The organism is Paenibacillus sp. ALJ109b (assembly GCF_010747435.1).
Classification (GTDB): domain Bacteria; phylum Bacillota; class Bacilli; order Paenibacillales; family Paenibacillaceae; genus Paenibacillus; species Paenibacillus taichungensis.
The window spans coordinates 1-461,373 of the sequence record NZ_JAAIFP010000001.1 but is presented as its reverse complement, the minus strand read 5'-3'; the positions used below and the strand labels follow the sequence as shown (position 1 = coordinate 461,373).

The 461,373-nt window shown below is 45.5% G+C and carries 376 protein-coding genes, 3 pseudogenes, 1 riboswitch and 1 other annotated feature (1 of these 381 only partly in view); of the genes and pseudogenes, 294 read left to right on the top strand and 85 right to left on the bottom strand.

Features of this window, described 5'->3' with window-relative positions; translation table 11 throughout:
* The 5 genes from G3352_RS01875 to G3352_RS01855 form a co-directional block, all read right to left on the bottom strand.
* On the bottom strand, positions 1-117 hold the 5' end (the start) of the coding sequence (locus G3352_RS01875) for a carbohydrate ABC transporter permease (protein ID WP_090896617.1). Its footprint begins 723 nt before the window's first position; only the first 117 of its 840 coding nucleotides appear in the window; its start codon is at positions 115-117; its stop codon lies off the left edge, out of view.
* A gap of 5 nt (positions 118-122) precedes the next feature.
* Positions 123-1,037, bottom strand: a complete 915-nt coding sequence (locus G3352_RS01870; RefSeq protein WP_163753291.1) for a carbohydrate ABC transporter permease — start codon at positions 1,035-1,037, stop codon at positions 123-125.
* Positions 1,038-1,160: 123 nt separating this feature from the next.
* Entirely contained in the window at positions 1,161-2,723 is a 1,563-nt protein-coding gene (locus G3352_RS01865; protein ID WP_163753289.1) for a response regulator, read from the bottom strand.
* A complete protein-coding gene (locus G3352_RS01860) occupies positions 2,698-4,515 on the bottom strand; it encodes a cache domain-containing sensor histidine kinase (protein WP_163753287.1) in 1,818 nt (605 codons plus the stop codon). The genes G3352_RS01865 and G3352_RS01860 overlap by 26 nt, the downstream gene beginning before the upstream one ends.
* 106 nt (positions 4,516-4,621) lie before the next feature.
* Positions 4,622-5,911, bottom strand: a complete 1,290-nt coding sequence (locus G3352_RS01855; protein WP_163753285.1) for a Gfo/Idh/MocA family protein — start codon at positions 5,909-5,911, stop codon at positions 4,622-4,624.
* 125 nt (positions 5,912-6,036) lie between these two features.
* On the opposite strand from G3352_RS01855, the gene G3352_RS01850 reads away from it, so the two are divergent.
* Positions 6,037-6,921: an AraC family transcriptional regulator gene (locus G3352_RS01850; protein WP_163753283.1), complete on the top strand. Its 885-nt coding sequence runs from the start codon at positions 6,037-6,039 to the stop codon at positions 6,919-6,921.
* Between the two features lie 7 nt (positions 6,922-6,928).
* On the opposite strand, the gene G3352_RS01845 is transcribed toward G3352_RS01850, so the two are convergent.
* Together G3352_RS01845 and G3352_RS01840 are read right to left on the bottom strand one after the other, a co-directional pair.
* On the bottom strand, positions 6,929-7,363 hold the full coding sequence (locus tag G3352_RS01845) for a hypothetical protein (protein WP_163753280.1): 435 nt from the start codon (positions 7,361-7,363) through the stop codon (positions 6,929-6,931).
* 239 nt (positions 7,364-7,602) lie between these two features.
* On the bottom strand, positions 7,603-8,547 hold the full coding sequence (locus G3352_RS01840) for a glycoside hydrolase family protein (RefSeq protein ID WP_163753278.1): 945 nt from the start codon (positions 8,545-8,547) through the stop codon (positions 7,603-7,605).
* A gap of 365 nt (positions 8,548-8,912) precedes the next feature.
* Here G3352_RS01840 and G3352_RS01835 point away from each other — a divergent pair, with 365 nt between their 5' ends.
* The 11 genes from G3352_RS01835 to G3352_RS01785 all read left to right on the top strand — a co-directional run bounded on the left by G3352_RS01835 (position 8,913) and on the right by G3352_RS01785 (position 19,212).
* Complete coding sequence (locus G3352_RS01835; protein WP_163753277.1) at positions 8,913-9,359, top strand: RidA family protein; 447 nt, start codon at positions 8,913-8,915, stop codon at positions 9,357-9,359.
* A 5-nt stretch (positions 9,360-9,364) separates the two neighbouring features.
* Positions 9,365-9,955: a GNAT family N-acetyltransferase gene (locus G3352_RS01830; RefSeq protein WP_481856263.1), complete on the top strand. Its 591-nt coding sequence runs from the start codon at positions 9,365-9,367 to the stop codon at positions 9,953-9,955.
* Positions 9,956-10,246: 291 nt separating this feature from the next.
* Complete coding sequence (locus tag G3352_RS01825) at positions 10,247-10,414, top strand: hypothetical protein (protein WP_163753275.1); 168 nt, start codon at positions 10,247-10,249, stop codon at positions 10,412-10,414.
* 40 nt (positions 10,415-10,454) lie between these two features.
* On the top strand, positions 10,455-11,267 hold the full coding sequence (locus G3352_RS01820; protein WP_163753274.1) for a phosphotransferase family protein: 813 nt from the start codon (positions 10,455-10,457) through the stop codon (positions 11,265-11,267).
* Positions 11,268-11,310: 43 nt separating this feature from the next.
* A complete protein-coding gene (locus G3352_RS01815; RefSeq protein WP_163753273.1) occupies positions 11,311-13,620 on the top strand; it encodes a class I SAM-dependent methyltransferase in 2,310 nt (769 codons plus the stop codon).
* The gene (locus G3352_RS01810) at positions 13,617-14,204 is read left to right on the top strand and encodes a histidine phosphatase family protein (RefSeq protein WP_163753272.1); all 588 of its coding nucleotides are present in this window, start codon (positions 13,617-13,619) and stop codon (positions 14,202-14,204) included. The genes G3352_RS01815 and G3352_RS01810 overlap by 4 nt, the downstream gene beginning before the upstream one ends.
* Positions 14,205-14,275: 71 nt before the next feature.
* On the top strand, positions 14,276-15,196 hold the full coding sequence (locus tag G3352_RS01805; RefSeq protein ID WP_163753271.1) for a class I SAM-dependent methyltransferase: 921 nt from the start codon (positions 14,276-14,278) through the stop codon (positions 15,194-15,196).
* A 20-nt stretch (positions 15,197-15,216) separates the two neighbouring features.
* Positions 15,217-15,909, top strand: coding sequence for a 3'-5' exonuclease (locus tag G3352_RS01800; RefSeq protein ID WP_163753270.1), 693 nt, complete (start codon positions 15,217-15,219; stop codon positions 15,907-15,909).
* The gene (locus tag G3352_RS01795) at positions 15,902-16,273 is read left to right on the top strand and encodes a hypothetical protein (RefSeq protein ID WP_163753269.1); all 372 of its coding nucleotides are present in this window, start codon (positions 15,902-15,904) and stop codon (positions 16,271-16,273) included. Before G3352_RS01800 ends, G3352_RS01795 begins: the two co-directional genes overlap by 8 nt.
* A gap of 180 nt (positions 16,274-16,453) precedes the next feature.
* Positions 16,454-17,455, top strand: a complete 1,002-nt coding sequence (locus tag G3352_RS01790) for an ABC transporter substrate-binding protein (RefSeq protein ID WP_163753268.1) — start codon at positions 16,454-16,456, stop codon at positions 17,453-17,455.
* A gap of 167 nt (positions 17,456-17,622) precedes the next feature.
* Complete coding sequence (locus G3352_RS01785; protein ID WP_240342886.1) at positions 17,623-19,212, top strand: AraC family transcriptional regulator; 1,590 nt, start codon at positions 17,623-17,625, stop codon at positions 19,210-19,212.
* A 56-nt stretch (positions 19,213-19,268) separates the two neighbouring features.
* Here G3352_RS01785 and G3352_RS31660 read toward each other — a convergent pair whose 3' ends face one another.
* Positions 19,269-19,496: a tyrosine-type recombinase/integrase gene (locus tag G3352_RS31660; RefSeq protein WP_481856266.1), complete on the bottom strand. Its 228-nt coding sequence runs from the start codon at positions 19,494-19,496 to the stop codon at positions 19,269-19,271.
* 394 nt (positions 19,497-19,890) lie between these two features.
* On the opposite strand from G3352_RS31660, the gene G3352_RS01775 reads away from it, so the two are divergent.
* The 8 genes from G3352_RS01775 to G3352_RS30770 all read left to right on the top strand — a co-directional run bounded on the left by G3352_RS01775 (position 19,891) and on the right by G3352_RS30770 (position 25,744).
* Complete coding sequence (locus tag G3352_RS01775; protein ID WP_163753267.1) at positions 19,891-20,787, top strand: FRG domain-containing protein; 897 nt, start codon at positions 19,891-19,893, stop codon at positions 20,785-20,787.
* A 192-nt stretch (positions 20,788-20,979) separates the two neighbouring features.
* Positions 20,980-21,666 carry a hypothetical protein gene (locus G3352_RS01770; RefSeq protein WP_163753266.1) on the top strand — a complete coding sequence of 229 codons (687 nt, stop codon included), beginning with the start codon at positions 20,980-20,982 and terminating at the stop codon, positions 21,664-21,666.
* Positions 21,667-22,476: 810 nt separating this feature from the next.
* Positions 22,477-23,331, top strand: coding sequence for a HEPN domain-containing protein (locus G3352_RS01765; RefSeq protein WP_163753264.1), 855 nt, complete (start codon positions 22,477-22,479; stop codon positions 23,329-23,331).
* A gap of 108 nt (positions 23,332-23,439) precedes the next feature.
* Entirely contained in the window at positions 23,440-23,874 is a 435-nt protein-coding gene (locus G3352_RS01760) for a hypothetical protein (protein ID WP_163753262.1), read from the top strand.
* 132 nt (positions 23,875-24,006) lie between these two features.
* Entirely contained in the window at positions 24,007-24,327 is a 321-nt protein-coding gene (locus tag G3352_RS01755) for a hypothetical protein (protein WP_163753260.1), read from the top strand.
* Between the two features lie 392 nt (positions 24,328-24,719).
* The gene (locus G3352_RS31385; RefSeq protein WP_275898403.1) at positions 24,720-24,854 is read left to right on the top strand and encodes a ParB N-terminal domain-containing protein; all 135 of its coding nucleotides are present in this window, start codon (positions 24,720-24,722) and stop codon (positions 24,852-24,854) included.
* Complete coding sequence (locus G3352_RS31020) at positions 24,851-25,327, top strand: hypothetical protein (RefSeq protein ID WP_240342885.1); 477 nt, start codon at positions 24,851-24,853, stop codon at positions 25,325-25,327. Before G3352_RS31385 ends, G3352_RS31020 begins: the two co-directional genes overlap by 4 nt.
* 168 nt (positions 25,328-25,495) lie before the next feature.
* Positions 25,496-25,744, top strand: a complete 249-nt coding sequence (locus G3352_RS30770; RefSeq protein ID WP_205524651.1) for a hypothetical protein — start codon at positions 25,496-25,498, stop codon at positions 25,742-25,744.
* 147 nt (positions 25,745-25,891) lie between these two features.
* Here the strand turns inward: G3352_RS30770 and G3352_RS01745 are convergent, their stop codons facing one another.
* Positions 25,892-26,269, bottom strand: a complete 378-nt coding sequence (locus tag G3352_RS01745; protein ID WP_053779906.1) for a VOC family protein — start codon at positions 26,267-26,269, stop codon at positions 25,892-25,894.
* A gap of 251 nt (positions 26,270-26,520) precedes the next feature.
* On the opposite strand from G3352_RS01745, the gene G3352_RS01740 reads away from it, so the two are divergent.
* The 7 genes from G3352_RS01740 (at position 26,521) to infC (ending at position 36,084) form a co-directional block, all read left to right on the top strand.
* Complete coding sequence (locus G3352_RS01740) at positions 26,521-28,791, top strand: putative PEP-binding protein (protein ID WP_163753258.1); 2,271 nt, start codon at positions 26,521-26,523, stop codon at positions 28,789-28,791.
* Positions 28,792-29,012: 221 nt separating this feature from the next.
* Positions 29,013-30,098 (top strand): HAD-IIIA family hydrolase, encoded by a 1,086-nt coding sequence (locus G3352_RS31535; protein WP_163753256.1) that lies wholly within the window; start codon positions 29,013-29,015, stop codon positions 30,096-30,098.
* A gap of 148 nt (positions 30,099-30,246) precedes the next feature.
* Positions 30,247-32,184 carry an LTA synthase family protein gene (locus G3352_RS01730; protein ID WP_163753254.1) on the top strand — a complete coding sequence of 646 codons (1,938 nt, stop codon included), beginning with the start codon at positions 30,247-30,249 and terminating at the stop codon, positions 32,182-32,184.
* Between the two features lie 194 nt (positions 32,185-32,378).
* Complete coding sequence (locus G3352_RS01725) at positions 32,379-33,386, top strand: LLM class flavin-dependent oxidoreductase (protein WP_163753252.1); 1,008 nt, start codon at positions 32,379-32,381, stop codon at positions 33,384-33,386.
* A 90-nt stretch (positions 33,387-33,476) separates the two neighbouring features.
* A complete protein-coding gene (locus G3352_RS01720) occupies positions 33,477-34,229 on the top strand; it encodes a metallophosphoesterase family protein (protein WP_345940707.1) in 753 nt (250 codons plus the stop codon).
* A 305-nt stretch (positions 34,230-34,534) separates the two neighbouring features.
* On the top strand, positions 34,535-35,467 hold the full coding sequence (locus G3352_RS01715; protein WP_163753250.1) for a manganese-dependent inorganic pyrophosphatase: 933 nt from the start codon (positions 34,535-34,537) through the stop codon (positions 35,465-35,467).
* A gap of 125 nt (positions 35,468-35,592) precedes the next feature.
* Positions 35,593-36,084, top strand: coding sequence for a translation initiation factor IF-3 (gene infC, locus G3352_RS01710; protein WP_163753248.1), 492 nt, complete (start codon positions 35,593-35,595; stop codon positions 36,082-36,084).
* A gap of 187 nt (positions 36,085-36,271) precedes the next feature.
* On the opposite strand, the gene G3352_RS01705 is transcribed toward infC, so the two are convergent.
* Entirely contained in the window at positions 36,272-37,099 is an 828-nt protein-coding gene (locus G3352_RS01705; protein ID WP_163753246.1) for a protein-glutamine gamma-glutamyltransferase, read from the bottom strand.
* Between the two features lie 274 nt (positions 37,100-37,373).
* On the opposite strand from G3352_RS01705, the gene G3352_RS01700 reads away from it, so the two are divergent.
* Positions 37,374-40,121 (top strand): PAS domain S-box protein, encoded by a 2,748-nt coding sequence (locus G3352_RS01700; RefSeq protein WP_163753244.1) that lies wholly within the window; start codon positions 37,374-37,376, stop codon positions 40,119-40,121.
* 98 nt (positions 40,122-40,219) lie between these two features.
* Here G3352_RS01700 and G3352_RS01695 read toward each other — a convergent pair whose 3' ends face one another.
* Both G3352_RS01695 and G3352_RS01690 read right to left on the bottom strand, forming a co-directional pair.
* Positions 40,220-40,432: a cation:proton antiporter regulatory subunit gene (locus tag G3352_RS01695; protein ID WP_053779896.1), complete on the bottom strand. Its 213-nt coding sequence runs from the start codon at positions 40,430-40,432 to the stop codon at positions 40,220-40,222.
* Between the two features lie 142 nt (positions 40,433-40,574).
* Entirely contained in the window at positions 40,575-41,315 is a 741-nt protein-coding gene (locus tag G3352_RS01690; protein WP_163753242.1) for a hypothetical protein, read from the bottom strand.
* Positions 41,316-42,067: 752 nt separating this feature from the next.
* Between G3352_RS01690 and G3352_RS01685 the strand changes: the two genes are divergently transcribed.
* From G3352_RS01685 to G3352_RS01620, 14 genes are all read left to right on the top strand, one after another.
* Positions 42,068-42,574 carry a GH12 family glycosyl hydrolase domain-containing protein gene (locus G3352_RS01685; RefSeq protein ID WP_163753241.1) on the top strand — a complete coding sequence of 169 codons (507 nt, stop codon included), beginning with the start codon at positions 42,068-42,070 and terminating at the stop codon, positions 42,572-42,574.
* A gap of 262 nt (positions 42,575-42,836) precedes the next feature.
* Positions 42,837-44,531, top strand: coding sequence for a M3 family oligoendopeptidase (locus tag G3352_RS01680; protein WP_163753239.1), 1,695 nt, complete (start codon positions 42,837-42,839; stop codon positions 44,529-44,531).
* A gap of 350 nt (positions 44,532-44,881) precedes the next feature.
* Positions 44,882-45,739 (top strand): GNAT family N-acetyltransferase, encoded by an 858-nt coding sequence (locus G3352_RS01675; protein WP_163753237.1) that lies wholly within the window; start codon positions 44,882-44,884, stop codon positions 45,737-45,739.
* Between the two features lie 285 nt (positions 45,740-46,024).
* On the top strand, positions 46,025-47,176 hold the full coding sequence (locus G3352_RS01670; protein ID WP_163753235.1) for an iron-containing alcohol dehydrogenase: 1,152 nt from the start codon (positions 46,025-46,027) through the stop codon (positions 47,174-47,176).
* Positions 47,177-47,387: 211 nt separating this feature from the next.
* On the top strand, positions 47,388-49,007 hold the full coding sequence (locus G3352_RS01665; protein ID WP_163753233.1) for an ABC transporter substrate-binding protein: 1,620 nt from the start codon (positions 47,388-47,390) through the stop codon (positions 49,005-49,007).
* Complete coding sequence (locus G3352_RS01660) at positions 49,004-49,948, top strand: ABC transporter permease (protein WP_240342883.1); 945 nt, start codon at positions 49,004-49,006, stop codon at positions 49,946-49,948. The genes G3352_RS01665 and G3352_RS01660 overlap by 4 nt, the downstream gene beginning before the upstream one ends.
* A complete protein-coding gene (locus G3352_RS01655) occupies positions 49,945-50,811 on the top strand; it encodes an ABC transporter permease (protein ID WP_163753231.1) in 867 nt (288 codons plus the stop codon). Before G3352_RS01660 ends, G3352_RS01655 begins: the two co-directional genes overlap by 4 nt.
* Positions 50,811-51,563: an ABC transporter ATP-binding protein gene (locus G3352_RS01650; RefSeq protein WP_163753229.1), complete on the top strand. Its 753-nt coding sequence runs from the start codon at positions 50,811-50,813 to the stop codon at positions 51,561-51,563. Before G3352_RS01655 ends, G3352_RS01650 begins: the two co-directional genes overlap by 1 nt.
* A 2-nt stretch (positions 51,564-51,565) precedes the next feature.
* A complete protein-coding gene (locus tag G3352_RS01645; RefSeq protein ID WP_163753227.1) occupies positions 51,566-52,351 on the top strand; it encodes an ABC transporter ATP-binding protein in 786 nt (261 codons plus the stop codon).
* Complete coding sequence (locus G3352_RS01640) at positions 52,335-53,393, top strand: pyridoxal-phosphate-dependent aminotransferase family protein (RefSeq protein ID WP_163753225.1); 1,059 nt, start codon at positions 52,335-52,337, stop codon at positions 53,391-53,393. Before G3352_RS01645 ends, G3352_RS01640 begins: the two co-directional genes overlap by 17 nt.
* Positions 53,394-53,395: 2 nt before the next feature.
* On the top strand, positions 53,396-54,538 hold the full coding sequence (locus tag G3352_RS01635; RefSeq protein WP_163753223.1) for an amidohydrolase family protein: 1,143 nt from the start codon (positions 53,396-53,398) through the stop codon (positions 54,536-54,538).
* A gap of 507 nt (positions 54,539-55,045) precedes the next feature.
* Positions 55,046-56,215, top strand: a complete 1,170-nt coding sequence (locus G3352_RS01630) for a glucose-1-phosphate adenylyltransferase (protein ID WP_064638873.1) — start codon at positions 55,046-55,048, stop codon at positions 56,213-56,215.
* Between the two features lie 27 nt (positions 56,216-56,242).
* A complete protein-coding gene (gene glgD, locus G3352_RS01625) occupies positions 56,243-57,346 on the top strand; it encodes a glucose-1-phosphate adenylyltransferase subunit GlgD (protein ID WP_024631848.1) in 1,104 nt (367 codons plus the stop codon).
* Positions 57,347-57,678: 332 nt separating this feature from the next.
* Entirely contained in the window at positions 57,679-60,111 is a 2,433-nt protein-coding gene (locus tag G3352_RS01620; RefSeq protein ID WP_163753221.1) for a glycogen/starch/alpha-glucan phosphorylase, read from the top strand.
* A gap of 113 nt (positions 60,112-60,224) precedes the next feature.
* Here G3352_RS01620 and G3352_RS01615 read toward each other — a convergent pair whose 3' ends face one another.
* Entirely contained in the window at positions 60,225-61,034 is an 810-nt protein-coding gene (locus tag G3352_RS01615; protein ID WP_163753219.1) for a CPBP family intramembrane glutamic endopeptidase, read from the bottom strand.
* A 519-nt stretch (positions 61,035-61,553) separates the two neighbouring features.
* Here G3352_RS01615 and G3352_RS01610 point away from each other — a divergent pair.
* The 9 genes from G3352_RS01610 (at position 61,554) to G3352_RS01570 (ending at position 71,973) form a co-directional block, all read left to right on the top strand.
* Entirely contained in the window at positions 61,554-62,012 is a 459-nt protein-coding gene (locus tag G3352_RS01610; RefSeq protein ID WP_163753217.1) for a VanZ family protein, read from the top strand.
* Between the two features lie 120 nt (positions 62,013-62,132).
* Positions 62,133-63,824, top strand: a complete 1,692-nt coding sequence (locus G3352_RS01605) for an alpha,alpha-phosphotrehalase (protein ID WP_163753215.1) — start codon at positions 62,133-62,135, stop codon at positions 63,822-63,824.
* A gap of 89 nt (positions 63,825-63,913) precedes the next feature.
* Positions 63,914-64,606 (top strand): metal-dependent hydrolase, encoded by a 693-nt coding sequence (locus G3352_RS01600; protein ID WP_063563389.1) that lies wholly within the window; start codon positions 63,914-63,916, stop codon positions 64,604-64,606.
* A 240-nt stretch (positions 64,607-64,846) separates the two neighbouring features.
* On the top strand, positions 64,847-66,199 hold the full coding sequence (gene dctA, locus G3352_RS01595; RefSeq protein WP_163753213.1) for a C4-dicarboxylate transporter DctA: 1,353 nt from the start codon (positions 64,847-64,849) through the stop codon (positions 66,197-66,199).
* Between the two features lie 311 nt (positions 66,200-66,510).
* Positions 66,511-68,232 (top strand): alpha,alpha-phosphotrehalase, encoded by a 1,722-nt coding sequence (gene treC, locus G3352_RS01590; protein WP_163753212.1) that lies wholly within the window; start codon positions 66,511-66,513, stop codon positions 68,230-68,232.
* 29 nt (positions 68,233-68,261) lie between these two features.
* On the top strand, positions 68,262-70,274 hold the full coding sequence (gene treP, locus G3352_RS01585; protein WP_163753210.1) for a PTS system trehalose-specific EIIBC component: 2,013 nt from the start codon (positions 68,262-68,264) through the stop codon (positions 70,272-70,274).
* A gap of 271 nt (positions 70,275-70,545) precedes the next feature.
* Positions 70,546-71,400 (top strand): chemotaxis protein, encoded by an 855-nt coding sequence (locus G3352_RS01580; protein WP_163753201.1) that lies wholly within the window; start codon positions 70,546-70,548, stop codon positions 71,398-71,400.
* Positions 71,401-71,429: 29 nt separating this feature from the next.
* The gene (locus G3352_RS01575) at positions 71,430-71,693 is read left to right on the top strand and encodes a YkgJ family cysteine cluster protein (RefSeq protein ID WP_024631858.1); all 264 of its coding nucleotides are present in this window, start codon (positions 71,430-71,432) and stop codon (positions 71,691-71,693) included.
* A gap of 76 nt (positions 71,694-71,769) precedes the next feature.
* Complete coding sequence (locus G3352_RS01570; protein WP_163753199.1) at positions 71,770-71,973, top strand: hypothetical protein; 204 nt, start codon at positions 71,770-71,772, stop codon at positions 71,971-71,973.
* A gap of 78 nt (positions 71,974-72,051) precedes the next feature.
* Here G3352_RS01570 and G3352_RS01565 read toward each other — a convergent pair whose 3' ends face one another.
* The 3 genes from G3352_RS01565 to G3352_RS01555 form a co-directional block, all read right to left on the bottom strand.
* A complete protein-coding gene (locus tag G3352_RS01565) occupies positions 72,052-73,173 on the bottom strand; it encodes an AbrB family transcriptional regulator (RefSeq protein ID WP_240342882.1) in 1,122 nt (373 codons plus the stop codon).
* Positions 73,174-73,327: 154 nt separating this feature from the next.
* Entirely contained in the window at positions 73,328-74,659 is a 1,332-nt protein-coding gene (locus G3352_RS01560; protein WP_163753197.1) for an MFS transporter, read from the bottom strand.
* Between the two features lie 77 nt (positions 74,660-74,736).
* On the bottom strand, positions 74,737-75,441 hold the full coding sequence (locus tag G3352_RS01555) for an O-methyltransferase (protein ID WP_163753195.1): 705 nt from the start codon (positions 75,439-75,441) through the stop codon (positions 74,737-74,739).
* A gap of 138 nt (positions 75,442-75,579) precedes the next feature.
* Between G3352_RS01555 and G3352_RS01550 the strand changes: the two genes are divergently transcribed.
* Complete coding sequence (locus tag G3352_RS01550; protein WP_163753193.1) at positions 75,580-76,476, top strand: LysR family transcriptional regulator; 897 nt, start codon at positions 75,580-75,582, stop codon at positions 76,474-76,476.
* A 29-nt stretch (positions 76,477-76,505) separates the two neighbouring features.
* On the opposite strand, the gene G3352_RS01545 is transcribed toward G3352_RS01550, so the two are convergent.
* Entirely contained in the window at positions 76,506-77,234 is a 729-nt protein-coding gene (locus tag G3352_RS01545; RefSeq protein ID WP_240342881.1) for a YoaK family protein, read from the bottom strand.
* A gap of 134 nt (positions 77,235-77,368) precedes the next feature.
* Positions 77,369-78,238, bottom strand: a complete 870-nt coding sequence (locus G3352_RS01540; RefSeq protein WP_163753190.1) for a prolyl oligopeptidase family serine peptidase — start codon at positions 78,236-78,238, stop codon at positions 77,369-77,371.
* Between the two features lie 243 nt (positions 78,239-78,481).
* On the opposite strand from G3352_RS01540, the gene G3352_RS01535 reads away from it, so the two are divergent.
* Both G3352_RS01535 and G3352_RS01530 read left to right on the top strand, forming a co-directional pair.
* Positions 78,482-79,228, top strand: coding sequence for a GTP pyrophosphokinase (locus G3352_RS01535; RefSeq protein WP_076291139.1), 747 nt, complete (start codon positions 78,482-78,484; stop codon positions 79,226-79,228).
* 41 nt (positions 79,229-79,269) lie between these two features.
* The gene (locus tag G3352_RS01530; RefSeq protein ID WP_163753188.1) at positions 79,270-80,511 is read left to right on the top strand and encodes a multidrug effflux MFS transporter; all 1,242 of its coding nucleotides are present in this window, start codon (positions 79,270-79,272) and stop codon (positions 80,509-80,511) included.
* A 130-nt stretch (positions 80,512-80,641) separates the two neighbouring features.
* On the opposite strand, the gene G3352_RS01525 is transcribed toward G3352_RS01530, so the two are convergent.
* Complete coding sequence (locus tag G3352_RS01525; protein ID WP_163753186.1) at positions 80,642-81,235, bottom strand: hypothetical protein; 594 nt, start codon at positions 81,233-81,235, stop codon at positions 80,642-80,644.
* A gap of 259 nt (positions 81,236-81,494) precedes the next feature.
* Between G3352_RS01525 and G3352_RS01520 the strand changes: the two genes are divergently transcribed.
* The 5 genes from G3352_RS01520 to G3352_RS01500 all read left to right on the top strand — a co-directional run bounded on the left by G3352_RS01520 (position 81,495) and on the right by G3352_RS01500 (position 88,410).
* Positions 81,495-82,490 (top strand): iron-hydroxamate ABC transporter substrate-binding protein, encoded by a 996-nt coding sequence (locus G3352_RS01520; protein ID WP_345940703.1) that lies wholly within the window; start codon positions 81,495-81,497, stop codon positions 82,488-82,490.
* Between the two features lie 159 nt (positions 82,491-82,649).
* Positions 82,650-83,270 (top strand): flavin reductase family protein, encoded by a 621-nt coding sequence (locus G3352_RS01515; RefSeq protein WP_163753358.1) that lies wholly within the window; start codon positions 82,650-82,652, stop codon positions 83,268-83,270.
* A 213-nt stretch (positions 83,271-83,483) separates the two neighbouring features.
* On the top strand, positions 83,484-84,641 hold the full coding sequence (locus tag G3352_RS01510; protein WP_163753184.1) for a type III polyketide synthase: 1,158 nt from the start codon (positions 83,484-83,486) through the stop codon (positions 84,639-84,641).
* A gap of 41 nt (positions 84,642-84,682) precedes the next feature.
* Positions 84,683-86,950: an MMPL family transporter gene (locus tag G3352_RS01505; RefSeq protein WP_163753182.1), complete on the top strand. Its 2,268-nt coding sequence runs from the start codon at positions 84,683-84,685 to the stop codon at positions 86,948-86,950.
* A gap of 440 nt (positions 86,951-87,390) precedes the next feature.
* On the top strand, positions 87,391-88,410 hold the full coding sequence (locus G3352_RS01500; protein WP_163753180.1) for an alpha/beta hydrolase family protein: 1,020 nt from the start codon (positions 87,391-87,393) through the stop codon (positions 88,408-88,410).
* Positions 88,411-88,673: 263 nt separating this feature from the next.
* On the opposite strand, the gene mnhG is transcribed toward G3352_RS01500, so the two are convergent.
* Genes mnhG through G3352_RS01470 form a run of 6 tightly spaced genes read right to left on the bottom strand, consistent with a single transcriptional unit; the run spans position 88,674 to position 94,582 of the window.
* Positions 88,674-89,066: a monovalent cation/H(+) antiporter subunit G gene (mnhG, locus tag G3352_RS01495; RefSeq protein ID WP_062324636.1), complete on the bottom strand. Its 393-nt coding sequence runs from the start codon at positions 89,064-89,066 to the stop codon at positions 88,674-88,676.
* A complete protein-coding gene (locus tag G3352_RS01490; RefSeq protein WP_063563408.1) occupies positions 89,050-89,334 on the bottom strand; it encodes a Na(+)/H(+) antiporter subunit F1 in 285 nt (94 codons plus the stop codon). The genes mnhG and G3352_RS01490 overlap by 17 nt, the downstream gene beginning before the upstream one ends.
* Positions 89,334-89,810 carry a Na+/H+ antiporter subunit E gene (locus tag G3352_RS01485; protein ID WP_163753178.1) on the bottom strand — a complete coding sequence of 159 codons (477 nt, stop codon included), beginning with the start codon at positions 89,808-89,810 and terminating at the stop codon, positions 89,334-89,336. The genes G3352_RS01490 and G3352_RS01485 overlap by 1 nt, the downstream gene beginning before the upstream one ends.
* Before the next feature lie 6 nt (positions 89,811-89,816).
* On the bottom strand, positions 89,817-91,295 hold the full coding sequence (locus G3352_RS01480) for a Na+/H+ antiporter subunit D (protein ID WP_076291001.1): 1,479 nt from the start codon (positions 91,293-91,295) through the stop codon (positions 89,817-89,819).
* Positions 91,288-91,626: a Na(+)/H(+) antiporter subunit C gene (locus G3352_RS01475; protein WP_024631879.1), complete on the bottom strand. Its 339-nt coding sequence runs from the start codon at positions 91,624-91,626 to the stop codon at positions 91,288-91,290. The genes G3352_RS01480 and G3352_RS01475 overlap by 8 nt, the downstream gene beginning before the upstream one ends.
* 1 nt (position 91,627) lies before the next feature.
* Positions 91,628-94,582, bottom strand: coding sequence for a Na+/H+ antiporter subunit A (locus tag G3352_RS01470; RefSeq protein WP_163753177.1), 2,955 nt, complete (start codon positions 94,580-94,582; stop codon positions 91,628-91,630).
* A gap of 254 nt (positions 94,583-94,836) precedes the next feature.
* Between G3352_RS01470 and G3352_RS01465 the strand changes: the two genes are divergently transcribed.
* Positions 94,837-96,531, top strand: coding sequence for a sensor domain-containing diguanylate cyclase (locus G3352_RS01465; protein WP_240342880.1), 1,695 nt, complete (start codon positions 94,837-94,839; stop codon positions 96,529-96,531).
* A 52-nt stretch (positions 96,532-96,583) separates the two neighbouring features.
* Entirely contained in the window at positions 96,584-97,105 is a 522-nt protein-coding gene (locus tag G3352_RS01460; RefSeq protein WP_163753167.1) for a hypothetical protein, read from the top strand.
* Between the two features lie 101 nt (positions 97,106-97,206).
* On the opposite strand, the gene G3352_RS01455 is transcribed toward G3352_RS01460, so the two are convergent.
* A complete protein-coding gene (locus G3352_RS01455) occupies positions 97,207-98,250 on the bottom strand; it encodes a GGDEF domain-containing protein (protein ID WP_240342879.1) in 1,044 nt (347 codons plus the stop codon).
* 306 nt (positions 98,251-98,556) lie between these two features.
* Here G3352_RS01455 and G3352_RS01450 point away from each other — a divergent pair, with 306 nt between their 5' ends.
* The 4 genes from G3352_RS01450 to G3352_RS01435 all read left to right on the top strand — a co-directional run bounded on the left by G3352_RS01450 (position 98,557) and on the right by G3352_RS01435 (position 107,600).
* Complete coding sequence (locus G3352_RS01450) at positions 98,557-105,267, top strand: DUF7507 domain-containing protein (RefSeq protein ID WP_163753163.1); 6,711 nt, start codon at positions 98,557-98,559, stop codon at positions 105,265-105,267.
* Positions 105,264-106,958 carry a DUF11 domain-containing protein gene (locus tag G3352_RS01445; protein WP_163753160.1) on the top strand — a complete coding sequence of 565 codons (1,695 nt, stop codon included), beginning with the start codon at positions 105,264-105,266 and terminating at the stop codon, positions 106,956-106,958. The genes G3352_RS01450 and G3352_RS01445 overlap by 4 nt, the downstream gene beginning before the upstream one ends.
* 163 nt (positions 106,959-107,121) lie before the next feature.
* Entirely contained in the window at positions 107,122-107,379 is a 258-nt protein-coding gene (locus G3352_RS01440; RefSeq protein WP_076291006.1) for a YolD-like family protein, read from the top strand.
* Positions 107,380-107,477: 98 nt separating this feature from the next.
* Positions 107,478-107,600 carry a dihydroorotate dehydrogenase gene (locus G3352_RS01435; RefSeq protein ID WP_099852733.1) on the top strand — a complete coding sequence of 41 codons (123 nt, stop codon included), beginning with the start codon at positions 107,478-107,480 and terminating at the stop codon, positions 107,598-107,600.
* Between the two features lie 53 nt (positions 107,601-107,653).
* Here G3352_RS01435 and G3352_RS01430 read toward each other — a convergent pair whose 3' ends face one another.
* Positions 107,654-108,916 (bottom strand): amino acid permease, encoded by a 1,263-nt coding sequence (locus G3352_RS01430; RefSeq protein WP_163753159.1) that lies wholly within the window; start codon positions 108,914-108,916, stop codon positions 107,654-107,656.
* A 174-nt stretch (positions 108,917-109,090) separates the two neighbouring features.
* Between G3352_RS01430 and G3352_RS01425 the strand changes: the two genes are divergently transcribed.
* From G3352_RS01425 to G3352_RS01415, 3 genes are all read left to right on the top strand, one after another.
* On the top strand, positions 109,091-109,594 hold the full coding sequence (locus G3352_RS01425; protein WP_076291009.1) for a ferritin: 504 nt from the start codon (positions 109,091-109,093) through the stop codon (positions 109,592-109,594).
* Between the two features lie 396 nt (positions 109,595-109,990).
* Positions 109,991-110,731 (top strand): polysaccharide deacetylase family protein, encoded by a 741-nt coding sequence (locus G3352_RS01420; protein ID WP_163753157.1) that lies wholly within the window; start codon positions 109,991-109,993, stop codon positions 110,729-110,731.
* Positions 110,732-110,792: 61 nt separating this feature from the next.
* Positions 110,793-111,701 (top strand): hypothetical protein, encoded by a 909-nt coding sequence (locus G3352_RS01415; protein ID WP_163753155.1) that lies wholly within the window; start codon positions 110,793-110,795, stop codon positions 111,699-111,701.
* A gap of 141 nt (positions 111,702-111,842) precedes the next feature.
* On the opposite strand, the gene G3352_RS01410 is transcribed toward G3352_RS01415, so the two are convergent.
* The 3 genes from G3352_RS01410 to desA form a co-directional block, all read right to left on the bottom strand.
* The gene (locus G3352_RS01410; protein ID WP_076291012.1) at positions 111,843-112,442 is read right to left on the bottom strand and encodes a response regulator transcription factor; all 600 of its coding nucleotides are present in this window, start codon (positions 112,440-112,442) and stop codon (positions 111,843-111,845) included.
* Complete coding sequence (locus G3352_RS01405; RefSeq protein ID WP_163753356.1) at positions 112,439-113,587, bottom strand: histidine kinase; 1,149 nt, start codon at positions 113,585-113,587, stop codon at positions 112,439-112,441. Before G3352_RS01405 ends, G3352_RS01410 begins: the two co-directional genes overlap by 4 nt.
* A 93-nt stretch (positions 113,588-113,680) precedes the next feature.
* Complete coding sequence (gene desA, locus G3352_RS01400; RefSeq protein ID WP_163753153.1) at positions 113,681-114,739, bottom strand: Delta(5) desaturase DesA; 1,059 nt, start codon at positions 114,737-114,739, stop codon at positions 113,681-113,683.
* Positions 114,740-115,115: 376 nt separating this feature from the next.
* Here desA and G3352_RS01395 point away from each other — a divergent pair, with 376 nt between their 5' ends.
* The 4 genes from G3352_RS01395 to G3352_RS01380 all read left to right on the top strand — a co-directional run bounded on the left by G3352_RS01395 (position 115,116) and on the right by G3352_RS01380 (position 120,979).
* A complete protein-coding gene (locus G3352_RS01395; protein ID WP_163753151.1) occupies positions 115,116-115,955 on the top strand; it encodes a YitT family protein in 840 nt (279 codons plus the stop codon).
* Between the two features lie 218 nt (positions 115,956-116,173).
* Entirely contained in the window at positions 116,174-117,373 is a 1,200-nt protein-coding gene (locus G3352_RS01390; protein WP_163753149.1) for an ROK family transcriptional regulator, read from the top strand.
* A 179-nt stretch (positions 117,374-117,552) separates the two neighbouring features.
* Positions 117,553-118,518 carry a sugar phosphate isomerase/epimerase family protein gene (locus G3352_RS01385; RefSeq protein WP_163753147.1) on the top strand — a complete coding sequence of 322 codons (966 nt, stop codon included), beginning with the start codon at positions 117,553-117,555 and terminating at the stop codon, positions 118,516-118,518.
* A gap of 310 nt (positions 118,519-118,828) precedes the next feature.
* Positions 118,829-120,979, top strand: coding sequence for a cytoplasmic protein (locus tag G3352_RS01380; protein ID WP_163753145.1), 2,151 nt, complete (start codon positions 118,829-118,831; stop codon positions 120,977-120,979).
* 180 nt (positions 120,980-121,159) lie between these two features.
* On the opposite strand, the gene G3352_RS01375 is transcribed toward G3352_RS01380, so the two are convergent.
* On the bottom strand, positions 121,160-121,744 hold the full coding sequence (locus G3352_RS01375) for a P-loop nucleotide/nucleoside kinase family protein (protein WP_163753143.1): 585 nt from the start codon (positions 121,742-121,744) through the stop codon (positions 121,160-121,162).
* Between the two features lie 295 nt (positions 121,745-122,039).
* Here G3352_RS01375 and G3352_RS01370 point away from each other — a divergent pair, with 295 nt between their 5' ends.
* Together G3352_RS01370 and G3352_RS01365 are read left to right on the top strand one after the other, a co-directional pair.
* Positions 122,040-122,375 (top strand): PadR family transcriptional regulator, encoded by a 336-nt coding sequence (locus G3352_RS01370; protein ID WP_024631897.1) that lies wholly within the window; start codon positions 122,040-122,042, stop codon positions 122,373-122,375.
* Positions 122,372-123,724, top strand: coding sequence for an FtsW/RodA/SpoVE family cell cycle protein (locus G3352_RS01365; RefSeq protein WP_163753141.1), 1,353 nt, complete (start codon positions 122,372-122,374; stop codon positions 123,722-123,724). Before G3352_RS01370 ends, G3352_RS01365 begins: the two co-directional genes overlap by 4 nt.
* 61 nt (positions 123,725-123,785) lie before the next feature.
* On the opposite strand, the gene G3352_RS01360 is transcribed toward G3352_RS01365, so the two are convergent.
* Positions 123,786-125,555, bottom strand: coding sequence for an ABC transporter substrate-binding protein (locus tag G3352_RS01360; protein ID WP_163753140.1), 1,770 nt, complete (start codon positions 125,553-125,555; stop codon positions 123,786-123,788).
* A gap of 133 nt (positions 125,556-125,688) precedes the next feature.
* Here G3352_RS01360 and G3352_RS01355 point away from each other — a divergent pair, with 133 nt between their 5' ends.
* From G3352_RS01355 to yidC, 3 genes are all read left to right on the top strand, one after another.
* Complete coding sequence (locus tag G3352_RS01355; RefSeq protein WP_163753138.1) at positions 125,689-127,335, top strand: DUF4153 domain-containing protein; 1,647 nt, start codon at positions 125,689-125,691, stop codon at positions 127,333-127,335.
* 92 nt (positions 127,336-127,427) lie between these two features.
* Complete coding sequence (locus tag G3352_RS01350) at positions 127,428-127,778, top strand: hypothetical protein (protein WP_175382604.1); 351 nt, start codon at positions 127,428-127,430, stop codon at positions 127,776-127,778.
* A complete protein-coding gene (gene yidC / locus G3352_RS01345) occupies positions 127,715-128,581 on the top strand; it encodes a membrane protein insertase YidC (RefSeq protein WP_163753136.1) in 867 nt (288 codons plus the stop codon). The genes G3352_RS01350 and yidC overlap by 64 nt, the downstream gene beginning before the upstream one ends.
* Before the next feature lie 144 nt (positions 128,582-128,725).
* Here yidC and G3352_RS01340 read toward each other — a convergent pair whose 3' ends face one another.
* Positions 128,726-129,841, bottom strand: a complete 1,116-nt coding sequence (locus G3352_RS01340; RefSeq protein ID WP_163753134.1) for a helix-turn-helix transcriptional regulator — start codon at positions 129,839-129,841, stop codon at positions 128,726-128,728.
* A gap of 130 nt (positions 129,842-129,971) precedes the next feature.
* On the opposite strand from G3352_RS01340, the gene G3352_RS01335 reads away from it, so the two are divergent.
* The 11 genes from G3352_RS01335 (at position 129,972) to G3352_RS01285 (ending at position 142,003) form a co-directional block, all read left to right on the top strand.
* Positions 129,972-130,679, top strand: a complete 708-nt coding sequence (locus G3352_RS01335) for a class I SAM-dependent methyltransferase (RefSeq protein WP_163753132.1) — start codon at positions 129,972-129,974, stop codon at positions 130,677-130,679.
* The gene (locus tag G3352_RS01330; protein ID WP_163753130.1) at positions 130,663-131,760 is read left to right on the top strand and encodes a saccharopine dehydrogenase family protein; all 1,098 of its coding nucleotides are present in this window, start codon (positions 130,663-130,665) and stop codon (positions 131,758-131,760) included. The genes G3352_RS01335 and G3352_RS01330 overlap by 17 nt, the downstream gene beginning before the upstream one ends.
* Positions 131,761-131,848: 88 nt before the next feature.
* On the top strand, positions 131,849-132,142 hold the full coding sequence (locus G3352_RS01325; RefSeq protein WP_076291026.1) for a hypothetical protein: 294 nt from the start codon (positions 131,849-131,851) through the stop codon (positions 132,140-132,142).
* An 80-nt stretch (positions 132,143-132,222) separates the two neighbouring features.
* The gene (locus G3352_RS01320) at positions 132,223-133,515 is read left to right on the top strand and encodes an amidohydrolase (protein ID WP_163753128.1); all 1,293 of its coding nucleotides are present in this window, start codon (positions 132,223-132,225) and stop codon (positions 133,513-133,515) included.
* Positions 133,516-133,685: 170 nt separating this feature from the next.
* Positions 133,686-135,650 carry an ABC transporter ATP-binding protein/permease gene (locus tag G3352_RS01315; protein WP_163753126.1) on the top strand — a complete coding sequence of 655 codons (1,965 nt, stop codon included), beginning with the start codon at positions 133,686-133,688 and terminating at the stop codon, positions 135,648-135,650.
* A 44-nt stretch (positions 135,651-135,694) separates the two neighbouring features.
* Entirely contained in the window at positions 135,695-136,363 is a 669-nt protein-coding gene (locus G3352_RS01310) for a response regulator transcription factor (RefSeq protein WP_163753124.1), read from the top strand.
* Positions 136,360-137,697 (top strand): sensor histidine kinase, encoded by a 1,338-nt coding sequence (locus tag G3352_RS01305; protein ID WP_205524649.1) that lies wholly within the window; start codon positions 136,360-136,362, stop codon positions 137,695-137,697. The genes G3352_RS01310 and G3352_RS01305 overlap by 4 nt, the downstream gene beginning before the upstream one ends.
* A 279-nt stretch (positions 137,698-137,976) precedes the next feature.
* Positions 137,977-139,812, top strand: a complete 1,836-nt coding sequence (locus G3352_RS01300) for a UbiD family decarboxylase (RefSeq protein ID WP_163753121.1) — start codon at positions 137,977-137,979, stop codon at positions 139,810-139,812.
* Positions 139,813-140,089: 277 nt separating this feature from the next.
* On the top strand, positions 140,090-141,181 hold the full coding sequence (locus G3352_RS01295) for an HD-GYP domain-containing protein (RefSeq protein ID WP_099852681.1): 1,092 nt from the start codon (positions 140,090-140,092) through the stop codon (positions 141,179-141,181).
* A gap of 183 nt (positions 141,182-141,364) precedes the next feature.
* Positions 141,365-141,814: an SRPBCC family protein gene (locus G3352_RS01290; RefSeq protein ID WP_345940706.1), complete on the top strand. Its 450-nt coding sequence runs from the start codon at positions 141,365-141,367 to the stop codon at positions 141,812-141,814.
* Between the two features lie 27 nt (positions 141,815-141,841).
* The gene (locus G3352_RS01285; RefSeq protein WP_157258459.1) at positions 141,842-142,003 is read left to right on the top strand and encodes a hypothetical protein; all 162 of its coding nucleotides are present in this window, start codon (positions 141,842-141,844) and stop codon (positions 142,001-142,003) included.
* 6 nt (positions 142,004-142,009) lie between these two features.
* Here G3352_RS01285 and G3352_RS01280 read toward each other — a convergent pair whose 3' ends face one another.
* Positions 142,010-143,230 (bottom strand): MFS transporter, encoded by a 1,221-nt coding sequence (locus G3352_RS01280; protein ID WP_163753117.1) that lies wholly within the window; start codon positions 143,228-143,230, stop codon positions 142,010-142,012.
* 244 nt (positions 143,231-143,474) lie between these two features.
* On the opposite strand from G3352_RS01280, the gene G3352_RS01275 reads away from it, so the two are divergent.
* From G3352_RS01275 to G3352_RS01265, 3 genes are all read left to right on the top strand, one after another.
* Complete coding sequence (locus tag G3352_RS01275; RefSeq protein ID WP_076291034.1) at positions 143,475-144,059, top strand: TetR/AcrR family transcriptional regulator; 585 nt, start codon at positions 143,475-143,477, stop codon at positions 144,057-144,059.
* Positions 144,060-144,092: 33 nt separating this feature from the next.
* Positions 144,093-144,344: a hypothetical protein gene (locus tag G3352_RS01270; protein ID WP_163753115.1), complete on the top strand. Its 252-nt coding sequence runs from the start codon at positions 144,093-144,095 to the stop codon at positions 144,342-144,344.
* A gap of 190 nt (positions 144,345-144,534) precedes the next feature.
* Positions 144,535-145,509 carry a D-2-hydroxyacid dehydrogenase family protein gene (locus G3352_RS01265; RefSeq protein WP_163753113.1) on the top strand — a complete coding sequence of 325 codons (975 nt, stop codon included), beginning with the start codon at positions 144,535-144,537 and terminating at the stop codon, positions 145,507-145,509.
* A gap of 142 nt (positions 145,510-145,651) precedes the next feature.
* Here the strand turns inward: G3352_RS01265 and G3352_RS01260 are convergent, their stop codons facing one another.
* Positions 145,652-146,695 carry a substrate-binding domain-containing protein gene (locus tag G3352_RS01260; RefSeq protein ID WP_163753111.1) on the bottom strand — a complete coding sequence of 348 codons (1,044 nt, stop codon included), beginning with the start codon at positions 146,693-146,695 and terminating at the stop codon, positions 145,652-145,654.
* Between the two features lie 420 nt (positions 146,696-147,115).
* On the opposite strand from G3352_RS01260, the gene G3352_RS01255 reads away from it, so the two are divergent.
* From G3352_RS01255 to G3352_RS01240, 4 genes are all read left to right on the top strand, one after another.
* Positions 147,116-148,165, top strand: coding sequence for a 2,3-butanediol dehydrogenase (locus G3352_RS01255; RefSeq protein WP_099852668.1), 1,050 nt, complete (start codon positions 147,116-147,118; stop codon positions 148,163-148,165).
* Positions 148,166-148,449: 284 nt separating this feature from the next.
* Positions 148,450-149,763, top strand: a complete 1,314-nt coding sequence (locus G3352_RS01250; RefSeq protein ID WP_163753110.1) for a hypothetical protein — start codon at positions 148,450-148,452, stop codon at positions 149,761-149,763.
* A 322-nt stretch (positions 149,764-150,085) separates the two neighbouring features.
* Positions 150,086-151,186: an NADH:flavin oxidoreductase gene (locus tag G3352_RS01245; RefSeq protein WP_163753109.1), complete on the top strand. Its 1,101-nt coding sequence runs from the start codon at positions 150,086-150,088 to the stop codon at positions 151,184-151,186.
* Between the two features lie 132 nt (positions 151,187-151,318).
* Positions 151,319-151,765, top strand: a complete 447-nt coding sequence (locus G3352_RS01240) for an Lrp/AsnC family transcriptional regulator (RefSeq protein WP_082935283.1) — start codon at positions 151,319-151,321, stop codon at positions 151,763-151,765.
* A gap of 72 nt (positions 151,766-151,837) precedes the next feature.
* Here G3352_RS01240 and G3352_RS01235 read toward each other — a convergent pair whose 3' ends face one another.
* Together G3352_RS01235 and G3352_RS01230 are read right to left on the bottom strand one after the other, a co-directional pair.
* Positions 151,838-153,337: an acetamidase/formamidase family protein gene (locus G3352_RS01235; RefSeq protein ID WP_240342878.1), complete on the bottom strand. Its 1,500-nt coding sequence runs from the start codon at positions 153,335-153,337 to the stop codon at positions 151,838-151,840.
* Positions 153,338-153,513: 176 nt separating this feature from the next.
* Positions 153,514-153,666 (bottom strand): hypothetical protein, encoded by a 153-nt coding sequence (locus G3352_RS01230; protein ID WP_163753107.1) that lies wholly within the window; start codon positions 153,664-153,666, stop codon positions 153,514-153,516.
* A gap of 209 nt (positions 153,667-153,875) precedes the next feature.
* Here G3352_RS01230 and nagZ point away from each other — a divergent pair, with 209 nt between their 5' ends.
* From nagZ to G3352_RS01180, 10 genes are all read left to right on the top strand, one after another.
* Positions 153,876-155,204: a beta-N-acetylhexosaminidase gene (gene nagZ, locus G3352_RS01225; protein ID WP_240342877.1), complete on the top strand. Its 1,329-nt coding sequence runs from the start codon at positions 153,876-153,878 to the stop codon at positions 155,202-155,204.
* Between the two features lie 73 nt (positions 155,205-155,277).
* Entirely contained in the window at positions 155,278-155,982 is a 705-nt protein-coding gene (locus G3352_RS01220; RefSeq protein WP_053782085.1) for a response regulator transcription factor, read from the top strand.
* The gene (locus tag G3352_RS01215) at positions 155,979-156,965 is read left to right on the top strand and encodes a sensor histidine kinase (protein WP_163753106.1); all 987 of its coding nucleotides are present in this window, start codon (positions 155,979-155,981) and stop codon (positions 156,963-156,965) included. Before G3352_RS01220 ends, G3352_RS01215 begins: the two co-directional genes overlap by 4 nt.
* Before the next feature lie 278 nt (positions 156,966-157,243).
* Positions 157,244-158,014: an ABC transporter ATP-binding protein gene (locus G3352_RS01210; RefSeq protein ID WP_163753105.1), complete on the top strand. Its 771-nt coding sequence runs from the start codon at positions 157,244-157,246 to the stop codon at positions 158,012-158,014.
* Complete coding sequence (locus G3352_RS01205; protein ID WP_163753104.1) at positions 157,989-159,947, top strand: ABC transporter permease; 1,959 nt, start codon at positions 157,989-157,991, stop codon at positions 159,945-159,947. The genes G3352_RS01210 and G3352_RS01205 overlap by 26 nt, the downstream gene beginning before the upstream one ends.
* Before the next feature lie 196 nt (positions 159,948-160,143).
* A complete protein-coding gene (locus tag G3352_RS01200) occupies positions 160,144-161,571 on the top strand; it encodes a 4-hydroxyphenylacetate 3-hydroxylase family protein (protein ID WP_205524664.1) in 1,428 nt (475 codons plus the stop codon).
* Positions 161,572-161,791: 220 nt separating this feature from the next.
* Positions 161,792-162,499, top strand: coding sequence for a response regulator transcription factor (locus G3352_RS01195; RefSeq protein WP_163753102.1), 708 nt, complete (start codon positions 161,792-161,794; stop codon positions 162,497-162,499).
* On the top strand, positions 162,477-163,928 hold the full coding sequence (locus G3352_RS01190; RefSeq protein ID WP_163753101.1) for a sensor histidine kinase: 1,452 nt from the start codon (positions 162,477-162,479) through the stop codon (positions 163,926-163,928). The genes G3352_RS01195 and G3352_RS01190 overlap by 23 nt, the downstream gene beginning before the upstream one ends.
* A 100-nt stretch (positions 163,929-164,028) precedes the next feature.
* Positions 164,029-165,108 carry an AI-2E family transporter gene (locus tag G3352_RS01185; protein ID WP_163753100.1) on the top strand — a complete coding sequence of 360 codons (1,080 nt, stop codon included), beginning with the start codon at positions 164,029-164,031 and terminating at the stop codon, positions 165,106-165,108.
* Positions 165,109-165,141: 33 nt separating this feature from the next.
* Positions 165,142-165,540 carry an Asp23/Gls24 family envelope stress response protein gene (locus G3352_RS01180; RefSeq protein ID WP_163753099.1) on the top strand — a complete coding sequence of 133 codons (399 nt, stop codon included), beginning with the start codon at positions 165,142-165,144 and terminating at the stop codon, positions 165,538-165,540.
* A gap of 86 nt (positions 165,541-165,626) precedes the next feature.
* Here G3352_RS01180 and G3352_RS01175 read toward each other — a convergent pair whose 3' ends face one another.
* Positions 165,627-166,472 (bottom strand): AraC family transcriptional regulator, encoded by an 846-nt coding sequence (locus G3352_RS01175; RefSeq protein ID WP_163753098.1) that lies wholly within the window; start codon positions 166,470-166,472, stop codon positions 165,627-165,629.
* A gap of 203 nt (positions 166,473-166,675) precedes the next feature.
* Here G3352_RS01175 and G3352_RS01170 point away from each other — a divergent pair, with 203 nt between their 5' ends.
* The 3 genes from G3352_RS01170 (at position 166,676) to G3352_RS01160 (ending at position 170,912) form a co-directional block, all read left to right on the top strand.
* Complete coding sequence (locus G3352_RS01170; RefSeq protein ID WP_163753352.1) at positions 166,676-167,680, top strand: aldo/keto reductase; 1,005 nt, start codon at positions 166,676-166,678, stop codon at positions 167,678-167,680.
* Positions 167,681-167,955: 275 nt separating this feature from the next.
* Entirely contained in the window at positions 167,956-169,566 is a 1,611-nt protein-coding gene (gene mbcS / locus G3352_RS01165) for an acyl-CoA synthetase MbcS (protein WP_163753097.1), read from the top strand.
* 101 nt (positions 169,567-169,667) lie between these two features.
* The gene (locus G3352_RS01160) at positions 169,668-170,912 is read left to right on the top strand and encodes an aminopeptidase (protein WP_163753096.1); all 1,245 of its coding nucleotides are present in this window, start codon (positions 169,668-169,670) and stop codon (positions 170,910-170,912) included.
* A 94-nt stretch (positions 170,913-171,006) separates the two neighbouring features.
* On the opposite strand, the gene G3352_RS01155 is transcribed toward G3352_RS01160, so the two are convergent.
* On the bottom strand, positions 171,007-171,471 hold the full coding sequence (locus G3352_RS01155) for an AraC family transcriptional regulator (RefSeq protein WP_163753095.1): 465 nt from the start codon (positions 171,469-171,471) through the stop codon (positions 171,007-171,009).
* Between the two features lie 238 nt (positions 171,472-171,709).
* Here G3352_RS01155 and G3352_RS01150 point away from each other — a divergent pair, with 238 nt between their 5' ends.
* The gene (locus G3352_RS01150; protein WP_163753094.1) at positions 171,710-172,744 is read left to right on the top strand and encodes a leucine-rich repeat domain-containing protein; all 1,035 of its coding nucleotides are present in this window, start codon (positions 171,710-171,712) and stop codon (positions 172,742-172,744) included.
* 38 nt (positions 172,745-172,782) lie between these two features.
* Here G3352_RS01150 and G3352_RS01145 read toward each other — a convergent pair whose 3' ends face one another.
* Positions 172,783-173,415 carry a nitroreductase family protein gene (locus tag G3352_RS01145; protein ID WP_163753093.1) on the bottom strand — a complete coding sequence of 211 codons (633 nt, stop codon included), beginning with the start codon at positions 173,413-173,415 and terminating at the stop codon, positions 172,783-172,785.
* A gap of 130 nt (positions 173,416-173,545) precedes the next feature.
* Here G3352_RS01145 and G3352_RS01140 point away from each other — a divergent pair, with 130 nt between their 5' ends.
* Positions 173,546-173,785, top strand: coding sequence for a hypothetical protein (locus tag G3352_RS01140; protein ID WP_240342876.1), 240 nt, complete (start codon positions 173,546-173,548; stop codon positions 173,783-173,785).
* Between the two features lie 168 nt (positions 173,786-173,953).
* Here the strand turns inward: G3352_RS01140 and G3352_RS01135 are convergent, their stop codons facing one another.
* Positions 173,954-174,730: a M15 family metallopeptidase gene (locus G3352_RS01135; RefSeq protein ID WP_163753092.1), complete on the bottom strand. Its 777-nt coding sequence runs from the start codon at positions 174,728-174,730 to the stop codon at positions 173,954-173,956.
* Positions 174,731-174,976: 246 nt separating this feature from the next.
* Positions 174,977-175,339, bottom strand: coding sequence for an iron-sulfur cluster biosynthesis family protein (locus tag G3352_RS01130; protein ID WP_163753091.1), 363 nt, complete (start codon positions 175,337-175,339; stop codon positions 174,977-174,979).
* A gap of 167 nt (positions 175,340-175,506) precedes the next feature.
* On the opposite strand from G3352_RS01130, the gene G3352_RS01125 reads away from it, so the two are divergent.
* The 6 genes from G3352_RS01125 to G3352_RS01100 all read left to right on the top strand — a co-directional run bounded on the left by G3352_RS01125 (position 175,507) and on the right by G3352_RS01100 (position 181,876).
* Positions 175,507-176,091 carry a TetR/AcrR family transcriptional regulator gene (locus G3352_RS01125; protein ID WP_163753090.1) on the top strand — a complete coding sequence of 195 codons (585 nt, stop codon included), beginning with the start codon at positions 175,507-175,509 and terminating at the stop codon, positions 176,089-176,091.
* 132 nt (positions 176,092-176,223) lie between these two features.
* Positions 176,224-177,072, top strand: a complete 849-nt coding sequence (locus tag G3352_RS01120; RefSeq protein ID WP_163753348.1) for an NmrA family NAD(P)-binding protein — start codon at positions 176,224-176,226, stop codon at positions 177,070-177,072.
* A 235-nt stretch (positions 177,073-177,307) separates the two neighbouring features.
* The gene (locus G3352_RS01115) at positions 177,308-178,345 is read left to right on the top strand and encodes an ABC transporter ATP-binding protein (protein ID WP_163753089.1); all 1,038 of its coding nucleotides are present in this window, start codon (positions 177,308-177,310) and stop codon (positions 178,343-178,345) included.
* A complete protein-coding gene (opuFB, locus tag G3352_RS01110) occupies positions 178,342-179,856 on the top strand; it encodes an osmoprotectant update ABC transporter permease/substrate-binding subunit OpuFB (protein ID WP_163753088.1) in 1,515 nt (504 codons plus the stop codon). The genes G3352_RS01115 and opuFB overlap by 4 nt, the downstream gene beginning before the upstream one ends.
* Before the next feature lie 38 nt (positions 179,857-179,894).
* Positions 179,895-181,238, top strand: coding sequence for a dihydrolipoyl dehydrogenase family protein (locus tag G3352_RS01105; protein WP_163753087.1), 1,344 nt, complete (start codon positions 179,895-179,897; stop codon positions 181,236-181,238).
* A gap of 29 nt (positions 181,239-181,267) precedes the next feature.
* Positions 181,268-181,876 (top strand): DUF1349 domain-containing protein, encoded by a 609-nt coding sequence (locus G3352_RS01100; protein WP_163753086.1) that lies wholly within the window; start codon positions 181,268-181,270, stop codon positions 181,874-181,876.
* A gap of 120 nt (positions 181,877-181,996) precedes the next feature.
* On the opposite strand, the gene G3352_RS01095 is transcribed toward G3352_RS01100, so the two are convergent.
* On the bottom strand, positions 181,997-182,470 hold the full coding sequence (locus G3352_RS01095; protein WP_163753346.1) for an SET domain-containing protein: 474 nt from the start codon (positions 182,468-182,470) through the stop codon (positions 181,997-181,999).
* Positions 182,471-182,715: 245 nt separating this feature from the next.
* On the opposite strand from G3352_RS01095, the gene G3352_RS01090 reads away from it, so the two are divergent.
* On the top strand, positions 182,716-184,272 hold the full coding sequence (locus tag G3352_RS01090; RefSeq protein WP_163753085.1) for an ABC-F family ATP-binding cassette domain-containing protein: 1,557 nt from the start codon (positions 182,716-182,718) through the stop codon (positions 184,270-184,272).
* Positions 184,273-184,361: 89 nt separating this feature from the next.
* On the opposite strand, the gene G3352_RS01085 is transcribed toward G3352_RS01090, so the two are convergent.
* Positions 184,362-184,922, bottom strand: coding sequence for an NAD(P)H oxidoreductase (locus G3352_RS01085; RefSeq protein ID WP_163753084.1), 561 nt, complete (start codon positions 184,920-184,922; stop codon positions 184,362-184,364).
* A 177-nt stretch (positions 184,923-185,099) separates the two neighbouring features.
* On the opposite strand from G3352_RS01085, the gene G3352_RS01080 reads away from it, so the two are divergent.
* From G3352_RS01080 to G3352_RS01065, 4 genes are all read left to right on the top strand, one after another.
* On the top strand, positions 185,100-185,489 hold the full coding sequence (locus tag G3352_RS01080; RefSeq protein WP_163753083.1) for a winged helix-turn-helix transcriptional regulator: 390 nt from the start codon (positions 185,100-185,102) through the stop codon (positions 185,487-185,489).
* Between the two features lie 211 nt (positions 185,490-185,700).
* Positions 185,701-187,542: an assimilatory sulfite reductase (NADPH) flavoprotein subunit gene (locus G3352_RS01075; RefSeq protein ID WP_163753082.1), complete on the top strand. Its 1,842-nt coding sequence runs from the start codon at positions 185,701-185,703 to the stop codon at positions 187,540-187,542.
* A gap of 54 nt (positions 187,543-187,596) precedes the next feature.
* A complete protein-coding gene (gene cysI, locus G3352_RS01070; protein WP_163753081.1) occupies positions 187,597-189,318 on the top strand; it encodes an assimilatory sulfite reductase (NADPH) hemoprotein subunit in 1,722 nt (573 codons plus the stop codon).
* Positions 189,319-189,528: 210 nt separating this feature from the next.
* On the top strand, positions 189,529-190,245 hold the full coding sequence (locus G3352_RS01065) for a YebC/PmpR family DNA-binding transcriptional regulator (RefSeq protein ID WP_064640900.1): 717 nt from the start codon (positions 189,529-189,531) through the stop codon (positions 190,243-190,245).
* 85 nt (positions 190,246-190,330) lie between these two features.
* Here the strand turns inward: G3352_RS01065 and G3352_RS01060 are convergent, their stop codons facing one another.
* The 4 genes from G3352_RS01060 to G3352_RS01045 all read right to left on the bottom strand — a co-directional run bounded on the left by G3352_RS01060 (position 190,331) and on the right by G3352_RS01045 (position 192,959).
* Entirely contained in the window at positions 190,331-190,816 is a 486-nt protein-coding gene (locus tag G3352_RS01060) for a DMT family transporter (RefSeq protein ID WP_076291148.1), read from the bottom strand.
* An 18-nt stretch (positions 190,817-190,834) separates the two neighbouring features.
* Entirely contained in the window at positions 190,835-191,533 is a 699-nt protein-coding gene (locus tag G3352_RS01055) for a Crp/Fnr family transcriptional regulator (RefSeq protein WP_163753080.1), read from the bottom strand.
* Positions 191,534-191,567: 34 nt separating this feature from the next.
* Positions 191,568-191,993 (bottom strand): DMT family transporter, encoded by a 426-nt coding sequence (locus tag G3352_RS01050; RefSeq protein WP_024633836.1) that lies wholly within the window; start codon positions 191,991-191,993, stop codon positions 191,568-191,570.
* 168 nt (positions 191,994-192,161) lie between these two features.
* Positions 192,162-192,959: a Nif3-like dinuclear metal center hexameric protein gene (locus G3352_RS01045; protein WP_163753079.1), complete on the bottom strand. Its 798-nt coding sequence runs from the start codon at positions 192,957-192,959 to the stop codon at positions 192,162-192,164.
* 330 nt (positions 192,960-193,289) lie between these two features.
* Here G3352_RS01045 and G3352_RS01040 point away from each other — a divergent pair, with 330 nt between their 5' ends.
* The 15 genes from G3352_RS01040 to G3352_RS00970 all read left to right on the top strand — a co-directional run bounded on the left by G3352_RS01040 (position 193,290) and on the right by G3352_RS00970 (position 220,816).
* Positions 193,290-193,901: a biliverdin-producing heme oxygenase gene (locus tag G3352_RS01040; RefSeq protein WP_163753078.1), complete on the top strand. Its 612-nt coding sequence runs from the start codon at positions 193,290-193,292 to the stop codon at positions 193,899-193,901.
* A 46-nt stretch (positions 193,902-193,947) separates the two neighbouring features.
* A complete protein-coding gene (locus G3352_RS01035; RefSeq protein ID WP_163753077.1) occupies positions 193,948-196,488 on the top strand; it encodes a diguanylate cyclase domain-containing protein in 2,541 nt (846 codons plus the stop codon).
* 196 nt (positions 196,489-196,684) lie between these two features.
* Entirely contained in the window at positions 196,685-198,283 is a 1,599-nt protein-coding gene (locus tag G3352_RS01030) for a TerB N-terminal domain-containing protein (RefSeq protein ID WP_163753076.1), read from the top strand.
* 7 nt (positions 198,284-198,290) lie between these two features.
* Complete coding sequence (locus G3352_RS01025) at positions 198,291-199,631, top strand: BREX system ATP-binding domain-containing protein (RefSeq protein ID WP_163753075.1); 1,341 nt, start codon at positions 198,291-198,293, stop codon at positions 199,629-199,631.
* Positions 199,628-201,841: a DEAD/DEAH box helicase gene (locus tag G3352_RS01020; protein WP_163753074.1), complete on the top strand. Its 2,214-nt coding sequence runs from the start codon at positions 199,628-199,630 to the stop codon at positions 201,839-201,841. Before G3352_RS01025 ends, G3352_RS01020 begins: the two co-directional genes overlap by 4 nt.
* 336 nt (positions 201,842-202,177) lie before the next feature.
* A complete protein-coding gene (locus tag G3352_RS01015) occupies positions 202,178-203,131 on the top strand; it encodes an EamA family transporter (RefSeq protein ID WP_163753073.1) in 954 nt (317 codons plus the stop codon).
* A gap of 203 nt (positions 203,132-203,334) precedes the next feature.
* The gene (locus G3352_RS01010; protein ID WP_163753072.1) at positions 203,335-203,760 is read left to right on the top strand and encodes a cupredoxin domain-containing protein; all 426 of its coding nucleotides are present in this window, start codon (positions 203,335-203,337) and stop codon (positions 203,758-203,760) included.
* Between the two features lie 97 nt (positions 203,761-203,857).
* On the top strand, positions 203,858-204,880 hold the full coding sequence (locus G3352_RS01005) for an SDR family oxidoreductase (protein ID WP_163753071.1): 1,023 nt from the start codon (positions 203,858-203,860) through the stop codon (positions 204,878-204,880).
* 9 nt (positions 204,881-204,889) lie between these two features.
* A complete protein-coding gene (locus tag G3352_RS01000) occupies positions 204,890-205,546 on the top strand; it encodes a carboxylesterase family protein (RefSeq protein ID WP_163753070.1) in 657 nt (218 codons plus the stop codon).
* Between the two features lie 172 nt (positions 205,547-205,718).
* Entirely contained in the window at positions 205,719-213,248 is a 7,530-nt protein-coding gene (locus G3352_RS00995) for a fibronectin type III domain-containing protein (protein ID WP_163753069.1), read from the top strand.
* Between the two features lie 120 nt (positions 213,249-213,368).
* On the top strand, positions 213,369-214,079 hold the full coding sequence (gene treR, locus G3352_RS00990) for a trehalose operon repressor (protein ID WP_163753068.1): 711 nt from the start codon (positions 213,369-213,371) through the stop codon (positions 214,077-214,079).
* Between the two features lie 364 nt (positions 214,080-214,443).
* Complete coding sequence (locus G3352_RS00985) at positions 214,444-215,376, top strand: glycoside hydrolase family 5 protein (protein WP_481856265.1); 933 nt, start codon at positions 214,444-214,446, stop codon at positions 215,374-215,376.
* Between the two features lie 248 nt (positions 215,377-215,624).
* The gene (locus tag G3352_RS00980; RefSeq protein WP_163753066.1) at positions 215,625-217,694 is read left to right on the top strand and encodes a bifunctional aldolase/short-chain dehydrogenase; all 2,070 of its coding nucleotides are present in this window, start codon (positions 215,625-215,627) and stop codon (positions 217,692-217,694) included.
* An 18-nt stretch (positions 217,695-217,712) separates the two neighbouring features.
* Positions 217,713-218,984, top strand: coding sequence for an L-rhamnose isomerase (rhaA, locus tag G3352_RS00975; RefSeq protein WP_163753065.1), 1,272 nt, complete (start codon positions 217,713-217,715; stop codon positions 218,982-218,984).
* 158 nt (positions 218,985-219,142) lie between these two features.
* Positions 219,143-220,816 (top strand): ribonuclease J, encoded by a 1,674-nt coding sequence (locus G3352_RS00970; RefSeq protein ID WP_163753064.1) that lies wholly within the window; start codon positions 219,143-219,145, stop codon positions 220,814-220,816.
* Between the two features lie 136 nt (positions 220,817-220,952).
* Here G3352_RS00970 and G3352_RS00965 read toward each other — a convergent pair whose 3' ends face one another.
* Positions 220,953-222,035 carry a bifunctional 3-deoxy-7-phosphoheptulonate synthase/chorismate mutase gene (locus G3352_RS00965; protein ID WP_163753063.1) on the bottom strand — a complete coding sequence of 361 codons (1,083 nt, stop codon included), beginning with the start codon at positions 222,033-222,035 and terminating at the stop codon, positions 220,953-220,955.
* A gap of 577 nt (positions 222,036-222,612) precedes the next feature.
* Between G3352_RS00965 and G3352_RS00960 the strand changes: the two genes are divergently transcribed.
* From G3352_RS00960 to G3352_RS00950, 3 genes are all read left to right on the top strand, one after another.
* Entirely contained in the window at positions 222,613-223,596 is a 984-nt protein-coding gene (locus G3352_RS00960) for a LacI family DNA-binding transcriptional regulator (protein ID WP_163753062.1), read from the top strand.
* 170 nt (positions 223,597-223,766) lie between these two features.
* Positions 223,767-225,242 (top strand): glycoside hydrolase family 32 protein, encoded by a 1,476-nt coding sequence (locus G3352_RS00955; RefSeq protein WP_163753061.1) that lies wholly within the window; start codon positions 223,767-223,769, stop codon positions 225,240-225,242.
* Between the two features lie 26 nt (positions 225,243-225,268).
* Positions 225,269-227,236: a sucrose-specific PTS transporter subunit IIBC gene (locus G3352_RS00950; protein WP_163753060.1), complete on the top strand. Its 1,968-nt coding sequence runs from the start codon at positions 225,269-225,271 to the stop codon at positions 227,234-227,236.
* Between the two features lie 105 nt (positions 227,237-227,341).
* Here the strand turns inward: G3352_RS00950 and G3352_RS00945 are convergent, their stop codons facing one another.
* The gene (locus G3352_RS00945) at positions 227,342-227,788 is read right to left on the bottom strand and encodes a hypothetical protein (protein ID WP_163753059.1); all 447 of its coding nucleotides are present in this window, start codon (positions 227,786-227,788) and stop codon (positions 227,342-227,344) included.
* Between the two features lie 390 nt (positions 227,789-228,178).
* Here G3352_RS00945 and G3352_RS00940 point away from each other — a divergent pair, with 390 nt between their 5' ends.
* The gene (locus G3352_RS00940; protein WP_205524645.1) at positions 228,179-228,595 is read left to right on the top strand and encodes a hypothetical protein; all 417 of its coding nucleotides are present in this window, start codon (positions 228,179-228,181) and stop codon (positions 228,593-228,595) included.
* Positions 228,596-228,661: 66 nt separating this feature from the next.
* Here G3352_RS00940 and G3352_RS00935 read toward each other — a convergent pair whose 3' ends face one another.
* Positions 228,662-229,561, bottom strand: a complete 900-nt coding sequence (locus G3352_RS00935) for a manganese catalase family protein (RefSeq protein WP_076291095.1) — start codon at positions 229,559-229,561, stop codon at positions 228,662-228,664.
* A gap of 172 nt (positions 229,562-229,733) precedes the next feature.
* Complete coding sequence (locus G3352_RS00930; RefSeq protein ID WP_163753057.1) at positions 229,734-231,458, bottom strand: cellulase family glycosylhydrolase; 1,725 nt, start codon at positions 231,456-231,458, stop codon at positions 229,734-229,736.
* Positions 231,459-231,850: 392 nt separating this feature from the next.
* On the opposite strand from G3352_RS00930, the gene G3352_RS00925 reads away from it, so the two are divergent.
* A complete protein-coding gene (locus G3352_RS00925) occupies positions 231,851-232,393 on the top strand; it encodes an SDR family NAD(P)-dependent oxidoreductase (protein ID WP_240342875.1) in 543 nt (180 codons plus the stop codon).
* 176 nt (positions 232,394-232,569) lie between these two features.
* Here the strand turns inward: G3352_RS00925 and G3352_RS00920 are convergent, their stop codons facing one another.
* On the bottom strand, positions 232,570-233,160 hold the full coding sequence (locus tag G3352_RS00920; protein WP_090949578.1) for a biotin transporter BioY: 591 nt from the start codon (positions 233,158-233,160) through the stop codon (positions 232,570-232,572).
* Positions 233,161-233,290: 130 nt separating this feature from the next.
* Between G3352_RS00920 and G3352_RS00915 the strand changes: the two genes are divergently transcribed.
* The 8 genes from G3352_RS00915 (at position 233,291) to G3352_RS00880 (ending at position 239,432) form a co-directional block, all read left to right on the top strand.
* Positions 233,291-234,136, top strand: a complete 846-nt coding sequence (locus G3352_RS00915; protein WP_163753056.1) for an ATP-binding cassette domain-containing protein — start codon at positions 233,291-233,293, stop codon at positions 234,134-234,136.
* A complete protein-coding gene (locus G3352_RS00910) occupies positions 234,121-235,875 on the top strand; it encodes an ATP-binding cassette domain-containing protein (protein ID WP_163753055.1) in 1,755 nt (584 codons plus the stop codon). The genes G3352_RS00915 and G3352_RS00910 overlap by 16 nt, the downstream gene beginning before the upstream one ends.
* 97 nt (positions 235,876-235,972) lie before the next feature.
* Positions 235,973-236,275 carry a hypothetical protein gene (locus G3352_RS00905; protein ID WP_163753054.1) on the top strand — a complete coding sequence of 101 codons (303 nt, stop codon included), beginning with the start codon at positions 235,973-235,975 and terminating at the stop codon, positions 236,273-236,275.
* 181 nt (positions 236,276-236,456) lie between these two features.
* The gene (locus G3352_RS00900; RefSeq protein ID WP_163753053.1) at positions 236,457-236,933 is read left to right on the top strand and encodes an NUDIX hydrolase; all 477 of its coding nucleotides are present in this window, start codon (positions 236,457-236,459) and stop codon (positions 236,931-236,933) included.
* Between the two features lie 18 nt (positions 236,934-236,951).
* Positions 236,952-237,527 (top strand): GNAT family N-acetyltransferase, encoded by a 576-nt coding sequence (locus G3352_RS00895; protein ID WP_163753052.1) that lies wholly within the window; start codon positions 236,952-236,954, stop codon positions 237,525-237,527.
* 82 nt (positions 237,528-237,609) lie between these two features.
* On the top strand, positions 237,610-238,158 hold the full coding sequence (locus G3352_RS00890; protein ID WP_163753051.1) for a hypothetical protein: 549 nt from the start codon (positions 237,610-237,612) through the stop codon (positions 238,156-238,158).
* A gap of 64 nt (positions 238,159-238,222) precedes the next feature.
* Complete coding sequence (locus G3352_RS00885) at positions 238,223-238,798, top strand: GNAT family N-acetyltransferase (protein WP_163753050.1); 576 nt, start codon at positions 238,223-238,225, stop codon at positions 238,796-238,798.
* Between the two features lie 43 nt (positions 238,799-238,841).
* Positions 238,842-239,432, top strand: coding sequence for an HAD-IA family hydrolase (locus G3352_RS00880; RefSeq protein ID WP_163753049.1), 591 nt, complete (start codon positions 238,842-238,844; stop codon positions 239,430-239,432).
* Positions 239,433-239,579: 147 nt separating this feature from the next.
* Here the strand turns inward: G3352_RS00880 and G3352_RS00875 are convergent, their stop codons facing one another.
* Together G3352_RS00875 and G3352_RS00870 are read right to left on the bottom strand one after the other, a co-directional pair.
* Positions 239,580-241,115 carry a sensor histidine kinase gene (locus G3352_RS00875; RefSeq protein ID WP_163753048.1) on the bottom strand — a complete coding sequence of 512 codons (1,536 nt, stop codon included), beginning with the start codon at positions 241,113-241,115 and terminating at the stop codon, positions 239,580-239,582.
* Positions 241,115-241,798, bottom strand: a complete 684-nt coding sequence (locus G3352_RS00870; protein ID WP_063563521.1) for a response regulator transcription factor — start codon at positions 241,796-241,798, stop codon at positions 241,115-241,117. Before G3352_RS00870 ends, G3352_RS00875 begins: the two co-directional genes overlap by 1 nt.
* Before the next feature lie 203 nt (positions 241,799-242,001).
* Here G3352_RS00870 and G3352_RS00865 point away from each other — a divergent pair, with 203 nt between their 5' ends.
* From G3352_RS00865 to G3352_RS00805, 13 genes are all read left to right on the top strand, one after another.
* Positions 242,002-244,254, top strand: coding sequence for a glycosyltransferase family 39 protein (locus G3352_RS00865; RefSeq protein ID WP_163753047.1), 2,253 nt, complete (start codon positions 242,002-242,004; stop codon positions 244,252-244,254).
* Positions 244,255-244,287: 33 nt separating this feature from the next.
* Positions 244,288-245,274: a glycosyltransferase family 2 protein gene (locus G3352_RS00860; RefSeq protein WP_163753046.1), complete on the top strand. Its 987-nt coding sequence runs from the start codon at positions 244,288-244,290 to the stop codon at positions 245,272-245,274.
* On the top strand, positions 245,267-245,704 hold the full coding sequence (locus G3352_RS00855; protein WP_163753045.1) for a GtrA family protein: 438 nt from the start codon (positions 245,267-245,269) through the stop codon (positions 245,702-245,704). The genes G3352_RS00860 and G3352_RS00855 overlap by 8 nt, the downstream gene beginning before the upstream one ends.
* Before the next feature lies 1 nt (position 245,705).
* A complete protein-coding gene (galU, locus tag G3352_RS00850; protein ID WP_090897170.1) occupies positions 245,706-246,578 on the top strand; it encodes a UTP--glucose-1-phosphate uridylyltransferase GalU in 873 nt (290 codons plus the stop codon).
* Between the two features lie 154 nt (positions 246,579-246,732).
* Positions 246,733-247,578, top strand: a complete 846-nt coding sequence (locus G3352_RS00845; RefSeq protein WP_163753044.1) for a class I SAM-dependent methyltransferase — start codon at positions 246,733-246,735, stop codon at positions 247,576-247,578.
* Positions 247,579-247,769: 191 nt separating this feature from the next.
* Positions 247,770-248,051: a binding site (T-box leader), on the top strand.
* Positions 248,052-248,168: 117 nt separating this feature from the next.
* Complete coding sequence (gene asd, locus G3352_RS00840; RefSeq protein WP_163753043.1) at positions 248,169-249,254, top strand: aspartate-semialdehyde dehydrogenase; 1,086 nt, start codon at positions 248,169-248,171, stop codon at positions 249,252-249,254.
* A gap of 378 nt (positions 249,255-249,632) precedes the next feature.
* Entirely contained in the window at positions 249,633-249,893 is a 261-nt protein-coding gene (locus G3352_RS00835; protein ID WP_240342874.1) for a hypothetical protein, read from the top strand.
* 270 nt (positions 249,894-250,163) lie between these two features.
* Positions 250,164-251,060, top strand: coding sequence for an ABC transporter permease (locus tag G3352_RS00830; RefSeq protein WP_240342897.1), 897 nt, complete (start codon positions 250,164-250,166; stop codon positions 251,058-251,060).
* Between the two features lie 30 nt (positions 251,061-251,090).
* Positions 251,091-251,978 (top strand): carbohydrate ABC transporter permease, encoded by an 888-nt coding sequence (locus G3352_RS00825; protein ID WP_163753041.1) that lies wholly within the window; start codon positions 251,091-251,093, stop codon positions 251,976-251,978.
* 89 nt (positions 251,979-252,067) lie between these two features.
* The gene (locus tag G3352_RS00820; RefSeq protein WP_240342873.1) at positions 252,068-253,786 is read left to right on the top strand and encodes an extracellular solute-binding protein; all 1,719 of its coding nucleotides are present in this window, start codon (positions 252,068-252,070) and stop codon (positions 253,784-253,786) included.
* Positions 253,787-253,869: 83 nt separating this feature from the next.
* Positions 253,870-255,444, top strand: a complete 1,575-nt coding sequence (locus G3352_RS00815) for a response regulator transcription factor (RefSeq protein ID WP_163753040.1) — start codon at positions 253,870-253,872, stop codon at positions 255,442-255,444.
* 3 nt (positions 255,445-255,447) lie between these two features.
* Positions 255,448-257,196 (top strand): cache domain-containing sensor histidine kinase, encoded by a 1,749-nt coding sequence (locus G3352_RS00810; RefSeq protein WP_205524644.1) that lies wholly within the window; start codon positions 255,448-255,450, stop codon positions 257,194-257,196.
* Between the two features lie 145 nt (positions 257,197-257,341).
* Entirely contained in the window at positions 257,342-261,040 is a 3,699-nt protein-coding gene (locus tag G3352_RS00805) for a discoidin domain-containing protein (protein ID WP_163753039.1), read from the top strand.
* Between the two features lie 106 nt (positions 261,041-261,146).
* Here G3352_RS00805 and G3352_RS00800 read toward each other — a convergent pair whose 3' ends face one another.
* The gene (locus tag G3352_RS00800; protein WP_063563531.1) at positions 261,147-262,115 is read right to left on the bottom strand and encodes a bile acid:sodium symporter family protein; all 969 of its coding nucleotides are present in this window, start codon (positions 262,113-262,115) and stop codon (positions 261,147-261,149) included.
* A 141-nt stretch (positions 262,116-262,256) separates the two neighbouring features.
* Between G3352_RS00800 and G3352_RS00795 the strand changes: the two genes are divergently transcribed.
* Complete coding sequence (locus tag G3352_RS00795; protein WP_163753038.1) at positions 262,257-262,733, top strand: DUF6376 family protein; 477 nt, start codon at positions 262,257-262,259, stop codon at positions 262,731-262,733.
* Positions 262,734-262,844: 111 nt separating this feature from the next.
* Here G3352_RS00795 and G3352_RS00790 read toward each other — a convergent pair whose 3' ends face one another.
* Positions 262,845-263,282, bottom strand: coding sequence for a MarR family winged helix-turn-helix transcriptional regulator (locus G3352_RS00790; RefSeq protein ID WP_180287060.1), 438 nt, complete (start codon positions 263,280-263,282; stop codon positions 262,845-262,847).
* A 209-nt stretch (positions 263,283-263,491) separates the two neighbouring features.
* Between G3352_RS00790 and uvrA the strand changes: the two genes are divergently transcribed.
* The 9 genes from uvrA (at position 263,492) to G3352_RS00745 (ending at position 277,353) form a co-directional block, all read left to right on the top strand.
* On the top strand, positions 263,492-265,996 hold the full coding sequence (gene uvrA, locus G3352_RS00785; RefSeq protein WP_163753036.1) for an excinuclease ABC subunit UvrA: 2,505 nt from the start codon (positions 263,492-263,494) through the stop codon (positions 265,994-265,996).
* Positions 265,997-266,023: 27 nt separating this feature from the next.
* Complete coding sequence (locus tag G3352_RS00780; RefSeq protein ID WP_163753035.1) at positions 266,024-267,553, top strand: MDR family MFS transporter; 1,530 nt, start codon at positions 266,024-266,026, stop codon at positions 267,551-267,553.
* Positions 267,554-267,619: 66 nt separating this feature from the next.
* Positions 267,620-268,375 (top strand): SDR family NAD(P)-dependent oxidoreductase, encoded by a 756-nt coding sequence (locus G3352_RS00775; RefSeq protein ID WP_163753034.1) that lies wholly within the window; start codon positions 267,620-267,622, stop codon positions 268,373-268,375.
* Between the two features lie 471 nt (positions 268,376-268,846).
* Positions 268,847-269,644: a sulfite exporter TauE/SafE family protein gene (locus G3352_RS00770; RefSeq protein WP_163753033.1), complete on the top strand. Its 798-nt coding sequence runs from the start codon at positions 268,847-268,849 to the stop codon at positions 269,642-269,644.
* 189 nt (positions 269,645-269,833) lie between these two features.
* Positions 269,834-272,218, top strand: coding sequence for a polyprenyl synthetase family protein (locus tag G3352_RS00765; protein WP_163753032.1), 2,385 nt, complete (start codon positions 269,834-269,836; stop codon positions 272,216-272,218).
* A gap of 203 nt (positions 272,219-272,421) precedes the next feature.
* Positions 272,422-275,058, top strand: a complete 2,637-nt coding sequence (locus G3352_RS00760; RefSeq protein WP_163753031.1) for a PAS domain S-box protein — start codon at positions 272,422-272,424, stop codon at positions 275,056-275,058.
* Positions 275,059-275,288: 230 nt separating this feature from the next.
* A complete protein-coding gene (locus G3352_RS00755; protein ID WP_064638732.1) occupies positions 275,289-275,846 on the top strand; it encodes a MarR family winged helix-turn-helix transcriptional regulator in 558 nt (185 codons plus the stop codon).
* A 120-nt stretch (positions 275,847-275,966) separates the two neighbouring features.
* Positions 275,967-276,446 carry a hypothetical protein gene (locus G3352_RS00750; protein ID WP_163753030.1) on the top strand — a complete coding sequence of 160 codons (480 nt, stop codon included), beginning with the start codon at positions 275,967-275,969 and terminating at the stop codon, positions 276,444-276,446.
* Between the two features lie 31 nt (positions 276,447-276,477).
* Positions 276,478-277,353, top strand: coding sequence for an SDR family oxidoreductase (locus tag G3352_RS00745; RefSeq protein WP_163753029.1), 876 nt, complete (start codon positions 276,478-276,480; stop codon positions 277,351-277,353).
* 72 nt (positions 277,354-277,425) lie between these two features.
* On the opposite strand, the gene G3352_RS00740 is transcribed toward G3352_RS00745, so the two are convergent.
* Positions 277,426-279,192, bottom strand: coding sequence for an ABC transporter substrate-binding protein (locus G3352_RS00740; RefSeq protein ID WP_163753028.1), 1,767 nt, complete (start codon positions 279,190-279,192; stop codon positions 277,426-277,428).
* A 147-nt stretch (positions 279,193-279,339) separates the two neighbouring features.
* On the opposite strand from G3352_RS00740, the gene G3352_RS00735 reads away from it, so the two are divergent.
* From G3352_RS00735 to G3352_RS00715, 5 genes are all read left to right on the top strand, one after another.
* Positions 279,340-280,575 carry an MDR family MFS transporter gene (locus G3352_RS00735; RefSeq protein WP_163753027.1) on the top strand — a complete coding sequence of 412 codons (1,236 nt, stop codon included), beginning with the start codon at positions 279,340-279,342 and terminating at the stop codon, positions 280,573-280,575.
* Between the two features lie 122 nt (positions 280,576-280,697).
* Entirely contained in the window at positions 280,698-281,522 is an 825-nt protein-coding gene (locus G3352_RS00730; RefSeq protein WP_163753026.1) for a stalk domain-containing protein, read from the top strand.
* 446 nt (positions 281,523-281,968) lie between these two features.
* On the top strand, positions 281,969-282,700 hold the full coding sequence (locus tag G3352_RS00725) for a Stf0 family sulfotransferase (protein ID WP_163753025.1): 732 nt from the start codon (positions 281,969-281,971) through the stop codon (positions 282,698-282,700).
* Between the two features lie 137 nt (positions 282,701-282,837).
* On the top strand, positions 282,838-284,583 hold the full coding sequence (locus tag G3352_RS00720) for an ABC transporter ATP-binding protein (RefSeq protein ID WP_163753024.1): 1,746 nt from the start codon (positions 282,838-282,840) through the stop codon (positions 284,581-284,583).
* A complete protein-coding gene (locus G3352_RS00715; protein ID WP_163753023.1) occupies positions 284,580-286,349 on the top strand; it encodes an ABC transporter transmembrane domain-containing protein in 1,770 nt (589 codons plus the stop codon). Before G3352_RS00720 ends, G3352_RS00715 begins: the two co-directional genes overlap by 4 nt.
* 104 nt (positions 286,350-286,453) lie before the next feature.
* On the opposite strand, the gene cyoE is transcribed toward G3352_RS00715, so the two are convergent.
* Complete coding sequence (gene cyoE / locus G3352_RS00710; protein ID WP_371121420.1) at positions 286,454-287,377, bottom strand: heme o synthase; 924 nt, start codon at positions 287,375-287,377, stop codon at positions 286,454-286,456.
* Between the two features lie 397 nt (positions 287,378-287,774).
* On the opposite strand from cyoE, the gene G3352_RS00705 reads away from it, so the two are divergent.
* On the top strand, positions 287,775-288,704 hold the full coding sequence (locus G3352_RS00705) for an NAD(P)/FAD-dependent oxidoreductase (protein ID WP_163753022.1): 930 nt from the start codon (positions 287,775-287,777) through the stop codon (positions 288,702-288,704).
* Between the two features lie 324 nt (positions 288,705-289,028).
* Complete coding sequence (locus G3352_RS00700) at positions 289,029-290,246, top strand: MFS transporter (RefSeq protein ID WP_163753021.1); 1,218 nt, start codon at positions 289,029-289,031, stop codon at positions 290,244-290,246.
* A 116-nt stretch (positions 290,247-290,362) separates the two neighbouring features.
* On the opposite strand, the gene G3352_RS00695 is transcribed toward G3352_RS00700, so the two are convergent.
* A complete protein-coding gene (locus G3352_RS00695; RefSeq protein ID WP_163753020.1) occupies positions 290,363-291,865 on the bottom strand; it encodes a carboxypeptidase M32 in 1,503 nt (500 codons plus the stop codon).
* A 255-nt stretch (positions 291,866-292,120) separates the two neighbouring features.
* Here G3352_RS00695 and G3352_RS00690 point away from each other — a divergent pair, with 255 nt between their 5' ends.
* The 8 genes from G3352_RS00690 (at position 292,121) to G3352_RS00655 (ending at position 301,463) form a co-directional block, all read left to right on the top strand.
* On the top strand, positions 292,121-293,728 hold the full coding sequence (locus G3352_RS00690; protein ID WP_163753019.1) for an ABC transporter substrate-binding protein: 1,608 nt from the start codon (positions 292,121-292,123) through the stop codon (positions 293,726-293,728).
* A gap of 92 nt (positions 293,729-293,820) precedes the next feature.
* On the top strand, positions 293,821-294,771 hold the full coding sequence (locus tag G3352_RS00685) for an ABC transporter permease (protein WP_163753018.1): 951 nt from the start codon (positions 293,821-293,823) through the stop codon (positions 294,769-294,771).
* Positions 294,772-294,787: 16 nt separating this feature from the next.
* Positions 294,788-295,711, top strand: coding sequence for an ABC transporter permease (locus G3352_RS00680; RefSeq protein WP_240342872.1), 924 nt, complete (start codon positions 294,788-294,790; stop codon positions 295,709-295,711).
* Positions 295,689-296,705, top strand: a complete 1,017-nt coding sequence (locus G3352_RS00675) for an oligopeptide/dipeptide ABC transporter ATP-binding protein (protein ID WP_163753017.1) — start codon at positions 295,689-295,691, stop codon at positions 296,703-296,705. Before G3352_RS00680 ends, G3352_RS00675 begins: the two co-directional genes overlap by 23 nt.
* Positions 296,683-297,672: an ABC transporter ATP-binding protein gene (locus G3352_RS00670; protein ID WP_163753016.1), complete on the top strand. Its 990-nt coding sequence runs from the start codon at positions 296,683-296,685 to the stop codon at positions 297,670-297,672. Before G3352_RS00675 ends, G3352_RS00670 begins: the two co-directional genes overlap by 23 nt.
* A 15-nt stretch (positions 297,673-297,687) precedes the next feature.
* The gene (locus G3352_RS00665; RefSeq protein WP_163753015.1) at positions 297,688-298,932 is read left to right on the top strand and encodes a M20 metallopeptidase family protein; all 1,245 of its coding nucleotides are present in this window, start codon (positions 297,688-297,690) and stop codon (positions 298,930-298,932) included.
* Position 298,933: 1 nt separating this feature from the next.
* On the top strand, positions 298,934-300,640 hold the full coding sequence (locus tag G3352_RS00660; RefSeq protein ID WP_163753014.1) for a M28 family peptidase: 1,707 nt from the start codon (positions 298,934-298,936) through the stop codon (positions 300,638-300,640).
* 58 nt (positions 300,641-300,698) lie between these two features.
* Positions 300,699-301,463, top strand: a complete 765-nt coding sequence (locus G3352_RS00655) for an SDR family NAD(P)-dependent oxidoreductase (protein ID WP_163753013.1) — start codon at positions 300,699-300,701, stop codon at positions 301,461-301,463.
* A 43-nt stretch (positions 301,464-301,506) separates the two neighbouring features.
* On the opposite strand, the gene G3352_RS00650 is transcribed toward G3352_RS00655, so the two are convergent.
* Positions 301,507-302,436, bottom strand: a complete 930-nt coding sequence (locus tag G3352_RS00650; protein WP_079694381.1) for a LysR family transcriptional regulator — start codon at positions 302,434-302,436, stop codon at positions 301,507-301,509.
* A gap of 240 nt (positions 302,437-302,676) precedes the next feature.
* Here G3352_RS00650 and G3352_RS00645 point away from each other — a divergent pair, with 240 nt between their 5' ends.
* From G3352_RS00645 to G3352_RS00635, 3 genes are all read left to right on the top strand, one after another.
* The gene (locus tag G3352_RS00645; protein WP_163753012.1) at positions 302,677-303,264 is read left to right on the top strand and encodes a TetR/AcrR family transcriptional regulator; all 588 of its coding nucleotides are present in this window, start codon (positions 302,677-302,679) and stop codon (positions 303,262-303,264) included.
* A gap of 63 nt (positions 303,265-303,327) precedes the next feature.
* Complete coding sequence (locus G3352_RS00640; RefSeq protein ID WP_076288859.1) at positions 303,328-304,809, top strand: DHA2 family efflux MFS transporter permease subunit; 1,482 nt, start codon at positions 303,328-303,330, stop codon at positions 304,807-304,809.
* Between the two features lie 274 nt (positions 304,810-305,083).
* On the top strand, positions 305,084-305,737 hold the full coding sequence (locus tag G3352_RS00635; RefSeq protein WP_163753011.1) for a protein kinase family protein: 654 nt from the start codon (positions 305,084-305,086) through the stop codon (positions 305,735-305,737).
* 94 nt (positions 305,738-305,831) lie between these two features.
* Here G3352_RS00635 and G3352_RS00630 read toward each other — a convergent pair whose 3' ends face one another.
* Together G3352_RS00630 and G3352_RS00625 are read right to left on the bottom strand one after the other, a co-directional pair.
* Entirely contained in the window at positions 305,832-306,812 is a 981-nt protein-coding gene (locus G3352_RS00630; RefSeq protein ID WP_240342871.1) for an alpha/beta fold hydrolase, read from the bottom strand.
* A 107-nt stretch (positions 306,813-306,919) separates the two neighbouring features.
* Complete coding sequence (locus G3352_RS00625; protein WP_163753009.1) at positions 306,920-307,453, bottom strand: DUF1572 family protein; 534 nt, start codon at positions 307,451-307,453, stop codon at positions 306,920-306,922.
* A 172-nt stretch (positions 307,454-307,625) separates the two neighbouring features.
* Between G3352_RS00625 and G3352_RS00620 the strand changes: the two genes are divergently transcribed.
* Complete coding sequence (locus G3352_RS00620; protein ID WP_163753008.1) at positions 307,626-308,597, top strand: MBL fold metallo-hydrolase; 972 nt, start codon at positions 307,626-307,628, stop codon at positions 308,595-308,597.
* A gap of 65 nt (positions 308,598-308,662) precedes the next feature.
* Here G3352_RS00620 and G3352_RS00615 read toward each other — a convergent pair whose 3' ends face one another.
* A complete protein-coding gene (locus G3352_RS00615) occupies positions 308,663-309,244 on the bottom strand; it encodes a LysE family transporter (RefSeq protein WP_163753007.1) in 582 nt (193 codons plus the stop codon).
* 134 nt (positions 309,245-309,378) lie between these two features.
* Here G3352_RS00615 and G3352_RS00610 point away from each other — a divergent pair, with 134 nt between their 5' ends.
* Positions 309,379-309,933, top strand: a complete 555-nt coding sequence (locus G3352_RS00610; RefSeq protein WP_076288336.1) for a helix-turn-helix domain-containing protein — start codon at positions 309,379-309,381, stop codon at positions 309,931-309,933.
* Between the two features lie 98 nt (positions 309,934-310,031).
* Here the strand turns inward: G3352_RS00610 and abnB are convergent, their stop codons facing one another.
* Positions 310,032-312,446, bottom strand: coding sequence for an arabinan endo-1,5-alpha-L-arabinosidase AbnB (gene abnB, locus G3352_RS00605; protein ID WP_163753006.1), 2,415 nt, complete (start codon positions 312,444-312,446; stop codon positions 310,032-310,034).
* A gap of 388 nt (positions 312,447-312,834) precedes the next feature.
* Here abnB and G3352_RS00600 point away from each other — a divergent pair, with 388 nt between their 5' ends.
* The 6 genes from G3352_RS00600 to G3352_RS00575 all read left to right on the top strand — a co-directional run bounded on the left by G3352_RS00600 (position 312,835) and on the right by G3352_RS00575 (position 324,331).
* On the top strand, positions 312,835-316,686 hold the full coding sequence (locus G3352_RS00600) for an alpha-L-arabinofuranosidase C-terminal domain-containing protein (protein WP_163753005.1): 3,852 nt from the start codon (positions 312,835-312,837) through the stop codon (positions 316,684-316,686).
* 356 nt (positions 316,687-317,042) lie between these two features.
* Complete coding sequence (locus G3352_RS00595; protein ID WP_053782396.1) at positions 317,043-317,948, top strand: ABC transporter permease; 906 nt, start codon at positions 317,043-317,045, stop codon at positions 317,946-317,948.
* 15 nt (positions 317,949-317,963) lie between these two features.
* On the top strand, positions 317,964-318,854 hold the full coding sequence (locus G3352_RS00590; RefSeq protein ID WP_163753004.1) for a carbohydrate ABC transporter permease: 891 nt from the start codon (positions 317,964-317,966) through the stop codon (positions 318,852-318,854).
* Between the two features lie 76 nt (positions 318,855-318,930).
* On the top strand, positions 318,931-320,682 hold the full coding sequence (locus G3352_RS00585; protein WP_163753003.1) for a sensor histidine kinase: 1,752 nt from the start codon (positions 318,931-318,933) through the stop codon (positions 320,680-320,682).
* A gap of 4 nt (positions 320,683-320,686) precedes the next feature.
* A complete protein-coding gene (locus G3352_RS00580) occupies positions 320,687-322,345 on the top strand; it encodes a response regulator transcription factor (protein ID WP_163753002.1) in 1,659 nt (552 codons plus the stop codon).
* A 342-nt stretch (positions 322,346-322,687) separates the two neighbouring features.
* Positions 322,688-324,331, top strand: a complete 1,644-nt coding sequence (locus tag G3352_RS00575) for an extracellular solute-binding protein (protein WP_163753001.1) — start codon at positions 322,688-322,690, stop codon at positions 324,329-324,331.
* Between the two features lie 72 nt (positions 324,332-324,403).
* On the opposite strand, the gene G3352_RS00570 is transcribed toward G3352_RS00575, so the two are convergent.
* Entirely contained in the window at positions 324,404-326,014 is a 1,611-nt protein-coding gene (locus G3352_RS00570; protein ID WP_163753000.1) for a response regulator, read from the bottom strand.
* On the bottom strand, positions 325,995-327,746 hold the full coding sequence (locus G3352_RS00565; RefSeq protein ID WP_240342870.1) for a sensor histidine kinase: 1,752 nt from the start codon (positions 327,744-327,746) through the stop codon (positions 325,995-325,997). Before G3352_RS00565 ends, G3352_RS00570 begins: the two co-directional genes overlap by 20 nt.
* A 335-nt stretch (positions 327,747-328,081) precedes the next feature.
* On the opposite strand from G3352_RS00565, the gene G3352_RS00560 reads away from it, so the two are divergent.
* From G3352_RS00560 to G3352_RS00550, 3 genes are read left to right on the top strand one after another with little or no spacing between them, the layout of a single operon-like run.
* Entirely contained in the window at positions 328,082-329,005 is a 924-nt protein-coding gene (locus G3352_RS00560) for an ABC transporter permease (protein ID WP_076288345.1), read from the top strand.
* Positions 329,006-329,045: 40 nt separating this feature from the next.
* Positions 329,046-329,942, top strand: coding sequence for a carbohydrate ABC transporter permease (locus tag G3352_RS00555; protein ID WP_240342896.1), 897 nt, complete (start codon positions 329,046-329,048; stop codon positions 329,940-329,942).
* Between the two features lie 38 nt (positions 329,943-329,980).
* Positions 329,981-331,594, top strand: coding sequence for a type 2 periplasmic-binding domain-containing protein (locus G3352_RS00550; protein WP_163752999.1), 1,614 nt, complete (start codon positions 329,981-329,983; stop codon positions 331,592-331,594).
* 78 nt (positions 331,595-331,672) lie between these two features.
* Here the strand turns inward: G3352_RS00550 and G3352_RS00545 are convergent, their stop codons facing one another.
* Positions 331,673-331,936, bottom strand: coding sequence for a hypothetical protein (locus tag G3352_RS00545; protein ID WP_163752998.1), 264 nt, complete (start codon positions 331,934-331,936; stop codon positions 331,673-331,675).
* Between the two features lie 232 nt (positions 331,937-332,168).
* On the opposite strand from G3352_RS00545, the gene G3352_RS00540 reads away from it, so the two are divergent.
* Complete coding sequence (locus tag G3352_RS00540; protein ID WP_481856260.1) at positions 332,169-334,205, top strand: catalase; 2,037 nt, start codon at positions 332,169-332,171, stop codon at positions 334,203-334,205.
* 134 nt (positions 334,206-334,339) lie between these two features.
* On the opposite strand, the gene G3352_RS00535 is transcribed toward G3352_RS00540, so the two are convergent.
* Positions 334,340-334,468, bottom strand: coding sequence for a DUF4023 family protein (locus G3352_RS00535; RefSeq protein ID WP_163752997.1), 129 nt, complete (start codon positions 334,466-334,468; stop codon positions 334,340-334,342).
* Positions 334,469-334,679: 211 nt separating this feature from the next.
* On the opposite strand from G3352_RS00535, the gene G3352_RS00530 reads away from it, so the two are divergent.
* The 5 genes from G3352_RS00530 to G3352_RS00510 all read left to right on the top strand — a co-directional run bounded on the left by G3352_RS00530 (position 334,680) and on the right by G3352_RS00510 (position 339,283).
* Positions 334,680-335,438 (top strand): TrmB family transcriptional regulator, encoded by a 759-nt coding sequence (locus G3352_RS00530; protein WP_163752996.1) that lies wholly within the window; start codon positions 334,680-334,682, stop codon positions 335,436-335,438.
* 105 nt (positions 335,439-335,543) lie between these two features.
* On the top strand, positions 335,544-336,707 hold the full coding sequence (locus G3352_RS00525; RefSeq protein WP_163752995.1) for an MFS transporter: 1,164 nt from the start codon (positions 335,544-335,546) through the stop codon (positions 336,705-336,707).
* A gap of 241 nt (positions 336,708-336,948) precedes the next feature.
* Positions 336,949-337,524 (top strand): sugar O-acetyltransferase, encoded by a 576-nt coding sequence (locus G3352_RS00520; protein WP_205524643.1) that lies wholly within the window; start codon positions 336,949-336,951, stop codon positions 337,522-337,524.
* 41 nt (positions 337,525-337,565) lie between these two features.
* Positions 337,566-338,153, top strand: a complete 588-nt coding sequence (locus G3352_RS00515) for a sugar O-acetyltransferase (protein ID WP_163752994.1) — start codon at positions 337,566-337,568, stop codon at positions 338,151-338,153.
* Between the two features lie 125 nt (positions 338,154-338,278).
* A complete protein-coding gene (locus tag G3352_RS00510; protein WP_163752993.1) occupies positions 338,279-339,283 on the top strand; it encodes an ROK family protein in 1,005 nt (334 codons plus the stop codon).
* A gap of 130 nt (positions 339,284-339,413) precedes the next feature.
* Here the strand turns inward: G3352_RS00510 and G3352_RS00505 are convergent, their stop codons facing one another.
* Positions 339,414-340,847 (bottom strand): glycoside hydrolase family 1 protein, encoded by a 1,434-nt coding sequence (locus G3352_RS00505; RefSeq protein ID WP_163752992.1) that lies wholly within the window; start codon positions 340,845-340,847, stop codon positions 339,414-339,416.
* 166 nt (positions 340,848-341,013) lie between these two features.
* On the opposite strand from G3352_RS00505, the gene G3352_RS00500 reads away from it, so the two are divergent.
* The 3 genes from G3352_RS00500 (at position 341,014) to G3352_RS00490 (ending at position 343,748) form a co-directional block, all read left to right on the top strand.
* The gene (locus G3352_RS00500; RefSeq protein ID WP_163752991.1) at positions 341,014-341,982 is read left to right on the top strand and encodes a substrate-binding domain-containing protein; all 969 of its coding nucleotides are present in this window, start codon (positions 341,014-341,016) and stop codon (positions 341,980-341,982) included.
* An 87-nt stretch (positions 341,983-342,069) separates the two neighbouring features.
* A complete protein-coding gene (locus G3352_RS00495; protein ID WP_163752990.1) occupies positions 342,070-343,278 on the top strand; it encodes a macrolide family glycosyltransferase in 1,209 nt (402 codons plus the stop codon).
* A 176-nt stretch (positions 343,279-343,454) separates the two neighbouring features.
* Positions 343,455-343,748: a DUF3817 domain-containing protein gene (locus G3352_RS00490; RefSeq protein WP_113052230.1), complete on the top strand. Its 294-nt coding sequence runs from the start codon at positions 343,455-343,457 to the stop codon at positions 343,746-343,748.
* 115 nt (positions 343,749-343,863) lie between these two features.
* Here the strand turns inward: G3352_RS00490 and G3352_RS00485 are convergent, their stop codons facing one another.
* Positions 343,864-344,001, bottom strand: coding sequence for a hypothetical protein (locus G3352_RS00485; RefSeq protein WP_163752989.1), 138 nt, complete (start codon positions 343,999-344,001; stop codon positions 343,864-343,866).
* 166 nt (positions 344,002-344,167) lie between these two features.
* On the opposite strand from G3352_RS00485, the gene G3352_RS00480 reads away from it, so the two are divergent.
* The 6 genes from G3352_RS00480 to G3352_RS00455 all read left to right on the top strand — a co-directional run bounded on the left by G3352_RS00480 (position 344,168) and on the right by G3352_RS00455 (position 350,827).
* Positions 344,168-344,512: a thioredoxin family protein gene (locus G3352_RS00480; protein ID WP_163752988.1), complete on the top strand. Its 345-nt coding sequence runs from the start codon at positions 344,168-344,170 to the stop codon at positions 344,510-344,512.
* A gap of 196 nt (positions 344,513-344,708) precedes the next feature.
* Positions 344,709-345,731 (top strand): LacI family DNA-binding transcriptional regulator, encoded by a 1,023-nt coding sequence (locus G3352_RS00475; protein ID WP_163752987.1) that lies wholly within the window; start codon positions 344,709-344,711, stop codon positions 345,729-345,731.
* 117 nt (positions 345,732-345,848) lie between these two features.
* Positions 345,849-346,841 carry an ABC transporter permease gene (locus G3352_RS00470; protein ID WP_345940702.1) on the top strand — a complete coding sequence of 331 codons (993 nt, stop codon included), beginning with the start codon at positions 345,849-345,851 and terminating at the stop codon, positions 346,839-346,841.
* Positions 346,842-346,856: 15 nt separating this feature from the next.
* Positions 346,857-347,744: a carbohydrate ABC transporter permease gene (locus tag G3352_RS00465; protein ID WP_076288356.1), complete on the top strand. Its 888-nt coding sequence runs from the start codon at positions 346,857-346,859 to the stop codon at positions 347,742-347,744.
* Positions 347,745-347,811: 67 nt separating this feature from the next.
* Positions 347,812-349,455: a type 2 periplasmic-binding domain-containing protein gene (locus G3352_RS00460; protein WP_163752986.1), complete on the top strand. Its 1,644-nt coding sequence runs from the start codon at positions 347,812-347,814 to the stop codon at positions 349,453-349,455.
* A gap of 22 nt (positions 349,456-349,477) precedes the next feature.
* Positions 349,478-350,827 carry a glycoside hydrolase family 30 protein gene (locus tag G3352_RS00455; protein ID WP_163752985.1) on the top strand — a complete coding sequence of 450 codons (1,350 nt, stop codon included), beginning with the start codon at positions 349,478-349,480 and terminating at the stop codon, positions 350,825-350,827.
* Between the two features lie 78 nt (positions 350,828-350,905).
* Here the strand turns inward: G3352_RS00455 and G3352_RS00450 are convergent, their stop codons facing one another.
* Entirely contained in the window at positions 350,906-351,304 is a 399-nt protein-coding gene (locus G3352_RS00450) for a hypothetical protein (protein ID WP_163752984.1), read from the bottom strand.
* Positions 351,305-351,673: 369 nt separating this feature from the next.
* On the opposite strand from G3352_RS00450, the gene G3352_RS00445 reads away from it, so the two are divergent.
* Both G3352_RS00445 and G3352_RS00440 read left to right on the top strand, forming a co-directional pair.
* Positions 351,674-352,636, top strand: a complete 963-nt coding sequence (locus G3352_RS00445) for a glycosyltransferase family protein (RefSeq protein ID WP_163752983.1) — start codon at positions 351,674-351,676, stop codon at positions 352,634-352,636.
* A gap of 28 nt (positions 352,637-352,664) precedes the next feature.
* A complete protein-coding gene (locus G3352_RS00440) occupies positions 352,665-353,735 on the top strand; it encodes a glycosyltransferase WbsX family protein (protein WP_163752982.1) in 1,071 nt (356 codons plus the stop codon).
* On the opposite strand, the gene G3352_RS00435 is transcribed toward G3352_RS00440, so the two are convergent.
* Positions 353,730-354,626 carry an AraC family transcriptional regulator gene (locus G3352_RS00435; RefSeq protein ID WP_163752981.1) on the bottom strand — a complete coding sequence of 299 codons (897 nt, stop codon included), beginning with the start codon at positions 354,624-354,626 and terminating at the stop codon, positions 353,730-353,732. The genes G3352_RS00440 and G3352_RS00435 overlap by 6 nt on opposite strands.
* Positions 354,627-354,748: 122 nt before the next feature.
* On the opposite strand from G3352_RS00435, the gene G3352_RS00430 reads away from it, so the two are divergent.
* From G3352_RS00430 to G3352_RS31655, 3 genes and pseudogenes are all read left to right on the top strand, one after another.
* Positions 354,749-356,206: an alpha-L-fucosidase gene (locus G3352_RS00430; protein ID WP_163752980.1), complete on the top strand. Its 1,458-nt coding sequence runs from the start codon at positions 354,749-354,751 to the stop codon at positions 356,204-356,206.
* A gap of 277 nt (positions 356,207-356,483) precedes the next feature.
* Positions 356,484-357,692 carry an RICIN domain-containing protein gene (locus G3352_RS00425; RefSeq protein ID WP_413027986.1) on the top strand — a complete coding sequence of 403 codons (1,209 nt, stop codon included), beginning with the start codon at positions 356,484-356,486 and terminating at the stop codon, positions 357,690-357,692.
* Between the two features lie 3 nt (positions 357,693-357,695).
* Positions 357,696-357,806: pseudogene (locus tag G3352_RS31655) on the top strand (exosporium glycoprotein BclB-related protein); the annotation flags it as partial.
* Between the two features lie 769 nt (positions 357,807-358,575).
* Here G3352_RS31655 and ytaF read toward each other — a convergent pair.
* Positions 358,576-359,199 (bottom strand): sporulation membrane protein YtaF, encoded by a 624-nt coding sequence (ytaF, locus tag G3352_RS00420; protein ID WP_163752978.1) that lies wholly within the window; start codon positions 359,197-359,199, stop codon positions 358,576-358,578.
* A 165-nt stretch (positions 359,200-359,364) separates the two neighbouring features.
* Here ytaF and G3352_RS00415 point away from each other — a divergent pair, with 165 nt between their 5' ends.
* The 18 genes from G3352_RS00415 (at position 359,365) to G3352_RS00330 (ending at position 383,619) form a co-directional block, all read left to right on the top strand.
* Complete coding sequence (locus tag G3352_RS00415) at positions 359,365-360,024, top strand: DUF1232 domain-containing protein (RefSeq protein ID WP_163752977.1); 660 nt, start codon at positions 359,365-359,367, stop codon at positions 360,022-360,024.
* 658 nt (positions 360,025-360,682) lie between these two features.
* On the top strand, positions 360,683-365,881 hold the full coding sequence (locus G3352_RS00410; RefSeq protein WP_163752976.1) for a S8 family serine peptidase: 5,199 nt from the start codon (positions 360,683-360,685) through the stop codon (positions 365,879-365,881).
* 227 nt (positions 365,882-366,108) lie between these two features.
* Positions 366,109-366,867, top strand: coding sequence for a YheC/YheD family protein (locus G3352_RS00405; protein WP_163752975.1), 759 nt, complete (start codon positions 366,109-366,111; stop codon positions 366,865-366,867).
* Positions 366,868-367,105: 238 nt separating this feature from the next.
* Positions 367,106-368,110, top strand: coding sequence for a Gfo/Idh/MocA family protein (locus G3352_RS00400; RefSeq protein WP_345940700.1), 1,005 nt, complete (start codon positions 367,106-367,108; stop codon positions 368,108-368,110).
* 19 nt (positions 368,111-368,129) lie between these two features.
* Positions 368,130-369,053, top strand: a complete 924-nt coding sequence (locus G3352_RS00395; protein WP_240342869.1) for an AraC family transcriptional regulator — start codon at positions 368,130-368,132, stop codon at positions 369,051-369,053.
* Positions 369,054-369,065: 12 nt separating this feature from the next.
* Positions 369,066-370,157, top strand: coding sequence for a Gfo/Idh/MocA family protein (locus G3352_RS00390; protein ID WP_076288366.1), 1,092 nt, complete (start codon positions 369,066-369,068; stop codon positions 370,155-370,157).
* Positions 370,158-370,303: 146 nt separating this feature from the next.
* Positions 370,304-371,017 carry a glycosyltransferase family 2 protein gene (locus tag G3352_RS00385; RefSeq protein ID WP_163752973.1) on the top strand — a complete coding sequence of 238 codons (714 nt, stop codon included), beginning with the start codon at positions 370,304-370,306 and terminating at the stop codon, positions 371,015-371,017.
* A 211-nt stretch (positions 371,018-371,228) separates the two neighbouring features.
* Positions 371,229-371,834, top strand: coding sequence for a pentapeptide repeat-containing protein (locus G3352_RS00380; protein WP_076288368.1), 606 nt, complete (start codon positions 371,229-371,231; stop codon positions 371,832-371,834).
* A gap of 135 nt (positions 371,835-371,969) precedes the next feature.
* Positions 371,970-372,353, top strand: coding sequence for a hypothetical protein (locus G3352_RS00375; protein ID WP_163752972.1), 384 nt, complete (start codon positions 371,970-371,972; stop codon positions 372,351-372,353).
* A gap of 67 nt (positions 372,354-372,420) precedes the next feature.
* On the top strand, positions 372,421-372,957 hold the full coding sequence (locus tag G3352_RS00370) for a GNAT family N-acetyltransferase (protein WP_163752971.1): 537 nt from the start codon (positions 372,421-372,423) through the stop codon (positions 372,955-372,957).
* Between the two features lie 330 nt (positions 372,958-373,287).
* A complete protein-coding gene (locus tag G3352_RS00365; RefSeq protein WP_163752970.1) occupies positions 373,288-374,988 on the top strand; it encodes an NAD-dependent malic enzyme in 1,701 nt (566 codons plus the stop codon).
* Positions 374,989-375,522: 534 nt separating this feature from the next.
* A complete protein-coding gene (locus tag G3352_RS00360; RefSeq protein ID WP_163752969.1) occupies positions 375,523-377,001 on the top strand; it encodes an Lsa family ABC-F type ribosomal protection protein in 1,479 nt (492 codons plus the stop codon).
* Positions 377,002-377,382: 381 nt separating this feature from the next.
* Positions 377,383-378,537, top strand: coding sequence for a glycosyltransferase family 2 protein (locus G3352_RS00355; protein ID WP_090949691.1), 1,155 nt, complete (start codon positions 377,383-377,385; stop codon positions 378,535-378,537).
* A 33-nt stretch (positions 378,538-378,570) separates the two neighbouring features.
* Positions 378,571-379,851 carry an aminotransferase class III-fold pyridoxal phosphate-dependent enzyme gene (locus G3352_RS00350; protein ID WP_163752968.1) on the top strand — a complete coding sequence of 427 codons (1,281 nt, stop codon included), beginning with the start codon at positions 378,571-378,573 and terminating at the stop codon, positions 379,849-379,851.
* Between the two features lie 61 nt (positions 379,852-379,912).
* Positions 379,913-380,944 (top strand): zinc-dependent alcohol dehydrogenase, encoded by a 1,032-nt coding sequence (locus G3352_RS00345; protein ID WP_163752967.1) that lies wholly within the window; start codon positions 379,913-379,915, stop codon positions 380,942-380,944.
* Positions 380,945-381,026: 82 nt separating this feature from the next.
* The gene (locus G3352_RS00340; RefSeq protein WP_163752966.1) at positions 381,027-382,271 is read left to right on the top strand and encodes an MFS transporter; all 1,245 of its coding nucleotides are present in this window, start codon (positions 381,027-381,029) and stop codon (positions 382,269-382,271) included.
* Between the two features lie 65 nt (positions 382,272-382,336).
* A complete protein-coding gene (locus tag G3352_RS00335) occupies positions 382,337-382,930 on the top strand; it encodes a DUF1349 domain-containing protein (RefSeq protein ID WP_163752965.1) in 594 nt (197 codons plus the stop codon).
* Positions 382,931-382,977: 47 nt separating this feature from the next.
* Positions 382,978-383,619 carry an HAD family hydrolase gene (locus tag G3352_RS00330; protein WP_163752964.1) on the top strand — a complete coding sequence of 214 codons (642 nt, stop codon included), beginning with the start codon at positions 382,978-382,980 and terminating at the stop codon, positions 383,617-383,619.
* Here G3352_RS00330 and G3352_RS00325 read toward each other — a convergent pair.
* Positions 383,616-384,431 (bottom strand): AraC family transcriptional regulator, encoded by an 816-nt coding sequence (locus G3352_RS00325; protein WP_163752963.1) that lies wholly within the window; start codon positions 384,429-384,431, stop codon positions 383,616-383,618. The two genes, G3352_RS00330 and G3352_RS00325, sit on opposite strands and share 4 nt — an antisense overlap.
* 209 nt (positions 384,432-384,640) lie before the next feature.
* On the opposite strand from G3352_RS00325, the gene G3352_RS00320 reads away from it, so the two are divergent.
* From G3352_RS00320 to G3352_RS00300, 5 genes are all read left to right on the top strand, one after another.
* Positions 384,641-385,771: an NAD(P)/FAD-dependent oxidoreductase gene (locus G3352_RS00320; RefSeq protein WP_163752962.1), complete on the top strand. Its 1,131-nt coding sequence runs from the start codon at positions 384,641-384,643 to the stop codon at positions 385,769-385,771.
* A gap of 8 nt (positions 385,772-385,779) precedes the next feature.
* A complete protein-coding gene (locus tag G3352_RS00315) occupies positions 385,780-386,070 on the top strand; it encodes a hypothetical protein (protein ID WP_163752961.1) in 291 nt (96 codons plus the stop codon).
* A gap of 46 nt (positions 386,071-386,116) precedes the next feature.
* Positions 386,117-386,215: riboswitch (TPP riboswitch) on the top strand.
* 121 nt (positions 386,216-386,336) lie between these two features.
* Entirely contained in the window at positions 386,337-387,008 is a 672-nt protein-coding gene (tenA, locus tag G3352_RS00310; RefSeq protein ID WP_163752960.1) for a thiaminase II, read from the top strand.
* 43 nt (positions 387,009-387,051) lie between these two features.
* The gene (locus tag G3352_RS00305; RefSeq protein ID WP_163752959.1) at positions 387,052-387,585 is read left to right on the top strand and encodes a GNAT family N-acetyltransferase; all 534 of its coding nucleotides are present in this window, start codon (positions 387,052-387,054) and stop codon (positions 387,583-387,585) included.
* A 49-nt stretch (positions 387,586-387,634) separates the two neighbouring features.
* Positions 387,635-388,534, top strand: coding sequence for a TetR/AcrR family transcriptional regulator (locus tag G3352_RS00300; RefSeq protein ID WP_163752958.1), 900 nt, complete (start codon positions 387,635-387,637; stop codon positions 388,532-388,534).
* 162 nt (positions 388,535-388,696) lie between these two features.
* Here G3352_RS00300 and G3352_RS00295 read toward each other — a convergent pair whose 3' ends face one another.
* Complete coding sequence (locus G3352_RS00295) at positions 388,697-390,136, bottom strand: DHA2 family efflux MFS transporter permease subunit (RefSeq protein ID WP_163753329.1); 1,440 nt, start codon at positions 390,134-390,136, stop codon at positions 388,697-388,699.
* Between the two features lie 281 nt (positions 390,137-390,417).
* Here G3352_RS00295 and G3352_RS00290 point away from each other — a divergent pair, with 281 nt between their 5' ends.
* A complete protein-coding gene (locus G3352_RS00290) occupies positions 390,418-391,020 on the top strand; it encodes a TetR/AcrR family transcriptional regulator (RefSeq protein ID WP_163752957.1) in 603 nt (200 codons plus the stop codon).
* Between the two features lie 64 nt (positions 391,021-391,084).
* Here the strand turns inward: G3352_RS00290 and G3352_RS00285 are convergent, their stop codons facing one another.
* Positions 391,085-391,744, bottom strand: coding sequence for a hypothetical protein (locus tag G3352_RS00285; protein ID WP_163752956.1), 660 nt, complete (start codon positions 391,742-391,744; stop codon positions 391,085-391,087).
* Between the two features lie 404 nt (positions 391,745-392,148).
* Here G3352_RS00285 and G3352_RS00280 point away from each other — a divergent pair, with 404 nt between their 5' ends.
* Positions 392,149-393,381 (top strand): cytochrome P450, encoded by a 1,233-nt coding sequence (locus G3352_RS00280; RefSeq protein ID WP_163752955.1) that lies wholly within the window; start codon positions 392,149-392,151, stop codon positions 393,379-393,381.
* Positions 393,382-393,545: 164 nt separating this feature from the next.
* On the opposite strand, the gene G3352_RS00275 is transcribed toward G3352_RS00280, so the two are convergent.
* Positions 393,546-393,821 (bottom strand): hypothetical protein, encoded by a 276-nt coding sequence (locus G3352_RS00275; protein WP_163752913.1) that lies wholly within the window; start codon positions 393,819-393,821, stop codon positions 393,546-393,548.
* Between the two features lie 188 nt (positions 393,822-394,009).
* On the opposite strand from G3352_RS00275, the gene G3352_RS00270 reads away from it, so the two are divergent.
* The 17 genes and pseudogenes from G3352_RS00270 to G3352_RS00195 all read left to right on the top strand — a co-directional run bounded on the left by G3352_RS00270 (position 394,010) and on the right by G3352_RS00195 (position 414,542).
* Positions 394,010-394,969, top strand: a complete 960-nt coding sequence (locus G3352_RS00270; protein ID WP_163752954.1) for an ArsR family transcriptional regulator — start codon at positions 394,010-394,012, stop codon at positions 394,967-394,969.
* A gap of 75 nt (positions 394,970-395,044) precedes the next feature.
* Entirely contained in the window at positions 395,045-395,887 is an 843-nt protein-coding gene (locus G3352_RS00265) for a family 43 glycosylhydrolase (protein WP_163753327.1), read from the top strand.
* Positions 395,888-396,204: 317 nt separating this feature from the next.
* Positions 396,205-396,309, top strand: a pseudogene (locus tag G3352_RS31005) (carbohydrate ABC transporter permease); the annotation flags it as partial.
* Between the two features lie 16 nt (positions 396,310-396,325).
* On the top strand, positions 396,326-398,080 hold the full coding sequence (locus G3352_RS00260) for a glycoside hydrolase family 2 protein (protein WP_275898401.1): 1,755 nt from the start codon (positions 396,326-396,328) through the stop codon (positions 398,078-398,080).
* 56 nt (positions 398,081-398,136) lie between these two features.
* On the top strand, positions 398,137-399,537 hold the full coding sequence (locus G3352_RS00255) for a family 43 glycosylhydrolase (protein WP_163752953.1): 1,401 nt from the start codon (positions 398,137-398,139) through the stop codon (positions 399,535-399,537).
* A gap of 107 nt (positions 399,538-399,644) precedes the next feature.
* A pseudogene (locus G3352_RS00250) lies at positions 399,645-400,334 on the top strand (ABC transporter permease); the annotation flags it as partial.
* A gap of 130 nt (positions 400,335-400,464) precedes the next feature.
* On the top strand, positions 400,465-401,139 hold the full coding sequence (locus G3352_RS00245) for a response regulator transcription factor (protein WP_099854353.1): 675 nt from the start codon (positions 400,465-400,467) through the stop codon (positions 401,137-401,139).
* A complete protein-coding gene (locus G3352_RS00240) occupies positions 401,136-402,212 on the top strand; it encodes a sensor histidine kinase (protein WP_163752952.1) in 1,077 nt (358 codons plus the stop codon). The genes G3352_RS00245 and G3352_RS00240 overlap by 4 nt, the downstream gene beginning before the upstream one ends.
* Before the next feature lie 128 nt (positions 402,213-402,340).
* Positions 402,341-403,093, top strand: a complete 753-nt coding sequence (locus G3352_RS00235) for a hypothetical protein (RefSeq protein WP_345940699.1) — start codon at positions 402,341-402,343, stop codon at positions 403,091-403,093.
* A gap of 89 nt (positions 403,094-403,182) precedes the next feature.
* Positions 403,183-403,857 carry a response regulator transcription factor gene (locus tag G3352_RS00230; RefSeq protein WP_163752951.1) on the top strand — a complete coding sequence of 225 codons (675 nt, stop codon included), beginning with the start codon at positions 403,183-403,185 and terminating at the stop codon, positions 403,855-403,857.
* The gene (locus G3352_RS00225) at positions 403,854-405,221 is read left to right on the top strand and encodes a sensor histidine kinase (RefSeq protein WP_163752950.1); all 1,368 of its coding nucleotides are present in this window, start codon (positions 403,854-403,856) and stop codon (positions 405,219-405,221) included. The genes G3352_RS00230 and G3352_RS00225 overlap by 4 nt, the downstream gene beginning before the upstream one ends.
* Positions 405,222-405,442: 221 nt before the next feature.
* The gene (locus tag G3352_RS00220) at positions 405,443-406,432 is read left to right on the top strand and encodes an alpha/beta fold hydrolase (RefSeq protein WP_163752949.1); all 990 of its coding nucleotides are present in this window, start codon (positions 405,443-405,445) and stop codon (positions 406,430-406,432) included.
* A 171-nt stretch (positions 406,433-406,603) separates the two neighbouring features.
* A complete protein-coding gene (locus G3352_RS00215; protein ID WP_163752948.1) occupies positions 406,604-407,584 on the top strand; it encodes an alpha/beta fold hydrolase in 981 nt (326 codons plus the stop codon).
* A 40-nt stretch (positions 407,585-407,624) separates the two neighbouring features.
* A complete protein-coding gene (locus tag G3352_RS00210) occupies positions 407,625-409,079 on the top strand; it encodes an alpha/beta hydrolase family protein (protein WP_163752947.1) in 1,455 nt (484 codons plus the stop codon).
* Between the two features lie 34 nt (positions 409,080-409,113).
* A complete protein-coding gene (locus tag G3352_RS00205) occupies positions 409,114-411,204 on the top strand; it encodes a serine hydrolase domain-containing protein (RefSeq protein ID WP_163752946.1) in 2,091 nt (696 codons plus the stop codon).
* Positions 411,205-411,422: 218 nt separating this feature from the next.
* Positions 411,423-413,543 (top strand): serine hydrolase domain-containing protein, encoded by a 2,121-nt coding sequence (locus G3352_RS00200; protein ID WP_163752945.1) that lies wholly within the window; start codon positions 411,423-411,425, stop codon positions 413,541-413,543.
* A 57-nt stretch (positions 413,544-413,600) separates the two neighbouring features.
* The gene (locus G3352_RS00195) at positions 413,601-414,542 is read left to right on the top strand and encodes an alpha/beta hydrolase (RefSeq protein ID WP_163752944.1); all 942 of its coding nucleotides are present in this window, start codon (positions 413,601-413,603) and stop codon (positions 414,540-414,542) included.
* Between the two features lie 99 nt (positions 414,543-414,641).
* Here the strand turns inward: G3352_RS00195 and G3352_RS00190 are convergent, their stop codons facing one another.
* The gene (locus G3352_RS00190) at positions 414,642-416,741 is read right to left on the bottom strand and encodes a serine hydrolase domain-containing protein (RefSeq protein WP_205524641.1); all 2,100 of its coding nucleotides are present in this window, start codon (positions 416,739-416,741) and stop codon (positions 414,642-414,644) included.
* A 218-nt stretch (positions 416,742-416,959) separates the two neighbouring features.
* Between G3352_RS00190 and G3352_RS00185 the strand changes: the two genes are divergently transcribed.
* The 4 genes from G3352_RS00185 to G3352_RS00170 all read left to right on the top strand — a co-directional run bounded on the left by G3352_RS00185 (position 416,960) and on the right by G3352_RS00170 (position 420,707).
* The gene (locus G3352_RS00185) at positions 416,960-417,307 is read left to right on the top strand and encodes a hypothetical protein (RefSeq protein ID WP_053782414.1); all 348 of its coding nucleotides are present in this window, start codon (positions 416,960-416,962) and stop codon (positions 417,305-417,307) included.
* Positions 417,308-417,309: 2 nt separating this feature from the next.
* Positions 417,310-419,028 carry an ABC transporter ATP-binding protein gene (locus tag G3352_RS00180; RefSeq protein WP_076288403.1) on the top strand — a complete coding sequence of 573 codons (1,719 nt, stop codon included), beginning with the start codon at positions 417,310-417,312 and terminating at the stop codon, positions 419,026-419,028.
* Positions 419,029-419,217: 189 nt separating this feature from the next.
* Entirely contained in the window at positions 419,218-419,652 is a 435-nt protein-coding gene (locus G3352_RS00175) for a MarR family winged helix-turn-helix transcriptional regulator (RefSeq protein WP_240342868.1), read from the top strand.
* Positions 419,649-420,707, top strand: a complete 1,059-nt coding sequence (locus G3352_RS00170; RefSeq protein WP_163752943.1) for a threonine aldolase family protein — start codon at positions 419,649-419,651, stop codon at positions 420,705-420,707. The genes G3352_RS00175 and G3352_RS00170 overlap by 4 nt, the downstream gene beginning before the upstream one ends.
* A gap of 112 nt (positions 420,708-420,819) precedes the next feature.
* On the opposite strand, the gene G3352_RS00165 is transcribed toward G3352_RS00170, so the two are convergent.
* Positions 420,820-422,799 (bottom strand): alpha-amylase family protein, encoded by a 1,980-nt coding sequence (locus G3352_RS00165; RefSeq protein WP_163752942.1) that lies wholly within the window; start codon positions 422,797-422,799, stop codon positions 420,820-420,822.
* Between the two features lie 135 nt (positions 422,800-422,934).
* On the opposite strand from G3352_RS00165, the gene G3352_RS00160 reads away from it, so the two are divergent.
* Positions 422,935-423,813, top strand: coding sequence for a helix-turn-helix domain-containing protein (locus tag G3352_RS00160; RefSeq protein ID WP_163752941.1), 879 nt, complete (start codon positions 422,935-422,937; stop codon positions 423,811-423,813).
* 74 nt (positions 423,814-423,887) lie between these two features.
* Here the strand turns inward: G3352_RS00160 and G3352_RS00155 are convergent, their stop codons facing one another.
* Positions 423,888-424,544: an NADPH-dependent F420 reductase gene (locus tag G3352_RS00155; RefSeq protein ID WP_163752940.1), complete on the bottom strand. Its 657-nt coding sequence runs from the start codon at positions 424,542-424,544 to the stop codon at positions 423,888-423,890.
* Positions 424,545-424,689: 145 nt separating this feature from the next.
* On the opposite strand from G3352_RS00155, the gene G3352_RS00150 reads away from it, so the two are divergent.
* Entirely contained in the window at positions 424,690-425,280 is a 591-nt protein-coding gene (locus tag G3352_RS00150) for a TetR family transcriptional regulator (RefSeq protein ID WP_163752939.1), read from the top strand.
* A 90-nt stretch (positions 425,281-425,370) separates the two neighbouring features.
* Positions 425,371-426,540 carry an MFS transporter gene (locus G3352_RS00145; RefSeq protein WP_163752938.1) on the top strand — a complete coding sequence of 390 codons (1,170 nt, stop codon included), beginning with the start codon at positions 425,371-425,373 and terminating at the stop codon, positions 426,538-426,540.
* Positions 426,541-426,703: 163 nt separating this feature from the next.
* Here G3352_RS00145 and G3352_RS00140 read toward each other — a convergent pair whose 3' ends face one another.
* From G3352_RS00140 to G3352_RS00130, 3 genes are all read right to left on the bottom strand, one after another.
* A complete protein-coding gene (locus G3352_RS00140) occupies positions 426,704-427,885 on the bottom strand; it encodes a multidrug effflux MFS transporter (RefSeq protein ID WP_163752937.1) in 1,182 nt (393 codons plus the stop codon).
* A gap of 224 nt (positions 427,886-428,109) precedes the next feature.
* Positions 428,110-428,595, bottom strand: coding sequence for a CcdC protein domain-containing protein (locus tag G3352_RS00135; RefSeq protein ID WP_163752936.1), 486 nt, complete (start codon positions 428,593-428,595; stop codon positions 428,110-428,112).
* A gap of 266 nt (positions 428,596-428,861) precedes the next feature.
* On the bottom strand, positions 428,862-430,649 hold the full coding sequence (locus G3352_RS00130) for a glycoside hydrolase family 36 protein (protein ID WP_163752935.1): 1,788 nt from the start codon (positions 430,647-430,649) through the stop codon (positions 428,862-428,864).
* 315 nt (positions 430,650-430,964) lie between these two features.
* Between G3352_RS00130 and G3352_RS00125 the strand changes: the two genes are divergently transcribed.
* The 23 genes from G3352_RS00125 (at position 430,965) to G3352_RS00015 (ending at position 459,113) form a co-directional block, all read left to right on the top strand.
* Positions 430,965-432,020, top strand: coding sequence for a substrate-binding domain-containing protein (locus tag G3352_RS00125; RefSeq protein WP_163752934.1), 1,056 nt, complete (start codon positions 430,965-430,967; stop codon positions 432,018-432,020).
* Positions 432,021-432,058: 38 nt separating this feature from the next.
* Positions 432,059-433,306: a sugar ABC transporter substrate-binding protein gene (locus G3352_RS00120; RefSeq protein WP_163752933.1), complete on the top strand. Its 1,248-nt coding sequence runs from the start codon at positions 432,059-432,061 to the stop codon at positions 433,304-433,306.
* Between the two features lie 12 nt (positions 433,307-433,318).
* Positions 433,319-434,377 carry a carbohydrate ABC transporter permease gene (locus G3352_RS00115; RefSeq protein ID WP_163752932.1) on the top strand — a complete coding sequence of 353 codons (1,059 nt, stop codon included), beginning with the start codon at positions 433,319-433,321 and terminating at the stop codon, positions 434,375-434,377.
* Positions 434,355-435,206, top strand: a complete 852-nt coding sequence (locus G3352_RS00110) for an ABC transporter permease subunit (RefSeq protein WP_163752931.1) — start codon at positions 434,355-434,357, stop codon at positions 435,204-435,206. The genes G3352_RS00115 and G3352_RS00110 overlap by 23 nt, the downstream gene beginning before the upstream one ends.
* Positions 435,207-435,234: 28 nt before the next feature.
* Positions 435,235-436,614: an MGH1-like glycoside hydrolase domain-containing protein gene (locus G3352_RS00105; protein WP_163752930.1), complete on the top strand. Its 1,380-nt coding sequence runs from the start codon at positions 435,235-435,237 to the stop codon at positions 436,612-436,614.
* 287 nt (positions 436,615-436,901) lie between these two features.
* On the top strand, positions 436,902-437,666 hold the full coding sequence (locus G3352_RS00100) for an IclR family transcriptional regulator (RefSeq protein WP_163752929.1): 765 nt from the start codon (positions 436,902-436,904) through the stop codon (positions 437,664-437,666).
* Between the two features lie 298 nt (positions 437,667-437,964).
* A complete protein-coding gene (locus tag G3352_RS00095; protein ID WP_163752928.1) occupies positions 437,965-439,104 on the top strand; it encodes an ABC transporter ATP-binding protein in 1,140 nt (379 codons plus the stop codon).
* Complete coding sequence (locus tag G3352_RS00090) at positions 439,101-439,751, top strand: ABC transporter permease (protein WP_163752927.1); 651 nt, start codon at positions 439,101-439,103, stop codon at positions 439,749-439,751. The genes G3352_RS00095 and G3352_RS00090 overlap by 4 nt, the downstream gene beginning before the upstream one ends.
* 29 nt (positions 439,752-439,780) lie before the next feature.
* Positions 439,781-440,719, top strand: a complete 939-nt coding sequence (locus G3352_RS00085; protein ID WP_163752926.1) for an ABC transporter substrate-binding protein — start codon at positions 439,781-439,783, stop codon at positions 440,717-440,719.
* Positions 440,720-440,795: 76 nt separating this feature from the next.
* On the top strand, positions 440,796-442,157 hold the full coding sequence (locus G3352_RS00080; RefSeq protein WP_345940697.1) for an LLM class flavin-dependent oxidoreductase: 1,362 nt from the start codon (positions 440,796-440,798) through the stop codon (positions 442,155-442,157).
* A gap of 17 nt (positions 442,158-442,174) precedes the next feature.
* Positions 442,175-443,845: a urocanate hydratase gene (locus G3352_RS00075; protein ID WP_345940704.1), complete on the top strand. Its 1,671-nt coding sequence runs from the start codon at positions 442,175-442,177 to the stop codon at positions 443,843-443,845.
* Between the two features lie 44 nt (positions 443,846-443,889).
* Positions 443,890-444,996: a DUF917 domain-containing protein gene (locus G3352_RS00070; RefSeq protein ID WP_163752924.1), complete on the top strand. Its 1,107-nt coding sequence runs from the start codon at positions 443,890-443,892 to the stop codon at positions 444,994-444,996.
* Entirely contained in the window at positions 444,989-446,533 is a 1,545-nt protein-coding gene (locus tag G3352_RS00065; protein WP_163752923.1) for an HAL/PAL/TAL family ammonia-lyase, read from the top strand. Before G3352_RS00070 ends, G3352_RS00065 begins: the two co-directional genes overlap by 8 nt.
* Before the next feature lie 35 nt (positions 446,534-446,568).
* Complete coding sequence (locus tag G3352_RS00060; RefSeq protein WP_163752922.1) at positions 446,569-447,390, top strand: DUF427 domain-containing protein; 822 nt, start codon at positions 446,569-446,571, stop codon at positions 447,388-447,390.
* A 6-nt stretch (positions 447,391-447,396) separates the two neighbouring features.
* Positions 447,397-448,236, top strand: coding sequence for a DUF427 domain-containing protein (locus G3352_RS00055; protein ID WP_163752921.1), 840 nt, complete (start codon positions 447,397-447,399; stop codon positions 448,234-448,236).
* Between the two features lie 137 nt (positions 448,237-448,373).
* Positions 448,374-448,496: a sporulation protein YjcZ gene (locus G3352_RS00050; protein ID WP_079697598.1), complete on the top strand. Its 123-nt coding sequence runs from the start codon at positions 448,374-448,376 to the stop codon at positions 448,494-448,496.
* Between the two features lie 158 nt (positions 448,497-448,654).
* Positions 448,655-450,367 (top strand): sensor histidine kinase, encoded by a 1,713-nt coding sequence (locus G3352_RS00045; RefSeq protein WP_163752920.1) that lies wholly within the window; start codon positions 448,655-448,657, stop codon positions 450,365-450,367.
* On the top strand, positions 450,364-451,770 hold the full coding sequence (locus G3352_RS00040) for a response regulator transcription factor (protein ID WP_163752919.1): 1,407 nt from the start codon (positions 450,364-450,366) through the stop codon (positions 451,768-451,770). The genes G3352_RS00045 and G3352_RS00040 overlap by 4 nt, the downstream gene beginning before the upstream one ends.
* A gap of 1 nt (position 451,771) precedes the next feature.
* Complete coding sequence (locus G3352_RS00035; protein ID WP_345940696.1) at positions 451,772-453,478, top strand: extracellular solute-binding protein; 1,707 nt, start codon at positions 451,772-451,774, stop codon at positions 453,476-453,478.
* 333 nt (positions 453,479-453,811) lie between these two features.
* The gene (locus tag G3352_RS00030; RefSeq protein WP_163752918.1) at positions 453,812-455,548 is read left to right on the top strand and encodes an extracellular solute-binding protein; all 1,737 of its coding nucleotides are present in this window, start codon (positions 453,812-453,814) and stop codon (positions 455,546-455,548) included.
* Positions 455,549-455,609: 61 nt separating this feature from the next.
* Positions 455,610-456,524, top strand: a complete 915-nt coding sequence (locus G3352_RS00025; protein WP_163752917.1) for an ABC transporter permease — start codon at positions 455,610-455,612, stop codon at positions 456,522-456,524.
* Positions 456,525-456,537: 13 nt separating this feature from the next.
* Positions 456,538-457,431: a carbohydrate ABC transporter permease gene (locus G3352_RS00020; RefSeq protein ID WP_113054902.1), complete on the top strand. Its 894-nt coding sequence runs from the start codon at positions 456,538-456,540 to the stop codon at positions 457,429-457,431.
* A gap of 59 nt (positions 457,432-457,490) precedes the next feature.
* Positions 457,491-459,113: a glycoside hydrolase family 13 protein gene (locus G3352_RS00015; protein ID WP_163752916.1), complete on the top strand. Its 1,623-nt coding sequence runs from the start codon at positions 457,491-457,493 to the stop codon at positions 459,111-459,113.
* Positions 459,114-459,142: 29 nt separating this feature from the next.
* Here the strand turns inward: G3352_RS00015 and G3352_RS00010 are convergent, their stop codons facing one another.
* Positions 459,143-460,036, bottom strand: a complete 894-nt coding sequence (locus G3352_RS00010) for a LysR family transcriptional regulator (protein ID WP_163752915.1) — start codon at positions 460,034-460,036, stop codon at positions 459,143-459,145.
* A 182-nt stretch (positions 460,037-460,218) separates the two neighbouring features.
* Between G3352_RS00010 and G3352_RS00005 the strand changes: the two genes are divergently transcribed.
* Positions 460,219-461,274: a YeiH family protein gene (locus G3352_RS00005; RefSeq protein ID WP_163752914.1), complete on the top strand. Its 1,056-nt coding sequence runs from the start codon at positions 460,219-460,221 to the stop codon at positions 461,272-461,274.
* The last annotated feature ends 99 nt before the right edge of the window (positions 461,275-461,373 follow it).

Here is a 461,373-nt window from a genome sequence, read left to right as displayed (position 1 = left end):
ATGATTTGGTTTAAATGAACTGAGAATTAACCATAACACCGGATACAACATCAGCAGACCGAAGAGGATAATGGCAGCATGCCTCCCGGCTTGGACCAAACGTCGTTTTAGTGGCATGTGTACTATCTCCCTTCCTGATTGTCGCCGTAGAACACCCAGAATTTCGAGGTGAGAAAGACGATTGCGGTGAATACCCCGATAATGACCAGCATGATCCACGCCAGGGCAGAAGCATAACCCATATCAAAGAACGAGAAGCCTTTCAGATACAGGTACAAGGTATAGAACATTGTGGCGTCGAGCGGGCCTCCGCGTCCATCCCCGATCACATAAGCGGGTGTAAAGGCTTGAAACGAATTGATCATGCTCATGATCAGGTTGAAAAAAATAACAGGCGAGAGCATCGGAAGTGTGATGCCGAAGAATTGGCGTACCTTTCCGGCCCCGTCGACGTCCGAAGCTTCATATAAATCGGCTGGAATTTGCTTTAGGCCAGCCAGGAAGATAACCATGGCCGAACCAAACTGCCATACAGAGAGTGTGATGATCGTATAGACCACATAATCGGGATGGGCAATCCAGGCGGGTCCGGTGATTCCGAACCAACTCAGAAACTGATTGACCAAACCACTTCCTTCGAAAATCTGACGCCAGACGATCGCAATAGCGACGCTGCCTCCCAATAGGGAAGGGATGTAATACACAGTTCGGTATAAGCCGAGTCCCCGAATCCCTTTGTTCAGCGCCATCGCTACAAGTAGGGCGAAGGCAAGCCTTAGCGGAACGGATAGAAATACATAATAAAACGTTAGTCCCAATGATCTGCGAAAGGTATCGTCTTCGGTAAAAATCTGGACATAGTTGCTGAGCCCCGTCCACGTTGGTGATGTTAACAAATTAAATTTCGTCAAGGACAGGTAGAGCGACGCAACCATCGGTCCGAGTGTCAGACAGAAAAGTCCGATGAGCCAGGGCAGCAGAAACAAATAGGCAGTCATATTCTGCTGGCCGTATAACGGCTTGGACAGCTTTCTCATCATAGGCCTCCCTTCAGGATTGGATGTGAATTCGTGATCACCGCAAAATTGAATCCGCTTACAAGATTTGCGGTGATTCTCTTGGTAAATTAATCATACCGGGGAGGGGGAGAAGCCGGAATCTCATTTCTTCGGATCATGATTATCAATTTTTTCGGAATGCAGCAAACGATAATCCGAAGGACTTATGTTGAACATTTTTTTGAATTTTGAACTGAAATAGCTTGGGGAACGGAAGCCTGTCAGTTCTGTAACATCCCAGACGGTTAGTTGGGTTTCCCTCAGTAAACGTATGGCATGTTTCATTCGCACCTCGGTTACATATTGAATAAAAGAGATGCCGGCAGCTTCTTTGAATATCTCTGAAAAATAGGTAGAGTTGTAGTTATATTGCTCAGCTAACGAAGTTAATGTCAGTTCCAGCATGTAATTTTCCTCGATATATCGTTTGGCCGATTCAATGACCGTATCTTCTCCAACCTCGGATGGCTGCTGTTGATTCACAAAATCTTCCGCCCAATGCATCAGCAGCAGTTCTGCCTGGTCTGGAGTCTTTAGCCAAAGCACCCATTCCGGGGAAATCCACGAGGATTCCTGTTCAAACAATAATGAAATTTGAAAAAGGCTTCGGATCATATGGGAAGTGGATATCCGAAATGAGTCAGCAAGCTCCTTTCGAATCACGCTGCGGAAGGAATCCAGCTCTCCACGAATGAGGCAACGATGCAGCATGCGACTGGTTTCCTCAGGCAGTAATGGACTATGATCTACTTCGGGCATACGGTCCTGTGCACCTTTGCGTCCAGCAGAGTTCCAAGCCAAGAGGGAATGAATATAGCCTTCTTTCCAGCGTTCAAACCCAGACACGGACAATCCCAATCCAACTTGTACATCCATCCTTAAGACAGAGCGGGTCTGTGCTGTGATCTGCTGAGCAAATTCGTGCTGAATACCTTCCAATGTTATGAAATGCATAATTCCAGGGTGGGCTCCGTCATGGAACACTTGCACGTTATCTGGATAGGATTGAGCCATTTCGTGACAAAGCAGCTCAAAGGGAAGATAGAGCTTTTCGGGAACACGCCCCACTGATGCAGTCTGTATACCGGAGTCTCGCATGCCAGCGGTGATGAAACAGACGCTTTGATCCGACCAGGATTCCAGATGAAACAGCCGTATCCGCTCTGGCAGTGAAGAAGGAGGGAGGCGATGCCCCCTAACAAGATCAAGCAGGAAACGTTGCTTCATTTCTTTGTAATACTGGGAGAGACGCCATTGCATCATTTCGGAATCGCCGTGCAGCTGTTTCTTTTTATCCAGCTCATCTTTGATTTTATTTAATGTGGTTTTCAGTTCATCCCGGGTTACAGGCTTCAGCAAATAGTCCATGGCCTGGCTGCGCACACCTGCTCTGGCATAGTGGAAATCTTCATATCCAGTGATGATCATAATCTGAATGGAAGGATTAAGGCTTCGGCAAACGTCCAGCAATTGGACGCCATCCATTACAGGCATGTTCATGTCTGTAATTAATAAGTCAAAATGTTCAGCTTTCAGAAGCCCTTCCGCTTCGATGCCGTTTGCCGCTTCACCTGAAATGACAAAGCCCAAGTCTTGCCAGTTCACTTTCAATTTTAGTCCTTCGCGAACCTCGATCTCGTCATCTGCGATCAATACGTTGTACATCATATTCCTCCTGTGCGGGTAGAATCATTTCAATAGACGTGCCGTTACGTTCTCCGTTCTCGATCTGAATGGCAAACAGACTTCCGTAATGCAAGCGGCAGCGTGCAACCACATTACCGAGTCCAATGTGCCAGCTTTGGCTTCGCAATAGGGGTTCCAGCTGAGATGTTTCAATAGGATCATGGAGTTTCTGGATGATTTCAGCTGGAATCCCGGGCCCATTGTCTGAAATGTTGAAATACAGCCGGTTATTCCGTCTGGAGATCCGGATGTGTACCTTTGCCGTCGTCTGTTGCTGGAAGCTGTATTTGACGGCATTCTCAATAAGCGGCTGAAGAATAAATTTGATGATGACCAGGGAATCCAGCCTGCCTTCCTGTGTCAGAGTAATGTCCAGCTGATGACCGAAACGGGTTTGCAGAATGGAGATATAGTGGCGGATATAAGCCAGTTCCTCTGCAAGCTGTACCCTGTCGTCACTTGTATTCATGGAGAATCGCATCATTTTGCCCAGATCCTCAATGACCTGAACTGTATCATCTGTTCGGCGCTGCATGGCGAGACTGCTCACCAGTTCCAGCGTGTTAAACATAAAATGGGGATTAATCTGCATGAGCAGCGCTTTATACTCAGCTTGCTGGCGGAGCAGCTTCAGCTCGAATTCGTTCTGGATGTGCTGTCGCAATCGGCTGATCATGTAGCGGAAAGTGGAGATGACATAACTGACTTCGCTTTTTACATTTTTGTCCGGAGGCAGAAGGGACTCTGCTTGATCGAATGCGCCGCGCTGTACCTGTCTCATAGCCAGTACCAGTCGTGTTAAAGGTTTGGTGACTCCATAAGAGAGCCAGGCGGCGGCAAACAAAGAGACGAGAATGAGAATAATGGTGACCACCAGAATAGTACTCTGAAGTTTGTGAAGAGAAGAATATAGCTCTTTTTCCGGTGCCAGACCAGCCAGCATCCAGCCCGTACGCCCCAGCTTTTTGTATACCAGAATGTCACGCTGTCCTTCATCATTGTTCAGGTACACCACACCCGATTTGAGCGAGTTGTTCCGGATTTGATCGATTTCTGCTAAAGCTTCGGCACCAAGCTGATTGGCCTGTTGGGAAAGAATAGGACTTCCTTGTTCGCCCAGTAGAAAAATAGTGCTGCTCTCAGCCAGATGGATCCGTTTAAGCGGTTCCAGAAAATAAGATTCGCTGACATTAATTTTCATCACATTTTGGGCTGTAGCATGGTGAAAGGTCCCAATGGGCATCAGCAGGCTAACTACCGGGTTGCCGTGATCCCTTATATTTTCATGTTGATCGGTATGTGCAGGCAGCCAGTGATTCCCTGAGATAAAGAAATTTTTGTACCATGATTCTTGCAAAAAGAGAGCGTCGGTCGTTACTTGATTTTCACTGCCAATCCTCAGCCCATTTCGTCGATAGATGGATACATCGGAAATACTGGTGTAGCTGTTCGTAGCCTGGGTCAGAAAACGGCTCATCGCCAGATTGACAAGCATCTTTTCCCCTTCAGGAAGGTTGGGGTCACTCATCGCGTTATCCCAGTTCTTGGCGGTATCGCTGTTGAAAACAAGAGAGGCTACATCATAGATCTGCATTTGAACCATATCGACATAGGAGCCGTATTCCTCCATCTTCTCAAGAGCAGAGGATTCAATGTAAGAGCGGATCACAGTACGTGATTCCTTAAAGAGTAGGAAGGAGAGTGTGCCAAAACAGAGTACGAAGAGCACAACGATAAAGGCGATCAGGCGGCTTTTTAATGAGAAAAACATGGATTCCTCCTTAAGCGAATAGACTTCAAGACCATCATCAAATGGGAAAAAGACTGCGTATTATACGCAGTCTTTGAATTAAATTGGTTGGAGCGGCCTTGCGTTCCTAGAAACGAACCAGATTGTTGATGCGAACAGGTAACCCAGTTGCAATGGCGCGGTTGGCTGCAATTCCGGTGAGGATGGATCTTGCTCCGTCGAATTGGTTGGCAGCGCGGTGGTATGGATCTTCCGCTGGCTCTCCAAACAGATCATTCAGAAGTACAGGATCACCTCCGCCATGGCCGCCTTCTTTTTCCTCGACTTGAACTTCGTACGGGGCATCGAACATGGGAAGGACACGTAGTGTTTTCCCAATCAATGCACCTTCAAGATTTTTGTCACCCAGCGAGTTAACGTAGGATTGTTCCACAATGTTCATCTCGATCCGGCCTGTGGTACCGTTAATGGCGATGCGATAACCTTCCCACGGCTGGTATGCAACCAGTGAATAGGTCAAAATAGCTTTGTTCTGATACTGGACAAGAACGCCCATCGTATCCTCGATGTTGATGCCATCTCCGAATACGCTTTGATCCCGCTGGTAGCCGTCTTCCGGCTCAGCATCCAGATACATGGCTTTGAGATGTGCATCCGAATCCAGGTGCAGGGCAAAAGGATCTTCTTGCGCAAGCGGGTTGCCTGTTGCACGAGTGTAAAACTGGGTCACGCCTCGTTCCTCTGCGTTCTCTCGACCATAATACATGAGATCGCCGAATGCGAAGACGGTCTCAGGCTGCGAACCGATCCAGAAATTGACCAAATCGAAGTGATGCGTGGATTTGTGTACGAGCAGTCCGCCACTATTACGCTTGTCCCGGTGCCAGCGGCGGAAGTAATCTGCGCCATGGCGCGTATTCAGCAGCCATTCGAAGTGGACCGAAGTCACTTTTCCGATCGTGTCATTCTGAATTAGTTCCCGTATTTTGGTATGGTGCGGTGCATAACGGTAGTTAAAGGTAACGCGTATATTTTGTCCAGTCCGCTTGACGGCATCAAGAATATCCTGACATTTGTGTTCATCGATGGTCATGGGTTTCTCGGTTACAACATCACAGCCAAGCTCCATTGCGCGAATGATATATTTGTGGTGGGTGCGGTCGATGCTGGTTACAATGACGAAGTCCGGCTTTTCGTTCTCAATCATCTGATCGAACTGATCTGCAGGATAGGTTGGCACCTCATTGTATTTATATTTTTCCCTCAGCAGTTGATTGGCGTAATTCATGCGTGTCTGGTTAATATCGCAAAAAGCTGCAAGTTCGGATGTTTCCCTGAAATTTTGGGCTAATGCTCCATAGAAAAATTCAGCACGGCCGCCTGTTCCGACCAATACGTATCGTTTTTTGTTACTCATGTCTATCGCCTCCTTGAATATAGCTCTAGACTATAACAAGGAAGCACTTCATTCGCTGCTTTTTGTGCGTAATCGCTTTCAAATACCGCTTATTTTGCTATAATTCAACTAAAGGGGGCAGCTGCATGATACAGACATTTCAAGCGGATTACCATGATCCCACCGGATATTTGAATATCGAATATGATCGCCGCATTGGATATTTTTCCATGACCGATGACCATCTGCATGACCATTATGAGCTGTACTACCTGCTATCGGGTGAGCGCATTTACTTCATCAAGGACCGAACTTATCGGGTCAAAGCCGGAGACTTCGTATTCATTAACCGGAATACCGTTCATAAAACGATGGAGAGTGGAAGAGCAGACCATGATCGAATTGTTCTGTATATCAAGTCAGAGCTGTTCACCGAATTGGCCATTTTACCTGAGCTGGCAGAGGGGCTTAAGGAGCCATTCGGCTGGAATATTCCCATTCTGAGGCTTCCTTCACAGGTAAGTGAAACAGCGGACCGAATGGTCAGTGAAATGATTGATGAGATGGTCCATACAAGAGCTGGAAGCAGCCTGCTGCTGCGTCACCGATCCGTTGAACTGCTGTTGTTTGCTTACCGTAATAAACATCTGGGCACCGTGCACTCGGCCGACAGAGAGCCGGTTCTGCATCCCAAGGCACAGGCGGTGGTGCGTTATCTCAACGATAACTATCAGCAGGATTTAGCGCTGCCAGAGGTCGCTGCATTATTTCGAATTAGTCCCCATTATCTCAGCCGTTTGTTCAAACAGACTACAGGTTTCACGTTCAGCGATTATCTCAACCTGCTTCGCGTGAAGGAGGCGCAGCGTTTGCTGCGTGAAAGCGAGGATTCCATAACGGAGATCGCTCTGCGAGCGGGATTCAGCAATTTTTCACATTTCGGGAAGATGTTCAAGCGTACGGTTCAGGTGTCACCGAGGACATATCGACAGGAGTATAGAGATGCAGGTTCGATGAGAGTGCTGAGATAGGGTAGGTTTATTTCAATCGTTGGAGTCCCTTAATAATGATGTTTGTTTTGTCACTTACCTTTTGTAATTCTTTCAATGAAAGCTTCGCATAGGATGGAGGGACCACGTGCCAGTACTGATGGAAAAGGTCACTTCGTTCAGTATATAACCTTTGGGCTGTTCCATCGACCATATTAGTAATGAGCCCATAATATTCGAAAGCGTTCTTAATATTGTTCGTATAGATGCTCAGGTTTGTTTCATCTGTTGTTTTATTGCTTTTGATATATCGATCCAGCTCTTTTTTATAATGTATACTTTCCAGAATAACACTGCGGTAAGCTGAGTCGGCAGAAGACTCGATGCGATGTCTGAGTTCTCGATACTTATGAAAAAAGATGGATGCAATGATAAGAATGATAGTGAATAAAATCAGAATAATATGTCGTGTTTTTGTACTCATAAATACGTCCTTGTTTATGTATTTAGTATTTCCCCATTTTGAAAATGGAGTTCTACATAATAACATGTAACGACACTTAAACCTATAGGTAAATACAGGAAGGGAATTCTTGACGATTCGCGATCCGAAGGCGAACATATAAAAAGAACTGAGCGATCCTGCCTGCGCAGACATTGGTTCAGGTCCTTTATTATGACGTTGTATAACTGAGTTTAAATCTCACTTTAGGAACAACGCAGTTAAACCGAAATTTGACTTGTATCGTTCTCCGGTCGCAACTTCATCTGTAACTCTTCATCCCGTGGACAGACCATCACACCATCAATGACATCGAGACGTGCGGCCTGAATGGAGGAACGACGTGCGGGTTCGCTGGCATGATCGATACCTTCGATCCGGTCCGGATGGGTAAAATAAAAAATATAGGCTTCATCATTCTGTACGACGACATCTGCATGCAAACCGATTACACCATCATCCTCACGGTTTCCTGGCTGGTCGAGAATCAGACTGTTCCATTCCCAATTCTCCAGGTCATCCGACTTGTAAACGGCCTGTCCTCTCCATTCGTCAACAATCATCCAATACGAATCACGGAAATGAAATACGTTCGGTCCTTCATGCGCACGTCCTGTAATAACCGGTCCAATCACATCCCATTGATAGAGATCCGGGCTATCTGCTGCATACGTATGGGATGAATTAGCTTCATCCTTGTACCACATCCGGAATTTTCCGTTCGGCAGCGGGTAAATACACGCATCAATCACACGATCCGAGCTAAGCTCCAGTTTGCCATGGGATGTCCAAGAGAGCAGATCTGTACTGGTGTAATGCAAAATGTGCCGATCATGGCCCGCCCAGTCATGGGGCACCCCTTGAATGTAACTGACATACATGTGATACGTGCCCTCATGCCAGAAAATTTCGGGAGCCCAGAACGTATTATGTCCCCATTCATGCTCCAATCCGGTTAACGTACCTCGATATGTCCATGTCTGTCCACCGTCAGCTGAAGAAGCTACGCCCAGATCTGTGCCATGTACCCAGGCGAACTTTGGCCCTCCAGCTGTGGCTCTGCGATTGGTATAGATCATCCACCATGTTTGCTCGGAACGATTCCACACAACGACCGGATCAGCAGCTCCATCAAAGATGGGATCACGAAACAATGGTGCACTCATGAAGATTCCTCCTTCTATTCAATTCCATTGATTTTGAGAGTTATTGCTTCTATCGTAAAAGAAATGGTTTGAAATTACAATATAACGTTTTCAATATTTAAGGAATTATATATTTGTTAATTCATTAAAAATATCAATTGAATCTAACATCGTAAACTGCATCCTGTATTCTAGTTTAGAGGATTTAATGCTGATCGACATTTGAAATGTAATTAATTACTTATATAGAAGGAAAATATCCGTTCAACCCATTTTACATCTTGCGGTTCAAGAGCAACCGGCGTATATTGAGATTTAACTAAATTAGGAATAAATTGAAAGATTGATAGCTTGTAAAGACATTTTTGTACATAAAGGAGAAGCCGATGATACAGACCAGATTGGACGAATTGGGCATTGTATTGCCCCAAGCAAGTACGCCGGCAGCAAAGTATACTAATGCGGTGATTGTAAACGGAATCATGTATGTGTCCGGTAAAGGGCCGGATACGCGAAAGCGTGGCAAACTGGGGGACCAGTTTACGACGGAGCAGGGATATGAATTTGCCCGAAATGCTGCCATCGAGGTGTTGGCTGTCGTTCAGGATGTGCTTGGTTCACTGGATCGGGTGAAACGGGTGGTTAAAGTGCAGGGTTTCATCAATGCCACCGCCTCATACGAGGAGCACCATAAAGTGTTAAATGGGTTCTCGGATCTCATGCTGGATGTGTTCGGAGAACAGGGAACGCACGCCCGTTCCGTATTTGGCGCTGTATCCGTGAGGGATAACTTGCCGCTGATCATTGACTCGATTTTCCAAGTGGAGGAGTAGAGTTCATGACCAATCCCGCTTCAATGAATCCGTTAATGCTGTCTTTTCCCGAAAGTTTCGAAACACCGCGTTTGACCATTCGTGCCCCGAGGTGGGGAGATGGAGCGGCAGTGAATGAGGCAATTCGTGAAAGTGCGGAGCAATTACGTTTGTGGTTGCCTTTTGCCGAGAACATACCTTCACTGGAGGAATCGGAAGCGCATGCCCGCAAAGCCAGGCTGCAATTTCTGGAGCGTACCGACATGATGCTTCATTTACGTGACAGATTTACGGATGATTTCGTGGGCAGCAGCGGACTGCATCGAATCGACTGGAATGCACGTTGTTTCGAAATCGGTTATTGGATCAGAACTTCGCGTGCCGGTGAGGGTCTCATGACAGAAGCGGTCAGAGGGATTGAGCAGTTCGCAATAACCTATCTGGAGGCGAACCGGCTGGAAATTCGATGTGATGCCCGCAATGTGCGAAGTGCCAAAGTGGCTGAGCGCGCAGGCTATATTCTTGAAGGTGTACTGCGCAAGATGCGGCGTGATAGTACAGGTACGTTAGTAGATATGATGGTGTTTGCCAAGGTAAGAGGCGATGAGTTTGAATAAAATAGTTTGAATTGAGATAAGAAATGAATCGTAAGAATGATTTGAAAGAAAGAAACGGCTCCTGAAATAACACGTTGTGTTGTTCTCCAGAGCCGTTTCTTTGCTATGGCTGTCTTGAAGAAAAGTGAAGGCAAGTTCCACGATTCGCATGCGGCTAATTGCTGTAGTCATATCTGCAAGGCAGGGTCTGTACGGACGGACATGGAAATATTATTGAAATTTATTTCTTTGTAAGCTGATTCTGTTTCTACTATATATGATGTATTTGCTGTTACGACGCAGGGGGATATAATGAAGAAAAGGATCCAGAATGGAAGAAAGAATGATGCATCTTTTCATGCCATCATATATAAACGAAGCCAATTGGGCCAGGAACAAATCACCAACATGCAAGACAGCCACCGGACGATTGGCATTCAGGGAAATGAATGTATGATAGCTGTGGGTGAACATCAATAGGCAGAATGAATCAAGGCGTTCATATCAGGAGGAATGAAGAATGAGACGAATTGGGCAAGGAAGAACGGCTGAGATCTATGAGTACCCATCAAATCAGATTATGAAATTATACCATGCGGATTTTCCAACCGAAGCTGTCCAGAATGAGTTTCGAATTACCGAGGCAGTATTCCAAAAGGGCTTACCTGTTCCACAAGCAAGGTTGTATATGGATGATGTAACGCGCAAAGGGATTATATTTGAACGGATTGAAGGCAGCACAATGTTATCCCTCATGATTCAGGAGCCTGTGTTGATCGAAGAACTATCACGTCAAATGGCAGTCTGTCATCATAGCCTTCACGCCCAACAGGATGATGAAGGAGTATTCCCCACACAAAAGCAGATTCTTACTGGAGCCATTCGAAATACCTCGCTATTGTCGGAAGAGGATAAGACGCAGGTCATTGCTTATTTGTCGTCTCTTCCAGAGCGAAAGCAAATTTGTCATGGCGACTTTCATCCCGATAATGTCATGTTGAATGAAATGAGAGATCAATATTGGGTTATAGACTGGATGACAGGCATGTCGGGTGATCCAGCGGGTGATGTGGCACGCAGCTGGGTAATATTAATGAGCGGCACGTTGCCGGAGGATACAGACCCGGCTGTTCATAAGGGATTTGAATTGGCTCGCAATGTAATGTTGGATCAGTATATCCAACATTACATCCAGATTTCCGGGATATCCCGCCAGGAATTGGATGCCTGGATTCTGCCTGTCGCGGCTGCACGTTTAGACGAGAGGTTACCTGCAGTGGAAGCGGTTCAGTTAACCAAGCTTGTGCAGGATCGTATTCGTCTGCTGAAATGACATTTGTAGTTTAACTAACAAGGATAACGAGGTGAAGAAATCCATGCTGAACGCATTAAAGGCGATACAATCTTACAAGTCAGGCCATCTCCCGGAGGGGAAGCAGCCACTGTGGCTGCAGCTGCTGGCAGCGGCAGAGCAGCCGAATATTAACCTGGAACGCATTCATTCTATAGCTGAGCTGGAAGGCACGAATCCGGTACTGGATTACGTAGAACGCACACTCCAGGTGATGGAGCAGCTTCAAGTTTCTTTTTGGATGCGAGAAATTCTGGAGGATGTGCTGGTCTGGTCGGAAACGGCAAAGGCAGGATCACCGAAACAGCGGCGAAAATGGCAGAAACAGGGGGTTAACCTGTTCGTGCACAATGTTGGTTCAGCACAGCTATATGACATGTATGGAAGTGTTGGAAATTTGCATGGCAAGCAAGGCCATCGTGAGGACGAACATTCATCTCGATCAGAATCCTCGCGTGATTTATCAAATGATGATCCAAGCGGTAGTACACAAATTGTGCAAACAGCATATGGTTCACTCTCACCTCGGTATGAGATCATTCGTACCCTTATTGCCACACACGGACTTATTGGTCAGTACATAAGAGGAGAAATCCCATTTGCCGAAAATGCCCCGCTGCACTTGTTCATAACGCAAGGGTGGATGACCGCAGATGAATTGCAGGCCATCCTGATCGCATTAAATGAATGCATCATTGCTGGCGTTGATCCAACGTTGTGGAATCAAGTTCAGGCTGAAGTGCAGCGTATCGTAGGTTGGATCATTACAGAGCCGGATCATACAGATTGGAATGTGAAGGAGCGGCTGTCACGCTTACGGAGCTCATCTATACGTCAAGGAGAAGCGATGGATGAAGCATATGTCAAACTTCAAGCCGAGCTTGAGATGGAGAAACTTCTCGCTCCTTTGGCTCATCGGACCTTATGGTATGTGGAGTCAGCGATGCATGATTTTTCGTTGCAGGAGATGGTTAAGATCTTCCTTTTGACGCTGCACAGTGAGGCTATGGTGTTATCTGTAGATGATTTGACGATGAACAGCACAGGCATAGGCAGAGTAACCGAAGAAGAAGGAGTGGGCTTGAACTCGACTTCGCAGGAGCAACAATTGGATGTAGTGAGGCATATCAGCTTCGAACCATTAATGAACACGATGTATTACGATTATAAAGGTGTCAAGAAACTGAATATTTACAAGAAACGAATGATTGAAAAGTATTTGGAGCAATATTCGTGGGAGCAGATTGAAGAAGGTGAGACGATCACTTACCCCCATCTGACACATCGGATTGAACGGCACCCGGATTTGCGGGATACGGTATTTGTGACATTTGAATTTTCCCCGGCAGCCGAGAAGTTGATTGCATTCTGTATTGAAGCAGAAAAGTCTCCGTTATACGAGAAGGCTGTGCTGTTGTTATTTGACCTGTTTGGACTGCGTCGGGATGCGTATGATCGGTTCCATAATGAAGAGACGTATCTGGCCGATATGAACAGCTCAGGTGATTACAAGAAAGTACTGCTGGATTACATGGTTGGCAAACGTGTGCTCGATATCGGTCCTGGCGGTGGAATATTGCTCGATCTGATTGAACAGGAACGACCTGAGATGGAACCAATCGGCATTGATATTTCAGCGAATGTCATTGAGGCGTTGGAGCGCAAGAAGCAGCGGGAGGCACATAGCTGGCAAGTATTGAAGGGAGATGCTCTTCAACTGGATCAATACGTGCAGTCAGGCACGGTAGATACGGTTATTTTTTCATCCATTCTGCATGAACTGTATTCGTATATTGAACGTGACGGACGAAGATTTAACAGGGATACGGTCGTTGCTGCGCTAAGAAGTTCATTTAACGTGTTATCCCCCGGGGGCCGAATTCTGATCAGGGATGGTATCATGACTGAACCCGAAGCGCAGAAGCGTCGAATTCGTTTCCTCGAACCGGATGGGATGCGATGGCTGGAGCGGTACGCACAGGATTTCCAGGGACGCAGCATTGAATTCGAGCGAATCTCTGAGGACGAGGCGCTGCTGGATATCAACGATGCGATGGAATTTCTGTACACCTATACATGGGGCGAAGAAGCATATGTCCATGAGATTCAGGAACAATTCGGTATATTTACCCCATCGGCATATGAGCACTGTATTCGCGAAGCGCTGGGTGAGCAAGCCGAAATTATTACATTCCGGCACTTTCTGCAAGAAGGATATACGGAGGCGCTTGGAGAACGAATTATATTTATGGATGAACAGGGTCAACCTTCACCTTTGCCAGACAGCACCTGCCTGATCGTGATTGAAAAGAAGAAAGGAATGGCGGACAGATGACGAATGAAGCCAACACGGCTTTATATTTTGTAAGGCATGCGGAATCTGAATATATGGAAGGGCAGGAACGCGAGCGAGGTCTGACGGAACAAGGGAAAAGAGATGCGGCTAGCGTTGCGGGTTTGCTCCATCGGGAGCAGATCCAGTTGTTTTACTCCAGTCCGTATAGACGGGCCGTGGATACCATTCAGGGGTTGGCCGAAGTGTCAGGTGGCATTGTGGTCACCGAAGAGGATTTGCGTGAGCGTGAGCTGTCAGGTCCTGAAGTGAAGCATGAACATTTTCAGGAAGCCAAACAAAGGCTCTATGATGATCCTACATTTGCTTATTCAGGTGGAGAATCCGGCGAAGTCGCTGGGACGCGGGCAATCGCTGTTATACAGCGTATCCTGGATAGGCATCCGGGACAAAAAATAGTGATTGGCACCCATGGGGATATCATGACGTTGATTTTCAATTATTATGATCCGTCCTACGGTTATGACTTCTGGGCAAATACAACGATGCCGGACATCTACAAGCTGGAGTTTGATCGTGAAGGCAGGCTGGTTCAGGTAACACGATTGTGGGAAGAACAGGTGTAGTTTCTCTAGGTAACATGTTCTAACGACGTTAGGAGGAGATGATACTGAACCTCAAGTTGGTAGAGTCCTTTGTGGAGCAACAAATCCTTTTTAACGACAATAAAAGTTTATTTTATATTGGAGGCAAGTCTACATTAGGGCCATCTCCGCGAACGTTGTGCTGGCTAATGGAATATCGCGCTCAAGTGGCAAAAGCATTAGAACGTATTTTTACAGATGGATTATTGAATCATTTTACAATTAAACTAGCAGAGCAAGGAATCCGCCATTTTATCCAGGTGAACCAGTTTATGCAGTTTACGAGCAAAGACAAGTTGCAATTGGCAGAATTATATAAAGAACAATTTATGCGGATCTGGTCTCTTTTGCAGAATGAGAGGGCAGAGGGAGAGGTATTACAGAAATTTTTCCAGAGGCATTATCAACAGTTAAAAACATTTCTAATACAGACTAACGGGGAGGACTTGTTTAAAAAATATACAATGGATCCACAGCTGTTCTGGGTGCCGTGTGAGGAGTATTCGGCGGATCTGCAGGTATCCTGGCTCGGCTTGGATAAAGAGCATCTGCATCAACCGGTGCTTGATCTTGGCTGCGGTCCGCAGGCCAATTTGGTCCATCTTTTGCGTAATAAAAAAATAGAAGCTTATGGGATGGACAGACAGGTGGATGAATCGGAAGATCGGCCGTTTTTGCGACGTATGGGCTGGATGGAATCTTCATTTGAACAAGAACAGTGGGGGACAATAATATCCCATTTGGCATTCTCCAACCATTTTACACATCATCATCTCAAGGCAGATGGCGATCCAGAAGCATACGCTCAGAAATATATGGAGCTATTAAGAGCGCTAAAACCAGGAGGTTCCTTCTTCTATGCGCCGAGTGTTCCTTTCATAGAGTCATTCGTAGATCAACTACCCCAGTACTTTGTACGTCGAACCTGGATAACACCAACACAGCAAATGACGCGAATTACGCGGCTGGATTAGATGAAAAAGGGGAGAGTCGAATGAAGATTACGTTTATGCCGGATACGTACACTGTTGAAGAGCTAAGAGTCTCTCATTTGCAAGATAGGACGTACTGCATATTTGATCTAGAGGGCACAGGGATTAATCCGGCAGAGGAAAGTGTGACCCAATTTGGTGCAATGAACTACAAAAAAGGAGAATCATTAGATTTATCGTTTACTTCACTTGCATGTGCCTCTAAACCGATTCCGGAAGCGGTCGCGAAGTTAACGGGTATTTCAAATGAGGATATGATCCAGGCTCCCTCATTTGCAGAAGCATACCAGGCTTTTCTGGAATTCATCGGGGATAAGGTATTAGTAACGCAGGCGGGTTATGAGTATGATTTGCCCATATTGAAACGACATTGTGATATGAATGGGCTGATGATGTTTTCCAATCCGGTGTTGGATACAAAAGCGATGTTTACATATATTCATCCTGAGATCTCCGAGGTTATCTCTACTGATTTTCTGATCCGGTATTATGATCTGAATACAGACGGAATTCACAGGCACAATGCCTTAGCTGATTGTAGTGTGATTGCTCGTATTTTTGAGCATGTCCTGAATGAATATCAGGCTCTTGCATTGGATCATTTTACTGCGGATGGGGAACGTGAGATGAAGCGTTTTGTGATTCCCGAGATGTATTTGACAGCACCGAATGGAGGAGGGAAGTCGGATGAGTAGAGTGGATGCGGAACAATTGCTGGCTGATATGAATGAGGGGCGGATTCTTAGTCAGCAGACATTCGAAGGACTGGATGTGGAAGCCTATCTGGATCAACGGGATGCTTCCGAATTTGCCGATGAGTGGATGCAGGCATTTGAACGGTTTACTCAGTCTGACGTCGTGGAAGAAGAAGTGCTTCGTGCAAGCAGGGAACTGGCTTTCAAACGAACGATTGCTCTTGCGGGCGATCCTGAACTGGCCGGATATGTCAGTGATGATATTGGATTGATTGGCGCTGCCCTGTTACAGGACGAAATGCAGGATTCATTTGTTATGCAATTACTTGAACGTTATCAACAAGGTACATTGCCCCTGCGTTAAGCGGGGGTGAAGGTTGTATATTCTTTTCGTTTGTATAAAAAAATAGCTGCGAATGTGTATTGTGAGTTTTGCACAGCATAAGGTACAATTCATCTAAGCATTGAGTGAGAATGATAATCATTATTCATAAAGCATGTTCTCACCGATACAACAACAGATTACATAGGGGTGAAGGGTATCATGGTAAGGTTCAGTAAAGGCTTCAAAGGGTGGACGATCATACTGCTACTCATGGTTGTAGTTATATCGGGCTGTAGTGCAAATTCTGAGTCAAAAGCAGAAGAGGCTCCTGCATCTGAGACAGCGGTTTCGGATGGCAGTACACCTGAAACAACAGAAAAAGAAGCAGAGACACGTGTCGTTCAGGATGAATTTGGTGATGTGACGATCCCGGTGCATCCGCAGCGGATTGCTGGTATCTATGTGGAAGATTATCTCAAGGCTCTCGATATCACACCTGTAGTACAGTGGTATAATCCGATGTGGGGTGTGCAGGAATATCTGGATCTGGATGTGCCTCAATTCGATACTACAGGTAGCATTGAGGCTTTGTTGGAGTATGATCCGGATCTCATCATTGTGGATGGTGGAGCGGACATGGAGAAATATGAGATGTATTCAAAGGTGGCACCGACCTATCGCCTGCCTGAAGATATTTTGCAGGATTCCAATCAAATCTTGACGACTATTGCCGATGTTGTCGGTAAACCGGACAAGGGTAAAGAAGTTGTTGCGGCATTTGAGGCCAAGATTGCAGATGCTAAGGCGAAACTTCAGGAAGCCGTTGGGGATGAGACCGTAGCGGTTGTCCGATTGAATATCAGCAATAATACATTGGCATTGTTCGGTGTGAAAAATCGATTTACCGGATTTCTTTATTCGGAGCTTGGTCTAACACCTCATCCTCTGGTCGCCAAGATGGAAGAATATCAGGAAATTCTGTCCGAAGAGGCTTTTCCAGAGCTTGATGCGGATCATATTATTGTATTTCCATCCAATGGAGAGTGGTCATCTCCAGAGAACAAGGAAGCTTTGAAGGTGCTGGATAGCAAGTTGTGGAAATCTCTGCCGGCAGTCAAAAACAACCATGTGTACATGATGGAAAGATCGTATTGGCAATCAGGTGCGATTACGGCAAACACAATGAAGATTGATGATCTCTTGCAAAAAATGACGCCATAAGCCCTTTTCCATAAGAAAGTTCTTCCCTCAGGGTTGAAGAGCTTTCTTTTTTCGTTTACACTATTGTAAATGATAACAATTCTCAATTAAGGAAGATGAATATGTGCCCCACGATTGTACAACTGATTCCCAAGCCCTGGTTATGCTTGCTTCAACATATGAAATACATGGATTATAGCCAAGTCGATATCGCCAACAGGCAGACATATAACAAGACATCATCACACACTCTTTTCGTAGTGACGGGTGGGCATGGCTCAATAGACTCTTTGGACAATAGGGACACTCGTCTGGAAAAAGGGATGATTATGTTTGTTCCAGCTGGACGTACCATTGTGATTGAAGGCTCCTGTGAGCTGCAATATTATAGACTTGAGCTGATGGTAGCTGAGGTGAAAGAAGATAAGGCCAGTAGGTTGAGTATAACAGGTGAAACGGTGCAACAAGAGCCGCCAGCCTTTATATCAGATCCAGATCGGTTGCCTCTTCTTGAGCTGAATTATAGTCCATGGAGTTCCTGTCTGAAATCGTTGGAACAGATATTGCGTGGGCTGACTGCTCAAGATTGGTTGGACCAATGGAAGATACAACTGCGTTTTCAGGAGTGGTTCCGTGTGCTGCTTCGGCAAAATGATCCCGAGATTGAATCGCCGGATGACCGTGCACGGCTTCAAAGCTCGATTCGTTATATTCGCGAACACTATGATCAGCCCATAACGGTTGACGATCTGGCAGCAGAGATCCGGCTTACCAGATCCAGTTATACCCGACAATTCAAGGAGATCACAGGCAAGCTTCCGCTTGATTATGTAAATGCTGTACGATTGGAGCATTCCAAACTGCTGTTACAGATGACCGATGATCGCTTGCATGATATTGCACAGAATGTGGGATTTAATAACGAATATTATTTTGGTCGCCGATTCAAGCAATATACAGGTGTTTCACCAGGATTGTATCGGCGACATCACCGTCAAGAGGTGCGTGTGTTTGCTCCGTATCTGGAGGACTTTGTTCTTGCCCTTGGAATAAAACCGATACTTCAAACATCCCATCGTTCTTGGGGAAGACAGCAATATTTAGGGTTGGAAGATGTTCCTGAATTTGATGTTTCTCAGCTGGACATAGGGTTTAATGAGACGAATGTACCTGAATTTATTATGCTGAACAACGGCTATCAACGCTGGAATCTGGAGCGGTTTGAGCAAGTAGCCCCGACATTTTATATGGAGCACGAGGGAGAGGATTGGCGATCCATTTTGAAATCGACAGCAGATGTACTGGGGAAAGTGAATCGGGTTCAGGATGTAATAGGTGCCTATGAGGATAAAGCCGTTGAGGCCAAGGGACAGTTGGCACGTCATGCGCGGGGACAAACGGTAGCTCTTTTACGTATTTCGTCATCTGAAATTATACTCTACGGGAACCAATATGGTTACGTAGGACCGGTATTGTATCAAGATCTCGGATTGACCCCGCATTTCCGTGTACAGCAATGGGCGAGTCAAAGTAGAAGAGTCGGTATTGGGCTTGAGCAGCTGAGTCAGCTTGAAGCAGATCATCTCTTTATTACATTTGACAATATGGATTCTGCCTATCCCGGAGAGGAACGGAAGCTCCTGGAAAGAGACGAGTGGAGACGGCTGCCTGCAGTAAAAAGTGGTCACGTATATGAGGTGGATTTTATGACCTGGATGAATTATGGTGTTATATCCCATGGGAAGAAGATCGATGATATATTGCGTTTTATGGCCTGAATTAGACAACACGTGAGGACTAAATTAATTCAAAAAATCACATTCTCTGCAAAATCTCACAATTGAATTATACTTGAGTAATGTAAACGGATTTTCTCATTCGCGTTTTTCTTCATTTTTTTAGTCACTTGAGTATAGACTTTAAGTGTTGTTTTTGCGTCATCGTGTCCTACTCGTTCCATGATAGTTTTTAAATCAATCTCAGCTTCGGCTAGCATTGATACATTTGTGTGTCTGAAAATGTGAAGGGTTGCCTTCTTTTTTATATTTGTTTGTTGCTTAATCTTTGGCGCTTCATTAATTCAATACGAGCTTCGGCAGCATCCATAACTTCCTGTATTATATCTACCCTTCGAACAGACCCCTTCGTTTTAGGAGGGGGCAAGAAGTAATTTCTTATATTATTTTTTTGGGGAATCTATAGTTTTTGTGATGCGTATCTCATTTGTATCAAAGAAAAAATCTGAATCCTTTAACGAACATAGCTCTCCTGACCGCATTCCTGAGAAAGCTAATAGGTGAAATATTTCGTTATCCATAACTCTCCGTGTTCCTTAACTGCTAATAGGAACTCTGCCAGTTCATCCTTTTCACGTATTTTTTCTTTAATCGGATCATTTTCTATATTTCTTCTACAGTAAGTGGTTTCGATGGTATGGTTGCTTCAGTTGTGGAGAGATGGGGATCAGCGATAGCACTTATAGATGCGAGAAAAACGGTGTACTTCGTTTGTTAGCAGCTGCATTAATATCAGAAAAGTATATAGAGATCGAGGCAGGATATTATCCGTCTCGAGCTCTATATAGTAAAATAATTAAACAATTAATAAATGGAGGTATTAATATGGAATTTTCACCGGAATTAATTAATTTTTTTAACGAGATACGTGAGTTTAAAGAATTTCATGGTGGAAGAGAAATATGGTTTCGAGGTCAGACTCATGATTTTCCACTAAATTCAGGATTGTTCAGGCCGGGTAAAGTGAGGTCCTTAGCACAAATAAAGCAATCTGAAAAAAGTTCATATCGATATTTCTTGAGTTTAGGCCACCCTTATCTGAATGGAGAAAAAGATTGGGAGCTTCTATTCATAATGCAACACCATGGAGTAAGAACAAGATTACTAGACTGGACGCCAGCTTTGATGAATGCTTTATATTTCTGTGTTGAAAATCCAGGAGATCAAGTTTTGTGGTTGTTGAATCCCAGCGCATTGAATTACTTGAACGGACTGGGCACGACAATTCTTACTCTGCCAATAGATGTTTCTTATGAAGAATTGCTTGAATCTACGACTAAAAAATTTCTGACTGCTGCTATTCATCCAGTTAGAAACAGCGCTAGACAAGTGATTCAACAAGGAATGTTTACAATTCAAGGTGATTCTAATGTACCCTTGGAATTTGAATGGGGAGGAGACATTATAACTAGAAACATTCTGAAAAAGATACCAATTTCTAAAACCTTAGAACAGGATATTAAGTATTTTCTGCAGTTAAGTAATATTGATTATTTTACTGTTTATCCTGATTTAGACGGATTAAGTAAACATTTAAACAAACGAATCTATGACTGATATTTGCTTGATATTTGATTGCTTAATAAGATGGTTGGACTTTTTACGTGATATATTTGTATTGTGGAAATCGAGCGAGAATGAAACATACAGCTGCTATAGCTGCATATGACTGGGGCGTTCCCCTTCTCGCTTATTAGAATAAAAGTAGTGATTTTAAATTCGACATAAATAGAGGGGATTTTCACTTTAATGTCGAATGTGTATTTAGAAAAGGGGGTGAATCTTATCAGTCAATGGTGGTACATAACCGGTTCTATTCTTTTGCTTTTTTTAATAACAACATATATTAAAACTGTAGTAGTAAACTATAGAATTATGAAAACAAAAGAATTCAAAAAGTTTAAGTGGATCTTAACCGACTACTATGTCTTACTTGGGCCCTGGACAACAAAATCTCTTCTTGCAAAAACTGACAAGATATTAAGTATGGAAGATGAGATAAATGAATTCTATGTATCCGAGCTTAAAAAGCAGATAAAGTTTAGAAGTGGAATGAAAAAAATTGATACGATTATTAAAGTTTTAAATAATAAAAAATTGAGTACTCATGAGAGATATATATTAAGAAGTTATATTGAATCGGACGATGTAGAAGACGTTAATTTTATGCAAATAATATCGCTATTCGTCTCAATGATAGTTGCTATATTTGTTGGTGTTACAGCTGCTCGACTAGGTACTGCGGATAATACGCAAACGTATGTGACCTTCTTTTCAGCATTACTATTGGTTGCTATATATGTTATTTCTCTTTTTTCCTTATCAAGACACCGTTCCAAGGCAAAATTTATTAGAATTGCACTGGATCGGTATGAAAAAGATATTGAAGCTTTAAAAATTAATAGTAAAGTAGCTATAGAAATTAAACAGAACTAGTTATATTTAAGTATTAAAATGTCATTTTTGTTCAAAAAGATGGCTTTTTCTTTTCATTAATTATGTGAGTTAGTGAGACTAATTAGACTTATGCTGGGTAAAGGTGTTCACCTAGTGCGAAATAGTGAAGAAATCAGAGGGAAAAGTGCACTGAAATGATTGATCAAGGTCTATCATTTTCATGCAATTGACCTTGGTTGTGGCCCTTCAGTAAAAAGGTCTTGTTCTTCCTCTATAGTTACAAGGTTCGTATGCTTTTAACGCAAAGAGCGCAGCGTTTTTGCTCCGGATGGGACGGACACCATTTTTTAATCTTGTAGGAGGTGTTGAGCTGAATATATTCGGAGAAGCCGGAACAAGTACATTTAAAGTAATGTCAGTAACAATGATAGAAACTTTAGGATTTTATCTAGCTTTACCATTAGTAGTAGCAGCGTTGTTGGTCCGATATGTTTTTAGGTTGAAAGGCCAGACGTTTAACATTGTATTCGGTATACTTGCTATCGGTTGTATGTACTTATTTGTTTATAAGGGCATTCCTCATTTTGAGATCGCGTATGAAAGCAGATTATCTAAATAATACATATCACATTAAAGTCGTTCCTCACTGGATCGGCTTTTTTTATTGGAGGAATTGAAGTGATCAGCAGCAGAAGCCGGAAGAAGAAACACATTCGTCCCAGAAAGCAGCCAGAGAATTGCAAAGGTTGTGTATGGGGTGGATGGGATCGCACAGTTTTGTAGTAGACCTAGATGTGTTAAGCCAAGAAATATATTACAATAATAAATATAGTAAACAGGAGGTAGAAAATGGAGAAAACCACCGAACATGTTGTATTAGAAAACGTCAAGCTTGATGAATCAGTAGTTATATTGAATGAGTATTTTTCGTTGATTCAAGATAGAGAAGACACAATAATTGCTTGGAATCAGGCTGAGCAAACATCATATGAAAGTAGTCCAACTATTTTTTATGACTGCTTAAGGTTGGCTTTACCTAAAGTGAATTTAAGGGTAAGAAAAATGGCTGGGTTTGATGAAGGTCATTTCTATTCATTGAATAAAGGAAAAAACTCTTTATTTATTAATTATTATGGTTCTAAAAGCATAAATGTATCAAGTGCACCAGATGATGTTTACCTTATAAGCGATTCTGATATACAACACGTTAAAAAAGTAATGGGCTTAGTTCATGAACATAGCCAAATTCAGCATACAGCTATGTCTAATTCTGAATGGAAGACAACTGAATGGTCATACGCATATAATAATTATTTGCACTCTTGTTCCAGTCCTTATTTAGAGCAAGCTATTCTCAGTATTATCACCGCATTAGAAGCTTTATTGGTTAACGGAAGTGATCAAGTTAGTTATCGTGTCTCCTTAAATGCGAGTCTGTTGACTGAAGAGGATGAAGATAAAAGAAAACAAACATTTAACTTGATTAAAGACATGTATAATTTAAGGAGCAAGGTAGTTCATGGTGATATTTCTGGATTCGTAAAAAACATTGCTAGACCGGATATCTATGATAAATATTTTAAATTAAAAGAGATACTATCTACAATTTTGATTAGAACCTATAAGATTCCTACCAAGACTATACTCTCTCAGATAGAGGGTACAATTTTTAAAGCACCATCAGTTGTCATTGAAAGCCTTTAAGCACCCATCAGGGTGCTTTTTCTTTTGCTTTTGAGAGGGAAATCCCTTATTTATGTCGAAACTTGGTAACTAAGGGGGAATTCAAAGAAACCGGAAGATTTAAAAAACATGCAATTCAAAATGCCTAAATTAGATACAGCGACTCATGATTTATTGTCTCGTATGAATAACGTGAACGGTTTAAACAGAGCCATGGATGAAATATCAGAATTGAACGGTAAAAAGAGTGAAAGCGAAGAACAATATAAGCATGATGTTCTTTCTTTGCTTCAAGGGATTGAAAAGAACACAGGTGGAATAGCGGATCTCGTGAGATTTGTACATTCAAGCAACGAAAAGCAGGATCAAGTTATTGAACTGCTTAGCGAAATGATGATCATAATTGCTGCAAAAACTAAAGAGGAAGCCGAAACAAAGTTCCAAAAAGCCTTAGGGAAAATACAGTCCCTAGGAACTACAGTGGAGTCTGTTCAAACTTTAATTGGATTATTAAATACCGTATACAATTCAGTTCAACCTTTGCTGAATAATATGAGTATCTAAATATGGTGCTTTTCTATTACTCTCATATGACCGAATGTGAGCTGTTCTGAGCCTATTTCAGCGGGAACATACATTCGCAGTTCGGTCTATTGAAGAGCGGAGAACAGCATCTGAACGAGCGTACGCATGCATATGATGGTACCCAAACGTGGAAACCAACTCAACACAAATATAATTTTTGACCAACCTCATTTTTTGTCTGATACTGGAAGATACTATTTCAGAAAAAAGGGTGGAGTGAAATACTTGAATAAAATATTGAAACATCCAGATTGGTTTGTGCTTAGCATGGTGATAGTAGGGTATATTGGTATTACCATTGTAATAATTTTCTCAGGTGAGCAGTCGCTAGCAGAAAAAAGAGACTTGTATAAAATGATGGCTAGCACTAACATTACACTGGCTTTAGGATTTGCTGCCATATTGATTGCTGTTGATCGAAAAGGTCCTTAACAGTTGGTATTACAGCTTATATTCTATTTATGTTACTAAATTCTATTCAGTTAATGTTGAGCTACTCTAACATTTTTGTAGAATCAGTAGTTATGAAAAATGGTTTTATTGTATCAAAAATTTGTTTTGCACTATCACTGGTATCAACATTCTCACTTATGAAGCGTGTAATCATGAGATTTAATAAATGAATTTTGTAATGACTGTGGCTTATCTGCTACAGTCATTTTTATTACACTAAAAAGGGTAATATATATGAACATCAGAATCGTGCCGGTCGGTCAGATTAGTGCAGTAGCTTATAACCCCCGGGTTGATCTTCAGCCTGGCGACTTTGAATAAGAGAAGCTTCGCCGCAGCATAGAGGAATTAGGTTATGCGGAGCCAATCGTATGGAACGAACGGGGAACATGGTCGGTGGCCATCAACGGTATAAGATCATGGTCAATAAGCTTGGCCATACTGAGCTGCAAGTTTCTGTCGTGGATCTGGACGATCAACAAGAACGGCTCTTAATATCGCTTTGAACAAAGTATCTGGTCGTTGGGATGATGAAGCGTTAGCCAGGTTGTTGGACGAGCTCCAGGAAAGCGGTGCAGATTTAACACTGTCAGGCTTCGACCAGGCGGAATTCGACGATCTGATCGAAGAGTTCGGTACTATACCCGATACGGAAATTGAAGTTCGAGTCGTTGAGGATGATTTTGACGTTCAAGGTGCATTGGACAATATCCGCGAGCTTGAGACACAACGGGGCGATATTTGGCAGCTTGGTCCCCATAGATTGATGTGCGGAGATTCTACCAGTGAAGAGGATATAGGTTGCCTGATGGATGGGGAGCTGGCCGACTTGGTAGTGACCGACCCGCCATACAATGTTGCTATAGAGAGCGATTCAGCCCGTTTGGCCGCGGCCGGAGCAGCATACAGAACGACGACATGCCCGCAGAGGAATTTGCGGGCTTTTTGCATGCCATTTTTGAAAGATACTCCGGCTTGATGGAGCCAACTGCTGGGATATACTTGTTTCATCCTTCTTTTTATCAACGGGAATTTGAGGATGCCATGAACGCTTCGGGTATTGTTGTTCGGAGTCAGTGAGTGTGGGTTAAGAATGCTGCATCATTCGGCTGGTCACAGTATCGCTGGCAGCATGAGCCTGTTTTCTATGACATATAAAAGGAAGGCTCCCGGTTGGTACGGCGATCGTCGGCAAACTACGGTGTGGCGTGCTGGCCTGTCAGTAGAAGAGCCTGAGCAGTCCACGGTCTGGGAGGTATCCCGTGGAGATGTTGGGAAGTACATTCATCCAACACAGAAGCCTCTTGAGCTCTTGGCCATACCAATTGATGAACTACGGAGTTATATCCCATGGCAAGGAAATCGACGATATACTGCGGTTTATGGCTTGACGTAACCCATCACGTGGAATTTCTGCAAAAACAAAATGGGAAAACAGCGATGTATGCAGGTAGGTTTGCATTTGAACAAAATATATAGAAAAAAGCCTGTTCACTACTGAACGGGCTTTTTGATGTGGTATTACTCAGGTGATCCAGGAGATTTAATTTTTCTCCATAACAGCAAAGTAATTGTTTTCGTCATCTGCAAAGTTGAATACTCTTCCACCAGGCATCGTTACAATCTCGCCAACCGTAACTTGTTTATTGGATAAGTGAGTGTAAAGTTGATCCAAGTTATCTGTGAAAAGCATGAGAGATGGTGTGCCAAGGTTTAATTCAGGGGACATTTTGGCAACGAATTCTTTGTCGTGCAGGATAATGGTGGTTTGAGCATCCTTCACAGGAGCAATCTCGATCCAGCGCATGCCATTCCCATTGACTTCGTTAACGATATGGAAACCTGCTTTTTCCGTCCAAAATTGAAGAGCCTTATCCTGATCATTTACATACAACATAATTTGTCCGACTTGAGTAAACATTGATTTACACTCCTTATATACGTAGTTGATCATGGTTGAAGCAGGTATGCGTTTGTATGTAGCTTTTTAAATTGAGTCAAGCATTATATTACCATATACGAGCGCCCAACATACAACTTCAATTCAAGCACAAAAAGAGGACGCATATGTCCTTGACTGCCGTATTGCGACATACCATTAGATAAAGGACAATTCGAGTGACCGAATTGCCTTTTAAGCACAGCCATGTAATGGCAGATGGGAGCGCTGTAATGACAAAACGGGTAGTTCTATTGGAAGAAGGTACGGCAGAGATGAAAGGGCTGATGGGTAGTAAAGGGGCTGGACTTGCGGCGTTGCTCCAGGCAGGTTGGCCCGTTCCGGCCGGATTCATTGTAACAAAGGAAGGCTGTCGCGCGTTCTGTACCCGTCTTGCACATCTTTCAGCTGAAGGAGCCCAAGAGATTGGCAGCGCAATTCAGCATCTTGAGAAGCATTCCGGCAAAATCTTCGGCGATTCCTCAGCACCGCTGCTGCTTGCCGTCCGGTCAAGTGAAACGTGTTCCCGTGGTACAGCATCCCAGGCTTTGCTTTATGTAGGACTGAATGATGTGACGGTGGAAGGTTTCGCGAGGCAAACGAATGATCGTCAGTATGCCCTTAATTGTTATCGAATTTTATTGCAGGATTATGGTCAACTGGTGCACGACATTCCGTATACCTTATTTGAAGAAAAATGGGGAGACATCTCGATACTCGATGAAGCGAAGCTAGAATTCGCCATCGCGGAATATAAACGCTTAATAGAAGAGAAAGGACGTCATCCTTTCCCTCAGGATGTGCAGTTACAGTTAAAAGAAGTGATGCGTGCAGTTTCTGATTCACAACGTGTTATACGGTCCAACTCCCAACAAGAGATTCTTCGTAATCCTTCTCCTTTCTCCGATGAAACTCAAGGAGCAGCTGTTCTTATACAGGTGATGGTCAATGGCGAGCGTGGTGACCGCAGCGGGTTCGGAACGGTATATTCTCGTCATCCAGGTACAGGGGAACGAGGTATGACAGGTGATTACGTTTCATCTGATGCTTCCTGGCGTGCAAATGAAGGACTGGATCAACTGCGGAGTGAAGAGTCGGAACTGTATGGTCTTTTGCAGGACGCTTGCGGTTATCTGGAGTCTCACACGAGAGAAGTACAGGAAGTCCAATTTGTTGTGGATACTGGGACCTTGTATCTTGTGGAAATCAGTGAAGCGAGGTTAACCTCACAGGCGACGCTGAGGAGTACTGTAGATTTCGTGGATGAAGGGGTAATCACCAAAGAGGATGCACTATTGCGTATCCAGCCTTGGCATGTGAAGGAATTGCTGAAAGCATCTCCAAATTTATCACCAGAGCTGCAACTTCTGCTTGAATGGGCAGATGAAATGAAGGGGCTTACAATACTTTCGAATGTGGATCATCCAAAGGACGCCGTGAAGGCTCGCGCGTTAGGGGCTGAGGGCATTGGATTGTGTCGGACAGAACAACTGTTGTTGTCTGCTTCGAGATTTCCTTTTGTACAGAAAATGATCCTGGCAGACAGCGAGGCTGAGCGCAAACGTGGACTGGAACGTCTGCTGCCAATGCAGCAGGCTGATTTTGAACAACTCTTCGAAGCGATGGATGGTTATCCGGTAACCATTCGATTGCTTGATCCGCCGCTGCATGAGCTACTGCCTGATATTGAAAGGTTAAACGAACAACGTGAACAGTTGGCTCTAAGGGCATTGGAGGAAAACAACACCGAAGTGCAGGAGCTTGAGCGTGTCATTCGCAGGGTGCTGGAATTGCATGAACAATATCCGTTACTAGGACAGCAGGACTGTCGACTGGGAACCGTGTTCCCGGAAATTTACGATATGCAGCTTGAAGCCATTTTTCGTGCAGCGGTGAAGGGCATCCGCAAAGGGTTATGGGTACGGCCTGAGATCATGATTCCTTTGGTGGGTCATGCCAATGAACTTCAGGTCATGAGAGATCTGGTGGATCATGTAGCGGACCAGGTGCTTGGAGAGGAGAAGCGTCATTGTCTTTACAGAGTGGGAGCACGGATTGAAGTTCCTCGAGCGGCACTGACCGCAGCTCCTATCGCGCGTCATGCGGACTTCTTCTCGTTTGGCACCGATGAGCTGACACAGATGACGTTTGGTTACAGTCGTCACAATACGGAGAAGTCATTCCTTCATTTTGTTGAGCCACAACGCTCATTGCTCAGCAATCCATTTCAGGTACTGGATATCGACGGAGTGGGGCAGTTGGTGGAGATGGCTCTCGTTCAGGGCCGAGTTCGGAAACCTCATCTAAAAGCAGGCATCTGTGGCGAGAATGCAGCCGATCCGGCTTCCATTGCTTTTTGCCACCGTATTGGTCTGGATTATGTAAGCTGTCTGCCAGAACAGGTACCGCTTGCTCGTATTGCTGCCGCCCAGGCGGCACTCCTTGCTCAGAAGCAGGACCCAAATGAGAACAGGCAGGACGGCGATATATCGACGATTGCGTAATGCTTCTGGTAAGCGATTAATGAGGTAATTGGATCGGCAGATGGTATAATACGGAAATGATAGAGAGGCAAAAGCTTTTGTGAACATAACTTGTTTATGGTGTTCACTTGTCTGCTGTCAACGTATGACGATCACCTTGCGGATTCGTTACCTCTTTTTAATTTGAAATAAAAAAACGGAATCCATTTCGTCCACAATGAGCACAAGGAGAGACATCCAATATGACCACTTATGATAATCCCTCTATCCAGGCTATCTTTATCGACCGGGATGGCACCATTGGAGGTACAGATGAAATACGATATCCTGGTGAACTGGAGCTATATCATGGAGTTGAAGAATCCATCCGGAAACTTTCTGGAAAGGGTATCCAATTGTTTGGATTCACGAATCAACCGGGCATTACAAAAGGTAAGTCAACGCTCAAAGCTTTTCAGCAGGAGATGAGGCTTTTTGGCATTGAGCATACTTATGTCTGCCCTCACCCTGCTAAGGCTCAATGTGAGTGCCGTAAACCACAACCAACGATGCTCAAACAGGCAGCACTAGAACATGATTTGAATCTTGAACAATGCATTGTTATTGGAGATCGGTGGTCTGACATGACTGCTGCGCGTGCAGCTGGCTGTTTATGCATATTGGTGTTGACCGGAGCAGGCATAGAGTCGCTTGAGGAGAACCGCACCCGATGGGAATCGCTGGAAGCAGACTTTTTGGCTACTGATTTTAACGCTGCGGTACAGTGGATTTTACAAATGAGGGAGAAGCCAATCGAGGATGTTATTATTCGCCATGCTTGTGCCGAAGATGCGCCTCGTCTGCTGGAACTACATCGGGCACTGGATCGTGAAAGTACTTATATGCTCTATAATCCGGGAGAGCGCAAGACCACGTTGGGCGGGCAGGCTCGTTTTATAGATCAGTTGAACGCTACTTCGAATAGTTCAATCTGGATCGCGGAGCATCAGGGCAAAATCATCGGCCATCTTACGGTCATTGGGGGCACAGCAGAACGTATCCGACATCGGGCGAGTATCGTTATTGGAATAAGACAGGCTCATACCGGCCAAGGCATTGGCAAAAATCTAATATCAGCAATGGAAGAATGGAGATCTACTGCGGGCATTACTCGCCTTGAGCTAACTGTCATGAGCCATAATTTTAATGCGATAGCTTTATATCATAAGGTTGGATTTAAACAGGAAGGAATCAAGCCTAATTCTTTATTGGTAAATGGTACATATGTGGATGAAATTATTATGGGTAAGCTGTATGAGGACATTAACAAGAGCAGCTTAACTTTGTAGAAACGAGAGATTTTCAGAAAAAGGAGTTTGCATAAACTTTTTTTGTCTGCTGCATCCCCTCATGGAATACCAACCCCAAAACTGTTATACTGAAATATGCGTTTTGTAAAAGGAACGTAAAAATTTCAGATAAGGGTTGAAAGCGACCATGTTTAATTCCAAAAATGAGCGGACCTCATCACGGACCTTATTTGCCGTGTTATTTATTCTGATGCTGCTGAAGCTGTCGCTTTTGCGGTATTTCTTTTTCCAGGGTCTGTCCGGCATCGGTTTCGTTACTGACGCTTTGGGGGCCCTGACAGTGGTATGCATCCTCGATCTGATCGTGCCAAAAGCCTGGAAGCGTTCAGTGTACGCGGGTTTTAATGTGTTGTTCTCGCTTGTATTGTTCGCGGCGACACTCTATAACGTACATTTCAGTTCGGTTCCCACATATACGGCACTCAGCGAACTGGGCCAAGTCGCCCAAGTCAGAGGCAGTATCGGACCTTTGGTAAGACCTGAGCACTTCCTGTTTTTTGTAGATATCGTACTGGCTCTGCCCGTATGGTTTATCTTGCGCAGTCGTCGCGCCTCATCTCGTAACATCAGCTATCGCGACAGTGGACTCCATTTCGGAAGAAGCCGGAGACGGTATTGGGGCAAGTTGGGCGTAGCCCTTACGGCTGCATTTTGTATCGTGCTGTCAGGCAGCTTCATTGTCAAAGGGGAAACGATTGATAATGAACTAGTTCGTGCCGAAAATCTCGGTTTCCTGAATTATCAGGTGTCATCTGCGATTCTGACGAGCAAAGAGAATGAAGCCATTGCGAATGGCAACATTAACGAAACCATCGACAAGATTAATCAACTGGTTAGCAAGTATCCGTATCAGGATAAGCCGAATCAAGGCACAGCTATCAAAACCAAATATTTTGGTCAGGCCAAAGGAAGCAACCTGATTGTTCTCCAACTGGAGTCATTTCAAAACTTCCCTATTAATGCTTCTCTCGACGGCCAAGTATTAACCCCGGTTCTGAATGATCTGGCAAAAGAAAGCTATTATTTCTCTCATTTTTTTCAACAGATCGGACAGGGAAATACATCGGATGCTGAGTTCATGTCGAACACATCCATTTATCCAACCGGAGTTGTACCCATGTCAGCAGGGTATAGTGACCGTGATCTGCCAAGTCTTCCAAAACTGCTTGGTAAAGAAGGGTATGAGTCAGAAACGTTCCACGTCAATGACGTCACCTTCTGGAACCGGAACAAAATGTATCCGGCGCTTGGATTCAATCGATACTTCGACAAGCCTAGCTTCAAGAATGATAAGTTTAATGATTTTGGACCATCGGATGAGGAATTATATCGTGTAGGTGTGGAAAAAATGGCTGCGCATCAGGCTGCTAATCAGCCGTTCTATGCTCAGTTCATTACAGCATCCAGCCACTCACCGTTTACGGTTCCTGCGGACCGGGCGAGAATTACCATCCCGGCCACAATCACCAATACGTTACTGCATGATTACCTGCAAGCAATCAATTATACGGATTATGCGGTAGGTCAGCTGATCAATGAGCTCAAGGCAAACGGGTTATGGGATAACACAACACTCGTTATATATGGCGACCATTTCGGACTGCCGGCAAACGATGAGATTACTCAGCAGATCCAGACCAATCTGGGCGTGCCCTATGACGGTAAAGTTAGCCGCTTCAACATCCCGCTCTTGATCCACACGCCGAAACAGGCGAAAGGTCAAGTTATAGAACAGCCTGGCGGTCAGTTGGATATTTTACCAACGGTGATGAACCTGATGGGTGTCTCTTTGAAGGAAGAGAAATTTACAGCCTTTGGACACGATCTGCTTAACATGGACCACAATGCGTTCGGTATCCGGTATTACTTGCCGACAGGTTCATTTGTGAATAATGACATTATGTTTATTCCGGGTGCGGGCTTTGATGATGGGACTGCCTACTCGTTAAAAACGTATGAACCCGTCACGGATTTGGAGCCGTACCGTTCCGATTATGAGCACGTGCTCAGTTTGATGAAGCTGTCTGACGAGTATGTGAAGCTGTTACCCAAACGTGCACCGTAATTGAATTCTTATATGTATGAAATACTATAACGTCACTGGCTCACGAGCTGGTGGCGTTATTTGTTTATTCATCGTAAATCGAAACGTGTAATGAACATGTAACTGAGAAGCAGATATCCTTTGAAACTGTAATCAATAATGTTACAATGGAAGATGCAGCCACTAACGCAGGATGATGAAAGGAATGAATATAGATGAAACTTAGTGTACTTGAACATGGACATATTAATGAAGGACGGACGGTACAGGATACCCTTCAGGAAACTGTAACTCTTGCCAAACATGCAGATGAACTGGGCTTCTCCCGCTTCTGGATGTCGGAACATCACGGCAGCGGGGCACTGTCATTTTCCAGTCCGGAAGTTATGATTGCACACGTTGCAGCACATACAGATCGAATTCGCGTAGGTTCAGGCGGCGTAATGCTGCCCCATTACAGTGCATATAAAGTTGCCGAGAACTTCCGTTTGCTGGAAGCGCTGCACCCTGGCCGAATCGATCTTGGCATTGGCAGAGCACCGGGAGGCATGCCGATTGCCAGCAGAGCTCTGAATGAAGGAAAGTCATCGAATGTGCAATTCTTCCCGCAGCAGATTGCCGATCTGGGTGGATACTTTCATGAGGAGCTGCCGGAGGATCATCGTTTTGCATCCTTAGTAGCTGGACCATCCGTACCAACTGTTCCCGAAGTATGGTTGCTCGGCTCCAGTTCCGAAGGTGCGCGAATTGCTGCGGCACAAGGTACCGCTTATGCATTTGCCCAATTTTTCGGAACGCCGGGTGGGGAGGAAGCGATGAAGCATTACCGCAGACATTTCAAACCTTCCATCCTCAATGACAAACCACATTCCATGATTGCGGTGTCGGCATTCTGTGCAGAGACCGAAGAAGCGGCCGCTGATCTTGCTCGCAGCAATGAGTTATTTTTCCTGCGGCTTGGCCGGGGTCTGGAGCAGAACTCATTCCCATCCCTGGAAACGGTGAATAACTATCCATTTACGGCCATGGAGATGGAACAGATTCGTCAACGTCGTTCTTTTTCCATTGTGGGTACACCGGATCAGGTAAAAGACAAAATTACGGCAATGGCTGAACGCTATGAAGCGGATGAAGTCATTATTGCATCAGCGGTTCACTCATTCGAGGATCGTTTGCGTTCATTCAGCTTGATAGCGGAAGCCTTCAATTTAAAGCAGGATTAATTGGTACTGAACGGGAATTATATTCTGAAATGGCTGGAACCTTGTTTAGCAAGGTTCCGGTTAACTCTTGCGTGATCAGGGAGAGGAGAGATTCACATTCGCAGATGTGTCATTAGTGATATTCATGGCTGTTACGACGAATTCAATGCTCTGCTTGAGCAGGCAGCATACGATCCGAAGCAGGACGAGCTGATTTTGTTAGGTGATTATGTCGACCGCGGACCGAAGAGCAAAGAGGTTGTGGAACAGATTATGCAGATGCACGAGCAGTACAACATTATTGCGATCAAAGGGAATCATGATGCGATGATGGTCAAGGCGCTGAGTCATGATGTCGAGGAGTATGACAAACATTGGATTCGTAATGGAGGTTTACAGACACTGGCCAGCTATGCCGAGGTTTCTTTGGATGATGAGCAGTTGGACTGGGATGTTTATACTGAAGCCAAACAGTGGCTCCGTACACACTACGAGCATCATCTTCGTTTTTTGGAACAGCGTCCCCTTGTATACGAAATTCCTGGTTATATCTTTGTACATGCCGGGATTAATCCGGATGTGGAGGATTGGCGGGCCCAGTCAGAGCGTGACTTCATTTGGATTCGGGAGCCGTTCTATTCCAGACCAACCTCGCTCAAGGAGACGGTGGTATTCGGTCATACTCCAGTCAAAAATTTGCATAACGAGCCAGGTGTCTGGTTTGACCCCAGTGGAGACAAGATTGGCATTGATGGTGGATGTGCTTATGGTGCTCGATTGAACTTGCTGGAGATCAGCGAAGACGGAAGTGTGCAGACTCTTTTTGTGAAAAGAGGAGAGACCCGTCAGGGTCCCGAAGTTTAATCCACACGGCGAATTTCAAATAAATCCCTTAATCAAGAGTATAAATTAAATCCCGTTGAAGCTCTAACCTGTTACTTTCTTGAGAATGTGGATTGGTATACATACCGACAATGGATCCAAGCTGGTGGAACGGCAGAGTTGTGCATTCGTTTACGGAGTATAAAGACAAGACCCTGACATGATTTTGTAATTAATTCGCTGTAAAGGGATTGGAATTAAGCCTTATTAACGCTATAATCAGTAAGGGTATGATTGAAATATTACATTTTATTCATCTAAATCAGAATTGACGGAGGGCTATTAATATGGAAAAAGCATTAATCTTCGGTCACAAAAATCCCGATACGGATACGATCTGCTCGGCCATTGCCTATGCAGACTTGAAAACAAAATTGGGTCAGGACGTTGAAGCTGTTCGACTCGGCGAAGTAAATGGCGAAACTCAATTTGCACTTGACCAATTCAAAGTGGCAGCGCCACGTCTGATCAAAACAGCAGCTAACGAAGTGAACAAGGTCATCCTGGTTGACCACAACGAGCGTCAGCAAAGTGTCAGCGATATTGAGGACGTGACGGTGGTTGAAGTTATCGACCATCACCGGATCGCAAACTTTGAGACAAGCCAGCCTTTGTATTTCCGTGCAGAACCTGTAGGTTGTACAGCAACCATTTTGAATAAATTGTACAAAGAAAACGGCGTGGAAATCAGCGCACCGATTGCTGGTCTGATGCTGTCCGCGATTATTTCCGACTCCCTGTTGTTCAAATCTCCAACATGCACAGAGCAGGATGTAGCAGCAGCACGTGAACTGGCTGCCATTGCTGGTGTAGATGCAGACAGCTATGGTCTGGATATGTTGAAAGCGGGCGCAGACCTGAGCCAGAAAACGATTGCTGAACTGATCTCCCTGGATGCAAAAGAATTCGCTATGGGCCAAGCAAAAGTGGAAATTGCACAAGTGAATGCAGTTGACGTGAATGATGTGCTTGTGAAGCAACCTGAGCTTGAAGCAGCGATTGAAGCCATTATTTCGAGCAAAGGTCTTGACCTGTTCGTATTTGTCGTAACCGACATCCTGAACAACGATTCCGTTGCATTGGCTTATGGTGCTTCCACCAAAGCTGTTGAAAAAGCGTACAATGTGACATTGTCGGATAGCAGAGCGGTGCTCAAAGGCGTAGTATCCCGCAAATCGCAAATTGTTCCAGTTCTGACCGAAGCGTTCAACTCGTTGTAAGATGCACAAAACCGACGTATAACCATTACGTCCAGATATACGATGAATATTCAGTTACAACATCCAAGCCTGCTCTTGATCTGTCATAGGTCAGGACAGGCTTTTGTTGTAGAGGAGGATGTACCATGATCAAAAATGAAAAGATTAAAGCGACTGAAGTCCAGCTGACCGGCCTGAACGGTGAAGATCTCGGCATCATGTCTACGCGTGACGCACTTGCACTTGCGAAGCAGCATAAGGTGGATCTGATCTGTATGTCTCTAATGACCAGCCCGCCGCCTTGCAAACTGATTGGCGCTGGAGCAGCGAGACAAGAAAAGCAGCAAGAGAAGAAGAAAGCTGCGAAAACACCGGATAAACGTAAAGTGAAGGAGATCCGACTGAATCTGCAGATGGAAGACCACGACCGGGAGACCAAGCAATCTCAAGCAGAGCGTATCTTGACGAAAGGGGACTCGGTGAGGCTCGTCATTCAGGTACATGGAGCCAAGGAAGGAACAGCAGGCAAAGAATGGGCAGAACAGCTGTGCAAATCTCTGGCTGAGTATGGCAGTAAAACGACGGGTATTCAGGTAAGTGGCAAGCAGGTCGTTGTACAGTTAGACCCCATCGGATAATAACGATGATCGTAATCAGCTGAATAACATTGAACTATGGTATCCGATCGTTATCGTTAATGGATTGGCTGTCCCAAGTGTTCCAAAAAACCCCGTGAAGCAACAGTTGTGCTGTTGTTCACGGGGTTTTCAGCATGAAATATTGTTACAGTACTTTAACACCTAATGAATTACGCTTCAAGCCGGTTTAGGTTCGCAAATAACGACTGCCGCCAATGCGTACGTACAACTGTCCTGGCAAGACCGGGGTAGATGAGGCTGCCTGTGAATTCGCGTTAGTGTTTTTGGCGTAGCGGGATAGATATAGAAAGTCAGGATAAATAACCGTATCCATTAAATAGGCTGACACTGTGCTTCCAGGAATGCGATTTTGATTCAGTGAACGAATGACTTCTTCCCCGCTTGCAATCCCGATTCCATGACCATAATATAAGTCTTCACGCAGCATAATGGTATTCTCTCCCTGCCACTCTGGTGTTTCAGGGGAAACGTCCGGATTTTTGAAGTACAATACATCTCCAGGAAGCGCCGAGTCGCTGCCGTTCTTCTCTGTTAATCGCAGATCGCTATCATAGTGCCAATCGTAGAGTAACAGGTCGCGAAACAGTGAATTGAAATCATCTTCCCGAATACTGCCCAATACTCCGCCATATAGAACAATCACGGTCGCTGTTGCACATTCAAAGGCATACAAATGACCATTCTTCCAAATGTCCCGGATTCCCTCCGCAGGCGTCACCTCAGCCCTTAGCTCAAAGCCACCTTCAGCATTTCGGTTCCAATAGGCAGGATTACATCTGGATTTCTCGAACGAGGCAAAGCTGACCCCACTTCGATCGAGTGCTTCCGCTGCATCCACCAGAGACTCGCGCAACGTCCATTCAAAGTGAAGATGATCCATGGATTGATATTTGTATACTGTTGGATTGTTCTGTAGTTGTTGTAACCAATGCCATGCAAAAGCAGACCAATCCGAACGCACCAGCTCAATCGGTTGATTCGCAACAATGATCATAATCATAACCTCCAGTATCATTTGGATGTTCAGCCTTGTACAAACGGATATGCACGCGTATTCTGTAGTATATGACGCCACTTATACGGTTTTTTATGTCTACCAAGTACAGACAGCATGAACACACGATAAGAATGTCGATAATTGCCTGAATTTTTGTTGATCTCGTTTATAAATCATGACATTTGGGGTACTACTCTTATAGATGAAGTTATGTTCAGGTCGATCTGTTCATACGGAATATATTCAGATTCCCCATAAAGGAGGATATGTGGTGTCGAATCCAATTGCAGAGAATCGCTCTCTGTTCGAGCAGTTATACACACATGCACCGATCGGCATTGCTGTTGCTTCGCATGTGAACGGACGTTGGCTTCAGCTTAATCCGGCATTTTGTGAAATGCTGGGGTGCAGTGAAGATGAATTGATTGACTCTCCGATTGTACATATGATCTATGAGGAAGACCTAGAAATGGAGGAGTTTAGATCCAAGTTCTGGGATATGACTAATGGATTAAGCCTGATGTATGAAACCGAGTTACGGCTTAAGCGTAAGGATGATTCTCTTCTGTGGGCGACATTACGAGCCTGCATCGTCAGGGATGAAACGAGTGGAGAGCCGCTTTATCTGCTTGTGCAGGCAGCGGATATTTCGAAGCAGAAGGACGCAGAGAGTCGACTCATTATACAACGCAAGCAGTTGGAGGAGAGTAGTCGAATCTCAAGATTGCTGGTTGAATCCTCGCTTGACCTGATTGCCATTCACCATGCCGATCCGGAAAGGACGTTCAAGTACGTATCTCCAGCCAGCCAAAGCATGTTGGGATATGACCCAGAAGAAGTGGTTGGTCAATCTGGCCTGTTCTGCATCCACCCCAGCGATTTACCTCTTGTCGAAGCTTACGTGGCGGGTCAAATTCAGGGTCTTGCTCCTGATCGAATGAGCTATCGGCTTTTGCATAAAGATGGTTCTGTTGTATGGGCAGATACCATCACTCATTATCTATATGACAAACAGGGGAATCTGCAGGAAATGATCGCGGTGACCCGTGATATTACAGCAAGCAAGCAGCAGCAGTTAAGTCTTCAAGAATACCAATCATTGTTCGACAGTAATCCACTTGGAGTTGCTTCATTGGATCTGGAAGGAAACCTGTTGAAGGCCAATGCAGGTCAGGAGCAGTTGACAGGCCATACCAAGGAGGAACTTCTTAGTTCATCTTTTGATCATCTGATTGACCCAGTTGATCTGGATAAAACAAGGTATCATTTTGAAGAGACTGTAAAAGGAACCGCACAGAGCTATGAAGTAGGGCTGATTCACAAAGACGGACAGCGTATTGAAACGAGTGTGATTAATGTTCCGATTTTGCTCGAGGATCGGGTCGTAGGCGTCTATGGAATAACCAGCGATATTACAGAGTCCAAAAGGTATGTAGAGGAAATTGAAAATCTCAGTTATGAAAGGGCGTTGATTCTCAATGCCATGTCTGAGGGAGTCATTGGGCTGGATCAGAATGGAAATCTGATATTTGCCAACCCGATTGCAACAGAGATGATGGATTTCTGTCCGTCTGAGATGAATGGCAAGCCACTTGAAGAGATTATGTTACAAATGCAAAGCGAGGGTATCCCTTATCCGTCCAACGGCACTCCGATTCTTCAAGCTGTACGTGAAGGGAGAAGCCTGCAGCGTTCTGAGTCTGTATTTTGGAAGCAGGATGGCTCCAGCTTTTTGGCGGAATTCCAACTGAAACCGATTTTGGAGCAGGGGGACAATCGTGGGGCAGTTCTAGTTTTCCGCGATATGACATCGGTGAAGGACATCATTCGTGCCAAGGAAGTTGCAGAACATGCGGACCGGGCCAAGTCCGAGTTCCTGGCGATTATGAGTCATGAGCTTCGTACACCTCTGAATGGAATCATGGGCATGGCTCACCTTTTAAAAGAAACAGAGCTGGATGAGGAGCAGAACGGCTTCGCTGATATCATCATCGACAGTGGTGAATCACTGCTGCATATTTTGAATGAAATCTTGGATTTCAGCAAGATTGAAGCAGGCAAAATGGATCTCGAACGACAGCCAGTGGATCTCAAGGCTGTTCTTGGCGGGGTTATGGAACTATTTGCGCTTAGAGCTTCCGAAAAGAATATTGAACTATACTGTGAAATGTCAGATCAGATTCCCGAACGCGTAAGAGGCGATGAAACACGGATTCGTCAGATTCTAATTAATCTGGTAGGCAATGCCGTTAAGTTCACGGAGAAGGGAAGCATTCAGGTTCACGTGAACGTTAAGCCATCAGAATTTGACGACGAGAATCACCTTATCTTGTTAGTCTCGGTCAAAGATACGGGCATTGGCATTCCGTTCAACAAGCAGCATCAACTGTTCCAGTCCTTCTCACAGCTGGATCCGGCTATTAATCGCAAATATGGAGGTACAGGTCTGGGGCTGGCTATCAGCAAGAAGCTGGTGGAGCTGATGGGCGGTGCCATTGGTGTACAGAGTGAGACAGGTGAGGGAGCGGATTTCCACTTTACCTTGTTACTTGAACGATGGAAAGATGAGTCTACGGATCGAATTGAAGAAGTGGCTGATAGCGACCTGAAGCTGGATCGAACAAGTCTGGCAGCGGGAATCAAAATTCTTGTCGCTGAGGATCAGTCATTGAACAGCCATTTGCTGGAGGAGATGCTTCGTAAGCTCGGCGGTGTATGTGATATCGTGGAGAATGGTGCAGAAGCGGTGAAAGCATTGGAAAGGGAAACGTATGACCTAATCTTTATGGACATCCAAATGCCTGTGATGGATGGGATTGAAGCGACCTGCCGAATTAGGCAAAGCCATCCTGAAACTCCCGTCATTGCAGCCATCACGGCATTTGCAGGAGCGAACGACCGGGAAGCCTGCCTAAAATGCGGCATGCAGGACTTTATCAGCAAACCGTTCAGCTCTACGGAAATAAGTCGTGTACTAAACACATGGGTTCCGTATATTCGGTCCCGGCAAGAGCGCTGATGGTCTTTTGCCCTAAGAATATAGAGATAAGAAAATAACCTGCCCCTAATTGAGGGAGCAGGTTATTTTGCATATCGTCGGTACTGCCCTGACAGATATCAGGACCATCCTCCAATTAACCCCGAAAGGGTTACACACTCGTCATCTTCCAGTTCTGCAATTAGGGTAAGTTCTTCGTTGTCATTGGGGTCCACCGAGAATAATTCACGGCGTCCATCTTCGTGGACAATTATGACCAACTTATTACCGCTTTTTGTATCAAACTGGTACTTCACTCCGATACCAGGCAAAGGGCATTCTCGGATATTCATGAAACCTGTCACCTCTTTAGCTTTTCCATAGTTAAGTTAAACGTTCACACAGTACGGATGTATTCTACTATCCATAACACCGTTTGGCAAGTCGGAAATGAATTAGTGGTAATCTCATCCAAGCTTCCTGAGCTGTGGTTAGTTATACTTTTCGAGCCTGTCTGGTTCGTCTACGACGGACCATAAACCAGATAAGTAATGCAATGATCAGCACCAAGACAATGCCTCCCGTAATAATAATGTTCCGAATATTCGGGACCTTTACGGTCAAATCCAGCTTATTCGTATTCAGTGGGGAGACGTGCCAAATTAGGGTTTTTCCATGATCTTCGACCAGATCTGCATTGGAATCCTGGGCCTTGATTGGCAGTGTCAGCTTGAAATCAAAATTGACATCTTTCAACAGCAAGTTTTTGAGAAATCCGGGAACCTTGCTGATTTGGTCTTTGACTTCTCCATCAGGTATAGTCTGCAACAGGTCTGCTTCAGCAGCAATATGCAATTTGGAAGTGAAAAAGCCGGGTGTAGTGGATTGCTCCACCTTGATTCCATCAGGAAGATCCGACATGCTGAAGGTAGAGACGGTATTACTTTTCTCATAATGGGTCGTCGCTTTGAGTTGTGTCCGATCTCCCTGATCCGAAACTTCGGCCTGGAAATTATTCTGCTTCAACGTATTTGCGAGCATTGTCATGAGATTCTCTTGTCCCATCATTCCCAAGGCTGAGTCGGTTACGCTGAGATTCAGATCCAAATCGGATGAACCGTCCATATTAACCGTGACATGAGCTTCACCATCAGCACAGGCGGATAGTATAAACAGCATAAGAGTTAGTAAAAAAGCGAATAATAGCTGACGAAAATAGGGTGTGCGAGTCGACATTCAGTTCAAACCTTTCTGCGTATAATCCAATTCCAATTCATAGATTTATAGTATACACCGTATGTATGGCGGATGAAACTTTGTTCATTACAAGAGCAAGGTAAATCGTAAGCTATGATATGATATTTATAAGATTAGAGTGGAGAAAGTAGGCTTACGATTCCCTCTGGGGTCATTCATTGAACGCGTGCGAACGTGCGAACTGTGAATCTGTGTTTTGAATATTTGGATACAGATACGGTGGATGTGGAATAATCGAATTAGTAAGATGACGGTTGGAATTACAATGAAAAAGGACACAATATGTTGAGTGAAAATGAAGATTTCGTATTTTTGTCAATGTTCAGTCAATTCAAAATGGGTTTCACCGTGTAAACTGGTAGTAGTGTGAAGAAATACGGAGCAGGGGGGTTACATTCATGACATATATCATTATTATGGCTATCATTATGGTTGTGGGAATGGTCGGAATGGGCTGGTTCTACAAGATTATGGACAACGATCAACACTAGGGTGTATTGAAAAGAAATGTGAAAAGACAAGCCTATAAGCTGGCTTCGCAATGATGCGAGGCGGGCTTATTTGTATATAATGCCAAAAAGTCTAAATATAGCATGAAATAATGACGGATTTAAGTGGTATGCTTGTATATGGAAATGTTTTACACTTAAAATCTGTAAGCGTTTACATTAAAATGTATGGGAGGCTAACATTATGGGTTTGAAGATGAAGAAAAGATCAGGCAAGAAAGCATGGATGCTGCTGGTTATGTCATTACTGATTGCGGCCGTTCCAATTACAGCCAGCGCAGCATCAATACCGGAGTAAGCTATTCTAAGGCGTCCAACACCACTGGGGAGTATAATAATGCGTATGATATCTGGCTGCACGACATCGGCAATGCGACCTGGTCAAGCACACCCACCGAGGAGATTATGATCTGGAACGATTGGACTTCCGGTGTAGGACCTATTGGTTCCAAAGTGTTCTCGGATGTGTCCATTGGTGGACAAATCTATGATCTGTATCGCGGTGAGATTACCGACAACGGAGTGCATCAATGGTGGGTATACTCGTTCCTGAAAAAGTCAAAATCCCCTAACAACTATAGCATCAACGTCAAAAACTTCACCGATTACCTCATCTCCAAAAGTTACTTTACCAACAGCAAATATGTCAGCAGTGTTGAATATGGAACCGAAATAACGAAAGGCAGCGGCCAGATCAATTACTCTAACTGGTATGTAAACGTTCAGTAACGGCTCTACTTACCATGCCTTTTCCTGATTTAATGAGATGCTGCTCGGAGGAAAACCCATTTCCTGCTGATGCAGCATCTTTTACTTGTGTATTGTACCTAACATTCATCCGTAACATATGTAACGAGTGATGTAGCTCCATTTGACCGATGGACAAATATTTTTCGTAAAGTTGGGATTTTTAGGCTGCTCTTTTGTATAATAGGGTTTAGTTCAACTCGGGGAATCCCGAAATATGCCTAACAGGAAAGGGTGTACATAAATGAAATTTAGTGAGTATACGTATACACGTCCCGATCTGGAACAAATCAAAACGTCATTCCGTGAGCTTCTGAGTGGTTTTGAAGCCGCAACTACGGTTGAAGAGCAGAGTGGATATATGGACAAGATTAACGCTTTGCGCAGTGACTTTGAGACTCAGGCACAATTGGTCTACATCCGTCATTCGATTGATACCAATGATACATTTTACAAAGAAGAAAATGAATTTCTGGATGAAAGCTCTCCGATTATTCAAGAATACATCACCGATTATTATCGGGCATTGGTAAATTCCAAATTCCGTGCTGAACTGGAACAAAAATGGGGCTCACAGCTGTTCCAGCTGGCGGATCAGTCTCTGAAAACATTCAGCCCGGAAATTATCGAGGACCTTCAGAAAGAGAACAAACTTTCTACGGAATACAACCAGCTGATTGCTTCAGCCAAAATTCCGTTTGAAGGTGAAGAACGCACATTGCCGCAGCTGCATCCTTTTGAGTTGTCCACGGATCGCTCCATGCGGGAACGCGCATCGGAAGCAAGATATACGTTCATGGCTGAACATGAGGCTGAATTCGATCGCATTTACGACGAATTGGTGAAAGTACGTACACAGATCGCGAAGAAGCTCGGATACCCATCGTATGTGGAACTCGGCTATGACCGTATGAACCGTACGGATTACAACGCGGAGATGGTGTCCAATTTCAGAGCACAAGTCCGTGATCATATCGTGCCTGTAGCGACAAAGCTCAGAGAGCGTCAGCGCAGCCGGATTGATGTGGATACCCTCTATTTTTACGATCAGGGCTTCAGCTTTAAGACGGGGAACCCGACACCTAAAGGGGATGCGGACTGGATCATTGACAATGGTAAGAAAATGTACGCTGAATTGTCACCGGAAACGGATACGTTTTTCCAGATGATGACCGACAATGAACTGATGGATCTGGTGAGCAAAAAAGGCAAGCAGGGTGGGGGCTATTGTACCTTCCTGAATGATTACAAAGTGCCGTTTATTTTCTCCAACTTTAACGGTACATCGGGCGATATCGACGTATTGACACACGAAGCGGGTCACGCGTTCCAGGTCTATGAGAGCCGTCACTTCGAAGTACCTGAGTACAACTGGCCGACATATGAATCCGCAGAGATCCATTCCATGAGCATGGAATTCTTCACATGGCCGTGGATGGAATTGTTCTTCAAGGAAGATACGGACAAATACAAATTTGATCACCTGTCTTCCGGACTGCTCTTCATTCCTTACGGCGTAGCAGTCGATGAATTCCAGCATTTTGTTTATGCAAACCCAGATGCAACACCAGCGGAGCGCAAACAGGCATGGCGTAATATTGAGAAAACTTATCTGCCGCACATCAATTACAAGGATAACGCATATTTGGAACAAGGCGGATTCTGGCACAAGCAGGGTCATATCTTCTCGTCGCCGTTCTATTACATCGACTACACCCTGGCACAAATCTGTGCATTCCAGTTCTGGAAACGCAGTAACCAGGATATGAAGTCCGCATGGGCTGACTATCTGACATTGTGTAAAGCCGGAGGAAGCCTGTCCTTCACAGGATTGGTAGAACTGGCAGGTTTGAATTCTCCGTTTGAAGACGGCTGCGTATCCTCCGTTATCGGCGATATCGAAGCATGGTTGGATGCAGTAGACGATAAAGCACTATAAGCTATATATGTATTGAACCAAACATTTACACGATAACGCAGAGGACAGAAATAACCTGAAGAAGCGGAGCTAAAAGCTTTCTGAAAGAAGCTGCATCGAAAGCACACGCATCGCCTTTATCCCTGGATTTTCCCTTAAAAGAGGGAATCAAAAAAATCTGGGGATAACAGCGATCGGAAGGTTGTTCTGTCATCGGAGTGGCAAGGGTAAATATTCTCTAGGTCAATAAAAATAAAGGTCGAAGAGGTGAAAGGGAACGAGGAATACACCTGACGTTACAGCATTCTGAGGCAGGGCGGATTTGAATGTATTCATTTCCCTACCCTTTACAAAGAATGCGAGGTTATACCATGTTGGTTTTACTGGATCAACCGTCCCAAAGGAAGCAATTGGCGCCATTCATCTCGGGAACGAACGGGCATGTGGTTATGGGTGGAGTACTTGCAGGACTTCAACGCGGGTGTGTCTATGCAGACCAGCTTCATGCTCCGAACAGCGCACTGATTTGGGCCAAAAACGAAATGTTTTACCTGATCGGAAGATCGGATAATGAACAGTTCAACAGGCTCGTCAGTGAAGTGCTTGTTAAGGAGCTATTACCTGAAGCATTAGGTACTGGCGAAGACATGCTGAATCTTGAAGTTTACCCCGAGCCCGGCTCGGATTGGTCACCAGTCCTGAATCACATGTTCAATGGACGTTTGCGAGAAGGATTGCGAGTTCCTTTTCAATTCAATCTTGCGAAGTATGGACAGTGGCTGGAACGCAGTTCCAGCTCCTTGTTCGTCCCTCCTGGATATGAGCTTCAAGTTATCGATCGAGCTGCAATGCTGGAAGACAAAAGCTGTATCATTGAGCAGGAAATTTTGAAATTCTGGCATTCGGTGGAGGACTTTTTTCAATACGGAGTTGGAACATGCACGGTGCATCAAGGGAAGGTTGTAGGTACATGTATATCAGTGTTTGTCCGTGGCATTCACCATGAAACAGGCATCAACACCTACGATCCGATACACCGTGGCAAAGGTCTGGCTACGGCCATGGCAAGCGCTTATGTGCAATCCGTTCTGGAACGGAAGTGCGTTCCACACTGGACGACAGAGGATTTCCGTCATGATTCCATTACGATTGCGAGTAAGCTTGGTTTTGAACAAGGCAGAGCCTATCCCGTCTATTACATGCCGATTCAGGAACTTCTGGATTGCTGAACATCATCTGCAGGGGCTGTCCTAAAGTCATGAAAATGACCAGGGGCGGCCCCTGTTTTTTGATTCGAGAGGCGAAACCTGTGAATCCAAGATCAACAAGCCCTTTTTAATACACGCACAGATAAGCCAGTTAATGAAGAACAGTCATAATCAATGAATAATTCTTGGATAATTCCGTGCAAATGAAACATTTATCAACTTGGTTGTGATTTATTTCACTATATCTGAAAACGGATTCAGTTACAATAAAGACAGTAAATCAGGGGTAACAGGAGGCTGGTTCAGATGGCAACACACGCTTATTATGTTCCGCCCGTGAACTTGATGGGTAGAGGATGTTTACACGAAGCAGGAAAAATGATTGAGAAAATGGGTATTCGCAAAGCGCTTGTCGTAAGTGATCATCGATTGATCTCTTCCGGCGTTGCTGAACAAGTGCTGTCTATACTAAGAAAATCAGGGTTAGACTATGTGGTATATGATGAGGTTCAGCCCAATCCAACCTGTCAGAATGTACATGACGGACTTCACGTATTTCAGGATCATGGCTGTGACGCCATTATATCGATAGGCGGAGGTTCACCTCAGGATGCTGCCAAAGCGATCGGCATTGTCGCAACCAACGGTGGGCATATCCGTGATTATGAAGGTTTGCATCAATCGAAACATAAGTCCGTGCCGCTTGTTGCAATTAACACAACAGCTGGCACGTCCAGTGAGGTGACCATGAACTACGTGATTACAGATGAGGAACGCAAGGTGAAAATGGTGATGGTGGATCGAAACAGTCTCGTCGACCTGTCGGTGAATGACCCGGAACTGATGCTGAGCAAGCCAGCCAGTCTTACTGCGGCCACGGGCATGGATGCATTGACCCATGCGGTGGAAGCCATGGTAACGCCTGGAGGGTTCACCGTGACGAGTGCTACAGCGGCGGCGGCCGTTGAGCTGATCTTTGAATATTTACCAAGAGCCGTCAGGGACGGCAGTGATCTGGAAGCAAGAGAGCATATGACGTATGCGTGTTTTCTTGGCGGGATTGCTTTTAACAATGCAGGCTTGGGTTATGTTCATGCGATGGCCCATCAACTTGGTGGAGTCTATGATCTGCCACATGGGGTATGTAACGCCATGTTGCTCCCCTATGTAGAGGAATTGAATGCAAAGCATGTGCCAAGTAAATTCCGTCATATTGCCAAAGCAATCGGTATGGATGTAAAAGGCAAACGAGATGAGGAGTGCTCGGAGTATGTGATCGAAGCCATTCGTCAGCTTTCCAAGGAGGTTGGCATTCCTGAGAAACTGTCTGAATTGGGTGTGAAAGACCCTGATGTTGAATTGCTGGCGGATAATGCCATGAAAGATGCCTGTGCACCGGGCAATCCGTATCAACCTTCCAGGGATGAAGTGATGGAGTTATTCCGCAAAATCATATAAAGTTAAGAACAAAGAGAGAGCCAGAATATATTCTGGCTTTTTTGGTGTGTCACGTGCTTCTGAGCCTTATAAATACGGATTCATTTCCTTCATTGGATAAAATAGTTTTATCTCGCAAAGGTCAATATTTTTTGTTTGACAGAGGGGGTGCTTTAATCCATAATCAATCCATACTAAACACATAAGCTTTATTGGAAGGGGAGAGTCAGTCATGTCACAGTTTAAATCATCAACGAGAAAGTCATTATGGGTAGGAGTGTTAACCGTTCTATTATTGGTAATCGTTAGCGGTTGCTCCGGATCGACCAATGATCCCGCTCCCAATGCAGCAGCCCAGCCAGGCACGAGCCAAGGTACGGATGAAAATTCAAAGACGGACGAGACTGCAACGGGGGGGACTTTTGTATATGGTCGGCCGGCTTCCGTAACCTCGTTTGATTTGCATAATCAGATTACATCGAACAACGCTTTCGCCATTGATAAAGTATTTGAACCTTTGGTTGCTTTTGACAACAAGGGCGAGATTGTGGACTGGCTTGCCAAGTCGCATAACATCAGTGATGACGGCTTGACGTATACGTTTGTGTTGCGTGATGGCTTGAAGTTCTCCAACGGTACAGATGTTACGGCAGAGGATGCCGTATTCTCACTGGAGCGGCACTTAAAGGTTGGTGGCCCATTGGCAATATCGGCCAAGGTAGACAGTGTCAAAGCAACGGATAGCCATACATTGGTGATTACGCTTAAAGAGCCGTATACGCCGTTTATCTCTGAGCTTTCCAACTTCTCGAACGGTATTATTCCGAACAATTTTGGCGGAGTTACCGAGGAAGAATTTTTCAAGAAGCCGGTAGGTACAGGACCGTTCGTGGTTGAGCAGTGGGACTCTGCAGGCGATGTGACCTTTACTAAGAACACTCACTACTGGCAAGAAGCAAAGCCATCGGTTGATAAGCTTGTTTACAAGTTGATAGAAGATGACAGCCAAGCAATCAATCAATTGAAAGCAGGAGAAGTGGATGCGATTGAGTCGCTAGCCTTACAAAATGCCGATGAAATAAAGAATGGCGCGGATACAACTGTTGTAACCAACGGCAGCTGGGTGACAGAGCAATTGTTCTTTAATACGCTGGATAAGCATTTTTCAGATGTGCATGTTCGTCGGGCATTGGCTCTGGCACTTGATCGTGACGGTCTGACTAAGGCGCTTACCTTTGGTTATGCACAGACCGCTAATTCATTGCTGCCGACAACGATTCCTTACAATTCGAATGATACGCTCAAGGCACTGAATTTTGATGTAAATGCAGCCAAAGCGGAACTTGCCAAATCGGCCTTCCCTGATGGATTTACTACAAAACTGCTTGTAGCTTCAGGCAACAGCACCAGAGCGCAAGAAGCGCAAATCATTCAGGCAGCGGGTAAACAAATTGGCATTAATATCGAGATTGAATCGATTGAACTTGCTACCTTCCGTGAACGATTCTTTGCTTATGATTTCGCCGCGATGCTGAACAGTGGGCAAGCCGATTCTCCGGAAGCGAACTCGATCATTGCGTTCCAGACTGACCCTGATGGTTTCAGCAAATCATACTGGACGCATTACACCAATGATGAAGTAACCAAGCTTTTGTATAAAGGCCAACAAACACCGGACGGCGATGGCCGGGCCGAAATATACTCCAAATTGCTTCAAACGCTTGCCGATGAAGTTCCTTACATTCCGCTTTATTATCCGGATATTCTGATTGGCGTTCGTTCTTCAGTAGATGGCATTGTTGTTTTGCCTAACGGCAGTGTGCGTTTTGAAGACGTTCGTATTCAGAAATGAAGAAGTTCTGGTTAATCAGTACTGTGGGAAGAGCGTTGGCAGTGATCCTTTGTGTGATGACAGCAGTCTTTTTTCTCATCAGAATGGTACCAGGAGATCCTGCCAAAATGATTCTTGGCGAGTACAGCACCCCCGAGGCCGTTGAGAGCATGCACCATGCTCTTGGGCTGGATCTGCCTCTGGGGGAACAATTCATACGGTTTGTGAAGACACTATTCACTCAGGGGGATACTGGCAACTCCATTATTAACGGAACCTCCACTAGAGAATTGATTGCTGATCGTGCACCGGTTACCTTGCTGCTCATTGCCATGGCATGTGCATTGGCAATTGTCATTGCACTCGTGCTTGCTACACTGGCCGCTACACACAAGGATAAGCTGCTGGACCATTTGATACGTATTTTTCCTACGGTAACGCTAGGTATGCCAATCTTCTGGGTTGGCATCCTTTTGATTCTGCTACTGAGTGTTCATCTTCACTGGTTTCCCGTTGGTGGAGTCGGGGAAGGGTGGTGGGGCACCTTATATAGTTTGACACTTCCCGCCATTACAGTAGCTTTTTCACAGATTCCAACATTGGTTCGTTCATTAAGAGCACAGATGCTTGAAGTACTGGAATCTGATTTTGTAGTTACGTTGAAGGCTGCGAGATTACCGAGCCGGGTCATTCTATTCAAACATGTCCTGCGTAATGCGGCGCTTCCGACGCTGATCCTTCTAGGCGTTAATATCTCTTATCTCATTGGCGGCACATTGGTCGTTGAACAGGTATTTGGTATCAAAGGAATTGGCAGTCTTTTGTTTAGTTCCATTTCTAAACGGGATTTCCCGGTCATTCAAGGCATAGCCCTTTACTGTGCTGTATCTGTCGTGATCATCAGTCTCCTGATAGAACTTCTGTCCAGGTGGCTTGATCCCAGAACGAAAGGAAAACCATGAAAACGATACAAACAGAACCTCAGTTATATGAAGACAGCCAAAACACCAGTCTCATGAATCGTATATTGAAAACACCTACTCTGCTTGTGGGAAGTCTAATGTTTGCCGTGCTGATCATCTTGGCTGTAATCATACCGTGGATTAGTCCTTATGACCCTTCGGAGCAAAATTTAAGTGCCTTTTTGCAACCTCCGTCTGCTGAACATTGGTTGGGCACAGACCAACTGGGACGTGATTTGTTCACTAGACTGATTTATGCCGCGCGAACCGATTTGAGCATTATGGTGCTGGCGGAAATTGTACCCTTTTGCATGGGCGTATTTCTGGGGATGCTCGCTGGCTATTACGGAAAATGGATTGATAAGGTTATATCGTTAGTTACTGATACACTTATCGCTTTCCCTTTTTATCTCATCGTCATTATCGTGGCTTTTGCCAGCGGAGCAGGTGAGCGGGGGATTTATATTACGTTTATGCTCGTTGGCTGGATTGTCTTTGCCCGTGTGGTCAGGGGGCTGAGTGCATCGTACCGCAAGCAGGAATGGATCGCATCTGCACAGACGTTGGGATTGCCGGGAATTCGGATTATCCTTCGTCATCTCCTGCCTAATGTATTGCCTCAGGCGATCGTTGTCCTCATGACGGATATGGTGGGGCTGCTGGTGGCGATTGTTACGCTTGGATACCTGGGCATTGGCATCGCACCACCGACCCCGGATTGGGGCACGATGATCTCGGATGGACAATCCTTTATCACGACAGCCTGGTGGCTCTCGGCAGTTCCGGGATTTGCAGTCGTTTACACGGGAATCGCTTTGTCGCTTGTCGGTGATGGATTGGCCGATGTATGGAGGAAAAAATAATGTCCACAGATCTGATTCTTGAAGTCAAGGCACTGTCTCTGTCAACCAAGTCAAATCAAAAATTAGTTCAAGATGTACATTTCTCGCTCGGACGAGGGGAGAGCCTGGGATTAGTAGGTGAATCCGGTTCCGGTAAATCACTAACTCTTCGTTCGATTCTGGGACTGCTGCCAAACGGTGTAGAGCAGACAGGTGGAACCATTCGTAGTGACGTGAACAGCGCCATGGTATTTCAAGACCCGAGAGGTGCGCTTGATCCGCTCTGTCCCGTTGTTAAACAGCTGGCGGAAGTTGTCTATTACAGGCAAAAGTTAAGCAGGAAGGCCTCTAGGGTAGCAGCGCTGGAATTACTTGAACTGTTGGGTCTTCCCGACTCGTTGAAGCGTGAGGATCGATACCCTAGCCAGCTGTCAGGTGGGCAGTGTCAGCGGGTAGTCATTGCACTGGCCCTGGCGTGCAAGCCAGGCATTCTGCTCTGTGATGAGCCAACAACGGCGCTGGACGTTACTGTGCAGCGTCAAATTATGGAGACGATCCAACGTTTGCAGCATGAACTGGGATTCGCCATGGTCTTTGTAACACATAATCTGGCGATTGCAGCGACGCTGTGCTCGAAGCTGTGTGTGATGAAGCAAGGGCGGATTGTGGAGCACGGGGATTCGCTTAGCGTACTGCAAAACCCGCAAGATCCTTACACCCAGATGCTTATTAACTCGGTGCTTCCTTTACCGAAGCTTGAGGGGAGCGAATAACGATGGAACTTTCTTTGCAAGTTCAGAATGTAACGGTTCAATATGGTGACTTTACTGCGCTGGACAACATCATACTAAATCTTCAGAGGCATACCACGCTTGGTCTTGTCGGTGAGTCCGGTTCGGGCAAATCTACCCTTGCAAGAGTTATTGCCGGGTTAATTACGCCGGATAAGGGGCAGATTTTGCTGGGGGATCAGCCATTAAAGAAGAAGAGAAGTCGTGAGCAGTATAAAAGCATACAGATGATCTTCCAAAATCCGGATGCTTCACTGAATCCCAAACATTCCATTCGGCAGATTCTTGCTGAAGCGCTGTTGTTTCATCGCATTGTAGACCGTTCACAGGTGGAGAAAAGATCGAGAGAGCTCCTGGCCCGTGTCCAGCTGGAAAGCAGGGCACTGGACAAGTATCCGCATGAATTCTCCGGCGGTCAGCGCCAACGTATCGCCATTGCACGCGCTTTAAGCGTAGAGCCGAGTCTGCTGATTGCGGATGAGCCTACGAGTGCACTCGATGTTTCCGTGCAACGGAGTGTGCTCGATCTGTTCAATTCACTTAAGAGGGAACTTAATCTTACGCTACTGTTCATTTCTCATGATCTTGGAGTTATCCATGCTATTAGTGATACGGTAGCAGTGATGCGGCAGGGTCAGCTTGTGGAGATTAGTCCCAAAGATCAATTCTTCACACGACCTGAAACGGCATACAGCCGAGAGCTGCTGTCCGCAGTTCCAAAGATGCCGAAAACAAGTTCTTTAGGAGGTTTATATGAGCCAACAATATAAAGGAAACATCCCCCTTACCCTGTCGGAATACGATACACTTACACAATTGCTCTCCAGGCTTTTGAATACAAAGTATCCTCCGGTGATCATCCCGGGAGAGGCCATCTTGGGCATAGAGGCCGTGGCAGCTGGAATATCTGCACCGGGTCGTACGATTGTCAATGTCGTAACAGGGCCTTATGGCAGTTTGTTTGGTCAGTGGCTTGAACGTGGAGGGGCAACGGTTATTGAAGTCAAAGTTCCTTTTGATGAAGTTGTACCTGTGGAGAAGGTAGCTGCCGCGATTGAAAAGCATCAACCGTCCGCATTATCCTTTGTTCAAGCAGAGGTGGTTACAGGCGGGTCGAATCCCACAGAAGAAATTATAAAAATTGCGCGTGCCCATAACCTGATTACAGTGAGCGACTCCGTCTCAGCAATTGGAGGAGAGCCACTGCTGGTCGATGAATGGGGTGTTGATTTTGTAGCTGTGGGTGCACAAAAAGCCCTAGCCGGGCCTAACGGCATCAGCGCAGTAAGCATTTCGCCACGTGGATGGGAATTTCTCGAATCTAATGCGCATGCACCGCGCAACTCCATCCTGTCTTTGCTTGATCTAAAGCCCTCCGGCGAAGCGGTTGCACCCGTTCGGGTTCCTCCCAACATTCCAACGCTGGAAGCCAGAGCACTGATTTTGGCTTTGACAGCTATTGAGTCTGAAGGATTGGAGCAGGTGATCAAACGTCATGAACAGGCTAGGTTATCTGCTATAGCGGGAATTCAGGCCCTGGGTCTGGAGCCTTGGCAAAAAGATAACAGAACATATTCGACACTGACTACGACGGTTCGAATTTCCGGGGAGAAGAAGTTGCATATTGATCAGCCGATCGGCATCGTTGCTCCTGGAGATGGAGAACTTTTTGATCAGCTTCTGCGAATTAATCATTTTGGAGTTAATGCGTCCTTGGCAGGTGTGGAGGAAGCTGTTGCGACCATTGCAGCATTATTGAATCAAGACCATGAGCAAGCCGTTCAGGCTGTTCGTCTCGTTTGGGGGGAATGAATATGACCCAGGTAAAATCGGAGGAACAAAGCTTCAAACATATCTTTATAGCAGGTATTGAAGGCAAACGGTTCGATGTCTCCATCCAGAATGGACGGTTTGCATCTGTTACAGAATCCGTGCCGCAGAATGATGACTCATCGTCTCCGGGTATAGATCAATGGATAAGTCCCGGAGTTATTGATCTTCATACACATCTGGCCTGGACAGACTTTGACCATGCGGATCAATTGAAACGTGACAGCCACGAGGTTGAAGTGATGCAGGCACAAGCTTTTGCAGCTACCCTCAAGACGGGGGTAACCACGGCGCGAGATGCGGGCGGATTGTTACCAAGCACCGCTCGACATCTCGCTCAGCACTATCAACACCCCTTAAGAGTTGAAACCAGCAGTGAAATGCTGGGTGCGGCAGATGCCAGAGGTATAAAGTATCTGGAACAACGGTTGAACGGAATTTTTGATACAGGCGCGGGTTGGGTTAAAATTATGGCTACAGGTGGGCTGGGAACCCCTACGGAACAAGTGCTCGATCCTGTATTTTCGGAGGAAGAGTTCGCGTTCATCGTTCGCCATGCCCATGCCCACCATAAAAAGGTGTTAGTTCATACCTGGGGTGGCCTGACGGTAGACTGGTCCATTCAGGCAGGAGTGGAGTCTGTGGAGCATGGCATGTTCTTAACTGAGGATCAGGCAGACAGACTTGCCGAGTCTCGAACGGCCTTTGTGCCTACCACATCGATATATCGTATTGCCGCAGATCCAAAAGGCGTACTGGCGCTGCCTACTGTTATCAGTGATCGTGCAGCGCGCGCTGCTGAAGCTCATTCTACAGCCATCGGATATGCCAAAAGAGCAGGAGTCCGTTTCGGTTTCGGTACCGATTACGCCACACCTTCACTGCATGGCTATAATCTGCAAGAGTTGGATACGCTGATCGATTATGGCTTGACCCGGGCAGAGGCGTGGCAATCTGCGACGACCAATGCTGCTGAGATTCTGGGTCGTGGCGACGAATTGGGGCAGATTGCAGAAGGCTATATTGCGGATGCTATTATTTTCAATGCCGATCCGTATCAAACGAAAAATGCAGATCAGCTACAGGAGAGCATCGTGTCCGTAATTATTGGAGCGCAGAAACCATAACTTGGTTTCTGCGTTTTTTTCTTTACTTGTGAATGCAGTGAGCGCTATGTTGCTTTCGAAGGAGAAGGTTACCTGGCGAATATTGAGCGATAATTAAATCCCCAAAAGTTTTCCAAAAGGATTTTGCAGACCCGTCAGCGAATACAATATTTAATAACAGCGGCATAAAGGAAGGAGTGATATCCACTTAAACTTTTGTCGAAGTTTTCCAGCAAGATTCCTCAGCCCGTTTCGTGTTTAATGTTATACAGGAGTAGTGTATTGCATTTCTCACGGGGTACACCTTAATTTTTACATCCACCTATCACCTCTACACAAAAGTACAGGCAATTCTGCATGTATCATCTACTTTCAGACATTACAAAGAACAACGTTCGGCTGCAATTCTAAAGTAACACAGTCTGTACAGCATGCTCCTAATCATGACAAAAGTGTCCACACAACAGCATATCGGATTATGGGCTCTGAAATGAATTAGAACGAATGCACATGGAGGAGGCTGTAATGATGGCAAAAAAAGAAGTTGTAGCGATGCTGCTCGCTGGAGGGCAAGGCAAAAGATTAAAGGGACTGACCAAATCACTGGCCAAGCCTGCTGTTTATTTTGGCGGAACCTACCGCATCATTGATTTTCCTCTAAGTAATTGCTCCAATTCTGGCATCGACACGGTCGGTGTATTGACCCAATACGAACCACTGGTGCTGCACTCTTATATCGGCATTGGCAGTGATTGGGATCTGGACCGCAAAAATGGCGGGGTATATGTACTTCCTCCTCATGAACGTGAAGACGGTAGTAACTGGTACCGCGGTACGGCGGACGCGATCTACCGTAACCTGAATTTTATCGAACAATTCGATCCTGAGCATGTGCTCATCTTGTCAGGGGATCATATCTATAAAATGGATTACGAGAAAATGCTTCAATACCATAAAGAAAAGGATGCAGATTGCACCATATCGGTCATTGACGTTCCGTTGGAAGAAGCCAGCCGGTTCGGGTTGCTCAACACCCACGATGATTATCGCATCTATGAATTCGAAGAAAAACCTCCTGAACCCAAGAGCACGCTTGCTTCCATGGGTATCTATCTCTTCAAGTGGGATGTGCTGAAACGCTTCCTGATCCAGGACGAACAGCAGGCATCCACCTCCTATGATTTTGGCAAAGATATCATTCCCTTGCTGCTTGAAAATGAAAAATCACTATACGCTTATCCATTTGAAGGGTATTGGAAAGACGTCGGTACAATCCACAGTCTGTGGGAATCCAATATGGACCTGCTGGATGAAGAAACGCCGTTTAATCTGAACGATCCGGATTGGCGTATCTATACTCGGAATCCGAATCAGCCTGCGCAATATATTTCTCCATCGGCGAAAGTGCGGAATTGCATCATCAGTGAAGGCAGTGTGGTACATGGTGAGGTTAAACACTCGGTGTTGTTCTACGGTATTGAGGTGGGAGAGAACAGTTCCGTAACCGATTCAGTGATCATGCCAAAAGTGAAGATCGGTCAAAATGTACGCATTCACAAAGCTATTATTGCCGAAGGATTGGTGATCCCGGATGGAGTACATCTGTCACCCGCCCCTGAGGATGAGAGCGATATATTACTGGTCGATCAGGAAGAACTGGAACGTCAGCTTCTCGAGGGAATGACAAGCAAAGCCTAATCTAAACCCCAAAGGACGGTGCATGCGATGAAACCATTGATCGGAGTTATTAACCTTGACCATGAGCTTGAGGAATTGAAGGAATTGACGTACTTTCGCTGCGGAGCCGCGGTGCCTTATGCCGGGCGTTACCGTCTGATTGATTTTGTATTATCCAATATGATGAATGCTGGCATTGAGAGTATCGGTGTATTTGTGCGTCGCAAGTACCGTTCACTCATGGATCATCTGGGAGACGGTAAGCCGTGGGATCTGGATCGCAAGCATGGCGGCATGTTTATTTTACCACCGGACTGGAACGATCCAACCGATACGTCACAAGGGGATTTGCAGCATTTTCACAATAATCTCGATTTCTTCCGCCGGGGTTCAGGGCAATATGTAGTCCACGCAGGTAGTCGGCACGTGACCAAAGCAGATCTGCAGGATGTGTACAGGTACCATATAAGCAAAGGCGCGGATGTAACGCTGGTCTGCAAAAAAGTGGATCAACTGCTGCCTGAGCATGACGCTTGTGTCAAAGTTGAAGATGACGGAAACGGTAATGTGGTGGACATTCACCAAAGCGCCGATCACCCGAATATATATACAGAAATTTTCATTATGGAAAAGGAATTGTTCCTGCGCCAGGTGCAGCGCTGCATCGCTCATGGCGAGAGCCATTTCTTCCGTGATGTGATTCAGAAAAACCCGGATGGCTTGAACATTGCTGCGTATGCCTATGATGGCTATCATGCCGTGATCAATTCGATTGACAGCTATTACCGCAACAGTCTGGAACTGTTGAATAGCGGATTGTATGAGCAGCTGTTCAAGGAACAGCCTGTTCAAACAAAGATTAAATACGAGGCTCCAGCCAAATACCTGGATACTGCTGAGGTGAAACATTCCTTGCTCGCGAACGGCTGCATTGTGGGTGGAGAAGTCGAAGACAGCATCCTGTTCCGTGGGGTGCATGTGGCGAAAGGTGCCAAAATTAAAGGCTCCATTATTATGCAAAAATGCTACATCGGAGAAGGCGCCGTTCTGGAGAACGTCATTCTCGACAAAGATGTAAAGTTAAGCGGCGGCCAGACGCTGATCGGCGACCCGTCGAACCCATATATTCTGGCGAAGAGTACTATTATCTAATACCAACACTTAACCGATATCATCTATAAATATATATAAAATAAAAATCCTGTAGGATGGATTTAAGGTTCATGGCGAAATTTGAAATGTGACTTCGATTGTGCTTGGCAACGTGCAAACGTAGTGGAGGGAACGAAATCGATTCTGGAGAAGCGTAGCGTTCGCCTTTATCACTGTATTTTCACATCTGAATAATACAATAAAGAAAATACAGGGATAACAGCGATCGAAAGAATGATTCGTAACCGAAACGGCCACTTTGCTGGATGTATGAGCACTTAAGTGTATGAACCGCCACCATCCTACAGGATTTCACCGGGAGGAACCTTCTTTTGTTTGACAACAAGGAAACGTTCAAGAGTATTTTTAGACGCAATCTGGTTAGCAAATTGGGCAAACCACTAGCAGAAGCAACGCAGGAGGATGTCTATCACGTACTTGGAAGCATGATTCGCGAATATGCGGGTCAGGATTGGGCGGCATCGAATCAGGGGTTTAAGCAGCGCCAGGATAAACAGGTCTATTACTTCTCGCTGGAATTCCTGATTGGACGTCTGCTCGGCAACAACCTGTTAAATGTGAATGAATTGGAACTCGTCCGAGACAGTCTGGCTGAACTGGGCTTCTCTTTGGAAGAGGTGGAAGAACAGGAGGCGGACGCAGGGCTCGGCAACGGAGGTCTGGGAAGACTCGCAGCCTGTTTTCTGGATTCACTGGCTTCCCTCGGCTATGCAGGACATGGATGCGGAATCCGTTATAAATATGGCTTGTTTGAGCAAAAAATTATTAACGGCAATCAGGTCGAATTACCCGATAATTGGCTCGAGAAGGGCAATGAATGGGAAGTGCGCCGTCCGGACAAAAAGGTGGAAGTGCAGTTCTGGGGCCGTGTGGAAGCCTATGAACAGGATGGACATTATCAATTTGTCACAAAGGATGCCGAATCGGTTGTAGCTGTACCATATGATGTGCCTGTGATTGGTTATGGCCAGCCCCATGTAAACACCTTGCGATTATGGAGTGCGGAGCCCAAGCGGGAGACTTCACTCGATACCCCTTCGAACTATTACGGATATCTGGATTACAGCCGTTCGGTAGAATCGATCTCGGAGTTCTTGTACCCGGATGATTCCCAATACGAGGGCAAGCTGCTTCGTCTGAAACAGCAATATTTTATGTGTTCGGCAGGCGTACAGAGTGCTTTGCGTACATTTAACAAGCTTGAGCTTTCGTATGATCGATTGCCGGATAAAGTGGCGTTCCATATCAATGATACGCATCCAACACTCGTGATTCCCGAACTGATGCGCATTCTGATCGATGTCAAAGGCTATGGATGGGATGAAGCGTGGGATATTACGACCCGCACCGTATCGTATACCAACCATACAACGCTAAGTGAGGCGCTTGAAAAGTGGCCTGTAGCCATGATCAGCAAGCTGCTGCCGCGCATTTACATGATTATTGAAGAGATTAACAAACGTTTCTGCGGCATGCTGCTTGAACGTTATCCCGGAGACCAGGATCGTATTCAGCATCTGGCGATTGTTGCCAATGATCAGGTGCGGATGGCTCATCTGGCGATTGTGGGCAGCCATAGCGTTAACGGTGTTGCGGCATTGCATACCGAAATATTGAAGGAACGGGAAATGGCTCCGTTCTATGCACTCTATCCGGAGCGCTTCAATAACAAAACAAATGGCATTACCCATCGCCGCTGGCTGATGCATGCCAATCCGAAACTTTCGAATCTGATCACAGATACAATTGGAAGTGAGTGGATTAGGGAGCCGGGCAGACTGAATGAGCTGGTAGGCGTTGCAGACGATGCTTCATTCCAGAAGCAGTTCCATTCCATTAAACGTGATAATAAGGAGCGACTGGCCGCCTACATCCAGGATCATACCGGAAAGACTGTCAATCCGGATTCCATCTTTGATGTACAGGTGAAAAGGCTGCATGGGTACAAACGGCAGCTGCTGAACATTCTGCATGTTATGCATTTGTATAACCGTCTCAAGAGCGACACTTCGTTTGATATCGTGCCACGAACGTTCATTTTTGGAGCAAAGGCAGCGCCGAGTTATTATTTTGCCAAAAAAATTATCAAGTTGATTAACACGGTAGCGGATACGGTCAATCGCGATGCGACCGTGAAAGATCGCCTGCAGGTATTTTTCCTGGAAAACTACTCGGTCTCTCTTGCAGAGAAAATTATTCCTGCCGCGGACGTCAGTGAACAGATTTCAACCGCAGGCAAGGAAGCCTCCGGTACGGGGAACATGAAGTTTATGATGAACGGTGCGTTAACCATTGGTACCATGGACGGCGCAAATGTGGAGATGGCAGAGCAGGTTGGTCAAGACAATATGTTCATCTTTGGTCTGAGTGCAGACGAAGTGCTGGAATATTATCGCTCCGGCAATTATCGGCCGAGTGAGATTGTACAGCAGGATGAACGAATTCGGGAGGTTGTGGAGCAACTGGTACATCCGGGAGCGTTCTGTGAGCGTGATGGTGAGTTCTGGGATATCTATGATTCCTTGCTGGCCCATGGTGACGAGTACTTTGTGTTGCGTGACTTTGCTGCCTATGCTGATGCTCATGCTGCCATTGATTCGGCATACCACGATGTATCAGGCTGGACACGGAAGGCAGTGCTGAATACGGCTCAATCCGGCATTTTCTCCAGTGATCGCACCATCAGTGAGTATGCGACTGATATCTGGGGCATTCATCCGGTGTCCGGACACTGGAAAGGTTAAATAAGGATTGATTAAAAATAAAATCCCCTTGTACACTAGGTTGATCTCTGTTGGGTTCATAAACCTTCATCAGAGATCACTCCTTGTTGCCCAAGGGGATCTTTTTGTATGAATCAGCCGACTGGTCTTGACGCACTTTGGGCGCTATCACGCCGCTTTTCACGACGAAGGATGATCGGAACCGTGATCACTGCAGCGATCACCAACAACGGAGCTAATAAACCAGCGATGGGTAACGCCGATGCGCCATTCGCTGAGAAGACGCTCAAGTCCCAGAACCCGTGCAGGAATATGGAGGCCACGAGTGATCCGGTAGACCGCCGAGCGAGGTAGAAGATCGAACCAAGGCCAAAAGCGATCATTACCTGGAACAGGGCACCCGCTCCGATGCCCAAAAACATGTTCGGCAGGTGAAAGACTGCGAACATCGCTGTTGAGAGCAGCCAGACCCCGGTTTCGCCGAATCGGCTGCGCAGAGCAACCATTAACTGACCTCGATTGATCATCTCCTCATTGAAGCCGACCATGATACTGCCGAAAATGAGATACAGCCACATGAGGGGGGTGACACGGGTGAAATCGCCGGTCAGCATGTTCACGATCGCGATGACAATCATGATGATCGGAAGAGTCATTGTCCATTGAGAAAGACGCCGCCTTTCAACCAAGCTAGGACGCCACCATCCGTAGATTGTGACCATTGTGATGGTCAGCACGGCACCGCCGGACAGCGGTGCTATGTACCAGAGAAGTAGGGTCCGCTCACTCTCACCTACTCGCGTGTAGTCGATGCCGTTGAGCAAGAAGATCGCGTAGAAGACTGCGCTGTATAGGAAATATGTAAGAACACCCCATCCTACGCGGGGACGAACGCGAAGGGCAGGATCCAAAGTTTCTTGCAGCTTGTCCCTATTAATTGACATGATAAACACTCCCACTATCCATTAATATTTTTTATTTGCTCATTTTTCTTATGATTTTGTTTAATACCAAGGATGCGAACGTCCAGCCTCTATTTCCCCCCACATTCAACGAGCGCTTTTATGGTTAGGATCTTGTATCCTCCTTCTCGCAAATTTTATTTTCTCTGTGCTAATTTTTCGAATGATCCAGAAATCCAACGGAAGCTGCTGTGACGAGGAGCATATTTGGATTCCTGCCTCATATACAATTCTAGTAGCCCAAGTTAAATAGAAGCTAACCAAATGGATAAAAACTAGCTAAATTTTCACTGCTGTAGTTTAGGTTCTGTTTAGGTAACGATGTGGTATAAAGATGAGGCAGACTGGGCCTCAGTCTAACTATGAACGAAGGGAAGGACAGGATTTTGAGGTGACGGAGGTATGGAAGACCACGTCTAAGCATCTGGACATGAAGATCTATATCCCTTTAAAATAGACCTTACTGCGCTCTACGAAAAAAAGGTCGGAGGATATGAGGAAATGAACGAACGTTCGTGGCTCCACTCCAGGTGGATTCTTGCTATAGTTACCTGCATGGCAGTACTGTACATCTTGATTATGGGTAACTTGCTATTTGTCAGCGGGAGAACGCCTGGCGTGAATTATCAATATAATCTGGTACCATTAGAGACAATCAAGCCCTTACTATTTGAAAAGAACAGATACCATACGGAAGCCTGGGTGAAGAATCTGTTCGGGAACATTGTCTTGTTCATACCGCTTGGAATATGGATACCATGGTTATTCCGCAGGTTCCAAAAGTTTTTACCATTTACAGCTATTGTCGTCTTACTTTTGTTAGCTGTTGAGATTACGCAATTGATTACCCGTGTTGGTTCGTTTGATGTCGATGACATTATTTTGAATACAGTGGGTGCCTGGATTGGATATATAGGGTTTGCCTTATTCATATACTCACAGAGAAGGACTCGAAAATGAACTGCGAATAGCGGTCAATGATCGGGCCTTTTTGTGTTCATGGATCTTTTCTGTTTATAAGAGGAGCATTTCGGATAAAACATACTAACGGGTTATATAGTAAAGAGTAATGAAAGCGAGGTGGGCTATATCGTTTGGTGGAAAGAGAGTGTGGTGTACCAGATCTATCCCAACAGCTTCAAAGATTCCGATGGGGACGGTCAGGGTGACTTGCAGGGGATATATGACAAGCTCGATTATTTGACTGATCTGGGCGTGGATGTAATTTGGATCTGTCCTATTTACGATTCACCGGGTCATGATAACGGATACGATATCCGTGATTATTACTCCATTTTACGTAAGTATGGCACGATGGAGGATTTTGACCGTTTGCTGGCGGAAGCGCACAAGCGTGGTCTTAAGATCATGATGGATCTGGTACTGAATCATACATCAGATGAACATGCGTGGTTTGCCGAGTCACGTTCATCGAAAGTGAACCCGAAACGGGATTATTATATTTGGCGTTCAGGTAAAAATGGTCAGGTTCCAAACAATTGGGAGTCCTACTTTGGGGGTTCTGTGTGGAAGCATGATCCGGAGACGAATGAATATTATTTGCATCTCTATACTGAACACCAGCCTGATCTGAATTGGAACAATCCACAGATGGCAGAAGAGATGTATGAGATGGTGCATTGGTGGTTGCAAAAAGGTGTGGATGGTTTCCGTTTCGACGCGGTGGCGCATATCGCCAAGGCAGAGGGCTTACCCAGCGCACATAATCCGGATAATCTGCCGGTCGTTCCTGCGTACCAGCTTTTTTCCAACCTCGAGCAAGTACATTCGATTCTGAATAAACTTAACGACATGATCCTGAAGCCTTATGGTCCAATGACTGTTGGGGAGACTTCCGGGCTTGGACCGGAACAGGCGCTGGCCTATGTTGGGACAGATCGGAATGAGCTCAATATGGTGTTCCAGTTTGAGCATATGTTTGTGGACGCTCAATCATCCGGAATCGGCAAATGGAACTATCGGGAATGGAGGCTGCCCGAGCTGAAAGAAATAATGAGCCGCTGGCAAACCGTACTGCATAACAGAGGCTGGAATGCCAATTACATGGGCAATCATGACCAGCCGCGTCCGGTATCCCGTTTCGGTCATGATGGAAAGTACAGGGTGCGCTCTGCCCAAATGCTGGCTACATGGATGCTCACCCTGGAAGGTACGCCCTACATTTATCAAGGGGAAGAGATTGGCATGACCAATGTTGCTTTTCCTGATATTGAGGATTATCGAGATATTGAAACGATGAATTATTATCGGCAGCATATTGGTCAGGGGCGAGCGAAACATGAAGTCATGCAAGCAATCTGGCGCAAGAGTCGTGATAATGCACGTACACCGATGCAGTGGGATGATACGAAACATGCCGGATTTACCGATGGTGAGCCATGGATTCAGGTGAATGCGAATTATCCTGAAATTAATGTGGAGGATGCCGAACGTGATCCCCAGTCCATTTTGAATTATTACCGTAAACTAATCGCTCTTCGCAAACAACATAAAGTACTCATCTATGGGGCATATGAGCTACTTTTGCCGGATGATCCCAATATTTATGCCTATACCCGCACGCTGGATGATGAGCAGATGCTGGTTATTCTGAATTTCCGGGAACATGAGCCTGAGATGCAATGGCCTGAAGGGTGGAACGATGAGAATGCCAAGACGGTCATCAGCAATGTCAGTAAACGTTATTCCACTGATAAGGGCGAGATTCTTCTTCAGCCTTATGAAGCACGGGTTTATCGAATGCAGCGATGAGGCGTCATTTTGCTTTGGCGAAGAGTTTTGAATTATAATATAGGTTGAAAATCAAACCAAACGAACGCATATGTCAGGAGGATACCAAGTTGCTAAATATTACTTACCACGGACACTCCAGTGTACAACTGGGCACAGAAGAGAAGTCGTTGATCATTGATCCTTTCCTGCGTGGCAATGAACTTGCTGTCACCAAACCGGAAGACATCAAGACCGATGCCGTATTACTGACACATGCACATATGGATCACATTTTAGATGCTGAACCCATCGCCAAGGCTAACAATGCCAAGGTGGTTGCGATTGTGGAACTAGCTACATATATGTCATGGAAAGGTCTGGACACCCTTGGCATGAACATGGGCGGAACGGTGGATCTAGGTTTTGCGCAAGCCAAAATGATTCAGGCTTTCCATACGTCCGGAATCGTGCTGGAAGAGGAACAACGGATCATGTACGCAGGGTTGCCTGCAGGATACATTATTAATATTGGTGGCAAGACCATTTTGCATGCCGGTGATACTAGTCTGTTCGGTGATATGAAAATGATTGGCGACCGTCATGATATCGACGTAGCACTATTGCCTATTGGTGGACATTTCACCATGGGACCGGAGGATGCTCTGCAGGCTGCTGAATGGTTTAATGCCAAGCTGACGATTCCGGTGCATTATGATACGTTCCCGGTGATTCGTCAGGATGCCGAGAAGTTTGTGGAGCAGCTTGCTTCCAAAGGTCTGGAAGGCCGAGTGCTCGCACCGGGGCAATCCCTTACTTTGTAATGCTCTATTAATCACTGTTCAATCATAAAAGCAATACGAAGCTAAAGACGAATATCACGTCAAGATAACTGACGTGATATTCGTCTTTTTTCGGTTTCAAGTTCAATTTAGTACTCCATCGTTGGTCCGAATGACAAAAACCGTGAAATCCCATTGTTGAAGTTCATGCTGTAATGTTATAAAAAATTACACGGAAACCAACCGGAAATCCGAATTGACCGAAAAATAGGGGGAGCGTTCATGTCATTTGTGAAATCATTGTTTTTTCAAATTATTGTAGCGGTTATCATCGGGATTGGTGTAGGCATTCTGTGGCCTGATCTGGGCAGTCTGCTGCAACCGCTCGGAACAGGTTTCATCAAGTTGATCAAAATGATCATTGCTCCATTAATCTTTATGGTGATCGTAACAGGCATTGCCAAAATCGGTGATCTGAAATCAGTTGGACGCATTGGGTTCAAAGCCATTCTGTGGTTCGAAATCGCTACGACGGTTGCGCTGGTCCTTGGACTCGGCACAGCGAACCTGCTTCGTCCGGGTGCAAGCATGAACGTGGACCCCTCGACCCTTGATACAAGTGGCATCGAAGCCAAAACCAATGGCTCTGAACTGCCGCATGTCGTCGACTTTATCATGAATATTATTCCAACAAGTGTTGTAGATGCCTTTGCACAAAATGCATTGCTGCAAGTGCTGCTCGTTGCCTGTTTATTCGGGGTAGCCTTGGCAGCAACGGAAAGTAAGGCGAAGGATAATGTACTGACGCTGATCGAAAATGTATTGGGTATCTTGTTCCGCATTATTGGATACATTATGAAACTGGCACCGATTGGAGCATTCGGAGCCTTGGCATACACTGTTGGAGCATATGGAGCATCCACACTGTCCTCCTTCGGTTTGCTGATTATTGCCTGTTACGGAGCTGCGTTACTGTTTCTGGTGATGCTTGCACTAGCTGCCTGGTGGATTACAGGACTGAATTTTCTGCAATTCGTAAAATATACACGTTCCGAAGTGATGCTGGCGATTGGCACAGGTTCCTCGGAAGTCGTTATGCCTCGCATGATGGACAAGCTGACCAAAGCAGGCTGTGATCGTGCTGTCGTCGGCCTTGTGGTTCCAACAGGGTACTCGTTCAATCTGGACGGAGCCTCGATCTACCTGTCGCTGGCGACCGTTTTTCTGGCTCAGGCGGTTGGCATTGAACTGACACTGGGACAAGAGATTACGATTTTACTGGTGTTAATGCTTAGCTCCAAAGGTATGGCGGGTGTACCTGGCTCCGCATTCCTTGCTTTGTCTGCAACAGCAGCAGCCCTGAATGCATTCCCGGTAGCTGCTGTTGCCTTACTACTCGGTGCTGATCGTTTCATGGACACTATGCGAGTATTCACGAATCTGATGGGTAACTGTGTTGCGGCATTTGTAGTGGCGAAGTGGGAAGGGCTGCTGGACCAAAAACGCATGTGGGCTGTACTGTCTGGCGAGATCAGTGCCGAAGAGCTGGAGAGAGAAGAACAAGCGTCGTTATCCTCGGTGAAGTTGAACAAAATGGAACAGGGAAATGGAATAGTTTCGACGGACATGCTCTAAGAAACAGGAAGTGAAATGGCTTCGTATAAACTTTTAACTCATCCTATCTTTAAATTTGAACCGTCTGTTTACCCGCATGAAATCATGGGTAACAGACGGTTTTTACGTTTCAGATACAGATATCATGGAGTTCTCGAACGCAAGCAGCAAAATAATTGTTACAGAGTAATCATTAATGGGGAATGTGTAGAAGAGGAAAAAGATAGCATATTGAAGTTTCAACTTGTATATACATGTTTAGTTATGTAATATATAAATGGAGTTAGGCCAAGAGAACCACATAAGCAATACAATTTATTGGAGGCGTTAACATGAGTTCAACCAACACAACTTCATCATCGTGGTGGAAAACTTCCACGGTGTATCAGGTATATCCCAAGAGTTTCAACGATACAACTGGATCGGGTACCGGAGACATTCGGGGATTGACCGAAAAGCTGGATTACTTGCAACATCTCGGTATTGATATCGTGTGGCTGCAGCCCGTATATGTCTCTCCACAGCATGATAACGGTTATGACGTAGCGGACTATTATCGGATTAATCCTGATTTTGGTACGATGGAGGATTTTGACGAACTGCTTAAAGGTCTGAAGGCACGTGACATGAAGCTGATGATCGATATTGTGGTGAATCACTCTTCTACGGATCATGAGTGGTTCCAGCAATCGCGTTCTTCCAAGGATAACCCATACCGCGATTATTATATTTGGAAGGACCCTGCTCCGGACGGCGGTGTGCCGAATAACTGGCAATCCAAGTTCGGCGGACCAGCTTGGCAGTATGATGAGCAGACAGGACAATATTTCCTGACGTTGTTTGACAAAACACAGGCTGATTTGAATTGGGAGAACGAGCAAGTACGCAAGGCAGTACGGGACATGATCAAGTTCTGGGCGGAGAAGGGTGTGGATGGTTTCCGTATGGACGTCATCAATCTGATCTCCAAGGACCAGCGTTTCCCCGACGATGATGGTAGCGTTTCCCCAGGCGACGGACGTAAGTTCTACACCGATGGACCACGTGTGCATGAATACATTACAGAGATGTATGAAGAGGTATTTGGACCACACAATATGGTAACGGTTGGGGAGATGTCCTCGACTACGCTGGAGCACTGCATCAAATATTCAAACCCTGCTTCCCGGGAATTCTCGATGACGTTTAACTTCCACCATCTGAAAGTGGATTATCCGAATGGACAGAAGTGGGAACTGATGCCTTACGATTTTGAAGCGATGAAACAGTTATTTAGTGAGTGGCAGACTGGTATGCAGGCAGGTGGGGGATGGAATGCGTTGTTCCTGAACAACCATGATCAACCGCGGGCGTTGTCTCGTTTCGCAGATGATGGCGATTATCGTGCTGAGAGTGCCAAAATGCTCGCTACGACCATTCATGGCATGCAGGGAACACCTTACGTATACCAAGGCGAAGAGATCGGGATGCCGAATCCGGTCTGGAACGACGTTAGCGAGTTCCGTGATATTGAATCGACTAATATGTATCGACTGCTTCAGGAAGAACGGGGCAAATCCGCCGAGGAAGCATTCCAAATTGTGAAAGAGCGCTCCCGGGACAATTCCCGGACACCGATGCAATGGGATGGAAGCGACAATGCCGGATTTACAACGGGTACACCGTGGATCAAAGTCGATGAACGATATCCGTCGATTCATGTGGCTCAGCAGATGGCAGACCCGAACTCGATCTATTATCACTATCGCAAGCTGATTGCTCTTCGCAAACAGGTTGGTGTGCTGACCGACGGTCTGTATGAACGTTTGGACGATGCACATCCGGATGTATTTGCATACGCGCGGACCAATGGAAGCGAAACGCTGCTTGTGGTATCGAACTTCAGCAAGCGGGACGTAAAATTTGCTTTCTCTGAAGCCGTCTGGAATGACCACATTGCGGGTAAATCAGCAGAGCTGCTGATTGGCAATACGGAGGTATCGCCTGCACTCGAGCAAGAAATCTCCCTGAGCCCGTATTCATCCTATATGTGGCTTGTACCGCAAGAGGACTAATTCACATTATATAAGTGGGAAGTGACAATATGGCAATTGATAAAAAACAGGTTGAGGAGATCGTACGCGCGGTCGGCGGCAAAGAAAACATTGAAGCTGCAACGCATTGTGTCACACGCCTCCGGTTCGCCCTGTACGACGAAAGTAAAGTAGATACAGAAAGTCTGGAACAGAACGATCTGGTCAAAGGCCAGTTCTCCTCTCAAGGACAATTTCAGGTAGTCATCGGACCTGGGCTTGTGGATAAAGTGTATGATGAAATGATTCAGATTACCGGGGGAGAACGTGCTTCCAAGGATGACGTGAAGGCTGTTGCGGGTAAAAAGCAAAATCCAATCCAGCGTGCGATCAAAACGTTATCTGACATCTTCATCCCGATCCTGCCAGCCATCATCACGGCCGGTCTCTTGCTCGGTATTAATAACATTCTGACAGGACCAGGCATATTCTTTGATGGCAAATCACTGGTGGATGTATATCCAGCTTGGAAGGATCTCGCATCTATTATCAATACCATCGCGAGCACAGCCTTTACCTTCCTGCCTGCATTAATTGGTTGGTCCGCGGTAACGAGGTTCGGCGGCAGTCCGTTGCTCGGGATTGTACTTGGTCTGATCCTGGTTCATCCCGATCTGCTGAGTGCTTATGGCTACGCCAATGCAGTCAACGAAGGCACCGTGCCTACGTGGAATCTGTTCGGCTGGCATATTGAGAAGATCGGTTATCAGGGGCAGGTTCTGCCAGTATTGGTATCAGCCTATCTGCTTGCCAAGCTGGAGATTTTCCTGAACAAAAGGGTGCATGATTCGATCAAACTGCTGGTCGTTGCACCTGTCACTTTATTGATTACCGGGTTCCTGGCATTTACAATCATTGGTCCGGTTACATTTGCCATTGCGAATGGAATTACATCCGGTTTGATCTATATTTACGATTCATACGCGGCTCTGGGCGGTCTGATCTATGGTGGACTGTACGCATTGCTCGTTATTACAGGAATGCACCATACGTTCCTGGCGGTAGACGTACAGCTGATTGGTAGTCAGGGCGGAACGTTCCTGTGGCCGATGCTGGCACTGTCCAATATCGCGCAAGGTTCTGCCGCACTTGCCATGATGCTCGTGCTCCGTGAGAAGAAAATGAGAGGACTTGCGGCAACTTCATCCGTCTCGGCCTTCCTCGGGGTAACCGAGCCGGCGATCTTCGGGGTGAATATTCGTTATCGTTATCCGTTTATCTTCGGTATGGTCGGTTCTGCGATCGGCGGTGTACTGCTTACGATGAATAATGTTCAGGCAACCTCTATCGGTGTAGGTGGCGTACCTGGATTCCTGTCCATTTTCCCAAACAAATGGGGAGTATTCTTCATCGGTATGGCGATTGTACTTGTTGTTCCGTTCGTGCTGACTGTTCTTTTTGGAAGAGCGAAGTTGAGAAAAGAAGACCGCAACGCAGATCAAGCTACTGTAGCAAGCGGTCAAACGTCTACGGTTAAATCAGCATCTAGCACAACTACAACAAATGCAGTTGCAGAGCCACGCACACGCAGTACTGCTCAGGTGGCGGATGAGCCTGTGAATACACTGGAAATCATGGCACCATTAACAGGTAAAGCTGTTCCGCTTGAACAAGTACCTGATCCGGCGTTTGCGGAAAAACAAATGGGTGAAGGGGTTGCCATTGAACCTTCGGGCAATCAGGTTGTTGCCCCGTTTGATGCTCAGGTTGCCCATGTCATCAAGAGCAAACATGCTGTCATTCTTGAGCACGCGAGTGGCTTGCAGATTCTGATTCATGTCGGGATTAATACGGTATCGCTCAAAGGCGAAGGTTTTAACATGCATGTTGAAACTGGAGAGAAGGTAAGAGCCGGACAAACGTTGCTTGAATTCGACCGTAAAGTGATTGAAGCTGCGGGATATCCGCTCATTACGCCAATCATTATTCCGGATGGTCAGGACATGGTTGATCGGGTGGAGGTCACTACAGGTGATGTTACATCCAATCAGAATGGTGTGCTTAAGGTTCATTTGAAAGGTTAAGTACACGAACAAATGGGGAGCTGCGATATTCGCAGCTTCTTTTTTTATCCTGAGACCGAGATCAAGCTGAACGCATCAATTTGTGTGGGATGACCTTGATGCAGTTCGTTTTTTTTCTTTATATCGTGGTAAACTGTATATAGGATACATGTGGCAAAATCTCATGTTCACAGCGATCGGAAAGCTTGTTCATCAGGACTATGCATGTTCAGGTTGAGAAGTTCATATGGTTCAAAGAGAGTGGCTAGTCAATGGACGGAGGAGGAGAGCCATGACTCGTGTTGCGGTAATGGTCATTCATGGTCTGGGTATGCAAAAGGAAAATTATGCGGATACACTGATTTCGCGTTTGCATAAGGAATTGGATCAGGTTATGGTGTTGCCGGGAGCAGCCAAACAGATGCTGGATATTGAGCCTGTATTTTGGGCTGACGTATTTGAGGATCGGGAAGAGGCGCTGTTTCAGCAGCTTGTCAGCTCTCAAGGATTGAACTATCAAGTGTTGCGTCGATTTGTTATACATTATCTGGCTGATGCCGTCGCGTATCAACCTGTGGAAAATCAAGGACATAACTATGATGCGGTACATTGTACGCTAAATCGGGCGATGCACGCACTTGCACAGCGGAATGGGCCAGAAGCTCCACTCTGTATCATTGCACATAGTTTGGGCGCGGTGATTGCAAGTAATTTTTTCTATGATCTGCAATATCCGTCTAGTCGTACACCTTCCATCGTGGATGTTACTTCCGCATTGGAGCGGGGAGATACCTTAACGAACTTTTATTCCTTTGGAACGACGTTGCCATTATGGAGCTTACGGTATCATGATTTTAGCCGGCCGATTCAGGTGCCTTCACCACTTGTAAGGCAGTACTTTCCTGGGCTGGAAGGGGAATGGATTAACTTTTATGATCGGGATGATATTCTGGGTTACCCGCTGCGCCCTATTGATCCGGCCTATGAGGCAGCGGTCAAAGAAGACGTGGAAATTAACTCAGGCGGTTTAATTGGGAGCTGGAATCCGTTGAGTCATGCCGGATATTTCTCGAATGGAGCCATGAATCGGAGAATCGCACAAGGTTTGGCGCGAACGTGGACGTGGGTGAATCGTGAATCAGGTTAAATGTCAGATATGGAGGGAGGACAATAATTATGGAATGCAGGACAGGCTGTGCCGCATGCTGTATCGCAATTTCGATCTCATCGCCGATACCCGGGATGGCTGACGGCAAGCCCGCAGGTGTGCGTTGTGTACAGCTGACGGAGGACAATCGTTGCGGAATCTTTGGTCAGAAAGAGCGACCCGCTGTTTGCAGCGGATTACAGGCTTCCGAAGAGATGTGTGGCAGCACGGATCAGGAGGCGTTTGAACGTTTGAGCTGGCTGGAGCAGGAAACTGCACCGAGTTCAGCGTGACAGAGTTGTTTTGAGGGAAAAGGATAATTATACTTAATATGGAAGGGGTTTGAGATAAGAAAGGGGTACGGGATGAATGGAACTTGCCAAACGGTTTGTAATGATCGTTTTGAATATGATTGGAGAACTGTGGATGGGATTCTACAGGCGAAATCCAGACTTCTATGACAAGCAGACATCAGGGGCAAAAAGCAAACTTGGCTATTATGCATTTATTATTGGGGCGGCCACTGTAACCGTGTGCATTGTGAGCTGGATGTATAGCAGGGTTTATTCATAAAATGAGCAAACACATAAAAGAGAGTATCCGTAGTCTGGAAATCAGGCGGGTACTCTCTTTGGTATGTCCACTTACTATTTACGTGACGTTAGGGCGGGTGCTCGCTTCTTTTTTCCTCAACATATGCATGAGAATTATCTTAAGGAGCGAAGAGACGATAAAGAAAATAAATAAGATGCGAAACAACTGATATCCGGACACCACCGATAGGTTGGCATTGACTTCATGAGCCATGATGCTCATCTGATCCATTCCGCCAGGTGCCATGCTCAGCAATGATGTAGCCGCCGAGAGGGAGAACATCTTCATTAATATATAGCTCAAGCCAAGCGAACCTGCAATGAGGAGGATACTACTCGTGATTGCGAGTGTTATGGTCTGCATTTTGCGTTGCAGCTGCTGAGGACGAAGCATCAGACCCACATGGCTGCCAATCATCAATTGCGAAATGTTAAGCAGGGACGACGGCAGATTGGGTGTGTGCATTGTTGTGCTTAATTGAATAACACACATGACGATCATGGGCCCAAGCATAAACGCTGTCGGAAACCGAAGCTTGCGTGCAATCCACGCACCAGCGACACAGAGCGGGGCATAGAGCAAGATTTCGGGAAAGAGTGTTGCCCAGGTTGCTGTCTCGATCATTGGTTGATGCGAGCCTCCACCTGTCGTTCCGCCGATCCATGGACTAAACAGCAGGAACGGAACACAGAATACAATCATGATCAGCCGCGTGACCTGTAAAAAAGTAACGAGCGTCAAATTAATAGATTTCATCTCATCCGCAAGGGAGACCATCTGGGACAGTCCACCAGGAATGCTGCCAACCAGCAGGGAGGGAAAGTCAAAGTCTGTCAGCTTTGAAGCAACATAGGCGGTCAATGTACATAATCCGATTAAGAGCAGGGTCATGAGCAGCATCATAGGCAGCTGGTGCAGAATGCCTTGCAGTGCTTCTCCCGTCAGTGTTAATCCAATGGAGTAACCCACGATTAGAATACCATAGTCCCGAATAGAAGCGGGCCACATGAGCGGCAGCTTGGCAATCTGTGAACCAAGCAGCATAAAAATCATCGGGCCAAGAAGCCAAGGGATGGGGGTATGTATTGCTGTAAATAGTAACCCTCCAAGAACAGAGACAGCCAAACTTAGAAAAAACCGAAAGACAACGTGGGAACCGAGCTTGTGCATCAGTTCCATCCGCGTCGTCTTTCGGCTGCATGAGGTAGATTGTAGTACATGTAAGATCACTCCTGATGATAAGAGATACAATGATGACCCTTAGGCGGTGATTGGCTCATTACGAAGCAGGACAGGCACTGGTTTATCCACTGTCCTGCTGAATGGTAATCATTTATCTGTTCGCCGCGAGAATACGGGCAGAAGGCTTCGGTTCTTTGAACATCATATAGTACATCAGCGATGAAATCACGTATAAACTGCCTGTAATGCTGAACGTGATCGCGTAACCCCAATACGTGCCATAAGTGGTTACGAGGTAGGATTGAACGGGTCCCATCGTAGCCCATCCAATCATAAAGGCGGTCTGCATCAGTGAATTGGCGATTCCACGGCGTTTGTCTGATACTCTGTCTACCAGAATGGCGGATTGAATCGGATTGGCGGCATTCATCAGCGCTTGTCTGAATAAGAAACTCACCGAAGCGATGAGCAGCAGATTCGTGAAGCCGGTCAACAACAGGAAGGGCAGTGACATGACTTGAAAGATGACGACGGCTCGAACACTGCCCACCTTGGCCGCAAGTGTAGGTCCAATCAGCATCGATACAATGGTCATGATCTGACCCAATGAAATGAGCAGACTCATGGCACTTAAGGATACCGAAAAACGGTTGGTGAAATACAGATTCAAATAAGGTACAACCAGTCCAGAACCAAACCCAATTAATAATTGGGTTATGACAAATTGACCAATCAAACGGGAATCTTTCTTTTGGCTAAGGGTATCGTTAATGCTGCCTTGTTCTGCGGAATGAACGACATCCAGTTTGCCATCCGTTGCAGATGTTGCAGATTCAATGAAAGGTTGCGCCGGAGTATCCGCTTGCGGAGCCTTCTTATCCTCGGATACAAATAACATCGGAATAAACGCAACCAGTGTAGCTGCCCCGCCCACGAACAATACCGTTTGCAAACCAGTGACTTTGGCGAGGCCAGCCGTATGAAGCAGGTCTGCAAATACGCCACCACCCAAGCTGCCGAGTACCTGAGAAGCGAGTACGAGGGAGGAGTAGTAGCTGAACATCTTCAGTCGTTGACTTTTCTTCACATTCTCAGCGAGGAAAGGAATGGCCAGTACCTGAAATACGCCAGCGAAAAGTCCTGAAAATACAGCAAACCAGATCAGTCCGCTGGCAGAATAATCGAAGGAACGGCCAATCAGAAAGATTCCGCTGAACAATGCGCCGGTAATCAGTAGCCGCTTACGGCTGAAGAAATCGCCGCATAGTCCGATGGGAACAAACATAATCGCTGTCGCAAGTGATTGAATACTTACAATCTGGCCGTTCATTGTATCATTGTAGCCTAGACCCTGAATGTACAAATTGTACAAGACAGAGAACATGCCATTTCCGATCTGATACAAGATGCTTGCCAGAAAAAACAATTGAATATTGCGGGACCAGCCCCGAATTTCAGCATGAATCTGTTGTAGAAGTCTCAAGTGGTTTCCCCCAGTCTGCCTGTGCAGTGATTTTAGTTTAACAGGAATGGGGGATTTGCGGAAGAATTGACCACCGTTTATTTTGCAGTAGGGGATTCCAGCACTCGGGCAATCACGAATCCATCGTAGCCTTTAGTGCCTACAGTCTGCAGTGCTGTAGCTTGAAGACGCGGATTATCGGCAATTAATTTCAGGAATGACTGAACGCCCTGAACTCTGTTGTCCGTACTGTTTGCATTGATAACTTCACCGTCCCTGACGATGTTGTCGCCAATAATCAGACTTCCCGGACGAGCCAGACGCAGTGCCCATCGCAAATAGTCGGGATTGCTCGGTTTGTCAGCATCAATGAAGATCAAATCAAAGGGTTCTCTGTACTCTTCCTGAACGTCGGGAAGCGTAGTCAGGGCAGGACCTACTCGAAGATCAATCTTGTGCATAAGCCCTGCACGCGTGAGGTTAGTTCGTGCCATCTCTGCATGACGTGGTTCTGCTTCCAGTGTGACGATACGTCCGTGTTCGGGAAGGGCTCTGGCCATCCAGATCGTACTGTATCCGCCGAGCGTCCCGATTTCCAGCACACGAGTTGCGCCTTGTATTTGAAGCAGGAGCTGAAGCAATTTCCCTTGATTAGGTGTTACATCATGAGCGGGCAAGCCGGCTTCCGCATTGGTACGTAGTGCCTGCTCCAGCAGGGAATCCGAGGGGATTAATAAGGTGTTCAAATAGTTGTCGACTTGACTCCAGGTTTGCTGTTGAGTAGAACCATTCACATTGTTCATCGTTATCTATTCCTTTCCAATTGCATGTATTGGATTTCATACTTCAACTATAAAGCGAACAGATTCATAAATAAAATATATATTATGTATGTTAATATAACTTTAGGTTATATAATTCAAGTGAAGAAGGTGTAGCGGTTGAATTTACATGGATTACGATTGTTTCATGCCATCGTGAGATATGGGGGAGTCACGCGTGCGGCGGAAGAACTCAACATTAGCCAGCCAGCGGTATCCTCTCAGGTAAAGAAGTTTGAGCGAGAATTGGGCATTCCATTATTTGCTTCGGAGGGGAGAAGACTGGTTCTTACCGATGCTGGAATGCAATTAACAGGCTACGCGGAACGTCTGTTCATGCTGGAGCAGGATGTTGAGAACTTTGTGCAAGATTTTCGGGCAGGCAAGAAGGGGCTGATTCGTCTTACCGCAACCTATTTGCCCTCGAATTTTCTGCTGCCGGGCTGGATTGCCCGCTTCAAGCAAATGCATGAGGATGTGGAGCTGGTTGTGAGCACAACCAATACCCGGATGGCTTTTGACCAACTGCTGCGTTATGAGGCCGAGATTGCGGTTTATGGTGGAAGTGGCATTACACATTCAGGTGTTCATTGGGACGAATTGTTTGAAGATGAAATGTGGTTTGTGGTACATCCGGATCATCCCTATGCGGGAAAGGAAATTGACCTCCGGGAGATGGTGGCTGAGCCCTTCATTATGCGTGAAGAAGGCAGCGCTACACGAGAGCGTCTCGTCTCTCTTTGCACAACAAACAACCTGGCCGCTCCCCGCATTGCGCTTCAGTTCAATGGGTTGAACGAAACGATCAGTGCGGTGAAGGCAGGTTATGGAGCCAACTTTATTTCTTCTCTGGTCGTAAAGGAAGATGTACAACAGGGCAGGTTGGCACGTGTATTCGTTCGAGGTGTACAGTTGAAAAACACGGTAGCCGTCTGTACACGAGCAGGTGAAGTGTTATCTCCTGCCGCACAGCATCTGGTTGAACTCATCAGACAGGAAGCATCATTAATGAAATGAAATAAACTAGTTGAAAAATTGCATGAAAGCTAACGTTGAACGTCATCCGTCGCTGTTTTGTTCGTTCCTCTGGAGTATAATCGGGCGCACAAGGTGACTCCACCAACGATCAGAACAGGTATCCATACTGCCATCATAGGTACGTGGTGGAACAACATCGCAGCTAGAATAACGCCGCCCAAATAGATCACAACGGCACCTGCACGAAGGTAGGAATCTACTGATAGCGCTTTGACCAGCGAGCGGATATTGGCGTGTCGCAGTCGCTGAAGAATGCTTACCGCATCCTCAACCACGGCGGCCAGATTATTGGTGAGCACGGTCGTCGAGATACCGGCAATTCCAATGCGGCGTGCCGCAGTCGTTTGCATTCCCATGGCTGTGGCCAGCATGGCAATCAGCAGATAGGATAGTTGTTCGGAATATGGACTGATCATGGCGATGGCAAAGAGCAGAAGCAATATACTTTCTACAGTGAACACGGTGGTGACCCGCGAAGACCAGCCATTTTTCGTCTGCACATGTCCAATCATGTGTGCAGCAATGGCATTTCCGGCAATAAAACCAATGAGGGCAAGGAGTGCACGCAGCACAACAAATTCCTGAGCACGGGCAATCGCGATCCCGAGCAGCACAATATTTCCCGTCATATTGGCTGTAAGCACATGCCCTAGTCCCAGGTATCCGATCACATCGACCATTCCAGCAGACATGCATAACAGCAGCATTGCGTACTTTTGGAGGGTATTTTGATTCATGATCATCCGTCCTTTCCAAAAACGTAACCCCTCCAGTATACATCCACAACGCATGATCCTTCAAAATGAAAGTTCATGATGAAACGCAAATTTCCCTTATCAGCAAACATGTTAAAATCATCCCTACCTTGAAGCTAAGGTGCTGCAAGCCAGGCAAACATATTGTTCACTGCCGTCTCATGCATCCTCTCCTGAAAACGATGATCTTGTCCCCCATAAGCGTGAAATGTAACGTTGGCGCCTCTACGTTTCAGCCAATGATACATCCGGGTTCCATGACTATAGTTCACCTGCGTATCAGACGTGCCGTGCATGATCAGCACTGGACAGTGGAGTTTGTGTGCCTTCGACAAGGGGGAACGGGCGAGATAAGCTTCCGGAACTGAACGTGGTGTACCGCCAAGCACCCTCTTCAAAGTACGTCTCAAGTCAGTTCGTTCATGATAGGTGCGTTCCACATCGGCGACACCGCTCCAAAGCACTAGTTTATGTATCTGCTGAGGCCCCTCATTGTAGGTCGTTGCTGTATGTACGGCATTAATGGCTCCACGCGAAAATCCCATCATTGAAATTCGCTTCGTATCGGCAAAGGGCCACTCTTGCACGAGTCGGTAAGCGGCATGTACATCTTCGGCATCTCGTCCTCCATACTCGTCACGACCTTCCCCACCCTCGTTACCACGATATGACGGAGCGAACACGATATAACCTTTATGGACAAATTGCTCCATCCAAGCGGTATTTACCCCACCATAGTTGCCCAACCCACCGCGGCAATAGATTAGAACCGGCCAATTTGTATCAATACCGTCCATGGTGTGTTGTTCTACAGGAGGGTAGCGGCTTGCGAGCTGTTGCATTTGCATGGATTCTTGCGTTACGGTGAAGCCTTGGAAGGCAGAGCTGGTATTGGTGTTTTCATATGGAAAGAAGGCGGGTATATAGCACCCGTCAGGCAGGCATAAATAGCCTTTTACCCGGAGCGCATCGGACGAATACGTCACATGATAGAGCAGGGGAATCGACCTCTTTCATCAGAAATGGCGAGCCAATTGACAATGATTCTTCTTTAGGATGCGCCTAAACGAGGTTCCCATACCTTTCCGTCAGCAACAGCCGTTCGGTGCGAGAAATTCGTTTATTGGCTCCATATGATTTATAATGGTTCAGGAGACATGTGGATTGACCTCTGTCCTCTTATTTATAAAACTAACTTTAGTGTGCACGAAGAAAGGAAGAAAACCATGATGAACGCTCCACATCCGATTGATCAATTCAAGAAATTTAAATATGAAATTACGAGATTTATGATGATCTATAAATTTGCTTTGGATCAAATGGAGACCAAAATTGAAGTGCTGAAGGAAGAATTTCAGTCGCTGCATGATTACAGCCCGATCGAACATACGAAATCCAGATTAAAGTCACCTGAGAGTATTATGAACAAGATGTTTCGTAAAAATCATGAGTTAACTTTTGAGAGTATCAAGGAAAATATTAAGGATATCGCCGGTGTACGTATTACCTGCTCCTTTATCTCCGATATCTACCGCATTAAGGATATGCTGTGCAATCAAAGTGACCTGCGTGTGCTGGAAGTGAAAGATTATATCCAGAATCCGAAGCCAAACGGATACCAGAGCCTTCATCTTCTGGTTGAGGTGCCTGTTTACATGTCTAATGGACAAGAGCGGGCGTGTGTGGAAATCCAGATTCGTACCATCGCGATGGATTTCTGGGCGAGCCTGGAGCATAAGATCTTTTATAAATACAATAAGGATGTTCCTGAGCGTTTAACGAAAGAACTGAAAAGTGCAGCAGACTCTGCCAACGCATTGGATCAGCAAATGGAGAGACTTCACCGGGAGATTCAGGAGATCAAGGACGCCGAGAACGAACGTGATGAAGAAGAACTGCGCCGGATTATCATTAACAATCAACAGTTCACACTACCTTCCAACCTGCTCAAGCTGCTGGGAGACGGGGAACACTAAGGAAACGAGAACTACCGCAGGGAAAGGAATATGTTATTCATATGAAAAGTACACCAGCTTCATTAAGCACCAATTCTACATCCCGTGTACGTATTGCATTGATTCTGGGGACACTGTCGGCCTTTGGCCCGCTGTCCCTGGATATGTATTTGCCGGCGCTGCCCACACTGGCCGATGAGTTCCAGTCATCCACTTCCTATGCGCAGCTTAGTCTAACTGCATGTATGGTCGGACTGGCGGTAGGGCAGCTGCTGGCTGGACCTTTAAGTGATGTGCGTGGTCGTCGTACACCGCTTATTGCGGGCCTTATACTTTATACGATTGCTTCCATACTCTGCCTGGTCAGCCCAACGATGGGCTCCTTTGTTGTGCTGCGTTTCATTCAGGGCGCAGCGGGAGCTGCGGGAATAGTCATCTCGCGCGCAGTGGTGAGGGATGTGTATTCCGGTCCGGAACTTACCCGTTTCTTCTCCCTCTTAATGCTGATTAATGGGGTCGCACCGATTGCTGCACCAATTATAGGCGGGCAATTGCTTGCGTATACATCGTGGCGCGGCGTATTTATTTTGCTGAGTATCATCGGTATTTTGACGTTAGTTGCTGTCGTGGTTGGTCTTGGTGAGACACTGCCTACAGAACGACGATCCAGCGGAGGACTGAAGCAGACGCTGGTTACATTCCGCAAAATCGCAGGGGATCGCCTGTTCATGGGATACGCTTTAACCCAAGGGTTTGTATCTGCTGGCATGTTTGCCTACATATCGGGTTCGCCGTTCGTGCTTCAAAAAATATATGGCATCTCCCCGCAAATGTTCAGTGTCTGCTTTGCCATTAACGGTCTGGGCATCATACTGGCAAGTCAGATTGCCGGAAGACTTGCGGGTAAAGTATCTGAAACCCGTCTATTAGTCGCAGGGCTGATAACTGCTGCTCTGGGAGGAACATCACTGCTCATCGCCATTCTGGCGGGAGGTAATCTGATTTCGGTCCTGATCCCGTTATTTCTTGTGGTATCCAGTGTGGGTCTGGTTAATACGGCTTCCTTCGCACTGGCGATGGCCAATCAGGAGAAATCAGCAGGCAGTGCATCAGCACTTATTGGAGTCATGACGTTCCTGTTCGGCGGTATTGTCGCTCCGCTTGTGGGTCTTGGAGGAGAAGGCACAGCTGTTCCAATGGGCATTGTAATCGCTTGTGCAGATCTTGGCGCATTGCTGATATACTTTTTGATGGTAGGCAAAGGCAAGAGAGGTATACGTCGGGATAAACAACGGTTGGCGTGAAATGTATTGCCTTGTTGTTCTGATTTGAAAAATGTATTACTCGCAATAAAGAAATTTGACTATAAAAAAGCGCTCCAATTGGAAGGCTCGTTCCTTCAACTGGGGCGCTTGTTCTATGTCTGAACGTGCTTTAGCAGAGAGCAAACAAAATCTGTGTATTAAGCAGGATACCTGGAGTAAGGAACGGATAGAAGTAACCGATGACAAAACCGAACAGATTGGTGGAAGGCCACATTAAGTAAACGTCATTGTATGTGAATACAAGAGACCAGCGGTTATAACAGAAATTTTGCAGTACACGTTGCTCTGGATCACGTGGCGTTGCTACTCCTGTTTGGGCAAATTGCACAGCCTGGGTCAGATTCTGTGGCTGTTGCTGGATAAATAGTGGTAGAAGACCAGGGCTGCTTTTGATCAAGTTATACAGAAAAACCATTTCTGCCGGGGGCTGACCTACTGGGCGAGGATAGGCACCAAGTAAGGTAGGCAGATTGCCTTGTGATAGCTGAGCGGGTACACCTGGTGCCGTACCGGGGACGCCTCCAGGAAAGTAAGGAGGTTGACCGCCACTACCTCCGCCCGGAATGAATGGGGGATAGGAACCTGGTGCTCCTGGGAAACCTGGCACTGGCTGACCTCCTGGAGCGCCTCCCGGGAATAGTGGCGGCAATTGAAACGAACGATCCTCATCATATCCTGAATAAGTGTTATAAACGTAATCCATGTACGAACATCCTTCCTGTCATCGTATTCTGGAATCAGCATATGGCGGCATCCGCCTAAATGTGAATCGTTCGAATGAAGGTGTCTTCGAGCTTAAAAGGCAAAAGTTGCATTGACAACTTCGTTGATAACAATTATCATTGTCAATGGAATTGGACAAAAGTACATACCAGTATTATATGTATGAATAATGTATAAACGTCTAAGTCTGTCATAACAACTCAAGTATTGAGGTGTTCATATTGAAAGGGGATAGTCACGTGTTTAAGAAAAATAAAAAAGTGATCATGCTTCTGATCACCGTAATGGTCATGTCCATCTGGCTGGCAGCATGCGGATCGAAACCAGCAGATAACGGTACAGCAGCAGGAGGGAACGATACAGCAACGGAGACAGAGACACAGACAGAAGCTCCGACAGAACGTACATTGACAGATGCAATGGGGCATGAAGTGAAAATTCCTGCTAATCCGGAGCGAATCATCGCTTCGTATCTGGAAGATAACCTGGTTACACTCGGCGTTAAGCCAGTTGCTCAATGGTCTGTAGCCAACGGAATCCAAGAGTATCTGCAAAAAGATTTGGACGGCATTCCAACGATTGCCTTCGATCTTCCTTTCGAAGCGGTAACAAGCTTCAACCCGGATCTGATTATTATCGGTTCCGAAAGTGTAGTTGAAGGTGAGAAATACGCTCAATACAGCAAGATCGCGCCTACTTATGTACTTGGCGATGAGATCAATAGCGATTGGCGCAAAACCCTGTTGAAAATCGGCGAAATTCTGAATAAAGGCGATGAAGCACAAAAAGCGCTGGATGATTACGAAGTGAAAGCCACAGAAATCAAGGAAAAAATCAACACGGTTACAGGTGGAACGAAATCGGCAGCTGCCATATGGTTGGTTAGTGGCAAATTCTTCATCGTTAGTGACAATGTATCCAGTGGTGAAGTGATGTACAAGGAACTGAGACTTGCTGAGCCTGAAGTAGTGAAAGAAATCTCTGCTAATGCGACAGGTAACTGGTCTTCCATCTCGCTGGAAAAATTGGCGGAAATGGATGTAGACTACTTGTTCTTTGTGAATAGTGATGAAGGTACAGGTTCTGAAGCACTGAAAGATCCGGTATGGCAAAGCATTCCGGCAGTGAAAAATGGTAACTTGTTTGAATTTACCCGTTCGAGCAGCTGGTTGTATAGCGGTGTTCAAGCGAACCTTCAAATTATGGAAGACATTCAGAACAAAATTGTAAAATAATAGAGATCAAATACGAAACTAACTGAATGAGTAAAAACTCCTTGGTGCGAGGCACCAAGGAGTTTTTTGTGATTTCAACATTTTACGATATATAATAAATGAAGCGAAGATCGTAAGCGATAAGTATCGTTTTACGATCACGGAAGGGGATAGCTTATGATGCATACTTTGGACCCGCGAGAATTGACGGGCAGAGATAACTATAAACTGATGAGTGGTTCGGTTGTGCCACGCCCAATCGCATTTGTGACAACACTTTCTCATGATGGCAGCGTCATTAATGCAGCGCCCTTTAGTTTTTTTAATATAGTCAGCTCTGACCCGCCGATATTATCGATATCCATCGCTCGCAAGGATGGAGTTATGAAAGATACGGCCCGCAATGTGCTTTCCGGGAAAGAACTCGTTGTACATATCTGTGATGAATCGATCGCTCTTGACATGAACGAGACGGCTGCCATGTTGGAGCCCCACGAAAGTGAGCTGGAACGGACAAACCTGACGACTGTACCAAGTACTGTGGTCTCCGTACCAGCAATACAGGAAGCACTCATTCGGATGGAGTGTAAGTTGTATCAGCATATTCCGATATCGAACGATGAGGGAAAACCTGTGAGTGATCTGCTTCTGGTTCGCATTGTACAATATCATTTCAGTGAGAACGTGTATGATCCTGCCACCAATTATATATTGATGGACCATCTCAAACCGATCAGCAGGCTGGCCGGGAATGACTACGCCAAACTTGGCGAGAGATTTACGGTGGTCAGGCCGGAGTAATAGTGGAGTGGGTTGAACGACCTGTTGAAGGAAGGGTCGGGATAACATAATAGTAATCATCCTTTAATAAGACGGACAACATGTGCGGAATTCGCATGTGTTGTCCGTCTTTGCTTGTTTCGTGAACATAAAGGGGGCAAGCCTCGAATAGACTTGTACTATATCCTGCACATGTGACATGAACCTATTTTATATATAAGGAGGTTGGAGCCGATGAACCAACTCGATGGAACTGTACCCGCCGCAAGTATCATGGGAATTGGAACGGCATTGCCTGTTCACCGCATTGAGCAAAAGGATGTGTCTGCTCGGCTCGCACAAGCGCTGGAGCATGAGCCGGATTCCAGACGATGGGCCAAGCGAATATTCAACCAGTGTGGTGTTGAGACACGTTATACATGTGAACCGAATCTACTGGAGCCTGTAGAGTCTTGCCGTTATCTGCCTTTTACCCAGACGGAGAACGTTCCGACCACAGCCGAACGTATGGGCAAATATAAGGAAGCAGCCGTTCCGCTTGGAATTCAGGCAGCACGTCAGGCACTCGAGGATGCCGTCGTTTTGACCTCGGAGATTACACATCTCATTACCGTCAGTTGTACAGGGCAATTCCTGCCCGGTCTCGATGTTCGGCTGATTCAGCAGCTTGAGCTATCGCCGCGTATTAACCGAATTCCGCTTGTATTCCAGGGATGCGCTGCCGGTCTGAAAGCTGTACAGTTGGCGAATTCGATTGTGACGAGCGACAAAGACGCTATGATTCTTATCGTATGTGTAGAGCTGTGCACCCTTCATTTTCAGCCGTCCGCCAAGCGGGATGATCTGTTTGCAGCGTCCTTCTTCGGTGATGGCGCATCTGCCTGTGTTGTGGGCCTCTCCGGATTAGGACGTAAAGAACTGTTCAGACTGGGAGCCGGGCATTCCGTATTGCTGCCAGATTGTTCGGAAGAAATGATATGGGAGGTGGGCAATACCGGCTTCGACCTGTATCTCTCGCCACAGATCCCAAAACTGCTCGGCTTATATCTTGGTCTAGAGGTTGAACGATTGCTGGATGGCAGCGATCTACCGGAGATCTGGGCGATTCACCCTGGGGGCAGAGGTATTGTGGATGCGGTGCAGAAGCTATATCAGCTGTCAGATGAGCAGGTCGCTTACTGCCGAAACATATTACGGGATTATGGAAATCTATCCTCTGTGACGATTTTGTTTGTTTTACAAGCCATCCGCGATGATTATCGTAAAAGGGAAGAAGCTTCCAGCGGAATTGCACTTGCATTTGGACCGGGCCTGACGGCGGAATTACTTCCTTTTACTTATGTACCTGCATCCGTTGAAGAAAGAGAACCAGTGAATCAAGGCGCAATTTAAAAGAAACGGAAATACCAATCTGATAGCAGAGGAGCTTGGGTATGGGTTATCGCAGCCTTGCTGTCCTCATTAGCCGATATCCGCGGTTCATCATTCTCTGCTGGGTGTTTGTCATCGGGATGTCAGCCGTCTGGGCTTGGAAATTGCCTGGTATTGTTCAGGATCATGGGTTGAATTTGAATCAGGGAGATGCTCATGCTGTAGAGCTTATTCTGGAGAAAGAGTTCCAAGTTCCTGCTGATCCAGTTATTCTTCTATTTGAAAAAAAGACCGGCACTTCCCCCGCCGAATTCCGGGGCTGGATTAAAGATCGTCTGCAGCAGGTGAGTAAACTGTCAGGTGTAACGTCCATAATCTCTCCACTTGAAGCACGTGGAAGCCGGATGCTGCTGGGGGATGTGGCCTATGCTTTGCTAGAGTTTAATGTACCACCTCACAAGATGGGGCCGCCACTTGAACAGCTGCGTTCCATGCTTACAACAGACGGTCCGGGAACGATCCGAATAACAGGGAAATCCGTTGTGCAGCAGGATGTAAACCGTCTCAGTTTTCGAGATTTGGAACGGGCAGAGGTTGTGGGATTGCCACTTGCCTTCGTCATTTTGTGTTTTGCATTCAGAGGTATTTATGCAGCGCTGATTGCAGTTGTTATGGGAGTATCTGGCGTCATAACGGCAATGGGAGTTACATCCCTGATGGGTTACCATCTGGCGCTCTCCAACTTTGTGATCAACGTTATTCCGATGGTGGGAATGGCGCTCAGCATAGACTTTGCCCTGATTATTCTCAGTAGATACAGGGAAGAACTTCAGCGAGGTCAGAATAGTGAAGCAACAGGTTCGGGCGACGAAGAGGTTCTCCAGAGAATGCTGCGTACAGCGGGAAGAGCCGTATTCTTTTCTGTGGCTTGTGTGCTGTTAGGACTGCTCGGCTTACTATGGATTAGATTGCCGATGTTTCTGAGTGTATCCCTTGGAGCCATTGTTGTGCTCGTCATATCGGTCCTGCTGAATATAACACTGCTGCCAGCCATTCTATCCCTCTATTCTGTGCGAATCTTTAGACAACATTCCAGGAATCCCATCTCTTCAAAACAGGGCCAGCATCAACAATCGTTGCCGTCACGATCGATCTGGTCATTCTGGTCAGGCATGATTATGAAACGGCCGATTAGGATGGCGCTGCTTGGAACGGGTGCGCTGCTTCTCTTTGTTCTACCGGTTACCCGGTTAGAGATCGCCATCCCGGATGCTTCTTCCTTGCCTGACAGAATGGAGTCTCGCCAAGCGACCGAGCAGATCCAGAGCATTTTTGGACAAAAGAACGTCTCTGCTGTAGAGATTGTAATTGGTGGAACGGGAGAGCCGTTGACCACATACCATTGGCGAATGGCGTTGAGTAAAATGCAAGAGCTCCAGCAGGATTCGAATGTGGTGGCTGTTGAGTCCGCATGGGGGATCATGGTGCCGGACAAGCTCTCAGGTCAAGCCCAAGCTCAAACTCATATCAAATCTCAAATGAACATTCCATCACCTTCTATGCGTGAAGCACTGAAAGAAACCCAATCTCAGCAGCCTGCATGGCTGCGTTCATATGTGTCCGACCATTCCATTCGTGTGGTGGCTACCATATACGGAGCACCGGGCTCCGATGAGGCTGCATCCTGGCTCGAACAGATGAGGGCAAAGGACATCGCCAACTCCATGTCTTTCATACCCCTGCGTTATGGGGGAGAAGCAGTCATGCAGCATGAAATCATGCAAGAAGTTTCTGGCCAACTGCCCAAAGTGCTGGTGTTTGTTGTGGTATCGAATTATCTCGTATTGCTCGCAGCATTTCGGTCATTGCTCATCCCAATCAAAGCCATTCTGATGAATCTGCTCAGCTTGGCTGCTTCATTCGGCGTGCTCGTACTGGTCTTCAATCAGGGCCATCTTGGCATGGAGCCATCTGCCATTGCCATTATGATACCTGTGTTCATTGCCGGGCTTGTCTTCGGTATATCAATGGACTATGGCGTTTTTATGCTGACCCGTATCCAGGAGGTTTACAGACGAACAGGGGATAGTGATCTGGCCGTACAGCAAGGACTGGCTTCAACAGGACGTCTCATTACTTCGGCGGCAGCGATTCTGCTGGCAGTGACTATACCATTTGCTTTTGCTGACGTGGCGGGTGTCAAACAGCTGGGAATCGGAATTACAGCGGCGGTGTTCATTGATGTAACCATTATCCGCCTAGTGCTGGTGCCTGCACTAATGAAACTGATGGGCAGATGGAACTGGTGGCTACCAGGACACAGGGAATAAAAGTCCAGAATAAGAAGGATGTTCTCGGAGCCTGTAGATCAGGTATTCGAGGATATCCTTTTTATTATCAAAATAGTGTGAATTCAGCCCAAAACAGGCAATAATGTTCAATTCATGGGCTGTACCGTGATTTATAATAGACTGGACAAGTCCATCATATATTTTTAAATACATCTATATAAATTGAACAAAACTTTTACACGAGAACGGAGAGGACAGAAATAACCTGAAGAAGTGTAACGTTCGCCTGAATGCTTTCTGAAAGAAAGCTACATCGGAAGCATAAGCTATCCCCGGATTTTCCCCTTTGAAAAAGGGAATTCAAAAAAAATCTGGGGATAACAGCGATCGGAAGGTTGTTCTGTCATCGGAGTGGTAAGTGTAAATATTCTTTAGTTCAATTTATATATCATTTGAATCCACAGGAGGGATGAACGGTAATGTCGGATATTGAATCTTATCTGCAAAAACAAACAAGCCCTCGTGGACGCTCCGCGTACAAGACGGGTCAATCTCTTGAGCAATGGCGCAGCCAGTTGCGAACACGGATAATAGATCGGCTGGGCGGTTTCCCATCCGTGGTGGCGGAGCTGAATCCCGTATTGCTCGAACGCACTGTAAGTGACGGCTATATCCGAGAACGGGTTGAGATTACGACCTATGCGGGGTTGCGCATGCCCATTTATATGTTAATACCCAATTCAGTAAGCGCTACCAAAGAATCACGCCCAGCCATTATAGCCTGTCATGGACACGGGTATGGCAGCCGGGAGATCTCAGGCATGGAACCCGATGGTTCACCGCGTAGAGGAGAGCCTGGCTTGCATAAAGACTTTGCCGTCGCTCTTGTACAGCGTGGATATGTGGTTGCCGCTCCAGAATTGCTTGGATTTGGTGACCGAAGGTTGGAGGAGGATCGAGATGCACCACCCGGCGCAAACTCTTGTACCAAAATTGCCGCCCATCTGCTCATGACAGGGCAGACTCTTGCTGGGCACCGAGTTTATGAAACGATGCGTGTGCTGGATTACGTAACCACACGTCCTGAAGCTGATCCAGCACGTATCGGCAGCATGGGCATCTCGGGTGGAGGACTCGTGACAGCATTCACTGCTGCATTGGATGAACGTTGCCGTGCGGCTGTCGTGAGCGGTTACGCAAGTACATTCCACGGCAGCATATTGGATAGAAATCATTGTCTCGACAATTATATCCCAGGAATTCTGAGAGAAGCAGAGCTGCCGGATATCATAGGTCTGATCGCACCCAGGCCGCTATTTATTGAAGCCGGAAGTGAAGATCAGGTATTTCCGCTGCCAACAGCAAAAGAAGCCTATACACGATTGACAGAAATCTATGAACAGGCAGGAGCACAGAAATGGCTCGATGCAGACTTTTTTACAGGAGGCCATGAGATCAGTGGAGCGAAAGCCTATGACTGGCTGGATAACGTTCTGTAAGGCAATCATATATAAATGAACCTATGAGAGGAGAGTTTAATTATGACATGGTTAATATCCGTTCTGCTCAGCTTGCACGAATCGTTGCTGCTGATCTGAGAAGGCAGGGACTGAATGGATTTTGATCTGGTTAGAATATAGCCTCGTTCCGCTGCTCCTCGAACATAGATTGGACTTAGCTGAATCGTATAGCCAAAAACACCCCCGGGACAGCCAAGTAATATACGGCATGTCACGGGGGTATTTGATTGTAAACCAAGTGACTATTCCATCATATCCTTGGCTTCATGGTTGACCTTTTTACCTTTCAAGAGTGGTTCAAGTTCATCCTGTACACTCTGTTCCCATAGGGGCACGTCTGTGCGATAGGCAGCCCGTCCGTTGAGATGTCCGGCTACCGGTGCTGTGATAAATACAAACACAATGCCAAGCAATACCCGAGCACTGATATAGTTATCGAAATACCAGAAGAAGAGAAACGTTCCGCTCAGTACACAAAGTACGCCGAGTGTAGTACTTTTGGTCGCGGCATGCGCCCGTAAATATACATCTGGCAGTCGGATCAGTCCGAACGCGCTAAATGCGCTCAGTAGTGCTCCCAGCAAGACAATGAGCCCAATGACAATTCCGGCGGTTCCATCAACGATCTCCTTCATTTTTGAATACCGCCCCCCGTTCAATATATCGTGCAAATGCGACTGTGCTTAGAAAAGCGAGAATGCCAATCAACAGAATGATATCCAGATAAGCTTGGGTATGAAGCATCATGGACAGAACTGCAACGATGGCAATGACGTTAATACCGATCGTATCCAGTGCCGTAATCCGGTCGGCCATGGAGGGTCCCCGCAGCACCCGGTACAGACAACCCAGGATTGCGAGGGAGAGAATAAGCAAGGAAATGAATAACATTGAGGATAACATTATCGTGTCACCTCCATAATGGCTTTTTCGAACGTATTTTTGATATCATCACTCATTTTCTGTTCGTCTTTGATATCCAGCGCGTGTATAAATAATTTGCGTTGATTCCCTGAAATTTCAAGTGGGAGGGAACCTGGCGTCAGCGAGATGAGCAGACAAAGGAGTGTAACTTCCCAGTCAGAGGACAGCTGTGTCTGATAGGTAAATATGCCGGGCCGAATATCAAGCTTCGGCTTCACGATCTGGCGAATAACTTCAATACTGGCCCGTACCAGTTCCTTGAACAGCAAGGCAATCAGCTTGATGATCGCCCAGACACGAACAATATAGAAGCGTTGCGGAAAGAAACGTCGCATACTCCCAATTAGCAGCAGACCCAGCAGATAACCCGTGAGAAAGCCAACTCCATTCCACGCATTATTCAGAAACATCCATACAAAGGCAATGATCAGATTAAGTACAATCTGAAAGGCCATACGCATCTACTCCTTCAAGACTGCATCAATATAAACATTGGGATGCAGCAGAATGTCGCCGGCGCGGGAGGTGAGTTGGAACATGCCCTCAGCCCCCACACCCATCGCGATGATGAACACAAACAGAATTCCGGCAGGGATGAGCAGGCCATTCACGGCATAAGGTCTTCTCACTGCGCCTGCAGGCGGTTCACCCCAGAACGCCTGGATGAAGATGCGAAGAACCGAATACAACATCAGTAGACTGGAAAGGACGGCAATGCCAGTCAGACCGTACAAGCCAGCCTGTAACCCGCCTTCAAATAACAACAATTTCCCAGGAAATCCACTGAACGGAGGAATACCTGCCAGCGCAAGTGCACTGATGAAGAACATCCAACCAAGCAGTGGGTAGCGGTGGATCAGCCCGCCCATATTGTCGAGTTTTGAGGTGCCTGCGACCGCGATTAGAGCGCCTCCGAGCAGGAATAGCAGTGTTTTGATGAGCATATCATGCAGCATGTAGAAGAGCAGACCTTCCAGTGCAGGACGGCTGGCTGCAGCCATCCCGAAAGCTACAAATCCCACCCCTGCGATCACGTTGTAGATCAGTATTTTATTGACGTCTCGATAGGAAATAGCCCCGATTACCCCGAGTACCATGGTCGCTCCCGCCATCCAGCCGATAAGGGCATGGAAGAAATCCGGATCATGATAGAAAATTAGTGTGAATGTTCGCACAATGGCGTACAGGCCAACTTTGGTCAGCAAACCGGCGAATAAAGCGGTGACCACTGCCGGTGGGGCTGCGTAAGAGCCGGACAACCAGAAGAACAGGAATAGTCCGGCCTTGATGCTGAACACGATCAGGAAGAGGACAGCGATCAGGGTGATGACTCCACTCTGTCCGACTTCAGCGATCCGATTGGACAAGTCGGCCATGTTTAATGTGCCGGTAACAGAGTAGAGAAATCCAATCGAGGCAACAAATAGCGCAGAAGAGACAATGTTAATCAAGACATACTTGATCGTTTCTCGTAATTGTCTTTCCGTACCTCCTAATACAATCAGTGCATAAGAAGAGATGAGCATCAGTTCAAAGCAGACAAACAGGTTAAACAGGTCTCCGGTAAGAAAGGAACCGTTCACGCCTGCAATCAGGAAATGAAAGAACGGATAAAAATGATGTTCTTCCCGTTCCTTATTTACACTTCGGAAGGCGTAGAGCAGGCATGCCAGTGCAATGATCGAAGCAGCCACGACGAGCAATGCCGATACCATATCTGCAACAAGTACAATACCGTATGGTGGTTCCCAGCCTCCCATATTGAGCGTCTGTATCCCGGATTGTGTCACTTGGGTAATCAGCACGGTTGAAGCGGCTGCCGTCAGCAAAAGGCCAATAACACTAACAACCCGCTGGATGTTTACCCGCCGGAAGAATAGAAGGGCTATAACCCCGGTAATCAGTGGCAGCAGAATGGGCAGAACAACGAGATTATTCATAAGGACGCCCCCTTACTTCTTCCATATCGTCTGTTTTCAGCTTCAGATAGGAACGATAGGAGAGTACAAAGAAAAAGGCGGTTAGTCCGAAATTAATGACAATGGATGTCAATATCAGCGCCTGGGGAAGTGGATCAACGTAGCGTTCAGCCTGCTCCCCAAGCAGCGGCGGTGCTCCAGTTTTGAGACGGGACATCGTAATCAGCAGTAGATGCACCCCGTGAGTGAGTATGGACATACCGAGCACGATTCGGAGCAGGCTCCGCGATAAGATTAAAAAGACGGCGACTGCAAACAGAATGCCAACGGCCACACACATCAATATTTCCATATCAGCGATCCTCCCCGATCTGTAGAATGATATTCATGGTGACTCCCAGGACGGCAAGATATACACCGAGGTCAAACAGCATCGCGGTTGCAAGTTCCGTTTCTCCGAGTATTGGGAGATCAAAATAACCAAAGGTCTGACTCAGGAAGGGTACGCCGAACAAAAACGAGCCTGCTCCAGTCAATAAGGCAATGCCCAGCCCGATGGCTGTCAAGGTGCGAAAATCGATAGGTAACGCTTTGCGTACAGTATCTGTACTGAACGCGAGCGCGATTAATACTAGACCAGCGGCGGTCACCAGACCACCAATGAACCCGCCACCCGGGTTATGATGTCCTGCGAAGAACAGATGCAGCGCGAAGGTCAGAATGATAAAGACAACAACTTTAGTCGTCGTTTGCAATAATACATCGTTGCTTTGCAGTGGTACGGTATCCCACGTTGACGAGCTGCGTTCACGATTGCCATACTTTTTCGTATTGTCCGATTTGTCATCCGTATCTTCTTCGGTTTCTTCAGTCTGTTCTTTCTTGCGGAATTTCAGTCTAGCGCCAAGGTCCCTCGCTTCGAGATTCAGATTAATCATGGAGTAGATGGACAACGAAGCTACCCCCAGTACCATAATCTCCAGTAGGGTATCGAATCCACGGAAATCCACCAGCAGCACGTTGACAACATTTTTGCCGCCAGCCAGATTGTAACTTTCCTGAATGAAAAAGTCGGAGATACTCTCCAGTGATGCGGTTCCGCTCGCTGCTAATGCAACAAAGGTCATGACCACACCTACTGCAATTGCTACAACCATATTCACACTGAGATAGCGTCGGCTCGATTTGCCCCGTTGCAGCTCAGGCAGATGGTAGAAGCAAAGCAGGAACAGCGCAACCGAGACCGTTTCGACAATCATCTGGGTTAATGCCAGATCCGGGGCTCGGAACAGCACGAACAGTAATGTGACGAGGTAACCCACTGCGCCTGTCATAATGACTGCGGATAGCCTGTTCTTGGCAAAAGGGATCGAAACCGCTGCCGCAATCAGTGCGATGAGCAGTACTGCTTCATAGAAAGAAAAAGGGGCATTACCTTTGAAGTTCCAGGTAATATTTTCACCTGAACGGAAAAAGGCATAAACCAGCAATGCAACGGTGAACGAGAAAATATATACCAGATAGTTACGAACCGAGCCATTCATATAGGCTTCCGTCCATTTGCGTGCATAATGCTGAAGATTATCGAGTACGACATGGTACATATTGTTTATCGTTAACCCTTGTGGGTAATGCTCATAAATCGTTCTCCAGCGCGGCAGCAGTTTGTACAATGTAATACCGAGGGCGATTACACCAATGGTCATGATTAATTCTGGTGTGATGCCATGCCATAGGGAGAAGTGAACATCAAAGTGCTCATTTCCGTTCAGCAGTGATGGAAGTACAGCAGCCATCGCCGGTTCAATTAATGATCCAGCCAGCAGATTTGGGAATAGACCGAATATGATCACAAGTATCCCGAGAATAACCGGAGGAATCAACATGCCAACGGGAGCTTCATGCAGCTTCTCAGCAGGAATCTCGCTGCGGGTGCGACCGAGGAATGTTTTGAACACAATAATAAGCGCATAGATCAGAGTGAACACACTTGCGAGCCAGGCGAACACAGGCAAGAGTACACTCCATGATCCGAGTCCAAAGATGCGGAGGTGTGTTACTTCCACCATAGCTTGGAAGAACAACTCCTTGCTGAGAAATCCGTTAAACGGCGGAATTCCGGCCATGGCGAGTGCTCCGACGAGCGCTACCGTAAAGGTCACTGGCATAAATGAAGCAAGTCCGCCGAGTTTTCTTATATCCCGCGTGCCTGTCTCATGATCCACAATGCCAACGACCATAAACAGTGCAGCCTTGAAGGTAGCGTGATTGAACAGATGAAGCAGTGCTGCCGTAATGGCAACCGTGTACATCGCGGAGGATTCGCCATATCCGAAATAGATGGCTGCCGAGCCAACGCCGAGCAGAGACATGATCAGACCAAGCTGTGAGATGGTAGAATAGGCCAGGATCGCTTTAAGGTCATTTTTTTTCACGGCAAGGAATGATCCATAACATAGGGTGAGCAGTCCAACCCCGGTGACGAGCCAGAACCATAATCCCTGTCCACCAAAGATGGGTGTAAACCGGGCTACAACATATAGCCCCGCCTTAACCATGGTCGCCGAATGCAGATAAGCGCTGACGGGTGTTGGAGCTTCCATGGCGTCAGGCAGCCAGATGTGGAACGGGAACTGAGCGGATTTGGTAAAAGCCCCGATCAGAATCAGCACAAGCGCAGGCAAGAAAATTGCACTATCCTGAATCTGGCCCCATTCCGTAATCGTTGCGCGAATACTGAACGTACCCGTCATGAGGTACATCAGCATGAATCCGGCAAGCATGGCAAAACCACCAAAAACGGTAATCAGGAACGACTTTTGTGCGCCCGAAGTGGACGCCTTGCGTTTGTAATGAAAAGCAATCAGGAGAAAGGACGTAATACTGGTCAATTCCCAGAATCCATACAACACAATCATATTGTCAGACAATACCACGCCGAGCATGGCTCCCATAAACATGAGCAGGTAAAGGTAGAAACGGTGCAGGGCTTCTTTGGTATCCATGTAGAAAATGGAGTAAAGAACCACCAGAGTTCCTATTCCCGTAATTAAGAGTGTCAGCAGCAGACTTAGACCATCCAGATATAGATTAAATCCGATGTCCAGTGACGGAATCCAGGGAATATATCCGGATACTGCGTTACGCTGGGACACGGCGGGTATGAGGCTCGCAAAATAAACAAATAATAGGGCCGGGACAAGTAAAACCAGCCATCCCATATGTATTTTACGGAAGAATCGATGCAGCATGGCAAGAGCAATACCAGCGGCAAAAGGCAGAATCACAGCAACATGAAGCAGGCTCAACATTACACCCCCAATGACTGAATTTCTAATGCTTTCTGTTGTAACGAGCAGGTACATCATCAGGATTTGATATGCTTGCTCTCTATATTCATAACCCAAGTATGTATATACAGAATCGTGACTATTCTTTGAATGGAAGAAACACGGTACGAATAGCGTCCCCATATTGTATGGATATGTATAATGAAAAAAGACATTATTTCCGATAAAGATGAAAACGAATAGGTGACATCCCGTAGTTCTTAACAGCATGAATGATGTTGAAAAAAGCAAGCTGGTTTCACCGTTTATTGGAGGAAGTTATGTCATTCAAGCTTAAAACTGTTCTAACCATGACCTTCGCTGTGTTGTCCCTGTTGGTTACACTCACGATTGGTTATATTCTAAGTCAAAAATCATCCATAGCTGTCGAAACGGAGATTGGTCATTCCCTCATCAGCACAGCTTCTCAGACTTCAGACAAGTTGGATCGCTTCATGTGGTCGCGTTCAGGAGAATTGGATCTTCTGGGCCGAATGATTGCCCTAGAGGACCGCTTTGAGCCTGCGGAAATGCAGATGCTGCTGAATCAGCTTCAAGATAGCTTTCCCACATTCTCATGGGTTGGATTCATGAATCCCAAAGGAAAAGTGCTGGCTTCCACAGACGGCATATTGCGCGGTGAAAATTTATCGGAGCGACCTGTGTATCAGGAGGGAATCAAGGGTAAATTTATCGGAGATGTCCATGATGCAGTCCTTCTGGCGAAGCTGCTTCCGAACCCAACCGGCGAACCGCTGCAATTTGTCGATATCAGCTTTCCGGTAAAATACAAGAACGGAGAGATTGCTGGCGTGCTTGCCGCACATTTGAGCTGGGCCTGGGCGAAGGAACTGGAGGAAAGTGTCCTGGAGCCTCTGAAACACGAGGAAAAGCATATTGAAATGTTTATTGTCAGTCAAAAGGAAAATACGGTGCTGCTTGGTCCAAAAGAATGGATTGGTCGTCCTTTGAAGCTATCGGGCATTGAAGGGGCAAGATCGAACAAAAGCAGCTGGTCCATAGAAGAATGGCCGGATGGAAAAGAATATGTAACAGGGTTTGCTACTAGCCAGGGGCATCTGGACTATCCCGGTCTTGGGTGGACGGTGGTTATTCGTCAGCTCAAGTCAGCGGCGTTTGCTTCCGTGACCGACATGCTCTGGTTCAATGTCTGGGCAGGGCTCTCGGTTACGGCGCTGTTTGGATTGATTGGTTGGCTAATCTCCCGACAGATCGCGGCTCCGATTGCACGGCTGACTCAAGTGGCGAATCGACTTGGTGCTGGAGAACAAGTACAGATTCCCGAAAATCGGGGCTTTAGGGAAATCGAAGTATTGTCGCGTTCCCTTGGAGATATGCTGACTTCGCTAACAAATAAGGACTCGGAACTGGTTATTATGCAGAATCTGGCCCACTACGACCAGTTGACCGGACTGCCAAACCGGACAGCTTTCGAGCTCTATCTGGAAGAATCCTTGGAGATGGAAAGTGAAAATCACACATTAACATTCCTTTACCTTGATCTGGATGGATTCAAAAGTGTGAATGATACGCTTGGGCATCAGACCGGAGATGTTCTGCTGCAGAAAGTGGCTCAGCGCTTGACCAGTATCCGTCATGACAAGGGCATCACGGTAAGGCTTGGCGGCGATGAGTTCCTCATTGTGCTCCGCTCTGTGGGAAGCAATCCAAGAGAAGAAGCTCGTACCTATGGGGAAGATATCATCCAGAGCCTGAATAAGCCGTTTATTATTGAATATGAGCGAATTCATATTGGCTGCAGCATTGGGGGTGCTGAATATCCTACCAACAGTGGCAATCCGAGTGAAATTATCCGTATGGCAGATGAGGCGCTGTATGAATCGAAACGTGCGGGCAAAAATAGAATGACATTCTATCCAGAATTGAAGAACATAGTTAGAGAATAATATAATATAAAGTAAGAGTTAACTGATCCGCATACAGGCAAGGAGCGATGAGATGTCTGGAAAATATACCAATGTACCCTATGGTTATGAACCGCCCCCGGCTACCCGGAAAGGCACGCTGATTTTCTATGATTCATTTGAGCACATAACAGATGAACAGCTTGTACACGCCGCTGATATTGCGGACACACGTTCCTTTGTGCAACTTGTGCTCTATCCGCTGCATGAGAATACAGTGAAGCGAATGAGCAAAGATGGTGTGCAGCCTTTTTACAAAAGGGAAGATCGCCTTCATGACTGGAGAAGGGAGCATGCATCCTCCCGCATACGGGTGGAAGGCTGGGAAGGCAAACGAAAGAAGTATACGCCGATTGAAGCAGCGTTGCGTCATATGGCAGAAGAATATCCCGCTCCCCATTTTCTGTATCTCACGGTGGAGATGGCGAATCAGTTCGCATCATTTGATTCGTTCAAAGATTGGATTAAGGAAGTACGTCTGATTATTGATGGAGATGCCGTTAAGCTCCACCCGAAACTGGAGCAAAATGCACATCGCTGGGAATGGGCAGAATGAACCGATACATTCGAATTGACGATTAGGCAGTAAAAAAAGTAGTGATGTACAGCCGGCTTCCCGGTGAACAGCACTACTTTTTTTGCATTTTATATGAAGTACTAGACCAGATCAAGGGACGTCATCGTTTTATTTTTCCCCGTTCGTTTGGCTGCATAGAGACACGCATCCACTTCCTCAAACAGCTTGTCCTTCGACAGATGGGCGCTGTAGCTTTTGAGCCCGATACTTACCGTAATATAAGCGCCTTCAAGCTCCAAATGAACATGACGGGCGATCTTCTTGCGGATCTGCTCCACCAAGGCATGTGCCTGCTCGAAAGGTTGCTCAAACATTAACAGTGCAAATTCTTCTCCACCATAACGCGCTGCAATATCGCTTGAGGTGATGTTCTCCTGGATGACCTGAGAGACTCTCTCCAGAATAGCGTCTCCAACCCGATGCCCATATGTATCATTAATTGACTTGAAGTTGTCAATATCAATCAGAGCTAAATGTAGACTCATGCCATTATTGGCATATTCAAACGCTTTTTCATAGTAGTCCTTAAAGGAGCTTTGATTATACAGATTGGTTAACCCGTCTGTCTTGGACTGTTTGGTCATAATTGCGTTTCGCACAATCAGATCCTGCTTGGCAAGCATACTGGCCTGAAGATCATCCAGTACCTCCACACCGCTCGTAACAATTAACTGTGCAACATATGTACCTACAATGAGAAAAGCCGGAATGGAAACCATGTCAAACGAAGATAAGTACAGCCGATAGGCTGGGTCGCAGAGTACGATGACATAACCAATCATCTGCATGAGGCAAACCGTCCATACTCTTTTTTTGCTGAAGAACAGAACCGAAGCAAAGATTGGCAACAGACAAATGGCCAGGATGATCCTAATATCGTAATTGACATGAATGATAGTCCAGGCAATGACTGTGCTGGCCATGGACATGGAATAGAAGGAAAATGAGCTGAAACGGCGTTCTACCCAACTGGCGATGAGAATAGCTAAAGCGCTGGCTAATGTAGGCCAAAATAAAACATAGATCATGAAATCTTCTGGAGTGCGATCATAATCGAGAAACAGAAAGCAGCCTATTTGAATGACAACATGCGTTAATACGACGACCCAGTAAGCGCGAAGCATTTTTTTGATCCATTTGGAATGCTTGAATTCGTACTCGGTTGGGATATGGTTGCTATGTAAGTTGGGACTCTTCAATATATCACCGCTGACTGCATCATAATGATACGACAGACACTGCTCTCGTATGTTTTAATTATAAAACACATTGCACGAAACGCAAATCATTTAATTTAAATATGAAAACAAAGCTTACATAAGTGCAAAGCGCATAAAGTTCTTTTATAGGACAAACAAAAATCCAAATCAGGCTCATAGACTGTGTGTGAAGGCTCCAATTCATATGATTCCAATTAAGATGAAGGGGAGGTGAGATCAATTCCTCTTGTCGTTCGTTCAACCGTTAATGCTACGGGAGCAATTACATTTACAGGCAACACGCTTGGACTGAGTCGTTCGGACACAGCCGGAGTACCCGGAACACAGGACAGTATTGGAGCCTTTACGACAACCAACGCCACCGTCCAGTACGGTACCTATCCAATGGGAACCACGAGCCTGTATCAGAGCAACAGTTCAGCGGCGATACTCGTTCTTCCTGCTGGCAGCACCGTCTTGTATGCAGAATTGATCTGGGGTGGAAGTTACATCAATGGAACAGTCAATCTGAGTGCTGCAATTAACAATCCGGTAACATTTATTACACCAGCGGGTACATCCAGTGTTACTCCTGACCCAGCCACTTATAATCAATTTGATCTAGGGAACGGCGCTGCTGGCTATGTGCGTTCAGCCAATGTTACTTCGCTTGTACAAAATGGGGGAGCCGGTACATATACCACCGGAGCAGTTGTAGGAACGATTGTCATCACTAATGATGCTACAGCCAATCATGCAGGCTGGACACTTGGAGTCATTTATCAGAACCCCAGCCTGCCCTTTCGCAACATGTCCTTGCGTGCAGGTGGAGTACTTGTCCAATCTACCTCGGCTCCAGTTGTTACCACACTGACTGGATTTGCCACTCCGCTTTCGGGTGCATTGGGAGGCAGAGCCCTGTTCAGTGCACAGGAAGGGGACGCGAACCGGACTGGGGATCAGGCATTATTCGGGCCAACCTCGGCAACCTCGGTTGCCTTGTCCGGACCAAACAATCTGGCTGCAAACTTTTTTGCTTCTCAAATCAACGGCGATACAGGAACGCTTAATACAACAGGAACTTTCGGAACGCGGAACCAGACGAACGGCGCCCCAGGCACCAATATTATCGGCGGACGTCAAGGCTGGGATATTACCAATGTAGATGTGTCAGCGAGACTGATCAACAACCAGTCATCTGCGGTGTTAACGTTAACGACCTCCGGGGATGCATACATTGTCAATGCCAATGCGATTCAGGTTGATATCAATGCACCCAAAATTACAGTGGCCAAGGCATCCGTCGCCTCTGGTGCGGTAGCGGGGGATAGCATTCTTTATACCGTTACTGTCAGCAATGCAGGTACAGCCAGTGCGGCCAGCGTTGTGCTATCTGATTCATTGCCTGTAGGGCTTACCTTCATTCCAGGGAGTGTAACGGTCGCTGGTGTGTCTCGCCCAACACTCGATGTAACCGCCGGCATTCCGCTTGGTTCATTAAACCTATCCAACAGTATCGTTGTAACCTATCGTGCACTCATTGGCCAGGATGCAAGCATACTGCAACTGGTGAATTCAGCGAATGCCGCCTTTACGTTCCAAAGTGTGGCAGGGGGCTCAGTGATCACGGGAGTCATTCCGTCCAATAACTCTACACTTCCTGTTTATTCACCAAACCTGTCCATTGTGAAGTCAGCGAGTACAACCAACGCTACGGTGGGTGATCAGGTCACGTATACGCTTCAGGTGAACAACGGGGGGAATGTTGCTGCCAACGTTACATTAACGGATAACATTCCGAGTGGCAGCTCGTACGTGGCTGGCAGCTTCCGACTAAATGGAAATGTGATTGCTGGTGCTAATCCTGCGACTGGCGTTAATTTGGGGAGCCTCGCGGCAGGAAGTACAAATACCGTAACCTTCCAGGTACTCGTAACAAGCTTGCCTACGCCTCCAACCCTTGTGGATCAGGCCACGGCCACCTATTCCTTTAACTCTCCTGATGGTCGGACTATTAACGGCACAGTAGCTTCGAACACCTTGACGATTCCCGTTACATTGCCCAATGTAACAACGGTAAAATCGGCATCAATCACTGATGTTGCAGTTGGGGAGACGTTTACGTACACCATAGTTACTACCAATAGCGGCATCCAGGTGATTAATAATGTGGTACTCACGGATGCTCTCCCCGCTGGAACTACGTTCGTACCCGGCAGTGTGACCGTCAGAGGGACTGTCATACCATCGGCCAATCCGAGCAGTGGAATTTCGCTAGGAACGCTGACAGCCGGAAGTTCTGCGACGGTGACGTTTCAGATTAATGTGCAGTCCCTGCCCACATCAGGTTCGCTGGTCAACCGGGCTTCCGTATCCTATAGCTCAGGTGCGTTCACGGGGATTTCCAACTCTAATTCAATCACAACCCCTGTATACCAGCCGATCATCGGTATCAACAAGTCGGCGAGTCAAACGAATGCGACACTGGGAGATCAGCTTGCATATACACTAGTGGTGACGAACACTGGAAACTTAGGGGCACAAGTAACAGTGACCGATACGATTCCAGTAGGTCTGACGTTTGTCCCCAATTCAGTAACCGTGAATGGTGGTGCACGTCCCGGAACTAGTCCGTTAACCGGAATAACGCTGGGAAGTCTCCTGCCAGGAGCAACTGCAACGGTAGTGTTCCGAGCTACACTCACTACACTCCCATCTCCGCCAACGCTGGAGAATCAGGGGACTGCTAGTTATACGTACCAGCTTCCGAGTGGACGGAATCTCTCAGGCAGCAGCCAATCCAATATCGTTCGCATATCTGCATCGGCCCCCAATATCTCTATTAGCAAAACAGTAAACACTCCGGATGCAACTGTAGGAGATGTTCTTACCTATACGGTTACTGCAACAAACGCGGGATCAAGTGCAGTACAAAATCTCGTGATCTCGGATACGCCAGCCGGTTCGGAATTCGTCTCCGGCAGTGTCACAATTAATGGAACTGCTGCAAGGAATGCAAGTCCGCTTTCGGGTATTGCAGTCGGTGCATTGAACAGTTCAAGCAGCGTTACGGTGACCTATCAAACAAGAGTGACATCCGTTCCGTCCACAGGTTCAGTCAGCAACCGGGCAAGTGCCGCATTTACGTCAGGCAGTTTTAATGGCGTTTCTTCGTCTGTCACGGTGAATACACCTATATATCAACCAGTGATCCAAGTAGCAAAAACAGCGAGCACCTCGAATTTGACGGTAGGGGATTCCTTTAATTACTCCATTCAGGTCAATAATTCAGGCAATATTGCCGCGACGGTTACCTTGACGGATCCGATTCCTGCGGGAGCCGTATTCAGTACGAACAGCGTCATTATTAATGGTGTACCTACACCGGGTGTTAGCCCGGTAACAGGAATTAATTTGGGGTCGATCGCTGCAGGCTCGAACGTAACGGTAACTTTTGTTGCAACGGTCACAAGTTTGCCTGATTCAAGGCAGTTGACTAATCAAGCGGTTGCATCATTTGCCTACATTCTTCCAAGTGGGAGAACAGTTGCCGGTTCTTCGTCATCAAACACCGTTAACATTCCCGTATCCTTGCCCAATGTAACGATAGTAAACAGTGACAATGTAGAGTACGGCGTGGTCGGGGATGTCATTCGATACACATCTGTTATTCGTAACAACGGAACAGTAGCCGTTAACAATGTGGTATATGTCAACCCTCTTCCTCCGAATACCCCATTTGTACCCGGAAGCGTCATTGTGAACGGGACTTCATTCCCGCTCTCCAATCCGACCGCCGGCATTCCAATCGGTACGTTGGCTCCAGGAGCCGAGGTTACCGTAACTTTTGAGGTGACGATTACTATGCCGATCCCTTCACAGATTAACAATCAGTCGACGGTCAGCTTCACATCCGGTTCATTTTCGGGGTCATCATCGTCCAATACAACACAGACTCCGGTCATACAACCGCAAATCTCACTCGTCAAAGCAGCGAATACAGTAAATGCAACTGTAGGTGACACAGTTGTATACACGGTAACTGTCAGTAACACAGGCAATCTGGAAGCAAACGTTACGGTGACGGATACGATTCCTGCTGTCACGACGTTTGTACCCAACAGCCTTGTGGTATCTGGTGTACCACAGCCTGGAGCGACGCCAGGAACGGGGATTCCGGTAGGCATTGTGGCAGCGGGAGCGACAGCTGTTGTCACGTTCGCTGTTGTAGTGGATTCACTTCCGTCTCCGCAGCAACTTAGCAATTTTGCAACGTCATCTTATACATTCACACCCCCTGACGGACGAACGTTAACAGGAACAGCCACTTCAAATACACTGACATTTCCAGTCTCTTCGCCAAATGTTGCCGTGGTAAAAAGTACTGTTTCGACTGCGGCTGCCGTAGGTGATACAGTCACATACTCTATCCTGGTAACGAACAGTGGAATAGCACCGGTAAACAATATTCAGTTTTCGGATCCGATTCCTACCGGGGCATCTTTTGTTGCAGGTAGTGTCACAGTGAATGGGGTGGTGCAGCCCGTCTCCAATCCGGCAGGGGGGATATCGCTCGGAACGCTCGCTCCCGGAGCGTCCGCTACTGTGACTTTCAGTATCAATGTTAACGCGATCCCTCCAAGTGAACAATTAAGCAATCGATCCACAGTGAGTTTTACCTCGGGGACATTCTCAAGCACAACGTTCTCCAATACTGTGGTTACACCGGTATTTCAGCCCATTCTATCAGCACAAAAAACGGCGAGTACACAAAATGCTACCGTTGGAGATACCGTCAGTTACACGATTACCGTCAACAATCAGGGTAACTATGGTGCCCAGATTAACCTAACGGACAATATCCCTACAGGAACCATACTTGTTCCGAACAGTGTGATTGTAAATGGTCAACCATTACCTGCGGCTAATCCCGCAGCAGGTATTCCGGCAGGCACTGTCGCTGCTGGAGCAACAACAACGATTACCTTTTCCGTGGTTATTGATACTTTGCCTACCCCGCAACAGCTGGTGAATCAGGCTTCGGTCGCTCTTTCCTTCACGCTACCTGACGGACGCAACATCACGGGTTCTGTTTTGTCTAATATACTTACCATTTCGGTGTCGGCTCCCGATGTCGATGTGGTGAAATCTACGACATCTACGTCTGTATCTGTTGGTGATGTCGTAACGTACAGCATTGCAGTAACTAATAACGGAATAGCGACTGTCAGCAATGTGGTCTTCACGGATGCACTGCCGGCAAGTACTGTTCTTACAGCAAATAGTGTGTTTATTGATGGTGTTCCTCGACCAGGTGTCAATCCTTCAACCGGAATAACGCTTGGTTCCATCGCGCCTGGAGTTACCGTGACCGTTGTGTTTAGTGTGCAGGTTACAGCACTCCCATCCAGTGCGGTGTTAAACAATCAGTCTACGGTGAGTTTTACATCAGGTGTTTTTTCAGCTACCACATTTTCCAATACAGTCACTACCCCGGTATACCAACCGATCCTGTCGGCAGTCAAAACGGGAGACCAGACTATAGCTACGGTAGGGGATACCGTCGTGTACAGCATCGCCATCACCAATGCAGGGAACTTTGGGGCATCTGTCACGTTAACGGATACCATTCCTGCAGGAACAGAACTTGTGCCGAATAGCGTCATTATTAATGGAGCTTCAGCACCAGGAGCCGATCCGGCTTCAGGGATTCCACTAGGTGTAGTCTCCACAACAACTGTAGTTATGTTCTCGGTCGTAATCATCACCCTCCCTTTAAGCCAGGCCATAACCAATCAGGCTTCAGCAACTTATTCCTACACGCTGCCGGATGGAAGAACACTGGGAGGCAGTCTTTCGTCCAATTCTCTCAATATTCAGGTGTCTGCTCCAAATGTCAGTGTCGTCAAGACGACACCAGTAATCGATGCTGTAGTGGGTGATACGATTGTATATGAGATGGTCGTAACCAATAACGGAATTGATCCTGTCAACAATGTCGTGTTAACCGATCCAATCAGTTCGGCTGTTACTTTTGTTACGGGCAGTGTCCTGGTTGACGGCGTTCCGCGTCTCTCGGCTAACCCGACACTGGGTATAGCGCTTGGTTCTTTGGCACCTGGAGCATCTGTATCCGTTTCGTATGCGGTTCGGGTCAACACGTTGCCTGCGCCACCGCAAGTGAGCAGTCAGTCATCGGTAAGTTTCACATCAGGTGTATTCTCGGGAGCAGCCTATTCAAATACCGTGGTAACACCAATTTATCAGCCGATTATTGCCGTAACCAAAACAGCGAGTACGTCCAATGCCACCATCGGTGACATCATTACCTATTCTTTTACCATTTCCAACAGTGGGAATTTAGCAGCCAATTTGACACTTACGGATAACATTCCGAATGGAGCAGTACTACTTCCTAACAGTGTCCTGATTGATGGTGTTCCACAGCCAGGTGCAAATCCGGAATCAGGGATTGTTGTTGGGACGATACCTCCAGGAGGGTCTGTTAATGTAACGGTTACCCTTGAAGTGACTGTGGATTTCTTGCCGCAGAATCAGCAGCTGGTCAATCAGGCTGTGGCCAATTATACATTTAGTCCGCCGGATGGACGTCAGTTGACGGGTACGGTATCCTCCAACGTTCTGGTGATTCCTGTATCTGCACCAAATGTCGTTGTGGTCAAAAGCACAAGTGCAGTTGATGCTGTTGTCGGCGATGTGATCACCTATACAGTTGTGGTAACCAATAGTGGAATTGAGGTAGTCAATAACGTAGTTATGGTAGACCCTGTACCAACAGGCACCGTATTTGTAGCGGGAAGTGTTACGGTGGATGGCGTGGCAAGGCCTACGGGGAATCCGAATACAGGGATAACACTCGGTTCGATTGCCGCCGGTGCTTCGGTTACCGTTACATTCAGAGTGGAGGTTGTGGTGATATGAGCCAATCTTCCGGTCCGTTGTCCCACACGCTACAGAATCAGTCACTGGTTCGATTCAGCTCGGGTACGACTGAACTGGAACAGGTGGCCTATTCTAATACGGTAGTTACACCATGGATCGGCCCCAGGCTGGAGGTTTACAAGTTTTGCAACGTTGCTGAGGCTGCACTGGGGCAGACACTGACCTTTCTGATTGAAATTGTGAATTCGGGTAATTGTGCTGCCATGGTCCATGTGTTGGATTCGCTCTCGTCGGAAACTTCACTTCTCCCCAACAGTGTACTCCTGGATGGAACTCCGCTGCCAGGAGTATCACCGGAGAGAGGGATTCCTGCGCAGGAAGTCGTACCTGGAGCGACGTTGCGAATTCATTTTCAGGTGATCATCGTCGGTCTTCCTCAGACCTTGAAACTGGTGAATCAAGCGAAGATACGTTATATATTTGTTACGCCGGAAGGACGAATGGTTGAGGGAGAAGAGCAATCCAATGTGGTAGAAGTAAACCTGGTCTCGTCAAGTCTGTCGTTGGTTTTGAATGCAGATCGTGTGCAAACCTTTGTCGGAGATATCGTCACTTACAACCTTTTGGTGAGTAACCCGGGTTTTATAATAGGAAACGATGCCAGTGTAACGATCCCATTACCAAAAGGTATTGAATTTCTTCCGGGAAGTGTCATTGTGAATGAGATTTTTGTTCCCGAGACGACGCCTGACTCCGGGATTATGATAGGCGAGGTACTGCCCGAAGAATCTGTTTTAATTCAATTTCGAGTACAGGTCACGGGAGGAAGCATAGCTGAGAATTTAACAATTCAGGCAGTGCTAGAGTACGTTTCAGGTGACACATTGGAGAATGTATACTCGAACGTAGCAACTTTGCAAATCATTCAACCTCGGATTTCGATTGCGAAAAGTGTGAATCCACCCATCGCTACTCCTGGGGATACCGTTCAATACCAAATAACGGTACACAATGAAGGTTCTTTTGCAGTAGATGCTATCGTGACGGATTTTCTTCCGCCAGGTATGCGCTATGTTGAGGGGAGCCTGGGGTGGAACGGTGTGAAACGGCTTGGAACAAATCCAGTCAAAGGCATCAATCTGGGAACGTTGACTGCACGTTCCGTGGTTAATATCCAATTTGAAGTGCACCTCACAGAGCAGGAGCGAGGTGTACCTGCAGTCTTCGAACTGATGAATCAGGCTCGCCTGATCTATACATTTCGCTTGCCAGATTCGCGTTCTGTGCAACGAATAATTTCCTCCAATACGGCTGTCATTCAGTTGAAGTTTCCTATCATCTCGGTTCATGTGGAAGTGAAGCCAGACTTGATCGAAAGGGGAGGAAATGTAACCTTTCATGTACATGTGACCAACACAGGGTCCTGGCCCGCGCGGGTGCAGTTGGCTGATGTGCTCCCTCCAGGTGCCAAATGGATTGGGGAAGCAGAAGTACGGGATCGAGCGATCATTTCAGAGTATTCTTCACCAAGATATTTACATTTGGGTGAGATGGAACCTGGAGCGGAGAAATGGGTCACTTACGTTGCACAAATATCCTCCGCTGAAGAACTGGGAATCCTGCAGGGTACCGTAACTGCAAAGTATACCTACGAGTGGAACGGTCAGAGGCATTCAGGACAGTCCATTTCGAATGTATACACCATTATTGTTGAAGATGGCGATGAATGAAGGGAGATACTAGCTTTTTCCTGTAAATGTAAGGGGTTTTTTGCTTCATTATGGAGTCATGACATTACACGAACGTGAATGAATGGTATACTAATTAAATATGACCTCGGCAAATAACCCGTGGATTCGGGACGTCGGATTAGCTATAGAGGAGGCCGCTACATTGGCAAAAGCAAAAGTTGCAAAAAGACCTACCCGGGACGAGTTTGAACTGGAAGAGCTGGGGAACCAACTGGTTGAGGCGTTTCATGAACGTTCGGAAGTGTTGCTGACCGTATGGGGCAAGGAAGATCAGGTTCATGGGGTCATTGTGAAGTTGGACTCACGTACTCGGCTAGTACATGTTGAGTATACAGAGGAAGAATTTACGGCCAAAGTGCCATTCTTGGATATTATGCGCATTGATTCTCCACGGTATTGAAAAAATGATAAACAAGATCTGAAACAGGGCATCCGCCCTGTCAAATCTGTTCTCCCTGCATAAGATAACCCATACCTGTTGCAGAGGAGGTACGGTCAATGAGCGAAGTATTAGGTGGAGAAACAAGAGGAGGCTACGGATACGGAGGTTTTACTTCTGTAGGCGCCATTCTGGTTCTGTTCATCCTGTTGGTTATCATCTCCAAAGCGTTCCTGGTATAATTTATTTCAAATGAATAAAGGAAGCTCTGCCATCGCGGCAGAGCTTTTTTTGTTTATATTTTGTCTTGTCGTTTGCGACTGACTAGGCCGTAGAGGACAACGATCACCACCGGGTAGAGAACGGCCCACCCGGCAAAAGGGAACACAATGGCCGTCGCCACAAAGGAAATCCAACTGATGGTTACCCCAGTACGACTGCCCTTGAGTAAACGTATTCCGGCTGCGCATCCGCCAAGATAGGTGAGAATAAAGGTTGCATTGGGCAACTGAATAAGTGTCGTGAGTGACACGAGACCTGATCCGTATATGCACAACACTAGAGTAAAACAGATGGCCAGAAAGCCGATTGCAGCAATGGGTGTATGGTACCGACCGGATAAGCGGGACATCCATTGCGGGGCAGATCCTTGTCTTGCCAGTGCATAGGCGACTCGGGATGCAGCACCAGCATATGCAATGACGGTAGCGGTGCAAATAAATATACCAGTCAGCCCAGCAAGTAATCCACCCCAGGAACCGAGAGCCTGACTAATAATCCATACGAGAGAGACATCTGCTCCGCCATGAAGATAGCTTTGAGTTCCGACTGTCGCCAGTGCAGTCAGGAAATAGAGCACACCTACAATGATGGCTGCAATCGTTACACCTTTAATAGCTGCCTTGCGTGGATCAGTAAATTCTTCAGACAGGTGAGATACAGCTTCCCAACCGATAAAACACCAGAATAGAATGGCTCCAGCCTGTCCCACGCTGACCCAACCACTTGGCATAAATGGTGTGAAATGTATGGATTCCATATTCGGAATAGCAAATACAAATGCCATGACGAGCACGATAATAATCGCCAGCACAACGCCAATCTGTACCTTTCCGGCGACCTGCATGCCCACAATGTTAATGATCAGTCCAGCCGCCAGCATGAGGGCGGCAATCGCTGTTCTATATCCTTCCCCGAGTCCCAGTGCAGCCGTCATGTAGCCTGCACCTGTAAGGGCAGCTACGGGAGCACCGATGGGAACAGACATTAGAAAGAACCATCCAACTAAGGCTCCTGCCCGTTGTCCGAAAGCGAGGGTAACGAAATGGGATACACCGCCTGCGTCCGGGTATCGGGCTGAGAGTAATCCCATGGACAGGGCAAGCGGGAGAATCAGCAGCACCATGCCTCCCCAGGCGAGAAGTGAAGCCGGCCCTGCCAGTTCGGCAGCAAGTCCGGGTACAATCAGGACACCTGAACCAAGAACTGCACTTATATAAAGCGCAACAGCTTGCGGCATACCTATTGTTTTTTTGAGCTGTGAAGAAGATGTGTTCATGAAATAAAAAGGCCTGCCTTCCAAAATGAAATGATTTTAGAGCGAGAACTATGTAATTATATAGGAAGAGATGCAATCAGTCATTGGCGAATTTTGTAGAAGTTTCGATATCGGTCATGCGGACGTTATGATAAAATAAAACCATCCCTAGAGAAAGAATGAGGTGTACCCCTAATGAGTAAAGAGTTGACAGAAGCTTTGAACGAACAGATGAACTTCGAATTTTATTCGGCTCACGTATATCAGGCGATGGCCGCATACTGTTCCGGCGAAAGCTTGGACGGATTTGCCAACTTCTTCATCGTACAAGCAGAGGAAGAGCGGTTCCACGCGATGAAAATATACAAATTCCTGAATGACCGCGGACAACGCGCTACGCTTGCTGCATTGCCAGAACCGAAGAATGAATATTCCTCGATGCTGGATGTGTTCGAACATGGATATGCACACGAGCAGCAAAATACGAAGAAATTCTACAATCTGGCTGACATTGCCTTGAATGAGCGTGAACATGCCACAATGTATTTTCTGAAATGGTTCATCGATGAGCAAGTCGAAGAGGAAGCTCTGTTTGATAATATCATCCAGAAGTTGCGCCGCATCGAAAAAGACAGCAATGCGTTCTACATGCTGGACGCCGAATTTGGTAAACGTTCGTTCACAGCTCCTGCGGAGTAAGAGGGCACTAAGCAAAGTAACCAGGATTGATCCGAACAACAAGAAAATCGATCTACATATGAAAAGTCTGCTCTCGAGCAGGCTTTTTTGTTATACCATTTTAAGCTTCTTCGCTTGCTTCATATAAATTCCAGAAATGACTCTATCAGAAACCACAATTTGGGTTAATAGAATATATGTCAACATTGATCTATCCCGTCGGATGTTCTTTTTCGAGCAAATCTATCAAATTCGTTTTATTTTTTTGGGTAATCTGACAAAAGTGTAACTCGAACGTAGCATTTGAAGCGAGAATGGGACGCACTCTTTTTGATAGTATTAGGATTATCGCCAAGGGCTGCAATGAGAGAAACATAGACACCCGGGGAAATACAAGACATAAGGGAGACTTTTATTATGCTACATATTCGTAAAACGTTCATCACCGCACTTGCTATTCTATTGATCATTCCATTGCTATTGCCGCAGTCGGCTTCAGCTGCATCATCCGCATCCAAGCATGCTGGAAATAAAGCGAGCTCCAAGATCATATATCTAACTTTCGATGATGGGCCGACCGCCCACACGGGACAATTACTGGATATTCTGGATCAGTACAATGCCAAGGCGACATTCTTCATGCTTGGACCTCAGATGGAGAAGTTTCAGAAGGCTACTAAGCGTATTGTTGCAGACGGACATGGACTGGGCTTGCACGGCGTAACGCATGTTCCCGGTAAATTTTATAAATCCGCATACAGCGGCTTGAAAGAAATGCAGAAGGCCAATGAAAGCTTGAATAAAGTGGCAGGCGTCAAAACCAGCCTCGTTCGTACTCCATACGGCAGCAAACCGTATCTCAAACCGACATATCGCAATGTTCTACTGGGTCAGGGTGGATTCCATCTGTGGGATTGGAATGTTGATTCCGAGGATTGGAAATACAAGAAGGATCACCAGAAAGTCTACAACAGTGTGATGAAGCAGATCCATAATGTGCAAAAGAGCGGAACCACCCCTGTGGTACTGATGCACGACCAAGAAGCGACATTGAAAGTACTTCCGCAAGTGTTAAAAACACTGAAAGCAGAAGGCTATCAGTTTGAAGTGCTGACCAAGAAAGTACAGCCCGTCAATTTCTGGAATGACAAACGTTAAAAATTCAGGCTAGACAACAATGTAAGCTGATTCCAATAATGGCTTCAAGGAGGACAACAACATGAGTAAACCCAAATTATGGATGACGATTCCTGTGACAACAGCAGTGCTGCTTGCTCTTGCGGGGTGTGGTGGCCAGGATACCAAAGCATCATCAGCGGACAACACGTCTCCCGCGGTGGGTGAACAGACTCAGTCAGGCAGTGGAGGAGCCGATTTCTCCAGTGGAAACAAAGATAGCGGAACAGATACCACAGGAACAACGGGGACCGAAGGTTCTGCAGGAAGCGGGACATCGAATTCGGAAACGAGCAGTAACGGTCAAACCCAGCAGAGTGCGAACGATGTCATTAAGGACATTCGCAGTCAGCTGAAGATGAAGAACGCTTCGTTACCTACTTCATTTTCCTTGGAAAAGGGAAAACATCTGACTGCATCGATCACATCGAATACTTCAGATGCGTTTCACATTAACTTTTATTCCACTGACCAGCCTGTTGCGGTGAATGATGCTTCATTGACGGCCTCTGGCAGCAAGGTGCCTGTTCTGGCATCCTATGAAGTGAAGACATATAAAGATTCGAACAGCACAGATATTTTCCCTGAGACAGACTTGAAAGACTTTCCGAAGGATATGACAGTGGATCTGGGACATGGTATCAAGGGTATGACTGAAGGCGCGGCGGGCAGTCAGTATCTGACTTGGACAGAAGGTAGATGGACGTTACAGATTCGTTCCATTTCCGAAGATAACATGAATAATCCGGGGATTGCGAAGAGAATGGTGGAGTACTTGGAGTCCCATACCCTGCCTGCACCAAAGGATAAAGGATTCGTGAACGTGGAGTACCCAAGCGGTGGTAAAAGCGTCAATGTAACAATCTCCTGGCAAGATGGCAAGCAGATTCATCAGCTTCAGACCGAGCAGGTGCCACTGGAAGCTTTGGGCATGGTTGTTTCTGTAAAATAGCAAGGCTTTAAAAAAGCATCAAAAGGAAATAGGCTGGTCCGAAGTGAATGCTCCAGACCAACCTATCCTTGTATAAGCAAGGTGCACCGATGGGAAGGTGTACCTTGTTTATTTATGTTTCATTGGGTTAAAGCGGTACTTTCATTTAAACCACCCTTTTTCTTTGGAACGGGTAATGGCTTCAATGCGGTTACTTGCATTTAACTTGTTGAGGATAATAGAGATGTAATTTCGCACCGTACCGGTTGTAATAAATAAATGTCCGGCAATTTCCTTTGTATTTTTACCGTCAGCCATCAGGCCCAGAACGGCATTTTCACGTTCGGTCAGAGGGTTCTCCTGAACATAAGCCTCGTCCACCAGGTCGGGTGCAAAAATACGTCTTCCATTCATGACCTGACGGATTGCTTCGGCCAGTTCCTCGATCGGGCTATCCTTTAACAGATAACCGCGTACACCACCTTTTAAAGCACGCTCGAAATATCCGGTCCGGGCAAAGGTTGTCAAAATAATGACTTTACAGTTCATTCCTTTAAGTTCCTCAGCGGCCTCCAGGCCACTTTTGACGGGCATTTCAATGTCCATTAGACAGATGTCTGGTGAATGCTCCCTGACGAGAGCAAGGGCTTCCTGTCCATTACTTGCGCGTCCTACCACTTCCATATCTTCTTCAAGATTGAGTAGGGAAGACAATGCCCCCAGCATCATACGTTGGTCTTCGGCGATTACGATCCTGATCATTGTTCAACCTCCTTTATCGGTTTGCGGACCAGCTTGGGAACATGGATGACAATGCCTGTACCTTCCATGTCTGCTCCGGAACGAATATCCAGAGAACCGTTCACAAATTCAAGTCGTTCTTTCATCCCCAAGATTCCGGTACCGCGCCGTTCTTGCTTGCGAGTACGTTCGATTCCGACTCCGTTATCCTGAACGGTTAATACATTATCGGCCAATGTTTCCTCAATACGGATGGTGCATACCGCAGCTTGACTGTGTTTGACCACATTCGTAACGGCTTCTTTCAGGCACATGCCGAGTACATTTTCATTGAGCTGTGACGTATCTTGTAACTTCGGATTGCCTTCAAGTACAAATTCAATGGAAGCGGCCTTCAAAATCTGTTCGGCACGGAACAGTTCATCCACCAGTTGTGTGCCACGCATGGTCGTTACCATTTCCCGAACTTCCTTCAGGGCCGTACTTGCCGTCTGTCTCAGATCGTTCAGTTCAATCTCGGCCTGATCAGGATTCATGCGTAGCAGACGCTTCGCCAGATCGGTTTTCAGACCGATAAGAGAGAGCTTTTGTCCAAGTGTATCGTGCAGATCGCGTGCGATACGTTGCCGCTCTTCCATTTTCACAAGATCATCGAGCCGTTTGTTGGCATTCTCCAGTTGGCCTTCCAGCTGTTCACGCTTATTTTTGTTATACGTACTGATCGGAAGCAGAATGGATGCCATAAGAGTAATGAATACAAACGGGAACTGACTGAGCAACAGGGTGCTCTGTTTGATGAAACTATAATTAATGGTTAGAAAACTGGCTGCCAGGTTCACCGAATAGAGGGTGAAGAAACCGGCTTTATTTTTAATATTCCCAATAAAAAAAGCAAGAAACAATGAGAAATAGGCATAATCATAAGCGATGGTCATCGTAATCGATATGGCGATCAAGAGTCCAATCCACATATAGACTTGCCAGCCCTTGGTGATGAAGGCAAGCAGATAACAAACAAAGAAGAACAGAATGATGAAAATGCCCGCAACCATAGGCCACAATTTGGAATATTGCGAAATATAATAGAAGGGCAGGATGAAAAAGACGAGCCATACATATGGATTTAAACCTGTATTTTTATAAAAGAGCTGCATCCACTTTTGAATGAAAATTCTCCTCCTCGGACTTGCATTGTACTCAAACTTAGCCTGACTGTAGCATGACTTTAGCCTGAATACAAGAAAACGAATCCGACAGAGTTAAGGCTTCTCTGTCAGACCCGCTTGGTTGTTTACTCGAATAGGCGGTTGAACGTAAGGCTTGCGGGATAACGTTTTGATCTCGCCGAAGCTAATAAAACGCTTGGATTCTTCGTCCCACAGACGGAAGCGCAGGGCAGCCAGGCTGGAACGCAGCGTAATCGTTGTTGCCTTCTGTAATGGTGGGGTTGCATTATGTGCTTCTTCTAAATAATAGTTGGGTACACGTGGGCTCAAGTGATGCACATGGTGGAACCCGATATTGCCGCTGATCCACTGCAACAGTTTTGGCAATTTATAATATGAACTACCTTCTACAGCAGCTTTCACATAACTCCATTCATCTTCATGTTCAAAGTACGTATCTTCGAATTGATGCTGTACATAAAACAGCCAGATTCCGAAGAAGCCGGAGAAGAAAAATACGGGTGCTTGCACCAGTACAAAAGCCTGCCAGCCGATTAACCAGCACATGGAGGCATAAAGAGCTACGATCAACACTGTAGTCAGGTGAGTATTCATACGTTCTTTGCGTCTTGCACCTTTACGGTTAAAACGGTAGGCGAACAGGAATACATAAATCGGTCCAATACCGAACATGACAAACGGATTACGATAAATACGATAAAAGAGACGACCCCAAGGGGAAGCTGCTTTGTATTCTTCTACGGTCATAACCCAGATATCGCCAACACCACGTTTGTCGAGATTGCTGCTGGTTGCGTGATGAATGGAATGCTCGTTTTTCCATTGCAGGTAAGGCGTCAGGGTTAATACACCTGTAATGGTGCCGAGAATGTCGTTGGCACGTTTGCTTTTGAAGAATGAACCATGGCAACAGTCATGGAAAATGATAAACGTTCTAAGTACAAATCCCGAGGCAACGAGGGCAATCGGAAATGTTAACCAGTAGGACACGGACAAGCTATAGTACGCTGCGGCCCATAATAATAATAATGGCAGTATGGAATTCACTAATTGTTGGATACTCAAGCGAAGATTGTTTTTCTCATAAGGGGTGACTTCTTTTTTTAGCGCCATTTCCTTGGATCTGCTCATTGACGTATGTCCTCCTTCAATGGTCAATAACTGTAATCAGTTATAACCTAACGCTTCCTGGGAAGATGTCTCCAAGTGAGGCGTTTTTATCATTGTATAAGAATGCGTCCAGTGCAGTAAGTCATAAACGTCAGTATAGTGTAATGATGAATATCAATGATGACCCATGACATTTGTCATGGGTGGATGAAGTTAAACTGCTTTGCAGAGCCTAAGTAAGCACTGATTTCGAATTCCTTTGTACAATTCGCGCAACAATTTGTATTATGTATACAAATTTTGTTCATGGCATGGTAGAATCTATCATTGAGTGGTTATGACAACTTATGAAATTGGTTGATAGGTTGATTTTCTGATGGATTGGATGGAGTGCATGATGAAGAAAAGAATAACGGATATTCTATTTATTATGGCGGGTGCATTTCTGTTTGCACTTGCAGTAAACCTGTTCGTCATCCCGAATGATCTGGCTGAAGGCGGCGTTACGGGGATTACTATTATTTTGTATTACCTTTTTGAATGGTCTCCAGGACTGATGAACTTGCTCCTGAATGGTATTTTGCTACTTGTGGGGTATAAGTTTCTGGACAGAACAACAACGGTGTATACCATTATTGCGGTGGTATTCAACTCGCTGTTCCTGCACCTCACTGAAAGCTGGACGATTGCTTCGGACGAGCTTTGGATCAATACCATTTTTGGTGGATTATTTGCCGGTCTGGGTATCGGCTTGATTGTTAGAGTAGGCGGAACAACGGCGGGGACGGTTATTCTGGCCCGACTTGCCAACAAATATCTGTATTGGAACATCAGTTATGGACTGTTATTCTTCGATTTGATCGTGGCGTTCTCGTCTTTCTTCATTATAGGGCCGCAAGGTTTGATGTGTACGATTGTCATGTTGTTCGTCGGAACCAAAACGATGGAGTTCATTATTGAAGGGCTCAATCCGAAAAAAGCAGTTACGATTATATCTACCAAGCAGGATGCCATTGCTCAACAGGTCATTGAGAAGATGGATCGGGGAGTCACTGTCCTGTCTGGTCATGGCTACTATACAAAGAACCCGAAAGAGATCTTATATATTGTCATTAGCAAACAAGAAGTTCCAATGCTGAAGAAGATTGTGCGAGCGGAGGACGAGATTGCTTTCATAACGATCCATGATGTGCGTGACGTATTTGGTGAAGGGTTCATTGAATTGTCCAAATCGTAATAAAACGTATATATAAGGAAGTAAGGAGCTGCGGTGTTTATCACTGCGGCTTTTTTTGATTTATATGGTGTAAAGTCGAAATTAAATGATCACGATGAGCCTTGATTTTGAAATCATATCATCCGATACTGACAAAAAGCTGTACACGTATCAAGCCCGATGATATATTGAATTTAATTCGTTAAGAAACTTAACTAACTATAAAAGGAGGCGATAAAATGGCTGGCTCACCGCAATATATCCGCAATCTGAACGAGAATTTGATTATGGATGCGCTGATCGCAACTGGTGCGATGTCCAGGGCAGATATCAGTCGTCAGACCGGACTCAGCAAACCTACGGTGTCGTCAGCAATTGAACATCTCATTGAACGAAACTTGGTGCTGGAAACCGGTAGAGCCGATAATGCTCAGGGTCGTAAAGCAACACTCATTCAATTCAACGAATCAGCTTATTATGTCTGTGGCATCGATATTGGGGCAACCCGAATTCGGATCGCACTCTCTGATCTGAATGGTGAGATTATGGAGTACAGAACGTATCCAACGTTATCGGTCCAAAGTGGTAATCGAGCAGAGACGGCAACCCTTGATGTTCTTCGAAGCCATATGGATGACTTACTGTCGGAGAATCAATTGAATTGGGATCAGATTCGATGTGTTGGTTTTGGCATTCCTGGCGTTGTACTGCCGGACTCTGGAGATATTGATCGAATCGTTGCCCCTTTAGAGGGATTGGAAAAGTTGCTCTCGCTTGAATCATTGTCGGGGGCCTTCCCGTGTGAAGTGATTCTGGAGAACGATGTAAACCTGGCTGCACTGGGGGAGTACAGGAGGGGAGCTGCAGCAGAAGATTCCAATCTGTTTGTTTTTTTCTCCATCGGTACTGGAACGGGCGCAGGCATCATGGTGAACGGGCAATTGCTTCGAGGTATGGGCGGGTTGACAGGCGAGCTCGCGGAGATGTTGTTGGAAGAGGGCCATCGATTGGAGGATGTCCTATCGGCTGATGGTCTGATGGAACTGGCCAAGCGTCAGTTGGATGCCAGTCTACTTGAGGATCCTGATTCTGGTATAGAAGCTCTTTGTGAATACCTGACTCCTGAGAAACTGTTCGAAGCTGCGCGAAGTGGAGAAACGCAGGCTGTGCAGATTCTGAAACAATACAGCCAAATGATTGCTTCGGCTCTGCGGCATATTTGCGTCGTTCTTGCTCCCCATCTCATTGTACTTGGCGGAGGCATTGGGGGAAATGGGGATGTGTTATTGCCGCATCTCAGACAGATCGTATCTGATCAATTCCCGGCGAAGCCTGCACTGATCTGTTCAGAGCTTGGCGAGCGGGCTGTAGTCACTGGAGCAGTGCAGGTGGCGTTACAACAAACGATGTTGAATCTTCAGCAAGAGTCATTGGAATAAGGGCGTTACTTCAATAATTATAAAGGTAAGTTGGATGGATGGGACGAGATCGAAATTGGCTTAACCGTTAACGCGGACAAAATGAGATTTGAATTAAACATCAGCTAGGCTGATTTAAAAATAGAGAAGATTCATCAGACATTGAACGGGTTGAACATTGCATATAGGAGGACAAAGCTATGTTTACCGACAAAAAGGAATATTCATTTTCAACTTGCTGGAACATCAAACGTCACACTACGGGTCAGGGCATGATTGAGGAGATCAAATCCCTAGGGTTCAGACAGGTGGAGCTGAACTATAACGTTACGGACGAATTGTTGCAAACAATTGAACCGATGATTGAGCGGGGGGAGATCGGCATATCCAGTGTGCACAACACGTTCCCACATGTAGCTGATCCCGATTATGGGACGGATTCGGTTCTGCTCGGTTTCGACGATGAGCCTCGTCGTAAGCGGGCCATTGAACTGCTGCTCCGTTCAGCCGAGTATGCACACCGGTATGGTGCGAAGGCAGTCGTCGTGCATCCAGGTGAGGTGCCGTTTGAATATAACATTGATGAAGCATTGAAAAAGATATATCATGATCAAGGTCCGGACTCCTCGGACTATCAATCATTGTGGCAAGAGATGCTGGAGAAGCGTGAGGCGAGTAGCGCACATTACCTGAAGCGGATTCAGGAGAGTCTGGAAGAAGTGTGTGAGTTGTCTGAACAGCGCGGATACGGAGTGAATTTCGGCATTGAGACTCGATCACGCTGTTACCAGATGCCGACGCTGCAGGAAGCGGGCGCACTCATCCGCGGTATGAAAGGGGCTCCACTCGGCTTATGGTACGATATTGGTCACGGTATGATGATGGACCGAATGGGGCTCTATGATAATGTACGCGAAGCAAATGAATTGATCGACCATGTCGTCGGGGTCCATATCCATGAGACGGTAGGCTTGTCGGATCATTGGTGTCCATATATCCATAGTAAGGACATGGCGTTTTTTGATTCATTCCTAGATATCATTGATCGTTCTCCGGTCAAAGTATATGAGTTGAAAGCAGCCTGCACACCGGAAGAGATTGATGAGAGTCACCGGTTAATTACAGCTCGTATCGCCGGACGTCAAGCGGCACGTCAGCACGGATAATCTGGCAAGTGAATAGCGGCGAAAAATAAATGTAAAGAGAGCGGTCAGAATAACTTTATCTTTCAGGTGAAGTGGTATTCTGCCGCACTCTTTTCGATGTGATATTCTCTAATCTGCAATTATAAGATATAATATGCATTAATCAGGCTATGGTATCCCTTCCTTCTGAACTCTTACAATGGTATTAGGGGTGCCGCTTCCCTGATTTTTTTAGTTTTTTGGACTGAATTATACATATGAAGAACCGCCACGAGCTAGGCCAAGTATACCAATGCTGAATATATTATCGTCATGTGGGAGAGTACAAGTGATGGACTTATTCTCAATCTATTTCAGCAGGAATTTGAAAGTGATCATTGCAGAGCGCAAGGGCAAGCTGCCTGTGCGTATATTGGCGACTGCACTGAGAAATTTGGAATCGCTGGGATATACGTTTTCGACGAAACTGATAGATGTGCTGAATACCTGGGAACGTGATAGATTCGTTTTCTGGTTTGAGCAATTGATGGAAGAGCTTCGAAAGATGAAAGGAATCAATTTAAAGGAAATCCTCGTCTATCCGAAATTTCCTAAGCGAAAAATGAATATTCAGGAAAGTAAATTTTATTTAAATGCTTTGATGCATTCCTGGAGACAGCAGTCTTTTGAACAGGAGCAGCGCATATTCCTTCTGAACAAGTTGCGACTGCGTGTGATTCATCTCGGCAGTGAAGCAGATTTTTACCAAGTGGGAATGAACCTGCTTACAGCGAAATCAGCGTTATCGCCAGTTGCAAAAGAGCAGTTGATCTGGTTTACAACAAAGTACGAAGGCTGGTCCGGATTTGAGCCAGAGGCAGGGCAAATACCTGTGAGGGAAAATGCCGCCGTTTATTGTGCTGCTTTATTAAAGGCGGGGCGTGCTTCGGTGGAGCAATTCCAGCGGCATTTGCGCACGGCAACAGATATATTGCGGCTGGCGGTGGCGTGTTCCGATGGAGATGTCAGTTTGAAGGAGAATACCCGCTTCCGTTCATTTACCCGATCTGAACGACGGGTAATATTTGCTTTATTGGAAAGTGCTTCGGACCCGTTGGAAGATTTGTTTCGATATAAAGGAAGCTGGCAGAGATTGGCCGAGCGACTGCATCCGGGTGAATATCGTCACCGTTATCCAGAGGCAGTAGCAGCGCTGGACCAGTTGCGACGTGGCGAACACCCGCTTACCTTTTATGGCAGAGTGGAGCGGGCATTTGAACAGAAGGATAACGAGCTTATTGTGGAGACGCTCGCGGAACGTCCGGGAGAGATGGTCGGTCAGCTGGACCGAATGATACGTTCCGGTGTTCCGGTACAACAAGTTATCGGCAAAATGGAAACTGTGGAAGAGAAAGTATCGACAAGGGCGCTGCTAGGAGTGTTGGCCCATTTCGGCACACGGACACAGTTTCAGGTCAGGAGGAGCTTTTTCCCCCAAGGCAACACGGCAAATTTGTATGTCTCCACTCAGCCGCTGCCGCCCCTCAACGTTGAGGATGTGCATGCGGTGATATCGGCGGTAGAGTATACACTGTTGAAACGATTTGCGGTACTTCCACCACTGGGTAATGTATACATTGATGAAAGACTTCAAGAGTTTTCAGTTCCATCGGGAAAACGCCGGGCAAGCGAATCTCTTCGAGCTCTATCGCGTGCGTCATGGATATCGTTACCCACAGGAGATACCGTTCGTTTTTTTCTGTCGTGGAGAGAATGCTTGGGCGGTGAGGAGCGAATCGAACGTGTGGATACCGATCTGTCGGCTGTACTGTATGATGAGGATTGGCGTTATATGGACGAAACATCCCGTACCCCTCTGCAATCGAATGAAAATGTAGCTGCAAATAGCGGGTATATGGTGACTGTACCGGATGGAGCGGCGAAGTATATGGATCTGCATTTGCCGTCCCTTTCTAGGTTAGGCGCACGTTATATTGTAATCATGGTTAACGCATTCAGGGATAATGCTATCAAGGATTTGCCGGAGTGTTATGCTGGCTGGATGATGCGTCAGGCGCCACAGTCGGATGAAATGTTCGAACCTTCAACGGTGCAGGAGCGAATCGATCTGACGGCAGATTCCCGTAATTGTATTCCAGCCATTATTGATGTACAGGAGCGGCGCATTTTGTGGTGCGACCTTGGCTTAAAGAGACAGCCTAAAGCGCATCCTCCGGTGGGGGACAACATAGCCGATTTGGCTTTGATCTCCCGGGCAATGACGGAGTTGAAACGATCGGATTTATATACTTTATTCATGCTTCACGCTAAAGCGCGGGGAACATTAGTTGAGACATTAGGGATGGCCAATCTCGTATTTACGGCGGAACTTGAGTCGAATCGTGTGGCTGAAGTGGCAGAGTATCTGACAGAAGGCCCACCCGTGGAGCGCACCGTGATTACACCTCTGGAGCAGGAGTATATTGTGGAGCAGTTTTTGTAACGATGAGGGTCGGATGTTTGGTCATAGATCATTGTAAAAGGGGTATTTGTCACGTTGGACCTGCGCGGGTCACCATGACAAGTACCCCTTTTGAGTGTGGATTATATATTTCTGAGCCTATAGGTAGCATGAAAGAGAATGGAGAAGTTAAGGTCATTCCATTCCATTCCATTTCACATTTTATTCGTACATTCGTTGTTCAACTTCAGCAAAAGCGATATCAAGGCTCTCATTTGAATTATCAATATAAGCCACGGCTGAGGAGGGCAACGGCCAAGCCACTTGTTTACGGGTAAGTGAAGCTGTGAAGGCATCCCAGTTCTCCAGCTTCCACTCATCCAGCGGCGATTGTCTGGCTGTAATCCGCTCTCGATACAACGCTTCATTTGCAAGATAAATACAGGCCACACGTACATCTGTATCATCCAGGGAACGTCCAATCTGTGCGAGTTCCTGCTCGATCCAGTCCGGAGTTCCGATTTCTTTGGTAAAGGGTCCTACAACAACCGTATCGATACCCAATTGCACATTGTCTAGTGCTGCATCCATCGTAATACGGTATCCCAAATCACGGCACAGCCGTTTATATTCCGGTGAATCCCGATCGGATGGATCGAGTCCCTGCAGGGTCATTATGGCTTCAGCAGCAGGACGCAGCAGGATATCCATATCCAAAAAAGCAGCTTTATGTTTACGCGAGAGGGCTTTAGCAAGGGTTGTTTTGCCGCTCCCGGCCCCGCCAAGAAAAAAAATCAGTTTGCTCATGGTTTGAATTGCCTCCTCATAATGATAGAAAGAATATGTAGAATGCGAGTAAGAATAAGAGATTCATAATGGCACCTCGGGTGTGAAATGACTTGTTTATTTTATCATAAACGCCTTCAATTAATAGCTAGACAGAAAAGGAAGGATCAGGTAATATTATACCTAGTTTTACTATGCATAGATTTCCGATGTATATCCAAGTGGTTTTATTAGGTTCATTTGAAGTTTTAAAAAGTGTGGTAAAAGTGGTTGTTGTTATTGGACGTGGAAGCATGAACAAAAGGGAGTGACAGCTTTGCAAGTAAACAAACAAATGATTAAAGGCAGCACGGAGACATTGATTCTTACGTTATTGAAGGAACAGCCGCTTTACGGTTATGAATTGATCAAGGAACTCCATCGTCAATCCGAGGGTGTGTTTAATTTGAAGGAAGGTACGTTATATCCCATTCTGCACGCGATGGAGCTTGAGGGATGGGTGGAGTCTTACTGGATGGAGGTTGAAGGTAGGAAACGTAAATATTATTCCATTTGTGACAAGGGTGTGGAGGCGTTACAGCATAAAAAAGCCGAGTGGCTTTTATTCCGCGGTGCCGTGGATCGGGTGCTTGGAGAGGGAGGCTTAACATGACGGATCGACATGAGAAGATTAAACATTATCTTGATCAACTGTGTAGTCAGGTTAAGGCACGTGAAGTACATACTGATCTGCGTGATGAGCTTGGCAACCACATGGAAGAAATGATGTTGGACAAGGAGCAAGAGGGACTTAGCCAGGAAGAGGCAGCTGCATACGCCATTGAGCAGATGGGTGATCCCGCAGTGGTGGGCAAAAGTATGCACAGATTGCATCGTCATCGTATGCATTGGGGGCTGTTAGTTGGAATAATTGGATTGGCTACAGTTAGCCTGTTGTTAATGTGGATTTTTACAACCAATGTTACAGTAAAAATATATAAGGAGTTATATAGCAATCATGTAATATACACCGTTATGGGTTTTATATTTATGTTGTTCTTTATTTACTTTGATTATCGAAAGTTGAAAAGAGCGGCCTGGTGGATCTATATTCTACTTAATGCCATGCTGTGGATCAATCCAGCGTTATCTTCAACTTACAATGGTATAAATAGATTTTGGACGTTACCATTCGGCTTTGTGCTAGATGTGACGACGGTTTCAATGTGGGTAGTACCACTTGCCATTGGCACAATTATGCTGGACAAGCTTCGTTCCAATTGTAATATGCAATCCATATTGACCTACATTGCAATGGTAGCGTTACCGTTAGTGCTACTGTTTCAAATGTCGGACTGGGTTCGCATGTTTCTGTTTGGCACAATGTGCATTATTTTATTTGGCTGGCTCACGAAAAAATGGCTTTATACAGTCATAGGTGCTGTTGTAACAGGAAGCATTTTTGTATTGTTATTGTTTTTTGCAGATCAGTACGGCCGCCTGGAGAGGCTCTCTGTCGTTTTGAATCTTCAGGATGACCCTCACGGGAGTGGATATAGCAATTATTCCATTATTGAAATTATTCGATCAGCCGGCTGGTGGGGAAATGGGATTGATACAACGTTCGACATGTTTAAAACGAGTTATTATAATTACCCAGGTGTGCTGCTCATTGATGTGTTTGGCTGGTCAGCCGGGATACTGTTATTGGTGGGTGTCGTCTGGTATGTTGCCAGTATGATGAAGATACTACCACGCATTCGGGATGATTTCAGTCGAATGATTATTGTCAGTATCACCGCCATGTTTGCATTGCAAATCATCTATTCGTTGGCGATGACCACCGGTAAGGTTCCAATCCTAAGTATTTCTTTTCCTTTTATTGGATATGGGAATCACCTGATTTATGATTATGCCATGCTCGGTTTACTTCTCGGTATTTATCGTCGGAAGGATACCCATTCAAAGAGAAATGAAGAAATACGGCAGAAGGTGGATGCCGACCCAATGACCAGTTCATAAGCATGCAAAATCATTACCGAATCTTGAAAAAAATGGATTGTTATACTCGTTTAACAAGCATTCACGGGAACCAGATGTGCCTGAGGTTTACCCATCCCTGGCTGTTGAAGGAGAGGCCACGAACGGAAGGCAGGTAGGCAGTCTCCACAGGTTTTTCAGTTAAATGGAATAATAGGCTCTGCTGCTCCAAAAATTGTTCAATCCGGTCCAGTTCGGCAGTTCGGTCTGCGGATATTTGTGAAGCAACAACGGTTTGCAGCATCTGTTGTACACTCTTCTTGAAAGAGTCCTCCAGATGCTCGGATAAAGTGAGATAAAGATCGTATCTGCGTAATTCTTCGTCCCGGTCCCGAATCAGGGAGAAGAGAATCAGATCGGATTCCAGTCTCAGGTTCCCTTTGAATTGCTCCATCGTGCCTATGCGGACAGTACATGTGAAGCCGTACATTTCCAATGACGATGCTAAACGTCTAGCATCCATCCGATACTGAGGAATGGTTGTGATGTGCAAGGGGATAGGTAGATCAAAAGTAGGGTGCTGAGACAAATGAGTCAACTTTTCTGCATTCATCAACACTTTATCTGCATCTCCTGGATCACTTTCATTCAAGTCATTCAGATACAACTCAGCAATACATGCCTGAACATGTTCTCTTACACCCGGATCGCTTAGCGGTCCGGTTTTTTGTGTATTACAAGTGAGTAATTTGCGTACCATCACGCCTGCACTAATCTGTGTCCAGTCTCTACCCTCAGACGAGGATGGATTATGAACAAGGTGGAAGAAAGGAGATTCGATATCTTGTTTTTCATCCAAAAGTGCAGGAGCACTCCACGGGATTTGTAGAATATCTACACGGTCCAGATGGGCTCTGCCTTGAAAATATATCGGAAAAGCTTCAAGTCTGCACAAGTGATCATCCCAGGTTGTAACCTTGAAAGGCCCGGTTCCTATAGGCTTTTGCATGGTATTCGGTACATCTGGTTCCTTGTCTCCATCTTTATGTTGCCCGTACGTGGCTTGTGAAACAATCGCTGCACGGCTCGTAGAAAGAAAGGGCAAAAACAATTCGTGAGGGGCTTTGAGTTTGAAACAAACGGTCAAGGGATCTATTGCTTCAAGCGATAGAATTTGTTTGCTCACATCGCGGTATAATGTCCGCCGTTCTGTGGATTGCAGTCGTTCAAATGTATACACTACATCCGCGGCTGTCAGCTGGTGTCCATTGTGAAAAGTAATCCCTTTACGCAAATAAAAGAACCATGTCTTCCGATCTGAACTGATATCCCAGGTATGAGACAGGCAAGGAACAATCTCTCCATGTTCATTACGTTGGACCAGCCCGTCGAACACATGACTGGTAACAAAAGATTCTGCCAGCAAATTGATAAAAAGAGGATCAAGCGCATGCAGTTGTTGGCGGATTGGTAACCTGAGCGTATCAATTCGCTCATAATGGCTACCAGTTTCCGTATGGTGTCCAGAATAACCAAGCAGCCACTGGTTTAGATGATCTTGCAATGTCGTAGAACTAGAATAAGCACCAACCTGTTCGGCGGCTTGCTGCAACTCGCGGCGATTCATGGCCTGCATCATGTATTCTGCAGCAATTTGATCAGCCGCAATAAGCAGGGTCAGCGTAGAACGCCGTCCACGTCCGCGCTGGGACACCCACCGTATCCAGTCTTGGGCAATCATTTTTTTGACGATCGTTAATGTGTTACGGTGTGTACACTCGAGCAGTTCCGCAAGGTCAGAAAGCGTTACTTCATGCTCTACAAGTTGACCAAACTGGCAATGGAGCAGCAAATATTGCTGATGTAATTTCAAGGTTTGGATTCCTCCTGGAGGTTGTAGCTGATGCAATATAATAAAATAAGAAGTTTTATCGTTTTTAATTTCTATTTATATTCTTATTTTATCATCTAGAATTAAACCTAGAAAGTTAATGGAGGTATTTCCCATGATTGATAAGATAATGGCTTCACCCAATCGCGCTTTAATTACGCTACTATCGGCATTAATGTTAGCTATCATTCATCAGTATTTGTTTTATGGCAAGGAACCTGGTGTTTCTTATCTCATCTTTGTTATCCTCTTTTATGGCTTTATGTTCTTGTTTGCCAGAGACCGCATGCGGTCATTGACCATGATTAATGCTTTTGTGGCTGGGGTGGTACTGATGCTGGCGCTGACGTTTCTGTTATACGACAATAAACCGCTGCGTATACTTAATTTCCTGGTCGTACCAGGGCTCATTATCTTACATATGACTTATCTAGTCGGCAGAAAACAGAGACAATGGTGGAATATTGGATTGATCGGTACCGCATTGGACCATTTGCTGCCACAATCCATCCGTCATTGGGGAACGGTCGCAAGCATTATTGTGAAAACAGGAGGACGTGGCTTGGGCAAAACGCAGAAAACGGTTGCTTTCAAAGTATTCATTGGCCTTGTAGCATCCGTTCCCATCCTCATCGTAGTCGTAGCACTGCTCTCCTCTGCAGATGGGATTTTTAATCAGTATTTATCTGGTTTTCCGGAATGGTTAAATCAACTGACACTGACACCAGGGCTGCCGAGAGTGATCTGGATTCTCATTGCGGGCGTTTTATTGTTCAGTTACGTATGGGGATTCGTGCAGCCGATGCAATATGAAGCGGAGAAAAGAGAGAATGCACATTGGAAAAATGAAAAAGCTATTGTAGCTGCTTCAGAAATCGAAGAGCGAGAAGACGTTTCCGTGAATTCCATACAAGAGAATCCTTCCTCGAACTCAATCATAAAGGATCAGCCAGCAAATAAGCTCGCTCCTGAGACGAATTCTACTCAAGCTCTTCGTGTACCTTTCAGATTGGACCCTGTCATTATGGGCACGATGCTGCTGGTTATCAACTGTGTGTATGTTTTGTTTGTGCTTGTACAATTTTCTTATCTTTTTGGAGCGGGTGAGGGGCATCTTCCGTCAGACTTGTCTTATGCGGAGTATGCAAGAAGTGGATTTGTGGAGCTGATACTGGTAACAGGCATTAATTTTTTCATCCTGATCATCGCCCTTCAGTTCACGCGTTCAAGCGGCAAAATAGGTTCTGTTGTGCATCAGGTGCTGCTTTTTGTCCTGGTGGGTTGTTCCGCAATCATGCTGTACTCGGCGTTTATACGCCTCAACCTGTATGAACAGGCTTACGGGTATACCTACATTCGATTTCTCGTACATGCATTTATGATTTTTCTGGCCCTGCTGCTGCTTATTGCCGCTCTTCGAATCCGTTATACATCCATACCGTTGATCCGCTGGTATATTGTACTATCCCTTACAGCCTATGTGACAGTCAACTATGTTGGAATGGATAAACGGATTGCGGAGCTCAATATTGCACGATATCATCAGACAGGCATTATTGATACATCCTACTTGGCGAGTTTATCTGCAGATGCCGTTCCGCTATTGCGGGAATTTGCCCAGAGAGAGTACCCGAATTTGAAAGGGGAAATGTTGGATCGTCAAGCCAACTTCGACTTGGGTGAAGCAGAGAGTTCATGGACTTCTTTTAATATGGCAAGACATAGAGCTAAGCTAGAATTGTCCAAATTGAGAATGGAATGAATTCATCTACCTGTTTTCCAACAATGAATTTATGCAAAATCAATATGTAAGTGTTATACTATAAAAACTAACCTATAAAGGGGGTGAATCCCTTGTTTGAACTTCAGGAATTGATACCGTATATATTTTCACTCGGACTCATTTTCACAGTCAGTTACGCTTATATTGCCCATCTGCATTGCGGCATTACAGAGTACTGGATGGAAGGTGGGGCCGGAGGTGGTCTGGAACCTGGATTGCCAACCTTGTCCTTGGACGGACAACACAGACCTGAAGCTTTAAGTCGAATCGTCAGACGAAGAGAATCCCCGGATGAAGATGAACCAGATTGCCATTCCTCGTTGTATGTACTTTCTACAAAACAACGAGGAGGATATATATGGGACATAAGACAAGCAAGGGGTTCACTTTTACATCTGGCAAGGGACGGATCTATGGCCTAATTGCAATTCTTTTTGCAGTGATGCTACTGGCTGGATGCAGTAACAACGTCTCAGAGATTAATTCATCAACACCAGGGTTCTTTAACCATTATGTTGTATTTCCGCTGTCGTATCTCATTCAGCACATCGCAACGATATTTAATGGAAGTTATGGGGTAGCCATTATTGTGATTACCCTCGTTATCCGTCTTGCGTTGTTGCCATTGATGATGCGACAAGCAAAATCTCAGCAAGGTACCCGAGTGATCATGAATGCTATGAAGCCGGAGATGGATGCGCTCAAGAAAAAGTATGAGGGCAAAAACGACCCAGCCGATAAGCAGAAGCTTTCGCAGGAAACGATGGAACTGTATAAGAAGCACAAGTTCAATCCGCTGAATATTGGATGCTTGCCACTGTTGATTCAGTTGCCCATTCTGTCAGGTATCTACACGGCTATTCGGCTTACGCCGGAGTTGTCATCTCACTCCTTTCTGTGGTTCAAATTAGGAGCGCCTGACTATGTGCTTGCAGTCGTGGTAGCAATAATTTATCTGATCCAAGCCAAGGTTTCGCAAGCCAATATGGCGCCGGAACAGCGAAAACAATTCGCAATCATGGGATATATCTCTCCTTTGATGATGGCCTTTTTCTCGCTTTCGGCACCTGCAGCCATGCCGCTGTATTGGACGATCGGCGGTTCATTCCTGGTCTTGCAGACGTTATTGTTCCGCAAATTGTATCCGGTTGAACACCCGCAAGAGACCGTAGCTGTGCAGGTGAAGAACAAAAACATCAAACCTGCGAAGCCCGCTAAGTCCTAAGTTTTCACTCATGAGAATGGTGCACTAGAATTATATAAATTTAACGTATGTGTTGATATAACGGATGTTCTGCACCATCATGTAGCGCAAAGATGCCTTGTCCCATGGGACAAGGCATCTTTTTGTATGTCCAGGTTATAACCTTCAAATAGCTGGTTCATCAGACAACTGGAAACGGGATACAAAATACCAGATTAGCTCACGGCGGGAGGATACGTCTGTTTTGGCAAAAATGGATTTCAAATGATCCTGTACCGTGTAGGCTGATATATGCATCGCTTCCGCAATTTCTTTGGAAGAATAACTGCGCAGCACGTAACCCAATAGTTCCCGTTCCCGAATGGACAACCCATGACTCTCGGCGAGTAAAGGCAGTAAGTCCTGGGGCATAGCCTGTTCAAGCCTGATCGCAATCTGATCCGGACCTGAAAACTGTTGCATGTGGCTGGCATGAAGCACAAGGTAACGGCCATCCAGGAGTTGAATGCAAACTTTGGAAGGCGAATGAAGGATAGGTTCTTGCGCAACCATCAGGTCGGAATCTGTACGAATCTGACGCTGTAAATGCGAACTGACTGCCCGGACTGGGCGTGGCAATACATCTGGTCCCACATGCTCCAGTAAACGTAATTGCGATAGCCAATACTGAGCAGGAGCGTTCACGGATAACAGCTCGAAAGCGTCCGATGTGATCATAATACCTGGGTCCGTGGGACTTCCGCTCTTAATCTCGTCCACCAGAGTCAGACTTGTGGATCGTAACATCGATGCAATAGAAGGAGTCCAGGCCTGAATGCTCAGTCGCTCCTCTTCCGTGAATAAGGGTTGTTCCGTCTTGCGATATAGGGTCAGATACCCCCAACAGGCTCCGCCACTGACCAGTACAGCCCGAAGTTCATCACCGAAACCTGCGGGTTGAAGGATGTTATGATATCGAGCGCTGGATACTGGGTTTCCGCTTATCGATGCATGAAGGATCGCTGTATACTCACTGCTGCGAATCAGGTCAGCATACTTATGTATGTCTTCTTCCATGTATTCATTAACGAACAGCCGATCATGAATGGCTTCAATGCCGTCTTCTGTCACGGCACCCGTTGAGAGAAGAGTTTGTGGATCAACCGTTGTGAAGCAATACGCGTCATAGGGAACGATATTCTGAATTTGTTTTAGGACAGCTTCCCGGTAGGTACGCGAGGTCCAGGTTCCTTTTTCGAGAGAAGTAATGAGTCGCTGGTTCGGTTCCATACTTGATGTCATTAAAGCTATCTCCTCTCCTCATGCAGATATCCCATTGTTCTGGGATTGTAGGCTCTGCGTATCCTTTTATAATGAAATTAGACGAACGAAGAGTCAAGTCTAACTTGAATCCATGAGGAGTGTAGTATCGATGGACCACAATCAACCATCTATGAGCTGGGATACGGCGGATGAAAACCGTTACGAACAATCGATAGCCCTGAAAATTCCGGGTTATTCTCATATGCATGATCTGATGGAGCGGCTGCTTGCCGCTTTTATCACGGATAACAACGAGGCTGAAATACTAATTGTCGGAGCCGGTGGAGGTAAGGAAATAGCTCTGCTTGGTTCTCGCCATGCGGGATGGACGTTTACTGGAGTAGATCCTTCCCAGCCGATGCTTCAGTTAGCAGAGAGAAGAGTCCAGGAAGCGGGTATCGAAGCCAGAGTGCAACTTAAATCCATGACGCTTGAAGCGTTACCGGAAGATGAGGTCTACGACGGGGCGACATGCATGCTAATGCTGCATTTTATTCAGGGGATCGAGTCCAAAAGACGGTTCCTGTCCAATCTAGCGGCCAGACTCAAGCCTGGGGCGCCACTCATTATTGCAGCAGTGAATGCCGATCTTCATTCGCCTGTATATCCAACCATGATGCAAGCCTGGCAGGATCACATGTTAAGTAATGGTATTCAGCCTGAAGAATGGGAGCGGTTTGCAGCTTCCCTTGGCCGAGAGTCGGATCCCATCTCATCTGAACAAATGACAGAGCTGATGAGAGAATGCGGATTCTCGCACATTACACGTTATTTCGGAGCATTCTGGGTGGAGGGATATTATGCGAAACGAGACTAAAATAGAGTCTGTGAAAGACCAGATTTGGGTTGTTGGCGGATATGGTCAGGTGGGGCAAATGATATGTACGCAACTGGGACGCTCGTTTCCCGGCAAGGTATGGGCGGCAGGTACGCGGATGAATCGGGCTGAGGAATTCAGCCGATCTACGGGTGGTATAGTCCAGCCGCTTCAATTGGATGTACGAAAAGCGATTGATCCTGTTGTGCTTCAATCGGTCAAGTTGGTGATTATGTGTGTGGACCAGACGGATACCCGATTTGTCGAAGCTTGTGCGAAAGCAGGGACAGATTACATTGATATTTCAGCCAATTATGACTTTCTGGGTCAGGTCGAACAGCTGCATTCCAAAATGCAGCGTTCCAAAGCAACAGCCATGCTTAGTGTTGGACTGTCGCCTGGTGTGACCAATCTGCTTGTGCGTGAAGCAGGTGCCCATATGGAACAAGTAGACGAAGCGGACATTACCGTTATGCTGGGACTGGGTGAGAAACACGGGAAAGCCGCGGTGGAGTGGACTGTAGATCAGATGAATGCCACCTATCAAGTCATGAAAAAGGGCAAGCCAGTCGAAGTGCAAAGTTTTCACGATGGTAAATGGATTGATTTTGGGAAAGACCTGGGCCGCAGGAAAGCGTATCGGTTTAACTTTTCGGATCAACACGTCGTTGCTCGTACACTTCGTATTCCGACGGTGTCCACCCGGTTATGTCTCGATTCCCGTTGGATGACCAGATCCATGGCAATCTCGAAACGTATTGGGCTGTTCACACTACTGCGTATTCCCTCCCTTCGTAATGGTACGGTCAAGGCTTTTGGAGTTATTCCCGGAGGGGAGCCGATGTTTGCAGTTAAGGTAGATGCAGTGGGATGGAAAACGGGCAAACAAGTCCATGTCGAGCAGCTGCTGGTTGGCGAGCGTGAAGCAGATGCAACAGCAGCAGTTGCGGCGGCAGTAGCGGAGCGCATGTATCGGACGGAACTGCCACATGGTGTTTTTCACATTGAACAATGCCTTTCCTTGCAGCATATTCAGGAAGCACTACGTTTTCCATTGAAAGTAACAACGAAGATTACGTAAATCATATATGTGATTGGATCATTTTTTTTGCTCAGGCTCTCCGATCTGCTATGATGGAACAATAATCAAGCTAGAACGGAGGGAGATCATGAACTGCATTGCTGTATTGCCTTATTACAAAGTACAGAGAGAAGTGACGGGTCTCGCACAGGAAGTACTGCAGAGCGATCGGTCCATGATCCTGTACTCGGACAAGATTGTAACGAAATACCGCGAGTTTAACATTACGGAAGTGTTCGACATGTCCTTTCGGAGAATGGGGAATGAAGGTGGTTTTTTCTATCTACATACCAGCACCGGAGTCTATCCTTATATGGTCAACATAGATCCCAAACCTTTTATCCAAAGTTTCAGAACAATGACGACTCAAAAATTAACTTAATCTTGACCTTGCCGTTACGTGAAGGCTTATCCTCGAATTTGGAAGTAAGACAATCCAAACCTAGAGGAGTTGGGAAACGAATGAGTATTTTAATCCAGCAAGCCACAATCTTAACGATGAAAGACACCGATTCCCCCTTCAAGGGGGATATTCGCATTGTAGGCGACCGTATCACAGAGATTGCTCCCCATATTCAGGCTCAACCGGGTGATGACATTATGGATGGTCAACATAAACTGGCAATGCCGGGCCTGATCAATGCTCACCAGCATACACCGATGAGTCTGTTACGAGCATTCTCGGATGATCTGAAGCTGATGGACTGGCTTGACCGTAAGATGCTGCCTGCAGAAGCCCGGATGACACCCGAAGATATATACTGGGGAGCACAATTATCCATCGCCGAGATGATCCGTTCAGGAACTACAGCTTACGCTGATATGTACATTCACATGAATGAAATTGCAGAAGCGGTAACGGAAACCGGTATTCGGGCATCGCTTACACGCGGCATGGTATTCGTAGAGGATGACGGGGGGCGCAGATTACAGGAAGCGGTCGATTTGGTGCAGCGTTGGTCGGGTAAGGCTGAGGGTCGAATTACGACGATGTATGGCCCGCATTCTCCCTATACTTGCCCAGTAGAACCTTTGCGGGAAGTCATCGCGATGGCGGAACAGGAGAACGTGCCTATCCACATTCATCTGGCTGAGACGAAAGAGGAAGTTGTGAAGATTCGTGAACGCTATGGCATGACGCCAACGGAGTATTTGGAAGAGGCAGGTATGTTCGAAAAGGCACATGTACTGCTTGCCCATGGCGTACACCTGAATCGCAGAGATATTGGCAGATTGAAAGGCATGCGTGGTGGAGTAGCGCACAATCCGGTCAGCAATCTGAAGCTGGGCTGCGGAATTGCCCCTATTACCGAGATGATTGAACAGGGAATTAACGTGGGTCTTGGAACCGACGGGGCAGGAAGTGCGACAACCATCGATATGTTTGAAGAGATCAAGGCTGCAACCTGGCTGCAAAAGCTGGATTATGGTGACCCTACCCGCTTGTCGGCAAGAGAGGTACTATACATGTCTACACGGGGTAGTGCAGGCCTGTTGAACCTTCAGGATGAAGTGGGTGTGCTGGAAGTTGGGCGCAAGGCCGACCTGATTCTGATTGATCTGAAGAAACCGCATTTGCAGCCGGTTCACGAGTTGGAATCATTGCTTGCATACAGCGTGAATGGCGCTGATGTAGATACCACCATTGTGAATGGTCGTGTGCTGATGAGAGGCAGGCAGCTGCTTACGATAGATGAGGAAGAACTTTTCCGTCAGGTAGAGGTTCGGGCGAAGCGTATTGTTGAAGGGATTTAATTTTACACCTGCAGTGACTTGATATGGTTCACACCTCAAGTCGCTGCAGGTGTATTTCTTTTGCCAGGCAGACTCAGATTGTCCAGTTCATTATCAGTTCACACAAATTTGTTAGAATGTGAAATGGCCAATATAGATAGGGTGTATGACTTGGAGAGGAAGAGATCAAGATGACTATATTAGAAGTTAAACATGTGAAGAAATCATACACGCTGTATGGTAAGGAAAAGGTCCCTGTGCTCCACGATGTGAATTTGAGCTTTGAGACAGGAGAATTCGTCTCGATCCTTGGTGAATCGGGTTGCGGAAAGTCAACCCTTATGAATATTATTGGTGGAATGGACTCCGATTTTGAAGGGGAGATCCTTGTTCGTGGTAAGAATTTAAGTGCCATGACGGAGAAGGAATTGGATGATTATCGGAAAAATAATATCGGATTTGTGTTTCAAAATTTCAATCTGATCCCCCATCTGTCTGTGCTGGAGAATGTTACGATTGCTATGCAAATGACGGACACAAGTGAAAAGGAACGCAATAAGCGCGCTATAGATATTTTGACCGAGGTCGGGCTGAAGAATCATCTGAATAAACGACCCAATCAGCTGTCGGGTGGACAGAAGCAACGGGTTTCCATTGCTCGTGCATTATCAAACAATCCAGACATTATTTTGGCGGATGAACCAACAGGTGCTTTGGATAAGGAAAACGGGGATCAAATCCTGGCTTTGCTAGACAACATTGCGCAAAAAGGGATGCTGGTAATAGCCGTAACTCACTCGCAGAAAGTGGCCGATTCGGGTACACGTATTGTGAAGGTAGAAGAGGGGCGGATAAAGGATGATATTCATCTAAAAGATCGTTCCTTGACCACTTATGAAGGCAGTCGTGGTGCTTCCAGAAACTTGGGCTTACTGGCTTCTTTCAAAATGGCTCTCAAAAATATGAAACTCAACGGCAAGCGTAATGTACTGGTTGCATTGGGTGGGTCGATAGGGATTTTAAGCGTACTCCTGATGCTCTCTTTGGGTAATGGAATAACGACATATATGAACGACGAAATCAATTCAAGCTTGGACCCGTTACTCGTGGATATAACGAAGCCGAGTGAAGAAGCCAAAGATATGCAAGGCCCGGAAGCCTTGATGGCAACGGGTGAACCTTTTACAGCAGCCGATATTGAGACCATTCGCAAATTCCCTAATGTGGATCATGTAATGACGATCACTACCATTACAGGAAAATCGACTATGGTTAATGCAAAGCAAAGTGTGGCACTTACGCAGTTAACGACGTTAACGGATGCTTTTGATCCAGCAACGCTAACAACGGGTACGCTTCCGGTAGAAAATGAGATGTTGTTACCCCTCGATACGGCGAATAAATTAAGCGGAAATGACCAAGCTGAATCCATGATCGGCAAGTCTGTGTTTCTATATATCAATGAGATGGATGGCAATAATAAACCGGTAACTTTGGAGAAAGAAATAACCATATCAGGTATTTATGAAGCGTCAGATCAAAGATCACCAATGCAGCAATCACCGGGTTACATTTCACCACAGACGTTGGAACAAATGTATACGGACAATGGAATAACGATTGGGCCAATTCAGGTTAACGCTTATGCAACCGATATGAAATATGTCAATGATATTAATGCTGCTGCTGTTGATGCTGGCTTCTCAGGCTCCCAGACGGCAAAAATCATGGAAAATATCACGACATATGTGAACATGGCCACGATCGTCCTGTCTGGTATTGCAGGCATTTCGTTGATCGTATCCGGTATTATGATATTGGTTGTGCTTTACATTAGTGTCGTGGAACGGACGAAGGAAATCGGCATTCTTCGGGCGATTGGAGCCAGAAAGAAGGATATCAAGCGAATCTTCTTTTCCGAATCTGCATTGTTGGGAGTATTTAGTGGTATCATTGCGGTAGTCTTTGCCGTCATCATTAGTTACGTGTTGAACATCCTTTTGGTCAACGCTTTTGGAGCAAAACTAATTAATTTATCCGGATATTATATTTTGTTCGGAATCATTGTAAGTACAGTGATTAGTATCATCGCTGGTTTGATGCCATCTTCCAAAGCTGCCAAGCTGGACCCGATGGAATCCTTACGATATGAATAAATACAGTTGTGAAGAATGAAAATTGCGGAAAGGATAATGCATAAATGAACACGATTCTTGTGGTTGATGATGATTCCCATATCCGCAAATTGATTCGAATATACCTTGAAACTAATCAGTTTTCCGTTGTGGAAGCGCAGGATGGCCAAGAAGCACTGAATATCTTGTCTCATACGAAAATTGATTTAGCGATTGTAGATGTGATGATGCCACGTGTAGATGGTATTGAACTGACCGAAGATATTCGATCTTATATGGATATTCCGATTCTGATGGTGACTGCCAAAGGAGAATCCAAGGATAAAGTCAGAGGATTCAATGCAGGGTCAGACGATTATTTAGTAAAACCTTTTGACCCTGTGGAGTTAATCTTGCGTGTGAAATCCTTAATGAAGAGATACAACAAGATTTCGTCGAATGTTATTCATATAGGCGGTGCAACGATTAATCTGAGCAATTTGACAGTGGATGCAGGAGCTCAATCGGTTGAATTGAAAAAGAAGGAATGTGAATTGTTGTTTGCTTTGGCGAGTTTGCCAGGGCAAATATTCACACGTACACAGCTTATAGAAGATATATGGGGAATCGATTATGAAGGTGATGAGCGTACCGTTGATGTGCATATCAAAAGGTTAAGAGAACGGCTGGAACCGATCCCCGAGCTGATCATTTCTACGATTAGAGGACTTGGATATCGTTTGGAGAGTGTATGAAGATCGTGAGGAAAAGCCTGCGTCTACGAATCGTAGTTACTTTTTTTGGTATAGTGATCGTTAGTTTAATTCTCTCCTTTATTTTAAATATACGGTCTCAGGAAAACACACCGAATCATTCCATGGTCACGATTGCTGAAGATATCGCTACGATGATAAATCTGATTGATGATCCGGAAAAAGTGAAGACAAGTTTGAATATCTTTGCGCGATACGGCTTGGACATACACTCCGTGAATGAACAAAGTGAAGTGCTTGCTTCCTTACCAGATGATAAAGTTCATGAATTATTCGATGACAATACCAGGGAAGCGTTCATTCTATCCAATAAAGATGAAACAGCGATTGTCGGTGTTCCCAGGATGAATGAAGAGAAAGATGCGCTTCTGATCAAAATTAATTTTTCATCGATTTTTCATAATGTGAAACGTACATTATTTATATCGCTATTAACTGTCTTAGTCATAGGAAGCTTATTAATCATGTTCATGTCTGGGTACATTGTGAAACCGATCAAAAGGCTAACTGCTGCAGCTAAGAAAATGGCATCAGGCGATCTGTCTGTCCGGTTGAAACATAACAATCCAGATGAGTTTGGTGAGCTGATGGAGAGTTTTAATCATATGGCCCGTGAGTTGCAAAAAATAGACTCGGTGCGTGATGATTTTGTCAGTAACGTCTCTCATGAAATGCAGTCCCCATTAACATCGATTAGAGGATTCACAAGAGCGCTTCAAGATGGTGTCATCCCATTGGAAGAGCAGAAAGAGCATCTGGATATCATATATGAGGAAACATTACGCCTTTCCAGGCTAAGTGATAATTTACTTCGGTTAGCCTCGCTGGATTCAGAGCACCATCCGTTTAATCTCACCACCTTTCAATTAGATGAACAATTAAGAAGAACGATCGTATTAGCAGAGCCCCAGTGGGCGAACAAAAATATCAGGATTGACTTGGATTTATTGCCTTGCGAAATTACCGTCGATAAAGATCTGTTTGAGCAGGTCTGGCAGAATTTAATCAACAATGCGATAAAATATACAAGTCCCGATGGGGTCATTCACGTCGCAATCGAGATGTCCACGTCATCTGTGAAGGTATCCATTAGAGATTCAGGACAAGGAATACCGGAGGAAGACCTTCCGTATATTTTCGATCGATTTTATATGGTTGACAAAGCACGAAGCAGTGCACTTAGAGGCAATGGATTGGGGCTTTCCATCGTGATTAAAATTTTAAAATTGCATGATTGTACAATTGATGTGGACAGCAGGGTTGGAGAAGGAACGCAGTTTACGGTTACGATCCCCAGACCTTCAACTGCATCTTAAGTAAGCTCAATTAGCAATATTTAAGCAATCGTGGTCCTTATGAATACAGGACTCCTATTGCCTGAATATTGCTCTTTGGTGAGGGCTGCGTAAGAGATTTAATATATTGTTTTGTTTAGTGGCAGATGATTTGATAAGATAGAAGAGATGCGAGCATCATTCCATTAGTAGTGTGACGAGAGTGAAGTAGATTCAACGTTTTATTCTATCCGCTACCCCTGCACATCTATGTGAATATATGAACATAACAATTTATTATATAAAGAATGGAGCCATCCAATGAAATATCGCAATATGGAAGATTGCATTAATGATCTGGAGCAGCATGGACATTTGATTCGAGTGAAGGAAGAAGTGGACCCTCATTTGGAGATGGCAGCGATACATATGAAAGTGCATGAGGCGAAAGGCCCAGCTCTGCTTTTCGAAAATGTGAAAGGCTCGAAGTTCCAGGCTGTTTCGAACCTGTTCGGTACACTGGAACGAAGCAAATTCATGTTCCGTGGAACGCTTGAAGGTGTACAACGTGTTATGGCTGTCCGGGATGATCCAATGAAGGCACTCAAGACGCCATTTCAGCATATCAGCACAGGTCTTGCCGCTTGGCAGGCTCTCCCTAAGCAGAAGTCCATCAGTTTGCCTGTAACTGCGCAAGAGATTCAGATTTCGGATCTGCCGTTGATCAAACATTGGCCCATGGATGGTGGAGCATTCGTTACACTGCCTCAAGTCTATTCGGAGGACCCGGACAAGCCAGGCATCATGAACTCCAATCTGGGCATGTACCGGGTACAGCTAAGTGGTAATGATTATGAACTGAATAAGGAAATTGGACTTCATTATCAGATCCATCGCGGAATTGGTATTCATCAGGCCAAAGCAGTTAAAAAGGGAGAACCTCTGAAAGTGAGTATATTCATCGGAGGTCCGCCGGCACATACACTTTCTGCCGTGATGCCTTTGCCTGAAGGCCTCAGTGAGATGACTTTCGCGGGGCTACTTGCCGGCCGTCGTTTCCGTTACAGCTATAAGGATGGGTATTGCATCAGCAATGACGCCGATTTTGTCATCACGGGTGATATTTACCCGGACGAGACGAAGCCTGAAGGGCCGTTTGGTGATCATCTCGGATATTACAGTCTGACCCATCCGTTCCCGCTAATGAGAGTGCATAAAGTGTACGCCAAGCCGAATGCGATCTGGCCATTTACCGTGGTGGGTCGTCCTCCGCAAGAAGATACTGCATTTGGGGATCTGATTCACGAAATTACGGGTGATGCCATTAAACAGGAGATTCCGGGCGTTAAAGAAGTCCATGCAGTCGACGCAGCAGGAGTGCATCCGCTTCTGTTCGCGATCGGAAGTGAGCGTTATACGCCCTATCAGTCGGTAAAACAGCCAACAGAGCTGCTTACGATTGCGAGTCGTATTCTGGGTACAGGCCAGCTCAGTCTGGCGAAGTATTTGTTTATCACAGCAGAAGATCAGCAACCGCTGGATACGCACCGGGAAGTGGAGTTCCTGACGTACATCCTGGAACGAATGGATCTGCAACGGGACATTCATTTCCATACCAATACAACGATCGATACGCTGGATTACTCTGGAACTGGGTTGAACAGCGGTAGTAAGGTTGTATTTGCAGCCTATGGGGACAAGAAACGGGAATTGTGCCGTGAAGGACCGGAGACATTGAAGGATATCCGGGGGTATAGCAATCCGCAGCTCGTGATGCCAGGAATTGTAGCCATGCAGGGTGAGCCTTTCACCAGTTATGCGGATACAGAACAAGAAATGAAGGCATTTACGGACATGCTGAAGGAAAAAGGAGATCTGTCTTCTTGTCCAATGATTGTTTTATGTGACGATAGTTCCTTCCTGAGTGCGAATCTCAGCAACTTCTTGTGGGCGACATTTACCCGCAGTAATCCGTCCCATGATATGTACGGTGTGAACAGCAGTTACAACTATAAACATTGGGGCTGTGATCAGATCATTATCGATGCCAGAGTGAAGCCGCATCAGGCGCCACCGTTAATACCGGACCCATCTGTTGAGAAAGGCATTGAACGCTTTTTCGTACAGGGTGCGAGTCTAAGCTCGATCAAAATATAGTTGAATTCAATAAAAGCCCAAAGATTTTTTTGGGCTTTTTGGTTATATATGTGTAAAACAAGATGCCAGATATTTAAATACAAATTCAAACCGGGACTTTTTTGAAAATGGGACTGAGAATAAAGTCTTATACGTTCGTATTTCCTTTTACGATTAAGGTCGTTTGGACTATGGAGAAAAAGAATGTATTTATCGATATAAAGTAGTATAGGGATTTTTGGGACCCGATCTAACGGGTGCTGTTGACTATAAATGATTGTTCAGGGGGAATACCGATTTGAGAATCCATATTATGAACCTGCAAGATGGAGACCGTCTAACTGCGGATACATTCAGCGAAGCGGGATTACACGTTCTGGGTCAGGGTACTGTGATCAAAAGTGAAGATATCACCTTGTTGATGCAGCACCGCGTAGACTATGTGGATATTGAACCACGCGAGGAAGAGATCACGGAAGCGGAATTCTTTGCTGCTGCAGCAAAATTTGCATCTGGAGCAAGCACAAGCACCAAGGAAGAACCGCCTGAAGAAGAAATGAAATCCCAATTTATACAAACTGTACATAATTATCAATCCGCGTTCCTCGAAGCGCTGACTGTAGGCAAGTTCAACGCAACAATGGTGGACGATGCGCTTCAACCGATGGTGGAGGGACTGGACGAGCAAAAGGATGTCGTACATCTCCTGATGATGCTGGAACGGGATGATGTCAATAACTACACGCATTCCATTCAGGTTGGACTGTTGTCATTTTACCTGGCCAACTGGCTTGGTTATTCCCAAAAAGAAAGTTATCAGATCAGTCGTGGTGGCTACCTTCACGATATCGGCAAATGCAAGGTATCTCATCGGATACGCAACAAGATGGAACCGTTAACCGCAGATGAACAGCTCGAATTGCAGCGTCACACGATCTATGGACATGATATTATCAAAAGTTCCATGACGGATGAAGCTACCGCGTTGGTAGCTCTTCAGCATCATGAACTTGAGGATGGTACCGGATATCCGATGCAACTGAAGAAAGATGAGATTCATCCATACACACAGATCGTATCTGTCGCTGACATATACATCGGGATGAGATCCGGTAGTCACGGAAGCAGCAATCCGAACCTGATTAACAACTTGCGAGATATCTATGCGATGGGATTCGGCAAATTGAATGAGAAGCCGGTTCAAGCCTTGATGCAGCATTTGCTTCCTAATTTTATTGGTAAACAAGTACTGCTGAGCAACGGCGAGCGGGGTGTTATTGTCATGAACAATACATCCGATATTTTCAAACCATTGATCAAGGTGGAATCGGAACAATATCGTGATCTGTCCAAAGAACGCACTCTTGCCATTAATGAATTAATTATCTAAGTTTGATTAACAAATGAATTCATACGGAAAACGGGCCTCCTATAAGATAACAGGGGACCCGTTTTTCATTTATTTCATGCACTGCGTTGTTCATCCTGGAGACCAGGAGTATACTTTTGCAAAGACCTTAATCTTCCTTTCTAGGAAACGGAAGTAGAAAAGGAGAGATCGTCCTTGATTGAAGTGGTAACCGAGATTACAATACATGCCCCCATTGAGCGATGCTTTGATTATGCGCGGGACATTGATATTCATACCCGAACGGTCTGGAATCATACCCGTGAGCAGGCTGTAGCGGGTGTGACAACGGGCAGAATTGGTGAAGGCGATACGGTAACTTTCGAAGCAATTCATTTCGGGATAAGGCAGAAGCTGACTTCCCGGATCGCTGAGTACAATCGACCGTATCACTTCGTGGATCAGATGGAGAAAGGTGCTTTCAAGAGCATGAGACATGAACACAGCTTCAGCAAGCTAAGCGAGCAGACCACTTGTATGAGAGACACACTGAGATTTGAAGCTCCCCTTGGTGTTCTGGGTTGGGTTGCAGAGCGGATTGTACTCAAGAGGTATATGCAGGCTTTCCTGGAGAGCCGTAATTTGAAGCTAAAGGCGTTACTAGAGAATAAATAGAGCCGATCTGTCAGGAGGAGATAATGTTTGATGGAAAACGAATATTTTGTGGGTTGGGGTACACTTGCACTTATTAATGCCGGACTTGCCCAGGGAAAAAACAGAAGTGGTCGTAACTGGTTTCTGATTTCCCTGTTATTTGGTCCGTTAGCCACTCTGTTTATCGTGGTATGGAATAAGCTGGATTAAGTTCATTTATTGATCCGAATTCCGATGGATATACCGATCAAAGGCCCAGAACAGAAGCGCAGCGGCACTAACGCCTGCACCCAGCCAGCAAACGCCAGTCCAACCTGCCCATGCGTACACTTGAGTAGAAGCAATGGAGCCGGTAGCACTTCCTATGGAATAAAAGATCATGTAGGCGCCCGTCAAACGGCTCTGCGCCTCAGGTCGAACTTCATAGATCAGGCTCTGGTTGGTGACATGTACGGCCTGCACGGCAAGGTCTAGCATAATTACCCCAGCTATAAGCAGCCATAATGAGTGGTGAACATAGCCAATGGGCAGCCAGGATAGAAGCAATATGACAAGAGCGACGCCCGTCGTCTTTTGTCCCAATCCCCGATCAGCCAGTCTTCCGGCACGTGCAGCTGCCAGCGCACCAGCAGCTCCCGCAAGACCAAAGGCTCCAATAGCAGTATGTGACAGGGAAAGTGGCGGAGCGCTAAGTGGCAGCACCATGGAAGTCCACAGAATGCTGAAGGCTGTGAAGATCAACATGGCAAGAACGCCGCGTATCCGCAGAATAGGCAGCTCTCGGTATAGTTGCAGGACAGAAACGATCAATTGGGTGTAGCTGAGTTTCTCTCGTTTGGGTTCGTGTTTTGGGAGTACAAGAAACAGGGCGATAATGCCCAGTAATGTCAGACTGGCAGAGAAGAGATAGACCGATCTCCAGCCGATCCAATCGTTCAAGGTGCCTGCTATAGTTCGCGCCAGTAATATGCCAATGACGATACCGCTTGTGACCAGACCGATGATACGCCCTCGTTCAGAAGGTGCAGCCAAGGAGGCGGCAAAGGCAACGAGTGTTTGTGTAATCACCGCAAGCAACCCGATCGCGGCCATTCCAATAAATAGAACCTGGCTGGATGATGAGGTACCTACAGCAATTAGGGCGATTACGGATAAAAGCATCTGGATAATGATCAGCTTGCGTCGATTTAATAGATCACCAAGAGGGACGAGTAATAACAATCCGAGGGCGTAACAAATCTGGGTTACGGTAATAACGATTCCAATAGAGGAATGAGAGATACTAAACTCTTCAGCAATGGAGTCGAGCAAAGGCTGGGCATAATAAATGTTGGCTACCGCCAGTCCGCTGCATAGGGCGAATAAAAGCGCGACAAGGCGGGACATGCCTGAACGTCCTTCGCTGAAGGGATGTGCTTGATGAGATGCATTTTGCATGGATGATTCACCTTTCTGTATTCGAATGTGCTAAGTTAGGGGAGCAGAAAGAACACTGTTGAATTTAAATATACCGATCAGTACATTATGATTCGGAATAAACATACTTCACGGTTTGACGCGCTGTCAAGAGTTGAATTGAAATGTTTGATTGTCTTCTTTATATATCGAGATGGATTTGACATGAGAATTGGATCTAGATAAAATAGTTATATACTGATCGATACATAAAGAAGGTGAATACATGGTTAGACAACGGGAATTTGATACGGATCAGGCATTGGAAGCGGCAATGCAGATTTTTTGGGATAAGGGCTTTGAAGCGACATCCTTAAGTGATTTGACAACAGCTATGGGGATTCAGCGTCCCAGTCTATATGCGGCTTTTGGTGACAAAAAGGAATTGTTTGAAACGGCACTTCGCAGATATACGACTTTGCATGCCGCTCAGGTCAGATCCAGGCTTCAACATACATCCTCTGTAAAAGAAGCCTTCCGTGCTTTATTTGAACATATCGGAGCAGAAGGGGATGTGACAGATGCTCGTCACGGCTGTTTTTGCATCAATACGATGGTTGAACTGGCTCCGCATGACCCCAAATTCGCTGTCCTGACACGCGAGCACCAGATGTATCTGGTAGCGATTTTCAAGGAGACGATTGAACGGGGGCAGGAAACAGGGGAATTGTCTAATGATCTCGACTCAAGTGCGTTGTCCAAGTCTCTGGTTGTATCGATGATTGGATTGACCGTGATGATGAAATCGGAGCCGGATCGCTCATTTGTGCAGCAGAGTATTAAGGTTACGTTATCGTTGCTTGAGGAATGAGGGAAGGATTTCATTTTTAGAAAGGGTGTTCATATGGAGCGTTATTTTCATAGGATCTACCTTGTCGTTTTATACATTATAGGTGTGCTGCTAACGACATACGGCGGGATGGGGATCATCAAGTTCAGTTTGATTGTGATTGGCATACTTGCTTTTATTGCTATTGTGGGTTCGCTGACAGAGAATGATCAATCGAAATTAGATACGATTTTTCTGAAAATACGGTCCTTGCTTCAAGTGGCGATGGCCATACTGATCACGGCGCTGCTTTTCAAGCTGTTCTGAAGTGAGAGCGACAAGCGGGAATCTGTTCCTGCTCTTTTTGTGTCTGAGGACATTGGGCAGATGAGGGCTTGAGTTGATACAATACAGATAGGGTATAGATTAAATTAGGGTGTATACTATGATTTACATATTCGGGTAACATGTTCAAAGAATGTTTGATGATGCACATATATGAGGAGGAGATTCAACCATGCAGACGAAGTTGCGTTGTGCCATATTGGATGATTATCAGAATGTAGCCCTTTCTTCAGCGGATTGGACTCCTATCCTGGATCGAGTTGAGGTTCAGACGTTCAATAATTACTTGGGATCAGAAGAGAAGGTCGTTCAGGAATTGCAGGATTTTGAAATTATTGTCTTGATGCGTGAGCGTACACCTTTTCCTGAATCCGTGATTACACAATTGCCCAATCTTAAGCTTCTGATTACAAGCGGCATGCGCAATGCCTCCATTGACCTCCAGGCAGCGGAAGAAAGCGGTGTAATCGTGTGCGGCACGGAAGGCAGCTCGAATCCTCCGACTGAACTCACATGGGCGCTGATACTGGGTCTGTCCAGACAGCTGGTAACTGAAAATAACGCACTGCGCTCCAATCGGAATTGGCAGAGTACAGTTGGCATGGATTTGTACGGAAAGACATTGGGATTGCTCGGTTTAGGCAAGATTGGCAGCCGAATGGCAGAGATTGCACAAGCCTTTGGCATGAATGTGATCGCCTGGAGTGAGAATTTGACACAGGTAAGAGCAGAGGAACAGGGAGTCCAATGGGCAGAGACCAAGGAACAGTTGCTTGAACAAAGCGATATTGTTTCCATTCATCTGGTGCTCAGTGATCGCACTCGTAATCTGATCGGACGAGCCGAGTTGCAACGGATGAAAAATACCGCTTTATTGATCAATACGTCCCGTGCAGGCATTGTGAATCAAGAGGCCATGGTCGAAGCTTTACAGAATGAGTGGATTGCCGGGGCGGGTCTGGACGTATATGAACAGGAACCTCTTCCTGTGAATCATATGTTGCGTACACTGCCCAATCTGCTGGCAACGCCGCACCTGGGTTATGTGACTCAAGGCAACTATGCCATTTATTTCAACCATACCGTAGAGGATATTGAGATGTTTATGAAAGGAACACCGATTAGACAATTGCTTTCGAAGAAGTAATTGCTCGGAGATGGATTTGAGATAAAAGGATGTCAATAAAGATAAAAAAAGGTGTTTCTCAGGAACAAGTTCATTCCTGGTGAACACCTTTTTTGTGTTTATCGAAGGTTTGGATTGTCCATTAAATCCGGTGACTTCACAATCATTCTTCTGCGGGTGGTCCTTGTGAAGATGAGCGGATCATGGCAACGCTGGAGCCGCGCACAATTAACCGTGGCTCAAATTGAATATGTTCGTAATCCGTGGTGCTCATCTCTCGAATCCGTTTTAACAGCAATTCCGTAGCAAGTCGGGCCACTTCCTCGCCCATAATCGAGACTGAACTGATCTGCGGAGACGTAACGGTAGTCCATTGGTTATTATCGACACCCACAACAGCGATGTCTTCAGGGACACGAACGCCGAGTTCTTTAAACCGATTTACCAGTCCGATGGCCACCATATCGTTAATCGCGTATACGGCATCTGGCATGTGAGTCAGCCCATAGAAATAATCCGCTGCATTAGCTCCCGTATTCAATGAGAAATCTTCTCCGAAGTAAACAAGCGAGATATCTACATGTCCCAGTGCCTGCTCATAAGCTCGATAACGTTCTTCAATAATATCTTTGGGGGCACCGGCGTATGCGATGCGGGTCCGTCCAATCTTAATCAGATGTTCCATCACCAGTTTCCCTTCTGGCTGTGAAAGAGAAACGACATCTGCTTTCATGCCAGGGTCCAGCTTTTTACCGTAATTGATCATGGAAATGGGAAGGGGAGCTTTATCAATTAAGCCAGACAACGTTTTGGGATATGCCAAAGGCATGAAAATAAGCCCGTCCACATGCAGTTTTTTGATCGTACGAATGGTTTCTAGTTCCGTTCGTGCATTACCCGCCGTATTGATTTGAACCACATGATACCCATGCTGCTTCGCCGTTTGTTCAACAGACCAAGAGATCTCGGGAATGATGGCATTGCGGATGTCGGGTACAACCAGTGCGATCTGATGCGTTTGGCGTATTTTCAAACTTTGAGCAGAGGTATTGGGGACAAATCCCAGTTCCTCAATGGCCTGCATGACTTTATCCCGTGTTTTGTTGCTGATGCCATCGGAATTGTTAATGGCTCGGGAGACGGTAGCGATACCTACACCTGCAAGTTCTGCAACGTCCTTGATCGTAACCTTCTGATCTTTACTCACGTTTAGTTAACCTCACTTCATCGGAAACGATTCCGAATTTTGAAAATATGTACGAATGAAATGACAATCCTATACCTTGATTATAACATTTGAGCCAATAAGTATCCTGTGAATACGATTAAAGAGCAGAGATGTCTGTTGCTTTCCAAAAGAACCGAATAGATAAATAGAGATAAATCGCGCATTCTATATCAATTGAATTAAAAATATACACGAGAGAGAACGGACAGAAAGCCACAGAGCAAAAAATGATCAATACATTGAAAACGCTGGCATTACAACAGAATTATCGACTTAAAATTCATAAGATAGACATATGTGTGACAAATTATGTTTGACAGCCTATTTAAAATGTGACATATTTAACTTACGGAAACGTTTCCGATTATATCAAAACTTATGATCTGGGAGATGAAACAAATGAAAGCATTGCGTTGGCATGGAGTAAAAGATTTGCGTCTCGAAAATATTGATGAACCCCGCCCTGAACAGGGGAAGGTTAAAATAAAAGTGGAGTGGTGTGGAATCTGTGGCAGTGACTTGCACGAGTACACTGCTGGCCCGATCTTCATTCCGGCTCAAGCACCGCATCCGCTAACAGGGGAACAAGCACCTGTTGTGATGGGGCATGAATTTTCAGGACAAGTCGTTGAAGTAGGAGAAGGTGTGACACGTTATAAGGCAGGTGACCGCGTTGTAGTGGAACCGATCTATGCATGTGGTCATTGTGAAGCCTGTAAACAAGGGAAATATAATTTGTGCGATCAGATGGGTTTCTTGGGCCTAGCTGGTGGAGGCGGAGGTTTCTCAGAGTATGTTACAGCTGAGGAATATATGGTACATGCCATTCCTGATTCCATCTCATACGAGCAAGGAGCGTTGGTGGAACCTTCCGCAGTAGCTCTTCATGCTGTTCGTCAAAGCAAACTGAAAGTTGGCGACACTGCAGCTGTTTTTGGTGCGGGTCCAATCGGGTTGTTGGTTATTGAAGCATTGAAAGCTTCTGGCGCATCGGATATTTATGTAGTGGAATTATCCGAGGAGCGTAAAGCCAAAGCGGAAGAACTTGGCGCCATTGTTATTGATCCTACACAATACAATGTGGTGGAAGAAATCCATGCGCGTACACAAGGTGGCGTGAATGTAGCTTATGAAGTAACGGGTGTACCACGGGTGCTGCAACAAGCGATTGATTCAACGCGTATTGGCGGTGAATTGATGATCGTCAGCATTTTTGAACAGGAAGCACCAATTCTGCCAAACTCCATTGTTATGAAGGAGCGTACGGTCAATGGCATTATCGGTTATCGTGACGTATTCCCGGCTGTAATTAGTCTGATGGCTAAAGGTTTCTTCCCAGCTGATAAGTTGGTAACCAAACGAATCAGCCTGGACGAAGTGGTAGAGCATGGATTTGAAGCACTGCTGAAAGAGAAAAACCAGGTTAAAATTCTGGTGAAAGCAGAGTAACTTTACCAAGCGAATCACAAGCCGAAGTAATAGAGTGGAAGTCAGCGGATGGAAACAGGCACCTAGATGGAGCTCAATTGGAACTGATCCGCAATCGGTAGGCAACCACCAAAAAAATTATGACAAATAGACAACGTATCTTCGGATGCGATTGTCTATTTTTTTTGCACGGAGCGGGCGGAATTTGTTGCAAGTGCGTTTTGTTTTACATAATATGAAAAGATACAAATTGTATCATTTTGGTGTAAAGGTGTTATCTCATAAAAATGAAGGAGGAAGCGGACATGCAGAGGAATACGAAGTGGGCGGCCGTGATTTTGACGGTTGTTGCAGGCATGGGCTGGTTGCTTATGGGTAATTCGAAACCCAAAAACAATGTTTCCACCGATCAGCAGCCGACTGCCGAACGGGCACTTGCTAAGGTGTCCAATGCACCCATCACATCAGCCGATGTGACGTCCAAGATCGAGTTGCTTGGAAAACCTTTTAAGAAAGCACCGTATGCCAACAATGTCTGGGATTTGCAATTGTACAGAGGAAAAATATATATGGGTCACGGGAACAGCAGTAATTTAGGTGTTTCACCTAATGCGGGTCCGATTCCAGTCGTTTATTACGATACAGCCAATCCCAAATTTATAACCCAGGCCGTCACCAATAACAATCCGAGCATCGTTCCTTCGACCAAATTATTCGTAGATGAGGAACAAATAGACATTTATAAAGTGCTGAACGACAAATTGTATATTCCCGGAAATGATTCGGACGGTGAGCAGTGGGATATGGGAAACTTCTACCGGTTAGACGGAGATGTATGGACAAAGTATCGTAATCTGCCGTTAGGTGTACACGTATACGATTTGGCGTCCTATCAGGGCAAACTGTTTGCAGCGCTGGGTACCGAGCAGAAACCTACTGTGTTAATCTCTCATGATCAAGGAGAAAGTTGGCAAAAATTCGCAACCATCAATACGTTTGGCTTCAGGGCATATACGCTATTTGAGATCAAGGGCAAATTATATGCTTCAGGCATGATGTATCCTGCCAATAATATTTGGGGCGATAAAACCAATATATTAGAGATTAATGAGAGGCTTGAAAAGAAAGACGTCGTCATCTATGGTAGCAAAATGCTCCCGGGATTATCCTATCAAACGGGCACCGTCCCGTATAATAAAATAGGGAAAAACATTAATTTCAACAATAAGCTGCTTTATATTGTCGGAGGGGTATTCAATGATGGGCAACTGTTACCTAAATCCTTGAATGTCATGACCGACATTAATCAGGCAACGCGCGTCATTTTGCCAGATGCTCAAGCTCTTCCTACGGATCTACTGCTTCGGGAAGGGAAAGTCTATGTGCTTACCTACACTCGCAAAAGTGCGAATCTCTATATAAACCGGGTATATCAATCCACAGATCTGACCACATGGAATGAAATTCTCCGTTTTAACCAGGACACGTACGCCAAGTCTTTTGAAGAACACGAAGGTGATTTCTACTTTGGACTAGGCACAGACCCCGATGTTCTATCGACTTCATCAGGCAAACTGCTGAGAGTTAATCGCAATGATATCCCTGTTAATTCTAATTAAACGAAAGGAAGATTATGGATTATATACTATGCTTCATCCACATTTTTGGTTACAGAGAGAGCCGTTTAGGTTAACTGTACAGGGCAGGATGAGATCGTAGAACTTCTTAGATGAAGCTACTTCGGGCTTGCCCTATTTTGTGTTCAAGAGATGGGTAGTGCCTCTTTATCGAAAATTTGAAAATAAAAATTAGAAACTTTAAAATAGAAAGGTGATATATGTTAATCAATTCACTGAATAACTTCTGTGGTAGTAATACAAGAGCATGTGCAAGAAAGTATACATGTTTTCTTCCAATCTAATCGTAAAGGAGCATTACACAATGAATGTACCGTCAGCTTTGTTTAAATCATTTACCTCGGACAAGCTTACCCTGTCCAATCGGATCGTCATGGCACCCATGACTCGTGGATTTTCGCCCGAAGGAGTACCCGGACCAGAGGTCGTGGAATACTATCGTCGCAGAGCAGCCGGAGGTGTAGGGCTGATTATTACGGAAGGAACGGGTATTAACCACCCTTCATCCATTAGTGGCGCGAGCATTCCGCTGTTCCATGGCGAAGAATCACTGCAGGGTTGGGCGAATGTAGTCAAAGCAGTCCATGAGGCAGGTGGCAAAATCATGCCACAATTGTGGCATGTGGGTACAGCCCGCCGTTCTGGCGACCTGCCTAATGCAGAAGCTGAGCCGGTAGGCCCATCGGGAATAAGCATGGCAGGTGAACCTGAGAGACAACCATTGTCAGAAGACGAGATCAGGGGTCTTATCCAGGCGTTTGCCCAAGCAGCGGCAGATGCGCAGCGTATCGGTTTTGATGGTATTGAGCTTCACGGGGCACATGGCTATCTGATTGATCAATTCTTCTGGGAGCATACCAATCGTCGTACGGATAAATACGGAGGTGATCTTACACAGCGCACGCGTTTTGCGGTTGAAGTTATTGAAGCATGTCGCGCTGCAGTAGGTCCTGACTTCCCGATTGTACTTCGTTTCTCCCAATGGAAAATGGGGAACTACGACGCACGTTTGGTGGAAACACCAGAACAACTGGAGCAATTCCTTGCACCCCTCACGGCTGCAGGTGTAGATATTTTCCACTGCTCGACTCGTCGATTCTGGCTGCCGGAATTTGATGGCTCAGAGCTGAGTCTTGCAGGCTGGACACAGAAAATAAGTGGCAAGCCGGCGATCTCTGTTGGATCAGTAGGGCTCGAGGCTGAATTCGTGGACAGAGCGAACGAAAACCAGGGAACAGGTGACGCTCATCTGGATCAGTTGAACGAGAAGATGGAGAATCATGAATTTGACTTGATCGCGTTGGGGCGTGTACTGCTGAGTGATCCGGAATGGCCGAACAAAGTTCGCGAAGGACGTCAGTCCGATATCGTTCCTTTTACAGTGGAAGCGTTGAAAACACTCTAAACTGAAAATAAACCTGATGCCGCCGAAAGGCGGCTTTTCGTATGATCAGGTAAGCAGGTAATTATGGTTGTCTGTTTTTCTGTGACACTGTTTTTCTGTTACAATATATAGTACATAGAGGGGTGAATGACGGTGCTGGATACGATTGATAGCCATATTTTGCGGCGTTTGGCCCAGAACAGCAGAATCTCGTACACTGATCTGGCCAAAGAGGTCGGCCTTTCAGGGGTAGCGGTTAAGGAACGTATTGAACGTCTTGTAAATCAAGGAATTATTGAGCAATTTTCGATTGTGATCAGTGCCGAGAAGCTTGGGAAAAAAATTTCTGCTTATCTTGAGCTGGAGGTTGAACCCAAGCATTTGGATAAGATTGTGGCGGCGCTGAAAGAAAACGAGCGGGTGGCCGTGCTTTATGAAATGACGGGGGCTTGCATCCTGCACACCCACATTCTTGTGGAGAGCATCGAGGAAATGGAACACTTCATGAACGAATCGATTTACTCTCTGGAAGGGTTGGTTCGGGTGGAAAACCAGATTTTGTTGAAGCGTCACAAAAACCAGGATGGATTGAATATTTAACGAACAAGAACCGTCAGGCTCTGAAGACTAACGGTTCTTGTTTATTTCCTTTACAGAAACAGAAGAGTGTGATTACTCCGTTTTGGACAATTTTGCCCGGTAGAAGGTTACGAAATATTCGCTGACTTCTGCCAACTTCTGATCGTTATATTGAATAGGCGCCGTCAATTTGATCGTTTCCTCATTAAACGTAGCCGTTGTGGCACCGATTTTGGCCGAGAGTGTATTGCCGTTATATTGAATGGTGATCATTTTTGTTGCTGGGTCCCATCCGATGTCTGCCCCGAATTGTTCAAAGCTGTTGCGCAGCAGTGCACGCTTCTGTTCTTTTTCCCCGAAGATTTTTTTGTTGATGATGCCATGAATGCCCCAGTTACCGTCAACAACCTGCGTAATTCCGAAATCCGTTGAAACGGACATCAGTGAATATGCTTCATCTTCAGTCAAATCCATGCCTCTCATCAGAAAAGACTTCGTTTTGTTCGCCGCGTCCTTCATCGCTTTATCCAGGGAGGATTGCTTAAAAATTTCTGTCTGTGCATCCTTGCCCAGTTCGGCTAAATGGTTCGCATAGCTGAAGCCGTGAACAACCCATTCGTTTTCATTCTCAAGAAGTGGGAAGTTGAGCGCCTTCAACTTGTTGCCCAGCTCCGCTTTTTTGTGAAGAATGAGCTGGATATCCCCGGTCACGGATGTTTCGATCGCTGTTCCGTTCAATTCGGAATCACCTTGACCTGCATGCGGATCACCCACAGAAAGCAGTGCTCCAGGTACTGATACCGGATAATACATCGTTGCCCCTTCGGTTACGCGCCAATCGTCGATATTCCCGCCGTAATACGATGGTGGAACGGAATCGACAACATCAGCTTCTTTGGGAGCCACGCTCATTGTGCCAAAATGCAGCCGGACAGGGACGTGAACGCCTTTTAGCACATCATAGTTCTCATCCACTGTCGAGTGATCAACGATAACACCCGGATAATCTATGGTTGGATGAACTGTGCCGCTCGGATCGGTCTGCGGTGTCCAGCGGTAACTGTACAGTGCCTTGGCGTAATCATTGCCGCCTTCCGTCTCCATTTCATATATCGTAACAACCTCACGTGTATTCGGCGTTTCTTCCATCTCACCATATAAAAGGCCCCAGTTTGCAGCTACATTCGAACCATAGGTTTTACCGGCATATTCCCCGTTTCCGCTGGGGCGCAGCTTCATGTCTAAAATCTTCACTTCAAGTACATCGCCAGGTTCAGCGCCCTCGACTGCAATCGGTCCCGTCATGATATGTACGCCAGGTCCACGATCAGCCTCATGTTTTTCCGTTTCGCTCCAATGGAAAATATCTTCTGCGCCGGCATCACCTTTGATCATGCGTTCATAATCATCGCCGGAGTGGTGCGTAACAGCTTCCACCGTGACGATATCCCCCGAATTAACCGTAAGCACGGGATCACCTTTCCCGATATTACCCCAGCGTACATGTTCCGATTTCGCTTCAAGATAATGTGTTTTCGGAACGCTTCTAACTTGATCTGTGTCAGCAATTGCAACATAAGAGGCTGGTTCCATTAATAAAACAGCAGAAAACGCAGAGAAAACCTTCCATATTAACCGATTTCTCATTCGAAAATCACTCCCATTGGATATAATGTTATTTTACTTAACATGATATGAATCAGAGTATAACAGATGTATTTTAGGTTAACAATATAAAGTTTTTGTTTTATTTTTCATATTTTTTAAAGTTATTCATCCGATATTCTTAAAATTATTAGATCTCCAAATTGAAATGCTTGATAAACATTAGCTGCTTTTTGTCTTCCTATAGTAATAATTTCAATATATGAAAAATTCACAATAGAAAACCATTTTTTCGCACCGCTAATACCTTTTCTCATCCCCTTCAATCACACACGCCTTAAGGAATAACACCATGAAGTACCACGCTTTAACCCCACAAGTGGAAAATTTTTTTGCGTTTTTAGGCTGTATCTTCAGAATTTGTACTGGAGCCGTCTAATTTTGAAAATGAACCACCTTATGATAAGGTTATGCCTGAACCACATTCAGCCTGAATGACAACAACGTTTAAGGAGGATGACCATCCTTGTATATCCATAGTCGCAAGTTAAAAAACAAACACATAAACAAGCTTCAAATGTTGTTCCTACTATTCGGAATAGTGCTGCTCTTATCCGCATGTGGGCAGTCACAGAAGCCTTCATCGTCAGAGCAAAATAACAATAATGCCGGAACGGAGACCAATGAGAATTCAAACGCAGGTGCAGATGATCAGGATGATCAACAGAATACAGTGCCTCCGCAGGAAGAGAAAGATCCGCTAGAAGAGCAGCTCGACCAATTGTCTTTGGATGAGAAGATCGGACAAATGATTCTCGCGGGTGTTCAGGGGACCACTTTGGATGCTCAAGCGAAACAGATGATCACGGATCAGAAGGTGGGAGGGATTATTTTTTATGCCAATAATGTCTCGACCGTGCCAGGAACAGCAAAGTTCGTACAATCCATTAAGGATGCCAATCGTTCCAATCCGGTTCCGATTTTCATGAGTGTGGATCAGGAGGGTGGCAAAGTTAGTCGAATGCCAGAAACGGTAGAGTCTATACCCTCCAATAGGAAAGTGGGCAAGACGAAGGATGCTGATTTGGCTCAAACGATGGGCAAATTGTTAGCAAGACAAATTCAGCTGGTAGGTTTTAACGTCGATTTTGCTCCAGTGCTGGATGTAAACAGTAATCCAAATAACCCGGTGATTGGGGATCGTTCATTTGGAAGTTCAGCCAGTCTGGTCTCCCGAATGGGTATAGCCGAGATGAAGGGGCTGCGCGATGAAGGAATTATTCCGGTGGTGAAGCATTTTCCTGGTCATGGAGACACATCAGTGGACTCCCACTTGGACCTGCCTGTCGTGAATAAAACAGAAAAGCAACTTGCCCAGCTGGAGTGGATTCCGTTTGAGGCAGCAATGAAGGAACAGGTGGAAGCGGTTATGGTAGCCCATATTCTGTTTCCGAAGCTTGATCCCGACCATCCGACATCCTTGTCGGACGTCATTATTGGTCAGCAGTTGCGTGGCAAATTCAAGTATGACGGTGTGGTCATCACAGATGATCTGAGCATGGGCGCGATCGCGAAAAATTATAAGTTGAACGATGCCGCCGTGGCGACGGTTCAAGCAGGGAGCGATATTCTGCTGGTAGCTCACAGTTATGAGAGTGCCAAGACTATTTTTGATACACTGAAGGACGCAGTGAAGTCAGGGAAGATTTCAGAATCCCGAATTAATGAAAGTGTATATCGAATTCTGGCTTTGAAACAGAAGTATAACTTGTCCGATGAGGAGCAGCCGTCTGGAGATTTGAAGCAGCTGAACGCTGACATTGTGGATTGGCGCAAGAAGGTCGATGCCCGATAGTACCTACCTGTGTTATGATTTTGGAAAGAGAATTGCATATTCCATTATGACAGGTTAGAGGTGAGACCTTTTTATGTATACGATAATGATTATTGAAGATGATCCGAAGATTGCGGGCCTTCTTCAATCCCATATCGAGCGATATGGTGACAGGGCCGTTGCGGTTGAGGATTTTGAGCAGGTCGTCCAGCAGTTTGAACAAATTAAGCCGCATGTCGTGCTGCTGGATATCAACTTGCCGAGTTACGATGGGTTCTATTGGTGTCGCCAAATTCGTTCCATTTCCACATGTCCGATTATTTTCATCTCGGCCCGGAGTGGCAAAATGGATCAGGTCATGGCGCTTGAGAACGGTGCGGACGATTATATTACGAAGCCGTTTGAGCATGAGATTGTCATGGCTAAAATTCGAAGTCAGCTGCGCCGGGTGTATGGCGATTACGCTGCGCGTCATGAAGAGCGCAAGGTGGAACTGGATGGACTAACTGTTTATCTGGAAAGATTGGAGATGGAGCTCGGTGATCGCAAGATACAGCTGACCAAGAAAGAAACCATTTTGCTGGAGACGTTGCTGCGTCGCAGTCCCAAACTGGTTAGCCGTGAAACCATTTTGGAAAAGCTGTGGGACGATTCCTTTGTGGATGATAATACACTTAGCGTGAATGTTACCCGCGTGCGTAAACGATTGACTGAGCTGGGAATTACAGATGCGCTGGAGACGGTAAGAGGTTCAGGTTATCGACTCAACAGTAATTGGAAGGCATCTTCGCCCTCATGAAGTTGTTTATCAAAGAACATATTGTACTGACTTGTTGGGTAATCGTTGTGCTGCTCACCGTCGTTGCGGTCTTCTGGTACGACGGCTATGACCACTGGTTAACGGCCACGTATGCGGTATCTCTGGGGTTAGTGCTATACGCAGCCTATCTCATTTATCGGTATCTGTCCCATCGCATGTTTTATTCCCGGATGTCCCATCGAATGAATGATCTGAAAGAATTTGTTCCAATGAATGAGCCTGCTCCCTTGCCGCAGGCATTGTCAGAACTGTTGGACTCACAGTACGGTCATTATTATGCTCATCTGCATCGTCTGGAACAGCGTCAACAGGAATACCTGACTTTTATGAATCAATGGGTTCATCAGATGAAGACACCTTTGTCCGTCATTGAACTGACGGTTGAGGATCAGGAGGATGAGGATCCCCGTTTCATCAGCATTCGAGAGGAAGCAGACCAGATGAGACGAGGTCTGGAAACAGTGTTGTACATGGCGCGGTTGGAGACATTTGAACAAGATTTCAGTGTGGAACCGGTATCCCTCAAGGCGGCCGGAGAAGAAGCAATCCATGAGCTGAAACGATTCTTCATTCGCAATCACGTATATCCCGAGATGAAAATTGATTCTGCGATAATGGTTCAGTCGGATGCAAAGTGGATTCGGTTTGTCCTCGTACAGCTGTTATCCAATGCCATCAAGTACTCTTCCGGGGGAAAAGGGCAAAAAGTAACCATCCAGGCCCATGAATCCACACGATCCATTATTCTTGAAGTGAAGGATCAGGGAGTGGGTATTCCCAAGTCGGATCTTAACCGAGTGTACCAGCCTTTTTTCACCGGAGAGAATGGGCGTCACTTTAAAGAATCTACGGGTATGGGACTGTATATTGTTAAGGATGTCCTGACACGAATGAATCATCGAATTGACCTTACATCCGTTCAGGGAGAAGGGACAACGGTAACCATTACATTTGAAATCTAAATATAAAGCGCATAATGCAGAACGAAATGAGAAGACGTCTGGTGCCCTGACAGGGATCGGCGTCTTTCTCATTTTCTACATAGAAGAAACACGCCAAAGGGCGACGAGAGACATGTAACCTTACAATAATGTCATGAAGATGAAAGGTTAATCCATAGGAGAATGGTCGAAACTTCGATAGACTGAAGTCAGAAAGTAGAGAACGACCTCGATTTGCGATGAAGTTCAGCCCAACTTGGTTTAATTCAAATCCGAAATCTAAAAGGAGCCATTAACCTATGGAGATATGTTCAGTGAAACAGATTAGCAAAATTTATAAAGGGATCGTGTCATACGAAGCTTTGTCAGGTATTGATCTCAGTATTCAGGAGGGTGAATTCGTTGGCATCATGGGTCCATCAGGCAGCGGCAAAACAACGTTGCTGAACATGATTTCAACCATTGACCACCCTACTTCAGGGGAATTGAAGATTGCAGGTAAGAACCCGTTTGAACTGAATCACGATGAACTGGCTCTGTTCAGACGCCGAGAGTTGGGGTTCGTATTTCAGTCGTTTAACCTGCTCAACACACTCACGGTAAAAGAAAACATTGTCCTGCCGCTTACGCTGGACGGAGTAGCGGTTGAGGAGATGAATGAACGTGTTGATCGACTCGCAGAGAAGCTGGGCATCGCATCTCTTCTGAACAAACGCACGTATGAAATTTCCGGAGGTCAGGCCCAGCGGACAGCAATCGCACGAGCCCTGATCCATTCTCCCAAGCTGGTGCTGGCCGATGAGCCTACAGGAAATCTCGATTCGAAGGCAGCACGTGATGTAATGGAGATGCTGGAGCGTCGCAACCAGGAAGATCGGGCCACAATGCTGCTGGTCACACATGACGCTGTTGCGGCAAGTTATTGCAGCCGGGTTGTATTTATTAAGGATGGACGACTTTACAACGAAATTCATTATGGAGATAACCGATCGACGTTCTATCAACGAATCATTAACGTATTATCCCTGATGGGAGGCTCAGGACATGAATTTTCGCCAGTTCGCCATTAATAATGTTGTTCGGAACAAACGAATTTACCTGGCCCATTTTCTGAGCAGTACGTTTTCCGTCATGATCTTTTTTACGTATGCGCTTCTCTTATTTCACCCGGATCTGAAGGATGGACTGAAGGGTTCAAGTGGGACAGTGACCATGCTTGCGAATCAGGGATTTTTGATTGCTGAGATCATTATTTTCATCTTTTCGTTTCTGTTTCTGCTCTATTCCGTAGGTTCATTTCTCAAGACTCGTAAAAAAGAATTCGGCATATTTCAAATCATTGGTATGACACGTAAACAGATGAACCGACTGTTATTTATGGAAAACTTGTGCATTGGACTTGCCGCCATTGTGGCAGGCGTTGGATTAGGAATGATCTTTGCCAAGCTGATCCTGTTGATCTGCGGTTCCATGCTGGCTGTGGAAGAAAGTCTCCGATTCTATTTTCCATTAAAAGCAATCGCACTGACTGTCGGAGCATTTCTGCTGCTGTTTGTTGTGATTGCGCTGAGCTCATCGCTGCTGATGCGAAAAGGGTCATTGATTGACCTTGTCAAATCAGAGGAAAAACCAAAACCCGAGCCAAAGGCTTCTCGTCTTTTAGCACTTCTCTCCGTCATACTCATTGGGGGTGGATATGCGGGTGTATTTGCCTTTGTATGGATCACATACTCTTTCCCTTTGCTGCTTGGTAGTGTTGTTTTGGTTATTGCAGGCACGTATCTGTTATTCACCCAACTTAGTGTGTATGCCATTCGGGCGCTCAAAGGCAATAAGCGTTTGTTTTTCCGCAAAACGAATTTGCTGTTTCTTTCCGAACTTACCTATCGAATGAAAGATAATGCTGTCATGTTTTTTATGGTAAGTGTGATCTCGGCTTCCGCCTTTACAGGCATTGGTACGATGCTGGCGATCGCTGATCCGGGATTGTCATCCATGACGAATCCATATGCATTTACTTACCAGAATTCATGGGATACCTCCAGTGCAGAACGCCACATCAGGAAGATCGAAGAGACTTTAATTGATAATGAAGTTCCGTATCAGAAAGGAAGTTATATTCCGTTATTTGATGACGAGGGCAACTATATTATCAAACTCAGTGAATATAATCATCTTGCCAAGGCACTTGGTTACAAAGAGCGAACTTTGGAGAATGTCAACGACTCGTTTATGACTCCAGGTAATCTTACGAGCCGCAAGACATTACGTGCAGAAGCCGGACAGGGTTCAACTCAGAAAAATATCGATATGAGGGTTGGAGAAACAAATAAAAAGATACGTCTAACAACACCTGAGACCGAGATCGTCATTCCGGTTGAATATACAAGGGAAGTGTATGTAGTTTCCAATGAGCTGTACGATAAAATGAATAAGGAATTTAAGAATGAAATCCAAGCGGATGAAAATTTTTATTTCGACAGAAAAACTCAATTTGTTGTGACAGATTGGATGGGAACGCGGAAGTTTGCTCCTGATCTGATCGAATCCATTCAAAATGACTCAGATGGTCAGGGCTACTTCGAGATCAGTGCTCTCGTGCTGGATTGGCTTAATTCCAAACAAACTAATGGTATTATCCTAATTCTAAGTGGATTGATTGGCATTGTCTTTTTCACCTTTGCTGCAAGTTTTACCTACTTCCGGTTATATGCTGATCTGGAACGGGATGAAGAGCAGTACCGCATGATTGGTAAGATGGGGCTGAGTCGCCCGGAGCTTCGCAACATCGTAACCAGACAACTGGTATTGATGTTTTTCCTGCCAATAGCCTTGGCCATTATCCACAGCTCTGTTGCATTTGTTGCATTACAGCAGTTGGTTGATTTCTCTGTTATGGGTTATACTTTGCGCATTTTCCTCGTATTTGCATCCATGCAGATTCTGTTCTTCCTGCTGGTACGCTGGCGTTATCTGCGTCATATGTATGCCAAATTGATCTAATAATAATCGAATAGAACAGACACCGGACTCTAGGTTCGGTGTCTGTTGACTTTTTCCTCCAAAGCAAAGTACTATTTCAATAGATACAATATGTATCATTTCAGTTTAACTTGAGTCTCGAAATGATTAAAAACATTATCACCATTGAGTTTCCTAGCCTTTCTAACTGAGAAGGAGGATTACATTGAGCATAACGATGTCCCGTGGACAAGCTTATCTGCAACGGTTGAACGATGAACGGAATGTATGGCTGGATGGAGAACGTATTCGCGTAACAGAGCATTCTGCCTTCCGGGGAACTTTACAAACGATTGAAAGTCTGTTCAATCTGGTGGATGGCTCGGACACGAGAGAAACAGTGGCTTATTGGGATGAGCAGACGAACGGATATGTACACCAGGCTTTTCGAGTACCCCGCAATGCTCAGGAGATCAGCAGCAGGGCGGCAGCTTTTCGATTGTGGTCTGATCGCACCTACGGGGTAATGAGCCGTCTCTCGGATTACGCCCGATCCCGCCTGACCGGATGGTACGCCACACGGGATGCGATGGCTGCATATGACCCGGCATATGGAGGTAAAATCGCTGCCTATTATGATGAGGCAAAACGGAATGATGCCTTCCTGACCATTGTCCAGCGTGACCCGCAAATTAATCGTGCTCTGCCTGTAGGGGAAGATGAAGATGCGATGCTTCAAATCATTCGTACCAATACAGAGGGCGTTGTCCTCCGTGGGGCGAAGATGGTGGCGACTGCTGCTCCATATGCGGACGATATCATTGCATATCCGATTCAGCGCATTCCTGGACATCGCCCGGAATTGGCGCATATGGTTATTGTGGCAGCAGGAAGTCCAGGATTACATATGGTATGTAGAGAATCTTTTGCAACATTAGATTCAGATACTGCTCATCCGCTCAGTAATCAGTATGATGAGATGGATGCTGTATTATTTTTTGACGACGTATTTGTACCTTGGGAGCGTGTACTGCTGCACAACAATCCGGAAGCGGTATGGCAGATTCGCTGCAACGTGGCATCCTCCAGTCTGGCTTACCATCAGAGCATTATTCGGCTGCATTCGAAGCTGGAATTCATTACTGCCATCACATCTTCCATTGCGAAGGAGATTGGAGTGGACTCCTTCCTGAGCGTACAGGAACAGCTTGGGGAGATGATCAGCCAGATGCATACGATCGAAGGACTTATCATTGCCTCGGAGGCACAAGCTGCGCCCGATATTCATGGGAACTGGCTACCAGCATTTAAATATATCGAAACAGCCCGTAATCTGGGGAACTATTATTACCCACGCGCTGTTGAGATTTTGAAGACTATTGCCGCAGGTGGCCTTATTCAGATCCCTTCCGGGAAGCTGGAGCTCGAAGGAAGTATCAGCCCCATGATGAACAAGTATCTTGGAGGCGTAACGATGCAGGCACCAGAGAAGATTCGGTTATTCCAGCTCGCCTGGGAGCTGACAGGAAGTCCGCTGGGAGCCAGACATGATCTGTATGAACGTTTCTATGCCGGTGACCCGGTACGCAATCGGGCGAGTCAGTATGTGCAATATGATAAGGAACGATTATATGCCCGGGTTGAACCCTGGTTACGTAGCAAGTGATGAATGGTACTGAAACTTTACTTATTTTAGCTTTATATTTGAAGCTCTGGCCTGATGCCCGGGCTTTTTATTTAGGTTATCTTTAGAAATGGTTTAGATTGATTTAAGAGACGTAGTATATAGTAGTAACGTATAGACATATGAACAATAACAAATGGAATGTACGGATACGAATTTGAATGAAAACTGAATTTATTGAAATAGGAATGAGAGGATTCGCATGAGATACACACTATTAATTGCAGATGACGAACCCGAAATTGTGGAACTGCTTCAGCTGTACCTCGAGAAGGACTACAACATTGTGACAGCCGTTAATGGAGTAGAAGCACTAGAGTGTATCCGTTCAACTCAGATTGATCTGGTCATACTGGATATTATGATGCCTGTAATGGATGGACTCCAGTTGATCAAACAAATCAGGTCCACACACCATATGCCTGTTCTTTTCCTGTCGGCCAAAAGTCAGGATCATGATAAAATCCTTGGACTCGGATTGGGTGCTGACGACTACATCTCCAAACCTTTCAATCCTTTGGAAATTGTCGCCAGAGTGGAAGCTTTGCTCAGAAGAGTCAATCAATTTGATGCACCTGACATGCCTGCTGCTAAAGAGTTAAATCTTTTGCTGGGTGAGCTTAGACTTGATCGATCCCAATGTATCCTTTTTCGCTCGGATAAACCTGTGACATTGACCTCAACAGAGTACAAAATCGTGGAGCTTCTGCTTGAGCAGCCAGGCCGTGTCTTCACCCGTAAAAAAATATATGAAGCCGTCTGGGGAGATTATTACGCTCACGAGGACAGCACGATAATGGTACATATCAGTAACATTCGGGAAAAGATCGAGCGCGACTCCAGGCAACCGGAATATTTAAAAACGATAAGGGGACTGGGATACAAAATTGAAGCGCCCATGGAAAGCTAGAGAAAAGAGACTATTGCAAACGTCCCTGACACTGGACTTTTTGCTGTTTAACTTCTTTTTGTTGTTACTGGTAGCCATCGTGTACATTATCATTAATCTGGATGTGGTCGATTTCCGCATTTCGGATCAGGTGGTGGATCCTGATCTGAATGTGGAGGCACATGTGTATGTGACAGAACTGGAGAACGAGTGGCTGTCCGGTAGCTCCGATGAGGCCAATAATACCGAGATTCAGCGTCTCAAGGACAGTGGGGGATGGATTGAAGTGCTGGATGCGGAGCGGAGGGTCATTCGTTATATCGGGGACAAGCAGGATACGTTCACTCAATACAGTGAAGCTGAGCTATATGCAGGACTCGAAAACCGAAATGAACAGCCTTACTATTACTCCATTAGTACGCTTTCAACAGAGGGAGCTGCAAAGTACGTTTTGCTGAAGATTCCGCGTGACTTAGTCAGTGTACGAATTAATGATAATCAGCTGATTACCAATTTGAAGCATCCGTTATCATTCTACATTATGATCGGGATCGGATTGGTCTTGCTGCTGATATTTGTATACAGCTACTGGGTCGCCCGTCGAATCAAAAAGCCGCTGAGTATTCTCTCTCTAGGTCTTACCCAGATGATCCAGGGGAATTATAGTACACGCATGTCCATCTCGGCAGAGAGGGAATTTGTCCAGATTGGAGAAACCTTCAATTATATGGCGGACGTCATTGAAAATACATCTGCGGAGAAACGTTATGCCGAAGAGAGCAAACAGCGATTAATTGTGGATCTGTCGCATGATCTCAAGACCCCTATTACGAGTATTCAAGGATACGCCCAGGCTTTGGTGGAAGGGCGGGGGGAAGATAAGGACAGGCAGCAGCGATATCTGGGATATATCTACAACAAGTCCGTTCAGGTCGCGCGCATGATTCAGAACATGCTGGAATTGCTCAAAGTGGATTCACCTGACTTCCGTATGCATATTCAACAGCGGGAAATCGGCGAATTTGTACGTGAGATTATGGCTGATACGTATGGTGAGATTGAGCAGAACCACTTTGGCCTGCATGTGCTCGTTCCTGATGAAGAGATTTATGCGAGGTATGATCCGGAGCTGTTGTCCAGAGTGATTCAGAACCTGATTACAAATGCCTTGTCCTACAACCCGCGGGGGACGGAGCTGCGTGTGGAGTTAATCCCACTGGACAACCATGTAGTTATCGAGGTTGCTGATACCGGTGTGGGTATCCCTCAAGAGTTGTGGGCAACCATTTTTGATCCATTTGTACGTGGGGATGAGGCTCGTACGGGAACCGGGGGTACCGGGCTTGGACTGGCAATTGCGCGGCGGAACACCGAGAAAATGGGTGGGCGATTAACACTTTCCCGGCGTGGACGGGAGACGACGGTGTTCACTATACAGATTCCGAAATAAAGGACCGACATAAAGGATAAGGTTGATATAAACATTTTGTCATTCTGATCACCATTTGCAAAATGCTCATATAGAAAAGGTTAAGTGGAGGGGAAACTTTTTGTTCAAAGTAAATTCGTTTGTACGTTTCAGTATTGCACTGGCACTGATACTGATTAATATCTATCTGTTATCACGTGTCAGCTTTATTTTCCAACCGCTTGTTACCATGATTACGGTGATTACCGTGCCGATGATGTTGTCCGTATTCTTTTATTATCTGCTGCGGCCACTCGTCAATTACATGGAAAAAAAGAAGCTGAACCGCACACTTAGCATTTTGTTGATCTATCTGGTGTTTGGTATACTGTTCGCCCTGTTTATTATAGGACTATGGCCTTCCCTACGCGAGCAGTTGATCAACCTGGTAGAAAACGCTCCAAATCTGATCAATTCACTGAGTATGCAGCTTAAAGAGCTGGAACAGAACGGTGTCATTACGGCTATGTTCCCGGAAGGATCGACCCCGTTTTCGCAGATTACGGATTACATTAACAAAGGTTTTACCTTTGTAACAAACTATGTGAGTGGATTCTTCTCACTCATCTCAAGCTTTGCGATTGTTCTGTTCACCTTCCCGATCATTTTGTTCTACATGTTGAAGCAGGGAGAGAAATTCGGTCGTAAGCTGGTGCACATTGCACCTAAACGCTTCCAAAAAGACAGTCGTGATGTGGTACTAGAGATCGATCAGGCGTTAAGCGGCTTTATCGTGGGACGAGTTCTCGTGAATCTGGCTTTGGGCGTGCTGATGTATATCGGTTTCCTGATCATTGGTCTCCCGTATGCACTGCTGTTAACCGTAATTGCGGTCATTATGAACTTTGTTCCGTTTATCGGGGCGATTCTGTCCTCGGTTCCTATTGTAATCATGGGACTCGTGGTATCCCCTTCGGTTGCAATCTGGTCACTCATTATTATTCTGGTAGCACAGCAAATTCAGGATAATCTGGTTGCACCGTATGTATTCGGCAAAAAACTCGATATTCATCCACTTACCACCATTATATTGGTGCTGGGTGCAGGGGACCTGGGCGGCATTATTGCCATTCTGATTATCATCCCTGTCTACATGATCGTTAAAATTATTTTGGTTCGAATCTATCAGCTATTCTTCAAGGACAAATGGCAGAATGCTTAAACATTTATAAATGATATAGAAGGAGTGGAAATCATGTCTGAAATCATCCCACAACCATACACTGAACCTGAGTATATTGAGCCACAATCTGTTCAAATGGGCTCCATTCATATTTCCAATGATGTAGTATCCAAAATTGTCGGCATGGCCGCTCAAACTACAGAGGGAATATCCTCCATGTCTGTTGGTCTTACTGAAGGAATCGCCAAGAGCATCAGCGGAAAGAGCTTGCAAAAAGGGATTGACGTTGCGATCAAAGATGACCAGGCATCTATCCAACTGCGAATCAATGTTCAATTTGGCAAAAAGATGCATGAAGTCTGTCAGGAACTTCAACATAATGTGCAGCAAGCTGTCGAGCAATTAACAGGCATTATGGTGAATGAAATTAAAGTTCAAGTGGTAGGCGTGACCATGCAGGAGCAAGTTTAAAGCAGAACGAGCAGAACGAACGAATGGAATCCAGTCATAAGCAGGTAGTGATATCCTGTGTAAAAATACAAAACAGCACTTTCCCATTAGCTGCATAAATGGGAAGGTGCTGTTTTGTGTTTGCGATAATACGTAGGGGCTTCGCCCATAACTTTTTTGAACATTTTCGAGAAAAGCAGCTGGTCGGCATATCCAACGGAACGGGAGATATCCCCAATGGTCAAAGCCGGGTCCAGCGTCAGCTCAGCTGCCCTGCGCATGCGGTAATTGACCAAATAAGACTGAATGCTGGTGCCCATCTTGTCTTTGAAAAGGGAGCACAAGTAACTGCGCTGCAAGCCAACATGGGACGCAATGGACTGTACGGTTATGGTATTGGCATAATTAATCTCAATGAAATCCATCACCTGAGTGACATAGGTTTCTTTCGTATAGTCCTGGAGCGGAATAGGTCTGTCCTCACCGGCTCCATCAATTAAAATGGAGAAAAACTGAAAGAGCAATCCCGTCATGCTGATCTCCCATCCCTTATGAGTGTTGCGAGAGCTAATCATGCGGTGCAGACAGGAGCGCATCTCGTCATCGTCATTGCCTATCTCAAAGATCGGATGATGCTCAGACAGACAAGCCTGCTGTAATAACGAAGGGCAGGTGCTCCCTTGGAAAGCAACCCAGCTATACTCCCATGGATCATTCTGATCTGCTTCATAATGAACAATAGAATGGGGCACGATGAGGAACCCCTGGCCTTTGTGCAGCGTAACCTTTTTGCCCCCGACTTCGAAGGTGCCTTTGCCGTCCAAAATGTAATGGATTTTGTAATAATCCCGCATGGCCGGGCCGAAGTGGTGACCAGGTGCGCAAGCTTCTGTGCCGTAATGAAGGAGCTGCAGCTCCTGAAAGTGATTGTTTTTGCACATATACGTAATCAAGGCTATTCACTCCTGTTATGAGGTCGTTATACCTTGCATTTTAACATATAAAAGGTGAAAAGGAATCGTTTTATAAATATCATTTGATGAAGATACCAATCATTTTTCCATATCGTTGTAGTGAAATGCCATATCGTTTTACATGGAAAGTGTCTAAGATGAAAGGGTATTCAACAACTTTTACAGGAAAAGAGAGATTAACGATGCCTTATACTGCGAGTGAACAACGATACAGTGAAATGAAATATGCCCGCTCTGGAAAAACCGGAATTAAGCTGCCGCAAATAGCACTAGGCTTATGGCAGAACTTCGGTGGAAACCGCACCCTGGATATTCAGGAAGAGATGATCCTGCGCGCATTCGATCTGGGGATTAACCATTTCGACTTGGCCAACAACTATGGACCACCTCCAGGATCAGCCGAAGAGAATTTTGGTGTCATTCTCAAAAAACATCTGCGTCCTTATCGCGACGAACTGCTCATCTCGACTAAGGCAGGTTATCATATGTGGAACGGTCCATACGGCGAATGGGGTTCCCGCAAAAACCTCATTGCCAGTCTGGACCAAAGTCTCAGCCGGATGGGACTGGATTACGTAGATATTTTCTATCATCACCGTCCAGATCCGGAGACACCGCTCGAAGAAACGATGACTGCGCTGGATCATATCGTTAGACAGGGTAAAGCTCTGTATGTAGGCTTGTCCAACTATGATGCCGAACAGACCAACGAAGCAGTTACTATTTTGCGTCGTCTCGGAACACCTTGTCTGGTTCACCAGCCAAACTATTCGATGCTGAATCGCTGGATTGAGGATGGATTGCAGGATGTGCTGGATGAGCACGGCGTAGGATCGATCGCATTCTGTCCGCTTGGCCGGGGACAGTTGACGAATAAATATGTGGACAAGATCAAGGAAGAGCGCGCCAATCCAACAGGTAATCTGAAAAAAGAAGCCTATACGGACGAACGGATCGCCAAGTTCGAAGCACTTCAGGCGGTTGCCGAACTTAGAGGTCAAACGATCTCCCAGTTGGCGCTGAACTGGATTTTGCGTAGCAACCGAGTTACTTCCGCTCTGATCGGCGCAAGCCGTGTGTCCCAGATCGAAGAAAACGTAGCCGCACTTCAGGCACCAGATCTGACGACAGAAGAGCTGAGTGAAATCGAAAGCATCTTGGATGGCATCGGAAACTATGCTTGGTAGATTGTAACGCAGAGATCGACTTTGGAGATTCAGAGTCATGTCTACAATGATTAAATCAATCTATATTTTCTAGATATGTTGGGATAACTAAGGTGTCTTCCTGTAGTCGGGAGGACACCTTTTTTGTCTTACTTATCATTCTTTATATGTAGAGATAGACCTTATAAAGCGTCGTTCTAATTGACCTGTGTTTATTTTTTTCTTAAACTATTTCATATCATAGCACCAGGTCCTAGGATTTAGGGTATAATATATAGATGCTATACATTTGAAATATGAAGGAGAGGCTCCATTTGAATTTTCAACAGTGGATTTCGCCTGAAACCTATAACCTGACATCCGAGATGGAGAATCACCCGTCGGATCGGGTTGCACTTAGATGGCTAAGCGATCATAAAGAATTGGAAGAGATCACTTATGGTGAGTTATTGAAGCAGGCAAATCGTCTTGCTGGAGGCTTGCGTGATCTTGGTTTGGAGAAGGGCGACCGGGTGCTGGTCATGGTACCACGCCGAATTATTGCCTATGTTATATACATTGCCTGCCTGAAACTGGGCATTGCTGTTATTCCTTCTTCCGAAATGCTGCGTGCGAAAGATCTGGAGTATCGTCTTCGGCATTCCGATGCCCGGGCTGTCATTGTCTGGTCTGAGACGACTGCTGAAGTTGAAAAGATAGATGCAGATCTGCCAGCATTGGCACACCGCATCGTTGCATCACCAAATGGTGATGATAGCGTACCTGGAGAAGGCTGGGTCAATGTACACCAGTTAATGCAAGGCCAATCCGATACGATGGCTGCGGTGGAAACACATCGTGACGATATGGCTATTCTTGCTTATACCTCCGGTACGACTGGCAATCCAAAAGGCGTAGTACATAGTCATGGTTGGGGGTATGCCCATTTGCGGATCGCTTCATCGTTATGGCTGGATATTCAGCCTTCGGATACGGTATGGGCAACGGCAGCACCGGGATGGCAAAAATGGATCTGGAGTCCGTTCCTGTCTGTACTCGGAAGAGGGGCGACCGGGCTGGTTTATAATGGATCATTCCAACCGAAACGTTATCTGGAATTGTTGCAGGAGCATCAGATCAACGTCTTGTGCTGTACGCCAACGGAATATCGGTTAATGGCCAAAGCAGATGATCTGGGTCACCATGATCTGTCCGCACTGCGTAGCGCCGTGTCTGCTGGTGAGCCGTTGAATCAGGAAGTAATTGAAATTTTCCAGCGTCACTTTGACCTGACGATTCGGGACGGATATGGACAAACCGAGAGCACGCTGCTGATCGGCAGTTTAAAAGAGGCTCCCGTACGAATCGGTTCTATGGGGCAGTCCATTACACCAGGCCTTATTGAGATCGTCAATGAAGAGGGACAACCTGTACCTGCTGGTGAAGTAGGAGATATTGCTGTGCATAAGGATATGCCAGCCTTGTTCCGTGCTTATTATCAGGATGAGGGACGGAAGGAAGCGAATCAGCGTGGGGATTATTTTGTAACAGGTGACCGCGCACGTAAAGACGAAGAAGGCTACTTCTGGTTTGAAGGCCGCAGTGATGATATCATCATCAGCTCAGGTTACACGATTGGACCGTTTGAGGTGGAAGAAGCGCTGATGAAACACGCCAGCGTGAAGGAATGTGCGGTCGTAGCAAGTCCTGATGAGATCCGTGGTAACATAGTGAAAGCATTTGTAGTGCTGAGAGACGAGTCTCTCGCATCACCGGAACTTGCGCGTGAACTGCAAAAGCATGTGAAGGAATGGACAGCACCCTACAAATATCCACGCAAAATCGAGTTTGTAGCCGATCTGCCAAAAACAAACTCAGGTAAAATCCGCCGGATCGAGCTGCGTGAGCAGGAAAAACGCAAGGCTTAAATGATTGCGTGTAAACAAATAGTTGGAAATATCAGCATAAGTAGTGAAAGGGAAGGAATCGATTCTGAACATTCAAATATGAAACAGGAGTGAACACAACCATGAGTAATTTTGAACAAACCTTTGAAAAATCGTTGGAACAATACGCAGAGCTGGTTGTCAAAGTCGGCGTAAATATTCAGAAAGGACAGGATCTGCTCGTCACGGCACCCATCGAAACATTGGAATTCACCCGTCTGGTCGTACAAAAAGCGTATGCAGCTGGCGCCAAGTATGTACAGGTTGATTTTGATGATGACGACATTACACGCAGTCGTTTTGAACATGGGTCTGATGACAGCTTCGATTATTACCCGGCCTGGAAAGCGGAAATGATGGAGAAGTTTGCAGAAGCAGGCGGCGCTACCCTCACGATCAAAGTACCTGACCCTGAATTGTACAAAGGCATCAATTCCGACAACGTGTCGCGTGCAACCAAAGCGGCGGCTCATGCACGTCGCGGATATTCGAAATATACGCGTAACCACGAAATTAGCTGGTGTCTGATCAAAGCGCCAACCAAGGCGTGGGCGAACAAAGTGTTTGCCGACATTCCAGAGGAAGATCGCATTAACGTGATGTGGGAAACCATCTTCAAAATGAACCGTGTCGATGGTGGAGACGCTATTCAGAACTGGAAAAAACATCTGGACACCCTGAATGCCATGAGTGATTTGCTGAACAAGAAAAATTATAAAAGCCTGCACTACCGTGCACCCGGAACGGATTTGAAAATTGAGCTGGTGAACAACCACATCTGGGGTGGCGGCGGTAGCGAAAACAAGCAAGGTGTGTATACCGTTGCGAACATGCCGACAGAAGAAGTATTTACCATGCCGAAGCGCAGTGGAGTCAACGGATTTGTCAGCAGCACGATGCCGCTGAACCTGAATGGACAACTTGTAGACCAGATGAGAATTACGTTCAAGGATGGACAGGTTGTTGCGTTTACAGCAGCTTCGGGTGAAGAGCATCTGAAAAACCTGTTTGCCACCGATGAAGGTGCACGTTATCTTGGCGAAGTTGCCCTCGTGCCGCATGATTCGCCAATCTCCAACTTGAATCGTATTTTCTATAATACCGGTATTGACGAGAATGCATCCTGCCATCTGGCCGTAGGAAGTGCATACCCGTTCAACATGAAAGATGGTACGACGATGTCTAACGAGGAATTGCTGAAACATGAATGCAACGTCAGTCTGACCCATGTGGACTTTATGATCGGATCTGCAGAGCTCGACATTGATGGTGAGTTGCAGGATGGTACGGTGGAACCTGTATTCCGCAAAGGGAACTGGGCATTTTAATTGGTGAAAACAAGGCAATAAGTTATAAACAAAAGCGACTTCAACGTTGAAGTCGCTTTTGTTGTTTTTGGCATCCACAACAACTATGAATGATTTATAGCGGCTTAACGGGTACACATATTTCACAAAAATCCAGAAGAAGCAGATCACCCGCATACCTTTCCATAATGGGTTTGTTGTCCATGATACAACCATTGCTCTGCAAATACGGGAAAATCTCGGTCCAGGCTTGTTTCACATCTTCTGCTGTGTGTTTGACTTTGCAAACCAGATATTGCCCGCCAGGAAGTTCAGCTTCTTCAAGTTGGGGAGTCGACTCATCCAGGCAGTAATCCTCTGATATGACAATACAAGCATCATACCTGCATTGAGAGGGGAGGGTGGTTTCCGGGTTATCCTGCGGAATGCCGAACAAGATGGTCGACCTTGTAAGCAGGCTTTTGGATCTTGCCCAGGTCTTTAATGTTTCCATCGCGTGACTGTTAGCAGGACCATACGGACCCACTTGTCGTACATAAGCAATTCGGGAGGTTGGCAGGTTTTCGATGTGGAATTCCATTGATGTTCATTCCTTTCGTTACGATTATGGGTTACATCTCGAATGCTATCATGGTATAAAAAAATATTCATAAGTATTTTTGGGAAAAGAGAGATCGTAGGACTTTAAGTCTATTTTCAGTGGTAATGGGTAAGTAGGACTTGTGGTATTCTTGTTTCCACATCAGCAAACACTTAGAATTGAAGATATAATCATGACATTTGGAAACGTAGCAGAGAGTTGGGGGGAGAAGATTTTAATGGATATCACCCGAGATTTTACGGACGAACTTTTTAAGCAATGGGTGCTGGTGCATTTCTGCGATAATCGAGGAACCATTCAGTCAAGCGATATCGATACCGTAACATCACTGTCACTTGCGAATCAAAATCTTTCCAGTCTGGCGGGATTAGAACACTTCAGTATGCTGGAAGAGCTGGATTGCAGCTTTAACCGACTTCGAGCTTTGGATGTAAGTAACAACCCCAAGCTTGTGAAGCTGGAGTGCCATTGGAATATGCTGTCGAGATTGAATCTGGATCATAATCCTTCTTTGAAGGAACTTAGCTGTAGCTATAACGCATTTTTTACGCTCGAACTGCATCACAATAAGCTGCTGGAACGGCTCGAGTGCTCCAACAATTACATATCACATCTGGATGTCTCAAGCTGCATGAACTTGCTGGAAATCCGGTGCAATCATAATCATCTAACCGAACTGGATACGTGTAATAATCCGAAATTGGAAAGTGTACGATGTTTTAATAACCACATCTCGAAGTTGGACCTCAGTCAGAACGAGCATCTTCAAGAGCTTTATTGTTCAGAAAATAAACTAACCGAGCTGGATTCTGCGCTCCACTCCAGATTGGATAGAATCCAGTTTGGGAACAACCTGATTATTGAACCGGACATTAGCGTTCCGGGGGTAGGAATCTTTCAATATGATGTTTCGATGTCATACTATACAGCTACCTTGACGTACAAGGGACAAGATCTGGTCGTTACTACCGATGCTTCTACAAAAGTAGCTATGGACCAGTTGTCTCCAGTGATCGAGGAGGCCTGGAAACAGTTCGACGAATTATGTGAACGAACGCTTCAGGTTATAGGGAAGGCCCATCCGGACGAGGATGTAAATGGATTGATACTGGTTGACGTAGTATTTGAGGAAGGTGGCTGCTTCAGAATAGGTTATGATGCGGGTGATACACCTGCTGGACGGCTCTATCTGTATGCTTCGTTTAACGAAAAATTGGAAATTTCTGATGCGCTTATCTATGAAACGTATTAAAGCCACGAGAACGTGGCTTTTTTGTTTATAACTTTTAGTTATTCGGCATGCATTTTGTTGAAGCTGACATACTCGTTAATCGGTTTGCGGTATCCGCGCGGACGTTGTTTGGCTTCCGACTTTTTGCCAATTGTAATCAGCATGGCAGGTACATAATGGTCGGGAATATCCAAGCTACGTTGCAACTCTTCAGCGTCGAAGCCAATCATGGGGCAGGTGTCCCAACCACGATCCTGAGCGATTAGCATCAATTGCATCGCTGACAGGCTGGCATTACGAATTGCATCTTCCCTCTGGAAGAACCTTCCGCGCGTTTCGTAAAATTCGAGAACGCTCTGGGATTCTTGCTCGTATTGAAACGGAGTAAGCGCTCCAAGGTTCAGCAGGCCCTCATTGATTGTGCGGATGTGATGATGTGCGTTGACATCTCCGAGGACAACAATGACCGCTGAGGCGGTTTTAACTTTATATTGCTGTGAAGCCTCATAGACTTTTTCTTTCTGAGCCGGGTCCGTTAGCACAAGATAGTGTGTATGCTGGAGGTTAAAGGCGGAAGGTGCGAATTTGTTCAAGGCAAACATTTCTTGCAATTCCGACTCTGGAATCTCAATTCCTTCTTCAAAAATAACGGCAGATCTACGGTTTTTGACTAGATTCTCCAATTCACTCATGGTAGTTTCCCTCGCTTATGTATGATTTATAAACTGACTATAACACACTAAGTTACTTTATGTAAGTATTATTTTTGAATAAGACAAGATCTGCCTGCCATACGATAAAATAAAACAGAAGAGGTGATTCATGAAAACATTCATCACAAGGTACAGGGCTGGAAAGTTGAGAAATGAATTTCAGGTATACGTCATCGAATCCTCCACGTTGAAACGTTTTTTGGTGGTGGAGATGGTATTGGGTACCCTCGCTTACAATGTTGCGCTTTATCTGTTTCATAATGCACTTCTTGCTGGCGTTGGTTCCTGGGCCGGAACGGAAAGTGTGAAGAGGCTGCCAGTCGTTTTCAGGAAAATTGTAGGTCCTTAAACTATAAACTATGACAGAGTGTTAATTGCTGATTGGTTATGTAGGTGTAAATGTAATGCAGGAGTGAAAGGCCCGATACCGGGCCCAATCCTGTATAGTTCAGTTTGCCTTTTACATACTATGTCGTAAGAGCGGAACGAACTTTTTTGACGTACAGATTCCTTGTGTTTATTTGGCGCGCTCCAGGTACTGTTCAAGTGTAAGATTCTGGCTCGTAATTTCCCCAGCGATATACACGCCAACATAACGCACATGCCATGGCTCATAAGAGTAGCCTGTCAGTTTCTCCTGATCTTTGCCATAACGAATGATAAATCCGTATTTATGTGCATTGGCTTTCAGCCATTTGCCTTCTTTGGTGTTTCCAAAGCTTTGTTGCAAATCATATCCCGCTGATGCACTGGAGATATCCATCGCAAGACCCGTCTGATGTTCACTTTGTCCAGGACGAGCACTGGTTTTATTGGCAACAGCTTCGCCTTTGATACTTGCATTACGGTCAAAAATGGATTTTTGGGTAGTATAAGAGCGATAACCAGACACGGCTTTGATATCAATGCCGTCTTTTTTCGCTGCTGCGAACAAGTTCTCGATTGCTGTGGCAGCTACTTTACGCATTTGCTTTTTCGGACTGGAGCCGGAGAAGCTAAATGGGATGTTAGGAACAACCAGATCCTGAGGGGCATAGGTTGAAGGCAAGTTTCTCTTTTTATTCACTAGCACAACCGTGCTTGATAGATTCGTTACCGTTGCCAGGCCACTGCTGCTCGTTTTGATTGTGCGTCCAGGTGCATTATCGTGCAGGAATTGAGTGAAGCTGGAGCTGGCAGCAGATGCGACCGGATTCAGTTCCTTAGTGAAGGGCAGCGTTGTGAATGCTGAGCCTGCTACGACAGAACCTATAAGTATCGTGGATACGATGGATTTACGTGTAAAAGATTTCATGATGTGTGTTCCTCCTCGGGTTATATCAATCTCGTGCTTTGCTATATACCGAGTATACTAGAGGATTATATCCATAGGTTCTCCAATTGTTTCCGAGTTGTAAACAAAGTTTGCGAGATTCATAGCTTTTAATTGTCTGACGAGAAAAAGAGCACAAAAAAAGACTCTGCACCTTTTGTGCAAAGTCTTTCTGTATACATAGATAGGCGAATCAAATGCTCATTATTTCAGCCACAAACTTTTGAATTACAGCTCGCATGAAACAGAATTTCCGGAGCTTCCAGCAGCCACTGCGCGGTCATCCCGAACACGGACATTGCTGCTGAGTATACCGGAATCACTGCTTAGTTTGAAGGAAGGATAGTTGAGTTCCGTGTCCAGCTTCATGTGCTGCTCCAGGTTTAACTGTTGTTTCGGATCGACATAGAATGGCACCAGATTGGTTTCAATTTGTACATCCAGAGCTTCGGGTTCGTCCACGATAAGTATGGCGATAATTCCGTTACAGCCACAACCTTCCATGTCATAGATCACTTTGAAATAACCGGGCTCATCATTCAGGCTTTCAGTTAATCGCGCAGCAGCCAAATCTGTAATTTGAATATGCATATCGCTACACTCCTTTATATGTTGGCATGATCGTAATGGTAAATGGATTAATTCAACTTCTACTGTCATTATACCATTTTGGCAAAAATCAAAGCATTTATTTTCTTGACTGATCAGTCTGGAAAAGTGTATTCTTGACTTAATCCAGCGGGAGGTGAGGTCTGAAATTGGGAAGAGCCAAGGAATTTGACACCGAAAGTGTTCTAAGAAAAGCCACGGCTGTATTTGGAGCCTATGGTTATGAAGGTACTTCGTTGACTGTACTGCTGAATGAGCTTGGTATTGCACGTCAAAGTTTGTATGACACTTATGGAACCAAGCATGATTTATTTGTCTCTGCCCTTAAATTTTATATTCAGCAGAAAACAGAGGCGAGTATTCAGCTGTTGAATGAATGCACGAGTGTAAGGCAGGGGATGGAACAGCTTTTCAACGAAGCCGTTAATGTATTGACGGACGAGGAGCGTCGCAATGAATGTTTTATTATCAATAGCGCCGTCGAACAAGCACCCCAAAATCATGAGATTGCAGACTTTATTCAAGCGAGCAACAAGCAAATGGAAGATACTTTTCTTGCGGCGCTTATCCGTGGGCATAGAAACAGTGAATTTAACCATGCCGAGGATGAATTGCCCGGTATTTCCCGTTTTCTGAATTATTCCCGCCTGTCATTGACCTTCACCGCCAAGAGCGGTGCTAGTACAGAGGTGCTGCAGGAGCTAGTGCGTACAACACTAAGGGTATTGAATTAATGGCAGTATATGAGCAAGGATTCTTTGTTGGATTTCTGAAAATGAACGCTTAGGGCGTTTATTTTTTCACCATTCTAGACTGATCAGTCTGAAAAATGAACACAGAGCAAACCGAAGGAGGAAGTGAAAATGATCAACGATAAACCTTTAACACTGATTACAGGAGCGAATGGAAAGACAGGAAGCCGCGTTGCGGCCATACTTCAGAAGCACCACTATCCGGTGCGTCTGGCAGGGAGAAAGAAACCAGCTTCTTCTGATTCTGCCGACAACTACGTCTTTTTTGATTGGTACGATTCAACCACTTATGGTCCAGCGCTGAAAAATGTGGATCAAGTGTACCTTGTCGTGCCGGTCATGGAAATGCACCCGGAAGCCGTAATGATTCCGTTCATCAAGGAAGCGTTATGGAGCGGCGTTAAACGATTCGTCTTGCTTGGCAGTGCTTCCGTTGATGAAGACGGACCTATATTTGGTAAAGTGCATCAAAGCTTGAAGGAGCTTGCTCCTGAGTGGACTGTACTACGGCCTTCCTATTTTATGGAGAACTTTACAGAGGGACCGCATCGGGAGACGATGAAGCAGTTGGGTAAAATCTACAGTGCTGCTGGTGAGGGTAAAATTGGTTTTGTCAGCGCAGATGATATCGCAGCAGTTGCCTTCTATGCTCTGACAGATGTTGTCCCCCATAATACAGCTCATATCATTACGGGTCCGGAGACATTGTCTTATGGGCAAGTTGCTGGCATGTTCAGTCGTTTACTGAATCAATCCATACAGCATGAATCATTGTCTGATGAAGAATTGAGGAATAGCATGATTCAGGGGGGGATGTCGGAAGATTACGCCACGGTTCTGGCAGGACTAGATGTATTCATCCGGGAGGAAGGAAGAGAAGATCAAACGACGGAGACGGTACTTAAAGTCACAGGTCAAAGCCCGGTTTCTCTGGAGCAATTTATTAGGCAGCATATGCAATGAGGGGAATCATAGAAAGATTTTTATAAAATTATTGGAAGCAAATTCTGCTGAATAATAAGAAGACGGTGCCGGAAGGCCCGTCTTTTTTGCTGATTGTTCAACCTTTAGAGGTATCCGTTCCCATTCCAATTTCTACAGTACCAACAATACCCCAATCCAGTACGGTGATTATATGTGTACGCTTTTGGGGAAATAGATGAGAATGAATGTTTGATAAAAGGAGAGAAGAGAACGGATGATTCAGTTCGAAAATGTATCCAAGCAATACCCTGATGGAACCCATGCTCTGCGTCAGGTTAATCTCAACATTAATAAGGGAGAGCTGTTCGTCATGATTGGTCCGAGCGGTTGCGGCAAAACCACAATGCTCAAAATGATCAATCGCCTGATTGAGCGGACAGATGGGACCGTCCGAATTAATGAACGGCCTATCGATGAATATAACATTCATGAATTGCGATGGAATATCGGATATGTGCTGCAACAGATTGCACTGTTCCCACATATGACAATTGCCGAAAATATTGCGGTTGTTCCTGAACTCCGAAAGTGGAAGTCAGAGCAAATCAAGGAGCGCGTACATACTTTGCTGGACATGGTCGGACTGAAAGGTACCACATACAGTGATCGCAAGCCTGCTGAGCTATCTGGTGGACAACAACAGAGAATCGGTGTATTGCGCGCACTCGCTGCCGATCCCGAAATTGTACTGATGGATGAACCGTTCAGTGCACTTGACCCGATGAGCCGTGAGAAATTACAGGACGATATTCTGGATATTCAGCGTCAGATGAAGAAGACGATTGTGTTTGTTACCCATGATATTCAGGAAGCGATGAAGCTGGGCGATCGTATCTGCATCATGAAGGATGGGCAAGTGTTACAGGTAGGCACCCCGGAAGAACTAATCCAGCTGCCAGCCAATGAATTTGTACGTGACTTTGTCGGTAGTTCTGGTCCGGATAGGAGTTCACAGCCTGTATCTGGTGGGGGCGACCCGCTGTATGAATTACAAACGGCCTCCGGCGAACAAGAGCGACTGATTTCTATATTTGATCTTGAATCGATCATGTCACCGCTCTCACCTGGGCATGTGCCGAAGTCGGCCAAAACGGCTGTTCCCGTATCGATTACGCTGCCGGATTTTGTGGAAATCATGGCATCTCATGATCATTTACTGGTCGAGAAGGACCACCAGATTATAGGCCAGGTCAGTCGAGCCGATCTGATCCAGTACTGGTCCGGGCAGTTGCAGGAACGAGGTGAAGCATGAGTAAATTTACAGAGGTGTTCAGTGAGCGCAAAGGACAGTTATTATCCGCTCTCCTTGAGCATATTCAGATCTCATTTATCGCATTGTTCTTTGCCGTTCTGATCGCAATCCCGCTTGGCATTTACCTGACACGCAAGCCAAGAGTGGCTGAGCCGATTATTGGGGTAACAGCCGTATTGCAAACGATCCCGTCCCTGGCCCTTCTCGGATTGCTCATTCCGTTATTCGGCATTGGGACACTTCCTGCGATTATTGCGCTAGTTGTGTACGCGCTGCTTCCGGTACTCCGCAACACGTATACGGGTATATCGGAAGTCGATCCTTCGATGGTCGAGGCAGCGAATGCGATGGGCATGAACAGCCGTCAACGTCTGACCAAAGTGGAGCTGCCACTCGCCATGCCTGTCATTATGGCAGGTATTCGTACCGCAATGGTTCTTATTGTAGGTACAGCAACGCTTGCGGCCCTGATTGGTGCAGGGGGTCTGGGTGAACTCATTTTGCTTGGTATTGATCGAAATGATACTGCATTGATTATTCTGGGAGCCATCCCAGCCGCATTACTTGCCATTTTGTTTGATGTGCTGCTCCGCCAGTTCCAACGTTTATCGTTCAAGAAAACGCTGGTCACTCTCGGAACGCTCGCTCTAGTGGCCGTTCTGGTAATCACGATTCCTTGGCTCTCCCGTGGAGGGCAAAAAGATCTGGTTATTGCTGGAAAGCTGGGTGCCGAACCGGAGATTTTGATTAATATGTACAAATTGCTCATTGAAAAAGATACCGATCTGAAGGTTGAATTGAAACCAGGATTGGGTAAAACCACATTTCTGTTCAATGCACTGAAATCAGGTGATATTGATATTTATCCGGAATTTACGGGTACCGCCATATCTGAATTTATGAAGGAAACCGCATTTAGCACTGATCGCACAGAAGTGTATGAACAGGCAAGAGACGGGATGTTGAGCCAATTCAATATGGTTCTTCTGAACCCGATGGATTACAACAATACGTATACGTTGGCTGTGCCTCAGAAGGTTGCCGATCAGTATAATCTGAAGACCATATCGGATCTAAAGTCGGTACAGCAACAGATCAAGGCAGGATTCACACTGGAATTCTCTGACCGGGAAGACGGATATGTTGGTATTCAGAAGAAGTATGGCATCAAATTCCCGAACGTAGCCACAATGGAACCGAAACTGCGTTATTCAGCCGTTCAGCGTGGAGATATCAATTTGCTGGATGCTTACTCCACAGACAGTGAACTGAGACAGTATAAACTCGTTGTGTTGGAGGATGATCAGGAATTGTTCCCGCCATATCAGGGAGCGCCGATGCTCCGCAAGGAAACGGCAGACCAATATCCGCAGCTGATGGAGGTACTGAATCAACTTGCAGGCCGGATCACGGACGATGAGATGCGTCAAATGAATTACGAAGTGAACGTTAATGGAGCGATTCCAGAACAAGTGGCAACGGATTATCTGCAAAAAGCAGGGTTATTATAGCTTATATTCACGGTTTAACATGAAGAGGAGGAACAACTATGACACAACCTTATGATTTGATCGCGATTGGAACCGGGAGCGCTGCAAGCTCTGTTATATCCCGCTGCGCCGAAGCCGGATGGAAAATTGCCGTGATTGATGAACGAGAGTTTGGCGGAACCTGCGCGTTACGGGGCTGTGATCCCAAAAAAGTGCTTGCAGGAGCGGCTGAACTGATCGACTGGAATGAACGAATGAAGGGCAAAGGAGTGGAAGGTAACGCTTCTATTCAGTGGTCGGAACTTATGGAGTTCAAGCGAACATTTACGGAGAGTATTCCGAGAGCAAGTGAAGATAAGTTCAAACAGGCAGGGATGCATACGTTCCATGGTAAGGCTTCATTCGTTGACGAAGATCACATTTGTGTAGGGGAAGAAATACTACAGGGGAAACATATTCTAATTGCAACAGGTGCGCATCCAGCACCACTTCCTATTGATGGTGCAGAGCATCTGAAATATAGCGATCAATTTCTTGATCTGGAACAGCTGCCGGATAAATTGGTTCTGGTGGGTGGAGGTTACATTGCTTTTGAATTTGCACATATTGCGGCCAGAGCTGGTACGGAAGTCCATATTATACATCGAGGTGAAGAGCCGCTGGAACAGTTTGATTCGGAACTGGTGGACCTGCTGCTGCAAAAATCCGAAGAAGTAGGCATTCACGTACACTTGAATGCGGAAGTGAAGGCGATTCGTCAACAGGGAAACACATATGTGGTCAGTGGAACCCGCAATGGGGCTGATCATCAATGGCAGTGTGGACTTGTCGTTCACGGAGCAGGGCGTATTCCGAATGTAGATGGGCTTGAACTGGAGAAGGGAAATGTCAGCTATACGAAAAAAGGCATCTCCGTTAATGAGTACTTGCAGAGCGAAAGCAATCCAAGAGTCTATGCAGCTGGTGATGTTACCGCAACGGAAGGACTTCCGTTGACTCCGCTCGCAGGCCAGGAATCACGCGCAGTATCCTTGAACTTGCTTGAAGGCAATCATAACAAACCTAATTATAAAGTAATGCCCTCGATTGTATTTACCGTGCCATCCCTGGGTTCTGTAGGTCTTACTGTGGAGCAGGCCAAAAAAGAGGGCTATGAGGTGAAGGTAAATGACATGTCGAAATGGTATACTTATAAACGTACGAATGAAAAATTTGCCATGGCCAAAGTAGTAGTCGACAAGGCAACAGGGCGTATCCTGGGTGCCCATGTATTGGGTGGCAAAACAGAAGAACTGATTAACCTGTTCGCCATGGCAATTCAGTTCGATTTGACAACCGATCAGCTAAACACCATGAATTTTGCATATCCAACAGCCGCATCGGATATGGGCTCTTTATTTTAATGTGAAGGTGTGGAAGGAAGGGATGAATCATGTCAGTTCATTTTCATCGGCTTCATGAAGCCGAGTGGACAACCGAACCGGTTCAAGCGCGAACGGAAGGTGACCGTCTGATTGTGGAGGCACAGGAGGGCAGTGACTTCTGGGAGAAAACATTCTATGGTTTCTGCCATCAGAATGGACATGCCATGCTTGCTCCATGGGATGGAACCAAGGCAATCGAAGTATCATTTGATCTGAGTTCATTCACGGAATTGTATGATCAGGCAGGGTTAATGCTCTGGCATGGACAGGATCAATGGATCAAGGCGGGGGTTGAAGTAAACGACGGCGTAGCTCATGTAGGGGCGGTCGTAACGGATCGGTTTTCCGATTGGTCGCTCTCACCTGTACCGGAGTGGGGTGGACGCATCGTTACCATTCGGGCTTCATACCATGACGAAGCCGTAGTTATTCGTGCCCGCACGGATGAGCATCCTTGGCGTACCATTCGGGTCGCGAGGTTTGCCTATCCGACGAACAAGCAAGCAGGACCGTTTCTCTGTTCTCCGAAGCGTGCCGGGTTCGAGGTTGCTTTTACCAAATGGAAATTGACTGAACCGGATCAGGATTTGCACACTGACCCACCTATTGCCGATTAAGATGGGTTTGGTTGGGAAAAGTGACGTTATCGCTACACACGAAAACAAGCAAGTCTTCCTTGGTGGAGGACTTGCTTGTTTTCGTGTGTATTACTACTGTTGTAGTTTATCCTCAAGGTCTTATTTGCTTGAGTCTTGGTCCTTGGAGTCAGATTCGATGCCATCAGCATCCTCTTCACCATCATTTGTTTCGTTCAGCTCACGCATACGTTCTTCGTAATCATCCAGAAACCATAATGGGTCCATGTTATCTTCCTCGCCATTATAATTGATCAATACTTCTTCGCCGGCTTTGATATCTGTATAAGCATAGAAGTCAAAAGTGTGGTTTTCGAAGTTGATATCATAGGTGGCATTAGGCTCATAGGAATGGTTGATCAAACTGCCATAGCCCAGCAGAATAGCCGTATGATTGGCTCCATATTCGAATACGTAATCTTCGAGAATTGTTTTCTCAACATGTTCGTGGTCTTCATTGGGATAAGGGACAACTGGAGCCTGATGGATCAGCTGGCCTTTTGGAATGTCTACGGTCGCAAATACGCCGCGGTTAAATTCGCCATCACCCAATTTGGATTGTTTCACTTCAATCATGATTTTCACCTGATGCTCTCCAAGAGAGCTCCATTCTTATAGTAGTAAGTCGTTTAAGGAAAAATTTTAACTCATCCATACCTATAAGGCAAATGTCATTGATTTCAGTTTGAGTGGATCCGGGGGCAATACAAAGGACATTTCATCGAAAAATGGTGCTAAATTTACAATATGGCGTTGAGTTGTGCATGATATAACGCTTATAATATACAAAGAATTAAGTCTATATAGAAAAGGTGTCATGAATGAGCATATTAAATGTCGAAAAATTAAGTCATGGTTTTGGTGACCGTGCTATCTTTAACAACGTTTCTTTCCGCCTCCTGAAAGGCGAACATATTGGTCTGATCGGAGCCAATGGTGAGGGTAAATCTACCTTCATGAACATTATTACGGGCAAACTCCAGCCAGATGAAGGTAAAGTGGAGTGGTCCAAACGTATGCGTGTCGGATATTTGGATCAGCACGCTGTGCTCAGCAAAGGACAATCCATTCGTGATGTCCTTCGTGGTGCGTTCCAGTATTTGTTCGACATGGAACAAGAAATGAATGATATGTATGGCAAGATGGGCGATGTAACTCCGGAGGAATTGGAACAGCTGCTGGAGGATGTAGGTACGATTCAGGATACGCTGACTAACCAGGATTTCTACATGATTGATGCCAAAGTGGACGAGACAGCACGTGGTCTGGGACTAACCGATATCGGTCTGGACAAGGACGTTAACGACCTTAGTGGTGGACAACGTACGAAAGTATTGCTCGCCAAGCTGCTGCTTGAAAAACCGGATATTTTGCTCCTGGATGAGCCTACGAACTATCTGGATGAATTGCATATCGAATGGCTGAAACGCTATTTGCAGGAATATGAGAATGCCTTTATTTTGATCTCACATGATATCCCGTTCCTGAACAGTGTAATTAACTTGATCTATCACATGGAAAATCAGGATCTCACCCGCTATGTGGGCGATTATAGTCACTTCCAGGAAGTCCATGAGATGAAAAAACAGCAGCTGGAGTCGGCGTATAAGCGCCAACAACAGGAAATTGCCGATCTCAAGGACTTTGTGGCCCGTAATAAGGCAAGTGTGGCTACACGCAATATGGCGATGTCCAGACAGAAGAAATTGGACAAGATGGATGTCATCGAAATCGCCAAGGAAAAACCGAAACCACAGTTTAACTTCCGTGATGCAAGAACGCCCGGTAAGCTCATTTTCGAAACCAAAGGCCTTGTCATTGGATACAATGAGCCGTTGTCGAGACCACTGGATCTGCGCATGGAGCGTGGACAGAAGATCGCCCTCGTTGGTGCGAACGGTATCGGTAAAACAACGCTGATGCGCAGCATTCTGGGCGAGATTCAGGCTTTGGAAGGAACTGTTCAGCGCGGTGAACATCTGGAGATTGGATATTTCCAACAAGAGATGAAGGATGCGAATTACAATACCTGTATTGAAGAGATCTGGCAGGAGTTCCCTTCCTATACCCAATTTGAAGTGCGTGCTGCACTCGCAAAATGCGGACTTACGACCAAGCATATTGAGAGCAAGGTCGCGGTACTGAGCGGTGGCGAGAAAGCCAAAGTGCGTCTCTGCAAACTGATCAATAACGAAACAAATCTGCTCGTACTCGATGAGCCGACGAACCATTTGGACGTTGATGCGAAGGAAGAGTTGAAACGTGCACTCAAAGCATACAAAGGCAGCATTCTGCTGATCTCTCACGAACCTGAATTCTATCGTGATGTGGTTACGGAGACATGGAATTGTGAGTCGTGGACAACGAAGGTATTTTAATCTCACTGCTGCACGAGAAGAATCATGAACAATCGTACAGAAGACAGCGCCATGGTTAAATGGACGCTGTCTTTTTTGCGATGCAAAGGTTACTTATAATGTCTGCCGATTTGATAAGCTTGCTCCAACAAGCCCTCGATATGCGTTTTGGATTCGGATATGGTTTCATAGAGGAATTCGACTCGGGATTCCTGCATTCTTGCATAACCAGCAATACCATTATTCAGATAATTCGAAATCATGTTGTAATAATCGTATTTATGGAATGACGCCTCCGTTCCTCCAGCTAGTGCAATCCAGAGTGCCTTTTTGGAGTTTGCTTTGTTCAGCAGTCCCATGTTCCATACCTTGTCCAGATAAGCTTTGAGCATGGAAGGAACGTTGTACCACCATACCGGGAAAATAAATACAATGGCATCAGCCGCGAGCACGCGATCCAGCTCTTTGCGAATCACAGGGGCATGCTGCTTATCGGGATTTTGCCAATCTCGTTCATCTTCTACGCTATATAACGGATCGAATCCATCATGATACAGATCAAGGATATCAATTTCATGGTGATTCTCCTTCAGACCTTCTATAAAACGATTCATCACGGCAAATGTTAGGGAATCCTGTCTTGGGTGAGTAACGACCAGTTTGATTTTCATGTATGAGTAACCATCCTTTTTCCTTCATTTTTTGGTTTAACGTTCTGACCAATGTTATTATAAGTTTCATGACATCTTTTTGAGAAGTACGCACCTTCGAGTGCTGTAGATACCTTGAGGTTCTTCGGTTACTTTTAATAATGGATATACATATATGTGATTTAAGGGGGATTCCCAGTGGAACAGGAACTGAAAAGATATGAGAGTGGTGTGCAGGCAATGCTGGAACTAGTCGGTGGAAAATGGAGGATTCTTATTCTGCATCAACTCATAACAGGTAAAAAACGAACAAGCGAACTTCGCAGAGCCATCCCTGGCATTACTCAGAAGGTCCTTACCCAGCAGCTGCGTGATCTTGAAAAGAATGAAATCATTCATCGAATTATTCATCCCCAGATTCCACCCAAGGTAGAGTATGAGCTGACCGAGTACGGCTTGACACTGCAGGCAATCATCGACCGCATCTGTCTGTGGGGAGAGAATCATCTGGACAGAGTATATGGAGATAAAAACAAAGTACTGGAGAATCATTTTAGCGAATATATTCCGCTTTCGACTTCGAACTAAACTGCTCCCAGATTAAAAAACAACAAAAACCTTCCTGAATCGAGGAGGAGGGTATTTGTTGTTTTTTGCCCTTTATCAGTGAAACTGATAAATACCATAAAATCATCGAAATTGACCCCTACCATCGGGTATGGTAGGTTCAAGAGAGTAGAAATTAATATGATCATTTTAGTAGGAATTAAAATTGACGTAATGCGCGAGGTGGCAAATGGTGGAACTTCAAGTGACAAACAGCCCTTTTAATCAGGAACAGGTTGAGCTGCTCAATCGCCTTATTCCTACATTGAACGATGGACAGAAAACGTGGCTTAGCGGATATCTGACAGCCATTCAGGGATTTGCGGCTGTAGCTGCACCTGCTGGTGTGGAACAACAGTCTGCATCAACAGCAAGTATTACTCCTGCAAGTGCACCTGCTGCGGTGTCCAGGGAAGTTACGGTGCTCTTTGGATCACAAACCGGGAACTCCAGTGGACTATCCAAGAAACTGGCGAAAAAGCTGGAAGAGCAGGGTCTTCAGGTGACCCTGTCGTCAATGGGAGATTTCAAACCGAACGGACTGAAAAAAGTAGAGAATCTTCTCATTATTGTCAGCACACATGGAGAAGGCGAACCGCCGGATAATGCGATTCCATTGCATGAATTCCTGCATAGCAAAAGGGCTCCGAAGCTCGAGGGATTGCGTTACTCCGTATTGGCTTTGGGAGATACTTCGTATGAGTTCTTCTGTAAGACAGGAAAGGATTTTGACATTCGATTGCAGGAGCTTGGCGGAACAGCGCTTGTACCACGTGTGGACTGTGATGTTGATTTTGATGAAGCGGCCGCAGAGTGGATGAATGATGTGCTTGCTTCACTCAGCAGTACACCTGCTGCTGCGGGAGTGGTAACCAGTGAAGTGGTTGGAGCCGCAGTAAGCAGCGGTGATTCCGAGTTCAACCGGACGAATCCATTCAAGGCAGAAGTGCTGGAAAATCTCAACTTGAACGGCAGAGGATCGGACCGCGAGACACGTCATATCGAATTGTCTCTGGAAGGTTCCAACCTGGACTACGAACCGGGTGACAGCTTGGGTGTGTTCCCTGAGAATCATCCACGCCTGGTCGATGAACTGATTGCAGCCATGGAATGGAATGCTGGTGAGCGCGTTACGGTTAATAAAAGTGGAGACCAGGTATCTGTACGTGAAGCGTTATTGCGTTACTTCGAAATAACTGCTGTCACAAGACCCGTTGTGGAGCAGCTGGCAAAGCTGAGCACGGGGAGCGGGTTGCCCGCTCTGCTCGCAGATGATTCGGAATTCCGCAAAGTCATGAACAGTTGTGATTTGCTGGATCTGGTACAGGATTATGAGCTTAAAGGTATTCCGGCTGCATCGTTCGTAGCTGTGCTTCGCAAAATCCCGGCACGTCTATATTCGATCGCAAGCAGTTCGAAGTCTTTCCCAGATGAAGTTCATCTTACCGTTCGTACAGTACGTTATGAATCACGTGGCAGAGAGCGCTATGGTGTGTGCTCTGTTCAACTGGCTGAACGAGTTGAACTAGGGGATACATTACCTGTATTTATTCAGCAAAATCCAAACTTCAAACTGCCAGAAAACCCGGATGCTCCAATCATTATGGTTGGACCAGGTACAGGTGTAGCTCCGTTCAGATCATTCCTTGGAGAACGTGAAGAGACGGGTGCAGAAGGCAAAACGTGGCTGTTCTACGGCGATCAGCATTTCTCCACCGATTTCCTCTATCAGACCGAATGGCAGCGCTGGCTCAAGGACGGCGTTCTTACGAAGATGGATGTCGCTTTTTCCCGTGATGCAGAAGAGAAAGTATATGTGCAGCATCGGATGCTGGAGCATAGCAAAGAGCTGTATCAATGGTTACAGGAAGGTGCAGTTATATATATCTGTGGTGACGAGAAACGAATGGCACATGATGTTCATGCTGCACTCGCGACCATTCTTGAACAAGAGGGTGGCCTAACACCTGAACAGGCAGCGGAATATTTGACACGTTTGCAGCAGGAAAAACGGTATCAGCGGGATGTGTATTAATTACAGATCATATGCCGGATAAGGCATCCCGGAGATACGAGAGGAGAAAGCAGCATGACTTATAATAACTTACTTAACCCACAGCGCACGAACAGTGATGTGGAAGATATAAAGATCAAAAGTGACTACTTGCGTGGAAGTCTGACTGAAACGCTGGCGGATCGGATCAGTGGTGCGATTCCTGAGGACGATAACCGTCTGATGAAACATCACGGCAGTTATATGCAAGACGACCGTGACCTGCGTAATGAGCGGAATAAATCCAAGCTGGAGCCTGCCTATCAATTCATGTTGCGTGTGCGTGCTTCCGGAGGAATTGTTACACCCGAACAGTGGTTGATGATGGATCGTGTAGCGCATAAATATGCCAATGAGACCATTCGTCTGACGACGCGCCAGTCATTTCAACTGCATGGTGTGCTCAAATGGGACCTCAAAAATACTATTCGTGAAGTAAACGATTCGTTGCTCAGTACTCTTGCTGCATGTGGCGACGTGAACCGGAACGTCATGTGTAATCCGAATCCGGACCAATCGGATATTCATGCTGAAGTATATGAATGGGCATGCCAGGTGAGTAATCATCTTGATCCACGCACTCGTGCTTACCATGAGTTGTGGCTGGATGGAGAGAAAATTATTGATTCACAGGACACGGATGAAGAAGTAGAACCGATTTATGGCAAAGTGTATTTGCCGCGTAAGTTCAAAATTGGGATTGCCGTTCCACCATCCAATGATGTAGATGTGTTTTCGCAGGATCTCGGATTTATCGCTATTGTAGAGAACGGCAAGCTGCAAGGCTTTAACGTTTCTGTCGGTGGTGGTATGGGGATGTCTCATGGTGATCCGAAGACTTATCCGCAGGTTTCCAAAGTCATTGGTTTCTGTACACCAGAGCAAATGATTGATGTTGCGGAGAAAACGGTTATGATTCAGCGTGACTATGGGGATCGTGCAGTGCGTAAACATGCCCGTTTCAAATATACAATCGATGACCGCGGCCTCGCCTGGTTCGTGGAAGAACTGACGAGTCGTCTCGGCTGGAAACTGGATGCGGCGTGCGAGTTCCATTTTGAACATAATGGAGATCGTTACGGTTGGGTGAAAGGCAGCAACGGCAGATGGCACTACACCTTGTTCATTCAAAATGGACGTGTAAAAGATGTAGACGGATATCCGCTCATGACAGGTCTGCGTGAAATTGCCAAAATCCATACCGGAGATTTTCGTCTCACAGCCAATCAGAATCTTATTATCGGGAACATCAGCAGCCAGAAGAAGAAAAAGATTGAGGCACTGATTGAGCAATACAATCTGACCGATGGTGCTCATTACTCGGCGCTTCGCAGAAGCTCTATGGCTTGTGTGGCGCTTCCTACTTGTGGTCTTGCCATGGCGGAATCCGAACGGTATCTGCCATCACTGATCGACAAGCTGGAGCCTGTACTGGACGAAGCGGGGCTGAGAGACGAAGAGATTGTCATTCGTATGACGGGTTGCCCGAACGGCTGCGCGAGACCGATGCTTGCTGAGATCTCGTTTATCGGCAAAGCTCCGGGAAAATACAATATGTATCTGGGTGGAAGTTTTACCGGACATCGCTTGAACAAATTGTACAAAGAAAATATCGGCGAAACCGAAATTTTGGACACATTGACTCCAATGGTGAATCAATATGCCAAAGAGCGCAATGATGGTGAACATTTTGGAGATTTCGTCATTCGTGCCGGTTATGTACCTGAAGTGCTGGATGGTCAGCAGTTTCATGCCTAATTAGATGAATTCGTGAAGAGAAGCATTCCCTTGGGAATTGCTTCTTTGGCGTTTTTAGATCGTTTCTTTTTGGGATGTCTGAACGTGGCAAGGTGAAATCAACTTGCCTTTTACCATTTTTTCGTGAGTCTAAACTTGTTGAAGTACGCCCAACAAGATATAATGACAAAGTAGAAAGCAGATTATATGTTGAAAGTGAGCGGAAACGATATGGGTCGTAAGTGGAATAATATTAAAGAAAAAAAAGCTTCAAAAGATGCAAATACTAGCCGGGTCTATGCTAAATTCGGCGTTGAGATTTATGTAGCTGCCAAGAAGGGCGAACCGGACCCGGAAGCGAACCGCGCACTGAAAGTCGTGCTGGAACGTGCCAAAACGTATAACGTACCCAAAGCAATTATTGACCGTGCCATGGAAAAGGCAAAAGGCAGCGGGGACGAAAATTATGAAGAACTGCGTTATGAAGGATTCGGGCCCAACGGTGCCATGGTTATCGTGGATGCTCTCACCAATAATGTGAACCGTACTGCACCGGAAGTGCGCTCTGCATTTAACAAAAACGCGGGCAATATGGGTGTGAGCGGATCAGTTGCTTATATGTTTGATCCTACAGCGGTAATCGGGGTAGAAGGCAAAAACTCCGAGGAAGTACTGGAACTTCTGCTTGAAGCAGATGTGGATGTACGTGATATCGTGGACGAAGACGATGCTGTGATCGTATATGCAGAACCGGATCAATTCCACGCTGTACAGGAAGCATTTAAAGCTGCCGGTGTTACTGAGTTCACAGTAGCCGAGCTGACGATGCTTGCGCAAAACCATATTGAACTTCCAGAGGATGCACAAGCTCAGTTCGAGAAACTGATTGATGCGCTTGAAGACCTTGAAGATGTTCAACAAGTGTACCACAACGTAGAGTTCGTTTAAGCGAACTAAACGATACGTGGTTTGATTGCCAAAAAGAGTGTCTAGCCAATCAACGGATTGGACAGACACTCTTTTTATTGTTCTCCTATGAGTCGGATTGCAATGCACCAGGAGATTTTTTCGATTTTGCCGATTTGCTACCGCCAAACTTGAATAACACAATACCGCCCACGATGACGAGAACACCAAGAAGCTGGTTCCAGGAGAATGGAATCTGCTCCAGTCCAAGCCATCCCATGGAATCAAACAGCAAGGCGAAACTTAACTGGGATGTAAGTACGATGGAGATCGCAAAGGTGGGACCGAGCAACTTCATGCCCTGAACGAGACAAAAGACCACCCCTACACCAATGGCTCCGCTAAGCCAATACCAGGGCTGCATATGTTGGAAGCTAAACGTATTTTTGCCCTCTACCATTAGAGAAATCAGAAACGATGCAATAAACCCGGTGAAAAGCACCATCGTTGTCGTGGACCACGAGCCGGTACGTTCATTTACCTTACTATTAAAGATGGTCTGCAGACTGACAAGAGAACCTGCCAGTAACGCAAGCAAAATACCTGTAATGATCATAGGATAGAGATCTCCTTATTCATAGATGTTGTGACCCGCTACTTCTGCCAGACCTGCTCGGTCTTTGACCATAATAAAGCCCTGATCCCGCATGATTAATCCATCTGCACACAGCTTCTGAATCACCCGATTCAAATGCCGATAACTCGTACCGATCAGATTCGCGATATCTGTCAAATTAAAGGCGTCAAGTTCTTCGTGGACAACAGTCCCCGCTTCTTCGGTAGAGATGGAGAGCAGATAACTGGCTAATCGAACCTCGACCGGATACATCAGGTTGAAGTTGGAGAAGTTCGAATCAATATAAAACTTGTGGGATATAATTTTGAGCAGAAATTTCAACAGGGGTGCGTAATCGCTGGCAAGTTCAGCTAACCATTGATAATGAATGCGCAGCATCACGACAGGTGAGACCGCCTGTACAGTGTTCACGATGTTACTCTCCCGAACGTACTCGATATCACCAACCACTTCAAGCGGTGTTTTGAAGCAAAGAACGAGTGTTTTATCCTGTGGTGAGGTCGTGAAGATTTTGACTTTCCCCTCGACCAGTACATATAAAAATTCGGATGTTTCGCCTTCACGGCAGATTAATTCGCACTTCTCGAAGTGGCATAACGTCATATGCGGACGCAGGGGCTCGTGAAATACCGCTTCAAGTTGATACTGTTTTAAATAGTGCAACAATTGATGCTCATTCTGAAACTCTTCCATATTGTATTTCACCCCCGACTTTATGCTGACCTAGCTATAGCTTCATAATAATGACGCCCGTAACCATTAATGCTATACCCAGAAATTGCGGTAGTTTCATTTTCTGCTTCACAACACCAAACCATCCGTTACTATCGACCAGAAAGGTCAGGAAAAGCTGTGCAATCAACAGGGCTGAGATCGTAAAAGTTACCCCAATTTGCTGGATAGCCGTGACTTCGCTGAAAATAATTACTGCACCAAACGCGCCTCCAGCCAGGTACATGGGCTTCACTTGCTTCAACCCTTGCAGGTTGATGTCCCGAACGAATACAAGGATCAGAGCCGCCAGAATGAACCCGGTGAGTTGGGTAATGGTTGCGGCTTGCCAGGTGCCCATGTCCGTACTGATTCGGGTATTGGCAACCCCTTGCAGGGTAATGCATGCACCGCCTAATAGTGCAAAAATAATTCCTCTCATGGTTGTACTCTCCTTGTCGCGTCATTACTTCTTCGATTTCTATTAAATGATATATCCACTCAAAAAGCCAAGGACAAATGTCCTCAGCTCAGAAGTCATAGCATTTAGAGTACAATAAACCCTCCGCAAAATCCAGTCAGAACCCAGGATGGCTCGTCATTCTGAAGATCACAATACTTGAAACACCGGTTGCTCACCAATAAAATGAACAGGCAATTCCGGGAAAGCTGTAGCCAGTCTTTCAGACAAAAGTTTCATTCCGGAAGCCTCACTCTCGGCATGACCGATCATAAGAAGAGCCTTTTGTTTTCCTTGCTGCACAGCATCTCGTATGTACTCCGGTGTCTCCCATTCGAATCCTTCACCTGCGATAATCAAATCCAACTCTTCCTGTTGAAGCAGAGGGATGGTCAGATTGCCGTTGCCTCGAAAACCAACAAGCACTGCTGCTCGTCTGCATATCATCTTTGGATTACCAGCTACGCGTACATATTCGATCCCAAGCGAACGTTTAATATGTTCCGCAATAAGCTGAACTGTCATTCCTTCCGGAAAGGATAGAATGTCAGATTCCGGTTTACGCTGTACCACATAAGGGGACCATCCTAATGCCTGAACCAATCCTTCCGTAATGCCATCCGGGTGAAAGCGGTGAATTGCATCATGGCAGCGATAGATTGCAATTCCACCGTTCTCGATCAGCCTTCTCTTGGTTTCATAGACTGGATCATCAACCAGCCAATCGGTGTGACTATGATGGTTATAGAAGGGAGGCTCATGAGCGATAATCAGATTAGCTCCACGCTGTATAGCATGCTCAATTACATGTTGTGTAGGCATAAAAGTTACAAAAACGCCTGTAACCGTTTGGTTGGGAGAACCCGTAATCAGTTGATCCACAGTGGTTTCTGGAAGTTCAACTTCGGCGGTAAGGTGATCCATAATGTGTTGAATGGTTATATTCATATACTTCATACCTCCAAGTACAGGATATGCCCAGTGTATCATGTTGATGGATGAACAGCATTATAGATATTGACTTTTTCCTGTTGAAAGAAAAGAAGGGCGGAGAGCAGTGAAATCGATGATAGGTAGCTGGTTAGTATAACAACTAACAATCGTATTCAAAATGTAACGATGCTTGATTCATATAGTTTTCTCCTACAAGAAAAAGTATACTTACATAGAGTCTTTATCTAGATGTAATGGGTTATCATTCAAACCTACACTGTACATTCAGTTAAGTATAAGTCTTAATTCTGATGAAGAGATCCGACATAGAAGGGCGATGATTACATGACAGCCAGTACCATTATGGAACGTCTGAAGAGTGAGACAGCTCATTATCACAGACAAGTGGAACAGAACGAGTATGCCAAGGCTATTATGAATCAAACCGTTAGCTTGGGTGAGTATAAGAAATATCTGGAGAAATTTTACGGGTTCCTGAAACCATTGGAAGAGCAAGCTGTACAGCAACCTTTCTGGGAAAGCACGGGACTGGATATCGGGATCAGAGGAAAAGCGAACTTGCTTGAAAATGACCTGCGGAATCTTGGCGCCAGTGAAGAGGAAATCAGCCAGGTTCCTTTATGTAAGGATCTTCCGGATATCTCGACACCAGCAAGGTTGTTCGGTTATTTATACGTCATTGAAGGATCTACAAACGGAGGTCAGATCATGACCAAACGTTTGTCACAGTTCCTGCCGATTGATGCAAGTCGGGGGCTGGAATATTTTAATGCCTATGGTACAGAAACCAGAACAAGATGGGCGGAGTTCACGGAACTACTGCGTCAATCCATCACGGCGGAAGAAGATCACGACATCATGGTGCACACGGCCTCGGAAACGTTCCGATTACTTGATCAATGGATCAATACAGATACAAATACAGATCAGTTGTAAGTTGAGAATAAGAGTTATCACATCATGAGAGGGGATTTTTCAGGCTATGCCCGAATCGAAGTCCAGGAAAGAAAATAATCTGCTTAACCGTACATTGCTCAATCAGGGTACGTACACCAATGATCCAATTGATCTAAACAATTGCGACAAAGAACCCATTCATATCCCCGGCTTCATTCAACCTCATGGTGTGCTCTTGGCTGTGAGCACCAACAATATACCGACTATTGTACAATGCAGCCAAAATACGGAGGAACATCTCGGTCTTACTACGCAAGAGGTGCTGGGCCTTCCACTCGAACATCTGATTGGCAAGGATAATATCAGACAGGTACTGGCACGCACCTTCAGTGCATCTGTAACATCAGACTTGCAATATATGGATCTCACGATTAACGTTTCCGGAAATGAGAAGGTCTTCACTTCTGTCATTCATGAGAGTGAAGGCCTGTTAATTTTGGAAATGGAGCCTTCCTATGAAAAAGGAAATATGGAAGTTAATGATTTTGAGTGGATTTCCAGCTTCTTCAGCCGACTCAAAAGTACCGACAATCGGGTCGAAGCGAGTCAGATTGCAGCCGAGCAATTGAAAGAAATGCTTGGGTATGACCGGGTCATGATCTATGAATTTGACGAGCAATGGAATGGGAAGGTCATCGCAGAAGCACGTGAGGAAGGGCTCGAACCGTTTCTCGGCCACCATTATCCAGCGTCAGATATTCCCAAACAGGCACGGGAGTTGTATCTGCGCAATTGGTTGCGCACCATCGTGAACGTGAATTATACACCTGTCGAGATCGTTCCCTTGCTTCAACCTTTGACGGGCAAACCGCTTAATCTAAGCTTGTCGGTTCTGCGGAGTGTATCTCCTCTGCACATTGAGTATTTACAGAACATGGGTGTTGGTGCGACCGTAACCATTTCTCTAATCCATGACAACCAGCTATGGGGCCTGATTACATGTCATCATTATTCAGCCAGATATATACCTCATCGTGTTCGGAACTTGTGTAACTTCCTGGGCTCATTCTTCTCAAGTGAACTGTTTCAACGTCAGCAGCTGGATGAATATCAGGCTGAGATCAGGTCACGTGAAGCGGCTACCCAAATTGCTAATATTTTTATTGGGAATACAAGTCCAGCGAGGATTATTGAAGAATTGCAGGGCGAAGAGCAGACCTTACTGAGTCTTATGGATGCTTCGGGAGCTGCGATCTGTTATCAGGACAAGCTGCTGCTATATGGCGATACGCCAGCAAAAGAGCAAGTACGGGAATTGGCTGCATGGCTGGCGGGCAAGTCGGAAGATTACAGTTATCACACCTCCAAGCTGAGTTTGGAGTATGATCCTGCTAAAGCCTACAAGGAAAAAGCATCGGGTATTGTTTATGTTGCCATATCCCCTGGGCAGCATCATTATATCATCTGGTTCAGGCCCGAAGTGGTTCAGCTTGTGGATTGGGCAGGTGATCCAGCCAAAGCGGTGATCAAAACCGATGATGGCATGCGTCTGTCTCCCCGAAAATCCTTCGAAAAATGGAGAGAGGTCGTCCAGTCTACCTCTTATCCGTGGACAACGAAGGAACTGAATGTGCTGCCATTGCTCAAAACCATCGTGCGCCGTCAGACGGAGAACCAGCTCGTTCAGGCGGAAGAGCAAGCGTTGCAGAATTCACGTATTTTACGACAAAATGAGCAGCGCTACTTGCAGTTGATGGAGTTTTCACCGGTAGCCTTTTTTACGTTGACGGATGGGTTCATCATTTATTGCAATAACAAGGCAGCCGAACTGCTTGGTTATGAAAATTCCAAAACTCTCATCGGCAAGGATTTCAGGGGATTTGTGCCTGACAAGACGAAAACGATTTTGCAGCAAAACCTGGAGGAACTGAAGCTCAACAATACGCGTTTGTTTACCAACCAGGCATACTTCACCACGGCAACTGGCATGTCCTTACTTCTTGAGATTACACTGGCTTCTGTTACACATGCAGGCAAACCGTCAGTGATGGTGCTCCTGAACAGCGGGGCATCCCATCATGATCAGGAACATTATACGGAGACAACCAGTCAGCTCCAGAATTATCTCAACACAGATCCGTTAACAGACATGCCGCTTCAGACGATATTCAAATCCGAACTTCAGGATGATTGGAATGAATGTTTGCAGGAGAAATGCAGTTTGGGACTGTTTATTATAGATATCGATGATTTCCGTTCATATAATGCATCTTATGGACTTCAAGGTGGCGATCTATGCCTCCAGTGGGTTGGAGAAGTGCTGGCCGTTGTCAGTGAGCAGAATGATGCCATCATCTCCCGCCTTCGGGGAGGAACTTTCATGTTGAAACTGAAGAATGCTACATCGGAACGTTCAGCAGAGCTTGCCGAAGAAATCAGACAACATGTGCTTGCACTTCAAATTCAGAGAGATCTGTCCAGCCCAAGTGAAGTGGTCACCGTTAGTGTTGGCGGTGCGGTAATGGTTCCTGAAGAGACGCTGATGGTGTCGAATCTGATTGAAAAAGCCAGCCTAGCCCTTGCTCAAGCCAAGAGTGACGGGAAAAATCGGACTATCGTGGTTTGATATGAAGTTGAACTAACCTTGCTATAAAGGATGCAGATAGGTGGAATAAGGAAAGGCGTTTAAACTGGATATCAGTTTGAATGCTTTTCTTTTTTTCTATCAAAAAGGAAAGTAATATTTTCATCACCGCAGGCATAGGACTAGTGTTATAATGATGAATATGGATACACTTGTTCGTATTCACAGGTGGAGGACGGTGAAACGGAATCAAATGAAAGAGGATTCAAGACAACTGGAGTTTATGGAGATAGATCTGAGCGAAGAGCCTATCACAGCGGCAGTCCCGGTTCCTGACCGTTCAACGATTGTCCGTGCTGATTTTGATATAAGATTGTCTGGCGGCATATTGTCTTCGGAGAAAAGGTTTGTGGAGGAAGCAAGGCAACTCATGGAGGTGGAAGGGGAGCAGGCGCCCTGGGTTCCTTTTATGAGTTATTGGCCGACTTATGGTGTAATGAACGAACCCCAGCGCAAGTGGTATATGTATTGGAGGACGGAAGTCCGGCAAGGACGTTTTCCTGACACGGATCTGTCCTATCTGTTTGTGCATATTTATGAGCTGATTAACGGAATTGGTTGGCAGGAACCACTGGAAGGCTACGACCAATTAAAACAACTATGGATGAACTATCGTGAACGGCTTCCGCAGTTGGATGTGTACATGCAGGAATGGATTATTGATTATGATCTCGTACATGAGTTGAACATGTCATTATCCGAGATAGTGGAGCTTTCGAGTGGATTTCTGCCACCGGAGATTCTGGATATGGAGTTGCAACGGCTCTTGAGCAGCAATATATCGGATATCTCGCTGAAGTTGTTACAAAGATATTATGACTACGACATTACGCTCAGCAAATTTTACAGAGATGGCGGCATGAAGGTTCTGGAACAGTACATTCCCCGAGTTATGGCTTTGGTGGATTCTTATCTGTTGCGTACACGCATGGCAGGCATATTGGATCAGTTTGAGCTAAATCATGAAAGGACTATCGAACGTACGCTGTTTCGAAAAGCCGTATATGACGAATCCATTTATGGAAAATCGGTTCGAATGACATATGTTCCGATAGGAGAGCATGCAGATTTTATCCAGTTTGTAACCCGAGTTTTTCGATGTACGGAAAATAAATGCCGTGAACTGCTCGGTTTCAGAGGTCGACTTCGTGGAAAGACCCTTGAGCCTGAGCTTGCAAACGTGATTGAACGTTATCTGGACAAGGCCTTTGCCGTCGAGCAAATGCCAGTTGTAGAGCAACCGATAGTCCGAATTGATGCGGAGAAACTTGCATCGCTGCAACAGGAAAGCGAATATGTGCGCAGAGCACTCATGATCGAGGAAAATCATACCACCGAAGATGAGGATGCGAACAATACGAGCAACCAAGGTCCTATGGCGATTCAAGATTCAACAAATGAAGCTGAAAGAGCTGAGGAGTCTAACCAAGCGGAGGTTGGCTTTGAGGGAGCGCTTAAAACTGACGGAGTTCAAGAAAACGGGAATGGCGAGCCATTATCATTACAATGGGAGGCGGATTTTTCTGCTGATCTGGATGAAGAGTGGTTGCAGTTCTCTAAAATGCTGTCTCCGCAGCATGTACAGGCAATTTATGCCTTGCTTGGTGTCAATCCGGATACGGAGCTGATGCGGGTAGCTGAGCAATATGGAACGATGCCTGCACTCCTGTTGGATGAAATTAATGATGTGGCCATGGAAACGATTGGTGACCTTCTGATTGATGGTGATCGTATTGTTTCGGATTATATGAATGTGTTTGAACATGTGAAGAGGTGATTGGGCAGTGGCAGAACTTAAAATACCTAAGCGGCTGACTACCGCACTAGTGAATTCGTTGACCGCAGGCGTTGTGCCACGAATCGGACTGGAGCAGATTGCTGTTGGTCGGAAGTCTGAAGTGGACGCGATTTTGCGAGATATGGACAATATTGCAGAAGGCGGGGCAGCTTTTAAACTGATTACAGGAAGGTATGGGAGTGGGAAAAGTTTTCTGTTGCAGATGATTCGGAACTATGCGATGGATCGTGAATTCGTTGTGGCGGACGCCGACTTGTCACCTGAGCGCAGACTGGTGGGAACCAAAGGTCAGGGACTCGCAACATATCGTGAGCTGATGACTCGTCTGTCTACTCGCACACGTCCGGATGGCGGGGCTCTGGAACCGATTTTGCAGAAATGGATCGCCGGTCTTCAGCAGCAAGCGATGCAGAGTCAGGGCTTGCGCCCGGATGATCCGGCTCTTCCTGCTGAAGTCGAGAAGCAGATCTATGCAGTGACAAACGAAATGCAGAATTTGGTGCATGGATTCGATTTTGCCAAGGTGCTGGCTTCGTACTGGAACGGCTATAAATTGGCGGATGATGACCGCAAACAGGCGGCGCTGCGCTGGTTGAGAGGGGAATTCGCAACCAAGACGGAAGCCAAGAAAGAGCTGGCTGTCGGCGTCATCATTGATGATGATAACTGGTATGACTACTTCAAATTATGGTCCGAATTTACGGCGCGGATCGGTTACAAAGGACTGCTGTTGTTCATAGATGAAGCGGTGAATCTGTACAAAATTACAAACAGCATATCCCGGCAAAGCAACTACGAGAAGCTGCTCACCATGTTCAATGATACGATGCAGGGCAAAGCAGAACACCTCGGCATTTTTGTGGGCGGTACACCACAATTCGTGGAGGATGAAAGACGCGGACTATATAGTTATGAAGCACTTCGCTCCAGACTCATCGACGGGCGCTACGCAGCAAGAGAATATGCGAATTATACCGGACCAATCCTGAAACTTTCGATGTTATCCCATGAAGAGATTTTGATTCTGTTGCAGAAACTGCGTCAGATTCATGCCCTTCATTTTGGATATAGTGCGAGTCTAACGGATGAGGATTTAGTTGATTTTATGCAAACAGCGGTCAACCGGCTCGGCGCGGATGAATTACTGACCACACGTGAAGTGGTACGGGACTTCATGGATGTGCTGCATACGCTCCATCAGAATCCTGAAGTGACCTATGCTCAATTGCTTGGTGAGCGAGCAGTCAATCCGCAGGAAACAGGAAAAGGAACGAACTCATCTTCTACTGATGATCTGGATGATTTTCTAGCGGAGTTTGAATTATGAGTGAGAACCCTTTCTATCGACTGGCCCCTTTTGTCCAGGAATTTATTTATAAAAAAAGATGGGAATCACTTCGGCCAGCCCAGATTGAAGCGTGCAACATTTGCTTTCATACCCCGCATCATATGCTGATTGCGGCAGGAACAGCCTCCGGTAAGACGGAGGCGGCTTTTTTTCCTGCACTGACCGAGCTGCATGAACGGCCCTCCAAATCCGTGGGCATCTTGTACATCGGGCCGCTTAAGGCACTCATTAACGACCAATTCGAGCGACTAAAGGACTTGCTGTCCGAGGGTAATATTCCGGTATGGCACTGGCATGGAGATGTGCCTCAGGCAGAGAAAACACGTCTCATGCGAAGTCCATCCGGTGTGCTTCAGATTACGCCGGAATCGCTCGAAGGTCTGTTGATGAATCGTCCCAATGCCATTCCGGCGTTATTTCATGATCTGCGGTATGTCATTATTGACGAGGTTCATGCATTCATGGGAGCGGATCGAGGTATTCAGGTACTGAGTGAGCTGGCGCGAATTGAACGTATGGCTGGATGTAAACCGAGAAGAGTGGGATTATCTGCGACATTAAGTGATTATGATGCTGCTACAGCCTGGCTCGCTGCTGGAACTAACCAGGGGGTGGATGTGGTTTCTTCCCCCGGTGGCCGCAAGCTGCGTCTGCGGGTGGAGCATTTTTCGTTTCCGGATGCACGAGATGAAGAACAAGCGGAACATCTGCATAATGCACGTAAAGTCTATTACGACTTCATCTATGAGAGTACGCATCGCAAAAAAGCTTTAATATTCACCAATAGCCGGACGGATGCCGAAGTCACTATACTTGAGATGCGGCGTGTCGCCGCACGGAGACAGGAGCGGGACGTATTCCATGTTCATCATGGGAGCATATCCGCGATGTTGAGAGAAGAGACCGAAGCCGCCTTGCGAACCGGATCAGGTCCAGCAGTAGCTGCGGCTACCGTAACGTTAGAACTGGGGATTGACCTCGGTGAACTGGAGCGGGTTGTACAGCTTGGAGCACCTTATAGTGCATCGAGTTTTGTTCAGCGCCTTGGACGGTCAGGCAGGCGTGAGGATATGGCTTCCGAGATGCTATTTGTATGTCCGGAAGAAGAGGATGAAGAAGCTCAATTGCCTGCTCGAATGCCATGGACACTCATGCGGGCTATTGCTGTTATTGAATTGTATGTAAAGACCAAGTGGGTTGAACCGCTTGAAGCCCGTAAGATGCCGATGGGTGTGCTCTATCATCAGACGATGAGCATGCTGAAAAGCATGGGGGAGGCTGAACCCAAAGAACTGGCGGAGGCTATACTTTCTCTCGCACCATTCGCGCAGATTCGTGCAGATCAATATCAGCTTTTTCTGAATTATCTGATTGAGACCGATCATCTGCAGTGGACAGAAGATCGGACGTTAATCATTGGGCTTACGGGTGAGAAAACCGTGAATAACTATCGCTTTTACGCGGTGTTCAAAGATGATGAAGAGCACAAAGTGCTGAACGGTTCCGAGGAGATCGGGTCGATTACAACCGTGCCGCCACCTGGATACTGTTTCTCTCTTGCCGGGAAACTGTGGAAAGTGGAAGAGGTCGATCAAAAGCATAAATCTGTGTATGTGAAGGCGGCCAAAGGCAAAGTGGATACGTTGTGGCTGGGTGCGGGTGGGGACATTCATACGTCGGTTGTCCAGAAAATGCGTGAAGTACTGTCAGACACGGTGATATATCCCTATCTGTCCCCGCAAGCGGTAAATCGATTGGAACGCGCCCGTCGACTTGCACGTGAAAGTGGTTTACTGAAGCAGGTTGTCATTCCAGCTGGAGGAGATTCCTTGTATGTGTTACCTTGGGTGGGAAGCAAATCTTTCCGCACACTGGAACGTTTGATGAAACACAATTTGTCTGACAAGCTCGCCTTGCGATCTGTTGTACCTATGGAGCCTTATTATTTTGTCGTGTCAGGTAAAGTGGATGGCCGCACACTTTTGGCCGAGATCATGAGTGAGTGTCGAACAGCAGAAGACGCATCTGCGTTGCTTTCAGAAGATGAAGCGCCTTATCTTGGTAAATACGACGAATTTGTGGCTCCTCCTTTGATCCGAGAGGCCTTTGCAGTGGACGGATTGGATTTAAATGGTCTCAAAGAAGGATTGCAGCAAACGTTAACATGGGATTCTTCATCTGTGAAATGACGCAATAACGCATGTTGTTTACTTTGAATTTTAATTAAAAAAATTTAAATTGTGAATCAGGGTTGACACCACCTCACCTCCCATGTAATATATGAAAAGTCGTCACACACGAATCGCAAACAACAAGTGCATATTTCATTTCGTATAACCTCGCAGGCCGAAAGTGTACACAGGGCGAGGGTCTCTACGGGAAGCCTATACTTCCTAACTACGATGCCAGGGAATCATTGTATTCCTTGCTCGTAGTTAGGATTTTTGCATTTGGATGGTGTCTGTGACCTTGGCATGGATCAAACATGCAGACGCATTTTTCGATCATCAGGAGGTTTATCTACAATGAAATATTATCTGTCCGTTCTCGCAGGAGCGATGAGCTATGGCATATTATCCACAATTGTGGTTCTGGCTTACGGCGAAGGGTACAAACTTGGAGAGGTCGTGGGCACACAGCTGATCACGGGCTTCATCCTGTCCTGGATGCTGGCATTATACTCGAAGTTTAGAATGAAACGGAAGTTACAGGCAGATGGAAAACCATCAGCAGCCGTGGCAAAAGCGCTTCAGAAATTAACGTGGAAGCAGCGTTTGCTATTGATGGCTGCAGGGACGCCAACGGTCATTACCGGTCTTGTCTATTATCAGTCTTTGCGGTATATTCCCGCGTCACTGGCCATTATTCTTTTGTTCCAATTTACGTGGATTAGCGTATTGATCCAGGCCGTGAGCAAACGTCAGCGTCCTGACAAGGTAACATTCCTGACTTTGATTATCCTGTTTGGCGGCACATTGCTGGCAGCTGGTTTTCTGGAACAGGGACTCGGAGAGTTTAACGGCTTGGGCATAGCGCTTGGCTTGATGGCGGCTGTAAGTTACTCCCTTTTTGTAATGTTCAGTGGTAAAGCAGTTCCATCAGCACATCCAGCGTTTCGCAGTGCCTGGATGGTTACTGGGGGTCTGATCTTGCTGTGCATCCTGTTCCCACCGACATTCCTATTTAACGGATTGATTTGGAGTCAGCTGCTTGTCTTCGGATTGTTGCTTGGCTTCTTCGGAGCTTTTATCCCACCTGTACTGTTCGCAGTAGGTGTGCCTCATATTGGTGGAGATATGGCCGGAATTCTTGGTGCAGTTGAGCTCCCAATTGCGGTGCTGCTCTCAGCTATTGTGCTTCATGAGCATGTGAGCCCATTGCAATGGATCGGGGTTATTGTGGTGCTCATTGGTGTAGCGCTGCCAGAGATTTATAAGTTACGGATGAGACGAAGTCGAAATACACCTATATATTCCTGATTGGCGAATAGATAGAACGATAAAGACAATAACTATAGCTGAAAGAGCCTGAGTGATTCAGGCTCTTTTTTGATGAATATATTTATTGGACTAAGTGACGTCCCGTCGATATGGCCCATTCGAGTCATTTTCAATTTTAACCGGATGGGGTATGCTGAAGAAGAGTTGCAATAGAATGGGAACATAGACAGAGGAGCGTTGAGATGAAAAGCTGGATTAGCAAAACCTGGCCTTGGCTTACGCTGGGAATTACTGTAGTTGTGCTGCTTGGATCTTTTATGGTGTATTTTATGGGCAAGGACATGTCCCCAGGCTCAGGAAGTGCTGTAACGGCCAAAGCCGAGACGCCAGAGGACTTGAAGGGATATGAAGTTATTGATGTTAATGTAAGTAACGACGGCTTTGAGCCTAATGTTATTGAAGTTAAAGCCGGGGTTCCAACCAAAATTAACTTTATCCTTACTCGTAAGGTTACGCATGTTAAATCGGTAGCGGCTGACAAGCTGGGCATGGATCTTTATATGCAAAAAGGAAACAACTACTATACTGTAGACAAGGATGTCCAACCTGGTGAATATGAAATTCACTGCGGTATGTACATGATTTACGGAACAATTAAGGTCATATAATGGACAGGAGCAAAGATTCTTCAATTGAATCTTTGCTCCTCTTTTGAGTGCATGATATCATGGACTAGTGATCAATTTCATCTGGAGGTGGCCAAATATGAAAGCGCTATTTATTGGAGGAACAGGTACCATCAGTACTGCAATTACCGACCAGCTTGCCAAGCAAGGCTGTGAACTTTATTTGATCAACCGGGGAAATCAAAATGATAATTTGCCTGCGCAAATCAAAGTGCTGCAAGCCGACATTAATGATGAAGCAAGGGTTGCGGAGCTGATTGCCGACCTGGAGTTCGATGTTGTCGCAGACTTTATCGCATTTGTTCCTTCTCAGCTGGAGAGAGATTACCGTTTGTTCAAGGACAAAACGAAGCAGTTTATATTTATCAGTTCGGCGTCTGCCTACCAGACACCACTTGCTGACTATCGGATCACGGAAGGTACGCCATTATCCAATCCGTATTGGGAATATTCGCGTAACAAAATTGCATGTGAAGACTATTTGATGAAACAGTATCGTGAAGAAGGATTTCCAGTGACCATTGTGCGTCCAAGCCATACGTATAATGAACGTTCTGTACCTCTCGGTGTACACGGAGCAGAAGGAAGCTGGCAGGTCCTCAAGCGCATACGTGAAAATAAACCCGTACTCATTCATGGAGATGGCACATCTCTCTGGACGATAACGCATAATCGTGATTTTGCCAAAGGATTTATTGGCCTTATGGGCAATATTCATTCCATTGGTGAATCGGTACATATTACCTCGGACGAGTCAGTAACGTGGAATCAGATCTATGAGATTATCGCAGGAGTGCTTGGTGTTAAACTTCATGCGGTTCATGTATCTTCCGAGTTTTTGGCGGCGTGCAGTGATCAGGATCTTCGAGGCGGTCTGCTGGGAGACAAGGCGAATACGGTTGTATTTGATAACAGTAAATTAAAAAGGCTTGTTCCGGAATTTGTGGCAACGATCAGGGCCGATCAAGGAATCCGCAGTACCATAGAATATATTCTTGCACATCCTGAATTGCAGACTGAAGATCCTGAATTTGATGCATGGTGTGACAAGGTGGTCGGAGTATTGGACGAGGCGTTGTTGAAAATTAGAGATGAGAAGTGAGGCGAGCATATGTCCCAAACCGGGCATCGACTGGTAAAGGAAATCACCAAAACCGTCACTTTGGACTATTTGCTGCACATTCCTGAGAAGGAGGAACCACTTGCAGAGGACCAGAAATGGCCTGTCATTTTGTTTCTTCATGGTGCTGGGGAACGCGGTAATAATCTGGAAATGCTTAAAGCAAACGGGGTTCCGCTTATTGCCGATCAGGACAAGAGTTTCCCATTTATCGTGATTTCACCGCAATGTCCTGTGGACGAATTTTGGGGTATGCATCGCGAAGCTGTCATGGCCCTTCTGGAACATGTTTTGGAAAACGAAGATGCTGACCCGAAACGGGTGTATCTTACAGGTCTGAGTATGGGCGGGTATGGTGCTTGGGATCTGCCACTGTTTTACCCCAATACATTTGCAGCATTGGCTCCTGTATGTGGGGGAGCTGACCCTTCCAAAGCGGAAGAACTGCGTAATATGCCGATCTGGGCGTTTCATGGGGCCAAGGATGACGTCGTTTATGTAACGGAATCCGAGAAGATTGTTCATGCGCTTGAAGCGTTGAACGCGGATGTGAAGCTGACGATATACCCTGAAGGCGATCATGATGCTTGGACCGAAACGTATGAAAACCCGGAGTTGTACAAATGGTTTCTCAGCCATTCGTTATAATAAATCAATCATAAATTGACAATATTCAGCATTCTTTAGTATTTACTTTCGTTATTCGAATCGTTATAATCAAGAAAAAATGACACTTGTTAGGGGAGGCACCCCAACAGAGGACTTTGTTCCTTTGTTGGGGTGCCTCCTTTTTTTGGTGTGTAGAAAAGGAGAGCAGACGTTGAAGAAATCTGAGAAGCGTATTAAAAAACAGGCCGAGCAGCTTACCAAAGTGGTACTGGCATTTGCCTTGCTGTCACCCCAAGCGTTGCTGGTCGAATGGGGTTCAACGGCCATTATGGCTGAAGCTGTGGAAACCATCAGTATTGTATCCGATACTTCAAGCATGAAGGCTGTTCAATCCTCCAAGGTGAAAGTGGAGATGAATAGTGATGGCAAATATAGAATTGTGTTGCTTCCAAATACAAACGTATTCTACGGTGGCGATACCGGGAATGTATCCACCATTATTGATCATAATGGAACGCCCGTTAATTTTAAGTCGCTGCCCCTTAATTATTATCGAATCAATAATAATGTAATTGAAATGTCCAGGCAGAAAGACAACGTAGAGTATATTTTGCGCGTGTCCATCGTTAATGCCACATCTCAGGGCGGTTATATGAAGGTGGAGCTGGAAGCTTTTAATCGCAGTGGCTCTACGCTGAATCTGGGAGGTACGTTCTATTGGGATACGATGGTGAACGGCAACGATGCTTCTCCGTTTGAAGTGATTGAGAACGGCTGGCGCAATTACAGTGGAGGTGTTCAGGTAACCGCTTTTTATGCCAACACGTATAACGTTGTGGACGCTGATCGCATTTTCATGGGGCAGTACAATAGCCCGGACAATGCACAGCTGACAGGTGGTTCCTCTCCGTCTTCCTTTACGCCAGGGCAGACCGTTACAGCAACGGATACCGCTGCGCAGTTCTGGTGGAACGGCAAAGCAACCGCGAACCAGGCTTCACGCAAATTTTCGACGATTGTGGGGATTGGTCCCAAAAATGCACCGCCTTCATTTGCACTTACTGCCCCTTCTTCGGGTCAAACCTATTACAAAGGGGAACAGCTTCAAATTTCCGGTACAACCCGGGATACGGATGTGGGAGATATTCTGACTGTCAAATGGTCGATCGACGGAGGCTCCGAAAACATGTTGACACAGATGACGGCTACAGGTTCCAATCAGTCGTTTAACACGAATTACACATTGCCAGACACGCTCGCAGATGGCGCACATACGTTGCAGGTGTGGGTTATGGATGACAAGGGAGGGGTCTCCTCAGCGGGTACTGTCAACTTCACGGTGAAAAGTTTCGTTGTTCCGGGAACACCGACATTTACATCGGTTAACAATAATAATCTGACCGTGAACTGGGACAAGAAGGCAAATGATGCTTCCGTGACGTATGAATTGAAAAATGTAACGACGAATCAGAGCTTCGATACAGGTACATCAAATAGCCGGCAGGTGACCGGCCTTACACCGAATACCCAGTATTCTTTTGCCGTACGCGCCAAAAATTCGGTCGGTTCCTATACGGGATATTCAAGTCCAGCTAGCAAATTTACATTGGCCAATGCACCAAGCGATGCAGCTGTGAGCCAGTCAGGTAACTCCGTTACGGCTAGTTGGAACAACAATGGCAATCCTGCGGGAACGAGTTACAAAACGGAAATACGTAACTCCGTCGGACAAGTGCTTGCATCGGGTACAGCTTCTTCAACTCGTACTGAACTTGCGTTAACTGGACTTGCTGACGGATTATATAACGTATATGTAGCAGCACTGAATGGAGAAGGCTTACAGACTGCATTTACCTCTGCAGGTCAGATCACAAAGGACACAACCGGTCCCACCGCTCCCTCTATAGCAGCGGATCCTTCTTCTTGGACCAAGGAAGATGTCCTGGTTACGATTACAGCAGGCTCGGATGCCTTAAGTGGTGTACAGAAGACTGAGTACAAGCTGGGGATTGGGGGAGAATGGAAGGAATACACTGCTCCCATTACGGTTAATTCTGAAGGAAATACTCTCGTTATTGCACGCAGCATAGATGCATTTGGCAATACAGGACAGGAGGCTTCTGTTACAGCGCGAGTGGACCGTACAGCTCCGACACCTCCTTTCATCTCGTTAAACCCTCCGGAATGGACCCATTCTGCAGTAACGGTGACTTTAACGGTAGGTACCGATGAAGCAAGTGGAGTGGGTGTTACGCAATATAGGCTTGGAGATGAAGGGACTTGGGTCGATTATCGAGAGCCATTTACCATCAATATGGAAGGAATCACCGAGATTCAGGCGCGAAGTGTAGATCGGGCCTCTAACGTCAGCGCATCAACTTCAGCCACTGCCCGGATCGACAAGACGGGGCCTGATGAGCCCAAGATTATACTCAGTGACGATGAATGGACGAATCAGGATGTGTCCTTTGAAATAACCAGCGGTGAAGATACAGGCAGTGGACTTGCCAAAAGCCAATATCGTCTAAACGAACAAGGCCCCTGGATCGATTACACCGGAGAAGTGAAGGTTAACGAAGAAGGACAAACCACAGTATATGCGCGCTCGCTTGACAGGGTAGGGAATGTAAGTACTGTTGCGAAAGCACTCATTCGACTGGATAAGACCGCTCCAACAGAGCCGGTTATTACATTAAGTCAGTCTGGCTGGAGCAAGGAAGCTATACAATTTACGATTGATGGCAGCGTAGATGAACATGCCATTTCGTATGAATATAGTTTGAATGGTGCCCCGTATATTGCAGGAAACTCAGGAGCAGTGAGTTCAAACGGTCCCAACGTAATTCGAGCCAGAGCGAGAGACGCTGTCGGAAATGTTAGCAAGGAAATCAGTCGTACGGCTTATGTCGATCAGGTTGCTCCAACGATTACATTTACACCGAATGGACAGGGCTGGAGTGACACTAGTATATCTGCTACCGTTCAATATGAAGATCATGATTCAGGTATCAATGAGACTTCACGATTATATAGTGTGACCAACAGTACCGTATCGCCAGACAACTGGAATGAAGCCCGCTCGAATGAGCCTGTAATTTCAATTGAATCCGAAGGCATTTGGTATATCCATGCCAGAACAATGGATGTGGCAGGGAATACATATGAGACCGTATCAGCACCTTATCAGATCCAGCACAAGCCACAGCAGCCGGGAAATGCGAGCGTTACACAGATCAGTGAGACTTCGGCAGAACTTACGTGGGATTTGCCCACAGGAGAATGGTATACCGACGGGTATCAGTATGAAATCATAAACCATACTACAGGTCAGTCTTGGACACTGGATTATCCTAAACATACGCTTATTGATCACTCCCTAAGTGGTGGGCATGTCTATGATTACGAAGTGAGAGTTCGAAACCATACTGGTACAAGTGATGCAGTAACTGTTCGTGCACTGACAATCCCAGCGGCACCGGGATCATTACAAGTTCGAACAGTCGATTCCCAACCTGAGCTGGCAGAAGTGCATTTCGATTCGGTTCAAGGGGCTACTGCGTACCGCATCACGGCTGCAACTTCAGATGGAAGTATTGTTTTTGACCAGACGATCTCCGATTCTTCCAATATTCCGTACATGACGAATCTGGTCCCAGGGAGCATTCATACGATATCGGTCACAGCACTGAATGAGAGTGGTGCGGGAGAAAGTAGCAGGGCGGGATTCCTGACATTGCCTGCTGCACCCGGTGAATTTGCGGCAGTGCAGATTCGGGAGCATGAGATCTCTCTGGCATGGGAGACGGTAACTTCAGCCACGTATTACAGCCTTTCACGCAGTGGAGCAGCAGTCTACGAAGGATTGGAAACGGAGTATGTGGACGCAAGTCTGGATAGTGGAACAGAGTATAGCTATGAATTGCTGGCAGCAAACGAGACAGGAGAAGGTCCGGTAACAAGTTTGCAGAAGCTGATGACATTGCCGGGGGCCATTGAAAGCTTGAGTATAGATAATACTACAACAACGAGTATGCGTCTAAGTTGGGATCCTGTAAGAGGCGCGGAGCGATACGAAGTCTTTGTGAATGGGGAGAAGCGGGAGACGCTGCTTGCTGGAACCCATGAATATCTGCTAACAGGATTGACAGTGGGAACGTTGTATCAGTTGGACGTTCAGGCAGGCAATGGAAGTGGACAAGGTCAATCCAATCGAGTATCTGGAACGACGCTTCCTGAGAGTCCTTCAGGCCTTGACTTTGTTCAGCCGACTGAAACAGGAGCAATACTCAGATGGGATGCAGTCCCCGGAGCGACGAAGTACCGGGTCGTTCTTGAGGGTCAGAGTTATGAGATTTCAGATACACAGCTTGAAGTCCATCAATTATCAGGCAGTCGCCACTATACGTATCAGGTGGAGGCCGGAAATGCTGCAGGTTATGGTGCACCCACAAGCGGTGAACTGCTTACTTTGCCAACCCGACCTGAAGGGCTCAAAGTAACACGTACGGATGAAACAAGTATTGGAGTAGAATGGGAATCTGTAAATACGGCCAAATCCTATATTGTTAGTATCAATGGGACGGAAGTGGGTCGGACTTCGGGACTTGCCTATACGGCTGAAGAATTGTTGCCAGGCATGGAGTATTTAGTGGAAGTACAGGCCGTGAACACGTCTGGAATCGGTAAGTCTGCCAGCTTGATTCGATTATCCAAACCGACCGCCCCTTCAGAAATCGTTGTTGAACCAGGAGTACATAGCGCCAACTTGTCATGGACATCGGTAGCAGGTGCTTCGGAGTATGTAATTGAACAGGGGAACAAAGAGATTTACCGTGGAGCAGAGCCGACGACCTTTATTTCAGGACTTGAGGATGGAACGATGCATCATTACACTCTTGTTGCAGTGAACAGACAAGGGACCCCATCCGAAGCGACGGGTATATCCATACTGACATTGCCTGAGAAACCAGTTGAGATTAAGACATCGGAAGTGTCGGAAAACAGTCTTAGTCTGGATTTTACCAAAACAGGGGTAAAGGGTGCAGACGAATACATCATTGAACGCAATGGGCGAGAGATTGCTCGCATGGATGTGAGTGAAACCCGATTCGTAGATGAGAATTTGTCGCCAGGCACGAAATATACGTATAAGATCCGGGCGGTTAATGCAAGTGGTTCGGGTGCTTCCCTTATCTATGGAATAACAACTCAAACGCTGCCACTATCCTCAGATGGGATTACAGTGATCAAAGGAACTCACTTTTTTGATCTCGCGTGGAAAGCAGTAAAGGGAGCCGCCGCATATGAAATACGCAATCAGACAACGGGGGAAGTACAGACTGTGTCCGAACCATTGGTCCATCTCGCCAGTTTATTGGATGGCACAACGTATGCTTTTGAACTTACTGTTATGAATGAGGACGGTCACCGTTCTGCTCCTGTTCAGGTTATTTTAATGACCAAACCCATATCCCCACAAACAGCAAGTATTGCTGCCGTAACCGATCAATCCGCAAAGCTGGATCTGAATGGCAGCGCCACACGAGGCGCAGAACAACTGATCATTTTGCGAGATGGTATTGAAATTGATCGTATTCCGGCTAACAGTAATTCTTATGAAGACAATGACCTGTCGCCGGGGGAGAGATACACCTATACGGTTAAGACTTCGAATGCTTCCGGCGATAGCGATGGGGGATTTGATGTTCAATTACGCACGCTTCCTGCAACAATTACGGAAACTTTGCATCCAGATGTGATTGAAGAGACGGAGGCAGTGATTAAGTGGGAAAAGGTTCAAGGGGCAGAGGGTTACATTGTAATGATAGCGGAAGATGAATTCACAACCATTACAGAGAATGATTTGACTGAGGTTACCCTTAATGGTCTTACCAGCGCAGCTCGATATGATCAAGTACAGATCATTCCTTATAATACAGCGGGTAATGGAATTCCAATGTTCGTTGCTCCATTTTTCACGTTGCCTCATGTCGATTCTATTGAGATGAAGCTATATCCGGAGACGGATCATGCCAGACTGGAGTGGGATTTCTCTTATTTAAACGAAACGTTTGTGGTTCTAATGGATGGTATCGAGCTGTATAAAGGCAAACAAAAAGAATATATCGTAAAGGAACTGCAGGGTGGAACGAACTACTCTATCGAACTGTATACCGAGAACGAGCAAGGGGATACATCACATAAGTTTGAGTATACGTTGTTGACCAAACCGGAAGCTCCCAAGGAAGTGGAATATCGTTCGACACAGGATAGCATACAAATTCAATTCGAAAAGAGCCATGTCAAGGGGGCCGAACACTTCATCATTGAACGTGACGGTGCGGAGATCGCCCGAGTGTCTGTTGACGAGCCTTATTACGAAGACCATGGGCTTGAGCCAGGTGTGAGTTATGTGTTTACCATCAAAACCGTAAATGCTTCCGGTAAGAGCGAGGTTGGCTTCAATCTAACAGCAGTAACACTACCAGGCAAAATTCCTTCTTCACCTCAAGTGGAAGAACGTACTCAGCATGGTGCAGATATTGTATGGGATATGATTCCTGGGGCAGCAGGCTATCGCATCTATCAGAAAGACGAGTTGATTGCGACAATAATGGAAACGTCGATACATGTGACTGCATTGAAAAGTGCCCAGCACTATTCCGACTTTTCTATTGTGCCTTTTAATGAGGCGGGAGACGGAGAGGCAGTCAATGTACCCGAGTTTGAGACATTGCCATCAGAAGAATTCACCGTTTCAGCGATCTCCCAGAGCACAAGCAGCATTGCATTGAACTGGAAGCTGGAATCTTTGAATGAAACGATCGTGCTTTCTAGTAGTGGACGGGAGATTTATCGCGGAAAGGAACGAAGCTACATCTGGACAGGACTAACGGGCGGGCAGCGTTATGATGTCATATTGTGGACTGAAAATTCAGCCGGGGAAAAAAGTGAAAGCCAGCAGGCCACGGCTGTGACTATGCCATATCCACCTCCAAGCGGAAGTGGAGCTGGTTCACCTGTAACATCCTCCAAACCGGAGGATGTTCAGTCCGGAGTATCTCAGCCTGAGCAAAGTGACAAAGTAGAAGCAAAAGCCAAGAAAGAGATCAAGTTCATTGATATTGGTCAAACATTCAATAAAGATCAGATTATATGGCTGGCAGAGCAAAACATCATTCAAGGTGTGAGTGAAACTCGTTTCGAACCCCGTCGTCCCATAACAAGAGCTGAATTTACAGCACTTATTGTAAGATTAATGGGTGTTGACACGTCTGCGGATTATCAAAATGCTTTTCAGGATGTGAACGATCAGGATTGGTTTGCTCCTGAGATCGAAGCAGCAGTAAGCCGTGGTATGGTACATGGCATGGGGAATGGTAAATTTGCTCCTTATGCGCTGGTAACCCGGGAACAGGCATCAAAGATCATTGCGAATGTTATTCGCAAAATTAAGCCGGAACCCGCAACTTCACGTCATGCTTTTACGGATCAGATGGATGTGTCCGATTGGGCCAAAGAAGAGGTTGAAGAGCTTGCTGGAATGTATATGCTTACGGGATACCAAGATGGCAGTTTCCGTCCCATGCAGCATCTGAGCAGATCCGAGGCGGCAGCCCTGATCTTCCGACTGAACAAACTGATCCGTATTATTGAAGAAAACCAAATTGTCGGCGACGACGGACCGAGTATAGACGCTAAGACTAAGACGTCAAAATCGGAAGTGAACGATATAGATTGAATTAAATGTTAACTCATCATTTCATCCTCCTCAGCAGCCACATTATCCGTAATTCGACTTTTAATGTTATAATAGGTTGCCAATATGATAAAAAAGGGTAATGGACAGTGGTGATGAATGATGAATAATAAATTTATCCGAATCTATGAAGATATTGCAGCTCGTATTCGGACTGGAGAAATTGAAGCAGGTACGCTGCTTTCCTCGGAACTTGACTTATCGGAAAGTTATCAAACGTCTAGAGAGACGATTCGCAAAGCGCTGAAAATGCTGTCTGAAGAAGGTTATATTCAGAAAATTCAAGGTAAGGGCTCCATTGTACTGGATATACGTAAAATTGATTTTCCTATTTCAGGCCTCGTTAGCTTCAAGGAACTGGCTAAAAAAATGGGACATCGGGCCAAAACGTACGTTAAAGTTTTTGAAGAAAAAAAGGTTGATCAAGCCTTGTTCAAGAAAATCAATTTTGGTCTGAATGAAAAGGTCTGGGAGATCAGACGTGTACGCAAAGTGGATGGAGAACATGTCATTCTGGATAAGGACCATATAAGCCAGAGGCTTATCCCTGGTTTGAGCAAGGAAATATGTAATGACTCCATCTTCGAGTACATTGAGGAGGAGCTCGGGCTGACCATCTCTTTTGCCAAAAAGGAAATTTTGGTGGAGGAGCCTACCGCTGAGGATAGGGAATTGCTTGATCTCGAAGGGTTCCACAATGTAGTTGTGGTTAGGAGCCAGGTTTACCTGGAGGATGCCAGTCAATTCCAGTTCACAGAGGCAAGGCATCGCCCGGACAAGTTCAGATTTGTGGACTTTGCCCGGCGTAGATGATATCCATTGACCATGCATATGAAACAGAGAGTACCTATTCACTTCTTTTAGGGGTGAACGAGGTGCTCTCTTTGTTTTGAACAAAATAAATTCCTTATCATGGTAAAAATAACTTGACCAGTAAGCGTTTTCATTTTATTATATGTCCATAACCTTAACGATTAAGTAATTAAAATTTAATTATGTATCTTACATAAAGTTATTTATTTATAATAATAACTTTATAAAATTATTAGCTACTTTTGATTTTAGTTAACTTATTGCCTTGAGCAGGGTTAATTGAAATAAACAAAAAAAATGTAGGAGGTTCTAACGAATGGTCAAGTTGCAAAAGTGTACAGTCTTTACCGTAATTGCTGCACTTATGTTGGTGATTCTGGGGAGTGCTGCACCCAAAGCGTCTGCTGCTACAGGATTTTATGTAAACGGAGGCAAATTGTACGATTCCACTGGCAAGGCATTTGTTATGAGAGGTGTCAATCATGGACATTCATGGTTTAAGAACGACCTGAACACAGCGATTCCTGCGATTGCCAAAACAGGTGCCAACACCGTACGAATTGTGCTCTCCAATGGCGTGCAGTACACCAAAGACGATGTGAACTCTGTTAAAAACATCATTAATATTGTAAGCGCAAACAAAATGATTGCGGTGCTTGAAGTACATGATGCAACAGGTAAGGATGACTATAATTCGTTGGATGCAGCAGTGAACTACTGGATTAGCATCAAGGAAGCACTCATTGGCAAAGAAGACAGAGTTATCGTAAATATTGCGAACGAATGGTATGGAACATGGAACGGTAGTGCATGGGCTGACGGATACAAAAAAGCAATTCCGAAGCTGAGAAATGCCGGTATTAACAATACATTGATCGTGGATGCAGCCGGCTGGGGGCAGTACCCGCAATCCATCGTGGATTATGGACAAAGTGTATTTGCAGCGGATTCGCAGAAAAACACTGTATTCTCGATTCACATGTATGAATATGCCGGTAAAGATGCGGCAACCGTTAAATCCAACATGGAAAGCGTATTGAACAAAGGTCTGGCCCTGATCATCGGTGAATTCGGTGGATACCACACGAACGGGGACGTTGATGAATATGCGATCATGAAATATGGTCAGGAAAAAGGGGTAGGCTGGCTCGCATGGTCCTGGTATGGCAACAGCTCTGATTTGAACTATTTGGACTTGGCTACGGGTCCTAACGGAAGTTTGACATCCTTTGGAAACACAGTCGTCAACGACACTAATGGAATTAAAAACACTTCAAAAAAAGCAGGGATCTACTAGGGTCTATAGGGTCTAGCTTTTCTAAAAGATTCATCCAATCAACGAGAAGCATTAAGCTTGTTCTGAGGAAAAAATCTCTTCCAAACACTCTGACCAACACGTCAGGGTGTTTTTTATTGAAAGAAAAATCATCAAAACAGAACTCTTTTGAATATTTCCGTTTATATTTAAAATATTTTGTTTTCAAAACAAAACAAAGATGATAAACTCTGATTAGGAATAAAACAAACATTATCGGAGGGGAACAAATGGTACAGAGTTTATGGAATTCATCAGAGGCTTCGGAGAAAACAACCGGACTGGAGCAGCTGGTCTACCGGTCCAATCTGATTGGGGCAGATCGCCGTGTATGTAACATTTTCGGAGGCAACACGTCTACCAAAACGACGGTGAAAGATTTTCGCGGCCGTGATATAGAAGTGATGTATGTAAAAGGTAGTGGATCTGATCTGGCTTCCATGCAGGCGAAGCATTTTACAGGCCTTGGACTTGAAGACATTCGTCCATTAATCGAGCGTGAATCTATGTCGGATGAAGAGATGGTCGAATACCTGGGTCATTGCATGATCGATTCCAAACACCCGCGTGCATCCATTGAGACGTTGCTGCATGCATTCCTTCCATATAAACATGTGGACCATACCCATCCGGATGCAATTATTAGTCTGTGTTGTGCAGATAACGGAAAAGAACTGGCGAAAGAGATTTACGGGGATCGATTTGTATGGGTTCCATATGTGCGTCCCGGATTCACACTATCCAAGATGATTGCTGAAAGCGTATTCTCGAATCCGAATGCCGAACTGGTTCTGATGGAGAAGCACGGACTTGTGACTTGGGGAGAAACATCGGAAGAATGTTACGCGCAGACGATCAAAATTATTAATGAAGCGGAAGCCTTCATTGAAGAACGTGTTGACGAAGGAAGCCTGTTTGGCGGAGAAAAGCATTCTGCGCTTGAGGCAGAAGTTCGTCGCCAGATCGTATCCAAAGTAATGCCAACCATCCGGGGAGCGGTATCCGATAGCAAAAAAATGATTTTGTCCTTTGACGATCAGGAGGATGTACTTGCCTTTGTTGGTGGAGTGGATTCGCCGAAGTTGTCACAGGTAGGTGCGGCGTGCCCGGATCATTTGGTGCATACCAAAGTGGTACCTCTATTCATCGATTGGACACCGGACGCGGAGGACATTGAAGGGCTGAAAACCAAACTGGTGGAAGGCGTGGCCGCCTACAAAAAACAATATCAACAATATTTTGAGAGCAACAAAAATGATGGTGACGTGATGTTCGAAGCTGCACCTCGCGTCATTCTTATCCCAGGTGTGGGCATGATCAACACAGGCAAGAGCTGGGCGCTGTCCCAGGTGAGCGGGGCATTGTATCATAGAGCCATTGCCGTGATGCGCGGTGCAACAAGTCTGGGCCAATTCGTATCCCTCAGCGCCAATGAATCCTACAATGTGGAGTACTGGCCGCTTGAGCTTTACAAATTATCGCTGGCTCCGGCGGAGACTGAGTTTTCCCGCAAAGTGGCGTTTATTACCGGGGGTGCCGGTGGAATTGGAAGTGAAACCGCACGCAGATTGGTATCCGAAGGGGCACATGTCGTTCTCGCGGACCTTAACCTTGAAGGAGCGCAGAAGGTAGCTCAGGAAATTAACGATCAATATGGTGCTAATCGCGCATATGCATTGAAGATGGATGTGACCGATGAGGAAGCCGTGCAATCTGCGTATGCGGAAGTTGCCGTACAATATGGCGGCGTGGATATTATCGTGAACAATGCAGGCCTGGCTACCTCCAGTCCATTTGACGAAACATCGTTGAAGGAATGGAACTTGAATATGAATGTGCTGGGTACAGGATACTTCCTCGTGGCACGCGAAGCCTTCAAGTTGATGAAACAACAGGGGATTGGCGGCAGTATGGTATTTATTGGATCCAAGAACTCGGTCTATGCGGGGAAAAGCGCCTCAGCTTACAGCTCGGCCAAAGCACTTGAAGCTCATTTGGCCCGCTGCATCGCGGCTGAAGGTGGGGAATACGGCATTCGTGTAAATACGATTCTCCCGGATGCCATCCTGCAAGGTTCAGCGATCTGGAACGGTTCATGGAGAAATGAACGTGCAGCAGCCTATGGTATTGAACCGGATCAACTCGAAGAGTACTATCGCAAACGTACAACTTTGCTCGTCAATATTTATCCGAGAGATATTGCGGAAGGCATCGCCTTTTTTGCCTCTTCCAAATCGGAAAAAACAACCGGATGTATGATGACGATTGACGGCGGTGTACCAGCAGCATTTACACGATAATAAGGAGGGTTCTCGCACATGGAAAATCAGGTCAAGCAAGCATATGAAGCAGCCAAATCATTATATGCTCAGCATGGAATTGATACGGATGAAGTGCTGAAGAAGCTCGCGGAGATCAAAGTGTCTGTTCATTGCTGGCAAGGGGACGATGTGAAAGGTTTTCTGAATAAAGACGGGGAACTAACGGGTGGAATATCCGTTACAGGTCAATATCCGGGGGCTGCAACGACACCTGCAGAACTTCGAGCAGACCTGGAGCAAGCTTTCTCCATGATTCCCGGCAAACATAAGGTCAATTTGCATGCCATCTATGCGGATACGGACGAACAAGTGGAGCTGGACCGGATTGAGCCGAAGCATTATGAGAACTGGGTAAAATGGGCCAAAGAACAGGGGCACGGCCTGGATTTTAATCCAACCTGCTTTTCACATGAAAAATCAAGTGACGGCTTCACGCTAAGTCATTCCGATCCGGCGATTCGTAAGTTCTGGATTGATCATTGCAAAGCATCCCGCCGCATTGGCGCTTACTTTGGCGAGCAGCTGGGCCAGACATGTGTAACCAATGTGTGGGTACCGGACGGTTTCAAGGATAACCCGGTCGATCGGATGACACCGCGGAAGCGGTTGAAAGATTCACTTGATGAAGTGTTTGCCGAGAAGCTTGATCCCAAGTATCATCTGGATGCGGTCGAGAGTAAGCTGTTTGGCCTCGGTTCCGAAGCGTATGTCGTTGGTTCTCATGAATTCTATATGGGCTATGGACTGCAAAATGATACGTTAATCTGCCTCGATGCGGGACATTTTCATCCAACGGAAGTCATATCCAACAAACTATCTTCACTGGCCCTGTTTACCAATGGCATTCTGCTGCATGTCAGCCGTCCAATGCGTTGGGACAGTGACCATGTTGTCATTATGGATGATGAGCTGCTGGAAATTGCCCGCGAATTGGTACGTCATGATCTGCTTCCAACGACACATATCGGACTCGATTTTTTTGATGGAAGTATCAACCGAGTTGCTGCGTGGGTAGTTGGCACACGTAACACGATTAAAGCACTGCTACGTGCGATGTTGGAACCTGTGGATGCTCTGAAATCAGCGGAACTGGAAGGAGATTACACCCTTCGTCTTGCTTTGACAGAAGAGTTCAAGTCCTATCCTTTCGGCGCGATCTGGGATTATTATTGCGCCCAGCAGCAAGTACCTGTACGTGAACAGTGGATCGCTGAGATTAAAAATTATGAGCAGGAAGTTTTGCTTCAACGAGATAAATCTTTCGTATAGGATGATGCAGGCCACAGTGGAGAAGTTCTCCGCTGTGGCTTTTTTGCATGGAAATAGCTCAGAAATGCATAACTGCGGTCAGAATTTCCATACTAAAAATACATAGAAAATGCAAAGCATTAATGCTAATACTGCACGCATAGGAGGATCAATCCGATTTGAATATCGCCCACAACAAATTGTATATCGCGGCACTCGGCGGTTTGAATGAAATAGGTAAGAACATGTATCTTATCCAATATAATCAGGACATCATTGTCATCGACTGTGGTTCCAAATTCCCGGATGAAACGCTGCCGGGCATTGATCTCATCATTCCGGATGTGACGTATCTGCTGGAAAATCAGGACAAGGTGAGGGCGCTTGTGGTTACTCATGGACATGAAGACCACATTGGCGGCATTCCCTATTTGTTAAAACAAATCAATATCCCGGTGTATGCATCCAGACTGACACGAGGATTAATTGAACTGAAACTGAAAGAACATGGGCTGCTGCGCAAAGCAGATCTGCATACGGTTGATTCCAAATCCAGCATTACGCTGGGTGGAATTCAGGTTTCATTTTTTGCGACCAGTCACAGCATACCGGATTGCCTGGGTATTTTCTTTCAGACACCTGGGGGAAATGTCGTGCATACCGGGGATTTCAAGTTTGATATGTCACCTGTAAATGGGCCGTATCCCGATCTGCACCGTATGGCCGAGATTGGCAAGCAAGGCGTGCATGTGCTGTTGTCCGAGAGTACCAATGCAGAGAGACCCGGGTTCACCCCTTCAGAGCGTGTCGTAGGTGACCACATATTGGACGCGTTTATTCGTGCCAAACAAAAAGTGTTTATTTCAACCTTTGCGTCCAATGTAAGCAGGGTTCAGCAGATTGTAAATGCAGCATTCGAAACGGGACGCAAGCTGGCTCTGCTGGGCAGAAGCATGATTAATGTAGTGTCCGTAGCCAGTGAACTGGGATACCTGGATGTACCTGAGGGGCTGCTCATTGAGGCCATTGATTCTGACCAGTTTCCACCTGATGAGGTCGTTGTACTCTGTACGGGAAGTCAGGGTGAAACAATGGCAGCATTATCCCGTTTGGCCGCCTCCAAACATCCTCATGTGAAGATCGCACCTGGAGATACCGTTATTATTGCAGCTGGGGCGATCCCGGGGAACGAACGCAATCTTGCGCATGTCATTGATAATCTGTATGTGCTCGGAGCACGTGTCATTTACGGTTCAAGCGGCGCAGCAGGTATGCATGTATCAGGACACGGCAGCCAGGAAGAACTCAAACTGATGCTGACCCTGATGAAGCCTGATTATCTAATTCCAGTTCACGGTGAGTTCCGCATGCTGTATCAGCATAGACAATTGGCAGAGTCCGTAGGGATCGAACGGGATCACGTATTCATCGTGAACAATGGGGATATGATTCAGTACAAAGACGGCGTGGCTTCTTTTGGTCCCAAAATTGCTTCAGGTAACAGTCTGGTCGACGGTTTGATCATGGGCGACGTCGGGAATATCGTGCTGCGTGATCGCCGGCAGCTATCATCCGATGGAATGCTGGTGATTGTGACTACGTTGAGCAAAACGGAGAAACACATGGTGAGAGCACCTGAGATTATTTCCAGAGGTTTTGTGTTTGTGAAGGATTCCGAAGAATTCATGAAAGAGATTCATGAGCTGGTTCAGAACAAGATGGATGAGTTAACCGGAAGCGGAGCGAATCAGTGGAATGTGATCAAAAGAAAGCTGAAGGATGAGATCGGTCATTATATCTACGCCCAGACAAAACGAAGACCGATGATCCTGCCCATTATTATTGAGGTTTGAGAAAAGTGGAGCATAGCTGATGTATAGAGATTAAGATGAGGATTAAGATTAAGATGGTCAAAAGCCTGAGAAATGTAGGATCATACCGTATTTCGTATGAACCACACATTTCAGTCAGGCTTTTATTGTTAATAACCTATTGATCCTTCAGCAATCCAGATTGTCTCACAGAGGAGAGGAACTGGTGGAACTGCTCGATGTTTAATTGCTGTGCGCTATCCGAGAGGGCTACAGCCGGATTTGGATGAACCTCAACCATAACACCATCTGCACCTGCTGCAAGAGCTGCCTTGGCACATGGCGCAAGGATATCTTTGCGCCCGGTCGAGTGGGTGACGTCCACAAGTACAGGCAGATGGGTTTCCTGTTTCAGAATCGGCACAGCAGAGATGTCTAGTGTGTTTCGTGTTGCTTTTTCATAGGTGCGAATGCCGCGTTCAATCAGCATAACCTGTTTGTTCCCCCGGGAGACAACGTACTCCGCAGCATGAACGAATTCATCAATGGTTGCCGCCAAGCCACGTTTCAGCAGAATAGGAATCTTAACATCCCCGGCAGCCTTGAGCAGTTCAAAGTTTTGCATGTTACGGGCACCAATCTGGATGACATCAATATACTGGCCAGCCAGTTCAATATGACTTGGATGCACAATCTCACTAATGGTCTTCAATCCGAACTCGTCGGCAACTTCCTTCAGAATTTTCAATCCTTCGATTCCAAGTCCCTGGAAGTCATATGGGGAAGTACGAGGTTTAAATGCTCCTCCGCGCATCACGGTAATGCCGGCTTCTTTCAGTGCTGCTGCGACCTCGCGTACCTGCTCATAACTTTCAACCGAGCATGGGCCAGCAATCATTATTGGTTTGCCTGCGCCAACCTTGACGTTTCCGATGGAGACGAGAGTATCTTCCTGCTGATTTTTGCGGCTAACGAGCAGCTGTTTCTTATGTTCGTCGACCTGAAGGTTCAGGGAAGCCTGGAAAATCTGTTTGAACAGAAGTTTGATGGCATCGTCTTGGAAAGGCCCCGGATTGGCGGCAGTCAGTTCCTCCAGCATTTCTTTTTCACGAACCGGATCAAACTTGGGTACACCTTGTTTTTCCTTGATTTGACCAATTTCCTGTGTAATTTGGGCCCGTTCTGACAACAAGTGCAGGAGGTTATGATTAATCTCACTCAATCGGCCTCTTAATTGTTCCAAGTTCTTGCTTTGATCCATGCTGATCCACTCCTTCAATTTAAATTTATGAAAAAACACAAAAAGGCCCTTCATCCGTAAGGGACGAAGAAGCCGTGGTACCACCCTAATTAGAAACGGTCTGCTGATTGAATACAGCCGATCTGTTTCTCACTTTGACCTTTTAACGCAAGGAACGGATTGTCCTAGAAGCATATCCATGAGGAGCAGCTCTTCAGCAATCGGCTCGGGAGTGAACTTCGGCGGCGTGTTCCTTTCGGGTGCTCTCAGTCTTCGGCACCGCGTCCCTGTAATGAACGATAACTCCGCGTACTCTTTCCGTCATAGCCTGTGTGAATAATGATGTTCTGTTCTGTATTTCATGATGCACGTTATGAATTGAAGTTATACTAGCATCTCATGTTCCTTGTCTGCAAGAAGCTGAATTAATGCCATGCATCAATAACGCTTTACCGTGACGCATTGCACATGCACTTTCAGAGTTCCGTGAGATTTACTAATATCTCCATGGGAATAGTATTCGCAAGGGTTTGCCATTCGAAGTATAATATAAGGTAATATAAGTGAATTCAAGCGAATGAGAATAAGAGGAGAAGTTATGAATAAAACGATTTCGGATATCGCCCAAATGGCAGGCGTGGCGAAGAGCACAGTCTCTCGTTTCCTGAATGGTGGTTCTGTTAGTGATGATACACGGGAGAAAATTGAACGCATTATTAAACAATACAATTACGTACCCAATACGTTCGCACAGAGTCTTAAAGCCAAAAAAACCAGTATTATTGGAACGGTTGTGCCTCGTCTGGATTCCTTTGCAACCTCTCAGACATTGATCGGTATCGATGAAGAATTAAGAAATAATCAGTATCAGATGCTGATCGCGAATACGAGCCAGGATATGCAGCGCGAGATCGACGCCATATATGACTTTGCCAGACAGAAGGTATCCGGCATTATTCTGCTCGCAGCAGAAGTGACCGATGCACATCTGAAAGCTGTTGAAGACATCGGAATTCCGGTCCTATTGGTAGGGCAGCAGCATGAACAGCTGCACAGTCTGGTTCATAATGATGATCAAGCGGGATATGAGATGGGTAAGCATGTTGTGGAAAAGGGCCACCGGAAAATTGTCTATATTGGCGTTACTGAGAGAGATCAGGCAGTAGGAATCCATCGCAAACAGGGGTTCAAGCGTGCGATCGACGAATGTGGCGGATGTGATGTGACGTATTTTGAGACAAGCTTCAAAATGTCCGAGGCTATCATTACCGCAGAAGCGATTTTGAAAGAAAGCAAACCGAGCATTATTGTGGGCGCAACTGATAACATCGCACTGGGTGTGATGAAGATTGCTTTTTCCAATAAAATACAAATCCCTCAGGAATTATCGGTTACTGGATTTGGCGGTTATGAAATTACCGAGATGATTCATCCTACGCTAACGACAGTAAAATATCATTATTTTGAGGCAGGTCAAGTGGCGGCCCAGCACATTATTCGTCTGGTAAAAGGCGAGCCGGTGGAGCAGTGCACGATTCTTGATGTGGAGATTATTCCACGAGAAAGCGTTGACAAGATATAAATGAATCCTTTATGATAATTCCATCGAACCGGTTCCACAAAAATGTCCACTACGGATATTGGAACACGGCGGCAGGCGTAAAAGCCATATGGAATTATTTTTTTTGAGTACATTGGAACCGGTTCCTCTAATTTAGGTTTTACTTTTCGCAGGGATGGAGAACACTTTTTATGAAAATGACTAGAGAGCAACGCTACAGACGTATCGAGCAGGCAGAGCCTGGAGAAATAGGCAAGCTGGAAGCTTTGATCTTTGCTTGTCCATGGAGACAACATTACCATATCCAGCCGATAACCGGACTGCTTAATGATCCTAACGGATTCTCCTATTACCAGGGATATTATCATCTGTTCTATCAGTGGTTCCCACTCGGCACCGAGCATGGAATGAAGTATTGGTACCATACCCGTTCAACGGATCTGGTGCATTGGGAAGAAGTCGGAATCGGAATCCAGCCGGGCGACACATATGATTCACACGGGGCATATTCGGGCAGTGCTATTGAAAAAGATGGCCAACTCCATCTGCTATACACGGGCAATACAAGAGATGAGGACTGGATCAGACATCCGTATCAGTGTCTGGCGATTATGGATGAAAGCGGTTCAATAACCAAAGTGCATCAACCTGTGATCACAGAAGTACCTTCTGGCTACACGGAACATTTCAGAGACCCCAAGGTTTGGCAGCAGGGTGACACGTATTATTGTGTGATTGGAGCACAGCGTGTAGATGAAACGGGATGCACGGTATTATATCGCTCGTCAGATCTCAGAAACTGGACGTTTCTTGGAGAGATTCATACGGGGCTACCTAACTTTGGCTACATGTGGGAGTGCCCCGATTATCTGGAGATGCAGGGTCAAGGTGTACTGATCTTTTCGCCACAAGGAATAGAGAGTCATGAAGATGAGTATCAGAATATTTTTCAGTCGGGTTATCTGATTGGTGAACCACTGGATCTTCAGACACGGCAATTCGAACATGGTCCATTTCAGGAGATGGATCGAGGATTTGACTTTTATGCCCCGCAGACGATGCAGGCGCCGGATGGAAGACGAATTTTGGTGGGCTGGATGGGACTTCCCGATTTGGAGTATCCGACAGATAAGAGTGGATGGGCACATTGCCTGACGATTCCACGGCAGTTGTCACTCCGGGAGGGGAAATTAATTCAGCAGCCAGTCTCTGAAATGGTGAAGCTGCGCGGGGATTCTGAAGGGACTCACATGGAATTCATACTTGATCATGAGACTCGATCTTTCGCAGACTTTGCTGGAATGGCTTATGAATTGGAATGTGAAATCCGTGATTTTGACGCAGAGGTTGTAGGCATTGAATTGCGGGCGAGTGCAGAAGAGAGGACTGTGTTGCAGTATGATCGGTTGGCACAGAAAGTAACCCTGGATCGCTCCCAGTCAGGCGCCACGCTCGCGGATCAGAACGGGAATGTACGACGCTGCGCATTAAATGCAGACGTGCTTAAGTTTCATATCTTTGTGGATTCTTCTTCTGTTGAGATCTTTGTCAATGATGGAGAAGAGGTATTCACAAGTCGCATCTTTCCAAGGAAGGATAGTGTGGAGATTCGCTTCTTTGCACTTGGAGGTAAGGCAGTATTTAAGGCATCAAAGTGGGATTATTAGATATAACGTGAGAGGAATGAAGGACCATGTCGGATAATCAGCAGATTGCCCAGGACGTTATTCGTGCCATCGGGGGCAAAGAAAATATTGCATCATTTGCACACTGTGCAACACGTCTTCGGATCATGGTGAATGACAAGGACAAGATCGATCAGAAGCAGGTCGAGAACATCGACAAAGTCAAAGGGGCCTTTTTCAACTCGGGCCAGTATCAGATCATTTTTGGAACAGGAACAGTGAATCGGATATTTGAGGAGGTCGAGAAGCTGGGAATCGAAGGATCTTCCAAGGAAGACGTGAAGAGTCAGGGCAAAAAGGAAGGTAATGCTTTTCAACGGGCCATTCGTACGTTTGGTGACGTATTTGTACCGATCATCCCTGTGCTTGTAGCAACGGGGCTGTTCATGGGTCTGCGAGGGCTGCTCACTCAAAATGAAATTTTATCGCTGTTTGGTGCAACACCGGAGGACATTTCGCCCAATTTCCTCTTATTTACTCAGATCCTGACGGACACGGCATTTGCATTCCTGCCTGCACTCGTAGCGTGGTCTGCGTTCCGAGTGTTTGGTGGAAGTCCGGTTCTCGGCATCGTTTTGGGTCTAATGCTTGTGAATCCGGCGCTGCCGAATGCATACGCTGTGGCCGATGGATCAGCGCAACCGCTGCATATGTTCGGATTCATACCGGTGGTCGGGTATCAAGGTTCGGTGCTGCCTGCGTTCTTCGTCGGATTGATCGGAGCGAAGTTTGAGAAGGTTCTGAGAAGACGCATACCAGAGGCGCTCGACTTAATTCTGACTCCTTTTATTACGCTGACGGTCATGATTACGTTGGGACTCTTTGCGATTGGTCCAGTATTCCATTCCCTGGAAGAGTGGGTGCTGCATGGAACAACAGCCGTATTGGGATTGCCATTTGGTATTGCGGGCATTATTATTGGTTTCTTCCATCAAATTATTGTTGTTACCGGTGTACATCACATCTTTAACTTTCTGGAGATCCAATTACTGGAGAAAACGGGCTTTAATCCGTTCAACGCGATTATTACATGTGCTATGGCTGCGCAAGGAGCAGCTTGTCTTGCAGTGGGGTTGAAGACCAAAAATAAAAAGCTGAAAGCACTCGCACTGCCTTCGTCATTCTCTGCATTTCTAGGGATTACTGAACCTGCTATCTTCGGGGTTAACTTACGACACATGAAACCGTTCATCATGGGTCTCGTCGGAGGCGCTGTCGGTGGATTTATAGCATCTTTGTTCCATTTGCAAGGTTCAGGTATGGCGGTGACGGTTATTCCGGGCACGCTGCTGTATTTGAACAGCCAATTGCCTTTGTACATTTTGTCCAATGTGGTAGCAATGGGAAGTGCATTTGTACTTACCTGGTTCTTCGGATATAAGGATCAGCCAGTTGCGGAGGAAGTTCCGAGCAATGCAGGAGAAGAGAGCAAGTTGGAAGTTCTGTCGCAAAAGTCAAACTCATCTTCCAGCCAGACCGTTAACCATCGCACCAAGGTAGATATGCTGGAGATTGCATCACCCATCACAGGCACGGCGGTTGCTTTGGAGCAGGTTCCTGACCCTGCATTCTCGGAAAAGCATATGGGAGAAGGGATAGCTATTGAGCCTTCTGAGGGCAAAGTATTTGCACCTTTTGACGGTGTCATCGCTCATGTGATGAATAAGAGCAAACATGCGGTAATCCTGGAACATGAAACAGGTGTTCAAATGCTTGTGCATATTGGGATTAATACCGTTGGACTGAAGGGGGAGGGTTTTACCGCATATGTGAATAGCGGAGACACCGTAACCGCAGGACAACTGTTGATTGAATTTGACATGGAAGCGATCCAGGCTGCAGGGCTGCCATTGATTACACCTGTGCTCATACCGAATGGGAACGAAAGTATTGAACAGGTGATGGCAACTATGACAGGCCCAGTTCAAGCTAATGGGGAAGCACTAATTGTTGTGAAATTTACTGAACCACAATAAGCGTAAACATTTGAAAAAGACAGGTTGAAAAATGCAAAGAGACCCGGTGTATATCACCAGGGTTTCTTTGCACTTTTATGTATTTTTTTCACTTAACGGAAGGTGTCAAAAAGAATAATACGTCAGTGCGTATTGCATCAGAAAGGCACGAATTTCTTCCCGGTTTAACATCACATCAGATGTACTGCCTTGCTCCAGGTTGAGAAGCAAATTACTGACGGCTTCATGCAGGAACAGCATGCGTTCATTTCCCCACAGCTCTTGATGCTGCTGGATAAATTGCGTGACCTGCGACAGCTCCATACCTTTTAAAACTCTGAACACCGAAGCCCATTTTACCAGATCAGAGGGATGGGAGCCTACAGGCAATTCAAATTCGGCAAAACCATGAACATTCCCGCATGAGATTTTGAACAATCCGCAGTAACAGGATGAATGTTCCCGCGCTATGAAGGGTAATTTTCGCATATCGTACCGAATAATTTCCATGGAACTAATTCGGGTATCAACACGAATCTCCGTTCGAATTTCCACATCACAATCTGCAATCACACGCTCCAACCTCCATAGGCAAAATCATCTTATTGTTTTCGTTATCCTGCCGATTATAATACGACTGAACACAGCTCATGTAAAATCAACCGGAATGGATATACGTCTGATTTTCCGATGTTTGGTTTGGAATTCATACATGTAAGCGATTAACAAGAGATATATCTTCGTTTTGGACTCGAATAACTCGATTTTTTCTTCCGCTCATGACAGACCGAGTAACATGCCGCATTACAGCGAAAAGAGGAGATTAGGCAAGAAATGCTCACCTGGATTGTCTGGAATCGATCAGAATGGTGCAGAAATCGAATACAGTTCAATTGCAGAGATGCAGACAGAGGACTATGATTCGCACATAACGTACTCCAGATGGCATTTGCAGGATCTGATGTGAAGGCGAGGTTGGCGGCAATGGATGAAGCAATGATGGTGGTATCGACAGGAAACGGTGCGGCGGGAATGAATTTTGTGGATGTATTACTGAAGAGGGGATTTGCAGTTGTTGTGCTTGTACACAGCGAAGAAGAGGGGGAACAACTTCAATCGCTTGGTGCAGTTACTGTGCGTTACATTCAGGAAATGACAGACCGTAACCATCTTCCGTCCGAATTTGTAGTGAAGAATGCCTTTGTATTTGAAAATAGCTTGCCGCAGTGCTGCCAGGACATTGAGCTGTGCCGTTGCTTGTGTCCGCAACAACTCTATGTCGTTTCCAGCAACAGGGCTCATGTTGGGCTTGTTTATAAAGGTCTGGGAGCAACATATGTCATTCACAGCCGGAGTGGAGATGTTTCATTTTTAGTGTAGTATGGCAAAAGCAAAAAACAGGACGGCGAAGTTAGCCTGATAATGCATCGCCGTCTTCACTCATGACTATAGGCCAGCGTGCCGTTTCAACCGTTCTGCAATCTGAATCAGGTCCTCTGGGGATACCCCAGGCGCGAACTCTTCCGGCAGATCGGGAAGTTCAGGGATGGCTCCACTGTGACCCGGCAAGCCGGCAAAAGCTTCAAGTTTACCGCCATCGATTGGATGTTCTCCTTTCCAGATCTGAGCAATGCGTTGATAGTCCTTGTCACTAAAGGTATAGAGTCTACGGTGCTCACCCATGGCTTCCCATTTGCGTGTTGTATCAAAAACCTTATTGTCCAGTCGCGGAATAGGAAATAACTTGGTTACATCGACTCCAGTCGCTATTTCCAATGCCTTGGCATAGGCCAAAATATGTACGCCTCCACGCACGAGCAAATATCCTGTCATCTCCCTGGCTGTTGGATGATCAGTCATCTCGTAAACTCTCATCTTGTGGGTTCGCGCTCCGCATTCGAGGAAGAAGTTATGCAGCAGATCAAAGATTAAATTACCACTGCTAACGACATAAGAACCATTCCAAGGTCTCCCCATGGAATCGTATGGAAGCGCCGTTTGGGCGGATTCGATAAAATGTGAAGTCATACGAGCGTCCTTGCCAATGCGCAATGGTGTGGAGTCGGGATCACCTGGTGAAGTTGAGCCAACAAGCATCAGGTTAATGGTATTGGCGACAAGTTCAACGTGGCCGAATTCTTCAGCTGTAATGCTAGCCACGATGTCATAGAAGGGGCGCAGCTTCGACTTTCCTCTGAAATTAAAAGACTGAAACAAATAATTGTTCAACGTTGACATTTCCCCAAACTTGCCACCTAACAGTTCCTGTACCGCGCTAGCTCCATTGGGATCCGGATTATTGGATAGTGGTAGTTCGATAGCAAGACGGTCTACCCGTTTAAACATTACATTTCCTCCTCAAGCCAAATTACTGTAAAGGTATGAGAGGTTACTTGTACGTTATTCGGGAATTCCAATTTAGTAATCTGTTTGATCATAAAAACATAAAGAACGTTCTGTCAGAGCTTGTGCTCTGAGCAGAACGTTTAGCATTAATAATATAAAAGCGATATTTAAATTAAGAAGAGATTCCTACTACACTGGAACCATTCTTCGTAATTTTGTACGTAATGACGTCTCCGCTCCAGAAGTGGAACTTGAGAATGATTTCGCCATTATTCGTTTCGTTGAAGAAGTTTTGTTTCAGTTCAATCACGTTGCTACTATAATTCGGACTGAAGGCGTAGGAAAATTCTTTGAATGAAGTCCAGTTTTGCGGACCTGCGTTTCCTCCACTTGTATAAGTTGCTTCCATGGTGGCCAGCTGATTGCCATTAAAGATAGTCGGAATCGCAAACGAGCTCGTTGTGCCCGTTACATTGCTCAGTTTAGGTGTATCATACTTGATGATATTCAGGTTCCAGTTTGCGCCTTTGTTGAATTTGACGGTCAACTTGGCATTAACCCCAAGATTGCCGGAAGTGGTCAGTCTGGTTAACAGGCTTGATTTTAACGTAAGCACATCACCGTTGATCGTGTAATCTGTACCTTGAACAAGGGTAGTGCTGCCATTAGCAAGAGAACTAAATGTATTGCCATTGAGATTCAGTTTTACTGTTTTATCCTGAATTGCAGCACCTTTTTTCAGATAAACCAGATCGGATTCAGCTGTGGAGGAACGACCTGTCCAACTTGCTTTCATTGTGTTATACAGATCCTGATCAGACCATGTGAAGCTGGTACGGCCGAAATGCTGTCCATTATCCCATAACATGGTGGTCATCTGTTTCTGACGCAGGTATTGGCCGATAAATTCGAAGAATTTCAGCTTCTCACCTTGCTCGATGACACCTGTGTGCTGATCAAAACCGAGCAAGCCATACTCACCGACGATAACCGGAATACCTTTGGCTGTGAATGCATTGTAGACTCGGTCAAAGGTATCGGTAATATCCTGTTGCACTTCAGCATTATATTTGGTGTACCCTGCGATATTCACGCTGAATGGCCAGAAACCATAGTAGTGAACGGTAGCGATAATGTTAGGGTCATTCAATTTTGCGATTGTCTGGGATAATGCATCGAGATCTGGTTGAGCGGAAGAGGTATGCATCGTTGGGAGAACCAATGGACGTGTTGCATTGTTGCCGCCGGATGCTCTCACGATGTTATGAAAAGATACATTCAACTCATCCAGCAAAGCGTATGCTGTAGCGGTATTCGTTGTACCACCTTCGGTGAAGCGTGGTTCATTTACACTTTCGAACATCAGCTTAGAGGATGAGTTTTTGAATTTGTTTGCAATTTGAGTCCAGGCAGAGTTGTAACGAGCAAGAACATTGGCATGGTCATTCTCCATATAGCTGATCCACTGCCATGAATCGTGATGGATATTGATCATGACATATAGATTGGCATCCAGGGCCCAGTTTACAACCTGTTGTACGCGATTCATGTAAGCGGTATCAATAGTGTAGTTAGGTGCTCCTCCAATATGAGCTTGCCAGGTCACTGGAATACGAATACTCTTGTAGCCTTGATTGGCGATATTTTGAATCAGTTGCTGAGTGATCAGCGGGTTACCCCAGGCTGTTTCATCTGCACCAACAGCGTCCAGCGAGTTACCCAGATTCCAGCCCGGCTCCATCGCAGTAACATAGGACTGAATATTGGTTGGAGCAGCGGCTGCATTTGCCTGAATCGAGTCATCTGTAGCAGCAGAAGCGATGGCTGATGAGAACAGGGATAGGATCATTGCCGTTACGATAGTGAGCGAGAGGGCCGATTTGCGGTTTTTGTTCATTAACATATTCTCCTTTGTAAATATAATTGTTGAACTAAAAATAGAGCGCTTACAATATTGGCGATTTAAGCTCAGCATAGAACAAGATCCTAGATTGATTTAAATGGAATCACCACCAAAATAAGTATTGAAAACGTTTTCTGAAATGCAAATATATCATGATTATTTCAAAGAAAATACCATAATAATTGGATAATAATTCATGTAAAAATTAGTGATTATGACAATTATAGAATATCGTAGGGTGTGGTGAGGATTACTCTTTTACATGAAAAACTTCTGTGGATAACAGCATTAATTCTACAATTTGTGTGTTCATATATTGCGGAGACGTTGGGAAATCTTCTTCAATCCACCGAATCAAAAGACGTGCGACTCCATGAGCCCGATAGATGTATAACCATTTGGGATCAATTACCGACCCTGTGGCTGTTAATAATGCCGCACTCACGCCAGATGACAAACCAGCAGCTGAATTTGACGAAGCATACTGGCATCGCCTGATCTCGGTTGACCTGACAGGTACTGCGTTGTGTATGAAATATGAACTTCAGCAAATGCTGAAACAAGGCAAAGGCGGTTCAATTATTAACATTTCATCGGTGAGTGGATTCCGTCCTCAACCCAACAACATTGCTTATGTAGCTGCCAAGCATGGCGTGGTTGGCATGACCAAAGTAGCTGCGATGGAAAACGGACCACACAACATTCGGGTTAACTCGGTTGCTCCAGGAGCAATCGATACACCTATGTTGCGTGGTGCTTTGGATCAATTCGGTTTCACGGCAGAGGAGTATGCTCCGCAGTTGAGCTTGCTTAATCGTTTTGGACAACCTAATGAAATTGCACAAGCAAGTCTCTGGCTCGCATCTGACGCTGCTTCTTATATCACTGGCACTACGATTCACGCGGATGCAGGATACACGTCTCGTTAATAATATTGACCGGCCCTAATTCTTGTTAAATTTTATCCTTATATGGTGGGAAGGAACAGGAACAATAAGCGATAGACAAAAGCCGTGTCCTACGTAAAACAGATTGATTTCCTGTTTACGTGAGCACGGCTTTTTTTATAAATTCAGTTCAAGATTACATTATACAACTAGCGATATCAGGAGTCGGCCTTTACCACTGTTGAGTTCATGTTGCCTGTCAGTCGTTGCGGAGGGAAGACCATGCGCACAGGTGCGATGATGATCGCAGCGAACAAGGCTTTGATTAGATCACCGATGATGTAGGGATAGAACCCTTGTATCATGGCTTCGGGTAATGACATTTTGTAGGCATAGGCCAACCAGGGCACGCCCGAAACATAGATCAACATTGAACCAAATACCTCAAATACGATAAAGGCCAGGAAATAACCAACGAATCCGTTCAGTTTGATTCTGCTGAGTAATAACCCAATGAGCAATGCGGAGAAGGGCCACATCATGACATATCCCCCGGTAGGCCCAAGGAGTACTGCAAGTCCGCCTGCGCCATGCAGAAGCGGGAAGCCAATTGCAGTCAGGACTACGACCAAAGCGACACTTAGAAAACCATATAATGGGCCAAGCAGTCCTCCTGCCAGCATAACCGCAAGTGTTTGCAATGTAATCGGCACAGGAGAGAAACCAATGGGAATACTTATGTAACCAAAAAGAACAAGTATGGCTGCCATCAGTGCGCTGAATACAATACCTCGCAAAGATAATTTCATGTTTGAACATTCCTTTCAATTTTGGTAATCTTATTGTTAACCGATTAAACGGATGTGGTTAACGATTTGGATCGTACCACAAAAGATTCAAAAGGGAAAGGACCAATTTGCGATGCAAGACGTTACACCTTTGATAAAACTAGAGAATGTCCGTGTTCATTATGCTTCCGAGTCAGGACGTGTTCGTAAGGCAGTGGATGGGGTTTCGTTGGATTTAGCTCCCGGTGAGTGGATAAGTATTGTGGGAGCCAATGGTAGCGGCAAAAGTACGCTGGCTGGACTGCTGATTGGATTCACTCCGCTATCCGGCGGAGAAAGAATGGCTGCTCCAGAACTGGTTGTTCGTGGAGTGCTCCAGCAGCCTGATGCGCAGGTACTTGGAGATACCATTGAGGAGGAATTTCATTTTGCCTTATCCTCACTGCTGAAATCTCCTGATGAACAATTACGTCGGAGAGAGCACGCATTACATACGGTAGGACTTCAACACCCGCCACAGGCGGCAATATCGATGCTGTCTGGAGGACAGAAGCAGTTGCTTAATATCGCAATAGCGCTGGCGGCCAAGCCGGATGTACTCATTCTGGACGAACCTACGGCCATGCTTGATCCGGGAGCCAGAGATCGAATGGAAGCAGTAGTTCAAACCATTGTCCAGCAGGGGACGGCGGTAATCTGGATTACGCATCATTTGGAGGAAGCGACTCTTTGCAATCGAATTATTGCCATGGAACAGGGACGCTGTGTCTACGATGGAGCGCCTGCGGCTTTCTTCTATGGAAAAGATAAGGAAGAGACAACGGCTGACGCTGGAAAAGGAGCACAACAACCATCACCCTGCGAACAGCTTGGGCTTGCTCCGCCTTTTACAGTACAGACGGCTCTACTCCTGAAACGGAAAGATCTGCTGCAACATGCGACACCTCTGCGACCAGAGCAGTTGGTTAAGGAGGTAGCCCTTTGGCAATCGAATTAGAACATGTAGGTATAGCTTCATCACAACCTGACAAAAGAGCGCTGCTTCAAGATATCACTGTCCGACTGAACCGTGGCGAAATCACTTTATTATTAGGCTGCACAGGATCAGGCAAAACCACACTGCTGCAAACGATCGCTGGCCTAAAACCTCCAGATGAGGGTAGCCTCAAGCTGGACGGAGAGCTTTTCTGGCAGAACGGGAAAGTGCCACAGTCCATTCAGTTGCAAATGGGGTTGGTCTTTCAATTCCCAGAGCAGCAGCTGTTCGCCCGAAGTATTGGGCGTGAATTTGCTTATTCTCTGCGTCCATATCGGCTACCGGATGAACAAAAGAAAAAGCAGATTTCCGAAGCACTTGAGCGCTGGGACTCTCCAGAGGGTCAGGGAGAGGAAGAACGATTCCATTCGGACAGATCACCCTTTGCTCTAAGCGGGGGAGAACGGAGAAGATTGGGGCTTGCCCTGGGAACTGCTACGCAGCCTTCATGGCTATTGCTCGATGAACCCAGCGCCGGATTGGAAGCACAAAGTGTGATCATGCTGCTGGATGCTTTGAACCAGCATCGAACTGCAGGTGAGGGAGCCATTGTGGCTACACACGACCTGGACACATTTTTACCGCATGCGGATCGGGTTCTGTTGTTGAAGGATGGGCGTCTGGTTGCTGATCTCACGCCACGAGAACTTCATACAAGTCCAGATTTGCTGGAGTCAGCAGGTATTGGACTACCACCCTCTATGCAACTGGCACAACAATTTGCGGCTGCGGGCATTCATTTTCCTACTACTGCGTTGACCCCGGAGGAAATGGCTAAAGGTATTGTTCAGTCCGTCAATGAGCCTTTAGAGCAGAAGGTTGATGTTATTGGTAATGAGGATCAATTCAGAATGGATGAAGCAAAGCTTGCCTTATCAAGCTCCGACACTTCGGGAGGAGAAGGCACACAGGAGACCGTATACACCCACGCTGAATCAGGATCAAGGAGAGGATTATATGGTGCCATGGACCCGCGTCTGAAATGGATTTTATACATTTTGCTCGTGACCGCTACGATGCTTCAACACCACTGGTTAGGTCTCTCTCTTACGTTGGTGCCAATTATCTTGGCGCTTGTTGTGCTGCCACGTCAGGCTCTGATGGGATGCTTGAAATTAATGAAGCCGCTCGCACTGTTCTTTCTCATATCAACCGCGTTGTCGGGGACGACACTTTCTACAGAAGGTGGCGGCCTACAGTTTGGATTCTCCCTGATGCAGGCGGAGGCGACGTTATTGAATGTATACCGGTTGTTTATCGTCACGTTGGCAAGTCTTTGGTTTTCGCTGACTACACCTTATGGACGCATGGTGGAAGGGCTGAACTGGGTGCTTGGCATAGGTAAAAAAATAAAGCTGCCCGTGTCATCGTTTGCACTCGCGGTGTCGTTAATTTTTCGTTTTATCCCGATGATCTGGAGTGAATGGCAGCGATTCTCGCTGATCGTCCGGGCACGCGGCAAAGCTGCATTACGCCCGAATACGGTACGTGTGCGTGATCTTGGTCCAATGGTCATTCCCTTGCTCATGGCGTTGTTTCAGCGTGCAGAAGATATGACGATTGCGATGGAAATGCGGAAAGTTAGAGAGAATTCACTGCTTGGAGCACGTTCCTCCTTATTGGTATGGTCCAAACGAGATACATGGATTTGCATAATCGGACTTATTGTTTTTGTATTTTATATCTGGATCAGAGACTGAAACGCAGTGTTTGCCATGGATCATGCATAAATCCTTTCATTTCCGTTCAAAATAAACATGCTTTGATCACCACGAAGCAGATATGGAGGGACGAACGATGAAGGATAAATTTTTGCAAGAAGAAAGGCAAGAATATACTGATGTGTCCACAGTGGAGTCGCAGCGAAATGATATCACACTCGAAGAGTTCCCAGAAGGTCCTTACGGCTCATCTCTAATGTCTGAATCTCTTGGCAAAAGCTCGCCGTGGCGAGTGGATCAAAGGACCGCGCATCGTTTCGATTATGAAAATCATGAGCTGCACGAAGGGGAAGTTCGGGATTATCCCGGTCAGGATGTCTACGATGAAACGGTCCCTGATAATGTAACCAAGCCTCAGTATCCGGAAGAAGAATTGTAATGACGTATTATATAAAATAGATGATAGCCTTCGGCAGGATCTACCTGTTCGGAGGCTATTTTTAGTTGTATCTCTTATGAAAACAATCCTCCTCAAATTCCACAATATGGGTTATCATAGGCGTAGTTCGTATTAAGAATGTTTGTATTATATCATTTCTAACAAATATAAGGAGATAACCATGGATCAGGACTATATTCAGTATATGCGGTCATTTGTGGGGAACGCCAAAGTTATCATGGTGGTTTCAGGGGCTGTCGTATTCGATGAGACTGGCAGAGTTCTATTACAAAAACGATCAGATAATGGATTCTGGGGGTTTCCAGGTGGATTTATGGAGATAGGAGAAACCGTTCAGGAGACAGCACAAAGAGAAGTATATGAAGAAACAGGTTTAACACTGAATTCAATAGAATTATTCTCAATATACTCAGGTCCTGAATACGAGGTCGTTTATAGTAATGGAGATGAAGTTGCGTTGGTGCAAGTAATGTTCAAAAGCAACGACTTTTGTGGAACGATAAAAGAGAGTGAAGAGTCCATAGAAACACGATTTTTTGATATACATTCCATACCAGACCATTTCTTACCTACACACAAGCAAATTATTGAAGATCTAAGGAACAAAGAGGTTGTATTTGCAAAGCTAGAAAACTAAATAATGGGGGATATCAGAATGAGAGAGATTAACTATAGCGATTATTTTTGGCAGGATGATAAGGTCAGATTACGTGCTTTGCGTGAGGAAGATTGGGAGGATCATTATTATAACCGGTTTGATTCACCCGCTCGTCGTTTACTGGAATGTGCTGTAGAGCTGCCACCTACGAATGCTGAGGCGAAGAAATTTACGGAAGCCTTTTCCGATTTCTCTCTAGACAGAGGACGGATCATGTTCACGATTGAAAATATGGATGGTGAGAATGTCGGGGGCGTGAATCTGAACAGTATCGATGAGAGGAATGGTACCTTTAGCATTGGAATTCAAATTGACAGGGACCATCGTGGAAAAGGATATGGGACGAGAGCCATTCGAATTTTGCTGAAATATGCCTTTTTCGAGCGTCGGCTTAATAAATTCAATGATTATGTTCTGGAAGGCAATGAACCTTCCGCAGCCATGATGAGAAAGCTTGGATGTGTGCAGGAAGGCGTGCGTCGTCAGGTGATCTATACCGATGGGGAATATCAGGATCTGATCCTGTTCGGGTTAACCAAAGCCGAGTTTATGGATAAGGAGGGACTGGCGTGAGTCCCAATTTAAATCAGAGCGGCCCGATGTTTATGATCTGCCAATGTTAGTTCGGTAACTGACAATGTGCAAGGGGTGAAATATGAGGAAGCTGTTATGGATAGGTTCGTGCTTTGTTGTATGTGTATTGGTTAGTGTTACTGCATTCTTCTGGAATGATATTTTTGGATATAAAACGTTAGAGAAGGCTGTTCAGTCTGCTTGGAAATACCCCCTTCAAGTGGTTAATGTAGATCAGCAAAATGAACTGGTTTTGTCACTGGACCAAACACAATATGTTTTCGCTGCTTATGAACATAAGAATGGGAGATATCACTATGATACCGATAGTGAAACAGGTTGGACAGCGAGTTCAGATGTGGGGCCTGCCTTTTTGATACAAGCGGAACCGAAGAACAACAAAGGGAATTTTATATGGGGCGCTTTATATTCCGATATGCCTGTACACAAGTTTAAGATTGAATACACAAACGGTGAGACTCAGGAGGTTGAGTCAAGCAATAATACGTTTATCATGAGAATGCCGGAAACTTACCAGAGTGAAGACAAAATGATGTTAATGACAACGTTCACGAATGTGTATGCTCTTGATGAAGAGAACAACGTAATACGAGCTTATAATTTGAATTGATTTTTGGTTATCGAGCTTTAAAGTGAAACACAAAAGGTAGATAAGATGTACACCAGGAGGCATTATGAAACAAACCAACCAAAGTGATGAATTAATCATTGAATGCAAAGATATATATTTGCGCGAGTATCGACCTGAGGATTTGCAGAAATTGCAGGAAATCACCTGGCAACCCGAGGTTTACGAATTTTTGCCGGGATGGAATGCTACGGCTGAAGAGAGAGCACTTTGGCTCACTCAATACGAAATTCCTGAGAATCAGAATTTTAAACAAGCTGTTTTGGCGGGAGGGGACATCGGAGACCTCTATTTACGTTTGGCTATCGTGCTCAAAGAAAATGATGAGTTTATTGGGTGGTGCTGCTCGGGGATCAAGGACGAACTGCCAGCGCCCAATCGGGAGATTATGTACGGCATTTCGAAACACTTCCGGAACCGTGGTTATACAACGCAGGCAGTACAAGGAATAACACAATATTTATTTGAAAATACAAACGTAGAAGTATTGAATGCCATCGCTTTATTGACTAATCAGGCATCGAATAAGGTAATACAGAAATGCAATTTTGAATATCTGAATATGATTGAAATCGAAAATGAACCGTACAACCATTACCAATTGTTGAAGCACCAACGATAACCCTACAGTAATTGGCTCAAGATGACTGCACAGGAGTGATACTATGGATTCCAAACCCCAACTTGTTTTAGATCTGGCCGGTGTGCTGATCACCAATCTTTCCTCTTCATTCTGGCAGGAGCTCGCTAGGTATGCAGATACGCCTTTTCCTGTATTAATCGAGCAATTGAGTGGTATACGCAAGGACTTGTGGACAGGAAGGATGACGGAGGAACAGTTCTGGATCTGGATGCAAACACAATATCCCAATATGGATAAGATGTATGCTTATGAATTGCTTGAAAAAACAACAGAGTTGCTACCTGCCATGCATCGTCTTGAACGATGGAGCGAGCAGGCAGAATTGCATCTCTTGAGTAATCATTGTCAAGAATGGATTCAACCCATTTTGCCGTTGATCCAACCGTATTGCAAGAGCATAACCATTTCCAATCAGGTCGGATATTGCAAGCCCAATATAGAAATATATGAACTTGTACAATCTCATCTATCCAGGAATGTACGTATTATATATGTGGATGATCAGGCTAAAAACTTAAAGCCTGCTGCTGAGCTGGGATGGGCAACATTACTTGCAGATGAACAGCATCAATGGATAGCTGAAATTGACGAATGGCTCGCAGACCAGCGATAACTCCCGATACAGATGCACTATATACAAATCCACCTATCCACCAATTCGATACTAAACAAATACCCCTATCATTTCTCTGCAGAAATGATAGGGGTATTTGTCATATGATAAGAGGCGCATCAAACGGAAAGTTGCGTTTTGTGAGCCTCATTCTGAGTAGCCTTCACTCTTGACCAAAGGCAGCAAAATTGTAAATTCCGTTCCTGCACCTAGTTGGCTGCGCACTGTTATTTTCCCGCCATACGATTCCACAATCGAACGGGTAATGGCCAGGCCTAGACCCGCGCCCCCTTGTTTTCTTGAACGGGAAGAGCTTGTGCGATAGAAGCGTTCAAAGATATGAGGGAGATGTTCCGGTTCAATCCCGGAGCCGTTATCTTTTACGGTTAACTCGGCTTTATGCTGAGTGGCATATAACTTGATGCTGATGGTTCCCCGATCTGAATCGGTGTGCTGTACTGCATTGTGGAACAGATTGAGTACAACTTGCTTCAATTTGTGGGCATCTGCCATTACATGGACTTCAGCGGTCAGGTCGAGATGAACCTGTCTTTCCTGAGCCATCATCACCAGCTGCGGCTGCATTTCGAGCAGCAGACTGTCAAGCTGGATGACTTCCTGCTCCTGCTGAGGCGCCTGATCCAGCTTGGTCAGCATCAGCAGATCCTCTACAAGTTTGTTAATCCGCACCGATTCACCGTACATGCTGTTCAAAGCGCTATATAATTGCTCGCTGTTGGAGGCTGCGCCGCGCTTGAGCACTTCAATGAATCCGTGAATGGAGGTAAGAGGAGTACGCAGTTCATGGGAAGCATCGGACAGAAAACGCTGCATCTGCTCTTTTGACTCCCGCTCCGCTTCAAACGAGTCTTCAAGCCTCTCGAGCATGCCGTTAAATGAAAGCGCCAGCTGATCCACTTCCTGTTGTCCCTGGACAGAAGGAAGACGTTCAGCCAGGCTGCCTGCATCGATTCGTTGCACAGTATCTACCATACTGGACAAGGGAATTAACGTCCGGCGAAGTGCTTTGGCGTATAGAACGAGCCCAGCTACCATGGCCAGCAGGGATAACATCAAGAAGATCAGAAGCTGTTTCACAATCAGATCTTTTAGCGGTTTCGTAGCCGTGCCCATCTGCACCATGGGTAAGCCGCGATTACGCGGTCCAGGCGAAGAGAAGACGATTAGCTGCTCATTGCCTTGATTATCCGTTACAATCCGGTACGGAACATGTTGTTTATCGTTGATCCGATCTGTAATGTTCTGATATTCAACTGACGTCAAGCGAGGAGCGGTCAGACCGTCTTCACCAAAAATATCCTCGAAGCCACTTTGATTATCAAATAAAGCCAGTGAACGATCAGGAATGTATAAGAAACGATTGCCTGATCCTCTTGGATCAGAACCGGATTGCCCACCAAAAGGATTGTTTGTCGCACCACTTCGTGAAGACGATCCGAGCCACACAGGAGGCATGGACATGAGCTGCTCTTCCATGGTTTTCGCCTGGTTGCGATACAGAAAGCTTTCCATAATCCAGAATTGAAGAATGCCAATTAACAATAGCAGAGCAGCCAGAATGAACAAGGAGCGTGCAAGTAATTGAGAGCGAAGCGAACGTGGCGATATCCATTGATGAAGCCATGTCCAAAGATGTTTATCTTTCTTTAATCTAGAGACCATTAGAGATCCACCCTGTATCCGACACCTCGAAGTGTACGAATGAGCTTATGTTCTTTATCCCCCAGCTTGTCACGCAAGGAGCGGACGTACACCTCCACAATATTCTCTTCTCCACCAAAATCATATCCCCACACGCGGTTCAGAATGGTCGCTTTACTCAGAACAATACCATGATTGAGCACTATGAATTTTAATAGTTCATACTCGGTTGGAGATAACTCCAGAATCTGATCGTGATAGGTAATCTCTTTGCGTTGATCATCAATTCGGAATGGGCCATGAGTCACTGCCCCTATTAATAAAGGAAACTGATTACGCAGCCTTGCCTGAATCCGTGCAAGCAGTTCATCGAACGCAAAAGGCTTAATCATATAATCGTCAGCACCAAGCCATAGGCCTTTTACCCGATTTTCAACTTCATCTTTGGCTGTCAACATGATCACTCCGACCTGTGCCCCGCTCTTGCGCAGACGCTCAACAACCTCAAACCCATCCATCTCAGGCATCATGACATCCAGAATTGCCATATGTGGACGAAAGTCGAGTGCCAATTCAAGCGCAGCAGCTCCATCCGGGGCTGTACGTACATCAAAGCCTTCGTTGCTTAGTCCAAGCTCCAGAAATTGCAAAATATGTGGTTCATCATCGGCCAATAGTATTTTAATGCCAGTACTTAGCTTCATAAGCAGGCGTTCCCTCCCGTTAAATCCATCGATTACATACCTTCAATTTTAGAGGTCTATATGCTGTATTATCGCTCGCCAAACTGAAAATTAGCTGAAAAGTTTGCAAGTTATCCTCAGGCAACATTCAGCGGGCATTCATCCCAGTTTTACTTTGGCCTGTCACAATAGTAGACATGAAGAATTTGAAGGAGTGATTGAGATTGAATAACGCCAAACGAAGGATTGACCTTGTCCTTCTGCCGATTGTTTTACTGGCGGCATTTCTGAACGGCTATGGCATCTGGAACGACCAATATGCCAATTCCTATTATACGACCGCCGTCGGGAGCATGCTGAGGAATTTCCATAACTTTTTCTATGCATCGCTTGACTCGGCTGGTTCGGTAACCGTAGACAAACCACCGGTTGTCTTCTGGATTCAAACCGCTTTTGCTTACGTTTTTGGATTGCATGGATGGAGTGTTATTTTACCGCAAGCGTTAGCGGGGATCGGTTCGGTGCTGCTGATATATTTCATGGTCAAGCCTACATTTGGTCTTGCCGCAGCACGAATCTCGGCACTTGCGATGGCGACTGTTCCTGTTGTGGCAGCGGTCAGCCGTACCAACAATATTGACAGCATGCTGGTATTCACGTTGCTGCTGGGTTCATGGTTTTTGTTCAAGGGAAGCAAGCAAGGCAGTACGTGGCGTATCCTGGTTGCCTTTGCACTCATTGGGCTTGCTTTTAATATGAAAATGCTGCAAGCCTACATGATTCTTCCTGCTTTCTACTTGTTCTATCTGCTTGCATTCAATGCAAAGTGGAGAAGAAAAATCATTCTGCTGATCGGAAGTACGGCGGTGCTGGCAGTCGTTTCCTTATCCTGGGCAGTCACCGTGGATTCAATACCAACAGATGAACGGCCTTATATCGGCAGCAGTGAAACCAATTCAGTGCTGGAGTTGGCTTTTGGATATAACGGCTTATCCCGTCTCACAGGGCAACAGAACAGATCAGCGAATGCTGGCATGCCAAACGCCTCCGATGAAGGCAAGGCCCGTGGCAACGCAGCTTCCCAGACATCAGCATCCGATCAGTCGGGCAGCGGCTCGGCTCCAACAGGCAATGCACCGGGAAATGGTGAAATGGGTGGCATGAACGGAATGACTTTCCCAGGCGGTCAGATGCCAAACGGTGGCGAGATGCCTAATGGAAGAAATTTCGGAGGTGGTAATGGCGGGGGAGGCATGGGTGGCATGTTTGGTACCGGGGAGAAAGGTCCTTTGCGGTTACTCCAGACCGAACTGTCCGGTCAGGCCAGTTGGCTTTTGCCGATTGTATTACTTGGCTGCATCGCCATCTTTGCAGGTTTAAGACGCAGAAATATAACCAATAAGCATAAGGAAGCCTTGTTCTGGCTGGCCTGGCTGCTTCCGGTAGCTGCTTTCTTTAGTGTGGCAGGCTTCTTCCACCAATATTATCTGATTATGCTCGCCCCTCCAGTAGCGGCATTAGCCGGAGCAGGGTTCGTAGCCATGTGGACAGCATATCGTGAACGCAATGGCTGGCAAGCTTGGCTGCTTCCGATATCCGTGCTGCTTACGACCATCTTCGGCTGGTATATCATGCAGGTGTATAACGAAACTATCGGGGCAGGTTGGTCTATAAGTGAATTAATTGCAGGCATTCTGATCACGGTTATCCTGATTGTGATGCTTAATCGCTCACATCCATGGAAACAGGGTTTGATTATCGCAGGCTTCATGGTCATGATGATCGGTCCAACCTATTGGGCATTCACACCTATCACGTATGGAGGAAACAGCATGATTCCGGCGGCTGGACCTACAGGTTCCAATGGGATGTTCGGCGGAATGGGTATGGCAATGGGAGATAGACAAGGTGATCGCAATGGTGGCGGTATGGGTATGGCTCAGCCGAATACATCAAATGACACCGACACCGATCAGGCTTTCCCATCGTCCGATGAAGCTGACCCGAACAATGCGGGCATGGGAACACCTCCGAATTCAGGCGGAAACATGAATGGCGGAGGAGGCATGCCGACGACAGGTGGACGAGGTGGTGCGGGAAACCGCAACGAAGAAGTGGACACCACAACACTGAATTATCTGAGAGAGCATAACACAGGTGAAACCTATCTCTTTGCAACGACGGACTATAACCAGGCAGCTCCATATATCATCGATGAGAATGAAGCAGTCATTACGCTTGGTGGGTTCTCGGGCTCAGATCCGGTGTATAGCACGGAAAAATTGGAACAACTCGTGAAGAGTGGGCAAGTGAAATACTTCATGGTAGGTGGCATGGGCGGACGAGGTGGCAGTTCTGATATCGGCGACTGGATCAAGGAGCATGGTACCGAAATTCCAACGTCAGAGTGGAAGACGGGTACGGACAGCGGTTCCGGTTTCGGTGGTCAAACCACTCTATATGAAGTGAAATTATAAACGTGATCAAATGGTATAAGGGAGGGAACGAACATGGCTCAAAAGTGCCGTTACAGCATTATCATTCCGATGTATAACGAAGAAGCGGTGATTGAGGAGACCTATCGGCGTCTGAAAAAAGTCATGGGCAGTACAGGAGAAAGTTACGAGCTTCTCTTTGTTAACGACGGTAGCGTGGACCAAAGTGCACAGATGATCCGTGACTACGCCCGTTGGGACGAGAGTGTGAAGCTGATTGATTTTGCGCGCAACTTCGGTCACCAGATCGCAATTACGGCAGGGATGGATTATGCAGCAGGCGATGCCGTCGTCATTATTGATGCGGATCTTCAGGACCCTCCCGAGCTGATATTGGACATGATCGCCAAGTGGAAAGAGGGCTATGAGGTTGTCTATGCCCGTCGGACCAGACGAAGCGGGGAGACCCGCTTCAAGAAATGGTCGGCAAGCATGTTCTACCGTGTACTGCGTGCGTCGACGGATACGGATATTCCAGTGGATACCGGGGATTTCCGACTGATTGATCGCAAGGTATGTGATGAGATGAAACGTCTTCCGGAAAAAAATCGATTTGTTCGCGGACTGGTCAGTTGGGTGGGGTTCCGTCAGACGGCCATTGAATATGAACGGGATGAGCGCTTGGCAGGGGAGACAAAATACCCGCTAAAACGCATGTTGAAGCTGAGTCTGGACGGCATTACCTCATTCTCACACAAACCGCTCAAGCTTGCAGGTTACGTAGGAGCTATTCTATCCATCGGCGGCTTCATCTATATGCTTAGTGTCATTGCTTCAGCGATATTTACAGATTCTACAATCAAAGGATGGCCTTCAATGGTTAGTATCATGCTGATTTTTAACGGCTTCATATTGATCATGCTGGGTATTCTTGGCGAGTATGTCGGCCGAATCTATGATGAAACGAAGGCGCGTCCGCTCTATATCGTAAGAGATGTGTATCAGGTGGAGAGTCAGTCAAGTCAGTCACGGTTAACGGGCAGAGTTGCTCATCATGACTAATCGGTTGGTCACTATATTTAAGTTCGGAGTTGTGGGTGTCCTGAATACGGCAGTGGATGCATTGGTATTTACGTTGCTCGCTGCCGCAGGCGCACCTGCTCTAATTGCCCAGGAGATCTCGTATAGCTGTGGGGTCGTAAACAGTTACTGGTGGAACGGCAGATGGACCTTCCAGGATGCGGGAAGACAGGGCAAAAAAAACGAAATCATGCGTTTTGTAATCACCAATCTAGTAGTTCTTGCGTTATCTTCTCTGATTCTGTACATCTGCAATAGCATATTAGGTTGGAGCGTTGTAATGAGTAAAATACTGGCAACTCTCTCGGGCATGGTTATAAATTATATTGCCAGTCGGTATTGGGTGTTCCGGGCAGAGCCCGTTCAAGGATCTGACCCTTCATCTGATGCTAATGAAAGGAGTGCTTCATGATATGAGAATTAAAAAAGCAGTCATTCCGGCAGCGGGGCTAGGCACCCGATTTTTGCCGGCAACCAAGGCACAACCCAAAGAAATGCTGCCAATAGTGGACAAACCGGCCATTCAATACATTGTGGAAGAAGCGGTACAATCGGGCATTGAAAATATCATCATCGTAACCGGACGCAATAAAAAATCGATCGAAGATCATTTTGACAAATCGGTTGAATTGGAGCATTCCCTGTACGCCAAGGGCAAGCAAGCGCTACTGGAAGAGGTGCAAGCGATCAGCGAAATGGCAAGTATTCATTTTATCAGACAAAAAGAGCCGCTTGGATTGGGCCATGCGATTGGATGTGCTCGTCAGTTTGTGGGAGATGATCCATTCGCCGTACTGCTTGGAGATGACATTATGGTGTCAGATCCACCAGCGCTCGCACAGATGATTCATTTATATGAAAAGACAGGCAGCCAGATTGTTGGCGTGCGGCAGGTGCAACCTGCTGACGTGAGTAAATACGGAATTATCGATTCACAGGGGGCAGAGGATCGGGTTCACCGAATTACCAATCTGGTAGAGAAACCTTCAATTGCAGAAGCACCCTCGAGAACAGCCGTGATGGGACGTTACATTCTGAAACCTTCCATCTTTCCCATTCTGGATCGAATCGAGAGAGGTGCTGGAGGTGAATATCAGCTAACGGATGCGCTGAAAGAAGTAAGCCAGGTCGAAGAGCTGCTGGCTCTTGAACTGGAAGGACGCCGCTACGATATTGGTGATCAGTTCGGATATATTCAGGCGATCTTGGAGATTGGACTGATGCGTAAGGAACTACAGCCCATGCTGACACCATATCTTCAGAAGCTTGCAACCCAGTGGGCATAGGGATTGATATGTAGCAGAGGTATAGATCTGCTGTAGGACGGGGGATCCTCCGTGCCATGGTTCTGGCATAGTCTCCAGCATTGCATTGTACAATGGTTCCTGTCACGCTACAATGAGCAAGAAGTTCAAGTTGCTCTTTGAGGAGTGAAGAATCATGAGTGAGACTATCATCAGGAATCTTATTCAGTATATGGACGTGGAGGACAACGCCGCCATTCAATACATTCAGACCGAGCATCGGTTGAAACTGGGACTCTTTTGGGGAATCAAGGAAGGCAGCCGCGTTCTGGAAATCGGTTGTGGTCAGGGAGATACAACGGCCGTGCTTGCGCATCTGGTGGGAGAGCATGGGTACGTTCATGGTGTAGATATTGCACCAGAGGATTATGGTGCACCACTGACCGTAGGGGAAGCGGCAGCCAAGCTGCGGAAATCTCCGCTGGGTGACCGAATTCGAATGGATTATGAGTTTGACATCCTAAGTGATCAGGCTCAATTCGCCGAGAATGAGTTTGATGTGATCGTACTTTCCCATTGTTCATGGTACCTGAAATCATTTGACGAACTCGCCCAGATTCTTAGCAAGGTTAGGACGTGGGGACATCAGTTATGTTTCGCCGAATGGGATACACGAGTTACAGATGTGAGCCAGCTCTCACATTGGTTATCCGTTCTGATTCAGTCCCAGGTCGAATGTTACAAGGAGAACAGCTTCTCCAATGTGCGCACGCTCTTTACACCGGAGGATATCCAAGAGCTTATCTCTGCGGTGGGCTGGACGATTAAGGAAGAGATTTCAATCCATTCTCCCGAACTGCAGGACGGTCACTGGGAAACCGAAATGACACTGGCAGAAGCGCCTGTGGAACTGCAAATGCTTCCGATCCCGGACAAAGTAAAAACACTTCTTCTTTCCGAACTGAAATTACTTAGGACACATCATGTCGCGGGGCCTGGGAGTCCACTGGGAACGTATGCGATTATTGCCAAAAAGCAGTAAAGAAATGGTCATTTGCAGCACTTTATAAGAAAAACGTCTACCGACGTACTTTCACAGAAGACAGACCGCGTTTAGCTGAAGTTTTTCTTGCGATAATTGAATTGTTCAGCTTCGCTGAAAACGTATAAATTCCATGATCTAAAAAAATGTGTTTACTTCACGATAGTAATTTTGATATTATAATCGCAATATCAAATGCGATGAAGAGATGAGTAGATAAAAGGTTTCTTTCACAGAGAGCTCCGGCAGCTGAAAAGGAGTAAAGAATTTTTTGTTGAATAAAGACTCAGAGCAGCACATCGGAACTTTAAGGCTTGAGGGATGGTGTGACAGGAGCTCCTGTTACAGAGCGAGAGTATATGCGGATGCAGCATAAATTGAATGCAGTTATCCTTAATAACTCGAAGAGGCTGGTATGGCGACATATTGGCGAATCTGGGTGGTACCACGAGTGTAACAATCTCGTCCCTGAGACTTTTGTCTTGGGGATGGGATTTTTTGGTTTTTCCGGGATGTTGGCTACACGCTTTGGAAACGCCTGAATAGTGTTTAATAAGAGGAAACTCACACCGAAAGGAAATGATGATTTTATGTCAGCAAAATTGAAAGTCGGTATCGTCGGAGGAACGGGGATGGTAGGTCAGCGTTTTGTGGATCTGCTCAATGAACACCCATGGTTTGAAGTAACGGCTATTTCAGCAAGTGCCAACTCGGCAGGCAAAACATACGAAGAATCCGTACAAGGCAGATGGAAACTCGCTGCTGCGATCCCGGAAGCAGTGAAAAACATCGTTGTGCAGGACGCTTCTCAAGTGGAAGCTTTTGCGAGCCAGGTTGATTTTATTTTCTGCGCTGTTGATATGAAAAAGAATGAAATTCAAGCGCTCGAAGAGGCTTATGCCAAAACAGGAACACCTGTCGTGTCTAATAACTCGGCTCACCGCTGGACGGCTGATGTACCAATGGTAATCCCTGAGATTAACCCGGGACATCTGGACGTGATTGAAGCTCAACGCAAACGTCTGGGTACGAAAACCGGATTCATTGCAGTAAAACCTAACTGCTCGATTCAGAGCTATGTGCCAGCACTGCACGCCTTGCGTGAGTTCAACCCGACTCAGGTTGTAGCTTCCACGTATCAAGCAATCTCCGGAGCAGGTAAAAACTTTACGGACTGGCCAGATATGCTCGATAATGTCATTCCATACATCGGTGGAGAAGAAGAGAAGAGTGAGCAGGAACCACTGCGGATCTGGGGCAGCATTGAAAATAATGAGATCGTCAAAGCATCTGCTCCATTAATTACAACACAATGTATTCGTGTACCGGTAACGGATGGGCATCTGGCAACCGTGTTTGTGAACTTCGAGAAAAAACCAAGCAAAGACGAAATTCTGGAGCGTTGGTTGCAATTCATAGGTCGCCCGCAAGAACTGGGTCTGCCAAGCGCACCGAAACAGTTCATTACGTATTTTGAAGAAGAGAACAGACCACAGACGAAACTGGATCGTGACATCGAACGCGGAATGGGTGTATCCACAGGCAGACTGCGCGAAGACTCCCTGTATGATTACAAGTTTGTAGGACTGTCTCACAACACGCTACGCGGAGCAGCAGGCGGTGCTGTACTGATCGCTGAATTGCTCAAAGCTGAAGGATATATTCAGCCGAAATAAACAGGCATTGTGTAAATAGGAATAGAAGTAATAGAATATCACTGACAGGTTACCCCTTTTAGTAGACAAGAGTATGAGCATCTGAGAAGATGAATTTACTTTTGTTGAACAGAGGGGTATTTTTAAATCCAAACCGTTTTGCTTCGGTATTTGGATGATATCGTTACTATATATATCGGTTACTAGGGAAGAAGGGATCTGCTCATGTCGTTACAATCATCATTCTATGAAGGTTAAAACTAATATGGTAAATATTACATTGTAAATTCATGAGAATTCCAGTATTTTTATTAACGGCAAACTTTTATTTTATAAAGTAGAAGTAGATTGTCTTAGCAGGTAGCAATTGAAATGGAGAAGAAAGGAGGAAGAAATATTATGTCAGAAGTTGCTAGTCAAAGAGTACATAAGCCAGGGCCACCGCCAGTAAGTTTCGGTAGTTGGATGCTCACATTGTTCCTTATGATGATTCCGCTTGTAAACATAATTATGTTGTTTGTTTGGGCATTTGGAGATTCCAACCCTTCGAAAGCCAATTATGCCAAAGCATCGTTGCTGTGGGCAGCGATCGGAATTGTTGTGTATATTCTTGTGTTCGTACTTATCATTGGAGCTGGAATTTCACTCTCAGATTACTAGGTTTATGAATGCATAGCTTGATAAAGTTTCATCTCGAACGCCGACAATAATGTCGGCGTTTTTTAATTTGATTTTTCTCATGTTCGTTGATTAGGTACACATTTCGTTAGTTGAAGTTCTATTCCATGAAGAGGATTGGGATTACGATAGAAATATCAAGCGACGAAGTGGGTGATGAGGAAAATGAAGAAAGTAAATGTGCCAGACCACCCACAATTGTTGGGAAAGGGAGTTACGCAGTCCAAATCGGTTTCAGGGTGGAAAAGGTTTATGGGACAGTGGGAGTTTCAGGTTATGATCTGGCCTGCTCTGTTATTCTTGCTGATCTTCAGCTACGGACCCATGTGGGGGATTTTTATTGCATTCCAAGATTACAATTTGTTCGCAGGCATGAAGAATAGTCCGTGGGTTGGATTCATGCATTTTCGCATGTTCTTTGAATCTCCGGAATTCTGGAGCGTGATGCGAAATACATTTGCCATCAGTTTGCTCAAGCTGTGTATCGGTTTTCCTGCGCCGATTATCTTGGCCCTGATGTTAAATGAAGTGGCAGGCAAGTTCAAACGAGTCGTTCAGACAGTCACTTATGTTCCTCATTTTATGTCATGGATCGTAATCTCTGGGCTCGTATTCTCTATGCTTGCGGTGGATAATGGGGCGGTTAATGAGCTTTTGCTCGCACTAAATCTCATTAATGAGCCGGTTAACTGGATGTCCACACCCGAGTATTTTTGGGGAATCCTTGTATCCTTAAATGTTTGGAAAGAGATTGGCTTCGGTTCAATTGTCTACCTAGCGGCCATTATCGGCATTGATCCCGCCCAATATGAATCTGCTTCCATCGATGGAGCGAGCCGTTTCCAACAGATCTTTCGAATTACAATCCCGAATATTATGCCGATTATGATGATCTTTCTGATTTTGGGGATTGGTAACATACTAAATGCAGGTTATGAAGATATTCTGGTACTGACAAAAAACCTGAGTAATGGCATCGTTCTTCCCGTTGCGGATGTAATCGACACCTATGTCTATCAGATGGGGATTGTTAATCAACGATTCTCCTATGCAACCGCGGCAGGATTATTCAAATCGTTATTAAGCGTAACATTGTTGGTTGTAGCGAACACATTGGCAAGAAAGTTTGGAAAAACAAGCTTGTGGTAAAACCGCGAGTGAAAGAGTGGGAGATCGTCTATGAAACTGTCTGCAGGAGATCGTATTCTCAAAATCGTGATTTATGCCTTGTTGAGCATTCTGGCATTTGTTACTTTTTATCCGTTCTGGAATTCCCTTGTCTTGTCGTTGAACGTAGGTTCCGATACCTCTTCAGGTGGGGTTACCTTTTGGCCGAGGCAATTTACGTTGGAGAATTATGCAGTTGTGTTTCAAGAAAAAAATATCTATAATGCGTATCTCATCACGATTCTTCGGACAGTAATTGGCACGGTATGTGCACTGCTTTTTACATCTTTATTCGCTTATGCGATGTCCAAAAAAGGGATCATGTTCAAGAAAGCTTACATGATTCTTGCCGTAATAACCATGTTCTTCAGCGGGGGAATTATTCCGTACTTTATCCTTGTCTATCACCTTCAATTATATGATACGTTCTTATTCCTCGTGCTTCATGGCATGGTTAACGTGTATAACATGATCATCTTCCGTACCTTTTTTATGGAACTTCCGGACGGGCTGGAGGAATCGGCCAAAATGGACGGATGCAGCAATTTTGGTGTCTTTTTTCGAATTGTGCTGCCTGTGTCAGGTCCCGTGATGGCGACCCTCGGACTATTTACTGCTGTATTTTTGTGGAATGACTGGTTTATTCCGGCGGTGTTCATCAGCAATCAAAATTTGATCCCTCTACAAACGTTGCTGGTCCAGATTATCAACGCAGGAACAACGGCTTCGCTGATGACCAATCTGAACAGTTATGCGCAAAGTATGGTGCAAAATACGGTAACCGTAAAATCCTTGCAGATGGCTACGATGATGGTAGCCACGCTACCTATTCTCATGATCTATCCATTTTTACAGAAGTATTTTGTGAAAGGTGTTCTGGTAGGCTCACTTAAAGAGTAATTTGCTCGCAAAATAGTTATGAAGCCTTCTTGTCTGACGGACAGGAAGACGTGTAACATACAACTGTATAAGAGAGGGGCAAGGCAAATATGGAACAAAAACAACAAAAACGACGTAAATCACTGCACTGGCTTCACCTTTCGGCACTAAGTGCAGTACTAATGATCAGTGGATGTACTGGAGGCGATGAGGGATCAAGTCCATCTGTAAATGAAAGCGTAAACACCAAGGAGCAGATAAAGACAGGTGAAACCGTCTCTCCAAATGCGGATGCAAAATCAAAAGTAAGACCAGTCAGCTTCACCCAATTTGTCAATTATGACTGGTACACTGCCCCGACATGGGAAGAACGCCCGCACGGTAAATGGATAACAGACGAGCTTGGTGTTGTGATGGAACCTGTACAATCCAACGGAGCGGCTGCGACCAAACTCAATTCCATGATTGTTGCCAAAAAACTTCCTGATGCCATAGTACTTGACCGAGGCAAAGACGTGGAGCGACTAGTCAGTGCAGGTCAGCTTGTAGCGCTTGACCCTTATCTGGAGAAGTATCCCGAGTTTGTAAAGACAATCGGGGAAGAGACGATTAATATGCTCCGCAGTGCGGACGGTAAGTTATATCAAATTCCAAACTGGTTTATTAGTGGTGATAACGGAAATGGCAATGCAGCCTATCTTGTGAATCGTAAAATTTACAAGGAATTGGGATCACCGAAGGTGGAAACCTGGAGCGAGCTTGAGGCTTATCTGAAGCAGGTAAAGGAGAAGTATAACGGCAGTATCGTTCCGATTGATTTTGGGGAAATGCGTGACAGTGAATCTCAGATGATCAGCATGCTCTATAGTGGAGCAACGGAAGATCGCACAGGTGGATTTATTTCACCGGGTTCTGGAGGTGTATTTGGTGTACCGCAGGGAGCGCAGCTAACTTCTATTTATACAGATCCTGCTTTTGAACAGACGGTCATGTATGCAAGTCGTTTATTCCGTGAAGGATTAACTTCTAAAGATGCGTTTACCCAGACACGTGATCAAATTTTGGAGAAACTGAAAAATGGTAAAGTCGCTGTATTCAGTGCCTTTGATTCCGTGGTCGAAGGGATAGGGCGTGAAGCCAACAATCATCTGCAAGCTGCCGACCCGGAAGCGGGATATGATGTCATCTGGCCAGTTCATGCCGATGGCGTGGACAAAAACAAGGTGTATCCGAGTGGATACAATACGCTCGGCTGGAACGTGAATGTCATTACGAAGAATGCCAAGGACCCGGGAGCCATTTTTGCTTATATGAACTGGGCGATCAGTGAAGAAGGCCAGCAAGTCCTCTTTTTTGGGCCGAAAGGATTGTTCTATGATGAGGTTAAAGACGGCGTTCCGATCCCGAATGAAGCCTATGTTAACCGTGATCCGAAGAAATATGACGAAATGAAGATCGGAGAGTTTAACTGGTACGGTAACACAAGTTACGTCGATGTGGTCAAAGCCAAACGGGAAGAGCTTCTGCCCGAAGAAGCTCAAGACTGGACAACGGTTGCCCAGTCCACCGTTTCCTTTAAAACGTCCAAAAACATGACTGAATTCTCCAATCTGGATCCTCTTGCAACTTCGGAAGAAGGGATTATTCTCCAAAGGTTGAAAGATTATTATAAGCAGGTCATTCCTCGTCTTGTATTCGCCGGAAATGATGAAGAAGTGAAGAGTATTCTGGCGGAGGCTCAGGCGGAATCTGTGAAGCTTGGATATGACAAAGTGCTGAAATGGAAAACCGCCAAATGGCAGGAAAATCTTAAAATTATGGGGAAATGATAATAGTACCAAGCTATACGATGTCTAAACGGTGGGTGTGCTGAGGCACGCCCTTTTATTCTCTATTAAGGAGTCGAACGATCATGTATAAAGCAGCGTTGGTCGATGACGAAAATTACGATCTGGTCGGTATGCGTGAGCTTATTCCCTGGGACGAACTTAATATTGAGATCGCTTTCATGGGAAACAAACCACTTGCCGCATTGCATTACCTTCAGAATCATGATGTGGACATTCTCGTTACCGATATTAAAATGCCCGTAATGTCTGGCTTGGAGCTTGCCCGAATGGCACTCCAGAAACAGCCGGAGCTTAAGATCATATTTATCAGCGGTTATGAGGACTTTGATTATGCGAAACAGGCTATTCATTTGAAAGCGGATGGCTATATTCTGAAACCGGTGGATGATGATGAAATTAAGACAACTCTGCAAAAAATCGTTCATGTTCTGAAAGAAGAGAATACCAGATTGGAGACAAAAAACAGGAGCGATGCACTTGAACATTTTGATTTTGTGAAACAGGATTTCTTGAAGCATCTCATGGAAGGTAGTATTGATGCGCCAACCTTGCAGTCCTTCACCCGGCTTTATCCCCTTCCCCTACGAACGGAGACGGCCCATGCCGTTATTATAGAAATGGATCATATGCAGCACTTGTTCACAGATGAAGAATATGAACGATGGCATGAGCTGACTTTCCGTCAAATTACGTCATGGATTGAAACTAAAAATTGGGGGGCGTGGTGCCGATTGTCTACGGACCGAATTGGACTCATGTATTCCTATGATGCTGGGGATATAGAATTGAATCTGAACGAACTTATCCATTACATACGTGATCGTTCCCGCTTTACCATTACGGTCAGCTTTGGACAAAAAACGAATCGGGTTACCGAACTGCCGGTATCCTTTGATGAAGCGCGAAATTTAATCGGATGCAAAATGTTTCTTGGTAAAAATCGGCTTATCTCTCCAGGAGAGGTACATATTCCGCTTGTAAGAGATGTACTGGACGTAAATAGTCAGCTGGATCGGCTATTTACAGCGATGTCCACATATGATCTCGTCACGATCTGTGATGCCGTGGAGGAGCTGTTTGAGCATGTGCGGGCCTTTTCCGATTCGTCTAAAGTACACCATTTCTCTACTCATGTCCTGTCACGGCTCGAAGGATATTTGAATGCAGAGGCACAAGATGATTTTCCTCACTTTGCAAAGTGGAAATCGGAAGGATTTGAGACCGTTCAGCAGTTCGACACGGTGGATGATATTAAATCCTGGCTAAGACGAACCGTGTTCGAATGGTCGGAACATATCTACTTGCGCAAGCAAAAGTCCAATTGGAAGTTATTCTCCGATATTGAACATTATGTTGGGCAGCGACTGTCACAAGACGTAACTCTAAAGGATCTGGCTACCCATTTCTCGTATTCTCCGAATCACCTTGGATTTCTTTTCAAGGATAAGGTGGGGATCAATTTTAGTGATTATGTTGCTGCCCGGCGGCTTGAACATGCCAGGCATCTGCTGCAGTCCACCAATCTCAAAATCTATGAGATCGCCGATCAGGTTGGTTATCGAAGTCTTACCTATTTCAGCCGATTGTTCAGAGAAACTTTTGGCATGAAGCCCGGCGATTTTAGAAAGCAGAGTTGATGCATGATACAACATAGCAATCGACGACGTTTCCTGCCCATTTTATATAAATTACTCATATCCAATCTCGCACTTGTAATTATTCCGATTATAGTAATTGGTTGTTATGCCTATATATCCTCAGCACGTTCTGTGGAGGAACATACACGAAATAACCTTGAAGTAGCAGTGAGACAGATTCAAAGCAATGTGGAATACAGGGTAGGGGAGATTATTCGCAGTTCGGATGAAATCTATCAGGACCAGGGGTTATCTACGTTGCTTTCGGGCTATTATCTGGACTGGGAGAAGTATCAGGTGACAACGCAATATGTGATGCCAAGACTTGAATCGTCTACCAATCTACCCAAATCCAAGATCAAGCTCTCCCTATATTTGCATGCACCTACCATCAGCGAATTTTACTACAATGAAACGGAGCAATCGCTGATCGCTGGAGAAAGACAATATGAGATTCTGCATACCAGCCGGATTGTGGATAAGGCATGGTACCAGAATCTGCGTATCGGTTACGACGAAGTGAAGTGGCAGCAAATCGAGAACGATTCCAATTACGGATATATCTCTTTGTTAAGACATGCCATTAATTACGAAACGTTTCAGTCCATTGGCCTTATACGGGTTTCAGTTAAGTTGAAAGATATTTTTGAAGATGTTGATTTCAATCAATTAGGGGAAGGAACGAAGTTGTTTGTACTCGATCAGGATGAACAGCTACTCTATTCGAGTTCGCCTGGCGGTTCCTTGCCATATACTGCCGAGGAATTGAATGAATCCCGTGATTATCTGAAAATCTCCAAACCGATTCACAATATTCCTGTTCAGATCGTTGCGCTGGTCCCCAATGCATCCTTTAAGGACAATTCTCAGAAAGTTCGGAATGTGACCATCATCATATGTGTCATCAGCATTCTTGTCATGACTCTTGTCAGCTTCATAATGGCACGTATGTTCTCCAGCCGCCTCTCCAAACTCGTAATATCGCTTGAAGCTTTCAAAGAAGGGGAACTACAACGGCGAATTCAATATACGGGCAATGATGAGTTTGCCATTATTGCGGAGTCTTTTAACGAAATGGCTTCCACTACAGAGCAATTGATTGATGAAGTCTATACGAGCAAGCTGGAGAAGAAGGAAGCAGAGCTGCAAATTTTGCATTCAAAAATAAATCCTCACTTTTTATACAACACGTTTTCTTCGATTAGCCGCATGGCAAAGCTTGGGGAAATTGATAAGCTGCATGAAATGATTCGTGCACTGGCGAAGTTTTATCGTCTTACCCTAAACAAGGGAGAAATGCTGATTCAAGTCGAGAAAGAGCTTCACATTGTTAGAACGTATCTTGATATTCAAAATATAAAATATGCAGAACGAATTCATTATCATCTAGATGCTGAGCCAGAAACATTGGGGCTGGAGACGGTTAAATTCATACTGCAACCATTTGTCGAAAACGTGCTGGAACATGCCTGGTATGACGATGAGATCAAGATTCATATTAAGGTAAAGAAGCATGAAGAACATGTACACATTGAAGTGCACGATAATGGACTTGGGATGAAACAGGAGATTATAGACGCGATTTTTACAGAAGGAGCAGGCGGTATAGGATACGGAATACGTAACGTGGACCAGAGAATCAAACTTCATTATGGCAAGGGCTATGGCGTGAGTATTCGTAGTGAAGTGGGAACAGGTACGGTAGTTACGATTGTTTTTCCGGTTAAGTCTCCGCTTTCCAGACAGGAGTAGTCCGGTGCAAAGTTACATTTATCGTTGCTCGGTATAGTATTTTTTGTAAGCGCACCCAATTTAAAATAAGAAGGAGCCGATACATCTTCATATTCCACATCATGACTTCGGTACCTATCACCCAATGAAGGGGGTATTTTAAGACATGGCATCAAGAAGTAAAAGAAGAGCGTTTGCTGGTAAAGGATTGGCGATTGCATTGATTACTGCATTATTTACCACCTTGTTTCCGGGCTTTGTCCCATCCAAAGCTCAGGCTGAGCCTGCATCCTATCTATTGTCTAGCAATCGACCAGCTTATGCTTCATCAACGGAAGGGAATAATACGGCGAATCTCGCCGTTGACGGTTCCAGTGGAACGAGATGGTCGAGTGCCTGGGGCAAAGATCCGCAGTGGCTGTATGTAGATCTGGGTGACACTGCTACTATTGACAAAGTACGCATCCAATGGGAGGGAGCATATGCCAAGGCTTATCAAGTTCAGGTTTCAACCGATGAAGTGAACTGGACTGACATCTACAATACAGCTACAGGCAATGGCGGGACTGATGAGCTCACCGTTAATGGAAGCGGCCGCTACGTACGTGTATTAGGGACAGAAAGGGCCCTCGCGAATTATGGTTACTCCATCATTGAATTGGAAGTGTACGGAACGGGTGGAACCGGTGTACCACCTGTTACATATGGACCGGATGTGGCTCAGGGTAAGCAAGTTACCGTCTCTTCCTATGAACAATCCGATTATCTGCCCCCTGGGGCAACACTTCCGGAGAATGCAGTCGATGGGAATTCCTCTACCCGATGGGGTTCGAATCATACGGATGACGAATGGATCTATGTGGACTTGGGTAGCAAGCGGAACATTGGAAGAGTGGTTCTGAACTGGGAAGGGGCAGCAGGACGTGCCTTTGATCTACAAGTCTCCGATGATGCCAATGCCTGGACTACCGTGTACCGGGAGCTGCACGGCAATGGAGGGAAGCAGGATATTTCGATGTATGCATCCGGACGTTATGTCAAAATGCAAGGCATCGGAAGAGCGACCAATTTTGGTTACTCCCTGTTTGATTTTGAAGTATACGACTATGTAGAAGGAACGCCGAAGCCATCCTACCCTATCCCTGAATTACCAAGTCCCAGCACGGTTCAGGTAGGAAAGGGCAGTTATCTGACGAATGACATCGGTATGCCTCAGCCCAAATATCCTTCCTATAAAACGGATAACGTTCAGGCACCTATTGCGTCCAATGACTGGTGGCAGTCCCTGCTTATTAAGCCGCTCAGCGATTCCATTATTACACTGCCACTCAAATCCAAGTTCTACCCCCAAGGGCTTGGGCTTTTGAACCCAGGGGAAGGATGGATTAATGGAGATGGAAGTGCAGTGAATGCAGACGGCAACCCGGATCTGTATTTTATGTCCACCAATATTAATGCCAATAATATGGAAACCCGAGTAAGCGGGTACAGCGACTATGCGGTAGATACGATTTTGAGTGACGATGCTTCAGCGAAAATGAAAACGACCTTTGTAAAGGGTTCACCATATGTATTTATGGAATTCAACAATCCTAATACAGCCGAAATCTTTTCTTCGCTCATTACCAAAGTCGCGAATGGTAATGGAGAAACGGTATTGCAATCGGATGGTGATACCTTTACGGGGGATCATATTGGCATTCAGTTGGAGAATCAAAGTGGCGATCCGGCTGGGGAAAAAGAGGAACGGTACTACGGAATTTTTGCCCCGGAAGGTACGGTATTCAAAAAAGCGGGAGCCAAGATCAAACTCCAGCTTGGAGGCGGCAAAGGTTACCTATCCGCAGCGACAATGCCGTCTTTAACGGATCTGAATCAATTCCATGAACATGCCTATGCCTTTGTAACAAACACAGAAGTTACTTACAACTATAACGAGCAAACGTCTACCGTTACGACCAACTTCAAAGCCGAGACCGAAGTGAAGCGTCCAGGGTTCTCAGCGAACACATTGCAGGCCCTATATCCACATCAATGGAAAATTACGAATTCTCCACTTACTTCGCTCACATATCCGTCCATTCGTGGAACGTTGAAAGTGCGGGAAGGAAACCAGTTTACGGTGGAGGATCATTTCTACGGCATGGTTCCCCAGTTCACGGAACCTACCAATGCAGAATACAACCGAGAAGAGATGGTAGCCTATCTCGAAATGCTCAAAGCGGAGACAGACAACAATCTGATGGCTGCTGACGCTTACTGGCAAGGCAAAAAACTTCATCCTCTTGCCATGGGTGTACTTGCAGCGAACGAAATGGGAGAGACCGTCTACCGTGACCTGTTCCTTTCCCGCATGAAAGAGATTCTGGTCGATTGGTATACGTACACAGCAGGTGAACCTGATTATTTCCTTTATTACAATGATGATTGGGGAACGATGTACTACAAGACAAGTGAATTTGGTGCCAACTATGGGATTACTGATCATCATTTCACTTATGGGTATTATGTGTTTGCATCAGCGGTGCTGGCTACCTTTGATAAGCAGTTCCAGGCGGATTATGGCGATATGGTGGATCATCTTATTCGGGATTATGGCAATCCGTCCAAGAACGATCCGTTGTATCCGTCCTTCCGCAGTTTTGATCCTTATCAGGGCCATTCCTGGGCAGGAGGCTATGCGGATAATGATAGTGGCAACAATCAGGAAGCTGCTGGCGAATCCCTCTTTGGCTGGGTAGGGCAGTATATGTGGAGCTTGTTAACCAAGGATCAGGATTTCCGGGATGCAGCGATTTACGGATTCACAACTGAACTGAAGGCAATCGAACAATACTGGTTCAACTATGATGGGGATAACTGGCTCGATGAGTGGAAACACGCTTCAGTAGGGCAAGTCTACGGAAGTTCGTATTTCTTCGGTACCTTCTTCAGCGGTGAACCGGTTCATATTTATGGTATCCACTGGCTGCCAACCAGTGAATATCTGACCAGTTATGGTTTGGACAAAACGAAGGCTGCTGGCTTGTACAACGGATTTGTTGCCGATAACGGTGGACCTGAACGAGAATGGCAGCATATTGTATGGCCTATTCAGGCGCTAAGTGATCCGGCTGCAGTGCTTGCCAAGTGGAATGCTTCATCTATGCAAAAAAATGAAATTTTTAATACGTACTGGTTCGTAAACAGTATGGCAACACTTGGTGAACGGACGAAAGACATCTGGGCAACCGGATGGAGCAGTGCAACCGTCTACAAGAAAAATGGAGCTTATACTGCACAAATCTGGAATCCGACAGATGAGAGTGTAACGGTCACTTTCAAAAATGCATCCGGGACCACTGGAAAAGCTGTTGTTGGACCTAAATCTCTGGTAAGAGTCGATCCAACCCAAAATACCGAAGTTTCTGATTCATGGATTCCCTGGAACGGAGAAAACGGAGGAAATGAAGGTGGAGAAGATGGAGGGGATACGAACGTTAATTTTGCACTTAACAAAAATGTGACCGTTTCTTCAACGGAAGAGCCTTTTGTTAGCAATAATGCAGTCGATGGCAATCCCGAGACACGTTGGAGTTCCGGATTTGGAGATACCCCGGAGTGGATTACGATTGATCTGGGAGAGGCCAAGCAAGTAAAACGCATCAAGCTGAATTGGGAAGCAGCCTATGCTACAGCTTATCGTATTGACGTTTCGGAAGATGGTACCGTTTGGAAGGAAGTGTATCATACGCAAGAGGGCAAAGGTGGCCTGGAAGAACTTGCGGTGAACGGAAAAGGCAAATATGTGCGACTCACGGGAGAGAAACGAGCCACCCAATATGGGTACTCACTCTATGAAGTGGAAGTGTATGGTAGAGACTAGACGTTCACAATGTTCTAGACACGGGAACAGCAGATCAGTATATTCTGATCTGCTGTTTGTGTTTAGAGCATATTTAAGATTAAACGGTACAATAGCGGATTCGCATTTAGGCTGCAGACGTTTTATCAGCATTGTGAAGAGTCTGCGAGCGACGCCCAAGCAGATATCCTGCAAGCGAGGCCAACATCTGCTGGAATACCATGCCGAGTACAACCGGGACGGCTACCGGTGGAGGGAAATACGATACGGCAAGTACCGCTCCCGCACTAATATTGCGCATGCCTCCGTTGAACACAAGTGCAACCTGATCGGCTTCATTCCAACCGAGTAATCGGGCAACGAAGTAGCTTAGAGCATAGCCAAATGAGGCTAGAAAAATAATGATAGCTGCTAGACCAGCGAGCTGCCAGTTAAAGTCAGCCAAATAGGGGGCAACAACAGAACCATTAATTGCGACAACCGCTGCCATGAACAATTTGGAGAACGGATTCAGTCTGGGCCCCCAGACCGGAACAATGGCCCCTTTGGTCCATTCATTCAAAAGCATTCCGAGCAAGGAGGGGACAACGATCATCCAGAACAGACTGCTCATCATGGCTGCAATATCCAACGATACGCTAGTGCCAATCAGCAAGGATAACACACCGGGTACCACGAAAGGAGCAAGCATGGTATCAATCAGGATAATCGACAGCGTCAGAGCGATATTACCCCGATAGATGCTAACCCAGATAAAACTGCTCACACCTGTCGGAATAACGGCAGCCAGAACAAGGCCGGTTATCGTGTAGGCATCCGTTGGGAAGACCAGGTGACCCATGCCCAGAGCAATAAGAGGCATCGCCAGATGCAGAATAAACAGACAAACGAACAGTGGAAAAGGCTTCTTCAGCACGTTCACAAAATCCCTTATCCCGAGACTGATGCTTCCCGCAAACGTCATGAACGCAAAAAGCCATGGCGACAAAAAGGTATAAGAAGAAAGAAGACTCCCGCAAAGAACGCCAATAATAATGCTGATTGGGGTAATCAGTGGCATGATGCGGTTCAAGCGTACATTTAAGGCCTGAAGCATATTCATGACATCCCTTTACCGTATGATTCCTTTATTATACATGTTAATAACGCTGAGTGCAGACCCATTTGCAATGTAGCATACGGAGCAGTTATCATAAATCTGGAAGAAACACTTCAAGTTGAAGAAGGGGAGATGGTCATGATTAAACGGAAAAGAAAGCACACATTGATGATGGCAGGCCTCATTGCGTCAAGTATTCTTGTGATATCGGCCTGTTCTGTTGTAGAACAAGCGAATCAAAGTTTGAATTACGTTAGTGGGGCTACTGATTATATAGAGCAAGTATCGAACGCCGGAGCCGATCTGCAAGAACTCGCATCTGGAGCGGTGAGTAACCCGGAAATAACAACTCAGGTACAGGAGAAAATAGATCAGATTCAGGCGGAAGCCAGCGAATTCTCTCAGCTTACGGCACCAGCGATAGGGGAAAGCATTCATGAAAATCTGGTCAGTTACAACAATCAATTAACCGAAGTTGTGGGTCAATTTGAGGACACGCTTGCAGAGCAGGGCTTTACGGCAGAAAACTGGGAGAAGACAGGGATTCCCGAATTGATCACCAATATTAATGGTTTAAAAGATCCGTTAAGTGGGCTTGGAATCGAAGCTAATTAAGATTTAGAGTAGGATAGGCCTTGAGTCAAAGCGGCTTCATGCCCAAAAAGGACGATATACCGGAGTGATGTTGATCACTTGCGGATATCGTCCTTTTTGTTTTTTCTAATATCAAGATGATGATTTGCCACGAATTTTGGAACTTAGATCATCAATCTGTTCATCCAGTACATTTCCTGCTTTACTTAGAAACCCTGTAATAAGCTCCAGCTCTTCCTCAGTGTAAGTGGAAGCCAGTTTAACCATAGCTGCGTGAAGGGTGAGGTACGTGCTGCTGACCTCTTCCTTGTTTTCGTACAAAGGCACAATGATGACTTTACGGCGGTCATTGGGGTCATTTTCCCGGCGAACAAAGCCGTTCTTTTCAAGCCTGTCAATTAATGTCGTGACACTCCCTGTGGCCAGACCGGTAAGTTTTGACAGCTCACCTGCAGTGATTGGACCTTTCTCGCGCAGGATATCCACGGATATGAAATCGTTATTGTACAAGCCTAAAGAGGCAGCCACATGCTGCTGATATAAAACGGTTCGTGTACCCAGGCTCCGCATTCGCAACGTAAAATTCTCCTGTAATTCGGTAGGTTGTTGTTCATGTTCTCTTGACAAAAGATAACCCTCCTCTTAAGATGACATATATCTCGATAATCGAGATATTAGATTAACTAGATAAAAAATTTTGGAGATACTAGATTGACGTATAAATAATTTCAACTTATTTTAACGAACTCTGTACTTATTTGCAAAGGGGACGATCGATTTTGAGAGATACAATGATGATTAAAGGTGCACGGGAGAACAACCTGAAGAATATTTCACTTTCGATTCCGAAGTATAAATTGATTGTTCTAACGGGTCCGTCCGGCTCCGGCAAATCCACGCTGGCAATGGATACCCTTCAGCGAGAATGCCAGAGACAATACATGGAATCGATGGGATTAACATCGGATTCGATCAGCAAACCAAAAGTGGAGTCGATCACAGGTCTTTCTCCATCCATCAGCGTAGGACAGCACATTACTAACCGGAATCCTCGCTCAACGGTAGGAACAGTAACAGACATTTACACTTACGTTCGTTTCATTTTTTCCAGACTAGGAGAGCGTATATGTCCATCCTGTAAATGCACTATTTCGCCATCGTGGGAAGCGGCTGGTCATCTAACTGAGGAAGACGAATACATGGGTCATCAGACTATACATTGTCCACATTGCAATGCCGAGCTGGAGAAGCTGGGTATGTCACACTTTTCGTTCAATAAACCGGAGGGTGCTTGTGAAGTATGTAGTGGACTGGGTCATGTGGCATCAATCAACGAAGCGGCTGTATTCAATCCTGAGCTTAGTGTGCGGGATGGAGGTGTAGCTTCGTTAAATGGTGTGCATCGGGATATCCAGATCCGAATTCTGGTTGCAGCTGGAAAGCATTTTGGATTCGGATTCGATCCGGATCGTCCCTTGAAGGACCTTGGTGAAATCGAGCGTGATTTGCTGTACTACGGCGTCGATAGCGAAGAATTCAAGCAGCATTACCCTAATATCAAACCCATCCAGGGAACCAAGTTCGAAGGTGTGATCCCCGGATTGTGGCGACGCTATAAGGAAAAGGAAGGAGAAGGTGGTGGAACGGAAAAAGACGGACGTTTTTTTCATCAACAGCAGTGTCCTGAATGTCAGGGGGCTCGTTTGAAAAAAGAAATTCTTTCGGTAAGCGTAGCTGGCGAATCCATCTCCGACGTCACCAACTGGTCATTCAGTAAAGTGCTGGAATGGACAGTAGGACTACAAGAAGTGATCTCATCCGAGGCACATCACTTGCTTGATCCAATCCTTCATGATCTGCCCACCAAATTGAAGCGCATTATGGATGTTGGACTTGGCTATCTCTCCATGGATCGTCAGACCGTAACTTTATCTGGTGGTGAAGCCCAGCGATTACGACTTGCATCGCTTCTGGGCTCTGGTTTAACGGGCGTATTGTATATTCTTGACGAACCGACAACAGGGCTTCATCCGAAAGATACCATTGGCCTGATTCGTGTACTTCTGGAGCTTCGTGATCTGGGCAATACGATCCTCGTCATTGAACACGATATTGAGATGATGCGTGCTGCCGATCATGTGATCGACATTGGACCTGGTGCTGGAGTCAATGGAGGGATGGTAGTTGGTGAAGGGAGTCTGGAGGATTTAATGGCAAGTGAGCTTTCGGTTACGGGAGCTTATCTGAGAAATGAATCTGTGGCTAGTCCTTCTAATAACCGAAGAACAGGTACGGGGAAGCATCTTGCCATTCGGAAAGCGCATTTGCGCAATATCGATATTCCGGTTGTATCTTTTCCATTAGGCACACTGATCTCCGTAACGGGTGTTTCGGGGTCCGGCAAATCTACGCTTGTATTTGATATCCTCGCACAGGGTCTGGAGTCAGGTCAGAAACCAACAGGTTGTGAAGAGATAACAGGCTTGGAGCACGTAGGTGATATCGTTATTTTTGACCAAACGCCGATGGGCAGAATGCAACGGTCGAATGTTGCCACCTACACCGATGTATTTACGCACCTGCGTCAGCTGTTCGCTGGTTTGCCAGATGCCAAGGCACGAAAGCTAACTGCGAAGCACTTCTCGTTCAATACACCCGGAGGGCGCTGTGAAACCTGTCAAGGTCTGGGGGTATTGTCTGTAGACATGAACTTCCTGCCTGATCTGGAGGTAACTTGTCATGACTGCAAGGGCAGACGGTTCGTGGATGAGGTGTTACAGGTTCAATACGAAGGCTTCTCGATATCCGATGTACTGAATATGTCAGTGGCCGAAAGTCTGCCTGTCCTGAAAAGTCAGACCAAAATCGCCGATCTCGTAGAGATGTTGTGTGAAGTTGGACTGGGTTACCTCCAATGGGGTCAATCCGTCAAAACATTGTCAGGCGGTGAGGGCCAACGGATCAGGCTGGCAAAAGAGCTGAGTAAAAAGACCAAAAAACACACGCTCTATCTGTTGGATGAGCCAACAACCGGCCTTCATCCGTCAGACATCAAGCAACTCCATATTTTACTGGAGAAGCTCGTTGAGTCGGGGAATACCGTTGTCGTTGTAGAGCACAGTTTGGAATTGATTCGGGAATCCGATTGGGTTATTGACATTGGTCCGGAAGGTGGTGCAGCGGGTGGCGAGCTGGTAGCCGAAGGTACGCCGGAGCAGGTGGCGGAGTTCAGAGCCTCCCATACAGGACAATTTTTGAAGCGTATATTAGCCGAGGGGCTTTAATCAGAATGGATAAGGGGAAAAATAATCATGGTAAAAAGCAATAAATTAGGCGTTATTCTTGCAGGCTTGCTGCTTGCCATTCTCATGGCTTCGATGGATAACACCATCGTTGCCACTGCGATTGGTACCATCGTAGGTGATCTTGGCGGATTTGATAAATTAATGTGGGTCACCTCTGCCTATATGGTTGCAGAGATGGCGGGTATGCCTATCTTCGGTAAACTATCGGATATGTATGGCCGCAAGCGATTTTTCATTTTTGGAATCATTGTATTTATGATTGGTTCTGCATTGTGCGGGACGGCGGATTCCATCATTCAGCTCAGTATTTATCGTGCGATTCAGGGAATCGGCGGCGGTGCGTTGATGCCGATCGCATTTACCATTATGTTTGATGTCGTTCCCGCAGACAAACGGGGTAAAGTGGGGGGGCTATTTGGTGCAGTCTTTGGTTTATCCAGTATTTTCGGACCCCTTCTCGGAGCCTATCTTACCGATTACATTCATTGGTCCTGGATTTTCTATATCAACCTGCCACTGGGCCTGATTGCCTTTGTCATGATTGCATTCTTCTATAAAGAATCCGTAGAGCATTCCAAACAGAAAATCGACTATTTTGGCGCATTCACACTGGTAGCTTCCATCGTGTGCCTCATGTTTGCACTTGAACTTGGAGGCAAGGAATACGCTTGGAATTCCAGCATGATCGTAGGTTTGTTTGCTGCGTTCGCCGTGCTGATGACTGCATTTGTGTTCATAGAGCGCCGAGTGGCAGAACCGATTATTACATTTAGCATGTTCAAAAACCGGCTGTATTCCACCAGCAATCTGATGGCCATATTTAGCGGTGCAGCCTTTATTACAGCTTCCATCTATATCCCCATTTATATTCAGGGAGTACTTGGTGGATCGGCTACCAATTCCGGTCTTGTTCTTCTGCCGATGATGCTTGGATCGGTTGTAACAGCTGCTGGTGGAGGAGCCATGCTTACCAAGCTCAGATACCGCTCCATCATGTTACCCACACTTGCGCTGCTGGTCATTGGTATCGCCTTGCTGACAACGTTAACGACGGATTCCTCCCGATTTATGGTGACCATTTTCATGATTCTGGTTGGTCTGGGCATTGGGTCTTCGTTCTCTGTATTGAGCAATGCAGCCATTCACGGTTTCTCAGCAAGACAGCGCGGTTCGGCCAGCTCAACACTTAACTTCAATAGGGAACTCGGTATGACGTTGGGAATCACGGTATTTGGTATCATACAAAGTCACGTATTTACGAGTAAATTGGTCTCCTTCTTTGGAAATAGTAATGGTAGTGAGCAGGGCGGTGGTGTGAATCTGAGTGATCCCAGCTTAGTCCTAAAACCGGACACACGTGCCAATATTCCGGCGTCAATGTTGGATAAGATTACAGAAGCATTGTCCTCATCCATCGTTCATACGTTTGCCTGGGCCATCATTCCAGCCGTTATTGCTCTGTTGGCTGCGTGGTTTATGAGTAAGGAAAAATTCGACCCTGCTTCCGAGTCTGATGAATATTTTGCTTCACACTAGCAAGACTATGTAATGGATTTGTGTGCTCGATATGACAATATGTTCTTATCAAAGGAGACCTACGTTATGTCTGAACAAAATGGAAAAGTAATCATTATCACCGGCGGAGCGAGTGGTATTGGTAAAGAAACAGCGCTTCAGCTTTCGGATCTGGGTGCAACGATTGTCATAGCAGACTATAACGAAGAGGGTGCCAAAAAGCTTGCATCGGAGATTGAAGCAGGTGGCGGCACAGCCGGGGCATACAAAGTGGACGTTTCCAAAGGAGAAGAGATCAAAGCTCTGATCGACTGGACCGTAGAGAAATACGGAACATTGAGCGGTATTTTTAACAATGCGGGCATTGGACTCGTGAAGCCATTTCTGGAGATGGACCCGGAATCCTATCACAGAGTAATCGATGTTGACCAGCACAGTGTCTATTACGGGATGTATTATGGCGCCAAAAAAATGGTTGAACTGAATGTACAGGGTACCATTGTAAATACAGCTTCGATTTATGGCAGTATTGCTGCGATGGGAAGCTTTAACTACAATGCAGCCAAGGCGGCTGTCGTAATGATGTCCAAATCCGGTGCCTTGGAACTTGCCGAGCATGGCATTCGTGTGGTTGGTGTAGCGCCAGGCTTCATTGAGACACCGATTCTGGGTGATGACAAAGCGATGAAGGATGCACTTGCCACGCAACATATGCGGGGAGAGCTCATTCAACCGGAGAAAGTTGCGAGTGTGGTTACCTTCTTGTTCAGTGACGCTGCAAGTGCAGTGAATGGTACAACGGTTGCAGTAGATGATGGATTCCTTAGCTTCAAAACAAAATAAGATTTGAGCTGTAGGATTCCCAGTCCGTATCCGAAAAATAAAAGGAAAAACGGTGCAGAACGAATAAATCGTTCTGCACCGTTTTTTTGTATCCCATATAAGAAGAGTATATATTATGAAAATAATTCTATATAGTCACCCCGGTTATTCAGAGATCATGATACAATAAGCAGGCATGCGTCTTTTATCATTTTGTGGTGTCATAGACAATACGCACACCAAGAGAGCCATAGCTCTCTTCTTTGTAGTGACATTGGGAGCATGTTTTTGTAGCACATAACGCATCACTGTGAACTTGTAATTTTTCGTTGCATAGCGGGCATTTATTTTCAAAAAGAGTCTTCAACACGTTAAACATGCTTAATCACTCATTTCGGATTAATTTACTTGGTTTTTATTATAGCCGATTATTTTAACTGCGTATACTGTTTTTCGCATCTTTTTTACACCGCAAGAAAGGAAGAAAAACCGATGGATACTCTGCTTTTTGTCATCATGTTTATACTGGGTCTGGTCGGTTCCTTCTTCTCCGGTTTGTTAGGTATTGGTGGAGCCATAATTAATTACCCGCTGTTGTTGTATGTACCTTCTCTCATTGGGCTGGAACCGTTCTCAGCACATGAGGTGTCGTCGATCAGCATGTTTCAGGTGTTTTTTGCCTCACTCGCTGGTGTGATTGCCTACATTAGGAGAACAAGGAAAGGGGAAAAGAGCGAAGCTCTTATTCATAAAGGTCTGGTGGCTTATATGGGCTCCAGTATTCTTGTCGGCAGTCTGATTGGCGGCTTCATATCCGGTCATTTGAATGGAGAAGTCATCAATCTGATCTATGGCATTCTGGCCATTATCGCGATTGTACTTATGCTGATTCCCGGTAAGGGAACAGAAAGCTCGGCTGGAGAGCTGACATTCAACACATATGTTGCGGCAGGATCGGCTCTTGCCGTGGGGATCGTCTCGGGAATTGTCGGTGCGGGCGGTGCTTTTATATTGATTCCGATCATGCTCACCGTGCTTAAGATCCCTACCCGGACGACCATTGCTTCTTCGCTTGCGATCGTGTTCATCTCCGCCATTGGTGGGGTGGTGGGAAAGATTATGGGTGGAGACATTCCGCTGGAGCCCATCATATATACGGTTATCGGGAGTCTGCTTGGTGCTTCACTCGGTTCCAAAGTGAGTTCAATGATTAATGTGAGACTGCTTCGGTATGGACTGATGGTTCTTATCGCCATTACAGCATTGAAGGTATGGTCTTCGATTTTGTAAAACCACATAGGATTGAAGCGTCCATGACGATTTCGTAACCAAACGGATGGAATGCCGTATAAAGGTTATGAACATGAGCTGGCGAATTTGTTGTTGCATGAATTCACATCAGTTTTCGTCCATGAAGCACCCTCAAACTCCTTTCATGGATACATGTTTAACATTATGAGAAGTTGAGGTATCCATCCTATGAATAACGTACTTACAGATCAGGCTGATGCAGGATATCAGCTGGCTGAGCAGAAGGCCGCTCAGTATTTTACTTCTCTTCATGAACAACTTCTGAATAACACGTATACCACTGCGCTTATGCAAGATATTCACTTATGGCAAAAGAAACATATTCAACCTTTTTCGTGGTTATCCTTTTTATCACCAAGTCAAAGAAAACCGGATTCCCGGGATGCTCATAGATATATCCATTGGCTGAATGTTACAGGCAAACTGGATGATTACCTGGATCGCAGTATTTCTTACATTTATATGCGAGATCTGGGCAAAGCACTGGATTCCTCGGACACCCAAGCACGCATTCAGCGTGTTGCTCAGGATACCAAAGCGTATTTTATGCGTTCTAATACAACCCACCGCCAGAAAAGCCCGGATTATATCAGTCTGGCCGCCTTGTATCGTTGGGCTCAGAAGGAGAACGTGGAAAAAGCTGTTATCTGGGTCATCAGCAAATTAAAAAATGTCGCTTCCAATATCCCCAAAGAACTGGACGCAGAACAGGCACAGCGCAAACTGCTCAAGATCATTCTTGGTGTTGTTCTGCATGTGAACGATGATATGAATGATGAGACTCCCCAGGCAGAACGTTCCGATAGGTTGGACGCTGCGATTCGGCTTGGTTATTCTTACGGACTGACCTATCCATTTATTGATGACCTGCTGGATTCGCAGGCGTTGACTGCACAAGAGAAGGAGCAGTATTCTCTCTTGATTCGGAATGCGCTTCTGACCGGGATCGTACCGGATATTGGCGAATGGAAGGGAGCCAATCTCCAGGTCATTCAATATGTTCACTCCGAGCTGCGTGATGCGTTCGAGTATATTAAGAACTACCAGCGCCCTGAGACGCAGCGTACGTTTTTCGAGCAATCCTATGTATTCTTTCAGTCTCAGGAAATAGACCGTGCCAAGAAACTGTCCAACGCGAATTATTCCAATGAAGAACTTTATATTCCGATTATTATTAAATCCTCATCCTCCAGACTCATTGTTCGCTCCGTGCTCAGTGCATCTGCGAATGAAGGTTTTGATCTGCGCACATTCTACTATGGCATATATAATCAGCTCGCGGACGATTTCGCTGATATGTTTGACGATATGGAGGATGGGGCAGTGACTCCGTATACCTACTATCTGAAGTATCGTGACCTGCGGCCTGATCTGATCAATCCTTATGAGCTATACTGGGCGGTTATCTCTTATCTGATTCATGAGGTGTACCATTCGGATGCGAAGACCCGGGAGGTCATATTGGATCGGGCTATTAATGGTTTAAAGCGTTGTAGAGAACGTTTGGGTCAAGAACAATACAACGAAGTGATGAACATCTTTGCCTCCGGACAACCTGAATTCAATCGCCTCATTCAGCAAATGGTGCGAAAAGCCGATGATGTGGATTTCCTGGATAAATTGCTGCGGGATCAGGTCATCCTCCAATTGCAGAATGACAAGCGTGAAAAACAGGATTTTCTGGATACGATTCGCACGGTTCGTGAACAGATCAATATTGAATTACAGATATCCAAGCCGGGTGGACTTCCAGAGATGAAAGGCACGCTTATTGATGCAGCGAATTATAGTCTACAAGGAGATGGAAAACGGCTAAGGCCGATCCTGACCTGGGTGATGGGTGTACGTGAATATGGACTGCATGAATCGTCTATCATTCCTCTTCTTAGATCACTGGAATACATGCATACCGCTTCACTGATCTTTGATGATCTGCCGACCCAGGATAATGCTTCGACCCGCCGAGGCCGTTCCACCTTACATCAAGTGCATAACAGCGCAACAGCGGAATTGACAGGATTATTTCTCATCCAAAAGGCCATTGGCGAGCAATCTTCTCTCAATCAGTTTGATGCAGCAACCGTGCTTACCCTGATTCAATATTCCGCTGAAAAAGCAGAGGATATGTGTATGGGGCAGGCGATGGATCTGAATGCTAAAGGAAAAATGCTGACCCTTGAACAATTGAACATGATCTGTTTCTACAAAACAGGTATAGCTTTCGAGGCTGCACTTGTGATGCCAGCCATTCTGGCTCAAGTGAAGGAAGCGGAGATTGCATCCTTAAAGAAGTTTGCGTATCATGCAGGTATCGCCTTTCAAATTAAGGATGACCTGCTGGATCTGGAAGGGGATCATCAGGTACTTGGTAAACCGGCAGGACAGGATGCGCGGAACAACAGCTCAACCTTTGTATCCATTCTGGGCGAAGATGGCGCGAAGAAAGAGATGTGGGAGCACTATTGTCTCGCAACCGATGCACTGAACGAAATGCCAAAGCCGATTTCTTTTTTGAGACATCTGTTGGATTACATCATTGGACGGGAGCGTTAAAATCTTCCCTGACTAATCCCATTCCCAATGTTCAGTTTGGTTTATATGAAATCAAACAAAGTTGCCTGGATTCCAATACAAATAGAATCCAGGCCTTGTTTTGTTTTATTGACACAAACGTTTAGAAAATAAGATGTTTCAACAATTGAAAAATCGGGTATTAAGCAAATATTGTGTTTTTTACACCAAAAGGAGAGCTTAAGATGCAGGTTCAAAAGGTCAATCATCACGAATTGTTTGAGCAGATTTATAATCAAGCACCTATTGGGATTGCACTTGTTGCTCCAACAGGACAGTGGATGAAAGTGAATCCTGCTTTTTGCAGTATGCTGGGTTATACAGCTCAAGAATTAATCCAACTTCATTACCAGGAGATCACCCATCACGATGATTTTGCACAGGATCTGATGTACGAACGCGAACTGTGTGAAGGTAAATCGCAAGAGTACAGGTACGAAAAGCGTTATATTCAGAAAAATGGAGATATTTTATGGATATCAATGCATGTATCATTGGCTCGAAATGAGGTCAGCGGTGAACCGTTGTATTTCATCTGCCACGTTGTAGATATTACGGATCATAAAACAACCGAACTAAAGCTGCTTCAAACAGAAGAAATGTTCAAACTTATTTCCGATAATGCACAGGAAATCATCTATTTAGCAACTTTTGACGGTATTTGTCGCTATTGTTCTCCTTCCATTTATAATCTGCTTGGTTATTCGCCAGAAGAAGTGGTGGGCAATAACAATACCGCCATTTTTCACCCGCAGGACCTGGAACGTGTCTCGCAGATCGATTTGAGCACAGGTCATATGTTGAATATGCAGGTTCATCATAAAGATGGACATAGTCTTTGGTTTGAAACCACCTATAAGGTTATCGGAGACCCTGGGCAGGAACAACAAATTCTTGCCATTGGTCGGGATATATCGGAGAGAAAGAAACATGAGGAAATTAGTGCAGAAGCTGAACGGATAGCCATGATCGGCAGTTGGGAGTGGAACATGCTGAGTGGCCATGTTTCCTTGTCTGATCAGATATTCGAGATTTTTGGCTTAGATCGAAACAAGCTGTATAAGGCCAGCGATATCTATTCATTCATGGAGCCGACAGAAGGGCAGCGATTGAAGGCATGTATTGAATGGGTGAAAACGGGTCAACCGCTTGATTTTGAATATCGACATCTGGGCTCTGATGGTAAAGAAAAATATCTTCATCTGCGAGGATTAATTACCTTTGATGAAGATCAACAACCGATCCAGTTAAACGGGACTTTGCAGGATATTACAGAGCGTAAACTCGTCGAATTCAAACTTCAGGAATCGGTGGAACGTTATACTTCACTCAAAAAATACAATCATGATGCCATCATTTCTTTTGATATGGACGGCAATATCATAAATGCCAACCCGGTAGCTATGAAGATGACTGGATGCCCCGTTGCGGAAATGATTGGAACAAGTATATGTCGATTTATAGGACCGTATCATCTCGGACTTATTCTCAATAGCCAATATGAGATGGCTGAAAAAGAAATCAATGCCATTCAGCACGTAAATGGTTCTGAGACAGAAGTTTTGGCAACACTTGCGCCTATCATTATTAATGAGAAAAACGTAGGGTTCTACCTGATTGCCAAGGATATTACGGAACAGAAAAAGCTTCTTGTAGCCAAAGAGACTGCTGAACGAATGAATAAGGCCAAAAGTGAGTTTTTGGCGATGATGAGCCATGAGATCCGTACACCCATGAACGGCGTGATTGGGATGACGGATTTGCTTCTAGATACGCCTGGACTTAGCGGAGAACAAAAGGAATATATTGAAATCATCCAAAAGAGCGGGGATTCACTACTTGCGATTATCAATGATATTCTCGACTTTTCCAAAATAGAGTCGGGTAAGACCGATCTGGTGGATGAGCCCTTTGATCTTAAGGAGATTGTTACAGAGACGGTTAATATCGTAACACCAATGATTCGGGAGAAACAGTTGGATCTTCGTTTAAGCCTGGATGAAGCAATTCCTGTTCCCTTGTTTGGGGATGCTTACCGTCTAAAACAGGTTCTGACCAACATCATCGGCAATGCTGTGAAGTTCACCTTGGAAGGCAGTGTTGAGATCGAAGTGAAGGTTATTGGACAAGAATATAATGATGTTCAATTTCAATTCAAAGTGAAAGATACGGGGATTGGAATCCCGGCTGAGAAGAGAGGGCATCTATTTGAAGCCTTCTACCAATTGGAGAACTTCATGACTCGCAAGCCCCAAGGTACGGGTCTTGGGCTGGCGATCAGTAAGAAGCTTATAGAGCTCATGGAGGGAGATATCTGGATCGAAGAGTCCAATGATCCCGGGACAACATTTGTTTTTACAGTTTCGTTTAAAACCAGTAACATAGAGGAAATCAACAAATACGATCTTCAACATAAAAAGCATAAGACGGATCTGTTGCGAATTCTGATCGCAGAAGACAATGAAGTGAACCAGCTTGTCTTGCGCCGAATGATTGAGAAAAAAGGACACCTCGTGGACTACGTGGAGAACGGTATTGAAGCGGTGGACGCTGTTAAACGAAATAGGTACGATATTGTTTTTATGGATGTACACATGCCTCGACTGAATGGATTTGAAGCAACCCAAGCGATTAAGGAAGCCCTGACACCAGACGCTTGTCCATATATTGTGGCAGTTACTGCGAACGCGGTTAGAGGGGATATGGACAAATGTCTGAGGGCTGGAATGGATGCATATGTAAGCAAACCGATAAAAAGTGAATCCATTATGCAAGTGATGGAGGAGTTTTACAAAATCAAGAAACATACAGATCGTTTATGATTTGCAAACGAACATGACAATGGAGAATATATAGTATGTACCATTGCAGACATGCCCATGGTTTAAGATTTCTTTATGTGTATGAACGGATTCTCTTTTGTTGGACAAAAGAGCCGTTGACTTATCCTTGTGATAAGTCAACGGCTCTTTAACGTTAGACGGAAATCGGAGTGGATAGAAAGTGGTGAATAAAAGTTGACAAATATATAGTTAGGCGCCATATTATATCTATGAGCAACCATAATAAAGAAACAAATGACATGTATCTCATCCCCTCGTTAGTACAAACGAAGCGACAAGTCGATCGCTATCAATTAGATGTGGATGCACAAGCCGTGCTTGTAGCATCCAGGCTGATGGTAGCGGGAGCCAAGCTTGGGCATGCTGCGGAAATTCACTTCGCCAGATTTGGTTTATCGACAGGTCGTTATCGTCTGTTAGCAGATCTAGAGGATAACGATGGTGAAGAGCTGCCCTCTCAACTCGCGGAAAATCTGGGCGTTACTCGTGCAACCGTAACTGGTCTAATTGAGATTCTCGAACGCGATGGACTGGTCGCTCGTCGGACGAGTTCAGTCGATGGCCGTCAGAAGTCAGTCATCTTGACAGCCAAAGGCGCCAAAAAGCTGACGGATATGGCTTCGGAGCATTTTGCCAGATTGGAAGCGATGGTCGGCTTGCTTACAATTGAGGAACGGAGTGTGTTTCTCGATCTGCTGGGGCGCGTAACCCAAGGCATCTCGGCACTTACAGATGAGTCAATCGACCTCTCTGAACCCAAATCCTAGGAGCATAACAAGAAAGGTGAAACGGGCTAGATCAGCTAGCCCATTTTCATCGCGATATAGTTAGGCACCTAATTACATAGTGTAACATAGAGTTTAATTTCAAATGAAAGGAGTAGTGATATGTTGAACCAAAAAGACCCCATTCGATCAGAGGAAAGTTATGCTGTTCGATCAGCAAAGCCTCGCCAAAAACCGTTTGTGTTATGGCGGGAATTAATTCCAGCTTACTTATCGCCTGCCATTATGGCAAGCATCGGGGGAATCGTTACCGCCGATAAAGTGCTTCAGTTACGAGCCCTAACAACGATTGGAGGGGCGTCCCTGCTGATGGCTTTAGTTATTGGACTCTGGCTGCGTAATCGTGGAAGCTGTAGACGCTGGGTGACGAAAGCGCCCCGTGTGATTGTCGTGGGTTGCTTTGCACTTGCAGGCGCAATGCTTGGCCTTATGGCCTCGTGGGGGATTTCCAACATGCTGCATATTGTAAACCCGAATCTTTCATGGATTTGGCTGGATCATGTCGGGTTCGATTTTCCCCTGTCCGGTGCATTAGCCTGCACAATCATGACATGGCGTTGGAGAGCTTCCTTTACAAAATAAATGGATACATTTGAGAAGGAGATATGGGAACATGATTACTATTATTGGAGCAACAGGTATGATTGGAAATGCACTTTTGAGACGTTTGATAGAGGACGGCGCTCCCGTTCGGGCAATAAGCAGAGAGCCGGATCAGCTTCGTCAACAAATCGTGGACTTGGCATTGTCCGGTGTTGAACTTTGTACTGCCGATGCGAATGATCCTGAATCGATGCGCAGAGCTTTGGCCGGTGCCAGCCAACTATTCCTTGCGTTATCCAACAATCCAAGACAAGCGGAATTAGAGACATCCATTATTCACATAGCTGCGCAAGAGGGAGTGAAGCATATCGTCAAAATATCCAGTCCAGCTTATGAGGAACGTTCACCTGTAGCTATAGCAAAATGGCATGCCGATATCGAGCAAGCACTCGTGACATCCGGAATTACGTATACAATATTGCGACCTTATGCATTCATGCAAAATTTGCTGCGTCTCGCATCAACCATAACAACCCAGAATATGTTCTTCGGCTGTATTGGAGATTCACCGTGCAACTTCATCGATAGCCGGGATATCGCAGATGCTGCCGCAAAAGTAATGACACGGTTCAAGTCGGTTAACAGCATATATACGTTGACGGGTTCCGAAACGTTCACCTATCCACAGATTGCAGATAAATTGTCCATCGTGCTCAATCGACCGATCGAGTTCGTTAACCTCAAACCTGAGGCGTTGCGAACTGATCTGATCGAACATGGACAGATGCCTTCTTGGCTCGCAGACCACGTTGTGGAAATCCAGACGATGTCTACCGTTGTGTCTGAGAAGCCGACAGATACCGTTCAACGCTTGCTCGGCAGAGAGCCTCGCTCGCTCGATGCATTCCTGGAAGAGTATCGGGATGCATTTAAACCGAGGCCATAACCATGCAGTGAACTAAGGAGAATCTCCCTAAAAATTCTTTAGGGGGATTTTTGGGGTGAGAACCAAACCTCACTACTGATTTTTGATCCATAGTTTGGAGATATCCATGAACCCAAACTCAGCCGTTTGCATGCCGAAGATACTTTGGTCCAGCTGGGCTTTTTTGTTCATGTGACAACCGTGTAAAATCCAACAGTTATCTCGCAGCAATCCCTCTGCTTCATCCAGCAGTACCGATCGTTTCTCGTTATCCAGCTGGGCGAAATGGTCTAATTTCTGGTCCAGGATGAACTGTACAGCAGGCGTTAGGTAAGCGTGCAAATGATTGGATTTGTTTTTGAAGTAATTAATCATACCAAATTGCCAGTCATCCTCCAAAATTTCCTCAGCCATCATCAATGTAGCATCCTTGTATTTATCAGGATGGGGATAGTGAGCAGAGAGATGAAGCTCAATGTTCAAACCAATCTCTTTTCCGCGCTGTTGTAACCAATTGGCTTCTTTTAAACCTTTATTCACCGGGTATGACAGAATGATAGGCTCTCCCTCGTAACCACTTCGCATCAGCAGCTTCTTGGCATCCACAAGCGAAGTTTCATGCCATGTTGTTACCGCGCTTTTCCAGGGAAGAAAGCTGTTCGCTGGTGTAATTCGGTTTCCGCCAAGCTCTTTTACTAAACGAACTGGATCATAAACAAGTCTAAGTGCTTGTCGAAATTCCAATTGGTGATGGATCCCTGCTTTGTGGAAATTAAATAAAATATATCGGCAACCCAGTGCTGGATAATTGACAAGGGTCGTTTCATTGTTGCTTGTATTCAGCTTCATTCGGTCAGTTCTTGGTAATTCATAATGATGTTCATTAGGGCCCAGCTCTGGTACAAACCAAATATCCACCTGGTCAAGATGCGGACGGATGCCATAATACCCATCGAAGGCACTAAGCACCAAAACATCTTCATTCATTTCAATGATCTGAAAGGGTCCGGTACCGATCAGTTTTTTGGATACATCTACATCATAAGGAAGAATCGTCATGGGAATACAGCTGAACAAGTGCAGGAAGAAGCGATTGGGACGACTTAAATAAAAGCGGATGCAGTAATCTCCATCAGCTTCGACACGCTCGACATCCCGATAGTGCCAGCTCATTGGGCTGTCCAGATCCTGAATTCGCTGCAAGGTTGCTTTAACGTCCCGGGAGGTCATCGCCCGGCCATGGTGGAACCGCACTCCTTTACGCAGATAGAAAGTCCACATCTTATGATCCTCACTGGACTCCCACATATGTGCCAATTCTGGAAGGAAGGTTTCGGTTTTGACATCATAGGTGATCAGAGTACTGCAAACCTGACCCAGCAGATAGGTTTCAAAAGCGGTGTAAACATAAGCGGGGTCCAGCCCTGTAAGTCTGCGTGATCTCATCATGCGCAGCACATCCTGACCGGAGGCCGTTTCAGCATGACTGTGGAATCCCATCTGTTTATTTAACGAAATCAGCAGCCGCTCCCGGAGAGACTCGTTCTTCTCTGTGGTGCCGATCAACTCGATCGCTTCCTTCATTTTGCCTCTGCCTATGAGCTCCAAAAAGCTCTCTTCAAGCGCCTCATTCACACTGCGCAGCAACGTCATTTCAGAATGATGTCCCCGGCCTCGCCCGGGCTGCCAGTGAATAAAGCCTTGTTCCTCCAGCTTGCGCAGAATAAACTTCACGTTGCGTGGGGTGCAGCATAGGGCAGCGGAAAGGCTGTCAATGGTTACCGGAACCGATTCATGAAGTTTAAGTGAAAGTTCTTTTGCTGTTGCAAGATGTACATAATGGGTCGTTGTGGTATCCATGTTTAAGTGCTCCTTCATAAAAGGTGAAATGTGCCATCATTTTCTTACACTTTTATTTCTCCCTTTGATCGATACAATTATACATAAAGAGACAGGGAAAGACAGCCCTTTTGAGACAGAAACAACTAGAACAGGAGAACCATACTCATGAAGCAACATTTACGGCAAATTCACCCTTTAGCATGGACAATCATTATTGGAACCATGTTTGGACGTCTCGTTACGTCCATGAGCATCCCGTTTTTATCTATTTATCTGACTCAGGTGCTAGGAGCCACACCTACTCAAACTGGAGTTACCGTTGCGGTCAGTTCCCTAGCAGGTGTTATGGTCAGCTTTTACGGAGGTTATATTTCAGACCGAATCGGCCGCAAAATCGTCATGCTGGTTTCCGTATTTGGCTGGGCATGCGTTTTTTTTATCTTTTCAGCAGCAGAGCATCTGTGGGTATTTTTTGTGGCCAATACGTTAAACGGATTATGCCGTGCCGTGTTTGAGCCCACGTCACGTGCACTTCTATCGGATATTACTCCACCGCAAAATAAACTGCTTGTCTTCAACCTCAGATATGCCGCCATTAATCTGGGTGTCGTGTTCGGACCCATTATCGGACTTCAGCTTGGATCAGCCAAATCGACGTTTCCATTTATGATCTCCGGGATGGTATATATTGTTTACGGCCTGGTCTTGTTCCTTCAATTTCAATCACAGCGTGCAACCCTACCGGAACACGTTCAGGTCACTGCGCCTCGTTTACGAGATGCCTTGGCTACTACCGGCCGCGACCGCGTATTTTTGCCGGTACTTATCGGGACTACTTTTTGCGTACTCGGTTACGGACATTTTGGCTCGACCCTGGCACAGTATGTGGCGCAGAATCCACTTTTTGAACATGGAAGTCAAGTGTATTCCTATATGCTTTCACTTAATGCATTGACTGTACTTGTGGTACAATACCCGATCGTGCGGGTGGCCAGCAAATTCCCACCGGTTGTGCCCCTCATCCTTGGAAACCTGCTAGTCGCTACAAGTCTGCTCCTGTTTGGCATAGCTGAAGGCATTATGCTGCTGTTGATCAGCGTCATTGTGTTCACAATTGGGGAAGTACTCATGTTCACCATGATGGATATGCTGATTGACCGTATTGCCAAACCGGAATGGAAAGGAACCTACTTTGGCACGATTGGATTCAATAACTTGGGCAACGTCATGGCACCGATTCTGGGAGGGCTGTTATTAACCCAATTTGGAGTGGGCAATGGTCTGTTCATCTTTGTACCGCTGGCACTGACGACAGCACTCGGCCTGCCTTTTCTAATGGTAGCGAACAAACGCCTTGTCATCAGGGAGAGGGAAACAACACCAATACAAGTGAGTGCCTAGCTTAAGCGATGCCAGTTAAAGGGCATATAAGCATTAGCTATTTTAACTTTTTTTGGAGAAAGGTAACTTTCATTGAGAAATCAGCGTTTAATTAGTTAAACATTTCCTCATGGGGGTTCCAAATGATATTTAAAAATTTCGCTTTAACATTGCTGGCGTGTGTTATGTTTGCCGCGTTTTCAACGCGGAGTTTAGCTGAGAATGCCACGCTAGAGATTGGGACTGGCGTGTTGTCCAATAACCGAGTACTAATTCCTTTGAGGGTTGTGTCCAGCAACTTGGGGGCAGATGTAACGTGGTATAAGGAAGGAAAGAGCATTCGAATTAAAACGGATGAAAAAGAAATTTGGCTTGTAGTTAACTTTAAAAATGCGAGAGTGAATGAACAGATCATCAGAATGGATTCTCCTGTTGAAATAATTGGAAATACAGCATATGTTCCGCTGCGATTTGTCAGCCAAACGTTAGGAGCCAAGCTAGAGTGGAATCCACAAACTAAACAGGCAACCATCCACTTGAATAAACAAAACATGATAGTAAGTATGCAAGAGGAGACCATTCAAATACCTGATTCTTTGAAAATAACAAAGGGACGGTTAAATGTTTTGTCAGAGAAATTGAATGAAATTTCAGGCTTGTCTCAGATTAAGCAGGTCAGTACGTATTTCAAGCCTTATTTCACAGAAGATTTAATCCAATTTATTCTCAAGAGGCAGGATCTAGTAAGTGATTGGATGCTGTATGATGCTCCAGAGACCACCGTGTATTATACAAGCAGTACAACAGCGCTGTTATCCCAATCGTTCGTAATCGGAAATACATTAACGGGAGATTCTCATTATGTAAATGATCGAAATATTGAACTTGTTTACACTAATGGTGTATGGAAAGTGAATCAGTTAATGTTTGATCTCAGAGAAATTCCCTATCTGGGTTATGATCGTTGAAGTAGCAGCATATGATGTTCAGTGGCATGAAGGAAATAACAATTGAGTTAATATTATCTTGACGGATTACGGTGGAGCGAATACAATAAACAACAAATATGTGTGACGGGTGGTTAAGATGAACATGTTCCAGACAGGGCGCATTCTGAATCGATAACTGAATACGCATGAGCAAGTGACTTAACCAATGTTTTTTTGTGTTGGCGTTTGGACAGTCATGTTTGTGCACCCCTGTCGTGGACGCTCATCATTATTGCGTGCAGAGGAGAAATCCGGAAACGCTTCTTATTTCATATGGTTCTCTTATTGTTACAAGCTGTAGATGAACATTAGTTCATCTATGGCTTTTTTGCATGCATTCCACCCAATTTGTTGCACATGGAAGGGAGATTTTGCAGTGCTTTTTGGTATGAAACTACCCCTTAGGGGAGAAAGAGAGGCAGCATATGAAACAACCTACTCAAAGTTATACCATTTGGTTTTCCCAACGAACCGGCAGTACTCTGCTGGGTGAAGCCTTAAGTTCTACGGGTGTCGCAGGATATCCGAGCGAGTGGCTGCATTATCAGCATAAGAGCCCAGACACATTAAAGCGTGAAGATCTGGAGCAGATCTGGGATCAGGGAACAACATCGAACGGAGTATTCGGAATCAAAATTAATTTTGAACAACGATGGATTGACGCATTCCGCAGTCTCTATAGTCTGCCAACAGCGTTATCGCGGGCTGAGGTATGGAGTACGGGCTTCCCTAATTGCACCAAGCATATTTACATGACGCGTCGCAACAAAGTCAGATTGGCTGTGTCATGGTGGAGAGCAATTGTCTCAGGTGAATGGCACCGCAAGCACGGAGACAGTCCTCAGTTACAAGATATGGCAGATCAATATAACTTTGATGCGATTAAACATCTGCTTGTGGAGAGTAATATGTGTGAAGCAGCAATTGAAGATTTCCTGTCTGAGTCAGGTATTGTGCCGTTGACGATTGTTTATGAGGATTTTATACAGGATTACGAAGGGACCGTCATGAAAGTGCTAGAGTTTTTGGATGTTCAAACTGACGGTGTAACCGTATCGCCCCCTTTCTTTGACCCGATTGCAGACGAGATTTCTGAACAATGGGTGCAAAGGTTTCGGGAAGAATGCCAGAGGGATTGGGAGAATGTTAAATGGTAAACACACTTGGTAAGCATCATCCACGGGTTGGAAATGTTGCATTTATTGTTATTATGTATGATTCATCTTAGTGAGGGAGCCTAATGCTTTGAATCACCAAAATGAAATAGAAATGTTATATGAAGGGGTGAGGGGCTATGCCCAAAACAGAGAAACGCTCCATGTCCTGGCTGCTGCAATATCTAAAACCAGTCAAAGGCCGATTGGCCATACTTATGGTGATGTTGCTAACGTCAACAGGGCTGCAGCTCCTGAATCCACAGATTATCAAACGATTCATTGATACAGCGGCAAGTGGGGGAATCCTTTCTAACCTGATCCAGCTTGCCGGATTGTTTCTGATTGTTGCCGTCGTCAATCAATTGATTACAGTAGCCGTCAGTTATCTGGGGAATGATGTGGCCTGGCGAGCAACGAACCGGTTACGGGGAGATCTTCTGAAGCATTGTCTGCGTCTGGATATGCGGTTTCATAATGTGAAGACACCGGGAGAGATGATCGAACGGGTGGATGGTGATGTGACGAGTATCTCCAACTTCTTCGCGATGTTCATTGTGCAGGTGGTGGGGAGCTTTGTCTTGCTTGCCGGAATTCTCGGATTTATGTTCACCGTAAATGTACCGATTGCGATCGTCATGACAGTGTTTACATTATTATCGATTCTGTTTATGGTATTCATTCGGAATCTGGGAGTAAACTCTTCCAAAAATGAGCGGGAAGCGAGTGCATCCTTGTTTGGATTAATTGAAGAGCGTATCGCAGGAATTGAAGATGTTCAAGCGAACGGGCATGTCCCGTATGTGATGAATCGCTTTTATCGTACGATGCGTGTTGTATTTCAAAAAGGAAGGAAAGCCTGGCTGCTTCGGGTGATTCCATGGAATACGACGGTGATTCTGTTCGCACTTGCAGTCACGGCAGTACTTCTGCTCGGTGTTCATTACTACATGCAAGGCATCATCAGCATCGGAACCCTGTTTCTGATATATCAATATACACAGATGCTTAATGATCCGATTGAGATGTTGGGCGATCAGGTTCAAGAGTTTCAGAAGGCGAAATCAGGTATGCTTCGATCAAGAGAACTGTTGTCTTTACGCAGCGAGATCGAAAACGGAAGAGAAGATCAGCTGCCAGAAGGGCCGCTTGGTCTGGAATTCAAACAGGTGAACTTCAGTTATAACGAGGATAAACCCGTATTACAGAACATTAACTTTGCCATTAAACCTGGCGAACGACTTGGCATTATCGGTCGTACTGGTAGCGGAAAATCAAGTCTCAGTCGGGTGCTTCTGCGCTTGTACAATCTGGATAGCGGAACAATTCGTGTGGGTGGCAAAGATATTACAGAGCTTACCTTACCTGCACTTTACCGCAGGGTTGGTATGGTTACGCAGGATGTACAGCTGTTCGACGGTACGTTGAGAGACAATTTAACACTGTTCAACCAGGATGTCTCGGATCAGATTATTAAGGAGACAACGGACCGACTTGGATTAAGCCATTGGATTGAATCACAGCCCGCAGGGTTGGACACTCATCTGAAGGCAGGCGGCTCTTCATTATCCGCAGGGGAAGCTCAATTGTTTGCGCTGACGCGAGTATTCCTGACTGAACCTAGCCTGGTTATTCTCGATGAGCCTTCCTCACGGCTGGATGCTGCTACAGAGAGCATGCTTCAGTCTGCCATTGATCAGTTGATGAAGCAATGTACGGGAATTATTATTGCACATCGCTTGGCTACTTTGGAAAAGGTTGATCAGATTATGGTACTGGGTGATGGCAAGGTACTGGAATTCGGAGCCAGAGAAGCACTCGCCAGCGATCCGGCTTCACATTATGCCAGATTGCTGATTACAGGGCGAGAGGAGGAATTGGCGTGAATGTAACAGGATTTATAGGCCGTTTATTTCGATTCAGGCCTTTTCTATTTTTGATCAACGGATTGTTATGGTGCATATTTCATTCTTTGCCGCTGGCAATAGGGATCGGGATGCAGTGGTTCTTTGACCGGGCAACGGCGGGTTCCAGTGATTATATGTGGCTGGCAGCTCCGCTGATCTTCATTGCTTTGATTAGAGCGACAAGAGTAGGGACGTTTTTTGCCGCATTCTATGCTTGGATCACGTATATCTACCATATTCAGGCCATTCTACGTACCAATATGCTCGCTGGGATTATGCGCTGGCCAGGACGTAATCTGCCGGCTTCACCGGGGGAGGCAATGAGCCGCTTTCGGGATGATGTGGATGAAGTGGTTGAGTATGTGGAATCGTGGGTGGATTTCTGGGGAAGGCTCGTGTTTGCTATTGTATCCATCGTCATCATGGCGAACATTAATTGGAAAATCACTTTGGTAGCTGTCTTGCCACTGGTAGTCGTAACGTTGCTGAATAACTTGTCAGGTAATCGGGCTCGTCGATATGCTCAGGTTAATCGTGAGTCGACAGGAAGGATCACCAGTTTCATTGCTGAAACCTTTGGGGCTGTGCAGGCACTGAAACTTGGGCAGGCAGAAGAGCATGTCTCTACTCGCTTTAACAAACTCAATGAAGAACGTCGTCAAGCCGCACTCCGGGATAATCTGTTCAAACAGTGGATGAGATCACTTAATCAGCATGTGCTCAGTATCTGTACAGGTCTCATTCTCCTGATGTGTGCAGCCGAGATGAAATCCGGCAATTTCACCGTAGGTAATTTTGCCTTGTTCACCAGTTATCTTGCCAATATTGGTTTTAGCATTTCATTGTTTGGTTATATGGTATTCCAGCATAAACGGCTCAAAGTATCTTTTGACCGTATGCGAACCTTGTTTCGTCCTGGGGAGGAAGACCGGATCATGGATTTCAGAGAGACGTATCTGAATGAAGATCCGCCTGAGCTACCTAATGAACAGAGAGATCCCAAAGAGAAGCTAAAAGAGCTAGAGATCAGCAATCTGGCGTACCAATATCCTCATTCTGCAAATGGAATAGAGGATATCAGCTTCCGTGTGAAGCGGGGACAATTTCTGGTCATCACTGGACGGATCGGTTCTGGCAAGTCGACTCTGGTCCGCACACTTCTGGGACTGCTGCCCAAACAGGAGGGTACGATTCGCTGGAATGGCAAAGATGTCGATCCCGCTACCTTCCTGATGCCGCCTAGAGCAGCATATACGCCGCAAGTACCTCGATTGTTCAGTGATACGCTGAAAGAGAATATTGTTCAGGGCAAACAGGGTCGTACGGAAGTCGCACTTGCAAAAGCCATTCGATTGGCTGTTATGGATAAGGATATTCAAAACCTGGATCAAGGACTCGAAACGTCCGTAGGTCCAAGAGGTGTCATGTTGTCGGGAGGTCAAATTCAGCGCGCAGCTACCGGACGCATGCTGATGACGGAAGCAGACCTGTTCATCTTCGATGATCTGTCCAGTGCGCTGGATGTGGAGACCGAACAACAGGTCTGGGAAGGTTTATTCCAGGAGCCAGATGTCACATGTATTGCGGTATCTCACCGCAGAGCAGCACTGGCGAAGGCAGATCATATCATCGTCATGAAGGATGGACGAATTGAGGCCGAGGGCAGCTTATCAGATTTGCTTGCTACTAATGAAGAGATGCAGCTGCTTTGGCAAGGTGAGCAAACACCGGTTAAAGTGGGATAGGAAAAGATAAACGATATATAACAAATGAAAAAAGCCGTACAGACAACTCTTTTTGAAAGAGTTAAGATCTGTACGGCTTTTATTATTGCTCATTTGGTCAATCTTTATTTGATCAGCTGTGCAATCAATGAATACGCAATGATGACCAGGAAGATAATCGTGATGTGGTTAATGGAGAAAATAAACATTTTATGTGACCATTTCTTGGTTTCTTTCTTATCGAAAGTTGCCACACTAAGAATAAGCCAAGCCAAACTTACCAGAAACGCAACAATGGCAATGAACGGACTCAGCGGCCAGAACAAGAAGCTGGAGAACAACAACAATACCAGATAAACATTTGTCTGGATGTATGTCCGTCTGATTCCTTTTACTACAGGAAGCATCGGAACGCCAGCCGCTTTGTATTCATCGAATCTCCGGATGGCAATGCCATAGAAGTGAGGCATCTGCCACAACAGCATGGTTACAACCAAAGCCCAGATTTCATAATGACCCAGCTCTGGTGAAATGGCTGCCCAACCAATGAGTGGAGGCACAGCTCCTGAGAGGCTTCCTACTTCCGTATTGTATACCGTTGTCCGCTTGGTCCACATCGTGTAAGGGAACACGTACAACAACAGTCCCAATATGCCGAATACGGCTGCCGAAGGGGAAGCGATATACAACATGATGCCCCCGATAATCGTAATGGCAATACCGAGGATCAATCCTGTTTTGGTATCTACACGACCAGTTACCGTTGGACGTGTTTTGGTGCGTTCCATGATCGCATCGATATCCCGATCATACAAATTGTTAAACACCCCGGCCGCTCCGATAATCAGGGAAGACCCAATGACAGAGAGGATAATGGGTACAATATTAGCTAAAATGGATGCATCAAATACATACAAAGCCAAACTTAAACCGGCAAACATGGCGATCAGATTGGATTTAATGATTCCGATCTTGATCGTATCAAAGAATACTTTCGGAATCGAGCTAGTATACTCCAGGCTGATTTCGGGCCGTGACCCTTTATTCAATGTTTTCAAGAACTCACTTCCTATATCTATACTTATATATCTCGTGGTCTTATTATAGCATTCAATACACTATGTGAATTAATTAACGATTTAGTATTTAAAATAATGTCATTTGATTGTGAACAATTTAAAAACAAGGTTTTTTTTAATTGTTAAAAATGATTTTCTGTGATACAGGTCATTGAAGTCGAATAGCAGGGATAACTAGAAAAGAATATTTTTCTTGCATAATGAGTTTTATTTGTTTATTGTAGATATAAGAGATCTTTAATAGTATTAAGTGATCTCGTCTTGCATTGTTTCTATTAGAGAACAGCTGTAAGCGGCAATATGTAATCAGTATAGGATTTTTTTTGCAACAATAAAGGATATTGAATATCTGGAAAGGGTGTTAAATATGGATCAAAAGATGGATGTATTAATTATAGGCGGAGGACCAGCGGGTCTTAATGCTGCACTTGTATTAGGACGAGCTCGTAAACATGTTGTGGTCATAGATGATGAACGCCCACGTAATTGGGTTACGCGTGAAACACACGGTTTCCTGACGAGAGATGGCGCAAGTCCACGTGAATTTCGGAAGGTTGCGAAAGAACAGATTAGTGCTTATCCGTCCGTTCATTTTGTAGGGGACACAGCGACTTCAGTGACAGGAACAGATGGTGATTTTCAAGTTACAACGGTTCAAGGAGAAGTCTATCGCACGAAGAAAATTTTGTTTGCAGTCGGGAAAAAAGACCTTCCACTGGATATTAACGGGTTGAAAGAGGTATATGGTAAGAGTGCTTTTGTCTGCCCTTATTGCGATGGATGGGAATTAAGAGATCAACGGCTTGTCATCATTGTGAATGGAGCCAAGGCATTTCATATGGCCAAGACGATCTCGGGCTGGACAAGCCAGTTTACCATTTGCACGAATGGACCTGATGAATTGACGGATGAGCAGAGGGAGGAATTGAAGCAGCATGGTGTCCCGGTATGGGACTCTCCAATTCAATCTATTGAATCAAGCGATGGTATGGTGCAGCAAGTGGTGTTAGAAGATGGTACCGAAATCTCGTGCACGGGGATTTTCTTTGGACCGAAACTAACGGCTGGATCAGAACTTCCGCAGACGATAGGCTGTGAGGTTACGGATGCGGGTACAGTCGTTGTAGATGATTTCGGCAAAACAACCGTACCGGGTCTGTTCAGCGCTGGAGATGCAGCATCGGAGTTGTATCAGGCCATTACTGCGGCGTCCCTTGGTGCATTAACCGCTGTAACAATTAACAGTGAGCTTAATATGGAAGCCTGGGATGAACGTGGTAAACATTTAAACCCGTAGAATAACGATGTACAATTTCATCTTTCAAGATATGCTGCTGCCTGAAGGGCATGATCTATAAAATAGCAGGCCCAGTATGCGGAGACACATTAAGATGGAGGCGGCAATAAACCGCCTTTTTTCTTATGTCCAAAAACAGCCACTGATTTGGAGTATCTCATCCAGATCGGGGCTGTTTTAATTTGGCTGATACGATCTATTGACAAAGGAAAATTTTTGACGCAATATAATAAAATAACTTTATAAAGTATATAATTAAAGTAATTGACTAGCATTATTGTGTTTCATTTACTTTTAATTTATATGCAGGGAAGGGATCTATTTATGGCAACTTGGTTTCTTATCATTATCTACCTTGCGTTTATCAGTTTGGGGATTCCGGACTCTTTGCTTGGTTCAGCATGGCCAGTCATGTGGCCAGAACTTGGCGCTTCGTTTGGGTCAGCAGGAATCCTGTCAATGGTCGTTGCAGCGGGAACCATCGTTTCAAGCTTGGCAAGTGGCACGGTGATTCAAAAATGGGGAACAGGCAAAGTTACGTTAATTAGCTGTTGTCTGACTGCCGGAGCACTCCTTGGATTTTCCTTCGCACCTTCATTGGTGTGGCTCGTCATTCTTGCCATTCCTCTGGGTCTTGGAGCTGGAGCCGTTGATGCTGCGCTGAATAATTATGTAGCAGAGCACTACAAGGCACACCATATGAACTGGCTGCACTGTTTCTGGGGTGTGGGCGCGACGACAGGGCCTATCATTATGTCGTATTACATTGCGGGACATCATTCCTGGAGAAGCGGGTACACAGCTGTAGCCGTGGTCCAGTGCTGTCTCGTCCTGATTTTGTTTGCCACGTTGCCGTTGTGGAAGCGTGTTGCTGCAAGTCGGGAGAGTGCGAGTCTGAACAACGAATCAGATCATGTGCAAGCAGACAACACGTTAGTACAGAGAGAGAACAGACCCGAACGGAATGTATTGAAGATTAAGGGAGTCAAAAACTCACTGATCGCATTTCTGTTTTATTGTGGCGTCGAGACGACGGTTGGTTTATGGGGAGCCAGCTATCTGGTAGGAGCAAGAAATATCTCGGCAGAAACGGCTGCAGGATGGATCTCCTTATACTACGGTGGTATTACGATTGGCAGGTTGATTACAGGCTTTATCACGTTAAAAATAAAAAATCGGGTGTTAATTCTGGCTGGTCAAGTGACCGCCATTGTGGGTGGAGTCATTTTATTGCTTCCATTATCCATTTCGTTTGCACTGGCTGGATTTATGCTAATTGGATTGGGGCTTGCACCCATCTATCCCGGACTTCTTCATGAAACTCCAGCTCGATTCGGCAAAGCGAATTCTGCCCGATTGATGGGATACCAAATGGCACTGGCATACACAGGAACTACATTGCTTCCTCCGCTTTTTGGCGTTCTCGCTGCAAAAACCAATATCGGCTTTTTCCCGCTGGTTGTACTTGTTTTCCTTATCCTAATGCTGGCCAGCTCAGAGCAAGTGAATCGTATTTTGAAAAAGAGGATTCTAAATGGGTAGAGCTGTTACGGGTGTAACAAGCAACAAGCCATACAACATTCCATTTAAAAAATGATACACAAAAAAAGCGAGGAACTGCTCTCGCTTTTTTTGTTGTGCGCAAAATCACAGAATCATTACAACTCGTAGAGCTGCTCGTATTTATCCGTTAAGTAATGAATTAAAGGAGCGGTATCAATACTTTTTCCGGTGATGGACTTGATTAGCTCGTCCGCCGATCTTGATTTACCAAATTGATGAATATGAGTTGTTAGCCATCCGGTAATTGTCTCAATATGATCTGATTCAATCAAATGATCATAATCGGGAAGTTCGCGGCGGATGACTTTGTGTATTTGTGCTGCATAGACAAACCCAAGTGTATAGGAAGGGAATAATCCAAAGCCGGCGCTCCAGTGTCCATCCTGTAAAATGCCTTCCAGATGAGTCGGGGGACGAATCCCCAGATATTCCTCATATTTATCATTCCATGCTTCAGGCAATCCTTCGTAATCCACTTCTCCAGCAATAATGGCTTGCTCCAACTCATACCGAATAATGAGATGCAGGTTGTAGGTAAGTTCATCGGCCTCAAAACGGTTAAACGTCGGTTTTACTGCATTTAAAGCAAAATAAAAGTCATCCAAACTCACACTTCCAAACGTTTCAGGTTTGATTTTTTGCAAAATAAAATAGTTGTTTTCCCAGAAGCCCTTGTGTCTGCCAATGAATTTCTCAAAAAAGATCGATTGGGATTCATGAATGCCGTACGAAGTGAAGATCCCAAGTCCGGTATGTATCAGGTTGGGGTCAATATTCTGTGTATAGAGTGAGTGGCCTCCTTCATGTAAAGCACTCCACAAGGAAACGCGAACGTCATTTTCAACAAATTTGGCTGCGAGCCGTGCATCGTAAGGATTGATGGCAGAACTGAATGGGTGCACGGTTGCGCCGAATTGCCCGGCATCAAAATCGTAACGAATGGCTTGTAACAGCTCGATCCCAAGCTGCCGCTGCTGTTCAAGTGGGAAGGGATGGTTGAATATGGATGTGTCCGGTTGTTTAGCGGAAGAGGTGACACGACGGATCAGCGGAATAAGAGCGGATTTGAGCTCACTGAAAATGCGATCCAAAGTTACCTTGTCCAGGTCAGGATCAAACTGCTGCACGAGTGGATCGTATGCATGCTGCTCGTATCCCCAGTATCCGGCAAACTTCAAGCTTGCATCTAAGATCTGTTTCAAATGCGGAGCGAAAATGGAAAAATCATTGGCAGCTCTGGCTTCCAGCCAAGCAGCGTTTGCAAGACCTTGCTGCTGTACAAATGCCTGATATTCCTCTATTGGAATGGCACTCCAGCGTTTATACGTTTTCCAATGCTCTGCAATAATTCGCTTGGATAGCTCATCAAGGTCCTCTTGTTGTGCTGCTTCCTCTAATCGCGAACCGAAATCAGCATCGGTCTGTAACTTGAATAGTTCTCCAGCCAATGTTGCTTTGGCTCGTGCGGCGTAGGATGCGCCCTTTCGAGGTGCCCCCGTGCGAGCATCCCAGGCAAGCAGGGTTTGTACCTGTTTATAATGTTCGACCTTCTCGATATGTGCCGCAAGTGCAGCATCCAAGCGTTGTATTGTTGTCATGTTCATGACTCCTTCCAGATAAAGGATGAAATTTAAGTTGTATATTACCATCGGAATAGTTGGAAGTACATAGAATCACGCTTTTTCGTAGATTACAAAAAATGAATCAACACATTACGATTGCTTATTTTACAAAAGACCTCTGTTCCCTTAGCCTGAAAATACCAATTATCACTAATCCGACATGAACACTTGTATATCATTCAGGACAGTGAAATAGGTTTTAACATTATGCATGAGAGCGAGAGGGGTTACATGATGAGAAAACATACCAAGCCTGCTTTAATGATGATTCTGGCATTCTTGCTTCTGGCAGGTTGCGCTTCAGGTGGAGAGGGCCAGCAGAGTACACAGGCCTCTTCAACAACCGGTGAAACTCCAGCACAGCAGACATCGGTAGAAGGCAAGACAGGCGGGGCACTGAACATTGGCTATCCAACACAACCGGTCACACTGGATGCACATGTGTCATCCAATACAGCGGTCAAGGATATTTCACGCGAGATCTATGAGCAGCTGGTAACGTTGGATAAAGATGCACAGGTCATTCCGCTGCTGGCAGAATCCTATGAGATCAGCGACGACAAGTTATCCTATACATTCCATCTGCGTCAAGGTGTGAAGTTTCATAATGGCAAGGAACTGCAAGCGGAGGACGTTGTTGCTTCCCTGAATCGCTGGATCAAACTGTCGAGTCATGGTAAAGCGAACTTTGTGGGTGCCGAGGCCAAAGAAACGGACCCGTATACTGTCGTACTTCAATTGAAAACACCGTTTCTGCTAACACTGCAACTTCTAGCTGACCCGATTCCCGCAGCGGCGATCTATCCGAAAGAAGTGGTTGATGAAGCAGATGATAAAGGTATCAAATCATTCATCGGTACAGGTCCGTTTCAATTGGAGGAGTGGAAGCAGGATCAGTATATTCATTTGAAAAAGTATGACGATTACTCCGCCCGTACCGAGCCGAGTGATGGAGCTGGCGGCAAAAAGGAAGCGCTGGTCGATGACCTGTACTTCCGCTTCGTAACAGATGAGTCAACCCGTCTTGCCGGTATTACTTCCGGGGAATACGACATTGCGCTGAATATCTCTGTGGATAATGAACAGCAGATTGCGGACAATCCCGACTTGCAAACCTTTCTCAGTCCGGGAGGCATGATTGGATATTTCTATAACAGTAATGACGGCTTGTTCAAGAACGTCAAACTTCGTCAGGCTGTCAATGCCATTCAGAATGTGGATGACATACTGACATCGGCATTCCGTGATCCACAATTTTATGTGAAGACATCCTCTCTGGTTCTACCCGAATATCCGAACTGGTATTCGGAAGCAGGCAAAGAATCGTACAGCCAAGCTAACGCGGATAAAGCAAAGCAACTGCTTCAGGAAGCAGGCTATAACGGCGAAGAAATCAAAATTTTCACGACGAGAGATTATGTGGATCAATATAACGTAGCCGTTGTTTTGCAGCAAGAGCTGGAGTCGATTGGCGTCAAGGTTAAGCTGGATGTCTATGATTGGCCTACTTTGCAGGAAAAACTTGGGACAGGCACAGGGTGGGATATTTACCCCATGAGTTATGCATTCCGGCCTACGTTCTACCAGTATGCGTTCTGGGGAGGCGGAGCAGGGCTGCTGAAAAGCGAGAAACTGAGTGAGCTACTTCAAGGAATCCGGACGTCCGATTCAGTAGAGGCCGCAAGGCCACTCATTGACGAATTGCAGCAATTTGTTTGGACCGAAGTTCCATTCTCTCAGATCGGGCACACCAAACAGGTTACAGCGCTATCGAAAAATATCAGTGGTTTCCAGAACATTTTGGGCCCGATCTTCTGGAATACAACCAATAACAAATAGTTAAAAGGAAAGGCAGCAGATGAAAAGGCGTAGCATCGCTTCTACAGGAATACGCCTTTCCGTTTGCCATTGGAAAGTGAGGTGGCCCTCATATGGGTGGATATATTGTTCGTCGGTTATTGTCCTTGATACCTGTCCTTTTTGTGGTGGCAATCGTGGTGTTCTCCATTATTCATGTCACACCAGGGGACCCCGCTGCGATTCTGCTGGGTGAAGAGGCGAGCAAAGCCGATATCGATGAGCTAAGAAGCAAGCTGGGGTTGGACAGGCCGATCTATGAGCAATTCGGCGTTTGGTTGCTGGGGCTGTTATCCGGGAATTTGGGGGAGTCCATCTTTCTGGACAAACCTGTGACAGAGGCTTTTTTTGAACGACTGGCGCCTACATTATCCCTTGCGATCATTGCACAGGTGATTGGTGTGTTTCTCGCCTTGTTCCTTGGCATTACAGCAGTCAAGCGAAGAGGGACCATCGTGGACCAATCGGTGATGGGTTTCTCCATGCTGGGTATCTCCATTCCGAGTTTTCTGTTGGGTTCACTGCTGGTCATGTTCTTTAGCGTGAAGCTGCGCTGGCTACCCGTTGCAGGGTATCAACCGCTCACAGAGGGTCTGTGGCAGCATATCAAGTATCTGTTGCTTCCTGGTATCGTGCTCGGCATCATTCAGGCAGCGCTCATTACCCGAATGACAAGATCCTCCATCCTGGATGTAATGTCCGGCAATTTTATCAAAACCGCCAAAGCCAAGGGTGTCAAAGAAAAAACGATCGTGTATACACACGCGTTACGGGTTGCATTCATCCCTATTCTCACAGTTATTGGGGAATCGTTCGGTGGACTGGTTACTGGTGCTGCGGTTATAGAAACGCTATTCAATATTCCGGGAGTGGGGCAGCTCATCGTTAATTCGATTAGCCGAAGAGATTACTCCGTTATTCAGGGTTCGGTGCTGCTGGTTACGGTGGCTTATGTGTTCGTAAATCTAATCGTTGATTTGTTGTATGGTTTGGTCGATCCACGAGTTCGATTAAGCAAGAAATGAAGGAGGTGGAGACAACTTGATAACCAATCCGGATACCACCATCGCTGCGTCAGGACTTCACAAAGGGAAGAACAGGCGCATCGTATTCAGACGCTTTATGCATAATCAGTTGTTAACCACAGGGGCGGGAATTCTGCTTGTTGTTGTGCTTCTGGTAATCATCGGGCCGATGATTACACCATACGGGCCGTTACAGATTGATCCGGTGAATCGACTTAAAGGGCCCAACGGGCAGCACATATTTGGCACAGATAACTTTGGACGTGATGTATTCACTCGCGCCGTATATGGTTTGCGTATTTCGGTTGCAGTTGGTTTTGCTGTTACGGTCGTGTCTTCTTTGATCGGTATGATTGTGGGATTATTATCCGCAAGTTATTCGGTACTGGATCATATCTTTATGCGCATCTGTGATGGTTTGTTTGCTTTTCCGTCCATTTTGCTTGCTATCTCCATTATGGCGGCTCTTGGCCCGAATCCGGGCAATGTCATTATCGCCCTAAGTATTATCTTCATTCCATCGATGGCCCGGATTATTCGTTCCAAGGCGCTGGTCATTCGGGAGTTAACTTATATTGAAGCGTTGCATGCGCAGGGAGCAAGCAGCTGGCGCATCATTTGGATTCATATGGCGCCCAATACGCTGTCTCCGCTCATTATCCAATCCAGCTTTATTTTTGCCGTATCGATCCTGACGGAAGCTTCTCTAAGTTTTCTTGGAGCAGGCATTCCTTCTCCGTCCCCAAGTCTCGGGAATATGCTTTTTGACGGAAAAACGGTGATCTACAACGCTTGGTGGATGACTGTCTTCCCCGGCATTTTCCTGGTGCTCGTTGTACTGGGGCTGAACCTGTTCGGCGATGGCCTTAGAGATCTGCTCGACCCGCATGCGAATAAGGTGAAAAGGGGGAGACGTCGTGGGAAAACAACCGTTGCTTGAGGTGAAGGACCTGAAAGTGTCCATTTCAACCGAAAAAGGAACCATCCACCCGGTGGAAGGCGTATCCTTCCACGTCCTTGCCGGGGAGACGCTGGGCATCGTAGGTGAGTCCGGCTGTGGGAAAAGTGTAACCGCCGAATCCATTCTCAGACTGTTTGACGAAGATTATGTGGAATACTCGGGTGAAGTCCTCTACGAAGGAACCAATCTCTTAAGTTTGTCCAAAAGACAAATGGAACGCATTCGTGGCAATGAACTCTCCATGATCTTTCAAGACCCTATGTCTTCCCTGAATCCGGTTCAGACGATTGGCAAACAAATTGCCGAGAGCTTGAAGCTGCATCAAGGCATGAATGGCAGACAGGCGCGTCTGGCTGCCGTGGATCTGCTGCGTATGACAGGTATCCCCTCACCGGAAAAGAGGGTGGATGAACATCCGCATGAAATTTCGGGAGGGATGCGACAGCGGGTCATGATTGCCATGGCACTTGCCTGTAATCCGAAACTGCTTATCGCGGATGAACCAACGACGGCGCTGGATGTAACGATTCAGGCGCAAATACTGGAGCTAATCGAAAGTCTGCAAGCGAAGACGGGACTTGGTGTCATTCTGATTACACATGACCTGGGTGTAGTCGCAGAGACGTGTACAAGAGTGGCGGTCATGTATCTTGGACAGGTCGTGGAGGAGGCAAGCGTGGACGATTTATTTTTCAATCCCCAGCATCCGTATACGTCAGGCTTAATGAAATCCATTCCTCGGATTGATGGCGAGCAGCACAGCAAGCTCCATGTCATTGAGGGAACGGTACCCGCACTGCATCAGGTTCCGACAGGCTGCCGATTCGCTCCAAGATGCGCTTATGCGGACGAACAATGCCTGCGAGCAGCGCCTTCCTTGAAACAGGTGGACGAGAAGCATTCGGTACGCTGCTGGTATCCCGGAATAGCAACGATTCAGGAGGAGACACATGAACTCGAAATCATTGGTTGAGTCGAAGCCGCTGCTACAGGTTAGCAATCTGAACAAACATTTCCCTGTTCGATCTTCTTTTGGCAGAACCAGAGGGCAAGTCAAGGCAGTTAACGGTGTATCCTTTGACATCCACACTGGACAAACCTTTGGTCTGGTGGGCGAATCCGGCTGCGGTAAAAGCACACTCGGGCGGTCGATTCTCAGACTTGTTGAGCCAACGTCCGGAGAAGCATTTTATGAGGGCACGGATATCCTGGGGTTAAGTAAAAAAGAACTGCGAAGCTATAGGCAGCATATGCAGATGGTATTTCAGGATCCGTACACCTCGTTGGACCCTCGTAAACGCATCGGTTACTCCATTGAAGAACCGCTATTAATCCACAAGAAGGGCAACAAACGGGACAGAATGGAAACAGCTATGTCGTTGCTGCGCAAAGTAGGATTCGGTGAAGAACATTACGAGCGGTTTCCCCATGAATTTTCAGGTGGTCAGCGTCAGAGGCTGGGCATCGCCAAAGCGTTGGCCCTTGGACCGAAGCTCATTATTTGTGATGAACCCGTATCAGCGCTGGACGTGTCGATTCAGTCCCAGGTCATTAATTTGCTGGAAGAGGTTCAGGAGGAGCTCGGCATTTCTTATTTATTCATTGCACATGACCTTAGCGTTGTACGCCATATTGCCGACCGTATTGGTGTGATGTATTTGGGCGAGATGGTGGAGCAGGGGCCCGCGGAAGCCTTGTTCGCCGATCCTCTGCATCCTTATACCAAATCATTATTGTCTGCGGTACCGATCCCGAATCCTCGTGCCAAAAGGGAAAGAGTTGTATTAAGCGGTGAGATCCCATCGCCACTTCATCCGCCTGCTGGTTGTGTTTTTCATACCCGATGCCCATACGTTATGGAGACATGCCGACAGGTCGTTCCACAGAAACGATTCGTCGCTCCAGACCGTGAAGTGCAGTGTCATTTATACGATGAATAGAGGAGGAATGAAACAATGAGTTTTCGTAGTTCAGCCGAAAAGTGGAAGGACGAAGCTATACGGCTTCGCCGCCATATTCACCAGAATCCTGAGCTTGGTCACCAGGAGTTTGAAACAGCCAAGCTGGTAGCCCAATTTTTGGAGGACGTTGGTCTCGAAGTAGAGACGGGTGTAGGCGGCACAGGTGTTGTTGGGCTTTTGAAAGGTGGACGTGAGGGAAGAACCATTGGAATTCGCGCCGATATGGATGCACTACCTATTGAAGAGAAGACTAGATTGCCGTTTGCCAGCGTTCACGAAGGGGTGATGCATGCCTGCGGGCATGATGTGCATACCGCCATTCTTCTTGGGACAGCAGCGGCATTAAGTGAGCACAGGGATGAGCTCCAGGGAACGGTGAAGTTCATATTCCAGCCTGCTGAGGAAGTACAGGGAGGCGCAACGGATCTGATTGAGGCAGGTGTATTACATAATCCGGAAGTGAATGCGATCATTGCGCTCCACGTGTGGCCGGATTTGCCTGCTGGCAAGATTGGTTTGAGAAAAGGGGCCATGCTGGCAGCGGCAGATGCCTTTGATATTCGAGTGACGGGAAAAGGTGGACATGCTGCCTATCCGCATCGAACCGTCGATCCGGTCATCATTGCAGCCCAGATTATAACTGCGTTGCAAACGGTAGTATCCCGAAACTTGTCTCCTCTTGATTCTTCCGTCATCTCGATTACGAAACTGCAAAGCAATAGCAATGCGTATAACGTTATCGCTGGGGAGGTTCAACTCAGAGGTACCATTCGTACGCACAATCCTGAGACGCGAGAAGCTGTGCCTGTATATATGAAGCGACTCATTGAGACTATTGCGGAAGGGTTCGGTGGAAAAGCGGAATTTGATTACTACCGCGGCGGTTCTCCTGTAATAAACGATGATCATATCGTCGATGTGATTGAACAGGCAGCGGCAGATACCATTGGCCGGGAAGCCGTGGTGTATCTGAAGGAGCCATCCATGGGCGGCGAAGATTTTGGTGCGTATCTCGAATATGTGCCAGGTGCCATATTCCGGCTCGGCACGGTTACAGAAGAAGATGCCCGATCAGAGCTGCCCCTTCACAGTGATTCCATTATTTTTGATGAGCAAGCGATTGTTACAGGAATATCGGTTCTTGGAGAAGCAGCCATCCGTTATTTGAACCAGAGCAGTGATGATGAATCAAGGGTTGCCCTGGGTGTTGCAGCAGGCAATGAGGAGAGAGGGGATTGACATGACTGAGTTGAAGCAACAGTCGGAGGTGGACTCCATACTGCATGAGATCGACCGTGATCTCTTGCTTGAATACAACAGACAGATTGCAAAGGAGATTCGTTTGTCGGGTTCCGAAGAGGAACTACGGGCTTTCCATTATATTAAGGAACAGCTTGAGGATTTTGGTTTGACCACCGAGCTTACGTTTGACAAAGCCTACATCAGTATCCCTGTCAGAGCAGAACTTAAGGTCGGCGGCATTTCTTTTGCAGCTATTACGCACTCCATGTCAGCCCAGACGGAACAGTTGAGCACGCTTTTGAGATTCATAGAGCTAAAGGATTCAGACCAGACCGACTGGGCCAATCAAGTGACAGGTCATGCGGTGGTCGTACACGGACTTGCGAATGGGCCCACGATTTATCGTTTGCAGCAGTTGGGTGCAGCGGCGGCCATATTTATCAATAGCGGTGCGTATACGCATGAAATGATCGTTTCCTCCGTGTGGGGAAATCCGACACCAGAGGATGATGGCTATCCGTCTATTCCGGTTCTGTCGGTCAACCATTCAGATGGAGAGCAGATCAAGTCTTTAATCGCCGCGGAAGAAAGAGAGAATGTAGAGATTACGTTGACTGCGGAAGTGCGCACAGACTGGGTGAACATTCCGACCTTGATTGCTGAGATACAGGGGACGGAAGAGCCTGAATCCTTTGTGCTGTTTAGCGGGCATGTGGATTCATGGCATTATGGCGCAATGGATAACGGTTCCGCCAACGCCGTCATGGTGGAGACGGCACGGGTATTATCATTGCATCGTGACACGCTGCGACGCTCAATTCGGTTCGCATTTTGGTCAGGTCACTCCCACGGCAGATATGCCGGCTCTGCATTATATAGCGATCTTCATTGGGAAGATTTGCACGAAAACGGGGTGTTGCATATCAATATTGATTCCGTGGGCGCCAAGGGAGCGAGTCAGCTCGGTGCAGCCAATACAATGGCAGAGACACGGACACTTTGTGCAGATGCCATACGTATCGTCACAGACGAACCTTTTCGCGGTTCCCCGTTTGGAAGGTCGGGAGATCAGTCCTTCTGGGGTGCTGGACTTCCGTCCGCTTTTATGGGGCTGTCCTATCAGCCTGAGGGTTGGTTTGGCTGGTGGTGGCATACGACTGAGGATACGCTGGACAAAATTGACAGAGAGTATTTGGCCCGTGATTGCCAAGTGTACGTAGCAGCCGTCCATAATGCTGCCTCTGCTCCCATTATTCCAATTGATCAGAGACAGGCGATCCGAACCCTTTCCGAACGAGTTGGCTATTACACAGAACTTATCGGAGACAAGCTTGATCTTTCACGCTTAACAAGCAGGATCCAGCAGCTACAGAATGCCACGGACCATTTCTATGACCGGATAGGCTCCACGTCCCTGTCTGATGCTTCTGTTACAGAAGCGAACCGAACGATATTGTCACTTAGCAGATGGCTGGTGCCCATCAATTATGTGCGAGGCAGCCGGTATGATCATGATGCCGCTGGCAGTCATTCGCTTGTACCTGCGCTATCAGACATCGAACTTTTGGCGACAGCCGAAGTAGGAAGTGAAGCCTTTTTCAGACTCCAAACATCACTTATACGTCAGGTGAATCGAATTGGTTATGAAATAAAGCAGGCAGTGCGACTTGTCGTGGAGGCCGAAAAGAATCTCGTTTTGAATTAACCCGAGTTGAATCAGCCTGTTTACAGCAAGAACATCATGGTATAGAGGAGCGACAGTCATGCCGGAACGAACATTTGCAGGGAAAAGGGTAGTCATTACCGGAGCGGCTGGTGTTTTTGGCCAATGGATTGCACAAGCATATGCCGCCGAAGGCGCGAGCCTTTATCTGTCCGATATCCGGGAGGATGCCCTAAGAAATACAGTAAACAAGCTGAAGCAGGAGGGAGTGGATGTTCACTGGCATGTAACGAATCTTGTGGATGAACAGTCCATTAATGAATTGGTTCAAGCGGTGGAGCAGCAATGGAAAGCGCCGGATATTGTCATCAATAATGCGGGAATATATCCATACCGCACACTCATGAATATGACGCTTCAACATTGGAATGAGACGATGGATCTGAATCTGGCAGCACCATTCCTGCTCACTCAGCATTTTGCCAAACAGATGATTGCGAGCAAAGTAGAAGGTTCCTTCATTAATATAAGCTCTGGGGCAGCTTCCACCGCAGGTGTCGGCATGGGGAATTATTCGGTTTCGAAAGTAGGGATCGAGATGCTGACCAAAACCTTTGCCCTGGAGTTGTCGCCCTATCGCATTCGGGTAAATGCAGTTGTGCCGGGTTATGCACCCGGCAGCGAGGTTAGTGTGATGACGAAGGAGCATACAGAACATATGATCAACATTACACCGCTAGGCCGGACATCAGGTCCGGATGATGCTCCCCAAGCGATATTGTATCTGACCTCTGACCAGGCTTCATTTATTACAGGCAGCATATTAACGGTTGATGGTGGACGCACGGCAGGCAGACTCAAGTAACAGTTTGCATCCTGAAAATAGAATGGCAGCTGGTGAGTCAATTTTATGGCATAGCCAGCTGGGAAGGGAGTTCAAATTCAGGAACATATAAATTGCTCTGAAGCAGCGCAGCTCGAATGTCGAGCATGAGCTTTTCGCTCGCGGAACCAAGCGGTATATTTCGCTTACGCAAAATGCCTGCAATGGGACCAACCTTGAGATCAGCAATTTTTTGGATAACAGTACCGGGAATGGCTGGGCAGATTGTTGCAATCGGAGCAATGGTTATGCCTAATTTGGCTTGTACATAATACTTGTGAGACCGGATATTACTTATTTCGATTCCCTGATAATCGCTGTCGATTTTCTCGGCCAATAACTGCTCAATGCGGATGCGAATCGGGCAATTAGGGGGTGTGAATAGGAATTGTTGTCCTTTCAGATCTGCCAAATGGATTTCATCACCCTGAGCAAATGGATGTGAATCATACAACAGCAATGCCATCGGTTCAAAAAGCAGCGGTTGAAACTCGGTCTCCATACTCGTCTCAGGAGAAGGGCAGACGGCAAAGTCAAGCTGCTCATCAATTAGCAATTCATTAAGCAGCTTACTGTCCCCGATGCGCACGCTGAGCTTAATCTTGGGATTCTGTTTAACAAAAGAAGACAGAATAGCAGGAAGCCGATGGCTGGCTGTTGGCTCGGATACTCCAATTCGTACAAACCCCGCTTGTCCCTGTTGAATGTCTGTGATCGTATTTGTCAAATACTCGTATTCCTTCAAGAGTTGATCGGCTCTGGCGTAAAAAATTTTCCCCGCTTCCGTCAATTTAATCTTTTTGCCTCTATCCAGTAATTTCATACCCAGATCGGCTTCAAGCTTCTGCATATGCAGTGTAATGGCGGGTTGTGAATACTGCAAAGCTTCTGCTGCCTGTTGAAAGCTCCCGAGCTTTACAATCGTTTGAAAGGTCTTGATCATTCGCATTTCCATGGCAAACACCTTTCTATTCATTATTGTAATGATCAGTATATCATGGCTAATGCATACTATCCCAATAGGATATTATGTTTTTAAAATGTTATCAAGGAAAATTTGCTCCTGTTCTTTCCGTGTACTGAATTGATAGCGCTATCACAAAAATTGGCCGAAATATAAGGGTTGACAGTGTTTTTCGAAACGGTTTTAATTATATAGACCGATTGTTATAATTCATTTAAGGATGTGGCTTTATTGAGTGAAAAGTCTAGTGCTAGAGAACTAATCGTCAGCACAGCAGCCAGACTGTTTTTTTCACAAGGATATCATGCGACCGGTCTAAATCAGATTATTAAGGAGAGCAGTACGCCAAAAGGCTCGTTATATCATTATTTCCCACATGGCAAAGAAGAGCTCGCTCATGAGTGTATTCAAAAAGCCAATGAAAACATTCTGCAGAAGTTTGAAGAAGTATTTGCTGCTCATGATAATACGGGGGATGCCATTCAGCAATTTATACATGACTTAGCCATTGAAACGGAGGCGGCAGGTTTTACGGGTTTTCTTCCATTTAGTTTCTGGGCAGCCGTGGAGACCTCGTGCATCAGTCATCAATTGCGAATTGCATGTCAGGACGTGTTTGCAGGATGGCAGCAAATCATTACGAAACATCTGATTTTGGATGGCATAGGTGAAAAGAAAGCACAAGAGATGGGACTACTCGTCATTTCCTTAATGGAGGGCGCGTTGATTATCAGCCTGACCAACCAGGACAAACAGCCCTTGCTGACGGCTGCTGATTATTTGTCCGTTGTGGCGAAAAATGCAAAAGAGAAGCAGTGAGCTTCGTAAAGAGAAATAGAAATCGTCAGATTGTTTGAGGAGGATGGGATTGTGGAAGCTGCCATGAAGGCTGGTTCTGTAAAGGATCAACAAGAAACAAAACAATATAAAGTATTTCCGATTTTATTCGCTATGCTACTTAGCGGTTTTATTGGTCTGTTCGGTGAAACAGCACTAAATGTGGCATTGACACCGCTTATGGGCTTGCTCGAAGTGGGACCAACGACCATTCAATGGTTAACGACAGGTTATTTGCTCGTTTTGGGTATTTTGGTGCCGGTTTCCGGTATGCTGTTACAATGGTTTTCAACGAGACAGTTGTTCACAACTTCTCTGATTTTTTCGATTGCAGGAACGCTAGTTGCTGCTATTGCACCGAGCTTTGAAATTCTCTTGGTGGCACGGGTATTGCAAGCTGTAGGTACAGCTCTGTTACTGCCACTAATGTTTAACACCATATTGGTTATCTTCCCGATTGAAAAGCGTGGCGCTGCCATGGGATTGATCGGTTTGGTTATCATGTTTGCACCAGCAAGTGGTCCGAGTATCTCGGGTCTGATTCTGGCCAATCTGAGCTGGCACTGGATTTTCTGGATCTCCTTGCCGTTCTTCATTATTTCATTGGTATGCGGCTTGCTATTCTTACCGAATATCTCGAATTTGACCAAGCCCAAAATTGATGTTCTTTCCATTGTGCTTTCCACACTTGGTTTTGGTGGTATCGTCTACGGATTCAGTAGTGCAGGAGGACATGGGGAAAGTGGTGGTGGCTGGACCAGTCCTATCGTTGTAGCCACACTGGTTATTGGAGTATTATCTTTGCTGCTGTTCAGCATCCGTCAATTGAGAATGAAACAGCCGATGATGGATCTGCGGGCATTTAAATATCCAATGTTTACAGTCGGCTTGATTCTGATTTTCCTTTGTATGATGATGATGTTGTCATCCATGCTGATCCTGCCGATGTACCTGCAACAAGGTATGGCGGTTACGGCTCTGACTGCCGGTCTGGTACTGCTGCCGGGCAGCTTGCTGAATGGATTCTTGTCTCCGGTTATGGGGCGTCTGTTTGACAAATTTGGTCCGAAGTGGCTTGTGATTATCGGTCTTGCGATCGTAACTGTTGTACTCTTCTTGTACACAGGAATCACCCCGACAACGACCCTGGGCAAGATTATTACGCTGCATATCTTCATGATGATCGGGATTTCAATGATCATGATGCCTGCACAAACCAACGGATTGAATCAATTGCCACCTGATTTCTATCCTCACGGAACGGCGATTATGAATACATTGCAGCAGGTATCAGGAGCTATTGGTACAGCTGTTGCGGTAAGTATATTGAGCGCAGGTCAGACACGCTTCTTGAGCGGTGTGACAGATCCTGAGAGCCCAGAGAATCAGTTGGCTGGCTTCACATCCGGTGTACAAAATGCATTTATTTTCGCACTGGTTCTTGCTGTCATCGGTCTGATCATTTCACTCTTCGTGAAACGAGTTAAGGTCGGTGCTCAGCAGGGTCAACAAGGACCTATGCATTAATTGAAAGTCATATAAGAAATGAAACGATGCTCTCTCATTAATAGAGGGCATCGTTTTTTTTGTACCTTGACATGAAACGGGTTCCATCCATTAGAGTGAAAATAAACCTGCCAGTCGAATAGAATAAATCTCTATGTTGGAAGCAAATAGTTCATGTTCTGGCGAAATTGTATATGTTCATATGGGATTTTAAAGATAATATAGAGAGTAGATTAATAATAACGGATAGAGGAAAACGTTTTAGAATGTATTTTATTATCAAGGAGACGTCTTTATGAGAATCGTTAAATCAATTCCTGCGAATATTGAACAATTACTAGATCGATATAAGAAAAATGGTCATCTGACCATGCAAGCTTCACTAATGGGAAAGCAGTCGGTTGTCTATCGTTTACAAGAGTACTGCCTTAAGGTGTACACGCCTCGTGGAAAAGTGGATGGAGAATTCGAATGTGACGCGCTCTTGTCATTGCAAAACAACCTTCATGTTCCCGAATTGTATGCGTACGCTTCTGGGGATTTTGTGCTGACAGAATGGATTGAAGGATTCAATCTGAGACAGTATCGGGCAACATACGGACACATACCGCACAATCTAATATATGATATGTTCTCAACAGAACTTCAGCAGATCCAGGCGGGTTATCGCGATTGGGATGTCATACGATATGAGAATTTGTTATGGACTGCAACAGGGGAGGTCAAGCGAACTGATTTTTGGCTATGTGAACCTGTCAGTTGCACGCGGGTTCGAGAGCGATTACAACAAGAGATTATCCGAAAGGTTCAGCGGATATACAGCGGTGATGGAGCTGGCATGGAGGAGATCGTGCATTATTTTGATCGACACGGTCTTACGAGCACGGAGGTCCAAGAGGCATTGGCACATTTCAGATCGCTAACACCTAGGATGGCACTAGCACAGTAACGAGTTTAACGAAATAAAAACCCTGACGATTACCAGAATCGTTAGGGTTTTATTATGAAAGAAATTTTAAGCTATTTAGCGTTTATTTAGGGATCTACTTCTTAACCAGATCCAATATTTCATTGGCAACAAGATCCGGGTGATATTGATGAATATAGTGCTCGGTATCCTTTACGGTCACATGTTTGGAGTGTGCCGACCAGGATGTAAATTCAGCTTGGGTTTTATCCCATATCGGCTCACTGGCTCCGAAGTAATCTGCTGTCAGTATGGTTAGTGGAAACGGGAAGGGCTTTTTGTTGTCGACGACAACCTTGGCATTGGCTGTCATTTCACGCAACTCATCCACGGTGTTGGCATTCCCATAGTTAAGCAATAGAGCCGTGGTATCTATTTTCTTCAGATCATCTGGTACAAACTTCAGGCCGTTCCGATTGGCATTGGAGGCTTCCAGAACAGCGTCAGACTGTAGAGTCAACCGAAACAAACCGGTTTTGATCCGGAATTGGTTCATGAAGCCACCAATCACACTTGCCATATCGTCAGTGTCATTGGCGTAATATTCCGGACTTCCCCCATCCAACATGACAATACCTTGTACTTCATCCGGATATTTTTGCGCAAACCGAAGCGTTTCCAGCGAACCGAGGGAGTGACCCACCAGAACGTATGGCGGTTTTTGCCCAGATACCTCTAATAACTCGTGCAATTCATCTGCCACGGTATCGACATCGCGTTTCTTATCGGTCATATCGCTATAACCATAGCCAAAGCGATCGTAAACTGCGAATTTCGTGTACGGTGCAAGCTTTTCATAAAGCGGATAATAATCCACATAAGGATCAGCTGTACCCCACCCGGATGCAAGGACAACCGTTGCATCTCCTTGACCACCCGTATATAAATGCATATTGTCTCCATGTATACTGTAGAGCTTGCCAGGCGGAATAAACGTTTTCTGATCCTGACGGGTAGTCACTTGTTGATAGATCAAGCCCGTAACCAGAAGGAGAAGTAAAGCCACTGCTCCGAATGTAAACGTCTTAAATAATCTTCTGCGAAATTTTTTCATCATCTCTCACATACTCTCTCTGTATTTTCTCTATCATATAAGCCCAATCTTATTGGAGAGAAAACAGAGTCTTAATTCCACCTTAAATCTACATTTTTTCTATAGTGTGTTTAGTGATATAGTCCGGTGAGATGTTCGTCGCTGGGCTGTAAAAGCTTCGACAGCAGTACGATCTGGCCCGTATGGTAGCCGTAATGGGAAGAGACCTTTATCAACAGAGAACGTACAAATTTATGCTCATGCGCATCTTTGGCTTCATCCTCACGACGGTTCATACGATTCCAATCGGTCAACTCATAGGGTATGGTCACTTCTCTGGATAAATCCTCCTCTACCAGATTAGATAATATCGCAGTTGATTCTGTTCGCACCTGGTGAAGCTTGGTTAATAATTCCTCCCGGCTCAAACCACCATTGGTATTGAATTCAGCAGAGCGTTCCCGGATTAGAGGCTGGTTCCCTATACCTGTCACCAGATTCTGATATTCATTGCCCGCCAAATGCAGACAATAATTCCCCACACTGTTCATACCAGGCTGAAATCTGGTCCAAATCTGTTCCTCGTTCAACCTGTTCAAGCTGGTTTCAATACGTTCTAGCTGCTTGTTCATGTCCTCAACTACGTCCTGAATAAGTTTAATCATGATAACATGTCCTCCATTCATTAGGGTTGATTGGATATCAAATTCAGATTACCGAAGGCGAATTGATTATAAACGAACAATGATTTAATATAAAGGCTAATGTTGCTCCTGTTTTACTCAAGATTGAATGATCGCTTGAATTATTGATTATAGAGAACAGAAGGTATGAATAATGACAAAATACGAAAATCAGGTTCCGACATCCGCTGGTATGAGCTTCAGCTCCCTCGTGAGCATGTTGAAAGATTCCATGCGGAGAAGTATAGAGCGAAGACCTGCGGGCAGCATTCCCGTGGAGAAATATGAACCAGCGAAATTGTTAAATGTAACCGATCAGCCGCAGGTGACATGGTTTGGTCATTCGGCTTTTTTGCTTGAGATCGAAGGACACAGATTGCTCTTTGATCCAATGCTAGGAAATCGTCCATCTCCTGTATCCTGGGCGGGTACAAAACGATACAGCACTAACCTGCCGATTCAACCCGAGGACTTTCCAGCCTTGGATGCGATCATTATATCGCATGACCACTATGATCATCTGGACTATTCATCTATCCGCAGATTGAAGAATAAAACACAGCGGTTTATCGTCCCCCTTGGCGTGCGTCGAAGACTGATTCAACTGGGTGTGCCCTCGGAACAGATTACCGAACATAACTGGTGGGATGAGCTGTCCTTCAAAGGTCTGACATTAGCCTGCACACCGGCGCGGCATTTCTCGGGCAGGGGGTTGTTGGACCGCAATTCGACACTGTGGTGTTCGTGGGTTATTGCTGGACAAGAAACGAAGGTTTTCTTTAGCGGCGACAGCGGATACGGTCCTCATTTCAAGGAAATCGGCAGTAAGTACGGACCCTTTGACCTGACCCTGATGGAATGCGGGCAATATGATGAGCGTTGGTCCAACATTCATATGATGCCAGAAGAAACGGTACAGGCACACTTGGATGTAAAGGGAGGGCTGCTCATTCCGATTCATTGGGCAGCATTTACACTGGCCTATCATGCCTGGAACGAGCCGGTTGAACGGATCACCAAGGCTGCACATGCCTTGAATGTCTCCATTGCAACGCCCAAAATCGGTGAGAAGGTTGTGCTTCATACAGGAGCTTACCCAAGCCAACCGTGGTGGAGATCAAACTGAGGTAATTTGAAATAAACATAAAAGCGTCCAGCTCATTAGATGGGAGGACGCTTTTTCTCTTGCATTTATTTTAAAATCGATAGGGCGCTATAGATGAGCAAAACACCCATTAGAATGTTAAAAGGACGCTCATATTTCAATAAAAAGCTCTGAAATAACATACCGCATAACCCCCAAGTCATATTGGCACTAATGCCAATGATGGTTAGAAGTAACGAAAATACGATCATATGAACATGAGAGTCTCCGAGAGGCATAACAAATACCGAGATGGCCGTAAGGCCATACAGAATGACTTTGGGGTTGATGAATTGCAGGGTGAAGCCAAAGAGAAACGTAAATCGATTGACCTTGGGATCTTTGGCATTCGCAGGTTTACTTCGCATAATTTTGATCGCCAAATAGATCATGTATACACACCCCAATATGTTCAGGACCGGTTTGATCCTAGGGAGGTATTGATGCAGAATAAGGTTGAAATAACTGGACAGAAACATAATAAGCAGGCAGCCAGCTGCTACGCCGGCGATAAACGGAAGAATTTTTTTGAACCCTTCGTTTCTTGCATGCGTCATGGCGATGATGTTATTTGGACCCGGTGTGAATGAAGCCACGATTGCGTAAGTCAGTAACGGAATAATATTCATAAGTCCTCCACATTTCATTCTTGTTGTATGTTATATTTAACTAAAATGTGCGATATAACGTACGTTCTTTATAATTGTACAATATGTGCGTTATGAAGCACAACATAATCTTTTAAAACAGAGGTGACAGTATATTGAAAAACATTAATGTTGTTCTGGCACAGAATTTGAAGCAGCTCAGGGAACAAAGAAAACTTAGTCTGGACAAGGTAGCCGAGATGTCTGGAATTAGCAAGACGATGCTGGGTCAGATTGAACGGGGTGAATCCAACCCTACAATTGCGACAGTCTGGAAAATTGCAAACGGCCTGAAAATTTCTTTTACCGCCTTGATCCACGAGCCGAAGTCGGATACTACTGTTGTAACGGGCAGTGATATTCAAGCATTGATGGAGGATGAGGGGAAGATTCGCATTTATCCGCATTTTACCTTCGAAGAGGGGCGCCGTTTTGAAATGTACATGATGGAAATGGATGAAGAGTCTTCTTTGAATGCTGAACCGCATATAGAAGGGGCAGAGGAATTTATTACGGTTTTTGAAGGAGAAGTAACGATTCGGGTTGGGGAGGAGGATTATACGGTAAAACAAGGGGAGTCGATTCGTTTTCGCGCGGATAAGGCTCATGGCTATAAAAATTCGGGAGCCTCTGCGAATAAATTAAGCATGGTCATTCATTATTCAAAGTGAAATGAAATAAAACGCCAATACAACAGTCTGTGAATTCGACCGATAGATTGGCGTTTTTGTTATTTCAAATCAATTCCATGCGTAAGGCTTTGAATAAATTAAGGCTTTTCTTTTGCCTGACGCTGAATTTCGTTGGAGGTTAACGCTTTATCATATACTTTTACTTTATCCATTGAGCCTTTATAGAAGGGATCGGCTGTATAACGGCTTTTGCCCAAATAAGCTTCAGTTACTTGCAGATCTTTCGGGTTAAACGTGATTTCCGTGCTGCTTGCTACGACTTTTCCATTCACATACATAGTGCCGGTATCTCCTTGAAGGGTAACAGCGACATGCACCCATTGATTGGAGGGCAGCGGTTCAGCAGCAATCAGGCTCTGATCTCGTCCCTGATCATGAATGGTGAATTGCAGAGCTCCGGTATGCTGGGCGGGAGTAAGGAACATATGTCTAGTCAGGCCATTTCCAAAGTCGAAAATTCGCTGCCAGGCTCCACCGCCACTCCAGTTGACCCATGCACTAAAGGTGAAATCCGTCGTATCGGTAATAATTCCGGGCAGTTGGATATAGCTGTCGGTTCCGTTAAAAGCAGCAGCCTGATTCTTGCTGCTAACCACAGAAGACGCCACATTAAAGGCTTGGCCATGGTATTCATTTTTGCTGAAATCCTGTGCGATTTTTGCAAGTTTCTTTTGATCAAAAGTATATTCTCCAAGCAGTGGACTTACTGCTTGCTGTGGAATGATAACGTTAAACGTTTTGGAGCTTACCGCACTACCTTTGCGGATCGTTGCCGTTAATGCCACCTTGGCATCTCCCTTACCCGTGCGAGGACGATTCACTACTCCGGTTGCGGACAGCACAGAGGTGTTGGAAGATTTCCACGTAATCTCTGCATCACGTGTTCCTTTGGTCGGGAGGGACAGGTTGAAGAATACGTTCCCTGTGTCACCAATGCTCAGATCCTTTTTCACCGCATTGACAGTATCCTGATCCTTCAGTGCAGCCATCTGACTTCCCCAGATTGCCACGCCCGAGGAGGAGAGAACGCTAAAGGTCAGAACGGTCTTTTGGGAATCTGGCTCCCATTCATGCGTGAAGACACCTTTATACACAACATTATTCGATGTGATTTGCACCTGATTGTCTGTTTCAAGACTCCATGTTCCCGTCACCGCACCACTAATCTGCCCATCTGCTGTGAACTGAACGGTCTGTGAAGATTTGATCTCGGCCGTAATTTCCTTCCCATGATTCACCCATTTGTATTGACCAGCAATCTCCTGGGTTGTCAGTTGGGCAGTGTTTTCTTCCAATGCCGCATAGCGGTAAGGAGAAACGACAGGCCATCCTTCCGAGTTCATATGCATCTCATGTACGCGGACTTCATGCTCTTCTCCGCGTCCTGGAAAGCGGGAATGGAAGATCAGAAATTGTTTTCCCGTTTCAGCGTCAACATAAGCGGAGTTATGTCCTGGTGATACATAGCCGATACCTTGACCTGTGCCTGGGTCACCGATCTGTCTTTGAAACAGGAAGTTCCCTAGTAATTTGACGCCAAAAGGCTCGATCGAGCGGTCATCAAACAAGGGTTTGTCCTTGTCCGCCTTGACGTTGATCATATCGTTTCCTTCAGCATCGAGGAAAGGACCGTCAGGTGTTTTGGAGCGAGCTACCCGAATGTTATATCCCCCGTCAGCACCCAATCCGCCATAGGACAGATACAGATAATAATAGTCGGTTTCGGGACTATAGAGCATATAAGGTGCTTCAATTCGGCTGTGATTGCCTCCGGTCAGTTTTTTGCCATACCCCTGATTAGGGAGAGGTTTTCCCGTCGTTTCATCCATCTCCAGAATGAAAATCCCCCCGGAATAGGAACCGTACACCATCCAGAGCTTGCCGTTTTTATCGAAAAATACATCAGGGTCGACCACATTTGGATGTATGGTTGCATCGTATATGGTGCCATCCTCACTGATCTCATCCCACATGCCGGATTTGAGCAGAATACCCTGATCCTTATAAGGCCCCTCAATGTTGTCTGCCACAGCAACGCCTAACGCAGAGCGGGGAGAGTCCCCTTTGCACGCATTGTAGTACATATAAAATTTGCCATCCGCCAACTGAATGACATCTGCTGCCCATAACGTATCGGTCTGCGCCCATTGCAGGGCTTCACCGAATTCCTTGGTTACATTAGGTACAACAGGGTTGTCATCTGTAACCCCGGAGGCGACCGAATCCCAATTCATCAAATCTTTGGACTTTGCTACTTGAAGATGTGATCCAAAAATATAAAAGGTATCACCCACCTTGATAACGGAAGGGTCATGAACGGAAACATTCCTGAATGCTGGAACCGTATTTTCAATGGATGTGGAAACTTGCGATTTGGAACTCACTGCCCCCGGACTGTCCGCCAATACGGAGACGGGAGCCAAAGCTGTTGTCGTAAGTAATGCAGAGCTCAGTAAAGAAATATGAAGTACGCTTACCCAATAACGTTTCATACGTTTCCCCTTTCCCAATACATGAAATGAAAAATAGCCCTATTCATTGCCGCAAACGTTAACTGGTTGGACAGCCCTCCTTTTGAATACCACGAATGATCAAGCGCTTTCATTTGTTATATTATCAATCAATTTATATATTTGTAAACTATAAATATCAGGGTTAGTGTGACTTTATGATGGAGAGGGAGATAGGCAAAAGGTCGATGTATTCGTAAGAATTCCTATGATATAACAGATTGTTTGTAATTTTGGGATTGAAATATTTACTCGAAATAAGATACTATACGATTAGATTATGTGTTTATATATTTATTAATCAATTTATATTTATACGAATTAAAGAAAGCTCATCTACGATAATTTAACCTACATAGGAGGAATGAACATGACTACATTTCATAATCAACTAATCGCACACTATAAGTTTGAAGATGCATCCGACATTGGCAAGGATAGTTCAGGAAACGGGCATGTTGGAGCTGCCGCAGGAGAGAAATCACCCAACATTTCTGAAGTGAATGGTAGATGGGCAGTGACTTTTACCGGTGGATCGAACGGAACATCGTATTTGAAGCTGCCATCGAATTTACTGCAAAATGTAAGCGACAACACCGGAGTGACTGTTGCAGCATGGATCCATTTGGGCAAAGGATCGAACGTGTGGGAGCGGATTTTCGACTTCGGTAAAGGCGAGAAGGGTCCCTATTTATTTCTGACTCGTCAGATGCGAGGCACGTTATACGCAGGCGATGATCTGGTTGTAGACCCGGGACGCGGATTTGCCAGCGGGGAATGGATGCATATTGCTCTATCGGTGGCAGGCAGTCAGGGCGGCACACGCAGCAGTGCGGGTCCGGTTGTATATGTGAATGGTGAGAAGGTGGCAGACGGTTCCATCAGTCAGACATCCAGTGGCAATTATGCCAAGCTGCGCAAATGGTTTGATTCCTTCGTGGACCCTGCGAATTATAGCCGCAATTATATTGGACGTTCACAGTACGCGGCAGATGTAGATTTTGCAGGCTCACTGTCCGATTTCCGGATTTATCAGTCTGCTCTGTCCATGGATGAAGTGATCGAAGTCATGTGCGAGTCCCTGACGGATGAAGAGATTGTGAAGCTGGCAGGAGATAAATATTTATCTGCTCCAGCCCGGATTATTACTAAGGATGTGTCATTGCCTGTAGATTTGCTGGGGGGCAAGGTAAACGTTCAATGGAATTCAAGTCAGCCTGAAGTTCTGTCAGCGAATGGAGAGGTTCAACCTCTTAGCTCGGCACAGGAGATTCGTTTGAACGCACTTTTGACCAAGGGTGGAATTACGCTGAACAAAAGTTTTGATGTGTCCGTTGTGCCAGAACACCTTCCGCCTTATACCGTGACAATTCATGGGGACCAGCAGGTGGCGGATATTAGTGAAGTGATGTATGGCCTATTCTACGAAGATATCAACAATGCAGCAGATGGGGGAATCTATGCGGAGTTAGTTCAGAACCGCTCGTTCGAATCTTTTGCATTCGATACGTACTCGCATGACTCTGGTGAATGTGGTTGTTCAACAGGTCGGAACCGTGATCCTTTGTTTGCCTGGTCCGGGGATACCGAGAAAATGATCGTACAGCATACCGACGGAATCAACACTCATCTTAACGTGGAAGACCCGGAAGTGAACGCTTATTATGTAACGGTTCAGGCGGGTGCGACCATTCGAAATCGCGGATTCTCGGATTCCAATCAGCATTGTGCCATGTCCATCAAGAAAGGAGAGGCATATGATTTTACCGTCTGGGCCAAGGCAGTATTCGCAGGAACGATTACGGTTCAATTGCAGGACGGGAACGGTGATGCCATCAGCGATTCAGTTACCCTGCAAGTTGAGGGCGGTAACACATGGAAGAAGTACGGGATAGCCTATTCCGATACCCGTGTCCTTGTGGCCAATGCCGAATTCAGCGGTCATGCAAGTGGCAGCCATGTATTGACTCACCCCAATTCTCCCAAAATCACCAATTCAAACGTGACCCTGACCGGAACGGAGACCGCGCTTGGGCAATTGGCACTTACCTTTGAAGGAGACATTTCCATCGACATGGTGTCGTTGATTCCGCAGGATGTATGGGGAGCCGATCCGAAAGAGCAGGGAGTATCCGCTTCAGCACATGCCAACTACACCGGGAATCCGAACTATCGGCTTAGGAAAGATCTGGTTCAGGCCCTCGTCGATCTGCATCCGAAGTTTCTGCGTTTTCCGGGGGGATGCATTTCCGAAGGTTCGTTCATTTGGGACAATGTGTATGACTGGAAGGATTCGGTGGGAGCGGTAGAGCTTCGCAAAGAGAACTATAACGTCTGGGGTTACATGATGACGATGGGCCTCGGCTATATGGAGTATTTCCAACTGGCAGAAGATTTGAATGCTGCTCCGGTTCCGGTCATGGCCTGTGGCGTTCTGTGCCAGGCTCGTTCGGATTATGCACACCCGGCGGGTGGCGCTTTGAGGGATTACTATATCCGAAACTTTACAGACCTGATCGATTTCGCGCTCAGCACGGATATTGAACATAACGAATGGGCTGCCATTCGAAGCAGCATGGGACATCCTGAACCATTCGATCTGCGTTATCTTGGCGTAGGTAATGAGAACTGGGGAACCGAATTTTTTGCCAACTTTGAAGTATTCAAGACGTCAATTGATGAGTATATGAAACGTAATTATCCTGATCATGAGCTTCATATTATTTCGACAGTTGGCGCACAGGCGGATGATGATGCGTATCAGCAGGGCTGGAAATTCCTGAGCGGCAATCTGACCGGATCAGCTCAGGTGGCTTTCGCAGATGGTAAAGAGGTGATCGAAGAGACGGTCACTTGGTATGAGAACCAGGACAACTATATGGATACCATTGCGGATGAGCACTACTATCGCTCCAATGACTATTTGCTGAACAACGTGGATCGGTACAACTATTATGAGCGGGCTTATCATGAAGATGGCAGTATGGATTGGACAGAGACATCCAAGGTATTTGTGGGAGAATATGCATCCACGGACAAAAATACACTGGCAGGTGCGATCGCAGAAGCGGCGGTCATGACCGGTTTTGAAAATAATGCGGACGTTGTTCGCCTGGCTGCCTATGCGCCATTGTTCAACAAAGTACTGACGGACGGCACCTATCGCTGGACGCCGGACTGCATCTGGTTTGATGATGAAACGGTGTGGTATACACCGAATTATTATGTGCAGCAGCTTTTTGCCAAGTATGTGGGTGAGCAGGTGCTGGGCACTTCATTTTCAACGTACAGCAAGGGTCAACCGATGGAACTCATTCCACGAGGCGGTATCGAGATTGCGACAGGCAATGCGGACATTGTGGTGAAACGGATTACGGTCACATCGAACCAGGATGGCAGCGTGCTGTTTACAGAAGATTTCAGGGAGCGGGCAGCGCTGAATGAGGCGTGGAATTGGATTCCGGGATCGGTAGGATACACGCTGGAGACGGGTAAAGGACTGATTTTGAAAGCCCAGGCAAGCGGCCTGAATGGGTTGTATCTTCTGAACGATGAATGGTCGAATTATAAAGTGGAAGTCGAGGCTCAGCGCATAGCGGGTGAGGATGGCTTCACCATCGGTGTGGGATTGACGGATATATCACCTGAGAAAAAGGATGTCATCGAATACGCAATCGGATATGGCGGCAATGCAACGGGAGTCAAAGTATACAAACAAGGGGTAGAAGGTTACACTCTGGGTGATTATTCTTCCAGTTCCGCGGCAGGTAATCTCCGGGCAGCCAACTATGAACCGCTGGAGAACGATACGAATTATACGATTACGGTGAATTATGGTGGTGAAACAGGGAAGAATCTGATCTGCTCTTATACCGATGGTCACACGACCAGCAGAATTCTGGATTACAAGCTGGAAGCATACAACCGGGATGTATTCCATTCCGTTACGAGAGACGAGCAGCATGTGTATGTGAAACTGGTGAACGCAGATGGGGTGGACAAAGCAACCCAAATTCACCTTCAAGATCTGAACGTTACCTCTGTTGCGAAATGGATTACACTTGGCGGAAATGAAGAATTGCTACATGTGCCTAATGTGAACCAGAAGAATGATGAGAAAATTGTTCCACAAGAACAAGTGATACATCTGCAGGAGGGTTCGGTAGTTTTGCAGCTTCCTGCTCATTCGGTCAATGTGCTGGTTATGGATATCCAGAACTAATTATATAAGTTGAACCAATATTTTTCACACAAAGTCACTACGTGGTCAGAACCATCTTCCGATCGCTGTTATCCCCAGATTTTTTTGAATCCCTTATTTAAAAGGGGAAATCCGGGGATAAAGGCGAACGCTTCGCTTCTCCAGATTCCTTCTGACCTCTCCGTTATCGTGTAAATGTCTAGTACAATTATATAGTTAATATCTCAATAATAACCTGATGCAGCCCTAGAACCGCGATACTCGCGGTTTTTTGGTGTTCCGGGAAGAGAGTCAACAAAAGATACCTAAAGTAAATAGCCTACACTATTTCCGATTCCTGACGGATTCTATAATGAATTTGAAGGAGGAGACAGCTTATGCGTTCCAACTACAAACAATTTATACGAAACGTTCCGCTTCATCTCATGATATTGCCTGGACTGATCATCATTATTGTATTCGGTTACATTCCGATGGCGGGACTCTCCATTGCCTTTCAGAATTTCTCTCCCATTGCCGGATTCAAAAATATGAACTGGGTCGGCCTGGACAATTTCAGGTATCTGTTCGATTTGCCGGGGTTCGGTCAGGTCGTATGGAATACGGTATTTATTTCCGCGATGAAAATTGTGTCCGGTTTGGTCATTCCGGTTCTTGTGGCCCTGCTGCTGAATGAGGTACGCAAAACAGGTTTTAAACGAACAATTCAGACGGTCATCTATATGCCGCATTTCTTTTCCTGGGTCATATTGGCCGGTATCATTGTAGACGTATTGTCCCCTAGCACAGGAATTGTAAATATGCTGCTTAAGGCGATAGGGGTTGAACCTGTTCAATTCCTGGCCAGTAACGAATGGTTTCCTTACATACTCGTCATTACGGACCAATGGAAAGAGTTCGGATTTGGCACGATTATTTATTTGGCCGCACTGACAAACATTGATAAATCCCTGTACGAAGCATCTGTAATGGATGGAGCAGGAAGATGGAAGCAGACCTGGCATATTACGCTTCCTGGCATTCGTCCCATCGTGATTCTGATGGTTACACTGAGTCTGGGTAACGTACTTAACGGTGGTTTTGACCAAGTGTTCAACCTCTATAATCCACTCGTCTATGACTCTGGAGATATTCTGGATACGATGATCTATCGGATCGGTTTGCAGGATGCACAGTATTCGGTATCAACCGCATTGGGTCTCATTAAGTCAGTCGTTTCGTTTATCTTTATCGGGCTTGGTTATTTCCTCGCCTATCGATTAGCCAATTATCGGATTTTCTAGAAAGGAGGCAAGAACATGCATCACGCTTCGAGAGCCTATCGTTGGTTTCTGGGAATGAATTATGTCATCCTGACCCTTCTTGCCTTGCTGTGCCTGTTTCCTATTGTGAATATTCTGGCAATTTCGTTTAGTTCGAGTGATGCAGTCAAGGCGGGGAGTGTCACATTCTGGCCGGTGGACTTCACCTTGTCTTCGTATAAATACATTCTCGAAAATCAGCAGTTTCTAAATTCATTCGGTACAAGTCTTCTCCGTGTTGTACTCGGAGTTGCGACCAACCTGATTTTCACGGTTCTTGTAGCCTATCCGCTCTCCAAAGAGGCAGCGAAGTTTCGTTCAAGAACGTTCTATGCGTGGATTTTTGTCTTTACCATGCTGTTCAGTGGAGGATTAATCCCGGGTTATCTGGTTGTTAAGGAAGCAGGTCTTTTGGATTCGATCTGGGCCCTGATTTTACCGGGAGCGGTTCCGATCTTTAATGTATTGCTTATGCTGAATTTCTTCAGGGGTTTGCCGAAGGAGTTGGAAGAGGCGGCTTGGATGGATGGCGCAGGCCATTTCCGCACACTATGGAGCATTTACCTTCCTATTTCATTGCCTAGTATTGCAACCATCACACTGTTTGCCATGGTGGGGCACTGGAACGCCTGGTTTGATGGCATGATCTATATGAAGAGTCCGGAAGGTTATCCGCTAGCCACGTATCTGCAATCGATGCTCCAGCAAGTGACGATGATTCAGAGTGAAATGATGACCTTAGAGGATGCAACGCTGTTAAGTCAGGTGTCGGATAGAACGACCCAGGCGTCCCAAATCTTTTTGTCCGTTATACCCATTCTGCTTGTGTATCCGTTCCTGCAAAGGTATTTCGTTCATGGACTTGTTGTCGGTAGTGTAAAGGGATAAGATCGATGGAGGAAAACCAATGGGAGGAGCCGATTTCCGGCTCCTTTTTGCCGTTGAGGAGAGGAGTGAAAGGGAAATGAGATTCGCAGTGGGTGGCTGGAAAAATGCATCCATCGTCGTCAAACTGATGATTGCCTTTGTGCTCGTCATTCTGCCCTTATATGGGATCAGTATTATGATCACGCATACCAGCTCCAAGCAAATGCAGACGGAAGTGGAGAAGGCGCATGAATCAAAGCTTTATTTTTACCACAATCATTTGCAATTTGAACTGGAGCGAATGAGTGGACTTGTTACCGAATTTTCGTTCGATGAAACGATGTCCACCCTAAGTACACGAGCTGCGATTATGAGCAGATATGAGGTGACTTCCAGTCTCAATAATATCCACAACAAGCTGGGGCAGATCATGGTGACGAGTCCCTATATCAGCGATGTGGTGTATTACGTTCCGGCTCTGCATAAACGGGTCAGCGCGGTGGACGGAATTCGCAATGTGGAGGATACAGAATGGAAGGATCTGTTGGCAACTATGGGAAATCTGAATGGTGAGTTGTCTTATTCGGATGACAATCTTTATTTTCTCAAAAGCAATCCGTATAACATGAATCATGAGGAACCGCCCAATTTTATATTAGGCATCCGCTTGTCTGCGGAAGAATTGAAGCACAGATTGCAGCAGCTCGCGGAAACAGGAGGCAGTGATATTACACTGAGCTTCGGTGAGCAGCACAATGTGCTCATTTCTTCTTCGGATGAACCTGTATCGGCAGCACAATTGCAAAAGGTATCACCGGAATCACCAGAATCCATGCAAGTGACGAGATTTCAATCCGATCCATATCTGTATTATGCGCTATATGATCCCGATCACTCGTTCACGCTGACAGCCAGTATCCCTAATGATGTTCTCCAAGCTCCCCTGGAACAATACAACCTATGGCTGTGGACATTGACGCTTATTTCAATTGTTATCATTATGATCTTCTCATTTTCGATCTACAGGTCAATTCACAAGCCGTTATCTGTGCTCATTCGCGGGTTCAGAATGGCGGAGCAAGGTCAGACAAGTATTCATATTCCGCAATCCAGACGCGATGAATTCGGTTATTTATACTCTCGCTTCAACCACATGATAGAGCGCTTACATATTTTGATTGATGAAAATTATGTTGCCCGGATTCGAACCAGTGAGGCAGAACTCAAACATTTGCAGTCCCAGATTCAGCCTCACTTTCTATATAACAGTCTGTTCAGCATCAAACAAATGGCCGAAGTCGAGAATGTTGAATTAATTCAGGAATTCACCGACTATTTGGGTCAATATTTCAGGTATATGTCCAGGGATTCTCATTCCGAGGTATCACTTGGTGAAGAGGTTGATCATGCCTTGGTCTATGCTTCTATTCAGAAAATTCGATTTGGCTCAAGAGTTCAACTGCAACTGGAGGAACTAAGTAGAGAGTATCGAGACATCGCCATTCCCAGAGTCATTATTCAGCCAATTGTCGAGAATGTCTTCGAACATGCCCTTGCCAAACGCAGTCAGGGCGGGATTCTGAAATTATCCTATCAAGTCGAACACGACAAATTGTCCATTCGGATAGAGGATGATGGCGATCAATTAACGGATGAAGTCTTGAGCAACCTGCAAGAATCCTTTCAAGAATCTGCGAATCAGAGACATGGGAATGAAGAGATTACGGGACTAATGAATGTGAATCAACGTTTACGGATCAAGTTCGGGGCGGGCTATGGCCTTTGTGCGCAGCGCAGTGAGTTGGGCGGTTTATGCATGATTTTAAATATTCCATGGAGACGGGAGTAATCGTATGCAGCGGATGTTAATTGTAGATGATGAACCGGTTATTTTGGATGGTCTTTATGCTTTTTTTCAAAAAGCGGATTTTCAGGATATGGAGATCATTAAGGCATACTCTGCCTTTGAAGCAATCGAGTGGTTGAATTCCGTTAAAATTGATATCGTACTCAGCGACATCTGTATGCCTGGCATGGATGGCATGGAGCTGATCGAGAAGATTATGGATCGTTGGCCACGATGCAAAGTGCTATTACTGACAGGTCATAACGAATTTGATTACGCACATCAAGCAATACGTAACCCTTGTGTTGTGGATTACCTGTTAAAGACAGAGGGCATGAGTCATATTCGTGCAGCGGTAGAGCGGGCGTTAACACAAATCTCGGAGGAAAATGATTTCCGTTACCAGCATGCCTGGTTTCGCAGCAAGCTGCCCAGAGCACTGCCGCAGCTGCAAAGACAGTTGCTGCTGGATCTCCTAAAACGAACAGAAAGACATGATATCGCCGCGCTTCAGGAAGAATTGGATGCAGTCCAGTTACCTTTTATGTCCAATGAGCCGTTAATCCCGGTCATCATACGGGTTGAGGAGTGGAACAACTATCAATCCCAGGCGGACCGGAGTTTAATTCGCTATGCTGTTGCCAACGTTGCGGAGGAGCTGCTTCAGGATAAGGCCAAGGTCAAAGCTATTGATCTGGATTATCAGGTGATTGCCTGCTTTGTTCAGCCCAAGGCGGAGCCATCGAGCTTTCATACAGGGCAGCAGGAGAAGTGGGAACAGACACTTCGTTTCGTCTATGGAACGCTGGAGTCTGTGCAGCAATCCTGTGTGGATTGTCTGAATCTGTCCGTCTCCATTATGGTGAGCGAACTGGCGGTGGAGTGGGTGGAGCTAAGTCAGGCGATTGCACAGCTGCGTCTGTCGATCCATGAGGGCCCTGGACTTGGGATGGAGAAGCTTCTTCGGGTCAAGGTGCAGCATGATTCGCCATACACCCCCAATATTTTGAATCAGCAGAGTGTCGCGACTCTTCATCTGGATCAGATCAGGCAGCATGTTACAGCAGGAGATCGGGAGTGGATGGAGTTGTTTCACAAGTGGACAGAGGCTTCAAAAGAAGGACTTCAAGATCCATTCTTTCGAATGAAGATCTATTCAAGCGCGGGTAATGGACTGCTTGAGCTTCTTCATGAACTGGGCTTGTACGAATCAGCAATGGAGGAAATTGCGTTATCTCGTATGCTTTATTTTGACATCCATACGCCTTGGTCCGATCTGGTCGTTTTCTATCAATCGGCATATGAATGGATCATCTCCAAAAGAAGTGTTACACGCATCCATGATCAGTCGCAGATTCTCATTACCATTCATCATTATATCAAGCATCATCTAGAGGATGACCTATCACTAACCCGAATTGCACAGGAAGTTTCCCTCAATCCGTCATACCTTTCCCGTTGGTACAAGCGCATAACAGGCAAAGGCATATCCGACTATATCCACGACCGGCGCATCGAGCGCAGCAAGGAATTACTTCTTGGCTCTGCCTGCAAAATGCATGAAATATCCGCCAAGGTCGGATTTAGTGATCAGCATTATTTTTATCGATTCTTCAAAAAAGCCACCGGTTGTACACCGCAGGAATATCGGGATCAAAAAAGTTAGATCAAGTCTGAAATGGTAAATCAAAGATACCAGATGTCAACGGGGTACACTCGAAGTGATAGCGCTTTCTTACTAAAATAAAATTATATATAAGATGAAAGAAGATTAAACCATAACGGAGAGAGCAGAAGAGACCTGTAGAAGCGGAGCTAAAAGCTTTCCGTGAAAGCTACTTCGTAAGCATAAACTCGCCTTTATAACCGGATTTCTCCCTTCAAAAAGGGATAAAGGAAATCTGGGGATAACAGCGATCAAAAGGTTGTTCTGCTATCGGAGTGCAGCGTTTAATATTCATTAGTTCATCTTATATACCTCACGGGAGGAATAAAAAGGGGGATTCGCATGAACATGTCATTAAAGAAATTCTCATTGTTAACGTTAACCATGGTTCTGGCAACCACGCTTGCAGCTTGTTCATCTGGTACGGGTAGTGCTGAGAATGAAGCCCAACCGAACACACAGCAGGATGCCGGAGGTCCGCTTACGAAATATGATCCACCTATCAAACTAACATCGACCATGAATGAAACCGGGAAAGAATCGCTTGCTGAGGGCGATACACACGCCAATAACATTTGGACCAGAGGATACAAGGACGAGCTGGGAATCGATGTCACCTACGACTGGATTGTCCCGGATGCCAATTATAACGATAAGATGAACGTCACCCTGGCGAGTGGCGATTTGCCGGATGTATTGAAAGTGAGTGCTGTGCAGTTTGAACAACTGCATGAAGCGGGAATGCTGGAAGATTTGACCGAAGTCTATGATAAGTATGCATCCGATCTGGTCAAGGGATTTATGTCTGCTGAGGATGGAGCAGGATTGAAGCCAGTGACCAAGGAAGGGAAAATATACGCAATGGTCAGTTTCCCAGGCTCGCTGGATTCCTCGGATATGATCTGGATTCGTCAGGATTGGTTGAAAAAGGTCGGGCTTGAAGCGCCAAAATCAATGCAGGACGTCATCAAGATTGCGGAAGCCTTCACCTTTGAAGATCCGGACGGAAATGGCAAAGATGATACGTATGGTATTGCACTCAACAAGGATTTGCCAATTAATGCGTTCCTGCTCGGTTATCATGGTTATCTCGAAACTTGGATCAAGGATGCTTCAGGTCAGGTTGTGAATGGAACCATTCAGCCTGAGGTGAAGGAAGGATTACGCGAACTGCAAAATCTGTATTCGAAGGGTGTACTCGACCCTGAGTTTGGTGTTAAGGATTTTACGAAGATGATGGAAGATGTGAATGCAGGCAAATCAGGCATGTTCTTTCTACCACAATGGGCACCATTTCAGGTTAGCAGCATGATCAAGAAGGATAAGAACGTGGACTGGCTGCCTTACCCGGTTCAATCGATCGACGATCAACCTGCCAAAACGCAGAATCACTTAAGCTTGGGTGGCATATTTGCCGTACGTAAAGGCTACGAACACCCGGAAGCATTGATCAAACTGCTGAATTTTCAGGCAGAGAAAATGTTCGGTGAGTCAGCCAAGGAAGAGCGTGCTGCGTATTTGAACGGCTTGACCGGACTTGGTTTTCATAATGCGACCGTATCCAATCTGCCTGCCAACAAAAACGTGAAGGCACAGGACGAAGTCGAGCAGGCGCTCAAAACGGGAGATACATCCGGATTAGAGCTTGAAGCGAAGCTGTTCTACGATGATATTATGGATTACCGCAATGGGAATTTGGATAAGTGGCATATGGAACGTATTTTTGGACCGGAAAGCTCGCAGGGTGTCATTAAATATTACCGGGATAACGACCTCATTGTCATGAATGAATTTATCTACGCCCCGACGAGAACCATGAACACGAAACAGGCAACCCTGGATAAACTGCGTGCTGAGACGTTCCTGAAAATCATCTACGGCAACCTGTCTATTGACGAGTTCGATAACTTTGTTGCAAATTGGAAAAAACTTGGTGGTGACCAGATCACTCAGGAAGTGAATGAAGTCATTAATGCGAATAAATAAGGCACATTAAAACAGCAAATGCCACTCTGCGTACGATTCGCAGGGTGGCATTTTGTATTACAGCGAGAAAGGTCATCCGGTTTCATGAGAGCCTTCTTTCTGCTTCTTGCGATATTCATTGGGGCTGCAGCCCATCTCTTGCTTAAACAGTTTAGTGAAGTGAGAGTAGTTGGTATAACCCACATTTCCAGCAATGGTATGCACCGAATGTGCGGTGGTCTCCAGGAGATGCCGGGCCGCCACAAGACGGGTATGGATGACATAATGGCCTAGTGAAATGCCCATCTCTTTCTTGAACAGACGTGCCAGATAATCCGGATTCAGATAGACCATCTCCCCCAGATTATTCCTTGTTAAATCTTCTCCATAGTGCGTGCGTATATAATGGGTAATCTCATGTACAACCGACTTGGGCTGTTCGGCAACATTCAGATATTCCGCAGCCGTATTAACCAGGTAGGCAATATAGGATTGCATATCTTCAATAGAATGCAGAGATTGCATGAACAATTGATCATTCGTTTTGCCCATATACAGCTTGTGCACTTCGATCTCCTTACTCTTCAATTGGGCATATACAAGTTGCACCAGATCAAGACGCAACAAACTTAGAACAGCGGTACCTACAACACCTTCACGGACCAGTTGATGCATATAACGACCCGTTTCATCCAGAAAAGCCTGGAAGCGATTTTCATTCAACAATTTCTCCAGCAATCCCAGATCAGGCGGTGTGTAATTCAACTCGGGTCTATTATAGTTTTCCAGTAAAAAAGTTTGGTTGCGATGTTTGATTCGCTCTTCATTCATAAGCAACAACTCATTGATGGTATGACGAATCTGACCCAGTGGTAGAGAGAATCCGATACTACAGCAAACATCAGACTTTAGGTAATTATTAACCTCGGGGATAAACAAACCGCACATGGATTCGATCAGCTGTGCATCCGGCGCCCCGTTCCATTTTAGAATAATCATCCAGTTATGATCCTTGATTTCGATAATGGCTTCAATGGAGAACAACGTGTTCTGGAACCGCTCAACCATTACATTCAAACACGCGTAATCGAACAGGTTCTTGTCCGTCTTGCCCAGCGTATGATCGTACGGAAACAGGTTAACCAGAATAGGGAGAAACAGATCGGTTGTTTCATAAGGCAGATTTTGTTCTGTCAAAAAGGCAGAGACGTTGGTAGGGCCGGAAGGAAAAGCTTTACCGGAGATTAGCCTGCGCCAGCTGTCCTCAATCAGTTTGCTTCGGTTTTTCTGCCACAGCTCCCCCTCATGAATGGCTTTCTCAATGAATTGCTGGTCGCGGGCTTTAGCAACTGCCTTTTGAATAATAAGAGTTAACTTGTCAAACTCGATTGGTTTTAGAAAATAATCAAAGCTTTGCAGCTCGATTGCTTTCTGGGCATAGTTAAAATCGGCATAGTTGGTCAGAAATATCGTTTGTACATTATGCGATTCCTCCCGGACCCATGCGAGTAATTCCAGCCCGCTGCCCTGGGGCATCTCAATATCACATATGAGAATCTGTACGGGATGAGTTTGCAACACTTCCTTGGCCTGAGCAATGTTGTATGCTGTGAATATTCTATGGATCCCCAATGCCTCCCAATCAATTTTCTTTTCCAAAGCCATGACAACAAAATAATCATCATCAACCAGCAATGCATTCATGGTTTGTCACCTCTCCCGGAGTATCTGAATTTAGTATCATTTTAGGCAAGGAAAGCGTGATCCGAGCGCCACTTGCGTCGTTTGCAAACGTAATATTTGCTTCATCTCGGTATAACAATTCCAAACGTTGGATGGTATTCATAATGCCGATCCGGTTGCCGCCGGTTTGTTCCAGCGCTTCTCCACGCACCAAAGCGTCAAGAACATCCGGGCTGAAGCCTGGTCCTGTATCCGAAATCTGGATGAGTACATGATCGCCATTTTCCTGTCGTTGTTCCGTCACGGATAAAGTAATACATAGTTCCCGGTCTCGAGAGACCCCATATTTGACCGCATTTTCGATGAATGTCTGAATGACAAGTGGGGGCACAGCGATGCCCGTGATGACCTCAGGCTGTTCGATTCGATAGGAAAAAGCGTCGCGGTAACGCGACTTCTGGATGTCCAGAAACGTTCTCACATGTTCAATCTCATTCTCCAGAAGAACGAAATTCTCCCCACTTTGAAAGATATATCGGAAATAACGAGAGGTAGCTAGGGCCATACTCTCAATTTCCTCGTACATCTGCATCTGTGCCATACTGTACATGCTCGTCAGACAATTCAGGAAAAAGTGAGGTTTGATCTGCAATTTCATATAATCCAATCGTATTTTTTGTTTCTCCAATTCTTGCTCGTAGCGATCGATCTTGAACCGTTTAATCTGGCTTACCAGTTCTTTAAACTGTGCATTGACCTGCTCCAGTTCCATTATCCGGCTGCTCTTGAAGTCTGTCGCTTCATCCCCTTCGTTAATACGCGCCAGATTTTTGGAGAATCGCTGAATGGGAACAAGCAGATTTCTCCTGAAAAACATGATGATCGCACTTAACGTGGAGGTGATGATCAGAAAAAGCAGCATAATGAGCAGCTGAGCTACCATGATTTTCTCGAATGCGCCAAACTTGATGGCCATATGCACGCTGAATGCCGCATTGGAGAAGTCGCTGCTGACAATATTATGAGACTGGAACAGATCGAGAAATGAATGTCTCTCTTCTGGTATGTGATCTCCGCCGGCTGGTCCGGAAAGTTGTATTCCATTCTCGTCTACCAGAGAGGCGTACCCGTTGGCACCCAGATTAATCTGCTGAAGAGGGGCGATCAGTTCATCTGCGGATATCAAGGCAACAAGATAACGGTTGTAGTACGGCACAATATTGATAAGATAAGAAGTGCCGTTCACGTGAATTGGTGTCCAATGGGAATAGAACTTCTCATATACACCTTTATCACGGGTCAGCGTAATGATTTGTTTTTTCACTTCTGAATAATCCGAATAGGAGATGCTTATTGGTGCGCAGTTGAGGAAATATTCACTATTCTCCAAATAATAAAAGAAATTGTACGACTGCCCGTAGTTTCGCTGTAGTTCGGCGAAGAGCAAATGTAGTTTCTCGTTGGCCTTCAGGAACGGAATACTGTTCACGCCATATGTATTCATGTTGTCGAGATTCTCGTCATTGGCCAGTGTCCAACCCATGAAATGATTAATGTACGCAAAATCGTGATTAATGCGATTGATGTACAGATCGGCTGCATCCTGCAGGTATTGGGTGGACTGCTGTTTGACCATGGAGATGGACGCAATGCTAATCACGAGATCCAAGATGAGCACGACAAAAGAAATGACGAACATCATGCGGATATAATGCCGGATGGGGTAGGGTTTGATGGTGTTCAGGTTTGCCATGGAACAATGCACCACTTTCTTGATTGCTTGGTTATGAATACGCTTTAATATCTCAGGAATAGTATAAAACCTTTATTTGAAAAAAACATAAAGAATTGCATCTTTTGATTCAGAAGTCCGAATTACACACACGAAAGTCTGGATAACGATATGATTTTTGCTCGTAAGCATCTTGGTTACTTGTAAAGTTCATGGATGGAACTATAGAAGTCCGAATAACGTCCTTAGCGGTCCGATAAACCCAATGTGAAGCAGTTTATACTGAAGCTATTCCAGAGATGACAGGTCCTACGGGAGAGCAGCATCAGTATATTTACAGGAGGGAAGGAAGAACCATGAGGACCAATCCACTTTATATTGGAAGAACGTTGGAGAGAATTAGGCGAAATTGGGGTCTTTACGTTTTGCTTTTTCCAGCGGTTCTGTTGACACTTTTATTTGCCTACAAGCCGATGTACGGCGTATTAATCGCCTTTAAGGACTACAGTCCGGCGCTTGGGATCGGAGACAGCCCTTGGGCTGGATTCAAATACTTTGAGAAATTTTTTAAATCCTATCAATTCACCAATACGATTCGTAACACACTTGTGATCAGTCTATACAGCTTGGCTACTTTTCCGATTCCAATTATGCTTGCACTATTGGTGAACCAGATGAGAGCAGGGAGGTTCAAGAGGTTTTTTCAGACAGTCTCCTATATGCCTCACTTTATCTCAACGGTAGTTATGGTCGGGTTGATGCTGATCCTGTTCTCGCCAAGTACAGGACTTGTTGGCAATATGTATCAGCTGTTTGGAGCACAAGCACCGGACTTAATGGGTTCATCAGCTCTGTTCAGCAGTGTGTATGTATGGTCTGACGTGTGGCAGCATGTCGGTTGGGACAGCATTATCTATATTGCCGCGCTGTCTGCCGTAGACCCAAGCCTTTATGAAGCCGCCACGGTTGATGGGGCAAGTCGATGGCACAAGGTTCGTTATATTGATATTCCGATGCTGCTGCCGACTGCCATCACGCTGCTTATTTTGCGGGTAGGCGGATTACTCGGCGTAGGATTTGAAAAGGTGTATCTGATGCAGAACGACCTGAACATTCTCTCAAGTGAAATTCTGTCCACTTATGTATACAAAATCGGGTTGCTGAGCAGTCAATACAGCTTCTCCTCAGCAATAAACCTGTTTAACACGGTCATTAATTTCATTTTGCTTATTCTGGTCAATCAGTTGTCCAAGAAATACAGTGAAAACAGTCTATGGTAGGGGGGAGACAAACAAGATGAGCGTTATGGAACCGGCAGCAATGACCAGAACTCCCCGTATCAAACGTCGACCACGTGTTACGGTTGCAGAAGTCATATTGTATGCCTTTGCTGTTCTTTTTCTAATTGCTATCATTTATCCGATCTATTTTATTGTCATCGCCTCGTTCAGTGATCCTTCATCTGTGGCTAACGGACAGGTGTGGGTGTTCCCCAAAGGATTCACGCTGGAAGGGTATAGGGAACTGCTGCGACACGAAAATATCTGGATCGGATATCGTAATACCATTCTGTATACAGTGGTTGGAACACTCTTCGGGCTTGTCGTTAATATTTCGGCGGCTTATGCATTATCGAGAAAAGATCTGGTTGGGCGCAAATTTTTCTCGCTGTTCTTTATCTTTACGATGTTCTTCAGCGGGGGATTGATTCCAACCTTCCTCACGATCCGCGACTTCCATCTCTATAACACGTTCCTCGTGATGGTGCTTCCGTTCTCCGTGGTGGTTTTCGACATGATTGTCGCCCGGACATTTTTCCAGACCAGTATTCCGGGAGATTTATGGGAAGCTGCCCAGATTGATGGCTGTGGCAACCTGCGGTACTTTGTATTGATCGTATTGCCACTGTCCAAAGCAATCATCGCAGTCCTTGGACTATGGATTGCTGTAGGGTATTGGAATTCATATTTTAATGCCCTGATTTATCTGAAAGATCCGAATCTGTATCCGCTGCAACTAATTTTACGTAATATTCTCATCACAAATCAGATGCAGTCTGGCATGGGGACAGGAGAAGCAGCACAAGTTGCCCTGCGTCTTGCCAATTTGATGAGGTATTCCGTTATTATTATCGCTACAATTCCAATCATGTGTGTGTATCCATTCATCCAAAAATATTTCAATCAGGGGGTGATGATCGGCGCAGTGAAGGAATAGGCAGGTTGAAATTCATTACGAATCAAGGGGGTTCCCAAATGGGGAAAAAGATAGGGAAGAAGTTATTCACCAAAATGAGCAGCCTGATTCTCGCGTCGGCCATGTTGGTCAGCGTGGTTGGCTGTAGTAGCGGAAATGGTAGTGAACCTGCGGAGACTACGGTATCAAGCGATTTTAATCAGGAAGGTATGCCAATTGTCAATAAACCGGTCACACTCAAGGTACTGACGGTTCGTTGGGGGAATATGGGCGACACCTTTACACAGAACCAATGGCTCAAGGATTTGGAGAAGGATTCTAATGTGAAAATTGAGTGGCAGGTCATGTCCTCTAATGACTGGGGTGAGCAGAAATCTATTATGCTTGCCAGTGGTACACTCCCGGACATTATCTTGGGTGACCAGGTGTTTAGCGATTCGGACATTGTAAACAACCTGAGCTATTTCCGTCCACTGGATGAGTACATTGACTCGTATATGCCCAACTTGAAGGCGGCTATGCAAGAGACGCCAGATATGAAGAAAATCAGCACGTTTCCTGATGGCAAAATCTATTCCATGCCAACAAGACTGCCTGCCCGTCCGAAGAGTCGGAATCAGCCTGTAATCAATAAGGCTTGGCTTGATAAGCTGGGGCTGAAAGCACCAACGACAACAGAAGAACTGTATCAGGTATTGAAAGCGTTTAAGGAAAAAGATCCGAACGGAAATGGAAAACAAGATGAAATTCCGTACACAGAAACGGGGCTGAATGTGGATTTCCTGAATCCATTCGGAATCACTGACATTAATGCTAGCAGTATGATTGTGCAGGACGGTAAACCGGTCTTCTTCCCAACGACTGATGCCTATAAAGAAGCTCTTATTTATACACACAAGCTGTATTCAGAAGGGTTGATTGATCAGGAACTGTTCACACAAGACAATACAATGACATCAGCCAAATGGCAAAATGCAGACATTCCAATCGTCGGCTTCAGCAACCAATGGACGCCTGATGCTGTGTTTGGAAAGTGGAGCGACCAATATGAAGCGATTGCACCTATTGCCGGACCTGATGGCAAACGCTATCAGCCAGGGGATCCTGGGGGCATGAATCTGGCCCGTAATGAACTGCTCATTACAAGTTCATGTACTGTTCCTGAAGTAGCCGCACGCTGGGCGGATCAGTTCTATTCCAACGAAGCCAGCATTCAGAATTTCTGGGGTGCGATCGGAACGGTAATCGAGAAAAATGATGATGGCACATACACACTGATGGACCCGCCGGCAGGCACCAGCGCCGATGCTTGGTACTGGGATCAATCCCTGCGTGATTTCGGACCTAAATATGTAAGCCCTTCCTTTGAAGAAAAAATTAAGCTTAATCCGAAGGCTGGTGACGGACTCAAGCTGGAAATCGATCAGTTGGGCAGTGCCGATGTAACGACACCTTATCCGAAGGTTATGTACAATGCTGAAGAGTTCCAGGAGCTGCCAACGCTGACAACGGATATTGACGGTTATGTAGCAACGATGCGAGCTCAGTGGGTAACCAAAGGCGGCATCGAAGAGGGTTGGGATGCTTATATCAAAAAGTTGAATGATATGGGACTTGAACAGTTACTGACCATCCGTAATAATGCCTTCGATCGTTATATGAACGTCAAATAGAGTGGAGTTCAGTCACATCATTCATTGAATATCAAACAGGTGCGCTTCCTTATTAAAGGAGGGCACCTGTTTGTTCGTTTATGATCTACGTTTCAACAATAAAACCCCACTGATGCTCGTTGTTTTTTTGCTATAGACCACTTTAAAACCAATATCATTGTCCAGTAAGCAGTTTAAGGCATTGATCAGCAATGCACCACGCACCAGTGTGAAGGTACAAGGGGATGTGTTCCCAATCACACGTACACTTCTGATTCGGCGTGCAGAACCAGGAACGAGCGGATTTCTGGACCAGTAGATCAATACCAAATCCGGTTGTGGAACAGCCTTTACACATGCCATCCTCATCATCTCTTTTCTATTAGATTCTTTATAGTAAATGAAAAGCAGATGAAGAAGGTGCTAGACAGAAGACGCGATATTTAATAAATGGACAATCACGAGGTAAGCCTCATGGCTAAGCTCATGTTATACGTATTTGTAATCACACACGGAATTCGGATCGAAGTATGGTGTACCAGTCAATCATAAGTGTACTTCCAGGCCCATACATATAATGCTGGAGGTGATTGGAATGAGCAAGGAACCCATGGAGGAGAACAAAAAGATAGAGCAGCGAAATGGCTTTCTTCGGGATAATAACGGAAAAGAGATGTCTTCCAACGAAGGGATTAAAATATCGGATGATAGCAACTCGCTAAAAGCCGGGGATCGTGGGCCCACGCTGCTTGAAGATTTTCTGATGCGTGAGAAATTGTCGCACTTTGACCGGGAACGCATTCCAGAGAGAGTTGTGCACGCCAGGGGATATGGAGCCTACGGTGAATTTGAGTTATATGAGTCACTTGAAGAGTTAACAATGGCTCATTTTCTTCAGGATCCCGGTGTGAAAACACCGCTATTTGTACGTTTTTCCGAGGTTGCAGGCTCCAAAGGAGTGAACGAAACGAATCGGGATGTACGTGGGTTTTCAGTAAAGTTTTATACCGAAGAAGGCAACTTTGATCTGGTCGGGAACAATATTCCGATCTTCTTCATTCAGGATGGGATCAAGTTTCCGGATCTGATACATGCGCTGAAGCCGGAACCCAATAATGAAATTCCACAAGGCTCCACTGCGCACGATACTTTCTGGGACTTCATCGCGAATAATCAGGAGTCGGCAGCGATGGTCATGTGGATTATGTCTGATCGCACAATACCACGAAGCTTTCGAATGATGCAGGGATTTGGAGTACATACCTTCCGGCTGGTGAACAAAGAAGGTAAATCCAGATTCGTGAAATTTCATTGGCGGCCGGTACTTGGCATGCATTCTCTTGTGTGGGATGAGGCGCAGAAGCTTGGCGGGGCGGACCCGGACTTTCATCGCAGGGACCTGTGGGAGAATATCAATGCAGGCAACTTCGCAGAGTTCGAACTTGGAATACAGGTGCTGGAGGAAGCGGACGAATTCAAGTTTGATTTTGATATTTTGGATGCAACGAAATTATGGCCAGAAGAAGAAATTCCGGTACGAATCATTGGCAAAATGACGATTAACCAAAATGTCGAGAATGTATTTGCGGAAACGGAACAGTCGGCTTTCCATCCTGGCAACATTGTACGTGGCATTGATTTCAGCAATGATCCACTGCTTCAAGGCCGGCTATTCTCGTATACGGATACACAATTGGCAAGGGTGGGTACGAATTATCAGGAATTGCCGATCAATCGTCCTGTATGCCCTGTACATAACAATCAGAGAGACGGTGCTTCCCGTTATACCATTGATCGGGGGAGAGTCGCTTATCACGAAAACTCTCTTGCCAACAATTCTCCTTATACTGTGCCCGGTACAAAAGGTGGATTTGTAACGTATCCTTCCACGGTGCAAGGTCTCAAGGAACGAAAAACGGCAGCTAGTTTCCTGGATCATTTCTCACAGGCACGTTTATTCTGGAACAGCATGACAGGCGTGGAGCGGAGTCATATCATTCAGGCACTCACGTTTGAGCTCGGGAAGGTAAAGGACGTTTCAATTCGTCAACAGGTCGTTGATATGCTGGGCCATATCAGCACAGAGCTGGCGACCATTCTGGCCCGCGAACTTGGAGTCGCTGTACCGAACGTTTCCGAATCTTCAGTGACAAAGTTCTCCCCTGCGTTAAGCATGGCCAATACCGTGTTTTCTCCCAAAACGCTGCGCGTCGGGGTAATTGTCGGTGAAGGATTCGATGGTCCGAGCACACAATACATTTTGGATGAGCTTAAGAGTGCGGGACTTCGTCCAGTTATTGTTCATGAAAGACAAGGTGTGGTCCATGGAACGGGCGGTGTGGAGTTGAAAGTGGATGACAGCTTTTTGACCGGATCACCTTTGGTATATGATGGGTTGTTCATTGTTGGAGGACAGAAGGAAGATGATTATTTTCAAAAATACAGCCGATCCTATGCCATTGAAACGTACAATCATTTTAAACCGATAGGAGCTACACCGACGGGGGCAGTACTGATTCAGCCAGTCGGTATTATCGGCAAACCTGGTGTCATTGTGGAGCAACAACCTGCGGCTTTTGCAGAGCAATTCATTCAAGCCATGACCCAACAACGCTTCTGGAATCGAACGTAGCAGGCTGGGTGCCTTCAAACGAGCTGATCTCAAATAATAAGAAAAGGACCTCACTAGAGATCCTTTTTCTTTTTTCTTGTGCTTGAAAAAGATATGAGCGCTATTTGCCTAATTTGCTGCAATTGATTATAGGCTTATTTATTGGTGCTGTGCTGTTTCGACGGCAGTTTATCCGTTGGTGTACCTTTACCATTGTTTTTGTTATGACGTGCTTTTTCGGCGTTCTCTTTCACTTTTTTTACAAAATCATGGGTGCTCTCCATGTTTAAGCAAACCTCCTTCAGAAAAATCAAAATGTGTAGCCTGAATCAATCTTAATATAACCATTGGAAGGTCATTATATTTGGATGCTCCACTTTTAAAGTAATATCATTACGACTAGTATGAAACGTCGGTGGGATAAACTGGACATGGGAAGTTCAGGCGTCTAAACTGTATAGAACCATACAAACAAGAAGGAGCCCGAATCGAACCATGTTGCAGAAATTCGGTTTTACACAATATGAAAGTCAGGTATATGAGGCCATATTTGCGCAGGATGCACCGCTCGATGCCACATCCATTGTTAATTACTCCAATGTACCCAAGGCTAAGATATACGAAGTGCTTAATCGGCTTATTGATAAGGGAACCGTCCTAACAACCATGCATGGAAAGAAAAAATTGTACATGGCGGTTGATCTTCAGTCCATTATACTCAAAATAAAGGCTGACTTTGAGAAGGATATTGAGGAATTAAAGACGTATAAAATCAAACGTACATTCACTGATGAACATATCTGGACATTGAAGGATGCATCATCCATTGCATCAAATATTGAACAGCTTATTGAGGAAGCGGATTCATCTATCCTTTTTCTGGCCTGGAACGAGCAAATGGAGAAGTATCGGGAGCTTCTGGAGCAAAAAGAAGCTGAAGGTGTACATGTAGAGGTCCTGGCTGTAGGAGGACTGCAGACGTCTCTAGCCCATAAATATTCGTTAATCCCGATGCTTGAGGACAGTAATCTTGAGCCCTCGCAGCTAATTATTGTTGACCATGGTTATCTTTTGTTTGCAGGAATCGAACATGATTCATGGAAGGCTATTAAGACAACGTCCAAACCGATTGTTAAAGCAATGACGGATTATTTCTATCATGACGTAGCTCTTACTCAAATTACCAAAAAATACGGTGACCAGCTGCTTCAGGATGAAGAAATTGCACGGCTGCTGGCGCGATTAATTTATTAAACTTATGTACCCAAAGCTATTCTTTCTGAGAATAGTTTTTTTGTGTTGAAATCTTCTCTCGATTAAGTTACTATCGTAGTTGTAACTTTCGAGGAGGATTCAAAAATGAATAAAAAAGTATACGTCCTGGCAATCGCGGCCTTTGTGGTTGGTACCGTTGAACTCATTTTAGGCGGGATTCTGGACTTGATTGCAACAGATCTTCATTTAACCTTGGCCAAAGCCGGGTATTTAATTTCCATCTTCTCCCTTGTCTATGCGTTATCTGCGCCTATTTTGTTAAATATGACGGCTAGATTCGAACGTAAAAAAGTATATATGTGCACTTTATTCATTTTTCTAATCAGCAATCTAGTCTCTGCATTTAGTGCCAATTTCTATATACTCTTGGCAGGCAGAGCATTGGGGGCCGCAACGGGATCTCTGATTTTTGTCCTGTCTCTGACGCTCGCAGCCCGTATTGTGGAGCCCCAATATAAAGGGCGTGCTGTGGGGATTATCACGATGGGAGGAAGTGCTTCACTGATCCTGGGTGTGCCTATCGGAATCTTTGTAGGTAACCTAGCCGGATGGCGTGAAGTGTTTATGTTGATCGCGATTCTGACAGCAGTGGTCATGGTTGCCATTGGCATTGCCATGGATCGTGTGCAGCCGATTCCGGCAGTATCCCTGAAGAAGCAGCTTACGGCTCTATGGAACCCGAAAATGCTGGCAATCCATGTTACAACATTGCTTGTGCTCGCAGGACACTTGACGTTATATGCGTATTTCACACCATTTCTCCAGGAAGCACTGGGAGCCAGCTCAACAATGGTCACCTTTATCTATATGATGTTTGGTATCGCTGCTGTAGCAGGCGGCGGAATCGGCGGCATCTTATCAGATCGCTTGCATCCAGCCAAAGCCATTATCATCGTGCTGATACCCTTTATCATAAGCATGGCGGTTATTCCGTTTAGTACCGGGTTGCCTTTAATTGCTTTCTTGATTCTGCTAAGTATCTGGAGTGCGTTAAGCTGGACCGTTACCCCGGTACAGAATAGTCTGATTATCAAAACCTCACCGGCAACGGCTGAAACGTTAATTAGCACCAATTCAGGAATTGCACATGCTGGTATAGCTCTCGGAACTTATATTGGCGGGGTGGTTATCGATCATTCATCCATTATGTATACAGGATGGGTGGGATCGATTCTAATCCTGATGGGTCTGGTGTCAGCCGTTTATGCAATTAGTCGCAAAGAGCAAACGGTGCAGGCAGTTGGTTAATGCATTCATTTAAAAGTTGTCTATGTACACTGCTCGATATTGTTTTACTTCAACAAACCTCTGCGATCCAATCATTATTGGATTCCAGAGGTTTTTTTAATGACTATAGGCATAATATCTCTATATTCAATTTGCAAAGGAACTTGATTTATTTAAGTTATACCATATAATTATTATAGCTTTATAAAGTATCTTAATTTATCAGTTCAAATATTAATATAGACGTAAAGGGGAAACAATCATGAGCAATATCACAACAAAATCGGAAAAACAAAAAATGATCGATGGTGAGCTGTATTTGGCTTCCGATCCCCAATTGTCTCAAGACAGGGAATATGCAAGAAGAATGACACGCATGTACAATCAGACTGCAGAAACAGATGGGGAGCTCCGTACAAAAGTATTGAAAGAGCTATTGGGTTCAACGGGTGTAGACCTGAGCATGGAACCGAACATTCATTTTGACTATGGATACAACATTCATGTTGGAGAGCATTTCTATACCAACTTTAACTGTACGATACTTGATGTATGTGAAGTGCGCATTGGAGATAATTGTTTAATGGGACCTGACGTTCACATATATACCGCTACGCATCCCTTGAATCCGTTTGAACGGATAACAGGTGCAGAGTATGGTAAGCCAGTAAACATAGGAAATAATGTATGGATCGGAGGCAGGGCAGTCATTAATCCAGGGATCACCATTGGGGACAATGTCGTTATTGCTTCTGGTGCCGTAGTCACAAAAGATGTTCCGGACAATATGATTGTTGGTGGAAATCCTGCTAGAATCATTAGAGAAATAGAGCTTTAACATAATCATTTTGGACAGAAGAGTTGGAGGCATAAGAATTCATGACAGAAAAAGAGAAATCACAACTGGGACTACTGTATAATGCGAATTACGACAAAGAATTAATTGATGAGCGTATGTACGCAAAGGGGCTTTGCTACGAGTATAATCAGCTTCATCCAGGCAAGATCTCTGAGAGAGAGGCGCTGCTCAAAAAGTTGCTTGGAAAAACGACGGATCGTTTCCTGATCGAGCAGCCATTTGTATGTGACTACGGCTATAACATTGAAATTGGTGAGAACTTCTATAGCAATCATAATATCGTTATGCTGGATGGAGCTAAAATCCAGTTTGGTGACAACGTTTTTGTTGCACCGAATTGTGGATTCTATACTGCTGGTCATCCTTATGATGTGGAGCAACGTAACGAGGGTCTTGAAATTGTAGGTCCGATCACAGTGGGTAATAATGTATGGATCGGTGGCGGCGTGACTGTGCTTGCGGGTGTGACCATTGGAGATAACACAATCATCGGGGCAGGAAGTGTAGTTACCAGAGAGATTCCTTCGGATGTAATTGCTGCGGGTAATCCATGCAGAGTTATTCGCAAAATAACGGAAGCAGACAAAACGAAGTATAGAAGAAGCTAATAAGCTAATACCAAGTGTATACGAACCCTCAGAATGCCCGATGTTTTTCATCGGGTGTTTTTAAACCCTTTGGAGATATTGTATAGTTACTACATTGGAGAAGAAACTATGGAGTAGGGGTGCTTATGAAAATAGCGAACGCGTATTTGATGAAAGAAATTAATATAAACCATGTACGCCAGGTCATGAAAAGGGTGGAAACAGCAACCAAGCCACAACTGGCCTCCTTGACCAAGCTCAGTGTAGTAACCGTCAATTCACTGGTCAAAGAGTTGTGTGAACTGGGTGAACTGTTTGAGGACGAGACAGTACCTTCCAACGGGGGGAGACCTGCATTAACCTACCGATATAATTACGATTTTAGCTTGGCTTTGGTCATGTATATCAACGAAAAGCAGGGGCAGGATCTGATCACCGCTACCGTCATTAACCTAGAGGATAACATGGTGTTCAGAGAAGAATATACAATGCCCGCCTTTGACCAGAAATATTTCTATGAAATCATTGGAAATGTACTGACTCAGCATGCTTCCATTAAAGTCATCGGTATCGGTATTCCGGGGCAAACCGTGAATGGAGAAATTACGGTGAGCAGTCACCGGCAGTTAGAAGGTGTCCGTATGATTGAAGATCTTGAAGCACAGTTCGGATTACCAGTCCTGGTGGAAAATGATGTGAACGCTGCAATTAGCGGATATTGTGCAAAAAAAGAGTTAGATGAGGATCAATGTGTCATCGGAATTTATTTCCCAACCAAATATCCTCCAGGCATGGGCATTTATCTGGACGGTAAAGTGATTAAAGGAAAACTTGGCATGGCCGGGGAGGTCAAATACCTTCCTATGGGAATTGATTGGTATAATTCGGTAGAAAAAGAAGCGTTTATTGCAACGGTATGCAAAATGATTCAAACGGTAAATGCGATTCTTGCTCCAGACCAGGTTATAATTTACCAGAATATGGTTGAAGAAGATGCTTTGGTTCAAGCTTGGCAAATGTATCAAGCGGATCTGTCGATGCCATCTTATCCTGATGTCAATCTGATCGATTCCTTCCGGGAAGACTTTGAAGCAGGGATGCGATGGCTAACATTGAAAGCGTTGGAACCCGATCTGGTTCAATTTAACTGAAATCGGGACTCACTATATTAGAAAAAATCCCCCAGCAGCAAACAATACACCATCACATCGTTTAGCAATGCATGTCCTTGTTTTCTGCTGGGGGAGAGCAGGAATGCACCTGCTACAGCTGTAACACTAACTAACGTTTTAGGCTCTTGCCGTTACTGATGATGACATCTTTGTACCAGTGGAATGACTTTTTGCGATACCGTTCGAGTGTTCCTGAACCATCGTCATGGCGATCAACATAGATATAACCATAACGTTTTTTCAATTGTGCTGACGAAGCACTGACCACATCAATACATCCCCAGGACGTATATCCCATAACTTCAACGCCGTCTTCAATGGCTTCCCCGACCTGAACAAGATGATCATTCAAGTACTGAATGCGATAGTCATCTTCAACTGTCTTTTCACCATCAGGTCCGGTAATAAGCTCGTCCACAGCGCCCAACCCATTTTCCACAATAAAGAGTGGTTTCTGATAACGGTCATAGAACATGTTCAAAACATAACGCAGTCCTTGCGGATCGATCTGCCATCCCCATTCACTTGCAGGCAAGTAAGGGTTAGGTATACCGCCAAGCAGGTTACCTTCACCTGCAACTTGTTTGTCCGGATCAGCCGTTTGGCAGATACTCATGTAATAGCTGAAAGAAATGAAGTCGACGGTATGGAGCAGCATGTCTTCGTCGCCATCTTCCATCTGAATCTGGATTCCATTTTCACGGAAGTAACGCTTCATGTAACCAGGATAGCGGCCTCTCACATGTACATCTCCGAAGAAATAATTGCTGTGTTCGAATTCCATCACTTTAATCATGTCATCGGGATTCGGTGTCAGTGGATAAGTCGGCATACTGAGCATCATACAACCAATCTGTGCAGATGGAATGATCTCATGACAGAGTTTTACAGCAGAAGCGCTGGCTACAAACTCATGGTGTATTGCCTGATAAAGATCCTGCTTGCTCAATTTCTCTTTTGGTGTGTAAATCCCACCACTCATAAAAGGTGCTTCCAGAATCGAATTGATTTCGTTGAACGTGAGCCAGTATTTCACTTTATCTTGATAACGTTTGAATACAGCAGTCACATAACGCTCGTAGAAGCCGACCATCTTCCGATTAACCCAGCCATCATATTCCTTGGAGAGATGGAGAGGTGTCTCGTAGTGGGAAAGGGTGACCAGTGGTTCGATTCCGTATTTATGACACTCGTCAAAGAGATCATCATAGAATTGAAGGCCTTCTTCATTGGGTTCTAGTTCATCGCCCTTAGGGAAGATACGGGACCAGGCGATGGAAGTACGGAATACCTTGAATCCCATCTCAGCGAACAGCTTTACGTCTTCTTTATAACGGTGATAGAGATCAATCCCGATCAGTTTCATGTTATCTTCAGTCGGTTCTTCAGTAATGGGACCCATGATACCCTTGGGAGCCACATCCTGAGTGGACAAACCTTTGCCACCTAAATTATATGCACCTTCAGCCTGGTTGGCGGCAATCGCACCACCCCACAGAAAGTTTTCGGGGAAATCAAATGATGGATGTTGAGAATGAGTCATGTGTATCGCTCCAATCGTTATGAATTCGTTGTGAATATTACATACAGCAGCACTGCATAAAAAAAGCTTAATCGTTGGAACGGGTTACACGTCAAGTTTTACTTTTTATTTATTTTGAGGCAAACTGTAATTCATCATAGAATGTCAGCAAGAAAGGAGACTTCATGTGTCCAAGTTCGATGAAATTATGAAGCTGTCCGGCTACTCGAAGGCCACCGTGTCCAGAGTAATTAATCATTCACCACATGTGAGTGACGAGGCCCGGCAGAAAATAACACAAATCATGAAACAGCTAAACTATATCCCGAACCGAAATGCCATTTCGTTATCCACCGGACAGACCAAGCAAATTGGAATTGTCACATCCGCAACCAACGAGATTATTCTTACGTTTATGAATCAATTCATTGATACAGCGATGGATTATGGATTTCAAACCCTGATCTATACTTCGCGTGGAGATAAAGAGATTGAATTGCAGGCGTTCGAGGATCTGCGGAGTAAACGGGTAGATGGACTGGTCATTATGACCTGTGTCAATCATCCAGACAAACTGAAATCCTACTGCGAGTATGGTCCGATTGTATCTTGGCAGCGGATGGGAGATGACGAAATTCCGTCAGTGGCTATGGATCAGGCGCAAGGCTACAAGCTGGCTCTTGAACATCTGGTGTCCAAAGGCTATACCCGCATTGCTAATGCCTTTGGCAGAGCAGAAAGTCTGAATACCCAGAGTCGGCGGGAAGCCTATGAATCATTTATGGCAAATAAGGGGCTGCCTGTATTGCGTGAAGCCTATCAATATTCCGTGTTCAGTTCATCTGACGGAGAAGAGGCGATGCGAAGAATGGCAAATGGGCCAGAACTTCCTCAAGCAGTGTTATGTTCGAATGATTATGCAGCAATCGGGATCTGGTCCGAAGCACGCAAACAGAATATACAAGTTCCCGAACAACTTGCTATTGTTGGTTTCGATGATATAGAGCTGTCCCGTGTTCTTGGAATAACAACTATACATAATCCAATTGCAGAACAAGCTACTCAGGCCTTTCATCGATTATGGGCCGTCCTTGGTAAGCAGGAGTTACAGCCTCAGCAACTGGAATTTCAACTGATTGAACGTGCGACCACCTGAATTGATTTTTTTGGGGAAGAAAGTACATCATTGAATATGAATTGTTAGACCACTAGGAGAATGTAACATAGCAAAGGAGGGATCGTTATGGCACGTGTTTTATTTATTAACGGTGGATCAGAGGGTCATGTCAATCCAACGATTGGCGTCGTACAAGAGCTTATTTCACGCGGGGAAGAGGTCGTGTACTTCACTATAGAAGCGTATCGGGAACGTATGGAGAAAACGGGTGCTATAGTCCGAACCTTTGACGATCAAAAATTCATTAAAGCCTTTGTCTCGGGTGGCAGAACTTATTTGCTCGAGCGAGTCAACGGTCTTTTGCTTACGGCAGATATCGTCATTCCAAGTGTCCTTGAACAGATCAAGGGTGAACATTTTGATTACATCATCCATGATTCCATGTTTGGCTGCGGACGTTTGCTTGCGCAAATTCTGAGGCTGCCTGCAATTAATTCATGCACTTCTTTTGCGCAGACCAAAGAATCTTTCGATCATTTGATGCAACACTTTTTCTTAAATGTTCCTGCCGAAATCGTCCAACCTATAAACGATACATTCCATAGCCTAACGATTAGGTTACAGGAAAAATATGATGTGGAGATTGCTTCGCCCTACGAGGTGTTTTGCAATCCCGCGCCGCTTACCGTCGTATATACTACAAGGGAATTTCAGCCCTATGGAGAAGAATTCGACCACACGTATCAATTTGTAGGACCGTCCATATTTTCGCGACTAACGCATGAAGACTTTGATATGGAAGCAATTAAAGGGAAAAGATCTATTTACATTTCACTGGGTACGATTTTTAACCAAGCTCTTGATTTCTATAAGCTTTGCTTGGAAGCATTGGGGAATACCAATCATACAATTGTCATGTCTGTAGGGGATAGAACACAAATTACCGATCTGGGAGCAATTCCGGAAAATTTCATCGTTAAACGTTATGTTCCACAAATGGATGTATTGCAGTCTGCTAAATTATTTATCACACACGGCGGGATGAACAGTACCAATGAAGGTTTATATTACGGGGTTCCCCTCATTATACTCCCTCAGAGCGCGGATCAGCCGATCATTGCAGAGCAGGTTGTTTGTAGGGGAGCAGGTATCAGCTTACAAATGCAAACCTTGACCGCCAGTCAGCTGCGTGAAGCTGTGGATCATGTGTTGAGCGTTACTTCTTTTGAGAAAGCTGCTGCGAATTTGAAGGAATCCTTTCGGAAATCAGGCGGATATCATTATGCTGTTGATGCGATTTTCGAATTTAAGAGTCAACATTTCATTCACGGATAGTTCAGTCATTAATTATTCAAAATTGAAGCATTTTCGGACCTGAACCATGCGGTATACTGAACAAGACGTTTCAAGAGAAGCTGCATTATTACAGATTGTGTGGCTTCAAGTTGAAATATCTTGTAACAAGTTACATATTTCACAAACTAGCCGCTGGAAAGGTGAGATTGAACAGGATGAAGACAGTCACGGGTCGATTCAGAATTGCAGGCATATGGGAAGGTGTATCATTACTGCTGTTGATTTTTATAGCCATGCCGCTTAAATATTTTGCCGATATGTCTTCCCCAGTAACCATTATGGGTATGATTCACGGTATTCTTTTTCCGCTATATCTGATTGCACTTGTGCATTTGGCAGTTGTGAAGAAGTGGAAAGCTTCACGCTGGTTCATGGGATTGGTTGCAGGCTTATTGCCTTTCGGAACATTTGTATTCGAGTCCTATCTTCGCAAGAGAGACTGGAAGTAAGGATTGCAGAAAAGAACAATGACAATGACAGCAGGCGACCAACTCCGGATGTTATCCGAACTGGTCGCCTGCTCGTTTCCGTGTAAATTCTTTTCTTGAAAAGAGTGCGAACGCGTTATTTTACGGTGCCTTGCTGACGATCTGATAGCAGGCTAACTCCAATATCGCCAGAGGCATCAGATACAGGTGTATACGCGGAGAAGGAGATAACAGCAATCAGGGCAGTAAGCAGAAAAACAAATGATTTTTTCATACAATAACCTCTTTTCATATGGGATGATCTTCCAACTACATTTTAATGCAGGTAGGCTGTGTTTGAAAAGGAAATGTTTAGGCGAGTGCAAAATTTGTACAGTTAGACATTCGTGATAAACTATGGTTTAACTCTAGCTGTCAACTGACCGAAAGGGATGATCCTTATGAAAGAGCTTAATGACATAACATCCATTGAAATGATTGAAGAGATGATTCAACAACATGAATTGGTTTTTTTATATGTATCACGGCCAGAGTGCAGCGTATGTCACGCTTTACTCCCCAAGATTAGGGAGTTACTTAAACCTTATCCGATGGTGCACTTGGCACACATCAATGCCAACCAAGTGGAAGAGGTGGCGTCCAGGTTTCTTATTTTCACAGTTCCCACGATGATTATGTTGGTGGAGCAGAAGGAATATATTCGAGCTGATCGCTTTGTTCGCTTCGATCGATTGGAAGAGCAGGTGCAGCAGATTTATCATATGTACACCCGTAATGGGGAATAGGAAACATGATTATCGGCAGCTCACACAGGAGCTGCTATTTTACATATCTGTCTCTAACGTCGGTGTTAAGCAACCATGCCATCATCAAAGCAAAAGAATGAGAAAAATAATTAAAAGAAAAAGTGTTGTATTGAAAACGGTTTTATGCTAATTTAAAATATATAAAAACGTTTTTATAGCAAAGGACCAAAAAATTATGGGAAAGATTACGATTAAAGATGTTGCAAGGGAAGCCGGCGTATCCATTTCTACGGTTTCCAACGCCTTGAATGGCGTAGATGTCTTGAATCCGGAGACCAAATCACATGTCCTGAAGGTGGCAGAGCGTTTAAATTACGTTCCCAACCTGAACGGCAAGCTGCTGAAATCCGGGCAAACCAAGATGCTGGGCTTCTTTACCACAAGTGTGTCGGGTCCGTATTTCTATAAGCTGGTTGAATCCATGTCTCGTGAATGCGATCGTCTAGGTTACGGACTAAATGTATTTGTGACCAAGGATAAGCAGGTCATTATGAGTAATATTCTGGGACGGCGTGTGGATGGCGTCATCATCTACGAAGAACTGCGGATTGATGAGCAGGATATTGTCGCTATGGAGAAAGACAAGATCAAGGCTGTATTTCTGGATCGGGTCTATCAGAGTGATACGATGGGAAGCGTCATTTTTGACTCCTATGTAGCGGGTTATGAAGCGACCAAGTATTTAATTGGACTTGGGCACAAGAAAATTGCATACATATCCGGCGTGGACACCATGTTTGACAGTAATCAGCGTAGAGATGGATATCTGGCTGCTTTGCGTGAGTACCAGCTTCCGCTGGATGATGATTACATCTTACAGGGATATTTTGAGGAAGAGGGCACTTACAGTGCTGTGAAATCTTTCCTTCATCTGAATCCTGCCAAGCTACCTGATGCTTTTCTTGCAGGAAATGATGTGAGTGCAATCGGCTGCATCCATGCATTGAAGTCTCATGGCTTCGAAGTTCCCCAAGATGTAAGTGTAGTAGGCTTCGATGATATTGATATTGCCCAATATTTTTCCCCACCATTAAGTACCGTAAGAAACCAGATTGCAAGGCAGGGTATCCTGGCGATCAATCACCTGGTTCGCATGATTAAGAAGAAGGAACATGGGGTTTCACAGAAATTGGCGGGTGAACTTATCATACGGGGTTCAAGTCATGTGAAGATGGACCGGAGTGATTTTTTAACATAGCGGATGTAATCATTTCCGGTCTTTTTTAATTATTGATTTGAGATTAGGGGGTTTTTTTGTCGGAAAATAAAAACGTTTTTATGAAAGTATGCTTAAGTTGGAGGGGAGAAAAAGAGCGTGAGTAAATTAGCCGTAGAGACGTCGTCAACCGGTAAAAAGCCTGTAAAACCGGGGGGAAGGAAGCCAATCGGACAAAGAGTAAAAGAGTTCGTCATCGATTATAGAAGACAATGGGAAATTCAATCGATGATTATACCCGGCATCATTTTTATGATTATTTTTTGTTACATTCCGATATACGGATTGACGATTGCATTCAAAAATTACACCGTTATTGATACGCTGTCTAGCGCACCATGGGTCGGTTTGGAAAATTTCAGAATCATTATGTCAGACAAATACTTCTGGGATGCGGTAGTGAATACGCTAGGGATCAGCTTTTTGAAATTGGGTATCGGGTTCGTCATTCCCATTATCCTGGCAATCATGATCTATGAATTAAACAGCGGACGTTTCAAAAAGTTCGTGCAAACGGTTTCATATCTACCTCACTTTCTGTCCTGGATCGTACTGGGCGGCATGCTGATCACCTGGTTTTCAACAACAGGATTGTTTAATCAGCTGCTACTCAGCTTGGGAGTGATCTCGCAACCGCAAAACATTTTGCTGGATGCAGGCAAGTATTGGTGGATTGCAGTATTATCCGATATTTGGAAAGAGGCCGGCTGGGGAACGATTCTGTATTTGGCGATTATGTCCAAGATTGATCCTACGTATTACGAGGCAGCCAAAATTGATGGTGCAAGCCGTCTCAGACAAATTTGGAATATCACATTACCCAACATGAAGTCGATCATTAGCCTTAATCTGATTCTTACTGTAAGCGGTTTACTTGGTTCCAATCTGGACCAAACGCTCGTTCTGATGAACTCGCAAAACCGTGACAAGGCAGAAGTTATCAATTCGTATGTATATCGTATGGGGATGTCACAGGGTGACTTTTCGTATGCTACCGCGGTTGGTCTTGGCGTCTCGATCGTGTCCGTTATTCTGCTGGTCACCGCGAACAAAATTACAAGCAAATTAAACGATAATCAATCTGTGCTGTAGAAGGAGGCATCCCGTGTGAATGGAAAGGTGGCTAAAGAAGATCTCGATAGTCGGATCTTTGATACCTTAAATATTATTTTACTCGCTATTTGTACTGTCATTATTGTGGTTCCGCTCTGGAATGTCATTATCTCTTCTTTTAGCTCAGGCAAGGCTTTGGCTGAAGGCGGGTTCATCTTCTGGTCACCGGAGTTCTCGCTGGAGAATTATAGAGCCGTGTTCAACGATTCGAGCATCTGGCAAGCGTTCTTCATCTCCGTTTCCAAAACAACAATCGGAGTCGTTACACATGTGTTCTTCTGTGCCATGGTCGGTTACGGTCTGAGCAAAAAGCACATACGTGGACGTAAACTGTACGTTGCCATGGGGGTTATTACGATGTTCTTCTCTGGCGGAATGATCCCAACGTACCTATTGATCAAATCACTTGGCTTGCTCAACAGCTTCTGGGTGTACATTATTCCGGCATTGTTCAGCTTCTATGATGTCGTCATTCTGATGAATTTCTTCAGGAATGTACCGGATTCCCTGGAGGAGTCAGCCAAAATCGATGGTGCAGGAGATTGGCATATTTTCCTGAAAATCTTCATCCCGCTGTCCATGCCAGCGATGGCAACCATTGCATTGTTCAATGGGGTTGGGCAATGGAATGACTTTATGACAACCAAGTTGTACATTACCGATCAGTCGCTGTATCCATTACAGATGATGCTGTACGAGATTATTGTTCAGTCCCAAACGCAGTCGATGCAAAATATCGGCGGTTCAGCAGTCATTGAAACAACGACTAAAGGGGTTCAACTGGCTACGATTGTTATTACAACACTGCCGATCGTACTGATCTATCCCGTCCTTCAAAGATACTTTATCTCGGGTATGATGCTAGGTGCAGTCAAGGAGTAACGGAAATCTATTACTCGAAAGTTCGCTCTATTCAATATTTCTCACCTAACTTTAAGGAGGAAACAATATGTTCAAGATGAATAAGGCAGCAGGCAAAAAAGGAGTTAAACTGTGCGCGGCATTGCTGACAGCGGTGATCATGATTACAGGCTGCAGTAGTGGATCAGGAGGTTCGAGCGATGGGAACTGGGTTTCCATTGAAGATCGCTATACAGTCGATCCGGAAAAACCAGCTTGGCAGCTGGATAAGAAGGAAGAAGCTACAGACCTAACTTGGTACGTTAATGCCGACTGGTGGAACACGGATTTCGGCAAAGACATTGTAACCAAGAAGATCAAGGAAGATCTGAATATCAATATCAAATTCATTACAGGTGATGACACGAAGTTGAATACGTTCTTTGCCGGTGGAGATATGCCTGACCTGCTGACCGTGTTTGACTCTAACTCTCCTGTGGTACAGAAAGCCGCAACCTGGGCTATGCCGCTGAACGATCTTGCGGAGAAATATGATCCATACTTCAATAAAGTTGCGGCTGCCGATACCCTGAACTGGTTCCAGCAGGCTGATGGCAAGACGTATGGCTATCCAAACTACTCCAATACGCAAGCAGACTATGATAGCGGTAACATCCCGGCCAAAACAGCATTTATCATCCGTAAAGATGTGTACGAAGCTTTGGGAAGTCCTGTCATGGGAACGCCAGAGGAATTTGAAAATGTGATGAAACAGATCAAGGAAAAGTTCCCAACGCTGATTCCATTTGGTTTTAACTCTATCGGTGAAGGAACAGGTTCACTCGGAGACGTGTTGCAAGACTTCATTGGTGTGCCGCTTGAAACTGAAAATGGAGAATTCTATGATCGCAATCAGGATGAAGATTATCTTACATGGCTGAAGACTTTAAATAAGGTATACAGAGACGGAAATATCAGTGATGACAGCTTTGCTGATGATGGTACGGCCTTTGAGGAAAAAGTGAAATCTGGAAAATATGCAACGTTGCTGATGGATGGTACACCTCAACAGGGTGGAAATCTGCAAATTTATCTGAGTGCCAATGAAGGCAAAGAGTATGTTGCCATTGATGGACCACAAAGCACCAAGGGTAATGCACCGACGCTCAATCAATCCGGTATTACTGGGTGGATGATCAACTTCATCTCCAAAGACGCCAAAGATCCGGCCAAAGCGATTCAAATCTTCACGTACCTGCTGAGTGAAGAAGGTCAGCTTCTGATGAACTATGGTATCGAAGGTGAGACGTATAAAAAGAATGCAGATGGTACGGTTGAGCTGCTCCCGGCAGTGAAAGACCTGCAACTGCACAATGCGGACAAATTCAAGAAGGAATACCGGTTGGGTGAATTCATGTTCTTTGGCCATGACCGTCACAAAGCACTGAGTGCGGATGCTTTCCCGGAAGCGATTAAACAAATGCAAGAGTGGGGCAAAGGAAAACTGAAACCACACTTCATTCTGGAGAATATTAGTCCGAATCAAGGAACACCTGAAGCACGTGCGTTGTCGGCGATCAACGCCAAGTGGAATTCAACCCTGGTAAGCATGGTTCGTGCCAAAGATGATGCGTCTTTTGACAATGCACTCGCCGCTTACAAGTCATTTTTAGGTGAAAACCGTTGGGATGAAATCCTGAAGGTTCGTAGTGAGAAAATGAAACAGAACAAAGAGAAATTGGGTATCCAATAAGAGGAATGTGGAGGGAAAACATATGACGAAATTCAAAATGTACAAATCCACGGGAGAAGATGCATTGTTTGTATCCGTGTCCCAGGATCAATTGAAATCTCAGGACTCCGGCAAGGAAACAACGACTATCCTTCTGGATGATCAGCAAACGTATCAGGAAATGGATGGTTTTGGAGCTTCTTTTACCGACTCATCTGCCTATCTGATTAACCAGGTATTAAGCGATGAGCAGAGAGCGGAAGTCATGACGCGGTTGTTCCATCCTGAGGAGGGCATCGGATTGTCAGTCATTCGCAATCCGATGGGAGCTTCAGACTACGCCAGAACGGTATACAGTTATAATGATCTGCCAGAAAATCAAACGGACCCGGGATTATCCGGGTTCAGCATTGCACACGATGAAGCGGATGTTATTCCTTTGACTCAGAAGGCTTTGGAACTGAATCCTGAATTGAAGCTGTTCGCTTCACCATGGAGCGCCCCGGGTTGGATGAAAACAAGCGGCTCCATGATTACAGGTCAATTGAAAAATGAGTGGTATCCGGCATATGCGGAATATTTTGTGAAATATATCCAAGCCTACGCATCACATGGATTGCCTATCCATGCAGTAACACCACAGAATGAAGCACTTTATGAACCAGGTCATTATCCAGGTATGTTAATGCCAGCTGAAGCACAAGCAGACTTTATCAAAAATCATCTCAAGCCGGCTTTGGTCAGAAATGACATTCAGTCCAAAATCCTTTGTTATGATCACAACTGGGATCGTCCGGATTACCCGCTGACCGTGCTTGATGAGGCGGCAGAAGAGGTAGATGGAGTCGCTTGGCACTGGTATGGGGGCGAAGCCTCGGCACAAACAAAGGTGTATGAAGCCTTTGCCGGTAAAGAGGTACATTTCACCGAAGGATCAGGAGGAGAATGGATCCCTCCATTCGAACAAGCTTTCTCCAATGTGATCAGAACAGGTATTGAGATTCTTCGCAATTACAGCAAATCTTTTGTGCTCTGGAATATGGCACTGGATGAGAACAACGGCCCTACCGTTCCTGGATTCGGGAAAAGTACGTGCCGCGGCATTGTGAAGGTTAACCAGCAAACGAAAGAGCTTACCTATACACTGGACTATTATGCTCTGGCTCATTTCAGTGCATTGATTCGTCCCAAAGCAGTACGCATTGACTCGTCTTCCAATGAGGCATCCATTCGTTCTGTTGCCTTCAAAAATACAGACGGTTCTATTGCTCTTGTGCTTTTCAATGACGGAGAAGAAACAGGAAATGTGCAGGTTCAGCTAAGAGAAGCAGAACTGTTAAGTTTCCAACTCGAATCCAAAAGTGCTTTGTCCATTTTGATTAACCAAGAGTAATCATGTTGTAATGAAAGAAAAGGCGATACTCAGAGAATTAACTCAGAGTATCGCCTTTTTATATTGCATCCAGTGAGCCTATACTCTTTGGATTGCTAGATTTGGTGTTCCTCCACTCTCATCAATAAACAGAACATACTTATTTCCACTAGTGCCTGTTAACACTAGACCCGGCTGGTTAAGTACACCGGGATTATAATATAACAGTTGCTGAACAAGAGGCAAGGCAGCTGGAAGAGTTGGCTGATTCATGGCAATTAACTGCGTCGTTGCTTTTACACTGTCGCCCGCCTCGATAACCCCACCGACACCTAGGTGATTTGTAATGGAGGAGCTATCGTTAATCTGCAAGCTGCCAGCAACCGTCTGGTCTCCGTTCACCTGCAGGTCCAATCCAATCGTTTCATTACCGTTTACCTGCAAATCCTGATTAATGGTCTGGTTTCCTGTGACAAAAATGCTATCGAATGTTGGCAATCATATCAACTCCTATCTGGTTTAATATATTTTATGAGGACAAGAACTGGATGGACACGGGGTTGTGGCACATTTAAAGACACGGATGAAGCCCATCTTTGAGTAGTTAAACACCTAAAAATCAGTCGATAGAAACCTAGCCAAAGACAGATGCATATTGTAGGCAAAGAGAGTCAATCCGTTTCGTGATGGGAGGGTATGGTCATCAAAAAAAGGAGGAGTACGCCAACAAAGTCCCAAAAGAATCGGCGCACTGTCCAGCATCCCAATAAGGTGTACCTTAGACAAATAAACGCAACATTAAACCGTAAACTCAAATCAATCCAGCATCATCTGGTTGTACAGCAATCGGACTTACAGCAGCATCTTATGAAAATAATTCAAGACGGCAAGGAACAGAGCGTGGAAAGTAAAGACAGCAGAGCAGTTTCAGATTCTCCCCGTGTTCAATATAAACAGTTGAATGTTCTCCTGATAACTCCTGCTATGGAAAGAGAGAGCTCTGCGAACTCTATTTTGATTGAACAGAGCTTGAGGCATCTGGTTCAACATGTCAATGAGATCAAAACGATCCAGCCAGTGGCAGATCACACTTCAGGACAGCAATTAGATTTGATTCTAGTCCTGCATGGAGAAGATGTTCTATCGAATCAGAATTTGGAAGCAATGAGCGCATCCTCAGCCACAAAGGCAATTTGGCTGTCGGATCAGCCGGATCTAAAACAGATGGAATCGATCATCCCTTTTTTTGATTATGTTTTTACACAGAATTCCGCTCACATTCCCTCCGATCAGCATACGGGGAAGGTATCATGTCATGAACTTCCTTTTCCACCGAATCCCACAGTGTTCTGTCCACAGGTGGTGGGAAGAGAATACGAGTCCGATATCTATATCATTGGGGATGCACATCCTGGTAGCTGCCTGTATGCTCTTGCCACTCATGCGTGGTTATCGGATAAAAAAGTGCGAGTTGAGGGAGAGGGATGGAAGGATTTCGGTGCATTTGTGCCTGTGCAACCTCATGAGCTTCGGGAAAAGTTGTACAACGGCAGCAAACTTGTTGTTCAGGACAACTCATCCGCGAGACGAATCATGGAAGTAGCGGCATGCGGCACATTTCAACTTGTTTCGGCTACCTCAAGTGGTCCTGCGAACACGGCTGTTTTCCAACGCTATGCAACCATTGAAGAACTCGTACAGAAGCTTGGACATTATTGGGACCATGTGGAACAACGAAGATTGGCTGCCTCCCAGGCACTTTCTTATATGAAGTACAATCAATCCTACCTTCATAAAAGTTTGCAACTTATGGATATTATTTTCCAATGAATACGTCTGTTAATTGGAGGAGTCCTACTTGAAGCTTATTGCGTTACATTTGCCCCAATTTCATCGAATTGCGGAAAATGACAAGTGGTGGGGAAACGGATTTACAGAATGGACGAATGTAAAAAAAACAATCCCCCTGTATCCGGGCCATTTGCAACCCAGGAAGCCGTTGCATCAGAACTACTATGATTTGACAGATCCCAAGGTGCGCAAATGGCAGGCTGAGACAGCCAAAAACTATGGAATATACGGATTTTGTTATTATCACTATTGGTTTAAAGGCAAACGATTGCTTGAGAAACCGTTTGATGAGATTTTGGACAGCGGAGAACCGAATTTTCCTTTTTGTTTGTCATGGGCCAATGAAACATGGACACGCAAATGGGACGGACGCGAAGAGGATATTCTTATTTCGCAAGACTACGGGGATGAGAGCGATTGGAAAGAACATTTCGATTATCTGGTCAGAGCGTTTAAGGATAAACGATACATCTGTGTAGAGGGAAAACCGCTATTTTTGATCTATCGGCCTGCCAGCATCCCTCGATGTCAGGAAATGATTCATTTTTGGCGTAGGCTTGCGATAGAACACGGGCTGGAGGGTATCCATTTTGTGCAGACGATAGGTGGTTTTCCTACCTTTAATTCTCCTGTCTTTGACGCTAGCATGGAATTTGAGCCCCACTATACGTTTGCGCATGGTCACATGAATGGAATATGGATTGAACTGGACATCAAGGGGCAGAAGCACATTGTGGTGAATTACGATAAAGTATGGTCATCCATTCTCGAAAGAACACCGCACCGAAACGGGGAGGTTGTATATCCTGGTGCATTTGTAAATTGGGACAATACGCCGCGCCGATCAATTGATGGACAGAGTACAGTAGGGTCAACACCTGAAAAATTCGGATTATATTTATCGCGACAGATAGCGAGAGCCAAGGAATTGAACAGGAGTGGCTTCCTGTTCGTCAACGCATGGAATGAGTGGGCGGAAGGAGCGTACCTTGAACCGGATGACGATTATGGGTACGCCTACTTGAGAGAGGTCAAAAGAGTAGTTGATCAAGGAGCGGGAAAGCGCAGCAAGTTATGACAATGGAGTTCCCTTGTGGAGCTCCGTTTCATTTGGCTGTGTGCAATCTATCATCTCTTTCACTGTTCTTACTGTGATTTGTTTGCGGTACTCCGTTGGATTAAGACCCGTGTGCTTTTTAAATTGCCTTGAGAAATAATATAAGTCACTAAACCCAAGGTGTGCGGCAATGGCAGTGACTGTTTTTGACGTACAGGTCAGAAGTTCTTTTGCCTTATCCATTTTTTTGCTGGCAATATAGTGGATGGGGGGTACGCCGATCTGCTGTTTAAAAAAACGAATAAAATAATTAGGATGCATGTAGGCAATCTGAGCCAGATCCCGTACAGAAATGTTTTCTTCAATGTTGGAATCGATATAGGCCAGTATGGCAGAGATTTTTTCCATAACAGACACATTTATATAACTAATCTGTTCCTGATCCAGATGCATAATGTAGTGTGACAACAGCTCTATTAACTTGCTTTTTGCCATCATATGCGCATAGACTTCACCTGATCGGGCGTAGTCAAGAATGCTGTTGAATATTTCCTGTATCAGCTCGGGCCGATCCGATGTACAGAAGTGGGGAAAATTAAGAATTTGAAATAGGTTGATGCCTCCCACTCTCGCACTGAAATGACACCAGTATTTGAGAAAAGGACGATTGCTGATGGCTGAGTAAGATTGCTTAACCCCCTCAGGCATTAAAAAAAGCTGTCCCGGTGCAGGGTAATACTCCTGATCACCAATCTTGAGCCAGCCCTCGCCTTCACAGATCAAATAAAATTTGCTGTAATCGGGTGTGTAATCAAGGTCCCTCCAATCCGTATCGCAGCGATTGAAGTTGACCATGAACAAATCAACCTGAAGATTGGATAAGTGGTTCGTGAGCAAGTTCTTATGATTCATTATCCTCAACTCCCTACAAAGGTTATTATTGTCCATCCTAAAGTTAACGTTCTGCATGTCTATCCGCGGATCATGCCACTACAATACAAGTGGATATGATAACGGAAGGAATGAGAATGATCATGGATAAAAATGAATATTTGCAACAGATCGAAGAGACCATTGCCGAAGGGAAGTATAAGGACAATTGGAATTCCCTTAGCGCATTTGAGGTTCCCGAGTGGTATCAGAACGCTAAGTTCGGTATTTTCATTCATTGGGGCCTTTACTCGGTCCCGGCTTATGATAGTGAGTGGTATTCACGAAATATGTATATAGAGGGCTCCAAAGCTTATGAACATCACCTTAGTGTTTATGGCCATCCGAAGGATTTTGGCTATAAGGATTTTATTCCGATGTTCCGAGCAGAGAAGTTCGATGCAGATGAGTGGGCAGTGCTTTTTAGAAAGGCAGGAGCCCGTTATGTGATGCCTGTAGCCGAACACCATGATGGCTTTCAAATGTACAAAAGCTCCTTCTCTCACTATAACACAGTTGAAATGGGACCCAAACGTGATTTGCTGGGTGAGATGAAGGTCGCGTATGAGAAGCAGGGTCTTATCTTGTGTGTTTCGTCACACCGTGCTGAACATTGGTTTTTCATGTCTCATGGAAAAAACTTCGATTCAGATATCAAAGAGCCGCTCAGATGCGGGGATTTCTACTGGCCTGCAATGCCAGAACCGGATCATCATGACTTATATGGCTCCCCTCCAACGGATGAATATTTGGAAGATTGGTTGATTCGTTGCTGTGAACTGGTGGATCAATACCAGCCGAGCGTTTTTTATTTTGACTGGTGGATCCAGACGGCGGCGTTCAAACCATACTTGAAAAAGTTCAGCGCCTACTACTATAACAAAGGTGAAGAGTGGGGCATTCCGGTAGCGATTAACTATAAACATGATGCTTTTATGCTTGGTTGTGCCGTTCCGGATGTGGAGCGCGGGCAATTTGCCGATCTGAAGCCGTATTTCTGGCAAACCGATACGGCTGTCGCTAAAAATTCCTGGTGTTATACAGAAAACAATAACTATAAAACAGCGGATGAAATCATCAGGGACCTCGTTGACATTGTGAGCAAAAATGGTAGCCTGCTGTTGAATATTGGACCAAAAGCAGATGGCAGCATCCCGGATGAAGACAGAGATATTCTGCTCGCTATAGGTCAATGGCTGGAAGTGAATGGTGAGGCGATCTATGACACGACGTTCTGGCGGACGTATGGGGAAGGGCCGACCGAGGTGAAGGAAGGGCAATTTACAGATGGCGAGACCAAGATCTTTACAAGTGAGGACATTCGTTTCACTGTAAAAGAAAGCTGCCTTTATGCGACGGTTATGGCTTACCCGGAGAACGGGATCGTTCATATTCGTTCGCTGAAGGAGAACTCTCATCATTTCCATGGACTGATTAGGGACATTCAGGTATTGGGCTTCGACGAAGAACCGGAATGGAGCAGGACGGAAGAATTCTTGACGATAACGACAAGGAACGTGCATAGCGGCTCACCCGTCGTATTTAAATTAGAACTGGATTAAGAGATGAGATCGAAGGGCTATAACCAACAGTAATACGTACCGGTTATAGTCCTATTCTTTGTGCGATTCTGTAATGGATTATACTCGTTTACGCGTTGAAGAAGGGCTATCTTGTCCATTGTATATCCTGTTCGCTGTTAGAAATAATCGAGCTACATACAGAATACATTTAATGTAAACGTTGTTACGGATTGAGAAAAATGGGGTATCCCCGTTCAGAATCAGTCCGTTAATATGGGGAGGGAAAATATTGTTGAGAAAAAGAAAAATCGTCAGTATGCTGGTGCTGTTCAGTTTCCTGATCGCTTTGCTGCCTGGCACGACGACAAACGCAGCGACCAATTGGAATCTGGTATGGAGTGACGAATTCAATGGAAGTTCTCTGAATACGTCAAATTGGTCTGCAGAGATCGGTACCGGCAGCGGTGGATGGGGAAATAATGAATTGCAGTATTATACGAATCGCACCGAGAACCTGCAAGTTACAGGTGGCAATCTGGTCATCACTGCACGTAAAGAAAATTACAATGGCAGCAGCTATACCTCCGCACGAATCAAAACCCAAGGCTTGAAGGATTTTACTTATGGGAAAGTCGAAGCACGTATCAAGCTGCCGTCCGGTCAGGGGTTGTGGCCTGCTTTTTGGATGCTGGGAAGCAACATTAATTCCGTCGGCTGGCCTAAGAGCGGAGAGATCGATATTATGGAGCGGGTAAACAACAATGCATTTGTAAACGGTACCGTGCATTGGGATGCTAACGGGCATGCCGATTATGGGAAGATATCGGAAAATCTTGATTTTTCACAATTTCATGTGTACAGCATCGAATGGGATTCCAAATATATAAGATGGTTTGTGGATGGCAAACAATTCAATGAGTTTTACATTGAAAATGGAACAGGCAACACAGAGGAGTTTCAGCGTCCGTTTTTCCTCCTGTTGAATATGGCTGTGGGCGGGAATTGGCCTGGCAGCCCTAATAATGCGACACCTTTCCCATCACAAATGCTGGTGGATTACGTGCGGGTATATCAAGCAGCGAGTACACCGAACATTGTCAGCGGAGGCCTCTATACGATTGGTTCCAAAGCAAGCGGTAAAGTGTTGGATATTGTGGATGTATCCACGGCAAGCGGAGCCAAAGTACAACAATGGACCAACTACAGTGCGAGCAACCAAACGTTCAGAGTCGACAGCACAGGGGACGGTTTCTATAAACTCACGGCTGTTCACAGCGGAAAAGTTCTGGATGTTCCTAACTCAACAGCATCACCCGGCGTGCAGCTCCAGCAATGGGACGATAACGGCTCTAACGCCCAAAGGTGGAGCATCCAGGATGCGGGTAACGGTTACTATAAAATCATTTCCAAGGTGAATGGATTAGCGGTAGATGTTTCGAGCTCTTCAACGGCAGATGGGGCTGCAATCCAGCAATGGAATGATAACGGTACAGAGGCACAAAGATGGTCGTTCAATAAACGGTAGGCAGCTATGACTGTACAGACTCGTCTGTTGTTGGTGTTCTCGGCGACGGCTACCGGACTCACACTCGTGAATACCGTTGTCGGCTATGCAAGTGGTGGCGTGAATATTACCTGATTTAGTTTAGCGAACAACAGAATTAATAAATTGAAGAAACAAGCTGGGCTCCATTTGAATAGGAGACAGCTTGTTTTATTGTTCTGTTAGGTTTATCTTCGACACAAACAGGATTGAATGAATCAACTGAGAAACCATCATCAGCTGAATTACCTGTATATTAGACATGCTTCTCTTTGGAAATCCTGAACAGGTGAACCGGAAGAGCGAACGATACAGCAAGACGATATGTGCATGGAGGGAACCATGAATATAGAACAGCTTTTTTTTCATATTTTATATTGCAACTCAAGGAAGCCCAATGAACAGCGGAAGTTTTCCGATAAAAGTGTGCGGACGCTCCAGCATCATGAACTCATTTTTATTACAGGCGGGAAAGCGGATTTACCATCGAGAGTAAAAGACATACCATTCAGGAAGGTGTTCTGATCTACAGGACTATTATCTATTGGAAGAAGTCTTTAAACATATGGTGGACACTTAGCATACGAAACTACCGGGTTATGAGATTAGCATCAATTCCTTCCTACAGCAATTGATTATCGCAATCGGTCAAAATATAAAAAAGCGTCATTGTAATTATGCGACATCCTTGAAAGTGGAAAAGATCATCAACTATATGAGTGAAGAAGTGGTTACGGCACTGAAATAGACAAGCGGGTGTTTAACCAAGGATTCTGACAAGATAAGGATCTATCAACAATAGCGCAAAATGCTCAAAAGGAGACATCTGATCAGATGTCTCCTTTTTGGAATTTGCCATACATGATTAGAACAAATTATTGGCTGCAATCAACAGTAAGAGAACCCCGCTGACAAGTGTTCCGAACTGTCCCAATGTGAATGAACCAATACGAACGTTTGCCGCTTTGGATCCCATCCACACGCCAAACCATACGGTAACAAAACTGCCGATAGCTGCGGTAAGGGAAATATACAAGGGGGATAAGTCCATCAGCCCGGCGCTTAGGCCATTCGTCAATGCATTTGTCGAAAGGGCAACACCCAGAATCAATGCTTCGAGAACTCCAATATGGTTTGATTTGTCCAAATCTACCCGTTCTGGATTTTGCAAAATAGACCCGATCCCGAGGGTTTGAGAACCGGTCTCTTCATGATCTTTCTTCTTGCGGGGAACCGATAATAGAATGATACGAAAACCGATAACGAGTAGGATAAATGTTCCCAGCAGTATAGGAAAAACGCCAGGAAGCACGATCGAAATCCATTTCCCGAACAAAATACCTGAATAGCTGAAAAATAAACAAACAACGGCGATCAAAAAATTCGAAAATAGGCTGATTCTAATTTTTCTGATCCCGTACGATAGTCCGACACCCAGATTGTCAAGACTCGAAGAGACGGCCAAAGCAAGAATAAGCATCCACGCCATAAAATCACCTCATGATCTGTAGTCTGCTCTTAATGTATGTCATGTTGAGATTCATGTGTCCGTCCTTGAGAAAAATGCAACAAAACGTTGTTGATGAAGAAAGAATAAGGTAAACTTTCACCACATTGTCCCATATACTAGACTATCGATCATATCTCAGGAGGGATGCTGGTGAGAGCAAATGATCAAACAAAGGATTGCCTTATTGGAGATTTGATCAAGCCTCTGCTAGCCAGACGTGCGCTCTCGATGCGCAAATTCAGTACGTTGTGCGGAATGGACACGGCTACCATTTCTCGGATACTGAACGGGAAGCAGCAACCGAAGCTCACACATTTGCAGATTTTTTCCGAACAGTTGGACGTTTCACTGGATCATCTTATTGAGGCTGCAGGCTACAAAATCAATCACGTCAAAAGAGGGGCCGAGCAGGGTATTCTGGATTCGCTTGAATCGATCAAAACGGTCCTGCAACATACGAAATTATTGGACCTCGATATAACAACAGAGCGGATAAAACAGGAAATGGTTAAGTACGAACAATACGCACGTACGGATGAAGGGCATCGAATAATATGCAAGGAGTTTGATCTAAAAATCAATCAGATTAACGGTGCGGGACCGTTTATAGATCATTTGAAGGAAATGCATATTCAATACTGTGATGAGATTACATCCGAGAACGATCGTACTCTGATCGGTAGTGCCTTATTATACTTTATTTCGTCTGCGGATTTGATCCCGGACTATCTCTTTCCGATTGGTTATCTGGATGATGCCATCGTTGTGTATCTAGTGTTGGATCGGCTGAAGCAGCGCTCATGACAGGATTGGTTTGTAAGAACCCCAAAAGAACGACGCGAAGTTTCTCGCATCGTTCTTTTTGATGTCCGAATGAATCAGATATAGTTAAAAAGGACTGTTTGGATCAATCGAAACGTCAGAGTCTTCATATTTGCGAAAAGAAGATGAATTACAGAGAGTCATTAGACTCATGAAAGCATTAAAAAGGCTTAATTTCTATATTTTTCTATAAAAGTGCTTGTATATCTCATTTTGTGACTCTATAATATACCATAAATATACAATAGAATTCTAAATTTTATATTATATGTAATTTTAAGAGTTTGTTTGTACATAGGTAAAGAAATCTCCTGTTCTACTCAGGTCCATAATACTCCCTTGTAAAGTATGCGTTCTTGCTAACGCCGGTGATTACCCTCCTTAATGCATGCGATTAAACTTCCGCTCACAAGATGGATTGCTCTGTAATCCACCTCTTCCATATATACGCTGAAATTGGCTATCTAATAATCTTTCACATACGATGTAATTTAATTACCTGCCCTGTAAAGGAGGTGAGGCTTGATGTAAGTAAACGCAATCAGTCTGTCCAGTTGAGGTCGTTTCATCGTTTTCATTTTTAGGAATAAATACAGCGAATCACTGTATTACAAAAACCGGGTAAAGGGAGTGGAAAAGTTTGATAAAGATGAATCGTTTGCGCAAGCCGCTTTCCATGGGCCTGTCGCTTCTCCTTGCATTATCTATCATTCATCCGGTTTCAGCTGAAAACGCCGCATCGCAGAAGATCGACATGAAATCCAGTTCGGGCAAAATCACCACCTCCAAAGTCAACGCAAAGCTGACCAAAGAATTTGAGAGCAATGATTATGTTACTTATCTTGTGAAAATGAAAGAACAGGTAGATACAGCCTCAGTATCCAAGCTAGCCTTGGAAAAAGCGACGATTGACAAGCAAACGGCTTCGGCAACGAAATTGTCCGTGAGAAGCACGGTTGTCAGTACTCTGAGGGAAACGGCCTCACGATCTCAGTACACCCTGGAAAGTTTTCTTGAAAAGGAACTTGACCTTGGCAAGGTCAAAGAATATAAAAGCTATTTCATCGTTAATGCACTCGCAGTAACGAGCACGAAGGAAGTCATGGAACAGATTGCACTTCTTCCCGAGGTGGATAAAATACTGCCTAACGAGCAGCGTTATATGCAGAAAACCGAGATTAGTAGCGAAAGCGCAACAGCTGCTCCAGCAACGGAGTCTGCCAAGGCGCCAGCCAAAGAGGCGGATAAGAAGGAAAGTGCAGCTGCTAACGATAAGAGCCTACAGACAGAGAATGTTGAATGGAACATCGATTCTATCAACGCCCCAGCAGTCTGGGATAGAGGAATCGACGGTACAGGAATCGTTGTTGCCAACCTGGATAGCGGGGTCGATTACACCCATCCAGCACTCCGCAGCAAATGGAGAGGACTCGATGCTTCGGGAAATATCGTTGATCCCGAGCTAAGCTGGTATGATCCCCATAGCCATGCTTCTCTTCCTGCGGATGGAGACGGTCATGGTACACATACCATGGGAACTATGGTAGGCTCCGAAGCGAACGGCACCAACAAGATTGGGGTTGCTCCCGGAGCAAAATGGATTGCTGTTCGGATTTTTAATCCGAGTACGACCGATGCCATTATACTGGATGGCGGGCAATGGCTGATTGCTCCAGTAGATGCTGAAGGAAACTTGCACCCCGAGCTTGCCCCGGATGTGGTTAACAATTCCTGGGGTGGGGGACCAGGATTGGATGAGTGGTTCCGTCCAATGGTACAAGCTTGGCGTGATGCACAGATCTTTCCGGAATTCTCAGCCGGGAATGTGACACTGACAAATCCGGGAGGTCCAGGTTCAGTCGCGAACCCTGCGAACTATCCAGAGAGCTTCGCTACGGGAGCAACGGATATCAACGGGAATCTGGCTTCGTTTTCCCTACTGGGTCCTTCACCTTATGAGGAAATTAAGCCGGAAGTTTCGGCTCCAGGTGTTAACATCCGTTCATCTGTTCCGGGCGGAGTATATGAGGGTGGCTGGAACGGCACGTCCATGGCAGGCCCACATACCACTGCACTGGCCGCACTCCTGCTTCAAGCCAATCATTCCCTTACGGTTGATCAGTTGGAGCAGATCATTACGGATACAGCGACACCAAGAACAGACAGCCGGTATCCAACCTCGCCCAATAACGGCTACGGTCACGGCATTATCAATGCACTGGATGCTGTAGGTTCTGTACTGGAAGGCATAGGCACGGTATCCGGCAGGGTTGTCACAGCAGGTGACGATCTGGAAGCACCGGTCCTGGAACATACGCCTGTAAATTCTGCTTTTACGGGGCTTGATATTCCACTTACTGCACGTGTTACCGATAATGTCGGTGTAACCACAGTGGAGGCTTTTGCCAAAACAACGGGCACGAGCCAATACGTATATCTGCCGATGAATCGAGTAGCTGGGGATGCCAAAGATGGAACTTACACAGCGACAATTCCGGCATTTCTGATCGAGTCACAAGGCTTGGAGTACTATATCCGGGTCAATGATTATGGCAATAACGGATTCGAGAGTAAAGTTTATAAGGTCGCTGTCTCCAATGGAGTTCAGCCTGGGTATCTGCAAGACTTTGAGGAAGACAATCTGGGCTTTACCTCGGGCGGAGTTAGCAACACCTGGGCATGGGGAGCACCAACGAGTGGACCGGGAAGTGCTTACTCTGGTGACAAGGTGATTGCAACCAATCTGACAGGGACTTATGCAGCCAACAGCAATGCCTACTTGCTCGCACCACCAATTGATCTTACCGATAGCTCTGAGGGAGCGTTGTTATCCTTCAAGCACTGGTATGATTTGGAGAGCAATATCGATTTTGGCAAAGTGTACATTGCAACAGAGGATAGTGACTTCGTATTTGAAGAGGCATTGAGCTTTACAGGTGCCGGTGGAGACTGGAAAACGCAATATATTGACTTACGTGACTACGCAGGTCAACAGGTGTTTATCAAGTTTAATCTGACAAGTGACAATTCCGTTCAAAAGGCTGGTTGGTATATCGATGACTTTTCAGTACAAGCTCCAGATGATATTGCTCCGGGAGCGCCAAGCGGATTGTCCGCTTCTGCAGACATTCTGGGGAATGTAAACTTGTCCTGGACGGGATCGGACGATGAGGATCTGAAATCCTATAACGTGTATCGTTCAACGAATTCCGGCTCAGGTTATGAATTGCTCGGAAATACATCTGCAACGACATTTACGGATACGGCTACAGTAACAGATTCGACTTATTTTTATACGGTAGCCGCTCTTGATTATAGTGGCAATGAGAGTGACAAGTCGAATGAGGTATCCGTGACCGTGGAGGTCCCTGAGGATATCTTCATCGATCACTTTGATGGCAGTAGCGATAATGGCTGGACTCATTCCGGCACCAAGGATGAGTGGGAACGCGGAGTTCCCGTCGTTGGACCTGCCAGTGCAGTTTCTCCGCCGAATGTATGGGCAACCGATCTGGACAGCAACTATGAGAACGCTTCTAACTATTCTCTCGTATCGCCAGTCGTGGATCTAACTCAGGTGGATCAAGCCACGCTGACGTTCAATCATTGGTATGAAATCGAAAGCGGATACGATTACGGTTATGTTGAAGCCACGAAAGACGGTGGTAACACATGGTCGGAGCTTGGTAAATTCTCTCATTCTTCAAATGGAAAACAATGGACTCCAGTATTCTACGATCTGGCAGCATTAAAGGGGAATGAAGTTCAATTCCGGTTCAGATTGACTTCGGACAGTAGTGTCGTCAAGCAAGGCTGGTACATCGATGACTTCCGCATTCTGGGTATCGCCGCTGAGACGGTTACGAAAGATACGGCAGTTGTTCTGAACAGCGACAAACCTAAGCCGGAATATGATACTTCTTGGTACAAAATTTCAAGTACGGACAAAGCTGAATTCAATAAAACCAAGCAGGAACAGCCTGAAGTACAGAAACCTGGAACAGGCTCTGTAACGCCGCAAAGCTTGCCTGCAAGTGCTACGGTTACCGTTCTGGAAACAGGACGTTCAGTGAAGACGGACCCGACGACAGGCAAATACAGTTTCACTCACGTGGCGGGTGATTACACGTTGAAGGCTGAGGCCTATGGCTATTATCCTCAAACAAAGACGGTAACCATCACGGATGGAAGTGGAGCAACAGCCAACTTCAATCTGGAAACCATTCCTCAAGGAAAGATTGAAGGTATTGTGAGCGATGAGCGGACAGGGAAACCTATCTCTGGAGCATCCGTCCTCGTGTTGGAAGATGCTCAAGTAGGTGCTGTACGCACAGGAGCAGATGGTAAATTTGCTCTGGATGTTCTGGAAGGAAGCTATACACTGTCGATCATCGCGACGGACTACTATAGCAAAACTGTAAATGTAACGGTACCTGGAAACGGTACTGTCGAAGCGAAAGTTGCCTTAAAACCATTTATCGGATTTCCTGGTGAAATCGCTTATGACGATGGATCGGCTGAAAATGCAAGAGCCTTTGTGGCCGCCGATAACGCATGGGCTGTACGTATGACGCCAGAATTGGAGACAGCACAACTTACAGGTGCATCACTTCGATTCTGGAATACACAATGGCCAGTACCAGGAGGAACAGCATTCAAATATGCCGTCTATGATGCCACTGGATCAGGTGGAGCGCCAGGCCGATTGCTGGCGGGTCCGTTCGATGGTACGGCATTGCGCAATGATCAGTGGACAACCGTTGAATTTCCTGAACCTGTAGTGGTACAAGGTGATTTCTATATCGTCTATGTACAGACTGCTGTCGGAACGAGCGCACCGGGACTCGCAACCGATGAAAATGGTGTGAATGCAGGGCGGAGCTGGCAGCGTGTAGGCGGCGTATGGAGTACTGCACCAGCAGAAGAGGGTAATTATATGATTCGTGCAGTGGTAAAATATCCGGTGAATGCACCTGTACTGACGCAACCGACAAACACCTATACCAACCAGCCGACATTTGATGTATCGGGAACTTCCCCAGCTTCTGGGGCTCAAATTAAGATATATAACGGGAAAGAACTAGCCGGAACAACGACAGTGGAGAATGGGAAATTCAAGCTGAATGTTAAACTTCGTGCAGGGGTTAATGCCATTACTGCCGAGGCTGTAGTTAACGGCAAAACGACAGATCGCTCCCTTCCAGTTGTGATCATCTTGGATCAGACAGCACCTGTGTTAACGGTGCTTACACCTGAAGAAGGAAGTCGAACCAACACCGAAGTGGTTCATGTGACGGGCGATGTACAGGACCAATTCCTCGACAAAGTGACCATTAACGGACAGAAGGTGAAATTGGAGCAAGACAGAAGCTTTTATCACCGCGTACTTGTAAATGAGGGGAAAAATACGATCACAATCATAGCGACAGATATTGCAGGCAATAAAACAACTGTGACCCGGACTGTGTATGTGGAAACGTCTTTGCCCGAACTGACCAATATCTCTCCGGCTGAGGATGTACGGATTGTGGCAGGAGAAACCGTAACGGTTTCGTTCGACAGTATCCCCAAATTACAGGCTTCTTTCCGAATTGAACTGCCATCCAATTTGAGCACACAGGCTGGCGCAGAGATTCCATTGGTGGAGACGGAACCTGGTCATTATACAGGCACCTATACCACTGCTTCTTCGCTTGTGCTTGAGGGTGGAGTGATCGTGATCCGTGCTCAGGATGCAGCAGGGAACAAAGTCGAAGTGGAAGCGCCCGGACGGTTGTTCGTATCAGCAGCAGAAGCTCCGGACACGAATGTGCCAGTTGACGAAAATCTGTTGCCATAATCGAAGCATCACGAAGATGCTTATAATCCAGTTTCAAATTGAAACGGAAACGATGATTTGAAAATGTTAAGTTGAAAAGCCGACAAGCCCAAAGAATAGGGTTTGTCGGCTTTTTACGTGTAAATTCAAGAAGTATTGCCTAAGATTCGTTCAATGAAATTGCATATGATGCATGAACTTAATGAAACAGCGATATGTGTTGGATATGAAGACGGGAGGAACGAACTGTGGGTATTGAGAAATCACAACCATTAAGAAGCAAATGGCTAAAAACAAAGCAGCTTATCAATAATGATTCAATAAAACCGTTCATACCTGATACACAAAAGTTTAACAAGGTGAATCTAAAATCTATGATAACCAGATATGGGATGTTATATATCAAGCCTGAAATAGGAACTCATGGAATGGGCGTAATAAAGGCTGAGATGGAAAATCAACAGGATTTTGCGTATCAGATGAATAAAAAGCGTGTGACGTTTAATAGCTTCGATTCGTTCCATAAAAGTCTTGCACACGTTGTGAATCAGCGAAGCTATCTCATTCAAAGAGGGATTCATCTGCTAAAACACAACAACAGGCGCTTTGATATCCGCGTCATGGTGCAGTTAAGCCCAAAACAGCAGTGGGAAGCGACGGGGGTAATCGGTCGACTTGCACATCCCCAAAAAATAGTAACCAATTATCATAACGGCGGTCAGCCAGTGGATATTCACAAACTACTGGGATCTCACGTATCCGCAAAGCGCAGCAAAGAGCTGATTCAGGAGATGAATGAGCTTGGCCTTGTGATCGCTCGTCATATGAATAAGAAATACAAACGATTGAAGGGAATTGGCGTGGATATTGGACTGGACCAAAGTCTTAAACCCTGGATCATTGAAGTGAACGCCAAGCCGGATCCTTATATTTTTAATCAATTAAAAGATAAGACAATGTATCGCAAGGTAATCCGGTACTTCCGCCATACAGATCATAAGCCATAAAATCTTCAACCTAACTTTGAACATCCTTGATTCTGAACGATTACATGCAGAGAAAGCTTCCTATCATCACGACTTGGTGAACAGGAAGCTTTTTTTGCTTGTTATTCTCAGAAGGTTATTCTGATTCGTGTCGTAATTTTATATAGTTATTGTCGTAAGTTCCTATTAAAATTAGATCGGGTCTGTGTTAATTTATAGTTAGATGTCAGAATATCATATAGTATGGAGGTTAATCATAGTGACCATTCGAATAGGTAAAATAAGCTTATGGCACGTACATGCCTGGGATTATATTAAACAGGCTCAGGAGCACGAAGATACGGTGATGGCTGCTGTATGGGATGAAGATGCCGAGCGTGGACAGGAAGCTGCTGAACGTCTGAATGTACCATTCTATGCTTCGCTTGAAGATATGCTGGCACAGGACAACATCGATGCCGTCATTGTAGATGCACCGACACGTCTTCACGAAGAAGTGATTACTGCTGCCGCGAAAGCGGGCAAACACATTTTTACAGAGAAAGTTATCGCTTCAACTATTAAAGAAGTAAATACGATCATTTCGGATATACAGGATAACGGAGTGAAAATGACGGTTTCTTTACCGCGTTTGAACGATGGATATACATTAACGATTCAAGATGTTCTGAACCAAGGACTACTTGGTAAAGTGACTTATGTTCGTGTGCGTCTATCGCATAACGGTGCGATTGGCAATTGGCTGCCTGAGCATTTTTACGATCTGAAAGATTGCCAGGGCGGGGCATTAATTGACCTCGGTTGTCATCCGATGTATCTGACGAATCTGTTCTTGGGCCAAGAAGTGACAGGAGTTAATGCTAATTTTGGATATGTTACTGGAAAAGAAGTGGAAGATAATGCGGTTGCTACCTTATTTACGGATTCCGGAGCGATCGGTGTGGTTGAGGCTGGATTTGTGAACAGTCATTCACCGTTTGCGATAGAAGTGCATGGTACGGAGGGCACACTATTATACGGCACACCGGAGGATAAGCTATTGATTCGCACGAATGTTGGTTCAGATCAACAGAAAGAATGGACGGAGGTTCCTTTGCTGGACAGAAGAGAAAGCGCATTCAGCCAGTGGGTATTCCACATTCAAAATGATACGATTGCTACCGAGAATTTGCAGACGGCTACTCAGTTAACTCGCCTGATGGAGGCCGCCAACCTTTCTGCGAAGGAAGGACGCAAAATCTCCTTGAAGGAGTTAAAGGGATAGGGTATTGGGAGGTGCCGCATTGAGCCGATATCCTTTTGAGAAGATGCTTGAACGACAGGATATCCTGGAAAGGCTGGATGTCTCGATCCTGTGGGGACACTACGAGATACGGGTTCTGCGATTTCATCTGACTTCTTTTCCTGCAGGCAGAATCGTTGATTTTCATAACCATGCGGAATTCGAGTTACATTTCATCCCGAGAGGGAAAGGGAAAGTCATTCTGGGGGATGAGATGCATCCGCTCTCTGAAGGCATGCTGTATTTAACGGGTCCGGGCCTTGTTCATTATCAGGAGGCGGATTCTCAAGAAGCCATGGATGAATTATGCCTGCACGTGGATATCATCGAACATCCCAGAGAGGGTGTAGATCCGTGGGAGGCAGCAGAATCAGAGGAAACGATCGAAAAGCTTAGAACACTTCCTCTTGTTCCGGTACATGATTATCATCGCGCCATGAACTGTTTCCTGGAAGCCTATGAGGCTTGTGACCGTAAACTGATCGGATATTACACGTCTATTAAACAGCAGGTGATTAGCATTCTACTGAAGACCGTCCGAGCCTACGATATCGGGGGAAATCGGGCGGAAGCTCCTGTGCGAGACATGTCTGTGTACAGGTACGATTATGCCGTTCAGTATATGGAGGCGAATCATCCCTCAGCAGTAACGCTGGAGAATGTAGCGGAGAAGCTGCATATTAGCAGCAGACAACTGCAACGAATCTTTTATCAGGTTCAACCGGAAATGCCTTTCAGCCGTGTGTTGGAGGATATTCGCCTGCGTGCGGTGTGCCGCAATCTGGAAGAAAGTAATGTTTCCATCGAACAAATTGCCCTGGCTTCAGGGTTTACCAATGCGAATTATTTGCATGCTGTTTTTCGCAAGCGTCTGGGGATGACCCCATCGGCTTTCCGTAAAATGAAACAACCAAACCAAAAGTGAGGGTGATTAGATATGAGTAAAACGTATCGTGTAGGGATTATTGGCTGTGGCGGGATTGCAAACGGCAAACATCTGCCAAGTTTGAGCAAGCTTGATAATGTAGAACTGGTTGCTTTTTGCGATATCGTTCAGGAACGTGCAGAAGAAGCCAAAGAAAAGTATGGTAGCGCCGAAGCGCAGGTATACACCGATTATCAAGAATTACTTCAGGATGAAACGATTGATATTGTTCATGTTCTTACGCCAAATATCTCTCACGCAGAGATTTCTATTGCTGCACTGGAATCCGGAAAACACGTTATGTGTGAAAAACCAATGGCCAAGACATCTGCTGAAGCGCAAAAAATGCTTGAAGCAGCCGAGCGTACAGGTAAAAAACTGACCATCGGATACAATAACCGTTTCAGAGAAGACAGCTTGTACCTGAAGCAAATGTGTGAAGCTGGCGAACTCGGTTCGATTTACTTTGCCAAAGCACATGCGATCAGAAGAAGAGCGGTACCTACTTGGGGTGTTTTCCTTGATGAGGAGAAACAAGGCGGCGGACCGTTGATTGACATCGGTACACACGCACTTGACCTGACACTGTGGATGATGGATAACTATCAACCAAAAGTTGTTCTGGGCACAACTCATCACGAGCTTTCACAAAGAGAAAATGCAGCGAATGCATGGGGCCCATGGGACCCGAAAAAATTCTCCGTTGAAGATTCCGCTTTCGGTATGATCGTAATGGAGAATGGCGCGACGATCATGCTGGAATCCAGCTGGGCGCTCAATTCACTGGATGTGGATGAAGCGAAATGCAGCTTGAGCGGAAGCGAAGCGGGCGCGGATATGAAGAATGGTTTGCGCATCAATGGCGAGAAATTCAGCCGTTTGTACACCAACGAAATTGAATTGAGTGCAGGTGGGGTCGCTTTCTACGATGGAAAGAGTGAAAGTGCACCAGATGTAGAGATGAGAAAATGGATTGAAGCGATCGATAAAGATCTGGAGCCGGTTGTAACTCCTAAACAGGCTTTGGTAGTTTCACAGATCCTGGAGGCACTCTATGAGTCAGCTCGTACAGGTAAAGCCGTATATATGAACGAATCCAATTAAGCTTAGTATGAATTTAAGAACCCTTTGTCCTGATCTTGAGGACATAGGGTTTTTTGGTGTTTTATACGCTATCCATTTGTCTATACCATTCTCTACTTCTGAACGTATGATGAAAAAACATATATGTGCAGAAAAGAGGGTATGTCATGACAGCAAATAAAATGGGAAACGGTGTCTCCTTTATTGTATGCACCAATCGGCCACAATTCTTTGACAACATCCTGCAAAATTACAATCGACAGCGCTATAAGGCAAAAGAGCTTATCATCATTTTGAATCATGACAGCATGAATTTGCAATTATATCAAAATCGAGTTCGAAAACATGCGAATGTTAGTGTCTATCAAGTACCAGAAAGCATATCGCTCGGACAAAGCCTAAATGCGGGAATTACCCGAGCCCGATTCCCGTTGATCGCTAAATTTGATGATGATGACTACTACTCGCCATTTTATTTGAAAGAACAAGTGAATGGGCTAAGACGTACGAAAAGCGATATTGTGGGCAAACATTCGTGCCTCGTTTACTTGGGTGCTTCAAAAACACTGCTGGTCAGATCACCCAAAGAGAAGAATAAATATGTGGAATTTATACAAGGTGGCACACTTCTATTCAAAAGGGAGATATTGAAGAAGGTCCGATTCACGGATCGTTCCATTGGAGAAGATGTAACCTTTCTAAGACAATGCAGAAAAAGAGGATTCAAAACCTATGCTACGTCACCATATAACTATGTGTATCACCGGAGACAAAATAAAAAAAGTCATACCTGGAGAGCAGATGACAGCTTCTACTTGGAAGGAAGCAAACGGTTAGCTGTCACGGAAAATTTCAGATCTTATGCATATAAGGAATTATAGAGGGAACCTGATTGAAGTACTAGCTAAACACATTTATGGAGCCAAAAAGCCGCGATTTTCGCGGTTTTTTTATTAGAAGTAGCTACGTTTTTTATAAAAAAGTGACTTGACTTTTGCAGACGTTTAAGCAGGTACTTGACATCGGTATGGTATATTATAAAAAGCTCTTTAATGGGGAACACATGATAATCTACAAAATGGGGTGTACGTGATGTATCAATATAAGGATCAAGAGTATGAAGGTGTACATTTTGAAGGACGCGACTTGCGTTATGGAGAACTAATCAGCTGTGTTTTCAAACAGTGTACCTTTATGAACGCTTCGATGGAAGAAATCGAGACAAGCAACTGCCGTTTTATCGAGTGTGACTTTAAAGGTGCTTCCATGAATGGCTCCATCCATAGAGAATCGGCGTTTGAAAACTGTTTATTTGGTGGTGCTAATCTTTTCGCTTCCAAATTTACCTCCTGCAAGATGACTGGTTCGGACTTTTCAGGTGCACAAATGGATGGTATTACACTAAGTCAGGGTGATTGGTCTTATACGAATCTGAGACATACCCGATTGGGCAAACAGGATTTGCGAGGAATTCGTTTCTTTGAAGCCGACTTTACGGATACGGATTTTACCAAAGCGGATCTGAGAGACTGTGATCTCACAAGAGTAGTTTTAAGCAGAGCCAAGCTGCAAGGGGCTGATCTTAGAGGCGCTAACCTGGAAGGAATCGATCTGAAATCATTGGATATTAAAGGCGTACGTTTGGATCGCGAACAAGCGGTTCTGTTTGTACGCTCATATGGTGCGAAAGTAGATTAAGCTGAACCTGAAATAAGAAACCGCCTATAAGGCGGTTTTTTTGATATGGAGGTGTTCCAGTTCAAGCAAATTTGCAGGAATAAGAGATATAAAGAAGAAATAATAAACATAAGTTTCAAATAAAAGGAGGCCATTATGTCGACTACATTAATTACTATTGTTGCTGTTATTGGCTTTGGGCTTATAACAGGCACAATCACTATGATTATGGTATTCAAACTGCTCCGTAACAATAAACAGAAACAGCACCTTCGAAAAAGCATTTTAATAGAGGGGATTCCCGCAGAGGCTATTATTCATGACATTACACAAACTTCATCCAGTATGGATGGAAGGCCGGGAGTGCGACTGGATTTGACCGTAACCCAAGTAGACGGCCGTACTTTTCCCACGATTGTAGAGACATATATCCCGGTTACACTTATTCCCCAATTCCAGAAAGGAAGTGTCATTCACGTAAGATACATAGCAAACGGAAATGAACGAAAGGTTGAAGTGGAGGATGCTTACATGCCGTAATTGAACTTTTACAACTCAGCTGAGACAAATAAAGAACAGAAATCGATTTAATCCAGGGGGATATTTTTTGAAATTAGTTAAAGCTTATGATATGGATTTGAACGAAGAATGGTCGATGCATCTTCAGGAATTGCTTATTGCCAGTTTTCCAGAGGTCTATCCGAAAGACCGATTGTTTTTTAAGCAAATTCCACATTGCAGAATATTAGCATTCACCTCGGATAATCAACTGATTGGGCATGTAGGATTAGATTACAGAATGATGAATTTGAATGGAAAAGCGATAAGAGTCCTAGGGATCATTGATCTGTGTGTTTCCACTTCACATCGTTCTCAAGGAATTGGTTCCTTTTTGCTAGCGGAAGTGGAGAAGCTGTCCAAAGGGCATATTGATTTTGTGCTATTATTTGCTGATCATGAGGACTTGTATAGCAAAAATGGATTCAAAACGGTTAACAACACATGTAAGTGGTTGAAAATTGACCATGAAACCTTAACTACAATTGGAGTTGGAATTCAGAAGGTCGAAGGCTTGATGGTTAGAGAAGTCGGAACATTACCATGGAGTGAGGGAGAACTTGATTTTTTAGGCTATTTGTATTGAGCACTATGAGCACTCACCTAAAAAGAATGAGCAATACTTGAGCCCATACAAAAGGTGATAGAGCCACGAAGTTTCGTGGCTTTTTTGTATTCCAAGAGAATCTGTTTATAAAATGAATTTGTTGAAAAATGACAAAGTGATAAATTTTATTTATCGAAATGAAATTGAATTTCATTCATGAAAGTTTCATGAGTTCGTTTACATGCCATAGAAAATATTTTATAATTGTCATCGGAAGAACTGTAACTAACTAAAAGTTATTAAGTGTTAAAATTAAATTAATAAGACGTTAAAACGTCAAGAGACATCATGAAAGAAGGCAATTAGTAAATGAACTCATTTTTTGTAGATTCCAATGGAAACTTGAAAACCTCTTTGAAAGGTAAGGATGTTCTATCCAATCCCATGTTGAACAAGGGTACTGCCTTTAACGAAGAAGAAAGAAGAGAGCTTAACCTGAATGGCATCTTGCCACCGATGGTTTTAAATATTGAAGAACAAGTGAGTCGAGTATATCAGCAATTGCAAAATGAATCGGATAATTTGCGGAAAAGCATCATGCTTAGTGATTTGTTCAACCGTAATATTGTACTCTTTTACCGTCTAATGAAAGATCATCTTAGTGAAATGCTGCCCATTGTGTACACACCTACGGTCGGACAAGCCATTCAAGAATATAGCCATCAGTACCATAGACCTGGAGGTCTATATTTATCCATCAATGACATGGATGGGCTGGAGGAAGCTTTCCGTAACAGTGGATTACATGCTGGAGATGTGGATTTGATTGTTGTGACCGACTCGGAAAGTATTCTGGGCATCGGAGACTGGGGCGTTGGAGGTATTAAGATTGCCATTGGTAAACTCGCGGTATATACAGCAGCCGTAGGCGTTGATCCAAGCCGTGTATTGCCTGTTGTGCTGGATGTCGGAACCAATAATCCCAAACTGCTGAATGATCCATTGTATGTGGGCAACCGTCATGAACGGATTCGCGGGGAAAAATATGAGCAATTTATCGAAGCCTTTGTGAAAGAAACAACAAAGTGGTTCCCGGATATCCTGCTTCATTGGGAAGACCTGGGCAGCGTGAATGCCAGAAATATTATACAGAAATATGGGGAAGAACTCCTTACATTTAATGATGATATTCAGGGGACGGGTGCGGTTACACTTGCGGCAATTATGTCCGGAGTTCAAGTGACGGGTGTACCTCTTCGTGAGCATCGTGTCCTTGTATTTGGACCAGGGGCCGCTGGTATTGGTAACGCGGATCAGATTCGTGACGCTATGATGGAAGAAGGGCTTGAGCAGGAGGAAGCGGAGAGCCGTTTCTGGGCGTTCGATTACCGTGGAATCCTTACGGATGAGACGGAAGGTCTGTTTGAATTCCAGAAACCATATGTACGTAATGCTGCGGAAGTGAAAGATTGGGCGTTGAATGAGCAAGGGCAGGTCAGTTTGCTGGAAGCTGTGAAACAGATCAAACCAACGATCCTGATCGGCACTTCCGGTGTGACAGGTGCCTTTAATGAACAAGTTATCAAAGAAATGGCGAAGCATGTGGAACGTCCAATCATTATGCCAATGTCCAATCCGACCTCACTTGCCGAAGCAGCACCAAGAAGTTTGATTGAATGGACGGATGGCAAAGCACTGATTGCAACAGGCAGCCCATTTGAACCTGTCATGTTTAATGACACGTTGTATGAAATTGGTCAATCCAATAATGCTTTTGTGTTCCCTGGTTTGGGTCTAGGAGCGATTGTAGCAAAAGCATCGAAGTTCACCAAAAACATGTTTACCGCAGCTGCAGTGGCCGTAGCTAATTCGGTAGACTCCTCTGCACCAGGTGCTCCACTTCTGCCCAGAGTGAAAGAGTTGCATGCGGTTTCGTACAAAGTTGCAGTGGCGGTCGCCAAGGCGGCAGTGGAAGATGGCGTTGCGCGTGTAGAATTGAAAGACGTTGAAGAGGCTGTAAAAGCTGCCATGTGGCATCCGGTGTACAAACCGCTGTATGCGGCCGTTTAACAACTGAATACAGCGCGTGGTGACTATAAATCCTTGTGGGTCTGATAATGTGGATTTGGATTCAAAAAGGTGCACAACTTGATTTCTCGCCTTGACCCATGGCTGTATTCCATGTTAAGTTTCTGATATTAAATTGTTGAGCTTTTAAAGGGGGATAGAGCGATGACTGAATTAGAGGTTGTAGATGTTTATGTGAACCTGTCAACGAACATGAACACTGACATGGTTCACAACATAACTAATCAGAATCCGGCACTTTATCCTCCTATGCATAGATTATCTTGGTGTTAAATTTTTGAACGCCAAGTCTCTTTATCATAGTCAGGTTGATGTAACGCAAAAAAGCACCGGTGAATGGGGCTTTTTTGCGTTTTTTCATTTGAGGATATTCTAATCACTCTGACACGAGGGATATGTCATTCATGCAAGAACGGATTGAAATTCTGATTATGTTCAAATATAAAGTGAGGGACCATGTCGTGGTAAATTTCACGTCGGTTAACTTTTATATTTCACATAAAAAGGATGATCTTTATGTCTTTAATTAACGTTAGCAACTTAACCTTTGCCTATGATGGCAGTTACGATAATATATTTGAAAATGTGAGTTTTCAGCTGGACTCCGATTGGAAATTGGGCTTTACCGGAAGGAACGGCAGAGGCAAAACGACATTCCTCAATCTGCTGCTTGGTAAATATGAATACAGCGGAACTATTTCTGCGAATGTCAGCTTTGAGTACTTTCCTTTTCAGGTTAAGAATAAAGGAGCTATGACCCTCGATGTCATTGAAGAGGTCTATCCTGAATATGTACACTGGCAGCTTGTGCGAGAGCTTAACCTGTTAAAAGTTTCGGAAGATATCCTGTATCGGCCATTCGATTCCTTGTCTAACGGAGAACAAACGAAGGTGATGCTGGCTGCCTTGTTTCTGAAGGATAATCGATTTTTGCTCATTGATGAACCTACCAATCATCTCGATATTCATGCTAGAAAACTCGTTAGTAATTATCTTCGCAGCAAAAGTGGATTTATTCTGGTGTCGCATGATCGATCCTTTTTGGATAACAGCGTAGACCACATCCTGTCCATCAATAAAAATAACATTGAGATTCAGAGAGGGAACTTCTCCGCTTGGTGGGAAAATAAACAAAGGCAAGATCAGTTTGAACTTGCAAGTAATGAGAAGTTAATAAAGGACATCAAGCGTTTGTCCGATTCTGCCAAACGGACGGGTGGATGGTCGCATGAAGTGGAAAGAACCAAAAATGGTACCAGAAATTCCGGTTCAAAGGTGGATAAAGGCTATATTGGACACAAGGCTGCCAAAATGATGAAACGTTCCAAAAATATCGAGCAGAGACAGCAATCCGCCATTCATGAGAAGTCCAAACTTCTGAAAAATATTGAGAGTGCAGAACGTCTACAGATTCATCAACTGGATTTTCACAAAAAAGAACTTGTCGAATTGGAACATGTGTCGATTGCATACGGATCCAATACGGTATGTAAGGACGTGAGTTTCACAGTTGAAAAAGGGGATCGTATTGCACTTTATGGTAAAAACGGATCGGGGAAATCAAGCATCCTTAAACTGATCTGTGGTGAGGATATCCCTTATACTGGTCATTTTCGAAAGGATCATCAGCTTAAGATCTCCTATGTGTCGCAGGACACGTCTGATCTCGGCGGCCAATTATCGGATTATGCTGTCACGCAGGGAATCGATGAAAGCCTGTTTAAATCGATACTAAGGAAGCTGGATTTTTCCAGGCTGCAATTGGAGAAGGATATCTCAACGTATAGCGCAGGCCAAAAAAAGAAGGTGCTAATTGCCAAAAGTCTCAGTGAGCAAGCTCATTTGCACATTTGGGATGAACCTCTCAACTTTGTTGATGTCATCTCTCGTATGCAAATTGAAGACTTGCTGCTGGAATACTCCCCAACCCTTCTGTTTGTAGAGCATGACAGTGAATTTTGCGCAAATATTGCAACAAGAATTATCGAGCTATGAGCAAAAAGGAAAGATAAAAGATATACATTCTAAAAGCCACTACCTTATAACAACATATAATAAATGCAATATAACACCCCATTGTGGAGTCGGTCGTGTCATTGGATACGGACTCACTTTGGAGGTGTTTTTTTGCGTGGAGAGCTATTAGCGCTACTTGAAAGGCGGATATTTTGTTTTCGGTACATATTCAAATTTTAACAGAGTTCAGAATTTAAGATTTCAAACTTACAAAAAATGATATAAATTTCTAGTATATTCAAATCATTACCAAATTAAGACAGTAAATTTGCGACAAGGAGGTCGATAATCTGCACTGAACGCGCTACCGTTTCAACCCGCTTTTGCACGCATTCCATCATATCCAACAGGAGGGATTCCATGCTTTACACCATTATTGTGCCAGTTAACCAGGACTATAACATTTTGAACCTGTTCACGGACTCATTGCTACGGACCGTAAGCCCGTCCACTCAAATCATTTTTATCAACGATGGTTCCGGTTCTGCTGTCTTACAGCATTTGGAGAAACTGAAACAAGAGGTTAGAGAAGGTGTAACGATTGAAATTCTTCAGCATGACTTTCCACTCGGTTGTGCAGTATCAATCAATAGCGCGCTTCGGCGAGCAGAGGGAGATTATATTTTCTTCCTGGATTCCGATACGATCCTTCAACCGAACTGGCAATCAATGATGAAAGAGACGATGGACAGCGACATTACGATCGGTATGATTGGCGGTGTTCTGCTCTATCCGCAAACGGGAGGCGTGCAGCATTGTGGTATTGCATTTGCCGATACAATTGGTCGCCACTTATTTCTGAACGCTTCGCCTGAAGATATTCCGAAGGAAACATTTTCAGTTCAGCTTGTCGTATTCGCCATGTTCGGCATGAAAAGGGAAGTGTATGAAACGGTAGGCGAGCTGGATGAGAAGTTCTTTAACGGATATGAGGATTTTGATTATCAGATGCGAGCACGGGCAGCGGGATATGATACGGTCATTAATCCGAATATTCTCGCCTATCACTGGGAACGGAGCAGTGGCATTCATCGTAACTTTAACCGGAAAAACAATCTGGCACGTTTCTGGAAAAAGTGGGGTGGGGAAATTGAGGCCGATGTTTGGCCATTCGTATTCGGTCATCTGAAAGAACAGCTGGATAGCCAGAGTGAATATCAGCATCTGCCGATCGTTGGCATTGATCTTGCTGAAGTTCGCAGTGACGCGGATACGTTCTGGACCAAGCTGGAGGAAGCTGACATTGCACCTGTTGCTGAGGTACGTGACTATTCCAACCGTTTTAACTCAAATGGAGCTATCTGGCTGCCGCAGGTTCTGGGCAAGGAGCTGATTCATAGCGAGAACCGATTATTGTTTCTTGTGGACAATTTCGCCCGGTTGCTGGAAAACCGTTACTGGATCGAGATGAGACATGCTCATCGGGCTAAAGATCTGATTATTGATCTGTATGGCAATGTCATCACCATGGATCGCATATATGATGGCTGCTGGCCAGGCTCCAAAGTTCGCTAACTCACAAACCAAGTAAACAGGGAGGAACCAAAGGTGAAATCAAAAGAGAGCACGCTTGATCGTGCCGTAAGGTTTACACGGAATCTGGAGTGGTTGGAACATGTCGAAAAGGTTATTCCGAGCGGATGCAGTACGTTAGCCAAAGCACCAGAACGATTGTTTCCGGGATATACACCCTTATGCTGCGCAGAGGCGCGCAATTCCCGTTTTATAGATATCGATGGAAATGAATGGTTGGATTGTGAGATGGCCATGGGTACGGCGCCATGGGGACATGCACGGCACGAAGTTCAACTAACCGTCATCCATCAGCTGAAAAAAGGGACAAGTTATTCTATTCCTGCTGACATTGAACTTGAATGCGCTGAATTGATTTTGGAACGGTTTGAAGGCCGCTACCCCTCATTGCGATTCACCAAAAGTGGCGCCGATGCCGTCAGTGGAGCCGTACGTCTGGCTCGTGCGGGAAGTGGAAAAAGCAGGGTCATCGCGACGGCCTATCATGGCTGGCATGACTGGTCTGCCTATGGATACTATGGCCGTGAAACGAAAGAACGAGGCATCCCCGTGGATATCGAACGCACAACAATCTGGATAGATAAGCCCTCACCAGAGCGTATCGAGGCCCAAATCCAATCCTCTCCCGAGGATATCGCCTGCATTGTCCTTTGTCCAAATGAATGGCAACGTGAGCCGTTGGCGCAAGTTGTATCCCTATGTCGGTCATTGGATATCATTGTCATATTTGATGAAGTTACCTCCGGTATTCGAATGGGCAAGCAAGCTACAGCTGGGGAGTATGATATCTGGCCGGATCTGCTTTGTATTTCCAAAGGCATGGCAAATGGACTGCCACTCGCAGCCGTAATGGGACCAGAACATCTGATGTCATTATCAGGACAGGTCAGATTCAGCAACGCGCATTCCAGCGAGACCACTGCGCTCGCGGCAGCGATTGCATGTGAGCGATTGATGAAAAGCGCTAAAGTATGGCCTAGCTGGCGCGAGGCCACCATTCGAATTATGGATCTGATTGAAGCTGAACTCGTACTTCTTGGATTAACCGATCAATTGGTATTGAAGGGTACCTATGCGAGCTTCTCCATTAGCTCTATTTCGGAGGAAAATTTTCATACCGATCCTTTCCGTGAGTTTATGGTCAAAAGAATGGCGCACTTCGGAATTTTTACCAAAGGGTATTTTATTTTCTCAGATGCTCATACCCGGGATGAATTATTGTGGGTAGAGGAAGCTCTCTTGCAGACACTTTCAGACTGGAAAGAAATGCTGAAACAGGAACACCTTTCGAATTGAGATTTACGAAAACGTTTAAAATTTTTATTCAAATAAGAACATCGACTAGGAGGAATATTCAATGAAAGCACTCGTATATCAGGAGCTTAAACAGGTGACTTACCAGGATATTGATGAGCCAACCATACAAAAGCCAAACCAGGTAAAAATTAAAATCTATGGTTCAGGCATCTGCGGTACAGACCTGAATATTGTCAAAGGCAAAGTGCCGGCGAATAAAGGAACGATTATTGGTCATGAAGGTGTAGGTACAGTGGTTGAGGTGGGCGACGAAGTTCGTGGTTTCAAGATAGGTGATCGGGTATTGGTTGATCCCACGCAATCTTGCGGTACCTGCTCCTATTGCCGTGAAGGTCTGTTCATCTACTGCGAGAATTTTGATGACTATCAAGTAGGGATGACGACACATGGAACCTTTGCTGAATATTTTGTTGGGGACGAAAAATATATCTATGCCATCCCGGATTCCATGAGCTGGGAAACGGCCATGATGATCGAACCACTGGGATGTGTACTTCAGACGTTCATGAAAGCAGGGACTAAGCCTAGTGACTCTGTACTGGTCCTCGGTTCTGGTGCAATAGGTTCCCTATGTCAGCTTGTGAGCAAACGATTGGCAAGGCTTACTGTAGGCACGGAAGTTGATCCATTCCGCAAAGAGTACGCTTCAGAGATCGCGGATCATGTGTTCTATCCTCAGGAACTGACGCTCGATAAAGTATACGAGATCAATAATAACAAGAAGTTTGATATTGTAGTGGACGCGGTTGGTAACCAGCTTCATGTAGGATTTGAGATGATTGCCAAAGGCGGCAAGATCATTCCTATGGGTTATGACGACAGCTATGAGGTCACGTTCAAATCAACTGCCGTGATTAATGATGGCATCAGTATCATTGGTGCGGTAGCTAATCACTCGATGATCAGTACAGCATTGAAATTTGCACAAAGTATTCCGGAACTGGAGCAAATGGTTACCTCTACGAAACTGCTGAGTGATTATGAACAGGCATTCAATGGGACAATCGGGTATCATCTGCGTACCGGAGAGAAGTTGCCCATGAATTCGGTTAAAACAGCTCTGATCTTGTAAGCATGTAGAATTGGTGGTTTTGCCGCTGCGAAAAGCAGGAATTCGCGGCGGTGAAACACCGCAGAAAAGGGGGAGATATCGATTGAAGCTGCTACAGGATTTGCCGAGAAATCCGCGGTACTCCATCTTACTTGAACCGGTATGGGCCATTCCGGGCACGATTGTTCTTTTTTATGCTCCCTTATATATGAAGGAAGCCGGACTTTCGGATATTGAAATTGGTTTGATCAATTCGGTGAATCTTTATTTTGCCTTTATATTTCAGTTATTTGCGGGTTCAATCACGAATAAGCTTGGTCGCAAGCGAACAACACTGATTTTTGATTTGATTGCCTGGAGTGTTCCCATGTTCATCTGGGCTTTCTCCCAGAATTTTTGGTTGTTTCTGATCGCTTACCTGCTGAATGCAACCTCCAAATTTGTGACGGTTTCCTTCAACTGTCTAATTATTGAGGATGTTGAGGAACACAAGCGATCCAAGGTATTCGCCATTCTTAACATGATCATTACTGGTGCTGGAGTACTGACACCGATCGCCGGGGTAGTGATTGCCGATTTTGGCATTGTGCCAACACTAGCCAGTATTTATTTTGTCGGTGGCATTCTCATGACCGTAATGTTCTTCATTCGCAACCGATATACGGATGAGACCGCAGTAGGGAAGGAACTTATGGGAATGCATAGCCAAACCCGGGTGATTCAGAGTCTGGCTTCCAGTCTGCGACTTTTCGGCAAATCGTTCTACAAGCGGAGGCTTTTACCGATTATTCTCATCACGGTGTTGTCCAATCTGATCCTGCAGTTGAACTTTTTTCAGGTGATTTTTTTCAAGGAACAGTTAAAATTCAATGATCAGATTATTTCATATATCCCGGTCGTCACCGCTGTAACCGTCATGCTCTTGTATTTAGTCATTATCCCGCGTCTGAAACGGCGTTCAGAAGAAAAGTATGTCAGTTTCTCGATCATTTTGAGTACAGTGGGGGCAATACTTTTTCTGTTGATACCTGCGGGGAATATAGCCATGTTATTTCTGACTCTAATTGTACTGGCGGCAGGCAATTTCATCTTGCAAACGTATCGGGACTCATTGCTTATGAACCGATTGGGTACACATGAAAAAGCGGATATGTTCTCGGCAGTGCAGACCGTTATGACGTTAACAGCGATTCCATCAGGTTACCTGACAGGGCTGCTGTATCACTATAACCCCGTGCTGTTATTCAGTGTCATTCTTGTACTTTATATCGTACTCATGGTCATCATGTTATTCCTCCCTGATCCCCAGAAACACTCCCAGGCAACCAGCACTTACAAAAATATGTAGGAGAAGGGGTTTTCTGTATATGAAACGAATATATAATACAGAAAATGAACCTGGGAGGCATAGAAATGACAAACGTATTTGCAACAGAAACAAGAAACCAAATGAACTGGATTAATGAACCGAAGACCTGGTCTTATACCGATCAAGGAGTTCTAATTGTAGAAGCTCAGGCTGATACAGACTTTTTCCAGGACCCAGCAGGTAAGCATATCCGTGCAACCGCGCCATTTCTGTCGATGCCGGTGCCTAACGATTTTGAAATGACGACCCAGCTAACCGTGGACATGCAACATCAGTATGATTCCGGATGTTTGATGGTGATGGCGGATGAGCGAAACTGGTGCAAACTTTGTTTTGAGTATGATGGAAAAGCAGCTACCATTGTGTCGGTAGTAACGAAGGAAGGGTCATCCGACGATTGCAATTCGGTTGAAGTTCCAGTAACCAATCCTTATCTGCGCATACGCAAAGTGGAGGACTGCATTTCATTCTTTTATTCACCCGATGGGGTGGAGTGGAAATTAATTAGATATTTCGGCATGCCGATAGAGGGGGAGATCCGGGCTGGAGTTGTTGGACAGTCACCAGCCGGAACGGGATGCACCTGTCACTTTTTATCGATGAATGTTTCCCGCCCGGACGTGACTGCACGCTTCTAGGCCCATCTCCCTGCCAATCGGCTAATCATTGGAGGGAGAAAAGCGGAATGGTAAAAGCTTTTATTTTGGATTTTGATGGACTTATTGTGGACACGGAGACACCTTGGTTCTATGCTTTTCGCGATATTTATAAAGAGCATGGACTTGAACTTGGCCTGGAGCTTTGGTCGAAAAACGTAGGAACATCGTTTGAAGAATTTCATCCTTTTCAATACCTGGAGCAAGCGCTGCAAAAACCGATCGATCACGATCATATCAAGCTGCTCTCTGAACAGAAATACGAAGCATACCTTGGACAGGCAGCAATTCTTCCAGGCGTACATGAGTTGCTCCAGTCTGCCCGTAAAAAGGGAATTCAACTTGCCGTTGCTTCCAGCTCTACCCGGGATTGGGTTCATGGTTATTTGCGGACACTCGGCATTTTCGAACTATTCGATGTCATTCATACAGCCGAGGACGTCAAGCGGGTCAAACCGGACCCGGAATTGTATCTGCTTGCCCTGGAGAGTCTCGGGATCGGGGCATCCGAAGCGGTTGTGTTCGAAGACTCGCCGAATGGACTGAAGGCAGCCAAAGCCGCGGGGATTCGCTGTGTCATTGTGCCTAACGAGGTGACACGTAATCTGGAATTCTCGAAGTATGATCTGCGGTTAACCTCGCTCGCAGAGATCACGATGGAAATTCTTTAACCCTGGTATTGCTTGCGTAACTCAATAGGAGAGATTCCTTCATATTTTTTGAAAACGGATCCAAAATAACTGGCGCTGTTGAAACCGACAGCCCGAGCAATCTCGTGGGCCGTTATTCCAGCGTCATGGACGAGCATTTCCTTGGCTTTCAGTAACCGATATCGTGTCAGATAATCAAGCGGAGTCATTTGGAATTCCTTTTTGAATATCCGATTTAAATGCTGTTCGGTGACGTCCATTTGCTGAGCCAGCATGGTAAGCGAAATATCCTGATCATAATTTTGCTTGATAAAAGTAACCAGTCCGCCCAGCTTTAATCGGGCATCCGAGCGTTCATAAGCACCATAACGATCGCCATCAATAGTTAACCTGACCAGAAGCATGTACAGCAATGCGGATACGTGCCAGATCTGATCCTTGTGCCGGGACTGCAGCGCCAACGTTATTTCATGCAACAGGATATGAAGCATTCCATCCGGCTTGAAGGCGCGCAGCTCCCCGATCTGCAAGGTATGCAGAAACCGGGGCAATAAATAGCCATTAAAGGACAGACAATCGAATAACAATGAATCATCCAGATTGTCGTAACGATATGTTACCTCCGGAAACATAATAAGAGCTGTTCCTTCCCGAATTGAACACTCGTGATTTTGGGCTGCGATTTTCCCTGTTCCCCCGATACACTGCACAATACTGTAATCCCGTGAATGGCCGTTCCAATTCATTAATTCATCTACGGTTAGCTGATTTTGACCTGTAATCATAAGCGGCATATCGGGATCCAGTGAATTCCCCATACTAGGTTTCGGCATCGTTGTGTTATTCCTCATTTCGTTAAAGGTCGTGTGCGTAAATGGCGTGGATACAGAGTTAAAAGAAACCTGATTTGAATTATATTACATAATTAACATTTTATCGAAAACCTTTTAGGAACACGTTTCATAATGTCGATGCCTTGCCATTATCAGACCATACAGTATACGCTATAATGGATACAGTGATTTAGGAAAGGGATGCAGTCATGAAGAAAGTCATCGTCGTAGGATCAGGAATTCTTGGGGCTTCCACAGCGTATCAGTTGGCAAAACAGGGTGCGGAAGTTCTTCTTATAGACCGGAAAGATCGAGGGCAGGCTACGGATGCTGCTGCCGGGATCATCTGTCCCTGGTTATCTCAGCGCCGTAATCAGGATTGGTATCAACTTGCCAAGGCGGGTACACGTTTTTATCCCGGGTTGATTGAAGAACTCAAGAGTGAAGGGGAAACGGAAACGGGTTACGCTCAAGTGGGTGCTCTTAGTATTCATACGGATGTGGACAAAATCAACAAGATGCAGGAGAGGGCCCACCTTCGTAAAGAAGATGCACCGGAGATTGCCGATATTACCCGTCTAGATGCAAAAGAAACTCATGAGCGTTTTCCTCTTCTGGAGGAGAGCTTTCAGTCCGTCTACATCAGCGGAGCCGCGCGTATTGATGGGCGTGCGCTGCGTGATGCCTTAATTCGATCGGCACAACGAAATGGAGCGGTCCTGATTAATGGGGACGCCACACTTCAATATGAATTGAACCGAGTAAGTGGAGTTGTTGTGGACGGTAAAGTCATATCGGCTGACGAGGTTATTGTGTGTGCCGGCGCTTGGGCTAATGAACTGTTGAAGCCCTTGGGCATTGATTTTAAGGTTCATTATCAGAAGGCGCAAATTATGCACTTACAGGTTCACGATCGAGAGGACACTGGGAACTGGCCTGTAGTCATGCCTCCTTCGGATCAATATCTGTTAGCCTTTGATCAACAGAAGATTGTGATCGGTGCGACTCACGAAAATGATATTGAAGGATACGATACAAGAGTAACCGCAGGCGGAATGCAGGAAATTTTGAATAAAGGATTGGAACTGGCTCCCGGTTTAGCTGAAAGCACGTTTCAGGAAGTAAGAGTAGGATTTCGTCCATTTACACCAGGTTTTCTTCCGGTAATGGGTGCTGTTCCAGGTTGGAATGGCTTGATCGCAGCTAACGGGCTTGGAGCATCTGGGCTAACGATGGGGCCTTTTATTGGCAGTCAACTGGCCAAATTGGCTTTGGGTATGGATTTGGATATCGATATTCAGCCATATGACCTTGGAAAAGCAATGGATGATCAGAAATGAGGTGAACTATGACGTATTCACAGCGCTTAACTCACGGCTACTCCTCAGACGTCATCTATCTGGAGCACCAGATTGCCATCGCAGAGGAGGACTTGGCAAAAGCTGAGGAAAAGCGGCGGGCATATGAATCGGATTTAGATCAGTTAAAGACGTCTCCCGGGTATCATTCAACTTCAGCAACGAACGTCTCTAATGAGGAAAAATGGGTCGATGAGTTAACGAAATTGCAAAGTATGATTAAGGATATCCGGACCCGACTTAAGAACTTGCAAGAAGATTTAGGGGAACTTGAAGATTAATAGGAATGGATTGACATTTGGAAAAACACATGTTGTAATAAGCCTGAGCTATTTGCAGGGGGACTGTTCGCAGTTGAGAAGGCTAAAACCTGACCCTTTGAACCTGTTAGTTAATACTGACGTAGGGAGCAAATGACATGTACTCATGTTATTTTGCCCTTGCCGAAAATAGGACAAGGGCTTTTTGGTCTGCATTTTGGATGACAGAACGCGATAGCTGGATGTGAAGCGGGGACATAATAATTTTAATAAAAGGAGAAATGATCATGTCATTTTCAAGAACGTTAAAAGATAAGTCCAGAACCGTATGGGAAGATGGATACAACCATCCTTTTTTACACGAAATGGGGAAAGGCACACTGGATCGGGAAGCGTTTAAGTTTTATCTTCTTCAGGACTATACATATCTGATTGAATATGCGAAGATTTTTGCCATGGGTGCGGTGAAGGCGACAGATGAAAAACTGATGACGAACTTTACGGTGATTCAACATGCTATTCTGTACGAAGAAATGGATTTGCATCGAAATTATATGAATGAATTTGGGATTACGCTGGATGAACATCATGCTGTCAAACCCTCTCTATACAACAAGGCGTATACGTCGAATATGATGAGTGTTGCACAAACAGGTGGGGTTGCCGAAATCATCGCCGTCATTTTCCCTTGTGCGTGGACGTATTACGACTATGCTACAAGATTAAAAGAACAATATCGAGATTCATTAGAGGGCAATTTCTATCAGACTTGGATCGAAAATTATGCAAGTGATGACTTCCGCGACTCATTCGAATGGTTCTATGATACACTGGATGCATTATGTGAACATAAAACCGAGCAGGAGCTGGAGGCCATAGAAGACATATTCAGAAGAAGTGTTGAATTTGAATATCTGTTCTGGGATATGGCGTATAAACGGCAACTCTCGTACTTCTGATGAATGCAATCTACTACAACCAGAGATAAGGATGAACATACAGATGGACAATCGTGAGGAACGTATCTATTTGCGATTTTTGAACGTGGAGGACGCGCCGACACTGCTGGATTTGCAGTTCCGTAACCGGGCTGTTTTCGAAGAGATATCGGCAAGTGAACGATCGGAGACTTTCTATACACTGGAGGGTCAAGTTGCACTTCTTGAAGGTTGGAACAAGGCCAGAGAAGAAGGGAAACGTTACTCTTTCGGAATCTTCCTGAACAATACACATGAGCTCATTGGAGAGATTTCTCTGTTCGAACTTGAACTGGATTCCACAGCCAAATGGATTGTTGGTTATGTGCTAGATCAAGTGCAGAATGGCAAGGGATACATGAGCGAAGCCCTTCGGTTAGCACTGGATTTTGCTATGAATGAAGCGGGAATAAAACGAGTGGAGGCTGGTGCACTTCCCGACAATGCCGGATCAATTCGAGTGTTGCGTAAAGCGGGCTTCCAAGAAACGGACCGCCAGAATATTAAAATCAAGGGAATTTGGAAGGAACATGTGATGTTTGCAGTGGATTTGCAGTAGATTGTTGAATATCGTAACGTGTACCACCTAAATCATCCAGGGGGAACTTATGAATAAACGGAAACAAATGTTATTGGACTCAGCACTTGTGCTCTTTGAGAAACATGGAGTAACCAACACCTCCATACAGATGATCCTAGACGAGTCAGGTGTGTCCAAAGGAACATTTTATAAATTCTTTGGTTCCAAGGATGATTGTATTCTTGCCATTCTGGAGCAGCGTGTACAGGAAGATATGATGATTCGCAAAGATTTGCAGAGCCAAAGCTATGCATCCGATTTTGACTTACTGGTGGATCAAATTATGGTGCCGATGATTTTGCCGGAAAAAAAGCTTGTTGTGGAGCTATTCTGGACAGGCTTCTATTCTGGAGAATGCAATCTGGAGAACTTGACTCGTATGCAGTTAAATTGGTTATCTGAACGACTGGTACAGGTATTTGGTGAAGAATTAAAACCCTTTGCTTATGAAGGGGCTATTTTTGGTTTTGGCATGATACATCAAATCTCGAATATGTGGAGAAACTTCCATCTTGCCCAACCGAATTGGAACCATCTTGTGCCTAAAATCCTGAACTACATTGAAATTTTGCTTCGTTCCATGCTGGAAAGGCAAGAGCATATTGTTGATTTTCCAAGTCTGTTGGTGATCGCTCCTGATTCCAAAGAAATTGCGGTGGATAAAAACAATCTGATTGAAGGTCTTCAAAAATTCAATCATTCTATTCTCCACTCGGAAGTGTCTATTAAAGCGAAAGAACTGACCAAAGGACTGCTTGCTTTAGTCGAGCAAAAAGAGATCAATATTTCCATGTTGGAAGTAACGCTGCAGGCGTTTCAAACGGAATTTGAATCGTCTTCTATGAATTGCGAAGCTAGCAGAATTGTCAAAGACTGCGGCTTATATCTCGAACAAATCAGGCAGGTTCCGATGGAGAAAACGAAATAGAACACGTTAGCGCAGCGGTTCTCACTGAAGTGCAGAGGCTCCTGTTCATTTGTAATACACAAAAAAAGCGGCAGATTGGACGTAAAGCTTAGGGTCCTGATCTGCCGCTTTTTATATAAGATACATAGGCTCTACATGATGTAATTCATGTAAATGTTGTTCTTAATTTGTATTCATCGAGACTTTTTGTCTTACAGGCTGCTTGGAGTCTTCCTCCGTCGCTTGTTTGGTACGTTTGATGAAGAAGGAAAGTAGCAATCCGAGAACGGCAATGCCGATAATGACAACATAAGCATCATTAATTCCCTGGATCATGGATTCCATTCCCAACTGTTGCTGGGTTAAACCTTTGGCTGCACCCGTTGCCACCATGTCCTGTACATGTGCCGTTGTGCGACTAGTCATTACACTTACGAGCAATGAAGTACCCACAGCGCCAGCTACTTGTCTGACGGTGTTGGATATCGCTGTACCATGTGGCCCAAGTCTTGGAGGCAGTTGATTCAAACCTGCCGTTTGGATAGGCATCATGAGCAAGGCCATACCAATTCGGCGACCTGTTGACATTAAGACCAGGTAAGTATAACTGGTAGAATCGGTTAGATCGATGAAACCAATAGTGGTTACGATCGTGATAACCATCCCGATAATTGCCAGCCATTTTGCGCCAAACCGGTCAAACAATCTACCTGTTATTGGCATCAGGAAGCCCATGACAAGCGCCCCTGGAAGCAATAATAATCCTGACTCCAATGCCGTGTAGCCCCGTGCATTTTGGAGGTATAAAGGAAGCAACATCATATCAGCATACATGATCATCGTGATCGCGATATTAATGACCGTGGTCAGTGAGAACATATTATACTTGAAAGCACGCAGATCGAGCAGCGGATTTGTAGACGCGAGCTGTCTCCATGTGAACAGTCCAAGAGCAATAACTCCTGCTGCAAGGCATATGATTACTTCTGCACTTGACCATCCCAGACTTCCCGCCCGACTGAAGCCATACAGCAATGCACCAAATCCAATTGTGGACAGCAACACGCTGAGTGTGTCGAACTTGAGTTTGATTCGTTCCGATACATTTTTGAGATATACAAACGCAAAACCAATAACAATAACGGTTAGTGGGATCATTCCGTAAAACATCGTTTGCCATGTGTAGTTCTCAAGAATATATCCAGCAAGGGTTGGCCCAATCGCTGGAGCGAAAATGATGGCAAAACCGACCATACCCATCGCTGCTCCCCTTTTCTCAGGAGTGAACAGGGTTAGAATGACATGCATCAACAATGGCATGATAATACCAGCACCAGCTGCTTGAACCATACGTCCTGTCAACAATGTACCGAAATTACTCGCAAGGGCAGATATAATCGTACCGATGAGGAAAATAAACATCGAAGCTTGAAATAATTGCCGTGTCGAAAAACGTTGCATGAAATAGGCAGTGACAGGAATGAGTACACCATTCACCAGCATGTAGCCTGTCGTAAACCATTGGGCTGTTGCTGCTGAGATATTAAAATCCCCCATCAGCTCCGGAGTTGCCACGCTCATAACGGTTTGGTTCAATGTGGCAAGAAATGCACCCAATATCATAACAAACAGTATGGGGCCCTTTTTTACGTCATCTCTTTCTTTTAATCTAGCCTGACTCAATCCATTCCATCCTTTCAATCCACACGTGACTAAATTTACAACGTGTTGTATAGTTTACATTGTATTTATTGAATTATATACATATTCCCGGAGATTACAATTTACGATTTTGGGTATTTTCGTTGCTTATTTTACGAAAAAATAAAATATGTCGTCTAATTCGGAAATAAACGACTGATCATTTAAAATTGTAATTTTTAAAATTTGAGGAGTGATTTTGCATGAAGAACGAAAAGAAGCCTGCTACAGATCCTCGTATACTTCGTACAAGACAGTTGATTCGTGATGCTTTTGTAGATCTATTGCAGGAAATGGACATCGAGAAACTATCGGTCAATCGGATTGCAGAACGAGCGACGATCAACCGCGTGACCTTCTATCTGCATTATCGGGATATCACAGACATGATGGAGAAAATGGCGGATGAGATGATTGAGCACATTGAACGGATTGTGGACGAACATGCTCCTCAATTTGAAGATGCTGCCAATGATGGTTGGCCAGTGCTAGTGAAATTGCTTGAACACTTTGCTGACCACTCCAAATTCTATCGCGTCGTTCTTGCGTCAAGAAGAACCCCCATTTTTACGGAGAGACTATTGAAATTGCTAACGAAACTTGTTTCAGCTAAGATCGAAAGTTTGGAGCTGGGAAGCACACTTGAACAAGCAGGTATTCATAAGGAGATCGCCATCTGGTACAGTTCCTCAGCCCTAATTGGGACCATTGTATCCTGGCTTCGCAATGACATGCCTTATGCACCGCATTTTCTAGCCAAACAGTTCTCTTTAATTCGTGCTTATTCTTACAATGACTTGATATAACAAAAAAACATCCAGCTATAGTCAGAATCAACTATACGCAGATGTTTTTCAAGAATTTAACGGGCTACGCTCCTGTCGGAGTTCGTAATATCATATACAGCCCAATGAGTGCTGCCAGAGCACCAAAAATAATGCCAGACAGTCCATTGTAAAAGGTGGGATCTCCTTTGTATGAAAATGACATGATCGCAGTTTGTGTTAAGGAAAGTGAGATCAATGAAGAAGAGAAGTTCGTCAGTTTGATGGCTTCGATGACCGGCTCATTATTCCGTCTCGCCATAATGGCGCCCCCAAGAGAAACGGCGATTTCAGTAAAAGTAACGGCAGCTATAATGAAGGCGACATAGTGAGGATAATGCGTCCTGCTGCCTGTAACGAATAATAACTTACTGCAATAGATGATGTAGACCACACTTGAAGCGAGTACAATATTGCCTATAAATCGGTATGCAGCGTATTGTTTTTTTAGGATTTCCTCCGGGCTGGAATCATCAAGATTCGAGTCCTCATGTGCTTTTGCTGCGTGATACTTGGCAACAGCGATGCCGATATTATAAAAAGCGTTAATGCATAAAAAGAAGGAGAGCGTAAAAATCCCTAAAAGTATTTTCCCAACCGCGATAAGGGCATTTAGTGGAATAGATAATTTTGCAAAGTAGATAATGCGATTATTTTTAACTTTAAAGACAGATTCTCCTCTATTCAATGGACGTATCCAATTCACTTTATCCCTCCCGAACGAAAACCCGATGTGCAAAGAATGAGTCTAGTGTTCAAGCATACCATAGTAAACCATATGGTCCACGTATTAGGTTTAGACATGTTCATGCTTACCTATCTGTAATCCTGTATTATAACCGTTAGGAACTTAATTTTCGTCATAAATGTACTATTAGTATAAAAATACACCTTAAAATATCCATAATATGAATATAGTTCAAAAGTTTCATTCCAAATAATATACGGTTAGTATAAAATGGTTGTGCGCTGAACTGTCAATTCATGTGCCAACCAAAGGAGGGATGAAAAGGAAACGAAGAACTGGAGTGACGCCGTGGCATGATTATCAGAGACATGGAAGAAATCCCTCTTTGCACTGGATAAAAATAGTTTTAAGGCGGTGTTTGGATGTACAAAGAAGTGATTCGAGTTCACGATATAACCAATTTTCAGTCCAGATCGGAAGAGTTTTTTCCACTTCACTGGTTTCGGAAAATGTTGTCGGAAAAACCTGTTTACTATCATGAGGATACGGATACCTGGAATGTATTCAGATATGACGATGTCAAGCAGGTACTAAGCAATCATGAATATTTTTCATCCGAAGGATCAAGAACAACCATTTCTGTTGGGGCGAAAAACAAGGAAGGCACACCGCCGGACAAAATGAATATTTCGAGCATAGATCCACCGCGTCATCAAAAAAGCCGTTCGTTGCTTTCTGCTGCTTTTACCCCCCGCAGTTTAAAAAACTGGGAGCCGCGGATTCGGAACATTGCCAAGCAACTGGTGGAGGATATCGAACTCAATACAACGGTTGACATCGTGCAAGCTCTGGCAGCACCATTGCCTTCCATGGTTATGGCTGATTTGCTGGGCATACCGCTGAAGGACAGCCACCGCTTCAAAAGCTGGGTAGATATTCTGTTTCAACCCGCCAATAGAGAAAATGCAGAGGAAATGGAACTGAAAAAGCAAGTCGCGGCACAGGAGTATTATCAGTTCCTTTATCCCATTGTCGTTCAGAAACGGACTCTGCCTGGCGACGATATCATTACAGACCTGTTGAAAGTGGATGTGGACGGCGAGAAATTTTCCGACGATGAGGTTGTTCGAACCACAATGCTTTTGCTGGGGGCTGGTATCGAAACCACCAGTCACATGGTTTCCAGTACATTTTATTCTTTTCTCTATGATGACCCCAACTTGTATGTTCAATTACGAGAGAACCCTGAGTTGATCCCACTTGCGGTGGAAGAGATGCTTCGTTATCGCTTCCATAATGCCAAGCGACATCGGACCGTTAAGAAAGATAATAATCTCTTGGGTGTAGAATTGAAAAAAGGGGATGTCGTTATCTCCTGGATGAGTGCGGCGAATATGGATGAAACCATATTTGAAAATCCGTTTGATTTGAACATTCACCGTCCCAATAACAAAAAACATCTTACCTTTGGGAATGGTCCGCATTTCTGTCTAGGTGCTCCACTGGCGAGAATGGAATTAAGTGTTGCTTTGACTGCATTTGTAGAAAGGGTACCTTTTATTGAATCGGATGAATCATTTGAGTTGGAAAACAACCTTACCGTCTCGGCTCCAGGCCAGTCCCTGACATACTTGCCTGTGAAGATTGTGCACTAGGAGAAGGATTAAAATCATACAGTCAAAATAACAAAAGCAGTAGATTGGATGTGTACCAACATCTGATCTACGGCTTGTATAACGTTCAAGTTTTTTCTGAGCTGTTTACGTAACAGAATAGAGAGGGACATACAACAGTAACTATACAATACTATATGAGAAGATCACATTAGTGGAGGTTGCGATGAAGACTCGAAGTGGTCTTCTTTCTGCATCATGTCTCTGTTTTCGTTAGGAAGGGAAAACTGCTGAGCGAGAAGCTGCTGTTCCTTGATGAGAAGATCAACTTTATGGTGCAGATGGTCCAATTGTTTGTTGTAGTGTTTGTACGTGTAGAATCCGATCACAGCCTTAATCGCGAAGAAAATAACAGCTGCCGTAATAATCAATATATAGTTAGAAGCAATATGCCTGATCCAGCTATTGAGTTCACTTATCACGTATAACACTTCCTTTCACAAGAAATGCAGATTACTTCTATTCATTGCCTTCGTTACAGGAAAGATTACGTGGAAAATGTTCTCAGATGTATTCCTCCGAAAGAAGGATGGAGCATAGCAACATTGTGTTTATTCCTGTTATTAAGTAGAATTATTTTAATTAATATTTTCCAAAGGAGAGCAAATACGTGCTGGAACTCAGCTTTAACGACCCGGAAAAACTGGTAACTGTAACCCACGCCTTATCGACTCGTTCCCGGATTGACATTCTCCAGCTTCTTAATGCTAACAAATTAAACATTATCGAAATTGCCGAAGCACTTAACCTGCCCGTGTCAACGGTAGCCAACCATATTAAAGTGCTGGAGGCGGCCAATTTAATACATACGGAAATGCTCCCAGCCTCTCGTGGGGCCATGAAGGTGTGCAGCCGCAATTATGATGATATTCATATTGCCCTGGATCGAGGGGGTTCCTTTCCCACACGGGATACGAATGTCTACGAAGTTCAGATGCCGATAGGGCATTACAGCGACTGTGAAGTTGCGCCAACATGCGGCATGGCGAGCACGGAGGACATGATTCTGAAGGAAGACGATCCGGCAAGCTTCTATCATCCCAAGCATATTGATGCTCAGATCATTTGGCTGGCAAAAGGTTATTTGGAATATTTGCTTCCGATGGATATTCCGCAAGGTGCAACGATTGAATCTTTGGAATTGTCCATGGAAATCTGTTCTGAAGTAGCAACCTATAACAATGATTGGCCCTCGGATATTTCTGTTTGGGTGAATGGCACTGAGATCGGGATGTGGACTAGTCCCGGAGATTTGGGCGACCATCGTGGTAAACTGAATCCGACATGGTGGTCTGATGGTTCCACACAATACGGCATTCTCAAAAAATGGCGTGTGGACGACAACATGACCATGCTGGACAAAGAGAAAATTTCGGATGTGTCCCTGTCAGATCTTCATCTTGAGGATAAACACAAGTTAAGATTACGCATTGGAATTCATCCGGATGCTAGGCATCAGGGAGGCATGAACCTGTTTGGCAATGAGTTCGGAGATCATGAACAGAACATTATTATGCAGGTAAGGTATACGATGAATGCAGGTGATAAGGATGCGAGATATGCCAAATAACGGTACCTAATGTATCGTGAGTATCGAGCGTTTTAAACCGAACTTGTTTCATCTGGAGCAACACGTTCCAATTACCTGGAGCTTATTCAGTCCACCCGATTATCTCAGATTGATGAAGGCAAACGGAAAATCATCTGGTCACCGGAGCCTGGCGGGCGTTACAGCCATCATTTGTGGGCACCGGAAATCCATTTTTTGAATGGAAAATGGTACATATACTATACAGCCAATGATGGGGGAGGGGACGATTCACGGCGGATTTGCGTGCTGGAGAATGAAAGCCCAAATCCCATGGATGGAGATTGGGTATGGAAGGGGGCTCTGGACACTCCTGTCCCGGGTCTGGATGGTACCGTGCTGAAATGGGGTGCTCAATTCTATTTTCTGTACGCAGGTTACGGTCATTTTCCGGACTATGGGTCAGCGATCTATATTATGCGGATGTCTAATCCTTACACACTGACAGGTGACCATGTGCTGTTAACAGCTCCAACCTTTTCGTGGGAAAAGCAAGGCGGGATGGCGATTAATGAAGGCCCGTTTACGCTGCATCGAAATGGACGAGTTTTTCTGATTTTCTCGGCCAGCACAACCTGGTCGGAAGATTATGCACTTGGCATGTTAACCATGAATGAAGAAGATGATCCAATGCTGGCTTCATCATGGACCAAATCCCCGCAGCCTGTTTTTCGGAAGAGTACGGAGAATGGTGTATATGCCACAGGGCACAACAGCTTTACTACATCACCGGATGGTCTGGAGGACTGGATCGTATTTCATGCTCTTCCGGCACCGGGTGCTGATACTGGTTTGCGGGCAACGCGCATTCATAAATTTGAATGGAACAGGGATGGAACACCTGATTTTGGTGTGCCTTTCAGCGATGATCATACGCTCCAAGTTCCATCGGGAGAGTAAAACATAAGACTCGAGAATAGGGGATGGGTATGTTTATAGTTACAACTATTTTGTAATTAATAGCGATGTAGATAAATGATTTGGTGAAAACGAATGCTTTCATTAGACGATGAAAGTAATAATTATTATGGATTCAAACTGGAATTAACCGCATTTTAACGGCGGTTTAATGGTGTGATCCGGTGAATAATTAACTTTCCCATGCTGTTTGAAGGAAATGTAAGCAATAATACCAGACATATTTTATTACAAGAAAATAAATTGAAAACGTTGACATCTAATTATTGTGTAATTATACTTTGATTCAAATACAGAACAAATATTGCACCATTGTTGTGTCCACCATTCCAATACTGATGGTATACCCTTTCCTGCAAAAGTACTTTGTAAAAGGAGTATATATCGGTTCAATCAAAGGCTAATAGGAGTGATTTACGTATGAATAAAGACAAGATGACATTGACACCACGCCCGGAATATCCTCGCCCTCAGTGGGTGCGTAACCATTGGATCAATCTGAACGGAACTTGGCAGTTCGAAATGGATCATGGCAAAAGTGGAAAAGAACGGGGTTATGATCAGTCCGAACATCACCTCTCTGGAACTATTACTGTTCCGTTCTGTCCAGAGAGTAAACTGTCCGGGGTGGGCTATACCGATTTTATGGCAGCAGTATGGTATAAACGCGAGTTCTCCATCCCGGATGCCTGGATGAATGGACGCATTTTGCTTCATTTTGGTGCTGTTGATTACGAAGCCGAGATCTGGGTCAATGGAAAAGCCGTTGGTAAACATCGGGGAGGCTATTCGCCATTCCATTTTGATATCACACCCCATGTTTCGTCGGGAACGAATGTAGTCACGGTTTATGCGGAAGACGATGTGCGTTCAGGACTTCAGCCGCGAGGCAAACAGAGCGAACGCTTCCACTCGCATGGCTGCGATTACACGCGGACTACCGGCATTTGGCAAACGGTGTGGCTGGAGCAAGTGCCAGAGGTGTACCTCTCCGACATGAAAGTCGCGGCTGATCCGGATAATGCATGCGTGCACCTTGAAGTGAAAATATGCGGTAACGCTGCTGGAGGAGAGCTGGCTGCAACTGCCCACTTTGACGGCAAGGATGTTGGATCGACAACGGCGGTTGTCCATGGACCTGCTGTGAAGCTTACCGTCCCATTATCCGAAATCCATTTATGGGAGCCGGGGAATGCCAAATTGTATGATCTGGAGTTGAAGCTGCATGGGCAGGATCAGACCATCGATACGGTAGGCTCGTATTTCGGACTGCGGACGGTAAGGTTGGATGGTATGGCATTTCGTATCAATGAGAAGTCCGTTTTTCAGCGGCTTGTGCTGGATCAGGGCTTTTACCCGGATGGGATCTACACCGCACCTAGCGACGAAGATCTGCGCAAGGACATCGAGATTTCCATGGGGCTTGGTTTTAATGGAGCGAGATTGCACGAAAAGATGTTTGAGCCGCGTTTCCTGTATTGGGCTGATCAGCTTGGTTACCTGGTATGGGGAGAACATGCCAACTGGGGACAGGATATTACAACGACCGAAAGCCTTGCCCGGTTTTTGCCAGAATGGATGGAAGGTATGGAACGCGACTTTAATCATCCATCGCTTATCGGCTGGTGTCCGTTCAACGAAACGTGGGATCGTGATGGAACCCGGCAGGATAATGATGTGCTACGCATTGTCTATGAGATGACCAAACGTATGGACCCGACACGTCCTGTCATTGATACCAGCGGTAACTTTCATGTGGTGACGGATATCTTCGATTTGCATGACTATGATCAGAACCCGGAAACGTTCATGGCCAGATATGAACCGATGAAAAGCGGCGGAGAAGTATTCAATACGTTTCCGGAGCGGCAGACGTATGAAGGGCAGCCATATTTTATTAGCGAGTATGGCGGTATCTGGTGGAATCCGGATCAGCAAGATGAGAAAGCTTGGGGCTACGGGGACAGACCGCAATCTGAAGAAGCTTTCATTGCACGTTATGAGGGATTAACGAATGTCCTGCTGGACCATCCGAAAATGTTCGGGTTTTGTTATACCCAGCTATATGATGTGGAACAGGAAGTGAATGGACTGTACACCTATGACCGCCGTCCCAAATTCGACCCGGAAACGATTCGTCGCATTAATTCCCGCAAGGCTGCCATTGAAGATTGAATGTTGAAGGTCAGCTACGCGCATAATTCATAATCCTATAGGGAGCGTGACTGTAGATGAAAATAATGAATTACAGGAACAAATTGTTGCTGGCCTTATGTGCATTCCTTATTTTCCTAATGGGACAGACGACGCATGCTGCGACCGTTCAGAATAACTTCTACAATGTCGTGATGCAGGATGGAGCTGATCCATGGGTCTACAAGCACACAGATGGATTCTATTATTTCACCAAAACAACAGGTGGTAACGTTACCATCTGGAAGTCAGCTCAATTAACAACCGTTGATGCGGCTCCAACCACAGTGGTGAATACTGGCTGCTGCGGCATCTGGGCTCCAGAGCTTCATTACATCAATGGTGCTTGGTATATCTATTATGCGAAGGATGATGGAGACAACGTCAATCACCGCATGTATGTTATGGAAAATACGTCAGCTGATCCTACACAGGGAACCTGGCAATACAAAGGACAGATTACGGATCCCACCAACAAGTGGGCTATCGATGGGACGGTATTGCAGGTGAACGGACAGCTCTACTTCATCTGGTCGGGCTGGGAAGCAGATATGAATGTAAGGCAGAATCTGTACATTGCCCATATGAGTAATCCCTGGACGATCGATTCAAATCGCGTGGAAATTGCACGACCAACCTACAACTGGGAAACCAATCATTCCCCGAATGTAAATGAAGGGCCGCAGGTGATCGTTCGAAACGGAGTTATCAGTCTAGTCTACTCTGCAAGTGGCAGTTGGACCAACGACTATTGTCTGGGGCTGATTACCGCTAACACCTCAAGCAATTTGCTGAATTCGGCATCCTGGAGCAAGCGCAGTCAGCCTATCTTCCAATCGGGGAACGGCTTGTATGGTCCGGGTCATCATTCTTTTACGAAATCGCCTGACGGGACTGAGGACTGGATCATGTACCACACAGCGAAATCCAATAATTCCGGATGGAATCGTGAGATTCGCTTACAGAAGTTCACCTGGAATGCCGACAATACCCCGAACTTGGGTACACCGGTGAATCCCAACGCACCCATTGCTCTACCTTCGGGAGAAAAGTCAATCGTTCGATATGAAGGAGAAGAGGGAACCTTTGGTGGGATCGCTTATGCATCCCAGAGTCCTTCTGGTTCAGGCGGCATGAAAGCTGGTCATATCGATACGGCGGACAGCTATGTAGAATTTAACGTCAATGCAGCAACTGCAGGGCAATATATTCTCCTGGCAAGGACGGCGAATGGCACAGCAGGTGGGAATTGGTCCAACCTGCTGCTGAGTGTGAATGGAGGTACAGCCAGCCCATTCTACATTACGAACAAGGGATGGGAGAACTGGGGACTGTCTACAGCAAGAGTTCAGCTAAAGGCTGGTGTGAACAAAATTCGTTTCTCCAAAGGTGAAGGATATGGAGAACTGGACTTCTTTGATATCAAACCTGCAAATTAGAGAATGATAGCCCGATCTGAACCCTGCCGGTGTCCATTTGGACATTGGCGGGGTTTTGTGTTTTGAAATTGAAAATTTTCTGATTCTATTCATATTCAGTTCATAAAAAGCAATTATTCGATGTTACTCTACAGCCGATCATTTTCACATTAATGTTTACGTACATTTTTGGTGGTGCGGTCTCGGGAAACATTCAAGCTTATTTGTTGGTCATTATTCCGGGTATACTTGTGCAGACAGTAATTACAAGCTCCGTCGTTACTGGCGTGCAATTGCGTGAGGATATGGATAAAGGGGTATTCGACAGATTCAAATCATTGCCTATAGCACGTATTGCGCCACTGGCTGGAGCATTGCTGGCGGACACGATCCGATATACTATTGCAACAATCCTTACCTTTGCAATTGGATATCTATTGGGATATAGCCCTGCAGGTGGATTGGGTCATGTCGCCATGGCAGGATTACTGGTTATTGTGTGCGCTTGGGCGATCAGTTGGATTTTTGCTTTTCTCGGTGTTATTGCACGTACAGCGTCCAGTGTACAAGGGATTTCCATGCTCGTATTGTTTCCGCTCACCTTTGCTTCGAACGCTTTCGTTCCGGTAGATACGATGCCGAATTGGCTTCAGTGGATTGTTAATGTCAATCCGATATCCCATTTGGTCTCGGCTGTACGGGATTTGGCGAATCAAGGGACAATGGGCACAGATTTGGTGACTAGCCTTGCTGGAGCGGCGGTTATTGTAGCTATTTTTGCACCATTAACAGTACGGGCATATATGCGCAGAACGTAATTGAAAATCATAAAATTTTCTAAAAATGTTGAGTTATCAGGAAAGAGACGTTGTGCCTTCATAGTGTAAGGTCTTCTTCTTGACAGAATGTGGAGTATAAGGCAAGGTTGAAAAAATGGAGGTGGTCACTTTGACAAGCATATTGGTCGTTGATGACGACCCGCATATCCGAGAGCTGGTAGGACATTTTTTACAGCAGGAGGGTTTGCACGTAATCGAGGCTGTTGACGGTTTGGATGCACTGCGATTACTCGCTGACCATAAGGTTGACCTCGTCGTTCTCGATATTATGATGCCAGGCATGGACGGATGGGAATTGTGCCGCCAGTTGCGGCAGCAGACGGATCTACCGCTACTGATGTTGACGGCCAAAGGAGAAACCTCGCAGATCATCAAAGGTTTTACCCTTGGGACGGATGATTATCTGGTGAAGCCTTTTGATCCGTTGGTGCTGGTTGCACGAGTGAAGGCTTTATTGAAACGATATCGGATTATGACTTCACAAGTGATTCTGCTTGGTGAACTGGTCCTGCGGGGGGATACGTTTGAGTGCAAGAAAGGAGATCAGGATATTGTGTTGCCACGCAAGGAATTTGAATTGCTATTCACCCTTGCGAGTTATCCTGGCAAGACCTTTACACGTGATCAGTTAATCGAAAAGATCTGGGGTTATGATTACGAAGGGGACGAGAGGACAATTGATGTGCATATCAAGCGACTTCGTGAACGGTTTCCGGAGGAAGAGCATGCTTTTGTCATTCGTACTATGCGAGGTTTAGGCTATCGCCTGGAGGTACGGCAATGAAGCAGGAGGCTGGATTTCTTCATATTGCCAGAAACGTCATTCTGGTATCTCTGGCCCTGTTTGCCTGCTGGACAGCAGCTTTCTACCTTACGAGATATGTGTATTCCTTTGTCCCATGGGAACCGCATGAATTGCTTGCTTTTCTGATTAATGCCATGCTTGGGTTCATTTTTTTTGGGTTATGCATTACAATGATCGGTCCGCTGGTTAAAGGCAGGCAGTATGAATTTTTTAATGAGATGATTCAGGCATTGAAAAGCATTTCCCGGGGGGATTTTCGTGTGAATCTGGATGCGGAATTTGCCAATAGAAACGGGAGACAGAGAAATCCCCACCCGTTTGTGCAGTTGGTTGAAAGCATCAATGACATGGCAGCAAATCTCAAAGTGATGGAAGATTTGCGTCAGGAATTCATCTCCAATGTATCACATGAGATCGGATCGCCGCTCACGTCAATCAGCGGGTTCGCCAGAGCGCTGAAAAATAAAGATATGGACCAGGAGAAACGGGAAAAGTATCTGACGATCATCGAGACGGAATGTGTTCGTTTGTCCAGACTGAGTGATAATTTGATGAAGCTCGCCGTTCTGGATTCATCCGAGCATGCATCACATAAAACATCTTACCGATTGGATCGGCAGTTGGTAACTCTGGTTCTGGCCTGCGAACCCCAATGGGATGACAAAAAAATAGATATGAACGTAGAGCTGGAAGAAGTTGAAATCTTGGCTGATGAGGACTTGATGATTCAGTTATGGATCAACCTGATTCATAATGCAATCAAGTTCACGCCAGAAGGCGGTAAAATTGATGTTTTCCTTACGCAAGGTGAAGGCAAGGTCAGTGTGCGTATTACTGACAGTGGACCTGGCATCACCAAGCATGATCAACTTCGTATATTTGAACGCTTCTACAAAGCAGATCAATCCCGTACACGTGCCTTGGGAGGCAGTGGGTTAGGTCTGTCCATCGTGCATAAAATTGTGGAGATGCATGGGGGTACTGTCTCCGTGTTCAGTGAACCAGGAGAAGGTGCGACATTTACTGTACAGCTACCTGTCCATTCAGAATAATAAAAAGGGTAATTGATGGACGTTGTCCTCAATTACCCTTTTTATTTCAATTAATTCGGCTGTTATTGTACAAAATAAGGTATATAATCGATAATCTGCAGGGTAGCCAATACATAAGGCCGTAAGGAGTGAGCAGTCTGCTGATATCTTCCACTCACCAACAACGTCTGATTGATGTGATGAATTCATTACCGATACAACCAAAGTACTCCAAAGCACAGCTGCTGATTAATGATCTGAAATTAAGCTCAGCGGGAGAGGTGGAGATGTTCTTCTCTCCACATAATGAATATATCAATCCTTCCGCAAAAGTCATGCTTGTGGGCATCACACCAGGTTGGCAGCAAATGGAGATTGCATATAGAACGGCTACCCAGGCTTTGAAAGCACACAAATCATATGAGCAAGCCTGTAAAGAAGCCAAAATAGCGGCAAGAATGGCCGGCTCCATGCGTAGCAATTTGATTCAAATGCTCCAGGAAATAAGCTTGCATGAATATTTAAAAGTGCCCCATGTGCAAAGGCTGTTTGAAGCAGATTGTATATTGTTACATACAACTTCTCTGATTCGATATCCAGTCTTGGTGAATAAGCAAAATTACAATGGGCATCAGCCTTCCATTACTCAAAATACATTTTTGTATCAAACTGTACTTGAATCATTTCTGCCTGAAGTGGAACAGTTAAAGCATCCCCTTATTATTCCATTAGGAAAGTCGGTGGAGGCTGTACTACATCAATTGCTAGATGAACATCGGTTAGTTGAAGGGAAAATTTTATGGGGGTTCCCTCATCCATCTGGTGCCAACGGCTCTCGTGTGAAACAGTTTCTTCATAACAAAGCGGGGATGCAGAGCATTCTGATGGGATGGCGTGATTAAATTTCTTACGTGCTTCTTGCTTTTTACAAATTCAATAATAGTATAATGATTACGACTACATGACATGGAAACAGGAAAAGAGGAAACAAATGCCTACAATACTAGTTGCTGACGATGATCCGAACATTCGTGAACTCGTCTGTTTATTTTTGAGAAATGACGGATTTGAAACGGCTGAAGCTGCGGATGGCAAGGAGGCACTGACCGTTTACGGCTCAACACATGTCGATCTTGTTGTGCTTGATATCATGATGCCTATCATGGATGGTTGGACATTATGCAAGGAGCTGCGAAGAGCCAATCCTGATCTTCCGTTGCTCATGCTGACGGCGAGAGGGGAGACCTGGGAGAAAGTGAAGGGATTCGAACTGGGAACCGATGATTATCTGACGAAACCGTTTGATCCGTTGGAGCTCACGGCTCGTGTTCGAGCATTACTGAAACGATACAAAATCGGCTCCACGCAGACGATCCATTTCGGCAACGTCATCCTGGATCGACAAACCTACAAGGTGACAAGTGGAACAGAGTCGCTTACGTTGCCGCTAAAGGAGTTCGAATTGCTCTATAAACTCGCTGGAACACCCGGACAAGTCTATACACGTGAGCAATTGATCGATCAAATCTGGGGTATTGATTACGCCGGTGATGATCGAACAATAGACGTACATATTAAACGCCTGCGTGAACGGTTCGCAACAACATCCGATTTTCGGATCGAAACGGTGCGAGGTCTGGGGTACCGGCTTGAGGTTTACGAATGATTAGATCGTTATATATCCGTGTGGTCCTGACATTTCTGGTCTCCGTCATCGCCGGCACAGTCATTTCTTTTTTTATGTCCACGATGATATTCGAAGATCAATTGAATGAAAATGCTCAAATTAACATACGTAACTTCGGCCAAGATGTCGTGCAGATTTACAAGACCCTTCCATTAAGTGAAGCAGAATCGTTCGTGAGTGGAATGAAGCTACTGAATTCATATCATATTCGAATTTACGATGCAACGGGTCAGTTCCAGTCGTATGGAAAGCTTAACGGACATAAATCGGCCACGGTGACGAAAGAGCAACTAAAGAAAGTGTTAGATGGAGGCGTAGTACAGGACAATCCGAACGGTATTGCAACAGTTCTACTAGGTTTGCCGGTGAAAACGGAAATGGGAGCGCAAGCAATGTTTTTTGAGACGCTCGCTCCACCTTCTTCCTTGTTTGTCGTCCAATGGGCTTCGATCTTTGCAACCTGTTCATTGATTGCAGGAAGTATTATCATTCTGATTGCTTCCATATTTTTGGTTAGACCGATCAAAAAACTGACAAAAGCAACGAAGCGGATCGCTGCTGGAGATTTCAACGTCAAGCTGAATATCAAGCAAACCGGAGAACTGGGCACACTGGCGCGCAGTTTCGAAGAAATGATGCATGATTTGCAGCAGTTGGAGCAGATGCGCAGGGAATTCGTAACGAATGTGTCACACGAGGTTCAATCTCCGCTGACTTCGATATCCGGTTATGCTCAAGCGCTGAAACAAGTAAATCTCTCAGAGCAAGAACGAAGCCGATATCTTGATATTATCATCGCCGAGGCGAAGCGGATGTCCAAAATGAGTGATAATCTGCTCAAGCTGAGTATGCTTGAATCGCAGTCACAGCAACCACGACTTAGCACACTTAGCCTGGATGAACAGATCAGGCGGGTCATTGTAACTCTCCAGCCACAATGGTCTGCTCGCAACATTCACTTTGAGCTCGATCTCCAAGCAGTTAAAGTCTTGGCTGATCACGACCAGCTGAACCAGGTATGGACGAATATTCTCAGCAACGGTATTAAATTTTCCAAGGATGGCGGCGTAATTCACGTCAGCACCAAGCAGGATATCAAAAACGTGACTATTCGAATCTCCGACACAGGTATCGGTATCCCTCTTGAAGACCAGAAGCGCATATTCGAACGGTTTTTCAAGTCGGATCGTTCTCACAGTCGCAAATATGACGGCAGTGGTATGGGACTTGCTATCGTTAAACAGATTGTATCGCTTCATCAAGGGGACATCCGAGTGGAAAGTGAACCTGGTCAGGGAACGACCTTTATTGTCACGTTGCCCATCACTCCACCAACGGAATAGTTAGGCTTACAGGGTAAAGTGGATGTGTAGAATATTCATCCGATTGTCTAAACCATATTTTCAGGCCACGTTTCACATGCAAGCTCCCCCGCATGTGAAACGTGGCCTTTTTTTGTTAGTTCATACTCCGTTCATATTGTCGTCATGATGAGGACATTTTAGTTGGTTAGGCTTGTATTAACGGCTTGTTACGGCTAGTAAACAGATGAGGACAGGAGCAGATGAGTGTGACACAAGAAACAGAGAAGAAACAGTGGGGTGGAACCAGAACAAGAAAAGTGTTAAACATTTTGCTTAAAGTATTAGGTGCAATCGTTATAGCCATCCTACTTTTTGTGGCCATCGTGTATAGCGTTAACAAAATCAGCAGTCATTCGGAGAAGAAGAGATTGGAGCCTTATGGGCAGCATGTGTCTGTGGATGGAAAACAAATGAATGTCACCATTCAAGGAGAAGGACAAGAAACGATCGTCCTTTTACCAGGGTTTGGAACAGCATCACCAGCACTAGATTTTAAGCCGCTTATCTCAGAGCTATCTCAAGATTATAAAGTTGTTGTAATTGAGCCCTTTGGTTACGGATTGAGTGATCAGACCGAAAAGGAACGCAGTACGGCAAATATCGTAAGTGAAATTCATGACGCGTTACAGAGTCTCCATATTAATCGTTATATCCTTATGGGCCATTCCATTTCCGGGATCTATAGCTTGGATTATGTGAACAAATATTCAAACGAAGTAAGTGCATTTGTTGGACTGGATAGCAGTGTTCCACCGATAAGTGAACAGAAGATTGATTCGTCAGATACACAACCGATTAAATGGTTCCGCAACTTAGGATTCGCGCGAGTACAATTGAAACTGAGTGCTGACCCTTATGATGGACTACCGTATGATGAGCAGACCAAAGAACAATTGAACATTCTGATCCGAAAAAATATGTATAATACCACTCAATTAAATGAGGCAGAGAGCATGTATTCCAACTTTAAAGCAGCTGAACAGCTAACGTTCCCTGTAAATCTTCCTGTTCTTTTCTTTATTCAAAAGAATCATCCAGCAACAGACAAATGGATTCCGGAACACGAGAAGTTAATAAAGGATTCTGCACACGGTGAAGTGGTGCTGCTGGAAGCAAATCATTATCTGTATCGTTCCCATGCCAATGAAATTGCTGAAAAATTCATGGGATTTATGAAGGAAATCCAATAATGTGTTCACGGAAATTTATCCGCCAATGACGTCTCCGTAAATTTATTAATTTATTGCTTGTTCATATTCAGTTCATATTGACGTCACGGGGAGTACATTTTCATGGGTTAAGATTTCATTAGCAGCAAAGAAGAAAGCCGAACAAACAGTTAAAGACAGGAGAAGATGAGAGTGACACAACCAGAGGAAAAGAAAGCGAAGAATGGATCGAGGGCCAAAAAGGTAAGAAACAATATACTTAAAGTACTAGGAGCAATCGTAATCGTCATTGTTCTGTTTCTAGGTATTGTTTATATCACGAATGTGATCAGTACCAATTCAGAGGCGAAAAAGATAGAGACTTACGGCCAGCACGTATCTGTAGACGGGAAAAATATGAATGTGTTAATTCAAGGCGAAGGCAAAGAAACGATCGTGCTTCTGCCAGGCTATGGAACGGCTGCACCAGCGCTTGATTTTAAGCTGCTCATCGATGAACTATCTCCATATTACAAGGTTGTGGCGGTTGAACCTTTCGGTTATGGATTAAGTGATGGAACTGAAAAAGAAAGAACGGCAGAAAATATCGTAAGTGAAGTTCATGAAGCTTTACAACAGCTTAACATTAACGAGTATATCCTCATGGGCCACTCCATTGCAGGCATTTACGGCATTGATTATGTGAACAAATATCCAAACGAGGTGACGGCATTTGTCGGAATCGATAGCAGTGTTTCAACACAACCGGGTATGGATGCCAAATTGCCTACAAAAATGTTCGGATTCCTAAAAAAATCAGGTCTCCAAAGATTAGTGGTCAAATTTGGTGGTGATCCTTATGCTGGACTCCCATTTGATGAGCACACTGTAGAGCAGATGAAAATGCTGTCGAATAAAAACTCGAATAGTTCCACGATGTTAAATGAGATGGACCATATTGCTTCCAATTTTAAAGAGGCTCAAGGCTTAACCTTCCCTACAGACCTTCCACTTCTTCTTTTTATTCAAGCGAATAATGAAGGTGTAAAAGGGTGGATACCTTTGCATGAAGGACAGATCAAAGATTCGGTACATGGAAAAGTAATAACAATGGATGGCGAACATTATTTACACCATACGTTATCTAAAGAAATAGCTGAAGACTTCAGAGCATTCATGAACGAAGCGAAGTAAATATCCTGTAAAAGTCCGTGATGAGAGAGAGGAATTCAAAATGAGATTATTTGAAGTACTGTTAGTTTTATCCTGTTTCGCTTTACTCGTAGATCTATTGTTTATTAAAAGAAGTGCAAAGAAAATAGGCTTGGGTTTGGGTATAGGAAGTAGCGTTATACTCGTAGTTCAATTGTTGGTTGAGGGATACAGATGGCAGTTGCTTTTGGTATATATCATGACGGCGCTATTCATACTTATTGTTTTACTCAGACATTCCGAAAAGATGATAAATCTAAAAATAGGAAAGCTGTTGAAATATAGTTTATCTTCCCTAATTGTCATTCTGCTGGTTGCTTCTACTGCCTTGTCTGTATACTTACCTGTCTTTAATTTGCCGAAGCCGGATGGTCCAGAGAAAGTGGGCACTCAAACATTTCATTTTACGGACCAGAACAGAGACGAAGTCTTAACTGAAGATCAAAGCGACAAGAGGGAGTTAATGGTCCAATTCTGGTATCCTACTGAGAACATGAATAACAACAAGCGTGACACGCTGTTTCCAAATGATAAAGAAATGTTCAAAACGTATATTAAGAGCTTCTCTGCTTCTTTAAAACTGCCCGAATTTTTGCTCGACTACTTGAAGTATAGTCAAACCAACTCTTATGAAAATGTAGAAATATTACCTTCCACAAGTCCTTATCCCGTGGTACTGCTATCTCATGGTATGGGAACCAGTAGAATTCTACAAGCATCACAGGCGGAAAATCTGGCCAGTCATGGGTATATCGTAGTGACAATCGATCATACGTATAGCACCTTTGCTACCCTTTTTCCAGATGGCCGTGTAACGGATTACAAAAAAAGTACGACTACACTAGATGAACGTACAAAAACAGGGAATATATGGACGAAAGACGTGGAGTTTGTAATCGATCAAATCGATAAGCTGAATTCAGGTGCAATCGAAAGTCAGTTTAAAGGAAAAATCGATCTAGATCACATCGGCGCGATGGGGCATTCTTTTGGGGGTGCAACCGCGTTTAATGCAACGTATTTAGATCAGAGAATCAAGGCCGGGGTTAATATGGATGGGTCACTATATGAAGTGGAAAATAGAGATGATATAAACAAGCCGTTTATGTTCATCCGATCGGGAAGTTTTGAAGAATGGTTAGCCAATTTTGAAATGGATAGAAATTCGGATGATGAAGTAACTAAATTTCTTTCAGATGAGCTGCACATTATGAAAAATGTTATTAATGATGGGGGAAAAGTGATCTATGTAGAAGGAACCCAACACTTCAATTTCACGGATCTTCAATTCTATTCGGAGCTGGTTAAACTGTCCGGGATCACAGGAGACATCAATGGTAAAAGAGGATCAAGCATCGTAAATCAATATGTACTTGATTTCTTTAATAAGCAATTGAAAGGAACGGGCGGAACTCTGCTTCAGGGGCCGAGCGACAAGTATCCAGAGGTGAAATTTATAGATCCAAAAGAACTCTAATCAACCAAAACATTTAAATCAGGAGATGATGTGAATGGGACGACAAAAGGGAAAACGAACTTCAATCACCGCCTTAACTCTGGCGTTAATGATGTTATCTCCAATGTCAGTACTGGCCGCACCAGCTACGAGTAACAACAGCGACCTGACGTATGAACCAACCAAGAAAATTGTAGCGGAGAAAGCGAAGATCCTTACCGAGACGTATGGTACGACCAGTGTGCAGTATGCATTAATCGATGGTGGCGAGATTGTCGTATCCGGTCAGACAGGCAAGAACGATCTAAAGGACAAGGTCCCGCTTTCTTCAAACACGATCTACGGCATCGGTTCAACCAGTAAAATGGTGCTTACCACTGCTGTAATGAAGCTGGTTGACGAAGGCAAGATTGATTTGGATCTGCCTGTTGTAAACTATATCCGTGACTTTAAAATGAAAGATACCCGCTACAAACAAATTACACCACGCATGCTGTTGAATCATTCCTCCGGTCTGCTGGGCAGCACTGGCAGCAATGCTACATTGTACGGAGATAATGATACGTATTCACATGATACGTTTCTAGAGCAATTGGCGAATCAAAACCTGAAAGCCGATCCAGGAGAGTACTCCGTATATTGTAACGATGGTTTTACATTAGCCGAGATTCTAGTCGAAAGAGTTAGCGGCATGGGCTTTACTGCATTTATACACAAATATATTACAGAGCCTCTGGACATGAAGCATACCAAAACACCACAGGATGTGATTGAACCAACAAAAATGGCGGGAATCTATTCCCCTCTGTATGATGGCCAGCTCCCGCAAGAGAATTATAATATCATCGCTACTGGAGGTATTTACTCTACCGCTGAAGATCTTGTGAAATTTTCACGAATTTTCACGGGAGAGGTGGAAGGCATTCTTTCCAATAAGTCGGTAGAAGCTATGGCGCAAGAAGAATACAAAAGAGGCATGTGGCCGGAGGATAGCGATACGTCTATATCTTACGGGTTAGGGTGGGATAGTGTAAATTTGTACCCATTCAGTGAGTACGGCATCAAAGCAGTAACGAAAGGTGGAGATACGATATCGTATCACTCATCATTAATCGTACTGCCGGAATACAATCTGGCTGCAGCCGTTACTTCATCTGGTGGGACAAGTGCCAAAGATCAGTTCATTGCGAGTGAATTATTGCTCAGCGCCCTTGAGGAAAAGGGTATCATTACAGAACGGAAGCCAGAAAAATCATTTGGGGTGCCAGTAAAGGCAGATATACCTAAAGAAATATCCACGTATGCAGGTATGTATGGGGGCAATAATTCGGTTAAGAAGATCGAAATGAATCATGCTGGACAAATGACTGTATCCACACTCGCAGCTCCGAGTGATTCGGCTCAAACATACACATATACAGCGGATGGTACGTTTGTTAACGATAAAGGCACAGAAAAGCTGAAATTCGTTACGGAGAAGAATGGACACATGTATCTGTGGTCTCGATCTTATATATCCTTGCCAGGACTTGGACAGTTGGCTTTCTCAGAATATACAGCGGAGAAGCTGGAAGTCAATGAATTACCCCAGGATATTACAGCCTCATGGGAAAAGCGTGAAGGTAAAAGATATTACGTGGTAAATCAGAAATATACATCAACGGTTTATCTCCATTCATCACCAATCATCCCTATTCACTCAAATAAAGAGACACCAGGATATATGTCCAATAATAAGATTATTGGAGCAAACGAAGCAGCTACTGAGCTGCAGATCCCTGGCATGGCTGGACGTGATACCAAGGGAATTTATTTCTCCAAAAAGAATGGAGTAGAGTACATTACAGCCGTAGGTAGCGTATACGCCAGTGAGGAAATTGTACAACCACTCTATTCAGGTAAACAATCTGCAACAACGATTCAAACAGATGGATATGCCAAATGGTTTTCAGTACCAGCAACGGTGAAAGGAAAAGTTATGACCGTTAAAATGCCTTCACATGGTGCCTTTGCCGTATATGACCAGACGGGTATTTGCATTAATCACACCGTGGTCAGCGGTAAGAATGAGGTTGTGTTACCGGAGAACGGCCGTATTGTATTTGCAGGTGAGGTCGGTTCCAAGTTTGAAATTTCATTGAAATAGACTAATCTTTATCCCCTTTAAGTGTCTACTTAAAGGGGATATTTTTGTGGAGAAAGATGGAAAAATCAAGGGTTGTGAATCATCATGTACTCAAATTTTTTGCCTGTTCATACTCGGTTCATATAGATGTCACGAGCAGTACATTTATATTGGTTAAGCTTATTTTAGCACCAAAGCAAGATACTCTAATAAAGAGATACTGACAGGAGAAGATGCAGATGATACAACAAGAGAAAATAAACGTGGTTAAGAGAACAGTCAAAAAACGAACTTCAATTGCAGCTTTAACGCTAGTGTTAACCATGTTAGCACCGCTATCTGCAATGGCCGCACCGGCTGCTATGAACAACAGCAACCTTACGTATGAGGCAACGAAGAAAACCGTGATGGAAAAAGCCAAATTACTGACTGAGACTTACGGTACGACGAGTCTGCAATATGCGCTCATCGATGGTGGAGAGATTGTGGTGTCCGGTCAAGCGGGCAAGAACGATATAAACGACAAGGTACCTCTTACTTCGAACACCATCTATGGCATAGGTTCAACTAGTAAAATGATGCTTACAGCCGCTGTAATGAAGCTAGTTGACGAAGGTAAGATCGATTTGGATGTGCCTGTTGTGAACTATATCCCTGACTTTAAAATGAAAGATAACCGATACAAACAGATTACACCCCGTATGTTGCTGAATCATTCCTCCGGTCTTCTGGGCACCTCAACCAACAATGCTACATTGTATGGAGATAATGACACGTATTCACATGATACGTTTCTGGAGCAATTGGCGACTCAAAACCTCAAGGCAGATCCCGGCGCATACTCAGTCTACAGCAACGATGGCTTTACGTTAGCCGAGATTCTGGTCGAAAGAGTTAGTGGCATTGATTATACCGCATTTATACACAAGTATTTTACGGAGCCTTTGGATATGAAACATACCAAAACACCACAGGATGTGGTTGATCCGGCAGAAATGGCGGGAATCTATTCCCCTTTTTATGAGGGACAACTTCCAAAAGAGAATTATAATATCATCGGTACTGGAGGTCTGTATTCCACCGCTGAAGATCTGGTCAAATTTTCAAGAATCTTCACGGGAGAAGTTGATGGTATTCTTTCCAGTAAGTCGGTAGAAGCTATGGCGCAAGAAGAGTATAAAAGAGGCATGTGGCCAGAGGATAGCGATACGCTGATGTCTTACGGGTTGGGGTGGGATAGTGTGAACTTGTTTCCATTCAACGAATACGGCATTAAGGCCGTTATGAAAGGTGGAGATACTTTATCTTATCAGTCCTCATTAGTGGTACTCCCGGAATACAACATGGCAGCAGCCGTTATCTCTTCAGGCGGGTCAAGCTTAACCAATCATTTTATTGCCAATGAATTATTACTGAGCGCACTTGAGGAAAAGGGCGTTATTAAAGAACGGAAGCCGGAAAAATCATTTGGCGTACCCGTGAAGGCCAATATGCCTAAGGAAATCTCCAAGTTTACAGGTATATATGGCGGTAATAATTCAGTTACGAAGATCAACATCAATACGGCTGGACAAATGACGGTATCTTCACTTACAGCTCCGAGTAATCCGGCTCAAGAATACACATATACAGCAGATGGTACTTTTGTTAACAACGAAGGTACAGATAAGTTGAAATTCGTTGTCGAGGAAAATGGGAATACCTACTTGTGGTCACGGTCTTATATATCCGTTCCAGGACTCGGACAGCTGGCTTTCTCAGAATATAATGCGGAGAAGCTGGAAGCCAATAAATTATCAAAGGAGATTAACGCCGCATGGGCAAAGCGCGATGGTAAAAAATATTATCTGGTGAATGAGAAATACACATCAATGGTCTATCTCAATGCTTCATCGATCCTGCCTATTCATATGAATAAAGAGAATCCAGGATATATGTCCAATAATAAGATTATTGGAGCTAACGAAGCAGCCAATCCTTTGCAAATTCCGGGTACTGCCGGACGTGATACGATGGACATTCATTTCTCTCAAAAGAACGGAGGAGAGTATCTTACAGCTTCGGGTTATGTATACGCCAGTGAGGAACTTGTAAAACCCATCTATCCAGGTAAACAATCCGCAACAACCATTCAAGCAGATGGATATGCTAAATGGTTCTCGGTACCAGCGACTGCGAAAGGAAAAGTCATGACGGTGAAAATACCCGCAAATAGCGCCTTTGCCGTATACGACCAGATGGGAATTTGTATTAATTACACCGGGGTCAGCGGTAAGAATGAACTTGTCTTACCAGAAAACGGTCGTATTGTATTTGCAGGTGAGGTTGGCTCCCGATTTGAAATTTCATTAAAAAAGTAAAATGAATGGAGTTTCAAATGGCTGTACAATAAACGAACTCAACAGGAGAGAACCATCATGATGAAAAAAATATTTATCATTTTGCTCAAAATATTTGGTGCCATAGTTATCGCTTTTGCATTATTTATAGCCACTGTTTTTATTGTAAATGTAATTAGCAACAAATCGGAGGAAGGGAAAATAAAAGCCTATGGTCAGTCCGTAGCGGTTGACGGGAAAAACATGAATGTGTTGATCCAAGGAAAAGGTGAAGAAACCGTGGTATTGCTTCCGGGGTACGGAACGCCTGCCCCAGCTCTCGATTTTAAACCGCTCATCGATGAGTTATCCCCATTTTACAAAGTCGTTGTCATTGAGCCTTTCGGTTATGGATTAAGTGACGTAACTGAAAAAGAGCGTACCACGGAAAATATGGTTAGTGAAATTCATGAAGCGTTACAGCAGCTTAATATTCATCGTTACACGCTCATGGGTCACTCTATTTCAGGAATTTATGGACTGGACTATGTGAACAAATATCCAAACGAAGTAACTGCCTTCGTCGGGATTGATAGCAGCGTTCCAGCGCAGGGAGGTAACGATGATCCATTTCCAACCGAAACGTACAAACTGCTTAAAAAATCAGGATTCTACCGATTGTTAATGAAACTGGCCCCTGATCAACTGATTGCACCCGATGTTGATGATGAAACCAGAGAACAGATTAGAATGCTCTCACTCAAAAATACGTTTAATCCGAATAATTTAAATGAAGGAGAAAATTTTGGTCCCAATTTCAAAGCTGCTGAAAACTTGAGCTTCCCTAGAGATCTGCCTGTCATTTTCTTTTTACAAGCGAATGATACCGAAACGGAAGGTTGGATACCTTTGCATGAAGAGCAAGTCAAAAATTCAGTACATGGTAAAGTGATGACATTCGAAGGTGGACATTATTTACACCATACCCGGTCCAAGGAAATAGCCGAAAACTTCAGGAAGTTTATGAACGAAGTAAAATAAACTTAGAACAAACGTAGTTTCAGGATTGATTTCAGAAAGAATGAAACGCCCGTTCCCCAATAGAACACCGGGGAACGGGCGTATTTTCCATGCTCATTATTATTGATTTGTTAACGAAATTTCGAACCTTGAACCAGCTTCACCAGCAAATACAATCGTACCGTTTTCAGGTAAGGTAACTTCATTCTCGCCACTAACCACGGTATGGTTCGTACTGATACCTGTCTGGTCATATACAGTGAAAGCGCCTTTCGAAGGCATCTTCACTGTCATCACTTTACCTGCGGCTGCTGCCGGTATCGAGTACCATGTCGCATAACCGTTTGTTTGAATCGTTGTCTTCGATTGTTTCCCTGAATAGAGTGGTCTCACAAGTTCTTGACTGACGTAGACCTTTCCTCCTGCTGAGACGTATTCCACGCCGTCTTTCTCAAATAACTTATACTCCATCGTATCACGCCCAGCCAAGCCTGGAATTTGCAGTTGGTTCACAGCCGAATTTGCATCAATAATTTTATTGGTATACACATACCCTGGTGCTTCATCGAACATATGAATAGGGATGATTGGCGTTGCACTGTCATATACCGTTGAGGTGTATTTTTCATTCACCAGGTAATAAATGTTGCCTTCACGCTTCTGCCAAGCGGCTGTTACATCTTCGGGTAATGTATTGGTTTCGAGCTTTTCTGCCTTGTATTCCGAGGAGGCGATCTGTCCAAGCCCTGGCACAGACTGATACGAACGGGACCACAAGTATGTATTCCCGTTATCTCCTTGGGCGAATTTCAACTTTTCTGTACCTTGCTCGTTCACGAAAGAGCCATCTTCAGTATACGTATACTTTTGTTCGGTACTGTTCGGCGACAATAGCTGGGACATCGTCAACTGTCCTTCATCATTCACTTCCAACTTCAATAACGAGCTGCCAACAGCCCCATAAATGCCAGCATACTGCGTTAGTTCCTTCGGCATGGTTGTTTTTACAGGTACGCCAAATGACTTTTCCGGCTTGCGTTCTTCAATCATATCTTTTTCCTCAAGGGCGCTAAGCAACAGTTCGCTCGCAATCAATTGGTCGGTTGTGCTTGATCCACCTGAAGAGGTAACGGCTGCAGCCATGTTGTATTCCGGAAGCACAATTAATGACGAATGATAAGCAATCGTATTGCCACCTTTGGTAACTGCCTTGATGCCGTATTCGCTAAATGGGAACAAGTCTACACTATCCCAACCTAACCCGTACGAAATAGATGAATCGCTGTCCTCTGGCCACAGGCCACTTTTGTATTCTTCCTGCGTCATGGCTTCTGCTGACTCACTGGAAAGAATACCTGTGACCTCTCCCGTAAAGATTTGCGAAAATTTGACCAGGTCTTCTGCGGTAGAGTAAATGCCTCCAGAGCCAATCATATTCGTGTTCTCTAGTGGAAGTTGTTCCTTATTCAGCTGCGAATAAGTTACCGCCATTTGGTCAGGATCAATCAGATCCTGCGGTGTTTTGGTATGGCTCATACCCAAGGGTTCGGTGAAATTCTGTTGGATGAAATGGCTAAAGCTCATGCCACTAACCTTTTCGACCAGAATTTCAGCTAACGTAAAGCTATCGTTACTATACACCGAGTAGGCTCCCGGATCTGCCTTCAAATTTTGCTCGGCCAATTGATCCAAAAATGTATCATGTGCATAGGTATCATTGTCCCCATACAGTATGGCACTAGCGCTTGAGGTTCCAAGAATCCCGGATGAATGATTCAGCAACATACGAGGTGTGATCTGTTTGTAACGGTTATCTTTCATTTTAAAGTCAGGGATATAGTTCACAACCGGCACATCCAGATCGATCTTGTCTTCGTCAACCAGCTTCATCACAGCGCCTGTGAGCACCATTTTACTGGTTGAACCGATGCCGTACATTGTATTAGAAGAAAGGGGGATACGGCCCTCTGGGTCGTTTTTGCCTACCTGTCCGGAGATCACGATCTCTCCCTCATCCATGAGTGCGTACTGCACACTTGTTGTACCATATGTTTCCGTAAGGAGCTTGGCCTTCTCCATCACCGCTTTTTGGGTCATATCATACGTAAGGTTACTACTGTTACTGGTTGCCGGTGTGGCGAGAGCAGTCATTGGGGCTAACATGGTTAACACCAGGGTTACGGCGGCGAATGAAGTTCGTTTTTTCAGTGTCAATCTCATCTTCTCCTGTCTTATCTGTGGATTGGGGATCTCTGTGGTGGTACGTAAGCTAGTGTACTCTAGGACGGTGAACTGAATATGAATTGGCCCAGAATAAAATGGAAAAATACGGGTTGACAGAAAAATCGCTTGCGTATACAATCGTATACATAAACAATTCGTATACAAATGTATACGAAAATGGAGGTGCTTCACAAATGAGAGAAAGACATATAAATGTGAACGAACAACCTGATCGCCATGGAGAGCGGTCCAGACGCGGTCGTGGGGAAGATGAGCAACAAGGTGAACGTTCAAGACGTGGGAGAGGGCATGGAGAACATCACGGAAAACGGGGTAATGGGGCACAAACGTTTCGTCGTGGAAGAATTCTAGTCTTTTTGGAACAAATGCAGAATCGAAGAGCTACGTTGGCTAGACAGCTTGGTCAGGAGGAGTTCCGTAATATACATCAGATGATCAGTGGTGAGTTGAAAGCGATTGATCAGGTCATTGATGAATACATCCAACTTTTTGAATTACAAAATGAAGAAGAAAGCCCTAATCAGGATCTGGAGAGTGAATAAGAATGGTTCGTCGTTTTTTCTCGTATTATCGTCCTTACAAAAAACTGTTTTTAATTGATTTTGGTTGTGCCGTAATAGCTGGTTTACTAGAGCTGGCATTTCCACTTGCTGTAAGCAAGTTCATTAATGAGTTGCTGCCAGGTCAAGATTGGCCACTCATTATCCTCGCATGTATTGTATTGCTGTCGATCTATGCGCTGAATACCGTCTTGAATTATGTCGTGACCTACTGGGGACATATGCTTGGCATTAACATTGAGACCAACATGCGTTCGAAGATGTTTGCTCATTTGCAAAAGTTATCCTTCCGGTTTTTCGATAATCGTAAAACGGGTCATCTGATCGGTCATCTTACGAATGACCTTAACGATATTGGCGAGGTGGCTCACCATGGACCAGAGGATGTTTTCATCGCAGTGATGACATTAATCGGATCTTTCTGGCTCATGGCGAACATTAATTTAGAGCTTGCACTGATCACCTTTGTCATTATTCCTATCATGGCCTGGGTCATTATCGTGTTCGGTGGGCGTATGACGAAGACCTATCGGCGCCTCTTCGGCGATGTGGGGAATTTTAATTCCCGTATTGAAGACAACGTAGGCGGAATTCGTGTCGTTCAATCATTCGCTAACGAAGAGCATGAGAAAAAACTATTTTCCGTAGACAACGAGAACTTCCGTAAAACAAAGCTGCTTGCTTACAAAACGATGGCGAAGAGTATATCGGTCAGCTACATGATGATGCGTCTGGTTACTGTGTTCGTTATGATTAGCGGTGCCTGGTTCTTTATCGATGGCAGAATTGATATGGGTGATTTCATGGCATTCCTGCTGTTATCCAACATCTTCTTCCGTCCGATTGAGAAAATTAACGCCGTAATCGAAAGTTATCCTAAGGGCATTGCAGGATTCAAGCGTTATCTGGAAATCATTGATACTGAGCCGGAAATCGCCGATGCGAAAAATGCCGTTGAGCTAAAAAGCGTCCGTGGAGATATTCGCTTCGAAAATGTCTCATTCGGTTATGAGGAAAATCGACGTATTCTGAATAATATCAGTTTGTCCATCAATCCAGGGGAAACCGTTGCATTTGTGGGTCCTTCGGGTGCAGGTAAAACGACCATTTGCAGTCTGCTTCCACGATTCTATGAAGTAGAGGAAGGTCGGATCACCGTTGATGGAGTTGATATTCGTGAGGTTCAGCTGGAATCATTGCGTAGACATATCGGTATTGTTCAACAAGATGTATTTCTCTTCTCAGGCACAATTAAGGAGAATATCGCTTATGGCGATTTAACGGCTACAGACGAACAAATCTGGGATGCAGCCCGTCGTGCCTCTTTGGAAGAGTTGCTTCTTACTTTGCCAGAAGGGATCGATACGATCATTGGTGAACGTGGTGTCAAACTTTCCGGAGGTCAGAAACAGCGCCTGTCCATTGCTCGTATGTTCCTGAAAAATCCACCGATTCTCATCCTGGACGAAGCAACGTCCGCTCTGGATACCGAAACTGAAGCATTAATCCAGAAGTCCTTGGCGGAACTGTCAGTGGGTAGAACAACACTTGTTATTGCACACCGACTGACAACCATCAAGAATGCAGATCGCATCCTTGTAGTCAATGCGGATGGCATCGCTGAGCAGGGGAACCATGAGGAACTGGTCGCAGCTGGAGGCATATACAGCAGGCTTCACCAAGTGCAATATAGCCATTCCTAATAGCAAAAAAACAAACCGTGCATTTGCGCGGTTTATTTTTTTGTTTTTCAATAAAGTGGCATTCATTTGAACTATAAAGCTCATCGATATTATATTGTTGACAACGTCCACTAAACTGATTAATATAATGTTGACAATGTCCACTAAAAGGGAGGGTTTCACATCGACTCTCAGCAAATAAATGCAGATATGTTGACTGAAATGCGGCGTTTTAACCGTTTTTATACCAATATACTCGGTGTACTCGATAAGCATATCCTGGGAACGGGATACTCCTTCGCTGAAGCAAGGGTCATTATTGAAATTGGCATTCAAGGGGAGAGCATTGCGAACAATCTGGTGGATACACTGACCATTGATCGCAGCTACATGAGCCGAATTGTAAGTAAACTGACCAGAGAAGGGCTGCTGATGAAAGTGGATTCAGCTGCTGACAGCCGGGTTAGTTTGATTCGCCTGACTGAAAAAGGGCAGCAGCTTTACGGTGAGTTGAATGAACGTTCAGATCAGCAGATTGTGAAGTTAATGCAAGGTTTGGATGAGGAAGAGATCAGAGAAGTTTACGCTTCAATGATGAATATTCAAGATAAGTTGAACAAAAGAGCAGGAGAGACAAGACGATGATACGATTCGAATGTGATTACAACGAAGGCGCGCATGAGCGCATTTTGCAAAGACTGATTTCAACGAACATGGAACAAACGAGCGGTTACGGTAAAGATGCCCATTGTGATCGGGCGAGAAGCCTTATTCGACAAGCTTGTGAAAATGAACAGGCAGATGTGCATTTTTTGGTTGGGGGTACACAGACCAATACAACGGTTATCGCCTCCATTTTGCGTCCGTACCAAGGCGTGATTGCAGCAACTTCGGGCCACATCGCAGTCCATGAGACGGGAGCAATCGAAGCCACAGGTCACAAAGTAATTACGGTACCAAGCGAAGATGGGAAGATCACGTCAGATCAGGTCAAAGCGGTCTATGATGCCCATTGGAATGATGCAGCACCTGAACATTGTGTCCAGCCCGGAATGGTTTACATATCCCAGCCTACTGAGAACGGTACGATGTACAGCAAGGCAGAGCTGCAAGCATTGTTTGATGTGAGCCAACAGTGTGGTCTCCCGTTATTTATTGATGGGGCACGTCTTGGTTATGCTCTTGCTTCCCGGAATTGTGATACAACTCTCGCTGATCTCGCTCGCCTATGTGATGTATTCTATATTGGCGGAACCAAGATCGGAGCATTGATGGGGGAAGCGGTAGTCATTTTGAATGAAAAACTCAAGCCAGATTTTCGTTATATGATCAAACAAAAAGGCGGCCTGCTTGCCAAAGGAAGATTGCTGGGCATTCAATTTGAAACGCTGTTTGAAGATGGTCTGTATCTTGAGATTTCCCAGCATGCGGTGGACATGGCCATGTTGATTCATGATTCGCTTGCGGAGCAAGGTATTACTTTCCTATATGATTCACCAACCAATCAGCAATTTCCGATTCTGCCAGATGATCTGCTTCAGGATTTACGCAGCCGTTACTCGTTCACATTCTGGGAAAAGGTGTCCGATACACACAGCGTCGTTCGTTTTTGTACCAGTTGGGCAACCCAGCGGGAAAATGTGGACTCACTGATTCGGGATATTTCCCAGGCTCTGAACAAATTGAAAGCTTGTGTGTAATCATTAATCCCTAAAGATAGTACATCGGCGGAGTAAAACGCCAAAGAAGAAGTCGCCATGTTAATGGCGACTTCTTTTTTTGTTTACTGCTAAATGTTCCATGAATGTACTTCTAAAATTGAATCACGACCATTTGATGACAGGACCACTCCGGTATCGTGTAGGTCACAAGGCCGTTCACCTGACTGAATGGGAGACTAAGGTTCTGCGGCGCCAGATAGACATCTTGTACTTGTTCGGCAGCCGCAACCGTTACCTCTGTATTGATAAGTGGAGGGATATCCTCGATAACTTCCACACCTTGTCCTCTACGTACTGGAGAGGCATAAAGTAGATGATTCACCCAACGGTTCGAGTTCTTCTGAATCTGCAGCGTGGTAACCCCTTGGGCAGGTAGGTTGGTTATCAGCGACTTGTTGTTACTCAGTAAACGGTCCAACGCGTAACAGATGATTTCCTTGACAGCCAAACTCCCCTTCGTCGCATAATCTTCAAAAACATTCCACGCGATATAGATTCCATCCTGACCTTCAGCCATGCCAGTTCCCGATTCCTGCAGATCAGAAGGGGTATGCTGGTGAGAGCAGAACGTGAACAAGTCACGGTTAAAATATGAATTTTCCATACTGCCAAGTACGATGCCGTCTGTCGTGGGTACTGTGTTCTGTCCTTCGGTGTACATGACGAAAGAGGCTGTACGCAGCGAAGGAAGCTCGAAATTCGGACGGAAATAGGAGGGACGGAATGGGGAAACCTCCTGATATTCTACGCCCAAATCGAATTCAAAGCCCGTTCCATCCGGTGAGAGTCCGGAACGGCCAGTGGCCAGAATTTTGCCGCCCCCGGCAAGAAAGGCTGTCAGTTTGGTTTTGATTGACTCTGTAATGCTAATGGCATCCGGCAAAATAACAACTTTATATTTGGATAGATCAGCCTGCAGATCTACTACATCGAAGAGATAGTGGCCTTCCAGCAAAACTCTTACAGCGCCGGTATCGTGGTGGTGCATGTGCTGGTTATGAGGATCGCCTCCGGATTCCCATAAGGCTGCCTCCACTGACAGCAATGCGATATCAGCCATAGCGGTAGTATCTCGACACCATTCTTCCTTCGCTTCTACCTCACGATAAGCTTCCCCGATCAACGAATACGTGGCATGATCCATCTGACCGCCCGGATGCAGCTGATCTCCAATGGAGCAGCGTGCCCCGTTCGCAATGCTCAGTGCAGTTTCATAGCGCAGCGCGTTGGGGTGCTTGTATCCGCCGAATTCGCCCCAGGAGGTATGGAATTTTCCGGTCATGCCGAGGAAATCCATGCCCAATGTCTGCGCATAACGTGCAGAGAGCGGGAAGTGGTCGTACCCCCAGCCACCCGTTGGTAGCGATTCCAATTCCAAATGGGTATTCACATGAGCGAGATCCCGCCGCCCACGGTCGACGTGACTGCTGTTGTGGAACACAGGTAGTCCGGGTTTCACTGCATGCACAGTCTCATTCATTCGATTAGCATAACGAGCATACGTCTGTTCCCACAGTTTTTTCATATCTTGAATGTTTCGTGGATCGGAGCCCTGTGAGCGAATCTCGGCAACACAATATTGACAATAACATTCCCGAACACCAACGATATCGAGGAAGATGCCGTCCACATCATATTTCTTTACGACTTCCTCGACCTGTAGAGTGAGAACGTCAAGATAAGGGGTGTTCATGCAAAATTGATGATATCCTGGCGTCATGAAGTCGGCTGTCCAACTGATCTGCTCCTGCTGATTGCGGATGAGCCATTGTGGATGTTTGCGGGCGAGTCGCTCATCCAGGCCAGCGGAGAGATAGACCGGTGTCTTTACGCCTATCTCATGAGCAGCATCAATCTGGGCACCCAGAAGATCGAAATTCAGATGTGGATGCATTTGATTGGCGGTAGACGGATGATAGGCCCAGCCATGATGGCACTTGGAGAATATGGTGATGGAATCGACATACCCAGTTTTGAGCATATTCTGAAATTGCTGCTTCGAAAAATCACGGCCAATGCCTTCAATGGCTTCTGACGTATGAAAGTCGAGATGAACTTGACGAAATTTCATGCTTGCTTCCCCCTGGTCATTAAATGATAGAATCATATTATATCTACCACTCTAATCGATCATCAGCTCCGATACAGCTGACAATCACGACTATATATAGCACATTATCTACATTTTGAACAAAGGAGGGATCTCATGCTTGTACTTGAACTTCAAGTTCCGCCGTTTCCGCTATTAGCAGCCATTGGGCACACCGAATGGCAGCCGGGGATGCAGCATGCCCAGCGTAGCTTTGATGTGTTTGATCTTATTATTTGCGCCAAAGGAGCGCTGTACATGGAGGAAGATGGCCTCCGGTACGAGATTGCGGAAGGTATGATGCTGGTTCTTGAACCAGGCAAAGACCACCGTGGCTATAGACCAACGGATGTGCAGACGGAAGTATACTGGATTCATTTCCAGCTTCCCTCTTTGCAAAAGATGATTTTGAAAGAAAAGACGACTTGGGAGCAGCCTTTGCTTCAACAAACAGACCAGGATATTGAGGCTCCCCCAGGAGTCATTGAAATTCCCAAATTCGCCGCGGTGGATCTACGTAACCTGGAGCCGATACTGAAAGAAATGCTTGAGCTGCACCATGTACTCACCCGTCAGCGTTCCTTCGAGCTTCATGTTCTATTGGGTCAATTCCTGCTGCAATTACAGAAGGGAATGAGACAGAACAGCCCGCAGGCTCGTTCCTATTTTCTAAGCGAGAAGGTGGCAACTTATCTGGGTCAGCATCTCGAGCAGCCGTTTGATTCCGGACAGATGGAGCGTGATCTGCTTTATCATTTTGATTATCTGGCCCGCTGCCTGAAGCAGTATACGGGGATGAGCCCGCTGCAATACAGGCATCACCTGCAAATGGAGAAGGCCAAGCGGTTATTGGCACATTCGGAGCTTCCACTGAAACGTATCGGTGAATTGTGTGGACTGCAGGACCATAACTATTTTACACGGTTGTTCAAACGTCAAACTTCCCTCACGCCTGGAGAGTACCGCAAGAAGCATCAGTTGTATTTCATGGAATAGAAATGATCAAACAAAAAAACCGCCCGAAAGGGCGGTGGATGATGACATATTCAATGTCCCGGAATTTCAAATGTTCAAGCTTTAAAGTCCTCGCTTCGTACAGGACTGGCATTCGATAAGGCCTGCTGGAGACTATCCGCTCCATGCTCCTGGTAACTGGGAGTCCCCGGTTGTTGGCGCCAGGATTCGTCCAATCCGCCGGCGTCTATGGCGTCAAATCCCAATTCCTCGACAAGTTGAAGTACAATTTTCTTTGTATCAGGATCATCACCAGCTACCGGCAGAGCAAGTCGATCCGCTGAACCGGTAGGCAGTCCACGTTCAAGCAGATTTATAGCGGAAATACCATTAAAGGCTTTGTTGACAGGATGTTTCAAATATTTCTCGACCCAGCGACTCTCAGGTAAGCCATCTTCGATCTCGGCAATCAAGCCGTCACGCTGACGGGGGTAATAGTTCCCGGTGTCAATAATCGCAGCACCAGGTGCAATATGGTCTAAGATACCATCAGGGAGATCCGGAATATTCTTTTGTGGAATCGTTACGATGACCAGCTCGGCTCCATGGGCGACTTCCGTTACTTCAAGTGGTTTTGCGCCTGTCTCTTCAGCCAGATCTGTCAAGGTATGAGGACCACGTGAGTTAGCAATCGAGACATCATGACCAAGTTTGGTGAGACGACGGGTGAGATTACCACCGATATTTCCGGTTCCAATAATTGCGATTTTCATTTATTCCGACTTCCTTTCCCGATTTAATATGGTATGACAGTTTTACTGTAACAGAGAAAAATGAAGCTGTAAACAACTTCTTGACTGAACGTTACAAATTACCTATACTAAGATTTATTATTTCGTTGAGAAGGGAGGGAATGCAGTGACCAGAGGTGGAAGACCACGAGAATTTAAGGATACGGCTGTGATTGACGCAGCCATGGATGCCTTTTGGTTGAACGGATACGAAGGGTGCTCTACTGAGGATCTATGTAAACAGACCGGTCTCGGGAAGGGCAGTTTATATAATGCGTTTGGCAGCAAACATGATTTATACGAAAAGGTACTCCAGCGTTATCATGAGGAAGGGATACGGGAGCAAAGCGAGATTTTACAGAGCTCCTTACCGTTGAAAGAAAGATTACGCGGCCTGCTGGAGTGGGGTATACAGGAGGATTTTTCGGAATCGGGGCGAAGAGGCTGTCTCCTAATTAATGCAGCAATGGAACGGGCACGGGTTGATCCTATGGTTGAGCAAGTGGTAACACGTCATATCGGATTTTTGGAGGATGCACTTTGTGATCTGATGGGGCAGGGTGCACAGACAGGAGAGATTACTTCAGGGAGACCAGCCAAAGAACTGGCAAGCCTGTTTCTAAGCAGCTATTACGGACTTCGCGTGCTTAACAGCTCTTCACAGAACCGTGATCTGGCAAAAAGTATTGTAGAAGGTACATTGGCAGCTATTTACTAGCCGGGTAATCCGGCACTTTTTTTGCATTAGTTTTGTACCGATCATTACAATAGTGTGGTTTTATAACTCATATGAAAAGGGGAATTGAAGATGCCATTGGCAATCTATGTGCTTAGCTTAGCTATTTTTTGCATGACTACCTCAGAATTTATGGTAGCTGGAATGATGAATACACTTGCGGGGGAGTTTGGAGTATCTGTCTCGCAAGTAGGATATTTGATTACAGCCTTTTCAGCGGGGATGGTCGTGGGAGGTCCCTTACTAACCGCTGCTCTGCTGAATATGCCTAGGAAAAAAGCGTTTATTATGCTAACCGGACTGTTTCTCGCTGGACAGTTGCTTGGCGCGATCGCAGGTAGCTATGAGGTTATGATGGCCTCACGCATCATAGCAGGTGTTGCTTCCTCGGCTGCTTTTGGCGTATCAATCTCGATCTCTGCTTCGCTCGTAGAGGAAAACCAGCGGGGACGGGCGGTATCAATTATCTTCGGTGGTCTTATGATCGCCACAGTTTTGGGTACACCTGCTGCAACGTGGGTGGCTGATGCTTTTGGCTGGCGTTTAAGTTTTTGGGCGGTCGCCATTCTTGTTCTACTCTCAGGAGTAACCGCATTGCGGTTGATCCCCGTATTATCCAGACCGGAGCCAACTAGCCTGCGCCATGAAATGAAATCTTTTCGCAATCGTAAGCTCTGGGCGGCTTACCTGACAAGTTTTCTTATTATAGGAGCCACATTTGCAGCATTCAGCTACTTTGCTCCAATTTTTACAGAGTTGACGGGCTTTTCAACGTCCGTGGTGCCACTATTGTTTGTTGTGTATGGAGCTGCTACGGTTGCTGGTAATCTGATCACTGGTCGACTGGCGGACCGATACACCATGCTGATTCTAACGATAGGGCTTGTTCTCTTGACGTTTGGTCTTCTGACATTCGCCATTGGCGTACATACAGCTGCCGTGGTTATTCCTGCCGTAATCATCATCGGGTTGGCCGGAGTTCCAATGAACCCGCCTATGGTCGCGCGAGTGATACGTACGGGAGGAAGTGGTCTGATGGTGAACACCGTTCACACCGCAATCGTCACCTTTGGTGTAGTGGTAGGGTCTTCTGTTGGAGGCTTGGCTATTAGTGCCGGTTATGGTCTGGTTGCACCGATCTGGGTCGGGGTTGTACTGGCTGTGGTAGGCGTACTTTCACTGCTTCCGTATATGCAAGGAATCTTCAAAGTTAAGGTTGTAGATATGGATATAAAACATTAAAAAATGTTGGATAAGCCGATTGGCTTTCAAAACATCGTGTTCAACAATATGAATAAAAGCAGCCCAGATACGATAAAAGTACTGGACTGCTTCTATTTTTTTGAAATGTGCCCCGTGACATTTCTTCGTATTATTTATGATCCTAATGAATTATCCTAATAGATTATTCTTCTGAGATAAATCTTTTGCCAAGCAACCACATTACGCCGCTAATGATTAGAAAATATAAAGGCATCATCAGCAATGAACCGTTATGCAGAGCACCCATTCCCCATGTCGTAAGGCTTACCAGCAAGTAGTAGCCCAAGCTGAATATAGCACCGGCTGTGCCAATTACATCTTGAAAACGAACAAGCGCAAGACTTAGACAATTGGGCAAAGCAATACCTGCGCCAATCAACAGAACAAACATGGCAGTTAACATGCAGATGATCTGCAAAAGATTGGGCATCATAGACAAGCTGCTTCCAAGGATTAGGAGCAGAGCTCCGCTGGTCATGACCAGACAACCCAGACGAATGATCTTTTCCGGTGTGTAAACGGTCAATAATCGTTTTGAGATCATTGCACCGACCACTGAGGCCAAAGCCACAATAATGCCCAGAAAACCATAAACGCCAGGCGACAGATCAAAGTGTTCTATGAAGATGAAGGGAGCTTCGGCATAATAACTGAATAAAACTCCGTTAATACCTCCGATCAATACGCCAAACACCATTACGCGCGGCATAGCGAGCATCTTTTTAACAACCGGAAGTATAGCGACTTTGGATCGTAAAGAAACGTTCGTTGTCTCCGGCAGTTTAAGAAAAGCATATATGAACAACAACACGCTCATCACTACTAACGCCAAGAATACCCATCTGAAGCCAAGGGCCTGATCAATCCAACCACCAATAAGTGGTCCAACTGCCGGCGTAAATGCAATGACAGCAGAGATTTGGGCAAACATTGCATGTCTTCGATCTCCCGATACACTTTCTCGAAGCATGGTTTGGGTGATAATCGAGCCAGTTGCGGCACCGAAAGCCTGTACGAAACGGCCGATGAGAAGCAACTGAATCGAATCCGAATAAAAGCACATCAAGCTTCCGATCCCATATACGATGAGACCGCCCAGCATTGCAGGCCTACGACCAATCAAGTCGGACAGCCAGCCCCAGCAGAAGACTCCCAGGGCAAATCCTATAAAATAGATGCTTAACGTGAATTGTACGGAACTATTAGATACACCAAGTGCTGTTGCGATATCTGGCAGCGATGGAGTGTAGATGGTCTCGCTAATTTGCGGAAAAGCGATAAGAACAATCATTAAAAGCAAAGATGGTACTGCATATTTCTTCATTATAGATTAGCCCTCCTACAAGCTTATACTCTGTTATGACAACAAGAAAATGAGCCTAGCTAGGGAAAGGGGGGCATCATGATGGCGAGACGACTATAAATCATCATTTGTTGAATTACCTTTCTTCATTATAAGAGTAGGAGGGTTTGACAATCGTTGTTAATACTCGGCCTAGGTTAACATGCTTGATATGGCAAGTCAACCAGCTCTAGCTAATCGTACAATTAAGCGGTTTTGTCCCAAGCTCTGAACGTACTAGACTTGGAATTATGAAATTTAATGAAGCTAGCTATTCGCCAAATGGCAATATAGGATAAGGCGACTACATTATTCAGGAATCCAAGAGTTTTGGGATCAATGCCTGAGATGAACAAGAAGTCAAAGAATCGGATCGAGAAGATAACAATAATTAAAACATAAAGAGATACGTTTCTTTTATAATACATCTTGCCATCCGATTTCCGCTCGAATTGCGTCACCAGAATTAACGGGATCGACAGAATTGCACCTATTGCGATTGAGCTGATCATTCTGCCAGATGTAAGCACCAACGTAGGGTCGAACAATTCAAACAAAGATGTAGAGATATAAAGGATCGGAATTAATAGTTTCCGGCCAGATTCATGCAGTGGTTTCTTGCTGCCCTGGATAACGCCCCTCAAAATAAGTAAGACAATTAATAATGAGATTGTTAAAGATATTGGATTCATGGTAAGCACCTCGTCTGTTTTTTTATGTAACCTAAGTATCGAGGATATTTAAAATTTATATCAGTGTACAAAGTAATTCGTTTAAGGTGACTTTTGTCATCTTCCCACAAAGATTTGTTTTACAACATGGAATGTTTCCAAAACAAATAGGGCGACCTCTCCCCAATCGAATGGAAAAAGTCGCCGATTTATTAAATGCCTTTTTTATTGTTTATGTGACAGGGCTATGACCACGGAAGGAACCTGTCTGCTATTGAATGATCTGCTCATATCTCTCCTGAATCATCTATACGCTGTAAAATTACTAGACCAGCTCTTGCGATTGGGAGCTCGTACAAACCGTCCTGAAGCTCAATTTGACGAAGTAGAACAACTTGACCGCAGCAATTTTTTACAGTTAGATCGTAACGACCCTGATGGTGGCAACGCACAACTACTTGTTCGTTATAAGTGCCGTTGGCTACAATGAATCGGTCATAGGTAGCGTCCATTGGGACAACAATATTAGCGTAAACAGCGACAATTTTCGTACCTGCTCTTTGAGCACTGACAAGTGGGTAAAGTAGCTCGGGTTGTTCCGGAACTAACTTACCTTTCAGCAGAATGTCACTGTTCTCCTTACAGAAGGAGAGCCAAAAGCGGATCATTCCAGCGTACGCTTCTCCAATCTCATCGAGACGAACAGAGATTTGAGGCACGGAGAAGAGAACGTTGATCAGCTGCATGGCTGCGCTTTCGACCGATTCTTTAGGGTTAAACATAATCATGTCGGAATGGACGGCTGTATTCCCCGACAATAGTCGCAGGTCGAGCGTACGGATGCGATTTTGGATAGAGTCGTTCGGGCAATCGTTGGCCCGGAACATGTTGCCGTATTTTCGCATTAACGGGCCGATGTACGTTTGGCGGAATTCGATGAGAATATCCGGCTTGATGGCTCTCAGGCGCTCCATAACATCGGAGAGCAGGCGGTCCACCGCTTCAGGCACTGATTCATAATCCCGTCCTTCCGCCGTTCCCTCTTTCTGATCCGGGCTCAGTCTGAAGCTATCCACGAAATCCAGCTTCAGACCGTCAATATCCCATCCGGATACGGCCTGTTCATAGGTGTTGATCAGGTATTCCCGCACATCCGGGTACCGGGGGTCCAGCACTCCCGCATTCAGCTTCTCATCTACCCGCAATAGTTTATTCTCGAACTTGCTCCATACCTTGCTGCGCTTCCCTACAAATGGCACGGAGTACCATAACATATATTTCATACCTAGCCGATGTACGGTATCCACATGAGCTCTCATGTCCGGAATCTTGCCCGCATAGACTTCCCAGTCCCCGGTATACGCATAACCCCGGTTGTTGTCGTCCGTCTGCCAGCCATCATCAACGATAATGGTGTCACAGCCAAGTTCCGTAGCAAGTCTACATTGTTCCTCCAATTCGGTAGCGGTCAGTTTCTGATGATAGGAATACCACGTGGAGTACATGGGGCGGAGGGCCACATCAGGAACTGCGGCGGGTTCATAGCCGGGAAGGCCTTCCCACCACTTGGTTACATCTTCAAGCGCCATATAGAAGGGGATATCTCTACGGTCGATTCGAAGCGTTGCTTCGTAATGATCGAGTTTTGGCATCGCTTCTTCAAACAGGGTAACAGAGCATAGGAAGGTGGAATCCTCTTCATGAATACCGGCTTTTATCGACACGTTGTTCAATGCATCAGTAAAAGCGAAGGTCATTCGATTTCGTCCCTCTAGATTATATAGAGAGGCCACAGGTGCGAGAGAAGTGCTTTTGGACTGGAAACCATCACCCCAATCCACTTGAAGGGCTTTATTGCGGTCGGTACCTGGATGCCATAAAGAGTGGATGTCTACGGCGGGAGTAGACCACTCGATCCGGCACACTGGCGGCTGTTCTTTTTTCACAGCTGTTAGTCGGATATGGACCAGGAAAAGGTTCTCCGTAATGGTTTCGATGTTGGTAAAGCTTTCAAACAAGGTGCTGTTGCCGTTAATAATTACAGTGGGACAATCGTAGTTAATTAAAGTTTTCATAATACCTCCTGCTTGTATAATAGATAAGGACTAACGATACCTTGTTTAGAGTATAATGTTTACAAAAAGTTTAGTAAACAAATAAAATAAATATACGTAATACGGGATATAATTATTGTTTTATACAAATAAAAATAGATGTAAGCGATGACAATAAGGTATTGTCAAACAAATTGATCTCTGATATATTGAAAACACGCATTAGTTCGCTAATGTTTAGTAAACAAAATACAATGTGATTGGCAAGTGGTTAGCAAAACTATAAAATGATTGTGAGGGGTGTTTCCCAAATATGAAGTGAAAAGGTGATCAGTAGTGCCAACAATTCGTGATATTGCAAGTCTGGCCGGTGTTTCTCCATCTACAGTTTCCCGTGTACTGAACGGGGATCCTTCTTTATCGGTATTGGAGGAAACAAGAAGAAAAATTCTTTCTGCTGCAGAACAGCTGCAATATAAAGTAACCCAGCGTCGTCATACCAATCAAGCGGCGCAGTTGAAAGATTATAAAATTGGATTGGTGACCTTCTGCTCGGAGCAATTTGAGTCGGAGGACCCGTATTACCTGACTATAAGGCTGCAAATCGAGAAAGAATTCAATCAGCTGGGCCTTCACATTACTCGGACTATTCGCTGGGTGAACCATGATTCGTATGAAAGCCTGTCGGGGCTTGATGGCCTTATAGTGATTGGCAAGTTCGAATTTGATCCATACAATTTGTACTTCAGCCGAATACATAACATTGTTTTTGTCGACTATTCGCCGGATGAGGACCGCTTTGATTCCGTCGTCGTCGATTTTGACAAGGTAACTCGGATGGCTTTGGATCATCTTACCGGACTTGGATATACAAAAATTGGCCTGATCAGCTCACGCGATTTCATCAATCGTTTTGGTTCCAACTCTGGTATCGATTCAGTGGATCAGCGGCAAAGCAGTTTTGAATTTTATATGAAGCAGAAAAATCTGTACCTGCCTGAGCATGTCCATATCGGTAATAATTTCTCCATGTCTACCGGATATCAGCTCATGAAGGAAGTGATTGATAAGCAGGATTTACCGGAAGCTTTCCTGATTGGTTCCGACCCCATGGCGATAGCTGCTGGGAGGGCATTAAAAGAAGCTGGTTTAAAGGTTCCGAAAGATATCGCAATGGTCGGCATCGATGATATTGAAATGGCTTCATACGCCAATCCGCCGTTAACCACGGTGAAAATCTACACTGAACAAATGGGTCAGAGCGCGGTGAAAATGCTGCTAGAACGGATCGGCGGCAGAGAAGTGCCGTTAAAGATCGTGATTCCATCGAAGCTGGTTATTAGAAGCAGCTGCGGCGCGGAAATCAGATCCATAGGGGACGTGGAAGATTGATCTTTATTTAAATATTCAATTCAATAGGGGGAAAAATGATGAAAAAATGGTCTTTGATTATTTTATCTCTACTTGTTGTAATTGCATTGTCGGCGTGTTCCGGAAATGGAGGGAACTCGTCGGAAAGTCAGAGCGGGACGAAGGACAAGGGTAAAATAACATTTGCCTTCTGGGGAGCTCAGTCAGAAGCTGATGCGATCAAGCAAGCCATTGATAACTTCGAAACAAGTTACCCCGACATTCAGGTTGAGAGCCAGTGGATTCAGAAGGATTATCTCACCAAACTACAGACGATGATTGCTGGAGGTACGACTCCTGATGTCATGCTGATCTCAGGAGGGGATTTGCCCGGTTTTGCAAACGCTTTCCAAGAGTTGAAGTTGGATGAATCGCTCTTCAGTTCGCCTTCCCTCGTCGATTCCATGAGTGTGGATGGCAAAGCCTATGCAGCACCATTTATTATCAAGCCTAAAGTTATGGCGATTAACGTCGATCTTTTTGAGAAAAATAACATTCCGCTTCCAAGCAAGACTGAACCGATGACGGTTGAACAATTCAATGACATCGCAAAGAATCTCACATCTGGAGAAGGGGCAACAAAGATTTTTGGTTCAGAACCGCTGTGGCTCGGTAACTGGATTTATGCGTTCGGTGGTCAATTTTACAGCGATGATCTAAGTAAGTCGGCACTAGATTCACCGGAAGTCATAGCCGCTGCCGAGTATATTGTCTCTAGCAAACAAGCCGGCATCGTGCCGAACGATAGTGAGAAGCAGGGACAAAGCATGATGAACTGGTACCTGGGTGGAAGAATCGGCATGTTCACCGACTTTGGTCCTTGGTATTTGCCGCAAATGGCTGATGTGCAGAAATTCAAATGGGATGTTGTTCCTTTCCCAGGGAACGGCGGTTCCAAAGAAGTTAATGGACTGGCTCTTAGCAAGGACAGCAAGAATGCTGAAGCCGCAGTAACGTTCATTAATCACCTTTCACAAAACGAAGAGGTGCAAAAAATCATCGGAGGAAACAAGAATGCCTATGGAGTTCCGGTTATTTCCAGTGCAACAAGTGCGTTTGAAGAGGTTTCCCCCGACAAAAACCTGAAAGCCTTCGTACTTGCCGCCGAGAAGCAGCATACACAGGAAGCCCAGAAGGGTACGAATGAAATCAACAACGAGATGAAAGCTATCGATGATACAACACCAATCGGAATTGGAAACAAGGATGTTAAGGAAGTATTCCCGCAGGTGGCAGAGAAGATAAACAAGATTTTACAACAAAACTAACGGGAGCAAACTATGAATGGAATAATAGAAGGGATCTACAGTTTCTATGAAGGAATAGGGGCACCAGCAGCATTGTTGCCTCTTCTCCCTTTTCTGACCGTTATCGTGCTAATATTCGCTATTATTTATACCATTACCAGAGTTCTTGTGAAAAAGAGGATTATCCATACCAAAACGGCAAGTTTTTATTTGTTCGTCTCAGTCTGGATTATTGGCTTTCTGTTATTTACGGTAGGTCCGATGATTTTCTCATTCTATATCAGCTTCAACAAATGGGAGGTCGTTAGCGACCCGAAATGGATCGGTTTGGACAACTACCGCATGTTGTTCAAGGATACCATGTTTTATAAATCGCTGTCCGTGACCTTCTATTACACACTCGTAAGTGTACCCTTGCAGGTCATTCTCTCTTTAGCGATTGCCTTGCTGATGAATTTGAAGCTGCGCGGGATCTATTTTTTCCGTACCATCTATTATTTGCCAACGCTCGTGCAGGGTGTCGCACAAATGGTGCTGTTTATCTGGATCTTTAACCCGAATGTCGGTCTGGTCAATTCATTATTGCGTTTGATTGGTATCGAAGGTCCTGGCTGGTTCTCCAGTCCAGATTGGTCAATGCCGGCAGTCATTATCATGAGTCTTTGGACGGTCGGAGGCAATATGATTATCTATCTGGCCGGTCTTTCGGATATTCCACAAAGCTTGTATGAGGCGGCTGAGATTGATGGAGCAACGGCAGCAAGAAAAGCCTGGCATGTGACGCTACCACAGATTTCACCGATTTTATTTTTCAACACCGTTACAAGTATGATTGGGGCATTCCAGACCTTTACCCAAGGTTTCATGGTTAACGGCGGACCTGATAATTCGTTGTTATTTTATGCCTACTACCTATATCAAAATGCCTTTATGTGGTTCAAAATGGGTTACGGTTCGGCCCTGGCTTGGGTACTCTTTGTGATTATCCTCGTGTTCACTGCGCTCGTATTCCGCAGCAGTGCATTATGGGTTTATTACGAAACAGAGCAAACCGGAAGGAGGAAGCGTCGTGTCCGTAAAAACAGAGCGTAAATCTGCTCACAAAAAGGTGCATTGGCTGGCCTATATATTGCTGCTGATCGGAGCCGTTATGTTCCTGTATCCCTTTCTGTGGATGGTTTCTGCCTCTCTAAGGAGTCTGGAAGAGGTTGCAGTTTCAGGAATGAGCATATGGCCTGATAACTGGCGCTGGGATAATTATGCGAAGGCGCTTACCGCGTTCCCATTTGGTCGTTATCTGGTCAATACTGTAATTACAACAGTGTTCCCTATCGTGGGTACGGTTCTTTCTTCATCTATTGTGGGCTATGCCTTTGCCCGCTTGAAGGTGAGGGGAAGCGGGATCTTGTTCGTCCTGGTGCTGTCAACCATGCTGTTACCGGGCGAGGTTACGATGATTCCGCAATTCATTCTGTTCAAGAATCTGGGCATGCTGGATACACTGTACCCGCTGATCGTTCCGACCTTCTTTGGATCGGCGTTCTATATCTTTTTGCTACGTCAGTTCTATTCCCGGCTACCCGTCGCATTGGAGGAAGCAGCGATCATCGACGGATGCGGTTACTTTAAAATTTGGTGGAAGATTTTCCTGCCGCTGTCCAAACCGGCTCTGATGGCGGTTGGCGTCATGGTCTTTATGGGCTCGTGGAACAACTTCATGGGACCGCTTATTTATATCAACAGCGACAAATGGAAGACACTCACGCTTGGTTTGGCGGGTTTTCAGGGTACTTATGCCACAGATACCAACTTGTTAATGGCAGCGGCTGTTGTAATCACTTTACCGTGTATCCTATTATTCTTCACCGCGCAAAAAGCGTTTATGGAAGGTCTGACCTTCTCAGGTTCCAAGGAAAGTTAAACCTAATAAGGACAGGAGGGGCTTTGACATGCCTTATGAGAGAGAGATAGAATCCCAAGCTGGTGCAGTAACTTTTCAATCTTCCGATAAGGAGTTGAATGAAGGTTTTGTTTGGGCCAAACGGCAGGCGCTGGAATATGCCCACTTTGGTGAAGATCCCGTCGGGCTATGGTACGAAGCCGCTCTTCCAGCCAGAGAAGCATTTTGCATCCGTGATGTCATGCACCACAGCACCGGAGCTGCTGTTCTTGGGCTTCGTCTTCATACCAAGAACATGATCATGCATTTTGCCGAAAATATTGCCGAGTCACGTGACTGGTGCACGTACTGGGAGATCAATAAAGACAATGTTCCTGCCCCAGTCGATTATGAAAGCGATGAGGATTTTTGGTATAATCTCCCCGCGAATTTCGACATTATTGACGCCAGCTTACGTCAGTACTTATGGACAGGAGATACTTATTATTTAAATAACAGTAAGTTACTGGATTTCTTCAATTTAACGTTAAATGAATATACGAACACTTGGGACAAAGACGGAGACGGAGTATTGGAATATTATCCCGAATACGGACGCAGGGGCCTGGCTACCTTCAACGAAGCTGGACATCAGCCTTTGATAGGTGGTGATATGATCGCTGCTCAAATTGCCGGTTACCGTGCATTTGTCCATCTTGCCCGTCTCAGGGGCCAAACGGAGATAGCGGAAGTGTACGCTACCAAGGCGCAAGACCTGAAACAGCGTTATGAGCAGGAATGGTGGAACGAGGAGGAGGAGCGCTTCTTCGGAGCCAAGCTGCAAGATCATTCATTCCTAACAGGCTATAATGCAGAAGGAACATTTCTCCCTATCTATTACGGGTCGGTCAGTGACCCGGAGAAACTGCATAAGGCGCTTGAGGATGTCAAGATCCATCGTGTTGCTAACGTTGAAGGAAAGACTTACTTGCCGGATATTTTTTATCGGTATGGCCAAAATGAAGAAGCCTTTAGTGAATTGAAAGAGCTGGTAAATCCATCATTGGAGCGACGGGACTACCCGGAGGTATCTTATTGTGTGATAGGTTCCATCGCCGCCGGATTAATGGGAATTACGGGAAACGGAGCATCCGTAATTAGCACCTTGCCAAGACTTACGCATTCACTGGAATGGGCGGAAATGGGTAATATCCCTATCCTTGATCGGAACATTATGATTAAACATACGGGGAATACAGAGAGTGAAGTGACGCTGCAATCTGGAAAACCTTTTGTCTGGAAGGCTGCTTTCCCTGTAAATACCGAGACGTTATACCACAACGGCATAGCCGTTGCTGCCCAACAGGAAACAACCGAAGGTGGAGAACAGATCAGCTTTATTTCTGTAAAAGTGGGTGAAGATGAGATACACCGTGTTTCCATTGCGTAGGAAGGTTAATATTCAAGATCTCTAACATACTTGTGCATGAGACAGCGAGTCATAAAATGCTTATTATTAGAGATGTGTGCCTCATTTTTTGGAGGTGCATATCTCTTTTTTTTATGATTTTTTCTGGAGGTATGTCTACCCAGTCATTGCATTGCTCGAGTGCGTTAACGTGCTATGACAGTAACTATTTAATATGCATTCTATGTGAATTTCGTTTATACAGACGAGTAAAACGATAGTGATTTCCGCAATCTTTCACTATATGATAAAAGAAACGGATGATTTCAATGAAAGGGAGCGTCGCTTTGGATCGGAAAAGTGGAACAAACACTCTTGGAAGGGCTTTGGATATTTTATTTGCGTTATCTGAGGCGAATGGAACATTATCGGTTAGTGAGATCGCAGAAAAGGTCAGCATTCCAGAAAGCTCAACCTATCGTTTTTTGCAAACGCTTGAAAAGAACGGGATTGTGGAACGTAGGGGCAAGAATCAGATTGGACTTGGTTTGCGTATTCTGGATTTAGCTCGTAGCTTGAATCAACAAATTCATCGTGAGTTGTTGTCACTTGCATTGCCTATTATGATCGATCTGATGGAGTCTACACAAGAAACTTCGTTATTGTTCGTTAGAACTGGAAATGATGCTGTATGCATTCAACATGTGAAAGGCCGAGGTCTTATTCAATTTGTAATCGAGAACGGTAGACGTCTGCCTTTACATCAAGGCGCTTCTGGAAAAAGTATACTGGCTTTTGAAAATGAAAAGACAATTGAGCAGGTTGTAGCAAATATTACAACCGATCGGAACCGATCGGAATTGATTGATAGCTTGAAAGCTGTCAAGGAACAGGGCTTCGCTTGTACTGAAGGAGAATACGATCCCGATGTGTTCGCTATTGGTGCACCGGTATTGGATAGTCATGGTCTTGTCGTGGCAAGTCTATCTATTGCGGGTCCTTTATTTCGCGGGACGAAAGAGAGGATACCCGAAATGATTCATAGCGTTATGGAATCGTCCAAGCATCTCTCCAATCTACTTGGAGGGGAATAGAAGAAAATCATCGATCACAATTAATCCCGATAGAAATAGTGGAATTAATGATTGACAAAAGAATGTTCTTGGTAATATTATTGAAATAAGAAATCCGATTATCGCATGTTAATAATAAACGGCTGACCATAACAGTGGAGGTCTTGTTTTTCGCCTATTGGCGAGAAATAAGGCCTTCTTCTTTTTTAGCAAGAATTCGCAATAATAGTTAAATGATGACTGAAGGATGTAAAAAAATTTATTTGTTTATCCGAGTTAACAAATTTGTTTACTGTATTTTGGAGGGAGAGGAAGAACGATGACTGAAGCAGTGGCAGTTGAGTTCCAACATGTAAATAAAAATTATGGCTCTGGCAGTGTGCTGCATGATTTTAATCTTACGGTACCGAAAGGTCAGATTGTAACAATTATTGGGCCCTCGGGTTGCGGCAAAACTACACTGCTCAAAATGATCAACCGTCTTGAGGAGCCGAATCAGGGAAGAGTTCTTGTCGAAGGGCGAGATGTAGGAGCTGCAGATGCAGTCCAACTCCGACGCGATATCGGATATGTGATTCAACAAATTGGCTTGTTTCCACATATGACCATAGAAGAGAATATTGGCATTGTTCCGAGGCTTAAGGGAGCAAAAAAGGAAGAACGAAAAGAGAGAGTTGATCTATTACTGAACCTGATCGGTCTCCCAGCTGAACAATACAGCAAACGTTATCCCCATGAGCTTAGTGGAGGGCAGCAACAACGGATCGGTGTAGCTCGTGCACTGGCGTCAGACCCTTCCATTATTTTAATGGACGAACCTTTTAGCGCACTTGATCCCATCAGCCGGGTCCAGCTTCAAAAAGAACTGATCCAGCTGAATCAGCGGCTGCATAAAACGATAATTTTTGTCACCCACGACATTGAAGAAGCGCTGAAGATCGCTGATCGGATTATTCTACTGAAGGAGGGTGAGGTAATTCAGAACAGTACACCTGCGGAGCTGCTGGCTCATCCGGCAAACGACTTTGTGATCGAATTCATCGGTCAGGAGAGGTTTCGTCCTTCTTTTCCAAGTGGGATGGCACAGCATATTATGATTGACGGTCTCTCGATAAGTAATATCTCAACAATCGTAGAGGCACTTGATCTCTTGCGTTTGAATCAGGCTGATGCCCTTGCTGTGACCGGGAATTGGGGAGAGCTGCTGGGTATTGTAGGAATTGAAGAAATCAGTGAACATCTGCAGCAGGACAGCAAAATGAAGGTCGGCGATATTGTGAAAAATGGGACTCCCGCCCTCTTTGAGAACACACCAATTTCTGATGTGTTCGAACTGATGCAAAGTCAACGAATATTGCCTGTCGTGGATGATCAGAACCGATTAATCGGTACGGTAACCCGCTCAGGTGTTATTGAAGCCATTGGGAGACACTTTCACCGAGAGGAGACCAGCGCATGAACCATGTATGGGATACGTTAGTTGCTGACTGGCCGATGATCGTTGAGAAAATGGGAGAGCACATGTATCTGTCCCTCATTTCCGTCCTCATGGCGGGAATTATTGCAATCCCCCTTGGTATTTATCTGACCAGCCGCAAGCGGATGGCAAATACAATCATTACTGTAGTTTCTGCCATCCAGACCATCCCAAGTTTGGCCTTGTTCGGATTCATGATTCCGCTGGTAGGTATCGGTACAACACCCGCCATTATTGCATTAACCTTATATGCCGTGCTTCCAATGCTCCAGAACACCTATGTCGGCATTAATGGTGTTCATCCTTCTCTGATTGAGGCAGGAACCGGAATGGGCATGACCAAATGGCAGATGATGAAGATGATTCAGCTTCCAATTGCGCGCAGTGTCATCATGGCCGGCGTAAGGCTCGTCGCGGTGCAAACGATCAGCCTTACGACAATTGCGACCTATATTGCCGCAGGAGGCCTGGGAGACATCATCACAAGAGGTATTGCCATGATCAACACGGTTACCATTATGGAAGGGGCCATCCCCGTCTCGCTGCTGGTAATCTCCGTTAACTTCATTTTGCTGCTGCTTAACAGGGCGCTTACCCCGAAAGGTTTGCGGCATTTGAATAAATTTTAAGCTTTTACTTAGGGAGAGGGGAAGCAATCATGACAACCACAAACAAAAAAAGATGGAGTGTAATCAAAGGAGGCAGGCTGCTTATCACCCTTGGGCTGGTGTTGACGACCGTGCTGACAGTAGCGGGGTGCTCGAATTCCAATGCGTCCGGGCGAAACGATACCATCGTGCTGGCCACAAAAGGATTCGCAGAGTCGGATATTTTGGCCAACGCCTTCAAAATTTTAGTTGAGAATGACACGAAGCTGAAAACAGAGATTAAGAAGCTGGATAACACACTACTCTGGAATGCCATTGACTCGGGAGATGTGGATGCTTATGTAGAGTACAGCGGGACGGCCTTGATCAATATTTTGAAGCAGGAACCAGAATTCGATGCAGATAAAGCATTTAAAACAGTCGTAACCCAGCTCAAGGAAAAGAACAAATTGATTGCACTAAATCCCTTAGGGTTCAACAATACCTATGTCTTTACCGTTCGTAGAGAAACCGCTGAGAAGTATGGGCTGAAGACAGCTTCTCAACTTGCTGAGAAATCAGGTGAACTGGTTTTTGGAGCCAGTGAGGAGTTTCTGAATCGCCCAGATGCCTGGCCTTATGTAGAGAGCATATACAAACCAAAGTTCAAGGAGACAAAGTCCATTCAGGACCCTTCCTTGCAGTATCAGGCGATAAAGCAAAAGCTGATTGATGTGAAGCTCTCGTATTCAACGGACAGCCAAATCCTGGCGAATGACCTCGTAGCGTTGGAGGATGACAAGCATGTGTTTATTCCGTATGATGCATTTCCAGTGGTTCGTGAGCAGACGCTGGATGAACATCCGGAGTTGAAAGAAGTCCTCAACAAGTTGGCAGGAAAACTGGATGAGAAGGCAATGCAAAAGTTGAATGCAGAAGTGGAGCAGGATCAAAAGCCGGCACTTGATGTAGCGCGGGACTGGCTGAAAGCCCAAGGACTAATCAAGTGAAATTCTATATGATGGATCAATGATTAACGGTAATTACGTTGTCTAACAACGAGTTAATAAGAGAGGGTGATGCATTGTGAGTAATGATAATCGTCAGCTTGCGCTGGGGGCAATGATGTTTTTTCCGGCGGGTGAGCATATTTCAAGTTGGAGACATCCTGGGTCTGAAGCAGAGGGACTCCTTGATTTCAATTATTACAAAAGAATTGCGCAGACGGCGGAGCGTGGAAGATTTGACATGTTCTTCTACGCCGATGAACTGTATGTCTGGGACCGATTCGAATCGGGTATTAGCCATGCAAATAGCATTCGGCCGGAGCCGTTCACACTACTTTCCGCACTGGCGGCGGTAACGTCCCATATTGGTTTGGCGGCGACCATCTCGACGACTTATAACGATCCGTATCATATTGCGCGGAAGCTGGCGACGCTGGATCATTTCAGTGGCGGGCGAGCCGCGTGGAATATTGTGACGTCTCAAACGGACGAAGAGGCGCGGAACTTCGGTAAGGAACGCCATCTGCAGCATGAGCTGCGATATGAACGTGCGAAAGAATTTGTAGAGGCAACGCAAGGACTTTGGGATAGTTGGGAAGAGGATGCACTGCTGTTCGACAAGGAAAGTGGGTACTTTGCAGACAAGAACAAGCTGCACAATCTGGATTACGAAGGTACTCATTTTAAAGTAAAAGGACCCCTTAATATCTCCCGTCCACCACAAGGGTATCCAGTTTTGATCCAAGCCGGAGCTTCGGAAGCCGGTAAAGAGGTAGCCGCGGCAACGGCCGAAATTGTATTTGCCCCTGGTGGCACATTCTCAGAAGGGAAAGCACTGTATGAAGACATCAAGGGAAGGCTTGCCAAATATGACCGTTCTCCCGATGAGATCAAGATATTGCCTGCCTTGATGCCCATTATTGGGGCTACTGCGGAAGAGGCAGCGGAGCAGCTTGCTATTGTCGAGAATCTTACTCCAGATCGACTGGCTTTGGACTTGCTATCACATTACATCGGGGTGGACGTTTCCGGCTATCCGCTGGATGAACCGCTGCCTTTTCTACCTGAAGAAGAAGGCTTTAACCAGAGTAAAAGTGGTTTACAACGTATCCGACGTATCCTCAAGGAAGAAGATTTGACGCTGATTCAGCTTGCCAAACGGATTGTAAGCAAACGGGCTTTTGCCGGAACTCCCGAGCAGATTGCTGATCATATTGAGGAGTGGTTCAGCAATGGTGCGGCAGATGGATTCAATATTGCCTTTACTCACCTGCCTGGTGCTCTGGATGATTTTGTAGCAGAGGTAGTGCCCATTCTTCAGCGCAGAGGTTTGTTGCGCCTAGAATATGAAGGCACTACACTGAGGGACCATTTTGGACTCAGCAAGCCAGAGAACCGCTATTCACAAGAAAAGATTACTTTAGGAACGGCAGAAAGATAAGAAAGCGAGGAGTGACTGTGAAAAGGATTGTTGCTGAACGAGGTGGCGTGCTGCGGTGCAAAGGCTGGCGTCAGGAAGCGTTGCTGCGCATGCTGGAGAACGTGCTCGAGAACGGCGAGAACCAGAAGGAGCTGATCGTCTATGCCTCCCTTGGAAAGGCAGCCCGTAACTGGCCTTCCTATCTGGCAATTGTTGATACCCTAAAACAATTGGAGGAAGACGAAACACTGGTCATTCAGTCAGGCAAACCGATTGGTGTATTCAGAACCCATCGGCAAGCACCACTTGTCGTAATGGCTAACTGCAATCTGGTCGGCCGATGGGCAACCAGCGAGAATTTCTATGAGTTGCAAGATAAAGGTCTGATCATTTGGGGCGGCCTTACTGCGGCTGCTTGGCAATACATCGGATCACAGGGTGTCATACAGGGAACCTATGAAATCTTCCAAAGTATCGCAAGGCTGCACTTCGGTGGCGATTTGCGAGGACGTTTCATTCTAACAGCTGGCTTGGGAGGTATGGGGGGCGCGCAGCCTTTAGCAGGTTATATGGCTAATGCGGCAATCCTTTGTGTAGAAGTTGCGGAGGAGAGAATAGACAAACGAATCGCTTCTGGTTATTTACAGCGAAAGACAGATAGCCTGGATGAAGCATTGCTATGGATTAATGAAGCTGTAAGCAGCGGCACAAGCCTGTCCGTTGGATTGCTCGGTAATGCTGCGGATGTCTATCCAGAACTGCTTCGGAGAGGTGTCCAGCCGGATATTGTGACTGACCAAACATCTGCACATGATTTGTTATACGGATATATTCCAAGCGGATACTCACCTGCTTCCGCTGGTGTGGCAAGACGAGAGCATCCGACGGAGCTTCAAGCCGCTGCCGGAGCTTCAATTGCGAATGAAGTAAAAGCGATGTTGGAATTCAAACAACGGGGCGCGGTCGTTTTTGACAATGGTAACAATATCCGTTCACAAGCAGTGCAATATGGAGTTACGAATGCTTTTGAGATCGATATATTTACGGAAGCTTTTCTTCGTCCTCTTTTTGCGCGGGCTATCGGTCCTTTCCGCTGGATCGCTCTTAGCGGAGAGGCAGAGGATATACGAATCATTGACGATTATATCCTGAAAGAATTTAGTGATAATGACATCGTGTCTAATTGGATCAAACTCGCGAATACGTATGTGCCGTTTGAGGGATTGCCGGCCCGTATAGGCTGGTTTGGGCATAAAGACCGCAGCAAGCTGGCACTCGCGGTTAACCAATTGGTACGAGAAGGGAAACTTGCAGGACCAGTCGCCTTCTCCCGGGATCATCTGGATGCAGCTGCTATGGCTCATCCCAACATTATGACCGAACGGATGAAAGACGGAAGCGATGCGATCTCCGACTGGCCGTTGTTGAATGCCATGCTCAATTGTTCTTCCATGGCTGATCTGGTGGCGATTCATTCCGGCGGAGGGGGCTATTCCGGTTATATGACAAGTGCTGGAGTCACCATTGTAGCCGACGGATCAGAGGCAAGTGATGCCCGTCTTCGTACAGCGCTTGACAATGATACTGGTCTTGGCGTACTCCGCTATGCGGATGCCGGTTACGAGCAATCGTTGGCCGAAGTTCAAACCAAGGGGATTGCCCGAATTGATACCCATCAATATGAAACCATTTCATCCACTGTGAAATAACATCGGGAAATGCTACAACGAAATTTCAACCAGGAGGAGATTTTATGCGGGAATTAACAAGAGATGATGTAAATGCTGCTGTCAAAGGCGGCTCTGTATTTGCCAGCGGTGGCGGAGGCTGGGTGGATCATGGACTGGAGATTGGACACGCGGCACTGAGTATCGGACGACCGAAGCTCCTGTCGGTAGATGAACTGCCAGATGACGCCATTATATTGACATGTACCGCAATCGGGGCACCTGCCGGACGAGACTGGCAAATGCTTGGAAAGGACTACATTAAGGCTGTTCAGCTAATCATTGAAAACTATGATGGCAAAATAGCCGGGGTCATGACTCCGCAGAATGGCATGTCCAGCACCATTAACGGTTGGCTGCCGGCAGCAGCCCTGGGTCTTGCTGTTATTGATGCCACTGGAGATATCCGCGCACATCCAACTGGCAAGATGGGCTCACTTGGCCTCGCGTCTTCTATTGATTACGAGACGATACAAGCAGTGGCTGGCGGCAAACCAGAGATTGGCAGCTACATGGAACTTGTGGTTAAGGGAACTCCGGCACGGACCTCCAATATACTGCGTACTGCTTCGGACATGGCGGGTGGGTTTATTGCTGCCGCGCGGCACCCGCTCCCGATCAAACATATTAAGAAGCATGCTGCGATCGGTGGCATCTCGATAGCGATTGAGTTGGGTCGTGTCATTCAGAAGGCAGAGCCGGATGGACCGGAAGCGGTGCTAGAGGCCGTGGTACACAAGACCAATGGAAGAATCCTCGGCAGAGGGACGGTGACAACAAAAAATGTTCATTATTCAGGTGCTTTCGATGTGGGTACGATCGAAGTATCCATCCCCAACCGTAGGCTTACACTTCATGTAATGAATGAATATATGGCCGTCGAGGACAATGAAGGTACACGCCTGACCACCTTCCCGGACGTAATTACTACGTTTGATCTGAAGAATGGTCTGCCTGTGAGTGTGGGAGATGTTGAAGAGGGGATGGAAATAGCGGTCTTCGCCATTGATAAATCCAAGGTGCCACTGAGCTCCAGTGTAAAGGACCCCAGCGTATATCCCGAGGTGGAAGAAATGCTGGGCATCGATTTACAGAGTTATGCTTTTGACAAGGAGAAAACAATCTATGCTTGAGGAGAGCATTCTCTCGCTCAGTTCTAACCAAATTGTATTGGACGGAACCCGCCTGACCATTGAGGATGTGGAGAGTGTAGCTCGTTCGCGGAGATCCGTGGTGATTGCCGATGAAGCCTGGGAACGACTAGTTACGGCACGAAGAGTAATTTATGAACTAGCTGCAGAAGGCGTTCCTGTCTATGGACTGAATCGTGGTGTAGGCTGGAATAAGGACAAGGTTATCGGAGATGATTATTTTGAAGACTATAACCGGAATTTGTTGTTATCTCACAGTGCTGGGGTGAAGCCGGAGGCAACAGAAGATGTCGTTCGTGCGGTGATGCTTGCCCGGCTCAATAGCTTACTTGCTGGAGCTACCGGCGCTCAGCCCGATATTGCCAAACGTTACGCAGATTTTCTCAATATGGGTATTCACCCGGTTCTCCCGCTTCGCGGATCTGTGGGTGCGGCGGATATTACCTCGATATCGCATATCGGTCTGGCCATGATTGGTAAAGGTGAAGTGCACATGACAGGCAATCGTATACCAGCGAGCGATGCGTTAATGGCAATGGGTTTAGAACCCCTGCGCCTTGGTCCCAAGGACGGTCTGGCTATCGTCAGTTCCAATGCTCTCTCAGCCGGAAACGGAGCACTGGCACTCTTCGACATAGAAGAGTTACTGGATACTGCAGACTCTGTATACGCGCTGTCTTTGGAAGCGATCCGGGGTAATATTAGTCCGTTGGATGAAGCGGTTCATTTCAAACGTCCTTTTCCAGGACAGTTAAAGAGCCTGTCTATGGTCCGGCGAAGTCTGCGTGGTAGCGGACTCTGGAATGGTTTTAATCCTGATTCGCTGCAAGACCCGCTGAGCTTCCGTGACGCTTGCCAGATTCATGGTGCGGCAAGAGATGCTTATGCCTATGCGCGCCAGCAGCTTGAAGTTCATCTTAATAGTTCGGACGATAACCCCTGTGTGCTGACGGAAGAGCGTAGAATCTTATCCTGCGCCAATTATGATCCCATAACATGGACACTAGGCTTCGAGATGCTTGGAAGTGCGCTGCATCATGTATCTAAAAGTTCATGCTATCGCATGATCAAGCTGGGTGACCCGGACTTTACAGGGTTAAGCCGCTTCTTGACTGCTGATTCGAGCCGCTCCGTCGGCTTCTGCACGGTTCAGAAAACAGCAACCTCACTGGATGCAGAAATTCGTCATCTGAGTAATCCCGTTTCATCTGACTATTTCTCACTGGCGGGAGACATGGAGGATCATGCTGCCAATTCTCCTTACGTTGTAAGCAAGGTAAGAGAGATTGTTGATCGTGTTACTTATATTTTGGCGATTGAAGCGCTTCATGCTGCTCAAGCTATTGATCTGCGTATGGATATGACTCTAGGTGAGGGGACAAGAGCAGGTTATGAACTGTTGCGTTCCGAGGTTCCTTTTTTGTCAGAAGACCGTAATCAAACCATAGATATAGAGCGTGCCTACCTTCTGCTTAAGGAAGGGAAATGGCTGAAAGCAGTTCGTGGGAAGATGAATTAATTCTCTCAATAATGATGGGTAGAGGAGGAAGTACAATGGCACATGTTGATCCCCAGTGGTCTTTACGGGACCATTCCCAAGAGGGCTGGCAAATTCGTGCGGAGGTCAGTCCAAAGTGGATTCGCGTAAAATTTGACGGGCAGTTTATCGCAGACAGCAAGGAAGTTCTCGTTGTTACCGAAACAGGCAGACTGCCCGTTTATTATTTTCCGAAGAAAGATGTGAACCTTGACATATTCAAACCTTCAGAAAAGCAGGTGAATGATCCGTATAAAGGAAATCAATTGTTTTGGCATATTACCAGCGGTGGACGTACGGTAGAGAATGCGGTATGGAGCTATTCGGGTGCGCAACAAGAAGTGATATATTTGCAAGATCATTATTCTTTTTCATGGAACAAAGTAGATGCCTGGTATGAGGAAGAGGAAGAAATATTTGTTCATGCACGGGACCCGTATTCCAGGGTGGATGCAATTCCGGCCTCACGTCATGTTCAAATCGAATTAGATGGAGTAATTGTTGCTGATAGCAAGCGACCTGTGATTCTCTATGAGACAGGGCTGACCCCGCGTTATTATCTTCATCAGGAGGATGTGCGTCTGGATTTGTTGAAGCCCGTTGATTTAACCACACGTTGTCCTTATAAAGGAGTAGCCAGCTATTGGACGGCTTCAGTTAATGGAAGAGAATACAATGATCTTGTTTGGAGCTATAAGAGCCCATTACCGGAAGTTCGTGAAGTTGAAGGACTGTTATGCTTTTACCATGAGTCTGTGGATGCGCTCTATGTGGATGGGGTAAAGTGGTCCCTATCTGCTGATGATCGCCTTCCTTACCGCAATATAGAAAGGGGATAATGTGAAATGGTAAATCATCTGAATTCATCTATTGCCTGTTCTCTGCGTCAGGAAGATAAACTAATGTTGAAGGCAGATCTAAACCCGCGCCGGGTTCACGTCACGTTTGCAGGTGAAATTATTGCGGACAGCGCACGTGTGATTACACTTCATGAGCGCGGCAAGTTACCGGTTTATTATTTTCCACTAGAAGATGTGATGCAGCAATTTCTGGTGAAGACCGAGTTGCAGACCCACTGCCCTATTAAAGGGGATGCTTCTTACTGGACCATTCAAGTTGGTGAGCGTATTTCTGAAAATGCAGTCTGGGGTTATGAGAATCCACTTAAGGATATCGAGTCGATCAAAGGTTTTGTGGCTTTCTATTGGAATAAGGTGGACGCTTGGTATGAAGAAGAAGAGCAGATCTTCGTTCACCCGCGTGACCCATACAAGCGAGTTGATGCGATCCATAGTTCCCGGTATGTTCAGATCGTTCTAGATGGCATCAAGCTTGCAGATAGCCGCCGCCCGGTGATCGTATTTGAAACGGGAGTTCCCGTTCGCTATTATCTTCCGATGGAAGACGTGGATCAGAATGTGCTTACCGCAAATGACAAGCAGACCTCCTGCCCTTATAAAGGGGATGCATCCTACTGGACGGTTGTCCTCAATGGACAGACCTATGAGAATATCGTGTGGAGCTATCTAAATCCAATCCCTGAAATCCCAAAGATTGCTGGATTGATGTCGTTTTATAACGAGCAAGTCGATGTCTATGTGGATGGTGAGTTACAACCTAAACCTAAATGGTACTATTCTGCACTTGAATTCTTTAATGAAACTGAAATAAGTGTCATAAGATAATGATGAGTATAATGATGGGGCTTCTGTCTGCTACATTAGCGGATAGAGCCCTTTTTTTTGATGATTGCCTCAAAAGCCTTGTCAATACACAAAGAGTTGAATACCTTATGACATAACACAAAAGAGGAGGAGATTACATGAGTGAAGTAGGATATGGAAATGTTGGAGGTCTTGGTGGATACGGTGGTTTCACATCCATCGGCGCAATCCTTGTTCTGTTCATCTTGTTGGTCATCATCTCTAAAGCTTTCCTGGTTTAATTCCTTTACCATAATAACAACTCTGCTGGCATTACGCTGGCAGAGTCTTTTTGTCATGATCACAATTTGAAAGCGTTTGACATATTGAATTATCAATCTATAATTATGGAGTTATGCATTCAACATAGAATGGATGAAGTTAAGGAGAATAGGTTGGAATGACACTTAAAAAAAGAATCTTTTTGCTGTTTTTTCTCAGTGCGTTTATTCCCTTCATTAGTATAGTTGCGATTTCCTATTACACCATTGATTCCATTTTTGCGAACAAGATCGATGATGGCATTCGGAGCAATTTACAGCAGGTGACTTCTTCACTGGAGAATTCGATCACCAACCTGAATCATGTTACTCAGCAATTATCTTACAGTGGTACATTAGGCAAAAAGTTGGATGAGGTGTTAAAGCCGTCCTCCAATATATTTGAATTGATTGAAACTCGGGATGAACTAAAGAGCGAATTAAATGTCGTAACTTTTACTAACCCGAATATCGGTTTGACATTGTATTATTTTCAGAAGGATGGCTCCACACAGTTTGGAAACTTTCCTATAAAGGATCGTTTTGCACCCGAATCTTTGCCTGTGCTCTCCCAAGCATATGGGATTACCTACTATGGTCCTCATGTCAGTATGAACCGGTTTGATGATCAGCTCGTCTTATCCGCCATGCGGAAGGTAAAATTACCCCAGAGGGACGATGTTTATATTTACGTTGAATCCGGTTTTCACCTTGCACAGGATATATTGGGTTACAATCAGTACAAAGGAGATTTATCCCACTTGATCCTCGATGGAGAGGGAAATATTGTGTATAGTGAGATTCCGGAAGCGATGAGAGTCGGGGAGAATTTCTCCAGCTTATCGAATGGTTCAGCATCCGATGGAATAGCTCGCGATTATCATTGGTTCAGACAGGGCTCTACTCAGAACTGGAGCGTTGTGTCGGTGATCTCGCAGGCTAAGTATCAACAGGAGAAAAACCAGTGGTTGCTTCAAATATTACTGGTCGCTTTATTTTTCCTGGGCTTTACGGTATTTCTGGCTTGGCTGCTGTGGAAGATGGTTTATAAACCTCTCGGTCTGTTCCATTCGGAGATCAACGGCATGTCTCAAAATCCACAAACGGCAGGCAGTCAGACTCGCACGCAAATTCCTGAATTTGATTTTCTGTTAGGTGAATTCTCGAATATGCAGCATCAAATCGGTGACCTCTTTAAAGAGGTGCAGCAGAAAGAGAAAATTCGTGCAGACCTTGAAGTAGAGAAGCTGCTGTACCAGATCAATCCTCATTTTTTGATGAATACGCTGGATACGGTCCACTGGCTGGCGGTAATGAATGGACAAGGGGAGATTGACAAGCTGGTGCAGTCCCTGAATAAGCTGTTGTATTACAATTTGGGTAAATTAGGACAGGTTTCCACAATGGAAGAGGAAATTGACGCGCTTAGACAGTACTTGATCCTGCAGCAAATCCGCTATGATTTTGAATTTGATGTGCGTATTTCGGCTGATGAACAAGTGCTTCAAATACCTGTACCTCGTTTTATTCTACAGCCACTGGTTGAAAACTCACTTTACCATGGACTGAGCGACGAAGGTTTTATTCAAATTGAAGTAACACGCAAAGAAACGCTGAACATTATGATTCAGGATAATGGAGCTGGCATGACGGAGGAAGCGATTGAAAGACTTCTGAACAATCGTGTAGCAGATCATCAAAAAGTAGGGATGGGCATCGGGCTCAATTATGTTCACCGCATGTTACAAGCACAATACGGGGATCAAGCTCAACTGGTGATTGAGAGTGAACTGGGAACTGGCACAAGCATATTGCTTATACTTCCGATCAAAGGAGAAGATATCTCGGCATGATTAAGGTATTGATTGTGGATGATGATAAATTGGTACGAAAAGGAATAAGCTCCGCAATGCCGTGGAACGATTTCGGCATGGAGGTTGTTGGAGAAGCAAGTAACGGGGCTAAGGCGCTGGATTTTCTGGAATCCAACTCGGTGGATCTGATGCTAACGGATCTTGCGATGCCCGTGATGTCAGGCATTGAACTGATGCGCGCTGCAAGGCAGCTATACCCGGAACTTCATATTGTCGTGCTTACTCTTCATCAGGATTTTGATTATATCCAGGAAGCGCTTCGGCTGGGAGCGATCGACTATATAGCCAAAGTTCAGCTTGAGAAGGAACAATTCGAACATGTACTGAATCGAATACATACCCGGATTGGTGAGCTCACGAATACAAGACGAAAGTTGCCGCAGCTAGGTGAAATCAACGTCCATTATCGTAAAGTGTATGCACTTGTTTCACTGGACCGAAAATCTGGCCAGATCTGGCCCATTGGATTCGAATCCGGTTCAGACGAGGTCCAATTTGAAGTAGAACGGAACAGCTGGATGTGGGCGGTACCTCAGGGTGGAGAGGATCAGCTATTTGATAGATTGAAGGGATATTTGGATCAAGTTCCTCAAGGGGCGCTACTGGTGTTGTCTGAAGTACAGGAACGGACATGGTCGCAAATTCAAAACTGGATTATAAACTATACAGAAACGTCCTTATTTTATGCGTATGAACCCCAAGATCCGGTTATTGCCGTTTCCATGAATGAAGAAGATACAGCTCCAACAGAACCTCGGGATGAGGACATGGATCGTATTAAGCGAAGTTGGTTTCTATCTCCGTGGACGCATAACGATAATTATTATAATCAGCTTGTTGAAGAGTTTAAATCTCTAAGGCTGCAAAAAGGGCAGCTGATGGGATTACTGTACTCCCTGGTCATGGAGTGGAACCATCTTTTCGCACAGACTACACTGGGCAGAATCTCAATGATCCATTCTTTTCAATCCTGGTACGAAGTGGAACAGTGGATCAAGCAGACCTCTGAGAGTATTCGAAAAGCGGATGAACAGGTTTCTTATTCTCAGGAAATGATAGATGGAGTGAAAAAAGCCGTGATGATTATGCAGAATGATTTGGATCAGGCATTTACAGCTTCAGGGCTGTCCCAGCAACTCAACATTAGCCGCAGCTATTTCAGCCAATGCTTCAAGGACATCATGGGAAAAACCTTTAATGATTATTCCCGATATATACGAATGGAGAAGTCTAAAGAGTATTTATTGAACACAAACAACACGATTTTCTGGATTGCAGAGCGGGTGGGTTATACGGATGAGAAATATTTCAGCCGAATCTTTCGCGAACTGACAGGCGTGCTGCCTAGTGAATATCGGCAGTTAGGCAGAGCGGACAAATAGTGTGCGCTCCACACAACCGACTGACAATCCGGTGAAAGAAGGGAAAGCAATGATCAAGAAGATGGCTGTGTGTGTTGTTGTCGTCAGCTTGATTGCAGGTATCGTATTTTTCAGTATTTCATACTTTAGGGAATCGCCAATTGGTCCAACGACAACCGCTCCTGACACAGCTGCCACCGAGCCATTCGGTAAATATGAACATCCCGTTTCCATCCGGTTGGGATATGTGGTTGACCCCACAGGTACGGATCTCTCCGAAGGAGAGACATTAGAAAAGAATATGTGGAAAACGGTGATTAAGCAAAACCTCAACATTGACGTCGAGGTCATGTGGCAGGTATCCAAGGAGAATTTTGGACAGAAAATCGATCTGGCTATTGCCAGCAATGATTTGCCTGATGCGATGATCGTTAATCAAGTTCAGTTGAATGAGATGGTCAAAGCGGGAGAAATTGAAGATCTGACCAAGGCATATGCAAGCAGCGCTTCACCTGAGATGAAAAAAATTATCGACAGCTCCAATGGATTGGCTCTGGAACAAGTGACCTTTGAAGGGAAAATGATGGCTGTTCCGTCTGTAACGGCGGAGGACTTCAGTATGCTCTGGATCAGGCAGGACTGGCTGGATCGTATTGGATTAAAACCACCGAAAACAGTGGACGAATTGGAAGCTATCGCGAAGGCCTTTGTGGAGCAGGACCTGGATGGGAACGGAAAACGGGATACGATCGGGCTCGCCTCAAGCACAAGTCTGTTTAACGATTTCAACAACAGCGCTTTTGCTTTTGATCTAACGCCAATCTTCGCAGCTTATGGAGCTTTCCCCGGATATTGGCTCGAAAAAGATGGAAAACCTGTATACGGTTCGATTCTACCAGAGACAAGGAACGCCTTGGTCAGACTTCGTGATATGTATGCCAAAGGTCTCCTTGATCCAGATCTGGGTATTCGCAAAGAACCTGAGGAAACCGTCATTAGCGGGCAGGCGGGGATGTTCTTTCAAGGTTTCTTTGCAGGCTACTGGCCGCTCCCAAGCGCTTGGCTGAATGATCCCAAGGCGAACTGGCAGGCTTACGCGCTCCCACTGGATGCAAACGGAGCATTTCGTGTGAAGGTGGATAATCCCTCAAGTTCTTTCCTGGTGGTTCGCAAAGGGTATGCTCATCCCGAAGCGATTATCAAGATAAACAATCTGTACCTCCGTGATGAGTTCAAGTATGGTACGAGTTTTATGCTCAGCCGCAATTTCTTTGCTCCAGCAGATGAAGCACGATTTGAATCCAAAGCTGTGCAGGAGATTCTGGCCGGAACCAAAACCCCTGCCGATTTTAAGGACAAGTCCGAATATAAGCTGCTGGAAAATACAGTTTCGACGATAAAACAAACCAAGCTAAAGCCTTATGATCAACTTGGCATTTCGTATTGGGATCAGCACAACGAGAACTTTATGCGTGGTTATTCACTGCTCGTGGGTGGAAGAAACTTCTTTGATCCGAATATCCATAAAGTTCGAAGCCTTACCTATAAACGAACGCCTGCGGTGGAGAGATTGTGGAGCAAACTGTCCAAGCTGGAACATGATACGTTTTTGAAGATTATTTTAGGCGCTGCACCGATCGATTCATTCGATCAATTTGTACAAGAGTGGAAAGAACAGGGAGGCGACCAAGTGACTTCTGAAGTGACCGCTTCACAAAATCAACGCTGAAATGCTAACATATCTGCGTGAATCCCCGCGTTTTTTACTTAATTCGATCATTCATCGCCGGTAGACTCCTGTTTAAGGAGTTTGCCGGTTTTTCTTTGTGCCACACTAGCTGTGGTACCCTAACTTATTAACGAGGATAGACAAATGTAAGTTAGTAGGTGAGATAAATGTTCACAACCTCCATGTTGCTCGTTGATCCGAGTGAAAACTGTATACATTTCTCTATCCAAACTAGCGTTTAATCCCTATCTCGATTAAGCTTCTCCAAGTTTTATAATGAAAGCGCAAACAACATGATAGAGAAATAATCAGAACGAAGGGGAGTTGAATTTGATGAGAAATAATTGGTCAATAAAAAGCAAACTGTTGACGAAACGACTGGCTGTGCTGTCTATGTCCGCATTGATGGTTTCTGTCCTTGCAGCCTGTGGGGGATCCTCGAATCCACCGACTGCTGAAGATGCAGGCCAATATGAGGTAACACCTGGAGATCCGTTCAGTGCTTATAAAGACGAAGTGACGGTAACGATGGGGCGTGTTACGACGGCGAACCCGAAATTGCCGGCTGGAGATACATATGAGAACAATGCGTATACCCGTCTGGTTAAAGAATCGTTTAACGCACAAATTAAGGACCAATTTGAGGCTAATGGTGAAGATTACAGTCGTCAGGTCTCTCTTGCAATCGCTTCCGGGGAGTTGCCCGATATGATGCGTGTCGATTCCAAGGATGAACTTAAAGAACTGGTTGATAATGATCTGATTGAAGATCTGACGGAAGTATACAAACAATATGCCACCGATAATATCAAGCAAATTTACGACTCCTACGATGGTCGTGCACTGGACAATGCCACGATTGATGGCCGACTGATGGGCCTTCCAGCGACCTCTCTGGACTCCGCACCAACTATGGTTTGGGTTCGTCAGGATTGGTTGGATGTGCTGGGAATCAAACTCGATGCTGACGGAGACGGTGCCATCAAGCTGGAAGATGTAGAGAAAACAGCAGAAGAGTTCCTGAAAAAAGATCCTGGGCAAACTGGGAAACCAGTGGGCATTCCTTTTGTGAACACCCTGAATACGACGGACTATAACGGTTCTGCCTATACCATGCTGGGTGTTGCTTCAACCGAAGGCGCGTATCCTCAATATTGGATGAAGGGTGAAGACGGCAGCATCATTTATGGTTCGACTACAGAGGAAACCAAGAAGATGTTGGGTGTTATGGCCGACTGGTTCAAGAGAGGTATCATTGACCCGCAATTTGGAACCCGTACATTTGACGATATCACTGCACTGTACACCAATGGTCAGAGCGGAATTGCTTTTGGACCGTGGCACATTCCAGACTGGGGACTGAGCAGTGTGAAACAGATGGATAAACATGCAAAATTCACGGCTTATACGTTGGAGGATGCAGACGGTAAGGTAAACGTGGCACATGCCAATCCATCCGGTCAGTTTATCGTTGTGAGAAAAGGTTATGAACACCCGGAACTCGCGATTAAAATTATTAATCTGTTCTACGATAAATTGGCAAATGACAAAGATGTCGCAACTACCATGCCAGAGGCAGCTAAGTATTTGGAAAGCGGCGTAGACGGTTCAACCAGACCTTTTAATATTGAAGTCAACTCGGCAACATCCCTGTTGGATGATTACTCCGACGTTGTTCGTGGAATTAAAGGCGAGATCGGTTTGGATCAGGTTCGTACAACGGAATCGAAGAACAATATTGGCAGTATCCAAACGTACTTGAAAGACCAGGATACGGATGATGTAACAGCTTGGTCGAAATATCACTCACGTATGAACGGAGTGGGGCTGATCGATAAGTTGACCCAAGAAGGCAAATTTAACTGGATGACGCCAGCGTTCTCTGGAACTACACCAAGCATGAAACAGACGTGGGCTAACCTGACCAAAATGGAACAGGAATCTTTCATCAAAATCATAACGGGTGCAGAACCGCTGGATTACTTCGAAACATTCGTCACCAATTGGAAGAAACAAGGCGGCGATCAAGTGATCCAGGAGATCGAAGCTGAGACCACATCCCAAAAATAATTAAGCTAACACTGCTGACAGGCTGCGCTAAGCAGCCTTTCTTCAGGAAAGGGGTTCATCCATGAATCAGGGAAAATATAAAGCAAGAAACCGCTTGGGCACAGGTGCCATGTATCATATGATGATGCTGCCAGGCATTTTATTTTTGTTGGTATTCAGCTACATTCCAATGGTTGGTGTCATTACGGCGTTTCAGGATTACGTACCAGCCAAAGGTATGTTTGGCTCCGAGTTTGTTGGGCTCAAACATTTTATTTATATGTTCAAGCTGCCGGACATCGGCCAAGTGATCAGTAATACTTTGGTGATTGCCATCGCCAAGATTCTACTTGGCACCCTGATGGCCATCATTTTTTCCATTTTATTAAACGAAATCCGCTTTAAATTTGTTAAAAAATCCGTGCAGACCATTGTATATCTGCCTCACTTTTTGTCTTGGGTCGTTCTGGCCTCCGTGGTTGTTAACATGTTCAGCCTGGATGGAAGTGTAAATCAGATTTTAGCCTTTTTCGGCTTGGAAAATATTAATTATCTCGGAAGCAACACCTGGTTCCAGCCGCTGATTATCGGGACGGACGTATGGAAGGAATTCGGTTATAGCTCCATCGTTTATTTGGCTGCAATTACCTCGATTGATCCCGGCCTCTATGAAGCGTCAGGGATAGATGGAGCGAGCTGGTGGAGAAAAGTATGGCATATTACATTACCGGGTATGCTCCCTATTATCCTGCTAATGGGGGTTATGAGTCTGACCAATATTTTGAGCGCAGGCTTCGATCAAATCTACAATCTGTATAACCCGGTTGTCTATGAGTCGGGCGATATTCTGGATACCTATGTATACCGGATTGGTCTCGTTGGCAGACAGTATAGTTTTGGTACAGCTGTTGGGTTGTTCAAGTCAGTGATCGGTATTGTTCTATTATTGTCCGCCAATGAATTGGCCAAAAAATACACCGACAGAAAAATATTCTAAGGAGGCGAAACTTGTGTCTTATTCCGCAAGCCTGAAAGACCGAATGGGCCGGTTTGTCATCTACGCCATCGTTATATTGCTGGCTTTGATCTGCCTCCTTCCATTATGGAATATCGTTGCGATTTCATTCAGCAGCAGTGAGGCCGTATCGGCCAATGCCGTAGGTCTGTTACCCGTTAAGTTTACAACAGCCGCTTATTCGAAAATTATTGATGATGCGCAGTTCTGGCGATCCTTTGGCATTTCCGTTCTACGTGTGGCTCTATCTCTAGTGCTCAACATGATTCTTATTGTTTTGATGGCTTACCCGCTGTCCAAATCGAAAAGGGAGTTTAAGGGCAGAAATATATATATGAATATCATGATTTTTGCCATGTTATTCAGTGGGGGCATGATCCCTAGTTATCTGTTGATCAAAAACCTGGATATGCTCAATACGATTTGGTCGCTTGTACTGCCAGGTGCTGTTCCGATATTCAGTGTCATCCTTGTGATGAACTTCTTCGCCGCAGTGCCGAAAGCGCTTGAAGAAGCGGCATTCATCGACGGGGCAAATGCATTGCAGGTCCTGTTCAAAGTGTATGTGCCCGTGTCTATTCCTGCGCTGGCGACCGTATCCCTGTTCAGTATCGTGGGCACGTGGAATGATTTCTTCAGTGGATTGATCTATATGACCAAAGTTAGCAATTATCCGCTAATGACCTATATTCAGTCTCTTAACGTGAATATCGCGGAGCTTCTTCAATCCGGCACGAACTCTGCTCAGCTCAGCAATCTAACTGAGATTTCGAACAAAAATCTAAATGCAGCCAAAATCGTAGTGGCTGTCATTCCGCTGCTGCTGATCTACCCGCTGCTGCAAAAATACTTTGTAACCGGAATTGTTGTGGGGTCGGTAAAAGAATAATAGTGAATGAAACGGGAATTGGATGAGCAGAATCTGGTTCAAGAGAAAGGTGGTGCGTTATGGGAAATAAAAATTGGTGGAAAGAAATTGTTGTATATCAAATTTATCCCCGCAGCTTTCAAGATAGCAATGGTGATGGAGTCGGGGATCTGAAAGGTATATTATCCCGACTCGATTATTTGAAGGATCTTGGCATCGGTGCGATATGGCTGTCACCAGTGTGCAAATCGCCGCAAGATGACAACGGGTATGACATTTCGGATTACCAGGATATCGATCCGATGTTTGGTTCGCTTGAAGATATGGAATTGCTGATTCAGGAGGCAGGCAAGCGGGACATCCGAATTATCATGGATCTGGTGCTTAACCACTCATCCGACGAGCACCCCTGGTTTAAGGAAGCTCGGAAAAGTAAGGATAATCCATACCACGATTATTATGTGTGGAGAGATGGTATGGAAGGAACACCGCCGAACGATTTAGGTTCAACGTTTGGTGGATCAGCCTGGGAATGGGTTCCCGAGCTGGGACAGTATTATTTGCATCTTTTCTCTGTTAAACAACCGGATCTTAACTGGGAGAACCCCAAGGTACGGCAGGAGATATACGATATGATTCAATGGTGGATGGATAAAGGCGTAGGCGGGTTCCGTCTTGATGTTATCGATCTGATTGGCAAGCAGCCTGACCTCAAAGTTACAGGCAATGGGCCAAATTTGCACCAATATATGCGTGAACTCAGTAAAGAGACATTCCAAAAGGGTGATCTGCTAACCGTCGGAGAAACCTGGGGAGCAACGCCCGAAAGTGCCAAGCTTTATAGCAACCCGGACGGCAGTGAACTATCCATGGTCTTCCAATTTGAACATATTAGTCTGGATGAGCAGGAGGGGAAAGGCAAGTGGGATCTCCAGCCGCTGGATCTGCTTCAATTAAAGAAAGTGTTGTCCAAATGGCAGACCGAGCTGAAGGGAGAAGCCTGGAACAGCTTGTTCTGGAACAACCATGACCTTCCGCGGATCGTGTCCCGTTGGGGAAATGACGGGGAATATCGTGTACAGTCTGCCAAAATGCTGGCTACTCTTCTTCATGGCATGCAAGGTACGCCATATGTGTATCAGGGTGAAGAGTTAGGCATGACGAATGTACGTTATCCTATTGTAGAATACCGTGATATTGAGTTGCTGAATCTGTATAAGGAACGGGTCGAGAATGGGTATCCTGAGGAAGAAGTGATGGAATCCATTTATGCAAAAGGCCGTGATAACGCACGTACGCCGATGCAATGGGATGCTTCCGAAAATGCTGGTTTTACGGAAGGCAAACCATGGATTTTGGTAAATCCGAATTACACGGAGATTAATGCGGAAGAATCTATACATGATCCGGATTCCATTTACCATTACTATAAAACACTGATTCAGCTGCGAAAAGAGCATGAAGTGATCATCTATGGGGATTATGAACTGTTGTATCCGGAAGACACCAACCTCTTCGCTTACACACGAACACTTGGTGATACCAAATTGCTAGTCCTGTGCAACTTCTATGGCAAAGTTGTTCCATTCCAGCTTGCAAGCGAATTTGCAGGGGATAAAAGTTTATTAATTAGTAACTATTCGGACGTTGTTTCAGAGAACACACTTCGTCCTTATGAAGCAAGAATGTATCTGCTTGTGTAGTTCAAAAGAGGGTTAATGGCGAATAGCCATCAACCCTCTTTTTTGACGAAAAGAAGCTTTTGCAAGAAAACATCAAGCGCCATGGAATGTGAATGCTCGATGAGACGAATGATGGAGAAGCTGCGTTCAAGATGCAACTGTCTAATTCGCAATTCTTCAACTTCCCCGGTTGCCAGTTCCTTATGAACAATCCATCTGGATACCATTGCAATTCCGAGTCCCGCAGCAACAGCTTCCTTCACACCCTGACTGCTAGTGAAGACATAAGACCGCTTAGGGCGGATCGTAGTCTCTTCCATAAAATGATCGCTAAACGCGCGTGTTCCCGAACCCAACTCACGAAGAACCCAGACCTGATCCTGAAGCATATTCTGCTCTACCACGACGGAACCGGAGAGGGGGTGACCGGAAGGAGCTACTACGATCATCTCATCCTTCATGTAAGGGATAACGTCAAGGTCTGCCGAGGCTTGCGCTTCACCCTCCACAAATCCGATATCCAGCTGATTTCCCCTAACCGCAGACAGAATCTCCTGGGTATTGCCAATCGTAACCTGAATGTTGACCTGCGGATACTGTGATGCGAATTCTGCCAGCTTCTTAGGCAAAATATATTCACCGATGGTGAAGCTTGCCCCGATCTGAATGCTTCCGGTCACTTCATCCCGCAGCATCTGAATCTCCTGCCGCGCTTCATCGTAGCGGGCCTGAATGACTTTGGCATGTCTATAGAGGATTGCGCCCGCTTCAGTCAGGGACACTTGCTTTGGAGAACGATGCAGTAGCTTGGCTCCCAGCTCATTCTCCAAATTTTTGATATGCAGGCTCACCCCCGGTTGGGACAGGTTCAGCAGTTCTGCAGCCTTGGAGAAATGGCTTTGTTCTACAACGGTAACGAAGACTTTTAAGGCATCAGTTATCATTAGAATTCCTCATTTGAATAGTGTGTTTTTATAGTTATAAGCCTATTGAGCTCATTTTAGCATAAGATATCTAATCAATCATAATTTTTTATAATGATTAGGATCGCAGATTCATATTTCACTTCCTTCCTGTCTGCTTCTATAGTGAGGATATACTTTATCCCATAAGGAAGTGTGGAGCTATGATTTTACAGACACAATTGAGATTCGTTAAAAACATAAAAGTAGTTAGGAACAGGGGATTTCTGCAGGGGATCGGACTGACTTTATTACTCTCGTTTATCGCCAAGCTGCTGGGTTATCTGCCGCTCTTAAATATCATGGGTCAACTCGTTATTGCAATTCTGCTTGGCATCTTGTACCGGGCGGTGCGTGGCGTTCCGCTGACCGCGCAATCAGGGATATCTTTTTCGGGAAAACGATTGCTGCGGTTCGGCATCATCCTGCTGGGTTTGAAGCTGAACCTTATGGATATTGTCCATGCAGGATACAAAGTCGTTGCGCTAGCGGCAATCAATGTTGTTGTCACGATTTTTGTTGTCTACGGACTGAGCAAGTGGTTAAAGATCGACAAACGAATAGGGCTGCTGACTGCTTGTGGTACAGCCATCTGCGGTGCAGCGGCAGTGGTTGCGATTGCGCCACAGATCAAGGCCAAAGATGAAGAAACGGCAGTAGGTGCGGCCACAGTAGCGATACTCGGCACAATTTTCACTTTAGCCTATACATTGCTATACCCGGTGTTGGGTTTAAGTGCGAATGGATATGGCCTATTCACAGGGGCCACACTGCATGAAGTGGCACACGTCATCGCTGGGGCTGCACCTGGAGGGCAAGTGGCACTGGATATGGCAGTCATCGTGAAGCTAACCCGGGTCGCCATGCTGGTACCCATTGCGCTGATCATTGGCTTGTGGAGTGGACGACAGGCGCGTGGGGGAGAGCAAAAATCATCTAAAGGAATCCGGTGGCGTGAATTGCCAGTACCCTGGTTCATTTTCGGATTCCTGGCTATGAGTGGTTTAAACACGCTGGGTATTATTCCGCAAGAGTTGATCTCGGGACTTCTGGTTCTCTCCTATATGCTGCTCGCGATGGCCATGGCTGGATTGGGGTTGGGTGTGGATATTGCAACCTTCCGTCGTCTGGGCAAGAAACCTTTTTTGGCAGGATTGCTGGGCTCTATTGTGTTGTCCATTCTAGGCTTCATGCTCGTTTGTAGCTTTGGCCTGAACTAGGTCGTGTGTGTCCAAAATTAGGTACTCCACTGCATGAATTTAATAAAAAGCACGCATTGACCCTAAGTGGATGGGACTGACCCCATAACGTGAGACAAA

Coding starts and splice junctions, on each gene's coding strand:
- G3352_RS01870 (WP_163753291.1), bottom strand. CDS start 1,037: ATGAGAAAGCTGTCCAAGCCGTTATACGGCCAGCAGAATATGACTGCC.
- G3352_RS01865 (WP_163753289.1), bottom strand. CDS start 2,723: ATGTACAACGTATTGATCGCAGATGACGAGATCGAGGTTCGCGAAGGA.
- G3352_RS01860 (WP_163753287.1), bottom strand. CDS start 4,515: ATGTTTTTCTCATTAAAAAGCCGCCTGATCGCCTTTATCGTTGTGCTC.
- G3352_RS01855 (WP_163753285.1), bottom strand. CDS start 5,911: ATGAGTAACAAAAAACGATACGTATTGGTCGGAACAGGCGGCCGTGCT.
- G3352_RS01850 (WP_163753283.1), top strand. CDS start 6,037: ATGATACAGACATTTCAAGCGGATTACCATGATCCCACCGGATATTTG.
- G3352_RS01845 (WP_163753280.1), bottom strand. CDS start 7,363: ATGAGTACAAAAACACGACATATTATTCTGATTTTATTCACTATCATT.
- G3352_RS01840 (WP_163753278.1), bottom strand. CDS start 8,547: ATGAGTGCACCATTGTTTCGTGATCCCATCTTTGATGGAGCTGCTGAT.
- G3352_RS01835 (WP_163753277.1), top strand. CDS start 8,913: ATGATACAGACCAGATTGGACGAATTGGGCATTGTATTGCCCCAAGCA.
- G3352_RS01830 (WP_481856263.1), top strand. CDS start 9,365: ATGACCAATCCCGCTTCAATGAATCCGTTAATGCTGTCTTTTCCCGAA.
- G3352_RS01825 (WP_163753275.1), top strand. CDS start 10,247: ATGAAGAAAAGGATCCAGAATGGAAGAAAGAATGATGCATCTTTTCAT.
- G3352_RS01820 (WP_163753274.1), top strand. CDS start 10,455: ATGAGACGAATTGGGCAAGGAAGAACGGCTGAGATCTATGAGTACCCA.
- G3352_RS01815 (WP_163753273.1), top strand. CDS start 11,311: ATGCTGAACGCATTAAAGGCGATACAATCTTACAAGTCAGGCCATCTC.
- G3352_RS01810 (WP_163753272.1), top strand. CDS start 13,617: ATGACGAATGAAGCCAACACGGCTTTATATTTTGTAAGGCATGCGGAA.
- G3352_RS01800 (WP_163753270.1), top strand. CDS start 15,217: ATGAAGATTACGTTTATGCCGGATACGTACACTGTTGAAGAGCTAAGA.
- G3352_RS01795 (WP_163753269.1), top strand. CDS start 15,902: ATGAGTAGAGTGGATGCGGAACAATTGCTGGCTGATATGAATGAGGGG.
- G3352_RS01790 (WP_163753268.1), top strand. CDS start 16,454: ATGGTAAGGTTCAGTAAAGGCTTCAAAGGGTGGACGATCATACTGCTA.
- G3352_RS01785 (WP_240342886.1), top strand. CDS start 17,623: ATGGATTATAGCCAAGTCGATATCGCCAACAGGCAGACATATAACAAG.
- G3352_RS01775 (WP_163753267.1), top strand. CDS start 19,891: ATGGGGATCAGCGATAGCACTTATAGATGCGAGAAAAACGGTGTACTT.
- G3352_RS01770 (WP_163753266.1), top strand. CDS start 20,980: ATGTCGAATGTGTATTTAGAAAAGGGGGTGAATCTTATCAGTCAATGG.
- G3352_RS01765 (WP_163753264.1), top strand. CDS start 22,477: ATGGAGAAAACCACCGAACATGTTGTATTAGAAAACGTCAAGCTTGAT.
- G3352_RS01760 (WP_163753262.1), top strand. CDS start 23,440: ATGCAATTCAAAATGCCTAAATTAGATACAGCGACTCATGATTTATTG.
- G3352_RS01755 (WP_163753260.1), top strand. CDS start 24,007: ATGATGGTACCCAAACGTGGAAACCAACTCAACACAAATATAATTTTT.
- G3352_RS31385 (WP_275898403.1), top strand. CDS start 24,720: ATGGAACGAACGGGGAACATGGTCGGTGGCCATCAACGGTATAAGATC.
- G3352_RS30770 (WP_205524651.1), top strand. CDS start 25,496: ATGACATATAAAAGGAAGGCTCCCGGTTGGTACGGCGATCGTCGGCAA.
- G3352_RS01745 (WP_053779906.1), bottom strand. CDS start 26,269: ATGTTTACTCAAGTCGGACAAATTATGTTGTATGTAAATGATCAGGAT.
- G3352_RS01740 (WP_163753258.1), top strand. CDS start 26,521: ATGACAAAACGGGTAGTTCTATTGGAAGAAGGTACGGCAGAGATGAAA.
- G3352_RS31535 (WP_163753256.1), top strand. CDS start 29,013: ATGACCACTTATGATAATCCCTCTATCCAGGCTATCTTTATCGACCGG.
- G3352_RS01730 (WP_163753254.1), top strand. CDS start 30,247: ATGTTTAATTCCAAAAATGAGCGGACCTCATCACGGACCTTATTTGCC.
- G3352_RS01725 (WP_163753252.1), top strand. CDS start 32,379: ATGAAACTTAGTGTACTTGAACATGGACATATTAATGAAGGACGGACG.
- G3352_RS01715 (WP_163753250.1), top strand. CDS start 34,535: ATGGAAAAAGCATTAATCTTCGGTCACAAAAATCCCGATACGGATACG.
- infC (WP_163753248.1), top strand. CDS start 35,593: ATGATCAAAAATGAAAAGATTAAAGCGACTGAAGTCCAGCTGACCGGC.
- G3352_RS01705 (WP_163753246.1), bottom strand. CDS start 37,099: ATGATCATTGTTGCGAATCAACCGATTGAGCTGGTGCGTTCGGATTGG.
- G3352_RS01695 (WP_053779896.1), bottom strand. CDS start 40,432: ATGAATATCCGAGAATGCCCTTTGCCTGGTATCGGAGTGAAGTACCAG.
- G3352_RS01690 (WP_163753242.1), bottom strand. CDS start 41,315: ATGTCGACTCGCACACCCTATTTTCGTCAGCTATTATTCGCTTTTTTA.
- G3352_RS01685 (WP_163753241.1), top strand. CDS start 42,068: ATGGATGCTGCTGGTTATGTCATTACTGATTGCGGCCGTTCCAATTAC.
- G3352_RS01680 (WP_163753239.1), top strand. CDS start 42,837: ATGAAATTTAGTGAGTATACGTATACACGTCCCGATCTGGAACAAATC.
- G3352_RS01675 (WP_163753237.1), top strand. CDS start 44,882: ATGTTGGTTTTACTGGATCAACCGTCCCAAAGGAAGCAATTGGCGCCA.
- G3352_RS01670 (WP_163753235.1), top strand. CDS start 46,025: ATGGCAACACACGCTTATTATGTTCCGCCCGTGAACTTGATGGGTAGA.
- G3352_RS01665 (WP_163753233.1), top strand. CDS start 47,388: ATGTCACAGTTTAAATCATCAACGAGAAAGTCATTATGGGTAGGAGTG.
- G3352_RS01660 (WP_240342883.1), top strand. CDS start 49,004: ATGAAGAAGTTCTGGTTAATCAGTACTGTGGGAAGAGCGTTGGCAGTG.
- G3352_RS01655 (WP_163753231.1), top strand. CDS start 49,945: ATGAAAACGATACAAACAGAACCTCAGTTATATGAAGACAGCCAAAAC.
- G3352_RS01650 (WP_163753229.1), top strand. CDS start 50,811: ATGTCCACAGATCTGATTCTTGAAGTCAAGGCACTGTCTCTGTCAACC.
- G3352_RS01645 (WP_163753227.1), top strand. CDS start 51,566: ATGGAACTTTCTTTGCAAGTTCAGAATGTAACGGTTCAATATGGTGAC.
- G3352_RS01640 (WP_163753225.1), top strand. CDS start 52,335: ATGAGCCAACAATATAAAGGAAACATCCCCCTTACCCTGTCGGAATAC.
- G3352_RS01635 (WP_163753223.1), top strand. CDS start 53,396: ATGACCCAGGTAAAATCGGAGGAACAAAGCTTCAAACATATCTTTATA.
- G3352_RS01630 (WP_064638873.1), top strand. CDS start 55,046: ATGGCAAAAAAAGAAGTTGTAGCGATGCTGCTCGCTGGAGGGCAAGGC.
- glgD (WP_024631848.1), top strand. CDS start 56,243: ATGAAACCATTGATCGGAGTTATTAACCTTGACCATGAGCTTGAGGAA.
- G3352_RS01615 (WP_163753219.1), bottom strand. CDS start 61,034: ATGTCAATTAATAGGGACAAGCTGCAAGAAACTTTGGATCCTGCCCTT.
- G3352_RS01610 (WP_163753217.1), top strand. CDS start 61,554: ATGAACGAACGTTCGTGGCTCCACTCCAGGTGGATTCTTGCTATAGTT.
- dctA (WP_163753213.1), top strand. CDS start 64,847: ATGTCATTTGTGAAATCATTGTTTTTTCAAATTATTGTAGCGGTTATC.
- treC (WP_163753212.1), top strand. CDS start 66,511: ATGAGTTCAACCAACACAACTTCATCATCGTGGTGGAAAACTTCCACG.
- treP (WP_163753210.1), top strand. CDS start 68,262: ATGGCAATTGATAAAAAACAGGTTGAGGAGATCGTACGCGCGGTCGGC.
- G3352_RS01580 (WP_163753201.1), top strand. CDS start 70,546: ATGACTCGTGTTGCGGTAATGGTCATTCATGGTCTGGGTATGCAAAAG.
- G3352_RS01575 (WP_024631858.1), top strand. CDS start 71,430: ATGGAATGCAGGACAGGCTGTGCCGCATGCTGTATCGCAATTTCGATC.
- G3352_RS01570 (WP_163753199.1), top strand. CDS start 71,770: ATGGAACTTGCCAAACGGTTTGTAATGATCGTTTTGAATATGATTGGA.
- G3352_RS01565 (WP_240342882.1), bottom strand. CDS start 73,173: ATGGAACTGATGCACAAGCTCGGTTCCCACGTTGTCTTTCGGTTTTTT.
- G3352_RS01555 (WP_163753195.1), bottom strand. CDS start 75,441: ATGAACAATGTGAATGGTTCTACTCAACAGCAAACCTGGAGTCAAGTC.
- G3352_RS01545 (WP_240342881.1), bottom strand. CDS start 77,234: ATGAATCAAAATACCCTCCAAAAGTACGCAATGCTGCTGTTATGCATG.
- G3352_RS01535 (WP_076291139.1), top strand. CDS start 78,482: ATGAACGCTCCACATCCGATTGATCAATTCAAGAAATTTAAATATGAA.
- G3352_RS01530 (WP_163753188.1), top strand. CDS start 79,270: ATGAAAAGTACACCAGCTTCATTAAGCACCAATTCTACATCCCGTGTA.
- G3352_RS01525 (WP_163753186.1), bottom strand. CDS start 81,235: ATGGATTACGTTTATAACACTTATTCAGGATATGATGAGGATCGTTCG.
- G3352_RS01515 (WP_163753358.1), top strand. CDS start 82,650: ATGCATACTTTGGACCCGCGAGAATTGACGGGCAGAGATAACTATAAA.
- G3352_RS01510 (WP_163753184.1), top strand. CDS start 83,484: ATGAACCAACTCGATGGAACTGTACCCGCCGCAAGTATCATGGGAATT.
- G3352_RS01505 (WP_163753182.1), top strand. CDS start 84,683: ATGGGTTATCGCAGCCTTGCTGTCCTCATTAGCCGATATCCGCGGTTC.
- G3352_RS01500 (WP_163753180.1), top strand. CDS start 87,391: ATGTCGGATATTGAATCTTATCTGCAAAAACAAACAAGCCCTCGTGGA.
- mnhG (WP_062324636.1), bottom strand. CDS start 89,066: ATGAAGGAGATCGTTGATGGAACCGCCGGAATTGTCATTGGGCTCATT.
- G3352_RS01490 (WP_063563408.1), bottom strand. CDS start 89,334: ATGTTATCCTCAATGTTATTCATTTCCTTGCTTATTCTCTCCCTCGCA.
- G3352_RS01485 (WP_163753178.1), bottom strand. CDS start 89,810: ATGGCCTTTCAGATTGTACTTAATCTGATCATTGCCTTTGTATGGATG.
- G3352_RS01480 (WP_076291001.1), bottom strand. CDS start 91,295: ATGAATAATCTCGTTGTTCTGCCCATTCTGCTGCCACTGATTACCGGG.
- G3352_RS01475 (WP_024631879.1), bottom strand. CDS start 91,626: ATGGAAATATTGATGTGTGTGGCCGTTGGCATTCTGTTTGCAGTCGCC.
- G3352_RS01465 (WP_240342880.1), top strand. CDS start 94,837: ATGATGTTGAAAAAAGCAAGCTGGTTTCACCGTTTATTGGAGGAAGTT.
- G3352_RS01460 (WP_163753167.1), top strand. CDS start 96,584: ATGTCTGGAAAATATACCAATGTACCCTATGGTTATGAACCGCCCCCG.
- G3352_RS01455 (WP_240342879.1), bottom strand. CDS start 98,250: ATGCTTCGCGCTTACTGGGTCGTCGTATTAACGCATGTTGTCATTCAA.
- G3352_RS01445 (WP_163753160.1), top strand. CDS start 105,264: ATGAGCCAATCTTCCGGTCCGTTGTCCCACACGCTACAGAATCAGTCA.
- G3352_RS01435 (WP_099852733.1), top strand. CDS start 107,478: ATGAGCGAAGTATTAGGTGGAGAAACAAGAGGAGGCTACGGATACGGA.
- G3352_RS01430 (WP_163753159.1), bottom strand. CDS start 108,916: ATGAACACATCTTCTTCACAGCTCAAAAAAACAATAGGTATGCCGCAA.
- G3352_RS01425 (WP_076291009.1), top strand. CDS start 109,091: ATGAGTAAAGAGTTGACAGAAGCTTTGAACGAACAGATGAACTTCGAA.
- G3352_RS01420 (WP_163753157.1), top strand. CDS start 109,991: ATGCTACATATTCGTAAAACGTTCATCACCGCACTTGCTATTCTATTG.
- G3352_RS01415 (WP_163753155.1), top strand. CDS start 110,793: ATGAGTAAACCCAAATTATGGATGACGATTCCTGTGACAACAGCAGTG.
- G3352_RS01410 (WP_076291012.1), bottom strand. CDS start 112,442: ATGATCAGGATCGTAATCGCCGAAGACCAACGTATGATGCTGGGGGCA.
- desA (WP_163753153.1), bottom strand. CDS start 114,739: ATGAGCAGATCCAAGGAAATGGCGCTAAAAAAAGAAGTCACCCCTTAT.
- G3352_RS01395 (WP_163753151.1), top strand. CDS start 115,116: ATGAAGAAAAGAATAACGGATATTCTATTTATTATGGCGGGTGCATTT.
- G3352_RS01390 (WP_163753149.1), top strand. CDS start 116,174: ATGGCTGGCTCACCGCAATATATCCGCAATCTGAACGAGAATTTGATT.
- G3352_RS01385 (WP_163753147.1), top strand. CDS start 117,553: ATGTTTACCGACAAAAAGGAATATTCATTTTCAACTTGCTGGAACATC.
- G3352_RS01380 (WP_163753145.1), top strand. CDS start 118,829: ATGGACTTATTCTCAATCTATTTCAGCAGGAATTTGAAAGTGATCATT.
- G3352_RS01375 (WP_163753143.1), bottom strand. CDS start 121,744: ATGAGCAAACTGATTTTTTTTCTTGGCGGGGCCGGGAGCGGCAAAACA.
- G3352_RS01365 (WP_163753141.1), top strand. CDS start 122,372: ATGACGGATCGACATGAGAAGATTAAACATTATCTTGATCAACTGTGT.
- G3352_RS01355 (WP_163753138.1), top strand. CDS start 125,689: ATGATTGATAAGATAATGGCTTCACCCAATCGCGCTTTAATTACGCTA.
- yidC (WP_163753136.1), top strand. CDS start 127,715: ATGGGACATAAGACAAGCAAGGGGTTCACTTTTACATCTGGCAAGGGA.
- G3352_RS01340 (WP_163753134.1), bottom strand. CDS start 129,841: ATGACATCAAGTATGGAACCGAACCAGCGACTCATTACTTCTCTCGAA.
- G3352_RS01335 (WP_163753132.1), top strand. CDS start 129,972: ATGGACCACAATCAACCATCTATGAGCTGGGATACGGCGGATGAAAAC.
- G3352_RS01330 (WP_163753130.1), top strand. CDS start 130,663: ATGCGAAACGAGACTAAAATAGAGTCTGTGAAAGACCAGATTTGGGTT.
- G3352_RS01325 (WP_076291026.1), top strand. CDS start 131,849: ATGAACTGCATTGCTGTATTGCCTTATTACAAAGTACAGAGAGAAGTG.
- G3352_RS01320 (WP_163753128.1), top strand. CDS start 132,223: ATGAGTATTTTAATCCAGCAAGCCACAATCTTAACGATGAAAGACACC.
- G3352_RS01315 (WP_163753126.1), top strand. CDS start 133,686: ATGACTATATTAGAAGTTAAACATGTGAAGAAATCATACACGCTGTAT.
- G3352_RS01310 (WP_163753124.1), top strand. CDS start 135,695: ATGAACACGATTCTTGTGGTTGATGATGATTCCCATATCCGCAAATTG.
- G3352_RS01305 (WP_205524649.1), top strand. CDS start 136,360: ATGAAGATCGTGAGGAAAAGCCTGCGTCTACGAATCGTAGTTACTTTT.
- G3352_RS01300 (WP_163753121.1), top strand. CDS start 137,977: ATGAAATATCGCAATATGGAAGATTGCATTAATGATCTGGAGCAGCAT.
- G3352_RS01280 (WP_163753117.1), bottom strand. CDS start 143,230: ATGCAAAATGCATCTCATCAAGCACATCCCTTCAGCGAAGGACGTTCA.
- G3352_RS01275 (WP_076291034.1), top strand. CDS start 143,475: ATGGTTAGACAACGGGAATTTGATACGGATCAGGCATTGGAAGCGGCA.
- G3352_RS01270 (WP_163753115.1), top strand. CDS start 144,093: ATGGAGCGTTATTTTCATAGGATCTACCTTGTCGTTTTATACATTATA.
- G3352_RS01265 (WP_163753113.1), top strand. CDS start 144,535: ATGCAGACGAAGTTGCGTTGTGCCATATTGGATGATTATCAGAATGTA.
- G3352_RS01255 (WP_099852668.1), top strand. CDS start 147,116: ATGAAAGCATTGCGTTGGCATGGAGTAAAAGATTTGCGTCTCGAAAAT.
- G3352_RS01250 (WP_163753110.1), top strand. CDS start 148,450: ATGCAGAGGAATACGAAGTGGGCGGCCGTGATTTTGACGGTTGTTGCA.
- G3352_RS01245 (WP_163753109.1), top strand. CDS start 150,086: ATGAATGTACCGTCAGCTTTGTTTAAATCATTTACCTCGGACAAGCTT.
- G3352_RS01235 (WP_240342878.1), bottom strand. CDS start 153,337: ATGGAACCAGCCTCTTATGTTGCAATTGCTGACACAGATCAAGTTAGA.
- G3352_RS01230 (WP_163753107.1), bottom strand. CDS start 153,666: ATGAGAAAAGGTATTAGCGGTGCGAAAAAATGGTTTTCTATTGTGAAT.
- G3352_RS01220 (WP_053782085.1), top strand. CDS start 155,278: ATGTATACGATAATGATTATTGAAGATGATCCGAAGATTGCGGGCCTT.
- G3352_RS01215 (WP_163753106.1), top strand. CDS start 155,979: ATGAAGTTGTTTATCAAAGAACATATTGTACTGACTTGTTGGGTAATC.
- G3352_RS01210 (WP_163753105.1), top strand. CDS start 157,244: ATGGAGATATGTTCAGTGAAACAGATTAGCAAAATTTATAAAGGGATC.
- G3352_RS01205 (WP_163753104.1), top strand. CDS start 157,989: ATGAATTTTCGCCAGTTCGCCATTAATAATGTTGTTCGGAACAAACGA.
- G3352_RS01200 (WP_205524664.1), top strand. CDS start 160,144: ATGTCCCGTGGACAAGCTTATCTGCAACGGTTGAACGATGAACGGAAT.
- G3352_RS01195 (WP_163753102.1), top strand. CDS start 161,792: ATGAGATACACACTATTAATTGCAGATGACGAACCCGAAATTGTGGAA.
- G3352_RS01180 (WP_163753099.1), top strand. CDS start 165,142: ATGTCTGAAATCATCCCACAACCATACACTGAACCTGAGTATATTGAG.
- G3352_RS01170 (WP_163753352.1), top strand. CDS start 166,676: ATGCCTTATACTGCGAGTGAACAACGATACAGTGAAATGAAATATGCC.
- mbcS (WP_163753097.1), top strand. CDS start 167,956: ATGAAGGAGAGGCTCCATTTGAATTTTCAACAGTGGATTTCGCCTGAA.
- G3352_RS01160 (WP_163753096.1), top strand. CDS start 169,668: ATGAGTAATTTTGAACAAACCTTTGAAAAATCGTTGGAACAATACGCA.
- G3352_RS01155 (WP_163753095.1), bottom strand. CDS start 171,471: ATGGAATTCCACATCGAAAACCTGCCAACCTCCCGAATTGCTTATGTA.
- G3352_RS01150 (WP_163753094.1), top strand. CDS start 171,710: ATGGATATCACCCGAGATTTTACGGACGAACTTTTTAAGCAATGGGTG.
- G3352_RS01145 (WP_163753093.1), bottom strand. CDS start 173,415: ATGAGTGAATTGGAGAATCTAGTCAAAAACCGTAGATCTGCCGTTATT.
- G3352_RS01140 (WP_240342876.1), top strand. CDS start 173,546: ATGAAAACATTCATCACAAGGTACAGGGCTGGAAAGTTGAGAAATGAA.
- G3352_RS01135 (WP_163753092.1), bottom strand. CDS start 174,730: ATGAAATCTTTTACACGTAAATCCATCGTATCCACGATACTTATAGGT.
- G3352_RS01130 (WP_163753091.1), bottom strand. CDS start 175,339: ATGCATATTCAAATTACAGATTTGGCTGCTGCGCGATTAACTGAAAGC.
- G3352_RS01115 (WP_163753089.1), top strand. CDS start 177,308: ATGATTCAGTTCGAAAATGTATCCAAGCAATACCCTGATGGAACCCAT.
- opuFB (WP_163753088.1), top strand. CDS start 178,342: ATGAGTAAATTTACAGAGGTGTTCAGTGAGCGCAAAGGACAGTTATTA.
- G3352_RS01105 (WP_163753087.1), top strand. CDS start 179,895: ATGACACAACCTTATGATTTGATCGCGATTGGAACCGGGAGCGCTGCA.
- G3352_RS01100 (WP_163753086.1), top strand. CDS start 181,268: ATGTCAGTTCATTTTCATCGGCTTCATGAAGCCGAGTGGACAACCGAA.
- G3352_RS01095 (WP_163753346.1), bottom strand. CDS start 182,470: ATGATTGAAGTGAAACAATCCAAATTGGGTGATGGCGAATTTAACCGC.
- G3352_RS01090 (WP_163753085.1), top strand. CDS start 182,716: ATGAGCATATTAAATGTCGAAAAATTAAGTCATGGTTTTGGTGACCGT.
- G3352_RS01085 (WP_163753084.1), bottom strand. CDS start 184,922: ATGAAAATCAAACTGGTCGTTACTCACCCAAGACAGGATTCCCTAACA.
- cysI (WP_163753081.1), top strand. CDS start 187,597: ATGACTTATAATAACTTACTTAACCCACAGCGCACGAACAGTGATGTG.
- G3352_RS01065 (WP_064640900.1), top strand. CDS start 189,529: ATGGGTCGTAAGTGGAATAATATTAAAGAAAAAAAAGCTTCAAAAGAT.
- G3352_RS01055 (WP_163753080.1), bottom strand. CDS start 191,533: ATGGAAGAGTTTCAGAATGAGCATCAATTGTTGCACTATTTAAAACAG.
- G3352_RS01050 (WP_024633836.1), bottom strand. CDS start 191,993: ATGAGAGGAATTATTTTTGCACTATTAGGCGGTGCATGCATTACCCTG.
- G3352_RS01045 (WP_163753079.1), bottom strand. CDS start 192,959: ATGAATATAACCATTCAACACATTATGGATCACCTTACCGCCGAAGTT.
- G3352_RS01040 (WP_163753078.1), top strand. CDS start 193,290: ATGACAGCCAGTACCATTATGGAACGTCTGAAGAGTGAGACAGCTCAT.
- G3352_RS01035 (WP_163753077.1), top strand. CDS start 193,948: ATGCCCGAATCGAAGTCCAGGAAAGAAAATAATCTGCTTAACCGTACA.
- G3352_RS01020 (WP_163753074.1), top strand. CDS start 199,628: ATGAGTGAGAACCCTTTCTATCGACTGGCCCCTTTTGTCCAGGAATTT.
- G3352_RS01015 (WP_163753073.1), top strand. CDS start 202,178: ATGAAATATTATCTGTCCGTTCTCGCAGGAGCGATGAGCTATGGCATA.
- G3352_RS01010 (WP_163753072.1), top strand. CDS start 203,335: ATGAAAAGCTGGATTAGCAAAACCTGGCCTTGGCTTACGCTGGGAATT.
- G3352_RS01005 (WP_163753071.1), top strand. CDS start 203,858: ATGAAAGCGCTATTTATTGGAGGAACAGGTACCATCAGTACTGCAATT.
- G3352_RS01000 (WP_163753070.1), top strand. CDS start 204,890: ATGTCCCAAACCGGGCATCGACTGGTAAAGGAAATCACCAAAACCGTC.
- treR (WP_163753068.1), top strand. CDS start 213,369: ATGAATAATAAATTTATCCGAATCTATGAAGATATTGCAGCTCGTATT.
- G3352_RS00985 (WP_481856265.1), top strand. CDS start 214,444: ATGTTGGTGATTCTGGGGAGTGCTGCACCCAAAGCGTCTGCTGCTACA.
- G3352_RS00980 (WP_163753066.1), top strand. CDS start 215,625: ATGGTACAGAGTTTATGGAATTCATCAGAGGCTTCGGAGAAAACAACC.
- rhaA (WP_163753065.1), top strand. CDS start 217,713: ATGGAAAATCAGGTCAAGCAAGCATATGAAGCAGCCAAATCATTATAT.
- G3352_RS00965 (WP_163753063.1), bottom strand. CDS start 222,035: ATGGATCAAAGCAAGAACTTGGAACAATTAAGAGGCCGATTGAGTGAG.
- G3352_RS00960 (WP_163753062.1), top strand. CDS start 222,613: ATGAATAAAACGATTTCGGATATCGCCCAAATGGCAGGCGTGGCGAAG.
- G3352_RS00955 (WP_163753061.1), top strand. CDS start 223,767: ATGAAAATGACTAGAGAGCAACGCTACAGACGTATCGAGCAGGCAGAG.
- G3352_RS00950 (WP_163753060.1), top strand. CDS start 225,269: ATGTCGGATAATCAGCAGATTGCCCAGGACGTTATTCGTGCCATCGGG.
- G3352_RS00935 (WP_076291095.1), bottom strand. CDS start 229,561: ATGTTTAAACGGGTAGACCGTCTTGCTATCGAACTACCACTATCCAAT.
- G3352_RS00930 (WP_163753057.1), bottom strand. CDS start 231,458: ATGAACAAAAACCGCAAATCGGCCCTCTCGCTCACTATCGTAACGGCA.
- G3352_RS00925 (WP_240342875.1), top strand. CDS start 231,851: ATGTATAACCATTTGGGATCAATTACCGACCCTGTGGCTGTTAATAAT.
- G3352_RS00920 (WP_090949578.1), bottom strand. CDS start 233,160: ATGAAATTATCTTTGCGAGGTATTGTATTCAGCGCACTGATGGCAGCC.
- G3352_RS00905 (WP_163753054.1), top strand. CDS start 235,973: ATGAAGGATAAATTTTTGCAAGAAGAAAGGCAAGAATATACTGATGTG.
- G3352_RS00900 (WP_163753053.1), top strand. CDS start 236,457: ATGGATCAGGACTATATTCAGTATATGCGGTCATTTGTGGGGAACGCC.
- G3352_RS00895 (WP_163753052.1), top strand. CDS start 236,952: ATGAGAGAGATTAACTATAGCGATTATTTTTGGCAGGATGATAAGGTC.
- G3352_RS00890 (WP_163753051.1), top strand. CDS start 237,610: ATGAGGAAGCTGTTATGGATAGGTTCGTGCTTTGTTGTATGTGTATTG.
- G3352_RS00885 (WP_163753050.1), top strand. CDS start 238,223: ATGAAACAAACCAACCAAAGTGATGAATTAATCATTGAATGCAAAGAT.
- G3352_RS00880 (WP_163753049.1), top strand. CDS start 238,842: ATGGATTCCAAACCCCAACTTGTTTTAGATCTGGCCGGTGTGCTGATC.
- G3352_RS00875 (WP_163753048.1), bottom strand. CDS start 241,115: ATGGTCTCTAGATTAAAGAAAGATAAACATCTTTGGACATGGCTTCAT.
- G3352_RS00870 (WP_063563521.1), bottom strand. CDS start 241,798: ATGAAGCTAAGTACTGGCATTAAAATACTATTGGCCGATGATGAACCA.
- G3352_RS00860 (WP_163753046.1), top strand. CDS start 244,288: ATGGCTCAAAAGTGCCGTTACAGCATTATCATTCCGATGTATAACGAA.
- G3352_RS00855 (WP_163753045.1), top strand. CDS start 245,267: ATGACTAATCGGTTGGTCACTATATTTAAGTTCGGAGTTGTGGGTGTC.
- galU (WP_090897170.1), top strand. CDS start 245,706: ATGAGAATTAAAAAAGCAGTCATTCCGGCAGCGGGGCTAGGCACCCGA.
- G3352_RS00845 (WP_163753044.1), top strand. CDS start 246,733: ATGAGTGAGACTATCATCAGGAATCTTATTCAGTATATGGACGTGGAG.
- asd (WP_163753043.1), top strand. CDS start 248,169: ATGTCAGCAAAATTGAAAGTCGGTATCGTCGGAGGAACGGGGATGGTA.
- G3352_RS00835 (WP_240342874.1), top strand. CDS start 249,633: ATGTCAGAAGTTGCTAGTCAAAGAGTACATAAGCCAGGGCCACCGCCA.
- G3352_RS00830 (WP_240342897.1), top strand. CDS start 250,164: ATGGGACAGTGGGAGTTTCAGGTTATGATCTGGCCTGCTCTGTTATTC.
- G3352_RS00825 (WP_163753041.1), top strand. CDS start 251,091: ATGAAACTGTCTGCAGGAGATCGTATTCTCAAAATCGTGATTTATGCC.
- G3352_RS00820 (WP_240342873.1), top strand. CDS start 252,068: ATGGAACAAAAACAACAAAAACGACGTAAATCACTGCACTGGCTTCAC.
- G3352_RS00815 (WP_163753040.1), top strand. CDS start 253,870: ATGTATAAAGCAGCGTTGGTCGATGACGAAAATTACGATCTGGTCGGT.
- G3352_RS00810 (WP_205524644.1), top strand. CDS start 255,448: ATGATACAACATAGCAATCGACGACGTTTCCTGCCCATTTTATATAAA.
- G3352_RS00805 (WP_163753039.1), top strand. CDS start 257,342: ATGGCATCAAGAAGTAAAAGAAGAGCGTTTGCTGGTAAAGGATTGGCG.
- G3352_RS00800 (WP_063563531.1), bottom strand. CDS start 262,115: ATGCTTCAGGCCTTAAATGTACGCTTGAACCGCATCATGCCACTGATT.
- G3352_RS00795 (WP_163753038.1), top strand. CDS start 262,257: ATGATTAAACGGAAAAGAAAGCACACATTGATGATGGCAGGCCTCATT.
- G3352_RS00790 (WP_180287060.1), bottom strand. CDS start 263,282: ATGCGGAGCCTGGGTACACGAACCGTTTTATATCAGCAGCATGTGGCT.
- G3352_RS00780 (WP_163753035.1), top strand. CDS start 266,024: ATGGTAAAAAGCAATAAATTAGGCGTTATTCTTGCAGGCTTGCTGCTT.
- G3352_RS00775 (WP_163753034.1), top strand. CDS start 267,620: ATGTCTGAACAAAATGGAAAAGTAATCATTATCACCGGCGGAGCGAGT.
- G3352_RS00770 (WP_163753033.1), top strand. CDS start 268,847: ATGGATACTCTGCTTTTTGTCATCATGTTTATACTGGGTCTGGTCGGT.
- G3352_RS00765 (WP_163753032.1), top strand. CDS start 269,834: ATGAATAACGTACTTACAGATCAGGCTGATGCAGGATATCAGCTGGCT.
- G3352_RS00760 (WP_163753031.1), top strand. CDS start 272,422: ATGCAGGTTCAAAAGGTCAATCATCACGAATTGTTTGAGCAGATTTAT.
- G3352_RS00755 (WP_064638732.1), top strand. CDS start 275,289: ATGAGCAACCATAATAAAGAAACAAATGACATGTATCTCATCCCCTCG.
- G3352_RS00750 (WP_163753030.1), top strand. CDS start 275,967: ATGTTGAACCAAAAAGACCCCATTCGATCAGAGGAAAGTTATGCTGTT.
- G3352_RS00745 (WP_163753029.1), top strand. CDS start 276,478: ATGATTACTATTATTGGAGCAACAGGTATGATTGGAAATGCACTTTTG.
- G3352_RS00740 (WP_163753028.1), bottom strand. CDS start 279,192: ATGGATACCACAACGACCCATTATGTACATCTTGCAACAGCAAAAGAA.
- G3352_RS00735 (WP_163753027.1), top strand. CDS start 279,340: ATGAAGCAACATTTACGGCAAATTCACCCTTTAGCATGGACAATCATT.
- G3352_RS00730 (WP_163753026.1), top strand. CDS start 280,698: ATGATATTTAAAAATTTCGCTTTAACATTGCTGGCGTGTGTTATGTTT.
- G3352_RS00725 (WP_163753025.1), top strand. CDS start 281,969: ATGAAACAACCTACTCAAAGTTATACCATTTGGTTTTCCCAACGAACC.
- G3352_RS00720 (WP_163753024.1), top strand. CDS start 282,838: ATGCCCAAAACAGAGAAACGCTCCATGTCCTGGCTGCTGCAATATCTA.
- G3352_RS00705 (WP_163753022.1), top strand. CDS start 287,775: ATGGATCAAAAGATGGATGTATTAATTATAGGCGGAGGACCAGCGGGT.
- G3352_RS00700 (WP_163753021.1), top strand. CDS start 289,029: ATGGCAACTTGGTTTCTTATCATTATCTACCTTGCGTTTATCAGTTTG.
- G3352_RS00695 (WP_163753020.1), bottom strand. CDS start 291,865: ATGACAACAATACAACGCTTGGATGCTGCACTTGCGGCACATATCGAG.
- G3352_RS00690 (WP_163753019.1), top strand. CDS start 292,121: ATGATGAGAAAACATACCAAGCCTGCTTTAATGATGATTCTGGCATTC.
- G3352_RS00685 (WP_163753018.1), top strand. CDS start 293,821: ATGGGTGGATATATTGTTCGTCGGTTATTGTCCTTGATACCTGTCCTT.
- G3352_RS00670 (WP_163753016.1), top strand. CDS start 296,683: ATGAACTCGAAATCATTGGTTGAGTCGAAGCCGCTGCTACAGGTTAGC.
- G3352_RS00665 (WP_163753015.1), top strand. CDS start 297,688: ATGAGTTTTCGTAGTTCAGCCGAAAAGTGGAAGGACGAAGCTATACGG.
- G3352_RS00660 (WP_163753014.1), top strand. CDS start 298,934: ATGACTGAGTTGAAGCAACAGTCGGAGGTGGACTCCATACTGCATGAG.
- G3352_RS00655 (WP_163753013.1), top strand. CDS start 300,699: ATGCCGGAACGAACATTTGCAGGGAAAAGGGTAGTCATTACCGGAGCG.
- G3352_RS00650 (WP_079694381.1), bottom strand. CDS start 302,436: ATGGAAATGCGAATGATCAAGACCTTTCAAACGATTGTAAAGCTCGGG.
- G3352_RS00640 (WP_076288859.1), top strand. CDS start 303,328: ATGAAGGCTGGTTCTGTAAAGGATCAACAAGAAACAAAACAATATAAA.
- G3352_RS00635 (WP_163753011.1), top strand. CDS start 305,084: ATGAGAATCGTTAAATCAATTCCTGCGAATATTGAACAATTACTAGAT.
- G3352_RS00630 (WP_240342871.1), bottom strand. CDS start 306,812: ATGATGAAAAAATTTCGCAGAAGATTATTTAAGACGTTTACATTCGGA.
- G3352_RS00625 (WP_163753009.1), bottom strand. CDS start 307,453: ATGATTAAACTTATTCAGGACGTAGTTGAGGACATGAACAAGCAGCTA.
- G3352_RS00620 (WP_163753008.1), top strand. CDS start 307,626: ATGACAAAATACGAAAATCAGGTTCCGACATCCGCTGGTATGAGCTTC.
- G3352_RS00615 (WP_163753007.1), bottom strand. CDS start 309,244: ATGAATATTATTCCGTTACTGACTTACGCAATCGTGGCTTCATTCACA.
- abnB (WP_163753006.1), bottom strand. CDS start 312,446: ATGAAACGTTATTGGGTAAGCGTACTTCATATTTCTTTACTGAGCTCT.
- G3352_RS00600 (WP_163753005.1), top strand. CDS start 312,835: ATGACTACATTTCATAATCAACTAATCGCACACTATAAGTTTGAAGAT.
- G3352_RS00595 (WP_053782396.1), top strand. CDS start 317,043: ATGCGTTCCAACTACAAACAATTTATACGAAACGTTCCGCTTCATCTC.
- G3352_RS00590 (WP_163753004.1), top strand. CDS start 317,964: ATGCATCACGCTTCGAGAGCCTATCGTTGGTTTCTGGGAATGAATTAT.
- G3352_RS00585 (WP_163753003.1), top strand. CDS start 318,931: ATGAGATTCGCAGTGGGTGGCTGGAAAAATGCATCCATCGTCGTCAAA.
- G3352_RS00580 (WP_163753002.1), top strand. CDS start 320,687: ATGCAGCGGATGTTAATTGTAGATGATGAACCGGTTATTTTGGATGGT.
- G3352_RS00575 (WP_163753001.1), top strand. CDS start 322,688: ATGAACATGTCATTAAAGAAATTCTCATTGTTAACGTTAACCATGGTT.
- G3352_RS00570 (WP_163753000.1), bottom strand. CDS start 326,014: ATGAATGCATTGCTGGTTGATGATGATTATTTTGTTGTCATGGCTTTG.
- G3352_RS00565 (WP_240342870.1), bottom strand. CDS start 327,746: ATGGCAAACCTGAACACCATCAAACCCTACCCCATCCGGCATTATATC.
- G3352_RS00560 (WP_076288345.1), top strand. CDS start 328,082: ATGAGGACCAATCCACTTTATATTGGAAGAACGTTGGAGAGAATTAGG.
- G3352_RS00555 (WP_240342896.1), top strand. CDS start 329,046: ATGACCAGAACTCCCCGTATCAAACGTCGACCACGTGTTACGGTTGCA.
- G3352_RS00550 (WP_163752999.1), top strand. CDS start 329,981: ATGGGGAAAAAGATAGGGAAGAAGTTATTCACCAAAATGAGCAGCCTG.
- G3352_RS00545 (WP_163752998.1), bottom strand. CDS start 331,936: ATGGCATGTGTAAAGGCTGTTCCACAACCGGATTTGGTATTGATCTAC.
- G3352_RS00540 (WP_481856260.1), top strand. CDS start 332,169: ATGAGCAAGGAACCCATGGAGGAGAACAAAAAGATAGAGCAGCGAAAT.
- G3352_RS00535 (WP_163752997.1), bottom strand. CDS start 334,468: ATGGAGAGCACCCATGATTTTGTAAAAAAAGTGAAAGAGAACGCCGAA.
- G3352_RS00530 (WP_163752996.1), top strand. CDS start 334,680: ATGTTGCAGAAATTCGGTTTTACACAATATGAAAGTCAGGTATATGAG.
- G3352_RS00525 (WP_163752995.1), top strand. CDS start 335,544: ATGAATAAAAAAGTATACGTCCTGGCAATCGCGGCCTTTGTGGTTGGT.
- G3352_RS00520 (WP_205524643.1), top strand. CDS start 336,949: ATGAGCAATATCACAACAAAATCGGAAAAACAAAAAATGATCGATGGT.
- G3352_RS00515 (WP_163752994.1), top strand. CDS start 337,566: ATGACAGAAAAAGAGAAATCACAACTGGGACTACTGTATAATGCGAAT.
- G3352_RS00510 (WP_163752993.1), top strand. CDS start 338,279: ATGAAAATAGCGAACGCGTATTTGATGAAAGAAATTAATATAAACCAT.
- G3352_RS00505 (WP_163752992.1), bottom strand. CDS start 340,847: ATGACTCATTCTCAACATCCATCATTTGATTTCCCCGAAAACTTTCTG.
- G3352_RS00495 (WP_163752990.1), top strand. CDS start 342,070: ATGGCACGTGTTTTATTTATTAACGGTGGATCAGAGGGTCATGTCAAT.
- G3352_RS00490 (WP_113052230.1), top strand. CDS start 343,455: ATGAAGACAGTCACGGGTCGATTCAGAATTGCAGGCATATGGGAAGGT.
- G3352_RS00485 (WP_163752989.1), bottom strand. CDS start 344,001: ATGAAAAAATCATTTGTTTTTCTGCTTACTGCCCTGATTGCTGTTATC.
- G3352_RS00480 (WP_163752988.1), top strand. CDS start 344,168: ATGAAAGAGCTTAATGACATAACATCCATTGAAATGATTGAAGAGATG.
- G3352_RS00475 (WP_163752987.1), top strand. CDS start 344,709: ATGGGAAAGATTACGATTAAAGATGTTGCAAGGGAAGCCGGCGTATCC.
- G3352_RS00460 (WP_163752986.1), top strand. CDS start 347,812: ATGTTCAAGATGAATAAGGCAGCAGGCAAAAAAGGAGTTAAACTGTGC.
- G3352_RS00455 (WP_163752985.1), top strand. CDS start 349,478: ATGACGAAATTCAAAATGTACAAATCCACGGGAGAAGATGCATTGTTT.
- G3352_RS00445 (WP_163752983.1), top strand. CDS start 351,674: ATGAAAATAATTCAAGACGGCAAGGAACAGAGCGTGGAAAGTAAAGAC.
- G3352_RS00435 (WP_163752981.1), bottom strand. CDS start 354,626: ATGAATCATAAGAACTTGCTCACGAACCACTTATCCAATCTTCAGGTT.
- G3352_RS00430 (WP_163752980.1), top strand. CDS start 354,749: ATGGATAAAAATGAATATTTGCAACAGATCGAAGAGACCATTGCCGAA.
- G3352_RS00425 (WP_413027986.1), top strand. CDS start 356,484: ATGCTGGTGCTGTTCAGTTTCCTGATCGCTTTGCTGCCTGGCACGACG.
- ytaF (WP_163752978.1), bottom strand. CDS start 359,199: ATGGCGTGGATGCTTATTCTTGCTTTGGCCGTCTCTTCGAGTCTTGAC.
- G3352_RS00415 (WP_163752977.1), top strand. CDS start 359,365: ATGCTGGTGAGAGCAAATGATCAAACAAAGGATTGCCTTATTGGAGAT.
- G3352_RS00390 (WP_076288366.1), top strand. CDS start 369,066: ATGAGTAAAACGTATCGTGTAGGGATTATTGGCTGTGGCGGGATTGCA.
- G3352_RS00385 (WP_163752973.1), top strand. CDS start 370,304: ATGACAGCAAATAAAATGGGAAACGGTGTCTCCTTTATTGTATGCACC.
- G3352_RS00380 (WP_076288368.1), top strand. CDS start 371,229: ATGTATCAATATAAGGATCAAGAGTATGAAGGTGTACATTTTGAAGGA.
- G3352_RS00375 (WP_163752972.1), top strand. CDS start 371,970: ATGTCGACTACATTAATTACTATTGTTGCTGTTATTGGCTTTGGGCTT.
- G3352_RS00365 (WP_163752970.1), top strand. CDS start 373,288: ATGAACTCATTTTTTGTAGATTCCAATGGAAACTTGAAAACCTCTTTG.
- G3352_RS00360 (WP_163752969.1), top strand. CDS start 375,523: ATGTCTTTAATTAACGTTAGCAACTTAACCTTTGCCTATGATGGCAGT.
- G3352_RS00355 (WP_090949691.1), top strand. CDS start 377,383: ATGCTTTACACCATTATTGTGCCAGTTAACCAGGACTATAACATTTTG.
- G3352_RS00345 (WP_163752967.1), top strand. CDS start 379,913: ATGAAAGCACTCGTATATCAGGAGCTTAAACAGGTGACTTACCAGGAT.
- G3352_RS00335 (WP_163752965.1), top strand. CDS start 382,337: ATGACAAACGTATTTGCAACAGAAACAAGAAACCAAATGAACTGGATT.
- G3352_RS00330 (WP_163752964.1), top strand. CDS start 382,978: ATGGTAAAAGCTTTTATTTTGGATTTTGATGGACTTATTGTGGACACG.
- G3352_RS00325 (WP_163752963.1), bottom strand. CDS start 384,431: ATGCCGAAACCTAGTATGGGGAATTCACTGGATCCCGATATGCCGCTT.
- G3352_RS00320 (WP_163752962.1), top strand. CDS start 384,641: ATGAAGAAAGTCATCGTCGTAGGATCAGGAATTCTTGGGGCTTCCACA.
- G3352_RS00315 (WP_163752961.1), top strand. CDS start 385,780: ATGACGTATTCACAGCGCTTAACTCACGGCTACTCCTCAGACGTCATC.
- tenA (WP_163752960.1), top strand. CDS start 386,337: ATGTCATTTTCAAGAACGTTAAAAGATAAGTCCAGAACCGTATGGGAA.
- G3352_RS00305 (WP_163752959.1), top strand. CDS start 387,052: ATGGACAATCGTGAGGAACGTATCTATTTGCGATTTTTGAACGTGGAG.
- G3352_RS00300 (WP_163752958.1), top strand. CDS start 387,635: ATGAATAAACGGAAACAAATGTTATTGGACTCAGCACTTGTGCTCTTT.
- G3352_RS00295 (WP_163753329.1), bottom strand. CDS start 390,136: ATGATATTGGGTGCATTTCTTGCCACATTGAACCAAACCGTTATGAGC.
- G3352_RS00290 (WP_163752957.1), top strand. CDS start 390,418: ATGAAGAACGAAAAGAAGCCTGCTACAGATCCTCGTATACTTCGTACA.
- G3352_RS00280 (WP_163752955.1), top strand. CDS start 392,149: ATGTACAAAGAAGTGATTCGAGTTCACGATATAACCAATTTTCAGTCC.
- G3352_RS00260 (WP_275898401.1), top strand. CDS start 396,326: ATGAATAAAGACAAGATGACATTGACACCACGCCCGGAATATCCTCGC.
- G3352_RS00255 (WP_163752953.1), top strand. CDS start 398,137: ATGAAAATAATGAATTACAGGAACAAATTGTTGCTGGCCTTATGTGCA.
- G3352_RS00240 (WP_163752952.1), top strand. CDS start 401,136: ATGAAGCAGGAGGCTGGATTTCTTCATATTGCCAGAAACGTCATTCTG.
- G3352_RS00230 (WP_163752951.1), top strand. CDS start 403,183: ATGCCTACAATACTAGTTGCTGACGATGATCCGAACATTCGTGAACTC.
- G3352_RS00225 (WP_163752950.1), top strand. CDS start 403,854: ATGATTAGATCGTTATATATCCGTGTGGTCCTGACATTTCTGGTCTCC.
- G3352_RS00220 (WP_163752949.1), top strand. CDS start 405,443: ATGAGTGTGACACAAGAAACAGAGAAGAAACAGTGGGGTGGAACCAGA.
- G3352_RS00210 (WP_163752947.1), top strand. CDS start 407,625: ATGAGATTATTTGAAGTACTGTTAGTTTTATCCTGTTTCGCTTTACTC.
- G3352_RS00205 (WP_163752946.1), top strand. CDS start 409,114: ATGGGACGACAAAAGGGAAAACGAACTTCAATCACCGCCTTAACTCTG.
- G3352_RS00200 (WP_163752945.1), top strand. CDS start 411,423: ATGATACAACAAGAGAAAATAAACGTGGTTAAGAGAACAGTCAAAAAA.
- G3352_RS00195 (WP_163752944.1), top strand. CDS start 413,601: ATGATGAAAAAAATATTTATCATTTTGCTCAAAATATTTGGTGCCATA.
- G3352_RS00190 (WP_205524641.1), bottom strand. CDS start 416,741: ATGAGATTGACACTGAAAAAACGAACTTCATTCGCCGCCGTAACCCTG.
- G3352_RS00180 (WP_076288403.1), top strand. CDS start 417,310: ATGGTTCGTCGTTTTTTCTCGTATTATCGTCCTTACAAAAAACTGTTT.
- G3352_RS00175 (WP_240342868.1), top strand. CDS start 419,218: ATGTTGACTGAAATGCGGCGTTTTAACCGTTTTTATACCAATATACTC.
- G3352_RS00170 (WP_163752943.1), top strand. CDS start 419,649: ATGATACGATTCGAATGTGATTACAACGAAGGCGCGCATGAGCGCATT.
- G3352_RS00165 (WP_163752942.1), bottom strand. CDS start 422,799: ATGAAATTTCGTCAAGTTCATCTCGACTTTCATACGTCAGAAGCCATT.
- G3352_RS00160 (WP_163752941.1), top strand. CDS start 422,935: ATGCTTGTACTTGAACTTCAAGTTCCGCCGTTTCCGCTATTAGCAGCC.
- G3352_RS00155 (WP_163752940.1), bottom strand. CDS start 424,544: ATGAAAATCGCAATTATTGGAACCGGAAATATCGGTGGTAATCTCACC.
- G3352_RS00145 (WP_163752938.1), top strand. CDS start 425,371: ATGCCATTGGCAATCTATGTGCTTAGCTTAGCTATTTTTTGCATGACT.
- G3352_RS00140 (WP_163752937.1), bottom strand. CDS start 427,885: ATGAAGAAATATGCAGTACCATCTTTGCTTTTAATGATTGTTCTTATC.
- G3352_RS00135 (WP_163752936.1), bottom strand. CDS start 428,595: ATGAATCCAATATCTTTAACAATCTCATTATTAATTGTCTTACTTATT.
- G3352_RS00130 (WP_163752935.1), bottom strand. CDS start 430,649: ATGAAAACTTTAATTAACTACGATTGTCCCACTGTAATTATTAACGGC.
- G3352_RS00120 (WP_163752933.1), top strand. CDS start 432,059: ATGAAAAAATGGTCTTTGATTATTTTATCTCTACTTGTTGTAATTGCA.
- G3352_RS00115 (WP_163752932.1), top strand. CDS start 433,319: ATGAATGGAATAATAGAAGGGATCTACAGTTTCTATGAAGGAATAGGG.
- G3352_RS00105 (WP_163752930.1), top strand. CDS start 435,235: ATGCCTTATGAGAGAGAGATAGAATCCCAAGCTGGTGCAGTAACTTTT.
- G3352_RS00100 (WP_163752929.1), top strand. CDS start 436,902: ATGAAAGGGAGCGTCGCTTTGGATCGGAAAAGTGGAACAAACACTCTT.
- G3352_RS00095 (WP_163752928.1), top strand. CDS start 437,965: ATGACTGAAGCAGTGGCAGTTGAGTTCCAACATGTAAATAAAAATTAT.
- G3352_RS00090 (WP_163752927.1), top strand. CDS start 439,101: ATGAACCATGTATGGGATACGTTAGTTGCTGACTGGCCGATGATCGTT.
- G3352_RS00085 (WP_163752926.1), top strand. CDS start 439,781: ATGACAACCACAAACAAAAAAAGATGGAGTGTAATCAAAGGAGGCAGG.
- G3352_RS00070 (WP_163752924.1), top strand. CDS start 443,890: ATGCGGGAATTAACAAGAGATGATGTAAATGCTGCTGTCAAAGGCGGC.
- G3352_RS00065 (WP_163752923.1), top strand. CDS start 444,989: ATGCTTGAGGAGAGCATTCTCTCGCTCAGTTCTAACCAAATTGTATTG.
- G3352_RS00060 (WP_163752922.1), top strand. CDS start 446,569: ATGGCACATGTTGATCCCCAGTGGTCTTTACGGGACCATTCCCAAGAG.
- G3352_RS00055 (WP_163752921.1), top strand. CDS start 447,397: ATGGTAAATCATCTGAATTCATCTATTGCCTGTTCTCTGCGTCAGGAA.
- G3352_RS00050 (WP_079697598.1), top strand. CDS start 448,374: ATGAGTGAAGTAGGATATGGAAATGTTGGAGGTCTTGGTGGATACGGT.
- G3352_RS00045 (WP_163752920.1), top strand. CDS start 448,655: ATGACACTTAAAAAAAGAATCTTTTTGCTGTTTTTTCTCAGTGCGTTT.
- G3352_RS00040 (WP_163752919.1), top strand. CDS start 450,364: ATGATTAAGGTATTGATTGTGGATGATGATAAATTGGTACGAAAAGGA.
- G3352_RS00030 (WP_163752918.1), top strand. CDS start 453,812: ATGAGAAATAATTGGTCAATAAAAAGCAAACTGTTGACGAAACGACTG.
- G3352_RS00025 (WP_163752917.1), top strand. CDS start 455,610: ATGAATCAGGGAAAATATAAAGCAAGAAACCGCTTGGGCACAGGTGCC.
- G3352_RS00015 (WP_163752916.1), top strand. CDS start 457,491: ATGGGAAATAAAAATTGGTGGAAAGAAATTGTTGTATATCAAATTTAT.
- G3352_RS00010 (WP_163752915.1), bottom strand. CDS start 460,036: ATGATAACTGATGCCTTAAAAGTCTTCGTTACCGTTGTAGAACAAAGC.
- G3352_RS00005 (WP_163752914.1), top strand. CDS start 460,219: ATGATTTTACAGACACAATTGAGATTCGTTAAAAACATAAAAGTAGTT.